Source organism: Kribbella sp. NBC_01505, from assembly GCF_045040285.1.
Taxonomy (GTDB): Bacteria; Actinomycetota; Actinomycetes; order Propionibacteriales; family Kribbellaceae; genus Kribbella.
This window is the reverse complement of record NZ_CP109425.1, coordinates 9,283,564-9,744,936: the sequence shown is the minus strand read 5'-3', so window position 1 is coordinate 9,744,936 and position 461,373 is coordinate 9,283,564. Positions and strand designations below refer to the sequence as shown.

Below are 461,373 nucleotides of genomic sequence, written 5' to 3'. Positions count from 1 at the left end.
GCAACCCACAGAAGTAGTAGGGAAAATCGGCTGGGAGCATCGCAGCAGGATGACTGAAGATGGCCTCGGCATGCGTTGGGTTATCCACAGGGGGAGTAATGCGAAGTTTGACGCAAGAAGAGGCAGCCGAGCGCTCGGCGTTGCTGGCCGTCGATCGGTACGACGTCGCTGTGGATCTGACCGAGCTTCTGACCGGGACGTCGGTGCGGACCGAGTCGACGGTGACGTTCACCTGTCGCCAGCCAGGAGCGGTGAGCTTCGTGGACTGCCTTGCGACCGTGGAGAGCGCCGTACTGAACGGAGTGCCACTGCCTGCGGCCGTTGACGGCCGGATCGAGCTAGCGGACCTGCAGACGCACAACGTGCTGACGGTGGTGGCACTTGCGAGCACGGACGCGCAGGGGATCTGTAGAGCAGTCGATGCGGCAGATGGTTCGGTCTACGCGTACACGGACTTCACACCGGACGCGGCGCGCACTGTCTGGGCCTGCTTCGACCAGCCGGATCTGAAGGCGCCCTGGGTGTTCACTGTGACAGCACCGGCCGGGTGGATGGTGCTGAGCAACAGCAAGAGCGAGTACGACGGGCAGCGCTGGACGTTCCCCGCCACGCCGCCACTGTCGACGTACAACACCGTCATCAACGCCGGGCCGTACTACGAGATCCGTCGCGAGGGTGCGGGGCATGATCTCGGTCTGTTCGCGCGGCCGTCGCTGAAGGACGTTCTGGAGCGTGATGCGGACGAGTTGTTCACGCTGACCACGCAGGGCCTCGAGTTCTTCGAGGCGAAGTTCGGGATGCCGTTCCCGCAGCACAAGTACGACCAGGTCTTCACACCGGAGTTCCCAGGTGCCATGGAGAACTACGGCTGCGTCACCTGGATGGACTGGTTCCTGCGCCGCAGTACGCCGACCCGCGCGGAATGGGACCTCTTCAGCCGCTACCTGCTCCACGAGCTCGCGCACATGTGGTTCGGCGACATCGTCACGATGCGCTGGTGGGACGATCTCTGGCTGAACGAGGCGTTCGCGGAGTTCGCCAGCAACTGGGCGGCGGTCCGGGCGACGTCGTACACGGAAGCCTGGGCGGCGCATCTGGCCGGCGAGAAGCTCAAGGCGTACTTCGTCGACCAGGGACCGACCACGCATCCGATCCGGCAGCTCGTACCGGACGTGGCCGCGGCGGAGGCGACCTTCGACGCGATCACCTACCCCAAGGGCGCGTCGGTGCTGCAGCAACTGATGACCTACGTCGGCGAGACCGCTTTCTCGGCCGGACTCACGAGCTATTTCGCCAAGCATGCCTGGGGAAACACCACCTTGCAGGACCTGATCGACGCCGTGGCCGAGGCGAGTGGCCGTGACCTCGACCGGTGGCGCGACGGCTGGCTGGAGACCGCGGGGACCGATCGGATCACGCTGGACGACGGCGAGCTGCTCGCGCACGGACCCAACGGCCCGGCGCGGCCGCACGTCCTCGGCGTCGGCGCGTACCGCAGGCAGGGCGAGACCCTCGAACGGATCCAGCTGCTCGAGGTCGAGATCGACGGCGAGCGGACCAAGCTCGACCTGCCGGCCGCCGACTTCTACCTGGTGAACGACGAGGACCTGACCTTCGCCTCGACCCGTCCGGAACGCACCGCGCGGACTGCCTTGTTCGAGGACGCGGCCCGGCTGCCCACGACGATCGCCCGCGGGGTCGCGGTCACCACCGCCTGGGACATGCTGATCAACGGTGAGGCGTCGGCCACCGAGGCCGTCAACTGCCTGACCGGCGTGCTCGCCGTCGAGACGTCCGCATCCGTCGTCGAGCCGTACATCAACCTGGCGGTCGAAGCCGCCAGTCTCTGGAGTGCACCAGCAGAGCAGACCGCCCTGCTGCGGCAGGTCGCAGCGACCTGCCGCGACCTGGGACCGGAGTACCGCAAACCGGCCCTCCGCGGCTTCGCCCGGACTGCACTCGACCTCGACCAGGTCGAGTGGCTTCAGACCGAGGCGGGCGACGACACCGACCTCCAGTGGCGGGCGCTCGTCCGCAAGGCCCAGCTGGGCGCTCCGACCAGGGCAGAGGCCGACGCCCTGCTGGCCAAGGACCCGGATCCCGAGGCGTGGGTCAGCAGACTCCAGGTGCGGGCAGCGACTCCCGATGCCGCGGAGAAGGCCGCAGCGTGGCAGAAGCTCGTGACGGAACGCGCGGTGGCGCTCAGCACGGTCCACCAGGTCGCGGTTCCGTTCTGGAGCCCCGGTCAGGAGGAGCTGCTGGCGCCGTACGCCGAGGTCTACCTCGAACTCGTCCCGAGCTTCTACGACGGCGGCAGCATGCCGGCCACGGTCTACACCAGGTGGCTGTTTCCCCTGTACGGCGTCGATCGGGCCTATGCCGACCGGGCGGACGCGCTGGCGGCGCGATCCGTCCCGGTCATCCGCACGAACCTGCTGGACCGCAGCGACCGGTTGCGCCGGATGCTGCGGTCGCGCGGGGTCAGCTGAACTCGGTCAGGGCGTTCTGGGCCTGGGTCAGCCATTCGCGGCGGGCTTCGATGGCTTCGCGGGCCTCGTTGGCCTTGCGGGTGTTGCCCTGGGCCTCGTGCTTGGCGGCCTGCTTCTCGAGGTCGGTGATCAGGGACTGGAGCTGCTTGACGGTGGCTTCGGCGCGGGCGCGGGCCTCCGGGTTGCTCTTGTTCCAGACCTCGTCCTCGGCGGACTTGACGGCCTGCTCGACGGCGCGCAGGCGGCCGTCGATGGCGCGCATCGAGTCGCGCGGGATCTTGCCGATCGCGTCCCAGCGGTCGAGCAGGTCGCGGAGCTGGTCACGGGCGGTCTTGGCGTCCTTGACCGGCAGGATGGCCTCGATCTCGACCAGCAGCGTCTCCTTGGCCTGCTGGTTCTGGATCTGCTCGGCGTTCTCCTCGGCCTGGATGGCGTCGCGGGCCCCGAAGAAGGTGTCCTGGGCGGCGCGGAAGCGGGCCCAGAGCTTGTCGTCGACCTCGCGCGGCGCGGGGCCGGCGGCCTTCCACTGCCGCATCAGCTCGCGGAAGCGGCCGGAGGTCGGACCCCAGTCGGTGTTCGAGGAGAGCGTCTCGGCCTCGGCGGCCAGCCGCTCCTTGACGGTCGCGGCCTCCTCACGCTTGGAGGAGAGCTCGGCGAAGTGCTGCTTGCGATGCCGCGTGTACGTCGTTCGCGCGGACGAGAACCGGTGCCACAGCTCGTCGTCGCTGGCCTTGTCGAGGCGCGGCAGCGCCTTCCACTCGTCCAGCAGCTCGCGCAGGCGGGTGACGCCGTGCCGCCAGTCGGTACCGGCCGCGATGGTCTCGGCCTCGGTCGCGATCTTGGTCTTGGCGGAGCGGGCCTCCTCGACCTTCGCGGCGCGCTCGGCCTTGCGCTTCTCCCGCTGTACGGCGAGGAGCGGGCTCAGCGCCTCGAGCCGGGCCTTGAGTCCGTCCAGGTCACCGACGGCCTGGGCGTCCTCGAGCGAGCCGTTGACCTTCTTCACCGCCGCCCGGGCGTCGTCCGGGGACACCGTGCCCGCCTGGACCCGCTGCTCCAGCAGCTCCACCTCGAACGCCAGCGCGTCGTACCGGCGGGTGTAGAAGGCAAGCGCCTCCTCCGGCTTCGCGTCCGGCCACTGGCCGACCGCCCGTTCCCCGTCCTTGGTCCGTACGAAGACCGTTCCGTCCTCGGCTACCCGGCCCCAGCTCTCTCCGGCCACAACTCGCCCCTTCCGGCGGTATGTACTGCGCTCGTGCCCATTCTGGTCGGCCCCTGGTTCAAGCACGTGTTCAGGGCCTGCCCGGGCGCGTCGGGCCTGGATCCCGACGCTTGTCCCTGAACAATCACAAACTCCTCGCTCGGGCGCAACGGTGTTGCCTAACAATCCGGGTCGAACACAGCCAATCCGGGTCGAAGTCGGCATCCAAGCACTAGTAACCTTGGGTGGTCCAGCAGTAATTCCAGGAAGGTCTGTCGTGCTCATCGCCGGGTTCCCCGCAGGATCGTGGGGTACGAACTGCTACGTCGTCGCCACCGGCCAGGGCGCGGAGTGCATCGTCATCGACCCGGGGCAGGACGCCACCGCCGGGGTCGAGCAGGTGGTCCGGGAGAACAAGCTGAAGCCGGTCGCCGTGCTGCTCACCCACGGTCACATCGACCACATGTTCTCGGTGCTCCCGGTCTGCGGCACGTACGACGCGACCGCCTGGATCCACCCCGACGACCGGCACCTGCTGGCCGACCCGATGGCCGGCGTCAGCCCGGAGACGGCGGCGATGCTGCTCGGCGGGAAGCACGAGTTCGCCGAGCCGGACGACGTCGCCGAGCTCAAGGACGGGCTCTCGCTGGAGCTGGCCGGGCTCAACCTCACCGTCGACCACACTCCGGGGCACACGCGCGGGTCGGTCACCTTCACGACGCCGTACCTGGGCCCGGAGGATGTGCCCGCGGTGCTCTTCTCCGGTGACGTGTTGTTCGCCGGGTCGATCGGCCGGACGGATCTGCCTGGCGGCGACCATCCGGCGATGCTGCATACGTTGGCCACCAAGATCCTGCCGATGAGCGACGAGATCGTCGTCCTGCCGGGTCATGGTGGCCAGACCACGATCGGCCGGGAAAAGGCGACCAACCCCTACTTGCAGGACCTGGAGATACCGAAACTATGAGTGGCAAGGCGACCCCTCTCAGCGGGTTCCCCGAATTCCTTCCGTCCGACCGGATCGTCGAGCTGGAGTTCCTCGACACCATCCGGGAGACATTCGAGCTGCACGGCTTCGCGTCGATCGAGACCCGCGCGGTCGAGCCGGTCGAGCGGTTGTCCAACCAGGGCGAGGACGCCGACAAGGAGATCTACGGGGTACGACGCCTCGCGGCCGGCGACGGTGAAGACGCCTCGCTCGGACTGCACTTCGACCTGACGGTGCCGTTCGCCCGCTACGTGCTGGAGCACGGCGGCAAGCTGGCCTTCCCGTTCCGCCGCTACCAGATCCAGAAGGTCTGGCGGGGCGAGCGTCCGCAGGAAGGCCGCTACCGCGAGTTCACCCAGGCCGACATCGACATCGTGAACGCCGGTGAGCTGCCGAACCACTACGAGGTCGAGCTGCCGCTGGTGATGGCGGACGCGCTGCGCAAGCTGCCGGTGCCCGAGTTCGTGATCAAGGTCAACAACCGCAAGATCCCTGAAGGCTTCTACCGCGGGCTCGGTCTGGACGACGTCGCGACGGTGCTCCGGATCGTCGACAAGCTCGACAAGATCGGTCCGGAGAAGGTGATCGAGCGCCTGGTCGAGTCCGGTGCGACCGACAAGCAGGCACAGCTAGCGGTTCAGCTAGCCGACATCTCCAGCTCGGATGCGTCGTTCGTCGAGCAGGTCCGGGCGCTCGGGGTCGAGCACCCGACGCTGGACGAGGGGCTCGAGCAGCTCAGCCAGGTGATGGCAGCTGCCGCCGAGCACGCGCCCGGTCTGCTGGAGGCCGATCTGCGGATCGCCCGCGGCCTCGACTACTACACCGGCGCGGTTTACGAGATCTACCTGGTCGGCCAGGAGTCGTTCGGCGCGATCGGTGGCGGAGGCCGGTACGACGCACTCGCGTCGGACGGCAAGACGACGTACCCGGGTGTGGGGATCTCGATCGGTGTCTCGCGGCTGGTGCACCGGCTGGTGTCGCAGGGGCTGCTCAAGGGCAGCCGCAGTACGCCGACCGCGGTGCTGGTCGCGTTGAACGCGGAGGAGGACCGGGCCGAGGCGATGCGGACGGCGGCGCTGTTGCGGGGCCGGGGGATTCCGGTCGAGGTGGCGCCGGCGGCGGCGAAGTTCGGCAAGCAGATCAAGTTCGCCGACCGGCGCGGGATCCCGTTCGTGCTGTTCAGTACCGAGAACGGTCCCGAGATCAAGGACATTCGCAGTGGCGAGCAGACGCCCGCCGACCCGGCCACCTGGACACCTCCGGCGGCCGACGTACGACCAAGCATCGACACTGTACAAATCAAAAACCCCACTCAGGAGAACTCGTGATCCGTACCCATTCCGCAGGCTCGTTGCGTGCTGAGCACGCCGGCCAGACCGTCACGCTGGCCGGCTGGGTCGCGCGGCGGCGTGATCACGGCGGCGTGGCGTTCATCGACCTGCGCGACTCGAGTGGCACCGTCCAGGTCGTCATCCGCGACGAGGAGGTCGCGGGGCCGCTGCGGTCCGAGTTCTGCCTGAAGATCGTCGGCGAGGTGAACGCGCGGCCCGAGGGCAACGCGAACCCGAACCTGCCGACCGGCGCGATCGAGGTCATCGCGACCGACGTCGAGGTGCTGAACTCGGCCGACCCGCTGCCGTTCCCGGTCGAGGAGCACCACGCGACGCCGGTGAACGAAGAGGTCCGGCTCAAGTACCGCTACCTCGACCTGCGCCGGCAGGGTCCGGGTGCGGCCTTGCGGCTGCGCAGCCAGGTGAACAAGGCGGCCCGCGACGTACTGGCGAACCACGACTTCGTCGAGATCGAGACGCCGACGCTGACCAAGTCGACGCCGGAAGGCGCGCGTGACTTCCTCGTCCCGGCTCGCCTGCAGCCGGGTTCGTGGTACGCGTTGCCGCAGTCGCCGCAGCTGTTCAAGCAGCTGCTGATGGTGGCCGGCATGGAGCGGTACTACCAGATCGCGCGCTGCTACCGCGACGAGGACTTCCGCGCCGACCGGCAGCCGGAGTTCACCCAGCTCGACATCGAGATGAGCTTCGTCGACCAGGACGACATCATCGCGCTGGCCGAAGAGGTCCTGGCCGCGCTGTGGAGGCTGGTCGGGTACGACGTCCAGACCCCGATCCCGCGGATGACGTATGCCGAGGCGATGGCGCGGTTCGGCTCCGACAAGCCCGACCTGCGGATGGGCCTCGAGCTGGTCGAGTGCACCGACTACTTCAAGGACACCCCGTTCCGGGTCTTCCAGGCCCAGTACGTCGGTGCGGTCGTGATGCCGGGCGGTGCGGACCAGCCGCGTAAGCAGCTGGACGCCTGGCAGGAGTGGGCGAAGCAGCGTGGCGCCAAGGGTCTCGCCTATGTGCTCGTCGGTCAGGACGGCGAGCTGGGCGGACCGGTCGCCAAGAACCTGTCCGAGGAAGAGCGCGCGGGGCTGGCCGACCACGTCGGCGCGAAGCCGGGCGACTGCATCTTCTTCGCCGCGGGCCCGGTCAAGTCGTCGCGGGCGCTGCTGGGCGCGGCCCGGCTGGAGATCGGCCGCCGCGGTGGCCTGATCGACGAGTCGGCCTGGTCGTTCCTGTGGGTCGTCGACGCGCCGCTGTTCGAGCCGGCCGACGAGGCGACCGCCGCCGGTGACGTCGCGGTGGGTTCGGGTGCCTGGACGGCCGTCCACCACGCCTTCACCTCCCCGAAGCCGGACTCGATGGACAGCTTCGACACCGACCCGGGCTCGGCGCTGGCCTACGCGTACGACATCGTCTGCAACGGCAACGAGATCGGTGGTGGGTCGATCCGTATCCACCGCGAAGACGTGCAGAAGCGGGTCTTCAAGGTGATGGGCCTGACCGACGAGGAGGCGACCGAGAAGTTCGGCTTCCTGCTCGACGCGTTCAAGTTCGGCGCGCCGCCGCACGGCGGGATCGCGTTCGGCTGGGACCGGATCACCGCGCTGCTGGCCGGCACCGAGTCGATCCGCGACGTGATCGCGTTCCCGAAGTCCGGCGGTGGGTTCGACCCGCTGACCGCGGCCCCGGCGCCGATCACGCCCGCGCAGCGCAAGGAAGCCGGCGTGGACGCCAAGCCGGAAGAGAAGAAGAGCTGACGTTGCGTACTTGAGCAACGCCCTGGCGGCGGTGGGACGGTGAAGCCATTCATCTCCTTCCGCCCCAGGAGTGCTCATGCTCAAACGTGTCCTCGCGTCCGCCGTCGCTGTCGCCGCCGCGAGTTTCGCGGTCACGGTCCCGGCGTACGCCGTGGCCTTCCAGACCACCGCGACCAATCTGAACATCCGGTCCGACGCTTTTCTGTCGGCCGGCGTCGTGAAGGTGCTGGCCGGACCGACCTCGGTCGAGGTGGACTGCCAGAAGGCCGGTGACTCGGTCACCGTTGCCTCCCGTACGACGACCTGGTGGGCGCATCTGCCCGCACATGGCGGCTATGCCACAGTCGCGTACATCGACACCCCGGGCGCGAAGCTTCCCGGCGTACCGGACTGTCCGCAGGATCCGCCGCAGACCGGTGACGTGACGCTGGCCGACGTACAGGCGATGTTCGGCACCCGGATCGCCAACCCGTCGCTCGTCCAGACCGGCCTGCCGTCGCTCAACCAGGCGATGCGGGACGCGCAGATCAACACCCCGCGGCGCAAGGCCGCGTTCCTCGCGACGCTGGTGCACGAGTCGCGGCTCGAGTACAACATCCGCGAGATCGGCGACACGCGCCTGTACGGCGGTCGCGGGTACATCCAGCTGACCGGTGACTTCAACTACGGACCGGCCGGTCAGTGGCTCGGTGTCGACCTGCTCGGCAACCCGGAGCTGGCTCGGGACCTCCGGTACAGCGCCAAGATCGCCCGCTGGTACTGGACGGTCGCGCGCAACATCAACCCGTACGCCGACAACCTGGACATGGGCCGCGTCAACGCGGCGATCGGCTACCCGGCCGGTGCCGAGGACACTCGCCGGTGCGACTCGTTCAAGAACGCGCTGCGCTACCTCACCGGCTCGGTGCCGGCCGGCGTGAAGTGCACCCGCCCGGCGAAGACGGCCGGTGACACCAGCGAGCTCAACCGGACCGAGTTCGACGCTTTGGCCAAGGCACCTGGGGCTCCCGGCACCGTCGGCTGATCGCAAACAATTCGGCCTCGCCCGAAGGGGTTGTGGGCAGGCGGGATCTGGTGGAAAGTAACCGGCAAGTGTGGCTTGCAGGAAATATCTCACCAGATCCCGCCCTCCGCCCCAGGAGCCCCTCATGCTTCTTCGCAGACTCACTACTCTCTTCGCCGGACTCGGCATCGTCGCCGCCGGCCTGGTCGCCGCGACGCCGGCCCAGGCCACCGGCTTCCGGACCTTCGGCAGCGGCGTCAACGTCCGCGCCGACGCCTACCTCTCGTCGGCCGTCGTCACGACGCTGCCCGGCCCGACCAACATCGAGGTCGACTGCCAGAAACACGGCGACCGCGTCACCATCGACGAAGGCACCAGCGAGTGGTGGGCGCATGTGCCCGCGCTCGGCGGGTACGTGACAGTCGTGTACGTCGCGATCCCCGAGGACAAGCTGCCGGGTGTTCCCGAGTGCGGTGGCAATCCGAACCCGCCGGCGGGTGACATCACCCTGGCCGACGTCCAGGCCATGTTCGGCAGCCGGATCGCGAACCCGAGCATCGTGCAGCAGGGCCTCCCGTCGCTGAACCAGGCCATGCGCGACGCCCAGATCAACACGCCGTACCGCAAGGCCGCCTTCCTGGCCACGCTGGTGCACGAGTCCCGGCTCGAGTACAACATCCGCGAGATCGGCGACACCCGCCCGTACGGCGGCCGCGGCTACATCCAGTTGACCGGCGACTTCAACTACCGGCCTGCTGGTCAGTGGCTCGGTGTCGACCTGATCGCCAACCCTGAGCTGGCTCGCGACATCCGGTACAGCGCGCAGATCGCCCGCTGGTACTGGACCGTGGCCCGCAACATCAACCCGTACGCCGACCAGCTGAAGATGGGCCGCGTCAACGCAGCCATCGGCTACCCGGCCGGCGCCGAAGACCAGCGCCGCTGCGACACCTTCCGCACCGCCATCGCCTACCTCACCGGCCAGCCGGCCCCCGCCGTCAACTGCAGCCGCACCGCCAAGACGATGGGCGACACCTCCAAGCTCACCCGCGCCCAGTTCGAAGCAGCAGTCAACGAAGGCACCCCCGGCCTCGGCTGACCCCCCGAACCACCCCGCGACCCGGCCGGACCCCCCGAGGGCCCGGCCGGTTCGTGTCATCGGTCGTAGGTCTTGGACCAGATCTGCTTCCCGGACTTGTCGAACGCCCGTACGTCGAGCACCGCCCGCGGGCGCTCTTTCGGGGACCCGGGCAGGGTGCCGGCGAGGTAGCCCACATGGTCGACCACCTTGACCGAGTACCACGACGAGACAGCGTCGACCCCGCGAATCCTGAACTGCACGCTCGCGACGCCGGCCGTGGCACGGAAGTCGTAGCTGGCGTATACGGCGATCCCAGGGGTGGTGCTCTCCCCCCAGCCCCAGCTGCTCCCCGAGACGACCGTCTCCCCTTCGTACATCTTGTCGAGGTCGCCGGCGCGTCCCCACCACGTGACGTTCGTGTCCGAGCAGACGAACACGACGGCCTGGGGAGTCTCGAACGACTGCAACAGCACTCTGCCGCCGGGCACTCTCGGGTCTTTGATCCACCGGGCGGAGCGGACCGTCGAAGTGTTCGCGAACTCCGGCTTCTGCCAGTCCGAGAGCCCGTCGTGCGGGCCGTTGTGGGTCAGGCATTCGCGAGCCGCTGCCTGCCGATCCGCCTCGCTGGCCGGGCCGAGGTCGACGTACTCGACCTTTGAGGCCTTCGCCGGTGTCTGGATGACGGTCGTCGGCCGGGCGGCGGGTTGCAGCGGCTCGCTGCGGTTCTGGTCGCCGAGGCCGCTGAGGCCGATCGCGATCGCGCAGATCGCCGCGGCGACCGGTACACCGGCGAGAAACGGGAGCCAGCGGCGGTTCGGGCGGGGGCGGAAGGCTTTGTAGGCGCCGCGGACTGCGTTGCGGCGCAGGGTTTCGGCGTACTCGGGGTCCAGCTCTTCGACTGGTGGGGGAGTGGTGAGGTTCATCGGGGGTCCTCCAGCAGGGCGGGCAGGCGGCGGCGGGCCCGGGAGAGGCGGGCCTTGACGGTGCCTTCGGCGACCCCGAGGACCGCTGCGGCGTCGGCGAGCGTCAGCTCTGCCCAATAGACCAGCTCGACGGTCTCGCGCTCGTGGGCCGGAAGGGCAGACAGAGCTGCCCTAACGGCCTGGATGTGTTTCTCGGAGTCGACTCGGGCGGCGACCGCCTCGGAGTGGTCCGGGTGGTGCAGCGGCGCGGGCTGGCGCAGCAGGAACTGCGCCAACCGGCGCCTGGACCGGACGCTGTTGCGTAGCTCGTTCCGAGCGATCGCCAGCAGCCATGGCTTCGCGCTGCTGTGCTGCAGCGGTCCCAGGTCCGAGGCGCTGAACTGCTTCCATGCGGTCATGAACGTCGCCTGGACCGCGTCATCGGCGTACGCGTAAGAGCCGGTGTGGCGCACCGCGTAGGCATGGACGGCAGCGGCGTACCGGCTGAACAGCTCCCCGAGCGCCTCTGGTTCCTGGCGGCGCAGGGCTTCCCAGAGGTAGTCGTCGCGGGCCTCAGGCGGAGGGTGGTCCACCCGCGGCGAAGTCATCGTCATACCCCCTAGGGTCCGCAGCCGCGGGGCAGGTTGCCACCGGTTAGATCGGGCGGGCGCGCACCCAGCTGGTGTCCGGTGTGAGGTACTCCGCCAGGCGCAGCCCCGCTTGGTTGAGCTGACCGGCCAGCTGCTCCTCGGTGAGGTTCTGAGTGAGGACGCGCTGCGACCACGTCCGACCGCCGCGGGTGTGCGTCAGCGTAGCGGCGACCCGGTTGCCGGGCAGGTGCTCCACGTCGGAGATCTCCATCCGGCTGCGTTCAGTCTCCAGTACGACGGGTTTGGCCAGCTGGGAAGGCAGCTGCTGCTGGAGCAGCACCGAGCCGCCCGGGCGGACGTGGTGCGCGCAGGTCTGGAGCAGGCGCAGCCGCTCCGCGTCGTCGGCGACGTTGATCAGGTACGACATCATCAGTACGACGTCGAACCGCCGACCGAGCCGCAGTTCGCCGATGGTCGCCTGGATCGTCTCGGTCTCCGGGATGTGCGCGAGCATGCCGGCGGACTCGTCCACCGCGACCACCTGGTGTCCCAGAGCCAGCAAGGGCCGGGTGATCCGGCCGGTGCCGCTGCCCAGCTCGAGAATGCTGCTCTTCGGATCGATCGCCGCGTCGATCAACTCGTCCTCGCCATGCGCCCCCGCCTGCTCGTACATCTCGATCGCGCTGCCGTCCGGGGTCTGCGCGCCCGGCCCGCTCCCACCTTGTCCGACTCTCATGCTCCCAGTCTTTCAGCCACCAGAAGTGTTTCGGGCAGCACCGAAAGTTCCCTCCGGGTACTAGGCTCGGTGGATGGCGAACGGCGTACCGGTGGAGTTGCTGGCGCACCTGCGCCGTGCCCGAGACGTTGCCGACCGCAACTATGCCGAGCCGCTCGACCTGGCCGGGCTGGTCGGCTTCAGCAGCCTGGGCACGTTCTCCCGGCGCTTCCGTGAACTCGTCGGGGTGACACCAACGGCGTACCAGCGCACGCAGGCCGGTGCTCGCGTTCCGGGATGTTTCGTGTTCATGCTGGGCTTGAACTCCGCAATTCCGGAGAAGCAGCCAGGCTGGTCCGGGCCCTACGGTCTTCGTGACGACACTCATCACAAGGAGACACCGTGATCACCAACGTGCACCTGGTCACCATCTATGTCCACGACATCGACGAGGCCAAGGCGTTCTACACCGACAAACTGGGCTTCACCCTGAAGAACGACGTCACCCTCAGCGAAGACTTCCGCTGGGTCACCGTCCACCAGCCCGACCACCCCGAACTCGAACTCGCCCTCATGCTCCCCGGCCCACCCATGGACCCCGAGTCCGCCGAAGCCATCCGCCGCATCGTCGCCAAAGGCATGATGCACGGCATCGGCATCGCCACCGACGACTGCCACAAGACCTTCGCCGACCTGAAAGCCAAAGGCGTCGACCACATCCAGGAACCCTCCGACCGCCCGTACGGCGTAGAAGCCGTCCTCCGCGACTGCTCCGGCAACTGGCTGGTCCTGGTAGAACAAAAGCCCTACACCCCAGCCGACTTCGCCTAACGTCCGAAGAACCCGCAGGCGTGGTCTCCGTTTCTTCGGACGTTAGCCACGGCTGTTCCTAACGTCCGAAGGACCTGCGGGCGTGGTCTCCGTTTCTTCGGACGTTAGCCACGGCTGTTCCTAACGTCCGAAGGACCTGCGGGCGTGGTCTCCGTTTCTTCGGACGTTACGTGCGGTTGCTCGGGTTGTGGCCGGTTCACGGATGATCGCTGCCGCTCGGTGGCAGTAGATCTCCGTGGATCTCGGTGCCTAGCCAGGGAAATCGGGGCGGGGCGAGCGGTCAACCGTCGCGGCGGGTCAGGTGGTAGGCCTCGGGACTGGCGGCCGCAACCGTAGCCCGTCGGCCGTAGGCGACGGGGAACCTTGGTCGCCGAGCTCGCCATCCGGGCCAGCCATAGGCGACCTCAGCCACCCGCTTCAGGAACCGGCCGCAGCGGCGACCAGCCACCGCCTACCGGACCGGCCGGATACAAACCGACCGGGACCGCGCGTACCTACTGGGGATCGGGAACACACCTGGCAAGGTGTCCCAGGTTCCCACGTCGCCTAGGAGGTCTGCCGGCGGGGATGAGACCGCGTGCTTGACTTCGATTGTTTGTATCAATACATTTGGTACAAACGACGGAGGGAGTGGGCGATGTACGTGATCTTGGGGGTCATGGTCGTCACGATGGTGGTGTTGTGGTCACAGCGGGGGAAGGTTGCGGAGTCTGAGGTACGGCGGTTGGTGGGGCGGGGTGGGTTGCCGGCCGAGGTGGAGTTGGTGGCGTCGGCGACCGAGTGGTTCCGGCAGCGGCAGACGATTCTGGTGCTGGGGATTCTGGCGGGGACCGTGGCGGCCGGGGTGGCGTTGTTCGTGGCTGATGCGGTGTCCGGTGGGGAGCTGCAGCTCGGGCCGGCGTTCGGGGAGGAGTCGTTCGAGTTCACGGTGGATCTGCGCTTGCTGGCGTGGTTCCTGGCGATCACGGCTGCTTGTGGTGGGGTTGCGACCTTGCTGCACGGGTATCGGGCGGTGCGGCTCGCGCGGGTCGAGGGGCCGCGGTCGGCGGCGTTGCGGCCGCGCAAGCTGGGCGACTACCTGAACCCGATCGAGATCGCGATCTATTACGTGATTGTCGCGGTGCCGTTGATCTGCATCGGTCTTGGCGTGGTGGTGCTCGGCAGTGCCGATCATCCGCAGCGCGGTTGGGTGCTGGTCGCCAGCGGTGGGATCGCGGTGCTGATGTGGGGCGGTGGGTTGCTGCTCCAGCGGCTCGCGTTGGGCGTCAGCCAGGCGTCGGGGCGTCCGGAGCAGCTGTTGTGGCAGGAGGCGTTGCGGGCGGCGACTCTGCGAGACATCGGTACGGCGATGATCACGACGAGCTGGTTGCTCGGGGCAGCGGTGCCCGCGTCGTTCACCTGGCCGTCGGATGTGCCGGGTTCGTTCACCTGGATGGGGCTCGGGCTGTTTATGGCGGCGTTGGCGCTGAGCATGCTGGCCAGTGCGGTCGCCTACAGCCCATGGGGGCTACAGCGGGTACGGCGGGTTGTCGGGTGATCATCTCGGTGGACCCGGCGGGTGCCAAGCCGCCGTACGAGCAGGTGAAGGAACAGATCGACGGGCTGATCCGGCGGGGGGAGCTGGCGCAGGGGACGCGGTTGCCGACCGTGCGGCAATTGGCGGGAGATCTGGGGCTGGCGGTCAACACCGTGGCGCGGGCCTACAAGGAGCTGGAAGCAGATCGGATGATCGAGACGCGGGGGCGGAACGGGACCTTCGTGCTCGCGTCCCGCAGTCACGTCGACGACGAGGAGACGCGGGCGGCGGCGACGATGCTCGCGCGGGCGGCCCGCCGGGCCGGGATCAGCCTGCCGGAAGCGACCGAGATCCTTCGCCAGGCCTGGTAGAGATCCGATCATTCGGAAACGATTCCAACCACTTCCGGTCAACGATGTAACGAGGCCTGTACACGCTCTCACGGGGTTGCTACTGTCCGGCCAGATTTGACATCGATGTCAGCGACAGGGGAGTGGTCACGATGGTCTCGAGACGAACGTTCCTGGCGGGCAGCGGTGCGGTGACGGCAGGCGGGATCGGACTGGTCCCGGCGCTGACAACCACTGCAAACGCTGCACCATCGACGTCCGGCAGCCCCGCCCGGCTGCTGCCGGCCTTCAACCGCCCGAAGCACCTGCACTACGGCGATGCGAGCAAACTCAGCGGCCAGGACCAGACCCTGCTGACAACGTTGCAAGGCATCGTCAACCGCGCCCGGCCCGAGCTGTACTTCCTCTACGACACAGGCACCCAGAGCACGCCGGACACCAAGTGGCTGACCGACATGCACCTGCCGACGACGCTCTACAAGAACCCGCTCGACCTGGTCGCGAAGTACCGGCACCGGGTCCGCGGTGCGATCGTCTACGACCCCGCCGTACCGGACTCGCTCAACGTGGCCACCACGCTGGCCGGTCTGGAGGACTGCGTCGTCGCGGATGCCGCGCAGGCGAAGGCGTACGGCCTGAAGATCGTGAAGGACCTGCGGGGGAAGTTCGACGACGACCGGGTGAAGACCTACCGGTGGCAGCTCGACAACCTGTTCCCGCGCGTGACCCACAAGCTGCTCGCCGGGCTGCCGCCGACCCGGGTGGTCGCGGTGGAAAACGTGCAGTGGAAGGAGATCGCCCGCGAGACCCGCCAGATCCGGGACTCGTCCAACCGCGGCAACTACGACCTCGACGTCTCCGCCAAGCTCGGTGCGGGCAAGGTCTACGTCCGCTGGCAGGACTCGTTCGGTGACGACGGCTGGGGACCGTCGGTCTCCGAGGTGTGGGTGAAGGCGAACGGCGTCGAGATCGCGCACTTCAAGCCGGGCACTCCGGAGGAGGCGCAGTACCTCTTCGACGGCGCCAACTCGAGCATCGGCGGCGAGGCCAACCGCTTCAGCGACGGCGGCGGCTACTACATCTACGCCTTCGACCCACCCGCCGGTACGACGTCCCTCGTGGTGACCGTGACCATGTGGAACCAGTACCTGGTGTCGATCACCGACACCGCCCCGACGCGGATCGAACCGTTCGCGTACTTCCGGGACTACGTGGTGGCCACGAAGGCCCTGGTGAGCTGGCTGCCACCTGGTGGAGCTACCGGCGCACTGCTGTCCGAACACTTCGCCAAGTGGCCGACGCCGGCGCCGTACATGGGCTGGTTCGCGAACGACGTCTCTGGTGAGTGGGACGGCGTGGACCTCGCCTCCAAGGGCGGATCGCCCGTCATAGCGGCCGACTTCTACATGAACGGCACTGTGCACGCCGGCTTCACCGCACCGATCTCGGAGAAGGTCCGTCCGGTCCGGCGGATCAACAAGCCGAAGAACAAGGTCTATCTGACGCTGACCTTCGGTGAGGGCGACAACATCCAGTACTGCCAGCGCCACATGCGCGATCTGTGGGACGACCCGAAGCGCGGCGACGCACCGGCGAACTGGACGATCAGTCCGATGTTGCTGGAGACCGGTCCGGGTTTGTTCAGCCACTTCCAGCGGACTGCCACGGCCAACGACCTCCTGGTCTGCGGACCGTCCGGAGCGGGCTACACCTACCCCGGCTCGTGGGTGCCGAGCGACTTCACCCAGTTCCTCAAGCTGACCGGCTCACAACTGCGCCGTACCGGCATGGATCAGGTGTACTCGTACAGCCACCGTGAGAACGACAAGTGGGTGGTGCTGTCGGAGGAGATCGCCAGAGGCTTCGCCAAGTACACGCCACTGAAAGGCATCATGCAGACCTGGGACGGCGACCTGCTCGCGGTCCGCCAGGGCGGTCTGCCGATTGCCGGTCAGTGGGGCGCTCCGGGCAAGGCGGGCGAGTACAAGACCGCACTGGACGCCCAGGTCGCCAAGTGGGACGGCACCAAGCCGCTGTTCATTTCCGGCGGCATCAACGCCTGGAACTGGACGCCGTCCGACATCTCCGAGCTGGCGGCTCTGCTGGACGACCGGTACGAGCTGGTGCTGGCCAATGCGTTCTTCGACCTGATGGGGCGCGTACTGCCGTAAATCCGTTGCGGTGGTGGGACACGATGGGCAGATGACGCCTGACGAGCTGCTCGACGTGTTCCACCGCCGCATCCGCCTGCCGGACGCGGACACCATCCCCGGCTGGAAGGTCGAGCACGACGGCCTCGTGCATCGCTCGTACGTCGAAGGTGCCGAAGGCGCGGGTTTCGTCGAGACACCGCGTGGGCTGGGCGACGACCCGGACGCCGTGATCGCTGCCGAGCTGGCGTTCTTCCGCGAGCGCGGGCTCTCGTTCGAGTGGAAGACCTACGCGTACGACGAGCCGGCCGACCTCGGTGAGCGGCTCCTCCGGGCCGGGTTCAGCCAGGAGGATCCGGAGACGCTGATCCTCGGCGAGGTGGACCGGATTCTCGAGCGGCCGTCCGCGCTGCCCTCGAAGGCAGTCCTGCGCGAGGCGGAGGGGCCGGATGACTTTCACCGGATCGCCGTACTGATGGACAGCCTGTGGCACAGCGGCCTGACCGGGGTCGAGGAGCGGCTGGCGGCCGAGGCACGGATGTTCCCCGAGCGGCTGTCGGTCTTCCTGATCGAGGACGCCCTGCGCGGTCCGGACGGACCGGTCGCGTCGGCGGCCTGGATCCGGTTCCACCCGGGCACGGGCTTCGCCAGCCTCTGGGGTGGCGGCACGCTGCCGGAGTGGCGGCGGCAGGGTCTCTACAGCTCGCTGCTGGTGCACCGGGCCCGCCTGGCCAAGGAGCGTGGCTACGAATTCCTCCGCGTCGACGCCTCCGAGGACTCCCGCCCGATCCTGCAGAAACTGGGCCTCCACGGCGTCACCACCACCACGCCGTACGAGTGGAGCCCTGAGACACGCTGACCTGGTCAGCGGAACGACACGGCGAACCTGTACGTTGCCGTCATTATGGCTCTGAAAATCACCTCGCGCTTTCGCCGGCTGCTGCAGCGCCCCGGATCGATCAATCTCGGCCCTTACGAGCGGCTCTCGCAGCTGGTTCTCGAAGCGGAAGAGACCGTTGAGCCGCTGACCGACGAGGAGCTCACCGAGTCCGTCAGCGAGCTCCGGACCACCGGTGGGTTGCACGAGGACGAGCAGATCGAGTTCCTGGCGCTGGCCCGGGACGCGGCCCGGCGCACGCTGGGTGAGTCGGCGTTCGACGGTCAGATCGTGGGCGCGCTGGCGATGCTGCAGGGTCGCGTGGTCGAGATGGCGACCGGTGAGGGCAAGACGCTCGCCGGTGCGTTCGCCGCGGCCGGATATGCCGTGGGTGGCCGCCGGGTGCACGTGCTAGCGGTCAACGACTACCTGGCCCGCCGTGACGCGGAGTGGATGGCGCCGATCTACGAGCTGCTCGGGGTGACCGTGTCGCACGTCGGCCAGGCCTCCACGCCGGAGGAGCGGCGGACGGCGTACGAGGCCGAGGTTTGCTACGTGCCGGTCAGTGAGGTGGGCTTCGACGTCCTGCGCGACCGGCTCGTCACCGACGTGGCCGAGCGGGTCACCCAGACGCCGGACGTGGCGCTGGTCGACGAGGCCGACTCGGTGCTGATCGACGAGGCCCGGGTGCCGCTGGTGCTGGCCGGTGCGACCCGGACCGAGGAGCTGGACGACGACGTCGTACAGATCGTCCGCACGCTGCGCGCCGGGGTCGACTACGAGATCGACGGCGACGGCCGCACGGTCGCGCTGACCGACACGGGCACGGACAAGGTCGAGCAGCTGCTCGGGGAGATCGCCGCCGAGGCCAAGGCAGCCGAGGTCGAGGCAGCCGAGGTCGAGGCAGCCGCGATTGAGGTCCAGGACGAGGTCGAGGTCCAGGACGAGATTGAGGTCCAGGACGAGGTCAAGGCCGACACCGGCACCGACGCCGAGGACACCGAAGAAGGCGACAAGGCAGAGGCCGAGGAGGTCGAGGCCGAGCCGGAGATCCCCAGCTACAACCTGTACGACGACGAGAACCTCGACCGGCTGACCCAGATCAACGTCGCGCTGCACGCTGAGGTGCTGCTGCGCAAGGACGTCGACTACCTGGTCCGCGACGGCAAGGTCAGCCTGATCAACAACAACCGCGGCCGGATCGCCAAGCTGCAGCGCTGGCCCGACGGTCTGCAGGCCGCCGTGGAGGCGAAGGAGGCCGTCCCGGTCAGCGACTCCGGTGAGGTGCTGGACAGCATCACCGTGCAGGCGCTGATCAAGGGCTACAAGTCGCTCTGCGGCATGACCGGTACGGCGGTCGTGGTCGGCGAGTCGCTCCAGGAGTTCTACGAGGTCGAGGTGGCCGTCGTGCCGCCGAACAAGCCGAACGTCCGCAAGGACGCCGAGGACCGGCTGTACCTGACCGTCGAGCAGAAGAACGTCGCCCTGGTCGAGCACATCGCCGAGGTGCACGAGACCGGCCGCCCGATCCTGATCGGCACCCACAGTGTCGAGGAGTCGGAGCAGCTGAGCGACCGGCTCGAGGCCGCCGAGATCCCGCACGTCGTGCTGAACGCGAAGAACGACGCCGAGGAGGCGGGCATCATCGCCGAGGCCGGCGTCCCCGGCACGGTGACGGTCTCCACCCAGATGGCCGGTCGCGGTACCGACATCCGCCTCGGTGGCAAGGACGAGTCGCACGACAAGGACAAGGCCATCGAGCTCGGCGGCCTGTACGTGATCGGCACCGGCCTGCACGCGTCCCGCCGGCTCGACGACCAGCTGCGCGGCCGCGCCGGCCGGCAGGGCGACCCGGGCGGTTCGCTGTTCTTCGCGAGCCTCGGCGACGAGCTCGTCGTCCGGTACTCCGTCTCGTCCGGCCTCCGCCCGCACCCCGACGGCAGCGGCCGGCTCAACGACCGCAAGTCGGTCGGCATGCTCGACCACGCCCAGCGGGTCGCGGACGGCGCCAACGCCGAGCTGCACCGTACGACGTGGCAGTACCACCGGCTGACCGGTCAGCAGCGCTCGATCCTGCTCGCCACCCGCGAGGACGTGCTCACCGAGGACCTGGCGGCGACCGAGCTGTCCGAGCGGGTCAAGGAGAAGTACGACGAGCTGGTCGAGGAGCACGGCGAGGAGAAGGTGAAGGACGCCGCCCGGCGGATCGCCCTGCACCACCTCGACCGGAAGTGGACCGACCACCTGGCGTACCTGGCCGACCTGCGCGAGGGCATCCACCTGCGCTCGCTGGCCGGCGGCATCGTGCACATGAAGCCGATCGACGAGTTCAACAAGTCCGCGATCGCGTCGTTCGACACCCTGATCGCCGACGCCTGGAAGGACGCCGCCGAGACCTTCACCGAGGCCTCGATCACCGACGCCGGTCTGGACGAGGCGGCCTCCGGCGTACCGCGTCCGACCGCGACCTGGACCTACCTGGTCAACGACAACCCGTTCGGCACCGAGGCGGACCGGATCCTCGGCCGCCTCCGCAACGCCATCCGCCCGCAGTCCGGCGCGGAGGCCGAGGAGATCCTGCCCGAGGAGTTCGACGAGGACGAGCTGCCCGAGGAGCTGCGCGACGCCGACCTCCCCGAGGAGCTGCGCGAAGCGGACGACCCTGACGCTGACGACGAGAAGGACAGCAAGAAGTAGACCCTTCGACTTTGGTCTAGGGGCGACAGCCGTCGGGTCGATGCGGGCTCGACGGCCGGAAGTGGATCGTCAGGGGCATGTCCTCCAGACGCCACGGCCCACTGCTCCTCGTCGTCGACCTCGCGGCGCCGGCAGCGCTGTTCTACGGCCTTCGCGCGGCCGGCACGAGCGACGTGGTCGCTCTGCTGGCCGGGGCTGTGCCAGCACTGATCAACGCCGGGGTCTCGATCGCACGTGACCGCCGCGCCGACCTCCTCGGTACGGCGGTTGTGCTCGGCCTGCTCGGGAGCGCGGCCGTGGCGCTGCTCGGTGGTGACGCACGGGTGCTGCTGGTGCGGGGTGCCTGGGTGAGCCTGCCGTTCGCCGGAGTGGTGCTGTGGTCACTCCGGCATCCGCAACCGCTCTGCTACGTCGTCACGCGTGCGGCGCTGCCGAGGCGTGCTGCTGCGATGGACCGGCTGTGGGAGATCAGTCCGGCCTGCCGACTCGCCTGGCGCCGGATCACCGTGCTGTGGGGGATCGTCTCGATCATCGACGCGGTGATTCGGATCGTCACCGCCTACACGCTGCCGCTGGACGTCGTACCGGCTGTCGATCCGGTGATCACCGTGGCCACAGTGATCGTTCTGCAGGTGCCGACCCACCTCCTGCTGCTGCGAAGCGGCACCTGGCGCCAGGTCTTTGCTCCCAGGGGGCCGGATCCGGTGCTGTCCCGGCCGCTGAACGGGGATGTCGGTGCCAGTGGATAGTCTCTTGGGGTGAGTGAGGGTTTGTTTGATCTGCCGGGAGCTCCTGCGCCTGCTAGAGGCGGCGGGAGCCTGGCTGACGCGGACCATACGGCGGCGCCGCTGGCCGTCCGGATGCGTCCGCGCAGTCTCGACGAGCTGGTGGGGCAGCAGCATCTGCTGGCTCCGGGGTCGCCGTTGCGGCGGCTGGTGGAGGGTGACCAGCCGATGTCCCTGCTGCTGTGGGGGCCGCCCGGGACCGGGAAGACCACGATTGCGGCCGTCGTGTCGCACCAGACGAACCGGAAGTTCGTGGAGCTGTCCGCGGTGACGGCCGGCGTCAAGGACGTGCGCCAGGTGATCGATGGCGCCCGGCGCGACCTGGCCCGGCCAGGCGGAGCCGTCGAGACGGTGCTGTTCATCGACGAGGTGCACCGCTTCACGAAGGCCCAGCAGGACGCGCTGCTGCCGGGCGTGGAGAACCGCTGGGTCACCCTGGTCGCCGCCACCACGGAGAACCCGTTCTTCTCGGTCATCTCACCGCTGCTGTCCCGCTCCTTGCTGCTGACCCTGGAGTCCCTCACCGACGACGACATCTCGGTGCTGCTCGACCGCGCGCTGGTGGACGAGCGCGGGCTGAAGAGCGAGTTCACCCTCGCCGACGACGCTCGCGACCACCTGCTCCGGATGGCTGGGGGAGACGCGCGCCGCGCGCTCACCTACCTGGAGGCCGCGGCCGGCGGAGCCCGCGCCAAGAACACCGAAGTGGACGAGGCCGAGCCGGCGCTCATCGACCTGGAGACGCTCGAGACGGCGGTCGACCAGGCCGCGGTCCGGTACGACCGGGCGGGGGACCAGCACTACGACGTGGCCTCGGCGCTGATCAAGTCGATCCGCGGCTCCGACGTCGACGCCGCGATGCACTACCTGGCCCGGATGATCGTGGCCGGTGAGGACCCACGGTTCATCGCCCGCCGCCTGGTGATCTCGGCCAGCGAAGACATCGGCATGGGCGACCCGACCGCTCTCGGCGTCGCAGTCGCTGCCGCTGACGCCGTACAGCTGATCGGTATGCCGGAGGCGCGGATCAACCTCGCCCAAGCCGTCGTCGCCCTCGCGCTGGCCCCGAAGTCGAACGCGGTCATCACCGCCGTCGACGCCGCGATCGCCGACGTGAAGGCCGGCAAGATCGGCCCGGTCCCGTCCCATCTGCGCGACGCCCACTACGCCGGTGCCAAGAAGATCGGCCACGGAGCGTCGTACCAGTACTCCCACAACGACCCCCGCGGCGTCTCCGCCCAGCAGTACGCCCCCGACGTCATCGACGGCACCGACTACTACACCCCCACCCGCCGCGGCGGCGAAGCGGCGTACGCAGACCGAGTAGACGCCATCCGCAAAATCCTCCGGAACCGCTAGTCCTCCGGGTAGGGCATTCCTGCCCGGCGTTCGAAGGGCCAGGGCAAAAGCTCGGGCGCCCAGAAGCCGTCGCTGACCACCAGGTCGGTGCCTCGGCGGAGCAGCAGGATGCGTTCGTAGTCCTGCTGCAGTACGGCGTCGCCCGGATCCGCAGCCAGTACGGCGATCACGTGGCGCGCGATCTCCAGGTTCTGGGCCTGGAAGTCGGCGAACTTGTCGAGCCGGAAGCCGACGTTGATCCCGGGCTCGGTCAGCACGAAGTCGGCACGCCCGTCGGTCCGCACGGTGACGAGCAGACCGGTCGGGCTCTTGAACGCGAGCACCGGCGGATGCCACTCGACCTCGGGCAACCCCAGCAGCCGCCCGATCGCCTCCGGTGCCGCCGCCGTACAGAGCTGAAACGTGTACTCGATCGCCATCGGGACAGCGTAGGGGCCCGGTTTGGTGGGGGACTGTTATGTGGGGGATGGTGTCCTGAAGAGTTGTGCGGTATGGGCGCGCGATAGGGTCGTGCGGTCCACGAGGTCGCAACGGAAGGTGGATCGTTTTCCATGAGCGTCGGTGAAGTCGCAGGGCTGATAGCAGCCTGCGCACTGCTCATCCTGGTGGGCCTGCTGGCCTATCCGATCCTGAAGCTGGGCAAGGTGCTGGATGAGACCCGGATCATGGTGAAGGGAGTCTCCGACTCCAGTGTGCCGTTGCTGGGCGAGGTCACCACGACCGTCGCGACCACCAACGCGCAGCTGGCGAAGGTGGACACGATCACCGACAACGCGACCACGGTGACCACCAACGCGGCCGCGTTGATGTCGCTGTTCTCGGCGACCGCGGGCGGGCCGCTGGTGAAGGCGGCCGCGTTCACGTACGGCGTGCGCAAGGCGCTCGGTGAGAGCCAGCGCCGCGACGTCGGCCGCCGGGTGAAGGACGAGATGAAGGCCGAGCGGAAGGCGCGGAAACGGTGAAGCGGATCTTGTGGCTGATCATCGGGATCGCCGTGGGGGTTTACGCGGTGACCCGGCTGAAGAAGCGGGCCCAGGTGCTCGCTCCGGAGGCTGTGCAGGAGTCGGCGGCCAAGCTTGCCGCGGCGGTGCGGCACTTCGGTGACCAGGTCCGTGAAGGCATGGCCGAGCGGGAAGCAGAACTCAAAGACGCGCTAGGCATCGACGCCGCCGCGAACGAACGTGAGGACTACCGGTAACACCATGGAAACCAGTGAGATCCGGCGGCGGTTCCTGAGCTACTTCGAGGACCGCGGCCACACCGTGGTGCCGAGTGCGCCGTTGCCGTCGCCCGACCCGAACCTGCTGTTCAACGTGGCCGGCATGGCCCAGTTCGTGCCCTACTTCGTCGGTCAGCAGACCCCGCCGTACGCGCGCGCGACCAGTGTCCAGAAGTGCGTCCGGACGCTCGACATCGAAGAGGTCGGGAAGACCACCCGGCACGGCACGTTCTTCCAGATGAACGGCAACTTCTCCTTCGGCGACTACTTCAAGGAGCAAGCGGTCCAGTACGCCTGGGAGCTGGTCACGAAGTCGCAGGCCGACGGCGGCTACGGCTTCGACGAGTCCAAGCTCTACGCCTCGGTGTACTACGAGGACGACGAGGCGATCGACATCTGGAAGCGGGTCGCCGGGCTGCCCGACGACCGGATCGTCCGGCTCGGCATGAAGGACAACTTCTGGTCGATGGGCATCCCCGGCCCGTGCGGCCCGTGCTCGGAGATCCTGATCGACCGCGGCCCGGAGTTCGGCGCCGACCGGGACTGGGAGGCGGGCGACCGCTACCTGGAGTTCTGGAACCTGGTCTTCATGCAGAACATCCGCGGCGAGGGCGGCGGCAAGGACGGCTACCCGATCCTCGGCGAGCTGCCGAAGAAGAACATCGACACCGGTCTCGGCCTCGAGCGCGTCGCGTACCTGCTGCAGGGCGTCGACAACATGTACGAGATCGACGAGATCTTCCCGGTGATCGAGCAGGCCTCGGAGCTGACCGGCCGCAAGTACGGCGTGGACCAGGTCGACGACGTCCGCTTCCGGGTCATCGCCGACCACGTCCGCAGCGCGCTGATGCTGATCGGCGACGGCGTCACGCCGGGCAACGAGCAGGGCGGCTACGTCCTGCGCCGGCTGCTGCGCCGTGCGATCCGCTCGGTCCGCCTGCTGGGCTACGAGGACCCGAGCCTGGTCGAGCTGCTGCCGGTCAGCCTGCAGCAGATGAAGAAGTCGTACCCGGAGCTGGAGGCCGACTTCGGCCGGATCAGCCAGGTCGCCTACGCCGAGGAGGAGGCGTTCCGCCGCACTCTGACGGCCGGTACGACGATCTTCGACCTGGCCGTCAAGGAGACCAAGGCCGGTGGCGCGCACCAGCTCGAGGGCGCGAAGGCGTTCCAGCTGCACGACACCTACGGGTTCCCGATCGACCTGACCGTCGAGATGGCCTCCGAGCAGGGCCTGAACGTCGACACCGAGGGCTTCCGGTCGCTGATGAAGGAACAGCGCGACCGGGCCAAGGCGGACGCGCGGGCCAAGAAGGCCGGCCACGCCGACACCTCGGGCTACCGCGAGCTGAGGGAGTCCGGTGTCACCGAGTTCACCGGCTACCAGGAGCTGAGCACCGACTCGCGGGTTCGCGGTCTGCTCCGTGAAGGTGTCGTCGCGAACGCGGCCGAGCAGGGCGAGACCGTCGAGGTCGTGCTCGAGAAGACGCCGTTCTACGCCGAGTCCGGCGGCCAGATCGCTGACGAGGGCCTGATCGTGGCCGACGGCGTGAAGCTGAAGGTGCTCGACGTCCAGCGTCCGGTCAAGGGTCTGATCGTGCACAAGGTCGAGGTCGTCGAGGGCGTGCTGCGTCCGGGTCTCGACGTCCACGCGCAGGTCGACCACGAGTGGCGGGTGTCGGCCTGCCAGGCCCACTCCGGCACGCACGTCGTGCACGCGGCCCTGCGCCAGGTGCTCGGCCCGAACGCGCTGCAGAGCGGTTCGTACAACAAGCCCGGCTACCTGCGGCTCGACTTCGCCTGGGGCTCGGCGCTGGACCAGGCCACTCGCTCCGAGATCGAAGAGGTCGCGAACCTCGCCGTACGGCAGGACCTGCCGGTCGCGGCGCAGTACATGACACTGCCGGAGGCTCGGGAGTGGGGCGCGCTGGCGCTGTTCGGCGAGACGTACGACGAGCAGGTCCGCGTCGTCGAGATCGGCGGCCCCTGGTCGCGTGAGCTCTGCGGTGGCACGCACGTGAAGCACTCCTCGCAGGTCGGTGCGCTGACCATCACCAGCGAGTCCTCGGTCGGCGCCGGTGTGCGCCGCGTCGAGGCCTTCGTCGGCATGGACGCGCTGCGCTACCTGGGCAAGGAGCGCTCACTGGTCCGGCTGCTCAGCGAGAACCTGAAGGCCCGTCCGGAGGAGCTGGTGGCCAAGGTCGCCGACCTGTCCGAGCGGCTGCGGGCGGCGGAGAAGGAGCTCCAGCAGATCCGCGCCGCCCAGGTGCTCGAGGCTGCGGCTGAGCTGGCGAGCGCGCCGAAGGACGTCTTCGGCGTCCAGTACGTCGGCCACCGCGCACCCGACGGCGTGAACGGCGGGGACCTCCGCAAGCTGGCTCTCGACATCCGCGGCCGGATGGGCGAGGACAAGCCGGCGGTCGTGGCAGTCCTGAGCGTGAACGACGGCAAGCCCGGCATCGTGATCGCGCTGAACGACACCGCCCGCGAGTGGCGGCTGTCGGCCGGTGACCTGGTCCGCGTCGCGGCCGAGAAGCTCGGCGGCAAGGGTGGCGGCAAGGCCGATGTCGCGCAGGGTGGCGGCACGGACGCGGCCGGTGCCGAGGCGGCGCTGGACGCCGTCGAGTTCACCGTCGGTCAGCTCGTCACGGGCTGACGCGTGCGACTAGGCGTGCGGATCGCACTGGATATCGGCGACGCCCGGATCGGCGTCGCCAGCAGCGATCCGCACGGAATCCTGGCCACCCCGGTGGAGACGGTCCGCCGGGGGCCTGGTGATCTGGGTAGGATCGCGGCACTCGCCGCCGAACTGGAGGCGTTCGAGATCGTGATCGGGCTTCCACGCTCCCTGTCCGGGGGCGAGGGACCGGCCGCGGTGAAGATCCGGGAGACGGCGAAGCAGGTGCAGGACTTGGTGCAGGTGGGGAACGCAGCGCTCGCGGTGCGCCTGGTGGACGAACGGTTCACCACGGTCACGGCCGAGCGGATGCTGCGCGAACGCGGGAAAAAAGGTGCCAAGCGACGGGCCGTGGTCGACCAGGCCGCGGCGGTCGTGATTCTGCAGCACGCGCTCGATCTCGAGCGGGAGACCGGAAATCCGCCGGGGAGGCCCTTGTGACGAGACCGACGCCTGCCGACGACGACCTGGATCTGGGCCTGCGCCCGGAGAGCCGGGTGGAGCGGCGCGCGAACCGGCGCAAGCAGCGCGCCCGGCGCGGTTTCGGCTGTTTCGCGGTGATCATCTCGCTGCTGGTGGTGGGCTCGCTGGTGGGCGGCGCCGTGGTCGGCTTCGGCAAGGGCAAGGACGCGCTGGAGAAGATCTTCGCCGCCCCGGACTACGAGGGTGACGGCACCGGCGTGGTGACGGTCGAGATCACCAAGGGCCAGGGCGCGGCCTCGATCGCGGACACCCTGGAGAAGAAGGAAGTCGTCAAGAGCGCGAAGGCCTTCGAGCGGATCGCCCGCAACGACAACCGCTCCCTGCAGATCCAGGCCGCGACGTACACGCTGAAGAAGCACATGTCGGCCAAGGCGGCGTTCGAGCTGATGCTGAACACGGCCGAGTCGATCAAGGTGCTGCGCTTCAGCGTCGCGGCCGGTAAGACCAAGGCCGAGGTGATCAAGATCCTCGAGGCCGAGAAGCTGAAGCTGCCGGCCGGTTCGGCCGCCGCGGCGATGGGCAAACCGGCCACGCTCGGACTGCCGGCGTACGCGCACGGCAACCCGGAGGGCTTCCTGTTCCCCGGCACGTACGACGTGCCGAAGGGTGCGGACGCGACGACCATGATCAAGCTGATGACCGCGGAGTACGCGAAGAACGCGGCCGCGCTGAACTTCGTGAAGGTCGCCCAGGCGAAGGACCTCGATCCGTACCGCGCGCTGATCGTCGCGAGCATCATCCAGGGCGAGACGAACCGCAAGCAGGACTACGCCAAGGTCGCCCGGGTCATCTACAATCGGCTGCAGGCCGACCGGAAGCTGCAGATGGACTCGACCGTGCACTACGCGGTCGGCCGCGACGGCGGGGTCTTCACGACCAGCAAGCAGCGCGACTTCGACTCGCCGTACAACACCTACAAGTACAAGGGTCTGCCGCCGACGCCGATCACCTCGCCGATCAAGGACACCATGCGGGCGGCGATCAACCCGGCCAAGGGCCCGTGGATGTACTTCACGCTGATCAACCTGGACACCGGCGAGACCGCCTTCGCGACGACGGCGGCCGAGCACCAGGCCAACGTGGCGAAGCTGCAAGCGTGGTGTGCCGCCAACAAGGGCCGGTGCTGATCTCGTGACCCGTTGTGCCGTGCTCGGGTCACCGATCGCGCACTCGTTGTCGCCGGCGATGCACCGGGCCGCGTACGCCGAGCTCGGGCTCGACTGGCGGTACGACGCGTTCGAGGTGGGCGAGGACGAGTTGCGCGGGTTCGTCGCGTCGCTGGGTGACGACGTCCGCGGGTTGTCGCTGACGATGCCGTTGAAGCGGGTCGCGCTCGACCTGGTGGACACGGTCGACCCGATCGCCGAGCTGATCGGTGCCGCGAACACGATGCTGTTCGAGGCCGACGGGTCCCGGTCCGCGCACAACACCGACGTACCGGGGCTGGTGAACGCGTTCGCCGAGCGCGGCATCACGGTCGCGGATTCCGCCATCGTGGTGGGCGGGGGAGCGACCGCGGCGTCGACGCTCGCCGCTCTGCGGAGCATGAAGGTCAGCGAGGTGACGGTCGTGGTCCGCGACCGCTCGCGCGCCGACCGGCTGCTCGATCTCGCCGCCGAACTGGGACTCCGGACTTCGGTTGCGGATTTTTCCCAGATCGAGCGAACCGGAGGGTTCGATCTGTGCGTCTCAACAGTGCCTGGTGGAGCAATCGATCCCTGGGTGGAGCACTTCGCGAACGTCGCCCCGGTGGTGTTCGACGTGGCGTACCACCCATGGCCGACCCAGCTCGCCATCGCGGCGCACCGGATCGGTACAGAGCTGTTGAACGGGCTTGATCTCCTTGTGCACCAGGCGACTCTGCAAGTGGAGATGATGACTGGTAGGTCGCCGGCACCTCTGGCGGCCATGAGGGCCGCTGCCCGTGAGGAGCTCAACGATCGTGAGCCAGCTTGACCGCCGTACCGTTCTGAAGGCAGGCGGCGCCGTCGCCGCCATCGCCCTGACCGCTGCTCCCGAGGCGCTCGCGCAGACAGCCGCCGCGCCGAACTGGAACCGGTTGGCCAGATCGCTCAAGGGCGGCAAGCTCTTCATGCCCTCGACCCCTGGGTACGCCGCTGCTCATCAGCTCTTCAACCCGCGCTGGGATTCGGTGCAGCCGGCCGCGGTCGTCCGCGCCGCGAAGACCGCCGACGTGATCGCCACGATCAACTTCGCGCGTGACAACAAGCTGGTGCTGGTGCCGAAGGGCGGCGGCCACTCGTACGTCGGTGCGTCCGTGATCAGCAAGGGGATCCAGCTCGACGTCGGTGCGCTGCGCAGCATGACGTATGCCAAGAACGGCGTGCTGAATGTCGGCGCCGGCGCGAAGCTGTACGACGTCCACGCGTTCCTCGACAAGTACGGGCGTTCGCTGCCGACCGGGACCTGCCCGACCGTCGGTGTCGCCGGGCTCACGCTGGGCGGCGGGATGGGGATCCACACCCGCGCCTGGGGCCTGACCTGCGACCGCCTGATCGGGATGAACGTGGTCACCGCCGATGGCAAGGAGCGCGTGGTCAACGCGAAGTCCGAGCCGGATCTGTTCTGGGCGCTGCGGGGTGGCGGTGGCGGCAATCTCGCGGTCGTCACGGCGTTCCAGTTCGCGACCGTCCCGGGCCCGAAGCTCGGGTTGTTCCGGCTGACCTGGCCGGAGGCGAAGGCCGCAGCCGTCGTGGCCGGCTGGCAGAAGTTCATCCAGAAGGCGCCGAACACGGCGTGGGGCAACCTGCATCTCGATGCCAAGAGCAACGGAACCGTCTCGGTCCACGTGCTCGGCATCTCCACCACCGGGAACGCCACCGCCGCGGCCGCGCAGCTCGAGTCGTTCGTCGGCTCGAAGGCGGCCACGCGGTCGATCACGGTGAAGACGCACCTGGAGGCGGTGAAGTACCTCGGCGGCGGCACGACCAGCCCGCGCACCGGTTTCCTGGCGGGCTCCGACGTACTGCGGGCTCCGATGAACTCCACCTCGATCACCGCGCTGATCGGCGCGGTCAAGTCCGCGGCGCGCGCCAAGACTCCGGCCGCCGCGATCATCGACCCGCTCGGTGGCCAGGCTGCCAAGGAGCCTGCCGGCGGTACGGCGTGGCCGTGGCGCTCGGCGCTCGGCGTCATCCAGTGGTACGTCGGGACCGCCGCGCATCCGACGTCTGCCCAGCTCAAGGCCGCGCAGACCTTCATCGACCAAGGGCACGCGGCGGTCCGCTCGTTCTCCGCCGGTGGCTACGCGAACTACGCCGAGGCTCGTCGCGGCGTCGCGACGTACTACGGCAGCAGCCTGCCGCGATTGCGCTCGGTGAAAAAGAAGTACGACCCGAACGGCTTTTTCCACACTCCGTACACCTTCGTGTAGCTAGTCTCCCGCCATGAAGTCGTGGCGGGGGATTGCAGGAGTGCTGGCGCTGGGATTCGTGGCGGCCGGGGTGACCCCGGCCTGGGCGTGCGCCTGCGGCGGCTACCTGGCCAGTGTGGAGTCCCGGGCGCGGGCCACCGGCGAGAAGGCCCTGGTCCGGTACGACGAGCGTGGCAGCGAGGAGATCACGCTCTCGATGGCGATCAGCGGGTCGTCGAAGAAGGCCGCCTGGATCATGCCGGTGCCGAGCCCGGCCAAGCTCGAGCTCGGGGACGCGAAGCTGTTCTCGCGGCTGGCGGAGCTGACCGAGCCGAAGGTCATCGAGCATACGACGTACTGGCCGTTCCGTGGCCTCGGCCTGTTCGAGGGGGACCAGGCCCCGGGTGGGTCCGCGCCCGGCGGCGGCGTGAGCGTACGCGAGCAGATGACGCTCGGCCCGTTCGAGATCGCCCGCCTCGGTGGCAACAACGGGACCGCGGTGACCGACTGGCTGAAGACGAACGGGTACGTCGTACCGGCCAGTCTGGGCGCCAACCTGACGCCGTACGTGACGGAGGGCTGGGAGATCGTCGCGGTGAAGCTGGCCCCGAAGTCGGCCGACGAGAGCCTGACCGGGTCGACACCGCCGCTGCGGCTGACCTTCGCCTCCGACAAGATCGTCTACCCGATGCGGCTGAGCAAAGGCGCGACCACCCCGCAGGCGGTCACCGTGTATGTCGCGGCCCCGCATCGCGTCGACACCACCGTGCTGCCGGTCGCAGGCCTCCAGCCGGAGCTCCTGTACGCCGGTCGCGCGCAGGACCCCGCGATGGCGGCACCGGCCGACTTCCTGACCGCGTTCGAGGTCATCTATCACGAGCCGCAGCAGATCACCTCCGACTTCACCTTCGCCAAGGCCACGACCGACGAGCCGTACCAACGGGTCGAATACATCACCCGGAACGAGGCCGGCTGGAGCACGGCCGGCGTACTGGTCGTGCTGGTGCTGCTGATCGTCGGTGGTTTTGTGCTGTTCCGCAGGCGGTCCAGGCCTCAGGACCCGGCCGCCTGACAAGGCTGCCGCTGGCAGGTTCCGGCCACGAGCGTGGACGGAGAGTGAGCGCGTCGACACTTGTCGCGATAGCCGCCCACTCGAAAGGAACTTTCTGATGCGCAAGAAGCTGGTGTTGATCGGTGCGATGGCACTGACGCTCGTACTGAGCGTCGTCGTACCGAGCGGAACGGCGTTCGCCGCTTCCGGCAAGGTTCAGAGCGCGGCGACCGGGAGGTGCCTCGCCGCGGACTACGCGAATGTGTACACCTACGCGGGCTGCAACGTCGCCAACCAGATCTGGGCGTTCGACCTGGTGGGCTCCCCGCCGCCGTTGAAGGTGCGGATCCGGAACCTCGCTACCGGCCAGTGCCTGGCCAACCTCGACTACTTCCGGGTCTACATGGTCGCCTGCAACAGCGGCCAGGCCGGACTCACCTGGCTCCAGCTGGCGGACCCCGACCACTCCGCGTCGTACTACAAGAACATCAACACCAACAAGTACCTCTCGACGGACTACAGCAACAAGGTCTACCTGGCCGACGCGGTCTCCAACCAGAGTTGGCGGATCTTCTGACGCCAGTTGTCCACAGGCTCCCTGCGGACCGCCAGCGGATCGTCTAGGCTGCTGGATCGTGCCGGCTGACAACGCGTTGCTCGCCGCAGGGGTCGGGGTAGTCCTCTGCGGGCCGGCGGCGTTCTTCCTCGGCCCGTGGCTGATGCGAACGATTCCCGAGCCTGAGCTCGAAGAGGGCGACAGCAAGGTCTTGTACGCCGACCTGGCCGGACCGCGAGCGGCGTACTGGTGCGGTGGCCTGGCCGGCGTCTCGGGCGGACTGCTCGGCTGGGCGCTCGGCACGAATGCCGGGCTGGCCGCCTGGCTGCTGCTCGCGGTGGCCGGTGCGGTGCTCGGTTACATCGACGCCCGGACGCGATTCCTGCCGTCGGTGATCATCTGGCCGACGTACGGCGTGGTCGCGCTGGCGTTGGTGATCGCTGCGCTCGCGTCGGGGGAGTGGGGTTCGCTGCGCCGGGCCGCGATCGCGGGGGTGATCGGCTTCGGCGTGTTCTGGGTGCTGTGGTACGTGTTTCCGGTCGGGGTCGGCTTCGGCGATGTGCGGTTGTCCGGGCTGCTGGGGATCGCGCTCGGCTGGCTCGGGTGGGGCGAGTTCGCGAGCGGCCTGTACGGCGGGTTCCTGTTCGGTGCCGTGGTCGGGATCGTGCTGATCGTGGCGCGGGTGAAGACGCGCAAGGACATGGTCCCGTTCGGCCCGTACATGCTGCTCGGCGCACTCGCCGGGGTGTTCGTCGGCGATTCGCTGGCACGGCTGTACACCGGATAGTGCTGTAAACCATTCAGGGGAGGCTTGAGCTCCACCGGATGGGCGATGTGACGGGACCCTGAGTCTTCGTAGGTTCGAACCAGTCGAAACGAGTGGGGAGAACGTCATGCCAATCAGCCGCCGTGGCCTGCTGGCCGGAACGGCCGCTACCGGGGCCGGGCTCGCGGTGCCGATCGCCGGCACCACCACCACCGCCTCTGCCTCTGCATCTGCCGTCGCTTCGGGAGCCCCGGGTGCGAAGATCCGGCCGGGCGATGTGCGCTTCGCCGATCTGGCGCAGCGCGGTCAGAACAAGCGCTTCACCGTCAAACCCGAGTACGCCCGGGTGATCCGGTCGACCGAGGACGCCGTACAGGGGGTTCAGGAGGCCGTCCGGTCCGGCAAGCGGATCGCGATCCGCAGCGGCGGGCACTGCTTCGAGGACTTCGTCGACTCCAGCGACGTCCAGGTGCTGCTCGACATGTCGACGTACGACGACGTCACCTTCGACGAGCGCTACCGGGCCTTCTCGATCGGAGTCGGTGCGACGCTGGAGAAGATCTACAAGGATCTGTTCTACGGCTGGGGTGTGACGCTGCCGGCCGGCGGTTGCCTCGGTGTAGGCGCCGGTGGGCACTTCGCTGGCGGTGGGTACGGGCCGCTGTCGCGCAAGTACGGCTCGGTGGTGGATCACCTGTACGGGCTCGAGGTGGTCGTCGTCGACAAGCAGGGCCGGGCGCGGTCGGTGGTCGCCACCCGCGACAACCAATACCAGGATCTGTGGTGGGCGCACACCGGCGGCGGTGGCGGGAACTTCGGCCTGGTCACCCGCTACCTGATGCGTTCGGCCGGTGCGACCGGCCGGGTCCCGTCCGAGTCGTTGCCCAAGGCACCTTCCGAGCTGCTGTCCAGCGTCATCATCTACGACTGGAAGACGATGACCAAGGCCGGCTTCGTCCGGACGCTGCGGAACTGGCTCGACTTCTTCGAGTCGAACAACGCCCCGGACTCGCCGTACGCGACGCTCTATGCGCCGCTGATCGTGACGCACTCCTCGGCCGGGAACTTCCTGCTGTCCACCCAGCTCGACGCCGGGGTACCGAACGCGGCCGAGCTGATGGAGACGTTCAACGCGGCGATGGTCGAGGGCGTCGACCCGAAGCCGCAGGTCTATTCGCAGGGCGTGGGACCGTTCCTGCGGACGACCGTCTTCCGGTCGATCTCGGCATCGCAAGGGACGCAGCGGATGAAGTACAAGGCCGGTTACCTGCGGAAGGCCTACAGCCCCGCACAGCTGGACGCGATCTACGACGGGATGACGGACTCGTCGTACAACGGGCCGGATTCGTCGTTGCTGTTCGTCCCGTACGGCGGCAAGGTGAACTCGGTCGCGCCGGATGCGACCGCGTCGGCGCAGCGCGACGTGATGGCGAAGATGGTGCTCGCGGCCGCCTGGGACGCCGAGACCGACGACGCGAAGCACCTCGCCTGGGCCCGCAAGGTGTACGCCGGGATCTACCGCGAGACCGGTGGCGTGCCGGTGCCGAACGCGATCAACGCCGGCTCGTACATCAACTATGCCGATGTCGATCTGGCCGATCCGGCGTACAACAAGTCGGGGGTGCCGTGGCACGACCTGTACTACCTGGGCAACTACCCGCGGCTGCGGCAGATCAAGACCCAGTGGGACCCGCGGAACGTCTTCCGGCACAAGCTCTCGATCGAGCCTCTGTAGCTGTCTCCGGCCGTGAAATGACGGTGAGAGACCGGTGAGATGTCTCCCCCGGAGAGTGGTCGTACGCGAACACCACTTCGGGGGAGAACACTCTCATGACTTTTCGACGTATCCACCTGGCCGGCGGCGTGCTGCTGGCCGGTCTGGCGCTGACACTGAGCGGCTGCTCGGACTCCGGCTCGACCGACGCCGCCAAGCAGCCCACCCAGCGGACCACCACCCAGCAGACCACCACCCAGCAGCCCACCACTCAGCAGACCACCTCGAAGCCGCCGGCCGACGAGGCGGGGGACGACAGCAAGGGTGGGGACAGCAAGGACTTCTGCGGCGTGATCGAGAACGGTGGCGGCGCCGACCTGCGCGACTGGAACAACTGGGGGGCCGACCCGGCGGCCCGGACCGCGCTGTACAAGCGGTTCGTGGCCATGGCCGACTCTGCTCCGAGCGAGCTGAAGCAGCCCCTGCAGGTCATCGCCGAGGCCTACAACAAGATCCAGTCCGGCGAGGTGACCGAGGACGACAAGGAACTCCTCACCAAGTACGCCACCGCCATCACAACGCTGGGCGACTGGCTGAAGACCAACTGTCCCAACCTGAAGATCCCGACGGCGGGCTGACCGATGCGGATCAAAGCACTGCTCCTGGCAGGGTTCGAGCTCGGCCTGCTGATCGCGGTCGTGACCGCCTGCTCGGAGACCCCGAAGGCGGCGCCGACTCCGATTCCTCCGCCGATCACGCCGTCATCCGGTACGGCGCCCGCTTCCACCGCCGGTACGCCGACGCCTGGGACCACCGGCGTACCGGACTCCAGCGGCCCTTCACAGGGGAACGGGCCGCTGCCGACGGTGTGCGCGGCGCAGTCGGTCCCGGCGCTGTGCGTGACCTTCAACCTGACAGGGGCGACCACGGTGACAGGGTCGAACTGGGTGTACGCCGAGATACCGGATCCGAAGCTGCCCGATTCGACCTGCCCGGAGTACGGCGCGAGCACGCTGGAGTCGGAAGAGCCGGGGCCGCCGAAGGTCATCAAGGTGATCGGCAGCCAGGCCGTCCAGGCGTCGTTCAAGGCCGACAAGCCGGGTGACGGCGCCGGTGTGACCGGTGCCGCGGCCAGCGGTTCGATCGAGGTCGACGACGTGACCTACAAGGCGGAAGACGGCGCGGCCAAGCTCGACCTCAACCGCGACGGCTCCGGCAAGCTGGAGCTACCCCGCCTGGTCGGCGGCTCCGGCAGCCTCTCCGGCAGCATCAGCTGGCGCTGCATCGACCCGAAGTAGTTACGAACTCGGGTAACGCTTCGCGAACCCCGGGTGCGGCTCCGTACGACTGAATTCTTCGACGAAGTCGTCGGCCAGCTGGAGAATCACCGCACGGCCCTCGACGGTGGAGGCGAGCTCTGCAGGCAGCGCCGCCTCACCGTGGAGGGCACCCAGGATGTTCCCGCAGATGGCTCCGGTCGAGTCACTGTCCCCGCTGTGCGTCACCGACAGCGCCAGTGCATCCAGGACCTGCTCCGGCGCCGGATAGGCGAGTGACACGTAGACGGCGATCGCCAGTGCCTCCTCAGCCACCCACCCCCCGCCGAGCTGCTCGACGGAGGCCGGTCGCTGTGCAGGGGGCAGGGCCGCCAACTCCCTCGCACCAGCGAGCGCCGCACTGGTCTCCTCATGACCTTCGTGGCGGCTCAGCAGCTCCGCGGCTGTGTCGAGCGCCGCATCCAGCGTCTCGCCGCCGCAGATCCGGTGGATGATCGCCGCCAACGCACCGGAGGCGAGCTTTCCGCTCGGATGACCATGCGTGAAACCGGCAGCGGTCGTGGCGGAGTCGAAGACCCAGTCCGTACCGAACGAATCCGGCATCAGCCCGAATGGCGCCACCCGCATCACTCCGCCGCAGCCCTTGGAGCTGTTCACCGCCTGGACGCCGTACTGCGTGATGCGCGGCCCGCCATGCCGCGCTCCGCGCAATGCGCCGAGGCAGGTGTTGCCCGGGGCACGGCGGGCGTACAGCCACTGCTCACCCTGTAGCCAGCCGTCGCGCTCACCACTCGGCGCGGATCGCTGCTGCGTGTCCAGCCAGCGGTCGTAGGCGTGGTGGACGGGGGACAAGGTCAGCCCAAGGCCGCGATGGTTCCGGACGCTGGCCCGGATCAGTCCCTCGATCGTGAACAGCGTCATCTGGGTGTCGTCGGTCACGGTCCCGGGCGGCCAACCGGAGCCTCCGCTCACGAACGTCCGCAACAGCTGCGGATGCTTCTTGAGGATCTTCCGGCCGCTCTCGAACTCCACCGGAGCTCCCAGTGCGTCCCCGATTGCACCGCCCAGTAGGGACCCTCTGACCCGGCTCCGCCATACTTCGTCAGCCTCACGACTCATGCCAGGACCCTATCGATGGTGGTGCCAGCGCTACCCCCAAGACGGGTTCTTGCGCCAGTTCGCAACCATTCGGGGAGTTTTACGGTCGTAGTACCAAGAAGACGATCGCAAGGAGCGCACGATGACCACCAGATTCCGCCGGAACGCCGTCCGGGTGGCCGCCGCGGTACTGGCGTCCACCGCGTTGACCGGTGCTGCCCTGGCCGGCGCGTCCGCCGCCACGGCGACCACCAGCTGTGAGAAGTCCCCGATCGTCAAGACTTTCGACACGGTCGTCAAGTTCCGCAACGGGTTCAAGTCCGGCGCGACCTCCACCTGCCGCTGAACCGTCGGCGGCAGGTGAGACCGGCGTCGGGGAGGCCGGGCAGGCGTGGGAGGATGGCGGCATGCTGCGCTGGCTCACCGCCGGCGAGTCGCACGGACAAGCGCTCGTCGCCGTACTCGAAGGTCTTCCCGCTGGGGTTCAGGTCACCACGGATGATGTGGCCGATGCACTGGCCCGTCGTCGGCTCGGCTACGGCCGGGGCGCCCGGATGAAGTTCGAGCGGGACGAGGTGACGTTCCTCGGCGGTTTCCGGCACGGGCTCACCATCGGCAGCCCGTGCGCGATCCAGGTCGGGAACACCGAGTGGCCGAAGTGGCAGCAGGTGATGAGCGCGGATCCGGTGGATCCCGCGACGCTCGCCGAGCTCGCCCGGAACGCACCGCTGACGCGGCCGCGGCCCGGTCACGCAGACCTGGCGGGGATGCAGAAGTACGGGTTCGACGAGGCCCGGCCGGTGCTCGAGCGGGCCAGCGCGCGGGAGACCGCGGCGCGGGTCGCCCTCGGTGAGGTCGCGGCGCGGTTCCTGCGCCAGGCCTACGGCATCACGATCGTCAGCCACGTGGTCGAGCTCGGCACGGTCAAGGCGCCCTACGGCGTGATCCCGTCGTACGCCGATGTCGCGAAGCTGGACGAGGATCCGGTCCGCTGCCTCGACGCCGACGCGAGCAAGCAGATGGTGGCCGAGATCGACGCCGCCCAGAAGGCCGGCGACACGCTCGGCGGCGTGGTCGAGGTCGTGGTCGACGGGCTTCCGCCGGGTCTCGGCAGCTACGTGCACTGGGACCGGCGGCTGGATTCGAAGCTGGCCGGTGCGCTGATGGGCATCCAGGCGATCAAGGGTGTCGAGCTCGGCGACGGGTTCGAGCTGGCCCGGACGCCGGGGTCGAAGGCGCACGACGAGATCGTCGCCGAGGACGGGTCGATCCGCCGGACCAGCGGCCGCTCCGGCGGGACCGAGGGCGGCATGAGTACCGGCGAGACGCTCCGCGTCCGGGCCGCGATGAAGCCGATCGCCACCGTGCCGCGGGCACTCCGCACGATCGACACCAGCACGGGCGAGGCCGCATCCGCGCATCACCAGCGCTCCGACGTCTGCGCCGTACCGGCTGCCGGGATCGTCGCCGAGGCGATGGTGGCGCTGGTGCTGGCCGAGGTGTCGCTGGAGAAGTTCGGCGGTGACTCGGTGACCGAGACCGCGCGCAACCATCAGTCGTATCTGGCGGCGCTGCCGACCACGATCACGCCGCGGGAGTGGACCGAGCAGTGAGCCCAGTAGTCGTTCTCGTCGGCCCGCCCGGTTCGGGCAAGTCGACCATCGCCGCCCTGCTCGCCGAGCGGTTGCAGGTCCCGCACCGCGACACCGACACCGATGTCGAGGCCAATGTCGGTAAGCCGATCTCGGACATCTTCGTCGACTCCGGCGAGGAGCAGTTCCGTGCGTTGGAGCGCGCTGCGATCGTCGCGGCGCTGTCCGGCGACGGCGTCGTACTGTCGCTGGGCGGCGGAGCGATCCTCGATCCCGCGACCCGCGCCGACCTGGCCGGGCACAACGTGGTCTACCTGGACGTGTCTCTCACTGAGGCCGCCAAGCGCGTCGGCATGAGCGTCGCCCGGCCGCTGCTGCTCGGGAACGTCCGAACCCAGCTGCGCACGCTGATGGAGGCACGCCGCCCCCTGTACGCCGAGGTGGCGAAGCTGACCGTGGTGACCGACGGCAGGACGCCGGAGGCGATCGCCACCGAGATCCAGGAGCACCTCGCGTGAGCACCGAAGCGACCCGGATCCGCGTCGCGGCCGCCGCGCCGTACGACGTTGTCATCGGCAACAATCTGCTCGGCGAACTGCCCGGCCTGCTGGGCGAGGGCGTGCAGCGGGTCGCGATCATCCACCCGCGCGCGCTGCGCACCAGCGGGGACGCGATCCGCGACGACCTGACCGGCTCCGGTTTTACCGCACACGCGATCGAGATCCCGGACGCCGAAGAGGCGAAGTCCGCCGAGGTGCTGGCCTACTGCTGGACGGTCCTCGGGCAGGCCGGGTTCACCCGGTCGGACGCGATCGTGTCGATCGGCGGCGGGACCACCACCGACCTGGCCGGCTTCGTCGCGGCGACCTGGTTGCGCGGGGTCAAGGTTGTGCACATCCCGACCACGCTGCTCGGCATGGTCGACGCCGCGGTCGGCGGCAAGACCGGCATCAACACCGCCGAGGGCAAGAACCTGGTCGGCGCCTTCTGGGAGCCGGCCGGCGTACTCTGCGACCTCGCCGCCCTCGAAACCCTCCCGCGCAACGACTACGTGAGCGGTCTCGCCGAGGTCGTGAAATGCGGCTTCATCGCGGACCCCGTCATCCTCGACCTGATCGAGAAGGACCCGGCCGGCGCCTCCACCCCCGCGTACGACGCCACCGCCGAACTGATCGCCCGCTCCATCCAGGTCAAGGCCGACTCCGTCGGCGCCGACCTCCGCGAGCGCACCACCACAGCCGGCGGCACGATCGGCCGCGAGGCCCTCAACTACGGCCACACCCTCGGCCACGCCATCGAACGCACCGAACGCTACAAATGGCGCCACGGCGCCGCCATCAGCATCGGCATGGTCTTCGTCGCCGAACTGGCCCGCGCCGCCGGCCGCCTGGACGACCCCACCGCCGACCGCCACCGCGCCGTACTCGAGTCCCTGGGCCTCCCAACCTCCTACCGAGCCGACGCCTGGCCGCACCTCCAGGACGCCATGAAGCTCGACAAGAAAACCCGAGCCGACCGCCTCCGCTTCGTCATCCTCGACGCCCTGGCCAAGCCCACCATCCTCGAAGCCCCCGACCCCAGCCTCCTGGTCGCGGCCTACAGCGAAATCAGCTGACCGGCCCCCTCCGCGGCATGGTCCTCACCAGTTAGCGGGGACCCACTGCCCCTGAGCGGCAGCAACTCCCCGCAAACCTCGCACCCAAGCCCTCAGCCCCAGGCACCCCGCCCGACCGCCAACAGCGGCCGACTGAACGCACAGCGAGCAGAGCGGATGGCTGAGCCCGATGGCGAGGTAGGCGACCGCGATCCCGTTGCCTGGGGCTGACGGGCTGTGGCTGAAGTGCCGGACCTCGGACCGCCCGCACTGATCAACCCGTTCCGGCGAAGGTTTCGGGCAGCGGCTGAGCGTGCAGAGGTGGGCACCGCGGAAGTTGGTCAGTGGGGGCGGTCCGCGAAACGCGCCGACCCGTCCTCAGTGTTGGGCTGGGGCGAGTTCTTTCGGGAGGGGGCGGGTGTGGAGGACGTCTAGGCGGGAGACGGCTCGGGTGAGGGTTACGTAGAGGCGGTTGAGGCCTTGGGGTTCGGCTTCGACGATCTCGGCGGGCTCGACGGCGATCACGTGGTCGTACTCGAGGCCCTTGGCGAGGCCGGCCGGTACGACGGCTACGCGGCCGTCGCCGTCCGGGGTGACGGTTTCGATGCCGGCTGCTTTCAGGGCGTCGGTCAGGTCGGGGATGCGGTGGTCGGCGGCGATGACGCCGATCGAACCCTCGTGGGGGAGCGCTCTCCGGACCGCGGCCTCGATGTCCGAGGAGAGGGTGATGGTGAGCTGGCCGTCGGTGCGGAAGGACCTGGTCTGCGGGACCTCGACCGGCAGCGCCGTCAGCAGGCGGTTGGCTAGTTCGACGACGGACGCCGGGACGCGGTAGCCCGTGGTCAGTGCGACCAGTTCGGCGTCGGGTTTGCCGAGGTGGGTGAGTTGTTCGGTCCACGTGTGCGCGGCCCAGGGCGTCGTACCTTGGGCCAGATCTCCGAGCACCGTGATCGAGCCGTGCTCGCTGCGCCGGGCAATCGCTCGGCACTGCATCGGCGAAAGATCCTGCGCTTCATCCACGATCACGTGCCCGTACGTCTCGCCGCGCTCCAAGAGAGCGCTCACTTCATCCAGCAGTACGGCGTCGGCCACGGTCCAGCGCGCGGTCTTCGCCTTCGCGGGACGGGGCCACGCGATCGCGTCCTGCTCCTCCGAACTCAGCAGCCCGTCGGCCGCCCGAGAGAGCAGATCGCGCTCTCCGAGGATCTCCGCCAGGATCTCCTCGGCCTTCACCGCCGGCCAGACCGCGTCGACCGCGGGCGTCGCGGCGCGCGCCATCTTCCGCAGCCAGACCCCGTTGCAGTTCTGCCCCCGCGCCTCGGCCTGCCGTTGCAGCGACGCCACCACGCGCGCGATCACCCGCTCCCGTCCGATCAGGTACGCCGTCGCCTCCGCCCGCGCGTCCGCCACCATCTCCGCGAACTCGTGCTCGGTCACCCGCCACTTGTACGAGCTGTCCGGAACCACGATCGCCTGCTCCGGCCGCGAGATCCGCTCGTAGAGCGCTCTCCGGATGATCTCGGCCATCCGCACGTCGTGCTTGACCACCGCCGCCGCATCCGAGTCCGTCGCCCGCACCACGAACCGCCCAGAACCAGGCGCTGTCAGCATTTCCTCGACCGTGGTCTGGTTGACGTCGACCTCGCCCAGCGTCGGCAGCACCGCCGAGATGTAGTGCAGGAACGCCCGGTTCGGCCCCAGCACCAGTACGCCGTTCCGCTGCAGCCGGCCGCGATGCGCATACAGCAGGTACGCCGCCCGATGCAGCCCGACCGCGGTCTTCCCTGTCCCCGGTGCGCCTTGCACGCACACCGACACCTCCAGTTCGGTCCGGACCACCTCGTCCTGCTCCGGCTGGATCGTCGCCACGATGTCGCGCATCGGCCCGACCCGCGCCCGCTCGATCTCCCGCCGTACCAGCTCGCTCCCGAACTCCGAAAGCTCAGGCCGTGCCGATCCCAGCTGCTCGTCCTCGAAGCTGGTGAGCGTGTTCCCCGACCAGCCGAACCGGCGCCGGGTGGCGAGGCCGCGGGGACCGGTGGGGGAGGCGCGGTAGAAGGTCGCCGAGACCGGCGCCCGCCAGTCGATCACCATCGGCGGCCGGCCGATCGCGTCCGAGATGTGCCGCCGCCCGAGGTAGTAGGTCTGACCACCGTGCTCCCCGGCCTCCCCGCCGTACCGGATCAGGCCGAAGTACGGCGGGCTGTCGCCCTCCTCGGCCAGATCCCGGGCCAGCGTCTTGAGGTAGAACCCCAGCCGCTCGGCCGTGTACCGGTCGCCCCAGGTGTCCTCACCGACGACCACGTTCTCCCGGGCCCCGCTCACCATCCGCCGCAGCGCTTCCCGGCACTCCTCGGCGTACTGCTGCTCCTCCGTCAGACCCCGCATCGCCCACTCCACATCACACTCGGTCAAAAGATTAACTCGGTCAATCTTTTGCCTAGGTTAACATAGCTCCGTGACCGGCCTTCGAGAGCGCAAGAAGCAGCAGACGTACGACGCCCTGTCCGAGGCGGCGATCGGGCTCTTCCTCGCGCGCGGTTTCGACGAGGTCTCGGTCGCCGACATCGCCGCGGCCGTCGACGTCTCCAAACCGACCCTCTTCAAGTACTTCGCCACCAAGCAGGACCTCGTCATGCACCGCATCGCCGACCACCGCCACGAAGCGGCCCGGCTGGTCGAGGCCTCCACGGAGAGCGCGATCGACACGCTCGCCGAGCATTTCCGCACCGGCCTGAAGGACCGTCAGCCGACCACCGGCCTGAACGACCACCCCCAGGTCCTCGCCTACTACAACCTCGTCTTCACCACGGCCGCCCTCGCCACCCGCCTGCGCGAGTTCATGGATGACGACGAGCACGCCCTGGCCGCCGTACTGGGTGGTGACCTGAGCGCCGAGCTCCTCGCGGCGCAGGTTCTCTCGACCCAGCGCATCCTCAGCTACCGCAACTGGCGGGCGATCTCCGGCGGCCAGTCCGCCACGGACAGGTACGAGACCGCGCTGGGTGAGGCAGCGAGCGCTTTCTCGCGGCTAGGGTGAATCCTGTGAGCGAGACGGTGCTGGTGCTGAATGGGCCGAACCTTGGGCGGCTGGGGTCGCGGGAGCCGGAGAAGTACGGGTCGGCGACGTTCGCCGACGTGAGGGCCGAGTGCGAGAAGGTCGGGGCCGAGCTCGGCTTCCGGGTCGAGGTCCGGCAGACCGATGACGAGGCCGAGCTGGTCGGCTGGCTGCACGAGGCCGCTGACGGTCGGATCCCCGTCGTACTGAACCCGGCCGCGTTCACCCACTACTCGTATTCGCTGCGCGACGCGATCGCCCAGCGCACCGCCCCGCTGATCGAGATCCACCTGACCAACCCCGCGACCCGCGAGGAATTCCGGCACACCAGTGTGGTCGCCGGTGTTGCGACCGGGACGATCGCCGGCTTCGGTCTGGACTCCTACCGGCTGGCGCTGCGGGCGCTCACGAGCCTCGGCAGCTGACCGCTGCCCGTTCGTGCCGGACTCCGATCGGAATCCGGCACAACCATTCTGCCCTTTCGTGCATCGGGAGAGATGTAGGGCAGTTTCACGCGTCCTGATGGGGATGTTTCAGCGCGTACGGGGCCAGGAGATCGGGGTGAGACGCCGGTGAAACGCCGGTGCCTCACGCTAGGCGTTGGGTCGTGATACCGGCCGTCACCGGCTCTTAAGGCTGGCTGAAGGTGCAAGGGCACGATCGGAATCGACGATTTTGGGGGTTCGTGTGACTACGGATTCGATCCGTTCCGTTCAACAACGCTCTGGGGGAGTGACAAGCATGACGACGCAGCAACGTATTCCGGTTTGGGTGAAGGCGCTGGACCCGCTGTCGCAGTTCGGGTTGGTGCACGCGCTCAGGCAGCGGCCGGAGATCGCGCTGATCAGTGACGCCGAACTGGCGGCACTGCACGCGCAGCAGGACCAGCGCACCGCCCCGCCAGTGGTCGCGTTGGTCGCAGTCGACGCTCTGGACGCCAACGCGGTCCAGGTGCTCCGCGCCGCAACACAACGAGGATGTCGCCGGACCGTGCTGATCGGTAGCACGATCGACGACGACGCACTGATGACCGCGGTCGAGCTGGGGGTGTCCGGGGTCCTGAGGCGGACCGAGGCGACGGCCGACCGCATCGTTCACCTGCTGCAGACCGCCGCCGTGGGCGACGGCAGTCTGCCGGCGGATCTGCTGGGCCGGTTGCTCGGTCAGGTGTCGCGCATGCAGCGGCACGTGCTGGCACCGCGCGGGTTGTCCCACACCGGGCTGTCCGACCGCGAGACGCAGGTACTGCGTCTGGTGGCCGACGGGAAGGACACCCAGGAGATTGCCCGGGAGCTGTCGTACTCCGAGCGGACGGTGAAGAACGTGCTCCACGACGTGACCAGCCGTCTGCAGCTGAAGAACCGCTCGCACGCTGTCGCTTACGCGCTGCGTGAGGGTCTCATCTGATCCATCCACTTCTACCCGCCGGCCCCCGCACTCGCGGGGGCCGGCTTCTTTCGTCACCAGCGGAGGACGAAGTTCGGCGGCTGGTAGCTGAGGGGCATGACCAGAATCGGCTGGCTGTTCACCGGTAGCGGGATGCCCGGCACGGTCGCCGTCATCACGCGCTGCCCGAGTACGTCGCGTCGGTAGACCAGCACCGGTGCGATGAACTTGCCGGTCTTGTCAGCCACCGCGGGCTGTCCACCGAGACCGACGTCCCAACCCAGTACGGCGGTCCGCCCCGGCGGGAAGTTCGTCCCGGTCGCGATCACGATCTGCCCCGGCCGCGCAACCGGCGGTTCGACCAGCAGAGTCGGAGTCAACGTCGTACCCGACACTGTGACCGGCACCGGGAACGGCGCCACCGCACCGGTCGCCGTCGCGGAGACAGTGACCACCCCGGCCCGAGCGCCCAGCAACTGCGGCACGAACTGGACGGCGATCGCACACGTCTTCCCCGGCTGCAGCGGAGCGCACCCCACCACCGGCCGGAAGTCGGGCAGCGACGACAGACCGCTCAGCGTCAGCGGAACCGTGCCGGTATTCGTGACCACGATCGACTTCGGCGCACTCGGCACACTCAAGATCTGCGGCCCGAACACCAGCACCTGCGGCGCCACCGTCATCGAAGCCACCGCCGTACCCGGCGTCCCCGACCCGCTCAACCCGACCGCGACCGCCGCCGGACTCTTCACCGCCGGATCCGCAGACGTCGGCGTGAAGATCACGCTGCCGGTCCGGCTCCCGGTCGCCCGCGGCGCGAACGTGGCCGGTACGTCGCACGTCGTCCCCGGCATCACCGTCGTACAAGGGCCGAGCTTGATGCCGAAGTCCCCGGTCCCGTTCACCTTGGCCGCCACGTTCAGCGGCACATCACCCGTGTTCTGCAGCTTCAGCGGCTTCGGCGACGAGGCCTTGCCAACCTCCACCGCCGGGAACGCCACCGACGCCGGCGTCACACTGAACCGCGCCCCCGGAGGCGCCGCCGTACCGGTTCCGGCCAGTCCAACCGCGACCGACGGTCCAGCCAGGTACCCCTGCTTGCTAGGCAGCGTCAGCGTCCCAGTGACCGGCCCCGCAGCCGTCGGCGCAAACCGCGCGTCGACCGTGCAGCTCTGCCCCCGGTACAACGTCTGCGCACACACGTTGCTCCCAGCCCCGAACGGAGCCGCGACGGCGGTCGGCCCAGCAGCCGCCGGCCCGTACCCGATGTTCTTCACCACCATCTCGCGCGCACTCGACGACTTCCCCACCTGTACGGCGCCGAAGTCCGCACTCGCCGGAGTAGCCACGAGCTGGGCGAGCCGCCGCCGTACGAAGATGTCGGACCGTTCCTCGTCTTCCGCTCCGGCCACCAAGTCGGAGCGCGACTCGAAGGCCGTGAACGCGCCATCCGCGCTCAGGGCCGGGGTGTGGCTGCTGCCGTCCTCGGGTACCAAGCCCTCCTCGTTCAACGACACCCGCTCGGTGAACCGCTCACTCGCGGCCGCTCCGGCGAAGTCCGGGTCGACGTAGCGAACGTAGACACCGTCGTTCTCGTTGGTGGGCTGCTCGACCAGGTCACTCGCATTCGAGGAGAACCCGACCGTCGTCCCGTCGTCCGAGATCGCCGGTTCGTGGCTCCAACCGTCGCCGTCCTCGCCGGGCTTGCCGGCCGCGGACGAGACCAGGACCGACTTCTGGGCGGACAGATCGCGGACCCAGATCCGGCTGGGGTGTGGCGCGGGCTCGTCGGCGGCCCTTGCCTTCGGCTTCGCCTTCGCGGCCCGCAGTTCCGGGGGACTGACCCCTTCGGTCTCGAAGGCGACCCGGTCCCCGGAGGCCGACAGCGACGGGTACTGCGCGAAATCGCTCCCGGCGTTGCCGTCGGCAAGCTGCGAGGCCAGGATCGTCGCGCCCGCGGTACGGTCCCGGCGGAACACCTGCAGCGTGGCGCCGTACACCCCGACGAAGGCGACGTACCGGCCGTTGGCCGAGATCGAGGGCTGGTAACCCGGGACCACCGCACCGCCGGCATCCTTGCTCACGATCTCCGGTGCTCCGGCGAACGTGCCGTCCCCGGCGGTATCGGTCCTGGTCAGGACGACGTCGCGGGTCCCGGTGCCCACGAAGCGGAAGGGCTTGGGGTCCGCCGGGCCCCTGGTGGTCAGGAACGCCGATGCCGGGTCGACGTCGCTCGGGCGGTACCCGACGATCGCCGTACAACCGATGCCGGCCGGAAGCTGCTCGCCGTGCACACACGGCCTCGGCCGGTCGGGATCGATCGTGGTCGGCGTGACCAGCGCGAGGTCGCAGGTGGGCACGGAGAAGGCGAGGTTCTGGGCGCTGTCCCGGGCCGGCACGTCGACCGCCACGTAAGCGATGCCGCCGACCGGGACGCGGTTGGCGTCGCCCACGATGTTGCCTGCCGACGTGGTCCCGGTCGAGGCGGACGGCGTGTAGCCCGGCGGCGTGATCGGCGTACAGTCCGCAGCGGCTGCGCTCGGCGCCTGCTCGTTCCTCAGCTTGATGCAACTGTTGTTCGCGGTCAGCGCGATCGCGGCCTGGCCGTCCGGCGTCGCGCCGTTCAGCCGGAGCACGCCGTTGTGCGAGCCTCCACACGAACCGAACTTGATCCCGACCGTGCAGGTCGCTCCGGCGGCCAGGTCGCCTTCACAGGTGGTGGTGGTGACCGTGAACGCGGAGCCGACGTCGATCGTCGCCTTGCCGGTGAAGTGGATCGGCCGGTCGGCTGTGACCCGCAGCGTCTTGGTATCGCCGGTGCCGAGGTCGATCAGGGACTGGATGTTGTGCAGCGAACCGTCGGTCTCCTGCAGCTCCAGTTGGAGGTTCTCGCCGGCCCGCGCATCGAGCGTGGCCCCGAACGCCACCGTCTTGCCGTCACCGGAGATGACGGGCTTGCAGGAGCTGTCGAGGTTCCCGAAGCCGCAGGGCCGCTGATAGCGCAGATCGGTGGTGGTGCCGGTGATCTGCCGGTCAGCGGTGCCGTCAGCGACCATCACGTGCTGGCCACGGGCGTTCTGGACGTTGTCCCGGGCGTCGTACGCGACCCGGGTGCCGTCGGCCGAGATGGAGGGCGGACCGACCTGGGTGTGTTCCCCGGCCTTGCGAATGTCGGCGTTGGCCTGGTTCCGCACGTTGATCTGGGTGTACGACGAGTCGCCGGTGCTCGTCCGGGTGCGATAGGCGACGAACTGCCCGGAGTCACTGATCGCCGGGTCGAGGTGTTCGGCGCTGTTGGTCGACACATGCTTGGTCTCGCCAGGCATCCGCGCGTCACTGCTGCCCCGGCCGCTCAGGTCGGTGTTGAGCGAGACACCGACGGCACCGCCGGTGTCGTACAGGTCGATGGTGCCCTTCCGGGGACCGATGGCGTTCGGGGTGAACTTCAACAGGTAGGAGCAGTTCTGACCCGGCCGGATCGTGGTGCCGACGCACTGGTCGGACGCCAGACCGAATTCGGCGTTGTAGAACCGGGGCTCCCGGAACTTGATCGGCACGGTCCCCGTGTTCGTGACCGTGTACGGCACCGGCCCGGCCGACGTACCGACCTTGGCCGTCCCGAGGTCGACCGGGTCCGGAGCCGCTGACGCGTAGCTGCGCCGCATCGACCAGAAGACGTCCGACTCCTCGTCGGCATCGCTGAACTCGTCAACCCGGTCGCGGCTCTCGAAGGTTGCCAGGGTTCCGTTCTGGCTGAGGGCGATGAACCGGTCGCCGTAGCCGCTGCCGGTCCCGGACGAGCGCGGCGACAGGAGTTCGTTCACGCCCGCGCTGCCCGCGAAGTCCTTGGTCAGGTCGCGCCCGATGATGCGCGGGCCGGCGAGCGTTCCGGGCCCGAGGTCGGGCGCGTCGGAGATGTAGGCGACCGTGTAGCCGTCGCCGGACAGGACCGAGTCATAGGCCGCGCGGCCGGCTTGGGATCCGTCGGGGCTTGCCGAGGCGAGGACGGTCTTCTTCGCGGCGACGTCGCGGACGTAGACCTGGTCCGCTCCGTCGCGGTCATCGGTGAAGGAGACGCGGGTGCCGTCGTCGGAGATCGAGGGTTCCCTCGTACTCCGCGGGAGCGAGCCGTCGTTCTCGACAGAGGCGATGCTGGTCTCGCCGGGCCGGTACGTCCGGTCCCCGGCCGAATCGGTGTCGTGCAGATAGACCTGGGAGTACCACGGCACGGTGGGGGCGGGCCGGCCGTACGGGGTGGTCGAGTTGTAGGCGACCCAGCGGCCGTCGGCGGACACGGTCGGGCCGTTGCCCTCCATCGGTACGTCGTTGGCGCCCGTCACGCTGACCACTCGCCCGGGTCCGAAGTTTCCCGAGGCGCTGGCATCACGCCAGGCCGCGACGACTGTGCGGGACGCCTGGCCGCCGATCCGGTAGACGCTGTCACCGAGGTTGATGGTGCCGGAGTACGCCGCGACGTCGGAGAACTTGTACTCGACGTACGCCGTACAACCCGCGTCCGTACCCACCGGCGCACCCGGCTTGCAGGCCTCGGGCGGCGCGTTCGCGGGCAGCACGAGCTTGAGCTGACATCCAGCTGACCTGAGATTCGGGATCTGAGCTGAGTTCGTGAGGTTCTCGATCGGCAGCGCCACGATGCCGAGCTCGCCCGCGGTCGCCTCGGGCAACGCGAACCACGGATGCGGGTGGTCGGCGTCCGCGTCCATAGGCTGGTCTGCCCTCGGCAAGCTGCGCGTGTACTGGCTCGGACCGGCGCAATTGGGCGTCGCCGCGGCGGCCCGCGGCGGGAAGGCTGCCGGCCCGGAGCACCGACCGCCGGCGGTCAGTGCGACAGCGGTCTGTCCGGGCGCCGCGGTGGCCGGGAAACGCAGTACGCCGGTCGACTCGACTGTGCAGTCCGTGCCGGTGTACTTCACCGTCACCGAGCACGAGGCACCGGGCTGCAGCGCCGCCGCACAGGTGTTGGAGGTCAAGGTGAACTGGGTGTCGCCGTCGAGCACCGGACCGGTATCCGGGTAGATGATCGCCTGCTGGGTGTTGTTCTTCACGGTCACTGTCTTCTGACCGGAGGTGGCGAACGCCGAGAAGTCCGCCACCGGGTACGCCGCGCCCTCGCTGCTGACGCTGGCACCGTCGATCGTCACCGGGAGAGTGCCCGAGATGACCGACTGCAGGATCGGTGCGACCAGGGTCGTGCCGTCGCGGGACAACTTCGGTGCGCAGTCGTAGTCGTCGCCCTCGCCGTTGATGAGGCAGTCCGTGAACCGCTGGTAGGGCAGGTCGTTCCCGTTCCCGGTGACCTGCTTCAGGACGGTGTGCTCCGGATCCCGCCGGTTCAGCACGTAGTACTGTCCGTCGTGCAACGTGCTCGACTGAGTGCCACCGAAGAGGCCGCCGGCGAAGGCGATCAGACCGGCGTCTCCCGACATCGTCGGCATCACCGCGGTCAGGTTGTCCAGCCCGGGTAGCCGTACGGTCTGCTCGGGCTCGCGCAGGTCGCGCAGCCAGATGCCCGCGGTCTCCTGCGCTTCCGACTCGAACGCGACCCATCGCCCGTCGCTGCTCACGGTCGACCGGTACGACGGGCCCTGGCCCGCCGGGTACGACACCGGGTGGATGATCGGCGGGTCTCCCTCGGCGGCGGAGGCTCCACGATCGATAGTCAGCACGGCGAGGCCCGCCGCTAGGAGGGCGGCGGTGGTGATGATGGCGGTCGGGACACGCGGGATACGGCTCACGCTGTCCAGCAAACTCGGTGTGGCGGGGGAGCGGCAGAGCGGCGCGTGCGTCTTGGGGGGCAGTGGGTCCTGCCCTACCGCGCAACCTGCCTGAAGGGGCAGCCCCAAGGGACCTCGGTACGGCGCGGGCGCACCTGCCGCAGGCGGTGTCGGCGACTTTACCGTGGCACGGTGATCTCCGAAGCCGATGCCGCCCTCGCCGCGTTACTGCGCCGCGAGCTGCTCGACGCCTCCCGGGTGCAGGTCGTGTTCGATCCGCCGACCAAGGAGTGGGCGGCCAAACGCAACGGGCCGGCGGTGAACCTGTTCCTGTACGACATCCGTGAGGACACCCGGCGCCGGTCGAGCGGCCTGGTGCCGCGGTTCGGGGACGACGGCCGAGTGGTCGCGCGGCAGACGCCGCCGCGGATCTTCCGGCTGTTCTACCTGCTCAGTGTGTGGGGGCAGCGGGCCGAGGACGAGCACCGGCTGCTCGGGCAGTTGCTGGACACGCTGCTGGTCCACGACCTGGTTCCGCCCGATTTGTTGCCGATGGCACCTTCTCCGGTCGGGCTGGCGGTCGGGCTGCCGCCTGAGGACGACCGGTCGTTCGCCGATGTCTGGTCCGCGCTCGGTGGTGAGTTGCGGCCGTCGATCGATGTCGTGCTGTCGCTGCCGATCGAGGCCGGTCGCTCGAAGGACGCCGGGCCCGCGATCGTCGCGCCGCTGCAGGTCGACCTGTCGGACCGCGACGCCGCCCAACCCGAGATCAAGCCGTCCGAGGTCAAGCCGCCGGTGGACGAGCGGAAACGTGTGGGCCGCAAGCGGGCTGCGCGCGGATGAGCTCCCACCTTCGGCACCTGCTCGGTCGGCTGAGCCTCGTCGAGGATCGGGTCCGCGTTCTGGTGGAGCTGCGCCGTCGTACCGACCCGGCGCCGGACGACGGCTTCCGCGGTCTCTACCTCAGCCCGGCCGTGATCGACGGGATCCTGGCCGGGCGCCCGACCGAACCGCCGGACCTGACCGAACGGCTGGCCGCGGTCGAGGCGGCGGCCGACGCTGCCGAAGTCGACGGGTCGACACCGCGGCTGCGGCGGCTCGTGCACGCGTTCGAGCTGAGCGAGCTCGATACCGAGATCCTGCTGACTGTCATCGCTCCTGATCTCGATGCGCGGTTCGAGCAGCTGTACGGGTACCTGAACGACGACGTCTCCCAGCGCCGCGCGACTGCCCGCCTGGTGTTCGACCTGCTCGGTGTGCCGGCGGTAGATCCGTTGGCACGTGGACGATTCGACGTGTCCGCGCCCCTGCTGGCGGGCGGGTTGATCGAGATCGAGTCGCCGACCCGGCCGTTCCTCGGTCGGCCCTTGCGCGTGCCGGATGCGGTGACGGCGTACCTGGTCGGCGGTTATGCGACCGAGCCGGCGCTGCTCGACGTCACCGTGCCGCCGCCACTGGTCGTGTACGGCGAACTCGAGGAGCGGATCGTTCGCGGCCTGCAGCCGGGCCGGCCGGTCTACCTGCGCGACCGACCCGGCAGCGCGGGGCCCGGCCTGGCCGCGGCGGCGTTCGCGAAACTCGATCTCGGCGTGCTCGCTCTCGACCTGACCAAGCTCTCCAAGGGCATCGACCCGATCGTCTTCGCCCGTACGGCGGCCCGCCAGGCGCGACTGCGGTCGTCCGGGATCCTGGCCGGGCCGGTCGAATCCGTACCGGCCGACGTACTGCGGGCCCTCGCGGCGGCACCCGTCCACACCGTTCTGACCGGTATTGCGACCTGGGATCCGAACTGGGCTCAGGTTGTTCCGGCGACCCTCGATCCGCCGGTGCTGACGGAGTCGCAGCGGAGCACGCTTTGGCACGCGTTGTTGCCCACGGCAGCGCCCGACCTGGACGCAGCCGCCGAGACCACGACCTTCCGGCTCGGCGTCGACCAGATCGTCCGCACCGCCGAGGCCGCGACCACGCGTGCCGAGGTCGACGGCGTACTCGTGACAGGCGCCGTACTGCGAGCAGGTGCGCGTGCCCAGAACAGCGCCGGCCTCGAGCGACTGTCCCGCCGCATCCAGCCGGCCGTCTCCTGGGACGACCTCGTCCTCCCCGACGAACAGCTGACCCGCCTGCGTGAACTGGCGATCCGCGCCCGCCATCGCGAGCAGGTCATCCGCGGCTGGGGCATGCGCCCCGGCGGCGGTCGCGGCGCCGGCGTCTCCGCCTTGTTCACCGGCGAATCCGGAACGGGCAAAACCCTCTCGGCCGAAGTCATCGCCGCCGAACTGGGCGTCGACCTGTACGTCGTCGACCTGGCCACCGTCATCGACAAATACATCGGCGAGACCGAGAAGAACCTCGAACGCATCTTCACCGAAGCCACCGGCGTCAACGGCATCCTGCTCTTCGACGAGGCCGACGCCATCTTCGGGAAACGCTCCGAGGTGTCGGACGCCAAGGACCGCTACGCCAACGTAGAGGTCGCCTACCTCCTGCAGCGCATGGAGTCCTTCGACGGCCTCGCCATCCTCACCACCAACCTCCGCGCCAACCTCGACGAAGCCTTCAGCCGCCGCCTCGACCTCATCATCCACTTCCCCCAACCGGAAGAACCCGAACGCCTCGTCCTCTGGGACCGCTGCCTCGGCCGCAACGTCCCCCGAGACCCAGCCCTCGACCTCACCATCCCCGCCCGCTTCGAACTGGCCGGCGGCGACATCCGCTCCGCAGCAGTAACAGCCGCCTACTACGCAGCCGCCGAAGCCCGCGCGGTCACCACCGACGACCTGCTCATCGCGATCGAGCACGAATTCACCAAGCTGGGCCGCCTACCACCCGGCCTCCGCTAGCGCTGGTTAAGGAACTGCAGTGGTTGTCTGTGCGTGTCATGAACAGTGAGGGCAGGCTGTACGAGTACTCGGCGCTTCACCTCGTGAGTGACCCAGACGTGCTTGACCCTGATCAGACTGTGTATGCGGCAGGCGGCCGCGTGATCGTGAAACCGGTCATCTCACCACGCTTGGCCGCTCGGCATCGTGTGTTCCGGCTACCCAAGGATGTCACCCGCCTCATCGTCGCTGATGATGTCCGCCAGGCGGTCCTCGCGGCGAACTGCGCTGGCGTCAACTTCGAGACCGTGCCGTAGAAGTCCGAATGGCGGAGCTGGCGGACTACTACTATCTCTTCATTCTGGATACCCGTTAACTTCCGCTGGCGGTCGGTGAGCACGCGGCCTAAGGAGAATTTGTGCAGGTGGATATGGCGGAGCAGGAGGCTCATCGGAACGGGCGGCGGGCCCAGCGGGCGGTGGAGCGTGGGGAGGCGCCTGAGGAGATCGGGCTGATCGTGCCGCCGCTTCAGTCGGTGCCGAGTGATCAATGGCGTGCTGTAGCGATGCCGGAGCGGTTGCTGGACGTGGATCTGGAGCGGTTTGCCGACGTCGCCGTGTATGAGAACGATCCGCTGTTCACCCGCCACACCCAACTCGACTTCGCGGCGGATTTGCCTGTGGCCGAGGTCAACCGGGAGCTGATCAGCTCCGCGCTCGGTCTGCTGGACCGCATCGACCGACAGTCGCCGGCCCCGAATCACCTGGTCCGGATGGTGTCCGTCACGTCCTGGTGGACGGACGACGATCAGTGGGGTGCTTGCAGCGACGGGACGACCGAGATCGTCCGGCCAGGCATCTTCGTCGCCAACCTGGACCACGAGCTGATGCGCGGCTTCAAACTCCACCGCCCGCACTCTGCTGCTGCGTCATTCGTCGCGCAGGTGGCCGGTCTGGCGTATGAAGTCCTCGAGGAGCGACTGACGGAGGCTAACGCCTGGTGCCCGAACTGGGTCTACGTCGCGCGGCTAGGTCGGCTGCCCGCAGCCGCAGTCGAGGATTGACCAAGATGGGCCGGCCGCGGCGGCGGGGACATGTGCGGGTTGACGTCGATGGGTGGTTGGCGCGGGCGAAGTGGGGGCCGGCGTTGTCGGAAGCCGAGGTGGATGCGGTCGCCGGTGCATTGCGCGACGACGCGATGCCTGGCAGCGCCTATTCCCTTATCCACATTCTGGGGCGGGCCCAAGCGGTTCGGCACCGTGAACTGGTCGCTGGGTTTCTGCAGTCGCCAGGAGATCCGGACCTGGCTCGGATCGCTTTGAAAAGCCTCTGCTCCTACTGGGGTCTGACGGCTGAGTACCTGCCGCAGGTGATCGAATTCGTGCGGGGAGTTGAATGGGACGAGGAGCCGTGCTCGGTTCGGCCGATTGCGATGTCCGTGCTCGGCGCTCACCTGACTGACCACCCCGACCCGGCGCTGACTCGCCTCTTGCTGGACGTCGCCGCCGAATCGGGCTCGGCCGGATCTGAAGGAGATAGGAGATGAACGAGAAGGTGGCATTGGAGTTCTACGACGTCGTCCGGATCGGGCGGTCGGCTGCGACGGTGGGTGCGGGGATCGCCGGTCGTACTGGTGTGGTGCGGGGCGTCTCTACGCCAGAGTTGTTTGCGGTTCTGGTCGGGGAGGAGGTCTACATGGTTGACCTCGCCGACCTGACGCGCACGGGTGAGCGGGCACGTCCGGAAGAGCACACCGAGAGCATCAACGTCCGGCCCCAGCGGTACGGCGAACCTGGGTGAGCTGCCCTTAGGTGCAGGGGGTGGTTCCCTTGGTTGCGGCCGGACGGGCGTTCCGGTGGGGAGGGGGGACGGCGATGCTCCGGGAGTGGAGAACGACTACGCGGACGCGAACGTCGGGCCGGTGGCGCGGCCGGCGGGGCCGGAGGGAGCGGCGCCGGATGTGGGGGCCGGGAACCTGGCGGTGGCTGACAGCCGGCAGCAGGTTGAGGTGTTGCGGCCCAAGCTGCTGGATGGCGCCAAGGTGCTGCAGGTGACGTACGACGCGCACAACGAGGCGTTGCTGAAGCTGGATGAGCTCGATGCCGCCGGCGATCTCACCGAGAAGGGCATCAACGACCGGGCCGCGCTGACCGCGACGCGGGATCAGCTGTTCAAGGACCTGGTGCAGGCGAATCAGGATCTGTTGATGCTCGACGACGTCGCCGTCAGTCCGCAGCAACTCAACAACCTGCTGGTACGGCGAGGCGCGACCGCCGGGGTGGCATCGCAGACCGAGGCGACTCCGGGCAGCACGCAGCTCGGACCGGATGGCATTGTCACGACGAAGCCTGGGTCGGTCACGACGAGTGTGGCGGACGGCGTCTCGAGCACGCGGACTGTTTCTTCGACGAGCACGATCGACTCGTCCGGATGGTCGAGCAAGAACTCCGACACGACGGCGACGACGAGCAAGACCGCGGAGGGCACGCTCGACACCAGCAGCAAGTCGAAGACGAGCGGGACGTCGATCGGTCCCGGCGGGATCACCAAGAGCTGGGGTGAGCAGTCGTCCAGTTCGTCGACGACCGAGGCCGGGGTGACAACCTCGAGCAGTTCCTCGACGTCGCAGACGCTCGGGACCGGCGGCTACACCAAGAGCACCGAGGTCAAGGACGACAAGACGGCGAGCAAGAACACCTTCGGTGTCACCCGTGGTGGCGGTCAGGTCGGCGTGAACTCGAGCAGCTCGACGACCGTGGACGGTCTGGAGAACAAGACCAGCAAGGGCGGCGGTCTGATCGCGGGGCCGGACGGTGTCGGCGCGACCGGGAACTACGGCACGTCGTCGACCAAGGAGAAGGACGGGGTCAAGTCCACCAGGACGGCCGGCCTGGACGGGAAGTTCCTGCTCGACGTCGCCAAGGTGGAGGGCGAGCCGCCGCGCTACCAGCTCACGATGACGATCAACCTCGGCGGCAAGCTGGGCGGCGCCGAGAGTGAGGAGAAGGAGTCGGCCAAGACCGGCATCAAGACCTCCTTCGGTGCGACCGCCGGCGCCAGCCTCTCCGGTACGGCGACCTTCGTCCACATCTACACCGAGGACCAGACGAAGCGCTACCTCGGCGCGGTCGACGCCAAGACCGCGGGCTCCGAGAAGGAACTGCAGATCATCAAGCTGGTCTCGGAGAACAAGCTGGACGCCGCGAAGGCGCTGATGACCGGCCTGAGCTCGGCGCTGTCACCCTCGGCCGCGTCGCAGCTGGACGACGGGGGCAGCGCGTCGTTCGAGTTGTCGGCCGGCGTCGAGGGTGGTGCCGACGCCGGCGCGAGTGGCGGCGGGTTCGGCGGCAAGCTCAGCGTGTCCGGCAAGAAGGGCACGAGCCTCAAGCGCAGCGTGTCCCGCAAGGGCGACAAGATCAGCATCACGACCGCGGAGACGGAAACCGACAGCGAGACGGGTGCCGGCTCAGTGTCCGCCGGAGCAGCCTCGATGGGCGTCAGCGGGACGAGGTCCGGCAAGCAGGCCGACTCCGTGACGTTCGAGCTGGACCAGAAGGATCCGGCATACGCGCAGCACTTCTCGGAGATCTCCGGCCGGCTGACGATCGAGAGCCTGCGCGCCTACGCCACCGCGCACCCGGGTCTGACCGCCAGCGACACCGCGACCACCAGCACCGACAACAGTGTGACGACGACCGCGGGCGTCGCCGGGGTCAGCCTCGGCATCTCCAACCTCAGCGGCTTCGAGACAACGACCACCAAGGATGCGAAGGGCACGACCGAGACCAACACCGGTAAGGCCGGCGGCGGTGCCGAGCTCGACGTCGCGGGCCTGGTCAAGATCGGGCACTCCGAGAAGACAGCGGTCAGTACGACGATCGACCCGGGCGGATCGGCCACCGGCGATCTGAGCCGGACCACCTCGGACACCGATCTCGGTGCGACCGCGAAGAAGTTCGCCGAAGGCTTCAGCAAGAGCCCGATCGCCTCGACCGCGGCCCTGGTGACCGGTGCCTCGAAACCGGCCGAGGAGAAGACCGAGGTGGTCGGCATGAAGCTGGCCGACTCCGACTTCGACCGGATCTACGGCGCGGCCCAGGACCCGACCGGCTGGGGCCGTCCGGTGTCCCGGCCGCGGGACCGGTCCGGCTGGATGTCGTTGCGGTCGCAGATCGTGGCCGCCGGCAACGACCACAAACAGATCGCCCGCTTGATCGCGCACTACGGCGACGGCGTCGACGACGCACCGACGTACCTGGCTTCGATCGTGCGCGGTGTCGGGCGGACCGACGGCGGCGCGATCTACGAATGGCCGGGGGAGCTCAGCGCGGAGAAGGCCGGCTTCGGGAAGCTGGTCGAGGACGACGCGGTGGCGCCGGTGATGGCGCTGGAGGGCACCGGGAAGAACAAGGAAGCGCTCGAACTCGTCACCACGACCACGACGAAACTCGACAAGCTGGCGACCGACATGCTCGCGAAGCGCAACGAGTTCAGCGAAGGCGCGTTCGGCGAGATGATGGTCCGGCTGTCGGACCGGCGCCGGGAGCTGGCCGGGCGGGCGTACCTGATCAACCAGCGGGTCGCGGTCGGCGGGCCGGACGCGCTGGCGGCCAGCGGCCCGCCCACCAAGGAGCAGTCCGAGCAGGAGACGGCCGAGGTGGCGAAGGCGACCGCGAAGGTCGCGATCGACGGGCACAAGCAGGCGCTGACCGGGTTCGAGGCGGCGCAGGGGGCGCAGTTCTGGATCATCCAGAAGGAGCTGGCCCGGCGCGACGACTGGTTCGGCAAGCCGAGTGTGATCGAGATGGAGGGCGCGTTCAGCAACCTCCGGGACAAGGTCTACCCGCCGTGGCGGGACACGCTGGCGAAGATCCGCGAGGCCGCGAAGCAGGCCGGCCTCGACGAGAACGCCGCGGCCACGCCGGAGCCGAACAAGCTCTACTGCAACCACCTCCACCACGAGGCCTTCGGCAACGACATGTTCACGCTCTGACTGCCCGATTGTGCACGGCGGACTGCCCCCGGCCTCGTCCGCGCGGACGTACCGCGCAGAGCCCCGGACGGGAACCCTTAGGGGCGAGACCAGACCAGCTCGAAGGAGTGAAAATGCCGACCTACCTGTCGCCCGGTGTCTACGTCGAGGAGGTGGAGGCCGGGCAGCGGCCGATCGAAGGCGTCGGTACCGCGGTCGCCGCGTTCGTCGGCTTCGCCGAGAAGGGTCCGCTGAACACCCCGACGCTCATCACCAACTGGACGCAGTTCACCCAGACCTTCGGTGATTTCGTCGAGGGGTCGTACCTGGCCCACGCCGTCTTCGGCTACATCCAGAACGGCGGCTCGGCGGCGTACATCATCCGGATCGGTGGCGAGTCGGCCGGCAACGGCCAGGCGCCCAAGGAGCTGCCGGCCGGTGCGCCGCAGACCACCCTCGGCCACTACAAGGTGACCGCGATCGAGAGCGCGAACGGCAAGAACCCCGATGTCACCGTCGAGGTCGCCGACAGCGGGACCGAGAACGCGCCCGAGGGTTCGATCAAGCTGACCGTGCGCGCCAACGGCCGTCCGACCGAGGAGTACGACCCGGTCGTCCCGGACCGGCGTGCCGACAAGGCGAACAACGTCGCCACTGTCGTGAACGCCAAGTCCAAGCTGGTCAAGGTCGAGGAGCTCGCCCAGTCGGCCGCCCTCGAGCCCGTTGCCAAGGGCAAGAAGTCGCTGGTGGCCCCGCCGTCGGCGGACGCGACCGGTGAGGGCGTCGGTGCCGCCGACTACGTCGGTGACGTGGCCGACCGGACCGGATTCTCCAGCCTGGAAGCGATCGACGACGTCACGATCGTCGCCGTACCGGATCTGATGAGCGCCTACCAGCGCGGCGCGATCGACCTGGAGACCGTGCACTCGGTCCAGCAGGCCGTCATCACGCACTGCGAGCTGATGGGCAACCGGATGGCGATCATCGACACGCCGCCCGGGCTGAACGCCCAGCAGGTCAAGGACTGGCGGATGAACCAGGCCGGCTACGACTCCCGGTACGCCGCTCTGTACTGGCCCTGGGCGAAGACCTTCGACCCGGCGTCGGGCCGCAACATCCTCGTCCCGCCGTCCGGTCACGCGGCCGGTATCTGGGCCCGCACCGACGAGTCCCGCGGTGTCCACAAGGCCCCGGCGAACGAGGTCGTCCGCGGCGCGATCGCGCTCGAGACCACGATCACCAAGGCCGAGCACGACCTGCTGAACCCGGTCGGGGTGAACGCGCTGCGGTCGTTCCCGGGCCGCGGCATCCGGATCTGGGGCGCGCGCACGCTCTCCTCGGACCCGGCCTGGCGCTACATCAACGTCCGCCGGCTCTTCAACTACATGGAGGAGTCGATCCTCAACGGCACCCAGTGGGTGGTGTTCGAGCCGAACGACGACGCGCTGTGGGCGCGCGTCCGCCGTACCATCAGCGCCTTCCTGGTCAACGAGTGGCGCAAGGGCGCGTTGTTCGGGCTCACCCCGGACGAGGCGTTCTACGTGAAGTGCGACCGGGAGACCAACCCGGCCGAGGCGATCGACGCCGGTCAGGTGACCTGCCAGATCGGCATCGCGCCGGTGAAGCCGGCCGAGTTCGTCGTGTTCCAGCTGTCCCAGTTCTCCGGCGGCACCAGCCTGGTGAACGAGTAACCACCTAACCAGACAGGGAGATTCTCATGCCGCTCGCAGACGCCATGGACATGGCGACCGCATATTCCTTCAGTGTCTCGATCGACGGGGTCGAGGTGCCCTACGTCATGGAGGTCTCGGGCCTGAAGGCCGAGGTCGACATGATCACGTACTCCGAACAGGCCAAGGACGGCAAGTTCGTCGCCCGTCAGGTGATGGGCCGCAGCAAGGTCGGGCAGTTCAGCGTCACCCGTGGCCTGACCGACTCCAAGACCGTCACCGACTGGCTGAAGTCCGTCATGCAGGGCGACATCAAGGGCGCCCGGAAGACCGCCGAGGTCTGCATCTACACCTCGGACGGCTCGCCGCTGAAGCGCCTGAACTTCCGCAACTGCTGGATCAAGGACGTCGAGCTCGGCGGCACGTTGAAGGCCGGCTCGACCGAAGCGCTGACCGAGAAGTTCACCGTGTGCTGGGACGAGATGGAGTACGCGTGATGCGTCGCGCCCACAACACGACGCTGGTGGCGGACGCGGCTCCCTCGGAGTCCGCGCCCGCCCCGGCGGCGGTCAGCCCCGCGCCGACGCTGCGCACCGAGTTCGACTTCGAGCTCCCGCGCGGTTACGTCGACGCGGACGGCGTCGTCCACAAGTCCGGAACGATGCGCCTGGCAACGGCTCGCGACGAGCTGCTGCCCTTGTACGACGCACGCGTCCAGGAGAACCCGGCCTTCACCACGGTCGTCCTGCTGGCCCGCGTGATCACCCGCCTCGGCGACGTCTCGCGGATCGACGCCCAGCTGGTGGAGAACATGTTCGCCTCCGACGTCGCGTTCCTCCAGGACCTCTACCGCCGGATCAACTCCGAAGGCCACACCCGGGCCGCCGTCACCTGCCCGTCGTGCGAGCAGCAGTTCGCCGTCGACATCGCCGGTGGCCGCCTGGGGGAATCCTGACGTACGCGACCGGCCGCCTGCAGGAGGAGATCGCGTACGTCGCCTATCACTTCCACTGGCGCCTGGACGACATCCTCGATCTCGAACACCCGCAACGCCAGGCGTTCGTCACTGAGATCTCCAAGATCAACCGCCGCATCACCGAGGGGGACTGATGATCGGCCAGCTAGCCGAGGGCACCCCGTCGACCTTGCGCCCGCCGAGTGGTGACTGGATCTCGTCCTGGCGCTCGCCTGCGTTCACGGGCGACATGGCGCACCAGCTGGACCCCGCTGGTCCTAGCGGTTTGTTGTCCGACCTGGTTAGCACTGGAGCGCCCCGCATGTACGGCGGGGACTCGGCTCTGGACGTCCGCTCGCACAGCTCGCTCCCTGGTGCGCTGACTGGTGAGGATGGGGGAACCGGCGAGGCTCCGGCGGCTGTCGGTCCCATTGGTCGCGTCATCCAAGCAGTCCGCAAGGCGTTTGGTGGGAACCGTTCTGCCGGTGGGTCTGGGGGTGCAGCACCGGGCTCAGGCAGTGGGGGCGGCAGCGGCTCTGGCTCCGCCCTCGGTTCCGGCGCTGGGCCCCTCCTCGGTTCAGGCCCAGGCATCGGGTCAGCCGCTGCAGCGCTCCTCGGCTCTGCCTCCGGCTCGGGTTCCGGCTCGGGCTCGGGCTCGGGTTCCGGTGATGGGGCCGGCTCTGGCGCAGCCCTCGGCTCAGGGGTTGGCGCACTCGCGGGCTCAGGCTCAGGCTCTGGCGCCGGTGTCGGGGCGGTGGTCGGTTCGGGTTCTGGCGTAGGGCCCCTTCTCGGTTCAGGTCCGGGCCTCGGTGCCGGAGCCGAGGCGGCCATCGGCTCTGGTTCCGGACCAGGTTCTGGGGGAGCGCCCCTTCTCGGCTCAGGTCCAGGCCTCGGTTCTGGCGTTGGTTCAGTTGTCGGCTCCAGCTCCAGCTCCGGTTCCAGCTCGAGCTCCGGTTCCGGCTCGAGCTCGAGCTCGGGCTCGGGATCGGGTTCGGGCCTCGGGTTCGGGCCGAATATTGGCGCGGTCGTCACGGCTGCCTCCGGGCTTGCGTCTGGCTCCACGCCCGGCACTGGCGGCGGGCCCAGCCTCGGTGGCGGACCCAGCCTCGGTGGTGGGCCGAGTCTCGGCGGCGGGTCCGGCCTCGGCGGGGCGGCATCCGCGGCGGGCGCACTGCTTGGCAGCGTGGGATCGGCCGGCTCCGCCGTGTCCGACGGACAGCTACCTCTAGCACGCCCAGCCCTTGCAGCACTCATGAATGAGCCAACGTTCGCCGAGGTCCTCGCCGGCGGCCGAGCCGCAACGGCCAGTTCTGCACCGTCCCTCGGTGCAGCTCCCGCCCTCGCCTCCGCACTTCAAGGCAGCTCAAACCCGGCCGCAAACGCCAGCTCCGGTACGGCGGCCGCCGCCTCAGCGCTCCTCGGCACACCTGGTGCGGCAGCCTCGATGCCGTTGGCACGCCTCGCCGCTCCGGGATCGAGCCAGGTCACCGCAGCCCTCCCCGCCGACGCCCGGCGCGCCCTCACCGTCCCAACCCTCCAGAACCTGCTCCCCACCCTCGCGCCGATGACCAGCCCGGGCTCTGGTTCCGCCGAGGTGGCCCAGGCTCTCGAGGCGATTGCTCCCGGCACCACCGCTGCCGGTCTGCCGGTGGCCTCTCAATCGGCCGGCCCGGCGGCTCCGGCAGGGGCGCCTGCCGGTCTCTCCCGCCGCCGGGCCGGCCTCGGGGCCCCGCTCGCCGGACCGCTCCCGTCCCAAGCACTACCGGTCGCCTCCCCATCCGGCCCGTCCGCCACGGCCTCGGCCGCGGACCTAGCCGCCGCCGGTTCCACCGAGGTGGCCATCCCCGGTTCCAGCGCAGCAGCCGCCGCATCCGCCGTACCGGCCGCTGCACCGTCCATGGCACTCGCCAGATCGCTTGCCGGAAGCAACCAAATGCTTCCGGTACCGCCGGTCGTCACCGGCGCCTTCCAAGACATCGCCGGCCGTTCCGGAGCCACCGTGCCCCTGCTCGGAGAGCGCGCTCTCAGCTCCGACGTCAGCGAGATGCTGTCACCCCCGGCCGGCGGCGACGGCGCAACTCCCGCCCAGCCGATCACCTACCTCCCGCCCCACTCGGTCGACAGCGCAGGCCCCTCCGGCACCAGCTACAGCGGCCCCTCTGCTTCGGCCCCCAGCCCTCGCGGGAACGCCTCCACAGCGGGCCTGTCCAGCCTGCCAACCCTCTCCGTCGCACCGCAGGAAAACATGACCACCGTCGGCAGCCCGGCCGGTGACGCCGGGCGCTCACCGGCGGTGGCCAGGCCGCCCGCTGCGGGGTCTGCCGCGGCGGGCGGTCTGGTCGAAGGCAACGTGGTCCAAAGCGTCAGCGCCAACGACGGCGCCGCCTCGGCCCCGTCCACGCCCCCACCAGCCTCGGCCGCAGCACCCAGTACGGCGCCCGCCGCGGGAACGCCCGCAGCAACCGGGGGAGCGCTCTCCGCCGCCGACGTCGACGGCCTGGCCACACGACTGTACGAACCGATCGCCCGCCGCCTCCGCGCCGAACTGGTCGTCGACCGGGACCGAACAGGCACCCTGATGGATCGGATGTGGTGACCCAATGAGTGGAACCGACCTGACGCCGGCCGTCGGCGTCCGCTTCATGGTGCAGGTCGACGAACTGGACCTCGGGCTGTTCACCAGCTGCGAAGGACTCGGCGTCGAGGTCGTGATCGAGCAACGCAACGAAGGCGGCAACAACGCCTACATGATGCAGATCCCGTCCCGCCTGAAGTTCCCGAACATCAAACTGACCCGCCCCCTGACCAAGGAAACCGAACGCGTAGCCAAATGGATCTCCGGCCTGGCCGCCGGCGTCCAGCGCCGTACCGGCCAGATCACCGCCATGACCACCGACGGCACCGTAGTAGCCCGCTGGGGCCTCATCGACGTCATCCCCGTCCGCTGGACCGGCCCCACCTTCACCAAAGGCCCCGCCGACGTCCTCACCGAAACCATCGAAATAGCCCACCACGGCTTCATAGACACCGGCGCCTAACCCCACCACCGCCGTAGCTGACCGGATGGCGAGCCCGGCGGCCACACATCCGCTGCTCCCAGTTGCCGAACTGTAGTTGCCGCTAGCAACAAGGACACCTGTCAGCTACTCCAGCCCGGTGACCGCCGCCCGCCGGCGACGAGCCGTGATCACTCATCCGGTCCTCTGTAGGCAGCCAATCGCGAGGACGCCTGCCGGCGAACCCATCACAGTCGCCTGCCGCTTCCCAGAGCCTCCCTGCCACAGCTGCAGCAACATCCGTGCTTCCCGCAACCGACACCACCCAGACCACCGCCCTCGCCAACCGCAACCGCAGCTTCGACCGGGGCCTAGGCACCGCTCACGCGATCACCGACCTCGCCGACCGCAACCGCAACCGCAACCGCAACCGCGACCGAAGCCCAGAAGCTGGGGCAACGCGATCACCGCCTCGCCATCCACCCCGGCCACCGCATGCGCCAGCCACCTGTCGCTCCAACGGCCGCGGCGGCGAACAACGACCGCACACCCCGCCCGGCCGCAACCAACCAGCCCGAACCGGACATCCACGGAACCGCACTGCCACAGAGCGGCAGTAAACGTCCGTGGACCTCGCATCCGGCACCTACCGGACGACTGGGAAAGCACCGGCATCTCATCTCACAGCCAGACTTCAACCCGGCCAGCCACGCAGGACGTAGCGGGTCACCGCGCTGCCCGACCAAGACGCGTCGCCAAGCGATCCGGCAGCTGAGGTGACTAGTTGCCGCGCGCAACCAGCTCCCTCGCGACCAACTCCACCGTCGTATGAGTAAGCGGGCTCCTGTTGCGACCCAGGGCCATCAGGCGCGCGGTCGAGCAATCCGGTGTATGGCGCTCGTATGCTGCGCCACCAGACTCCCAGTCACCATGCTCGGTAGGCTGCGAGTGCCGACCTCGATTCTCCGGTGCGTCCGAGACGGTGCCGTGCCTGCCAGCCCGTCACCTGAGCCGACCGGCTGTCGGTTGCCAGCCTTAGTCGTGCGGTGCGGTTGACACAGTGCGTGGCCGCCAATCCGTCACCCCAGCCGACCGGTTGGCGGTTGCCAACCTTCATCGTGCGCTGCGGTTCATTCAGCGCCGTGGTGCCAGTCCGGGATCGTAGGACGCACGCCGACCCGGCACCCGGATCGCGTGGCATCCGGCAAACCGACGCCGCGTGTGGCGCCCGGCAAACCGACGCTGTGTGTGGCACCCGGCAAACCGACGCTGTGTGTGGCGCCCGGCAAACCGACGCTGTGTGTGGCACCCGGCAAACCGGCGCCGGGTTCGGAGGCCCCCGGTCATGCGGTGCGCGGCTCACTAGGGTGCTGCGATTGCCAGCCGGGGATCCTGCGGCGCGCGGCCATTGCCAGCAGTAGCTGGCATCCAGGGATCCTGCGGTGCACGGCCGTCGCCGGCAGCAGCTGGGATCCGGAGATCCTGAGGTGCACGGCCGTCGCGAGCAGCGGCTGCTGGCCGGGGATCATGCGGCGGACGGACATCCCCGGGCGGTGGTCGCGGGCCTGGGATCGTGTGGGCGCACAGCTGATCCGGCGCTGTGGTTGGTGATCCACGAGCGCCGGCTGCCGTTTCGAGTCGGGGCGTGCGCGCGGTCGTGGCCGCGAGCCACCAGCAGTGGGTCGGCCTACGGTCCGGCTGCTGGGTTGTCGTCGGTTGCCCAGGGGTCTGTGTAGCCGGGTGTGAGTGAGAGGAGCCGTTCGCGGAAGGCTTCGCGGCGGGCGATGAGTGCGGCGTTGGGCTGGGTGCTGGCGGCGGGGAGCCGGGTCGGCCGTTCGTATGTCGGATTGCTGCCGCCATCGCCCCAGCTGAAACAGGTCCCGCCGTCCTCGCCCGCGTCGACACGAGCCCTGCTGGCACTAGGCGTGCTGGACTCGCCGGCACGGCTGGCATCGCCCGTACCGGCACTCGCCCCGTCGGCATCAACCCCGCTGTCACCGCCGATGCCCGGACCTGCCCTGCCGCTACTGGACCCACCGTCGCTGTCCCCACCGGCGTTGGCGCTGTTCGCGGTGCTGTGGGCGTCGGCGTCGGTGTCGCGGGCAGGGGTGATCCACGCAGCCATGGCAGCAAGCGCGACAGGATCTGGCGGTGGCGGATCCGCCCAGCTCGGCCTGGTGACGTGGACGACACCGCCGGTGATGGTGATGGTCCATTGGTTCTTGTGAACCGCCCGGTGGTGCGCAGAACACACCAGGGCAAGATTCTGCAGGCTGGTCGGTCCTCCGTCGACCCAATGGATGACGTGGTGGGCATGGCACATCCACGGTGGTGCCTTACACACCACGCAGCCCTTGTCGCGCTTGTTCAATGCCCGCCGGATGTAGCGGTTGACGAAGCGTTGTTCGGTGCCGACATCCAGCGGCTGCGAATCGCCACCGAGCACGATCGGCAAAATCGCGGCGTCACAGGCCAGCAGCCGGACGGCGCCGGCGGACAGGTTCCCGCCGAACACCAACTCACCCACCCCACCCGATGATGCACCCGATCCACCCGTGGCGCCGGTCCCGCCCGATCCATCGTTCGCACTGGCCGCGCTGTTGAAGGCGTCTGGGATGTTGGAGAGGGCGTTTTTGAGGTCGTTGAAGTCGATGGTGACGGTGAGGTGTGGTACGCCGGGGTGGTCGGGGTTGCCTGCTGCAGCATCCGAGATCCCGATCAGCGCGTCGGCTTGGCGTTGTTCCAGGGTGCGGGGGTCGCGTTCGCCGTCGATGGTTTTGTGGGGTTTGGCGAGGGTGTGGATCTGGGTCTTGACTTGTTCCCCGGCGGCGCCGGGCAGGAACCCGGTGATCTTCACCCCGCCCTCAACATCCCGCAGCCGCAGTGACCGTTGCTTGTGGGCTTCGTCTTCGGCGGGTTCGGGGCCGTCGGTGTCGAGGCGGGCGAGGACGTCGCGGCCGAACTTGATGAGTTCGCGGGTGTTGGTGTGCTCGGCAGCCCGGATCATCTCGCGTTCGGCGACGTCCAGGACCTCGACCGGCACCGTCGCCGGCGCCTTCTCCAACGTGGACACGATGACCTTGGCCGAGTCCGGCGCCAGGACCGCCGACTCCGCCGACCCCGACGACTCCGACAGGTCCGACTTCGATGGGTCGGCGGGGTCTGGCAGTGCGTCGGCGACGGCGGAGTATTTGGGGAGGTTCTTGGCGAAGGTGAGGTCTTTGCGGACGTCGGCGGGGACGAGCCGGTAGCGCTGGGCGAGGAGTTCGGTGGTGTCGCGGGCGCCGAGTTCTTGGGCGGTGCCGATTTCGTCGAGGCGGCCCATGGTTTGCAGTTTCAGGGTTTCGACCAGGGCGGCGGTGGCCATCAGGGTGTCGAGAGTCGACAGCAGTTCGCTGCCGCTCTGCGTGTACACCGGTGGCATCGCCAAGATCTCCATACCCATAAGCATAGACATGGCCACCGACAGTTTTCGAGCTCAGAACCCCTTATATACAAAGGAAGTGTGGGCTGTTGGTGTGGGCTGGTTGCCCGTTCAACTTGCCCACACCCAACCGCAGCTAAGTCAGGTGTCGGTGGTCGTGTTGATCGGGGCTTTTCGTCAGATGGCGCCGAAGAGCTTCCGGCTAGCGCCCACTTCACGTACCCAAGCCACAGCCCGTCAGCCCGTCAGCTCCAGGCGACGGGATCGCGGTCGCGGGGCTGGCCATCTGGCTCAGCCATGCGCTCTGCTCGCTGTGCGTTTCAGTTGGCTGGCGTTGGTGGTTGGGCGGGGTGCAGACCGACAGGACTCGGCCGGTGTCGTGGGTTTGTGGTTGCTCGCCGCGTCCGGCCGATCTGAAAGACAGCATGGCTGGCCGCCGCGGTGGCTGAGCCGGATGGCGAGGCCGCGACCGAGGTTCCGGTCGCTGACGGCTGACGGGCTTTGGTCGCGGTCCGGCAAGGCAGGCCGGTGACCAACTTCGCGTCGCCTGGGCTTCGCGCTTCCGGGCCTGGGTTGCGGTCCGGCAAGGCAGGGCCGGTGACCAACTTCGCGTCGCCTGGGCTTCCGGGCTTTGGTTGCGGTCCGGTAGGGAGGAGCGGTGACCACGTTCTCCGTTGCCTGGGGTTGACGGGCTCTGGGTGCTGTTCGGGAAGAGGCGATCGGCAGCTGGACTCGCGTTCATCCGCGAGGCATGGGCCGGCGTGGTGCGTTGGTCGGTGATTTCTTCTTATATAGCGACCAAAAGTTACCGACTCCCGCACATCAAGCTCCTCAGCCGTAGCCCGTCAGCCCCAGGCAACGGACGCGCGCGGTCGCCGTGCTCGCCATCCCCCTTAGCCATCTGCTCTGCGCGCCGTGCGTTTCAGTCGGCTGGCCTTGGCTGTCGGGCGGGGCGCAGACCGAAAGGACTCGGCCGGGGGCGTGGGTTGGTGGTGGCTCGCCGCGTCCGGCCGATCTGAAAGACAGCACGGCGGGCCGCCGCGGCGGCTGAGGCGGATGGCGAGGCCGCGACCGAGGCTCCGTTGCCTGGGGATTCCGGGCTTTGGTTGCGGTTCAAGAGCGCAGGCCACCAGCAGCTGCCCCGATCTCCCTGCGCGCTTTCGCTTGCCCGCGTTCGTTAGCCGGTGGACTTTCGTCGCTGGTGCCCCAAAATCCACCGGATAGCGCGGCACCCTGCGCCTGCGCAGCCGCCTGAACGACGCCTCGCTGCCGTGGTCCAGCCGTCTCGCGGACCGCCACCACTGACCAACCTCCGCTGGGTCCACCTCGCCACGCTCAACCGCCGCCCGGAAACCCTCGCCGGAGTGAGTTGGTCAGTGGCACAGGTCCGCCCGCGTGTTCCAGCTCAGCCGGAGACCTGGCTCGCCGCTTCTTTGGTGGCTGTCTTTGGTGGTTGAGACGGGGTGCAGGCCGAAAGGACTCGGCCGGGGACGGGCGTTGTGGTTGCTCGCCGCGTCCGGCCGATCTGAAAGACAGCATGGCCGGCCGCCGCGGTGGCTGAGGTGGGTGGCGGGGCCGCGACCGGGTTTCCGTTGCCTGGGGCTTCCGGGCTTTGGTTGCGGGCCGAGAAGAGGACCGCGATCGGCTCTCCGTTGCTTGGGGTTGGCGGGTTTTGGTTTCGGTTGCTGTTCGGGAAGGGGCGCCGGTTAGTAGGTGAGCCGTCCCACCGGGCGGTGCCGCCCGCGACGTTCGGATTTCGTCACCGGGTCCCAGAATCCACCGGTTGGCGCGTCACCCCTCGGTCTGAATCGGCGCGATTAGCCGAGGCGACGCGTCGTGGGCCTGGTCTACCTCTCTTGCGGACCGCCACCACTGATCAACCTCCGCGGCATCCAGCTCGCCACGCTCAACCGCCGCCCGAAAGCCTTTGCTGGAGTGAGTTGGTCAGTGGCACAGGTCCGCGCTCGCTATCCGGTTCAGCCACCGGACTGGCTAGCCGCGGCTGTCTTTGTCGGCTGCTCTTGGCGGTTCGACTGGGTGCAGGCCGAAAGGACTCGGCCGGGGACGCGGGTTTGTGGTTGCTCGCCGCGTCCGGCCGATCTGAAGACAGCATGGCTGGTCGCCGCGGTGGCTGGGGAGGCCGCGACCGAGGTTCCGGTTGCTGACGGGCTTGGGTTGTGGTCGGCAAGGCATGGCCGGCGACCAACTTCGCGTCGCCTGGGCTTTGGTTGCGGTTCGGGAGGGAGGGCCGGTGACCGCGTTTCCGTTGCCTGGGGTCGACGGACTTTGGTTGGGGGCCGAGAAGGGGCCGGTGATCGGGTGTCCGTTGTTTGGGTTGACGGGCTTTGGTTGCTGGGTGGGGAAGGCGTGCCTCGCGACTGCTCCACCCTTGGTGCATGTCCGTGCGGTGCCAAGGCGTACCGAAGAACAGGTAGTACTAGGGGTGCTGTGAAGTCGGGCAGCGTGGTGGCGGGCGCGGGCCGCCCTTCAGGCGGACGACTATCAGTTCGGCGGTACACCTGGGGAATGGTGGTCGGCCGGGTGCTGAGCTTGGGGGCTACTACGTTGTGGGGATGGATGAGCGTGTGGGGCGGGCGTGTGACCAGTACGAGCGGGCGATCTTTCAGGGGGACCTGACGGGGCTGGCCGGTGCGGAGCGGGAGCTGGATGCGGTTGAGGCCGAGTTGGTGTTGGCCAGGGGGAAGCTTCTGCATGCGCGGTTCCTGGACGGGCGTGAGCAGGAGGATCCGCATGAGTTGGAGCTGTTTCGGCGCTCGCTCGAGTTGTACGAGGGGCTCGAGGATGATCGGGGCCGCGCGGAGGCTTGGTTCTGGATCGGTTGTTTCCATCAGGTCGTCCGCGATGAGACTGAGCTGGCGCTGGCCGCGCTGGAGTTGTCGGCCGAGCTTGCCCGGCAGACCGGGGACGGGCTGATCTTGTCGTACGCGCTCAGGCACCTCGGCATCGCTGCTCACCGGGCCGGTCTCGCGGAGGAGGCGGGTCAGCTGCTGGGAGAGTCCACCGAGCTTCGCCGCGCGCTCGGCTTCACCGACGGCGTGGCCGCGAACCTCGTCGGCCTGATCCATCTCGCCATCGACCAGGGCCGGCGGGACGACGCCGAGGCCCTCCTCATCGAGGCCACGGAGCTTGCCCAAGACGCCCCGGCGATCCTGAACCAAGTGACCGCGGCGCGCGAACGGCTGTAACCGACCGGTTCATGCAATCAACCTTGCACAAGGATTCTTGTCTAATCGCCAGGCCGTGCCGAGGCTGAGGATCAAAGGGCGAGAAGCTCAGCCGCCAGGGTCTCGGGCGCCTGGCGGCGGACGAGGGCCGCGATCCGGTCGGTCTCGGGGCCCAGAGCGGCGCGGCACTGGGCCCACGCGGTGGCTTCGGCTTGCAGGCGGTCGACGATGAAGACCGGAGCGCCGATCTCCTCGCGCTGACGATCGCAGACCGCGAGCAACCTGACGGCGAACGAGAACGAGCCCTCAGCCGCAGCAAGAATCGCGAGCAGCCCGAAACAGTCCAGTACGCCGGTCGAGTACCCGATCCCGCGCGCGATCCGCAACGCCTCCAGCGCCCGTGCACGAGCTTGGTCGAGGTCACCGGCCTGGAAGTCCAGGATGCCGAGGCTGCCCATCGCCAGCACCTTGCCCTGCTCATCGTTCAGCTCGGCCCAGACGTCGTACGCCTCGACGAGGTAGGCCCGAGCTTCGACCGGGTAGCCGAGTTGCCGCAATGCCATCCCGTTGCAGTTCAGGGCAGCGCCCAGTACGACGCCCATCCGCAGCTCGCGAGTGAGCACTTCCGCCTCGCGCCCGAACTGCAAGGCCGCGTACACGTCATCAAGCGCCAGACTCGTCAACGTCAACCCCTGGGAAGCGATCGCCAGCCCGCGCCGGTCGCCCAGAGAGCGGTAGATGGTCGCGCTCTCCAGCCCGGTCTCGAGCGCCTCGGCGTACCCACCGGCGAAGCGGGTCTGCGCGGCCAACCCGGCCAATGCGGCGGCTCGTTCGACGGTCGGTTCGGTGAGTCCGGCCAGTGAGGCGCGCAGCCATGCACGCGCCTGGCCCATCAAGCCGCGGAACAGCCAATGCCACGAAAGTGGCGCGACGATCTCGCCGACCCGGGCCGGGTCGTTGCCCTCGGCAAGGCACCAGTCGATCGCGGCGATCAGGTTCGGCTCTTCCAGCCGCAGCACCCGCCCGGTCACCTGCTGGCGCAAGGCAAAGCGTTGATGCAACGCCGCGGCATGCCGGCTGAAGCGCGCCAGCTCCACACACCACCGAACATGCCGATTCCGTACGGCGGCCTCTTCGTCGGCTGCCCGGAGTTGTTCGAGACCGTACTCGCGGACCGTCTCCAGCAGACTGAACCGTTCGTCGGTATCCATCGTGACGAGACTGCGGTCGACCAGGACCGCGAGCAGTTCGGCGACCTCGTCGATCTCGATGCCGTCGCCGGCCAGAACCTGCTCGGCCGCGTCCAGCGCGCATCCACCAGCGAAGACGGCCATCCGCCGCAGGACCGTGCGTACCGGAGGTTCGAGCAGTTCGTGGCTCCAGTCGAGAGCCGCCCGCAGACTCGAGTGACGTGGGCCGGCGTCGCGGAAGCCGCGGATCAGCAGCCGGAGGCGGTCGTCGATGCGGGCCGCGAGTTGCTCCACCGACAACGTCCGGGTCAGGCCCGCGGCCAGCTCGATACTGAGCGGAAGCCGGTCGACCGCTGCGCAGATCTTCTCCACCGCCGGGCCGGGCTCAGTGCCACTGCGGTCACAGAACAACTGCGCGGCGTCCGCCGCCGGAAGCGGACCGATCCGGCGAATCTTCTCGTCGGACATGCCGAGGGCGCGCTGCGAGGTGACGAGGATCGACAGCTCGACCGCCTTGAGCTGCAGCGCGTCGATCACCGGTACGACGGCGTCCACGAGGTGCTCGGCGTTGTCGACGACGAGCAGCGCGCCGGTCAGCAGTTCGGCTGAATGACCCAGCGATTCGCCGCCACCGTCCGCGCCGACCGCACCGGCCAGGGCAGCGACCACGTTGTCGCCCTGATGCAGAGGACCGAGGTCGAGCCACGCGACCGAACGACCCTGCTCAGCCGCGTGCGCCGCGACCTCGCGCGCCAGCCTGGTCTTACCCGCACCGGGCCCGCCGAGCAACGTGATCAGCGACGGCTGCCGGAGGTCGCGCAGCAGGGCCGCTTGTTCCCGATCGCGCCCGACGAAGGTTTTCGCTGCCGTAGGCAACGGAATCCGTGGGGCCGGCGGACGATGCCCGCGAAGATCGTCCTCGAGGGCAACCGTCTCCGGGGTGGGGTCGATGCCGAGCTCGTCGGCCAGGCGGGATCGCAAGGTCCGAAGCCGATCGAGAGCATCGGCCTGCTGGCCGGCGCGGGCCAGGGCGAGTGCGGACAGCCCGACCAGTCGCTCGTGCAGCGGATGAACCGCGATCATCCGCTCGAGCTCCGGACCGACAGCGCGGCCGAGCGCCAGGCCGGCCTCGGCCCAGGCCAGTTGGAGATCGACCTGCAGCGTTTGCAGCCGTCGCCGTTCCGCCTCGACGAACGGGATGCCGTGGAGGTCGGCGAGCGGCTCGCCGCGCCACAGTCCGATCGCCGCGGCCGACGTACTGAAGACTCGGGCTTGATCGCCGGAACGTCGTACGGCGTCGACCGTGGTGAGCGCTCTCTCGGCGGCGCTCAGGTCTGCGGGGTCGGCCAGGAGACTGAATCCGGCCGGGGTACGGCGAAGTGCTGCGGAGTGCTCGCCGAGTGCGTTCCGCAAGCGCGAAGCCAGCACCCGCAGCCGGGCAGCCGGGCGAGCCGTGTCCTCATCGGCCCACAGGTCGCGGATCAAGATGTCATCGGCAACGGCTTCGCCTCGTGCGAGGGCGAGCCGGACCGCCAAGGCCTGCGCGAGCGGTTGCCGGACCGGCAAGGTTTCTCGGGCAGCCGACACGATCTCGGCCGGGCCGAGAACGAGCACCTCGAGCTGCCTCATCAGCCGGCCAGGATCTCGGCGGAGAGCGTTTCCGGTGACTGGCGATGCGCGAGGTCGGCCAGCCGGTCGGCCTCGGGGCCCAATGCGTCCCGGCATGCTGACCAAGCGGCGGAGAGAGCGCTTACTTCGTCCGCGACCTGGATCGGACTGCTCAGCTCCTCGCGTTGATGCCGGACCACCGCGATCAGCCGGACAGCGGCCTCATAGTTGCCCTCAGCAACCTCGACCGTGGCGAGCAGCGCGAGGCCGTCCAGGATGCCGAGCAGTCCACCGATGCCGCGCGCCATCCGCAGGCAGAACAGGGCGCGGCGCCGACCCTCGGCGGTGTCTCCGGACTGCACGGCCAGTACGCCGAGATGGTTGGAGGCGAGGACGAGTCCCTCGTCGTCGCGGACCGAGGCCCAGATCTCGTAGGCCTCTTCCAACATGCGCTGGGCCTCGGAGGGGTAGCCGAGCATGCGGAGCCCCACGCCACCGCAGTTGAGGGAGGCGCCGAGGACGATCGGCAAGTCGAGCGCACGGGCCATCGTCCCGGCCTGGTGGGCGTAGTCGAGAGCGCCGTACACGTCGTCGAGCCCGAGGCTGGTCAGCGTCAGCACGTGATAGGTCCGGGCGAGACCGCGATCGTCGCCGAGCGCACGCTGGATCTCCACGCACTCCAGCCCGGCCTGGAGCGCCTCGGCGTACCGGCCAACGCTGCGGGCCTGGAAGGCGAAGCCCCTGAGTGCGTGACCGCGTTCGACCGTGCCGGCGGGCAGAGCGGGGAGCGACGCCCACAGCCACTCACTCGCCTGAACCATCATCCCGCGCGACATCCAATGCCAGCCCAGCGGCGCGACGAACTCGCTGACCCGGCCGGGATCGTTGCCCTCACCCATGCACCAGTCGATGGCGGCGAGCATGTTGGGCTCTTCCAGCCGGACGAGGCGGGCAAGCTCCGGTTCGCCGAGCAGCAGCCGCTGGTCCTGCGGCCCGTAAGCGCCGCCGAACCTGGCCAGCTCCACACACCAGGCCGCGTGCCGATCTCGGAGAGCGCTCTCTTCGCCAGAAACGCGCAGCTGGTCGAGCGCATACTCACGAACCGTCTCGAGCAACCCGATCCGCTCGTCGTTGCTGGTGATCAGACTCCGGTCGGCCAGTTCGCCGAGCAGCAGGTCGACTTCGCCAGGATCGATTCCGTCACCGGCGAGGACGAAGGCGGCGGCCTGTGGCGTGCAGCCGGCGGCGAAGACGGCCAGGCGACGGAGGGCGACTCGCTCCTGGGGGCCGAGCAGTTCGTGGCTCCAGTCGAGTGCGGAGCGGAGGCTGACGTGGCGGGGACCGGCGTCGCGCGGACCCCGGACGAGCAGCCGGAGCCGGTGGTCGATCCGCTGAGCGATCTGCTCGACGGACAACGTGCGGGTCAGGCCAGCGGCCAGCTCGATGCCGAGCGGGAGGCGATCGACCGCCGTACAGATCTGCTCGACTGCCGAGCTTGGCTCAGCGCCGCTGCGGTCGCAGAACAGCTGGCTCGCCTCTGTCGCGGTTAGAGCCGCGACCCGGTGCACCTGCTCGTCGGTCAGTCGCAGTGGGCGCTGTGAGGTGACCAGGATCGAGAGCCCGGACGCTTTGAACCGCAGTACGTCGATCACCGGGGCGAGCTGCTCGACGAGGTGCTCGGCGTTGTCGACGATCAGCAAGGCATCGGTCAGCAGCTCGGCGGAGTGGCCGATCGAGTAGTCGCCGCTGGTGGCTCCGGCAGCGCCGGCGAGAGCGCTCTCCAGGTCGTCTCCCGGCTGGGCCGGTGCCAGATCCAGCCAGGCGACGGGCCGATCGTTCTCGCTCGTCCGGGCAGCGATCTCCCGAGCGAGTCGGGTCTTCCCGGCGCCAGGTCCGCCGAGCAGCGTGATCAATCCAGGTTGCTGGATGCGCGACAGCAGGTCGGCCTGCTCCTGCAGACGGCCGACGAAGGTCCTCGCTGCCGTGGGCAACGAAGACCGCACCTTCGGGGCCGCGGCCAACTGGGTACGCAGACCGTCCTCGAGCGCGACCGTCTCCGGGGCCGGGTCGATGCCCAGCTCATCGGCCAGCCGCACCCGCAGCGCGTGCAACCGATCCAGCGCGTCGGCCTGCCGACCGGCCCGGAACAAGGCCTGCGCGGACAGCCCGACCAGGCGTTCGTGCAACGGATGGAGATAGACCAGCCGCTCCAACTCAGGCTCAACCAGCTTCCCGAGCGCGAGACCGGACTCGGCCCAGGCCAGTTGGAGCTCGAGCCGGAGAGACTCCAGGTGCTGGCGCTCGGCAATGACGAAGGGAATGCCGTCGAGATCGGAGAGCGGTTCCCCGCGCCAGCGGCTGATCGCGGCCGCGGTGGTGGCGAAGACCCGGGCCTGGTCGCCGCTCCGGCGGATCGCGTCGAGAGTAGCGAGCGCCGTGTCCAGATCGGCCGGTACTGCCTGCAGGCTGAAGCCGGCCGAGGTCCGCTGCAGCGCACCGGAGTGCTCGCCGAGCGCGCTGCGCAGACGGGAGGCCAGCACCCGCAACCGGGCCAGCGGCCGGGCCGCGTCGTCGTCACCCCAGAGATCCCGGACCAAGATGTCGTCGGCAACGGGTTTGCCCCGCGCCAGACTCAGCCGAACGGCGAGGGCCCGGCTGAGCGGCTGCCTGATCGGCACCGGTTCGCGGGCAGGCGTCGACACCTCGGCGGGGCCGAGCACGTCGATCTGCAGGAGCGGTTGCCCCGTCGCCCTCACCCCCAGAGGAGAACGTCGTACCGAGGATCCTAATTCGCTCTGCCCTTTCGGGAAGAGGGGAGGTCCCTCGGCGTGGCGCTGGTGCACCTGCCCGGGCGGCGGCCGCGTCCCTAGCCTCGACAGCAAGGTCCGGTTGGAGAGCCGGCCGGTGACGAGGGGTGGTGCGGGCGGTGGCGCGCGGAAATCTGGCGAAGGCCTACCTGGAGATCCACGAGGCGAAACCGGTCAAGGGCGCCGGCGCGGCCCTGGGCGCGTCCCAGGGCACGATCGCGTTCCAGTTCAACCCCAACGAGCTCACCGTCAAGAAGAGCGCCCAGTGGAAGAGCGAGCCGGCCCGTGGTGCGAAGAAGGCCGCGCCGCCGCAGTTCCAGGGTCCGGATCCCGGCAAACTGACCGTGGAGATGTTCTTCGACGCCACCGACACGATGAACGACTCGGTGGTGAAGGCGGTGAAATCGCTCTTCGAGTGTTGCACCCCGACCGACAAGAGTCTGGGCAAGAACGTGCCGGTGCCGCCGCTGGTGGTCTTCCACTGGGGTGCGCTCGACTTCTTCCCCAGCTTCATCACCTCGGTCACCGCGAAGTACACGCTCTTCACGCCCGAGGGAACGCCGGTCCGCGCGACCTGCACGGTCGATCTGCAGGAGATGCCGACGACCACGCCCAAGCAGAACCCGACGTCGGGCAGCCTGACCGCGCGCCGTACCCATGTGTTGCTGGAGGGCGAGACCCTCGCAGCGGTCGCGTACGCCGAGTACGGCGACCCGGCGATGTGGCGGCCGCTGGCCGTGGCGAACGACATCGACGATCCGCAGCGGCTCGCCCCCGGCAGCACGCTGCTGCTGCCGTCTCCGGACGAACTGCTGGCGGGCTGAGATGGCCAACGCCAACATCGCCAGCACCCTCGGGATCAGCGTCAACGGGGGAGCGCTCCCCGATGATCTGATGGCGCTCCTCGCCGGAGCCTGGGTGGACGACAACCTGCACCTGCCGGACATGTTCACGCTGCGCTTCCGCGACCCGGACCGCCTGGTGCTGGCCAAGTCGCACATCGCGATGGGGGTCGAGGTCAAGCTGTCCGTGCACGCGATGCAGGAGAGCGCTCCCCAGGATCTCCTGACCGCCGAGGTGACCGCGCTCGAGATCGAGGTCGACAGCACCGGCACCTTTACCGTTGTTCGCGGGTACGACGCGGCGCACCGGATGTTGCGCGGGACCCGGAGCATGACGTACCAGCAGTCGACGATCAGCGACATCGTCAAGAAGATTGCTCAGCGCAACAACATCCGGACCGCGAAGGTCGACGAGACCAGCACCGTGCACGACCTGGTCAGCCAGGCGAACCAGACCGACTGGGACTTCCTGCGAGTGCTCGCCGACAGCGTCGGATACCACCTGGCGATCGAGAACAAGACGCTGACCTTCTCCAAGCCGGTTGACGCCGCGACCGCACCGAGCGGCTCGGACGGTACGCAAGCGCAGGCCCTGGAGCTCGGCGCGGACCTACTGCGGCTGCGGACGGCGGTGACTGCCGCCGGCCAGGTGCCGTCAGTCGAGGTGCGTGGCTGGGACGACGAAAGCCAGAGAGCGGTCTCCGCGACCGCGGCGGTGCAGACGAAGACCGCCGAGATCGGTGCGAAGCCGGCCGACCTGGCCAAGTCGTTCGGTGCGCAGCCGTGGGTGGTCACCCATGTCCCGCACCGCACCCAGGCGACCGCCGAGGCCGCCGCCAAGGCGCTGGCCGAGCGGGTCGCCGGGACCTTCGCCGAGCTGGAGGGGGTCTGCCGCGGCAACCCCAACCTGCACGCCGGATCTGCTGTTGCCCTGAGCAACCTCGGTGCGCCGTTCGACGGCAAGTACACGCTCTCCCGGGTGCGGCACGTGTTCGACAACGACAGCGGCTACACCACCCAGATCTCGGTCACCGGCCAGCAGGACCGGTCGATGCTCGGTCTGAGCGGCGGATCCGCGGCCGAGCGGCACGGCATCGTCACCGGGGTCGTCACCGACATCAAGGACCCGAAGAAGCTCGGCCGGGTGAAGGTCCGGCTGCCGTGGATGCACGACGACTTCGCCACCACCTGGTCGCGCGTTCTCCAGGCCGGGGCCGGCAGCAACCGCGGTTCGATGATCATCCCCGAGGTCGGCGACGAGGTGCTGGTCGGCTTCGACCATGGCGCGATCGAGGCGCCGTACGTGCTCGGTGGTCTCTACAGCGCCAAGAACCTCCCGTACGCCGCTCAGTCGGAGAGCGTGGACGCGGGCGCGGGGCAGGTGAGCCGGCGGGCGATGGTCAGCCGTACCGGGCACTCGCTCGAACTGCTCGAGGCGGCGGCCCAGAACGGCATCTGGCTGCAGACCGGCGACGGCAAGCTGAAGGTCTCGATGGATGCCGGGAACGGGCCGGTGATCACCGTGCACAGCGACGGCAAGGTCGTCGTGGAGGCCAAGGACAGCGTCGACATCACCGCGCAGAACGGCAGCGTCAAGATCACCGGCGGCGACAAGATCGCGCTCTCCGCGCGTTCCGGGATCACGCTCGACGGCGGGGCCGGCGACGTGAACGTCAAGGGCGTCAAGGTCGCGCTGCAGGGGACCGCGGAGGCGACGCTCTCGGCCGCGAAGGTCGGCGTCAAGGGCCAGGCCGCGACCGAGATCACCGGCGGCGCGGCGCTCACGTTGCAGGCCGCACTCGTGAAGATCAACTAAGGGGCCTCCGATGCCAGGACCAGCTGCCCGAGTAGGCGACCCGACCGGACACGGCGGCGCACTCGGACCACCGGGAGTGCCGACGGTGCTGATCGGCGGTATGCCGGCCGCGACGGTCGGTACGCCGCACATCTGCGCGATCCCGTTGCATCCGCCGTCGGCGGTGATCCCGCCGGGATCGATGACCGTGCTGATCGGTGGCCTGCCGGCCGCCCGGCTCGGGGACATGACCGCCTGCGGCGCGCCCGTCGCGATGGGCGCGCCCACTGTGCTGATCGGAGGCTGAGGTGAGTTCGGAGTTCGTCGGTGCCGGCTGGGCGTTCCCGTTGCGGACGGACGCGACCGGCCGGGTCGCGCTGGTCCGGGCCGACCGGGAGATCGAGGAGAGCATCCGGCTCATCCTCGGTACGTCGCCCGGTGAGCGCCCGATGCGGCCGGAGTTCGGCTGCGGGATCCAGGACCACATCTTCGCGCCCGCGAACGCGACCACGGCGGGCAAGATCGTCGCCGACGTCCGGATCGCGCTGGACCGCTGGGAGCCGCGGATCGACCTGCTCGACGTCCGGGTGCATTTCGACCAGGTCGACGAGGGAGCGCTCTACATCGATCTGCACTACACGATCCGCGGCAGCAACAGCCCGCGGAACCTGGTCTTCCCGTTCTACCTGATCCCCGAACACATCGAGCTCGACGCCGGAGCGACCCCATGAGCTCCGTTGGATGCCACGCTCCGCGCGGCTGGTCATGGGGCTCAACCTCCAGTCCTTCCCTCGTCACTCCAGTCGCTGCGCTCCCTGCGCTCCTCAGTCCAGGCCAGGAGGCCCCATGACCCTGACCGCCCCGAACCTCGACGACCGCCGGTTCCAGCAGCTGGTGGACGACGCCAAGCGGATGATCCAGCAGCGCTGCCCGGAGTGGACCGACCACAACGTGTCCGACCCCGGCGTCACCCTGGTGGAGGCGTTCGCCACCATGGTCGACCAGCTGATGTACCGGCTGAACCGGGTGCCTGAGCGCAACTACCTGCGTTTCCTCGACCTGATCGGCGTCAAGCTGTTCGCGCCGGCCGCGGCCCGCGCGGACGTCACCTTCTGGCTGTCCGCGGCCCAGCCCGAGACGGTCACCGTCCGCTCCGGTACCGAGGTCGCGACCCTGCGCACCGAGCACGACGAGGCGACCGGATTCAGCACCGTCGACGACCTGCCGATTGTTGCCACCGCACTGCAGACCGTTGCCACTGGCAACGTTGGGGGCGGTGCGATCGACCGCACGGTCGAGTTGCAGGACAAGATCGGCTTCGAGTGCTTCCCCGAGCCGCCGTCGCCAGGGAGCGCTCTCTACGTGGGTCTCACCGAGGCCGCGCCGTCGTGTGCGGTCCTGCTCCGGATCGACTGTGAGGTCGAGGGCATCGGTGTCGATCCGCTGGATCCGCCGCTGCGCTGGGAGGCCTGGAACGGCGAGGACTGGGTACCCTGCGAGGTCGACCGCGACGGGACAGGCGGTCTCAACCGGGCCGGTGACATCGTGCTGCACCTCCCGCGCGAACACGTCCCGTCGGTGCTCGCGCAGCAGCGGGCCGGCTGGCTGCGTTGCGTCCTGACCGAGCCGGACGCCGACCAGCCCTTCTACAGCGAGTCCCCGAAGATCCGCGCGATCGAAGCGTCGACGATCGGCGGTACGGCGACCGCCGAACACGCCGAGGCCGTGCTGTTCGAGGAGATCGGCCGTAGCGATGGCAGCGCTGGTCAGCGGTTCCTCCTCGAGCGTCGCCCGGTAGCGCTCTCCGCGGATCCCGAGGTGCTGCGCGTCGGCACCGACAACGGCTGGCAGGACTGGACGCTGGTCGACAGCTTCGCCGCCTCCACGGCCGACGATCGCCACTTCGCGCTGGACCGCCAGACCGGCCAGCTGTTGTTCGGCCCGGCGGTCCGCCAGCCCGACGGCGCGTTGACGTCGTACGGCGCGGTGCCGCCGAAGGGCGCCGTACTGCGGCTCGACCGGTACCGGATCGGTGGCGGCAGCGCGGGAAACGTGGCAGCACACGCTCTCCGGGTTCTCAAGAGTTCGCTCCCGTTCGTGTCCGAGGTCGACAACCGCCGGCCCGCGATCGGTGGGGTCGACGGCGAGCAGGTGTCGGACGCGATGCAGCGTGGACCGCTCTCTCTGCGTACGTCGTCGCGCGCGGTCACCGCTGAGGACTACGAACTGCTCGCCCGGGAAGCGACACCCGAGCTGGGCCGCGTGCACTGCGTTCCGGGTGACGAGAGCGAGCCGAATGTCGTTCGCCTGCTGGTGGTTCCGCGGCTCTCCGGAGACCCGCAGGCGCAGACCGACTTCGGTGCACTGCGGCCGACAGACGAGGTGCTGCAGCGGTTGGCCGATCACCTGGAGCCGCGCCGGATGCTCGGTGCGCGCCTGCTGATCGAGCCGCCGTACTACCGAGCAGTGACGGTGGTCGCTCGGCTCACCGCGGCAGCGGATGCGTCGTCGGAGCGAGTACGCCCGGAAGCGCTCGCTGCGATCTACCGCCTGCTGCACCCGCAGGTCGGCGGTCCGCGCGAGGACGGCTGGCCGCTGGGCCGTGCCGTACAGACCGGTGACATTCACGCCGCTCTGCAGCGCGTGCGCGGTGTCGAGTCGGTCGAGGACGTGCGGCTGTACCTGGCGGACCCGGTCCTCGGGACGCGCAGTGAGACGCCGGTCGAGCGGATCGATCTGGCCCGGACGGAGCTGGTGTTCTCGTTCGAGCACCAGATCCAGGTCCGGAGGTAGCACCGATGCGCGGCCTGGTCGACGGTCTGCACAATCCCCATCCACTGCTCGCGATCCTGCCCGGTATCTACGGTGAGGACGATCTCGCCGCGCGCCTGACGACTGTCTTCGACGACGCGCTCGCGCCGATCGTGTCCACGCTGGACAACTTCCCGGCGTACCTGGATCCGGCGTTGGCTCCCGAGGACTTCGTCGAGGTGCTCGGGTCCTGGGTCGCGGCGTTCACGGACCCACGCATCCCGGCCGACCGGCAGCGGTTGCTGGTCGCCGCCGCGGTCGAGCTGCACGGCTCCCGCGGCGCGGCCGCCGCCCTGCGCGAGACGCTGCGGCTGGCCTGCGGCGTTGACGCCGAAGTGACGGAGTCCGGCGGTACGACGTGGTCCGCGCAAGCGCAGTCCGCGCCGCCAGGCTCGGATGTGCCGCGACTCGTCGTACGGGTTCCAGCAGAAGCAGATGAGGCGGTTGTACGCCGCATTGTCGAAGCGCTACGGCCGGCCAATCTGCCGGCCCGGATAGAGGTCGTGGAGGTCGGCGATGATCCTGTGCAATGACTGCGGTGAGCAGAACGAGGACGGCACTGTCTTCTGTGCACGCTGTGGTGTCTTCCTGGAGTGGGAGGGCGAACGCGTTCCGACCCCGGCAGCCGCCGGACGGACCGCGGTCGTGCAGGCTCCGCCCGAGGAGAGCCCGGCGCCGGTCGCTACGGCAGTGGAAGCCCCCACTGTCGTCAGAGCTCCGGTCGAGGCACTGACACCGCCGGCCGCACCACCTGCGGCGCCCGAGACGACGCAGCGCCCGGCGCCACTACCGGCGCCGGAGCCGCGGCAGCCGGATGCGCAGCCACCCGCGCGCAAGCCGGGTTCGCGGCAGCCGCAGACGGTCAAGCGGAAGATGCCGCGCCGGTCCAAGTCGCCGGTGATCATTCCGACCGGCTCGCGGATCTGCGGCGGCTGCGGAATGCCCAACGAGGGCAGTCGGCGGTTCTGCGCGAAGTGCGGGTTCAGCCTGATCGACGCGAAGGTGATCCGGAAGACCGCCTGGTGGCGGCGCTTCCTGGGCCGCGAACGCGTCTATGCCGCCGGCACGCGGTTCCGGCCGAGCAACGCGCGCCGCCGCTTCCGCGGTGCGACCCGGATGGGCGTCGTACTGGCTCTGCTGGCCGGCGGCGGCATCCTCGCGTTTCCCCAGCGCCCGCTGGTGATGAAGGGCGTCCATGCGGTGCAGGACGCGATGAGCAAGCCGCAGCCGGTGCATGTGAAGGACGTCAAAGGCAGTGGAGCGGCGGGCAAACAAGTGCCCGCGCTCGCCTTCGACGGCGCGAAGAACACCTACTGGGGTGCACCGCGCGTCGGCAAGGGCGCGGTGAACGGGCCCTACGTGAGCGGAACCTTCCAGCAGCCGGTCCGGCTGACCAACATCGGCATCTACGCGGGTGTCTCGGAACAGACGCCGAAGTTCGTCGCGGGTCCGCGGCCGGCCGAGATCGAGGTCACCGTGTTCACCGCCGACAAGCCCGTCCTCAAGCGCTTCCGGCTCGCCGACAGCTCGAAGTACCAGAAGTTCACCCTCAAGGTCGACGGCGCCCGCGGCGTCCAGATCGCCGTCGTCCGCAGCATCAACCCGAGCCGCTCCACCCTCACCGCCATCACCGAAATAGAACTCTTCGGCAAGCCCTGAAAGCCCTGCGCTGCCACCCGATTCGGTGGGGTAGTGCTCCCCAACGCCGCCACGGCACCACCCCTTTGGCGCCATTCCGAACCGCCGAATGCTCGCAGCACGCGGCCTGCGTGTTTTCGGACATTAGCCGTCGTGGTGGCTGCGGGTGCGGGTGTGGCTGGGTTGTGTGCCTGGCCTGCGGAAAATTTCGGTGGATATCCGTTCAGGTTGACCCTTCTCTGTTCGAATTTTGAGGGGAGAACCAGCAACTTGCGGGGAGATCCCCTCGACCGGCGTACGGGTCGAGGGGGTCTACGCGTCACCAGGGGAGGGACGGCAAGAAGCCCGGGACCTTGTGGGGGAGGTCCCGGGCTTCTCTTGGTGGGGAGGAAAGGTTTAGGTGGCAGGCTTGGCGGGGGGCGGTACGTCGACCAGGTTGCCGCCGACCATGATCGCGTTCTCGCAGGCGGTTGCTCCCGGTGCGGGAGTGGTGCAGTCGAGGTGGACGACGACCTTTTGGCCGGGCTGGAGGACCGCGAGCGGTGCGATGTAGCGGTAGTCCTGGATGTTGCGGAAGTACTGCGGGGCGACGCCGCCCAGGGAGTCCTTGTCCTTGCGCAGGTCGAGCCAGCCGGTGCTGCCCTGGGACTCGAAGTTCACGTCGGTGATCCGTAGCATCTTGCCCGCTGGGACCGTATACGTTGCCTGATCGGACCCGCCTGGCTTCGCCTTCAGCGGCCAGCGCTGGGCGAACGGCGTACCGACGGCGGCCGCGGCCTGGGCGGCGATCTGCTTGTCGCGCTCGGTCTGGGCCTGGTTCTGGTTGTTCTGGCCCTTCTGAGTGTTGTTCGACTGCTGCTGCGCGACCTGGGCCTTCTCTTCGGCCTTGGCAGCGGTGTCCTTCGCGACCGCGGTGTCCTTCTTGATGGCCGCGAGCGGCTTCTCGACCGCGTCCTGCGCGGCGGACTCCACGGTCGGTCGCAGGACGCCGAACCACAGACCGGTCAGCAGTGCGGCTGCGGCGAGTGCGCCGACGATCGCCTTGCCCGTCCAGGACGGCAGGATCGGGTCCTGGACCATCATGCCGTCGACCTTGGTGATGGTGGCGCCGGGCTGACCGCCCCGCGCGACCTGGGTGACGACGATGCTGAACTGCCGGGTCTTCGACGTACCGCGCCAGATGCGGTCCAGCGGGCGGGCCTTCACCTTGGCGAAGGCGGCTGCGCCCGGCTGCACCTCCAGCGTGCTGGGGGAGAAGCGGAACTCGACCACTGCGTCCGGGTCCTTGCCGGACAGCTCGACCGTCACCGGCTGGTTGCCGCGGTTGTCGATGGACACGGTGTGCCGCCCGACCCGCGAGCCGTGCGACGTACGCGGTGTCAGCTCCGCAGTCAGGTCGCTGAACGGCTGTACGTGGACCATGGCCTCTGGCACCGCCGTGTCGGCCGGGTGCTCCCGTGGCTCGACCAGTACGCCGAACGGCACGTCACCAGCCTGTACGACGGCCTCCTGGGGGACCGTGATCGTCACCGTGGCGGTGCCCTCGGCATCCGGGTACAGCGACAGCACGGCCGGCTCAATCACCGCATACGCGGCCAGATCCCCGACCGGCGACAGCGTGTAGGCCTCGACCACCGAGCCCCGGTTCGCCACCGTGACCTGGCACGTGGCCGGGGCACCTGGCACCACGACGAGTTCCGCAACATCCAACCGCGCTGAAGTAGACACGCATCAAGGATCGAGTCAGACGCCGCCCAGCACAGCGAGCCGCCGTACAGCCGATCGGGCAACCCGCATAGCCCTAGTAGTCCGCGGCCCACGCAGCTGAGCGGTGAGCAGGGCGGCGAGGACGATCAGGCCGCCGACCATTTGGGCAGTGGTGAGGCGCTGGTCGAGTACGAGCCAGCCGAGCAGGGTGGCGACTACTGGGCTGAGGAGTCCGAGGAAGGTGACGTCGGTGGGGCCCAGTGCGCGTAGTCCGCGGAACCAGAGGGCGTAGGCGAGGGCGGAGCCGATGATGGTCAGGTAGGCGTAGCCGCCGACGTTCGCCAGGGTCAGGTTGGCCGGGGGTGCGCCTTCGACCAGGTAGGCGACCGGCAGCAGGACCAGGCCGCCGGCTACTAGCTGCCAGCCGGTTGTGGCGAGTAGTGGAGCGGGCGAAGTCCAGCGCTTGCTCAGTACGACGCCGACTGCCATCACGACCGCACCGCCGAGTGCAGCGAGCACACCCCAGAGGTCGAGCCGGGCATCTGCCCGCAGCACCAGCAGGCTGACTCCGAACACACCGGCAATCGCAGCCAGCACCTTGCGGGTCGACAGCCGCTCCTTGAGCAGGCCGGTCGACAGCATCATCACCACGAGCGGCTGGATCGCACCGACGGTCGCTGCAACGCCACCAGGCAGGCGGTAGGCGCCAACGAACAGCAGGGCGAAGAACGCGCCGATGTTCAGCGTGCCGAGCACGAGCGAGCGCCACCACCAGTTGCCCCGCGGCAGCGTCCGGGTGATCGCGATCAGCAGCAGACCGGCGGGTAGCGCACGGATCACCGCTGCCAACAGCGGACGGTGCGGCGGGAGCAGCTCGGTCGTGACCAGGTACGTCGTACCCCAGAGCATCGGCGTGATCGCGGTAGTGAGGAGCAGAGCCAGGCGATTGTTTAGCACTAAGATAAAGTATCTCAGCGCTAAGGTACTTTCAATAGCTCAGCGCTAAGCAATCTGGACTACCCTGGAGCCATGCCCGATCACGTCGACCAGATCCTCGAGCAGTGGGCTGAGCAGCGTCCGGATGTGGATGCCTCGCCGATGGCTGTCGTGGGCCGGCTCAAGCGGCTGGCCCAGCTCACCGAGAACGAGCTCCGCCGGAACTTCGCCCGCCACGATCTGGACTCGGCGTCGTTCGACGTGCTGGCCACGCTGCGCCGGAGCAACTCCGAGCACCGCCTCACTCCGGCCGGTCTGATGCGGTCGTCGATGGTGACCTCGGGAGCGATCACTCAGCGGCTGGACCGGCTGGAGGCTCGTGGTCTGGTCAGCCGCAAGCCCAGTGAGACAGACGGGCGCGGTGTGCAGGTGACACTGACCGCGGAGGGACTCCGGCTCATCGACGCGGTGCTGCCAACGCATCTGGAGACGGAAGAGCGTTTGCTCGCCGGACTGTCCAAGACAGAGCGCACGCAACTGGCAGACACCCTACGCACACTGCTCGAGTCCCTCGGCGACAGAACGGACTGACCATGGCCGCGCGCAGAGACGACCCAGCTCGGGCCGTCGCTGCGCGTGCGAAGCTCACTCGGCATCTGATCGCTGAAGGCGCCATCCGGGACGAGCGGGTGGCAGCTGCGTTCCAACGGGTCCCGCGACACCTGTTCGTACCGCGGGTACCACTCCGGGTCGCGTACGCCGATGACGTAGTGCTGATGAAACGCGATGCGGAAGGCATGGTGATCAGCTCGGTGTCCCAGCCGAGCATCATCGCCGTCATGCTCGAGCAGGCGGCGATCCGCCCGGGTGACCACGTGCTGGAGATCGGATCCGGCGGCTACAACGCCGCACTGCTCCGTGAGCTGACCGGACCGGCAGGCCGAGTCACCACAGCCGACATCGACCCGGACGTGGTCGGACGTGCCCGAGAAGGACTCACCTGCGCCGGGTACGACGATGTGCGCGTCCTGCAGGCCGATGGCGAGTTCGGTGTGCCCGGCGACGCGCCGTACGACCGGATTGTCGTGACGGTGACCGCATGGGACATTCCGCCGGCCTGGGTCGACCAACTGCGGCCAGGCGGGCGCATCGTCGTACCGCTGCGGCTAGGTGGTCAGACGCGGTCGATCGCCTTCGAAGAGGTCGAAGGGCACCTGGAGAGCTCGTCGGCTGTCATGTGCGGCTTCGTCAACATGCAGGGAGCCGGGGCGCACCCGGACGACGACGTGCCGGAGCTGGCCGTGTGGGAGGGCGCTGAGCTGTCAGTGCAGGCACATCGGGTCGGTGCCGAGCTGCCGCCGGGCTTTCATCTGGTCCGGCGGCATCACACGTTTACTGTCCGCCGGTTGGCCGGGGCGGGTTCCTGACCGTCTGCCAGAGCTCGTCGATGTCGGAGCGGTCGTCCGGCTCCGGAGTGTCGACCCAGCCGCTGGCCCAGGTGTCCTCGTCCCGGTCCACCGCGAACATCGAATCCGCGATCGCGGCCGAGCCGACGTACCGGGTCTCTTCCTCGACGACCTTGGCGGGAGCGGCGGCCTGCGCAGTCTTGGCCGGTGTGACCAGGTTGCGGGCGTACTGCTGGGCTTCCAGGAGGCCCATGTCCAGCTCGTCCGACAGCACCCGCACTGCGGTCACCTCGTTGCCGGCCTTCATCAGGTCACGCACCCGGGCGTCGAGGTTCGGCTTCGGCTGCGGCCCGCGCTGCTGGTAGTTGGGCTGCTGGTACGTCGGCTGCCAGGTGGCCGGTGGCTGATAGGTCGGCTGGTACGGCGCCGGCTGGTACTGCTGCGGAGACGCGGCCTGACCCGGTGTCGACCGCTCGCCGGGGTGCGCGTGCTGACGGCCGGCCTGCATCAGCGCCTGCAACGCGGCGCCGGCCTGCTGGCTACCGGCGAGCTGTCCCTGCGGCGGACCAGTGGGTTGAGTGAACTGGCCCTGGAACTGCAGTGGCGGCCCGCCGTTCTGCTGGGCTTGGGCCTGGATACGCTCGATCAGCTTCTGCACCCGCGGGCTGGGCTGCTTGTTCGCGCCGCTCTGTTTCTTGACGGCGCTCACGATCGCGACGACGACCATGATCACGACAAAGATCGCGAATTCCACGTCCGGCCTCCCAGCGGTCAACGTCCTGAACCCCAGCGTAGGGGCTCCGAGTGGCGGGAGTCGGAGGAACAGCCTTCCGACCGCTACAATCCGGTGTTACCGCTGATCGATTTCGAAGGGTATACCCGCGTGGCTTCGACGAACGACCTCAAGAACGGCATGGTGCTCAACCTGGATGGGCAGCTGTGGTCTGTCGTCTGGTTCCAGCACCACAAGCCCGGTAAGGGCGGTGCGGTCATGCGCACCAAGCTCAAGAACGTGCTGAGCGGCAAGGTCGTCGACAAGACCTTCAACGCCGACGTCAAGGTCGAGGTGGCCAACGTCGACAAGCGCGACATGACGTACCTGTACAACGACGGCGGCTCCTACGTCTTCATGGACAGCTCCACCTACGAGCAGGTGAGCATCACCCCGGAGACCGTCGGGGACGCCTCGCACTTCCTGCTGGAGAACCAGGAAGCCATCGTGGCCGTTCACGAGGACCTCCCGCTGTACGTCGAGCTCCCGGCCTCGGTCGAGCTGCTCGTCGAGTACACCGAGCCCGGCCTGCAGGGCGACCGCTCGACCGGTGGCACCAAGCCGGCCAAGCTCGAGACCGGGTACACGATCCAGGTCCCGCTGTTCCTGACCACCGGCGAGAAGGTCAAGGTGGACACCCGGACCGGGGACTACCTCGGCCGTATCACGTCCTGATCGGCGATGTCTGCCCGGAGCAAGGCCCGTAAACGGGCACTGGACGTCCTGTTCGAGTCCGAGGTCAGGGGGCTGCCGGTCGGCGGCACCCTGCCCGACCGGATCGAGGACAACGACCCGCCGGTGAACGAGTTCACCGTCGCACTGGTCGAGGGCGTCGCCAGGAACATCCACGCGATCGACGACCTGCTGTCGGCCCACTCGGTGGGCTGGACGCTGGACCGGATGCCGGCCGTGGACCGCAACATCCTGCGGATCGGCGCCTACGAGCTCCTGTACGACGACCAGGTGCCGGACGTGGTCGCGGTGAGCGAGGCGGTGGCGATGGCACGGGACCTGTCGACCGACGAGTCCCCGGCGTTCGTGAACGGGCTGCTGGCCCGGCTGCTGCAGCTCAAGCCGACACTCGGCATCTGACTGCAAGGTTCGAGGGGGGCGAGCCCTCTGGCACATCTCCTTCGGTGGCCCGGTGACCGTCTCGGTACGGTCCCGGGCCGGCGCTTGCATCCCGTTGTACTTGTCTTTCAAGTACGTGTACTTGTCTTTCAAGTACGTGTGATGGCTCGGGGGGAACGGCCCCGGCCTCGGTCGGCAGATGAGGTGATGTCCTGCCGATTAGGTACTGCGGTTGTTGCCTACTGCTTGAGATTTGAGCGAGGGGGCGGCCGCGGGCAAGCTGCTACGAGCCCCGACCGTCACACGCCGCTCAGGCGCCGGCAGCCTCGGTGGTCTCCTCGACGTCACCCTTCGCCTCGGGGTTCAGAACTCCCCAGGAGATGAAGCGCTCGGTCAGAGTCGTCGGCGACTCGTCGTAGATGACCGCCAGGGTGCGCATGTCGTCCTGACGGATCGACAGCACCTTGCCGTTGTAGTCGCCCCGCTGGGCCTGGATGGTGGCTGCGTACCGGGTCAGGGGCCCAGCCTCGCCGGCGTCCAGGTGGTGCAGGGCTTCCAGGTCGAGGATCAACCGGGGCGGAGCCGCCGCGGCAGCTGCCGCCTTGGCCGAACCCGGGAGCAGTTCGCCGACCGGGACGCCGTAGAAATCGGCGAGCTCGGCAAGCTTCTGGACGGTGACAGCACGGTCGCCACGCTCGTACGAGCCGACCACTACCGCCTTCCAGCGACCCTTGGACTTCTCTTCCACGCCATGCAGCGACAAACCCTGCTGCTGGCGGATGGCGCGTAGCTTGCCACCCAGTGTCTTCGCGTATTCGCTCGGCACTTGGTTCTTCCCTCCGAACTTTTCGTGTGGTCCGGACCGCTGGAAACGGGCCGGTCGGTGAAACCCCCCTCGGTTACACAGAGTAACAATATTCCGGGCCAGAGGCCAGAGTCAAGACGGCGTGTCACATCCGATACCATGTCAAGCGGTCCGAACGTCCTTTAAAGACCTGTCCCGAGAGGCAGGAAAGGAGGAACGGTAGCGATGAGCCCTGCCCCGGTACCCGTACCGCGCACAGTGCTGGATGCTTCCGACATTTCCCGGGCACTGACCCGGATCGCGCACGAGATTCTCGAGCGCAACAGGGGGGCCGACCCCGTGGTACTGCTCGGCATCCCCACCCGCGGGGTGGGACTGGCCGCCCGCATCTCCGAGCGGATCGCGGCCGTCGAAGGGCAGAGTGTGCCCACAGGGTCACTCGATGTGACGATGTATCGCGACGACATCGGCCTCAAGCCGGCACGTGCTCTAGAACACACCGACATTCCGCCAGGTGGAATCGATGGCAAGGTCGTGGTGCTGGTGGACGACGTGCTGTTCTCCGGCCGCACCATCCGCGCCGCGCTGGACGCGATCGGCGACATCGGCCGCCCGAAGGCGGTCCAGCTGGCCGTCCTGGTCGACCGCGGCCACCGCGAGCTGCCGATCCGCGCCGACTACGTGGGCAAGAACCTGCCCACCTCCCTGGTCGAGCGCGTCACCGTCCACCTCACCGAGTACGACGGCACCGACGCCGTACTGATCGCCGACAAGACGGTCCCTGAAAAATCTGGCGCCGACAAGACGGGAGCGGCGGTCTGATGCGCCACCTACTGAGTGCGGGCGACCTGAGCCGCGACGAGGCCAACCTGATCCTGGACACGGCCGAGGAGATGCGGTCGCTGGCGGACCGGCCGATCAAGAAGCTGCCGGCCCTGCGTGGGCGGACGGTGGTGAACCTCTTCTTCGAGGACTCCACCCGGACGCGGATCTCGTTCGAGGCGGCGGCCAAGCGGCTGTCGGCCGACGTGATCAACTTCTCCGCCAAGGGCTCCAGCGTGAGCAAGGGCGAGAGCCTGAAGGACACCGCGCTGACGCTGCAGGCGATGGGCGCCGACGGTGTCGTCTGCCGGCACGGAGCCTCCGGTGCGCCGCACCTGCTGGCCACCTCCGGCTGGATGACCGGCTCGGTCGTGAACGCCGGTGACGGCACCCACGAGCACCCGACGCAGGCCCTGCTGGACGCCTTCACCATGCGCCGCCACCTCGGCTCGCTGGACGGCCGCCGGATCACGATCGTCGGCGACGTCCTGCACTCCCGGGTCGCGCGCTCCAACGTGCTGCTGCTCTCCACGCTCGGCGCCGAGGTCACCGTGGTGTCCCCGCCGACCCTGCTGCCGGTCGACATGTCGCGCTGGCCCTGTACGACGTCGTACGACTTCGACTCGGTCCTGGCCAAGAGCGACGCGGTGATGATGCTGCGGGTCCAGCGGGAGCGGATGGGGGACGCGTTCTTCCCGAGCGCTCGCGAGTACACCCGCCGCTACGGCCTGGACGTGCACCGGATGGCGCAGCTGTCCGACGAGGCGATCGTGCTGCACCCCGGCCCGATGAACCGCGGCATGGAGATCAGCGCCGAGGTCGCCGACTCGGCCCGCTCGGTGATCGTCGAACAGGTCACCAACGGCGTGGCCATCCGGATGGCCGTCCTTTATCTGCTGTTGTCAGGTAGCAACGAAATCTCAGAGGAGCAGACCGCATGACCGCGTACTTGATCACCGGGGCCAAGATCGTCGGCGGTGAGGTGGCGGATCTGCTGATCGACAACGGGGAGATCGTTGCTGTCGGCACCGGCCTCGATGCGCCGGAGGGTGCGGAGACGATCGACGCCACCGGGCTGATCGCACTGCCCGGGCTGGTCGATCTGCACACGCACCTGCGGGAGCCGGGCCGTGAGGACGCCGAGACCGTGCTCACCGGCACGCGCGCCGCGGCGCTCGGCGGCTTCACCGCGGTCTTCGCGATGGCCAACACCGACCCGGTCGCCGACACCGCCGGTGTCGTCGAGCAGGTCTGGCGGCTCGGGCGCGAAGCCGGGTACTCCGACGTCTTCCCGATCGGCGCGGTCACGGTCGGCCGCCAGGGCACGCAGCTCGCCGAGCTCGGCGCGATGGCGGACTCGGCAGCCCGGGTCCGGGTCTTCTCCGACGACGGCGACTGTGTGTGGGACGCCGCGCTGATGCGCCGCGCCCTCGAGTACGTGAAGGCCTTCGGTGGCACGATCGCCCAGCACGCGCAGGAGCCGCGGCTGACCAAGGGCGCGCAGATGAACGAGGGAGCGCTCTCCGGCGTTCTCGGACTGACCGGCTGGCCGAGCGTCGCCGAAGAGGCGATCATCGCCCGCGACATCCTGCTCAACCACCACGTCGGCTCCAAGCTGCACATCTGCCACCTGTCCACCAAGGGCTCGGTCGACATCGTCCGGGCCGCCAAGAAGCGCGGGCTCGAGGTGACCGCCGAGGTCACCCCGCACCACCTGCTGCTGACCGAGGAGCTGGCCAGCTCCTACAACCCGGTCTTCAAGGTGAACCCGCCGCTGCGCACCAAGGAGGACGTCGAGGCCGTCCGCGAGGGCCTGGCCGACGGGACGATCGACATCGTCGCCACCGACCACGCGCCGCACCCGGTCGAGGACAAGGACTGCGAGTGGAGCGCGGCCGCGTTCGGCATGCTCGGCCTGGAGACCGCTCTCTCGGTGGTCCAGCACGCGATGGTCGACACCAAGCTGCTGACCTGGGCCGACGTCGCCGACCGGATGAGCTACCGCCCGGCCGCGATCGGCCAGATCAGCGACCACGGCCGGCCGCTGGAGGCCGGTGCCCCGGCGAACGTCGTACTGGTCGATCCGGCCGCGCAGCGCGAGATCAAGTCGGCCGAGTCGGCGTCGCTGTCGCGGAACACGCCGTTCCACGGGATGACGCTGCCGGGCAAGGTGGTCGCGACGTTCCTGCGCGGCACCCCGACCGTGCTGAACGGGCAAGCCAAGTGAAGGCGTTCTTCGGGATCCTCGGCACCGTCGTGGTGCTCGCTCTCGCGTACTACGGCATGTTCCGGGGCTGGCGGAACCGCCAGGCCCGGCAGTCCGCGCTGGCACCGCTGCCCGAGGTGCCGGCCGACAAGACCCGCGGGGTGGAAGGCGTGTACGTCGCCACCACCTCGGCCGGCGACTGGATGGACCGGATCGCCGTGCACGAACTGGGCGTCCGCAGTACCGCGGACCTGGCCGTCAGTGAGGCCGGCCTGATCTTCCACCGGCAGGGGGCGGCGGATGTCTTCATCCCCGCGGATCACCTGACCGCCGTCCGGACCGACCGTGGCATCGCCGGCAAGGTGACCGCGGAGAAGTCCGGCCTGGTGGTCGTGACCTGGAGCCACGACGGGCGGGAGCTGGACACCGGCTTCCGGCCCCGCCGCAAGGCCGACACCGAAACCCTGACCGCATCCATCGCGACTCTGATCGGAGCCGAGCAATCATGAGCCAGCCCGCACTCCTGGTCCTCGAGGACGGCCGGTCGTTCGCCGGTACGTCGTACGGGGCCACCGGCGAGACCTTCGGCGAGGCGGTGTTCACCACCGGGATGACCGGCTACCAGGAGACGCTGACCGACCCGTCCTACCACCGTCAGATCGTCACCCAGACGGCGCCGCACATCGGCAACACCGGGGTGAACGACGAGGACGACGAGTCGAACAAGATCTGGGTCGCCGGGTACGTCGTGCGCGACCCCGCCCGCGTCCCGTCGAACTGGCGCGCCACCCGCTCGCTCGACGACCAGCTGAAGTCGCAGGGCATCGTCGGCATCTCCGGGATCGACACCCGCGCGCTGACCCGGCACCTGCGCGAACGCGGCGCGATGCGGGCCGGGATCTCCACCTCGGTCCTCGACCCCGCCGAGCTGCTGGCCAAGGTGCTCGAGCAGCCCGCGATGGCCGGCGCCGACCTGGCCTCGGAGGTCACCACCTTCGAGCCGTACGTCGTTGCGGCGGAGGGGGAGAAGCGGTTCACCGTGGTCGCTCTCGACCTGGGCATCAAGGCGATGACGCCGAAGCGGATGGCCGAGCGTGGCATCGAGGTGCACGTGCTGCCGGCCACGGCGACGCTCGAACAGGTGCTGGCCGTGAACCCGGACGGCATCTTCATGAGCAACGGCCCGGGCGACCCGGAGACCACCGAGCACCCGACCACGCTGCTGAAGGAACTGCTGCAGCGCGGCAAGCCGTACTTCGGGATCTGCTTCGGTAACCAGGTGTTCGGGCGCGCGCTCGGGCTCGGGACCTTCAAGCTCAAGTACGGGCACCGCGGGATCAACCAGCCGGTGCTCGACCGTGCGACCGGCAAGGTCGAGATCACGGCGCAGAACCACGGCTTCGCGGTCGATGCGCCGCTCGAGGGGACGATCGAGACGCCGTACGGGCTGGCTGAGGTCAGTCACGTCTCGCTCAACGACAACGTCGTCGAAGGACTCAAGCTCACCGGTCACGACGGCCGGGTGCTCGCGTTCTCTGTGCAGTACCACCCCGAAGCCGCAGCAGGGCCGCACGATTCGGCGTACCTGTTCGACCGGTTCGTAGAATTGATGGAGGGGCGGGCCTGATGCCACGTCGTACAGATATCGAGTCGGTGCTGGTCATCGGCTCCGGCCCGATCGTGATCGGTCAGGCCTGCGAGTTCGACTACTCCGGCACCCAGGCCTGCCGGGTACTGCGGGAAGAGGGTTTCCGGGTCGTCCTGGTGAACTCCAACCCGGCCACGATCATGACGGACCCGGAGTTCGCCGACGCCACGTACGTCGAGCCGATCACCCCGGAGTACGTCGAGAAGGTGATCGAGAAGGAGCGCCCGAACGCGCTGCTCGCCACCCTCGGCGGCCAGACCGCGCTGAACGCGGCGATCGCCCTGCACGAGAACGGCGTCCTGGAGAAGTACGGCGTGGAGCTGATCGGCGCCTCGGTCGACGCGATCCAGCGCGGTGAGAACCGCGAGTCGTTCAAGCAGATCGTCGAGAAGCTCGGCGCCGAGACCGCGCGCTCGGTCGTCTGCCACACGCTCGACGACGTGATGGGCGCGGCCGACGAGCTCGGCTACCCGCTGGTGGTGCGGCCGTCGTTCACGATGGGCGGCGTCGGCTCCGGGATGGCATACGACGAGAACGACCTGCGGCAGATCGCCGGCGCCGGACTGCACGCGTCGCCGACGACGGAGGTGCTGATCGAGGAGTCGATCCTCGGGTGGAAGGAGTACGAGCTGGAGGTGATGCGCGACAAGGCCGACAACGTCGTGATCATCTGCTCGATCGAGAACGTCGACCCGATGGGCGTGCACACCGGCGACTCGGTCACGGTCGCCCCGGCGATGACGCTGACCGACCGCGAGTACCAGGTGATGCGGGACCTGTCGATCGGCATCATCCGCGAGGTCGGCGTCGACACCGGCGGCTGCAACATCCAGTTCGCGGTGAACCCGGCCGACGGCCGGCTGATCGTGATCGAGATGAACCCGCGGGTGTCGCGCTCGTCCGCGCTGGCGTCGAAGGCGACCGGCTTCCCGATCGCGAAGATCGCCGCGAAGGTCGCCATCGGCTACACGCTCGACGAGATCCCGAACGACATCACCCAGCAGACCCCGGCCAGCTTCGAGCCGGTGCTGGACTACGTGGTCGTCAAGGTGCCGCGGTTCGCGTTCGAGAAGTTCCCGGCCGCGGACGCCACGCTGACCACGCACATGAAGAGCGTCGGCGAGGCGATGGCGATCGGCCGCAACTACACCGAGGCGCTGCAGAAGGCGCTGCGCTCGCTGGAGAAGCCGGAGGCCCGGTTCTCCTGGGCCGGTGAACCCGCCAGCGACCTTCAACCGCTCCTCGAAGCGATCAAGACGCCGCAGGACGGCCGGCTGAAGATCATCATGGACGCGATCCGGGCCGGTGCGACGCCGGAGCAGATCTTCGACGCGACCAAGATCGACCCGTGGTTCGTGGACCAGATGTACCTGATCCACGAGACCGCTCTCCAGGTCGCCGCCGCGCCGCGGCTGACGCCCGAGGTGATCAAGCTCGCCAAGCGGCACGGGTTCTCCGACCTGCAGCTGGCCGAGATCCGCGATCTGACCGAGGACGTCGTCCGGGGTGTCCGGCAGGCGCTCGGGATCCGGCCGGTCTACAAGACGGTCGACACGTGTGCGGCCGAGTTCGCCGCCACGACGCCGTACCACTACTCGTCCTACGACGAGGAGAGCGAGGTCGCACCGCGGACCGAGCCGGCCGTTCTGATCCTCGGCTCCGGGCCGAACCGGATCGGCCAGGGCATCGAGTTCGACTACTCGTGTGTGCACGCGTCGATGGCGCTGCGCGAGGCCGGCTACTGCACGATCATGGTCAACTGCAACCCGGAGACGGTCTCGACCGACTACGACACCTCGGATCGGCTCTACTTCGAGCCGCTCACCTGCGAGGACGTGCTCGAGATCGTGTACGCCGAGATGCAGGCCGGGCCGGTCGCCGGAGTGATCGTGCAGCTCGGCGGTCAGACCCCGCTGGGTCTGGCGCAGCGGCTCGCGGACGCCGGCGTACCGATTGTCGGTACGTCGCCTGCTGCGATCCACCTGGCCGAGGAGCGGGGTGCGTTCGGCAAGGTGCTCGCGGACGCCGGCCTGCCTGCTCCGAAACACGGGACAGCGCTCTCTCCGGCCGAGGCTCACGGGGTCGCGGAGGAGATCGGGTTCCCGGTGCTCGTGCGGCCGTCGTACGTGCTCGGCGGGCGCGGGATGGAGATCGTCTACAGCGCCGACGAGCTGAGCGCGGCGCTGGAGCGGCTCGGTGGCGGTGACGCCTTCGAGCACCCGGTGCTGGTCGACCGGTTCCTCGACGACGCGGTCGAGATCGACGTCGACGGGCTCTTCGACGGGAACGAGCTGTTCCTGGGCGGCGTGATGGAGCACATCGAGGAGGCCGGGGTGCACTCGGGCGACTCGTCCTGCGCGCTGCCGCCGATCACGCTCGGGAACGCGGACATCGAGAAGATCCGGCAGTCGACCGAGGCGATCGCGCGCGGCGTCGGCGTACAGGGTCTGCTGAACGTGCAGTACGCGCTCGCCGGGGACGTGCTCTACGTCCTCGAGGCGAACCCGCGAGCGTCCCGGACGGTGCCGTTCGTGTCCAAGGCGACCGCGACGCCGCTGGCCAAGGCCGCAGCCCGGGTGATGCTCGGGGCAACGATCGCCGAGCTGCGGGCCGAGGGCATGCTGCCGGCGGTCGGCGACGGCGGGACGTTGCCGCCGACCGCGCCGATCGCGGTGAAGGAGGCCGTGATGCCGTTCAACCGGTTCCGCACGGTCGACGGCCGCTCGGTGGACACGGTGCTCGGGCCGGAGATGCGCTCGACCGGTGAGGTGATGGGCTTCGACGACACCTTCGGGATCGCGTTCGCGAAGTCGCAGGCGGGGGCGTCGCAGCCGCTGCCGGGCTCGGGCAAGGTGTTCGTCTCGGTCGCGAACCGGGACAAGCGGCACATGATCTTCCCGGTCAAGCGGCTCGCCGATCTGGGCTTCCAGATCTACGCGACCGAAGGTACGGCGGATGTCCTGCGCCGCAACGGGGTCGAGGCGGTGACCGTGCGCAAGAGCAGCCAGGGCCCGGGCCCGAACGGTGAGCCGACGATCGTCCAGATGGTCCAGGACGGTGAGCTGAACCTGATCGTCAACACGCCGATCGGGATCACCCAGGGCGGCTCGCCGCGACTCGACGGGTACGAGATCCGCTCGGCGGCGGTGGCGCGGAACATCCCGTGCATCACCACGGTGCAGGGGCTGGCGGCCGCGGTGCAGGGGATCGAGGCGCAGCGGACCGGGAACATCGGTGTGCGCTCGCTGCAGGACTGGGTGCCGCGGATCCGTGGTCTCGAGGCCGCGCCGACCCCGGGCAAAGATGCCTAGGGCAACGGCGTACGAACGCCTGCTCCGGCCGGTGCTGTACCGGCTGGGCAAGGGTGATGCGGAGATCGCGCACGAGCAGACGCTGCACGGCCTGCGTCGGCTCGGGCGCGTGCCTGGCGCGGTGAGCGCTCTCTCGCGATCTTTCGGGGCGATCCCGGCGGGCGCGGCGCGGACGGTCTTCGGGATCCGCTTCCCGGGGCCGGTCGGGCTCGCGGCCGGCATGGACAAGAACGGGATCGCACTGCCGGCCTGGCGGGCGCTCGGGTTCGGGTTCGTCGAGGTCGGCACGGTGACCGCGCAGCCGCAGCCGGGGAACGAGAAACCGCGGTTGTTCCGGCTCGTCGAGGACGAGGCCGTGATCAACCGGATGGGGTTCAACAACCTCGGCTCCGCGGCGCTGGCCGAGCGACTGTCGGCGTACGGACCGCTCGGGTACCCGCTGGGTGTCTCGATCGGGAAGTCGAAGATCACGCCGCTGGACAAGGCCGTCGACGACTACGTGATGTCGCTGCGCCGGCTCTACCAGTACGGCGACTACTTCGCCGTGAACGTGTCGTCGCCGAACACGCCGGGATTGCGCTCTCTCCAGGACTCCGGGCAGTTGCGTGAACTGCTCACCGCGCTTCATGCCGAGGCGGTTGACCTGGGCAAGGGAACTGCCAAGCCGGTGCTGGTGAAGATCGCACCGGACCTGACCCCCTCGGCGATCGACGAGCTGCTCGGCGTCTGCACGGACGTCGGTATCGCCGGGATCATCGCTACGAACACGACGATCGGCCGGCCGGGGGTCGAGTCGCATCCGCTCGCTGCGGAGGCCGGCGGGTTGTCCGGTCGGCCGCTGACCGAGATCGCGGCCAAGACGGTCGCACACATCCACGCGGAGACCGGGGGAGCGCTCCCCGTGATCGGGGTAGGCGGGATCCTCGACCCTTCCGACGCCCAGCGCTTGCTGGACGCCGGAGCGAGCCTGGTGCAGGTCTACTCGGGCCTGATCTACCGGGGCCCCGGCCTGATCCGACGTATCAACAGGAGACTTTCATGAGCTTGGAGACGGACATGAGGAACGAACCCTTCGGCACCCGGCTCCGGGCTGCCATGGACGCACGCGGGCCGCTCTGCCTCGGTATCGACCCGCACCAGCACCTGCTCGACCAGTGGGGCCTGCCCGACACCGCCGAGGGGCTGGCGTCCTTCACCTACGGCATCGTCGACGCCCTGGGGGACCGGGTCTCGGTGTTCAAGCCGCAGTCCGCGTTCTTCGAGCGGTTCGGCTCGGCCGGGATCGCCGTTCTCGAGCAGGCCACGATCCGGCTGCGTGAGGCCGGTGCGCTGGTGATCATCGACGCGAAGCGCGGTGACATCGGGACCACGATGGCCGGCTACGCGGCCGCGTACCTGGCCGAGAAGGGACCGCTGGCGTGTGACGCGCTGACGGTCAGCCCGTATCTCGGCTTCGGCTCGCTGCAGCCGGCGATCGACGAGGCGCGGGCCGCGGGCGCCGGGCTGTTCGTGCTGGCGCTCACCTCGAACCCGGAGGGCCCGCAGTTCCAGACCGCGCGGACCGCCGACGGTCCGACGGTGGCGGGTGCGGTGCTGGACGGGCTGCGTGGGCTGAACGACGCCGACGGATCCGCCTTCGGATCGTTCGGTGCGGTCGTCGGCGCCACGATCGGGCAGACCGACGAGGACCTCGACATCCGCGGTCCGCTGCTCGCCCCTGGCCTCGGTGCGCAGGGTGGCACAGTCGAAGGGCTGGCCGCGATCTTCGGTGCGGCCGCGCGCAACGTCGTACCGTCGAGCACCCGGGAGATCCTGTCGGCCGGACCGGCCGCGGCCGGTCTGCAGGCGGCGGCCGATCGGGCAAACGATGCGTACCGAACCGGCCTGGGCTACTGACAAACGGCCGTAATTCACGGTAGAATTTCCTTTGTGGAAAGGGTGTGATGAATTTCGCGCCCTTTCTGTATTTCTCTTGAATTCCGCTGCCCCGGCATGCGATCTTCGTCCGCATGGGGATTTCTGGAGTGGAATTGTGCCGGCGGTTCTACGCCGAGGTCGTGCACCCGCTGATCGACGTACCGCACAGTGCGGCGTTGATCGGGCGCGGGTCGGAGGTGCTCGGGTACGACGACGCGATGTCGGCGGACCACAACTGCGAGGCGCGCGTCGTGCTGTTCGTCGAGGACGCCGCCTGGACACCGCCCGAGGTGCCGGGGGAGTTCCTCGGCCGGACGACGCTGCTCGAGGTACACACACTGGAAGGGTTCTTCCGCCAGCAGCTCGGATTCGACCCGTCGGCCGGGCTGCGGGTCGAGGACTGGTTCACCGTGCCGGAGCATTCCCTGCTGATGCTGACCGCCGGCGAGGTCTTTCACGACGACCTCGGTCTGCAGGCGGTCCGGGACCGGTTGGCGTACTACCCCGACGACGTCTGGCGTTATCTGATGATCGCGGCCTGGTGGCGCGTGCATCCGGAGACGAATCTGGCCGGCCGCGCGGGTTATGTCGGTGACGAACTCGGATCGGCACTGATCGGCGCCGAACTCGTCGAGAACCTGATGCGGCTGTGTTTCCTGATGGAGCGCCGCTACCCGCCGTACGCGAAATGGTTCGGTACGGCGTTCGCCCGGCTCGACTGTGGCCCCGCCCTCGAACCGGTCCTGCGGTCGGTCCTTCGCGCGGACAACTGGCACGACCGCGAGAAGGCCTTGATGGCCGGCTACGAAGCGGTCGCCGGGGTGCACAACCGCCTTGGCATCACACCGCCGGTCGAGCTCGGCCTCGAGCAGATGTGGGGGAGGCCGTTCAAGACCGTCTGGGGAGATTTCCCGAAAGCGCTCTCCGCCCAGATCACCGACCCCGCCGTCCGTGCGATCGCGGACCGCTGGCCGGTCGGCGGCATCCAGCGCGTGCGCGACGTGCTGTGGAAGCCCGCCGACCGCCAGAAGATCGCCACCTTCTTCGCCTAACCGCCGCCGCCCCCACCCCCACCCAAAGAGCAGCCGCCCCACCCTTGTGCGCTCGCCGCATCTTTGTGCACGCGCCGCATCTTTGTGCACCCACCAACCACGGAGGGCCTCTCGAAGTGGTTGGTGGCTTCCCAAAGTTCGCCCGCGCGCCCAAAGAGCAGCCGCCCCACCTTTGTGCACGCGCGGCATCTTTGTGCGCTCGCCGCATCTTTGTGCGCGCGCCGCATCTTTGTGTACCCACCAACCGCGGAGGGCCTCTCGAAGTGGTTGGTGGCTTCCCAAAGTTCGCCCGCGCGCCCAAAGAGCAGCCGCCGCATCTTTGTGCGCGCGCCGCATCTTTGTGCGCGCGCCGCATCTTTGTGTACCCACCAACCGCGGAGGGCCTCTCGAAGTGGTTGGTGGCTTCCCAAAGTTCGCCCGCGCGCCCAAAGAGCAGCCGCCCCACCTTTGTGCACGCGCCCCACCTTTGTGCACGCGCCGCACCCTTGTGCACGCGCCGCATCTTTGTGCACCCACCAACCGCGGAGAGCGCGTCGGAATGGTTGGTGGGTACACAAAGATGCGACGCGTGCACAAAGAGCCGCGGGGCCAATCGGCTAGCCGGCGTACAGGGCGGTGAGGAGGTTGACGGCTGACTGGGTGGCGGGGTGGGGGTCTTCGCGGTGCCAGATGAGGTGGACGTCGACCGGGGGCGCGTCGCGGAGGCGGCGGTAGACGATGCCGTCGCGCCGGTACTGCGTGGTGGTGGCCTGGGCGGTGACGCCGATGCAGCGGCCGGAGGCGATGGCGGTGAGCCAGTCGTCCACATCCTGGTTGTACTCGATCCGCGGGCGGGCGTCCGGCGGCCAGAGGTCGATCGTCGTGCTCCCGGTACGGCGGTCGATGCTCAGCACGCGGTCGCGCAGCTGCTCGAGGGTGACCGTCCGTTTGCGGACCAGCGGGTCGTCGGCGGGCAGGGCGGCGTACCGGTCTTCCTGCGCGATGGTGATGTGCGCGAACCGGCTGAGATCGAGGTGCGCCCGGACGACGGCGAGGTCGCACAGGCCCTCGGCCAGGCCGCCGGTGGCGGTGTTCGTGCGGACGAGTTGCAGCTCGATGCCCGGGTGTTCGGCGGCCCACCGCCGCTGGAACTCGGCCGTGTGCCGACCGAGCGCCGACCAGGCGTGGCCGACCCGCAGCCGGGTGTGACCACTTGTTGCCTCGCGCACCAATTCGTCGACGTCACCCAGCACCTGCCGGGCGCGAGCCAGCACCCGGACGCCGGCACTGGTTGGGGTCACCGACCGGCTCGTTCGGTGCAGGAGCCGCACCCCGAGCCGTCCTTCCAGTGCCAGCACGTTCCGCGATACCGCTGCCTGGCTGATGCCCAGCTCGATCCCGGCATCGGTGAAGGTCCCGGCGTCGACCACGGCGACCAGGCACCGCAACTGCCGCAGCTCGAGATCCATAACCCCAGCGTATAGATCCGTCCGCTCCCGCATTTTGCCTGACCAAACAATGAGCGCACGCTGGGCCCATGAGCACCCCGCCCGCTCCCGTCATCACGGTCGCCCCGATCCCTGCGGCCGCTGCCGAGTTGCCTGCGGACCACCCCGGCGGCCGGTTGGGTGGGGTGTTGCTGATGCTGACCAGTGGCCTCTCGAGCCAGGTGGGTGCGTCGGTGGCCGCCCAGGCGTTCCCGGTGATCGGACCGGTCGGTGTGGTCGCGGTCCGGCAGTGGATGGCGGCTGTGGTGCTGTTCGCGATCGGGCGGCCGCGGCTGCATCGGCTGACGGCTCGGCAATGGCGACTGGTGCTCGGACTGGCCGCCGTCTTCGCGGTCATGAACGTCTCGCTCTACACCGCGATCGACCGCGTCGGTCTCGGGCTGGCCGTGACCCTGGAGTTCCTCGGTCCGCTGGCGGTAGCGCTGCTGGGTTCACGGCGGGTGATCGATCTGGTCTGCGCGCTGACGGCGGCGCCCGCCGTACTGGTGCTGACTCGTCCGCAGGCGACCACTGACTACTTCGGCGTCGCGGCCGGACTGCTCGCTGCGGTCTGCTGGGCCTGCTACATCCTGCTCAACCGCTCGGTCGGCCGTGAACTGCCGGGAGTGACCGGCGCAGCGGCCGCCGCGACCGTGTCCGGACTCGCCTATGTGCCGGTCGGAATCGTCGTACTGCATCACCACCCGCCGACCGCGGCGGCCATCGGCTACGCGTTGACCGCCGGCGTACTGTCCTCGGCCGTGCCGTTCCTGGTCGACCTGCTGGCGCTGCGCCGGGTCCCAGCGCAGTTCTTCGGAGTCTTCATGAGCATCAGCCCCGTGCTCGCGGCCCTGGTCGGGTACGTCGTCCTGCGGCAGCAGCTCGCCGTACCGGACTGGATCGCGATCGCGGTCATCGTCGCGGCGAACACGGTTGCCCTCAGCGTCGGCCGACGTCGGTCGCGATCGGGCAGTCGACGATGATGATGTGATGCGACGACGGTTGGCGGCCCTGGTGGCTGCGGTGACGGTGAGCCTCGGTTCGGTGACGGCGTGTTCGGGTGACGACTACTGCGCACGGTTGAAGGATTATGCGGCCGAGTTCGAGGGCAAGGATTTCACCAGCTCCGCGGTCAAGGCGGACTTGCGTCAGGCCGCGGAGAAGGTGGCGAAGTCGGCGCCGGCGGAGCTCCAGGACGACTGGAAGGCAGTCTTCGCGTACGACGACGCGCTCCGCGGCGCCGGCGGGGATTCGGCCAAGCTTCGCGACGTGCTCAAGCAGGACGGGGGAAAGGCCTCGGCGGCTTCCCGAACGATCGAGGAGCAGGCCGAGGGAACCTGTCACGTCAAGCTGCCCAACACCTGACCGGTCGGCAGACGGTGTCGGAACGTATTCGTTTCGGATCGTTTGATGACGGCCGGTAGCGTTCTGGCATGCGAACCATCGCCACAGTCGTGACCCTGCTCGCAACGACCGCCCTGCTGACCTCGTGCACCGAGGAGCAGGCCTACTGCGTGGACCTGGCCGGGTATGCCGCCAGTGCCACCGGGGTCGACCCGACGAAGCCCGCCGACTACGTGAAGATCCTGGACGACGCGAAGAAGCTCCAGGAGTCCGCGCCGGCCGAGGTGAAGGACGACTGGGCGGCCGTCGTGACGTTCGCCGAGAAGGCCCAGAAGGCGGGTTCGGATCGCGTCGAGCTGGCCCGGCTGAGCAAGGAGACCGGCGCCGTGATGACGGCGTACAAGGCGATCACCACGCACGCGAAGGACGCCTGCAAGGTCGACGTCCCGGCCCTGAACTAGAGGCTTGCCGCGATCGAATCCTGTGGGTGGCCGGAGCCGTGTTAGGTTCCCTTGCGAAGCCATACAACGGGACAGGTGAAACGGTGCCACTTCCTTCTTTGACCCCGGAGCAGCGAGCGGCGGCTCTGGACAAGGCCGCGGCGGCGCGGCGCGAGCGAGCCGAGATCAAGAACCGGATCCGGCACTCGGGAGCGTCTCCGACGGAGGTGCTCCACGAGGGGCAGACCAACGACGTGATCGGCAAGATGCGGGTCAGCGCTCTGCTGCAGTGCATCCCCGGCGTGGGCAAGGTGCGGGCCCAGCAGATCATGGAGCGGGCCGGAATCTCCGAGACGCGGCGGGTCCGCGGCCTCGGGTCCAACCAGATCGCCGCGCTGATGCGCGAATTCGCCGAGTGAGCCGCACCGAAACCCTGGCCGGCTCGTTGGACACTGGTGTGACGATGACCATGGATTCCGAGAACCTGCGCCAGGACCCAGTGACTCCTGTGACCTCGACGACCGACGACGGCGGGCCGGGCCCGGCCCGGCTGACCGTGCTGGCCGGACCGACCGCGGTCGGCAAGGGCACGGTCGCGGCCGATATCCGTGAGCGGTTCCCCGACATCTGGATCTCGGTCTCGGCGACCACCCGCAAGGCCCGTCCGGCCGAGGTGCACGGCGTGCACTACCTGTTCGTCTCCGACGAGGAGTTCGACCGGATGGTCGCGGCCGGTGAGCTGCTGGAGTGGGCGGTCGTGCACAAGGCGGCCCGCTACGGGACGCCGAAGCAGCCGGTGCTGGACAAACTGGCCGAGGGCCGCCCGGCGCTGCTGGAGATCGATCTGCAGGGTGCGCGGCAGGTCCGCGAGACGATGCCGGAGGCGCATTTCGTCTTCCTGGCCCCGCCGAGCTGGGACGAGCTGGTACGCCGTCTCGTCGGCCGCGGGACCGAAACGGCCGAGGAGCGCGAGCGCCGGCTGGAGACCGCGACGCTCGAACTGGCCGCCGAGAAGGAGTTCGACGTGACCATCGTGAACGCCTCGGTTCGGGAAGCGGCCGATCAATTGGTAAAGTTGATTCGATCACCCCAAATCTCTGGAAAGAGCTGAACTTGTCTGGCAACCAGCCTGTCGCCATCGGTATCACCTCTCCGCCGATCGACGACCTGCTCACCCACACTGATTCCAAGTACAAGCTCGTCCTGTACTCGGCCAAGCGTGCGCGGCAGATCAACGCCTACTACTCCCAGCTCGGCGAGGGCCTGCTGGAGTATGTCGGTCCGCTGGTCGAGACCCACGTCCAGGAGAAGCCGCTCTCGATCGCCATGCGCGAGATCAACGAGGGCGTCCTGACCTGCACGGACATCGACCCCGAGGCCGAGGCGGAAGCCGCGGCCGCGGAGAAGACCGCCTAACTACACGCGATGACACCGGTGATCGGAGCTTTCCTTGTCCGTGTCCGGTGAGACACCGCACCCCACCCCCGGCGAGGCAACCGCCCCGGGGGCTTCGGGCGTTCCCAGAGTGAAGCCGAATGTGGTCCTGGGCGTCGGCGGCGGCATCGCGGCGTACAAGGTCTGCGATCTGCTGCGGCGGCTGACCGAGTCCGGGCACAGCGTGCGGGTGGTGCCGACCGCGGCCGCGCTGGAGTTCGTCGGCGCCGCGACCTGGGCCGCGCTGTCCGGGCAGCCGGTGACCGCGGATCCGTTCGACAACGTGCAGGAAGTGCCGCATGTGCGGATCGGCAAGGCGGCCGAGCTGGTCGTCGTCGCCCCCGCGACGGCGAATCTGATCGCCAAGGCTGCGCACGGTCTGGCCGACGATCTGCTCACCAACACCCTGCTGACCGCGCGCTGCCCGATCCTGTTCGCGGCCGCGATGCACACCGAGATGTGGGAGCACCCGGCCACCCAGGCCAATGTGGCCACGCTGCGTTCACGCGGGATCACTGTGCTCGAGCCGGCGGTCGGCCGGCTCACCGGCGCGGACACCGGCCGTGGCCGGCTCCCTGAGCCCTCGGAGATCTTCGCGATCAGCCAGCTGATGCTCGCCGACGAGGCAGCTCGCGCGGCAGGCCAGTCCGTCGCCGACCTGACCGGCAAGCACGTGCTGATCAGCGCGGGCGGGACGCGTGAGCACCTCGACCCGGTCCGCTACCTCGGCAACTCGTCCTCCGGCAAGCAGGGCTACGCGCTCGCCCGGATCGCGGCCGCCCGCGGCGCCAAGGTGACCCTGGTCGCGGCCAACTCCGAGCTTGCCGACCCGGCCGGCGTCCAGGTCGTCCCGGTCACCAGCACCCGCGATCTGTACGACGAGATCACCGGCCGCGCGGGTGATGCGGACGCGATCGTGATGGCGGCGGCCCCGGCCGACTTCCGCCCGGCCGACGTCGCCGAGCACAAGATCAAGAAGACCGCCGACGGCTCGGTGCCCGCGGTCACCCTGGTGCAGAATCCGGACATCCTGGCGACCGTCGCGCACGACCGCCGCCGGACCGGGCAGATCATCGTCGGGTTCGCCGCCGAGACCGGCGACGCGGAGCACTCGGTCCTCGAGCTCGGCCGCGCCAAGCTCGAGCGCAAGGGCTGCGACCTGCTGGTCGTGAACGACGTCTCCGGCGGCAAGGTCTTCGGCAGCGACAACAACGAGGCCGTCATCCTGGACCGCTCCGGGAGCGCTCTCCCGGTCCCGTCCGGCAGCAAGGACGCGCTGGCCGGAGTGATCTGGAATCTGGTCGCCGCCCACTGGGAATAGACCGCCGGTTATAGTCGGCGGTACCGGCAGGAAGACCTTGCTAGCCCCTCAGCAACGCCGTGAGGGGCTTCCGCATGTCTGTGCTGGCGCGATCCATGGGGTCGCCAACCGTCGAACCCAGCCGTTCCGCACCGGTTCGATCCCGGACCGAGGCGCGTTCCCGCGCCCGGCGACGTCGTACCGCAGAGCAACCGTCGGGCCATCGCGGTAGTCCGGCCGGCGGCCGGCTCGCTGTCCTCGACCTGCTGCGGCTGTGCGGCGCGGGCGCGGTCCTGGCGCACGCGTACCTGTTCTCCGGGTACGCCGAAGTGAAGTCGACGCTCGGGTTTGCGCTGCCCGGAGCGATCGCCCGGTACGGGTATCTCGGTGCCGACCTGTTCTTCCTGATCAGCGGCTTCGTCGTCCTGCGGAGTGCCTGGAACCGTACCCCCGGCAGCTTCCTGCTCTCCCGGGTCACGCGGATCGTTCCGGCGTACTGGGTAGCGCTCTCTCTGACCGCCGTCGTCTCGGTCCTGTTCGGGGCCGGCCGCTACCCGGTCAGCGGTCTCCAGTACGTCGCCAACCTGACCCTGCTGAACCCGCTGGCGGGTCAGGCGAACGTCGACCCCGGCCACTGGACGCTCTTTGCCGAGGTCCGCTTCTACCTGATTGTGGCGATCCTGCTCTTCTTCGTCGCGACCCCGCGGCGGGTGAGCATCCTGGCCTGGTCGTGGCTGGGGCTCACTGGGCTGGTCGAAATCGGCCTGCTGCCGGTGCAGGCCGACCTGGTGCTCAACACCCGCTACTCGCACTACTTCATCGCAGGGATGGCGCTGGCCATGGTGTACCGGTTCGGACCGAGCCGTTCGTGGCTGGCACTGATCGCGCTCTGCCAGCTCAACGCGCTCTATCGCGGAGTCCAGTACGCCGAGATCCTCGGAGAGCGCTATCGCGCCGAGATCCATGGGGGAGTCGTAGCCGGGCTGATCGCGCTGATGTTCTGGCTGCTCCTCGCGGTCGCTCTCAACCTGACGCCCAGCACGGCCGGCCGACGGCTCAGCGGGCTGGCCGCCACGACCTACCCGCTGTCGTTGATTCACGCGCAGCTCGGCTTCATCGTGTTCCAGCGCTTCGGCGACCGGCTGAACAAGTACCTCCTGCTGGTCGGTACGACGCTGGCGATGCTCTTGACCGCCTACCTGATCCACCGGATCTTCGAGAGACCGCTCTCCCGCCAAGGAAAGCACCGCTGATGCGGGCCTGGATCGGCATGCTGTGTGTGCTGGTCGCGGCCGGGTGCACGGCGGGCGGGCTTCAGCCCGATCCGCCGGTCGAGGCCGAGGGACCGGAGTTCACGGTGGCGTTCGGTGGGGACGTGAACTTCCACAACCAGACCCAGCAGCTGCTCGACGCCGATCCGCAGACCGCTTTCGGGGACGCCGGGGGAGCGCTCTCCGACGCGGATCTCGCGATCGTGAATTTGGAGACGGCGATCACCGGGCGCGGGACGGCAGCGACCAAGCGGTTCCTGTTCCGGACCGATGCGCGGGCGGTGACGGCGGTCAAGGCGGCCGGGGTCGATGCGGTCAGCCTGGCGAACAACCACACGCTGGACTACGGCCGCGCCGGGCTGGCCGACACCTTGAGCGTCGCCCGCCGCGGCAAGCTGCCGACGTTCGGTGCGGGGCTGAACGCGTCGCAGGCCTATGCACCTTGGCGTACGACGGTTCGTGGGGTGAAGGTCTCCGTGCTCGGCATCAGCGAGGTCTCGGAGCTGGCGAACGAGTGGGCGGCCGGGGTCAGTCGGCCGGGACTGGCGATGGCGATCGACCACCGGCTGGCGGTCGAGGCGGTTCGCCGCGCGCGCCGTACCAGCGATGTGGTGATCGTGGTCCCGCACTGGGGTTCCGAGTTCGACCACTGCCCGACGCCCGAGCAGAGAGCGCTCGCTGCTGATCTCTCGGCGGCCGGGGCCGACGTGATCCTCGGGGCGCACGCGCACGTGTTGCAGGGACAGGGTTATCTCGGTCGGACGTTCGTCGCGTACGGATTGGGCAACCTGCTGTTCGGCGGCGACCTCCCGATCCCCGAGACCTGGCGCGGCGGCGTCCTGCAACTGACCCTGCGCGGCCGCACCGTCGTGTCCCGAACCTTCGACCCCACCGAGATGTCGGCCGACACTCGGCGCCCGGTCGCCACCACCGGTGCCGAACGCGACGAGGAGCGCGCCCGGGTGAACAACCTGCGCGACTGCGCGGGTCTCACCCAGAGCCCCACGGACTGATTACGCTGGACCAATGGTCGCTGCGCCGCCTCCGTCCGAACCACCCGCTCAATCACCAGCCGTCCCGGCTCGCTCCGAGTTGTTGGCCTCCGATGCCGACCGTGAGCGGATCGCGGATGTCTTACGGGACGCGCTGGTCGAGGGCCGGCTGAAGCTGGTCGAGTTCGAGTCGCGGCTCGAGGACGCGCACCACGCCCGGACGTACGGCGAGCTGGAGCATCTCGTCCGCGATCTCCCGCTCCCGGTCACGGAGACCGCCCTGGCCCCGACGAACGACCGGGTCGGCGGGCGGCCGACCTCGCGGCTCGGGATCGCGATTCTCGGTGGCTTCAACCGCCGGGGCGTCTGGACGATCGCCCGCCGGTTCACGGCCGTCGCGGTGATGGGCGGCGGTCAGGTCGATCTCCGGGAAGCGAAGTTCGAGGAGCCGGTGACGATCATCCGGTGCTTCGCCGTGATGGGTGGCATCAGCGTCCTCATGCCGCCGGAGGTCGATCTGGAGGTCCGCGGGATGGGCATCCTCGGCGGCTTCGACCAGCGTGCTTCAGGTGTCGGAGAACCGGGCGCGCCGCGGGTCGTGGTGACCGGTTTCTCGTTCTGGGGCGGCGTCGACGTGGAACGCAAGGTAACCAAGGCCGAGCGCCGCCGTCTGAAGGCCGAGCGCAAAGCACGCCGTCAGCTGGAGCGGCAGCGCGACGACGATTCCTGACTCCCGCCGAAGCCTCGGCGACAGGTCGCGCCGACCCCCGCGGGACCGCCGTACAGGGTGGTAAGGGTAACCTAACAGTGGTCGAGATCACGGTGGCTCCGCACGCCTGAGGATCGGGGAACTGTCTAACATATGGACATCATTCCCGGGATTCGGACAGAATCGGTGCGTCCCCGGGACTCTGCCCGGAAACGCTGGCATACTGCCGAAGATGCATCGCCAACCGCCGGTGCATGGGGGGATCGCGGGACCGCGGGAGCGGTCGCGTGGCACACAGAGGAACCGAGGGAGAACTGTGGCGAGGCGCCTTTTCACGTCCGAGTCGGTGACCGAGGGTCATCCGGACAAGATCGCTGACCAGATCAGCGACTCCATTCTCGACGCGCTGCTGACGGCGGACCCGAAGAGCCGCGTCGCGGTCGAGACGCTGGTCACGACCGGGCTGGTCGTGGTGGCCGGCGAGGTCACCACGTCGGCGTACGTCGACATTCCCGGGATCGTGCGCAAGCGCATCCTGGAGATCGGCTACGACTCGTCGCTGAAGGGGTTCGACGGCGCGTCCTGTGGGGTGTCGGTCGCGATCGGCAGCCAGTCGCCGGACATCGCGCAGGGGGTCGACACGGCGTACGAGACGCGGTCGGACGCGTCGAAGGACGAGCTGGACCTGCAGGGGGCAGGCGACCAGGGACTGATGTTCGGCTACGCGTCCAACGAGACGCCGGAGCTGATGCCGCTGCCGATCACCATCGCGCACCGGCTGTCCGCGCGGCTGACCGAGGTCCGCAAGGACGGCACGCTGGCCTACCTGCGCCCGGACGGCAAGACCCAGGTCACGGTCGAGTACGACGGTGACAAGGCGGTCCGGATCGACACCGTGGTGGTGTCCAGCCAGCACGCGGCCGACATCAACCTCGAGTCGATGCTGGCGCCGGACGTCAAGAAGCACGTCGTCGACCCGGTGCTCGAGCAGTTCGACATCGACGCGACCAACTACAAGCTGCTGGTGAACCCGACCGGCCGCTTCGAGGTCGGCGGCCCGATGGGCGACGCCGGCCTGACCGGCCGCAAGATCATCATCGACACGTACGGCGGCATGGCGCGCCACGGTGGCGGCGCGTTCTCCGGCAAGGACCCGTCCAAGGTCGACCGGTCCGCGGCGTACGCGATGCGCTGGGTGGCGAAGAACATCGTCGCCGCCGGCCTGGCCGACCGCGTCGAGTGCCAGGTCGCGTACGCGATCGGCAAGGCCGCGCCGGTCGGTTTCTACGTCGACACGTTCGGGACCGAGAAGATCCCGGTCGCCCAGATCGCCGACGCCGTCGCCGAGGTCTTCGACCTGCGCCCGGCCGCGATCATCCGCGACCTGGACCTGCTCCGCCCGATCTACACCCAGACCGCCGCGAACGGCCACTTCGGCCGCACCGGTGAGGACTTCACCTGGGAGCGCACCGACCGGGTCGAGGCCCTCAAGGCCGCGGTCAGCAAGTAAGGAACACTCTCGGCCCGGCTGCCTTCTGGTAGCCGGGCTGTTTGTTTGTCCACAGGCTGCGGGCGGCCTGCGACGGACTGTCGGTCCGGCCGACTAGCATTTGCCGGTGACATCGGAGCCGCCGGAGCAACTGAGCCTGCTGCGGGACACCGTGCGCAAGTCCCGGACGAAGGTGCCGGCCGGGATCACGTCGTCGTTGCCGGTGGCGCGGGTCGCGGTGGACATCCCGCTGCCGCACCTGGACCGGCCGTTCGACTACCTCGTCCCGGACGACCTGGCCGAGGCCGCTCAGCCCGGGGTCCGGGTGAAGGTGCGGTTCGCCGGCAAGGACCTGGACGGGTTCGTGCTGGAGCGGCTGGCCGAGTCCGATCACACCGGCAAGCTCTCCCGAATCAAGAAGGTGGTCTCGCCCGAGCGGGTGCTGACCCCGGAGATCGTCGACCTCTGTCGCGCGGTCGCCGACCGGTATGCCGGTGTCTTCCCCGATGTCACCCGCCTGGCCGTCCCGCCGCGGCATGCGAAGGTCGAGGGCGAGCCGTTGCGCTGCGACCAGCCCCCGCGGCCCCCCGAGTCCACCTCGCGATCGGCCTGGTCGCCGTACCCGCCGGGGTTTCTGGATGCGGTCGAGCGGGCGGAGTCGCCGCGCGCGGTCTGGACCGCCGTACCGGGGGCCGACTGGGCGCTCGCTTTCGCTCAAGCCGCCGCGGCGGCCGCGGGAGCAGGCCGTGGTGCGTTGCTGCTGGCTCCTGATGCTCGCGACCTCGAGCGGCTTGCCGACGCCTGTACGGCGGTGCTCGGGGAAAGCGGCTTCGTCACGTTGTCGGCCGACCTCGGGCCGACCGCGCGGTACCGGGCCTTCCTGGCGGCACTGCGTGGGAACGCGCGGGTGGTGATCGGGACCCGGGCGGCCGCGTTCGCTCCGGTCGCGAACCTTGGGCTCGTGGCGATGTGGGACGACGGTGATGACTCGTATGCCGAGCAGCGTTCGCCGTACCCGCATGCTCGCGAAGTCCTGCTGCTCCGCGCGTTCAAGCAGAACTGTGCCGCGCTGTTCGGCGGGTTCGCGCGGTCTGCCGAGGCTGCGGCGGTCATCGAGTCCGGGTTCGCGGCCGAGCTGATCGCGGACCGGACAGTCATCCGGGCGGCGGCGCCGGAGGTGCACATCACGGGGGAGTCGGACCGTGAGCTGGCTCGCGACCCTGCGGCCCGGGCAGCGCGAATCCCGCACCGCGCCTTCGAGATCGCACGCGAAGGACTGCTGTCTGGGCCTGTGCTGATCCAGGTGCCCCGAGCTGGATATCTGCCGAGCCTGGTCTGCCAGACGTGTCGCGAGCCGTCGCGCTGCTCGACCTGCGCCGGGACATTGCGTCGTACGGACGGTTTCGGCCCGCCGAGCTGCAGCATCTGCGGCCGCCCCGCCGCGGACCACCGCTGCCCGGAGTGCGGTGACACCCGCATGCGCGCCGCCGTCGTCGGCGCACTCCGTACGGCGGAGGAGCTCGGGCGCGCGTTCCCCGGCATCGTCGTCCGGACCTCGGGCAGCGAGCACATGCTCAACCACATCTCGGGCAAGCCGGCCCTGATCGTCACCACGCCCGGCTCGGAACCGGTCGCCGAGGGCGGCTACACCGCCGCCCTGCTGATGGACACCTGGCTGATGCTGTCCCGCCCCGACCTGCGCGCCCCCGAGGAAGCCGTCCGCCGCTGGCTCAACGCGGCCGCCCTCGTCCGCCCGGCCCGCGCCGGCGGTCAGGTCATCCTGGTCGGCGATCCCTCCGACATCCCGCTGCAGGCGATCGTCCGCTGGAGCCCGGAAGGATTCGCCACCCGCGAGATCGAGGAACGCCGTACGGCGCGCCTCGCGCCCGCCGCGAAACTCGCCGAACTCACCGGCCCCTCCGAAGCGGTCAACGACCTCGTCGCCCGCCTCCGCCCGCTCCTACCCGCGACCGTCGGCCTCGAAGTCCTAGGCCCGGTAGACGTCGACGACGAATCCGTCCGAGCCATCGTCCGCACCCCCCGAGCCGCTGGCACCCAACTAGTCCGAGCCCTCAAAGACGCCCAAGCCGCCCGCGCCACCAAAAAAGCCCCCGGCTCAGTCCGAGTCCAGGTAGACCCCCCCAGCTTCGGCTAGCCCCCTCCGCTCGCCCCTCTTTGTGCACACCCCCCATCTTTGGGACTCCACCAACCACTTTCGGGGTCCGAAAACGGTTGGTGGCTACCCAAAGACGCGCCTCGTGCACAAAGAGCAGACTGAGCTCAGGCGGTATCGGCCAGCGGGTTGGCGGCGGCCAGGAGCTGGGTGCCTAGCGTGGTGCGGTGGTACAGGACTGCTCGGCCGTCGCGGCGGGAGTCGACCAGGCCGGCGTTGCGGAGAATGCCCAGGTGAACGCTGAGGGTGGGGGCGGAGACGCCTAGCTGATGGGCCAGGTGGGTGGTGGACATCGGCAGGTCCAGGTGGCTGACGATTGCCGCTCGGGTGCGGCCGACCAGGTCGGCCAGTGGGGAGTCGGTCGTGTCCTGGCGGTCCTCCCAGAGCCGGCCGAGGCCGCGCGGTGGGTAGGTGATGGTCGGCACGTGCGGCGCACCGGTCACGGGTAGCGCGGCCGGCCAGGTGAAGACGCACGGGACCAGCAGGACGCCTTGCCCAGCAAGCGGTTCGCCGTCGCAGCAGTACGGCCGGTCGATCTCGATCGTGTCCCCGTGGAAGCGGACCGCCGGATGAAGATTGCGGAACAGCCGGTCGATCCCACCGCTGGCCAGCTCGTCCAGCCGGAACGCGAGGTCCTCCTGCAGCAGCGCCCGCATCCGTCGCCAGTCCGGCTCGATCGCGCGCCGGAAGTACGACGCGAGTGCGGTCGTGATCTCGGAGACCGCTCTCTCCGGATCTTTGATCAGCGGCGGCACCAGCGGATGCGGGTTGTCGACGTACAAGGTGTTGAGCTCGCGCGCGACCAGGTCGAGTGGCGTGGCGGCGATCGCGGCCAGCCCGGACTCGAGGCTGGTGGAGCGGCGCGGCGGAGCGGGTGTCATGAAGTCCGGGATGTAGCCGACCGGCGGAATGAGTGCCCTGAGCAACGTTAGGTCCGGACCGTCGATGATCGGCCGGACCTTCTGCAGCCAGGGTCCGTGCACGCTGCGTGCCGTGTTGTTGCTCAGCGCCCGGACGCTTGTGACCGCTTCCCAGATCGGAGAGAGCGCGAACCGGATCCGGCCCACGTCGCCCGCGTTCAGCCTCAGCGTGATCACGAGATCATCGTAGAGCGCTCTCCGGCCGGCGGACAGGATTAGTCCACAGGCTAATCATCGACAGTGGCCCTCGGTGGTCCCGACAGTAGATCCATGAGTACAGTCACGGCCCCACCGCGAACCCTGCCCCGCGCGTTCTGGGCCTTGTGGGTGTGCCAGCTCGTCAACCGGCTCGGCAGCTTCGTGCAACCGTTCCTCGTCCTCTACCTCACCCAGGACCGGCACCTCTCCGCCAGTACGGCGGGCGCCGTGGCCGCCGCGGTCGGCGCGGGGAGCGTGGTCTCGCAGCTCGTCGGCGGCTGGCTGTCCGACCGCGTCGGCCGCCGGGCCACGATGCTGGCCTGCTTCTTCGGTACGGCGGCCGCGCTCGTCCTGCTCGGCGAGGCCCGGTCGATGCCGATGATCTGGGCGACGGCGTTCGCGGTCGGTCTGCTCGGCGATCTGTTCCGGCCCGCGGTCTCCGCCACCGTGGCCGACATGCTGCAACCGGGAGAGCGCGTTCGCGCGTACGGGCTGCTGTTCTGGGCGATCAACCTCGGCTTCTCGGTGTCGACCGTGAGCGCGGGCGTTCTCGCCTCGCTCGGCTACGGCCTGCTGTTCTGGCTGAACGCCGGTACGTCGGTCATCGCGGGGATCGTGATCTGGACGATGGTCCCGGAGAGCCGGCCGAATCTCGAGGAAGGCACGACCCGTCGACCGCTGCTGCCGGTCGTTCTGCGCGACCGGATCTTCCTGGCGGTGGTTCTGGTGCAGGTCGGGTACGCGACCATCTACTTCCAGGGCTACTCGACGCTACCGCTCGCGATGGCCCACGACGGTCTCCCGATCTCGCTGTACGGCACGGTGATGGCGCTGAACGGGATCGTGATCGTCGTACTGCAGCCCCTGGTGGTGAAGCGCCTGGCCATCTTCGACCGGTCGAAACTGGTGGCAGTGTCGATGCTGATCGTCGGACTTGGGTTCGGCCTCGGCGCGGTCGTCCACGAATGGTGGGGCTACGCGCTGTCCGTCGTGGTGTGGACGATCGGAGAGATCGGTTTCGCCGCCGTGATCGGTGCGGTCTTCGCGGACATCGCCCCGGGCGATCTCCGCGGCGGCTACATGGGGATCACCGGCATGGCGTTCGGCCTCGGTACCGTCATCGGCCCGCTGGCCGGCACCAACGCGCTCCAACACCTCGGTGCCACGGCAACCTGGATCGGCGTCGCCCTCCTCGGCGTCATCATCTTCATCGCCCAGTACGCGCTCTCTCCCGCGATCCACCGACGTACCGCCGAGAACGCGGCGACCGCATGAGGTGAGCGGTTACCACGGTCACGGCGATGACCCCGGTCGCGACCAGGAAAGCGGGCTGCGGGGTTGCTGGATGGTGCAGGAAGATCGTGCCCAGCGCGGCGACCCCGAGCGTGCCGCCGAACTGCTGGACCGCGTTCAGCAACCCTGCTGCGGACCCGGTCTCCTGCGGCTGCACTCGCTGCAACGCCTCGGTGAAGAACGCGGTGGTGAACAGCCCGACCCCAGCGCCGCAGACGCCCAACGCCGGCACCAGCCACAGCCGCGTCCCGACCAATCCGACCAGCAGGATGCCAAGGCCGACGTACATGAGGCGGGAGCCGAAACGCTGGATCAGCCACTGCCCTGCACACCAGGATGCGATTCCGGAGACCGCGGACCACGGGAGCAGGACCAGGCTCGCCCGCATCACGCCGTGGTGCAGCGTTAGTTGCTGGTGCAGGACGACGACCAGCGTCAGGCCGCTCATCACCGCGAAGAACAGTGCCGACGTCACCAGCGCCGCTCCGAACCCGCTCCGGCTGAACAGGCTCAGCTCGATCAACCCGCCGCGACTCGTCCGCTGCCGCAGAGCACAAGCGCCCAGTACGGCGAGCCCGATCGGGAGCAGGATCCAGTCCCGCGATTGCAGGATCGGGAACACCAGGAGAGCGCTCCCTGCAGTCAGCAACACCGTTCCGGGCAGGTCCAGCGCCGGTCGCTGCGGTGCACGCGACTCCGGCAACAGCTGAGCAAGCTCCAGTACGGCGAGCCCGAGCGGCACGTTGACCAGGAACACCACGCGCCATGACGTGACCTCGGTGATCACCCCGCCGAGCAGCGGCCCCGAGATCCCGGCCAAGCCCATCACCGGGCCGATGAACCCGAGGGCCTTCGGCAGTTCCGGACCGCTGAACGACGACCGGATCAGCCCGATCGTCTGCGGGATGATCGCGGCCGCGGTCATGCCCTGCACAACGCGTGCCCCGATCAGTACGCCGGACTGGGTCGCCACGGCACACGCGGCCGACGCCAGCACGAAGCCGACGACTCCGAGCCGGAACAGCCGGCGCCGGCCGTAGATGTCGCCGAGCCGGCCGCCGGTGATCAGCAGCGCGGCGAACGGCAACGTGTAAGCCGCGCTGAACCACTGGAGGTGGGACGTCGGTCCACCGAAATCGGCGTGGATCACCGGCGCCGCGACCTGGACGATCGTGGCGTCGAGCAGGTTCATCGCCTCGGCCACCAGGAGGGCGACCAGCCCTACCCATTTCCGCATCAACTGCCTCCCAAGGTGTCGGTGGCAGTACCGTCGCCGGTCGGCGGTGGATGTTCCAGTCAGCTGACATCAGCTGCAGAGATCTTCCCTCGGAGAGCGCTCTGCGTGATGATCTTTCCATGCTGGACGAGATCGATCGGGCTCTGATTCACGCGCTGCAGATCGCGGGACGCGCGCCGTACAGCCGGATCGGTGCGGTGCTCGGGGTGTCGACGCAGACTGTCGCGCGGCGCTACCAGCGGCTGCGGGCCGAGGCCGGGCTGCGAGTGATCGGACTGCCCGATCCGCACCGGGCGGGGCGATCCCAGTGGCTGGTGCGGCTGACCGCGACACCGCGGGCCGCACAAGATCTCGCGAACGCGCTCTCTCGCCGTTCCGACACGAGCTGGATCAAGCTCGCCTCGGGCGGCACCGAGATCGTGGCGATCGTCAACACCACCCCGGCCGACGGCAACACCCTGCTCCTGCACGACATCCCGCGCACGGCAGGCATCACCTCGGTCTCCGCCCACTACCTTCTGCACCTATATGTCGGCGGACCGACCGCCTGGGGTGCACGCGCGACAACCCTCACCCCAGATCAGGAGAAAGCGCTCTCTGGACCGCCGCTCGCCCCCGCCACTGCAGACATCCTGCCGACCGATCAGAAGCTGCTGACAGCCCTCGGTGCGGACGGCCGCGCCACGATCGCCGACCTCGCCGTACAGACCGGCTGGGCGCCGGCCACGGTCGCGCGCCGCCTGGCCGACCTAGAAGGCAGCGGAGCGCTCTTCTTCGACGTCGACGTCGACCCAACAGCCCTCGGCGCAACCACCGCCGCGATGCTCTGGCTGTCCGTCCCGCCTGCCCACGCGGACGCGGTAGCACGCGCTCTCGCCAAGCACGACGAGCTGGCCTTCGTCGCCGCAACCACCGGCCGAACCAACCTCGTCGCCCACGCCCTCTGCCCGAGCCCCGACGCCCTCCACACCTACCTGACCGAACGCATCAGCGCGATCGACCCCATCACCACCCTCGAGACAGTCCCAATCCTCCGCACCCTCAAATCCGCAGGGCCGTAGGGTTGCGGGTATGACTGAGCGGACGATCGACGCGGTGGTGTTCGACATCGGTGGGGTGTTGCTGGACTGGAGTCCGGACTATCTGTACGCCGATCTGATTCCGGATGCGGAGCAGCGGAGCCGGTTCCTGAGTGAGGTGGCGACGCCGGCCTGGAATGCGGAGCAGGATGCGGGGCGGACGTGGTCCGAGGCGGTGGGGGAGCTGGTCGGCCGGCACCCGGAGCATGCCGAGTGGATCGAGGCTTACGACACCGGCTGGCTGAAGATGGTGAAGGGTGTTTTCGAGGACACCGCCGAGCTGCTGAACGACATCCGCGCGCTCGGGCTGCCGACGTACGCGCTGACGAACTTCTCGCAGGAGAAGTGGGAGGTGGCGCAGGAGGCGTTCCCGATTCTGACCGTGTTCGACGGTGAGGTCGTGTCGGGGGCGGAGCAGACCGTGAAGCCTGGCGAGAAGATCTACCGGATCCTGCTCGAGCGCTACGACCTCGACCCGGCACGCACGTTCTACACCGACGACATGCAGTACAACGTCGACGGCGCCCGCGCGGTCGGGATCGAGGCCGAGCTCTTCACCGGCGCGGCCGATCTGCGCGCGCACCTCCGCAGCCGCGGGCTCGCGGTCTGATCAGGTGCCGTAGCGGGCGACCATCGTCCGGACGGCCTCGTCGACGACGGCCGTCGTACGGCTGCGGCTCACTTCCCAGCTGGGCAGGACTAGCTGCGGCCAGAACAGGTAGTTGGAGATCATTCCGAGGAACTGCGTCGTGGCCAGGTCGGGGTCGGTGACCTCCGCCGTCCCGGCCCGGTGTTCCGCGACGAGATAGTCCCGCACGGAGTCGAAGTACGGCAGCTTGCCCTGCGAGAAATGCGCCTTCGCCAGCTCGGGGAACCGTGGCAGTTCGGCGATGACGATGCGGAAGAGATCGGCCATCTGGGGACGCCCCAGCAGTACGGCGTAGCGCCGGCCGAGCGTGGTCAGGCCGGCGGCCAGGTCACCTGCGGCCGGTGCGGTGGCGCGCTCGTCCGCGTCGGCCCAGGACTCGACGACGATGGCGTCGAACAACGCGGCCTTGGTCGGGAACTGTTTGAACAGCGTGGCCTTGGACACGCCCGCGCTCTCGGCGATCCGGGCCAGCGACGTCCGGTCGTAGCCGAGCTCGAGGAACAGCCGGGTCGCGGCCCGCACGATCAGCGTGCGCTTCTCCTCGGCCACGCGCTGGTGGTACGTCGGTTCGGCAGTCGTCACCGTCCCATCATAGCGAGGTGGGTGGCTTGACTCACCACTCGGCACCTGCCTACTCTAGGCGAGGTGAGTCACTCGACTCACCATTGCGCAGCTTCGGAGGATTCCTGATGTCCCGCTTCGATCACCAGACCGTGCTCGTCACCGGCGGAACCGGCGGCCAGGGCGCCAGCCACGTCCGCGCCTACCACGCGGCTGGAGCCAACGTCGTGATCGGCGCCCTCAACGGGGGCCGGGGTGAAGCGCTCGCCGCCGAACTCGGCGACCGGGCGCGGTTCGTGCACCTCGACGTCACCGAGGAGGACTCCTGGACCGCGGCGGTCGCCGCGACCGAGGAAGCTTTCGGTGCGCTGACGATCCTGATCAACAACGCCGGGGTGCAGAACCCGCCGGCCCTGATCGAGTCCACCGCCCTGCCGACCTGGAGCCGCATCCTGGCCGTCAACCTGACCGGCACCTTTCTGGGGATCAAGGCGGCCGCGCCCGCGCTCCGCCGGGCCGGCGGTGGATCGATCGTCAACATCGCCTCGATCTTGGGCGCCGGTGGCACCGCCTTCTACGCGCCGTACGTCGCGAGCAAATGGGCATTGCGCGGGCTGACCCGGACCGCGGCTCTCGAGCTGGGTCGCGACCAGATCCGCGTGAACGCCATCCATCCCGGTGTCATCGAGACCCCGTTCATCACCGAGCCCGCGGCCGGAAGCACCGCCCCGATCTCGGACTTCTACTCGCCGGAGCCGTTCGCCATCCCGCGCCTCGGTGCGCCGGCCGACGTCACGGAGCTGTTGCTGTTCCTCACGTCACCCGAGGCCTCGTTCATCACCGGCTCGGAGTACGTCGTCGACGGCGGCCTGCTGCTCGGACCAGCGTTGAAGGCCGCCTAGGGCGTGTCTCTTAACTCCCCGCCTACTGCGCTGCACTCGGCACGGCACCTCGCCGCACTGGAGGCAAGGCCACGATGGAAAAGCATCGAGGCCTCCCCTCCAGCACGCCGAGCTACCGCACCGAGCACATGCTCGCTACGGCGCGGACTCAAGAGACACGCCCTAGCTCGCAGTAGAAGAAATGGCCTCGGTGTACGTCGGACTCGCGGACAGGTCGGCGGCTTCGACGTACACCGTGTTGTCCTGGCAGGTCATCGGCGTGAGCGCGACCCCGGGCTTCCCGCTGTAGATCCGCTGCGGCTTGGCCAGCCCGGCCGTCCACCGGTTGATCTGGAACGACTCCTCGCCGCTGCTGCCGACCGCCCGCGTCTCCCAGAGAATCCAGTTGCCGCAGGCAAGGATCGTGTCGGTCGCGACCATGCCGAGCGGCTTGGCCGGTCCACTCGCGGACTCCCGCAGATAGGCCTTGCTCTGGTACTGATCGGGATCCGAACCGGCCACCTCGGACCAGATCGTTGCCCCACGCACCGAGGCGCCGCTCCACTGGATGCACTTGGTTGCCGCCGGCACTGGCACGGCCGCGCCGCCGGACAATGGTGCGGTCAGCACCTGCTTGCACCGCTTGGCCGTCTCCGGAGCGGCGATCTCGCTGAAGGTCACCGTGTCCGCGGACACCACGGGGTCGGCGATGTAGCCCGGCGCCGCCACGCATCCAACCGTCCGTGAAGTCAACGCGGCCAGTGACGCGACGATCAGGCACGACCGGTTCTTCGCGTCGGTCGAGCTGTAGGCGAACGTCCCGTCGTACGCGCCGATCTCCGGCTCCGAGACGGCCGGCAGCTTGCCGATCCCGGCGCTGCGGCCGGTGCTCAAGTCATAACGGACGACTCTGATCTCCGGATCGGAACCCTCCGACCGGATGTCCTCGACCAACGCCCAGTGGTCGTCGATCACGACCGGCGACTGCGCCACGAATCCCTTCGCGGGGACGTGCCGCACGATCACCTTCTTGCTGGCCTTGTCGGCGATCGTGGTAGTGCCGGCCTCGTCGCTTCCCCGCGTCACGACGTACTTGCGCTGCTGTGTGACGAGATGTTGTCCGTCCACCGGTTGCCGCAGCACCTTCGCCCAGACCGGTACGGCGGTGTTGGTCTGCGCCGTCGGAGTGCTCGAGGGCGAAGGCGATGTCGGGGGAGTGCTGACCGAAGGAGTGGACGGCTGTGGCTTCGACGTGTTGTCGGAGGACGAGCAGCCGGCCACTCCCAGGACGAGAACGATGCCTACAGCAACGGTGGTACGACGCATTCGGTCACAGTCCGATGTTCTGGAAGGAGTTGGCCAGCGTCGCGTTGAACAGCGCCGAGGCCGGGATGTTCTTCGGGCCGTCGGTGACGTTACCCCGGCTGTTGAACCGGCGCTCGTTGAACACCTCGAAGATCGCGATGGTGCCCTTGGTGCGGTCGTAGCCGCGGCCGACCTGGTAGTGCCCGCTGTGGTTGAAGGCCAGGTACGGGAAGTACCGCTTCAGCAGCTGCACGTGCTCGATGATCGGAGCCGGCTTGCCGTCGCCCAGGTGGTTCTGGTGTGCGGTGAAGAACTTCTGCGTGTTCCAGTGCTTGACGTTCTGCACGACGTAGGTGCCGGCCGCGACATCCCAGTCGGTCTTCAGATTGGTCTGCTTCACCATCGCGGAGATCCCGGTCCCGGAGCTGGTCGCGCCGAGGTCCTTGGCCCAGGACAGTTGGGTGTCCTTCTGCTTGTCGTCGGCCCAGTCGATCGACTGAAACGTCGCCGGGCCGCACCAGTACCCCTTCTCCTGTGAGGTCTGGAAGCCCTTCATGATGTACGCCGAGTTGGGCGGCTTCACGACCTGCACCGGCGGCTGTGGCGGCGTACTCGGAGCCCCGGTCGTCGGCGTCGTCCGCGTCGGAGTGGCCGTCGGAGTCGGGGTCGGGGTCGGCGCTGCATCGGCAGCGGTGCGCTCGTCGGAGTCGCCGAGCAGCCGGAGCGCCCGGGCCTTCTCCCGGCCGTCCCACGCGGCCTGCATCTCGCCGAGCTCGACGGTCACACGCTCACTCTTCGGCAGCGCCGCCCGCTCTGCCACGAAGGACTGCGGGGTCTGGTCGCCGGTGTCGATGTCCTGCGCGACGCCGTCGGTCTCGTCCGCCGCGACATCCGGCGCGGTGACCGTCTCCTGGACCTGCGCGCCGGTCGGCAGCTCGTCGACGAACCCGAGCCCGAGGCAGTAGTTCACTTCCTGGAGCTTGAAGCACCGCAGCATCGAAGCGGCCTGGGTCGACTCGTCCGCGGCCTGGAGGTCGTCGGGCGAGGTGTCGACCACCTGCTGGCTCAGCTCGCTCCACGACTCCGCCGCCGGCGGGGTGCCAACCGCCGTACTGGCTGCGGTCGGTGCGGAAGTAGTAGGCGCCGAAGTGGGTACGGCGGTCGGCAAGCTCGTCGGTGAGGACGTCGGCGAGGTCGTGGGGGCCGGCACCGGAGTGGCCGACCGGATCAGCTCCGGATCGCGGGGCTGGTACGCGAAAGCGGTCAGGGGCGCCTGGGCCAGAAGTGCGCCCAGGACGATCAGAGTGGCCCCCCGTGCTGCTGTGGGCATTGTGTCTCCCGATAGGCGTGGGACGACAGTGACTGTAGGTACGCCTGGGAACACAGTACGTGTCTGAGGCAACAAATGGCAGCCCCCACCTGGCCCGGACCCCGGCCGCGGGCGCACTAGACTTGCTCAGTCCTGGTCAGTGAACGTTGTGGAGAGTCTGTGTCGGTCCAACCCATCCGCCTGTTCGGCGACCCCGTCCTGACCACGAAGGCAGTGCCGGTCGTCGACTTCGACGCCGAGCTGCGCCGTCTGGTCGCGGACCTCGCGGACACCATGCAGGCAGCGCCCGGCTCCGGCCTGGCCGCGCCGCAGATCGGCGTCGGGCTGCGCGTCTTCACCTACCACGTGGACGGCGAGCTCGGGCACCTGGTGAACCCGGAGCTGACGCTGTCGGAGGACGAGCAGTTCGGCGCCGAGGGCTGCCTGTCCATCCCCGGCCTGTACTTCGACTGCCGCCGCGCGCAGTCCGTGATCGCCCGCGGCTTCAACATGTACGGCGATCCCGTCGTCATCGAAGGCTCGGAGTATCTGGCCCGCGCGATCCAGCACGAGACCGACCACCTGGACGGCATCCTGTTCGTCGACCGCCTCGACACCGCGACCCGCAAACAGGCCATGAAGGCGATCCGCGAAGCCGAGTGGTCGGGCCTGTCCGGCCCGCCGCAGATCAAGGTTTCGCCCCACCCCACGAACGGTTTCGGCCTTTGAGAAACGGATTTGCCCTGTGAGAGTCGTTTTTGCCGGTACGCCGGAGCCCGCGGTCACCGCGTTGCGCGCAATCATTGCCAGCCGCCACGAAGTTGTCGCCGTGGTCACCCGGCCGGATGCCCCGGCCGGTCGCGGCCGCAATCTGGTCGCGTCGGCGGTCGCCCAGTACGCCGAGGAGCTCGGCGGCATCGAGATCCTGAAGCCGGTGAAGCCCAGCGACCCGGACTTCCTGGCCAGGCTGACCGAGATCGCGCCGGATTGTTGCCCGGTCGTCGCGTACGGCGGTTTGTTGCCGCAGGCAGCGTTGGACATCCCGGTGCACGGTTGGGTCAACCTGCACTTCTCGGTGCTGCCGGCCTGGCGGGGTGCCGCGCCCGTGCAGCACTCGATCATCGCCGGGGACGACGTGACCGGGGCCAGCACGTTCCGGATCGTGAAGGCGCTCGACGCCGGCCCGGTGTTCGGCGTACTGACTGAGCCGATCGGCCCGAGCGACACCTCAGGCGACCTGCTGGGCCGGTTGGCCGAGTCGGGGTCGAAGCTGCTGGTCGACACTCTGGACGGCATCGAGGACGGGATCCTGCAAGCGCAGGAGCAGCCGGCCGACGGCGTCTCGCTGGCGCCGAAGATCAACGTGGAGGACGCCGAGCTGGACCTCACGGCGCCCGCGCTGCGTGTGGATCGGCTGGTTCGCGGCTGCAACCCGGCACCGGGTGCCTGGACGACGTTCCGTGGTGAGCGGCTGAAGGTGCTCGCGGTCCGGCTGACCGATGAGGAGCTGAAGCCCGGTGAGCTGCGTGCGACCAAGTCCAGTGTCGTGATCGGTACCGGCAGCAAGGCGGTCGAGCTGCTGACCGTCCAGCCGCAAGGCAAGAAGCCGATGGCCGCCGCCGACTGGGCTCGCGGAATTCGTCTGACTGATGAGGACCGCCTCGGTGAGTGACCGTACGCCTAGAAATCGTGAGCCGCAGAAGCGGCCGGACAAGGTGCGGCAGGTTGCCTTCCGGGTAATCCGTCAGGTCACGTCGCAGTCCGGCTACGCGAACCTCGTGCTGAACAAGGCGTTGCGCGATGCCCGCCTGGCCGGTCGGGACGCCGCGTTCTGCACCGAGCTCGTGCACGGCACGCTGCGCTGGCAGGGCACGTACGACGCCTTCCTCGCCCGCTGCGTGGATCGTCCGCTGAACGAGCTCGACCCGGAGCTGCTCGACATCCTCACTCTCGGCACCCACCAGTTGCTGCGGATGCGCGTCGACTCGTATGCCGCGGTCAACGAGATGGTCACGCTGACCCGGGCCGAGATCGGCCACAAGCGCAGCGGACTGGTGAACGCCGTACTGCGAAAGATCAGCCAGCGCACGTTCGACCAGTGGATCGAGACGGTCGCGCCGTCGGTCGAGGAGAACCGGCTGCTGCACCTCGCGGTCGCGAAGGCGCATCCGACCTGGGAGGTCGAGGCGTTCGCGCAGTTGCTGGGCGACGGCGAAGAGCTGGAGGACCTGCTCGACGCCGACAACGAGCCGGCCCGCGTCACCCTGGTCGCCCGCCCAGGGCTGGCCACGGTCGACGAGCTGATCGAGGTCGGAGCCAGTCGCGCCAAGTTTTCGCCGTACGCCGCCATCCTGCAGAGCGGCGGTGATCCCGGCCGGATCGCGGCCGTCGCGACCGGTCGGGCCGGTGTGCAGGACGAGGGTTCGCAGCTCGTCGCGCTCGCGCTCGCGAACGCGCCGATCGAGGGTTCGGACACCGAGTGGCTCGACCTGTGCGCGGGCCCCGGCGGGAAGTCGGCGCTGCTCGCGGCGCTCGTGGAGAAGCGTGACGGTGCGCTGACTGCGGTCGAGCCGCTCGAGCATCGCGCTGAGCTGGTCCGGGCGAACCTGCGGGCGATCCCGGGCGACCACAAGGTCGTCGTTGGTGACGGAACCAAGCCGACCTGGCCCGAGGGTTCGTTCGACCGGGTGCTCGCCGATGTCCCGTGCAGTGGGCTCGGTGCGCTTCGGCGTCGCCCGGAGGCGCGCTGGCGCCGTACGCCGGAAGACATCGAGGAGCTGCGGCCGCTGCAGGAGGACCTGCTCGACTCGGCGATCAACTCGGTTCGGCCGGGTGGTGTCGTCGCCTACGTCACCTGTTCACCGCACCCCGACGAGACTCGTTCCGTCGTCGACGCTGTCCTGGCCAGGCGGGACGACGCGACGCTGGAGGATGCTCGGGAGCTGTTCCCGGACGTGCCCGAGCTCGGCGCCGGTCCGGACGTCCAGCTGTGGCCGCACAGGCAGGGCACCGACGCGATGTACCTGGCGCTGATCCGGCGGAGCTGAGGGTTCACCAGCTGGACCTGGTGTCAGGTGCATCAGGTGGAACGGTCATGATGGTCGGGTGACTGTTATCGCCAACCGCCCCGAGGTCTCGGCCCGCCGGCAGCAGGCCGCCGGGCTGGCCGCCGCCTTCGGCATCGGGGCGTTGTTCGCGATCCAGTCCCGCCTGAACGGCGGACTGGGCGAGCTGCTCGGCGACGGGATCCTGGCCGCGCTGATCTCGTTCGGCACCGGCTCGGTGATCCTGGCGATCACGGCAGCACTCGTTCCGGGAATCCGCCGTTCGCTCGGCAATGTCTGGCGTGCTATCCGCGACCCGCTGAACGCCGGCGGCCTGCGCTGGTGGCAGTGCATCGGTGGCCTCTGCGGGGCCTGGATGGTCACGGTTCAATCGATCACCGTGCACGTGCTCGGTGTCGCTGTCTTCATCGTCGCGGCGGTCGCGGGGCAGGCAGGCAGCAGCCTGATCGTCGACCGGCTCGGTTTCGGTCCGGCCGGTCGACAAGAGTTCAGCGCCCTGCGGATCGTCGGCGCCGGTGTCGCGCTGGTGGCCGTCGTCCTCGCGGTCTCCGACCAGCTCGGGCATTCGACCGGGCTGCTGCTCGCGCTCCTGCCGGCCCTCGGTGGTGTCGCGACCGCGGTCCAGCAGGCGATCAACGGCCGGGTCGCCCAGACCGCGGCCGGCGGCCGGTACGGCGCGGTCGCGGCCGGTGCGATCAACTTCGGCGTCGGCTTCGCCGCGCTGCTGGTGGTGTTCGGCATCGATCTCGTCCTGCGGGGCGCGCCGAACGCCCTGCCGGGCAACCCCTGGCTGTACCTCGGCGGTGCCTGCGGCGTGATCTTCATGAGCGTGGCCGCGGCCGTGGTCCGGGTGGTCGGCGTCTTCGTCCTCGGCCTCGGCACGATCGCCGGCCAACTGATCGGCAGCCTGCTCATCGACGTCTTCGCCCCTGCCGCCGACAAGCCGGTCACGGTCCCGGTCGTCGCCGGCACCGCCCTCGCCCTAGCCGCCGTCGTGGTGGCCGCCGTGCCGAACCTGCGTAGGAAGTAGTGGGGCCCGGACCGCCCCCACTCACCAACCTCCCTGGCTCGGGTACCCGCACGCTCAGCCGAGGGCTCTTGGTGGCCCATTTCGGGAGTTGGTGAGTGTTGGCGGTCCGCCTGTGGATAACTTCCGCGGTGGAACGGCGCGAACGTTCACCATGAAGTCATGAGTGAAGTCGCCGAAATGCTGAACAGACGGGGCGGTGTCGCGACCTTCGGCGACCTGCGCGCGGTGATGTCCGGACGGGCTGTCCGCCGCGCGCTGGCCGGTGGTGACATCCGCCGGGTCGCAAAGGGCGTCTACGCCTTGCCGACGTCTCCCGCGGCCCTGACCGCGGCCAGGAGCCACGGCGGCGTGGTTTCTCATCTGAGTGCCGCGCAGCACTGGGGTTTCGGCGTGATCAATCGCCCCGTACTGCCTCACGTCACTCTCCGGCCAGGCCGGGTCCGGCGGCAGACCGGGCTTGCGTGCACCTTGCACTGGGCAGAGGTGCCGACGATTGACGATGTCACTACTCCGCTCCGGACCGTGCTCGACTGCATTCGCACGCTGCCCCTCGCGGAGGCACTGGCGGTTGCGGATTCGGCCCTGCGTTCCAGGGCCTTCGATCACGACGAACTGCTGCAGGCCGCGGCGGCCATCCGTGGTCCCCACCGACACCGAATCTTTGCTGTGGCGGGTTTCGCCGATCTGCGTGCCGATTCAGTGCTCGAATCGGCGCTGCGTGCCCTTCTGATCGAGGCAGGTCTAGAAGGTTTCGTTCCCCAGGTACGGGTTCACGACGCGGAGTTCTCGGCCCGGATCGACCTCGCTCATCCCGGCCTTCGGCTCGGTCTCGAGGCTGACGGATTCGAGTACCACGGCTTCCGTCAGGCGCTCGTTCGAGACTGCCGACGACAGGTCGGGCTGACGGTGCGGGGCTGGCGGATCCTCCGTTTCAGCTGGGAGGACATCCGGTACGACGGCCAGTGGGTGGTGTCGTCGGTGCGGAGGGCGAGCGGACTTGCCCCACTCACCAATTCGATTCTGCGTGCTGCCTGACGGCCGGGCTGAGCGTGTAACACCTGCAGGATTCGAGGTTGATGAGTGGGGGGCGGTCCGCTAAGCCGGCTTCGGAGCTGAAACCACCGGTCGTGCGCGGACCCTGAACACTCCCTGGGAGATGGCGACGCCGAGGAGGACGACGAGGCCGCCGACGGGCTGGTACCAGGTGATGTGTTCGCGGAGGACGAGTACGCCGACCAGGATCGAGAAGACGGGCATCAGGTAGGTGACCATCGAGGAGCGGCTGGCGCCGATCAGGCGGATGTTGCGCATGTTGAGCACGAAGGCGAATCCGCTCCCGAGCGCGCCCAGGGCGAGCACGCTGCCGAGCACCTCGATCGAGAGTGACCACGGCGCCGGAGGCAGTTGCCGGGTGACGAGCGGGGCCACGATCGCGAGCTGAACCATTGCGCACAGCAACAAGGTTGCCGACAGTGCCGTCCCGGACACCTTGCTCCCGGCCAGGAAGCGCTTCTGGTAAGGAACCGCGATCCCGTAGCTGATCGCGGCGAGCATGCAGAACAGCTGACCGGTCAGATCGGCGCCACCGCTCACGTTCCACGCACCCAGTACGACGAGCATGCCGGCGAACCCGATCACCAGGCCGAGTCCGCGTTGCAGCGAGAAGAGCTCGGTCCGGAAGATCAGCACGGCGATCGGCAGCACGACGAGCGGGGTGATGCCGTTCCAGATGCCGGCGAGCAGCGACGGGATCCGCTCCTCGCCGTACCCGAACAGGGTCCACGGGAGCGCCGAGCCGACCGCGCCGACCACGAAGGAATGCATCCACAGCCGGCGATCGCGGGGGAGTGCTTCGCGCTTGATCGCGAGGAAGATCAGCAGCACGATCGCGCCCGCGGCGACCCGGCCGAGGGCGAGGTAGAGCGGCGGCAGCTCCCGGACTCCGACCGAGATGAACAGGAAGCTGCAACCCCAGATGGCGGCCAGGGCCAGCATGGTCGGAAGCCAGGCCCGGACGGGGATCTGGGCGGGCGATGTGTCAGTAGTCCTAGTGGCGCTCACTCCTGACATCCTGCACCACCCCACCGACATTTCGTAGCGCGATATCTGGATCCGGGCAGGCCTTTATCCGCGTTCGGGCAGACCCTGGCTCAGAACCGGTTCGGCGCGAGAGGATGACCGGTATGAGTGCCTTCGATGTCATTGCCGTCCGCAAGCAGTTCCCTGCGCTCGGTGAAGGCGCGGCGCACTTCGACGGCCCCGGCGGTTCACAGACTCCGCAGGCGGTCGCCGACGTGGTCGCGAAGACCCTCACCTCGGCCCTGGCGAACCGTGGCCGGCTGACTCCGGCCGAGCGCCGGGCCGACGGCATCGTCCGGGATGCCCGTACGGCGATGGCCGACCTGCTCGGGTCCACCGCGGAAGGCATCGTGTTCGGGCGCAGCATGACCCAGCTGACCTACGACTTCTCCCGCACGCTCGCGAAGGGCTGGGGGCCTGGCGATGAGATCGTTGTCACCCGCCTCGACCACGACGCGAACGTGCGTCCCTGGGTCCAGGCCGCCGAGGCCGTCGGTGCGACCGTGCGCTGGCTCGGGTTCGACCGCGAGACCTCGGAGCTCGACGACCTCGAGCCACTGCTCTCCGACCGCACAAAGCTGGTCGCGGTCACGGGTGCGTCCAACCTGCTCGGCACTCGCCCTGACACAGTCCAGATCGCCGAGCAGGTCCACGCCGCGGGAGCGCTCCTGTACGTCGACGGCGTGCACCTGACCGCCCACGCTCCCGCGGCCACGAACCACGCCGACTTCTACGTCTGCTCGCCGTACAAGTTCTTCGGGCCCCATCTCGGCGTGCTGACCGCGCGACCGGAGCTGCTCGAGACGCTCCGGCCGGACAAGCTCCTGCCCGCGACCGACGTCGTACCGGAGCGCTTCGAGCTGGGCACGCTCCCGTATGAACTGCTGGCCGGTACGACGGCAGCGGTCGCCTTCATAGCGGGATTGGGTGGCGAAGGCGCGACCCGGCGCGAGCGGTTGAACGACTCACTCCGATTGGTCGAGGCGCATGAAGACGCGCTGCGAGACGACCTCGAAGCGCGCCTCCAGGCCATCCCGGGCCTGAAGCTCTACGGCCACGCGGCCCACCGCACACCGACGCTGCTGTTCACCATCGACGGTCACGCCCCGACCGCGGTCGCCGAGCACCTCGCGAAGGCCGGCGTGAACGCCCCCGCGGGCACCTTCTACGCCTACGAACCCGCCCGCCACCTCGGTCTCACCGAAGGCGCGGTCCGCGCCGGGCTCGCGCCGTACACGGACCAATCCGACGTCGACCGCCTGGTGGAGGGTCTCTTGACGCTCGTCGAAGGCACTAACTAAAGTCAATGGGGAAAGTCGAGGGGGTCAGGTGAGGGAACCCAGCGCGGTCTTCGTCCAGGTCGGCGACGACCTGATCGCCGCCGCACAGCGAGGCGCCGCCTGGTCGGCGGCCGGCGTCGAGGTGGGCTGGAACGACGGGACCGTCGAGGTCACCGCCGGCACCATCACCCGCGTCGCGCTCCGCTGGTCCGAACCGCTTCCGGCCGGAGCCCTGATCCTCGGCGACGCCTGGGAACGCTCGTACGGCGACCTGCAGTGGCGGCATCAGCAGCCCGAACGCCTGCTCCCGTGGTACTTCCTGAGCCACGACCCGGCCACCGGCCGGACAACCGGCGCCGGGGTCGAGGTCCAGCCGAGCGCTTTCGCGGCCTGGACGGTCGACGCGGACGGCTACACGCTCTGGCTCGACCTCCGTAACGGAGGCGGTCCGACCAAGCTCGGCGGCCGGACCCTGACAGCGGCTACCGTCAAGGCATTCGACGACGCAGGATCACCCTGGCAGACCCTGAACGCAGCGGTCGCCACCATGAGCTCCCGACTGCCGGCGCGACCTGAGCCCGCGCCGGTGGTCGGGGCCAACAACTGGTACTACGCGTACGGCGAGAACTTCGACGAGAAGGCCGTCCTCACCGACGCCGCCACGATCGTCGAGCTCGCCGACGGCCGCCCGGTCAAACCGTTCAGCGTCGTCGACGACGGCTGGTACCCGGGCGGCATCGCCTCCGGCGGACCGTGGGACCAAGGCATCCCCGGAGTCTTCGACGACCTCGCCGGTACGGCGGCCGCGATCCGGGCGATCGGGGCCCGGCCCGGACTGTGGTTCCGCCCGCTCCTGGTCCGCGAGCCCACGCGCCATGCCAGGCCGGGTCCGCACGACAAGCCCGGGCGCGCGCTCGATCCGTCGTACCCGGAGGTCCTCGACCTCGTCCGCGCCGACCTGACCCGGTTCAAGGACTGGGGATTCGAGCTCGTCAAACACGACTTCAGCACGTACGACGTCTTCGGCGCGTTCGGACCGGCGATGGGCTCGCGGCTGACCGAGAGCGGTTGGCAGCTGCACGATCCGAGCCGGACGACGGCCGAGATCGTGCTCGCGTTCTACCGCGCGATCCGGGACGCCGCGCAGGACGTCGTACTGATCGGCTGCAACACCGTCGGGCATCTCGCGGCCGGGCTGGTCGACGTCCAGCGGACCGGTGACGACACCTCCGGCCGGGACTGGGAGCGGACCCGCAAGATGGGCGTGAACACGCTCGCCTTCCGGCTGCCGCAGCACGGCCGGTTCTTCACCGTCGACGCAGACTGCGTGCCGTGTACGCCGCAGACACCCTGGGAGCTGAACGAGCGCTTCCTCGAGCTGGTCGCCCGGTCCGGTACGGCGCTCTTCTTGTCTATCGATCCATCAGCCCGGACCGAGCGCACGGACCGCGCGCTGCGGGCCGGGATCCGGCTGGCGCTCGACGGCGGCGACGCGGGCGGGATCGAACCAACCGACTGGTTGGTTAACACGACCCCGACGGAGTGGCGCAGCGGGGGAGGCACGATCCGCTACGACTGGTCCCGACCCTGGGGAGCGGATCCGGTCTCGTGATGAGCACGCGCCGGGGCACGAATCTCGATCGCGTCGGTGGGTACAACGATGCCGTGGTCCTGGATGCGATTCGCCGCAGTGCCCAGCTCAGTCGGGTCGAGCTGGCTACGGCGACCGGGCTGTCCGGGCAGGCCATCTCGAACATCACCCGCCGCCTCCTCGACGCCGGGCTGGTCCGTGAGGCCGGTCGGCAGAAGACCACCGGCCTCGGCAAACCCCGCACGCTGCTGGAGCTCGAGCCCGGCGGCCAGTACGCCGTCGGTGTCCACCTCGACCCGGCGGTCGTCACCGTCATACTGCTCGATCTCACCGGCAACGTGGTCGCCAGACGGCAGCTTGCGCCGCCGGAGAATGATGATCCGGACCTCATTATCGACGCGATCGCGGAGACCGTCGAAGCCGTCATCGCCGAATCCGGTGCGGTGCGGGACCGCGTGATCGGTGTCGGGATCGCGGCGCCCGGCCCGATCGACGTCGAACGCGGCGTGGTCGTCGACCCGCCGAACCTGTCCGCCTGGCATCTGGTTCCGCTACGCGACGAGCTGCGCGAGCGGACCGGGATGCCGGTGCTGCTCGACAAGGACGTCACTGCCGCGGCCGCCGCCGAGAAGTGGGTCAGCGGGCCCGGCAACTTCGTCTTCTTCTACCTCGGTACCGGGGTCGGCGCCGGCCTGGTGCTGGGCGACGAGGTCGTCCGCGGCTCGTCGAGCAACGCCGGCGAGATCGGCCACGTGATCGTCGACCCCGACGGCCCGGTCTGCTTCTGCGGCCGCCGGGGCTGCGTCGGCGAGACCAGCCGGCCGCGGTACCTGGTCCACCAGGCCGTCCACGCCGGAGTGCTTGCCCAAAGCATCGACCTGGACGATCGGCAGGCGGTGGACGCCGCCTTCACCCAGCTGTGTACGCTGGCCGCCGCCGGGCCCGGGGCCGCGGCGGAGATCATCACGGCGCTGGCCGAACGGATCGCGCGCGTGGTCGAGGACGTGGCGAACCTGCTCGACCTGGACCGCGTGGTCTTCGGCGGCCCGTACTACGAGCAGCTCGCCCCGCTGCTGACCGACCGGGTCCGGACCGCGCTGCGGAGCCGCTTCACGGTCCGCACGATCCACGGCGTCGAAGTCACCGGTACGGCGCTCGGCGCGGATGCCGGGGCGATCGGAGCCGGCAGCCTGGTGCTGGACCACACGTTCTCGCCGGAACGCGAACTCGTTGCTGAAGGACATCCCCGTTGTTGAAAGATCGGCTGTTGGTGAAAGGTAGAGGGACAAGATGATCGATCCCGACGTGCTGGCCCGCGCCACCGAGAAGGTCCGCGCGGCCAGTGGGGACGACGTGATCGCGGAGATGTTCCGGCGGTCGATGGCCGAGAACCTCCCGGCCGTGGCCGAGCGGCTGCCGGACGGTACGACGTTCGTGCTGACCGGTGACATCCCGGCGATGTGGCTGCGCGACTCCGCCGCTCAGCTGCGTCCGTACCTGCTGCTGTGCCAGGACGATCCGGGCCTGCAGGACGTGCTGATCGGCGTACTGCACCGGCAGCTGGAGTACGTCGTACTGGATCCGTATGCGAACGCCTTCAACCAGGAGGCCAACGGGGCCGGGCACACGACCGACGAGACCGAGATGTCGCCGTGGGTGTGGGAACGCAAGTACGAGATCGACTCGCTGTGCTTCCCGCTCGACCTCGCCTACAAGCTGTGGAAGGCGACCGGTCGTGCCGACGTGATCGACGCCCGGTTCCGGCCGGCGGCCGAGGCGATCCTCGAGCTGTGGACTGTCGAGCAGGATCACGAGGCACGCTCGCCGTACCGGTTCCAGCGGCACGACGACCGGCCCTCGGACAGCCTGGTGCGCGGCGGGCTCGGCCGGTTGACGCAGCCGACCGGGATGTCGTGGAGCGCGTTCCGGCCGAGTGACGACGCGACCGATCTCGGGTTCAACGTGCCCGGCAACATGTTCGCGTCCGTGGTGCTCGGGTATCTGCAGGAGATCGCGGTCGAGGTCTTCGGCGACGAGTCGCTGGCGGCTCGGGCCAAGGAGCTGAAGGCCGGGATCGACGAGGGCATCGCCACCCACGGCACGGTCGACCATCCGGTGCACGGTCGGGTCTACGCCTACGAGGTGGACGGGATGGGGGAGGTGTTGCTGATGGACGACGCCAACATGCCTTCGTTGCTCAGCGCCCCTTTGTCCGGGTTCGCCGCGCCCGACGACCCGACGTACCTGGCGACCCGGAAGCTACTGCTGAGCCCGGAGAACCCGTACTACTACAGCGGTACGGCGGCCTCCGGCATCGGCAGCCCGCACACCCCGCCCCGCTACATCTGGCACATCGCCCTTGCTGTGCAGGGGATTTCGAGCACCTCCGCCGAGGAACGCCAGCAGTTGCTGGAGCTCCTCCGCGACACCACCGGCGGCACCGGACTCATGCACGAGGGGTTCGACGTCGACGACCCGACCCAGTTCACCCGCGAGTGGTTCTCCTGGGCGAATGCGATGTTCTGCGAGCTCGCCCTCGTCCACGCCGGCGTCAGGTGACGTCGCGCCGTCTGGTCGTCCAGGCGGCTACTCCGGCGAAGACCAGGCAGTAGGCCAGCAAGGTAGCGAGGGCCCGGCCACCGCTGACCGCATCCCGTACGCCGGGAGGCGCGTCGCCGGTGGCCATGCCGGTCACCGCGAACACCAGCGAACCGGCGTTGGCCCCCGGCAAGGCGTTCGACAGGAACTTGAGATCGGGCAGCAGGCTGTTGACGACCCCGGCCAGCAAGGTCTCGATACCGAGGATCCACACGACGCCCAGCCCGATCGGCAGCGCAACGTTGCGGAAGGCAACAGCCAGGACCGCACCGGCCAGGCACCAGGTCAGCAGGATCAACCAGCCACCGGCGAGACCCCGCAGGATGTCGACCAGGCTGGGCCAGCTCATCGAACCGTCTTCAGCTGCCGCGATCCCGATACTGCACAGGGAACAGGCGACGAAGATCCCGAGCACCCAGAGCGCGATCATCGTGGCGAGCCCGAGGAACTGGGCGCCGAGGATCGAAGCCCGGCCGGGTCGCTGGGTGAAGATCGTCTTCAGCGTGCCCCAGGTGTACTCGCCGCCGATCACGATCGCGCCGAGCACCAGCGCGAGCGCCCCGGCGAAGATCGGGTAGCCGCCGATCGTGTTGTCGATGACTCGGGCCGGAAGCATGCCGGCCAGGACCGCGTCCCGGGGGATACCGGTGGTCTGCGGGTTGTCGTCGCCGGTGAGGTAGCCCAGGTAGGGGAGCAGATAGCCGAAGATCAGGCTCAGGACCAGACCGGCGCCGAACAGGACCCAGACCGCGGAACGCTTGCGGAGCTTCAGGATCTCCGCGCGATAACTACCCATGGTCCGCACCCGTCGTGAGCTCGAAGAACAGATCCTCGAGTGCGCGTTCGGTGCTGTGCAGTTCGGACACGGCGACCCCGGCCTCGACGAGGACCCGGTTCACCTCCGCCGCCCGCCCCGGATCCACCTGCACGCGGAGCGTTTCGTCGTACAGGTGAACGGCGCCGCTGCCGAGCAGGCTGGTCAGTACGGCGTGGGCGGTCTGCTGTGGTTCGGCCCGGACGACGAGTTCCTGCTCGCCGCGCAGCTCCTCGACGTTGTGCTCGGCAACCATCCGCCCGGAGTCGATGATGCCGACCCGGTCGCAGATCTGCTGCACCTCACCGAGCAGATGGCTGGACAGCACCACCGTCCGCCCGTCGGATCCGAGCTCGCGGATCAGCCGCCGCATGTCACGCATGCCGGCCGGGTCGAGACCGTTCGTCGGCTCGTCCAGGATCACCAGCTCCGGATCCTTGAGCAGCGCCGCCGCGACCCCGAGCCGCTGCTTCATCCCCAGGGAGTACGTCGAGAAGCGGTCGCGGGCGCGATCCTTCAGATCCACGAGCTCCAGCACCTCGTCCACCCGCTGCCGCGCGACTTCGGCGTACTCGGCCAGCAACCGCAGGTTGTCCAGCCCCGACAGGTACGGGTAGAACGCGGGCGACTCGATCATCGACCCCGTCTTGCCCAGTACGTCGGGACTCCCCGGCCGCCCGCCCAGCACCTTGATCGTGCCGGTGGTCGGCGCGATCAGCCCGGTCAGGATCCGCAGCGTCGTCGTCTTCCCAGCCCCGTTGGGCCCGAGGAACCCGTAGACCTCACCCGGCAGAACCGTCAGGTCGACCCCGTCGACCGCGAGCGTGTCGCCGTACCTCTTCGTCAGGCCGATCACCTCGACCAGTGGAACCCCTGTCTCGTTCATAACCCCGAGACTGCCGGTCGGAGCACCCCTCCCGCGTCGCCCACCGGGAGCAACCCCACCTACCTCCCCCGGAGTACCTCCGCCCGCCGACCTCGGCGCATCTCATGGGTTCCCCCATCAGATTGTGGGGTCTGGACTCTCATGGGGGTGCAGAAGCCACAAGCGGATGGGTTAACCCAGCAGATTGTGAAGGGGCGGGGCGGGAGCGGGTCAGCCGAGCCAGCCGGGGCGGACGAGGCCGGTCTGGTAGGCGACGACGACCAGCTGGGCGCGGTCGCGGGCGCCGAGTTTGATCATCGCGCGGCTGACGTGCGTCTTGGCGGTGGCCGGGCTGAGCACCAGGCGTTCGGCGATCTCGTCGTTCGAGAGACCCTCGCCGACCAGTGCGACGATCTCCCGCTCGCGCTCCGTCAGTACGTCGAGCTCCTTGCTCGCGTGCGGTTGCCGGCTCCGCGACGCGAACTCGGACACCAACCGCCGCGTGACCCCGGGGGAGAGCAGCGCATCGCCGCGCGCCACCACCCGGACCGCCTGCAACAGCTCGACCGGCTCGGTGTCCTTCACCAGGAACCCGCTCGCCCCGACCCGCAACGCCTCGAACACGTACTCGTCCAGGTCGAACGTCGTCAGGATCACCACATGGACGTCGGCCAGCGTCTCGTCCGCACCGATCATCCGCGTCGCCGCGAGCCCGTCGGTCCCCGGCATCCGGATGTCCATCAGCACCACATCGGGCTTCTCCGCCCGCGCCACCGCGACCGCCTCGGCGCCGTCGGCCACCTCACCGATCACGGTGATGTCGTCCTCGGCGTTCAGCAACGCCCGGAATCCGGCCCGCACCAACGCCTGGTCATCCGCCAGCAACACCCTGATCATGCCGACACCCTAGGCGAGCCCAGCGTCATGGGCGAGCAATGCGATCTGGGTGCGATTCCCCAGCTCCAGCTTGGTCAGGATGTGCGAGATGTGCGCCTTGACCGTCGCCAGGCTCATGTACAGCTCGGTCGCGATCTGTGCGTTCGCCTTGCCCTGCGCGACCGCCAGCATCACGTCGTACTCGCGCGGTGACAACCGTTTCAGTGACGCCTGCGCGATCGTGTGCGCGTCGGCCTGGGTGGCGGCGCGGTCCATCAGTCGCCGGGTGATCGCGGGGGAGAGGATCGGGTCACCGGCTGCAACCCGCCGTACGGCGTCGACGATCTGGGCCGGCGGTGTGTCCTTCAGCAGGAACCCACTCGCCCCGGCGCGCAGCGCGTGCAGGACGTTCTCGTCGGTGTCGAACGTCGTCAGCACCACAACCTCCGGCGGATTCGGCCGCGCCCGCACCCGCCGGGTCGCGACGATCCCGTCCACCCGCGGCATCCGCAGATCCATCAGCACCAGATCCGGGAAGTGCGCGTCGACCGCCGCCTGCACCTCGTCCCCGTCGGCCGCCTGCCCGACGACCGCGATCCCGTGCGCCCCGTCCAGCATCATCTCCAGACTCGCCCGCACCAACGCGTCGTCGTCAACAATCAGTACGCGGATTGTCGGCTCACTCATGTCGGCCACGGTAGCGAGGCTTCGAGCCGGAACCCGCCACCGGGCTCGCGTTGGTGGTCGAGTGTGCCGCCGACCAGTTGCACCCGCTCGGTCAGCCCGACCAGGCCGGTCCCGCTCCCCGGTGCCATCGGTACGCCGTTCGACCCCGGATTGCTCAGCGCGATCCGCAACCCGTCGCCCGGCCGCCCGCTCACGGTCAGCGTGACCGGATGCCCGGCCGCGTGCTTGCGGGCGTTCGTCAGCCCTTCCTGCACAATCCGGTACGCCGTCCGTCCGGTTGCCGGCGGCAATGACATCGCCTCGTCGACCCGTTCGTCGTATGCGATCGTGGTCCCGGCCGCCCGCGACTCCGCCACCAGCCCTTCGACATCCCCGTACGTCGGCTGTGGCCGCCCGCCCGGACCCTCCTCGATCTCGGTGTCGCGCAGCACGCTGATCACCTCACGCAGCTCGTCCAGCGCCTGGTGCACGCCGGTGCGGATCACCCCCGCGGCCTGCGCGAGCTTCTCCGGCGACGAGTCCGGCCGGTACTCCAGTGCGCCCGCATACGTTGCCAGCAAGGACAACCGATGCGCCAGTACGTCGTGCATCTCCCGCGCCATCTTGGTCCGCTCCAGCGTCCGGGCCTCCGCAACCCGCCGACCCTGCTCGGCCTCCGCCCGCCGGGCCCGATCCAGCAACGAGTCCAGGAGCTGCTGCCGGGTCTGCGTCCGCAAACCCCAGCCCAGCAAGGCCGCATGCACCGCCACATCCAGCACCGCGAACCACAAGAACGGCAAGCCCGCGATCGGCCGCCAAGCTCCCTGCGCCAAATGCGCCACGACCTGAACGATGGTCACGGCGATCGCCGTCCGCTGCGGCATGCGCAGCGAGATCCCGATCGTGGCCGCCGTACTGGCCGGTGTCGCAGCCGGGGACAAGACCACCAAAACCGCCATCCCCAACGCGGTCGGTACCGGCCGCCGCGGCAGCAGCACCATCAACCCCGTACTGACAACGCCCACCGCAACGTCCAGAAACATCCGCCGCGGATGACTCGTATCCGCCATCCGCCCCACCACGGTCGTGGCGGTCAAAGCGCCGATCGCGACCACGACCCAGACATCCCAGACCCACCGCCGCCCGGCCGTCGGCGAACAGTCCTCTTGCTCCATGCCCCGACCCTAAGCCGCTGGTCGCCCGCCCACCACCAACCAAAGTAGAAGCCGTACAGTCCTCCGGCCGATGCCCACGAAGCGCTCAGCCGGCGACGGTATCCCCACCAACCAAGCGCGGAGGCAGTCATGCACACGATTGACCAGATTCCCACCGTCCAGCCGGCCAAGCGGCGTACCGATCGGAGCAGGTTGCTGGTGGTCGGTGCGACCACGATCGCCGCCGCGTCGTGGTGGGCGATCCTCGTCCCGGTTGCCGGGCTCACCTTGGATGCGCGGCAGGGCGGCGTACTGCAGCATGTTGGTGCACCCGCGATCGTGATCTCGACGGCACTGCTCGCCTTCGCCGGCTGGGCGCTCCTGGCCATCCTGGAACGCAACACCCGCGGCGCCCGCAAGGCCTGGACGATCGTCGCGGTCGTCGCCTGCCTGATGTCCCTCGGCAGCCCGCTCACCGGCGGCATCGGTATCGGCGCCAAGCTCGGCCTGGCGTCCTTCCACCTACTCGTCGGCGCGATCGTGCTCCTCGGCCTGCGCCGTACGGCTCTCTCGGCGAAAGACCGTTGCTACGAAGACAACTGAGCGGCCTGGTAGAACCCCTGGATGTGCGCGGCCACCAACCCGGCCGCGCCGTCCGCATCAGCGGCCGCAAGCGCCGACACGATCGCCCGGTGCTCACCCCGCAACCCGACGGCCGTCGCCTCCCAGTCCACGAGATTCGGTACGGCGGCCAGCACGTACCCGTGGATTGCCGACCGCAACGATTCCATCACCGCGGCGATCAGCACGTTCCCGGCCAACCCCGCCAGCGCCACGTGGAACTCGGCATCGAGCAGATGGAACGCCTCTGGCGACAATCCCGGCGCATCCATCCGATCCAGCAACTCGGTCACCGGGCCCAACTCCGGAGACCGCCCGGCCGCCTCCCGCGCGGCCCACGACTCCAGCAGGATCCGAGTCTGTACGACGTCCTCCATCGGCAGATGATTGGTTGCCAGATGCAACCGCAGTACGGCGGTCAGCGGTGACACCGGCTCGGCCACGATCACCGCTCCCGAGTCGGGCCCGGATCCGGTCGCGGTCCGGACGACCCCCATCGCCTCCAGCACCCGAACCGCCTCCCGTACCGACGGCCGGCTGATCGCGAGCTGCTCGGCGAGAACGCGCTCTCCGGGCAGTCGCCCGCCGATCCGCAGCCGCCCGGCGGCCAGATCCGCTTCGACCCGATGCAGGACCAGCTCGTAGTTCTTCACCCCGCGACTCTACCCCTGTGGTCGGACCACAGGGTAAGGTGTGGTCCGACCACAGATGGACCGCCTGCTCCCGGAGTGCCGATGACCGATCGACAGCTACCCAAATGGTCCGAGCTGAAGCCGCTGCTGCGGGTCAAGCCGATCACCGCGAACCCGACCGAGCGCCGCCTCGAGAAAGCGCTCACCGTCGCGGATCTGCGCGCGCTCGCGAAGCGCCGTACGCCGCGCTCGGTCTTCGACTACACCGACGGCGCCGCCGAGGCCGAGATCAGCCTCAGCCGGGCCCGCCGGTTGTTCGCCGAGATGGAGCTGCAGCCGTCGATCCTGCACGACGTCTCCGAGATCGACCTCGGTACGTCGATCCTCGGCACCCGCTCGGAGCTGCCGTTCGCGTTCGCGCCGACCGGCTTCACCCGGATGATGAACCACGAGGGCGAGCGCGCGGTGGTCAAGGTCGCACAGGAGTTCGGCATCCCGTACGCGCTCTCCACCATGGGCACGACCTCGATCGAGGACGTCGCCGCGGCCGGCCCGGACGCGCGCAAGTGGTTCCAGCTGTACGTGTGGAACGATCGCGACTTCGGTGAGGACCTGGTCAAGCGGTCCGCTGCCGCGGGCTACGAGGCGCTGATGCTGACCGTCGACGTACCGGTCGCGGGTGCCCGGCTGCGCGACGTACGCAACGGCTTCACCATCCCGCCGACGCTGACCGCCAAGACCGTCGTGGACGCGGCGATGCACCCGGCCTGGTGGGCCAATCTGCTCACCACCAGCCCGCTGACCTTCGCCTCCCTGTCCAGTTGGGACGGCACGGTGGCGGAGTTGCTGGACAAGCTCTTCGACCCGACCATGACGATCGACGACCTGACCTGGCTGCGCTCGATCTGGCACGGCCCGCTGATCGTCAAGGGCATCCAGACCGTCGAGGACGCCCGCCGCGTGGTCGACGCGGGCGCGGACGCGATCGTGCTCTCCAACCACGGCGGTCGTCAGCTGGACCGGGCGCCGACGCCGCTGCGCATCCTGCCCGAGGTTCGCAAGGCGATCGGTAGCGACGCCGAGATCTACCTCGACACCGGCATCATGTCCGGCGCCGACATCGTCGCCTCGATCGCGCTCGGCGCGGACGCCTGCCTGGTCGGCCGCGCGTACCTCTACGGCCTGATGGCCGGCGGCGAACGCGGTGTCGCCCGCGCCGCCGAGATCCTCACCAAGGAGGTCCGTCGCACGATGGCCCTCCTCGGCGTCTCCAGCGTTGCCGAGCTCAACCCGTCACACGTACGGCTACCCTCCTAGGGGCAGCGTCGCGACGACCCGCAGACCACCAACGGGGGTGCGGGTCGTCGCCAGGGTCCCACCGAGCGCGGTAGCGCGCTCACGCATGCCGACGATGCCGTTGCCGTCGGTCGGGGTACCTGCCAGCGACTGACCGTTGTCGTCGACCTGGATCACGATCGACTCCTCGCCGTACTGGATCCGCACGGTCGCAGTGGTCGCCTTCGCATGCCGTACGACGTTTGTCAGCGACTCCTGGATGATGCGGAACGCGGCGCGGTCCAGGCCGGTCGGCAACGGAGGCTTCTCGCCGTGAATCACCGTGTGCACCTCTAGACCGGCCATCGACGTGCGGCTGATCAGATGCTCGAGCCGATCCAGGCCGGCGACCGGTTGCCGCGGCGCTGACTCGTCGTTCTGGCGCAGGATGCCGACGATCGAGCGCAGCTCCACCAGGGCTTCCTTGCTGGCGTCCTTGATTGCAGAGAGCGCCGGTGCGGCCTGCTCAGGCTGACGATCCGACAGGTGCAGCGCGGTCGACGCCTGCACGTTGATCAGGGAGATGTGGTGCGCGACCACGTCATGCAGCTCCTGAGCGATCCGGAGCCGCTCTTCGCTCGACTGCCGTAGCTCAGCCTCGCGCCGGGTGCGCTCAGCCGCGGTCACGCGGTCCCGGTGTGCTCGGAACAGCTCCGAGATGCAGCCCAGCAGGACGAAGAAGAACCCGACCAGCATGATCTGGTACACGCCCTGCTCGTTGATCCCGAGCAGCAGTCGCCCACCGACATGCCCGATGTAGAGCGCGGCCAGGGCCGACCACCCGACCAGGCGGTTCCCGCGCCGGATGTTCGAGAACACCGCGATGATGAACGGGATGATCACCGGGCCGTACGGGTACTGCATCAGCATGTAGATCAGCGTCGAGGCGACGGTTGCCCACAGCACCGGGATCGGGTGGGTCCGCAGCCAGTACAGCGCCAGCGTCCCCTTCAGGATCAGCAGGATCATGAACCAGTCGGCGGCCCGGTGCTCGAAATGGACGTTGCGCGAGGCCCCGATCGACCCGACCACACCGATCACGGACAGCACCAGCGGCAGGGCGATCCGCCGTACCTGGGCCCAGTGGTCAGTGCTCACAGTACGGAACCGTACGGCGCGCCGCCCCCCGATGTCATCGTCGCCACGGAGTAGATGCTTCTACGTCAGCGGACGTAGTCAGTACTTGACGTCGTAGATCTTCGCCTCGTACTCCTGGCCGTAGTACTTCTCGAGCTCCGCGATACTCGCGTCCTTGCGCTCCAGCGCCTGCGAGATCTCCGCCCGGCTCGGCGCCGCGTCGACGTCCCAGGTCTCCGGCTTCCACAGCTTCGAGCGCAGGAACGCCTTCGAGCAGTGGTGGTAGACCTCCTCGATCTCGACCAGCAGCGCGAGCTGCGGCCGGTTCCCCTTCACGACCATCTCGTCGAAGAACGGGGCCTCCTGGACGATCCGGGCCCGCCCGTTGATCCGCAGTGTGTCCGTGCGGCCCGGCAGGAAGTAGATCAGCCCGACATGCGGGTTGCTGATGATGTTCTCGAATCCGTCCACCCGGCGGTTGCCGGCCCGGTCCGGGATCGCGATCGTCCGGTCGTCCAGCACCAGCGTGAACCCGGCCGGATCGCCCTTCGGCGACACGTCACATGTCCCATCGGCCGCCGATGTCGCCATCAGCACGAACGGTGACGCCGCCAACCACTCCCGGTCGAGTGGGTGCAACTCCTTGCGCTCCTTGTCCACCGCCGCACCCAAAGGCGGCGGCACAATCGCGCGCAGTTCCTCGTACGTCGTGACCTCGACCAGACCGGGGATCTCCATCAGGCTCCTCAGGCGACCGCGGCCGAACCGTCCACACTGACGACCCGCATCCGCACCCTCATTTTACGGCGGGACCAGTCCGCCCACTGGTCCTGCTCAGACCACGGGAGCCGGAGCGTCCACGCTGACGGATCGGGTTCGGGCGGCCCACTTCACAGCGGGGCCGGTGGCGATGCTGGTGCCGAGGAACAGTGCACCGACGATGATCCAGCCGATCGGCCCCCAGCCCAGGACGACTGTGGTCAGCAGCGCCGGGCCCAGCATCCTGGCGATCGCGGGGCCGGTGCCGAAGAAGCCCTGGTACTGGCCCTGCTTGTCGGCGGGTGCGAGTCCGAAGCTGATCTCCCAGGCGCCGGAGGCCAGCTTCATCTCGCCCAGTGTCAGCAGCGCCGCGGCGAGGACGAGTACTCCGGCGGCGGCTGCCGGGGACAGCTTCAGTGCGGTGATGGCGAAGACGCCGCAAGCGGCCAGCATCGCGATTCCGGCGTACCGGATCGAGCGTGTGGCGGTGCGCAGATCGCGGACCTTGCGGGCGACGCGCACCTGGAAGACCATGACGCCGATGGTGTTCACGATCATCAGCGAGGCGACCGCCCAGCTCGGGGCGTCGGTGCGGGTGACGATCCACAGCGGCCCGATCAGGCTGATCAGCGGCATGAACAGCAGCATGATCGAGTTCAGCAGCGCGAGGACGGCGTACGGGCGATCCCGCAGTACGGCGAGCCGCGGCTCACCGTGGACGCGGACGGTCACCGCGACCGACGGGACCCGGCGGATCAGCGCGGCCGCGATCAGGAAGCTCACCGCGTCCACAGCGAAGACCGTCAGGTACGCCGCCTCGGTGTCGAAGCGGAGCGCGATTCCGCCGAGCAGCGCGCCGACCGCCAGCCCGCCGTTCACCGTCGCCTGCAGGAAGGCCCGGATGCGGGTGCGCTCGGCCGGCGCGATCAGCCCCGCGAGCAGTGCCTGCCGGGCTGCCGTGAGGCCGGTCTGGCTGCACGCGTAGGCGATCGCGGCCACCAGGAAGAGCGGGAAGCTCCGGACGAACAAGAACGCCGACACCGAGGCCGCCGTACTGAGCGCCAGCAGAATGGCGACCATCCGAGGCCCCTTGCGGTCGGCCAGGTTGCCCAGCGGCACACCGGTCACGAACCCGATCAGCCACGCGATCGTCAGCCCCAGACCGACCTGCGCCTCCGAAAGCCCGACCACCCGGGTGAAGAACAGGGCCGACGTCACCACGAAGGCGCCGTCGCCGACCGCGTTCGCCAACTGTGCCATCGCCAGGTCGCGCGGCGCTCCCGCGGGCGGCAAGAACTTGTTCGTCGTCATGTGCTGAGCCTATGATCCCAGCGGCCCACGCCACAGATCCACTTTCACCACGACCTGCTGGGCCAATTCGTCCGCCGGAAAACTTCCCTGTGGACAACCCGGATCGGGCGCCGAACCCACTGCACCTTCTTGGTATGAGCTTCCTCGACCTAGCCCCCTCCTGGACCGATCACCCCCTCACCGACCCGACCCTGGCCGCCGACGTCGTCGACCTCGTGGTCAGCCAAGCCGACCGCGAGTGCGGCGTCTTCGCCGCCATCCTCTGCGGCCCCGACGCCCGCTTCCGCGCCGTCGTACTCATCGAGCTCTCCCCGGACCAGGCCCCACCCCTGGACACCCCCAACCTCTGCGCCACAGCCCTGCACCCCATCATCCCCGCGATGCGAGAGGAGCCCGGCTCCCCACTACTCCTGGCCCTGGGCCGCCCCGGCCCACCCACCTGGCCCGACATAGACAACGAATGGTCCACCGCCGCCACCCACCTCTGCCAAGCCGCCCAAGTCCCCCTACTCGGCTTCTACATAGCCACCCCCACCCACCTCTACCAACCGCAACAAACCACCGCCCAAGCCGCATAGCCCATGGAAGACTGAACCGAGCACCAGCAGTTGGAGGATCGATCGATGAGCATTGCATTCGTGGATCACGTCGGGCCCTGGACGATCGAAGACGTCGAAGCGCTCCCTGACGACGGCAACCACACCCGCTACGAACTACTCACCCCTGGCGTCCTGACCGTGACCCCAGCAATGCTGGGAACCACTCATCAGCGTGCGTCGCGCCGGCTCGCCAATCTGCTGGAAGCAGCGGTCGTTGCAGCGCGCGCCCCCTACGAGGTGCTCCCAGTGATCAGCGTCGAGATCCCCGGTGGCCTGCTAGGAGTCCCAGACCTTCTGCTGATCAACCGTGCAGCCACAGCGACCGACGGCTCGCGCTGCCCGAGTGACTCTGTGCTTCTTGCGGTGGAGATCGTTTCACCCCACACGCAGCCACAGGACCGGATCATCAAACCCCAGCTGTACGCCCGAGCTGGTATCGACCACTACTGGCGTCTGGAGCTCGGGCCGCGTCCGCACCTGATCGCGTCCACGCTCGGCAACGGTAAGTACCGCCGGACGCTCACAGCACTCGGGGGAGTGGTCTCGACAATCGACGAGCCGTACCCGATTCAGCTGGACCCGGCGGCTCTCGCCCGTCAGTAGCCGGCTCGGGGTCAGCGGACTCCGCGGGGGCGGAACTGGATGCTGATCCGTGGGCCGATGCGTCCGCTGGCCTTGGGGATGGCGTGCTCCCAGGTGCGTTGGCAGGAGCCGCCCATGACGATCAGGTCGCCGTGCCCGAGCGGGTAGCGGATTGTTGACGCCACCGGACCGCTAGACCCACCAGGCCGGGGCCGTAGCGCGAGCACGCGTGGCTCACCCACAGAAAGGATCGCCACCATCGTGTCCTCGTGATCTCCGCGCCCGATGCGGTCGCCGTGCCAGGCGACGCTGTCCCGGCCGTCGCGGTAGTAGCACAAGCCCGCGGTCCGGAACGGCTCGCCGAGCTCCTCGCGGTAGTGCTCGCTCAAGGCGTCACGCGCCTCGTCGAGGATCGGCACCGGAAGGTCCTGGCTCTCCTCGTAGAAGCACAGCAACCGCGGCACATCGACCACCCGGTCGTACATCTGCCGCTTCTCGGCGTACCAAGGCACGCCCCGCACCAGCCGCTCGAACACCTGGTCCGCCCCGGTCAACCACCCCGGCAACACATCGACCCAAGCATCCTGCCCAAGCTCCGCCCGCGTGATCCCGTCGAGCGATCCCAACCCCGGATCCTCGAACGCATCCAGCAACGAGCCCTGAAGATCAGCACCCATATCCAGCACCCTACCTCAGATTCGAACATATGTTCCCTTAAGCTCTCGTAACGATGTCTTTCATGTAGTTCACGAGAGATCAACTGCGTGTAGCCGCGGTGACTGAGTGTCGTTATCTGGAGTGTTGTCGACGCTCTGGAGGCGGTTGTGGGTTTGACGGTCCAGCGGGTGGTTCTACCTGCTGGTGAGGTCTCGTGGACGGTCCTGGACGCGGAGTACGCGGTGGTGCGGCCGGTTGATCGGTACTTGGCCCACCTGAGCTCGGTCGAGCGGTCTCCGCAGACGGTGCGTTCGTACGCGTTCGATCTGCGGGACCTGTTCACGTTCTTGCTGCAAGCCGACGTGGCCTGGGACGCGGTGCGGCTGGAGGATCTGGGGCAGTTCGTGGCGTGGCTGAGCCGGTCGCCGGCGGAGCGCGCTGGGAACGTGAGCCGGCTGCCGCAGGTTCGGGGCCATTGCTCGCCGTCGACGATCAATCGCAAGCTGGCTGCGGTTGGGTCGTTCTACGAGTTCCATCAGCGGCACGGGGTGGAGTGCGAGTTCTTGTGGTCGCTGCGCCCGGGCGGAGCCCGGGGAGGTTCGTGGCGGCCGCTCCTGGCGCACCTGGGCGAAGGCCCGCGGCGTCGCCCGGAGATCAAGCTGAAAGCGCCGAAGAAGACGCCTCGGACGCTCACTGCGGAGCAGCTCCGCATGGTGCTTGAGTCGTGTGAGCATCTGCGCGACCGGTTTCTGTTCGGGTTGCTGGCCGGCGCGGGGCTGCGGATCGGCGAGGCGCTTGGGCTGCGGCACGAGGACATCGACACCGCGGGATGCCTGATCCGGGTCCAGCCGCGCGGCAACGTGAACGGCGCCCGAGCCAAGACCGGGCCACGCGAGATCCCGGTCACTGCCGGGCTGCTGCGGTTGTATGCCGACTATCTGTTCGACGAGTACGGCGCTTTGGACAGCGACTACGTGTTCGTGAACTTGTGGGCTGCTCCGGTCGGAGCGCCGCTGGGCTACTGGGCGGTTATGGACCTGGTCGCGCGGATCCGCACCCGGACCGGCGTTGCGTTCACGCCGCACTGGTTCCGCCACACCTACGCCACCGAACTGCTGCGCCGAGGAGTCCCTGCTGAAGTCGTGCAGAAGCTTCTCGGTCACGCCTCCGTGGCCACCACGATCGACACCTACGAGCACCTGGAGATCGAGCATCTGCGCGGCGTGCTGCGCGACGTCGGCTGGCTGCCCGACCCGAGTCAGGTCACTGTCGCGGGCGGGATCGGCTGATGGCCCGCCCGGCAGGCGGAACCCTGGTTCGATCACTCGATACCGGTGACGAGACGCTGCGACGGATGCAGCTCAGGCTGGATCCACGGTTCGACGAGTCAGTGATCACGTTTTCGACCGAGCAGGACGCGGCAGCGTTCGCCGGCTGTCACGTGGATGGCTGTCTGCGGGAGCGCCGATCGAACGGGTTGTGCTGGACACATGTGGGCCGCTGGGATCGAGCCAAACGCCCGCCGCTGGCCGAGTTCATGGCCTCGCCAGGCGACCCGACGAAGCCGGAATCGGTCGGGCTGGACGGCTTGCCAGACCGGGTGCGGCTCGAAATCGCGCTGGCGCTGCAACTGGCACCGGCCAGAGGCCGCCAGTTCTACCTGGGCGGGTTACGCAAGTTCGTGTCCATCCTGCGCGAGCTTCAGCCGCCAAGCCTGCTCGGTGAAGTGCCGCCCGAACTGCGCACGACGCTGGAAGTTCGCAGCCCCATGAACAAGCACGTGCGCCTCGCACGCCACACGATCCTGGCCGTGCTGGAGGAGTTCTGCCACGCAGGCAATCCGCTCGCCGAGTTCGAGCGCGACACCTGGCGCGCACCGGTGATGGGGCTGGCCGGAGCCCCAGGCTGCGTGATCCGGTTCGACGCGATCCCGCAGCCCTGGCTGCGGCACCAGGCAAAACGGTTCCTGCGCTGGCGGATCTCGACCGGCAAGGGCTACGCCCAGATCAACCGCGACAACTCAGCCCTCGAGAGGCTGGCTGCTGCCCTCACTGCCCAGGCCGGCCCGGACGCCCTGCCGAGCGACTTCAACCGGGCCACCATCGAGACCTACCTCAACCTGCTGGTCGAGCGAGGCCTCGCCCCGGCCAGCCGCGGCTACGACCTCAGCTCGATCAGGTCCTTCCTGCGCGCCGTCCGGCAGCAAGAGTGGCAGCCACTTCTGCCCACGTCGGCCGACGTCTTCCCCGGCGACCGGCCACGCCTGCCGAAGGCCGCGCCGCGCTGGCTGCCCGAGTTCGTCATGGCCCAGATCGAAGACCCCACCGCCCAAGACCAGCTCGAACCCAAGAACCGGCTGCTGCTGCGGATCCTCATCCGCACCGGGCTACGGATCAACGACGCCGGCCGCCTCGAACTCGACTGCATCGTCCGCGACAACCAGAACGCGCCCTACCTGCGCTACTACAACCACAAAATGCGCCGCGAAGCCTTCGTCCCCGTCGACGACGAACTCGCCGACGAGATCCGGCACCAGCAACAACACATCCTGGCCGACCGCCCCGCAGCGACCTGCCTGTTTCCACAGACCTCGTCTCTCGATGGCACCAAACCTCGATGCCAGCCGTTCACGCCCATCGCAGCCTGGCAAGGCAGGATCGGGCTGCGCGACGAGCTCGGCCGGCCGTTCCGGTTCACCGCCCACCAACTGCGCCACACCTACGGCACCCGCCTGATCAACGCCGACGTCCCGCAAGAAGTCGTCCGGCGCCTCCTCGACCACGAGTCCCCAGAAATGACGGCCCGCTACGCGCGCCTCAAGGACGACACCATCCGCAGGCACTGGGAACGCGCCCGCAAGGTCAACATCGCTGGCGAAACGCTCATCCTCGAGGCCGGGACCCCGCTCAGTGACGCCGTCTGGATGAAGGAGAACCTCGGCCGCGCCACCATGGCGCTGCCCAACGGCTACTGCGGCCTGCCGCTGCAGCAGACCTGCCCTCACGCCAACGCCTGTCTGACCTGCCCGGTGTTCATTACCACTCCCGACTTCCTCAGCGAACACCTCGAGCAGCTGCGCGCCACGAACCGGCTCATCGCGACCGCCGAAGCCCGCGGCAACACCAGGATCGTGGAAATGAATCAACGCGTCGCCACCAACCTCAAGACCATCATTGACGCCATCCAGACACCCGACCCCGCGGAGACCGGCGATGCGAGCTGACAACACCAAGCACCTGCTCGTTGCCGCTCAGCAGCGCAGTGACGACGCCAGGCACCGCGCCGAACGAGCACTCGAACAGCTCATCGCTGATCAGCGGCCTCTCACCGTCTCCGGCCTTGCCCGCGCGGCCGGCGTCGCCCGTTCATGGCTCTACACCCAGCCTGACCTGCTCGACCAGCTCCAGCGCCGCGCCAGCAACAAGACCACCCTCAGCACCTCCACTACCCGAGCCTCCGACTCGTCGCTCCAACGACGCCTCGAACTCGCCCACCAACGCATCAGCCAGCAGGCCGAACAGATCACCCAGCTCCGCGCCGCGCTGGCCCGCGCCCACGGCGATCTGCGCGCCGCAACCATCACGCCCAGAAAGCTGGACCGATCCCCGTCGGAGAGCCCAGGTCACGACCTCGCCTCCACAACCTGAGCTCAAGGAACAAAGTGCTCTGGACCTCGACGTCTAGGTCATGCGACGGTCCGGAATGTCCGATCCCGGCCGAGGAGGCAACAAAGCGATGTCTGCTGAACAAGAAGCTTCGGACCTCACCCAAATCCTGGACATCAGCTACGCCAGTCCTGACGGCGTTGACCTATGCCTCGACGTGCTCGGCCCAGCATCACTGCCCACCGCACCGCTTCCGACCGTCATGCGGATCGACGGCTGCCCAGGCTGGGGCCCCGGCGATCGCCAATCCGCTCAACTGCCGTTCGCCAACCGCGCGCTCGCCCAAGCAGGCTTCTTGACCATTGCCATCTCCGTCCGGCACAGCGGGCAGGCACACTTTCCCGCCCAACTGCATGACATCCAAGCCGCCCTGAGCTGGCTACGGCTCAACCCGCTCAGCCTTCCCATCGATCCTGACCGAATCGGGGCCTGGGGCCACTCAGCCGGCGGGCACCTGGCTGCCATGGCCGGCCTCAGCACCCACGGCGCAGGTCACACTCACCGACACGGTGCGCCGCGAGATCACGTCCAGGCGGTCGTCACCATCAGCGGCCCAAGCGACCTCGCTCGACCGGGCGGAGCCATGCAAATCGATCGGCCCTCGCCGGTCACCGCTCTAGTCGGCGGTCAGGCGAGCACTCACCTCGAACAACTGCGCGCTGCAAGCCCCATCACACACGTCACCGCCGCAGCCCCACCGTTCTTGATCATCCACGGCACCTCCGACGAAACCGTTCCCTACGAGCAAGCCGAACGACTCCACCACGAGCTCCTGTCAGCGGGAGCCGACACTCAGCTCATCCCCATCAGCGGCGGGCATCACAACCTCCGCCACGATCCCCACGCCCCCTACGAAGGCCAGATCTGGCACGACGTCGCGAGCCATGCAACACGCTTCTTCCAACGCCACCTGCTACAGCCCCAGCCCCACTGACCACGTCGAGGACAGCGTCCACGACGCAAACTCCAAGCTCACGCCACCAGAAAGACTCGCTGAGCTTAAGGGAACAGATGTTCCCCTCCTTGGGATAGTAAACCCGTCGCTCGGCTCTGCTCGTCAGGGGTAGCGTCCTGGCTCTATGTGGAGCAAAGTGCGACCGCCGACGACGGCTCAGGTCCGTGACGCCTTCGGTCTCGAGGTGGGCGAGCTCCGGTCGCATCAGGGCGGGTTCGAAGCGGACGCGTTCACCGACGGGCGCTGGTTCGTGAAGCTGTGGCGTCAGCGGCCCGACGACGATGCCGCACTGGCGCTCACGGCTGACCTGCAGGCGCGGGGCATCCCAGTCCCCGCAGCGCAGCGAGCGCTCGACGGTTCGTACACCGCTGAGCACCTTGACCGGCGCTACGCCGTGTTCCCGTACGTCGAGGGTCGTCAGGCAACGGGGAACGACACCGAGGCGATCGCGCGGGCGATGCGCGCCGTCCACGACATCACGGACCTCGTCCTGCCTCGGGCCGAGATCCACGAGTGGTGCATCGAGGCGCTACGCGACCGGCGCGACCACCCGTGGCTCGCCGATCACCGCGACGAGATCCTGGCCGACGTCGACCGCCTGGAGGCGGTGATCGAGCGGGCGCGCGCGATCGACGTACCCCACGTCGTGTGCCATCGCGACCTGTTCCCGCACAACGTCCTCATCGACCGCGACGGTCGCGTCGCGGCACTTCTCGACTGGGGGCAGACCCGGCTGGCGCCGCGCGAGCACGACCTGTTCGCCGCTTTGTGCGAGCCCGACACCGTCCGCTTCCTGCAGGCTTACGGCGCCGAGCGACTCGACCGCACCCACCTCGAGTACGCCCGCCTGGCCCGCTCGCTGCGCGATCTCGCAGCTCGCATCTGCGAGGAGGTCGACCGGGAGGGCATCAACACGTGGGGCTTCGCCGGTCTACGCCGAGTCGACGCAGACCTCCTGCTCGCCGGACCGTTCTGCGACGTCTGAGCGTGTCAACAAGGTGCCAAGCCCGCGATTGACGGGCCGATCGTCCGTACCTTCGGTCGCGGAAGGGAGTACGGATGACGCGGCGGGTCGTGTGGGTTCTGGTGCTGGTTGTCGTGGTGCCGGTAGTGGTGTTCGGGGCCGCGGTTGCCTATGCACGGAACGAGAACCGGCAGTTCGCCGATTACTGCATCAGCAAGCCGGACCGCTCCGTGCTTCCGTTCGACGGTGCGGGCAGGATCATTCCGTTGAACAAGAAGGCTCCCAAGTACACCGGGGCCGGACCGCATCCGGTGACCTTCAGGAAGGGCCACGGGTGGACGGTCGACTACACGTCGTACACGACGCTGGACCGGTACGCCCTACCCGCAGGCTGGGAGTCGGAGACTCAGCCTCAGCTCCTCGTCTGCGAGTTCCTGCTGACGATCGGCGAAGCCAACCTGGATTGCGGACCTTACGGCAGGACCGCGGTGGCACTTGTCCTTCGGACCGGCCGGATCAGGTACGAGATCCGCGAGGCCAGGACCGCGAAGGTCGTCGGCTCGTTCGAATTGGACAGTGCGCCCTTCAACGAGAAGATGTGTCCGGGCGCGATCTTCTACACGTCCTCGTCATCGCCGCAGGGAGAAGTGATTCCGCCGGCACAGAAACAGTTCGACGCGGCGCTCAAACCGTATGTTGCAGGCGAGGTCCAGGGCCGATAGCGGCAGAACCTCGTGCCGAGCTCACCGGGAGGTTCCGACATGGCCAGCAAGTTCACCGAGTTGGCGGTCGACTGTGCCGATCCTGACCTTCTGTCCAGGTTCTGGTGTGCGGTGCTCGACTACGAGGTGCAGCTCGTCGAGGAAGACCTGATCACGATCGGTTCACCGGCGGTTCCCGAGGGCCGGAAGCGGCCTGGGCCGGTGCCGCCGACGCTGACGTTCGTCCAGGTGCCCGAAGGCAAGACCGTCAAGAACCGGCTCCATCTCGACGTCAACCCGACCGACCGCGACCAGGCTGCAGAGGTGGACCGCCTGCTCGCTCTCGGCGCCCGGCCCGCCGACGTGGGCCAAGGCGACGACGCCACCTGGATCGTGCTCGCCGACCCGGAAGGCAACGAGTTCTGCGTCCTCGCCGGCCGGCACCCGTGATCCGCCGGGCGTGAGAAGCTCCGGTATGGCGCAGTCGCTGATCCGCAACGTCGACGTCCTGATCGTCCCCGAGGTGGGAGAGTGCCGGGTGGACGCAGCCCAGGACATCCACCTCGCCGACGCCGTCATCACCGCGATAGTCCCCACCGGTACGCCGCCACCCGCGCCGACTGCCGAGAGCAAAGCAACCGAGCCGGTCGAGCTGGTCGATGGCACCGGCCTGCTGGCAGTCCCCGGCCTGATCAACGCGCACACGCACAGCCCGATGGTGATGATGCGCGGCGCGGCCGAGGACCTCTCCATCGACGACTGGTTCAACCAGCGCATCTGGCCGATGGAGGTGAACCTGACCCCCGAACGCGTCCGCGTCGGCGCCCGCCTGGCCTGCGCGGAGATGCTCCTCGCCGGCGTGACCACCTTCGTCGACCACTACTTCCACGCCGACCAGATCGCGCAGGCCGCCATCGAGTCCGGTATCCGCGCCGACCTCGCGCCCACCTACTTCTCCTCAGCCGGCCCCGAAGCCATCGACGCGGCCATCGCCACCGCCCGCGACCTAGCCACTCTCCACCCGCGCATCTCGGCGAGCCTCGGCCCGCACGCGACGTACACGGTCTCGGACGACGATCTGCGCCGTACGGCGGATATCGCGCGCGCCGAGGGATTCCGCATCCACCTGCACGCCGCCGAAACCGAAGCGCAAACCCAAGCCTCGGTGGACAAACACGGCGCGACGCCGATCGAGATCCTCGACCGTACCGGCGTCCTCGACGCAGGCGCCCTGATCGCCCACGGCTGCGGGATCCGCGACGCGGACCTCCCGATCCTCGCGCGCCACGCCGCCCGCACCACCGTCGCCACCTGCCCCAAGGTCTACCTGAAACTTGCTATGGGCAACGGAACTCCGATCAAGCAGCTGCAGTCCGTCGGCGTCCCGATCGGCATCGGCACCGACGGCGCCGCCGTCCACAACACTCTCGACGTCTGGGAATCCCTCCGCCTGGTCGCCCTCACCCAGAAACACCAACAAAACAACGCCGAGTGGCTGCCGCTCTCCGACGCCCTCCGCCTGGCCACCCGCCACAGCGCCGCCGCCGCGAACCACCCCACCACCCTCGGCGCCCTGGAGCCAGGCCGCCAGGCCGACATCACCCTCCTCGACCTCTCGGCCCCGCACAACCAACCGCTCCACGACCCCCGAGCCGCCCTGGTCTACTCGGTCCGAGCCTCCGACGTACACACCGTCCTCGTCGCCGGCGAGGTCGTAGTCCGCAACCGCCAGCTAACAAAACTAGACCTCGCCGAGGTCTTAGCCGAGGCCCGCTCCCTGGCCCACACCCTCGTCGACCTCACCCAAGGCGGCGCAGTCCAGCACTACGCCCCCTGACCCGCCTGCCGTGCCGGCGGTCGCGCCCGATTCACGGATGGTTACTGCCGCTCCATGACAGCACGACTCCGTGACCTCCGACTGGGCGCGGCCGCAGATCTAGGGAGTCTTGCTGTCACGGGGTGCCTGGTGCGATTTGGCGGCTGCTCTTTGCCGAGCCGGTTTCGATTTCGAGGGGCGAGGTCGCGGCTGGTGTTCGGTCGCGGTGGCTGAGGGCTTTGTCTGGGCAGGAACCCCGCCTTCCCGGATGTGCTCGTCCCGTCCGGCCGCTCGGATTCGGCCGGTGGCGTGGTCGGTGGCTGGTCGCCGCTGCGGCCGGTTTGACGGAGACGGGTGGCTGGGGTGGTTTTCGGTTGAGGGGGATGGTGCGGTCGGTGACCGCGGTTGCGGTTGCTTGAGCTTCCGGGCGGTGGTTGCTCCCGACGATGAGGAGGCCTGTCAGCTGACTCGCCGCCGCGGTTGGCCACTGCGGTTCAGGTCGCCTGCCTCGCCTGCCTGGCCTGCCTGGCCTGCGGAAATTTGGCTGGATATCCGTTCAGGTTGACCCTTCTCTGCTCAAAATTTGAGGGGAGAACCAGCAACTTGCGGGGAGATCCCCTCGTTTTCCGGGACCGCAACCGAAGCCCGGAAGCTCAAGCGGCGGGTACGCGGTCACCGGGCTCGCCATCGTCCTCAGCCACAGGCAACGCCCGCCTAGCGCTTCAGTAAATCGGCCGCCGCGGCGGCCAGCCACCGCGTGCGTGTCCGGCCTGTCCGGTGCGGCGCGAATCGGGGCACACCAACACCCCCGCGAACACGCACTAACCGCGACCAGCCGCCTCGTTGCATCTTTGTGGAGTGCTACTGCCGCTGGGTGGCAGTAGGACTCCACAAAGGCGAGCTTCGGCCCGGTTCGGATGCGGTCAGTGAGTTGAGGTCGTCTGGAAGGTGCCGGTTGCGAGATTCACGGATGCCTACTGCCGCTCAGTGCCTGGTGCGATATGGCGGCTGCTCTTTCCCGAACCGGTATCGGGGAGCGAGGTCGCGACGGGTGTTCGGTCGCGGTGGCTGAGGGCTTGGCTGGCCAGGAACCCCGCCGTCCCGAATGTGCTCGTCCCGTCCGTCCGCTCGGATTCGGCCGGCGACGTACGCGGTGGCTGGTCGCCGCTGCGGCCGGTATTACCTGAAGCGGTGTGGCTGGGGTGGTCTGTGGCTGAGGGGGATGGTGCGGTCGGCGATCGCGTGTCCGTTGCCTGAGCTTCCGGGCTTCGGTTGCCGCCGCCGATCAGGAGGCCTGTCGAGTGGCCCGTCCGCGGTGGTTTCTCACGGTTTGCGGGGATCTGCTGCCTCTGAGCGGCAGTAGATCCCCGCAAAAGCGCGATGAACAGCCGCGCCGAGTTCACGGAGTGCTCCTGCTGCAACTGATGGCGTGGGCTGCGGCGCCGGAGACGGCAGCACGCCCCGGCCGGGATGGCCGGGGCGTGCTGAACTACTGCTGGAGCCTGGTGATCAGGTGACCGTCAGGGTCCGGACGGCGCTGTAGGCGAGGGTGTGGTCGCCGTCGCTCGGGAAGTAGACGCGGTAGGCGATCTTCCCCTTGGCCGGCGCCTTGATCCCGAAGGCGTAAGAGCCCCCGGCACCCAGCTTCGCTGCACCGGCCACGGTCCACGTCTTCCCGACGAGCCGCTGCAGCTGCACCGTCTTGCCGACGTGCGCCGGGTTGACTGCACCGCTGAGCTTCGTGGTCGCACCGAGCTTGACCGTCGTCGGCGCCAGCGTCGACGAGATGGTCGGCGTGACCGTGACAGTGATGTCGTTGGTCCGCGTCCCGAACTGATCGGCGTTGCCGGCGAAGGTCAGCATGTACACCGCCGAGTAGCCCGGCTTGAAGGTGTAGCTGACCCGCCCCTTCGACGACGCGGGCAGCGTCGCCAGCAACTTGAAGGTCGTCCCGTTCGCCGGCCGCGAGTAGAAGCTCATCGGCAGGCCCTGGTACACCTTGTTGTCGGCACCGAGCGTGTTGCCGGTCAGCGTGAGCGACCCACCGATGGTCACCTGCTTGGCCGTCATCGAGATCGCCGACTTCATGCCCGCCAGCGTCGTGCCCTTCCCGGCGCTCAACTTGCCGCTGCGGTCCCGCACGAACGCGCTGTACGTGTACGCCGTGCCCTGCGCCAGCCCCGTGTTCGAGAAGCCCGACGCCGTGCCCGTGTACACCACAGTCCCGGTGGTGGACGTCGGGTACTTACCCCCGACGTTCCGCCGCACGATGATCTGGTCCAGATCCCCGAGCGCCGGAATCTTCCACGAAACGGTCGCCTTCTGCACCCCACCGCTCGCGTCGAAGACCTCCAACGCCGGCGGAGCCAGATCAACCGTCGAGAACACACTGCTGAACGGCGCCAGCGCCGTACCGCCGGTCTCCTGCACACCGTCGACAACGACCCGGTACGGCGTGTTGTCGAGCAGCGCAGCCGCCGGAGCCAGCTCGACCGTCCGAGTGTCCTCAGCGTAGGTCGGCGTGGTCGCGACAACCGCACCGGTCTTTCCGTTCACGAGCCGAACCGTGGCCGCGGTCACCGTGGCCGGATCAACCGGCCGAGCGAACGTCAGCGATGGCTTGGTCCCGACCGGCTGCCCGAGCGACAGGTTGTTCGGCACCGCGTTCGCCACCGGGTAGTCCACGCCCTTGCTGGTGCTCGGCTCGCCGGGCCCGATCTTCAAGGTGTAGGCCCGAGCGTCCCGAGAACCGTTGGAGTTGCGCACCGCGATGTAGGCGTCGCCCTCCGGCACGCTGATGTTCATGGCCGCGAGGACAGGCGCCCAGACCGGGTTTCCGTTGCTGTCGAGGTCCGGGAACGGGTTCTCCACGGCGCCGATCGACTGCAGTTGGCTGTTGTACACGTCGACCCGCGGTGCGAAGTTCGTCCACTGCGCGGTCTCGTCGAACTTCGGTCCGGTGACGCTGAGCCACAGGTCGCGTGCCGTGGCCGAGGTCACCTTGTACCAGTCGACGTCACCCTCGGTCGGCGTCGAGCCGGTGGCCGTCGTGGCGAGCGTGGTCGCTCGGGCCGGCTGATCGTTGTTGTCCGCGGCGGCGACGGGGAAGTCCGTCGTCCAGCGGCCACCGAGGGCGGCGTACGCGTCGAGGATGCCGGCACCGTAGAACTTGTCGTCACCGCGCGGACCTGCGTCCCGGGCAGTCGACTTGATCCGGGCCTTGATCTGGTCGGGTGTGTAGGTCGGCCACTTGTTCTTGATCAGCGCCGCGAGACCCGACACGATCGGTGCCGAGCACGAGGTCCCGGTGCAGTACCAGTAGGGCTCGTAGTTGGGCGGGGTCAGCGTCCGCGGCCCGGTGCTGAGGATGTCGGTCCCGGGAGCCGCGACGTCGACGGCGTCGGCGTACGAGCTGAAGTCGGTGAGCGCGCCGACGTGGTCCGTCGCGCCGACCGTGATCACCTCGGGGTAGGCCGCGGGGTAACGCGGCGCCTCGGTCCCATAGTTGCCAGCAGCAACTACGATGGTGACGCCCTTGGCCACCGCGCGCTTGACGGCGTCGTGCATGATCGTGCTGTCCGCTCCGCTGCTCAGCGACATGTTGATGACCTTGGCACCGTGCGCGACGGCCCAGTCGATACCTTCGACGACGTCGAGGTCGTCGCCGCTACCGTCGGCCCGCAGCACCTTGACCGGCATGGCCTTGACGTTCCAGCCGATTCCGGCGACGCCCGCCTTGTTGTTCGCCGCGGCAGCGATGATGCCCAGCGTCATAGTGCCGTGGCCGTTGTCGTCGATGGGGCCGCGGCGAGGCGAGGTGGTATTAGCACCGGCGACCAGGTGGCCGACCAGGTCTGGGTGACCGGCGTCGACACCGGTGTCCAGTACTGCGACGACCTGGCTGCCCGTCGTCTTCGACACGTCCCAGGCCTGCGGCATCCGGATCGTGTTCAGGTAGGTCTTCTGGTCCTCGTTGTAGTACAGGTCGTTCGGGACGGCATCGATGTGCCGGATGTAGTTCAGGGAGGCCAGCTCGACGGTCGGGTCCGCCTTCGCCTTCTTGAGTAACTCGGTTGCCGAGTCGGTGCCGGTCACCTTCACGATGTTCGGTGTCAGGGACGCCTCACCGCTCGCGCGGAACCGCGACAGCGCGGCTGTCCGGGCCTTGCTCGTCGAACTTGACTTGAACTTGACGATGACCTGGTTCGGCTGGAACTCGGTCTTGACGGTCTGCGGACGGGACGTGAACGGCGGCCGGTACGGACCGGGCTCGGCGGCCTGACCGGACGAGCTCGTCAGCACGATCAGCGAACCGGCAACGAGAGTCGCAGGGACAGCAACGCGCAGTAAGTGGGCAGGGCGGAACTTCAAGGGGACCCCCCCAAGGGTCTCAGAGTGTCAGTGAACCGGAGTATCGCAGCATTTCGGTCCACTCCGCTTTGTGAGCTCGATGACAGAACGTGCAATTTCACCCTTGGGGAGGTGTAAGGCCCACCGAACCGGGGAAAGAATGTTTCTCGCTTTCCCCGGCCGGGGTCAGACCGCGGTGAAGTACCAGCGCTGGCAGGAGCCGCCGTGGAAGGGCCAGATGATGACATCGGCGCCGCGGGCGGCGGAGCAGCCGGCGACGTCGAGGGACTTGCCGGAGCCGGTGCCGAGGATCTGGTAGGCGCCGCCGATGATCGGGGTGATGGACCAGGTCTGGCAGTCGGCGCCCTGGTCGTCGGAGAGGTCGACGGGCGTGGCGTCGGCGGTGGAGCAGCCGCCGACCTGGAGGGGCTTGCCGGTGTTGCCGTCGACGATCTTGAAGGTGTTGCCGGTGGTGCGGACGATGTGCCACTGCTGGCAGGGGCTGGTCAGGATGCGGTCCCACATCCGGACGTTGGCGCCGTTCTGGGCCTGGCAGTCCTGGACGTCGAGGTCGAAGCCGCCGACCTCGGCCTTGATCCGGTAGACGCCGTCCTCCATCGGCGGCGGGGGATTGCCGGCGACATCGAGGAAGTTGCTGTCGATGTTGATCGTGACGCCGCCCCAGGTCTCGTTGTGGTCGCCCTTGTACTGGTGCAGCCGCTGGTGGTTGGCCCAGAGGCCGGCCGGGATGTACTGACCGCCGTTGGTGTCGGCGGCGTTGTTCCACCAGGCGAACCAGAGGTGGTCGGGCATCAGCCAGCGGCTGTCACCGGCGGAGTTGGCCAGGTCGCGGCCGCCGGAGCCGGCGCTGCTGTAGACGCCGCTGAGGTAGCCGCGCGAGTGCAGGGTCTCGGTCCAGCCGGAGATGTACGACATGATCGCGTCGCGGCAGGCGACGGTGCTCGTGTACGCCTCGATGTCGGAGTAGAGAGCGCTCCCCGGGCCGATTCCCAGCGCGTTGGCAGCGTTCGCCGAGGCGGTTGCCGAGCTTGAACCCTGGCTGCGGGCGGTGCCGAGGTCGAAGGACATCTTCGGGTTCCGGCTGCCGCACGGTGCCTGGTAGCCGACGTCGATCGGGATGAACGACCAGCCGTTGGCGGCGTTCGAGGAGACCCAGGAGGCGGTCAGATTGGCCTGCGTGCAGGAGCGCGAGGCGCCACTGATGTAGATGCCGACGGCCTTGAAAGGCGAGGACTTCCAGGCGTTCATGGCACCCAGCGACGGTGCCGTGCACTGGTCGAACGCCTGCTGGTTGATCATGGTGCCGGGGGCAACAATCGAGGCGGCGGGCGCCATCGCGGCCGCCTTCGGCCGGACCAGCTTTCCTGCCGCGGCCTTGGACGTGACCACGCCACGACCGAGGATCTGCCGGACGGACGACTCCTCCGAGGCGCCATGGACAGCAGTGACCAGTACGCCGGCATCCTCGACCCCGACCTGGATCTGCTGGTCGGACGACGGCGCCGCGGCGGCCGCCGTACCGGCTGAGGCTGCGACCGCGGCGGCGCGGGGAGCGGCGCCGGAGAGCGGTTCCAGGATCAGGCCCGCGGTGCGTCCGGCCAGGTGCGCCGGGCAGTTCTGCTGCTCGGCGGGCCGGCCGAGGTAGACCGCAGGGCGGTCGAAGCGCACACAGGCCGACGGGTCCTTGGACAGGTCGACGACCTGCCACGACTTCGGTACGGCGACCTGGTACCCGTGGTAGCTGATGGTCCGTTCATCCGGCGCGGCCTGCGCCGGTCCGACCGCGGTGGCTGCGGTGAGTACCAGCGCGACGCCGGTGAGTAGGGTAAGAGGACGGTACATGTGCACTTCCTCGGGGCGGTGAGCAGTAAATGGTTGACCTAAGTGGACTGCCCCGGCTGCGCATACCTCAAGCCTTTCGATCCAGGTGACAGCAAGGAGGAGACATGGCGGGTGCGGCAGTGAGTCCCGAGGCGGCCGGTTGGCGGCGGGCACCGTTCACCGGAGCCGGGCTGACCTACGACTGCTTCGAGAAGGGCGAGGGCCCGGGAATCGTGATGATCCCGGAGGTCCCCGGCCTCACCCCGGACGTCCTCGGGTACGCCGAACATCTGGTCGGCGAGGGTTTCACCGTCGTCATCGCCTCACCCTTCGGTACGCCGGGAAGACCGGAGAGCGTTCTCTACGCGCTCGGTGTGATCTCCCGGCTGTGTGTCTCGAAGGAGTTCCGGGCGTTCGCCGCGAACGCGGAACGACCGATCACCCAGTACCTGAGAGCGGTCGCCGTGGATCTCGCCGCGCGCACGCCGGGCAGGGGAGTGGGCGTGATCGGAATGTGCTTCACCGGCGGGTTCGGGCTGGCGACCGCGGTCGATGACGTGGTCAAAGCACCGGTGCTGAGCCAGCCGTCGGTGCCGCTGCCGTTGACGGCCAAGCTGCGTCGCGATCCCGGTCTGTCCCGGCGCGAGCTCGACGTGGTCAAGGAGCGCACCCGGACGGACGGTCTGTGCGTCCTCGGACTGCGCTTCAGCAAGGACGCCATGTCACCGGCCGATCGCTTCTCCACCCTGCGGGCAGAGCTCGGTGATGCCTTCGAGGTCATCGAGCTCGATTCGGAGCCCGGTAACGCCGAGGGCTACGGCAGGTCCGCGCACTCGGTGCTGACCCGCGAGATCCAGGAGAACCCACCCAACTCGGCCTTCCGCGCCCGCGCCCGCACCGTCGAGTTCTTCCGCGAGCGGCTGAGCCCGACAACCTGAGCTTGACCGCGTCACCGGACTGTCGGTTCTCCATTACCGTGCGTACGGAAATGTTAAAGCGGCGTTGAGGAATTCCCGCCGGTGATTACGCACGCCGCAACCAGGGGACCAGACCGGGGTCTGAGGCGCCGAATCGTTGCGGTGTGCAAAGGAAGCTGAGCAGCGGGTGACGCTCGGTGATTTCCTCTGGTTGAAGCGGCGATGACGTGGGACGATCAGCCCCGGTGCACGTCACAAGGGGCACTTTCAGGGGGCGGGGATGGCGCGAGCCAGGCAACAGGACAGCAGACCTCCGGTCGAGGCGCAGCTCACCGAGGCAGCGGTCAACGGCAAGGGGAGCAGCGCACCCGAAGCCAGCGCACCCGAAGTCAGGGCACCCGAGGTGCCGGTGACCGAGGAGCACTGGTCGGAGCGGCCGATCGGCCGGGTGGAGGTTCCACCGCTGGGGGAGTTCAGTACGCCGGTCCGCGTCGACCAGATCGCGGTCGCGGCGATGGCGCTGTCCGAGAACCTCGATGCCGCCACCCGTGGAATGCCGGAATCCGTTGCCCTGCGGGAGTTTCGCCGCGAGCTCGACCAAGCCGCGAGCACCTTCCGCACCTTGGCCGGCCGGCTCGAAGCAACCGCGGGAAGCCTGATCAGACTCGCCGCGAACGACGGCGAGACGTGTGGTGTCGGTTGGGGTGTGTGCCCTGAGCACGGCCTCACCCTGATGAACGTCGGTGAGACCGTCAGCTGCCACATCCTCGGCTGTCACCGCGAGAACGAGGGCGCGGTCGAGCGCTGTGAGCATCCGGTCGCCTACCGCGTCGTCGACGCCGCGGGCCCGGCGCTGCTTACTTGCGCCGGGCACGCGATCGCCTGTCGCCTCTACCTGGAGAACCCTGTCATCACCGCGGCCGGCGACAGCATGGAGCTCTTCTAAGTACGGAACTGTTCTAAGTGATGCGGACCGACGTCAACTGATCGTTGGCGTTCGGGGACAACGTCACGAAGTTCGGTGTGTCCGCGGTCCGGACCCACGTCTGTCCGGTGAAGTTGTCCTCGGCATAGATCGTGACCGTCCAGCCGGCCGGCACCCGGACCGACGACGCCCAGTTGTCCTGCACCCCGGCGGCCACCAGTTGCGCCCGGGTGTAGTTGCCCTTAGCAAGCAGAGCGCCCGCCGTACCGCCGTAATCGATGTGCTGGTAGAAGATCACGCCACTTCCGCCCTGCGCCGGCCACGGCACGGTCGGCCGCGTCGCGGTCACCGGTGCCTGGCCTTTGAGCATCCGCCCGCCGTCGTTGGTCAACCGCAGGTAGTAGTCCGAGGTGCACGCTGTACCGTCCTCGTCGAGTGCGCGGATGCCGGACCCGGAAGGAACCCAGGCAGCGCTCTCCGCGGTCTTCGCGATCTGGTTGCCCTCGTTGTACTCGTCGAACATCGAGATGTAGAAACCCTGTACGCCGACGCGCGTGAGGTTGTAGAACTGCCGCCACATCAGGTCGCCGTGCCGCCGGTGCCCGGACGACAGATCACCCGGGATCACACACGGCTGATAGTCGATCCCGTGTGCGTTGCAGTCGGCCTGATCCTGCTGATTCACGTTGTTGTAGTAGTGATCCGCGCCGGCGATGTCGCTGATCCGGCCGACCATCCAGGGCGAGATCATGTTGAAGGCGTGGTAGACGTCGAGGTAGCCGGGACGCGAATCCTCGTTGCCTGGCAGCCAATGCGTCGGTACGCCGCCGATCACGTAGCAGCCCTGCGACTTGAACCAGTTCACGACATCCAGGCACACCGAAGCAGGCCAGGCCTTGTTGGCCTCGTTGAATCCGAAGCCCCAGATGCAGACGACGGGCTTGCCGTTCTGGAACGCGTACGCCGAGGACGACGTGTACGCGCGCATCTTGTTGATCCAGTCGGTCTTCATCTCCGACTGCATGTTCGTCCAGTCGGTGGCGTCGTACATGATGTAGAACTTCCGCCCGTACTGCTCCGCGGCCTGGCGCACCTTCGCCGCCATCGCGTCCCGGGTCGGACCTTCGCCGCCGGTCGGGTTGAAGCGCTGCAGCGCCGCCGTGTCGCAGCCGTTCTGCTGCATCCACTGGAAATGCGTGTTCACGGTCTGCTGGTCGTACGACGAGAACAGCTTCGCGGGCTGTCCGTTACCGAGGTTCGAGTACGCCGTCTGGTACGTCGCGCCGTACTCGCGCACGTCCGGCCAACTCACGATCGCTGTGTTACCGGGGGAGGGCGGCTGTCCCCAATTGTTACTCCAGTGCCACCAGCCGTTGATCGGCGCACCGTCGCCGGCGCAAGCGAACCAACCCTGGTAGCCGACCGTCACCTTGCCGACGACGTCACCGGGTGGACTGGCCGCATAACTGAACTGTGGAAGGGATCCTGCTGCTGCGGTCGCGGCCGCGGTCGCCAGCAGAGTACGACGGGAAAACTTCATGGGCGGTCTCCTGGGGGCGGGAGGGGTGGGGGGAAATGTCACCGCGCAAATTGTGAACAGAGTGTTGCAAGAAATCGATCGTGACAACCCCTTGACGCGAAACTGATCGAAACTTAGTTTGTTGGCTCAACAGACAAAGTCTGTGAGGGGGCTCACAGCGCAGAGGGGGTGGGGAGCCGTGACACTAACCGACGGACGCCGTCCCGGAGATCGCGCGGTCGCCGCCGATCACGTCTCGCTGCGCCGCAACAACCTCTCCGTCGTCCTCCGCCACGTCCGCGACTCCGGCCCGAAATCGCGGGCCCGGATCGCCGCCGACACCGGCCTGAACAAGGCGACTGTCAGCAGCCTGGTCGCCGAGCTCGTCGAGCGCGGCCTGCTCCGCGAAGGCTCCGCCGACTCCACTCGCGCCCTCGGCCGCCCCGGCCAGCTGGTCGAGCTCGACGGCAGCGGTGTCTGCGGCGTCGGCGCCGAGATCAACGTCGACTACCTCGCCGTGACCGCGCTCGACCTGGCCGGCGACACCGTGCTGGAACGCCGCGTCCCGGTCGACGCCGCACACCTCGACCCCGGTACGACGCTCGACCGGCTGGCCGTCCTGATCCGCGACGCACTGGTGGCCGTGGCGCTGCGTTCCGGCCAGCTCGCCGGCGTCACCCTGGCCGTGCCCGGTCTGGTGCGCGGCGACACGGGCGGACTGAGCCTGGCCCCGAACCTGGGCTGGGGCGAGCTCGAGGTGGCCGCCGAGATGCGGTCCCGGCTTGGCGACCCGTCGTACCCACTCCTGATCGACAACGAGGCGAACCTCGCGGCCCTCGCGGCGTTCTCAGTGCTCCGCAAGGACACACCGTTGCAGGATCTGGTGCTGCTGACGGGTGCGGTCGGTGTCGGTGGTGGAGTCGTGTCGAACGGGCAGCTCGTGCGCGGCGGCCGCGGTTACAGCGGCGAGGTCGGGCACATGCCGGTCGCGCCTCCGGGCCGGATCTGCGGCTGCGGCCGGACGGGCTGCTGGGAGACCGTGGTCGGCCTGAGCGCCTTGTTGCACAAGGCAACCGACAAGGACGACCCGGTCCGGGACCCGTCGCTGGACGTCGAGCAGCGGCTGGCCGGGATCACCGAGCGCGCCGAGAACGGGGACGCGCGAACGCTCTCCGCGCTCAAGGACGTCGGCGCCTGGCTGGGCATCGGCGGCGCCATCCTGGTGAACATCCTGAACCCGGACGTGCTCGTGCTCGGCGGGTACTTCGCGGCGCTCGGCCCCTGGCTGAAGGAGCCGCTCGAACAAGCCATCCGCGATCGCGTGATCGCGCCGGACGGCGGCGGTTGCCGCGTCGTCCGCTCCGAGCTCGGGTTCGCCGCCGCCGTCCGTGGCGGCGCGCAGATCGCGCTCGACCAGGTCTTCGTCGACCCGACCATGATCGGCCGCACGGAATCAGGAGTCGCGCAATGAGTGAGACCGTCCTTCTCACCATGACCGGCATCGTCAAGGAGTTCCCCGGTGTCCGGGCCCTCGACGGTGTCGATCTCGATGTCCGCGCGGGGGAGGTGCACTGCCTGCTCGGTCAGAACGGCGCCGGCAAGTCGACGCTGATCCGCGTTCTGACCGGAGCTCACCAGCCCGATGCCGGACAGATCCGGATCAACGGTGAGCAGGTCCAGCTGAACAGCCCGACCGCCGCGATCGACCGCGGGATCGCCGCGATCTATCAGGAGCTCGACCTCGTTCCCGGTCTGTCCGTGGCCGAGAACATCTTCCTCGGTCACGAGCCGTCCAACTTCGGGTTCAGCCGCCGCCACGAAGCGGCGGCGAGGGCCCGCGAGATCCTCCAGGGTCTTGGCCACGCCGAGATCCCGGTACGCCGGGAGGTCGGCTCGCTGCCGGCTGCTGGGCAGCAGGTCGTGAGCATGGCGAGGGCGCTCTCCAGAGATGCTCACCTGATCGTGATGGACGAGCCGTCCGCCGTACTCGATCCCGAGGAGGTCGCGAACCTCTTCCGCGTGATCAAGGGCCTGACCGAGCGCGGGGTGGCGGTCGTCTACATCAGCCACCGTCTTGAAGAGATCCGCGAGATCGGCGATCGTGTCACCGTGCTCAAGGACGGCGCCACGGTCGCGACCGGCCTGGACGCCCGTGAGACGCCGACCCAGGAGCTCATCCGGCTGATGACCGGCCGCTCGATCGAGTACGTCTTCCCGCCCCGCGCGGAGATCCTGAGCAGCTCCCCGGTCGTCCTCGACGTCACCGATCTGTCCCGCCCAGGAGAGTTCGCCGACATCACCTTCAGCGTCCGCGCCGGCGAGATCCTCGGCTTCGCGGGCCTGGTCGGATCCGGACGTTCCGAAGTGCTCGAGACCGTGTACGGCGCACGCCGGCCCGCGACCGGAACAGTCCGCGTCGACGGCACCCAACTGCGTCCCGGGCGGGTGCAGTCCGCAGTGAAGGCGGGCGTCGGCCTGGCGCCGGAAGAGCGCAAGAGCCAGGCGCTGCTGCTGGACGAGGCGGTCTACAAGAACATCACGGTGTCGACCATGCAGCGTTTCGCCAGCGGCGGATTCCTGAACAACCAGGCCGAGCGACAGGCCGCCACCGAGCTCGCCGAGTCGCTCGACGTCCGCCCGGCCGGCGTCGACCAGCCGGTCCGCAACCTGTCCGGCGGCAACCAGCAGAAGGTCGTCCTGGCCCGCTGGCTGCTGCGTGACTGCCGGGTGCTGCTGCTCGACGAGCCCACCCGCGGCGTCGATGTCGGCGCCCGTTCCGAGATCTACGCGCTGGTCCGCAAGCTGGCCGCCAGTGGCGTCGCGATCGTGCTGGTCTCCAGCGAGGTCGAGGAAGTGCTCGGTCTGGCCGACCGGGTCGTCGTACTGCGGGAGGGGCGAGCCGTCCACACGGGACCCGCGCAAGACATTGACGAACACCAGGTCCTCGACCTCGTAATGGAGGGAAGTTCAGTGTGAGTGAGGCACCTTCGGAGACAACAGCTTCGACGCAGGCGACGGTCGCCCCGCCGACGGCGAAGAGATCCAGCAGCCTGCTGAGCACGGGAGTCGGCCGCAACCTCGGCCTCGTGGTGGCGCTGGTCGTGCTCTGCATCGTCGGGGCGGTGACCGCGGGCGACACCTTCGCGACGGGTCCCAACGTGTTGACGATCCTGCGGCTGGCCGCGGTGATCGGTGTGGTCAGTGTCGGGGCGACGTTCGTCGTCACCGGTGGCGGTATCGACTTGTCGGTCGGTGCGCTCGTCGCGCTGTCGTCGGTGTGGGCGACCACGCTGGCGACGCAGCAGCTGGCGACGGACATCCACTGGATCTTCATGGTCTCGACGGCGCTCCTGGTGGGCGCCGCCTGCGGACTCGTGAACGGTCTGCTGATCGCCTACGGCAAGATCGTGCCGTTCATCGCGACGCTGGCGATGCTGGCGGCCGCACGCGGTCTGGCCGAGATCATCTCGGACCGGCGGACCCAGATCATCACCGACAAGTCGTTCCTGGACTTCTTCGGTGGTTCGGTGATCGGCGTCCCGGTGCTGGTCTGGATGTTCGTGCTGGTCGCCGCGGCCGGATGGGTGGTGCTCAACCGCACCACCTTCGGCCGGCGGACCTTCGCCGTCGGCGGGAACGCCGAGGCGGCCCGGCTGGCGGGGATCAAGGTGCAGCGGCACACGGTGGCGCTCTACGTCGTGGCCGGCCTGTGCTGCGGGATCGCCGCGGTGATGCTGATGGCCCGCACGAACACAGGCAGCGCGACCCACGGCCAGCTGTACGAACTCGACTCGATCGCGGCGGTGGTGATCGGCGGCACGCTGCTGTCCGGTGGCCGCGGCACGATCGTCGGCACCGTGTTCGGCGTACTGATCTTCACCACTCTCAACAATGTGTTCACCCTGAACAACCTGAGCATCTCCGCCCAGTCCGTCGCGAAGGGCGCGATCATCGTGATCGCGGTTCTTCTCCAGCAGCGACTCGCCCGACGTACCACCAGTTCATAGCCAAGGAGACAAAGATGTCCCGTTCCGCCCGAACGATCGCCATTGCCGGACTCGGCGTCCTCGCCTTGGCGGCGTGTACCAGCAACACCCCGAAGGCCGAGACGAACGACAACGCCCCGGCCGCGCAGTCCGCCGGGAAGAACGACGAGCCCGGCAAGAAGGTCAAGATCGGTTTCTCCGCCCCCGCGTCCGACCACGGCTGGATGGGTGCGATCACCAAGGCCACCCAGGCCGAGGCCAAGAAGTACTCCGACGTCGAGCTGCTCGTCGCCGAGGGCACCAACGACCCGAACCAGCAGATCAGCCAGGTCGAGACCTTCATCAACCAGAAGGTCGACGCGATCGTGCTGCTGCCGTTCGACGGCCCGGCGCTGACCGCGGTCGCGACCAAGGCGATGGAGGCCGGGATCACGGTCGTCAACGTCGACCGCGAGTTCGACAACCCGGCCGCCGCCCGGACCACGGTGCTCGGCGACAACTACGGCATGGGGGTGTCGGCCGGCACCTACGTCTGCTCCCAGCTGAAGGACAAGAAGGACGCGATCGTCGCCGAGATCGCCGGCATCGACTCACTGGGCCTGACCCAGGACCGCAGCAAGGGCTTCAAGGACTCGCTCTCCGACTGTGGCCTGAAGGTGAGCAACCGCGTCGCGGCCGAGTTCACCGTCGAGTCCGGTGAGAAGGCGGCCGCCAACCTGTTGCAGGCGGCCCCGAAGATCGACGCGATCTGGAACCACGACGACGACCAGGGCGTCGGCGTGATGGCCGCGATCAAGAACTCCAACCGCAAGGACTTCTTCCTGGTCGGCGGTGCCGGTTCGGCGAACGTGATGCGCGACATCAAGTCCGGTACGTCGCTCGTCCGCGCGACCGTCATCTACCCGTCCACGCAGGGCGCCGACGGGGTCCGGCTGGCCCGGCTGCTGGTGCAGAAGAAGGCCCTCGGCGACCTGGTGGAGGTCGAGGTTCCGCGCAAGGTCCAGCTGTTCGCGCCGGTCGTCACCAAGGACAACGTCGACCAGTACCTGCCGACCGCCTTCGAAAGCTGATCAACGCAGCGAAAGCTGATCGATACAGCGAGAGCTGACAGAGGAGTTCTGAATGACCGACCTCGGCATCGGCCTGATCGGCTATGCGTTCATGGGCGCGGCCCACTCGCAGGCCTGGCGGAGCGCTCCGCGGTTCTTCGACCTGCCGGTCAACCCGGCGATGAACGTCCTGTGCGGCCGCAACGCGGACGCCGTACAGGCGGCGGCGGGCAAGCTCGGCTGGCGGGAGACCGAGACCGACTGGCGCAAGCTGCTCACCCGCGACGACGTACAGGTCATTGATGTCTGTACGCCGGGGGACAGCCACGCCGAGATCGCGATCGCGGCCCTGCAAGCGGGCAAGCATGTGCTGTGCGAGAAGCCGCTGGCGAACACGGTGGCCGAGGCTGAGGCGATGGCTGCCGCGGCTGCGGAAGCCGCTGCGCAGGGCGTCCGCTCGATGGTCGGGTTCACCTATCGCCGGGTCCCCGCGATCGGGCTGGCCCGGCAGCTGGTTGCCGAGGGCAAGCTCGGCACCATCCGGCACGTGCGGGCGCAGTACCTGCAGGACTGGATCGCCGACCCCGAGGCGCCGCTGTCGTGGCGCCTCGACAAGGAGAAGGCCGGCTCGGGTGCGCTCGGCGACATCGGCGCGCACATCATCGACCTGACGCAGTACATTACCGGCGACACCATCGCCGAGGTGAGCGGTCAGCTCGAGACCTTCGTCAAGGAACGCCCGATCGCCTCCTCGGAACACACCGGCCTGTCCGGTACGGCGGGGTCGGAGCGCGGGCCGGTCACGGTCGACGACGCGGCCGTGTTCCTGGCCAAGTTCGCGTCCGGCGCCCTCGGCGTCTTCGAGGCGACCAGGTTCGCGACCGGCCGCAAGAACGCGATCCGGATCGAGATCAACGGCAGCGCGGGCAGTCTGGCGTTCGACTTCGAGGACATGAACGTCCTGCACTACTACGACGCAACCGAAGACTCCCGGACGGCCGGCTTCCGTCGCATCCTCGCAACCGAGGCCGTCCACCCGTACGTCGAGGCGTGGTGGCCGCCCGGTCACCTGCTCGGCTACGAACACGGATTCACTCACCAAGTCGTCGACCTGGTCACCGCGATTGCCGAAGGCACCGACCCGGCGCCGTCGTTCGCGGACGGGCTGCGGGTCCAGCGGGTGCTGGCCGCGATCGAGACCAGCTCGACGTCTCGACAATGGCAGGAGATCCCCTCATGAACGCATATACACCCAGCAGGGACGACAAGTTCTCGTTCGGGCTGTGGACCGTCGGCTGGGAAGGCGTCGACGTCTTCGGTACGGCGGTCCGCCCCGCGATGGACCCGGTCCACGCGGTGGAGAAGCTCGCCGAGCTCGGCGCCGCCGCCATCTCGTTCCACGACGACGACCTGGTGCCGGACAACAGCACCCGGACCCAGACGCTGGAGCGTTTCACCAAGGCGCTGGCCGACACCGGCATCGTGGTCGAGATGGCGACCACGAACCTGTTCAGTCACCCGGTCTTCAAGGACGGCGGCCTGACCGCCAACGACCGTCAGGTACGGCGGTACGCGCTCGCGAAGGTGCTGCGCAACCTCGACCTGGCCGCCGAGCTCGGCGCGTCGACGTACGTGCTGTGGGGCGGTCGCGAAGGCGCGGAGTCCGGCGGTTCGAAGGATGTCCGGGCGGCGCTGGACCGCTACAAGGAGTCGATGGACATCCTGTGCGCGTACGTGCGCGAGCAGGGCTACAACATCAGGTTCGCGATCGAGCCGAAGCCGAACGAGCCGCGCGGTGACATCCTGCTGCCGTCGATCGGCCATGCCATTGCCTTCATCAACGATCTCGCGGACCCGGAGCTGGTCGGGATCAACCCCGAGGTCGGGCACGAGCAGATGGCCGGCCTGAACTACGCGCACGGGATCGCCCAGGCGTTGTGGCACGGGAAGCTGTACCACATCGACCTCAACGGGCAGCACGGTCCGCGGTTCGACCAGGACCTGCGGTTCGGGGCCGGGAATCTGCGCGAGGCGTTCTGGACCGTCGACGTACTGAACGGTTCCGAAGGGCGGCCCGGCTACGACGGGTACGTGCACTTCGACTACAAGCCGCCGCGCACCGAGGACGAGGACGGTGTCTGGGAGACCGCCCGCGGCTGCATGCGGAACTACCTGATCCTGCGGGACAAGGTGGCCGCCTTCCGGGCCGACCCGGAGGTGGCCGAGGCACTGGCAGCAGCCCGTGTCGCGGAGTTGTCCGAACCCACCCTGGCCGAGGGTGAGTCACTGGCCGATCTCCGTGCTCAGACGTACGACCGGGACGCGTTGGCAGAACGCGGTCTCGGGTTCGAAAGGCTGGACCAGCTGGCGATGGAGCATCTGCTCGGCGTTCGCTGATCCCCTTGCAGTAAAGGCACTACCACGTCCCGCGCCGGGCAGAGCACGGGAAGTCAGCAGGAGCGCGCACCTTATCCGACCCATGAGGAGCTCCGCCATGATCCAGCTACGCAGGCACGGCACGTATGTGTGTGCCCTCGTGCTCGCCCTGGTCGCGGCGTTGCTGGCCCCGTTACCTGCCCGGGCACATCCCGGGCACGGCGACGAGACCTTCAACGCCCTGATCTTCAGCAAGACCGCCGGCTTCCGGCACGACTCGATCCCGGCCGGTATCCAGGCCGTCAAGGACCTGGCCGCCGGCAACAACTTCACGGTCACCGCGACCGAGGACGCCTCGATGTTCAACGACACCGAGCTGGCCAAGTACGAGGTCGTGATCTGGATGTCGACGACCGGCGACGTCCTGAACGCGGACCAGCAGGCCTCCTTCGAGCGCTACATCAAGGGCGGCGGCGGGTACGCCGGTGTCCACGCGGCCTCGGACACCGAGTACGACTGGCCCTGGTACGGCAAGCTCGTCGGCAGCTACTTCGACAGCCACCCGGCCGGTACGCCGACCGCGACCGTGAAGACCGAGGACCACGCGCACCCGTCCACCGCCGAGGCGCCGACCACCTGGCAGCGCACGGACGAGTGGTACAACTACAAGACCAACCCGCGCGGGACAGTGCACGTCCTGGAGTCGCTGGACGAATCGACGTACACCGGCGGCAACATGGGCGTCGAGCACCCGATCACGTGGTGCCAGGACTACGACGGCGGTCGCGCTTGGTACACGGGGATGGGACACACGATCGAGTCGTACGCCGACCCGACGTTCCAGAAGGTGCTGCTCGGTGGCATCAAGACCGCCGCCGGCGTGCAGCCCGCGGACTGCGGCGCGTCGCTGAGCGGCAGCTACGAGAAGGTCACCCTCGACGACAACACGTCGAACCCGATGGAACTGACCATCGCGAAGGACGGCCGGGTCTTCTACATCGACCGCAACGGCGCCGTGAAGATCGTCAAGACCGACGGCACTGTGGTGACCGCCGGGACGCTGGACGTCTACACCGGCCAGGAGTTCGGACTGCTCGGGATCGCACTCGACCCGGCCTTCGACACCAACGGCTACGTATATCTGTACTACTCGCCGGCCGCGGCCGATCCACACGACCAGGTGTCGCGGTTCAAGGTGACTGGTGACACTCTTGACCTGGCCAGCGAGAAGAAGGTTCTGCAGATCGACACCCAGCGCGATCAGTGTTGTCACGCTGGTGGTGCGCTGGAGTTCGATGGCAACGGCAACCTCTTCGTTGCCACCGGCGACAACCGGAACCCGTTCGACTCCGATGGCTACTCGCCGATCGACGAGCGGGCCGGCCGCGGGGCCTGGGACTCCCAGGGCAGCGCCGCGAACAGCAACGCGCTGAACGGCAAGATCCTGCGGGTCCACCCCGAGGCGGACGGCACGTACACGATCCCGGCCGGCAACATGTTCGCTCCCGGTACTGCGAAGACGCGTCCGGAGATCTACGCGATGGGCTTCCGGAACCCCTTCCGGATCGGCATCGACCCGACCACCAATCACCTCTTCGTCGCCGACTACGGCCCCGACGCCGGCCAGGTCTCGCCGACGCGCGGTCCGGACGGCCGGGTCGAGTGGGACATCATCGACAAGCCGGGCTTCTACGGCTGGCCCTACTGCGTCGGCGCGAACACGCCGTACAACGACTTCGACTTCGCGACCGGTACGGCGGGCGCGACCTTCAACTGCAACGCCCCGGTGAACGACTCGCCCAACAACACCGGCATCAACCAGTTGCCGGCGGCAACCCCGGCCTCGCTGTGGATGGGCAAGACGACCACCGGCGTACCGGAGATCGGTGGCAGTGGCGCGCCGATGACGAGCGGCGCCTACCAGTTCGACGCCGCCAGTACGTCGGATCGCAAGTGGCCGGCGTACTTCGACGGCAAGGCCGTGTTCGCCGACTGGAACGACAGCCGGCTGTTCTCGGTCCAGCTGAAGGACGACCGCAGCGGCGTCTCCGACGTCTCGCGAATGCTGGACAAGCTGAACTTCATCCGGCCGCACGCGCTCCAGTTCGGGCCGGACGGCGCTCTCTACGTGATCGAGTGGGGGAGTGGGTTCGGCGGGAACAACGCCGACTCCGGCATCTACCGGATCGACTATGTGCAAGGGAACCGGGCTCCGATCGCCCAGTTCGCGACGGACAAGACGTCCGGGCCGACGCCGCTGGCGGTCGCCTTCGACTCGACCGGATCACGAGATCCGGACGGGCAGCCGATCACACTGGCCTGGGACTTCAACGGCGATGGGACGACCGACAGCACCGAGACCAAGCCGTCGTACACCTACACCACCCCAGGTGTGTTCACCGCGCGCTTGACGGTGACCGACACGGACGGCCGGACGGCGGTCTCGAACAAGACGATCACGGCCGGCAACACCGCACCGACGATCGCGATCGAGGCGCCGGTCGACGGCGGGTTCTTCGAGTTCGGTGACACGATCCGCTACAAGGTGACGGTCACCGATCCCGAGGACGGGACGATCGACTGCAACGACGTCATCACGCAGCCTGCTCTCGGTCATGACGAGCACGCGCACGACTACGAGCAGTACCACGGCTGTGAGGGCACGTTCCCGTTGCCTGGTGACCAGGGCCATGTCGGGGCGAACATCTTCGGCATCGTCAAGGTGACCTACACCGACAAGGGCGCGCCGGGATCCGGCCGGATCACCACGCAGAAGATCGTCCAGTTGCAGCCGAAGACCCGGGAGGCCGAGTTCTTCAACGAGACCGGCGGCCCGGGCACGACTCCCGGCGTACAGGTCGAGGACACCGGTGACACTGCCGGTGGCGGGAAGAACATCGGCTTCATCGAGGACGGCGACTGGTGGGGCTGGAAGCCCACCAACCTGACCAACATCGGTCAGCTCCAGTTGCGAGCGGCCTCTCCTGATCTGGGTGCGACTGTTCAGGTCCGGCAGGGTTCTCCGACCGATGGTCCGGTGATCGCCACCATTCAGGTGACGCCGACCGGTGGCTGGCAGACGTACGGCAACTTCACCGCGCCGGTCAGTGGTGCGTCGCTGGCGAGTGGCCCGTTGTACTTCGTGAAGACGACTGGGCAGCTCAACGTCAACTGGGTGAAGTTCATCGGCAAGGGCGTCACGGAGAACGAGCGTCCGTCCGTCACGGCCGAGGCTTCGGCCACGCAGGGCAAGGCTCCGCTGAAGGTCGACTTCACCGCGGCCGCGACCGATCCTGAAGGGGATCTGCCGCTGTCGTACACGTGGAGCTTCGGCGACGGTGGGACCGCGACCGGAGCGTCGGTCAGTCACACCTACACCACTGCTGGGACCCACACCGCGGTCGCGACGGTGACGGACTCGCGCGGTGCAGCCGGTACGGCGAAGATCGTGGTGACGGTGGATACGCCGTCGCTGCCGACCTGCCTGACCGGACGGTCCGACGGGTTCGACGGGACTGCTCTGAGCACCAGCCGGTGGTCGGCTGTTGTCCGGGGCAACCAGGAGCTGTCGGTTGCTGACGGCAACCTCAAGCTGCCACTGACCGCGACCGACATCTACGGCACCGGCAACACGGGGACTCCGAACCTCGTGCTGCAGCCGCTGCCGGCCGGTGGTTGGCAGGCGACCACGAAGCTGACGATGCCGGCCCGGCTGGCCTATCAGCAGGCAGGGTTGCTGCTGTACGGCGACGACGACAACTACGCCAAGATGGTGATCCAGGGCCGATCCACCGGCGACCCGTCGGCGGCCGACCGGATCTTCCAGTTCATCCGCGAGGAGAACGGCGTACCGAACGAGGTCTCCGGATCGAACACGGCCAACCTGGGTGCGACGTACCCGGACACCGTCTGGGTGCGGTTCACCTCCGACGGGTCGAACCTGAAGGCGGCGTACTCCGCTGATGGCGCGACGTTCACCGAGATGTCCGAGACCAAGGCTCTGGCCGGGATCTCGAATCCGCGGATCGGTGTCTTCGGGCTGGCCAACCGGCCGGAGGCCCTGCCGATCACCGCGTCGTTCGACTACTTCCAGTTGACGCCGGACGACACCGCCGAGCAGCCGGCACCGGACGACGAGTTCGCCGGTACGACGCTCGACGCGTGCCGCTGGTCTTCGATCGTGCGGCCGGATCCCGCGGCGTACCGGGTGACCGGTGGCGGGCTCGAGATCGACACGAGCAAGGGCGACATCTACCAAGGTACGGCGACGAACCCGCGGAACCTGATGTTGCAGGCGGCGCCGGACGGCGACTGGACGGTCGAGACGAAGGTCGATGCGTCGTCCTTCAACGAGGCGTTCCAGCAGGCCGGGCTGATGGTTTACAAGGACGATGCCAACTACGTGAAGCTGGACTACCTGACCACGAACCCACCTGGTTCGACGGTCGCGCGGGGTCTGGAATTGCGGAGCGAGGTGGGCGACGTACTGCAGGAACCGCAGCCGGGCGCCGGAGCCGCGCAAGGCGTTTGGTGGTTCCGGTTGGCCAAGAAGGGTTCCAGCTTCACTGGGTCCTACAGCTCGGACGGGCTGACCTGGACGGCGTTGACCTCGGTTTCGAACTCGGCTCTGTCGGCTGGGGCGAAGTTCGGCGTCTACGCGTTCGGGGTGGACCAGGCGGCTTCGAAGACGGCCAAGTTCGAGTACTTCAAGCTCGTGCGGGACACGACGGCGCCGACGGTGGCGCTCTCGCTGAACCCGTCGACGCCTTCAGGACAAGCCGGTTGGTGGACCGACGAGGTCACGGCAACCGCTCTCGGGACGGACGACCAAGGTGGTCAGACGTACCTGGAGCAGAAGATCGGTGACGGCAACTGGTCCGAGTACACGGTACCGGTGAAGTTCACCGCCGACGGCACCCACACCTTGCAGGTGCGGGCGTCCGATACCGCCGGCAATGTGTCCGAGCCTCAATCGGTGACGGTGAAGATCGACCGGACGGCGCCGACCGCGACTGTTAGCGGTATCGCATCCGGTGGGTCACTGGGGGTCGCCTCGACGGCGACGGTCAGTGCCAAGGCTGCGGATGCGGGTTCCGGTCCGGCCGGAGTGACGTTGGCGATCGACGGGAAGCCAGCGCCGGCAGGCGGGAAGCTCGACGGCGCCGTACTCGGGCTTGGTGCGCATAAGCTCACCGCCACGGCACTTGATGCTGCAGGCAACAAGTCGGTGACGGCAGTGCCGTTCACCGTCACCGCGTCGTACCCGGAAGCGGTCAAGCTCGTAGAGCGCTTCCGCGTCGCTGGAAAGATCCCACTGGCGTCGTCCACGGTGATGAAGGTGCAGCTCGGGCTGGCGGAACGTGCCGTCGCCCGGAAGCAGCCGCTGGTCGCCCGGATCGCCATGGATCTGTTCCTCAACCAGGCCAAGACGGTGAAGGACGTGCCGGCCCGCACGCTCCTGACCGCCGTCGGTCAGGACCTGAGGAGCAAGATCCGCTAACTGTCCCTGCCCAGCTGTTCCGAGTTGGGCGGGACCTCATGAACGTCGCCGTCGGAGAGCGCTCCGAGCCCGGGTGGTTCGGCCCCACCCGGGAACGGGTAGAGCGCTCTCCGGCGGACGGCGGGGGACCCTGCCGGTCCCCGTCCCCGGCGGTACCCTGCGCTCCGGTGCCGCCGGGGACACCACCCCTGTTCTTCTTGTGAGTTGAGGAGTTTGTGATGGCACGACCGATCACCCTGTTCACCGGCCAGTGGGCCGACCTGCCGTTCGAAGAAGTCGCCAGGCTGGCATCGTCGTGGGGGTACGACGGCCTCGAGATCGCGTGCTGGGGCGACCACCTCGACGTACGGCGTGCTGCCGAGGATCCGGCGTACGTGCGCGGCCGCCTGGACATCCTGGAGAAGTACAACCTCAAGGTCTGGACGATCTCCAACCACCTGCTCGGCCAGGCGATCTGCGACGACCCGATCGACGAACGGCACCAGGCGATCCTGCCGGCGCACATCTGGGGAGACGGTTCTCCCGAGGGGGTTCGGCAGCGCGCCGCAACGGAGATGGAGACCACTGCCCGCGCCGCTCGCGCGCTCGGGGTCGACGTCGTGGTCGGCTTCACCGGGTCCTCGATCTGGAAGACCGTCGCGATGTTCCCGCCCGTTCCGGCGTCGATGATCGAGGCCGGCTACCGCGACTTCGCCGATCGCTGGAACCCGATCCTGGACGTCTTCGACGCCGAAGGTGTCCGCTTCGCGCACGAGGTGCACCCGTCGGAGATTGCCTACGACTACTGGTCGACCACCGCGACGCTGGAAGCCATCGGTCACCGCGAGGCCTTCGGCCTGAACTGGGACCCGTCCCACTTCGTCTGGCAGGACCTCGACCCGGCCGGCTTCCTCTGGGACTTCAAGGACCGCATCTACCACGTCGACTGCAAGGACGCGAAGCGCCAGGTAGGCAACGGCCGCAACGGCCGAATGGGTTCCCACCTGGCCTGGGGCGACCCCCGCCGAGGTTGGGACTTCGTGTCCACCGGCCACGGCGACGTCCCCTGGGAAGCCTGCTTCCGAATGCTCAACACGATCGGCTACACCGGCCCGATCTCCGTCGAATGGGAAGACGCCGGCATGGACCGCCTGGTAGGCGCCCCCGAGGCCCTCCACTTCGTCAAGTCCCTGGCCTTCGACCCACCCACCGCCTCCTTCGACGCCGCCTTCTCCTCCTGACCTCCCCAGCCACCGCCCTAACGTCCGAAGCCCCGCAGTACGTGGTCGGCGTGTCTTCGGACGTTGTACTGCGGGGTGGCTGGGGTGCGCTGGGATGCGGCCGGTGAGGTGCGGTCGTGGTTGTTCGCCGCTGCGGCCGGCTGACGGAGGAGGGGTGGTGGGGTGGTCTTTGGTTGAGGTGGATGCTGCCGTCGGCGATCGCGTTCACCTTGTCTGGGGCTGACGGGTTGTGGTTGCGGCCGGTGGTGAGGGCGCCTGTTAGGTGACCCGTCGCGGTGGCTAACTACTCGCCTGCAACGCCCACCCACCACGACGGTCCCTGTCAGCGCGGCCCCTCAGGCAGCTCAGCCACGGCCCGTCAGCCGTAGCCAACGAAGAGCCCCGGCAACCGGCCTCGCCATCCCCCTCAGCCACAGACTCGCCGTACTGGCCGCTTCAGTGGCCGCCGAAGGCGGGCGAATCGCGCCTTTGTGGAACCGAATGGGCGCCCAGCGACCGCCACATTCCACAAAGGCGGCGAGCACCTCCGCAGATGCAGGTTTGCGGGGATCTACTGTCGCCCAGCGGCAGCAGATCCCCACAAAGGTGCGTTCGGAGGACCGGGCGGGAGATCTACGGAGTCCTGGTGTCACGGAGTGCCTGTTGCGATTTGGCGGCTGCTTCTTCCCGAACCGGCTTCGGGAGCGAGGTCGCAACAGGTGCTCGGTCGCGGTGGCTGAGGGCTTTGCCTGGGCAGGAACCCCTCCTCCCCGAAGGCGCTCGTCCCGTCCGGCCGCTCGGATCCGGCCGACGGCGTACGCGGTGGCTGGTCGTCGCTGCGGCCGGCTTTACAGAAGCGGTGTGGCGGGGGTGGTCTGTGGCTGAGGGGGATGGCGAGGCCGGTGACCGCGTCCCCGCCGCCTGAGCTTCCGGGCTTCGGTTACGGTGCAAAACGAGGGGATCTCCCCGCAAGTTGCTGGTTCTCCCCTCAATATTTGAGCAGAGAACGGTCAATCTGAACGGATATCCAGCGAAATTCCGCACGCCAAGCGGCCGACCCGAACCCCAGTGGTCAACCACGGCGGCGAGTCACCTGACAGACCTCCTGATCATCGGGAGCAACCACAGCCCAGAACCTCAAGCAACCGCAACCGTGGTCACCGACCGCACCATCTCCCTCAGCCGAAGACCACCCCAGCCACCCGTCTCCGTAAAACCGGCCGCAGCGACCACCAGCCCCCGCGGACGCCACCGGCCGAATCCGAGCGGCCGGACGGGACGAGCACCTTCGCGGAGGAGGGGTTCCTGCCCAGGCAAAGCCCTCAGCCACCGCGACCGAGCACCCGTTGCGGTATCGCTCCCCGAACCGGTTTGGGGAGCGATACCGCCGGCTAGTGGCTAGTGTTTGAAGAAGGTTTTTAGGTCTTGGGCGACCAGGTGGGGGACTTCTAGGGCGGTGAAGTGGCCGCCTTGGTCGAACTCGGTGCAGTGGACGACGTTGAACTCGCGTTCGGCGAGGCGGCGGACGGTGCTGTCGCCGGGGAAGATCGCCAGGCCGGTCGGCACCGGGCAGTACGCGACCTCGGCGCCCCAGGTGTCGCGGGCCTCGCGGTAGATCCGGCCGGCCGATCCCGCCGTACCGGTGAACCAGCTCAGGCTGACCGCGTCCAGGATCAGGTCGTTGCTAATGGCACCTACCCGGTGACCGTAGTCGTCGTACCACTCGAGGAACCAGGCGAGCTGCCCGACGGGGGAGTCGTCGAGGGCATACGCCAGGGTCTGTGGCCGGCTGCCCTGGATCGCGGCGTACCCGGATCGCTCCTCCTGCCAGCGCTCGAGTCCACTCAACCGTTCCTGCTCGGCCTCGGTCAGCTCTTCGTCCTGCGGGAACGCGAGGTAGCCGTCGAGGTGCAGTCCGAGCACCCGCTCCGGCACCGCGCGTGCGATGACCGGGGCGATCCGCGCACCCCAGTCGTAGCCGTGTACGCCGTACCGGTCGTAGCCGAGCCTCTCCATCAAGGTGATCCAAGCCTGCGCGATCCGTTCGGCGCCCCAGCCGGCGGCCGTCGTCGGACCGGAGAGCCCGAAGCCGGGCATGGTCGGCGCCACGATGGCGAAGTCGGCGGCGAGCAGGTCGATCACGCTCAGGTAGTCGGCGCCGGAGCCCGGCCAACCGTGCAGCAGAAGCAGCACTGGCTTCCCAGGGTTGGGGAGGTGCAGGAAGTGCACGCGCTGTCCGTCGATCTCGGTCAGGTGCTGCGGTACGGCGTTGAGCCGGTCCTCGAACCCTCGCCAGTCGTACGACGTCCGCCAGTACTCAGCCAGCTCGCGCAACCGGCCAAGCTCGACGCCGTACGACCACTCGACGCCGCGCAGCTGGTTCGGCCAGCGGGTTGTCTCCAGCCTGCGCTGCAATTCGTCCAGTTCGGCCTGCGGGATCTCGACCCGGAACGCGCTCTCTGTCATGTTCTCGACCCTAGGTGCGGTAGCGGCCAGCTGTTGTCCGCTACCGGCTACGCTCAGCGCCATGAGTTCAGCGTCATGAGTGATGGTGTCGGCTGGCCGGTTGCGCCGGAGCTGCGGCGACCGCGGATCTTGCGGCAGCGGTGGCTCGATCTGGCCTTCCTGCACTGGGCGGTCGATCCCGCCGACGTCGCGCGCTTCTTCCCGCCCGGCACTCGCCCGGATGTGTTCGAAGGACGCACGTACGTCGGTCTGGTGCCGTTCCGCATGGTCGACACCGGGCTCCCGCACGGTCCATCGGTGCCGTACCTCGGCACCTTCCTCGAAACCAACATCAGGCTCTACTCGATCGACGACGCCGGCCGCCGCGGCGTCATCTTCCTCAGCCTCGACGCGAACCGGCTCGCCGTGGTGTCGATCGCCCGAGCCGTCTTCGCGCTCCCGTACCGCTGGGCCCGGATGAGCCACACCGCCATCGGCAGCACCCACACCTACAACTCGACCCTGCGCTGGTACGGCGTGGGCGCGACCAGCACGATCGTCGTCGAAACGGGTCCGCGCGTCCCCGCCGATCCGCTGACCGACTTCCTGACGGCTCGGTGGGGTCTGCACGCTCATCGGGCCGGCCGGACCTGGTACCTGCCGAACTTCCATCCGGCGTGGGAGCTGCACTCGGCCACGATTACCAAGCTGCACATACCGGGCTTGTTCCCATCAGTCGGCCTGCCTGAACCAGCGGGTCCGCCCGACCACGTTCTGCACAGCCCCGGCGTACCGGCCGAGTTCGGTCTGCCAGTCAAGCCAACATTTCGGCGGTCTGCTGCTCGATGAACGGGATCCCGGCCTGGCCGGCCCACCGATGCACCTCCGTTGCCAGCACTCGCGATCCGGCCTCGTCTCCCTCGCTCTTGAGCAGCACAGCGAGCAGAGCCTGCTGAGCGAGCGCTCCCAGGAGGTGCCCGATCTTCTGGCGCAACTCCGTCGACCGCTCCCACTGTGCCCGCGCGAGCTCGAGGTCGCCGGCCGTATGCGCGTGATCCCCGAGGTGCCGCAGCGCGAGAGAAACGACGAGATCATCGAGAGCGCTCTCTCCCCGTTTCAGCGCCTCCGTGTAGTGCCGGAACGCCGACTCCGGATCGCCCAACAGGTTGTCGGCGATCACCCCGGCGTAGAACGCCGCCATCCCGGCGCGCCCGTCGTCGGGAGCCGTATCCCGCAGTACCGTCGCCTGCGCCACCAGCGAATCTCCACGCTCCGCCATCCCGCCGAACAGGGCGGGCGCGTAGTCCGACCGCAACTGCAGCAGCGCGGCATCCCAGCGAGTCGTTGCATCAGGCAACGCTTCGAGGGCGCGCCCGAGCGCCGTGAGAGAGCGCTCCCCGTGCTGCGTCCGCCGGGCAAAGTCCTCGTCCACCGCGACCTCGGCCAGCGCCAGCGCCATCTCCCGAACCTCGGCCGGATCCACTGCGTTCACCGCCTCCAGCAATGCCCGGGCAGTACCCCATTGCCCGGCCAGCATCAGCTGTCGCGTCGCACCCACCACCGCGGCTACCTCGATCTGCACCATCTGACGTCTCCTCACCCATCCGGAACCGATGCCTGAAGGTACTTCGACGTCGAAATATTTGACAACTAAGCTTCAGTCGGTGAAAAGTTCGACGGGTGAAAGAAGACTCCGTGGACTGGCACGTGGACCAGTGGGAAGGCGAGATCCCCGGCTTCGACCGCCGTGTCGAGGGCATCGCGGTGCGGTTGCAGTCGCTCGGTCGGTACCTCGACCGCAGTCGCGACGCCGTGCTGGCGAAGTACGAGATGCAGTGGTGGGAGTTCAAGACGCTGCACCTGCTGAGGCGCAACGGTCCGCCGTACCAGGCAACTCCCGGTGAGCTCGCCAAACACCTCGCCATGTCACCCGCCGCCCTCACCAACCGCGTCGACGCACTCGAACGCCGCGGCTACGTCGAGCGCCACCACGACCGCGACGACCGCCGCAAGATCCTCGCCCGCCTCACCCCAGCCGGCCTGGACATCTGGCAACGCGGCATCGGTGACATCCAAGCCGTCGAGCAATCTCTGGTACGCGCTCTCCCCGCCCCCGACCAGGATCAACTGGAAGCCCTCCTCCGAACCCTCCTCCAATCCACCGACCCCGAAACAGCCTGACTTCGGTTGTCGGCGAAAAGGGGCGGGACGGGTGCCCGCAAATCATGAAAGAGTTGTTCTGTGACTGATGATCTGAGGGCCGGCCAGGTTGCGCGACTACTGTCGGCGTACGACGAGCAACTGCGTGGGACGAGCGAGAGTGCCGACGTGCCGACGAGTACGGACGGGCCGGTGATCCGGGTCGAGTATCCGCAGCGGGGGTTCGTGAGTTACCGCTCTCTCGAGGGGCTCGATGGTGCTGAGGTCGACGCGTTGATCGGTCGGCAGCGGGACTTCTTCGCGGCCAAGGGGCAGCCGGTCGAGTGGAAGTTGCGGGGGCACGATCTGCCGGTGGATCTGCCGGATCGGCTGCGGGCGGCTGGGTTCGAGCCGGAGGATCAGGAGACCGTGCTGATCGCCGAGAGCGCGGACATCGTGGAGCGCCTTCAGGGACGGGAGAGCGTGGAGGGTGTCTCGATCCACCTGGTCGGCGACCGGGCCGAGTTCGAGCGGATCGCGGCGATGGAGTCGACGGTGTGGAACGACGACTGGTCCTGGCTGACCGACGACCTGGTACGGCGGCACGCGACCGGGCTGACCGACATCTACGTGGCCGAGGCCGACGGGGAGGTCGTGTCGGCCGCGTGGGCGGTGTACAAGAAGGACACCGAGTTCACCGGTCTGTGGGGTGGCTCGACGCTGGCCGAGTGGCGTGGCAAGGGAATTTACAAGGCGCTCGTCGCCGTCCGGGCCGCGCGAGCCGTTGCCCAGGGCTACAAATATCTCCACGTCGACGCGTCGGACGACAGCTCGCCGATCCTGCAGCGGCTGGGCTTCCTGGCCGTGACGACCACGACTCCCTATGTCCACACGCCTCGGTGATTGAAGACCTGCCCCGGCAGTACGCGCGGACCCGGCGTTTCAGCGCCGGGGCCGTCACCGGGCTCACGATCGACAGCACCGGCCGCTACGCCCTGTTCAACCGCCAAGATTCGCTCTGGGCGATGGATGCCGACCGCGGTCGCGAACAGCGCATCGGCTCGTCCGCCGCCTACAACACGGCTCGTGCACACCTCTGTCTGCAGACCGCCGAAGGCGTCGCCGTCACCAACCTGGAGACCGGTCAGCGGATCGACCTCCCGATCGGTGCCGTCGATGCGGCCCGGCTCGATCCGACCGCAACCGTGGTCGCCTTCGCGCAGGCCGGGGCACTCGAAGTGGTCGGGATCGACGGCAGCAATCGCCGTACGCTCGTGACGCCCGACGGAGACGCCGTCACCTGGGGCGTTCCCGAGTTCGCCGCGTCGCTGTCGATGGAACGAGAGAGCGCTTTCTGGTGGTCTCCGGGCGGCGACCGGCTGCTGGTGGCCCGTGTCGACGAGAGTCGCGTCGAGCTCCGCCACCTCGCCGATCCAACTCGTCCGGATGCGCCGCCGCGAATGATCCGCTATCCCCGGGCCGGTACGCACAACGCCGAGGTGACGCTCAGCCTGATCGCGCTGGACGGCAGCCGAGTTGAGGTCGCGTGGGACAACGCGGAGTTCGAGTACCTGGTTCAGGTCAACTGGACGACCGACAAACCGCTGTTCGCGGTGCAGAGTCGCGACCAACGCCGCGTCCACCTTCTCGAGGCGGACCCGGCGACGGGGGAGACCGCACTCGTCCGCGAAGTCACCGACGAGCACTGGGTCGACGTCAGGCCCGGTACGCCGGCGCGCGCCTCCGACGGTCGACTCGTCTGGATCGAGCGCGACGTGGACACCGACACCAACCGGCTCCTCGTCGGCACGGAGTTCGTGACGCCGCCAGGTCTTCAGGTGGCCGAGATCCGGTCCAACACCGCGGCCGGGATCGCCTTCCTGGCCCAGACCGAGCCGACCGAGACGCAGCTGTACCTCTACGACGGTGAGCTCCGCCAGCTCATCGAGGAGGCCGGAGTCAACGACGGATTCGTTGCCGATGGCACCGTGGCACTGGATCGCCGCACCATGACCGGGCGCCGGATCACGTTCAACGGGCGTTCGATCGAGTCCCGCCCGGAACGACCGCACCTCGACCTCGACGTGGAGCTGATCAGCGCCGGCCCCGACGAGCTGCGCACCGCCGTCTTCCGCCCCTCCTGGCACCGGCCCGGAATGCCGAACCTGCCCGTCCTGCTCAGCCCGTACGCCGGCCCCGGCTTCCAGCTCGTGATGGCGTATCCGGCGCCGTACTATGCCGTCTCCCGCTGGTTCGCCGAGCAGGGCTTCGTCGTGATCAGCACCGACGGCCGCGGTACGCCGGGCCGCGGACCGGCGTACGAGCGCGCGACCCATGGCGATTCGGTGAACCCGGCCGTCGAGGACCAGGTCGCGGCCTTGAAGTACGTCGCGGAGCGCTACGGCGACCTCGATCTCGACCGGGTCGCGATGCGTGGATGGAGCTACAGCGGCTTCCTCGCGGCCGCCGCCGTGATCCATCGCCCCGAGGTCTTCCACGCCGGGATCGCGGGCGCGGCGGTCTCGGACCAGCGCCAGTACGACAGCTACTGGAAAGAGCGCTTTCTCGGTCATCCCGACGAGCAGCCGGAAGCGTACCGCCGATCATCACTGTTGCCCTACGCAACCGAATTGGCGCGGCCGTTGCTGATCGTCCAAGGCCTCGCGGACACGAACGTCTGGAGCTCGCACGCCCTGCGGCTGAGTGGTGCGTTGTCCGCGGCAGGCAAGCAGCATGAGCTGATCGTGTTCCCCGGCGAAGGCCACCGGATCTCCGACGAGGACACCATCGCCAACCTGCTGCACCTCGAACTCGACTTCCTCCGCCGATCCCTGGGAGTCAGTCGCGGCGAAGAATAGTCTCCTCGATCTCGGCACCGCGGGCGTTCGCGAAGCCGGCGTCGGATCCGATGACCACGAACCCGGCCTTCTCCAGCACTCGCCGCGAGCCGGCGTTGTCACTGGCCACGCGCGCGTGCACCGGACCGGCCGGCAACCTGTCGATGAGCAACATGAGCGCCTGGCTGGCGATGCCCTGACCCCAGAACGCACGATCGATCCAGTAGGTCACCTCGCGCTCGCCGTCCATCTCCCAGCTGCCGACGGTCCCGGCCAGCTCGCCGTCGCGGGTGACGGCGAGAAAGACGAGCTCAGGAGACGATCTCAGCTTGGCCGTATGCGCGTCGAAGTCCTCGCGGTCGTTGGGATCCTTGCGGGTGAAGGCCGCCATCCGGACCGACTCCGGGTCACGCATCTGCTCGAACAGTGCGTCCAGGTCGCTGTCCTCGACGTCGCGTAGTGCTACCTCAGCCATGATTTGTCCTCTCGCCGATGCTGCCTGGGCAACGTATCAACGGCTTCCGACAGTTTTCAGCACAGACTTCAGGCGCGGAGCCGATCGACGACGAGGTCCGCGACGGCGCGCATACCGGCCGCGTTCGGGTGATAGGGAACGAAGCCGCGCAGCAGGCGGTCCGGACGCATGCTGAAGCCGGTCGTCCAAGGCTCGGCCGAACCGATGGCATGATCGCGACTCGCTGCGGACGCGGCGATCAGGTCCGCGCCGCTCGCCTCGGCCGCCTTGGCGAACGCGGCAGCCAGGCCGTCGGCCATCATCGCGACGCTCGGCAACTGCTCCTCGTTCAGCGGTACGTCGAGTCGCGGGCGGGTGCTCGGGCCGACCAGGGTGAGGTAGTCGACGAGCAGGATGCGCGCGTTCGGAGAGCGCTCTCGGACGTTCTCGACGACCTTGATCAGCGAGTCCGCGGCCATCTGGTAGGCAGCGTCGTCCTTGAGGTAACTGACGCGGGCCCGGATCCGGTTGGCGACCCGGCGGCCGAGGACGGTGGCCGGCTTGGCGAGGGTGTTCAGCGCGCTCCCGCGCATGAACGTGCCGACGTACTCGATGTCGTTGCCGCCCGCCGTGATCGTGACGAGCGCGGTATCGGGGCCGACGGCATCGAGCTGGGGCGGCGCGTCGTCCTGGCGGGTGTCGAGCAGATGCGCGGTGGTCGCGCCGGAGTACGTGACGTCGGTGAGCTCGAGACCGAGCTCCGTGGCAACCAGGTGCGCGTAGTTGTTGCCCGATCGCCCCGCTTTCTTGTGAACGATCGGGCGGATTCCGGGACCCGCTGCGAACGAACTGCCGAGCGCGACGTACTGGCTGCCGGGTGGGATCACCGCCCAACCATAGCCTCGACCTGTCACCATGGTTCTCGCAGTGTGGACGGCGATGTCACAACGCAGACGCCTGACCGGTCTCCAGCTGCGAAACCACCACCTCTTTCGGAAGGGAACCGCTCATGCGCGGAGTCACCCGGGGAGCGCTCACCGCGTTCTCGATCACAGGTCTGGCGGCGGCGACGCTCGTCGGCGTACCGGCCACCGCGACCGCGACGCCGCCGTCCGGTGTCACCGGCGAGATCCTGTGGCAGCAGACGGTGGGCGACACCGACATCGTCTACCGCAAGATCACCATTCAGCCGGGCGGGTCGACCGGCTGGCACTTCCACGACGGCAACCTGCTCGCCCGGGTGGCCGAAGGTACCCTCGACCACTTCGGCAGCGACTGCAAGTCCGACGGTCACTACAAGAAGGGCTCTGTCTTCCGCGAGCCCGACCACCAGGTCCACATCGGTCGCAACCTGACCGGCAAGCCGATCGTTCTCCTGGTCTACTACTTCAACCCGAAGGGCGCCCCGCTGTCCGAGGACGCGGCGAATCCGGGCTGTTCGTTCCAGTGAGAGAGCGCTCGCCGGGGCAGATCACCACGTCCCGGCGGGCACCCTCGCCGTACCGGTCGTTCCACGCCCCGGCATACTGCACCGCGTGAGCGACGATGTGTTCGGAACGGCCGGGATCCGCGAACGCGTCCTGGCAGGCTGGTCCGCCGCACCGGTGCGGTTCCGGGAGGATGCGAACGCCGAGGAAGACCTCGCCCTCGGCGGGTACGTCGACCGCCTGGTCATCGAGCTCGCCCAGAACGCCGCCGACGCCGCTCTCCGGGCGGGCGTCCCTGGCCGGGTGCTGTTCGAGTTCCGCGGCAACACTCTCGTCGTCGCCAACACCGGTACGCCGTTGTCCGCGGAAGGCGTCGAGTCCCTGGCAACGTTGCGCGCGTCCGCCAAGCGCGACGAGGTCGATGCGGCGACGGGTTCGGTCGGGCGGTTCGGCGTTGGCTTTGCTGCTGTCCTCGCGGTGAGCGATGAGCCCGCGGTGTTGTCGCGCACCGGCGGTGTGCGGTTCTCCAAGGCCGACACGGCGGCAGCGATCGCGGCCCTCGGCTCCGGCGGACTCGACACTGAGGTACGGCGCCGCGACGGCAAGGTGCCCGTGCTTCGACTGCCCTTCGACGCCGAAGGTGAGCCACCGACCGGCTACGACACCGCGGTAATCCTCCCGTTGCGCGACGACGCGGCAGCCTCCCTCGTCAGCCGTCTACTGGCGGACGCCGGTGACCCGCTGCTGCTCGCGTTGCCCGGACTCTCGCGGATCGAGATCGAGACCGAGGAAGGCCGCCGGGTTCTCGAGGATGCCGAGTCCCGCTGGTGGATCTACCGAACCGCCGGCACGTTCGACCACCACGAGCGCGAGACGCTCCTCGCCGACCGGCCGGTGGAAGAGCGCTCTCGTCCGTACTACTCCGTTCTCTGGGCACTCCCGCGCGACCCGAGCATCGACCTTCCCGGCGTGGTCCAGGCGCCGACGCCCACCGAGGAAGCGCTCTCCCTCCCGACGTTGCTGCTGGCAACGTTCCCCCTCGACCCAACCCGCCGCCACGTAGCCAAAGGGCCGCTAACCGATCGCTTGGTCCGCGAAGCCGCGACCGCCTACGCCGAACTCCTCCGCCAACGCGCCGACGCCACTGTCGGCGAGGCTCTCCAGCTAGTACCTACTGGGCTTGCGGCGGGGGTGCTTGATCAGGCGTTGCGGGAGGCGATCCTTGCGGTTCTGCCCGGGACGCCGATCGTGCGGGCGGTCGAGGACGGCGCGCTGCTGCGGCCTCTGGATGCGGTGGTTGTCGAGGGATCCGATGACGCGTTCAACCGGGTGCTGGCTCCGATCGTCGCCGGGCTGATCGGTTCGGCTCGCCAGGATCGGCTGGCGCTGGATGCACTCGGGGTACGGCGGTTGGAGCTGGCCGAGGTCGTGGACCAGCTCGGGACCGTCGCGGCGGACGAGTCGCCGGAGTGGTGGAGCGCTCTCTATGCGTCTCTCGCGGCGATGGTGACGGATGCCAATCTCCGCGAATCCCTTGGTACGTTGCCGGTTCCGCTCGCCGACGGCCGCCTCGTCCGCGGTGCCCGCGGGCTGCTGCTCCCCGGACCGGAGCTCCCCATCGATGTCCTCGCAGAGTTCAGCGAGTACGGCGTGCGCGTTGTCCACCCGACCGCGGTTGACCCGGCGCTCGAACGACTCGGCGCGATCCCGGCCTCACCCCGTTCCTTGCTGGAGGACAGCGCCGTACGGGCTGCTGTTGAGCACTCTGCCGAGGCGGACGACCCGGAGGCGGTCTCGCACGCCGTACTCAGCCTGGTCGCGACGGATCCGGCGCAGGCCGAGGGCTTGTGGTGGCTGTCTGATCTTCTTCTCCGTGATGCCGATGGTGAGCTGGTCCCGGCAAACGCTCTCGTGATTCCCGGATCCGACGCTGAGGCGGTGCTGGACGACGAAGAGGTCGCACCGGTCGATCCCGCCGTCCTCGAACGCTACGGCCTGCCCGCGCTGGCAGCCGTCGGTGTACTGGCGACTCTCGGCACCATCACCTCCGCCGACGTCGCGTTAGATCGGTTGCCAGAGGCCCTCAAGGATCTGGATGCGATCGAGGACTGGGCGTACGACGTGGCGCCGGACGGTTCCAGGTACGGCGCGACTGTCGGCGAACTGACCGCGATCCGCGATCTCGACTGGATCAAGGACGACGCGTGGCCGCGCGTTCTCGGCATCCTCGGAACCGAACCCGACCTCCGCCGCGCGCTGGTTACCCAGGTGCGCGTGGTCGGCCCGGACGACCGGCCGCTCGGCGTACCGTCGTACTCCGCGTGGTGGATCAGAGAGCGCGTTCTCCTCGAGGACGGCGAACCGCTCGCCGGCCGCGCCGATCCCGAAGCCGACGTGGTGCTCGCCGCGTTCCTGGACGAGGCGCCGGAGTGGACTCGTGAGCTCGATCCCGAGGTGCGGGCGGCGGTGGGTCTGGTGCGCGAGGTCGGCGATCTCGACGCGGACGGGATCAGCCTGGTGCTTGAGCGGCTGGCTGATCCGGAGCAGGAGATCGCGGAGAGCGATCTCTTGCGTTTCTGGCGTCAGCTCGGGACGCTGCCGCTGTTCCCCGGAGATGCACCTGAGCACGTTCGGGTGCTGGGGGAGGACGGCTGGACCGAGGTGGTCGAGGCCGACGCAGCAGTCGTCGCCGACAGCCCGATGTGGTTGCAGCGTGCTGATCTCGGCGGCTTCGTTGTCGCCTCAGGTGCCGCGGCGGACGGGCTGAGCGACCTGCTCGACGTACCGCTGGCTCATGAAGTTGCCGAAGGCAAGATCGACGGCGAGGGTACGGCGGCCGAGGTGCCCGAGCTCGTTCGGGAACTCGTCCCCGAGGTTCCGTCCCTCTGGTGGGAGCACGAAGAGCTGACCGTCGACGGCGTCGAGGTCTCGTGGTGGGTCGACGCCGACGGCGCCCCGCACGCCGCCACTTTCGACGGCCTCGCCAAAGCCCTCGCCTGGGCCGGCACCCGCTGGGACCGCCGCCACATCATCCGTGCCGTCCTCAACGAGCCCGACCGAACCTCCGAACTCCTCACCGACGCCACCTACGACTAAGCGCATCCCCAAACTCAACGAGTCATCATCACCCCCAGTCATGCCCGGAGACACCCAGACAGCATCGGAGTCGACAGCGGGGGGTTTGAACAGGAACTGGTGGGGGTGGACAGGTCATAACTTGTTCAAGGCCACGCTGCGGTGTCGGCGCCCCCGACGGCTGGCGGCGGGGACAGGTTCTCGGGGCCGGAGACCTGTGGTGCGGGATCCCTGGCAACCGTTACTTGTCTCCGGCCGCTACTCCAGCCGCCGGGCCGGCCGGGGTGGCTAGTCGGCGGTGGAGGTGAGGGTTTCTGTGAACGGGATGACGAAGGTCCAGCCCTCGACCAGGGTGTCGCCGATCTCGCCGAACCGTTGCACAGCTGGGTTCTTGATGTGGAGCTCGAAGGCCTCGCGGCTCGTGTAGGCCTCGTACCCGTAGATCACGCCGGGCTCGTCCTCGACCTCCCACACGTCGAGCCGCAGCGTGCCCGGCTCGTCGTCCCGCGCGACCCGGGCACTCCACCGCAGCACCTCCAGAAACTCCTCCCGCTTCCCCGGCTTCACCACGAACCGCGCCAATCCGCCGTACATCAGACTCCTCCAACCGCCGCCGAACCCCGTCGCCCGAGCCTACGACGACCTGGGTCGGCAGCAGCAAGGACAGATCGTGGCGTTCAGGTGTTGCTGGTGAGGATGCCGGACCACTCGTCCTGCGGTGGGTAGATGCGCTCGGGCTCGTTGCGGCTGCTGAACATTTCCCAGTACAGCTCGGCGAGGTCGGCGGCCGCGACGGTCTGGATGCCGGCGAAGCCGGGATTCGCCGCGACCGCGTTCGCGTAGGCGCGGGTGTCGCGGATACCGGCGGCCACGGTCAGCGTTCCGGCGTAGACACCGGTTCCGGTGAGTTCGGCGTGCAAGGTGTGGATCCAGTGCCGAGCGGCGGCCATCACCGGGCCGACGCCGCTCATCCCCGGCGGACTGTGGACGGCGGAGGCGCCCTGGCCGAGGAGGATTCCGCCGGAGCCGGCCGCCCGCATTCCCGGGAGGACGGCGCGGACGATCTCGATCGGGGTGTACAGGTAGAGCTCGGTGAACGCGCGCAGCCGGTCGGCCGCGAGGTCGGCGGCCGGGACGAACAGCACGGTTGCGCCGACCGGGCCGTACTCGATCACGTCGATCTGACCGAAGCGGGCGGTGATCGCGGCGATCAGGTCCGGTACCTGAGCCGAGTCGGACAGGTCGGCGCTGAAGGCCGCGGCCTCGATACCCTCCCGGGCCAGTTCGCCGGCGAGGGCCTCGATCGGTTCCTTGCGCCGGGCAACGAGTGCGACGGCGTACCCCTCCTTCCCGAAGCGACGGGCGACAGCGGCGCCCAGGCCGGAGCCGGCGCCGAAGACTGCGATGGTCGGTGACATGAGTACTCCTTGCAGAGGTCGATTCTTACTTTCTGTTCGTAACGCCATGATTGGTTAGAATCGGAGGGCTTACAAAAGGCACATCGATGTGCGTGGGTTACCCAGGAGGACCGAATGAGACGGACGAAGCAGGTGCCGGCCCGGCCGGCCGTAGGTCCGTGCGCGCGCTGGGCGGGCGATCCGGAGATCATCCGCGAGATCATGGATCGGATCGGCGACAAGTGGACGATGCTGACCGTCTCGACGCTGTCGGACGGGCCGCTGCGCTACACGGATCTGCACCGCGCGATTCCCGGGATCTCGCAGCGCATGCTCACGCTGACGCTGCGCCAGCTGACGAGGGACGGCCTGATCGGGCGGACGTCGTACCCGGAGGTGCCGCCCCGCGTCGAGTACACGCTCACTCCGCTGGGCGACAGCCTTGTCGGCGCAGTGCAGGTCATGGCCAACTGGTCCGTTGACAACCACGAGACCATCCGGGCGAACCGGGAGGACTACGACCTCGCCGAGTCCGGCTGAAGCAGGGCGTGCAGACGTGGGTTGTCGATGCTGAGCGTGAGAGCGCGCGCTCTGGTTCCGGCCTGCGGATCTCCGAGGTCGGAGAGATGCAGATGGGCGCGGACCAGCAGCTCCCGGAGGTCGCAATGCGCAGCGAGATTCGCGAGCGCGGTAGCGAGCGGACGTGCCCGGTCAGCTTCGCCACCGGCGAGTGCTCCCGTGACGGCGGCGTCCAGGACGTGGGCGTGCACCCACTGGTACCGGTCGGGTTCGCGACCGGCACAGGAGAGAGCGCGATCCAGCCACCCCGCCGCGGCTGAGTGCTCGCCGCGGGCGCTGTGCAGTAAGGCGAGTCCGCGCCCGGCCATCCCTTCCCAGCAAGGATCGTTGAGCTGGCACGCGAGCGCCCAGGATTCCTCGAGGCCGCTGGCGGAGTCGACGAGATTTCCGGCGTACAGGTCGAGCTCGGCCGCAAGCGCCTGCGGCCAAGGCAGGAAGGCGATCCAGCGCTCGCGCCGTACCAGCTCGAGCGATCCCCGTACGGCGACCGCCGCGGCGACGTACTCGCCGCGGAGCAGGTGAGCCCGGCCGACCAGTGACAGCGACCACGCCTGTTGCCGCGGATCACCACAGCCGGCGGCGAGCTCGACGGATTCGCCCAGCTGCTCGAAGGCTGCCGGGTAATTGCCGCGGTCCGACGAGTTCATCCCGCGAACGCCCAGAATCGCAGCCCGTTCGTCGGCGGATTCGGCGGCTTCCTGGGCGCGAGTCAGCCAGACATCGGCGGTACGGCGGCGGCCGGCCTGGACCTCGATGAAGCCGAGTTCGCGAAGGGCGAGAACGGCCGTAGAGCGCTCTCCGGCCTGCTCTGCCACGAGAAGCGCCTCGTGCAGGACGATCGCGCCTTCCTCGTCATGGCCGCGGATCGCGTGCACAAGCGCACCGCCGAGCGCCGCGAGCGCACGGGCCTCGAGGGTCTGGTCCCGGCACTGCACCGCGAGCGCAGCGGCCTGACGCAGACACTGGAGACCGGCATCGACCGCGCCCGCGACGATCGCGGCCCGGCCTGCCTGGAGTTGGCTCACCGCAGCGGCTCGTCCGCTGAGCTGCGGCCGAGGATCCGGGCTGAGCGTCGCGGCTTCGTGCAGCGATGAGGTGACCTCGACGCCCAGTTCGCGCCGGAACAGGTCCACACAGTGCGCGATCTGCCGAAGCGCCGCAGCCCGGTCGCCGGACGCGGCGAGACTGCGGATCAGAAGCTCGTGGTTGCCCTGCTCATGCGGATTGACGGCGACCGCCTTGGCCGCGAACGGAACCGCCTCCTTGGCCCGGCCGGACGCGAGCCGAGAGATCGCTCTCTGGCGTACCTGCGCCTCGATCTCACTCGCCACCCGATGCCGTTCGAGCAGCAACCACGACTCGAACTCCGCACACGACTCAAGCTCGATCCCCTCAAGTAGCTCACCAGCCGCCAGCAACTCGTCGTCGTCCGCGGCAGCCAACCGCAGCACGTCGACGTTCACCGCAGCAGCGACGGCTGCGAGCACTGGGTCGCCGGTGAGCAGACCCGGTACGCCGATCGCCCGCCGAAGCTCGGCCAGCGACCAGCGCAGGGCGCCGAGCGGATCATCGGCGTCCGCGAAGAACAGCTCGGACAACCGCCGTCGGCTCGGCGGCCGCTCGGCCAGCAACAGATAGCCAAGCAGCCCCCACGCCTTCCGCCCCCTCGGCTGGCGCAGTGCGACACCGTCCCGCTCCACCATCGGTGGACCGAGCAATCGGATCCCCACCACAGATCTCGCCCCCTCGCTGAGATCTACAGTCTGGCCCTCAGCGGCGGGTCGCGACTACCTCGAGGTACTCGCCACGTGCGGCGACGGTGCCGTCGGTCGCGTAGTCGAAGGCGCGCGGTACGTCGGCCAGCTCGGCCGCGAACCGAGCACGGTCCACACCGCCAAGCGTGCCGGCCAGTCGCGTGATCGGCCCGTAGTTGTCGATGAACCACTGCGCGAAGTGCTCCGGTGAGTGGTACCGGAACACGTGATCCCGCTTGGTGATCGCGGTGAACTCGACGCGGTCGCCGAACAGCTCGTACAGGTGCTGCTCGGTGCCCCACAGCGTGGGGGACTGGACACCGGCCGGCGGCGGCGCCCACTTCGACACGGTCTTGAAGAGCTGGCCGACCATCCCGCTCGGAGTCCAGCTGGAGAGCGCGATCCGGCCGCCGGGCTTGGTGACCCGGACGAGTTCGTCCGCTGCGCGCCGATGATTCGGCGCGAACATCACGCCGACCGTGCTGAGCACCACCTCGTACGACGCGTCCGGCAGCGGAAGGTCCTCTGCGTCGCCCTCGACGAAGGTCACCGCTAGGTGCTCGGCAGCGGCCCGGTCGCGCCCTTGCTCCAGCAGGTTCACTGCGTAGTCGACACCGGTTGCCTCGGCGAAACGCCGCGCTGCCGCCAGTGCCGCGTTGCCCTGACCGCAAGCAACGTCGAGAACGCGCTCTCCCGCACGCACATCGGCGGCCTCGGCCAGCAGTTCCGCGATCAGCTGCAACGTGTTCCCCACTCGCGGATAGTCGCCGGTCTCCCATCCGGCCCGCTGATTCGCCTTGATCGCCTCGTAGTCGATCGCCGTACTGGTCACTCGAATTCCCCCAAGTTGCCGATTCCGGCCACGCCGTGCGGCGGCCGTCGTACCGATGGAAGCCGGTCGCCGTGTGACGCGGCGTGTGACGGTCGCGGCGTGACCAGTCGTTCACGTGGTCACGCACAGCGAAACATCGTTGTCAGAGGTTGGTATATCGACTGATCAGGGGGTTTGGCCTCGGTTTTGCAACGTGGCAACGAACTCTTGCCAACGTTGTCAACGCTACTTATAGTCCGTGGCACCTCTCGGTCGGTTATGCCGTGGTCAACGCAACGGAAACGGAGGTGACTTTCGTCATGGACGTAGAGCCCACTGGAAACGAAGGACGCCCGCAGTTCGAAGACGTCGCCGAGGTAGTCCGCTACCAACTCAGCCGCCGCAGCCTGGTCGGGGGAGGTGCCGCGGCCGCGCTGACCGGCCTGCTGGCCGCCTGTTCCGGCGGTGGCTCGTACTCCGACAAGCCGGCCAACGACAAGCCTGTCGCGACCAAGTCGATCCAGATCGGCAAGGCCAACATCCCGGTCTCGCGGGATCAGTCCGTCATCATCGGCCAGGTCGAGTTCACGGTCTTCGACAGCTTCAACACGATGATCCCGAACGGGGCACCGTCCGGCGCCGGGTTCGAGATCTGCCGCGAAGCCATGTTCTACCTGAGCTTCGCCACCGGTGAGCTGAAGCCGTGGCTGGCCACGGCCTACAAGTACAACGACAACCACACCGAGCTGACGATCAACTTCGATCCGAAGGCCAAGTGGAGCGACGGCAAGCCGCTCACGGCGAACGACTTCAAGTTCACCGTGATGCTGCTGCGCGACCGCCCGGAGCTGTTCGGTGGCGGCGGTGAGCTGAAGGAGTTCGTCAAGGAGATCGTTCTCCCCGACGACCACACCGCCGTGATCAAGCTGACCAAGGCGACGCCGCGGTTCCACTACAACTTCATCGCGGCGATCGCCGGTGGCTTCGACGTCCTGCCCGAGCATGTCTGGAAGGGCCAGGACCCGACGAAGTTCAAGAGCAATCCGCCGGTCCGCAGCGGCCCGTACAAGCTCAAGACCGCGATCCGGAACCAGAAGATGTTCGTCTGGGAGAAGGACCCGAACTACTGGAACAAGGACAAGCTCGACGTCGCCGCCCAGTACGTCGTCTTCCAGAGCACGTCGAAGCAGGCCGACCAGGCCGCGCTCGCCTTCGAGCGCGCCGAGTTCGACGTCGGCTCGATCGACGAGCAGCACGCCAAGCAGCTGCGCAACACCGGCTATCCGAACCTGCAGACGACGCAGTTCCACGACCCGAACCCGCGGGTGATGTGGCTGAACTGCGACCCGTCCCGCGGCGTGATCTCCGAGCCGAAGATGCGCTGGGCGATCAACTACTGCCTGGACCGGGAGAAGATCGGCAAGTCGATCTGGCCGGTCGAGGTGCCGCCCGCGATCTACCCGTGGGCCGACTACCCGACCAACGAGAAGTGGAAGAACGACGAGCTCGCGAACAAGTACAAGTTCGAGTTCAACCTGGCCAAGGCGACCGAGATCCTGGACGAGATCTGCCCGAAGAACGCCGCCGGGAAGCGGGCCTACAAGGGCAAGGAGGTCAACCTCGAGATCATCACGGTGTCGCCGGTCGACGGTGGTGAGTACGCGATCGCGAACGTGCTGAAGACCGATCTCGCGAAGGTCGGCGTCTCGGCGACGCTGCGCAGCCTGTCGGGCAGTGTGCACGGTGAGAAGTTCGAGCGCGGCGAGTACGACATCGACTCCAACTGGGCCGGTTTCGCCAACGATCCCGAGCAGATGTACTCCGACTGGGAGAGTGCGAAGGCGCAGCCGATCGGCAAGAACGCGGCCGGCAAGAACAAGATGCGCTTCCGGAACACGAAGTTCGACGAACTGTCGCACAAGCTCGCCGCGATGGACCCCGCCGCCCCGGAGGCCAAGCCGCTGATGGACGAGGCGCTGGAGATCTACTTCCAGAACCTGCCGCTGCTGCCGGTGATCCAGACCGGCTACCCGTCGTACTTCAACACCGCCTTCTGGACCGGCTGGCCGACCGACCAGGACCTGTACGAGGTGCCGCTGAACTGGTGGCAGCACTTCATCTTCATCCTCGGCAAGATCAAGCCCACCGGTACGAAGGGCCCGGCGTGACGGCTGAGGCGCCGCCGGCCGACGTCGTCGACAAGCCCAAGGACTCCGCACCCTCGTCGGGGGTGCGGGCCTGGATGTCGCGGCATCCGCTCGCGGCGTACGCCGTGCGCCGGTTCGGGCTGTACCTGGTGGAGCTGTGGGGAGCGCTCACCATCGCGTTCTTCTTCTTCCGGCTGATGCCCGGTGACCCGATCCAGACCCTGATCCAGAGCCTGCAGCAGAACTACATCTACAACGCACAGGCCTCGACCGAGATCATCGCCCGGTACCGCGCCGAGTTCGGGCTCGACGGGAACCTGCTCTCGCAGTACCTGGTCTACATGAAGAAACTGATCCTGCACGGCGATCTCGGGCCGTCGCTGATCAGCTACCCGACGCCGGCCCAGGACGTGATCCTGCGATCGTTGCCCTGGACAATCGGTCTGCTCGGCATCTCCGCCGTACTGTCCTGGATCTTCGGCCTCGCGCTGGGGGCGATCGCGGGCTGGCGGCGCGGCAAGCTCGGCTCCCGGATCATGACGAACCTGTCGATCGCGCTCTCCCACGTGCCCTTCTTCTTCGTCGCGCTGATCCTGGTCTACGTCTTCGCGTACACACTGGGCTGGCTACCGGCCCGATCGGCGTACGACTCCAACATCAATCCGGGGTTCAGTCCGGCCTTCTTCGGCAGTCTGCTCAAGTACGGGTTGCTGCCCGGGTTGTCGATCGTGCTGATCGGGACGTTCAGCTGGATCCTGTCGACGCGGATGCTGATGGTGCCCGTACTCGGCGAGGACTACCTGGTGTACGCCGAGGCCAAGGGCCTGAAGCCGTGGCGGATCCTGACCCGGTACGCGCTGCGCAACTGCTACCTGCCGCAGGTCACCGCGTTCGGCATCTCGCTCGGCTTCATCTTCAACGGCAACGTCCTGGTCGAGCAACTGTTCAACTACCCAGGTCTCGGTACGACGCTGGTCACCGCGATCCAGCAACTCGACTTCAACACCATCCTCGGCGTCACGGACATCGCGATCTTCTCCGTCCTGACCGCCGTCCTCCTGCTCGACCTCCTCCTCCCGTTGCTTGACCCACGCGTCAAGTACTGGAAGTGATGCCGATGAGAATCCTGACAGCTGTACTACGAACGATCCGGAACAGCCGGCGGTTGGCGCTCGGACTGGCAGTCCTGCTGGTGATGGTGCTGATCGCGGTGTTCAGTCCGCTGATCGTGAAGGGGATCGGCGGATCGACCGATCCGCTGGAGCTGGCGGCGTACGAGCGCTGGCTGGTGCCGGGGCCAGGGCATCTGCTCGGCACGGATCAGTTCGGGCGGGACGTGCTGGCGATGGTGGTGAGCGCGCTCTCGGTCTCGCTGCAGATCGGGGCGATCGCCGGACTCATCTCGACGGTGGTCGGCGTGATCGTGGCGTTCGTGGCCGGGTACAAGGGCGGCTGGATCGACGGGATCCTGTCGACGTTCACCGGGATCCTGCTGGTGATCCCGACGTTCCCGCTGCTGATCGCGCTCTCGGCGTACGCGAAGAACGTGAGTCTTTTCCAGGTCGGCGTGATGATCTCGATCTTCTCCTGGCCGTTCGCGGCCAAGACGATCCGCTCGCAGGTGCTGAGCCTGCGGTCCCGCCCGTACGTCGATCTGGCGCGGGTCACCAAGGCCCGCGACCTGGAGATCATCACGACCGAACTGCTCCCGAACCTGCTCCCGTTCATCGGGGTCGGTTTCGCGTCGTCGGCGCTGGGTGCGATCTTCGGCCTGGTCGGGCTCGAGGTGATCGGGCTCGGGCCGGGTGGCGTGATCGACCTCGGCCAGATCATCTTCAACGCGATCAACACCGGCGCGCTGACGCTGGGCGCGTGGCCGATGTTCGTGGTGCCGATCGTGTTGCTGACGTTGCTGTTCGCCGCGCTGAACATGGTGAACATCGGGCTCGAAGAGGTCTACAACCCACGGCTGAGGGGAGTGGCCGGTGAGTGAATCGGTGAAGGAATCCGCCAAACACAAAGGCACTTCGGCCGACTCCGATTCGGTGCTGGAGATCAAGGGGCTCGACGTCACTTACTCGACCAACCGTGGCGATGTACAGGCTGTACGGGGGCTGGATCTCGCCGTCCGCCGGGGCGAGATCCTGGGCATCGCGGGGGAGTCGGGCAGCGGCAAGAGCACGCTCGCCGTGGCGCTGCTGCGGTTGCTCAAACCACCGGGCAAGGTGACGGCCGGGTCGGTGATGTTCCACCCGGCCGGCCGCTCTCCGGTCGACCTGCTGAAGGTCGACGGCGAGGAGTTGCGCGTCCTGCGATGGAGCGCTCTCTCGTATCTCCCACAGGGATCCATGAGCTCGCTGAACCCGGTGATGCGGGTGCAGGACCAGTTCAAGGACGTGATCCTGGAGCACGCGCCAACGCGCAAGGATTCACTCGGTGAGCTGATCCCGCGGCTGCTGAGTCAGGTGGGCCTGGAGCCACGGGTCGCCCGGATGTATCCGCACGAGCTGTCCGGCGGGATGAAGCAACGTGTGCTGATGGCGATCGCGGTCGCCCTCGAACCCGACCTGGTGATCGCGGACGAGCCGACCACCGCGCTCGACGTGACGATCCAGCGGGTGATCCTGCAGTCGCTGGCCGATCTCCGGACCGACTTCGGCGTCACGCTGATGGTGATCTCGCACGACATGGGCGTGCACGCGCAACTGGTCGATCGGGTCGCCGTGATGTACGAAGGCCGGCTCGTGGAGGTCGGCGACGTACGGCAGGTGTTCAAGGATCCCCAGGATCCCTACACCCAGCAGCTGATCGAGTCGATTCCCCGCGTCGGAAGGAGGCCGTCATGAAGTCGGAGCTCGAACTCAGGGGCGTGCAGCAACGATTCCACGCCCGTGGGGTCGCGGCCGGCTACATCACCGCTGTCGACGACGTGAGTTTCACGCTCGCGGCCGAGCCGCCGCAGGTCGTCAGCCTGGTGGGGCAGAGCGGAAGCGGGAAGAGCACGATCGCCCGCAACGTCCTCGGGCTGCAGAAGCCGACCGCGGGGAGCGTTCTCTACGGTGGCAAAGACATCTTCAAACTGAGCCGCGCCGAGTACGACCAGTACCGGCGTGATGTGCAGCCCGTGTTCCAGGATCCGTACGCGATCTTCAACCCGTTCTACCGGGTCGATCGTGTGCTCTGGAAAGCGGTGAAGAAGTTCGGCCTGACCAAGAGCCGGTCCAAGGGCCTGCAGCTGATCGAGGAGTCGCTGAGAGCGGTGCGTCTCGAGCCGGAGAACGTTCTCGGGCGTTACCCGCATCAGCTCTCCGGTGGTCAGCGGCAGCGGATCATGCTCGCCCGCGTGCACATGCTGCGGCCGTCGTTCATCATCGCCGACGAACCGGTCTCGATGCTGGATGCCCAGGTGCGCAAGCACTTCCTGGACATCCTGCTCGACTTCCAGCGTGACCACGGGATGACCACGCTCTTCATCACCCACGACCTCTCCACCGTCTACTACCTGGGCGGCGAGGTCATGGTGATCACCAAGGGCGAGATCGTCGAACGCGGACCCGTCTCCACCGTGATGCACGAGCCCGCCCACCCCTACACGAAACTCCTGCTCGACTCCATCCCGCAACCCGACCCCGACGCCCGCTGGACCAACCGCATCACCGTCGACGAACTCGAGGAGCAGGAGCGCGCCGACGCCCAGGCAGGCCCGGCGCCGGAGGCCCCCATCCTCTAAACCGCTTTGGGGCGCGCAACCCACCCCAAAACCGCCGGCACGACTCCCCAAACCGCTTCAGCCAAACCCGAACCCGCGCCTCCCCAAACCGATTTGGGGAAGCGCGCCTGCTCGAATTGGTGGGCAGGGTTCCCCCGCTCTGCGCCGACAGTGGAGATCAGCGGGGCGGGGGTCAGACGGTGCGGATGGCTGGGTCGCTGATGCCGGGCTGGCCGGTTTCTACGTGGCCGGCGAAGCGGCGGAGGTACGACTTGTCGGTCGGGGTGGTGACAGAGACGTCGTACCAGCGGCGGGTGGTGGTGACGAGGTGAGTCGTCTTGCCTGGTTTGAGGTTGAGGGTTTTGGGACGACCGCCGTAGGTGCTGGTGATCGTCACGGTGCGGGCGATGTCGGTGGTGAGGGTGAGCTTGACGTCGCCGGAGCTGGTGTCGCGCGCGGTGACCTCGAGGCCGGTGGCCGGCTTGCCGTTGAAGGTGCGGAGGTAGCCGTTCGCGCTGTGCACGGTTAGGTTGTAGCCGTTGAAGGCGGTGGCGTTCCAGCTGTCGGCGATCGTCTTGCCGGCCTCGGCTGTGTAGGTCCACGGGCCGTCGGTGCGGTTGTAGGCGTTGACGAGGAACTGTGCTCCGGCCTTGGCTCCGGGGGAGAAGGTCACCGTGTAGCGGCCTGCTGCCGAGGCGCCGTCGACGGTCGATGCATAAGGCAACGGCCTGGTACGGCGTGAGCCCCGTTCCTGGGCGGGGAGTTCGCCGAGCGGGGGTGCCGCGGGCACGTAGGTCGGGTGCCGCTCGTTGTCCGGCGGCTCGTAGTCCGACGTGTCGGGGAGCGGAACCTTCTGGCTGTGCGCGGTGTCGAAGTCGAACGCCGACGTCAGGTCACCGCAGATCGCGCGCCGCCACGGCGAGATGTTCGGTTCCTCGACCCCGAACCGCTTCTCCATGAACCGGATGACCGAGGTGTGGTCGAAGACCTCGGAACACGTGTACCCGCCGGTGCTCCACGGCGAGACCACGAACATCGGGACCCGGGGGCCCAGTCCGTACGAGCCCGCGCCGTACCGGCTGTCGCCGGGGAAGTTGTCGGGGGCAACGTTCACGGTGGACAGGCCCTGGTTCGCGTCCTTCGGCGGGAACGGCGGCACGATGTGGTCGAAGAAGCCGTCGTTCTCGTCGTAGGTGATGAAGAGCGCGGTCTTGCTCCACACCTTCGGGTTCGAGGTGAGGGCGTCGAGGACGCGCGAAATGTACCAGGCGCCGTAGTTGGTCGGCCAGTTGGAGTGCTCGCTGAACGCCTCGGGCGCCGCGATCCAGGAGATCTTCGGGAGCTTGTCGGCCTTCACATCCGCGCGCAGCCGGCCGAAGTAGTCCTCGCCGGCCTTGGCGTTCGTACCCGTCCGGGCCTTCTCGTAGAGCGCGTCCCCGGGCTTCGCGTTGCGGTAGTTGTTGAAGTACAGCAACGAGTTGTCGCCGTAGTTGCCGCGGTACGCGTCGTCGATCCAGCCCCAGCCACCCGGCCCGTCCAGGCCGTCGCCGATGTCCTGGTAGACCTTCCACGAAACGCCGGCCTTCTCCAGCCGCTCCGGGTACGTCGTCCAGCCGTAGCCGGCCTCGTCATTGCCGAGCACCGGACCGCCGCCGACCCCGTCGTTACCCGTGTAACCGCTCCACAGGTAGTACCGGTTCGGGTCGGTCGCGCCGATGAACGAGCAGTGGTAGGAGTCGCACAGCGTGAACTTGTCCGCGAGCGCGTAGTGGAACGGCATGTCCTCACGGGTCAGGTACGCCATCGTGGCGACGTGTCCCTTGCCCGGGATCCAGTTGTCGTAGTTGCCGTTGTTGATCGCCGCATGCCCGTCCGGCCAGCTGTGCGGCAGACCGGTCAGGAACTGCAGCCCGAGATCATCCGCATCCGGATGGAACGGCGGCACCTCCTTGCCGGTCTTGTCCCGCTGGTAGAACACGGGCCGCCCGTTCTCCTGGACCACCGGCCGCGGATCCCCGAACCCCCGCACCCCCTTCAGCGTCCCGAAGTAGTGGTCGAACGACCGGTTCTCCTGCATCAGTACGACGATGTGCTCGACGTCGTTGATGTCGCCGTACCGGTGCTGCGCGGGGATCGCGGCGGCCTGCTCGATACTGTTCGCCATCGCGGCGAAACCGGCCGAGGCGCCGGCCAGTTGCAGGAACCTGCGGCGATTGATGTCGGGCATGTGCATCTCCTGTCGGACGGGTGGGGCGGATGGAGTGTCAACCACCAGCACTGCATCGCAGGCACCCTAACCTGAACGATTAACCGACGGAAGATGAACTTTCCTGTTCTTAGGTGAGCAGTTTCAAGCTCTTTTGATCACCACATTGCGAAAGGAAGCTCTCGATGCAGCGTGTTTGGTACGTCGCCTACGGCTCGAACCTCGCCCTCGATCGCTTCCACTGCTACCTGTCCGGCGGTCGCCCGGCCGGCGGAGCCCGCACCTACCCGGGCTGCCGATGTACACCGTCACGCACGGGACGGTCGCCGAGCTTGAACCGGTTGCCCCGGCGGCGTCGTACTTGCGGTGGATCGTTACTGGGCTGCGCGAGGCGCACGGGTGGGACGACGAGCGCGTAGCACGCTACGTCTTGAGCGCCCCGGACGTGCGGGGTGCTTGGAGCTATGAGGCGATGATGGAGTTGCTGGCCGGCTGACGAGAGGTGGAGCGCATGGTGGTCGATGCGTGGATGCAGCATCCGACGAAGCGGATGTTGGAGCAGGACTGGTTGGAGTCGCTGCGGCGGTGGACCGGCGAGGAGCTGTCGGCCGAGGTCCCGTTGGAGCGGACGATCGCGGCGATGGATGCCGGGGGAGTCGATGTCGGACTGATCAGTGCCTGGTATGCGCCGGAGGGCGTGCTGGTCAGCAATGACGAGGTGGCCGGCTTCGTGGCGCAGTACCCGGAGCGGTTGGTGGGCGTGGCCTCGGTCGACCTGCGGCGGCCGATGGACGCCGTACGGGAGTTGCGGCGGGCCGTTCGAGAGCTCGGGTTGCGCGCTCTCCGGGTGGTTCCGTGGTTGTGGGGCCTGCCGCCCAACGACCGGCACTACTACCCCTTGTACGCCGAGTGCGTGGAGCTCGGGATCCCGTTCTGCACGCAGGTCGGGCACACCGGTCCGCTGCGCTCGTCCGAGCCCGGACGGCCGGTCCCGTACCTCGACGAGGTCGCGCTCGACTTCCCGGAGCTGACGATCGTGGGCGGTCACATCGGCTACCCGTGGACGACCGAGATGATCGCGCTCGCCACGAAGTATCCGAACGTCTACATCGACACGTCGGCCTACACCGTCCGCCGCTACCCACCCGAGCTGGTCGCCTACCTACGGACCCACGGCCGCACCAAGGTCCTCTTCGGCACGAACCACCCGATGATCAGCGCCGAGAAAGCGCTCTCTGGACTGGAAACGCTGGACCTCGACGACGAGGCGCGCGAGCTGTTCCTGAACAGCAACGCGCGCCGCGCCTTCGGGTTATGAGCAGCAAGCTGTGACTAGCGCTTGATCGCCACGCAGGTGGCGGTGGCGGTCTTCGAGGGATCGCTCTCCGACTTCGCGGTCAGGGTCACCGTGGCGACCGGGGCGCGGCCGGCCTTGGTGTAGACGGGGACGCTGACTTGCTGGCCGGCGTTCGCGGTGGTGAGGGCGTTGGGGAGGGAGACCTCCCAGTCCTTGCCGTTCACCTTGGCGGACAGGCGGTAGACGTCACCCTTCAGGTACGTCGAGACGTCCTCGGGGTGCGTTGACGCCGAACCGGCCCTGCCGGTGTTGGTGAGCTTGAAGTTGCAGGTCTGCAGACCCGCACGACCCGGTACGGCGACGGTCGGCAGCACGCGGACGCCGCGCTTCTGCGTTCCGGAGCCGTCCAGTGAGCGGATCGCGACCGTGTACGACAGCACGCCGGCCCGGTCCCGCCGGACGTTGGTGATGTAGAAGTGCAGGCGGTTGGCGGTGTCGGTGTACTCGTACTCGCTGCCCGAGTTCGTGCCCGCGTGGAAGAGGGCGTCGGACAGCTGCCGGTAGTCGCCGATCGTGATCGGGACCTTGGTGCCGTCCGGCAGGACGTAGTCGGTCATGTTGATGTCCTGCGGGTTGGCGTCGACCACCCACTCGAACGGCGCCGCGTCCTGGTTCTTGGTCTTGGCCAGCAGAACGCCGGAGTCCGGCGTGAACGAGTCGGTGCCCTGCCGGTCGACGACCTCGACCGTGTAGTTGTTGTACCCGCGGCCGTCGCAGAACGGATCCTTCGACGTGTCACAGGCCGGCGCAAGGTCGCCCGCGCCACCGAGCTGGATATTCACGCCGGACAGTCCATGAGGACCCGGGGCGTTGGTCCGCGCGGTGACGTCCGCGATCACGACTCCGGACGTCGAGAGCGCTTCCCGGGACAGCCGGAGCACGTTCTTCTCGTCGACCATGTTGAGCTTGATCTTGTTGCGCAGCATGTGTTGCGCACCCATCGAGGCCCCACCGGTCGCCGGGATCATCCACCGGCTGTGCGGACCACCGGGCCCGTTGAACGTACCCCGGCTGAGCATCTCCCACGGTCCGCTGTAGTCGCGTCGCGCCGGAATGCCGAACGGGTTGTTGTAGTTGTCGCCGATCCCGAGGATGTGGCTGAACTCGTGCGCGTACACGCTCATCCCGGAGCTCTCGGCCTGGGTCGACGACCCGCCACCGGCGTTCGGCCAGATCGTCGAACCGGACGCCCAGGACGTCCACTCGACGTACCGGGTGTCGGACCAGTTCGGGAGCGCGGGGTCCGGCGGGCCGAACTCGTCGCTGACGTCCTCCTTGGTCGGGAACTTCATCGGCCCGAACTCCTGCCAGGTCGACGACTCGTCCTGACCGGCGCTGAGGAAGAACACGAAGTCGTACCCGGCCGGCACCTGCGTGCCCACGTCGGCGACCCAGGCCGCGCGGCCGTCGGTGCGGATGTTCTTGGTGCAGTCGTCACCGGCCGGGCAGTCCTCCGGCTTCTGCATCTCCATCGCGTACTCGTGCGACTTCCCCGGCATCCGGTACGGCCCGAACGCGGTCAGGTCGACGCCGTACCGGCCGCCGGAGTCTTCCATCCAGTACTCGTGCAGCGTGTGCCCGCGGTTGAGCTCACCGGGTGTGTTCAGCAGGTTCTGGTAGAACTTCCCGACCTGATCACGCGGTACGCCGCTCGCCTCGGCACTCGGGTTGGCGAACACAGTCGAGCCCTTGGGCTTCGTGACGACGAAGTCCGCGTTCGGGTAGTCCAGCAGCACCAGCGCGCCCTTGAAGGTGCGCTGCGACCCTTTGACGTTCGGGTCGGCCCAGTTCGTCCCGGGTGGCTTCTTGTAGTCCGACCACGTCATGTGGTCCGGGTTCTCCCAGTTCTGCGGATCGATGGGTCCCGGCAACCCGTTGGCCGCGGCGGTCGCGATCCGCTTGTCCGTACCGGACTCCTGCCAAGGCTGCTTCTGCGGCCAATGCGGGTACTGCCAGGCATTGGCGGGGTCCGGGGGAGGAGTGGCGCTGGGTGCTGCGAGAGCCAGGCTCGGCACCGAGATGGCAGCCAGTACGGCGACCACCCGGAGGGCGGCTCGATACTTCCGTTGCTCAGACACGGGCGGGCATCCGATCGACGATTTTGGGCGTTCTAACGGGCAGCCATGAGCATGCCTCGTCAACACCCCTGACCACAACAAATGAGATGACTGTATACAGTATGTCGTCGAGTGGTTAGTCTGGCCGGGCATTGGCGGCGTGGGATGGAGGAGCTATGTACACGGTCACCGACCCGGCGACGGGCGTGCTGGTTGCGGAAGTGGCGAACTCGACCGAGGAGGAGGTTCGGACCGCGATCGGGCGGGTGCATGCGGCGTACCCGGACTGGCGGGATCGGCCGGTGGCGGAGCGGGCGGCGATCGTCGACCGGGCCGCGGACCTCTTCGAGGAGCGGGCCGGTGAGCTGGCCGCGATCATGACCCAGGAAATGGGCAAGCGGGTCAACGAGGGGCTCGGCGAGATCGGCATCGTCGTCGACATCTTCCGGTACTACGCGGAGCAGGGGCCGGCGTTGCTCGCGGACGAGCCGCTGGACGTGAAGGGCGGCCGGGCCGTCATCACCAAGGGGCCGATCGGCGCGCTGCTCGGGATCATGCCGTGGAACTTCCCGTGCTACCAGGTGGCGCGGTTCGTGGCGCCGAACCTCGTGCTGGGCAACACGATCCTGCTCAAGCACGCCTCGATCTGCCCGCGGTCGGCGCAGGCGATCGAGGACATCCTGCACGCGGCCGGCGTACCGGCGGATGTGTATGTGAACACGTTCGCGGCGAGCCGGCAGATCCCGGGGATCCTGGCCGACGACCGCATCGTGGGTGTCTCGCTGACCGGCAGTGAGCAGGCCGGGATCTCGGTCGCGGCCGAGGCGGGCAAGAACCTGAAGAAGACCGTGCTCGAGCTCGGTGGATCCGATCCGCTGGTCATCCTCGACACCGTCGACATGGACGAGACGGTCAACGCTACCGCGACCGCGCGGATGCGGAACTGCGGCCAGTCCTGCAACGCGCCGAAGCGGATCATCGTGCTCGCCGACCTGTACGACGAGTACGTCGACCGGCTGAGCAAGCGGGTCGCCGAGTATTACGTGCCCGGCGATCCGTCCGATTCCGAGACCAAGCTGCCACCACTGGCGTCGGTCGCCGCCGCGGACGAGGTCGCCGGCCAGATCGCGCGAGCGGTCGAGCAAGGCGCGACCCTGCGCGCCGGCGGTCGCCGAATCGGACCCGGCGCCTACCTCGAAGCGACCGTGCTGACCGACGTCGAACCCGGCACGGACGCTTACTACGAAGAGATCTTCGGCCCGGTCGCGATCGTCTTCAAGGCAATCGACGACGAGGATGCGATCCGGATCGCCAACGACACCCCCTTCGGTCTCGGCGCCAGCGTCTGGGGCACCGACCCCGACCGCCTGCGTCGCGTCGCGAACCGCATCGACGCCGGAATGGTCTACTTCAACCGCGCCGGCGGTTCCCAGGCCGACCTCCCGTTCGGCGGCATCAAACGCTCCGGCATCGGCCGCGAACTCGGCCCCGCCGGCATCGAGGAGTTCATGAACCACAAGTCGATCAGGCTCTGATGGCAGCTTGGCGCCATTGACGGTCACAGCACGTCACGGTGGGTCAGGCTTTCGGTATGAAGGATGATCGGCTGGCTGTTGCCATCGGGAACGCGTCGCTACTGGGCATCGGCTACCTGCTGTTGCGCCGGTGGCGGCTGGCGATCGCGTCGATGATGATGACGGCTGCGTTGGTGGCGCTGCTGCTGGTGGAGAAGGCTCTGTGGCCCCAGATAGTCATGGCGGTGTGGTGGGTCGCAGTCGTCGTGCACGGCTGGATGTTGGCCGGGAAGCCGGGCCCGAGGCCGGTGGCCGAGCAGCGCGTGATCGCCTTGTGTGTAACGGTTCCGGTCCTGCTGGCCGGGGTGTTCTTCCGGGTCGAAGCGGCCGGCATCCAGAGCGACGTCGCCGAGGCGCGCGAGGCCGGCGACTGCGCGGGCGTCACCGCCGCACAGCAGAAGGCCCGGTACGGCGACCGCGTCGCGGACGGCCCGGGAATCGAGCGGCTCGGGGTCGATGTCGAGGCTTGTGCCGAGCTGCGGCAGATCGCGTCCCGGCTGCAAACCACCTGGAGTGGTGACACCGACACCCTTGCCAAGGAGTTCGAGAAACTCCGCCTGGTGCTCGCGAAGCCTGGGCAGGAGAAGACGGTGGAGAAGGTCCTCGACGAGTACCTCGGCACTGTGACGAAGGGTGGCCCCTGCCCGACCGCGAAGCTCGCCACCTGGTTGCGGAATCGTCCTGAAGGCCACAACGTGCTGGACAAGTCGCGCTCGGTCGGCGACGGTCTCGTGCCCGATGCGCAGTTTGCCTGCGCGCAAACCGAGATCAAAGCGGCCCAGTGGCGCCCGGCGTCGAACCGGCTTCAGGAGTTGATCGGGCAGTACCCCAAGGCCGCGATCAGTCCCAAGGCACGGGTCGCGCTGGCCGCGGTCACGCTGAAGGTGCAGCTGCTCGACCTCCGGGCTCTGATCGAGAACGGCGAGTACTGCACCAATCCGGCCGGGTACAGCGGTGCGCCGCGCTACGGCCCTGGGGTGAACCGTGCGCTGTTCCTCGGCGAGCCGGAGGGTTTCACCAGCCAGCTGCCGACCAAGTGGAAGACCGCCTCGCCGATCGACGCCTCGGTGGTGATCTGCACCGAAGCGCTGGAAGACGGCCCGGCGATCAGGACCTGCCCGTACGTGCGTGAGGGTTACGACTTCAACTTCTACCGCACGTTCCGCAAGGTCGTGGTGCCGGTGAAGATCTACTCGATGCGGTCCGGTCAGCTGGTGAAGTCCGCCAAGGTGGTGATCGACGGTCCGGCCTGCCCTGAGGTCTACACCGACGACTCCGCCCTGCTGCCGATCGCCGGGTCGACGATTTCGACTCCTGTGGAGCCGACCGCGGCGAACATCCGGGTCGCGTTCCAGCCATTGCTGGTCCGGCGCTGAAGGCTTATCGTTTCGCGCACCTAATGTGACCGCCCAATCACTGTGAGGTGCAAAATGCGAGTCCGCCCGCTTTTTCCCGCCCTGCTGGCAATAACCTGCGCGATGGCCGGTGCAACCACGGCCACCGCTGCCTCGCCCTCGACGACCCACCAGGCCGCGATCACCAAGTCCCAGCAGGCCCAGGTGGCCGGCTTCTGGACGCCGGAGCGGATGCGATCCGCCGTACCGATCGACCAGCTACTGACACCGAAGCAGCGGCTCAGCGGCGGCACGGTGGCCGCCGGTCAGCCGACCACAGTCGCGCCGAGCGCCTTCCCGAGTGGCGGCGGCGCGTGGACCAGCGGCGGCAAGATCGTCTCCACCGAAGGTCGCGTGTTCTTCACTTACACCGGCCGTACGGCGTCCTGCAGCGGGACCGCGGTGACGAGCGGCAACAAGAGCACGGTCGTCACGGCCGGGCACTGCGTGAAGCTCGACGGCGCGTTCCACACCAACTGGGTCTTCGTACCCGCCTACAACAACGGCGCGACGCCGTACGGGACGTGGACCGCGAAGAAGACCTACGCGACGCCGCAGTGGGTGGCCAGTGAGGACATCAACTACGACGTCGGTGCCGCGGTTGTGAACCCGCTGAGCGGCGCGAGCCTGACCGATGTGGTCGGCGGCCAGGGCATCGCGTTCAACCAGGCGCGCGGCCAGAACATGTACGCCTTCGGCTACCCGGCAGCGGCGCCGTACGACGGCACCAAGCTCGTGTACTGCAGCGGCAAGGTCTTCAACGCGTTCATCTCCGACGGCATCGGCATGACGTGCGACATGACCGGCGGCGCGAGTGGTGGCGGCTGGTTCCTGCAGTTCAGCGAGTCGACCGGCGTCGGCATCGTCAACTCGGTGAACAGCTACAAGATCAACCTCATCCCGACCTGGATGTTCGGCCCGTACTTCGGCGCCGACGCCCAGAACCTCTACAACACAGCTCAAGCCGGCTGATCCCGGCCCAGATTTCGACGCTGCGCACCAGGTCCGGGACGCGGTACGGCGTCGCGCGGGGTGACCGCGTGACCGGCCGCGCACCGGACCTCGGTGTGCACCAAGGCGCCGCACTCGCGGTGCGTGACCTCGACCGGTGAGCCCTCGGCACCGGTCAGGTGCTTGTCGCCCCAGTCCCGGATCGCGATCAGGACCGGGTAAAGGTCGAGCCCCTTCTCTGTCAGCCGATACTCGAACCGCTGCCGCGCACCCGGCTCCTGGTACGGCGTTCGCCGCAGGATCCCGTGGTCGACCAGCGTGGCGAGCCGGTTCGACAGCACCTGCCGCGGCACGTGCGTACGGGTCCGCATGTCGTCGAACCGCCGGATGCCGTTGAACACCTCGCGCAGTACGACGACCGTCCAGCGCTCGCCGATGATCTCCATCGTGAGCCCGACGGGACAGTTGTCCGTCGACCAGTCCAGCGCGTTGTACATGCCTCCACCCTACTGAGTTCTAGGTCTCGTTGACAGACCCAGGCCCGGCCTGTGAGGCTCAGCGCTATGACCGAGACCCAGGACGGCCCTCGCACGCGCACCTTCAGCTGGCCGGATCCGGCCGAGATCGCCGCCCGGGTCGGGACGACGTCCGGCCTCGAGATGCTGCAGGCGCTGCGCGACGGAGAGATTCCGCCGCCGCCGATCCTGCAGCTGGTCGGTGCGACCGGGATCGAGGTCGAGGAGGGCCAGGTGACGGTGATCATGCCGGTCCAGGAGTACCACTACAACCCGCTCGGCACGGTGCACGGTGGCGTGATCGCGACCCTGCTCGACACCGCCGCGGGCTGCACGGTGCACTCGACGCTGCCGGCCGGCGTCGGCTACACCTCACTCGATCTGAACACGCGCTTCATCAAGCCGGTCACGGTGAAGTCCGGCGAGCTGCGCTGCACCGGTCAGATCATCAGCCGCGGCCGTCGCACCGCCGTCGCTGAGGCCAGGCTGGTGGACGAGCGCGGCACGCTGCTCGCGCACGCCACGTCCACCTGTCTGATCTTCGACCTGCAGACCCTAGGCCAGTAGCTTCTCGACCGCGGCCAGCCGGACGCAGACCGTCAGGCCGGCGACCGCGGTCTCCAGCTCGTCGAGCTCCGGGTACGTCGGTGCGATCCGGATGATGCTGTCCGACGGGTCGTCGCCGTACGGGTGGGTGGCACCGGCCGGGGTGAGCGCGATCCCGGCCGCCTTCGCCTTGGCGACGACGTCCGCGGCGCAACCGTCCGGCACCTGCAGCGTGATGAAGTAGCCGCCGGTCGGTGCGTTCCAGGACGCGAACCCGCTGTCGCCGAGCTCGGCGGTGAGGATCTTGTCGACCGCCTCGAACTTCGGCCGGATCAGCTCGGCCAGCTTGCGCATGTGGTCGGCCAGGCCGGCCTCGTTGCGCAGGAACTCCACGTGCCGAAGCTGGTTGACCTTGTCCGGCCCGATGCTCCGCTTGACCGTGTGGCTCGCCCACCACTTCAGGTTCGCCGGGGAGGCGCCGAAGAACGCGACGCCCGCGCCCGCCAGGGTGATCTTCGAGCTCGACCCGAACACGAAGACGCGATCCGCGTTCCCCGCCTCGGCAGCCAGCGCCAGCACGTCGGCCAGCTCGGCGTGGTCGTCGGTCAGGTGGTGCACGGAGTACGCGTTGTCCCAGAAGATCCGGAAGTCCGGCGCGGCCGTCGTCATCGTGGCGAGCCGGCGAACCGTCTCGTCCGAGTACGTCGTACCGGTCGGGTTGCTGTACTTCGGGACGCACCAGATGCCCTTGATCGAGGCGTCGGCGGCGACCAGCCGCTCGACCTCGTCCATGTCCGGGCCGTCCGGGGTCAGCGCGACCGGGACCATCTTGATCCCGTAGCGCTCGCAGATCCCGAAGTGCCGGTCGTAGCCGGGAACCGGGCAGAGGAAGGTGATCTCGTCCTCGTCGGCCCAGCGGCGCTCGGCGCCCGGCACCTGGCCGAGCAGCGCGAACACGATCGCGTCGTGCATCAGCTCGAGGCTCGAGTTGCCGGCGGCCAGCAGCTGGTCGGCCGGAACCTGCAGGCCGGCGGCGAAGATCGCGCGCAGCTCGGGCAGCCCGTTCAGACCGCCGTAGTTGCGCAGGTCGGTCCCGTCCGCGGCGACCGGTCGCTCGATCGCCCCGAGAATCCCGTCGGCCAGATCGAGCTGCCGCGGCGACGGTTTACCGCGGGTCAGGTCGAGCTTCAGCCCCTTCTCGGCGAGCGCGTCGTACTCCGCCTGGGCGCTGTCCCGCTGCGCCGTCAACTCTTCCACCGTCAAGGCCGAACCACCCACGACATTTCCCTTCGCTGCAATCGTTACGCACAGCTTAGTGCCTGGCGGACGCTCCCCCGCCTACTGCGCGGCACTCGGCACGGCACCTCGCCGCACGTGGGCAAAGCGCACGATGCTCCGCATCGCACACTTCGCCCCCGCACGCCGATGCACCGCACCGAGCACCTGCTCGCTACGGCGCGGGAGCGCCCGCCAGGCACATAGGATCTGAAGCGGAGCTATACCACGGGTCAGCGCCGCCCGCAGTTCGGGAACTTCGGATCCCACGGCGGGCAGGGGATGTGACCGCCGGTCGGCTTCGTGGGCGGTGGGATCACCGGCGGAATGCCTGGGGTGACCGGTGTCGACGGGGGAGTGGTCGGCGGCGGCACCTTGCTGCCGTTCGACAGCCAGAGCGTGACGGTGGCACCGGCCAGCGCGCCGTCCGCGGCCCGCGGGCTGGTGTAGGCCACCGTGCCGGAGACCGCGTCGGAGTCGACCAGGTCGTCGGAGGCGGCCACCTTGAAGCCGAGCGCCAAGAGCTTGGCGGTCGCCTCCTCCGGCGTCATCCCCTTCACCTCCGGCAGGTCCTTCACGTTGCCGCGGATGGTCTTCTCGTCCGGCTGGACGAAATGCGTCGTCGGTACGCCGGCCAGTACCCCGCGCATCGCGGCTTCCCAGATCGGACCCGCCGTACCGGAACCCGAGGCGTCGCTCAGCTTCTTGCCGTTGAAGATCTGACCGATCAGGTTCTTCTGCGGCGGGCTCGCGTCGGCCACCACCGAGGCGGCGGCGTACTTCGACGAGTAGCCGGCGAACCAGACGGCCCGGTTCTCGTCGATCGTTCCGGTCTTGCCGGCCAGGTCGCTCCGGCCGAACTTCAGCTTGCCACCGGTACCGCCCGGCTCCATGACCTGGTGCAGCACGTAGTTGACGCCGTCCGCGACCTGCTGAGCCATCACCGGCTTGCAGCTGCGGCCGGGTGTCGTGATCGTCTTGCCGCGGACGCTGTCGACCGACGTGATCACCAGCGGGTTGCAGAAGGTGCCGCGGGCGGCGAACGTCGCGTACGCGCTGGACAGCATCATCGGCGTGATCAGACCGGCCGAGCCCAGCGTCATCGACGGGACCTGCAGGAGCGGCTCCTCGGTCTGCGCATCGCGCATCCCCATCCTCGAGGAGAGGGTGGCGATCGGGCACAGACCGACCTGCTGGGACAGCTGCAGGAAGTAGGTGTTGGTCGAGGCACGCGCCGCCTCGATCATCGACGGGTCGGGCACGGTCTTGGTCGAGTTCTTCGGCACGTAGTGCGGATCGGACGTGACGCCCGTGCAGGTCTTGAAGTCCTGCCCGCTGAGGTCGAGGATCTGCGGCGAGTTGATCCGGTAGTTGAGCGGGACGCCCTTCTGGATCGCGGCGGCGATGGTGAACGCCTTCATCGTCGACCCGTTCTGGAACCCGCCGAACCCACCGGGGTAGGACTTCTCGACGTTGTAGTTGTACGACGTCTGGTTCTTCTTGAACCCGTACGGCTTGCTCTGCGCCATCGCCTTCACCAGGCCGGTGCCCGGCTCGACGACGGTGATCGCCGCGACCGCGGCGTCGGTCGGCTTCGAGTGCTCGTCGATCGACTTCTGCGCCGCCGCCTGCATCTTCGGGTCGAGCGACGTCCGGATCGTCAGCCCCGCGGTCTGGATGTAGTTCTCCCGGTCCTCCTTGGACTTGCCGAAGACCGTGTTGTCCTTCAGCTTCGCCACGACGTAGTCGCAGAAGAACGGATACTTCGAGTTCGCGCAGCCGTTCGGCACGACCTGGACCTTGCGGGGGTCGATGACCGCCGTCCGCATCGCGGCCCGGGCATCCTTCTCGGCGATGATGCCGAGGTCGCGCATCCGGGCCAGTACGGTGTCGCGCCGGTCCTTGGCCTTCTTCGGGTTGTCGGTCGGGTCGTAGCCGACCGGGTTCTTCACCAGGCCGGCCAGGAGCGCGGCTTGCGGCAGGGTCAGCTTGGACGCCGGTACCCCGAAGTAATGCTTGGCCGCGGCCTCGACGCCGTACGAGCGGCCGCCGAAGAAGGCGAGGTTCAGGTAGCGGTGCAGGATCTCTTCCTTGGCCACCTTCTGCTCGACCGCGATCGCGTAGCGCAGTTCGGCGATCTTGCGCTCGTAGGAGTCGGCGGTGGCCGCCGCGCGCTCCTCGGGCGTCTTCGCCTTCGCGACCAGGCTGAGCTTGACGTACTGCTGGGTGATGCTGGAGCCGCCCTGCGAGACCCCGCCGCCCGACTGGTTGCGCAGCAGCGCGCGCAGCGTGCCCTTGGCGTCCAGCGCGCCGTGCTCGTAGAACCGGTCGTCCTCGATCGCCACGATCGCCTTCAGCATGATCGGGTTGATCGCCTTCAACGGGACCTCGGTCCGGTTCTCCTTGTAGAGAGTCGCGATCAGCGAGCCGTCCGTCGCCTGGATGACCGTCTTCTGCTGCGACGGCGGGATCTCCAGGTCCTGCGGGAGGAACTGGACGGTGTTGTACGCCGCCTCCGTGGTCACGCCGGCCAGACCGGCCAGCGGGAGCGCCAGACCGGCCAGGAGAGCGCCGGACAGCGTGCTCACCAAGAGGAAGAGGAGCACCGACCGGAAAGCGTTCGGGCGGGCCGGCTCACTTCTGTGCATGGTCCGGCACAGTACGGCAGCAGCAGGGCCTTCGGGAGGCTTGGGATCACAGAATTAACACATTCGACCCACGATTTCACCCTCCGTGGTCGCGCTCTCACTCCGCGCTCGGTGCCGTACCTGGCCAAGGACCGGCTGTCCTTGGCCAGGTACGGCCGACCGGATTCAGTGCCGCAGTACGGCGGGGAGGTCGCCGTCGGCCAGTACGCCGAGGCGCTTGGTGGCGCGGGTGATGGCGACGTACAGGTCGGAGAGGCCGCGGGGGGACTCGGCGATGATGCCGGCCGGATCGGCGATCAGGACCGCGTCGAACTCGAGGCCTTTCGACTGGGTGACGTCAAGCAGGGCTACCGGTGCGTCGAGGACCGCCGGGTCATTGCTATAGGCAACATCTTCCAGTACGGCGGCCAGTTCGGCGTACCGGGGTGACGGCACGAGCACGACGAGCCGACCGTCGCCGACCGCCTCCCGCTCGGTCTTGATCGCGGATGCGAGGGCGTCGGCGAACTCATCCGACGGTACGGCGCGGATCCACGGCTCGTCGTCACCTTCGCGGACCGAGACCGGTGGTTGCAGGCTGGGGTCGATGGCCTTCAGCACGTCGGCCGCGACCGTCATGATCTCGGTCGGCGTGCGGTAGTTGACGGTCAGCTCGGCGCTGCGCCAGCGGCGTGGTGCGTACCGCTCGAGCAGATCGGACCACGACTTCACGCCGGCGTCCGTCCCGGTCTGGGCGATGTCGCCGACCAGCGTCATCGACCGTCGTGGGCAACGACGCATCAGCAGTCGCCAGTCCATCGCCGACAACTCCTGCGCCTCGTCGACGATCAGGTGGCCGAAGACCCAGCTGCGATCGGCCGACGCGCGCTCGGACACCGTGCCCGGGTTCCTGATCAGCTCGTTCCGATGGTGCGCGAGGTCAGCGAACTGCTCGATCTCCCATGGCATGACGACGATGTTGGTCGCCTCCAGCTGGACCTGGACGACCTCTCGCATGTACTTCCAGCTGTCCTCGGCCTCCGCTGCCGCTGCCGCCGCCTGTTGTCTCCTGGCAGCGACGGCCGAGTCGAGTTCCCCGATCAGCTCGGCCGCCTCATCGAGCAGCGGTACGTCGGACGCTGTCCAGGGCGCGTCGATCGGCCGGATGAGCGCGGCCCGGTCGTCCTCGCTCAGCTGCGGCGCCGCGGCGGCCAGACGCTCGGCCGACGAGAACAGCACGCTGATCAGCAGTTGCGGGGTGAGCTCCGGCCAGAGGTGGTCGAGTACCCCTTGCACACGGTCGTCCTCGGCCAGTTCCTTGCGGATGTCCTCGATATCCTCCTCACCGACGTACTGCCTGCCGATCTTGTCCACGACCTGATCGGTGAGCACCTTCAGGATCCGGCGGACGAAGATCTTGCGGGCCGGGTTGTGCGGCTCGTCGGCCTCGAGCGCCTTCTCCTTCGCCTTCCGTACCGCACCTGGCCGCAGTACAAGCTCGTGCTGATCGACCTTGAATTCAAGGGCCGCGTCTGGCACCCGCTGGAAGTTCGCCACCGCTTTTGCGAGGACGTCGACCATTGCGAGGTCGCCCTTCACCCGCGCCGCGGCTGCTTGTTCGGTCGCGGTCGCCTCCACTCCGGGGTAGAGCTCGCCGACCGTCGCAAGCACGACATCGGTCTCACCCAACGACGGCAGCACCTGGTCGATGTAGCGCAGGAACGTGGTGTTGGGCCCGACCACCAGTACGCCGGTCCGCGACAGCTGCTCGCGGTGCGTGTAGAGCAGGTACGCCGCGCGGTGCAACGCGACGACTGTCTTGCCGGTACCGGGGCCGCCCTGAACGACCAGGACACCCGGCAGCTCAGAGCGGATGATCTCGTCCTGCTCGGTCTGGATGGTCGCGACGATCTCGTTCATCCGGCCGGTCCGGCTCGCGCCGAGCGACGACATCAACGCGGCCTCGCCGATCAGCGTGCTGCGATCGCTGTCCTGCAAGGCGTCGAGATCGAGTACGTCGTCGTCCACGCCCACCACGGTCCGCCCGCTCAACCGGATGTGCCGGCGCCGCGTGACGCCGAGCGGCGCGGCCGGCGTGGCGCGGTAGAACGACTGCGCGAGCGGCGTCCGCCAGTCGATCAGCAGCGGATCGTACTCCTCGTCGAACAGCCCGATCCGGCCGATGTGGAACCGCTCGCCGCCGGTCTCGTCGATCCGCCCGAAACACAATCCACGCTCCACCGACGACAGTTGCGCGAATCGGCCGGAGAACAGATTGGTGAAGGATTCGCGTTCACTGAATCCCTGCAGATTGTCGACGGTGTTCTCACCCTGAACCCGCTGCAGCTCACCCTGTGCCCTTTCGCGCAACACGTCGAGCCGTTCGTACATGATCGCCACATGCCCTTGTTCTTCAGCCACCTGCTGTGCCAGCAACTCGTCGGTCACCGTGCCCCCCGATCGTTCTTCCTGAGATTTGACTTGATGGGTGCCGAATTGTCTGATAATCTGGTCTTAGTTGCCCCACCAGGGCAACTTTTTTCGTTTCAGACAGAAACACCCAACGGTATCTATTCCCGGGGTCTTTCGCAAGCAATTCACGCGCCATCCGCCAGCGCCGCTCGTCTGCGGTGGGTGATCCACTGTTCGAGCCAGGAACCCCGCCTTCCTGAATGTGCTCGTCCCGTCCGTCCGCTCGGATTCGGCCGATCTTGTACACGGTGGCTGGTCGCCGCTGCGGCCGGTTTTACTGAAGCGGTGTGGCTGGGGTGGTCTGTGGCTGGGCGGGATGGTGCGGCCGGTGGCCGCGTGCCGGTTGCTTGAGCTTCTGGGCTTTGGTTGCGGCCGGCGGTGAGGAGGCCTGTTGGGTGGCCCGTTTGCGGTGGTTTTTGGCGGTTTGCGGGGATCTACTGTCTCTGAGCGGCAGTAGGTCCCCGCAGAGGCGCGATGTGCGGGCGTGTCTGTCGGTTCACGGAGTTCTACTGTCAGGGAGCGGCAGTAGGCATCCGTGAATCGCGCAACCGGCACCTTCCAGACGACCTCAACTCGCTGGCCGCATCCGAACCGGGCCGAAGCTCGCCTTTGTGGCGTGCTGCTGCCACTCAGTGGCAGTAGGACTCCACAAAGATGTAACGAGGCGGCTGGTCGCGGTTTGTGCGTGTTCGCGGGGTGTTGGTGTGCCCCGATTCGCGCCGTACCGGACAGGCCGGATACGTAGCCGGTGGCTGGTCGTGGCGGCGGCCGATTTGCTGAAGTGCTAGGTGGGCGTGGTCTGTGGTTGAGGGGGATGGCGAGGCCGGTGACCACAGTTCGGTTGCTTGAGCTTCCGGGCTTGGGTTGTGGTCCCGGAAAACGAGGGGATCTCCCCGCAAGTTGCTGGTTCTCCCCTCAATATTTGAGCAGAGAAGGGCCCATTTGAACGGATATCCAGCGAAATTCCGCAGGCGAGGCAGGCGACCCGAACCCCAGTGGTCAACCACGGCGGCGAGTCAGCTGACAGGCCTCCTGATCGTCGGGAGCAACCACCGCGACGGGCCAGCTGCCAAGCCTCCTGATCGTTGGGAGCAACCACAGCCCGGAAGCTCAAGCAACCGCAACCGTGGTCACCGACCGCTCCATCCCCCTCAGCCGAAGACCACCCCAGCCACCCGTCTCAGTCAAACCGGCCGCAGCGGCGACCAGCCACCGACCACCCCACCGGCCGAATCCGAGCGGCGGGATCGGACGAGCACATCCGGGAAGGCGGGGTTCCTGTCCAGGCAAAGTGCTCAGCCACCGCGGCCGATCACCTGCCGCGATCTCGCTCCCCCAAACCGGCTTGGCGAAGAGCAGCCGCCAAATCGCAACAGCCTCTGAGCGGCAGTAGATCCCCGCAGAGGTGCGATTCGCGGGCCTATCAGCAGGTTCACGGAGGCCTGCTGCCACGGAGCGGCAGTAGATCCCCGCAGAGGCGCGATGAACGGGCCTATCGGCAGGTTCACGGAGGCCTGCTGCCACGGAGCGGCAGTAGATCCCCGCAGAGGCGCGATGAACGGGCCTATCGGCAGGTTCACGGAGGCCTACTGCCACGGAGCGGCAGTAGGCATCCGTGGATCTCGCATCGGGCACCTTTCAGGCAAGGCAACTCACTGGCGGCAACCGAAGCCCAGGCGACGGGCACGCGATTGCCGACCTCGTCACCCACCTCAGCCGAAGGCCGGAAGCCCAGGCGGAGGGGAGGCGATCGCCGGCCTCGCCATCCACCTCAGCCACAGGATCGGCCAGCCGTCCGTGTCGTTAGCGTCGGCCGCGGCGGCGAGCAACCACCGGGTACTGGTCCGGCCGCAGGCAACTGAGCGGGAGCTCGTCTTTGTGGAGTCCTGCTGCCACCCAGCGGCAGTAGGACTCCACAAAGACGGGGGTTAGGCGGGGTGGGTGGCTGAGTTTCGGGTGATGAGGGTGGTGGCTAGTTCTACGTGGTGGGAGTCGATGGTCTCGCCGGCGGCCAGGCGCAGGGCGGTGCGGAGGGCTACGGCGCCCATTTCGCGGAGGGGTTGTTTGACGGTGGTGAGTGGGGGCGAGGCGAGGCGGGCGACCTGGGTGTCGTCGAAGCCGACGACGCTGAGGTCTTCGGGGATGCGGAGGCCGCGGGATCGGGCTGCCTCCATCACGCCGAGGGCTGATTCGTCGCTGCCGGCGAAGATCGCGGTGGGGCGGTCGGGCAGGTCGAGCAGGACGGATCCGCCGGCCACGCCGTCGTCGTACAGGAAGTCGCGTTGCCAGACGTAGTGCTTCGGGACGGTGGCGCCGGCGGCTTCCATCGCGTTGCGGAAGCCGCTCATCCTTGCCTGGTTGCAGCCTGAGGTGGGCGGGCCGCCGAGGTAGGCGATCCGCCGGTGACCGAGGCCGAGCAGGTACTGCGTCGCGGCCATTCCGCCGGCGAAGTTCGTCGAGCCGACGCTCGTCACGTCCGGCTCGGGGATGTTCGCCGGATCGATGACCACCAACGGCAATCGGGCTCGCGAGAGTGCGGCGAGGTCGGCGTCGGTGAGCTCGCTGGTGATGCCGATCGCGGCCCGGCGTCCGCCTGCGATCAGCTCTCGGATCCAGCGGCTCGCGCGGTCCGTGACGCTGGACTCGTGCCGCGGGTGTGCGTTCAGTACGACGTCGACGCCGCCCGCCTGACCGGCCTCGACGACACCCTGGATGATCTCGACCGAGTAGTTGTTCAAGGCCCCTTGGTAGAAGAGCTCGACCGAGTCACGGACGACGGTCTCCGGGCGGCGGCCGACGTACCCGTGCTGGTTGAGGAGGTCCTGCACCCGCGCGCGGGTCGCCGACGAGACGTCGCTGCGGCCGTTGAGGACCTTGGAGACGGTCGCGATCGAGACCCCGGCGGTCTTGGCGACGGTGGACAGCGTCACCGCGGTCTTCGGACGTGGCATCTCGTTCCTCCTCGTGAACCAGCGGCGTAATTATCGAAAAATTTCGAAGGCTCTGACAAGCCTTGACAGGTGTTTCTTCGAAATCTACGTTACGAAACACCTTCAGGGAGACGGAGATCACAGTGGACCCGATCAGACCCACCTCGAATGTGCTGGCGCGACGAACATTTCTGAGTTTGGCCGCGGTCAGCGCGCTCGCGGCCTGCGGTACCTCCGGCCCGAAGACGACACCCGGCTCGACCGGTGGCGCGGGCGGCGGATCGACGTACTGGTTCCTCACCGGGCAGCCGCAGCAGGGCATCCGGGAGGCGCAGGTCAAGCGGTTCAACGACGCGAACTCGGGCACGCAGCTGAAGACGACCGAGTTCCAGAACGACGCGTTCAAGCAGAAGATCAAGACCGCCATCGGGGCCGGCCAGGGGCCGACGCTGATCTGGGGCTGGGGTGGCGGCGGGCTGAAGAGCTACGTGGACGCGGATCAGGTCGAGGACCTGACCGGCTTCTTCGGGCAGAACGCGGCGCTGAAGGATTCGATCTTCCCGTCCGCGTTCGGCGCGGCCACGGTCGGCGGGAAGATCTACGCGATGCCGGTCGAGACGACCACGCCGATCGTGCTGTTCTACGACAAGCGCGCGTTCGAGAAGATCGGCGCGCAGCCGCCGCAGTCGTGGGGCGACATCATGGATCTGGTGCCGAAGTTCAACGGCGCCGGGATCGCGCCGTTCTCGCTCGGCGGGCAGTCCCGCTGGACGAACATGATGTGGCTGGAGTTCCTGTTCGACCGGATCGGCGGCAGTGCGGTCTTCCAGAGCATCTTCGAGGGTACGGCGGGCTCGTGGTCGGACCCGTCGTCGCTGAAGGCGCTCGACGAGATGCAGAAGCTGATCAAGGCGGGCGGTTTCATCAAGGGCTTCTCCTCGATCACAGCCGACTCGAACGCCGACCAGGCGCTGCTCTTCACGGGTAAGGCCGCGATGATGCTGCACGGCGCCTGGACCTACGGCAACATGAAGTCCTCTGGTGGGGACTTCGTGACCGGCGATCACCTGGGCTACCTGAACTTCCCCGCGGTCGACGGCGGCAAGGGCGATCCGACCGACACGGTCGGCAACCCGGGGCAGTACCTGTCGATCTCCTCGAAGGCGAGCGCGGCCGACAAGGAGACGGCGAAGAAGTTCCTGGCGAACAACACGCTCGACGACGCGTCGGTGGAGGCGTGGGTGAAGTCGGGCAACATCGCGGTCGCGAAGAGCTCCAAGGACAAGCTCGCCGGGATCACCGACAAGAACGACGCCGCCTGGCTGAAGTTCGTCTACGACACCTCGGCGAACGCGAAGAACTTCGCGCAGTCCTGGGACCAGGCGCTCAGCCCGACCCAGGCCGAGACGCTGCTCGACAACATCGCGAAGCTCTTCCAGCTGTCGATCTCGCCGCAGCAGTTCGCCGACAGCATGAACGCGGTGATCGGCAAGTGAGCTCCGGTACGGCGGGTGGCCCGGGCCGAGCGGTTACCCGCCGTACCGGTTCTTCTCACGGAACCGGTGCGGTGTCGTGGATGGTGTTTCCGGCCTTGATCATGTTCGTGGTCTTCGGCGTGATCCCGCTGATCGGCGTACTGGTGCTGAGCTTCGCGCAGTGGGACGGGCTGGGTGCGATTCGCCCTGCTGGGCTGGCGAACTGGGGATCGGTGCTGTCCGATCCCGGGTTACCGCATGCGATCTGGGTGACGTTCGAGATCATGATCTTGTCCTGGGCGGTGCAGACACCGCTCTCTCTGCTCATCGGAACGTTTCTTGCCGGCCGGCAGCGGTACCGCGGTTTGCTCGCGGTGCTGTACTTCGTTCCGCTGCTGCTCAGCTCGGCGGCGATCGCGATCACGTACAAGGCCTTGCTGGACCCGAACTTCGGGCTCGGCGCCGGTCTGAAGATCGGTTTCCTGACGCAGGACTGGCTGGGGCGCAGCGGGCTCGCGGTCGGCGTGGTGATCTTCGTGGTCTCGTGGCAGTTCATCCCGTTCCACTCGCTGATCTATCAAGGTGGCGTTCGGCAGATCCCGACCACGATGTACGAGGCCGCCTCGATCGACGGCGCGGGGCGGGTGCGGCAGTTCTTCAGCATCACGGTGCCGCAGCTGAAGTACACGATCATCACCTCGTCGACGTTGATGGTGGTCGGGTCGCTGACGTTCTTCGACCTGATCTTCGTGCTCACCGCGGGTGGGCCTGGTGATGCGACGCGGGTGCTCGCGCTCGACATGTACAAGCGCGGGTTCCAGGCGAACCTGATGGGCCCGGCGAGCGTCATCGCCGTACTGCTGGTGCTGCTCGGTCTCGCGCTGGCGTTGCTGTTGCGGCGGCTCGGCGGCAGTACGACGGCCAGTCAGCAGGAAGGGGCCTGAGATGCGCAAGCTTGTGCGGCTGAACTGGCTGGGCGGCTCGGCCGGCTGGTTGTGGCTGGTGATCGTGATGATCCCGCTCTACTGGATCGTGGTGACGAGCTTCAAGGACCAGTCGGCGTACTTCAGTCAGAACCCGTTCGCGTTGCCGAGCGCACCGACGGTTTCGAACTATCAGCTGGTGATCCAGTCCGACTTCCCGCGGTACTTCGTGAACAGCGTCATCGTCACCGCGGGCACGATCATCCCGGCGGTGACGATCGCGTTCCTGGCGGCGTACGCGATCGTGCGCGGGGCCGGCAACCGGTTCCTGGCCGGGGTGAACGGGTTGTTCCTGATGGGGCTGGCTATTCCGTTGCAGGCAACGATCATCCCGGTCTACCTGCTGATCATCCGGATGCACCTGTACGACAGTCTGCTCGCGATCGTGCTGCCGTCGATCGCGTTCGCGATACCGCTCTCCGTGCTCGTGCTGACGAACTTCATCCGCGACGTCCCGAAGGAGCTCTTCGAGTCGATGCGCGTCGACGGCGCGACCGAGTGGGGGATGCTGCGGAAGCTCGCGCTCCCGCTGACCCGGCCGGCGCTGGTGACGGTCGCGATCTACAACGGGCTCGGGGTGTGGAACGGGTTCCTGCTGCCGCTGATCCTGACCCAGAGCCCCGAGCAACGCACGCTCCCGCTTGCGCTGTGGACGTTCCAGGGGCAGTACAGCGTGAATGTCCCTGCAGTGCTGGCCTCCGTCGTACTGACCACCCTCCCCATCGTCATCCTGTACGCCGTCGGCCGCCGCCAGCTGTTGAGCGGTCTCACGGCCGGGTTCAGCCGCTGAACGCGGGGAGCGCTCTCCGGCCTGCTATTCCTTGCGGTCGGCGACGGCTCGGGTGGCGAACAGCGCGGCGGTGAGGATCGCCGCGCCGAGGACAGCCAGCAGGATCAGCGGTACGGCGCTCTCGGCGGGGGAGCGCTCTCTGTCGGAGAGCAGGCTCATCAGGGCGCGGATCGGCGAGATCCAGCGGAGCAGGAGGACCGCGAGGATCGCGGCGGCCGCGGTGAGCATGGCGATGCCGATCCGCGGGATGACGAGGCGGGAACAGAGCAGCCCGATCGCGATCCCGACCAGAGCGGCGGTGAGGTGCGCGACGACGCCGATCGTGAGGATGCCCGCGGTCACGACGTGCTTGCCGGTGACGAGCGGGTAGCAGATACCGATCACAATCAGCGGGAGACACCAGGTCACGATCACGGCGACGGTGATCGCGAGGACCTTGGCCGAGCTGCCGATCATGACGAGCGTGATGCGGCGTTGGGTCGGATCCTCGTGGTTGACGATCGAGACGGTGAGCCACGTCGTACACACGAGCATCGCGAGCACGCAGAACGCGTAGGACGATTGCAGCGGGCCGTCGTCGGCCGTCGTACCGACGGCCAGCGCGGCGAGGAAGATCAGGGTCGGCGGTAGGTAGCGCTGCGACAGCAGCACGCTGGTCATCAGAAACCGGTAGAGAGCGCTCACCGGGCGTTCACCTGCCGCACCGAGCAGCCCTGCGAGAGCGCGGACAGCAACACCGCGTCGTGCTGCCCGGTCACCACGACGAGCGTCGTACCGTCGGCGCCGCGATGAACCTCGACCACCTCGGGCCGTCCCGACCAGTCGAGCTCGGGCCCCGGCGCCAGCACGATCTCGGTCAACGCGGCCGGCCGGGAAACGTCGTGGAGCGCTCTCTCGTGAAGCTCGTACGTTCTCGTGGCGGTGGAGCGAACAGTCTCCGTGGAGTGTTCGGTGAACGCCACGGCCGCACCCGCCGCCGCGGTCTCGCTGAGCAGCTCACGCAATGTCGCGTGCGCGGTCGCATCAAGCCCGGCCCAGGGTTCGTCCAGCACGAGCAACTCCGGCGGAGCAAGCAACGCCTGGGCAAGCGCGACCTTCTGCGCGTTGCCCTTCGACAACTTCCGCATCGGCGTATCCGCGCCACCGCTGAGCGCGAGCCGCTCGAGCAACACCGAAGAGCGCTCTCTCGCCGCCTCCGAACTCAGCCCGCGGATCCGCCCCAGATGCCGGAGATACGCCGACGCCGACAACCGATCATGCGACGTGAACACATCCGGCACGTAACTGACGATCCGCGCGGTACGCCGTACAGACCCTGAAGTAGGTCGCGACAATCCCACCATCAGCTTCAGCACCGTCGACTTACCGGACCCGTTGGCACCAACCAGTGCCACCAACTCGCCCGCGCCAACCCGTAGATCAACCTCGCTGAGGATCTCCCGCCGCCCGAACCGCTTGGAGACCTTCGCCAGCCGCACAACCTCCATCCCCCGACCCTATCCGCGGCGGGTTCACCTCCGAGCCAACGAGCCCCAGCCATGACGGCCCCGCTGCGTGTCAGGCTGGGGTGAGACACGAGCTGAGGAGTAGCTAATGGCGGGCAACGCTGTCGTCAGGTGCCGATGCGGTCACTTGTGGACGGTTCACCTGGAGGGGGTGTGCAGTGCGGAGGAGGGCCCCTGCGACTGCCAGGGTTTCTACCCTTCGGACTGGCGGCGCAACACCACCAAAACCTGCCGTGGCTGCGGTCACGGCAAATCACAGCATTCGGGCGTGAGCTGCCAGGCGAGGGTCGGCGAGGAGACCTTGACCGAAACCCGCACCGGTTTCGAAGGCGAGGTGTGGACCACCAAGCGCACCATAGGCGTCCTCTGCTCATGCGAGAGCTTCTGGTGAGCATTGTGGCTAGCTGATCGCTGCCGTCCGACTTCTTAGACCGGTCACAATCTGGGCCGGAATCGTAGCGGGCATGACGGAAATGATGGTTGGGCTGCGATCTCGGACCCGGCGGTGGGCGCCGCAGTTGGTTGCCGATCTGATGGGGTTGCTGGCGATCGGCGCCGTGGTGGTGACGACGTGGATCTGGGCGCGCAACGGCGGTCTGCTGCAGACGTTCGTGTATCCGCAGTACTTGCTGGAGTCTCAGGCGCTCTACACCGGCCTGCTGTCGCAGGTGCTGATGGTGTTGATGGTTCTGTTCATGGCGCGGATCCCGTGGGTGGAGCAGTCTTGGGGACACGATGTGCTCGCACGGCGACACAAGTGGCTCGGGTACGTCTCCTTCTGGCTGGCGCTTGTGCACACCGCGTTGTTCGCCCTCGATCGGGTTCGGCGTCGGCCGTCGGAGTGGGCGGGTGCGTTGTGGCAGCTGTTCGTCACCGACTCATGGATGCTGTGGGCAACGATCGGCACGCTGCTGATCATCGGGGTGGTGATCACCTCGATCCAGATCGCCCGGCGGCGGCTGCGGTACGAGTCCTGGCATCTGCTCCACCTGTACGCGTACCTCGGGATGGCGTTCGTCCTCCCGCACGAACTCGCCGACGGTACCCACTTCCACGCGGCCTGGACCCGTACGTTCTGGTGGATCCTGTACGGCGGATCGCTGGCCGCCGTACTGATCTGGCGGGTGCTGTGGCCGCTGTGGATCTCGTGGCGGCACCGGCTGGTCGTCGAGGCGGTCGTCCCCGAGACAGAGAGCGCTTTCTCGGTTGTTCTCCGCGGGCGGCGGTTGGATCGGCTCCGGACCGAGTCGGGGCAGTTCTTCATCTTCCGATTCCTTGGTGGGCAGGGGTGGACGCGGGGTAATCCGTACTCGATCTCCGCGGCCCCGACCGGCGACGGTCTGCGCATCACCCTCGAGGCCGGCGGCGACGGAGCCGAGCGAGCCCGGACGTTGACCGCCGGGACCCGGGTGCTGATCGAAGGCCCGTACGGAACGATGACCGCGGCCCGGCGTCGCCATCCGCGCATGGTGATGCTGGCGGCCGGTGTCGGGATCACGCCGTTCCGGGCGATGCTCGCGGACACCGGCTACGGGCCTGGTGACGCGACGCTGATCTACCGGTACACCGATGCCGAGCATGCGATCTTCCGGACCGAGCTCACCGAGCTGGCCGAGCAGCGTGGCTTCGAACTGATCCTGCTGCCGGGGCGCCGCCGCGACGACGGTTCGTGGCTGCCGATGGACGCCGACGGCACCGATACCGACGTACTGCTGCGATGTGTGCCGGACATTGCCGACCGCGACGTCTTCGCCTGCGGTCCGGTGCCGTGGCTGAGATCCGTTCGCCGGTCCGCCCGTCGGGCCGGCGTCAAGACCTGCGACTTCCATCACGAGGACTACGCCTGGTGATGGCTGCCCAAGGAGGAACCATGCGCCGCAGCACCTTCGTCGCCGCACTGATCGTCGCCGCCCTAGTCATCGGGTACGGCGGCCTGCTCAGCGCCGCGCCGTCCACCAGCTCCACGCAGACCGGTAAGCCGGGCGAAGCGCCCAAGCCGTAGCTCGTTCACAACTCAGGAGAATCCATGAAGAAGATCATCGCGTTCGCCCTCGGTACGGCGGCCCTCGTCGCCGGCGCCATCGGCGTCCAGTCCTTCGCAGCCACCCCCTCGGAGGAAGACAAGCGCCCACCCGCCACCACCTCGACCCCAGCTCCCAAACCCGGCGACACCGACCGCCCCGGCTACACCGAGGACCACACCGGCAAACCCGGCGAAACCAAATAACCCCGCCCCCGGGCGCCCCTCAACGACTTCCTCGCACCGAATCCGCGGTCGCCAGACCCCCAAAGGTGGGCCGGCTGCTCTTTGGGCGCGGGGCGCATCTTTGTGCACGCTGGCCGTCCTTGTGCACGCACCGATCATTTCTGGGGGCTCGGAGTGGTTGGTGGGTTCCCAAAGTCGCGGCCGGTGCACAAAGACACGGCGACCCACCTTTGGGGGAGCGGGAGCGAGGGGGCCGAAGACCACACCGGCAAACCCGGCGAAACCAAATAACCCCGGCCCGCACCTCCGCGCCCCCAACCACCTCCACCAAGAATCCGCGGGGCGGTCGCTAGACGCCCAAAGGTGGGCCGGTTGCTCTTTGTGCACGCCGGCCATCTTTGTGCACGCACCAACCATTTCGGCGGGCTCGGAGTGGTTGGTGGGTTCCCAAAGTCGCGGTGGGTGCACAAAGACACGGCGACCCACCTTTGGCGGCGAGGGGGCGAGGCGGCGAGGCGGCGAGGGGGCGAGGGGGCGAGGGGGCGAGGGGCGAGCGGGCGAGGTGGCCGAGGGGCCGAGGGGGTGAGGGCGAAGGGAATGGGGTCAGGGGGTCAGGGGGAGGGTGAGGATGGCTCGGAGGCCGGTGGTGGGGGAGGTGGTGAGGGTGAGGGTGCCTCGGTGGAGGTCGGCTTGTTGCTGGGTGAGGGCGAGGCCCAGGCCGGAGCCGGGGGTGCGGGGGGAGGGGCCGCGGGCGAAGCGTTCTTTGAGGCGGTCGCGGAGTTCGGTCGGGATGCCGGGGCCGTCGTCGTCGATGGTGACGAAGGCCTGGTGGTCGTCGCGGTGCAGCATGACGTCGACGCGGCCTTCGGGGCGGCCGTGCAGGGCGGCGTTGTCGAGCAGGTTGTCGACGGCCGTGCGGAGGCCGGCTTGCCAGCCGTCCACAGTGGGTGGGCGCATGGTGTCGACGGTGAGCCGGAAGGTGACGGCCGGGTGGCGGTGGCGGGCGCGGCGTACGGACTCTTCGAGGAGGTCGGCGAGGTCGACATCGGCGCGGGCCGGGAGCGCTCCGGCGTCGCCGCGGGCCAGGGTCTGCAGGCCTTCGAGGAGTGCGGTGATGCGGGCGTGTTCGCCGAGGGTGGCGGCCAGAATCTGTTGCCGCTGGTATGTCGCGAGGTCCGGATTGCGATGCAAGGTCTCGAGGTTGATGCCGAGGGTAGTGAGCGGCGTCCGGAGTTCGTGACCGGCGTCGGCGGTGAAGCGACGGGTGGATCGGGTGCTGGTCCGGAGCTTCGCGAGCATGTCGTTGAGGGCTGCGGACAGCTCGGCGACCTCGCGAGAGCCGGTCTCTGACGGGAGCCGCCGGCCCTCGTCCATCGTGCGGATCGCAGCAGCTCCGGCGCGCAGTCGCTGCAGCGGACGGAGCAGGACGGTGATGACCAGCCAGACCCCGGTGCCGGCCACCAGGGTCGCGGCGATCGCGATCACGGTGACCAACTGTGCGTTGGCGGTCAGCCGCTGCTCGACCGGACCGAGGTCCTGGAGCACCTGCAGGCGGTTGCCGTCGGCAAGGGTCTGGGTGAGCGAACGCCAGGTCTGGTCACCGGCGTGCAGGGTGAGATAGCCGTCCGTCGCGGGGACGGGAAGGTCGACCGTGGGCTGGTCACCACGGGCGAACACCTCGCCGCCATGGATCAGCCGGACGAGCGACTGACTGCCGACGAGCAGACCGCCGTAGTCGTCGGCCGGGTGACCGTCGCCCCGGGTGAGCAGCTTGTCGACGTCCTCGCGGACCTTCAGCGCGCGTGAACTCAGCTGGTTGTCGAGGTCGACACGGTCACGATGATCGATGCGTACGGCGATGATCAGGCCGGTCAGGGCGACCACGACCATCACGAGCAGCGCCACGCTGGCGGTGATCCGGGCCCGCAAGCTCCGCGGAACCCTGCTCATGGGCGCAGGACGAATCCGACACCGCGGACGGTGTGCAGCAGCCGGTCCTCACCGGTGAGCTCCAGCTTGCGGCGCAGGTACCCGATGAACACGTCGACGACGTTCGTGTCCACATCCCAGGTGTAGCCCCAGACCTGCTCGAGGAGCTGGTTGCGGCTGAGCACCTGCCCGGGGTGTTGCCCGAAGACGAGCAGGAGGTCGAACTCGCGGGTGGTCAGCCCGAGATCGCGGCCGGCCCTGGTCGCGGTACGGCGTACTGGCTCGATCGCGAGGTCGCCGATGACGACCGGGCGCTGGTTGCTGCTCTCGTGCAGGCGGACCAGGGCGTGCAGGCGGGCGGCGAGTTCGCCGAGCGAGAACGGTTTGACCACGTAGTCGTCGGCGCCGGCGGCCAGACCGGCGACCCGGTCGTCGATCTCGTCGCGGGCCGACAGCATGCAGATCGGGAGGGTGCGGCCGGCCGCGCGCAGGCGGCGAACCACCTCGACGCCGTTCAGGCCGGGCATCACCACGTCGAGCAGCACGACCGCGGGCAGTCGGGTCTCGATCTGGGCCAGCGCGGACTCGCCGGTCGGCGCGGCGCGGACGGTGAAGCCCTCGGCGCCCAGGCCGAACTCCAGTGATTGCCGGAGGCTCGCATCGTCGTCCACGACCAGGACCTCGGGGATGCGGGTAGCGATAAGACGACCTCCTCGCGGATTCGGCAACCCTGTGGTCTCAGTGTGCCGACCGATCCACAAAACAGCTTAAGAATCCGCCCGGTGTGGCGAGGTGCTGTGGAGCGGGCGGGGATAGTTGGGGGTATGACGAGTTCGGTGGACGAGCCGGGGGCCGGTACGGCGGGGGTGGCTTCTCGGAGGGTGTTGTCGCGGGAGGTCTGGTTGGTGCTCGCGTTGTCGCTGGGGGCCTCTGGAGTGGCGGCGATCATCTCGTTCACGGGGATCTTGACGTCGTCGAAGCCGATCAGTGGGCAGACGGCGGTGATTGTGGGGTCCCGGGCGCCGGGGCGGCCGTGGCTGGATCTGGCGTGGCAGGTGTTCGCGGTGGTGACTGCGCTGGTGCCGGTGGCGTTGGTGGGGCATCTGATGGCGCGGGGTGGGGAGTCGCTGCGGACGATCGGGTTCGATCTGCGGGAGCGGGTGCGGGACCTCGGGCGGGGGACTGCGGTCGCGGCGGTGATCGGTGGGGCCGGGCTGGGGTTCTATCTGCTGGCTTATGCGTCGGGGGCCAATTTGAGCGTGGATCCGGCTCAGCTGCCGGATCACTGGTGGCGGATCCCGATTCTGATCGCGGTGGCCGCGCAGAACGCCGTACTCGAGGAAGTCATCGTGCTCGGGTACCTGAATCGGCGGCTGGATCAGCTCGGGTGGTCGGTCGGGCGCAGTACGGCGGCCAGCGCGCTGCTGCGCGGGTCGTACCACCTGTATCAGGGGGTCGGCGGGTTCGCGGGGAACGTGATCATGGGCGTGATCTTCTGCTACCTGTACCGGCGCTGGGGCCGGGTGATGCCGCTCGTGGTGGCGCACACCGTGATCGACATCGTGGCGCTGGTCGGGGCGACGTACCTGATCGGGAAGGTCGGCTGGCTACCCGGTTCGTAACCGATCAATGCTTCGTCAGGTTGTGAAGAGCGTGACAGTCAACGGGGAAATCGAAATTGTTCACGAAACCGAGGCCGGTCCGCCGCCCGAGGTGCAGCCGCCCACCGTCGACGCCGGTCTGGCGGCTGCGGCCCTGGCCGTATTCGCCCATCGGCACGAGGTCGTCCACCTGCTCTACGCCGCGAGCGACGAACCGGACGCGCTGGCGCGGATCGCGAACCTGCTGAAGGTGGACGAGTCAACCATCGGGCGGGTCCTGGACCAGCCGCTGCGCTGGATGCTGCCACAGTTCCGGGCCGAGCTGGAGACAATCTCCGCGGCACCGGGCTGAGGCCGGGCTACCGTGTCCCGGTGCAGAGCTACCAGGCGGACCTTATCGAGATCGCGGACGAGCTGACCGAGGCGTATGTCGAGGTGTTCACGGCACCGCCGTTCGAGCACCGGGACCCGGCGGAGACCCGCGCCGCGTTCCGGCAGCGGCTGGAGGGCGACGTACGGCGCGAGGGCTTCCAGGCGTGGATCGAGCGGTCGGCCGACGGGCGGATCGCCGGATTCGTCACGGGCTGGACGACGCCTGCGCCGTTCCGGACGGATCGCTCGTACGGCGCGGTGCTGGAGCGGCTCGGGGCCGAGCAGGTGGACGAGTTGCTGATCGATGCGTTCGAGGTCGACGAGCTCGGAGTGCTGGCTGCGGCCCGCGGTACCGGTCTCGGCCGCCGCCTGCTCGCGACGGCCACGGCGGAGCGTTCCCGCGCCTGGCTGCTCGCCTGGAACCAGAACTTCGACACCCTGGCCTTCTACCGGCGCATCGGCTGGCTCGAGCCGGAGGTCCGCGGCGACGAGACCGACATCATCGTCTTCGTCGCCCCCACTCACCCCCGGACGCCGTAACGTCCGAACGATCGGAGGGCCCCGTCTCCGGCTTTTCGGACGTTACGAGATGTGCTGCCGTAACGTCCGAAGGATCGGAGGGGCCCGTCTCCGGTTTTTCGGACGTTGGGCTAGAGGGCGAAGAGGGTCTTGGCGTTGTGCCAGTGGATGGCTTCGGCCTCGGCGGGCGTGAGGGCGGCGGCGGTGAGGGCGCCCAGGGCCACTGAGGGGTCGATGAGGGTCGCGTCGGTGCCGAACATCAGGCGGCTCGGGCCGATCCGGTCGAGGATCCAGCGGATGCGGTCGGCGTCGGGCGCGGACCAGCAAGGTTCGAACCAGATGTTGTCGGCGCGACGTGCGGCCTCGGGGACCTGAAGCCAGGAGCCGGCGCCCATGTGACCGGCGATGAGGCGGGCGTCGGGGACCCGAGCGGCCAGGTCGGCGAGGTCGAGGACGGTGTCGCCCCAGGTGTGGACCAGGGTCGGCAGACCGAACTCGGTGGTGAGCTCGACCGCAGCCTGCATGGCCGGGGCGGTGATCGGAGTCCGGCTGTACTCGGTGTGGATCTTGGCGCCGACCCACCGATCGTTCCCGGTCACCAGATCCCGGAGGTCGGCACGGGCCTCGTCGAGGCGGCGCGGGTCGACGACGAGCATGCCGCGGAGGCGGTCGTCGGCGGGGAGCTGCTCGGCCAACGCGCGGTTTCCGGCCGGGGCGTCGTACACGATGCTCTCGATCGAGGAGACCAGCTGCAGGTCGATGCCGAAGCGGTCCATCAGCTCGAGGTTGACCTCGATCGGGCCGACCTCCATCGAGAAGAACCACGGACCCCAGTGAGCGTGGACGTCGATCAGCATCACGGCTCCAGCAGCTTGGTCAGGGACTGACTGCCCGCCTGGGCGATCTCGGCCGCGGTCAGCTTCGAACTGAGCAGGCGGCCGAGTACGGAGTAGGTCTCGTGGAACGGCGTCCGCGTGCCGAAGACGAGGCGCTCGGCACCGACCTCCGCGGCGATGATCTCCAGCGAGTCGGGCCCGGTCAGCATCCGGGTCGAGGTGTGGAAACCGGGCTCCGCGCGGGCCAGCAGCACGAAGTCGCCGAGGTAGTAGAAGTGCGTGTCCAGGAACACGACCCGCGCCCCGAGCCCGCGCAGCGCCGGTCCGACCACGCGCACATCGCCTTCGACGAACAGCGGCAGCCCGGCCTCGACGACGAGCCTCGCCACATGACCGAAGGACGGGTACGACGGTTCGACCGCCTGCGCGGCCGGCGCCAACCGGATCCCGGCCGGCCGCTGCGAAGAGCCCAGCAACCGGTCCAGCTCGCGCTCGGCACCCAGTGGATCCCGCAGATCGAGCACCGGGCAGCTCGTCCAGCCGTTGCCCTCGGCCACTTCCCGCGCCTCGTCGTTCCCGGACGGTACGTCGAAGTGGACCGCCCGCAACGAGGCCACCACCCCACCGGAGATCCCGGTCCCGGCGAACACCTCCCGCACCCGTTCGGGCCGGCTCCAGCGCCCGGTGGTCACGTCGTGCCCGACCAGGATGTCGCAGTCGAGCAGTAAGGGCGGTTGGGTCATCACTTCTCCAGGGCGAGGGCGGAATGCACCTTGCGGACCGCCGTGACGATATCGTCCACGTCGGCCCCGGTGTAGTTCTCACACCACGGCAGCACGAGCAGCCGCCGTTCGATCAGCTCCTCGGCGTTCGGGCACAGTCCCGGCGGATACTCGGCGTCCTGCAACGGGAACCCGGACGCGCCGTACGTGACCTTCGAGCGGATCGCCGGCGCGGCGTACAACGGCTCGGTGAGGTAGCCCGGCGTACAGGGCACTCCCTCGGCCGCCATCGCCGCGGCCCACGCGTGGATGTCACCGTCGAGAATCATCAGCGGGTACTGCCAGTACACGTGGTCGTCGTCATCGCGCGGCGGGAGCAGGCCGACGAGGTCGCCGATCCCTGCGGTCAGCTTCGCCGCGCCGGTACGACGGTCCTCCACCACTGCGGGCAAGCGGGTCAACTGGACCCGGGTGACCGCGGCGGCCAGCTCGGTCATCCGGTAGTTCAGAGCCAGGAAGAGGTACGTGCGTTCGTCGGTGTCACGCGGCCAGCCCTTGTCGGTGAACAGCCGCATCCGCCGCGCCAGCGCCGCGTCGTCGGTCACGACGAGCCCGCCGTCACCCGCGCTGATGTGCTTGCTCTGCTGGAGGCTGAAGCAGCCGATGTCACCGATCCGCCCGGCATACACGTCCCCGACCGGGGCCAGATACGCCTGCGCACAGTCCTCGATCAGCAGCAGCCCGTGCTTGTCGCAGAGCGCGCGCAACTCGCGGATCGGCGCCGGTTTGCCGAACAGGTGCACGGCCAGCACGGCCTTCGTGCGCGGTGTGATCGCAGCCTCGACGGCGGCCGGATCGAGGTTGCCTGTCGTCAGGTCGACATCGGCGAACACCGGTACGGCGTTCTGCATCAGGATGGGGAAGACCGTGCCCATGTCGCTGATCGGCGTGGTGATGATCTCGTCGCCCGGCTCCGGGTTCACCGCGGCCACGGCCAGATGGAGCGCCGCCGTACCGGAGCTGCAGGCAACGGAATGAGCCGAGCCCATCAGCGCGGCGAATTCGCGTTCCAGCGCGGGCACTTCGGAACCCCAGGTCGCGGACAGGATTCCGCTGCGGATCACCCGCTCAGCGGCCGCGACCTCCTCGTCGCCGAAGCGGCGGCCGGAGGCCTTGAAGACCGACGGCAGGGGAGTGGAGCGGACCGGGGTCCCGCCGTTCACGGCCAGCTCGGACACAGTGCCCCCTGGTGGTAATTACGGTCATGGCTGTAATTGCCACCGACAGTACTAGATCAGAGGTGGACGCGGTAGACGACCAGCGGACGGCCGCTGCCGGTGCCGATCTGGGTGCCGGTCGCATCCGCGAGACCGGCCCGCTCCAGCCGGTTGAGCACGCGGCGTGCCGTCCGCGGCTGGATCCCGAGGTGATCGGCGACCGTGCGCGTGGTCAACCCGTCCTCGGGCTCCGAGTGCACTAGCTCCTGGAGCCGCTCAAGCGTTGCCTTCGACAACCCTGCGCGCTGTGCGAGCAGCTGCAGCTTCGACCGCTGCTGCGCCCGCGGTGTCGCGCCACCGACCAGGATCAGGTCGATGTCGTTGCGCAGTGAGACGACCGCCGCCGTCCGCCCGGCCGTTTTGGCGCGGCCGAGTGCTCGCCGGGCCAGCGCCTCGGTCTCGATGCCGGAGCCGCCGATCCCGAACCCGATCCGCACCGGTCCGAATTGTTCCTTCAACCGGGTCAGCATGCCGAGCTCGGTGAACGCTGCCGTCGCCTGCTCGAGCGGTCCGCGGGTGGCAATCACCAGGAACCGCTTGTCGTCGTACGGGATCACGCTGCCGCCGAGAGAGCCGGCCTCGCGCCGGAGAGCGCTCTCGCCGGCCGCCGCGATCTCTACCAGGCCGAGCGCGATCTGGGCGTCGTCGCTGCGTAGCGCGTCATGGACCAGGAGTAGACCATTGAGCGAGCTGCGGACCGAGTGGATCGACGGCGCGAGCCGGATCGTCGGTCGCTCGGACTTGAGCTTGTCGTACGCCGACCGCAGGCACGTGATCGCCACCGTCGCCTTGGCCGCTCGGTGGAACTCCAGTACGTCGTCCGAGCTCAGGCCCGGGCGGTACGGCAGCACCTTGACGCCGCGGGTCGGCAAGCCGGCCTCGGCCAGCGTCTCGTGCACCTGAGCCTCGTCCAGTACGTCGATGCTCATCGACTTGATGTCCTGGCCGTCGCCGAGCAGCTCGACCAGGGCCCGCAGCAGCGTGGCGCCGGTGTACTCGACGTGGGACGCCGGGCGGTCGAGCAGGTCGTGGGCCGCGGCGATCTGGTACGGCACGACGCCGGTGAACAGCCAGGCATCGACGCTGGGCGGCGCCTCGGCCATGATCTTCGGGGTATCGGTCTCCCGGCGGTACTTCAGAGGCAGAACCTCGATACCGCGCTGGGATCCGATGATCTTGCAGGTGGAGGTGACCAGGTCCGACGGCCCGACCACCCCGATCGTCGTCACCATCGCCGAGCTGCCTGTCTCACTGGCACAGTCTCGTCAGATCGCCGCGCCCTCGCAACAACCCGCGCCGTACGGCGGCTGCCCCGGTTCTGGACCAGTGAGTACAGTCGAGGTCGTGCTGACTGCCAAAGGAAGGGCGACCCGGGACCGAATCGTGGCCGCGGCCGCCCGGGAGATCCGCGAGCGGGGGATCGCCGCGGTGACGCTCGACGACGTCGGGCAGCGCAGCCGGACCGGGAAGAGCCAGCTGTTCCACTATTTCCCGGACGGCAAGGAGCAGTTGCTGCTGGCCGTCGCCGAGCGTGAGGCCGAGCGGGTGATCGAGGACCAGGAGCCGCAGCTCGGCCGGTTGACCAGTTGGGACGCCTGGCAGGAGTGGCGCGATGTGGTCGTCGAGAAGTACCGGCGGCAGGGCGTGCACTGCCCGCTCGGCGTACTGATCACCGAGATCGGACGGCACACCCCCGCCGCGCAGGCGGTGACCGGCAAGCTGCTGACGCAATGGCAGCAGGCGTTGCAGGCGGGGATCCATCAGATGCAGGCTGCCGGCGAGATTCGCGCCGACGTCGACGCGAACCGGGCAGCCGGCGCGTTGATGGCAGCGATCCAGGGCGGCGTCGCGATCCTGATGGCATCCGGATCGGCTCAGCATCTCGAGTACGCGCTGGATCTCTGCCTGGACTATCTCAAGAATTAGCTGAGTCTGCGGGTCAAGACCAGTTGACGACCGGCGGCTGGTAACCGGCCGGCTTGTCGCCGACCTTCGCGCCTGCACTGACCAGCCAGCCTTGGTACTCCGGCGTGAACATCCGATACACCGATTCAGCCGGTACGGCGCTCGCCGCGTCGAGGTCGGCTCGCAACGCGGCCGGCAGTTCGAAGTCGAGCGAACCCATGGTCGCGGTGAGCTGCTCCGGAGAGCTCGCTCCAACGATCGCGGACGCGACGCCTGGTTGGGTCGCGACCCAGTTCACCGCGACCTGAGCCATCGACACATCGAGCTCGTCGGCCACCGTCCGCAGGGTCTTCAGCAGCTCCCATTGCTGGTCGGTCCGAGAACGCGGGGGAGCGCTCTCTCCGGTCAGGCGGCCTTCTCCGGCGATGCCGTCGACCTGGTCCCGGCTGTACTTCCCGGTCAGGAAACCGCCGGCGAGCGGACTCCACGCGGTGATACCGAGCCCGAGGTTCTGCGCCATTGGGACGTGCTCGGTCTCGATCGTGCGCTCGGCCAGCGAGTACGGCAGTTGCAGGCTGACCATCGGTACGGCGTCGTTCTGCGCGCGAGCGGCGTACCAGGCCGGTACGTCGGACAACCCGGCGTACCGGATCTTTCCGGCGCGGGTGAGGTCGTCGAACGTGCGCAGAACCTCGTCGACCGGGGTGATCCGGTCCCAGGTGTGCAGGAGGAACAGGTCGAGGTAATCGGTCCCCAGCCGGCGCAGTGAATCCTCGACCGCGCGGATCATGTGCTTGCGGCCGTTGCCGCCGGCGTTCGGGTTGCCGGGGTCGACGCTGTTGGTGAACTTGCTGGTGAGCACCATGCGATCACGGAGAGCGCTCTCTGCGATCAGCTTGCCGAGGATCTCCTCGCTCTCGCCCGCGGTGTAGAAGTCGGCGGTGTCGATAAAGTTGCCGCCGGCATCGACATAGCTGTGGAAGATCGCGGCGGCCTGGTCGGGGGTGCGGCCGTAAGGTGCATGGAATCCGCCGGTGCCGAAGTTCATCGTGCCGAGCGCGAGCCGGCTGACGCGGAGACCTGAGCGGCCGAGGAGGTAATAGTTGTCAAGTGCCATGACTTCAGCGTTCCTCGGGAAAAATGGACCGGCAAGTACAAAGTTTGAGAGGGGACGGACGTGCTGACCGAAGCGCAGCAGCGCGGGCTCGAGCGGCTGGCGGAGCTCGCCGTACCGGCTGACGACTACCCGTCCGCGGCGGAGGCCGGGGCCGTCGAGTTCATCGAACGAGTGCTGACGATGGACCGGCCCGACTGGGGTCCTCGAGTGGACCGCGCGCTCTCGGTCGCGGGGGAGGCTGATCTCGCGGGGGTGCTGGCGGATGCGGATGGGGCGTGGCTGGTCCACCTGATCGCGCAGGGGTACTACGCGGGCGGGCCCGGGCGTTCGGCCGCGGCTTGGAGCATGGTGGGCTGGCGGCCGGATGCGGCGGGGGCTTGGGATCCGGTCTCTACCGAGCTGACGATCACGCCGCGCAGCGCGTTGGCGGATCGGTACGACGTGGTGGTGATCGGGTCTGGGGCTGGCGGCGGTACGGCGGCGCAGGTGCTGGCCGAGTCTGGGCGGACGGTTCTCGTGGTTGAGGCCGGCCGCTATCCGACGACCGAGTCGCTGGCGCGGGATCACCTGCGGAACCCACGGTCGGTGGCAGGCCTCCCCGCGGTGACCGATCCGGATCCGCAGGGCCGGCCTCGAGTAGCGGTCGTGGACGGCGTGACGTCGTACCCGCTGCCGCCGGATGGGGAGTGGGGCAACAACGCGTTCACGGTTGGCGGTGGGACGCGCGTGTACGGCGCGCAGGCGTGGCGGTTCGTGCCGCGCGACTTCCGGATGGCGAGCACCTACGGCGTACCGGAGGCAAGCGGTCTGGCGGACTGGCCCATCTCGTACGACGACCTGGCGCCGTACTACAGCCTGGCGGAGCAGCGGTTCGGCGTCAGCGGTGGCGGAATCGACCCCTGGCACGAACCACGGCAGCTCCCAATGCCGCCGTTGCCGAGGACCGGCCCGGCGCACCGGCTGGCAGCTGCTGCGGAGACACTCGGCTGGGGCACGCTCGACGTACCGCTGCTGATCAACTCGGTCGACTACCAGGGCCGCGCCGCCTGCGTTCGCTGCGGCCAGTGCGTCGGCTTCGCCTGCCCAGTCGAGGCAAAGGCCGGCACACACAACACCGCACTGCCCGCAGCTCTGGCGACCGGCAACTGCACACTGCTCACCGAGACCACCGCAGAGCGACTGGTCGTCAGGAACGGCCGAGTCGTCGGTGTCGCACTGGTCGACGGACTGCTCTGGCGGCGCACGATCGAGTGCGCGGAGGTTGTCATCGCAGCCGGCGCCTCCGAAACCCCGCGGCTCCTGCTCAACAGCGCCCACGACGCCGAACCGAACGGCCTTGGCAACAACCACGACCAGGTAGGTCGCTACCTCCAGGCGCACGTGTACGCCGGTGCCGTCGGACTGTTCGACGACGAACTGGCCGACCTCATCGGCCCCGGCGTCTCGATCGCCACCTGCGACTTCCGCCACGGCAACGACGGCATCATCGGCGGCGGCATGCTCGCCAACGAGTTCGTGCCGACCCCGGCCGCGACCTACGACTACCTCACCAACGCCGGCCTCATCCCGCGCGCAGGCCTAGCCAGCAAACAAGCGATGCGCCGCGAGGCCCGCCGCATGCTCCGAGTCGTCGGCCCCATCCAAGAGGTCACCTCGAGCGACTCCCGAATCCAGATAGACCCGCGGACCCGCGACCGCTTCGGCAACCCCGTCGCCAAGATCAGCGGCTCCATCCACCCCGAAGACGTCCGAGCCCAAGCCTTCATGAGCGCCAAAGCCCAACAATGGCTCCAAGCCGCAGGCGCCAGCCGAACCGCCACCTCCTCGCTAGGTACGACGTCCCGCGCCAGCACCGGCCAACACCAAGCCGGCACCTGCCGAATGGGCACCACCCCCACCCACTCCGTCACCGACCCCCACGGCCGCCTCTGGAATCACCCCAACGTCCGCATCACCGACGCCTCCACCCACGTGACCAACGGCGGCGTAAACCCAGTCCTAACCGTCCTGGCCAACGCCCTAAGAATCACCACCCACCTGGTCAGCGACTCGCCCTAACCCGCACACCAGGTCAGTCTTCTTCAACGTATGACTCTCATTCGCCTTCCACCGTCCGTCCACCAGGGTGAGCAAGTCATGCGTCGACACCTCACCCCCCGCCGGCGTGACCTTCCCCTTTGGAGTGTTCCCGATTTTTTGGACGCCGATTTAGGCTGCCAGTTGAGTGATTTCCCTGAACCCTAGCTCGTATTCTCGGGGTGTCAAATATCCGAGCGTGGAGTGACGGCGAATGGTGTTGAAGTAGTTGTCTATCCAGTCGATCGTTGCGGCCGTGAGAGTTTTGAGGTCGGGCCACGGGCGGATATGGATGAGTTCTTTCTTGTAAGTTGCGAACGTTGATTCGGATACCGCGTTGTCGTAGCAGATCCCAGTCCGGCCGAGCGATCTGCGAATACCGGCCTGCGCGCAGTACCGGTCGAATTCGCTGGATGTGTATTGCGTGCCGCGGTCGGAGTGGAATATGACGCCGTCATTCGGTGCCCGGTTCGCGATGGCCATGTCGAGTGCATCGGTGACCAAGCTGGTGCGCATGTGGTCAGCGATCGCGTAGCCGATGATCGCGCGCGAATGCAGGTCGATCACGGTCGCCACGTAGGCCCAGCCGGTCCAGGTCTTGACGTAGGTGATGTCTCCGCACCACTTCTGGTTCAGTTCGTCGGCAGTGAACGAGCGCCCGATCAGGTCCGGTGCACCGATCGGCTGGTCGCCGTGGATTGTGGTGCGCTTCCACGCCTTCGGGTGCCGGCCACGCAGTCCGGCCAGCCGCATCAAGCGCCAGAGTCGCTTGTGCCCAACCCGGTGCCCAGCCGCAGCCAGCCCCGCGCGCAACCGGCGCACGCCAGGATTACCCCGCGCTTCATGGTGCAGATTCCGCAAGACCACGATCAGCATCTCGTCGCAGGTCTGATGCTGCGACGGGACGGCCTTGCGCCAGGCGTAGTAGCCCGACGTCGAGACACCCAGTTCGGCGCACATGAACCGCACCGGATACTCGCCGGAATCAGCCCAGTCCGCGATAGCAGCGAAAATCACTGCTTTCCTTTCGCGAACCAGGTCGCAACTTTTTTCGCGAACTCGACCTGCATCTGCAACTCGGCGATCGCGGCCTTGTCATTCTTGGCCTGTTCACGCAGCCGGATCAGTTCCAGCCGCTCGGACTCACCCAACGGGCCATCACCTGGCGCCGCCGGTTCCTCGGAGTCTTTAGCCTTCTTCACCCATCTACCCAACGTCATCTCGTGAACGCCGATATTACGGGCGACCTCGGCAACCGACCGGCCACCCGCAAGCACGAAACCTACCGCCTCGCGCTTGTACTCCTCACTGAAACTACGACGAGTCGAACCCATCTACAAACTCCCGACGAATCGGGCAGCTACTCACGGTGGTCCACCGAAGCGGGAACGGTCCACTTCTTACTGGTCGCAGTCAGCCCATCAACAATGCACCCAACCACAGTCGCCGTCGCAGGCTTGGCCTCAAGGTTCACCTCAGAAACCTCGCCCGTAAGAAAACGGAGCGACCCGCCATACTTCGTCCCCGCCAACTGAGATCCACCCATCAACAACCTGGCCGACGCCAACGCTTCCCCCGTCATCACCCGCTCAAACGGAAACGACGGACTGTTGCTGACAAACCCCTCCGACTGCGTGTCAATGAAAACCTTGTAGTCAGCCATAATTTTCGCCTTAGCCGCGACAGTCGGGTCAACCGGCGTAGGCGACGGCTTCGGAGTACTGGGAGTTGGTGTTGCCTGTTCGGCCGGTGCCAACGCCTTGTCATCGCCACCGCAGGCGCTACCTCCAACCAACAGATCGAACGCCATCGTCGCGCTGCAGACGGTCCGAAGCGATCTCCTGGTCATGCGCACCCCGGCTCGGTCTTCTTCAATGTGTCGGTATCACTCGCCTTCCAACGACCATCGACCATCGTGACCTGGTCGTGGGTGGATACCTCACCTGCTGCGGGTGTGACCTTGCCCTTCTTGCTGGTCGCCGTCAGCCCATCAAAGATGCACCCGTAAACCATGGCAGTCGAAGGCGTGGCCTTCAGGTTCAAAGAAAAGACCTCGCCCCTGAGGAACCGCAGCGACGCGGCGTACTTCGTCCCGGCCAACTCAGAAGCGGCCATCACCGACTTGGTCGACGCGAGCGCCTTCCCCGTCATGACCTCTTCGTACGGGAACGTCGGGTGGTTGCTGACGAAGCCCTTCGACTGCGTGTCGATGAAGACCTTGTAGTCGGCCATGATCTGCGCCTTGGCTACCTCAGTCGGGTCAACCGGCGTCGGCGTCGGACTCGGAGTTGTGGGAGCTCCTGAAGGAGTCCCGGCCGTCTGCGGAGTATCGCTGCCGCGGCTGGAACAGCCGATGACCAGACCAGCAACTACTACGACGCCGGCTACGGCCCGACGGATGCGCATGCCGACCTTTCTCGTTCGATGCATTGAGCTACGCATGCGGCGGATGCGTAGCTCACCCTGCGGTGTGGTGCTTTGTCAGCGGACTACGGCGTGGATCTCGTCTACCGTGAGAGCCTGGGTAGCGGTGTTGGTGGGGCCGGGGATGTCTTCTTGGGTGTCGCCTTCGAGCCACCACTCGATGGTCCAGGCGACCTCGGCGGTGAGGGTGTACTTGCCTGACTTGCCGTAGGTGACTGTGCAGGCAGCGGGATCACCTTCAGCGCTTTCGGACCAGGGGACGCCGGCGTTGTCGCAAGTCTGAGACTCTCCCCAGCCGGGGGACAGCCCGATGTGCGGGACGACCTGCCACTTCAGGTTGTAGCCCTCGAGTGTGAGTTCTTTGGACTGTGTTGCGTAGCGCTTCGGGTCGAACTTGCCGTTCTCGTCGGTCAGCCAGACCCAGGTCGGGAAACCCACAACCTGTGCGGTTGGGACCGGATTCACGGCGATGAACGTTTTCGGGATGATCAGTTTGGCAACGACCTCTTGGTCCATCACCTCCTTCGGCGTACGGCGGGGGGCGTCGGGCGGGGTAAGGAAGAACTGGACCTCTAGCCCGGCGCGTTCGATCATGCCCGCTTGCTGCATGTTCATGACCTCGAATCGTTCGAGCGCCTGCTGGAATTCGGCCAGTGTCTTGTAGTCGCCGAAGGCGCAGAACTTCTGGTACCAGTGACCGCCGTTGGTGCCCTCGACCGGCTCTCCGACTCCGCTGATGTAGTCAGGCTTCGGCACCCAGACACAGGCCGGTTTCGTACCTGTCTGTGAGGTCTTGCTCTTTCGCGGGTCCTTGGGATCGGTCACAGGTGTCTTAGGACACTTGATCTTGCCCTCAGCGGAATCGAGCACGGATCCTACTGATGCGCTCGGAGAACCGCATGTCGCGGTCGCCGATGCCGGTGCCGCTGTGAAGAATGTGCTGATAAGGCCGAGGGAGACCGCGGCGACGGCGAGCCTCGTCATGCGCAGCCCGGCTGGGTCTTGTTGAGGCCCGTGGTCTCGGTTGCTTTCCAGTGGCCGTCGATGAGCATCATCTGGTCGTGTCGGGAGAGCTCATCCTGAAGGCTGGTCACTTTGCCCTTCTTGCTAGTCGCTTTGAGGCCGTCGAAGACGCAGGCCTGCACAGTTGCCGTGGCGGGCTTGGCCTTGAGATTCAGTTGCGAGACTTCGGCCCTGAGGAACCTGGCCGACCCGCTGTACCTCGTACCGGCCAGTAGGGAGGCGCCCATCACGGACTTGGCGGACGCCAAGGCATTCCCCGTCATGACCTGCTCGAACGGGAACGTCGGACTGTTGCTCACCAAGCCGCGTGTTTGGATGTCGATGAAGACCTTGTAGTCCGCGATGATCTTCGCCTTGGCTGCGACGGTGGGGTCGACCGGGGTGGGGGTTGGCTTGGGGGTGGTGGTTGTTGGTTGGTCGGTTGGGGGGAGGGACTTTTTGTCGCTGCCGCCGCAGGCGGTGGCTCCTAGGAGGAGGCCGACGGCCAGGGTTGTGGTGCACGCGATGTGGCGGATCTTCATACTGCCTTCCCCGTTGAGGTACCGATCAGTTCGGTCACCCTATGCTGCCGTACGGTCACGGGGGTGGGCAACGCACGGTACGCCGATTGCAGGAAGTGGCAATCGGTGTGTTGTGTGGGATCAGCGGGAGATGCCGACTTCGCTGCTCGCTCGATTGCATCCAGGGAACCGTCAGCTCGGTGAGCTCTCGCTCAGGTTGTCGTCGAGCTGGACGATGGCGGCCGGGCCATGCGGTCCGACCGCCATAGTGTCAGCCCACGCGCATGGCTTGTACTCCGTTGCAACCGAATCCGCAGCGCTGTTTCTCGTCGTTGAACCGCCCCCAGGTAACAAGGCTGCCGTCGTCGGACATATCGATCGCAAGATCTCGATACGCCGTGCCGGTCGTCGGTCCCGGAACCTCGATCGTCCGGCGACTGGCGACGTCATAGACGTAGAGACGGTCTGGACCGTTGGTGAGGTGCCTGAGAAAAGCGATCCGTTTTCCGCCGCTGCTGACCTCTGCGCCATCATAGTAGACGTGCAGCGGATTCTCCGTCGCTATTGCATCGGCGATGCTGAACGGCTGCCCGACAGGTTTTACGACCTCGTAGAAGCCCTCATTCCAGTCACTTCCGACGGCGTACACGGCGGTCCCATCGTCGCTGAAGGACATGAAGAGGATTCCGTTCTCCATAGCGGCGTAGGGCAGGGTGTAAGACCCGGTGGCAGTGTTGTAGAACACCCAGACCGCCTCGGTGTTGTTCGGTTTCGCTGGATCGATTGGAGCTGTTTCGTACATGATCGTGTTGCCGTCTGCCGACATCCCGAGGTTGCCCCAGAGATCCCATCGGCAAGTTTGTCTGCCCGGGCAAACATCTACCCGTACCCGGCCGCTAGGCGATGCTCGATAAATTTCGTTGATCACCTCCCCATTGGGACCCCTCTTTGCGACGAGGAAGGCGAGGTAAGATCCCGACGGAGTCAGACGCATCGTCGAGATGTTGTTGACCGGGTCTCCGGATGTCCAGGTCTTGCCGGTCGTCAGATCATGTACGAAGACCCGCACCTGTGCGGTTCCGGCCGCCACCTGGTAGGCGACAGTCTGGCCGTCACCGGCGTTTGGGAAGGTCTTGTTGAAAAGTTCAGGCATCGCCAGAACAGGTTGCGGGGTGACGCCGTCTTCGGCTCTCGATGCGAGCTCGAACTCACCTGTGTAGAGGTCCCGGCGGATGGTGTACTGCTGGCCGTCGTACGGCAGCCCTGGAACTGCGGTGATCCAGTTCATTCCGGGGACGTTGAAGAACGCGTAGCGACCGCTCGCGGAGACGGATGCGCCAGACAGGCCGACGTCGGCTCGTCCTGGCTGTAGGTCGCCGCCCAGTGGCGACTCGCCGAGACCGCGGCTGATGTCTGTGGCCGTGACGTCGCTGACGATCGCACGTCGGACCACGAAGCTTTCGCTCATGACTGGATCCGAATCGCCCAAGGCGTTGAGCGCCCGCACGGAAGCCGTGTAGGTCTTGTCGCTCGACAGCCCAGCGAGCGTGACGCTGGTTTTCCCGGCCGGCACGTAACGGACTCCGCTGTCAGGCTCTGTTGTAACGACGTACTGCGTCAGCGGTAAGCCGCCAGTGTTGCCTGGGGCCTTCCAACCGATGGTGGCGGTGAGGTCCCCCGGAGCGACGCGTACGTCGGTGACCGCGTCGGGCCGGCGTGACCCCACCCGCACGGTCATGTCGGCGATCAGTTTCGGGTGGTCCAAGTTGGCCTCAACCTCTGCGATGATTTTGGCCTCACCGTTGGTTCCTGGTGGTGCGGAGAACAACCCGTTCGGTGTCAAGGATCCGACGCTGAAGTCGCCGAGCCGCCAAGTGATCGGCTCATCGGGGTGCCCTGGGATCGAGCCGCGGACCTGTACCGATTCGCCGCCGAGGATCTGCGCCGTGGGTGGATCGAGAACGATGCCGAGGAAGGGGCCAGAGGCTTCCCGGTGTAGGACCTCGAGTTCGAGGATCTTCTTTTTTGACCACTCTTGTTTAATGCCGAACGCGTCGATGAAGAGGCCTGCGTCCAGGGTGAGCCCGATGGTGGCCTCCCACCAGGGACTGGCGCCGATGTTCACCTCGGCCTCTATGTAGGGGCTCAGCACGATGTTTGGTCCACCGATACCGTTGAAGACGAGCCCCAGCGCGTTTTCGAGCGTGACCCGTCCCTCGGTCTGCAGGGACGGGGTCACTCGAAGGAACCCGTACTTCAGCGGCTCCTCGAACGACTGACCCTGGACGTTCCCAGGGGTGCTGATGATGTTGACGCCTACCCGCTGACTGAACTCACCGTCCACCAGGATGCTGGCCTTGCCGCTTACCTCCAGTCTCAGAATCAACTGCAGTTCGGGACAGACCTGGACGGGCACTACGCCGACCATGAACCGGAGACAGATTCCTCTTAGCTTGCCCAGTTTGAACGGTTTATCGAAGTTCAAGCCTCTGGCTTTGAGGAACGCCTTGAACTGCAGCGTCGTTTCGACGCCGAGCTGCAGCTGAGCCTTGCGCGATCCGACCTGGATGTTCTGCTCCCAGAACGGTTTGAGCAGGGCGGTGAGCCGCAGATCGACACCTTCGGAGCTGCGTCCCTCGGTGCCTCCGAAGGAGTGCTCCATCTCGACCATGAAGGCACCCTCGCGAAGTCCGACAGTCCAGTCACCGGCTGGTGCCATCCGTGTTTCCGCGCCCCCTTGGCGCAGTGTCTTGCCACGGACTGTGGACTCGCGCAGCCGCACGCCCGGCATCGCGGGTTCGAAGGATGCAACGTCGCCGTCGACCATCTCCCCGCGACCGGACAGTTCACCCTCCGACAGCACGTCAGTGAGTGGCGCGTCCGCCGTCAAGAGGACACGCATTCCTGCGTAGTTGTCGATGCGCAATACCTTCTTCAAGAATCCCAGAGGTGCCACCGTCGACGATTCGCCGACGACGATGTCGCCGGCGACGATCGCCGCCAACTGTGGCGTCGGGCGTTCGATCGCGATCGCGCCGTCGGAAGACATTTCGCTGATGGCAGCCATAGATGCCGCGCTGAGGACGATCGGCATCTTCTTGACCGTGACACGGGGCCGGATCGGCAGCGTGGGTGTAGTTGCTGAGCCGGTCCCGCTGGCGTTCTTCGCCGCGACAGTCAGGGTGTATTGGGTCTCCGGATCGAGGCCAGGAATGGTGGCAGTCGTGGTCGGCACGTCAACGGTGCGGTCGCCAGGCGACACCTTGACCGTGTAGCCGGTGATCGCGGATGTTCCAGTGTCCGTCGGCGCCCGCCAATTGATGACGAGTATCCCGGGAGCGCTGGGGGCTATGTCGACGTTGGATGGTGCGTCGGGCGCACGTTCGGCGGTCGGGGTCGCGTTGGAGGTTGCCTGCGGGCCTGCGCCCGCGTTGTTCTTCGCCCGGACCTTGAAGGTGTAGGCAGTACCGTTCGTGAGACCCCGCACTGCCGCCACAGTCGTATCTGCCGCGATGTTCTGGACGATGTTGCCAGGCGATGCCTCGACTTCGTAGCCCGTGATATCGGCGCCGCCATCGGGCGGATGCACCCATTGCAAGTCGACGCGACCATCCAGAGCGGTGACCGCGTTGACGATCGGCGCCATGGGAACCTCGGCAGGCCGGGGCCGAACCAGCACTGGCGCGGACTCTGCGGATCCGTTGCCGTTGACCGCTGTCACGACGACGCTGTACTCCGTGCCGTTGATGAGCCCGGTCAGGACCGCCGACCGTGCCGTCGCACCGAGTATGACGGAGGCCCCGCCGGGCGTGGCAGTGACCTTGTAGCTCGCCACGCTGTCGGCGCCCGTTGGGGGGGACCAATAGACCGAAGCCGCCGCATCACGCGGTGTGGATTCTGTGATGAACGGCTTGTCGGGAGGTGCCGGCAGCCGCGGGGTGACCGCCGACGACGAGGCTGAAGCGGCGGACGATCCGGCCGCGTTCATCGCCGTGACCCGAAAGGTGTATTGCCGGCCGTTGGTCAGGCCGTCGATGCTTGCTGTTGTGGAGGTTGTCGTGACTGTTCGGCCACCGGGGCTGACAGTCACGCGGTAACTCGAGATGGGCAGGTCGCCCTCGTCGTCGGGCGCTGTCCAGGTAACCGAGGCTGCCGCATCGGACGGAGTCGCCTTGACGCTGACCGGGGTACCAGGTGCTTGCGGGGAAACTGCGTAGCCTTGAAGTTCGCCATAGATCCGCGCGGGCGCGCTGGTGCCGTTGGTGATGGTCACGTCGCCGGTAGCGCTGACTCTGGCCCACACGAGATTGTACGAATAGGCGTCGGGAGCGTATACGACATCGGTGGCCGGCGTCGGCTTGGCCTGGCCTGTCGGGTAGGTGACGAGCTCGCCGGATGTCGCGTTTCCGGATGCCATCACGTGCAGTGCTACGGCGCCGACACCTTGTGGGACCTCAGCGACCCCCGCTACGTGAAGCGTCTTCGATCCGCCCGCCGCGATCAACGTGGTGCCGGTGTCGAGCACTCGGACGGGTTTGGCTGCGGTGACTCTCATCGACGGGGCACCGGTGTTAGCCGACGGGGTGTAGTAGCCCACTAAGTCCACTGTGAAGTGCGATGCGCCCTTGCCGCCGTACAGGCCGAGCTGACCGTTGGCAGCCAGTGCGGCGATCGCCGAACTGGTCAGTGGGCGCTTCAGGTTGTAACTGCCGTTCGACACAGCCGGTGGTGCGGCACCGGCCGGATGCACTACCCATGTTCCTGCAGCGGCGGGCATCCAGGCTGTGACGTTGACGGCCACCGCCGTGATGGCGCTGACAGCGGGCAGCCCGGCCTTACCTGCGACCGCGAACGTGAGGCTCTTGTCCGTGGGCGCGGTGCCTACCGGAACGCCGCCAAGACCAGTTCGGGTGTCCACGATGCGGGTCTGCTTGAGCGGAACGAATCGACTGGCCGCGACCGGCACACTGTCGTCGGTGTAGTAGCCGAATACATCGAGGAGGACTCGGATGGTGCCCGTGCTGTTGTTCTTGAAGTTGAACTGCCCGGTGCCGTTGGTCCGGATAAGGCTCGATGTGGAGCCGTAGGCCTGGTTCGACTTGAACTGCATCGTCCACACCGATGGTTCTGGTTCGCCCGCCGCCCAGGTCGGCAGTGAACCGTTCGCAGTCGCTGTCATGACGATGATGTTGGCCATGACTCCCGATATACCGCTGGCGGGAAGGCCGTTTCGTCCCCCGAGCGTCGTAGTCACGGTTTTCCCCGCGGTCACGAGTGTTGCCGCACCGGTGTCCAGCACACGTTTTGGCGCCGCCAGTTGTACGTACTGACCACGGCCGCTCGTAGAGGAGCTACCACTCATGGTGGGAGTGGGTGGACTCTCGCTACCACTGGAGACGGCTTGGACCTCACTGGTGATGAGTCCAGACATGATGAGTGATAGCAGAACTAGCAGACCGCAGAACTTACGCACGAAAGCCCCCAGTGATATCTGCGGCGCCTCATCGCCGCAGAGAACCGATCGTAGTCACCGAGTGGCTGTCCGTGGCCTGGTTTTCGTTGCAACAAAGTGCAACTGTCACCCCCGTGCTTTGCGCGGACAACCTGGCGATTACGCGACGTTGTCTGCGGCTTCACCACGGCCGCTGGGGTGGATCGCTGCTGGTAGGGGGAACTGGCAGACTTGGTGGCTGAGGTCGGCGGCCTCTGCGATCCGGCTGGTGTGGCAGGTGTGAGCGTGCCTCGGAACTTATCCGGACAGCTCGCAGCATCGGACGTTCGGACTGGTTGTACGAATGCGTCTGGCGGCTACCAGTTGGGCCGATGTGCTGTGGTTGGCCTGACATCGCGCGGCCGACGCACGGTATGCCGATTGCAGGAAGTGGCAATTAGCGGGAGATGCCGACTCCGCTGCGGGCGTCGCGGCCGTATTTGGCGAGTTCGGCGTCGAGGTCGAGGCGGGTGACGCCGGCGTGTTCGCGGTCGGCGGGGGTGAGTTGGTCGGCGGGGATGATCCAGACGATCTCGAACTCGAGACCGTCGGGGTCCTTGCCGTACAGGGATTTCGTGGTGCCGTGGTTGGAGGAGCCGACCAGGGCGCCGGCTTCCTGGAGGGCGGTGGCGAGGTCGGACAGGTCGCCGAGGGTGTCGACTTCCCAGGCCAGGTGGTAGAGGCCGACCGTGGTCTTGCCCGCGCCGGAGGCGGCGGCCTCGGGGCCGAGCTGGAAGAGGCCGAGGTCGTGGTCGTTGGTGGAGCCTGGTGCCTGCAGGAAGGCCGCGCCGGAGAACGAGTCGCCGCCGTCGGTGTAGCCGAAGCCGAGGACGTCGCGGTAGAACGCGACGCTCGTGGCCACGTCGCGCACGTACAGCACCGCGTGGTTGAGCCGGAAGATCGCCATCGCATACCCCCATCTAGTGACTGACGAAAGCCACTATAGTTGAAGGCTCAACTGAAATCTAGCGGCGGCGGTACTTACGCTTGGGGGTCGGACCCTTCGGTGCCGTGCCCTTCTTCTTCTGCGGCCGGTTCTGCTGCTGCTTCGACGGTTCGGCCTTCTTCGGCTCAGGCTCCGGGCGGGTGCCGCGGGTGCTGTTCGCGGTGCGGCCGCGGACGATGCCGACGAATTCCTCGACGAGGCTGGAGTCCACGTCGACCGGCCAGGTCAGCGCGACCTGGGAGGAGGGCGCGTCGGTGACCGGCCGGAACGTCAGGTCCTTGCGGTGGTGCAGCCGTGCCAGCGACATCGGTACGACGAGCAACCCGGTGCCCATGGCAACCAAGGCCACCGCGTCCGCGGTCGAAGCGGGCCGCTCGTCGATCACCCGGCCGGGTAGTGGCTGCTCCCACTCCAGTACGTCGTCCTGCGGGTGCAGGATCAGTTCGTCGGAAAGGTCATCGAGGGTGACCTCCTCGACGGCCGTGACCACGTGATCCTTCGGAACCACCACGACCGTCTGTTCGACGTACAGGGGGATCGCGTGCAGGCCGGTCCGGTCGAATGGGAGCCGGACGAGCGCCGCGTCGGCGTCGTCGGCGTGGATCAGCCCGACCGCGTCGGCGGCGGTGACCTGGATCAGCCGGATCGGTGTCCTGGGCAACCTCTCGGCCCAGATCCGGGCCCACTTGGCCGGTGTCACGCCCGGGACGTACCCGAGGCGGAAGGAGGTGTCGGTCACGCGGTCAGGCTACCGGTCGAGCCGGGATACCCTGATCCAATGACCGCACGTAAGACCTCTCAGGACATGAAGCCCGCGACAGCGGCGAAGAAGCTGGACATCTACCTTCCGGCGACTCCGGCCGAGTTCCAGGACGGGTTCATCTCCCGCGAGGAGCTGACGGTGCTGCAGAACGACCCGCCCGAGTGGCTGCAGGAGCTCCGCAAGGCCGGCCCGCACCCGCGCTCGGTGGTCGCGGCCCGCCTCGGCGTGTCGATCAGCGGCCTGGCGCGCGCCGGTGTCACCGACGCGCTGACCACGGACGACATCGACGCGATCCGTGCCGACAACCCCGACTGGCTCGAGCACGAGCGCGGCATTCAGGCGGACGTCCTCGCCGAGGCCGCCCGCCTGAAGGAAGAGAAGAAGCTCCGCCGTTAGTTTGGCGCGCGCCTAAGAAACAGGCCTAGCGCACAGGCTTAACGAACAGGCCCGTACGGGAAACGCCGATCCGGGTCGTACGTCGAGCGGACCGCGTCCAGCCGCGCCAGCGTCTCGGGTGACCAGCACGCCTCGTACGAGCCGGGGATCACGAAGCCGTCGGCGAGATTGACGGTGTTCTCGGCCGAGATCCACTTCTGCAGAGCGCCCAGGAGCTGGTCGGCCACAGCCGGCAGCACGGTCTCGAACAGGCTCGGGTCGGGCGCGCCGATGAAGAACAGTGAGTGGGCGCCGCCGCGGCCACCGACCGCACTACCCTCCGGTACGTCGCGCGCCGTGGCACCGCCCAGTTGCCGGATCTCGACCCCGATCAGCGGCAGCTGCTGCTCCGGACCGACGGCCGCGAGGAAGGCACCCGCGAAGTCGCCGTCCAGCTCGTCGAGCAGGACTCCGCGGTCGAACGACGGGGTCGGGTCGGTCGGGTCGTTGTGGATCGACGCGATCGCCGACGCCGGCATCTCGGCCACGGCGTCGATCAGGAGTGCACCGGCCGCCCGGATCGGGGCGAACAGCTCCTCGCCCGCCACCGAGTCGCCGACGTACGCGAACCGGATGCTGAGCACGGTCTTGCCGCGCAGCGGTTCGGGGATGAACGGCAGCGGCGGGAGGCGCAGGATCATCGCCGACGTGGTCGCGGCCTCCGGCAGACCCGGGATCCACTCCAGCCAGGTGCGGAACGCGGTGTCGATGTCCGGAGCGTCGAAGAAGACGGAACCGCCGTACAGGGTGGTCAGCTCGACCAGCTCGATGTCAACCGAGGTGACGACGCCGAAGCCGCCCTTGCCGCCGCGCATCGCCCAGAACAGCTCCGGGTGCGAAGTCGCGTTCGCGGTCACCACGTCACCGGCGCCGGTGACGAGCTCGAAGCCGCGGACCCAGTCGGAGGCGACGCCGAACGTGCGCGCCATCGGGCCGAACCCGCCACCGAGCACCAGCCCGATGCAGCCGACCGAACCGGAGGCGCCGGCGATCGGGGCGAGCCCGTGCTCGGCCGCGGCCGCGACGACCTCGCCCCAGCGGCAGCCGGCCTCGATGTGCGCGGTCTTCGTGGCCGGGTCGATGGTGATGCCCTTGAGGCGCGACGTAGTGATGACGATGCCCTCGGTGACCGGTGTGCCCAGGCCGTGGCCGGTCGCCAGCACGCGGATCGGCGTACCGGTCTCTACTGCCACGGCGACCGCGGCGGCGGCGTCGGCGGCCGAACTGATCCCGACCACGACCTCCGGCCGGTGCACGACATTGGTCTTGAATCCGGCCACTTCGGCGGCGAATCCTTCATCGCTCGCGGTCAGCACCGGCCCGGTGACGGTACGTCGTAGTTGATCGGCCAGTGTGGTGTCGTTCGTCATGCTGTTCCCCTCTGATTCGAGCTCCCTCGAGTCCGACTCTTCCGCACGCCGAGGTCACTCCGCCACACCGAAGAGGCACCCCGACTCGACGGTAATAGCGTTGTCCTGAAAGTCTGTGCGAGCGGCCCGGCCAAATCTTGTGTCTCACAAGGGCCGGGCCGTTACACGCATGGTGCGACAGGGAGGCGGTCGATGTTCAAGCGTATCGCAGTTGTGAACCGAGGCGAGGCCGCGATGCGGCTCATCAACGCGGTCCGGGAGGTCAACGCCGAGGGTGGCGAGCCGATCGAGACGGTGGCCTTGTTCACGGACGGCGAGCGTACGGCGACCTTCGTGCGCGAGGCGGATCTGACGTACCCGTTGGGCCCGGCGTCGGCACGGCCGTACCTGGACCTCGCCGTACTGGAACGGGCACTGCGCGAGAGCGGCGCGGACGCGGCCTGGGTCGGCTGGGGATTCGTCGCCGAGGACCCGGCCTTCGCCGAGCTGTGCGAGCGGATCGGGGTCACCTTCATCGGCCCGTCGCCCGAGGCGATGCGCAAACTCGGCGACAAGATCGGCTCCAAGCTGATCGCCGAGGAGGTCGGCGTACCGGTCGCTCCGTGGAGCCGGGGTCCGGTCGAGTCGCTCGAGGCGGCGCTGGCCGCGGCCGAGACGATCGGCTACCCGTTGATGCTCAAGGCAACGGCCGGTGGTGGTGGCCGCGGGATCCGCATGGTCGGATCCGTCGATGAGCTGACGGACGCCTATGCCCGGACCAGTGAGGAGGCGGCCCGCGCCTTCGGCAGCGGCATCGTCTTCCTGGAGCGCCTCGTCACCGGCGCCCGGCACGTCGAGGTGCAGGTCATCGCCGACGGTCAGGGCACCGCGTGGGCGCTCGGCGTCCGTGACTGCTCGGTCCAGCGCCGCAACCAGAAGGTGATCGAAGAGTCCGCCTCACCGCTGCTGTCGGCCGGTCAGGTCGAGGACCTGAAGGCGTCCGCCGAGCGGCTGGCCCTCGCGGTCGGTTACCGCGGCGCGGCCACGGTCGAGTTCCTGTACCACCCGGGGGAGAAGACCTTCGCGTTCCTCGAGGTGAACACCCGCCTCCAGGTCGAGCACCCGATCACCGAGCTGACCACCGGGTTCGACCTGGTCAAGGCCCAGTTGCACGTCGCGAACGGCGGCCGTCTGACTGCGTCGGTTGGAGGGGGCATCAAGCCGGTCGAGCTCGGGCACGCCGTCGAGGCTCGCCTGAACGCCGAGGACCCGGACCGCGACTTCGCTCCGTCACCCGGCCGGATCGCCGTACTGGATCTGCCGTTCGGTCCGGGCGTCCGGGTCGACACCGGGGTGAGCGCCGGCGACAGCATCCCGGCCGACTTCGACTCGATGATCGCCAAGATCATCGGCTACGGCCGGACCCGCGAGGAGGCGCTGGCACGCCTGCGCCGCGCGGTGACCGCGACCACCGTGCTGATCGAGGGCGGCGCGACCAACAAGAGCTTCATTCTTGAACTGCTGGACCAGCCCGAGGTGATCGACGGCAGCGCCGACACCGGCTGGATCGACCGCGTCCGCGGCGAGGGTCGCCTGGTCTCGCACAAGCACTCCGGGATCGCGCTGGTCGCCGCGGCGATCGAGGGCTACCAGGACGCCGAGAAGGTCGAGCGGAGCCGGTTGCTGGAGACCGCTCACGGCGGGCGTCCGCAGGTGCAGCACGAGGTCGGTCGCGCGATCGACCTGAAGCTGCGCGGGGCGACGTACCGGGTGACGGTCGCGCGGATCGGCCGGACCCGGTTCCGGGTCGGCGTCGGCTCCGGCAACGATCCCTTCCAGGTGGTGGATGCCGACCTCGAGCGTCTCGACGGGCACAGCGGCCGGCTGACGGTCGGCGGGCAGCGGTTCCGGCTCGTCACCGCGACGCACGGTCCGGTGCACCTGATCGAGGTCGACGGGGTCACCCACCGCGTCAGCCGGGACGAAGGCGGCGTACTGCGTTCGCCCGCGCCCGCGCTCGTGGTTGCGACGCCGGTGCAGACCGGTGCCGTCGTCGAGGCTGGTGCACCGGTGCTTGTGCTGGAGAGCATGAAGATGGAGACGGTGCTCTACGCGCCGTTCAAGGCCACGGTGAAGGAGCTGCAGGTCTCGACCGGCAGCCAGGTGGAGACCGGCGCTCCGATGCTCCGGCTGGAGCCGATCGCCGACGAGTCCGACGGTGAAGCAGCCGCTCCGGTGCAGAACGGTGTCCGGCTCGAGCTGCCGCGCCGTACCGGGGAGATCTCGCCGGAGGAGCGCGTCGAGCGCGGGCTGGACGACCTGCGCAGCATGCTGCTCGGGTTCGACATCGACCCGCGCGACGAAGGCGGCATGCTGGCCGGCTACCTGCTGGCGCGGACGCAGTTGCCGCAGCCGCCCGTGGTGGCCGAGATCAACCTGATGTCGGTGTTCGCCGACTTCGCCGAGCTGAGCCGCAACCGGCCGGCCGGTGAGGAGATCAACACCGAGAACCGGGTGCACAGCCCGCGGGAGCACTTCCACACCTACTTGCAGAGCTTGGACCCCGAGCGCGGTGGGCTGTCGGCCGAGTTCCAGGCTCGGCTCGCCCGGGTGTTCGCGCACTACGGCGTGACGGATCTGGAGCGCAGCACCCAGCTCGAAGAGGCCGTGTTCCGGATCTTCCTCGCCCAGCAGCGGACCACGCCGGACATCCTGCTGGTCACGTCGGTGCTGGAGCGCTGGATCGACGAGTCACGGCCGGAGGCCCCGCTCGACGAGGCCGTGCACGAGCTGCTGGACCGGCTGGTGCTGGCCACGCAGCTGCGCTTCCCGATCATCGGCGACCTGGCCCGCAGCGTCCGCTTCCGCTGGTTCGACCAGCCGCTGGTCGACGCGGCGCGCGCCTCGGTGATCGACGGCGTCAGCGACGAGGTCGCCGACCTGGCCGCGAACCCGGCGGCGGCGGACGGCAAGGAGCGGATCGACGCGCTGGCCGCGATCCCGGAGCCGATCGTCCGGTTCCTGGCGCAGCGGCTGAAGGGCGGCTGGGGTGAGCGCGAGCCGATGCTCGAGGTGCTCATCCGCCGCCACTACCGCGAGTACGAGCTGCACGACGTCCGCGAGGTCGCGGTCGACGGACGGCCGTTCGCGACCGCCGACTACACGATCGACGACCGGCCCACGCACCTCGTGACCACGGTCGGGACGACGGCCGAGCTGGCCGACCCGAAGAGTGGCCTGTCCGAGGCGCTGACCGCGCAGCTGGACGCGCGTCCGGCCGGCCACGAGGCCGTGGTCGAGCTCTACCTGCACGGTTCCGACCTCCCCGCCGTACAGCAGGAGGCTTCTGATCTGTATCGGCGGATGGTGTCCGAGCTGCCGATCGCTCAGCGCGCTCGGCGGATCTCGGTCGCCGTCGCGACCGATGGCGACCACCCGGTCTCGTACTTCACCTACCGCCCGGCCGGTGGGTCGATGGTCGAGGACGACAACGTCCGCGGCGTGCACCCGATGGTCGGCCGCCGACTGAACCTGTGGCGCCTCCGCGACTTCCGGATCACCCGTCTGGAGAGCCCGGACGACGTACTGCTCTACTACTGCGTCGCCCGCGACAACGCGGCCGACCAGCGGCTCGTCGCGCTGGCTCAGGTCCGTCAGTTCGCGGTCGTCCGGGACGAGGACGGCAAGGTCACCTCGCTGCCGCACGCCGAGCGCGCGATCGCGAACTGCCTCGAGGCGATCCGCCGAGCCCGTACGGCGCGCGGCGCGGCCGGGGCCAAGCTGGACATGAACCACGTCTGGATCCACATCTGGCCGGTGGTCGACGCACAGGTCAACGAGGTCACCACGCTGAAGAGCAAGATCGCCCCGATGACGGCCGGCGCCGGCATCGAGGAGGTCCTGATCCAGGGCCAGGTCGAGGCACCGGACGGGATTGCCTACCCGGTCGCGGCGCGGTTCTACTACCAGCCGGGCGCCGGTGTCGTGACCTCGATCGAGGAGCCGCCGACCACCCGGTTGGCGCCGCTCGACGACTACGCGCAGAAGGTCCAGCGCTCACGTCGCCGCAACACCATCTACCCGTACGAGGTCAGCGGGATCGTCACCGGTCCGGGCGGCTCGTTCGTCGAGCACGACCTGGACGACAGCGGTGCGCTGGTCCCGGTCGAGCGGCCACGCGGCCTCAACAAGGCCGGCGTCATCCTCGGCGTCGTCAGTACGCCGACCACCCGCTACCCCGAAGGTGTCACCCGGGTCGCGCTCAGCGGCGACCCGACCAAGGCGCTCGGAGCTGTGGCCGAGCCGGAGTGTGCGCGGATCATCGCGGCGATCGACCTGGCCGAGCGGCTGCAGATCCCGATCGAGTGGTACTCGCTGTCCGCCGGTGCGCGGATCTCGATGGACTCCGGGACCGAGAACATGGACTGGGTCGCGAAGGCGCTGAAGCGGATCGTCGAGTTCACCCAGGCCGGCGGCGAGATCAACATCGTCGTGGCCGGGATCAACGTCGGCGCCCAGCCGTACTGGAACGCCGAGGCGACCATGCTGATGCACACCAAGGGCATCCTGGTGATGACGCCGGACAGCGCGATGGTGCTGACCGGTAAGCAGACCCTGGACTTCTCCGGCAGCGTCTCGGCCGAGGACAACTTCGGCATCGGCGGTTACGACCGGGTGATGGGCCCGAACGGTCAGGCGCAGTACTGGGCGCCGGACCTGAAGGCCGCCCGCGACGTACTGATGTCGCACTACGACCACACGTACATCCTTCCCGGCGAGACCGGCCCGCGGCGGGCCGAGACGACGGACCCGATCGATCGCGACGTCACGCCGTACCCGCACATCGTCGAGGGCAGCGACTTCAAGACGGTCGGCGAGATCTTCTCCGCCGAGACCAACCCGGACCGCAAGAAGGCGTTCGACATCCGCACGCTGATGCGGGCGGTCAGCGACCAGGATCACCCGGTGCTGGAGCGCTGGGCCGGGATGGCCGACGCGGACACCTCGGTGGTCCAGGACGCGCGGCTGGGCGGTTACCCGGTCTGCCTGGTCGGGATCGAGTCGAAGTCGGTGCCGCGCCGCGGGTTCCCGCCGGCTGACGGGCCGGACACCTACACCGCCGGCACGCTGTTCCCGAAGTCGTCGAAGAAGACGGCTCGGGCGATCAACACGGCCAGCGGCAACCGGCCCCTCGTCGTACTGGCGAACCTGTCCGGGTTCGACGGCTCGCCGGATTCGATGCGCAACCTGCAACTCGAGTACGGCGCCGAGATCGGCCGCGCGATCGTGAACTTCCAGGGACCGATCGTGTTCTGCGTGGTCTCGCGGTATCACGGCGGCGCGTTCGTGGTCTTCTCCAAGCAGCTCAACCCGTCGATGACCGTGCTCGCGGTCGAGGGCTCGTTCGCCTCGGTGCTCGGTGGGGCACCGGCCGCGGCCGTGGTGTTCTCGGCCGAGGTCGACGCCCGGACGGCGGCCGACCCGCGGGTCGCGGCGCTGGCCGAGCAGGTGTCCGCCGCGAGTGCCGCGGAGCGCGCCGAGATCGCGACCGAGCTGGCCGAGGTGCGCACCGCCGTACGGGCCGAGAAGCTGACCGAGGTGGCCACCGGATTCGACAAGATCCACAGCATCCAGCGGGCCCGTGACGTCGGTTCGGTGGACGCGGTGATCAGTGCGGCCGAGCTGCGGCCGAGGTTGATCGAGGCGATCAGTAACGGCCTGTCGTCGGGTGGTACCAACCAGGTCTAAGCTGTGCGCCATGCGCAGCGGGGAAAGCGCTCCAAACAAGGCACGTGCGTTGATCACGTTCGTCGGCGTCAGCGTGCTGTCGGGTGCGCTCGCGGCGGGGCTGGCGATTCCGTTGGCCGGCTTCGCCGGGGTCAGTAGCGAGCAGGTCGTGAAGACGGTGCAGAACCTGCCCCGCGAGCTCGAGGTCGAGCCGGTCGCCGTCCGCAGCCGGATGCTGGCCGCGGACGGTTCGGTGATCGCGACCCTGTTCGAGCAGAACCGGGTCCCGGTCCGGCTGGACCAGGTCGCCCCGATCATGAAGACCGCGATCATCGCGATCGAGGACTCGCGGTTCTACGAGCACGGCGCGCTGGACCCGAAGGGGACCGTGCGGGCGATGATCCGCAACCACGGCAGTGGCGAGGTCCAGCAGGGCGGTTCGAGCATCACCCAGCAGTACGTGAAGCTCAGCCTGATCGAGAAGGCGCGGACCGCGGCCGAGCGGGCCAAGGCCACCGAGGTCTCGTACGAGCGCAAGCTGACCGAGCTGCGCTACGCGATCTCGCTCGAGAGCACGCTGACCAAGAACGAGATCCTCGAGCGGTACCTGAACCTGGTCAACTTCGGTGACGGGACGTACGGCGTACAGGTCGCGGCGCAGCACTATTTCCGGACCACCGCCGACAAGCTGACGTTGCCGCAGGCGGCGCTGCTGGCCGGCCTGGTGAAGAACCCGACCGGCTACGACCCGACCAACAACCTCAAGCGCGCCAAGAACCGCCGCGACGTGGTGATCCGGCGGATGCTCGAGCTCCAGGTGATCTCGATGCACCAGGCGAATCTGGCGCTGAAGGCCCCGGTGATCGACCGGGCCAAGGTCAGGCCGGTGCCGAACGGGTGCGCCAGCTCGCGGTATCCGTTCTACTGCGACTACGCCGTCGCGAAGCTGCTCACGAACACGTCGCTCGGCAAGACCGTCAAGGACCGCGAGCACTACCTGAAGACCGGCGGCCTGACGATCCGGACGTCGCTGGACCCGCGCACCCAGGCCGCCGCGCAGGCCTCGATCAACGCGCACACCAAGCCCACCGACACCGCGGTCGCGGCGATCACGATCGTCGAGCCGGGCAGTGGGCTGGTGAAGGCGATGGTGCAGAGCAAGCCGTACGGGAACGGCCGCAACCACACGAACTACAACTACAACGTCGAGAAGTCCTACGCCGGTGGGTACGGCGGGTTCCAGAACGGCTCGACGATGAAGGCGTTCACGATCGCGGCGGCGATCCAGGCCGGGGTGCCGCTGGACTACCGGATCAACTCGCCCCAGCAGATCGACCTGGGCGACAAGAAGTTCCGGACCTGTACCGGCTTCACCCGCGACCCCAACTACCACCCGCAGAACTCGACCAAGAGCGGCAACCTCACCATGGTCGAAGCCGCGCGGTACTCGACCAACACCTACTTCCTGCAGCTCTCGCAGCGGGTCGGTCTGTGCCCGATCGCCAAGGTCGCGTCGCGGCTCGGCATGTACAACGCGCAGACGCTGCAGCCGCTCGACCAGGTCATCTCGATGACGCTGGGCGTCGGCTACGTGACCCCGCTGCAGATGTCGAACGCGTACGCGACCTTCGCGGCCCGCGGCAAGTACTGCCGCCCGCTGGTCGTCACCTCGGTCCGGGACAAGGCCAACCGGCCGATCCGCAGCCCGAAGATCGAGTGCAACCAGGCGCTCGACGCCGGCGTGGCCGACGGCGTGAACAAGGTGCTCGGTGCGGTGATGGAGCCGGGCGGCACCGGTGGCAAGCTGAAGTTCGGCAACTGGGACCTGGCCGGCAAGACCGGAACCATCCAGGAGAACAAGGCGGTCTGGTTCGCCGGCTACGCCCCGAATCTCGCGGCCGCGGCGGTCGTCGCCGACGCCAACCTGCCCTACACGAACCTGATGTACGGCCACACGCTCGACGGTCGCGACATCCGTGACCCAACCGGCTCCGGAACCGCCGGCCCGCTCTGGCAGACCGCGATGAGCGGCGCCATGAAGGGCCTTCCGCTCCGGCATTTCGTCGAGCCGTCCAAGAAGATCATCAACGGCGACCGCACGGGCCTCCCCGATGTCGCCGGCCTGGACCGCACGGAAGCCACCAAGCTGCTCCGCAAGGCCGGCTTCGAGGTCACCATCGCCAACAAGCTGGTCAGCTCACCGGTCGCCACCGGCAAGGTCGCCTACACCGACCCGCGCACCGACGCTGGCGCCACCAAGGGCTCCCTGGTCACCATCTACCTGTCCAAAGGCCCCTCCAGCCCCTAAGTCACAGGGGCCGAAGATCTGAGCCGGGGATCCAGGTGATCCGGCCGTCGGGGTCGCAGAAGCGGCCGAGCCACTCGCCGTTGTGCCGGATCCAGACATCCAGCTCACCGGAAGCCCACTCCGCCCGCTGAACGGCCTGCGCCGGATCAACCCGCCGTACGGCGTCGGCGGGGCGCGGGCCGTGCGTGTCGTACTGCACCTCGAGGTCGGAGGCCATCCGCACGGCCTCCACCTCCGTGCCGAGACCACTCGCACGCCAACCATTGACCGCGCCGTCCCAGACCCCGAACCCATCGGATCCGTCATCTGCGGGGCGCACCGTGAACCGACCAAGCATATTTTCAGATTAGCCGATCATCGAACATATGTTCTAGTCTTGATCCGGTGAGGGGGTGTGTGCATTGAGTGTCGGCTCAGATGTCACTGTGCTTTCAGATGTCACTGTGCTTTCAGATATCAAAGCCTCCGGAGATCTCGAGGGACTGGGCGTTGATCCAGCGGGTGTCGTCGGAGAGCAGGGTGGCGATGACGTGGCCGACCTCTTCGGGTTCGCCGACGCGGCCGAGGGCGGTGCGGGCGGCGAGGTGGGCCTCGAAGTCGGGGGTCAGGCCGCCGCCGAGTTCGGTGCGGATCGGGCCGGGGGAGACCGAGTTCGCGCGGATCCGGCGGTCGCCGAGCTCCTTGGCGAGGTAGCGGGTCAGGACTTCGACGCCGCCCTTGAAGATGGCGTAGGGGGCGACGCCCGCGGTGGCGACCCGGGTGGTGGCGCTGCTCAGGTTGACGATGTGGCCGCCGTCGGCGATCAGCGGCAGCAGGGTCTGGGTGAGGAAGAACGGGCCCTTGAGGTGCACCTGGAAGAGCCCGTCGAACTCGTCCTCGGTGACGGTGACGATCGGGTTGTAGAGGCCGTAGCCGGCGTTGTTGACCAGGTAGTCGAAGTCGGTCCGGCCCCAGGTCTCCTGCAAGGTGTCGCGGACCGTCGCCGCGAAGGCCGGGAACGACGCGGTGTCCGTGACGTCGAGCCGCAGCGCCACGGCCGTGCCGCCGTCCGCCGTGATCTTGCCGACCACGTCAGCCGCTGCCTGCGGGTTGTTCTTGTAGGTGACGATGACGCCCAGGCCGCGCTGCGCGCAGGCGAGTGCGGTGGCGGCGCCGATGCCACGGCTGCCGCCGGTGATGATGACGAGGTTCATGAGCCTCAGTCAACGGCCGCGGCGACGACCGCAGAAGGTCGAGTCTTCCTAGGAGCACTACACCCAGGATGCGAGTACGGCGGCGCTCGGCGAACCGCACGCGGCGGTCGCCACAGTCAGCTGCTGGCCCGGTGTGCTCCGGACGTCGAACGTCTGGAAGCTCAACTCCAGCAGCCCGGCCTCGGGATGCCGAATCGTCTTCCGGGTCACCGTCAGCCCGGCAACACTCTGGTCGTCCCACAAACTCCGGAACAACGGACTGTCGCCGTACAGGCGTGTCACCAGACTCGTTACCTCAGGATGCGGCGGGGTGAAGCCGGCCGACAACCGCAGCGCGCTCACCGAAGCGCGGACGACCTCGTCCCAATTGCCGTAGAACTCCGCCGCGAACGGATCCAGGAACAACGCGGCCAGCACGTTCTCCTCCACACCCTGCAATGGCGTGATGAGCTGCGCGGCAGCCGGGTTGGCAACAAGCACCCGGAACGCCGGATTCGTCACGTACGCCGCTGCGTCCGCGAAGGCCGCCATCGTCTGCAGCAACTCCGGCGCAATGGACTCGCCCGTGTGATCGACGCCCGGCGCCAACCGCGCCAGCCGAAACAAGTGCTCCCGCGCATCCGCCTCAAGCCGCAACGCCCGGCAGATCGCCTCCACCACCTGAGCAGACGGCGTCCGCTCCCGCCCCTGCTCCAGCCGCGCGTAGTAGTCGGCGCTGACCCCGGCCAGCACCGCAACCTCTTCCCGCCGCAACCCAGCCACCCGCCGCGCGCCAACACCCGCGAAGCCGGCCTCCTGCGGCGTCAAGCGCGCACGGTGAGCCCGCAGAAACTCACCCAGCTGGTTAGTCATCCCTCCGGATCCTACGCGCCGGCTGTGCTGTCCATCCGCGTTGCAGGTGACCGGGTCGGCTGGCATGCTGGGGCGGTTTCCGGGGAGGTCTGGTTGAACCGAGTGACCGATGCGTCGTCCCGCTATCTGCTCCACGCGCGCGTTCTGTGGCGCGCGGCGCCGCTGTGGTCGACGCTTTCGCTACTGCTGACCCTGCTCGAAGCGGCGATCCGGACCCTGCTGATGGTCGCCATCGGCCAGTTCGTCGGATCGCTCGCGAGCTCTGCCGACCGCGCAGCCTGGCGCTGGCTCGTGGTGCTCGCGATCCTGCTGGTGACCGGCCCGGTGGTGCAGTCGTTGCTGTCGATGGTGATCGCCAGGGGATCGGCGGCCTACCTGGCCTACGTGCTCGACCTGGTCGCCGAGGTCGGCGTGTATCCGCGCGGAATAGCTCACCTGGACACGGCCGACTACTCGGGACGCCTGCGCGCGGTCGTGGACGCGACGCGGGACTGGTCGTTCGTGACGAGCGTCGGCTCGACCTGGTCGATCATCGGCCCCCGGCTGGCCGGTGTCGGCGCGATCATCGTCCTGCTGCCGTGGCGGTGGTGGGTTCCGTTCGTGGTCGCGGGCTCGTTCCTGCTGGTCTCGCACGTGTTCATGAGCTGGATCAGCCTCGCCTTCGACAAGTTGCTGGAGGCAACAGGCGACGGCCGCCGCCGGGCCGGCTATCTGCGCGGCCTCCTGACCCGGACCGAGTCTGCGAAGGAGGTTCGGCTGTTCGGCCTCACCGACTGGCTGGCCGACAGCTACCGATCCACCTGGTCCGAAGCTATGACGCGGTTGTGGCGAGAGCGGCGGAGCGGGCTCGGCCCGGTTCTGCTTGCTTGCCTGGTGATGGCGCTGGTGGTCGGTGGCGCCTTTGCGTTGATCGGTGTCGATGTCGTGGCCGGATCGGTCTCATTGGCCGCCGCGGTCACGATGATCCAAGCAATCCTCCGGCTGCAGAACTTCGGCGTACTAGGTGACGCCGGTACGGCGCTCGCCCGCAACACCTCGACTCTCCAGGCACTCGCGGGTCTTCGCCGCGAACTGGGATTGCCCGCAGCCGAGCCCGGCGCGGAGCCAGCGTCGGTACGAGCGTCCGGCGAATCAGCGGCCGAGGTACAGCTCGATCACGTGAGCTTCGGATATCCGAGCCGGACGACCCGCGCGGTGAACGACATCAGCTTGCGGATCGAGGCCGGTCAATCGGTCGCGATTGTCGGGGTCAACGGCGCCGGGAAGTCGACCCTGATCAAGCTGCTGTGCGGGCTGTACGAACCCGACGAAGGCTCCGTCCGGGTGGCCGGTGCGGATCCGGCCGTCGATGAGACAGCCCGTCGACGGGTGGCGGTGATCCTGCAGGACTTCGTCCGCTATCACCTGCCGCTGCGCGACAACGTCGTACTCGGTGGGGAGGCCAGCCAGGACACGCTTGACCGTGCGCTGGCCGATGCCGGTGGGTCAGCGCTGCTCGATCGGCTCGAGCACGGTTGGGACACCGTGCTGTCCGCGGAGTACGACGGTGGCACCGATCTGTCCGGTGGTCAGTGGCAGCGAGTCGCGCTGGCGCGTGCTTTGGCCGCAGTGGCCGGTGGCGCCGGGGTGCTGGTCCTGGACGAGCCCACTGCTGCGTTGGACGTACGCGCCGAGGCCGCGCTGTTCGACCGGTTCCTCGAGGTGACCCGCGGCGTGACCACCATCCTGGTCAGCCACCGGCTGTCCAGCGTCCGGCATGCCGACCGCATCGTCGTACTGGCTGATCCGGCTGAGGGTGGCGGCGGCATCGTCGAGGACGGCAGCCATGACGATCTGATGCGTCGCGGCGGGCAGTACGCCGAGATGTTCACCCTGCAGGCCCGCCGGTTCGGCCAGACCGGATCGGAGTCGCGATGAGGCAGGCATGGCGGGGGATGTGCTTGGTGATCGTCACGGCGATCCGGGTCGGTCCGTGGCAGTCGGTGCTGTGTCTGTTCGAGACCCTCGGCAAGGTGCTGGCGGCCTTGTCGCCGTTGTTCGTCGGGATCTTCGCGAGCGGCGCGCTCGAACAGGACCTTGGCCGGATGCTGTTCGCAGCCGCCGCGCTGGTCGGCGCCACCGCGGCGAACACGGCCCTCCAAGCCGTCGGCGTCAATGCGCGTGTTCAGCAGATGGAGCTGGTCGGCCACACCTTCGATGCGCAGATCGCCGAGATCACCGCTCGGATCCCGACCCTCGACCACCTGGAGACGGCCCGCTACCTCGACGAGCTGCAGATCCTGCGGGAGAACGAGAACGCGCTCGGCGGTGCGCTCAACACCGTGATCAATACCTTCAATACCTTGGCGTTCGCGATCAGCATCCTGCTTGTCGCGGTCAGCGCCGACTGGCGGCTGCTGATCCTGATTGCCGTCGGGGCCGCGCGGCTGCTCACCGCGAAGTGGTCGCTGCGCTGGGAGAAGACGGCCGAGGAGGACAGTGCCGCGGACGGTCGGCTGAGCCGGCATCTGATCGACCTCACCAGCTCGCCGGTCGCGGGTGCGGAGACTCGCATCTTCGGCCACCAACGCCAGTTGCGTCAGCGGATCATGACGTCCGTGACCAACTGGCGGCGGCCGGTGGTCCGCTCCGCCGATCGCAATGCCGCGCTGTCGGCCGCGCATACGGTTCTGTTCTTCGCCACCGCCGTCGTGCTCCTGATCTGGATGACCCGCGACCTACTCGCAGGGACTGTCTCGATCCAGTCCCTGGTGATCGCGGTCGGCGTACTCCAATCGCTCCAGACCGTCAGCTCGTCCTTCGTCGGCGCGATCGGCGACCTCGCCAAGGTGGGTCGCAACTGCGCCCGGTTCCTGTGGCTCCGGGACTACGAGGCTGAGGTGTCCGCGGTCCACACCGGTCGTCAGATGCCGCCGGACCGGCTCCAGGACGGGATCCGGATCGAAGGCCTCAGCTATTCGTACGGCGACTCCGGCCGCGACTCGTTGACCGACATCAGCCTGCACCTGCCGGCCGGTGCTGTCGTGGCGCTCGTCGGTGAGAACGGAGCCGGTAAGTCCACGCTGGTGAAGCTGCTCGCTGGTCTCTATCGGCCGGTTCAGGGCCGGATCCTCGTCGACAACCAGGACCTGGCCGAGGTCGACCTGACGGCCTGGCGCGCTCGGATGTCCAGTGCCTTCCAGGATTACGCCAAGCTCGAGCTCACGGCACAACGCAGCGTCGGTGCCGGCGAGATCGCCGTACTGGACAACCAGGAACGCGTGCACCAAGCACTACATGCGGCCGCTGCCGAGGACGTTGTGATCGCTCTTCCAAATGGCCTGGGCACTCAGCTCGGCACCACCTGGCCGGGCGGGGTCGACCTCTCCGGTGGTCAGTGGCAGCGGATCGCGATCGCTCGCGGCATGATGCGCCAAGCACCACTCCTGCTGCTCCTCGACGAGCCGACCTCCGCCCTGGACGCCGCCACCGAACACGAGTTGTTCGAGCGCTATGCGACCGCCGCCCGGCAGGCGAGCCGCGGCGGGGGAGTGACGCTGCTGGTGACACACAGGTTCTCCACCGTCGCGGCCGCTGACCTCGTCGTCGTACTCGACCAAGGCCGAGTGAGCGAGGTCGGCACCCATGCGGAGCTGATCGCGAACCGCGGGCACTACGCCGAGCTGTACGAACTCCAAGCCCGCGGCTACCGCTGAAGCGTCAGTTGCGGTAGCGGAAGATGATCCGGCCGCGGGTGAGGTCGTAGGGGCTGAGCTCTACCAGGACGCGGTCGTCGGGGATGATCTTGATGTAGTTCTTCCGGATCTTGCCGCTGATGTGGGCGAGGACCTGGTGGCCGTTGGTGAGTTCGACGCGGAAGGTCGCGCCGCGGAGCGACTCGACGACGATGCCGTCGAGTTCGAGGGCGCCTGCTTTTCTGGGCATGGTCAGGCCTTTCCGTGCACTAGTTCGAGGTTGCCGCCGGTGCGATGAGCGCCGAAGCTCTCGAACAGGGCCAGCGCGGCCGCGTTGGTGTCGTTGACCTCGGCGGCGACCGTCTCGATCCCGGCGAGGTGCAGGCGGGTCAGCATGTTGCTCAGCAACGCGCGGGCGATTCCGGTACGGCGCTCGTCGGCCCGGACCGCGATCAGCCCGATCCGGGGTTGCCGGGTATACGTCGCCAGCCGGAGCAGGCCGACGTACTGGTTGTTGCGGTGGGCAACCGTGTACTTCGACGGGTCGGTCGGTGTGGTTCCGCCTTGCCAGGGCAGGACTTCGGCGGGCATCGTCTGCCAGTCCAGCTCGCGGCGAAGCGCCTGGTCCAGCTCGCGAAGTGGCTCTTCCTCCGGGGTCGTGATGACGACGCCAGGTGCGGTGTCGAACTGGCCGGTCGGTACGACGAATTCGCGTTCGCGGCGCCAGATCGTGAAACCGGCGCGTTGCCAGCTCGCGGCCAGGTCATGGTCGGTCTCGTCGACCACGGTGTACAGCGGTGCTGCCTGATCGGCCAGCATCGCGTCGGCGAGCCGGTCGAAGACGGTCTCGCGCCAGGTGTCGATGCTGAGGAAGGTCCGGCCGTCGAGCCGGCGCGAGGCGTGACCGCGGCCGACGACGAGGTCGTTCTCCACGGCGTGCCACTGGTTCTCCGCGACCCGGGAGATCGTGCAGAGCAAAGAGTTCACAGGTGTGTCCTTTCGGGAGTGCCGAATTTCTCGGGGCGCTCCCGGCGACACCTATGTCAATCGCCCGCCCGTGACCACGAGAAGGAGAGCACCCACTGCGCTACTGCGTTCATGGGTTCCCACCTCCAAGCGTGCTGTCACGGACCAGGGAACGGTACCAACGCACTCGCCGTACCCGCCAATGGTTTTTCCGCGGCATAGGATTCTCGGATGACCGACGCGGAGACGACCAGGATCGTTGCCTGGAGCGCTGAACTCCGCCTGGTCCACACCCGCATCCGGGCAGCTCTGGAGGTCACTCGGCAGGCTGTCCGGGACGGGATCTCCAGCGCGCAGGTGAGCCGCGACCTGCTGCTCTACTGTCATGGGTTCTGCGCGGCGCTCGACGGTCATCACCAGGGCGAGGACCGGGCTCTGTTCCCGGCGATCGAGGCCGCGCATCCGGAGCTCGCTCCAGTACTGCGCTCACTCACGCAGGACCACTCGATGATCTCGCACCTGCTGCAAGGACTGCGCGAGGCGGTCGATCGATCGGCGCCTCCTGTCGAGCTGGATCAACACCTCGAAGGCGTGGCCGCGATCATGGAGAACCACTTCCGGTACGAGGAGAAGCAGTTGCTCACCGTCCTGGCGGACCTGGAGCTGCACGCCGCCGTACCGGATGTGCTGGGACCGCTTTAGCCGACCAGGAGCGGCAGGGTGGAGTAGCCGCGGATCACCCGGGACTTCCGCCAGGTCGGGGCGTCCTCCGATCGCTGGAGCTTCGGAAGTCTGGTGGCGAGCTCGGTGAAGGCGATCTGGGCCTCGAGTCTGGCGAGCGGGGCGCCCAGGCAGTAGTGGATGCCGCTCGCGAAGGACAGGTGCTCGGCTTGGCGGGGACGGGTGATGTCGAAGACGGCGGGGTCGCTGAAGACCCCGGGATCCCGGTTGGCGGCGGCCAGGATCAGCATGATCCAGCTACCCGCGGGCACCTCGGCACCGCCGATCGACACCGCCTCGTGCACGAATCGGCTCGTGTTCTGCACCGGCGGGGCGAAGCGCAGGACCTCTTCGACGACGGCGGGCGCGCGCTCCGGCTCGGTGCGGAGCAGCTCCCACTGGTCCGGATGGTCGAGCAGGGTGGCGATGCCGTTGCCGATCAGGTTGACGGTCGTCTCGAACCCGGCGATCAGCAGCAGTCGCGCGGTTGTCTGCAGCTCGTACGGCGTGATGCCGTCGGGGGTCGCGGCGACGAGGTAGCTGATCACGTCGTCGGCCGGGTGGGCCCTCTTCAGCGCGATGAGTTCGCTGAACAGCTCGTGGAGTTCGGCGTTGGCGGTGGCCAGTGCGGCGGCTTCTTCCGGAGAATCGATGCCCGACAACGCCGAACCGACCACGGTGCCGTGCTCGGACAGCCGGTGCACGTCCGCGTCCGGGATGCCCATCAGTGTGGTGATGACACCGATCGGGAGCGGCGCGGCGAAGTCGGCGATCAGGTCGAACGGGCGGCCGTCCGCGGCCTTGCGCTCGATACCGGTGATCAGGTCGCGGGTGAACTCGGCGATCCGCTCGGCGTAGCCGGCCATCATCTTCGGCCGGAACGCCGGCGCCGCGAGCTGCCGCAGCCGGGTGTGATCCGGTGGTTCGCGCTCGAGGAAACCGAGGTCGAAGGTGTTGCCCGAGGTGTCCGGCGACGTCGGTCCCGGGTCGCCCGCCGGACGGACGCCGAAGCGCCGATGATCGCGCAGAATCGCGTTGCAGACGGCGTAATCGGTGCTCAGCCACACGTCGTCGGACCCGACGACCGGTCCGCCGGCGCGCAGCTGCTCGTAGAGTTCGTACGGTTCGTCCGGGCCCAGAACGCATCGAACACAGTGGGATCGCTCATGGTGTCAGCACTCCTTGCGTGAACGTCGACAGGACCAGTTCGGGTGCGTCGCGAGGCGCGAGCCAGCCGCCTTGGACCAGCTCCCAAGCGGTGAACAACAGTGCGTGCAGAGACCGGACGAGCCACCAATCAGGCACACCCGGGCGAACGCCCCCGGCACCGGCGACGATCGCCGCGATCGGTGCGGTCAGCGCATCGGTCCGGGACGTGATGGCGTCGTCGGCGAAGACCTCCGGTTGCGCCATCAGCAAGGTCAGATACGCGCCGTACGGCAGGAGATCGACCACCGCCCGGCGGAGCGGATCCGGATCGGCCGGCGCGGCGGCGACCACCGCTTCGCTGATGTCGAGCGCCCGCGACGCGACGCCCACCAGGAGGTCGTGCCGGGTCGGGAACTGCTTGTGCAGCGTCGTCCGACCGATCCCCGCGGCCCTGGCGATCTCACCCAGGGAAGCAGCCGGATCCTTGGCGAGAACAGCCGCCGCCACGTCGAGAACAGCCGTCGCCGTCGTACCGCTCGCCGCCACGAGGTGAACACTCATGTTCACGACGGTACAGTGCTGTTCAGTGCTGTGGAAGGCTCAGTTTTCGAGGAAGTCGCGGATGGCGGCCGCGACGAGGTCCGGCCGGCCGCCGCCCTTCCGATTGGCGGCGCCCGCGTGGCTGAGCCCGCGGAAGGCCACCTGCTTCGCCTCGGTGACCTGCGTCAGGTGTTCCAGGGCGGCGGTCAGATATTTGGGCCCGACGGTTCCACCCAGCAACAGGAGCGGGCGATCGAGGGCAGCGAACTCGTCGAGGTGGCTGCTGGCTTCCTTCTCGAGGAGGAAGTCGTAGTGCTGGGTCGGGATGAGCTCGGCGAACGGAACCTCGTCGGCGTCGTCCGACGCGGATTCGTCGAGCAGCAGCTTCTTGACCAAGGTCTCCGCGACCTTCCGCGGGAGGAGTCGCAGGAAGCGCGGGCCAAGTCTGGCGCCTTTCAGGATGGTCACCATGGCCGCGGCCAGGTCACCGCGAGCGATGTCGCGCTCGTAGCGGGCGATGAAGGCGTCCGAGCCGTGGCCGGGAATCGTGAGCGCGGGCTCGTAGGCGATCACGGCCTCGACGCTGTCGAGCTTCAGCGCACACCACAGGGCGAGCGTCGCACCGGAGCTGACGCCGAACAGGTACTTGGCGCCGGTCGCCGCCAGCACCGCCGCGACATCTTCGACCTCCACAGCCAGGGCGTAGTGGTCACCGTGCGGCCCGCTCAGCCCGCGTCCCCGACGATCGACGGCATAGACGCTGAAGTGCTCCGCGAGCTGCTCCGCCAGTTCGGCGTAGTCACCGGAGTGCTCCATGCCGCCGTGCAGAAGAATGATCCCGGGGCCGCCCCCGGTCTGTCGGAACCCGATCGTGGTCCCGTCGCTCGATCGGACCTGCATCTTCTCCATGAGGTTGATGGTGCCAGACGATCAGGGGCTGGTCAGTGCGGTCCAGCCGTGCTCGAGGAGGTCGAAGGCGCGGTCGACGGACTCCTCGGGGGCGGCCCTCCGCTGCTGGAGGAATCTGGCCGCGAGGGCGAAGTGGGCCAGTGCCGCGCAGGCTGGGTCGTCTTCGGGGAGGCCTTGTGCTTCGGCGATCGCGTGGGCCAATGACGTCTCGTGGCGCATCCAGAGCCGCTGGCCGTACTCGATCAACGCGGGCGTGGAGTGGATGAGTTCCCGCATCTGCCCGATGGCCGGGTCCTGGCTGCGATCGTCCATCCCGCGGGCGATGTATTCGCGCAGCGCGGTCACCACCGACCGGCCCTCCGGACGGTCGCGAACCGAACTCACCAAGGCGGCTTCCCGGGCCTCGTCCTCGTCGAAGACCAGCGCCTCCTTGCCGGGGAAGTGCTTGAACAGGGTCGCGGTCGAGACGTCGGCGGCCTCGGCGATCTCCCGGACGCCGACCTGGTCGAAGCCGCGGGCGACGAACAGCTTCAGCGCGGCATCGGCCAGCGCCTTGCGGGTCGCGGCCTTCTTCCGTTCCCGCCGTCCGATCGTCGTCTCGGTCACGAGGCGAACTTTACCGCAACGGATTGAAAAGTAGAACGGTTGTACTTTCAGAACCGCTCTGTTTGACTGAAACGGCCCTCCAACCCTTCAGGAGATCCCATGCGCAAGCATCTGCTGTTCGTCGCCACCGCGGCGTCCGGCCATATCAATCCGACCCTGCCGCTCGTCGAGGCGTTGATCAGGCGCGGCCATCGCGTCACCTATCCCGTGCCGGACGCATTCACCGACCAGGTACGGCGGACCGGGGCCGACGTCGTGCCGGCCCCACCGCTCGTCTTCGGCTCAGGTGGTCCGCGGGGTGGGAAGTTCGAGTTCACGGCCGAGGTGGTGGAGCGCATGGCGGGCGGTTTCGCTGACGGCCTGGGGGCGAAGGTCGAGCCGCTGGTCGAGCGGTTCGCCGACGCGCCGCCGGACGCTGTCTGCTACACCTCGATGGCGATCGAGGGAGCCGCGGTCGCCGGCATCCTCGGCGTACCGGGTATTCAGCTGTATCCGAGCTACGCGTCCAACGAGCACTACGCCGTCCGCGACGAGTTCCTGCCGACCGACGCCGAGCCGCGCGCCGCCGTACTGGAGGCGATGGAGCGGGTCGCGGCACGCCTGCGCAGCCGGGCTGAGGAGTTGGGTGTCCGGCGTGACATCGGGGGGTTCTTCGCACCGCCGCCCGAGGACCTCAATCTCGTCTTCATCCCGCGCGAGTTCCAGTACGCCGGTGACACCTTCGACGGCCGGTATCACTTCATCGGCCCGTCCCGGCGCACTGACAGCGCAGCGGGGTGGGAGCCGCCGACCGGCGATCGCCGGCTGCTCTTCATCTCACTGGGGACGGCCTTCAACACCGATGCCGACTTCTTCCGGCGTTGTCTCGAAGCCTTCGGTGACACGGACTGGGACGTTGCGATGGCCATCGGCACCAAGGTCACGGCGGCTGACCTCGGGACTGTCCCTGACAACTTCGACGTCCGGCCCTTCTTCCCGCAGCAGGCTGTCCTGGAGCATGCCGCGGCGTTCATCACCCATGCGGGAATGAACTCGGTGATGGAAGGAGGCTGGCACCAGGTCCCGATGGCGGCTGTGCCGCAGATGCCCGAGCAGGCTGCCAATGCGCGCCGGATTTCCGAGCTCGACCTCGGCACGGTCGTCGGCGACGGGGGGCTGCGGGAGGCCGTGGACGCCGTCGTCGGCGATCCGAAGATCAAGGTCGGACTGGCCGCCGTACGGCGAGCTGTCGACGACGCAGGTGGTGCCGACGCAGGTGTCGACGCCATCGAGAAATACCTACTGAGGTAGAGCCTGCTCTACCGCGCCCCCGGGCGTCAGCGGCAGTGCGGTCGTCGTTCTCCTTGCCTAGCTTGAAGACATGATGCAGATCCTCTTGTCAGTGGCGCTGGCGACGACCGCGCTGATCACCCCCGCGAACACCCTGCAGCGCGACACCGACGCGATCCGCGCGACGGGAGCGACCGGCGTACAGGCTCGGGTGTCTTCCGGGTCCGGTACGGCGACCGCCGTGAGCGGGGTCGCCGATGTGGCGACTGGGCGACCGGTGTCGGCGGATGGCTTCTTCCGGACCGGGAGCAGTACGAAGACCTTCACGGCGACGGTGATTCTCCAGCTGGTGAACGAGAAACGGCTCTCGCTGGACGACTCCGTCGAGCGCTGGCTACCGAAGGTTGTCCAGGGCAACGGAAATGACGGCCGCCGGATCACGGTGCGGAACCTGCTGCAGCACACGAGCGGGATCCACGACGACGTCCCCAGTCCCTCGACGCCGGCGGAGTACCGGGCGCATCGGTACGACGTCGTCAGCGGACGCTCGCTGGTCAAGCGAGCGATGACCCATCAGCCGGACTTCCAGCCCGGAACGGATTGGGCGTACTCGAACACCGGCTACCTCCTGCTCGGCATGATTGCCGAGCGCGTCACCGGCCACAGCTGGTACGACGAGGTCCAGGCGCGCGTGATCCGGCCGCTCGGCCTGCGGCACACCTACTGGCCCGGCCTCCGGGCGGGAATCGCGGCGCCGCACTCCAAGGGCTACCAGATGTGGGCGGGAGGGCAGCCGACCGATGTCACCGTCAGCCGGAGGGCGTACATGGCGGGCCCAGCAGGTGGTCTCGTCACCACGACCGCGGACCTCACCAAGTTCTTCCAGGCACTGATTGGCGGCCGGCTGCTGCGCCCAGCCCAGCTCGCCGAGATGCAGCAGACGATCCCGGTCAAGGGGCAGCTCGCCGAGGTCTGGCCCGGCGCTCGGGACGGCCTCGGCCTGTTCTCGCGGCCGCTGAGCTGTGGCGGCGTCTACTGGGCCCACAACGGCGACATCCTCGGCTACATGACCCGCAACGGCTTCACCGCCGACGGCAGGTCGGTCGTCGTCTCCGTCTCGACCGAACGCGATGACACCTTCGAGCACGCCCTGGCCCAGGACAAGGCCGCCGGCGACCTCATCGATCACGCCCTCTGCGCGACCCACTGACCACGAGTCAGCTCGTACTGCCCTGCCGCATGTTCAGCCCCCGAGTTTCGCGTCGGGAGTGCTGGGCGTGCACCCCCTGCGGTGGGTGTGAACAAGTTATGACTTGTTCACACCCACGAGTTCCTGTTCAAACCCCCAACTGGTACGCCATCGGGTCATCCCTAGCGTTCGATTCTGTCGAAAGGATGTTCTATTCTTGGTCGGGACGGGAGGTGGTCGCGGTGGGGTACAACAATCCGCCGATCAAGTGGTCGGAGTTGGAGCGTCGGTTGTCGGATCGGTCGCGGCCGGGGAGTCATGGCGGGCGGCCGGTGACGGCGGATGGTGGGGACAGTCCGGCGTGGTCGCAGCATCGGGGGCCTTATGTGCCGTCGAAGGTCGAGTGGGGCAAGTCTTCGGTGGCATATGCGGAGCTGCATGTGCACTCGAACTACTCCTTCCTGGATGGGGCGTCGCAGCCGGAGGAGTTGGTCGAGACTGCGGTGAAGCAGGGGCTGCATGCGTTGGCGTTGACGGATCACGACGGGTTCTACGGGGCGGCCCGGTTCGCCGAGGCCGCAGCGGCGTACAAGTTGTCGACGGTGTTCGGGGCGGAGCTGTCGCTCGGGCTCACCGGCCCGCAGAACGGGGTGGCGGATCCGGAGGGGAGCCATCTGCTGGTGCTTGCCGAGGGGCAGGAGGGGTATCACCGGCTGGCCGGCGAGATCACCTACGGGCAGCTGGAGGGTGGCGAGAAGGGGAAGCCGATCTACGACCTGGAGCGGCTGGCCGCGAAGGGCAAGGACAGCTGGGTGATCCTGACCGGGTGCCGCAAGGGCCTGGTGCGGCAGGGGCTGGAGCAGGGCGGGCCGGCATCGGCGGGCGCGGAGCTGGATCGGCTGACGCGTCTGTTCGGCAAGGAGCGGGTGGTGGTGGAGCTGACCGATCACCATCTGCCGGAAGACACCACGCGGAATCGGATCCTGGCCGGGCTGGCCGCCGATCGCGGCCTGCCGGTCGTTGCCACCAACAACGTTCACTACGCGATCCCGGCCCAGCACAAGCTGGCTGCCACGCTGGCCGCGGTCCGGGCCCGCCGCGACCTGGACGCGATGGACGGCTGGCTACCGCCCAGCGGGATGGCGTTCCTGCGCACCGGCGAGGAGATGGCCTACCGCTTCCGCCGGTACGACGGCGCTGTCGCGCGATCGGTCACGCTTGCCGACCAGCTCGGGTTCGACCTGGGCCGGGCCAAACCGAAGCTGCCGTTGCGTGACGTCCCGGCCGGCCACGACCCGAACAGCTGGCTGGAGTACGTCACCCTCAAAGGCGCCGCCCGGCGGTACGGGACCCGCAAACAGCGCCCGGATGCGTACGAGCGGCTGGAGCGGGAGCTGGCCGTGATCAAGGCGAAGGGCTTCCCCGGGTACTTCCTGATCGTCCACGACATCGTCAGCTTCGCCCACGACAACGGGATCCTCTGCCAGGGCCGCGGCTCGGCGGCGAACTCGGCCGTCTGTTACGCGCTCGGGATCACCGCGGTGGACAGCATCCTCTACAACCTGCCGTTCGAGCGCTTCCTCGCCTCGACCCGCGCCGAGGAGCCGGATATCGACGTCGACTTCGATTCCGACCGGCGGGAGGAGGTGATCCAGTATGTCTACGGCAAGTACGGTCGCCAGAACGCCGCCCAGGTGGCGAATGTGATCTCCTACCGCCCGAAGTCCGCCGTGCGGGATGTCGCCAAGGCGCTGGGGTATTCGGTCGGTCAGCAGGACGCGTGGTCGAAGCAGGTGGATGGGTGGAGCCCTGAGATCACCTCGACCGAGCACGACATCCCACCGCGGGTGGTGACGATGGCGACCGCGCTGCTGAAGTTCCCGCGGCACTTAGGCATCCACTCCGGCGGCATGGTGCTGACCGAGCGGCCGGTCGGGGAGGTGGTGCCGATCGAGCATGCCCGTAAGGAGAAACGCACGGTCCTGCAGTGGGACAAGGACGACTGCGCGTGGATGGGCCTGGTGAAGTTCGACCTGCTCGGCCTCGGCATGCTGGCCGCGTTGCAATACTGCCTGGACATGGTGCGCGAGCAGCTGGGCGAGTCCTGGCTGCTGCACACGATCCCGAAGGAGGAGGCGGGGGTCTACGACCAGTTGTGCCGGGCCGACTCGGTGGGGGTGTTCCAGGTCGAGTCGCGGGCCCAGATGGCGACGCTGCCGCGGCTGAAACCGCGCAAGTTCTACGACCTGGTCACCGAGATCGCGCTGATCCGGCCCGGCCCGATCCAGGGCGGTGCGGTGCATCCGTATATCCGCCGCCGAACCGGCGAGGAGCCGATCACCTACCTGCACCCGAAGCTGCAGCCGGTGCTGGAGCGCACTCTGGGAGTGCCGCTGTTCCAGGAGCAGCTGATGCAGATGGCGATGGCGGTCGGCGAGATCGACGGTGACGAGGCCGACCTGTTGCGCCGGGCGATGGGCTCCAAACGCGGGGTCGAGAAGATCTCGTCGCTGAAGGCCAAGCTGTATGCCGGCATGGAGCGGAACAAGATCAGCGGTGACCTGGCCGACGAGATCTACGCCAAGATCGAGGCCTTCGCGAACTTCGGGTTCGCCGAGTCGCACTCGATCAGCTTCGCCCTGCTGGTGTATTCGAGCACCTGGCTGCGGTTGCACTACCCGGCCGCGTTCCTGGCCGCGCTGCTGCGCGCGCAGCCGATGGGGTTCTACTCACCGCAGTCCCTGGTCGCAGATGCCCGCCGGCACGGCGTCGAGGTACGGCGTCCTGACCTGCTCCGCTCGGAGATCGAGGCCGGGCTGGAGGTGCTGGTCGACGGCCAGGAGCTGACCGGCCCGACCGGTTCGCCGGACTGCCTGAAGGATCCTCAACCATCGGTCGGGCCGTTCGACGGATCGAAGCCGTTCGACTCCACCAGGCACCGGCGCGACGGCGCCTTCGCCGTTCGGCTCGGATTGGCGGAGGTCCGGACGGTGGGGGAGAAGGGGGCCACGCTGATCGTCGAGGAGCGGGAGCGCGGCGGCGACTACCGCGATATGGCCGACCTGGTCCGGCGGACCGGGATCACCGCCGCGCAGGTCGAGGCGCTCGCCACCGCCGGGGTGTTCGACTGCTTCGGGCTCGATCGGCGGCAGGCGCTGTGGGAGGCCGGGCGAGCCGCCGAGGAGCGCCCGGATCGGCTGGCCGGTGTCTCCACGGCCGGTCCACCACCGACCCTGCCGGGGATGAGCGACATCGAGACCGACATGGCCGACCTGTGGTCCACCTCGATCACCGCCACCAGTCATCCGATGCAGCGCGTCCGCGACCAGCTCCGCGCCGACGGCATCCTCTCGGCCGCCCAGCTCCGCGAGGTCCCGGACGGTACTCGGGTCCGGGTCGCCGGCGTGGTCACCCATCGCCAGCGCCCCGCCACCGCCTCCGGGGTCACCTTCATGAATCTGGAGGACGAGACCGGCATGGCCAACATCATCATCACCAAAGGCTGCTGGCACCGGCACGCCGCCGTTGCCCGCAACGCCACCGCCCTGATCATCCGCGGTCGCGTCGAACGTGCCGGCGAAGTCACCAACCTCTCCGCCGACCACCTCGAACGCCTGCCCCTCGCCACCCGGACGCCGTCCCGAGACTTCCGCTGATCAAAAGGAGTGGACCGCGACAGCCAGACTTGTAGCTATGCATTCTTCCCAGTTCGACGTGATCGTTGCCGGATGCGGACCGACCGGCGCGATGCTGGCTGCCGAGCTCCGGCTGCACGACGTACGGGTCCTGGTTCTGGAGCGGGAGACCGTGCCGGTGTCGTATGCCCGCCTGGTCGGTCTGCACATCCGCAGCATCGAGCTGATGGCGATGCGCGGCCTGCTGGATCGCCTGCTCGCGCACGGCCGGCAGCGTCCCGCCGGCGGATTCTTCGCCGCCATCCCCAAACCCGCGCCCGAGGGCCTGGACTCCGCCCACGCTTACCTGCTCGGCATCCCGCAGCCAGTCGTCGTCCGGCTGCTCGAAGAGCACGCGATCGCCGCGGGAGCGCAGGTGCGGCGTGGTGTCGCGGTGACCGGGTTCGAGCAGGACGACGACGGGGTGACCGTCGAGCTGACTGACGGCGAACGGGTGCAGTCGCGCTATCTCGTCGGCTGCGACGGAGGCCGCAGTACGGTCCGCAAGCTGCTCGGCGTCGGCTTCCCCGGCGAGCCCGCGCGGAACGAGACGCTGATGGGTGAGCTCGAGGTCGCTGCATCGCCAGAGGAGATTGCCGCCAAGGTCGCCGAGGTTCAGGAGACCAACAAGACCTTCAGCATCCGGTCCTTCGGTGAAGAGGTCTATCGCGTCGTCGTTCCGCTCCGAGGCATCAGCGAGGACCGCGCGGAGCCGACCCTCGAGGAGTTCAAGCAACAGCTACGCACGATCGCCGGGACCGATTTCGGCGTGCACGCGCCACGCTGGCTGTCCCGGTTCGGAGATGCGACCCGGTTGGCCGAGCATTATCGGGTCGGGCGGGTGCTGCTTGCCGGCGATGCGGCTCACATCCACCCGCCCACCGGCGGGCAGGGGCTCAACCTCGGCGTACAGGACGCTTTCAATCTCGGCTGGAAGCTGGCTGCGCAGGTCCGCGGCTGGGCACCGGAAACCCTGCTGGACAGCTACCAGACCGAGCGACGTCCGGTCGCTGCGGACGTGCTGGACAACACCCGCGCTCAGATGGAGCTGCTGTCCACCGAGCCAGGTCCGCAGGCGGTACGCCGATTGCTCACCGAGCTGATGGACATCGACGAGGTGAACCGCTACCTGATCGAGAAGATCACCGCGATCGCCATCCGCTACGACTTCGGCGCGGGCCCCGACCTGGTTGGCCGTCGGTTGCCCGACCTCGCCGTACAGGCTGGTCGTCTGTATGACCAGCTCCATCAGGGTCGCGGCCTGCTCCTCGACCTCACCGAACGGCTGACCGTCGGCGGCTGGTCGGACCGGGTCGACCACCTCGCTGACCCCACCGCGGCGCTGGATGTTCCGGGCGTCCTGGTCCGCCCCGACGGTCACGTCGCCTGGGTCGGCGACGACCAGCAGGAGCTGAACACCCAGCTCACGCGCTGGTTCGGGAAGTAGCGATCACATGGCTCCGGATCCGTCGCCGGCGATGTCCCGGCAACTGCAACGAACGGGCTTCGGGGTGCGTCTAGGGTGGGAGGTGATGATCATGATTCGACGATCCGGTACGGCGCTGGTGGCGGCCGCCGCCGCGGTGCTGGTTTTGGTTGCTTGTGGCAATGAATCTGGAGTGGGAGGAACCCCGACAGTGAATCCGTCCGACAGTGGTTCGAGTGAGCCGACCCCAACCCCGGGTGGCGCGGCGCCGACGGGGACACCGGGCGGTACGGCGGTGGAGCAGGCGAAGGCCGACCTGGTGAAGAAGCTCGGCGGTCAGGTGACCGTCGTCTCCGCCGAGGAGATCACCTGGTCCGACGGCAGCCTGGGTTGCCCGGAGTCGGGCATGCACTACACGCAGGCGCTGGTGAACGGGATGCGGATCGTCCTCGAGGCGAATGGCAAGCGCTACGAGTACCACTCGGGTGGCACACGACCGCCGTTCCTCTGTGAGAACCCGCAGCCCCGCTGACACACCCGAGCCCCGCGCCGATGGCCCTGCCAGTCGGTTAGGTTGAACCCAGGGGATCGCCGGGGGCGGCGTTGGGGCTGGGGAGGACTATGCGATGGCGATGTTTCTGTTGCTGGTGGCGGCCGGGCTGTCGGTCGTCGGACTGATCACCGACAACGACACGATGCTGCGCGTGAGTTGGGTGCTCTGGGGGCTCGGCCTGCTGGGTCTCCTGGTACGCCGACTACGCGGCCGGCGGAAGTTCCGCACCGTCGAGGAAGCGCAGGCGGCCGCCGACGAGGGCAATCCGCATGCGTATCGGACGCTGGCCGCGGTCGCGAAGCTCAACGGCGATCTGGTGGAGGCCGAACGTCTGCTGTTGCTGGCGGTCGACAAGGGCGATGTCGAAGCGATGTGGGACATGGGCCGGCTCTACGACCTCCGCGACGGTGACCTCGTCGCCGCCGAGCCCTGGTTCCGGATGGCGGCCGAGCACGGCCACTTCTTCGCGAAGCGCCTCTTCCGGCCCGGCAAGGCCCTCAACATGGACGGGACCACCCCGCTCTGAGCGGCGGGAGAGACATGCGGGCGGGAATCTTCGCGTTCATCACCCTCACGCTGGCCGTTGTGGCCAACGTCGTCCTTGCGGTCACCGGCAGCGGCACCTTCCTGTGGATCTGCGCCGTGCTCTATCCGGTCGGCCTGATCTTCGGTGCACTCGAGTGGGCCGAGCGCCGGAGAGCATTCCGTACGCCGGTCGACGCGGAGGCTGCCGACGTCCGGCAGCTCGGTCTCCGCGCGCAGGGCATCGGCGACCGGAAGGCGGCCGAGCGGCTGCTGCGGGTGGCCGCGGAGCAGGGCGATGTGGAGTCGATGTGGGAGCTGGCAACCCTGCTCATGCAGCGTGACGGCCTCGCTGCCGGTGAGCCTTGGGTCCAGCTGGCGGCCGAGAACGGTCACTCCCTCGCCCAGGCGTTCCTGAGGGCCCAGAAAAACTTTTGAAAGTCGGTGTATCACCGGGAGGACGCCCGGACTCCGCACTATGGAACGCCGTTGAACTGCTTCCGGGGGAAGGCAGTACGAGGGCCTCCGTGGGGGGAGGGGCTGACGCGGTGCGTGAGGAGTTTCGGTGGTCAGGCCGAAGCTTCTCCGCACCGCGTCAGTGCGTTGGCACCGGTCGCCGCCCCCTGCCAACTCACCTGACTGAGCTGGCAGGGGCCGGCTTGCCTGACCTCTCAGGTGGTGCTGTTGTGCGCGTCGCCGGGCTTGAGGATCGGGCCGACGCCCGGGATCGCCTGGCCGAGGGCGAACGCGAGCAGGCCGTCGGCGGCCTGCAGGGCGTTCTCGCCGGTTCGCGACATCCGCCCGGCGATCAGCCCGGCCACGAGCGGGGTGGAGAACGACGTACCGCTCCAGCGCGCCATGCCCTGGAACTTGCGGACCTCGCCGATGTGCGGCGGCTCGGTGCAGTGGTACTCGCCGGTGAGGAACGCGTTGATCAGGTGCTCGCCGGGGGAGTAGACGTCGACCCAGCCGCCGAAGTTGCTGAACGACGCCCGCTCGCTCTCGTTCTCCGCGAGTGCGCCGACGCCGACGGTCTCCGGGAACGCGGCCGGCCAGAAGTAGTCGCGGGTCGACTCGTTCCCGGCCGCGGCGACCAGGACCAGGCCGTTCACCCGGTTCAGCCGGGTCTCGATGAAGACGTCGAGCCCGAGCGGCGGCAGGTCGAATCTCGTCCGGGTCCCGGCCGACAGGCTGATGATGTCCGGCGCCAGGTCGAGCACCTCGTCGAGGGCCGCGGCCAGGTCGAACTCCCAGATCGCGCCGGCGGTGGTGAAGTAGCTCTGCACCACGACCTCGGTCTCCTTCGCCATCGAGCGAACGACACCGGCGATGAACGTGCCATGGCCGGCGTACGGCTTGATCAGCCCGGCCGAGTCGAACGCGTCCTCCGCCTCACCGGTGACGCCGTCCAGCCAGCCGGCCGCGGGCGCCGGGGACCAGCCGACGTCCAGTACGACGACCTTGACGCCCTGCCCGTTGGTCGACTTGTCCTCGATGTACGGCGATGGCGCGGCTCCGGGCTTGACCTGCTCGGGCTCGGTCGCCGGGCACGGGCTGACGCTCGGCGTCACGTAGAACAGGTGCTCCGGAGTCACGACTCCGCGGCCGAGCCGCAGGTCGGCGTACTTGAGGAACCGCTGCGTGGTCGAGCGGTCCTTCGGTGCGTCCGGCGGCACGTCAGAAGGCAGCAGCAGCCTGCTGGCGCCGTTGATCCCGCCGTCATCGGCCTTGCCGCCACCGAACAGCTCGATCACCCGCGGCAGGTCCTCGTCGCGCACCAGGACCACCCCGGTGCGGTAGATGTACTCCGCGCCGGACTCCTCCCACCTCTCCGGGAAGACCTCGACGCTCTTCGAGAGCTCCTTCAGGATCAGGTTGATCTGCGCGATGTACTTGCGATCCTCACCCTTGATCGGTCGTTTGTCCTGCTCTTCTGCGGCCATGGAATGGCGCCCCCCTCGAATCACTGAAATGGTCGAGTCCGAATCGATATCATTCCACCCTGCCGGCGTACTGGGGGAGACTCGCATGACGGTTGCACCGGAAGATCTGCTGCCGCTGGCGTTGTCGCGTCCCCATGACGCGATCGTGGCGGCGCGGACGCTGCTGGCCGAAGCGCCGGACGCGGGTACGGCGTCGATCGCCCATCAGGCCAGCGGGATCGCGTCCCGGCAGCTCGGTGAGGTCGACACCGCGATCCGGGAGCTGCGGATCGCGCTGCGACTCGCCGAGGAATCGGGTCTGCCCGATCGGGAAGCCGACGTCCTGGCCACGCTCGGGGCGACGCTCGGTCGCGCCGGCCGGAGCAAGGAGGGGCTGGCCCGGCTGGATCGGGCCGTCGAATTGAGTCGGGGTGCATTGGCAGGACGGGTGCTGCTGCGGCGCGCCGACGTGCTGATCGTGCTCGGGCGGCATCGGGAGGCGCTCGACGATCTGCGCCTGGCGATCAGCAAGCTGCGGCGCTCCGGCGACCAGGCGTGGGAGGCGCGGACGCTGAACTATCGCGGCTTCATCCAGTTGAAGCTCGGGGGGACGCGGCAGGCCGATGCGGATTTCGATCAGGCCGGCCGGTTGTATGCGGCGGCCGGGCAGGACCTCGAGTACGTCGAGACGCGGCTGAACCGTGGCTGGGCCGCGTTCCTGCGCGGCGACCTGCCGGCCGCATTGCAGTTTCTGGCGGAGGCTGAGCAGGGGTACGCAGAGGTCGACGTGGTGTCGCCGGACCTGGCGATCGACCGGTGTGCGGTGCTGATGGCTGCCGGGTTGACCGCCGAGGCGCTGACCCAGGCGGATGAAGGTCTCGTCCGGATGGAGACCGGCGGGGTGCCGGCGACCAAGCAAGCCGAGGTGCTGTTCACCGCCGCGACGGCCGCGCTGGCCGTGGGCGATCCGGTGACGGCACAGGCGCGGGCCGAGCGCGCTCGCCGGTTGTTCTCCGCGCAACGGCGTACCTGGTGGTCAGTTCGGGCCTCGATGCTGCAGCTGGAGGCCCGCTACCGCTCGGGCGAACGTGGACCGGGTCTGCTGCGGCAGGTGGTCCGGACAGCCGGCCGGCTCGACGAGCTCAGTACGGCGGAGGCGTCCGCGGCGCATCTGCTGGCCGGCCGGTTGGCGTTGTCCGAGGGACGCCGGCAGACGGCGGATCGCCAGCTCGAGCTGGCCGGGCGGTTGTCGAAGAACGTCCCGCCGACTGTTTGGAGCGCTGCCTGGCTCGGTCGCGCGCTGCGGGCCGAGGCGCGAGGTGAGGTGCGGCGGATGCTCACGGCCTGCGGGCGTGGTCTCGACGCACTGGACGAGTACCGGCTGACGATGGGCGCGACCGAACTGCGCGCCCGCACCACCGGCCACGGCGCCGAGCTCGCCGAGCTGGCGCTCCGCGACGCCCTCCGCCGCAACGACCCCCAAGCTCTCCTCGCCTGGGCCGAACGCTGGCGCGCCACCGCACTCGCCGTCCCGCCCGTCCGCCCACCCGACGACGAGCAGCTGGTCAGCGACCTGGCTCAGCTCCGCGACGTGGTCACGCAGCTCGAGTCCACCCCGGAGGCCATCCGGCCGCCATCCCTCGAACGCGACCGCCGTCGGCTGGAGACAGCAGTCCGGGACCGGGCGTTAAGGGCCCAAGGCAACGAATCGCGGGGGGTGGATGCCGCGCGGTCGTTCGACGTGGACGAGCTTCACCAGGCGCTCGGTGGTACGGCGCTGGTCGAGTTGATCGATGTTGGTGGAGTGCTGCACGCGGTGGTTGCCGCTGATGGGCAGCTGACCCAGCACGAGGTGGGGCCGTTGGGGGCTGCCGCGGTGGAGGTCGAGCGGTCTCGGTTCCGGTTGCGGTGGCTCGCGCATGGGCGGTCGCGGACCGGGCCTTCGCTGGAGCTCCTGGGCGGCCGGTTGGGGGACGCGATTCTGGGACCGGTGCAACACGTGCTGGGGGAGCGGCCCGTGGTGATGGTGCCGCCGGCGAGCCTGCAGGCGGTTCCCTGGGCGCTCATTCCGGCGCTGGCCGACCGGCCGGTGAACGTCGTCCCGTCCGCGGCGATGTGGTTGCGGGCTCGGCGACTACGGCCGCCTGGTGAACGGCGAGTGGTGCTCGTGCTCGGGCCGGGGCTGACAGCCGGGCGGGCGGAGATCGATCGGCTGACCGAGCAGTACCCGGACGCCGTCGTACTGCGGGATGGCACGGCCACCGCGGAGCGGGTGCTGAAGGAGCTGGACGGTGCCTGGATCGCGCATATCGCGGCGCACGGTACGTTCCGGGCGGACAGTCCGCTGTTCTCGTCGTTGCGGCTCGACGACGGGCCGCTCACCGTGTACGACTTCGAGCGGCTGCGGCGCGCGCCGTACCGGCTGGTGCTGTCGAGTTGCGACTCCGGGCTGGCCACGCCGGTGGGTGCCGACGAGCTGCTCGGGCTGACCAGTAGCCTCGTCCCGCTCGGTGCGGCGGGGATCCTCGCGAGCGTCGTACCGGTGAATGATCCCGCGACGGTTCCCTTGATGACCGCTTTGCACGATCATCTGCAGGCAGGTCATTCACTGGCCGAGGCGTTCGCGCTCGCCCGGAGCGCGGCGGGGACGGATCCGGTGGCCGATGCGGCCGGTCGGTCGTTCGTGGCGCTCGGAGCGTGAGCGAGTTGTATCAATCGGCGACCCAGGTCGCTCCGTAGCTGTATCGGGGGGAAGGAGAAAGGGCATGCGGGACGATCCGATCGTCGTCGCTCTGGTGACCAGGGCGGTCGACGGCGACAAAGGCGCGTGGGACGAACTGGTCGAGAGGTATGCACCGTTGATCTGGGGAATCGGACGCCGGTACCGGCTGACGCCCGCGGATATCGACGATGTCGGCCAGGGCGTCTGGTTGCGCCTGATCGAGCACCTGCCGACCCTCCGGGAGCCGGCCGCGTTGCCGGGCTGGATCGCGACCACCGCACAGCGGGAGTGTTTCCGGCTGCTGCGGGCTGCCAGCAGGGTCGACCCGGTCGACCCCGCCGAGCAGCGTGACGCGGTGGAGCCGGCGATCGCCGAGGAGGAGGTGCTCCGGCACGAGCGGCGCACGATCGTCCGGAGCGCGTTCGGTCAGCTGTCCCAGCGCTGTCAGTTGCTCTTGGCAATGATCACGAAGGACCCGCCGACGCCGTACGACGAGATCAGTCGGCAGCTGGCGATGCCGGTCGGCAGTATCGGGCCGAACCGGGCCCGGTGCCTGGAGCGGCTCCGCCGGACACCGGCACTGGCCGGCTTGGCCGAGGACCGCGGAACGAGGAGGTGAGTGGGATGACGGAGACCGACTGGAACGACGACGGCCAGCTGCTCGAGGCATTGCGCGACGCGCTGACCGAGGAGGCCGTGCCGAGATCGTTCGTCGAGGCCGGCAAGGCGGCGTTCGCCTGGCGAACCATCGACGCCGAGCTGGCCGCGCTCACCTACGACTCGGCCTGGGACGTGCTGGACGCGGCGCCGGTCCGCTCGGCGGAGAGTGCGACACTGCGGGCGCTGACCTTCGCCTCGGACGGCTGGACGATCGAGATCGAGCTCACGCCCGACGGGTTGCTCGGTCAGCTCGATCCACCGGCTGCTGGTGAGATCACCGCCCGGACCGACTCCGGCGTACTGGCCACCGCACGCATCGACGAGCTCGGCTTCTTCGTGCTCAAGCCGCTGCCGAAGGTGCCGTACCGGCTGGTCTGCGTCCAGGACGAGGGTCCGACGATCCTGACCGGCTGGGTCACGCCCTAGGGCGCGACCCAGCTCTGAGGCCTGGGCTCAGCCCAGGTACTCGTGCCACGGGCCGGTGATGGCCAGTGTGATGCCCGGGGTCTGGATGTTCACGAAGAGCACCTTGCCGTCGGCCGAGAAGGTCGGGCCGGTGAACTCCGAGTCGTTCAGCATGTTCCGGGCGATCGCGTAGGCCGGGCCGCCGGGGGTGGCGCTGAGGACGTGGCTGCTCGCGATCCCGTCCTCGGCGAGCACGAGCGATCCCCACGGGGTGACGGTGACGTTGTCCGGGGCGTCGAAGTTGAAGTCGTCGTACTTCGCGGTGGCACCCTTCTCGGCGGCGGGGTTGGCCGGGAAGTAGGTGACCAGCTGGATGGTCTGGGACCGGTAGTTGTAGAACCAGATCATGCCCTCGTGCGGGACGCCGTCGGCGGGGATGTCCGTCGTACCGATCTTGGCGAACGAGTTGACGACGTACACGCCGTCCCGGGTGCCGTAGACGCCCTCGAACTTCTTGCCGCGGGTGACCTGGCCGTCGGTGAACTGCTTGCGCACCGAGGTCGTGGTGGCGTCGCGGTCGGGGACCTTGACCCACGCGACCCGGAACGGACGCAGCAGCTGGGCCGACGTCAGGTAGGCGACATCCGGGATCGGCTTGCCGTCGTCACCGAGGATGGCCAGCGCCTCGAGGGTGCCGAAGTCCTTGTCCTGCAGGTCCCGCCAGCTGCGCGAGCTCAGCTTGTAGCCGCGCGGGGCGGTCCAGCGGTAGAACGACCCGTTCGGGCCGGAGGCGTCCTCGGACAGGTAGATGTGCTCGCGGTCCTCGTCGATCGCCAGCGCCTCGTGGGCGTAGCGGCCGAGGGCCTTCAGCGGCACCGGGTGCGCGGTCTCGCCGTCGCCCCAGACCTCGAACACGTACCCGTGGTCCTTCAGCCGGGTGGTGCCGTTGGCCTTGTTCTCGGTCTCCTCGCACGTCATCCAGGTGCCCCACGGCGTCGGGCCGCCGGCGCAGTTCGTGAGGGTGCCGGAGATGCCGACCCACTCGCCGAGGTTCTTGCCGTTGCGGTCGACCGAGATGACCGTGCAGCCACCGGCCGCACCGACACCGGCGTCGTAGACCGTACCCGGGATCGGCGGTACGCCGAGCGGGTCGGCCGCACCGATCTCGTGGTTCTGGATCAGCCGGTACGCGTCGTGCCGGCCGCCGGCGAAGACCGCCGTACCGTCGTGCAGGGTGGGCGTCGGCTGACCCGACTTGAGCTTGGTCTCACCGGCCTTGGTGACGATCTTGTACCGGAAGCCGGCCGGCAGGGCGAGCACGCGAGCCGGGTCGTCCAGCAGCGGCGGGAACGGCTTGTGCTGCGGGAACGGCGTGTGATGGCCGTGTGAGCCCGGGGTGGCCTCGGCCAGGGTGGGCAGGGAGCCAACGGTGGCGAACCCGACACCGGCGGCGCCGACAGCGGCACCACGCAGGACAGAACGACGATCGACGGACATGAAGCTCCTTGGACGCTGTAGCTGAACGCCCTGATCCTCTCCTGCGCACGGCAGCCGTTCGGCAAACTCAAGCTGAACAACGGGCAACCTGGCGGCAGGTCAAGTGGTTGTTCGCCGTGGGTGTCGGCAGCCTGTGGTCGGCTCGTCGCGGGCAGCGAGAAAGTTAGGGGAGCCTATACTCGCGAGCGTGCGCGGTGAACGGATCGAATCCTGGGCGCGGGCGCACGAGCCGGTGGTCGACGCTGTCCTCGCCGCCGCCCTGCTGATCGCGGCGGTCGTCTTCGGCCGCGTGGTCCATGCCGAAGGCCCCTACTTCCTCTTCTCGGTCCTGCTGCTGCTTCCATTGACCGTACGACGACGCTGGCCGGAGTGGTGCTTGCTCGTGGTCGCCGTCGTGGGGCTGGCCCAGTGGGTAACCGTCCGGGGGAGCGTTGGTGCCGTCCCGGCCGACATTGCCGTGCCGCTGGCTGTGCACGCAGCAGCCGCCTACGGGCCACGCTGGGCAAGCCGCTGCGGGCTGGTCGCCGGGCTGGTGGGTGCGGTGCTCGGCGGTCTGGAGTGGCCGCGGTTGCGGGACTCGCTGGTGGCGCACCTGGTGATCGGCGCCTTCTTCGGCAGCACAGTGATCGCAGCCTGGGCAGTCGGTACCGTGCAGCGCCTACGTCGCTCCCAGACAGAAGCCCAACAAGAGCTGGCCGTCCTCGCCGAGCGAGCCCGCATCGCCCGCGAGATGCACGACGTAGTAGCCCACTCCCTAGCTGTAGTAATAGCCCAAGCCGACGGCGGCCGCTACGCCGCCCGCACAGGGGCTGCGGCTGCGGTGGCGGCGTTGGAGACGATTGGGGAGTTCGCTCGGCAGGCGCTGGGGGACACCCGGCGGATTCTGGGGGTGCTGCGTGCTGGGCCGGAGCAGGTGGTGGGGCCGGCGGTGGGGGTGGGGGATGTGGGTGGGCTGGTTGAGCGGGTGCGGGGGAGTGGGTGGGACGTGAGCTTGGTGATGGAGGTTGGGGCGGTGGAGCCGGGGGTGGGGTTGGTGGTTTATCGGGTGGTGCAGGAGGGGCTGACGAACGTGATGAAGCATGCCGGGGCGGGAGCGCGTACTGAGGTGATCGTCCGGGCTGATGGGGGAGAGCTGGAGATCCTGGTTGCTGACGACGGCACAGGTCCGGGTGACGGCAGCGGCTTCGGGCTGATGGGCATGCGGGAGCGGGTGGCGGCGTACGGTGGGGTGGTGCAGCTGACGGAACGGCCCGGTGGCGGGTCGTTGCTGAGGGCAACGGTGCGGCTGTGATCCGGGTGGTACTGGTCGAGGACCAGCTGATGGTGCGCGCCGGGTTCCGGATGGTGATCGACTCGCAGGACGATCTGACGGTTGTCGGCGAGGCGGGCGACGGAGCCGCCGGGATCGCGGAAGTACGGCGTACCGGGCCTGATGTGGTCGTCATGGACATCCGGATGCCAGGCCTGGATGGGATCGAGGCGTGCCGACAGGTGTGCGCGCTCCGGGACCCACCTCGGATCCTGATGCTGACGACCTACGATCTCGACGAGTACGCGCTCTCTGCCGTGCGCGCAGGCGCGAGCGGCTTCCTCTTGAAGGATGCACCGCCGGAAGACATGCTCGCTGCGATCCGCACCCTGCATGCCGGTGATGCGGTCCTCGCGGCCTCCACCACCCGACGCCTGCTGGAGCACCTCGCACCCGCGCTGGATCCGGCCGCCGCCAAGGTGGTCAACACACTGACCGACCGCGAACGTGAGGTACTGATCGCCCTCGCCCGCGGCCTGTCCAACGCCGAGATTGCCGCCCAACTGACCGTCACCGCAGGGACAGTGAAGACGCACGTGAGCAGTGTGCTGGCCAAGCTCGGCGTCCGCGACCGCGTGCAGGCCGTGGTCATCGCCTACGAAGCAGGCCTCGTCCGCCCCGGCCGGCATTGACTGCTCCTTGGTGTTGTCGTTGCTGCAGGCAAATAATCGCCGGACAGTCACTTCCTGGCCGATGGTCTGTGGATGAACAGGCAATGGTCTGTGGGTAACATATCCCTTGAAAATAAGGGGTTCTGGCTTTGAAAACTGTCGGTGGACCTGTCTAGAGTTGTCTGTATGGAACTTCTGGGAGAGCGGTCGGCGGCGTTGATGGACGGCAGTGAAGCACTGTCGTCCATCGATGCGATCTACGCTGAGATCGCTCGCCTGGGGACCGCTCTGCTGCCGTATGTCGCGCGGGTCGACGAGATCGGGTACGCCGAAGAGCTCGGTGCCCGCAATACCGCCGAGCTGCTGACCTTCCGGCACCGGTTGGACTCCTATCAGGCTCACGGCCTCGTCCGGTTCGTTCGGGCACTGCCGAAGTATGCGGCGGTCCTCGATGCACTGCCGGATACCGGTGCGGCCGTGCCGATTCCGGACGGTACCGATGACACCCTCCCACCCGAAGTCCTGCTGACGCCGGAGCGGGCCGGAGTCATCGTCTCCATGCTGGAGAAGGTTCCCGCGACGGTCCCGGTCGAGACCCTGCACATCGCCGAAGAACAGTTGGTCGGCCTCGCCCGGGACAGGTCTCCGGCCGAGCTGCGCAAGGTCGCCCGGCAGGTTCGTGACCGCCTGGACGAGGACGGTCCGGAGCCTGCCGAGCAGAAGGCCGCCGCCCGGGAACGCCTCACCTTGATCCCCGATGAGTACGGCGTCCGCATCTCCGGCTATCTCGCCAACGAGAACGCCGAGCTCGTGTGCTCCACCATCCACACCGGTGCCCGCCCCCACCGCACCATCGACGGCGAGCGCGACCCCCGTTCAGCCGAGAAGCGCCGAGCCGACGCGATGTCCGGCACCTTCCGCATCGCAGCCGCCGTCACCGACGCCGGCGCCGCCGACGCGAGAAACGCGCACCCAGACGCAGAAGCCGTGGCAGGCTCGAGCGCGGCCGCAGGAGCACTCCCCGACATCGAGGCCGAGCTCGTCGACCTAGAAGCCGACCTGACAGGCGGTCCGGCAGATGACCTGGAAGACGACCCGGCAACCGACCGGGAAGCGGACCTGGAGACCGATGGGGAAGCCGACCTGGAGGCTGGCTGGGAATCCGACAGGGAATCCGGCGGCAGCGCTGCCGCGCGGGCGGAGCGTTGCGCGACCGACGCCGCCACCGCGACCCTCGGACCAGTCGTCGCCAAGAACTGGGTCCCCGGCTTCGGCGCCAAAGCCACCCTCGTCGTGACCATCGATTGGCATGACCTCAAAGAAGCCACGGCCGGCTGCATCGCGGACACGGTCTTCGGTGCCGGGCTGTCGGCCGCCACCGCGCGGATGCTGGCGTGTGATGCCAAAATCATCCCCGTAGTCCTCGGCTCGAAGTCCGAACCCTTGGACGTCGGCCGTGCCGAACGCCTTGTCACCAAGGGAATGCGGTACGCGCTCAACAATCGTGACCGAGGCTGCGTCGTGTGCAATGCCCCGCCAGTTCAATGCGACGCCCACCACCTGATCAGCTGGATCGACGGCGGCATCACTGCCGTCAGCAACCTCGTGCTGCTGTGCCGTATCCATCACGTCGACCTCCACCACGGCAAATGGGTCGTCACCCTCGTCGACGGCAAGGTCGACGTCGCCCTGCCATCCTGGGCCGACCCACCCTCACGGCGCCACCAACCACCGCCAAGACCCTCTATCGACCGGTCACTCGCTGCTGCGCGTACCGCCGCTGCCGCCTGCTCCTCCGCCACGAAGGATCCCGCCCTAAACGGGCTACCTGGAGGCGACCTCGGTCAAGACGGCGGCGGTTGGCACCGTGAGCGATCAGTGCTGACGGCAACGGATGCTCGCGAGGCAACCATGCGCGCGATCTGGGGCGAGGACCCACGACCTGAACCACCAAGACACCTCGCACGGCCCGGCCACAGCCCAGACTTCGATCCATGGGGCGAGGCCCAGAGCGAAGCCCGCCCCACCATGCGCCAACCCGTGGCTGCCCGCGACAGCCACCACTGAAGCGAGCAGTCCCTACCAGCTGCCCGCCGCCGCGATGTCGCCGCCAGCGAAGATCGGGTAGGCCAGCGCAGCGGTGGCTGACCCGGGTACGGCGGTCATCAGGCGGAGACTCGTTCCTGGCGGCGAGGGTTGCTGGGTCACCCGGCGCGGTTGGTTTGCCGCTTTGCGTGGAGTTACTGCCGCCGGGTGCTTGTTGCGGTATCGCGGCAGGTGATCGGTCGCGGTGGCTGAGGACTTCGGCCGGCCAGGAACCCCTCCTCCCCGAAGGTGCTCGTCCCATCCGGCCGCTCGCATTCGGCCGGCGGCGTACGCGGTGGCTGGTCGCCGCTGCGGCCGGTTTACTGAGGCGGGTGGCTGGGGTGGCTGGGGTGGTCGGTGGCTGGGCCGGATGGTGCGGTTGGTGACTGGGGGTCCCGTTGCCTGTGGCTGACGGGCTCTGGCTGAGCGGGCTGCTGGGGAGGCCTGTTCGCTGACCCGCCGCCGCGGTTGACCACTACGGTTCGGGTCGGCTGCCAGCGTGCGGAATTTCACTGGATATCCGTTCAAATGGGCCCTTCTCTGCTCAAATATTGAGGGGAGAACCAGCAACTTGCGGGGAGATCCCCTCGTCTTCCGGGACCGCAACCGGAGCCCGGAAGCTCAGGCGGCGGGTGTGCGGGCGCCGGCCTCGCCATCTCCCTCAGCCGTAGACGCGGCCGGCCACCCTGTAGGTAAAGGCGGGCCGCAGCGGCGGGGAGCCGGCACCGTCGGTTCCGGCCCGAATGCAGTGCTCGGAGCTTTGTGGAGCACTGGTGCCACTGGGAGGCCCTGGGACTCCACAAAGCGGGCGTGTGGCGCTAGCAGATCGGATTGCGGTCGCTGCACCGGTCGCGATGCTCACCCGGAGCTCGGTATTGCGTACTGCTGGGATGTGGCCGGGGAGGTGTGTGGTGGTTGCTCGGTGCTGCGGCGGTTCGAAGGCGGGGTGGCTGGCCGATCCGGTGGCTGGGGTGGTTGGCGAGGTAGGCGGCCAGTGGTGCATGCCGTCTGAGCTTCCGGACTCTGGTTGCCGCCCCCAAGCAGGAGGCCGGCCTGCGGAATGCGGGTGGTCGAGCTTCTTTGGGCGTCGGAGCGGGTGGGCACACCGGCGGTCCGTTGCGCGTGCTCGACGCGGCGATGCCTCGTGGGTCGGGCGAGGGGCTAGGTGCAGGTGATGTCGGTTGCGGGCAGCGTGTTCTGGCTGAGGTAGCGCTCTACTGTTGCGTCGACGCAGGGGGAGACGCCGTAGACGCCGTGTCGGAAGGCGCCGGAGAGCGTGATTAGTCGTGAGCCTCGTAGGGCCCGATGCATGGCTAGCTGTCCTGCGTAGGGGACGGACGGGTCGCCGGAGGCGCCCAGCATCAGGACTGGGTGGTCGTTCGCGATCTTGGTGGGTGCTTCGATCGGCTGGGTTGGCCAGAAGGCGCAGGGGCTGACGTCGCGAGCGAGGGGTCCGTAGAGGGGTTCCTCGGATCGGTGCGCTTGGATGTCGCGGTAGTAGACCTCGGGATCCCGAGGTGCGGCCCGGTCGGCGCATTGATTGGCGACCGTTGCGCTGAAGCCGAACTCCGGCACGACCTCGGCCAGGTTATAGAGGCCGAAGCGCTCTTCCTGTAGCGGCGTCGGCGTCACCGGCAAACCGGCGGCGGCATCGCGGTAGACCCGCACGGCAGCGGACATCTCGGCGTACGACGCATCGGTGTCGTCGACGGTCAGTAGTAGACCGGGCAGCATCGCTTCGGTGACCTGGTGCGTACCGACCTGCAAGGGTCGCTGCTTGGTGGCCGCGGCGATCCGGTCGACGGTGGCCAGGACGGCCTTGGTCGTGGTGCCGAGTCCGGTGTTGTGTCGCGCGGCCCATTCCGCCCAGTCGGCCAGCGCGGCTGCGTCCGGGAGAGCGGTCTCTCGCGTCCAGCGCGGTCCGTAGGTGTCCGGCGCATGCGAACTGTCCAGCACGAACCGATCGGCGTGCCCCGGGAACAGTTGCAGATACACAGCTCCGAGATACGTCCCGTACGACGTCCCGAAGTACGAGAGCCGCGGTACGCCGAGGGCCGCGCGAACGCGGTCCATGTCCCGCGCGCTGTTCCGGGTCGATGCATAGGGCAGCACGTCTGTGTGCGGATCACACTGGGCGGCGAGTTCACGAGCGATTGCGACGCTGTCGGCGAAGGCGGCGCGGTTCGGGCTCGCGTACTGCGCGCTGAGGAGGTAGCGGTCGACCCGCCAGCCACACTCCAAGGGAGCGCTCTCTCCAAAGAATCGCGGATCGATCCCGACCAGGTCGTACTGTGCGGCCAGCGCCGGACTCCGGTCCAGGAACTCGTTCACACCGCGCCGCGACGCCTCGGGCCCACCGACGTTGACGACCAGCGTGCCCTTGCTGGGGCCGGCGGCCGCGCGACGAGCGATCGCGATCGAGATCTTCGGGCCGTCGGGACGGCGGTAGTCGAGCGGTACGGCGACCTCGGCGCACCGCGCGCCGACCGCGTCGAGAGCGCTTCCCGTCTCGTCGCCCGCGCCTTTGCTGCACCCGTGCCAAGTCAATTTGTTGCTAACAGCAACTGCTGGGGAAACGCCAAGGAGACAAAGCGCCAAGGCCATCCCGATGATTGTTTTTCGCCTCATGCCGAGCAGCCTAGGAACTGAGGCCCGATCGGGTCATCGGCGCCGAGGACGAACTTCCGGCGGGTTCTCTCTGCCGTGCGACAGACCCGGATGTCCGTCGCACGGCAGAGTCGCACGGCAGGGCCGCACGGCAGGGAAGCCTCACCTCGAGACGGTCACGACCTGGCCGAGGTCGTTGTAGCCGGTCGCTGCCTGCCAGGTCCCGGTGTTGGCCAGCTGGACGGCATAGATCGGGTTGTAGCTCGCCGTCTGCAGCCGGGGCGAAGGATCGGCGAGGTTGAGCAGCAGGCGGTACCGGCCCGGCGCCATCGGGGCCCGAACAGTCGCCTTCAGCGTGGTCGTCGTACCGGCGGCCCACTGCCGCGGATCGGCCGGCAGGTTCACCCGGTAGGTGTGCTTGGCGCTCTGGAAGATCAGCTGGACCTGACGCTGATGGTACGGCGCCGCCCAGCCGTCGTTACGGATGTCCAGCGCGACCTTGACCGCTCCGCCCGGCCGCGTCGTAGACGTCGGCGAGGTGAAGGTGCCCCGAACCAGCGACAAACGGTAGCCGAGCTTCTGCTTGGCCACGGTGATGTTGTCGCCCCAGCTCCCGAGTACATCCGGGTGGTAGTCGGTGTTCAGGAACGAGAAGTGCAACCGCGCCATCTCTGCCGCGGCCGAATCCCAGTCGGAGCGCGGAGAATTGAGTGCACAGGTCTCGCCACCCGCAGGAACGTACTTGGTGTCCTGGGCAACGAAATCCTTGTCGAGCTCGATCGGATCACTGAGATAGGTGCCGAAGTCGTCCGGACTGGCCAGGAAGCAGTCGTTGTGGTGACCGATCCGCGCGGCCGGCGAACCGTCGTACGCCTGATCGGCAGAGAGCGCTCCCTCCGTTCCTGTGGGCAGTCCGAGCATGCGCTGCTTCATGTACGGCGTGCGCACCTGCACCATGAGATCGCGGGGGAGCGCTCTCAGCAGGGCCATGACTACCGTGCGGCGGTCGGCCCAGTTCTGCTCGGAGACCTGGCTGGGGTCGGCCGGGTCGGCGAAGTGGTCGGTGTAGTAGCCCTCACCCCACAGCCCGACGAACCCGGACTGCACCAACGCGATCACGTCCGCGTTCTCGCGCAGGATCGGCGTGAGCTGCGCGATGTGCTTGAGCACTCGGGCCACCGGCGCATCGCCGTACGGGATGGTGGGCGGCCAGCCGGCGGGCTGGGCGTAGGCGAACCGGACGAGCACCTTGACCCCGGCCGCGCGGGCGGTCCGGAAGTCCGCGCGGACGAGAGCGAGGTAGGCAGGGTCGAGCTTGTCGGTGCTCGCGAACTTCTCCAGGTAGAAGACCCGGAGAATCTGGGTAACGCTCTCTTGCGTTCTGAAACCGCGCAGCGTCGCCAGATCGAGCGGGACGTAGCCGGTGCCGTCGGCCCGGTAGTGGGTCTCGGTGTGGTGGTAGAAGCCGCGCTCCTGGTTGGCGATCACCGCGTCGGTCGCCTGGTAGTTGCGCGTGACCGTCGGCGCGTCGGAGCGGTGAGCGTCGGCGAGTTGAGCCGGCCCGAGCAGACCGAGTGCCAGCGTGGCGCCGACCAGGCGCAGGAACCCCGCGCGAAGCGCGAAAAATGACAACTGCATGAAGGGGATCTCCTAGCTGACGGTGATGGTGTGCAGGAGTGAGCTCATTCCGGTCGACGGCTCCCAGGTGTTCTGGTTCGCGAGCCGGATCGAGTACTCCGGCCGCGTGGAGAGCAGCGGATCGGGCAGGTTCAGCAGCAGCTGGTACGAGCCGGTCGGCAGACCCGACGGCACGGTGAGCGTCTGCGAGACGGTGGTCGACGTACCGGCCGTCCAGCGCCTCGGGTCCGACGACATCGCCAGCTTGTAGTTGGTGCCGGTCGACGTGTTCCGCAGCACCAGTTCGAGACCACGCGAGTTGTACGGCGTCGCGTAGCCGTCGTTGCGGACCGACAGCGACACCGGCAGACTTCCGCCACGCACAGCCGAGGTCGGGAACGTCCCGGTCTCCAAGCGGAAGCGGTATCCGAGTTTCTTCGTCACGTCCGCCATGCATCCGCCGGATTCCCACGAGCTCAGGACATTCGGCTCGTAGCTCCGGTTCAGGTACGACCAGTGGAACTGCGCAAGCTCGGCCGTCGCCGTCGGGCAGGTCGAACGGGGGTGCGTTCACGCCACACGTCTCGCCGCCCATCGCGACGTACTTCGTCTCGTCCTGCAGGTACGGGTACTCGACCGCGGGGTTCTCGTAGGTGCCGAAGTCGTCCGGGCTGGCCAGGAAGCAGTCGTTGTGGTGACCGAGCCGCGACGTCGCCGAACCGTTGTAGGCATTGGCGGAAGACACCGGCGTCGTCGTGTACATGGTTCGCTTGAACTTCGGCGTCCGCAGCTGCACCATCCGGCTCGAGGGTACGACGCTCAGCAGCTTGTCGGTGACCTCCTTCCGGTTCGCCCAGTCCGTCGTACTGACGCTGCCGGCGTTCCCGAAGTTCTGCGTGTAGTACCACTCACCCCAGGCTCCGATGAGCCCGGCCTGTACGACGGCGATGACGTCCTTGCCGGAATTGAGGTACGGCGCCAGCTGGTCGAGGTGAGCGAGCATGCGAGCCTTGGTGGTGTCGTCACCAGCTGTCGAGGTGGTGTAGGCGAATCGCAGCACCATCTTCATCCCAGCGGCGCGAACGGTGTCGAGTTGTTGCTGGAGCTGGTCGAGGGCGGCCTGCGCGATCGGACCGTTCTTGTACTCGGCCAGATAGAAGACGCACATCACCAGCGAGATGCCCTCGCTGGTTCGGTAGCTCTGCAAGGTGCTCACCGAGAAGTCGGACTTGTCGCAGTCGCCGGTGTGGCGGTAGAAACCGCGCTCCGGGTTCGCGAAGTTGTCCGTGCTCGCCGTGTAGGTGACCGTCCCGCCGGAGCCGCCGCCGCTGTAGACGTGGGTGTACTTGCTCGACGTCTCGAGCGGCGACTCGACCTGGAAGACCAAATCAGCGTCATTGGGGGAGGCGCTCTCTCCGAGATCTGCGCGATTGACGGTCCAGCGCGCGACGCCCCCGGTGGCGGAGAAGGTGACGGCCCCGACCGGCGTCCAGCTCCACCCGGTGCCGGTGCTCCGGTAGAGGGTGCCGTTCTCCAGCAGGTAGTCGGCACCCACAGTGCCTTGGGCGTAGCCGGTCCCGGTGTTGCGGTCGGTGTCGACGTGGACCCGCTGGAACGCCGGGGATCCGGTGAACGAGTACTGGTAGGTGACGGTGGTCGCGTCGTTGCTCGCGGACCCGCCGCTGATCGTGGCGCCGGCGGGGGAGACGACTGCGAAGGCAGCCAGCAGTCCGCCGATGGTGATCCCGGTCAACAGCCGGAGTGCCATGCCTCGTCGTTTCATGGGCCAGATTCCTCTCGCTGGGCGGGGCGATGGAATAATCATGGACTCCACGGAAACTGTGTCAAGAGTTCACAACGAGGTAGTTTCGAGCACTTCTGCTCAAAACATGAGCAGAGCTGCGGTCGCCGGAGCGTCGCCGTACAGGGTTGACTCCACCTGCTCGACGGCCAGCCGGACCGCGCCGAGCGCGACCCCTTCGTCCCCGAACGCGGAGACACGGATCTCGGGGGTGCGCAGACACCAGCGGTCGAGTTCGCGCCGCAGCGGTTCGACCAGTACGTCGGCCGAGCGGGAGAAGCCGCCGCCGATCACGACCAGTTCCGGGTCGAGGGTCAGCACCAGGGCCGACGTACCGATGGCGATGTCGCGCACGTAGCCGCGGACTGCTCGGAGTGCGGCGCGATCGCCGTCGCGGGCGGCGAGGAAGACGCGCTCGACTGGTTCGCCTGGGCTGAGCCAGCCGTGCAGATGCTCCGGAGCGCGCTCCCAACCGACCGCGGGGAGCGCTCCGATCTCGCCGGAGGAGTTGGCGAATCCGCGGTGCAGCTTGCCGTCGATGATGAGCCCGGCGCCGGTGCGGAGGCCGGCCAGCAGGAACACCACGTCCTTGGCGTAGCGGGCGACACCGCGCCAATTCTCCGCCAGGGCAGCGAGTTTGCAGTCGTTCTCGACGCGGATCGGCCCTGGGACGATCCGGCGCAGTTGGGCGGTCAGGTCAACCCCTGTCCACTCGGGAAGCGAGTCCGAGAACATGACTTTCCCGGTCCCGTCGACCAGCCCGGTCGTCGCGACACCGGTCGCCCAGATCTGCGCGGCAGTGACGTTCGCGCCGGCCAGCGCCGAGGCGATGCAGTCGTCGACGGCCGCCAGCCGCTCACGACGCCCGGCGTCCGGCGCGATCGGGACGCGGGTCTGATTCAGGACGTCGCCCTCGAGATCGGTGACCACGGCAAGCACTTTGTGGCCGCCGATGTCGACACCGAGCAGCCGCCCCGCGTCGGCGCGGAATCGGTAGCGCCGGGCCGGCCGCCCGACGGTGCCGGGTGTCGGCTCGACCTCGCTGATCCAGCCGCGGTTGAGCAGATCCCGTACGACGTCCTCGGTCGAGGCGCGGGACAATCCGGTCCGCTTGGCGAGCTCGGTGACTGTCAGCGGCGGCTCGGCCCGCAGCACCCGCAGGGCCGCGACCACGTTCAGTTGCCGCAACCTTTGCAGGTCTCCGCCGGACGGTGCGTCGCTCACTGGGCCTCGCTCATTAGACCTGACAGATTACCTTGGGCTCCTGGCTAACTATTGGTACGCCATTCCTCGGTCCGGTGTGTGAAACGGCGCGCCCCAGCCCTTCCCAAGACCCCATGACAACGTTGTACGTTGGTGCGCGGCCGGTGCTGGTGAGCCGGGACGACCTCGGGCAGGAGGAAGCAGATGCCGAACCCCCTCAAGATCGCGACCCTGGGCTTCTGGCACGTCCATGCGGGCGATTATTCACGGCAGGCGCAGGAGCATCCAGGCACCGAACTGGTGGCGGTCTGGGATCCGGACGAGGAGCGCGGCAAGGCCGGCGCCGAGGCGTTCGGAGTCTCCTGCACAAGCGATCTGGACGCCTTGCTGGCGAGCGACATCGACGGTGTCGTGATCACCACGGCGACCGACGAGCACCGTGACCTGATGGTCAAGGCTGCCCAGGCCGGTAAGCACATCTTCACCGAGAAGGTGCTCGCGCCGACCGTCGCGGAGGCCGAGGAGATCATCGCCGCGACGGACGACAACGGTGTCAAGCTCACGGTCTCGCTGCCGCGACTGGCGCACGGCTACACCAACGCGGTTCGCGAGGTCCTCGACAGCGGACGGCTGGGCCAGGTGACCTACGCCCGGGTCCGGCTCTCGCACGACGGCGCGATTCCGCGCGACGGCAAGGAAGGCTGGCTGCCGCAGCGGTTCTTCGAGCCGAAGGCCGCGATCGGGGGAGCGCTCACCGACCTCGGCTGCCACCCCGTGTACCTGACGCAGCTCTTCCTCGGCTCCGACGCCGAGACCGTGAGCGCGACGTACCGGTCGATCGCGGGCCGCGGCCTGGAGGACAACGCGGTCGTCGTGGTCGGATACCCGAACCAGACGATCGGCGTCATCGAGGCCGGCTTCGCCAGCGGGAACCCGTTCACGATCGACATCTTCGGTACCGAGAACACGCTGACCTACACCGAGGCGGGCAACGTGCTCAAGGTCGGCGACGAACAGCTTCCGGTGCCCGCGGACAGCCTGGACCCGTTCGGCCAGTGGGTCGAGCACATCACCAACGGCACCCGTGCGGACGACAACATCAGTCGTGCCCTGGAGCTCACCCGGCTGGTCGTCGCGGCGAACGAGGCCGCCGCCACCAATACGGTCGTTGCCTACACAACCCATTGACGGGTCCCAACAGCTGAGGAGACCAACCATGCCCCAGATCAAGGTCGGCCTGATCGGCGCCGGCGGCATCGCGTCCGCGCACATCAAGGGCTACCAGGTGCACGCGGACAAGATCGGCATCACGGCGGTCGCCGACGCGGTCGAGGAGACCGCCAAGGCGCGGGAGACCGAGCTCGGCGCGACGGCGTACACGGACTATCGCGACATGCTCGCGAACGAAGAGCTGGACGCCGTCGACATCTGCCTGCCGCACCACCTGCATCGGGACGCGATCGTCGCGGCCGCCGAAGCGGGCAAGCACATTCTCTGTGAGAAGCCGCTGTGCCTGAGTGCCGAGGAGGCCGCCGACGTACGGCGTGCTGTCGAGGCCAGCGGGGTGACGCTGATGTCGGCGCACAACCAGCTCTTCATGCCGGCGGTCGCCAAGGCGAAGGAACTGCTCGAGGCCGGCACCATCGGCACGGTCTACGAGGTGCGGACCACCGACAGCTTCTACAACGACTTCGACCCGAGCTCGATGGGCTGGCGCGCCAGCAGCAAGACCAGCGGTGGTGGCGAGCTCATCGACACTGGCTACCATCCGACGTACCTGATGCTGCACCTCGCCGGCGGCATGCCGGTCGAGGCGACGGCGATGCTCTCGACCCATCGCCTGAAGTTCATGGAGGGCGAGGACTCCGCTCAGGTGCTGATCCGCTTCGACAACGGCGTCGTCGGTCAGCTCGTGACGAGCTGGGCCTACCAGCCCGCCGGTTCGACCGAGCGCTTCTCGGCGGTCGGCGAGCTGGGTTCGTTGCACAGCGACGGTACGTCGCTCACCTACAACCTCCGCTCTGGTGAATCGGAGACGTTCGAGCTGGAGCCGGTCGACACCTTCGCCGCCGAGATCGGTCATTTCGCCGACTCCCTGATCGGCAAGACCCGCCCGATCCACACCGAGGTGGAAGGCATCGCCGTACTGGGCATCCTGCTCGCCGCGTACGAAGGCGCCCGCACCAGCACCATCGCGCAGGTCATCCGGCCCTGACCCTCTCGGCCGCCGGGGGCCTCGCTTCCGGCGGTCAGAGTTTGCGTTGCCATTCCTCGGTCAGCTCGACCGGACGGTAGCCGAGCCGTTCGTTGACCGCGTTCATGGCGGTGTTCTGTTCGGCGTTCCAGGTGTGCAGCACGCGCGGCTCGCTGTGGGCGCGCTGCACGACAAGATGGTTGGCCACCTTCAAGGCCAGGCCGAGCCGGTGGCCACGATGGGCCGGCGCCACCAGGGTGCCGGACTGGAAGACATTGATCGGGTCATGCGTGGGGTAGAAGATCTCGGTGTGTCCGGCGAACGCGCCGTCCGGAGCGATCGCGGCAGTAACCCAGCTCTGTCTGCCTTGCGCGACAGCCTGCTGTTCCCGGGAGCGGACCCGGGCCGCGTCGTAGACCTCCGCCTCCGTCGCCAGGTCGCCCAGCGGAATCTCGTCGTTGAACGTGCTCTCGAGCGCGGCGTACCCGTCCACCAGATCGTCCGGGCAACGGCCCTGCCAGCTGACGAGGCGGTAGTCACGGTGATGGTCGGCGACCTCGGCGGCCAGCTCCGTCAGAAAGGCTTCGTCGAGCGGCAGCCGGAGAATCCGGTGCCTGTCGACAATGCCGACCGTCATCCCCTGAGCCCGTGCGAAGCTCTGCCCGGGGGCCGAGCCGTCGATCGGGCTGTGCACCATGGCCTGCACGATCGAGCGGCCGTGCTCGGCCGCCCGCTCCTGTCCTAGCGCGGCCAGCGCGGTTCCGTAGCCTTGCCGACGGAACTCCGGCAGGACGGCGATGTCCATCGACACCAGATTGAGGTTGTCCTGCAAAGGCAGATCGACGAACAGTACGCCGACCATTCGCCCGCTCTCGTCGCGAGCCGCCCAGATCTCCTTGGCGAAGTACGGCGTGGACCGGATCATCACGGCCCGCATCTCCTCCCGCGGCCAGTGCACAGCGAACTCACGCCCAGCCGTCACCCCCGCCTCCAGCACCCCATGCCACTCGTCGAACGCCACCGGATCGTGCGGGTCGATTCGTTCTGTGATCACCCTCCCGACTGTAGAGGGCGGCGGTCACCAGCCGAACTGGTTTTAGCTGCATCACTCTCAGGAGTGATGCTCGGTCGGGGTGGGTCATTCGTTGCGGTGACCATGGTCGGCACTTGACGGCGATGTGGTGGCAGGGGTCCGGCAGCGATCGTCGAAAGCATGACGATCAGTCCATCGAGCGAGCTCGCGACCGGGCATCGCACCGGCGCCTCGCTGAGCCACTCCGACTACCTGGCGCTGAAGCGCTTCCCCGCCCTCGACGGACTGCGCGCGATCGCCGCGCTGATGGTCGTCGTCTACCACAATCATGGGGCGGACTGGCTGCAGGGCTGGATCGGCGTCCAGATCTTCTTCGTGATCTCCGGCTTCCTGATCACCACGCTGATGCTGCGCGAGGAGGACCGCTCCGGGCGGATCTCGTTCAAGAAGTTCTACGCCCGGCGGATCTTCCGGATCCTGCCGGTCTACTTCGTCGTGCTCGGCGTGACCCTGGCCGCGCAGCTGTTCCAAGGCACGCTGACGTCGGCCGGACCTGGCTCCGAGTTGCCGCTCTACCTGTTCTTCTTCAACGAATTCGGCCACGGCGGGTCGTACGGACAGTCCTGGACACTGGGAATCGAGCAGAAGTTCTACCTGTTCTGGCCGCTGCTCGCGTTCTCCGCCATCATCGTGCAGCGCAAGGCGAAGTTCGGCAGCCGGATCGGCCTGAGCCTGGCGCTGATGGCCGTCGCGCTCGTCATGGTGCCACTGTCGATGGGCGGCGACCCGCGCGGCTGGACCGCGCACTACTTCTCGATCCTCGTCGGCTGCCTGGTCGCGATCCTGATGCACAACCCCAAGACCTACAAACTGTTCCAGCCGCTGACCCGACCCTGGGTCGCCTGTACGGCGGCCGCCGCCTTCCTGGCGATCCACGGGACGGTGCAGTTCTGGGCCGCGTTCATCGACGAGCACCACCTGGCCGGAGACGTTTCCGGCGTCACCGCGGTCCCCCCGCCGTACGTCGTACTGGTCGGCTTCCTGCTACTGCCCGCGCTGCTGGCCAACGCGTTCCCGCAGCGACTGCTCTCCACCCGGCCGTTCGTCTTCCTGGGCGAACGCTCGTACTCGATCTACCTCGTGCAACTGATCGCCCACGCAGCCGTGGCAGGGATCTATCTGCTCTTCGGCGCCAGTCTGAACAAGACCCCAGTGCCATGGGTTCCCGTGGCGCTGATGTCCATCCTGATGGCGCACTTCTGCTACCGCTGGGTGGAGAAGCCGATGATCAACGTCGGCAAAGGCCTCATCGGCCGCCGAACCTTATAGAGTTGGCGTCTGCCCAACAAAACAAGGTGGGTCTTCGAGGGTGGCCAGCCATTGACCGTCGGGATCAACCGGCCTAGGACGAGTCCCAATGAGCTGGACGGCCTTGCAGGACGGGCGATTCGTGGCCACCTGAGAACGTCATCAGAGCAGCCCCGGCCCTGGCTCAGGCTCGTCGTACCCAGGCCCGTTTGCGGCCCTGCTCCGTCGCTGCTCCGTCAGCCGCAAACCAAGCCGCTCGAGCCGACGGTCCACGGCCAGCCGGGCTCTGTCGTGGGACGAGGGCAGCATATGCGTGTACATCCGCAGAGTGAAGCCCGGATCGGAGTGACCCAGGTACTCGGACAGCTCTTTGATGTTGACTCCATCCGCGAGAGTAATGCTGGCGAAGTAGTGGCGTAGGGCGTGGATGCCGGCCGTGGTGTCGGACGGGTAGCGAGTGCGGCCTCGCTCGTCCTTCGTCGGCGGTGGAATGACGCCCGCGGCGACGATGGCTGGCTTCCACACGATGAAGTTGTACAGATCGGCCCGCAGTGCCTTGCCATCGCGCCACCTGCAGAGAAGTCCATGCGTCCGCGGTTCGCCGTCGACTCGCTCCCCCGGCATCGTGATGTTCGTCGTACCAAAGGTTTTGATGTGCTCCTTGGCCAATTCGGCCAGCCGCGGTGACATCGGCACGGAACAGCTCACCCTGGCGTAGTCCTGTGGCCGACCCGATAGTCGGGATGATCCTGTACTTCTCCGGGTGTGCCTCGATGATCTGCTCGACCGTCTCGTCCGCCCAGCCAACAATCTGCGTGACCGGTGCAGCCGGCTTCTTGACGACCTTCGACTGCCCCGGATTCCGCTTGATGAGCTCATCGGCCACAGCAAGTTCAAGACACCCGTTCAGTACCAGGAAAGCGCCCCGGGCCGTCCACGCTCCATGGGTCTCCGCCAGGCCGGTCAGCCACACGGCAACCTCGGACGGCAGGATGTTCTTGACCATCCGCTTCCCAAAGCTTGGTGCGACATACAGCCATCGATAGACCGGTTTCCAGGTCTTCATGCTGCCGACCATCTCCTCACGAGGAGTCTCACCCTGAGTTGGTCGGGGTCGGCCGCATTCCGGATAGGTGACGAGGCAGGTTGTTGCCGGCGTCAGACGATGTCGAGCGGAAGCAAGCAGTCGTGGAGGCGGCGAAGGCCGCCGCGGATCCCGGCCTTGACGGCCGGGAGCTGAACGTCGAGTACTTCTGCGATCTCCGGATAGGCGTAGCCCTCGTAGAAGTCCAGTACGACGGCCTCGCGCTGAAGGCGGTACTGACGCCATCAAATACTGAGAGGCGGAGGTCGCAAACGTCCGGGCGATTTCGCTCCACCCCCGCGTATACACCTGCGACCGGTCCTGGACCGCTACATTCCGCACTCGACAGCCGCCGGCGCGGTGCGATGGCAGGGGCGGCCGTGTTCGCCGTCGTCTTCGTCGCAACCGCCCTCGCCGCGGCGGCCTCCTGTTCTTCCCGATCTGAACCGCTCCCTGGCCGCCCACGTGTACGCCGTCCTCGTCCACGCCCCCCAGCCAGTCGGTGCCTGAGCTACTGCCAGCTCTTGTTGTACGGCGGCTGGCCGCGGAAGTCCGGTATGCCGTCGATGTGCCGGCAGTACTCGGCGAACTTCGCCGGCCGCCCGTCGCCGGGCGCGTTCTCGGCCTCGTCCCGCGCCTGAACAATGCCGGTCAGCCGTCTGTGGGCTCTGATCACCTCGACCAGCCCGGTACCGGCCATCTCGCAGATCCGGCCCTTTAGTTCCTCGCGATGGCTTGGAGTCTGCCGGTCGTACTGCCTCCAGAGACTCTCGATCTCCCGGTGGTATCGCCTGGCGACGCTCGCTGCATCATCGGCCGCAGCGGCTCCGGTACGGCGGGGAATGGGGGTCTCGAACGCCGTATCGAGCAGCTTCTTCAGGGTCGTGGCCAGTGCCGCAGCCTGCTCATCGCTTCGGTAGACCTTGGTTTCCTTGAGCTGATGACGCAGGGTCTTCGACATGTAGAGCTGGCCCGATTGGTGGCTCAGGAACAGCAGCCACCTGGACGGGTTCTGCGCGGCGAAGACCTCCTCTACCCGGTTCTGTGCCTCCCCATCGGCGAGAGACACCGCGTACTGGTCGGCTGCATACTTCCGGAAGGACTCGAGGACCCTGTCCCGGTCCGGCTTCCAGGTGCCGGTTCCAGGGTCCACCGCCCCGTTGAATTGAGCTCGGCGGATCGCATCCGTGGCATTCGGTCCGACGAGGTCGGCATCGGGTGCGACGCCGACCGGCAGCTCTTCGACCCCGTCCGCGACGGGGATCTCCTCGATGATTCCGCCGGTCCCTGAGACGACCGGCGCGGCCTGCCCGTTCGCCTTCAGCGTGATGATTCCCTGATGCTCGGTGGCCATCGCGTGCAGGCGCTTGCCGTTGGCGTAGAAGCTCCACTCGAATTCGCAGGACGGCGCCGCGCCGCCGTATGCGTTTCCCTTGAGGCCGAGCACCGCCGGCTCGCAGAAGAAGTTGCGGAACTTCGTCCCCTCTCCGTGGTATGGCACGACCCGGGCCCGCAGATCCCATTCGGTCTTGGCCGCCCGGCCCCGCACGTACTTGACGCCAATGACCTCGCACTCGATCAGGAACGGAATCGAGAACCGGTCGAACGACTGCTCCCAAGCCTTCTCGACCCGCTCCTTCTCGCTGCCGACCACCTCGCCGACCTCGGCGCTGCCGCCGAGCAGGGCGTGGATCACTCTGAACGCCGTTTTCGGACCGCGACCCACCGCGCGGCCGGTGGCACCGACCGCTGCCGCTGTTCCGGCCGCGAGCGTGAGGGTGGATTTCACACTGATCATGAACGCCAACCGGTGCCGCTGATGGCTGATGACGCGCGGCTCGCCGCCGGAGTACTGCTTCAACGTCGCCACCCGCTCGTCGGTCAGCGTGGTCACCTCCGGTCCGAAGGTCGGCGCCAACTGGCCACTCCCTTCCATCCCGAGGCTGAACGAGACGACGCTCGTCGCGGCCGGCGCACGGACCCCGAACGTCGTCATCGCATTCTGGGCGTGGGCGAACGGATCCGGTTGGCTCATGAGTTGTCCCCTTCACCCTGCTCGACGCCGTTGTTCTTCTCCTTGCCCTTGCCCTTGTCCCGGCTCGCGGCCGCGGCCAGTTCCGGTTCGAAGGCCTCCCGAATCCGGCGACCGACTCGTGCTTCGGTCGGTGCCAGTCCTTGTCGTCCGGCCCACGAGAGGAGAGCTCGCACGGCATCCGCCGCGTCAACGACTCCGGCGAATTCGACCGGCACCCGGGCGTTCGCAGCCTCCGGCGAGGTGCCCAGCGCCCGGTCGATCTCGACGAGCCCGGACTTGGCGGTGTGCAGGATCTTGCCCGGCTCCGGCACGCGCTGACCTAGCAGGCCGCCCAGACGCTCGAGGTAGTCCTCGAGAATCTCGCGGGCCCGCACCGGGTTCGGTTCAACTCGCTGGATGCGATCGGTCAGGAACGTGCCGAATTCACGGTCGAGCTCGGCGTCCATCCGGCGGACCAAGTCAGCCGCCTGGCTGTCACCACGATAATGCGGGTTCGCCCGCAGCTTCCGGCCCATCGCGGAAGCCTCCTCCGCGTACAAGTCGCCGCTGTGGTGTGACAGATGGAGAATCCACTGGCCGACCTCGTAGCGCTCGAACACGATGTCCAGCCGAAGCTGCGACGGCGCGTGCGAAGCCGGCACTCCGTACCGGTCCTTCAGAAACTGCCGCAGTGCCACCAGCGTCCGGTCCCGGTCCGGTTGCCAGTCCCCCGCGCCGGCGGCCTGGCTGATCGACGCACTGAGTTTCTCGGGCACCGCACCGCTGTTCCGGTCCCGCACAGCTACCCCGACCGGCGCGTCCTTGCCGTCCTTACCGTCCTTCGTCTCTTTTGCATCCTTCTTGTCCTTCGCGTCCTTGCCGTCTTTCGCGTCCTTCGCAGGCTTGCTGTCGACCGCTGTGAGCACCGCGCCGACGCTCAGCTTCTCACCCTCCTGTATGGCGTACTTCTCAATGTTCTTCCCCTCCGGGACGACGGTGAGTTCGGGTACCCCGTGGGCTGTGAGACCCAGCCGCAGGTCGCCTTGTTTCTCGCCGCCGCTGGCCCGGAAGCGGCGTCCATCACTGCGGAAGTGCCAGGAGAAGACGACGTACGATGCCGTCAGCCCCTCAACGGGGTGGCTGTGGCCCATGAACTGTAGTGATGCCTTCTCTTGGAAGAAGTTCAGGTACGGGACATCGGCGTGCCAGGGCCGGACCGTCGCCGTCCTGATCTGGTACTCGGTCTTCGTCTGACCGCTGAAGCGGTAGCGGAAGCCGACGATCTCGCAGTCGATCTGCAGAGGGATCTGGACCCTGGTTTTCGAGTGGTGGAGCCCGTCAATCAGGTTGTAGAGCTCCGCCTTCGCGGCGGGCTCGTCGTCGACGTGCTTGACGAGGTTCGCGGCCTTGGGACCGATGGCCGCCCAGTCGACCTGCGTCTTGATTGCCGAGTGGCGATAGAACCTGAAGGGGATTCGGTAGCGCGTTCGGCTGATGACGTCGAGTTGGCCGCCGGACAGGGCTTGAATTCGCTTCAGGCGGGCGTCGTCGAGGGTCGAGGCGGCGGCGCCGTACGTCGGCTCTACAGCGCCGCTGACGCCGACGGCGAAGTTGACCACCTGCACGATGGCGCCGGCGGCGGCGACGATCGCGCTCGCGCCACCCACGCCTACGGTGAACGGGTCCACGGTTCCGCCTCTCAGGCCGAGATGTCTTCGACGGTGATCGTGATGCCGGGCATCCGGCCGAGCGCCTCGAAGGCGTCAGCCTCCTCCGGCGTGAGGTCGAGGTCGCCGCTGTCGAACTTGCCCACGATCGCCTGCAGCACAGCCAGGTCGATCTCGGCCGGTTCGGCCGCATCGTCGTCGTCCAGCTCAGGCACCGCGGCCGTACCGCCGGACTTCGCCGTACTGCCCGGCGCACCCTCGGACTTCGCGGCGACGGCACCAGAGGGCGCATCCGCCACCGGCACCTCGACGGGCGGTGGCGGCGGTGCGGGCGGTACGTGTGTGGCGATGATGTGATCGGACCAGCCGGTCAGGAAAGTCACCAGATCGCCCGTTGGCGCGGCCTGCCACTGCGGGTACTCGCGGTCCAGTGTCGTCCGCACGAACTCCGGCCAGATCCCGCCGAGCCCGCGCTGCAACTTCTCCTGTTGTGCTGCCGTGATCCAGCTCAGCGTCGCAGCGTCCTCAACCGGTGGCGGCGGTGGTGCCGCCGGCACATGCTCCGCAATGATGTGATCGGACCAACTGGTCAGGAACTGCACCAGATCCTCGACCCGCGCGGACCGCCAGACCGGGTACTCGCGGTCCAGTGTCGTCCGCACGAACTCAGGCCAGATCTCACCTAGCCCATGCTGCAACTTGTCCCGCTGTGCGTCCGTCACCCATTCCAGCGCGCCCGCGTTCGGCGGCGGGCCGGGAGTCCGGCGGGCGCCGGCGATGATGACGTCGGACCAGTCGTCGACGAACCCCTGTAGACCGTCGGTAGTGGCGCCGCGCCACGGCGGGTACTTGTCCTCCAGCGCGGTGGTGAGCGCGGCTGCCCAGGTACTCCCGAGGCCGGCCTCCAACTTCCCCCGCTGCGCGTCCGTCAGCCAGTCCAAGGTCGTCCGGTCCGCACCGGGCGCGGCACCAACCGCAGCCTGCGCCGCGAGCAGCGTCGGATACGCGCGGGCCAGGTCGCTGATCCCGATCCGGTCCAGCTCCGCCATCGTCCGCGTCGGATCGCCCAACCGGTCGACAGTGAGCGCGAACCGCTCGATGAACGTGCCGTCGAACGCGGAGTCGAAGTCGGCCGCGGTGGCATACAACTGATTCCGTACAGCGTTCCAGCTGCCGTCGGTGTTCGCGACGGCGGCGCAGATCGCGTTGAACCACTGCTCGATGCGTGTGTCACCTTCGAGCTCGACCGCCGTGATCGCACGTCGCGTGTCGTCGTCGTACATCGGACCACCTCTGCTCGTCGCCGGGGAACGTCTGCCCACCAGCATCCGGGCGACGGTGGTGGCGCCGGTCGTACTCGGGCCAAACCTTGGGGTAGGCCCGGATGCCTGTTCGAGCAAGCCGCGGGGCCCCAAAGCCATCACGTAGGGGTCAGGGATGTGAGTACAGCAACGGTGATCGGTGGAGCGGGACAGGTCCTCACACTGGGATTGACCCGTTTTGACGGACATCCGAGATCGGGAGCTTGTGCTCCGGACGGATATTCATCATGGAGTCCATGGGAAAGAAGAAACCAAGGCCTCGTCGTTCGTTCACTGCTGAGTTCAAGGCCGAGATCGTCGAGCTGTGCCACCGCGGCGACCGGTCGATCGGGCGGATCGCGAAGGACTTCGATCTGACCGAGACCGCGGTGCGTGAGTGGCTGAAGCAGGCCGAACGCGACGCAGGCACCGGCGGCGGGCTGACCACGAGCGAGAAAGACGAGCCGTGGGCTGGGCGACCGCCGACCATCTGCGCACCGACCTGATCGCCGGATCGCGGCGAGTTTGTCGTGTACGAAAGCGCTGACTCATTGACGAAGTTTGTTGAGGTTCGATTAGGAGCTCAGAGGTTGCTACCCCTGCAGACGTCCTTGGAACTGATCAGCAGGTCAGACGATTTGATGGAGTTGACGGCGGGAGGTTATGCCCAATTTGGTGAAGATGTTACTCAGGTGGTATTCGATCGTTTTGGGAGTTACATAGAGACGGGCGGCTATTTCGCGGTTGGTGAGGTTCTGGCGAACCAGTTCTATGACTTCGCGTTCTTTGGTGGTGAGGTTGTGATAGTGGCGGGTGGTGAGTTTGGAGAGGTCGGCGTTCAAGCGGCGGCGGTAGGGGGTGGCGGACAGGGCCGTGAAGCATTGATCGGCGGTGGTCAGCCAGTGGGTTGCGCCGGGGGTGTCGCCGGCGAGTTGGAGGCGGCGGCCGTGGGCTTGGAAGAGTTGGCCGTCTGCCAGGCGGGGGCGTGGCTCGATGAGGGTGTTGAGACATTCTTCGGTGAGGTCCAGGGCCGTCTGGAGGTCACCTTCGGCCTCGGCTTGTTGGGCCGCAAGGCGTGTGACGGTGCTCCTCATGACGATGATTTCCGCTGTTCGTTCGTGCAGTGCCGCTAGTTCGTCGGCTGCTTCGTCGAGTTCGCCGGCGTGCTGGAGCGCATCGATCAGCAGGGGACCCCACCAGGTGCTCCACCATTCGTGAGGTCCGCCAGGAGTCTTTCGTCCCGAGCGGAGGCCGGGCACTGCGCTGAAGGCGGCGAGGATGCCCCGGTAGTCGTTGCGCGCCTGATAGAGCAGTGACGCTGCGATGGCGGCGTACCTGAGGTCTTGAGGGCCGCCGACTCGGCGGGCGATGGCGTCAGCGGAGCGAACATGGTGCTCGGCGATCTTCCAGTCGCCTCGGGCCGCAGGGACCGTGACGGCAGCCAGGTGGCGGATGACTTCGTTCATGGCCGGCTGATCGTCGTCCGCGAGCATCGCGGCTCTTCGCATTGTCAGGACGCTCGCGTCCCATTCACCGAGTTGGTACTGAACTGCAGCCAGGTATGAGTACGGTTGGACACCGGACAGCATCTGCGCACCGGCCTCCTGACGTCTGACGACCTCGGAGAGATCGCCTCGTGCCTCCTCGGCGTGCCCGATCAGGGCCCGGATCGCCCCGCGGCAGGCCAGCGATTCGAGGTCTTGATTGGAGATGTCCGACGGATGGACCGACAGGTATCGGAGCTTCTCAAGGCCCGCTGCGAGACCGTCCCGCCGGCTTTGCGCGACAGCCTGCAGGCAGACGACGTAGTCGCGCAGCGTCGTGGGTAGACCTGTCGCCGCCAGCGCGACCTCGGCCAGTTCGAGCGCATCGTCGACGTCGCCGCGCCAGACCCTGATACCGGTCAGCCCCCCGGCGGCAGTGCCGCGAACCCAGGAGCGTGAGTTGTCCGCCGAACCGTACGAGAAGGCGTGTGTGAGGTGATGTTCAGCTTCTTTGCGCTGACCTCTGACATAGAGCTCGCACAGCCCCAGCGCGAGTGAGCGTAATGCGGTTGGCGCGCAGTGCACCGCGCGCTCGTACAGAGGCCGACTTCGGCCACGGTCAGAGCTGAACATGAGGTGGACCATTGACGTCAGCAGAAGCTTCTCGCTGTGTGGCCCCCAGGGGCTCAGGTCTGCGGCCCAGCTCAGGAAGGTTGCGGCCGTACCGTGGTTGCCTTGCTCGGCTTCCTTCGCTGCGGCGCTCTCGAGCTGAGCAGCAAGTACTGCGTCCTTCGAACTTACCGCCGCGACACGATGCTGCCAGGCCAGGAAGGGCTCGACGGTCGTCGCTGCCCGCCTGTGCAACTGTCCGCGGCGAGCTGGGGAAAGCGCGGAATAGATCGCCTCGCGCTGTAGATCGTGCGTGATGGCGACGGAGCTGATCGGATCGGTGCGGAACCAGGTCGCCAGCCCGACATCGATTGCCGGCCGCAATGCGTGATGCGGGTCATCGACCCCGGCGACCTCGGCGGCCTGGGCAAGGGAGGGCCGGCCGCTGATGACAGACAGCGCCTCTAACAAGGATCGTGACTGCTCGGGAAGGCCTCGAAATGTACGCCGGGTCGCGGTAGCGATCGAGGGTGGCACAGCCAGCCGCCAGTCCATGTTGCTGAGACGCTGCGACGAGACCTCGTTGAGTACGGTTCGTAGGAGTAGCGGATGACCTTCGGTGTAGGCGTGGAAGCGTCGCGCGGCGTCGATCGGTAGGCGCCTTCCGACCAGCGCCTGGGCCAGTTCGCTGACGTCCAGGAGATCCAGGCCCGTCAACCGGAGATGAAGGTCGGCCGGGATCCCATGGATCAGGCGTTCCAGTGCGTTGTCGGAGGATCCCACCGCGTCGGTGGTTTCGGATCTGGTGACCAGAACCATCAGGAGCTGCTCGGACCATGCTCTGCGGAGCAGGAATCGCAGGGCCTGAAGGGAACTGCGATCCGCCCATTGGATGTCGTCGATCATTAGCGCTACGGGTGCGCGGCGCTGGAGCGCTCCGAACAGCTCGAGCAGCTGACTCCCGACTGCGGCGGGGTTCGCCTCCGCGGGTGTTGCCGAGCCGAGTGACAGGGTTCTGGCCCGGAGCTCCGGCGGCACTTGGGTCAGCAGCTGATCGATGACACCCATCTCGAGCAGGGACTCGGCCGGGTCGCCGGTTGCCGACAGCACCGTGAAATCTGTGAGGCGGCCGAGGAAACAGCGGATCAGCCATGACTTACCAATCCCGGGCGGCCCTTGGGCGACCGCCGTCTGGTGCTCACCCGCGCGGACCTTGTCGGCCAATTCGGCCAGGCGCACCAACTCGACACTGCGTCCGACAAAATCGCTGTCTGCGGGCCGATGCGCGGGGCCAGGGGTCATGGCGCCTCAATTCCGGAACGTCGCGATGGGAAGGCATCGCCGACACCGGACCATGATAGGTCAATCGCTCAACCGGCCAAGAGGTCGAAGCCGCTGTCAACCACGTGCAGGCGGCAACAGTTTCCGATCGTTATCAGGATGGTTGCCCTGAGCGTCAGGAGCAGTCAGCCGACGAGTACCTGCCCTGTTGCGATGACAGTGCAAGTAGGCGCGGGCGCCGGATCGTTGCAGGACAGCACTTTGTCGCCGGCCTTGGCCAGTGGCTTGCCGTTGACCAGGACGAGCGGGCCGATCGCGATCACGGACCCGCGGTTGTCGGGCGGATTCTGGAAAGTCCCTCCGGAAGGGACGTGCGGCGGCAGGTTGAGTGCAACACTGCCGTGGATGGCGGCCGGCTTCCCCTCGATGAGTACGTCGGTACTGCAGCCGGTCATGATGCGGCCGGAGAAGGGACAACTCCGAGGGGTCGGCACCGGCCCGCCGGCGCTGGGCACCATGACGATGTGAATGTCGATGCCGACGACCTGATCACCTAGCTTCGCTGCGGGCTTGCCCATCGACCGCTCCTTCCGTGATTCGCGCCGTGGGCCGCCGCCGGCCGGCAACTGTCCCCGAGTTCGAGCCGGCCGGTTTCGCCGCGGTGGGTTTCATCGGGGTCGAGACGCCTAGTTCGATTGTTTCCGGGGGACGCGCGAGGTCGGCCGGGGTCTCCGACGGCACCGAGGCGTTGCCACGAGGCCGAGACAGGCCCTAGGAGACAGGCCCAAGGCTGACCAGAGGTCCGATTGAACCGGTTGGAAGCCGCGACGCCCGATCGACAAGGTTACGGTCCCACGCGCCTGACTCATTGATCCTGTCAGGCGGTCCGCCGGCACGGTGGGCGCATGGGCGACAGAACGCAAGACCTTGCCCAGCAGCCCGAGTTCAAGTTCGAGGGTTGCCGACCAGGCGGTGAGCAGGTAGTAGAAGTCGTAGCGTTTCTCGGGCGATACGCGGCTGGCCACCCGTCCGTCCGCATCGCGTTCCTCGGTCCAGAGACCAGCCGATCCACCGTCCGGATTCTCCAGTATTTGGTACAGGAACAGATCGACAGTGCTCCGGCCCGCCAGGGTCTGGCTCGGCGGCTCCAGCGAGATCGCCGTGCCTGGTGGGAGCACGTCACCGAGGCGCGAGCAGATGGCGGCGCCCAGTTCATCGAGCATGACCACCACTGTCCTGGAGCCCAGGGCAACCAAGCAGGAACCCCTGGACAGCTGTCCGGGCGCTCCGGATGGCCCGATGAGGCAACCGTTCGTGCACCGTCTCTTATGGCGCGACGGTGCCGCCCAGCCGGACAGTTACGACAGGCCGATTCGTCGGAACAGTTGCTCAGCCAGGAGGCCGCGATGCCGTCGTACCTGTCCCCAGGTGTCTATGTGGAGGAAGTCTCCTCCGGCTCGAAACCGATCGAGGGAGTCGGTACGGCGGTCGCCGCATTCGTGGGGTTCGCCGGGAAAGGGCCGTTGAACGAAGCCGTCCTGGTCACCAACTGGACTCAGTTCGTGGAGACTTTTGGCCAGTTCGTTGAGGGCGCGCTGCTCGCGCACTCCGTGTACGGCTACTTCCTCAACGGCGGCGGCACGGCGTACGTCGTACGGGTTGGCGGTGGGTCGGGTCGGCCGACCGGCCAACTCGAAGGCCCGGCCAACAGCCGGGCGGAACTGCCGAGCCGTGGCGACGGCCGGCCGCTGGTCGTTCGTGCTCTGGACGGTGCACCAGCCGGACAGCCGCTGACGGTCGAGGTACACGAGCCGTCCGAGCCGGGCGAGGACGTCTTCAAACTCGTCGTCAAGGCCGGGGCGGAGGAAGAGGTCTTCGACAATGTCAGCACGCGGCGTGGGGCGACGAATGTGGTGAACGCGCTGCGAAAGTCCAAGTGGGTGGTAGCCGAAGAAGTCAAGGGCGCGACTCTCGCGGTGCCACAGCCGGGTACCTCGGCAACGCTGGCGCAGGCCGAACCGGAGCAGCGGCCGGCGACCGTCGAGGATTACGTCGGAGATGCCGACGAGCGCAGCGGGTTCTCGGGTTTCGAGGCGGTCGACGACATCACCATGTTGTGTGTCCCCGACCTGATGACCGCCTACGAAGCCGGGACGATCGATCTCGACGGCGTCAAGGCTGTCCAGCTGGCGATGATCGCGCACTGCGAACTGATGTCCGACCGGGTGGCGATCCTCGACGCGCCGCCGGGACTGCGGCCGCAGCAGATCAAGGACTGGCGGCAGAACGTCGCCGGCTACGACTCGAAGTACGCCGCGCTCTACTGGCCGTGGATCAAGGTCGCCGATCCGTCCACCGGCAAGCCGATCGTGATCCCGCCGAGCGGCCATGTCGCCGGAGTCTGGGCACGCAACGACGAGACCCGGGGTGTGCACAAGGCCCCGGCCAACGAAGTCATTCGCGGAGTTCTCGACCTGCAGTCGTCGCTGACCCGGGGCGAGCACGACCAGCTCAATCCGATCGGGGTGAACTGCTTGCGGTTCTTCCCGGGACAAGGCATTCGGATCTGGGGTGCGCGGACGCTGTCCAGCGACGCCGAGTGGCGATACCTCAACGTGCGCAGGCTTTTCAATTACCTGGAGAAGTCGATCATCGGCGGCACTCAATGGGTGGTCTTCGAGCCGAACGATCCCTTCTTGTGGTCATCGGTCGAGCGCACCATCGGCATGTTCCTGCGCCGCGTTTGGCGAACCGGGGCGTTGTTCGGGCGGACGCCGGAAGAGGCGTTCTACGTCAAATGCGACGCCGAGAACAACCCGCCGGAGAATCGCGATGCTGGAATTCTCACGGTCGACATCGGGGTGGCACCGGTCAAGCCGGCCGAATTCATCGTCTTCCGGCTGGCGCAGTTCGGTGAGGGGACGGAGCTGCAGGAATGATCGGCTCGATCGTCCCGGCCTCCGGTACGGTGGCGCGGCTCCTGGACCCGCCGCCCGTCACGGCACCGCGGTTCTTCGTGATGTGCGAGGGCTGGACCGCGGGGATCGGTTTCTCCAAACTCGCCGGCTTCACCTCCGAGGTGGAGTTCCAGGAGTACTCGTACAACGCCCGCCTCGGCAATGTGCACACCAAGCAGTTCGGTCGGACGAAAGCGCCGTCGATCGTGCTGGAGCGCGCGCTGGACCGGAACGGATTCGCCCAGATCTACGGCTGGCACGTGCTGGCCAGGATGAACAACCCACTGGCGAAACTGCCGGCGATGTTCGACATCTGCAACAAGGCGGGAGACCCGGTGGTCGCCTGTCTGCTGGAGAACGCCTGGTGCGCGAAGCTCGAACTCGATGCCGCCCAGGCCGGCGCCGGGTCGGTTTTGATGATGCGCGCCACGATCATCTGCGACGGAATCATTCAGCTGTGACAACGCTGCGACGAAAGGATCGATGAGATGGTCGCCAATCCCGCGAAACTCGAGGGGATCGTCAGCGCGGCGCGCTTCGTGATCGACCTCCCCGGCACGATCGTCGGCCGGATGGACTTCTCCGAGCTGAGCGGTATCAACTCCAAGGTCGGCTCGTCGGAGTACCTCTACAGCAACTCCGACGGAACCCTGGTCCACACGAAACAGTTCGGCAAGACCGAGCCGCCGACCATCACCTTGAAACGTGCTGTCGACAGAACCGGAACGAACCGGCTCCTGATCTGGCACAACCTCGCACGCGAAGGGAAGACCGATGCTCGGTGCGACGGCTCGCTCAGCGTCTTCGGAGCCGGCGACGGTGACGCAACGGCGATCTACTTCATCTTCAACGCCTGGTGTTCGGATTTGACCATCAGCTCGCTGAAGGCCGGGTCCTCGGACGTGGCGTCGGTCGAGTGCAAGATCACCTGCGAACGCATCGAGGGCAAGCAATGACGCTTCTGTCGGCCGAGGTCGGGATGCGGACGGAGTACCCGTTCGTACTGCCGCGGGGATTCGTCGACGAGCAGGGGAACCTGCATCGCGAAGGAGTGATGCGGCTGGCCACGGCCCGCGACGAGATCACCACGCAGTCCGATGCCCGGGTCCGACAGAACCCGGCGTACCTGACCGTGCTGCTGCTCGACCGGACCCTCGTCCGGCTGGGCACGTTGCCGACTGTGGACACCCTTGTTGTCGAGTGCCTGTTCGCCTCTGATCTCGCCTTCCTGCAGGACCTGTACCGGCGGATCAACCAGAGCGGGCACACCGAGGTCGAGGTGACGTGCCCTTCCTGCGGGCACGACTACGCGGTCGATATCGCCGGTGATCTGCCGGGGGAAGCCTGACGACGTACCCGGCCGAACGGCTCTGGGAAGAGGTTGTGTACGTCGCCTACTACCTGCACTGGTCCCACGCCGAAATCCTCGATCTCGAGCACAGCACCCGGGCGCGCGTGATCGAGGGCATCGGCAGGATCCATACCAAGCTCGACGAGAGCGACCCGGCGCTGGCGCCGGCCCAGATCTGGAGGTAGTCGATGCGCTGGCCGTTCAGCCGCAGGTCCTCCCGCACGATCGCCGACGGGCCTATAGCAGTCGACGTACCGGACGCTGCCGGCCCTGAGTTGGCACCGCTGCGCCGGCCGCGGGCCTGGGCCCGGGGCTCTGTGCTGGTCCCGGTGACGTGGCTGCGGCCTCCGATCCTCAGCCCGTTCCTGATGACGCCGGACGTGGCCGGGGCGAGACAGCTGCTGGCCCCTCCGGACCGGCAGACCAGCCCGTTGGGAATGGAACTGCTGCGCGGCACCGTCGCTCGGCACCGCGAGACCAACAGGCAGTCCTGGCCTCACCTACGGCTGAAGCCGCCAGCCGCTGAGTTGTTCGAGACCGACGATGAGTTGCACGGCGAGGCACTCACGGCCACGCGCCGACGACCGCCGGCGGTCGGACCATGGCGTGCGGCGCGGGCCACGCTCACCGTCGTGACGGAGGAGTCGGTCGGGAGCCCGCAAGAGCCCAATCAGCCGTTTCGGAGCATCGGTCCGTTCGAGCGGATGCTTGCCGAGTTCGAGACGGACGACGCGCTTGGTCTCGCCATGTTCACAGGCTTCTCCTCCTCGGCATCACCCCCGCCGGAACAGTCCGCTCGCCCAAGTCCGCCGGCGAGACCGGTCCATCGTCCTAGCCTTGCGCAGACCCGGAAACGCGGTTTGAGGGCATCGATTCCGGCAGGAGAAGAAGGCGATCCGGCCGGACGGCAATCGCTTGCCGTGCCTGAGGCCGCGGACCACGAGGACGAGCGCCGGCCGGCGGATCGCGACGACCAGGTTGCGCCGACTCTCGAACCACTCGTCGCGGTTTCCCCGGTCGAGCAGTCCCGAGCGATCCGTCCGTGGGTGTCGTCGACCGAACCGGAGTCGGGCACCATCGGAGAAACTCTGCCCGCACCAGGTCCACCGAACTTCATCCATCTCGCTCAAGAAGCACTGCCCGCATCGCCGCCGCCGAAGCAGATCCGCCCCGCCGGAAGAACTTGGCCCAGGCCCGAGCCGCCGAAGCAGGTCCACCCCGGCGAAGAAACTCCCGCACCAGAGCCGCCGCCGCTGATCCACTACACCGGAGAAACTCTGCCCGCGACAGAGCCACCGGACCTGATCCACGTCGCCGGTGAGTCTGCGCCCGTACCGGAGCCGCCGAATCTGATCCACCCCGAGAGCGTGCGCGGGACAGTCGTCGCCGGCTCCAACAGGATCGTTGCGACCGGCTCCGAGCCGTTGGTGCCCTCGCCTCAACTACTCGTGCCTCAGCGTCAGCTGTCGGTGCCGCCTCAACCGCCGGAGGCCCCGCTACCTGCTGAGCTCCTGCTTCTCGCTGACCCGTTGCCTCCCGACGGGTCCCATATCGTTCCTCACCTGCCGACCGAGCCGCAGCTGGAAACGCCGCGCCCCGCAGAGCCCACCCGCCCGTGGTCGATCCCGGCTGTGCAGCTTCGGTACCACAGCCAGCCACCGTTGCCTGCAGCAACTATCACGCAACAGCTGGTGCCGCGCCAGGTGGCTACTTCGGTGGGAACGCGGTGGGGTGTCGAGCTGGGTGACGTACCGGTCGTCCGTGGGCGGGTGGCCGGTGCGCGGGCGAAGGAGCTCTCGGTCCGCGCGTTCACCACGCGCGGTGTCGTCCACCTTCCGGACGAGGCTGGCGAGCTCACCGACCCCGGCGTACAGGCGCTACTCGCGCACGAACTGACCCACGTCGCCCAGCAGCAGCTGCTCGGCGCAGACCTACCCGCAGCTGCCTCCGCGGAAGGGCAACGGCTGGAAGAGCAGGCAATCGCGACCGAGCAGTGGTTCCACGCCGGCACCCCCTTGGTCCACAGGCCGATCGAACACCGGTGCGCCGAGGCAGCAGGCGACCGCACCGAGCAAGTACAGGCAGCTCCCGTCGGCAGCGAGCTCACCTGGACGATGCCCGGTGTCATCTCCGATCAAGGCAGCGCTCCACCCGCGCCGGACGCATCGACTCTCGATCACTCGCAGCCTGCCCACCGCGAGCCGGTCAGCCACCAGCGCCCGGAGTCGTCATGGCCCACAGTGGCCCAGCAGGCGCGGGCAGTGCCGCCGATTCGCGCAGACCCGCAGCTGATCGAGCGCCTGGATCGCTTGCAGGAGGAGGTGGACGAGCTGCACGAGCGGCACGATCGCGTCGCCGAGGACCTGGTGGTCCGGCTGGACGATCCCTGGGTGCTCGGTCGGCTGGCCGAGCGTCTCTACACCAATTTTCGCCACCGGCTACGTGCCGAGCTGCTCATCGACCGCGAGCGCCATGGTGCTCTCGCCGACCTACGTTAGGAGACGAGTGCCTTGATATCGGCAGCCAAGTCCGTCGGCAAGCGCCTGGAGATGCTCACCGGCCAGGTCGGAATGTCGCATCGGTACGTCATCGACATCGACAAGTCCACGTACGACCTCGGTTCGTGGAGCAAGGCCGCGGGCCTCGGGGTCAAATGGTCGAAGGAGAGTCACCGGCCTGGCCGGACGACTCACGAAACCATTGTCCCCGGCAACGTCAGCTACTCCGACATCGCGTTGTCCCGTGCGGCTGGTGCCGAGTCCGGCCGAGTGCAGGGATGGCTGGTGAGTGTCACCCGCGACCGCCGGCCGCTGACCGGCGCGATCTACATGGTGGACTTCCTGGGGATGCCCATCATCAAGTGGCAGCTGAAGGAGTTCTTCCCGATCGGCTGGCGGTTGTCGGAGTTCGATTCGAGTGGTTCGCGCCCGGCGATCGAGACGCTGGAGCTCGCGCACGCGGGCTTCCTTGAAGCCGAAGCGCGGTTGCTGCCATGAGCATCCCCGGCCTGCCGACCGCGGGACCTGCAGTGGTCGGGGCCGCCGGACGGCTGTTCCTTTCGCCGCGAAGCGTGCTCGTTCCGTCGGCATCGCCGTACGGCATGACGATGTGGTTCGACGTCTCGGTAGCGAGGCTGGACGGCTTGGTGCGGCCACTCGGCCTGTGGTCGGGGTGCTCGGGGCTGGAGGTCCAGCTGGTGCCGGAAGGGCCGCTCGACGAAGGCGGCAACTACACCGTCCCGCGCTACCTGCCCGGCAAGCTCACCTACGGCAAGGTGACGCTGGAGCGGGCGATGACCCAGGAAGGAGCCGGAGCCGTCCAGAGCTGGCTCGAGGAGCAGAGTGCTCAGTGGGTGGAGGGACAGGACGACCGTCAACCCTGGTCGACCACGGTCTCGATCCGGCTGCATCGGAGCGTGAGTGGAGAGGACTCCATGATTCATGAATGGGTGCTCGAGAACGCGATGGCGGCGTCGTGGACGGTGCCGGCCTTCAACACCAAGGGCGGCGGAATCGCACTGGAGAAACTCACGCTCGTCCACGGCGGCTTCCTGAAGACCGGCGCGCTGGTCAGCAAGCTGGAGCTGGTCGAGGACGGCCACGGCGCACTGACCTTCCTGTGCAACCCGTCGAAGATCTCGTTGAAGAAGCAGCGCCGGGTCGAGGCCAAGAACGCGACCGTCGACACCGGGGTCGAGGTAGTCGATCCGAATGCCATGGGGATCACCCTGAGCGACCTGAGGATCGAGGGCGCTAAAGAGGTCGGGATGGCCCTGCCCCGGTTGGAGAGGTGGCTACAGCTCGAACCACCTGCTGCTGCGAAGCCGAAGGTCGCTCCGCCGCCGGCCGAAGGTACGAATCCCAAGACCTGTTCGCTGTGCCAGCAGGTCCAACCGGTGCCGGCCGCCGCTGCCAGCGAGGGGGAGCCGCATGTCCTGCGACCGTCCTGGGGCCTCCGGCGCGGCGGACTACCTCCGCAGGTGATCCTGAAGAGCTTCGACCTTGTGTACACGAGGTTCACCCCGGGCGGTGAGCCGAGCCGGGCCACCGTCTCGCTGACGCTGCAGGAGTACACGCGGTGGAAGGTCGGCAAGGTCAAGGATCCGGCCCGGCCACCATCGTCCGCGGTCCGGATCGGCGCTTCGCGGCCACTGGGACGGCGACCGTGACGATCGTGGCGGACTGGCGGTCCGACGGACGAGCCGCGGTCCTGGCCGAGGTGTACACCGGGCCGGCCAAACAGCCGTTGCCGGAGGTCCTGGCCGACTCGATCCTCGCGGTGGTTGTGGACCAGAGCCATCGGCTGCCTGACATGTTCGAGCTTGTTTTCGACGACCGCGGTCTGGCTGACCAACTGCTGACCGCACTCGCGATCGGCACCGAGGTCGGGATCGCGGCATCCTCACCGCTGCGCCCCGGAGATCCGCAGATGCTGATGGCGGGTGAGGTGACCGCGATCGAGGCCGAGTACGGGGAAACTGGCCTGCTCACCGTCCGTGGCTACACCCAGGACCACCGCCTGCAACGGATCCGCCGCAGCCGAACCTTCGTCAACATGTCCGACGCGGACATCGCCGGCAAGGTCGCCCGCGAGGCTGGGCTGACGATCGGTCAGGTGCCGCCCACGCGCGTCGTATACGAACACGTCGGCCAGGTGAACCAGACGGACTGGGACTTCCTGTTGGAGCGAGCGGCCGCGATCGGCGTCGACTTCGGGGTCTCGCACGGCAAGTTCTTCTTCGGTGACCGCGCGGTCGGCGGTCCCGTCCCGCTACGGCTACTGTCCAATCTCGTGAGCTTTGCGCCGCGGGTGACAGTGGGAAACTTGGCCGGTGAGGCCGAGGTCCGGGTCTGGGATCCGCTGGCAGCCAAGGTCGTCAGCGGCCGCGCGCCGGTCTCGACCGCTGGAGGCGGGTACGGCGCTGACATCGCGCAAACGGTTGCTAAAGGCAATGGTAAGGCGACCGGACCGGCAGCGAAGCCGGGGCAGCACGGCCCACCGCCCTCGGAGAACGCCATGGTGGTCAGCGATGATCCAGGTGCTGTCTCAGCCACGATCGGGCCTGCCGTCGAAGCCCGTGCCGAGGGCCTGGCCGGACTCATGGCGGATACGTTCGCCGAGGCGGTTGGCGAGAGTATCGGTGATCCGTGGCTGTCAACGGGCCGGGAGATCGAGGTCTCCGGTGTCGCCGCGCCGTTCGCCGGCCTCTGGACGGTCACCCGAGCTCGCCATGAACTGCAGAACGGCCGGTACCGGACCAGGTTCGAGGTGAGTGGTGCGCAGGACCGCAGCCTGCTCGGCCTGACGAAGGGTGCCGGCGCCGCCCGAAAGCAGATCCCTGGTGTCGTGTGCGGCATCGTGACCAACAATTTCGATCCGTTGGCCAAGGGACGAGTCAAGGTGAGCCTGCCCTGGTTGTCACCCGACTACGAGACCGGCTGGGCCAGCGTCGTACAGGCCGGTGCAGGAGAGCGCAGCGGCGCGATTTTCCTGCCGGAGACCGGCGACGAAGTGATGGTGGGCTTCGAGTTCGGCGACTTCCAACGGCCGTACGTCCTCGGCGGGATCGTGAACAATCGCAGTGCCTACGAACTCGGATCACCACCTGTGCGAGCCCAGGGCAACAGCGCGGCGGTGCAGTGGCGTGGGTTGGTTGCTCCGTCCGGATCCCGATTGGCGTTCCACGACGAACTCGCGGGCCAGAACCGTGTTGACCAGGCGGAAATTCTGCTCGGCAGTGGTGATGGAAACCTCACGCTCCGAATCGATCAAGTGGCCGGGGTCGTCGCGCTGAAGTGTGTGCCGGCCCGAGTGACCAAGCCCGGCGAGAAGGGTCGGCTCGTCATCGAGTGCGGCCCGGGTGGTGCGATCGACATCGTGGCCGGAGCCGGCGGCGCGGTCACCATCGACGGTGGCGCCGCGCTGAACCTCAAGGCCCAGCGGGTGAATCTCGAAGGTGCTCAGATCACCGTCAACGGCACCGGACCGGTAGAGGTCAAGGGCAAGCCGATCAAGCTGAACTGATCCGGAGGAGACTTCATGACGACACAGGCTGTGGCCGGACTCCGGTTTCCGCTCGACTGCTCGACGACGGGGAGCTTCGGCCTCACGCGCGGGATCGACAAGCTCGAGCAGTGCATCAGACTGGTGCTGCTCACCTATCCGGGCGAGCGGGTGATGCGCCCGGAGTTCGGGAGCCGGTTGCGTGACTTCGTCTTCGAAGCGGCAACCCCGGTGGTCAGAGCCCGGATCGCCGACGAGGTGGAGCAAGCGATCAATTCTTGCGAAGTCCGCGTTCAGGTCCATCGGGTCGACGTGGTCCCGGACGGGTCGACCGATGGTCTGCTGCACATCACGATCCACTACCAACCGCGAGAATCCGAGGAACTGCTGTCAGCCGTGGTCGACTTCGCCACCGATGCGGCGGTGAACTGATGGTGCTGCCGGCCCCCAACCTGGACGATCGGCGCTACGACGACCTCGTCGCCGACTCGCTCGATGTCGTCCGCCGGTCCTGCCCGGAATGGACCGACCAGAGCCCGGCCGATGCTGGGGTGACACTGATCGAGGCCTCGGCGTATCTGATCGACGGGCTCTTCCAGCGACTCAACCAAGTGCCGGACCGGCTGCATCTGAAGTTCCTCGACCTGATCGGACTGCGGCTTGTTCCACCGACTCCCGCAACGGTGCCGGTGACGTTCTGGCTGTCGGCCCCGGCTACATCGGCACTTGTCGTTGCCCGTGGCACCGAAACCGGCACCGTCCGAACCGAGACCGAGCCGTCGATCGTGTTCTCTTCGAGCGCAGAGCTGACCATCGTGCCGTGCTCGGTGATCGCCGTAATGACCAGGACGGAGGAGTCACCCGATCCGGTTGAGCATGACCTCGGATCGGCGCCTGCAGCGGCATTCGCCACGTCACCGCAATCGGGTGACGAACTTCTGATCGGCCTGGACGTTGCGGTACCGGCAACCGCCGTACGGCTCGAGTACGACGGCCAAACCGAAGGGCTCGGTATCGATCCGGACCATCCGCCGTTGGCCTGGGAAGCATGGACTGGCTCGTTCTGGAGCCAGTGCGAGGTCGACCACGACGAGACCGGTGGTCTCAACCGGTCGGGCTCACTGGTCCTCCACCTCCCGGCCGGCCATCAGAAGAGCGTCGTCGGTGGTCGCCCCGCAGGCTGGGTGCGTGCCCGAGTGCTGGCCCCTGAAGACGAGCAAGCTGCCTATACGGCCTCCCCGCTGGTACGTCGGCTGGAGGCGGTCAGTGTCGGCGGAACGGTGGAGTCCGTACACGCGGAGCTGGTCTTCGACGAGGGACTCGGCGAGGCCGCAGGCGTGCCGGGGCAAGTGCTCGTCGTGAGCTCGGCGCCGGTGCTGGCCGGACTTGGCAGCCCGGTTGTCGAGGTCAGCTCGGACGATGGATGGGTCGAGTGGACTGAAGTCGACGACTTCGCCGCGAGTGGTCCGGACGACCGGCACTTTCGGCTGGACGCAGTACCGGGTGAGGTCTCCTTCGGACCTGCGATCCGTCTTGCCGACGGGAGCTTGCGGCAGCACGGCGCCGTACCGGACAAAGGTGAGGCCGTGCGGATCCGCGGGTATGCCACCGGTGGCGGCCTCCGCGGCAATGTGCCGCGGGCAGCGATCGCCACCCTCAAGTCTTCGATCCCCTTCGTTTCGGCGGTCGAGAACCGCGTTGCTGCGCAGGGCGGTACAGACGGGGAGAGCCTGGCCGAAGCACGTGACCGGGCACCGATCCTCCTTCGCACTCGTGGCCGAGCGGTCACTGCCGAGGACTACGAGGCGCTGGCCCGCGAAGCGGTTCCGGAAGCCGCGCGAGTCCGCTGTATCACCGCGGGTGGGGATGCGGGTGGAACAGTGAAAGTCCTGGTGGTGCCGGCAGTGGCGCAGCAAGGTGGCGCGATCAGCTTTGCGGACCTGGTGCCGCCGGTTCCGTTGCTCGAGAAGCTGGCCGAGCGGTTGGAGCAGGTGCGGTTGATCGGCACGAGGGTTTCCGTCGAGCCGCCGCGGTATCGGGGCGTCACCGTCGTCGCGCGGCTCGTCGCCAGACCGCGCGTCGACCGCGACCGGGTGCGGACCGACGCGGTGGAGGTGCTTTACCGCTTCCTCAGTCCCTTGCCTGGCGGAGGATCTGACGGTTCGGGCTGGGAGTTCGGGCGGTCGGTGCGGTCGGGCGACGTCTACACCGTCCTGCAGGCGGTTCGGGGAGTCGAGGCCGTCGAGGACATTAGGCTGTTCAGCGCGAATCCGGTCACTGGTGAGCGCGGCACTGAGCAAGGGCGAATCGATCTCGAACGCAACAGTTTGGTCTACTCGTTCGAGCATCTGGTCAAGGTGGAGGACCACTGATGCTGATCTGTGGTGAATGCGGTCATCGCAACGGTGAGCGCGACACGTTCTGTGGGTCGTGCGGTCAGTTCCTGGAATGGAACGCCCAGCGCGTCGTACCGGCAACGCCGGTCGCTCCGGTGGAGGACCCAGAGCCGCTACCGCCGAAACCAGGCATCATCGCCCGGATCTCTCGAGCTGCGTCCGAACTCGTCGCCGGGACGCCGATGCTGGAGACGACCGCAGCGCCGACAGCCGGCAGCGGCGGACCGCCCGTACCGGGACCGCCCGTAGCTGGCGCCGCGGCACCTCCACCGCCACCGCCACCGCCACCGCCACCTCCTCCACCACCTCCTCCACCACCTCCGGGTCCGCCGCCACCTCCGGGTCCACCACCTTCACCTCCCGGTGGCCCTCCGCCGCCTCCCCCGCCCTCGCCGTCTGCCTCACCGGCGAGCCCGGCTGCGGACTCGGTGATGGCCAAGCTGGTCGCACCGATCGTCGAGGACGACGCGAAGAGTCAGCCTGCGGAGGTCGTTCCGCAGGCTGTGAAGACGCGCCCGGCCCCGGTACGGCGGGCTGCGCCGACCAGTCGTCCTCGTCCCGGCGAACTGATCTGCGGCGACTGTGGTGAGGGCAACGCCCCGACGCGCAAGTTCTGCCGTCGTTGCGGGAACTCGCTGGCCGAGGCCGAGGTCGTCAAGATTCGCTGGTGGCGCCGAATCCGGTTTCGGCGCAAGCCGCGCGTGCTCGCCGCCGGAACCCGCCCGGCCCGGCCGGGCGACAGCAAGAAGCGGCGCGCTTTTCAGTCGACACTGCAACGGGCTCGTGCTCTCGTCGGCGCAATGCTTTTGGTGTTCGGTCTGCTGGCCGGCTTCTATCCGCCGCTTCGCACGTTGGTCACCCAGCAGGTCGGCAACGTCAAGCAGAAGGTTCGCGGGGCTGCTGACACGGCCTTGACGGCGATCCGGCCGGTCTCGGTGCAGGGCACCAAAGGACCGGCGAACAACCCACCCAAGGCAGCCTTCGACACGTTCAAGAACACATCCTGGATCACTGCTTGGAACGAGAAGAAGCCTCCGAATCTGGTTGTTCAGCTGGATCATCCAGTGGCTCTGCGCAAGGCCGTGATCTTGACCGGCGACGCCAAGAACTTCGCCGGACACAGCCGGCCGTCAGTGGTCGAGTTCACCTATTCCAATGAGAAGTCCGATCTGATCCAGCTGAAAGACATCCCAGGCCCGCAGGAGATCGCGCTGCGTAACGCGGTCGGCGTCAGCAAGATCACGGTGAAGGTTCTCAGCGTCTATCCCGCACCGGATGCCAAGACGATCGCGTTGACGGAGATCGAACTGTTCGGTATCGGCTGAGCGGGCAGGAGAAACTACTGTGCGAGGAACCACCGGAGATTTCGGTACGGCGTACCCGCTGGGCTCGTTGCTGCCCGCGGTCCTCCAGGAGGACCCGCTGTTGATGCGGTTCACCGCTGCAATTGACGAAGTGCTTGCGCCGGCTATCTGCGCGTTGGACTGCCTGGCGGCGTATGTCGATCCAGCTCTGACCCCGCCGGACTACCTCGGTTGGCTGGCCGGCTGGGTCGGCACCGACCTGGACGAGACTTGGCCGGTCGAGCAGCAGCGAGCGCAGATCTCTCGGGCGATGTCACTGCATCACGGCCGTGGCACGGTGGACGGCCTCCGCCGCCAGCTTCACATCGTGACTGGGGGATCGGTCGAAGTCACCGACACAGGAGGTACGTCGTGGTCGGTCGAGCCGATCGACGAAGCCGACGGACAACCCGCTCCGAAGGTGACAGTCGTGGTCAACGGCAGCCGAGTGAGTTTGGCTGCCGTTGACGCCGTAGTCGACGCTGCCAAACCGGCTCACGTCGTCCACGAAGTCCGGATCGAGTAGGCGGGTCAACGGCGCGACGTGAACCCAGGTGGCTGGTAGCTCCCGGGCACGAGCAGAATCGGAGCCTGTGCTCTGACGGGCGTACCGTCAACGGATGCGACGACTGGCCAGGTGCCTGCGCTGGTCTGTGGAAAGACCAACAGCGCTGCGGAAACCGTACCGTCCAGCTTGGTGACGGCGCCTAGCTGCAACTTGTTTCCCGGCGTTCTCAGAGTGAGTGTGACGGGCCGCGACGGCGGGAACCCCTGGCCGGTCACCGCGGCCACGCGATTCATACGCACGACGCCTGGGTTGACCTGAAGGACTGGCTGAACAGCTTGGCTTCGCAACGCGATCAGCCGGCTGTATGCCGGATCGGCCGTGGTGACGGCCAGTACGCCGTTGCGCGGCCCGCTGTTCTGCGGTGTCGAGACCAGGTCGATCGAACACGACGAGCCCGCCGCGAGGGTGATACCGGCACAGCTGGACTTCGCGACGGCGAAGTCGCCAACGGTGAACCGAGGCCCGATGAGTACGCCGACTTTGATGATCCGGATCGGTACCGCAGTCGTGTTGCGCACCTGCACGATTCGCGGGCCGAGCATGACCAGCGCCGGCAGCGAACCGCCGAAGTCCAACGGATCGGGCGTGATTTCCAGCTGCCCGGTCGGAGCCGGACCTGGCGATTCCTCACCGGGACTTTTGGTGCCTTGAGCAATCAGGACGATCTCGTCGGTCGTGGAGTCAGGCTGACTGACGCGCAGAGCTACCTGATGCTGGCCAACAGCGGTCGGCGCGAACACGATGCCGACGCTGCAGGTTTCGGTCGGGTTGAGCGTCGCCCCGGTACAGTTCTCCGCACCGGTCAAGGTGAACCCCGACGTACCTGGCCCGGACAGAACGAGACCACTGACAGTCAGCGGACCGAAGCCGGTATGGCGAACCACGACGGTGCGCGACAATACCTTGCCAAGCTCGACCGGCCCGAGGTCAGTGGCAACGGTGGAGATCCGGGGCTTGAGGACACGAGCGAAGACGGCGCCTTCGCAGCAGGGCTCCGGCAGCAGATCGTCACCTACGGAGGCAAAGACGACAACGGATCCGTTGGCCGCCAAGCGCGGCGAACCACTCGGACCCGACGCCGGACAGACGGCTCCAGGCTCGCCATCGCAGTTCGCCGCGGCGGCCGGTGAAGCGAGTTCTCCCGGTAGGCGTGGCAGCCCGGAGCGTTCCCGGGTGGCATCGAGCGTAAGGTCGCGCAAGACAATCGCCTGTCGGCCGGTGCCCTGCACATCGCCGTGGAGTTTGTCAGCAACACTCTGGAACGCCAGATAGCGGCCGTCGGCCGATAGTGCTGGGCTGCGACCCTCGCGCGCCTGCCCGTCGACATCACGTGAGGCGATCGATGCAGTGACCAGTACGCCGTCCGCCGGGCCGAGGCGACCGGTGCCGGCCGGATCGCGGTTGACCACGACCGTCAGAACTGGTCCTGCCGGGCCGGGCCGATGTTCGTAGGCGATGAGCTTGCCCGAACCTGAGATCGAGGGCTGTGCGGCTGCGCCTGAGTATCCACCGCCAGGGATGACGTCGATGCGGTAGGTCCGCCGCGAACTCAGCTCGAACACCTCGACGGTCGCGGTGCCCGGCAGACAGCTCACCGAACAGTCTCCGGTGGCGAAGACCACCTGTTGTCCGTTCGCCGAAACCTGTGGTGAAGCGTGCGCGACGCCTGTGCGTGCGGGCCGCAGGAAGGAGGCTGCCGGTGGTGTCGACAGCCGTCCTGCTGCGTCTCTGATCAGCTGGGCAACGACCGTCCGTGGTTGGGACGTTCCTGGCGGCTGTTCCAGCCAGGCGATCACGCCGGCGTTCTCGGACAAGCTGGGTGCGGTCCCGATCGTCGCGCCCACCGGGTTGCGAGATGGGCCGACGTACAAGTAGAGGTAGTCCATCGTGCCGTTCGATCGCTGCTCGTCGAAGATCGCGTCGCCGTCCGGGTCGCGATCGCACAGGACTATGCGGTGCCCGAAGTCGAAGTAGCCGTCCTGCAGATTGGTCGCTTGGCTCTGGAAGGCGACGTACCGACCGTCTGCCGAGATGGTCGGCCGTAGGCTGTCGCCGTTGCCGCCTTCTTCCAACGGCGCGGCCGCCCGTTGTGGCGCCGAGTACCCGCGTGACGCGCTCAGGGAGCTCTGTGGAAGACCGCGGCTGATCAGCACGGTCCGGCCCGGGGCCCGCCGGTCCCGGACATAGATGTCGGACCGCGGGTTCTCGCTCGGCCGGACCACCGGGTCCAGCGCGACCCGCGACTCGAAGGCGACCTGCAATCCGTTGGCCGAGATCGTCGGTGAACTCGCGGCGCCGACCGTATCGTTGCCTTCAGCACCGACCGAGATCACCTCGGTGCTGCCCGGCGAGACAGCTCCGGCGTGCGGCGCGACCGTCCCGCTGACTCCGGCCAGCAACGCTCCGGCCAGGATCAGACCGTGCAGGCGACGTTTCTCTCGGCTCACGACGTCCTCCTCCGGCTGATCATCGAGCCTAGGAGGTGGAAGCTCCTGTGAGCTGCCCGATCGAGGTAGCCAACGGGCCGTCCGAACTGCCCGATCAGGCAAAAGCGGTGTCGCTTCGGGTTAACCTCTTGACGCTGCCCGGGAGCCATCGGGTGGGCCAACCTGATGGACATGGCAGCCACGATGACCTTGTCGACGGATTCGGTCGCACTCGAACCGGGGGAGACCGGCGGGTGCGAGGTCACCGTGACCAATACCGGGAGCCTGGTCGATCAGTTCTCGATCAGCTTGGTGGGCGAACTGGACGCGTGGGTGACCGTCGAGCCTCCCACGCTCAATCTGATGCCGGCCACCAGCGGCACCGTCGCGGTGACCTTCGCGCCTCCTCGCTCGCCGGAACTCCTTGCCGGTCGGCGACCGTTCGGCGTCCGGGCCAGCTCGCGGGAAGATCCCGGTACGTCGGTCGTCGAGGAAGGTGTCGTCGAGGTCGCGCCGTTCCAGGAGATCGTCGCCGAGTTGGTGCCGGCGAAGCGACGAGTTCGGCGACGGGCGAAGTTCAAGCTGGCCGTGGATAACCTCGGCAACAGTGAGGTCGAGGTCGGGATCAGCCTGCGCGACCCCGATGACGGGCTTCGGCTGCTAGCCGTCCAGTCTTCGATCATCACGGCACCGGGTACGGCGACGATCGTGAAGCTTCAGGCGGCTCCGCATCGCCGCTTCTGGCGTGGCGAGCCGAAGTTGCTCCCGTTCGAGGTCCTCACCAGCCCAGCCGGTGAGGAGCCGATCCAGACCGGTGGTCTCGTCCAGCAGGAGCAGTTGCTGCCGAAGTGGCTGCTGCCCGCGCTGGCCGCTGCCGTCGTACTGGTGGTTGCGCTGGTCGCGTCCTGGTTCGCGCTGTTGAAGCCCGCGGTCGAGTCGGTCGCGACCGAGCAGGCACAACAGCAGGTTGCGAGGGCCGAGAGCGCGGCTGTCAAGGCCAGCGGTGCCGCTGACAAGGCGAGCGTGGCGGCGACCGTGGCAGAGCAGGCGGCGGGCGTCAGCTCCGCACCGACCCCAGGTGGAGTGAACCTGACGGTAGCCCCGTCAGGTACTCCTTCAGCTGCCAAGCCGGGGGCCGCCACGCCGACGGGACCGACCCCGCTGAGTTTCCGGGTGGCCTCTCAGTCCAAGAAGGTGACGGACGGCTCATTCGCGGACTTCACATACAAGGCTCCGCCGAAGAAGAAGATCCAGATCGCCGACCTGGTGCTGCAGAATCCACGCGGGGACAGCGGCATCTTGCGGATCTCGATCGGCAAGGACATCAAGCTGGAGATCGGGTTGGCCAACTTCCGTGATCTCGACTACCACTACCTCGAGCCCCTCTTCGCGGCCGAAGGCCAGCCGGTCGTCGTGTCCGTGAATTGCACGGCGCCGGGTGCTGGCTCGGACCAGTGCACGCCGTCGGTCTCCTTCTCTGGACAGCTGTCCTGACCGCGCGGGTTTAGATCAGACCTTCCTTGAGCGCATACGCGACCGCGTGTGAGCGGTTGCGCAACTGGAACCGCGTGGTTATGCCGTGCAGAACGTTCTTCACGGTTCGTGGCGAGTAGCTGAGCCGGATGGCGATCTCGTCCGTGTCGTAGCCCTCGGCGACCAGCTTCAAGATCGCGCTCTCCCGAGGTGACAGTCCGGCCAGTCGCAGCCCGCGCGGGGTCAGGACGTCGTTCTGCATGTGAGAGACCTGCCGGAACAGGCGAGTCAACAGGTCGGAAGGAAGCTCGGCCTCACCTGCCGCTGCCCGCTGGACCAGCTCGGTGAGTCTGACCGGCGTCACCTCCGACCGACGGATCAGCGCGCAGATCCCGGCTTCGATCACTGAGATCAGGTCGGCGTCGTTGAGCGTCGCGACGACAAGGATGAGCTTGTCCACCCCGCGACGGCGCAACTCGGTGATCGAACCGAGTGTCGCGGGGTCAGGGGACTCAGCCGCGACGACGGCGACGACGTCCTCGTCCAGCTGATCGTTCTCGACGATCCGGACCTGCGGCTGAAATCGGAGCTGGCTCTCCACCCCCGACCGTGAGATCGAATCAGCAGAGAAAACATAGACCGGAATTCGTTGCCCCATCGTTCCTCCCCAGCAGCTGATGTGGGTACTCGAACCACCATGTGTGATCGATTCGTCACGCACCCCAGGGATAGTCCCTAGGGCATGCCCCAGCGCCCGATGGACAGCCCGGAAGGGCATCGATCGACGCGCTCGTGCAGACCTGCTTCGCCGGGTTGAGGAGGAGGTTCTTCCAGACTTGGAACGCCGGATCGATGAGTATGCATACTCGATCGTCGGCCCCGCGACGCTGGCTTTCTATCTCAGTGGCCGGCAGGCATCTGTCCTCGGTAAAGCGGGTCGGCTACGACATCCTGAAGCGGAGCCGTAGGTCGAGGTGGTGGTGGAGACCGGGGATTTGGAACTGGGGGCGCGGAGGCGAGTACGGGGCGTCGTCGCCCAGGGCGACGAGTTCCCAGGTTGGGCTCAGCATGGGGGAGAGCAAGTCGGCGATCAGCGCGAAGTAGGCCTCATTGTCCAAGGGGTTGATGAAGGCTTCGACGCAGATGTGGTCCGGGTTGCCGATCCATGTGTCGATGCTGCGCGATCCCAGGCGCGCCAGGAGCCCCAGACGTCGTACGACTGAACTGATGACCTTCAGTCCGTCGCCGGCGCCGCGGTAGTCGTCTTCGCGGAGTTCAGTCGATGTCATGGCGCCTGGGGACTCGAGGACCGTGCAGCGATGGTCTCCGTCCATGCAGTCGTTGTGTGCGTCCATGACCTGCTCGGAGCTGATGCCATTGAAGACAACGGATCCGGGCTTGCCGAGGCGATAGAACTCGACGCCTTGGTCCAAGGCACGCATGCGCAGCCCTGGTACGCCGTCGTTCGTCGGGGCGGAAATGACAGGGTGACCTGGGGACGCGCGGCGCAGTTGGATTGTTGCGTCTCTGAAGGACTCGAGCGTGGCCTGCGAGCGGAAGCGCGCGCGCCGGGACAAGGCAGATGTCGTCATGGGTTCTCCAGCGGCCGCTGACCCGGTCCGCGAGATCGACGGACAAGCACGAGAGATCGAATGCTGGTGGCGCAATGGGGGAGCCGAGCTCCTTGGTCTGCGCGGCTGGGTCAGCCACCGAGCGGACTGGGGCACCACAATGCCCGCGACGACAGTAGCAGGTCGCGGGCGCCGCAGGTCAACGGTCGAGCCAGGGCAGCACGCTCTTGATCGCGGCGGCCAGGGCGGCGAGCGTCGTTGCCGCGGTGAGGTGAGTGCGATGATCCGCCGAAGGTTCCACGGGTTCCAGGCACGGTGGTCGTCGAGTGGCGGGAAGCGTAAGCGGCTCGCTCCCAGGACGCGCAGGTCACCGAGTATTGCCAGGTCGACGACGCGGGTGATGGCGATGTCGGAGTTGAGACGACTTTGCGCGCCGCTGAACTCACCATGGGCCGGACCTTCGCCGTCCACTTCGACCACGGCGACGACTTCTACACCGCTCTGGCCGAGTTCTGCGCCGAGCACGACGTCCGCCAAGGCTTCATCCCGATGTTCATCGCCGGCATGCGGGAGGTCGAGCTCGTCGGCACCTGCGAGAAGCTCGAGAATCCAGATGCTCCGGTCTGGAGCGCCGTACATCTGGAGAACGTCGAGGCGATCGGCGCCGGCACGCTTGCGTGGGACGATGAGACGGGCGGAGTGCTGCCGCACATCCACGCCTCCGTCGGTCTGAATGGGCACTCGGCGATGGCGCATACGAGTCATCTCCTGGGCGCGAAGATCCAGTTCCTCACCGAGATGTTCGTCGTGGAGGTGGCATCGCAGACCTTGTCCCGCGTTCGTCGGCCGGACCTCCACAACGTTCCGCTGCTCTCGTTCTGACGGGTCAACTGTCGGGGTCTTGTCGGCGGGCTGCCTTCAGGGCTCGCTCGATCTTGGTGTCGAGCTCACTGATCTTGCGGCGCATCTGGTCTTCGCGGAGCCATTCCTCCCGACTGACCTGAGCTGCCCAGACTTGGGCGATGAAGGCACCGAGGCCGAACAGGGCACCAACAATCAAGGCCATGCCGAGATCTCGTGGCGCATCCTCGGTGAGGAAGATCAATAGTGCGCCGATGATCGCGACGACGAGGTGGAATCCCACGAAGTACTTTGCTAGTCGCAACGATCCGAATCGTGCGTTGATGCCGACCGGCCCGAGGCGGAAGTTCCAAGTGCTCAGCTCATCTCGAAGATCTTCCCATTGCACCCAGAGGGCATCCAGATCCTCTGAAGACTGTGGCTTCTTGCCCATGCTCTGAGTGTGCCAGGGAACGGTTGATGGCGCGGGCGGGTGCCGGTGTGGCGGCACTCCTGGAACGGCTGATCCGGGTTCTGAGTTGGTGTTCTTCCGACGACCGTCGGAGGCATGGATCACTTGTCTGCCTGGAGAAACGGCATCGGATCGCGGATACCGGATCCGCGGGCGGTTCCGACCGAGGCGGCGCGACGGCGGCTGATCGACGTCACGCAGGCAGCGACCCGGTTCTACCGGCGAGAACTATTCAGGGAGAAGAAGGGATGGGCGCGTGACTATCTCAAGCAGGGAGGGTCGCTTGCTCAGCTCGACGAGGGTTCGAGGTGGATGTTCGGGTATGCGCCAGCTTCTCGATCACGGTTGGTGGATCACCTGCGAGCGCTGGGATTCGACCTAACGTCAATGCGGAACGTCGGTCTCGGAGCCGTCGGTGCGGACGGCCGGTTGGTCGACCGGTTCCGCGATCAATTGATGCTTCCGGCGAGGGACGACCGCCTGCAGATCGTTGGCTTCACCGGCGGACGGCGGAGCGGTGGCTCGGCCTACTACACCGCTTCGCCGAACACCCAGATCCACCGCCGATCGGGCAGCATCATCGGGATCGCCGAGCAACTCGATCTTCTGTCTGAAGAAGCGTCACCGGTCCTGGTCGATGACCCGTTGGATGCATTCGCGATCGAGAACGTCAGCCGACTGAGTGGCGGTCGATGGGCTGGAATCCCGTTGTGCGGCGCGCTCCTGTCGGCTGGACAGTCGCGAATCCCAGGTGCTGGGGTTCATGCGGTGACCGATACTGTGGTCGTCCTGGTCTCGGACAATGAGGCTGCGCGGCGGAGGGCCGTTGAAAGCCTGCCCGATCTAGCCAGGTCCTTTCGCCGCGTCCAGGCCGTCGACCTATCGCGCGGCCTGTCACCAGCCATGTTGAGGACGACACGTAGCGGCTTCAACGCCTCCATGAAGAACTGGGATAGCGCCTGTTCGTGCCCACAGCATCAGGATAGAACAGATGATCGAGTATTATGAAGTCTGCCTGTGAGTCTCATGGTCTGGCGCACCGCGGATCCGCGGTTCTGTGAGAATGCGTAGATGGTGTCACGAAGCTGGAGTGATGATCCGATCGAGAGTCGTGCTGACGATGCCTTCGATCGGGCCGGCTATGCAGATCGAGCCGCCGATCTCATCGCCACAAGTCACTCGTCGGCCTCCAGCACGGTGTTCGGCCTGAGTGGTCCGTGGGGTAGCGGAAAGAGTTCGATGGTCGCGATGATCACCGAGAGCCTCGAGCAGCGGTATGCCGGATGGAAGGTTGTCCGGTTCACCCCGTGGGCAACCAGCGATGTTGCCGGGTTGTTGAGCGAGTTTTATTCGACGTTGATTCAGCCGCTGCCCCGCCGTCGCAAGGTCGGCAGGAAATCACGCAGTGCGTTGGCCAGACTTGCACAGATCTCGGCTCCCGCCGCCTCGGCGATCCCGGGCGCAGGTAAACCGATCGGGGAGACACTCAAGACAACGGGGCAATGGCTGGCGGAGCCGACGCCGTGGGACAAGGCCTTCGCCAAAGCCACGAAGGGTCTGCGGAAGCTCGGCATACCGGTCCTGGTGGTAGCCGACGACATCGATCGGTTGGACCCGACCGAGCTGTCCGCGCTCTTCAGGGTCGTCCGGTTGCTGGGGCGGTTCCCAGGCGTGAACTACTTGCTCGCGTACGACGAACGAACCCTCGCCCGGTCGTTCTCATCCGGCAACCAGACGGACTCGAGAGCGACCTTCGAACGATTCATCGAGAAGATCGTGCAGTATCCGTTGGTGGTCCCACCGCTGATGCAGACCCAGATACTGCATCGGCTGGACGATGGCATCCAGGAAGTTCTGCAGGAGACCAAGCGAGATGGCATCGACTGGGATCGGCTCTCCCGGGTCGGGGACCTCTTTCCCACTCACCTGTGGACACCACGAGGCGTCGACCGCTTCGTTGCCCAGGTCCGGCATCATCTACCGATGCTCAGCACCACCGAGATCGACGACGTCGATGCCATGTTGCTGATGCTGATTCGTGTGGCCTTCCCGCCACTGTATGCCGAACTCCCGGCATGGCGTTCCCGCGTTCTCAACGGTCATGACGGCGTTGTGGACCTGTCGAGCGACGGCATCAGGTACAGGTCTCTTGATTGGCAGCCACTGGTCGATGTCGCGCCGAGCGACGCGCGGACGGAGGCGGCGGCGTTGCTCCGCGAGCTGTTTCCGAAGCTGCCGACCGGCGAGGCCCAGTCGATGCCTCCCACCATGCCGCGACGGATCGCCCACAACGACTATTTCGATCGATACTTCGCGATGGGTATCCCAAGCCACGACATCTCCGATCAGGCCGTCCAGGACGCAATGTCCGCAGCAATCGCCGGTGATGCTTCCGCTCTGCGAGATCTCTTGAGCGGCACCGATTCGGCCAAGACCTATCTCGTCCTGACGAAGGTCCGCACACAATCGAACGACCTGACCGATGTGGAGCGTCTCCGCCTGGTCCGCGTTCTGGCCGGGCACGCCGATGTCATGTCTTCGAGGTCAACAGTTGTGGTCGATCCGTACGCGACATTGACCGACTGGATGGGCACCGTGCTCGCCTCCTCGGACTCCGCGCGAGCGCCGGGGGCGGTCGCCGACGCACTAGAGCCGGCCGAACTTCGAACGAGGCTCATAGTCTGGCGCGGCGTCATAAGTCTTGTCGGAGACAGCTCGGGGAGTGACTGGGTCGGTGCTTCTACGAAGGTCCTCGCCGATCAAGCGAGGTTGGCCTTTATGGCTAGCCTGCGCGCCAAGGATGCTGCACCCGAAACAGAACCGGTGGGGTTCTACCGAAGCTTTGCCACTGTATTCGGCGATGCTGGAGAGCTGAAAGCGGAGATCGGCGTCGCTCTTCGTGCGGGCGACGCAGGTCTAGACGATCTCGCCGCCCGCATGGTCGGGCTGCGTGCTGCCGCTCCGGCCGGAGCTTCTTGGTTTCTCGCCGACTTTGATCAGAGGGCTTGGAACATGCTCGCCCCCGATTTGGATGATCCCTGGTACGACCAAGATCCGGTGCCGGATGTCGACGTCTCCGTGACGTCCTGGCCGAATCGCAAGCTTTACTGTCAAGGCCGCGTCGACCGGCCGAACTCTGCCTCCTCGACCGACTTAGACTTCGACTAGTTTGCTTGAAACCTTGGGTGCAGACCTCATCAGCACGATTCAACCCCCCCCAAAGCCGATGTCCGGAATCGTGTTCGGGAGTGGTGTGCCGTAGAGCTCGTAGGTGGAGGGCGAGGTGATCTTCGCCGATGTCCGGGATGGCGTAGGCGGATACGAAGGCGCCCACCGATTGCTAGTGCCCGACCGATCGTTCAGTGTTTCTAGGGAGTGGCCGAAGCGGCCGACGGTGAGGCCGGCGACGTCGCACCGACAGATCTGGGAAAGGCTGAACAAAGTCTTGGTCTGTAGTGGCGTCGCCGGCCTCGGGCCGTGAGGTTCGCGGGGGAGCTGGGATGGTTTCGAGGACGTCGGCGGCGAGAGGCTGGGCGGAGAGGGGGTAGTCGGCTGCGAGTGATCCGGTTCCCGAGGTCTACCTTCAAGGTGGCGCGCGTGAATCCGATCCGGGTCATCGTCTGACCGAATCAGCCGCCGCCTTAGCGGACGACGGCGTCCCTTGGTCTTGCTTCAGGGAGTCGGGACAGGTCGGTCGGGTAGCTGGGGCCGAAAGATGGCTCCGTGCGGCCGCTGAGACCGGTCACGACGATGCGAAATACAACCTAGGCGTGGTGCTGCATGAGCGCGGTGACGACGCGGAGGTCGAGCGCTGGTTCCGGTCGGCCGTCGCTGCTGGTGTTGAGGCAGCAAGGGATGATCTCCAGAGCCTGATGCGCAGGCGGCGGGACCTTCGGAACTAGCAGTGCGATCGCTCGGCTTCAGGGGCCGCCTGGTCCGTAACTGCTCCGTGGGCCGCTGACAAGTCGCGAGCGGTGTTCTGAATGCGTCGAGATGCGCCACGTGATCGGCAAGCCGGTAGTCGATGTCGGGCCGCCTACGCGCCGGTGCTGGTCAAGGTCCGAAGGCGATGCTTCGCGGCGCGCTCTACGAACAACGGAACGAAATCGCGAATCGGGTTGCCGTCGAACTCGAGTCGGCTGTCGGCGACGGCGCGTTCTATGGTGTCTGGGGAGAGGCCAGAGAACTTCTTGGTGAGTCGCTCGGCTGCTTCGGCTATCGCGCGGTCTTCATCAGAGCGGTTCATCTGTCCAGATGAACGTGGAAGGCGCCGTGACGCAAGGCTGTTCACCGACTGTTCGTTTGGCGCGCCCGACCTTCTCAACCAGCGCCTCCAGCTGGTCGCATCCGTGACCTCGACTGATGGTGGTCAAGGCGCGGAGTCTTTCGTTGCCATGGTGGAACACATCTGTGAAGTCTGGATGGGACTGCAGATAGTTCGAACTATGGGTCATGGCAGCGTACGGCGAGCCGTGGCCGGAGAGGGACCATCTCGCTCGGGGACCCCGGTCTATGATTACGCAACGCCACCGATCATGTGCTGGGGGATGGATTGATGATTGCTGGGACTCCGTGGCCTGAGCGTGTGGCTTCCTTTGTGGATCGCGTGCCTCAGCGCGCGTTGATGGGGCAGCACTTCAAGGCGAGCCTCGAGGCGGAGGCGCCCTGCCGGTTCTACATTCACGGTATCGAGCAGTCCGGGCGCTGGAGTCTGGCGTCGCAGTTCTTCCATGAGAACGTGGAAGACTTCAAACGAAACTACGTCGAGGTGCTGGCGCGCCAGGCCGATGGTCTGCCGGTTCCGGTGGGAGACATGCTGGCGCAGGCTTTGATCGGACTTGGCGCGCAGGAGCGCGAACTGCCGACTTCCGACCATGCGCGTGCTCACGAGCTCCAGCGCAGGTCGGTGGCGCAGACGTATCTGATGGTCATCCGGGATGTGGTGTCCGCGGAGCAGGTCCGGCTGCTTGTCCCGACATCTCCGGGAGTCACGGTGGTCGTGACGGCACGGGCGAACCTGTGGGACCTGCAGGCGACGTATGACTTTCGGCCTGTCCCCTTGGACGAACTTCCACCGGATGCGGCACTGCAGTTGATGGCCGAGCGCCTCGGTGAGGCCGTGACAACGGTCGAACCCGACATCCTGCAGAAGTTGGTCGCGTTGTGCGAAGGGCACCCATTGGTGATCCGGAGGCTCGCCGCGCGACTGAGTGCCCATCCCGATCTCGCACAGAGGATCGTCGGGGACGCAGAGAACTCATCTGTCGGTGTGCTCGAGTTGGACGAGTCGAAGTGGCTTGCGGACCATGTCTACGACGCATTGGATGACGAGCTGCGTCGGGCCTACCGGCTGTTGGTGCTCATTCCAGGTCCTGATTTCGGCGCCGGGGCTGCTGCGGTGGTTCTCGATGCCGACGAACGCTTGGCTGCCAAACTCATCGACAAGCTCGTGGACGGCAACATGCTGCGGACGGCAGGCTCGGGGCGATACGCGTACTTCCGGCTGCTGCGGTCCGATGCTGCGAGCCGGATCGAGGATCGAGACGACCGGGCCGCAGTGGTGACCAGGGTGACGGAGTGGTATCTGTCCGAGCTGGATCCGCGGGATGGCGCCTTGGCGAACCGTTGGAGGGTCGGAGCGACGTCCGAGTCGGTGCCTGTGTCTGTTGATCGTGGCGAGGCCCTGGCCTGGTTCAGGGCTGAGCAGGCGTCGGTGCTGGCCTGTGTGGCGAGCGCCGCAGACAACGGGCAGCATGAGGTCGCGGTGCGACTCTGCCTCGGGCTGTACAAGTACGCCCATCATCAGGGGCGTCTCGATCTCTGGCTCGACTGCCTTCAAGCAGGGCTCAGATCTGCTGAGCTGACCGGAAACACTGCTGCGATCATGCAACTCGAGTCGCATCGAGGGGCTGCTCATCTTGCGAAGGAGGAGTTCGAGGCGGCGCGGGCGAGCTTCTTGCAGTCGTTGAAGTGTGCGCGCGAGATCGGGCATGCGATGGGGGAGCAAAGCGCCCTGGAGTGGCTCGGTAAGGTCGCGACCGCCGAAGCCAAGGTCGCCATGGCGGAGGAGAACTTCGAGGTCGCAACGACCAAGATCGATGAGGCATTCCGGTACTACGACGACTCCGAGAAGGTCGTGCAGCTCGCGGGCGAGATGATGCCGGCTGATCAGCCGCCCCGAATGATCGCGTTGCTCGGTCTTCAGCGGGCCAGGACCGCGGCGATCGTGCCGGACCACGTGGCATCGGCGCGATGGGCAGGTGGAGCGCTGAGCTTCTTCGATCTGTCGACCGAAGTCGAGAACCGTGCGAAGTGTCTGATGGTCCTAGGGGCTGCGACAAGCAACCTGCCCGCTGGCGACGACCCGGTCGAGTGTTTCGAGAAGGCGGCTGGACTCTTCGCCGAGGACGGGCTACGGCGAGGAGAGGCCGAGGCACGTTTCCACCTTGGGCTTGGGCTGTCGGGCCGAGGCCAGGCCGATGACGCGCTAGTGGCTTACCAGCGTGCGCATGAGCTCTACACCGAGCTCGGCGCTGCCGAGGCAGATGAGGTGTTGCGGGCGATCGAGTCACTCGGCCTTTGAGGAGACCTGGCTGAGGGCGACGATGACTTGTGCCGAGCCGATACGGATCTCAAGGGTCTCGGGTGGAGTGTGTTGTGCCGCCAGTTGGTTATGGACGACTGACGCAGGGATTACTGGGTCGACCGGATGGTTGGTGGCAGAGCGCACGGTCAACTTGGCCGTCCAGCCGGTCCGGTGGACCAGCGAACACGAATCCGGTCCGGTGCGGATGGCAACTATTGAGCAGGCGGGACGTTCCCGGAAGATCGTGCTGGGTGCTGTTGCCGGTCCATCGACGACGCAGATCGCGGCGTTGGTGAAGAGGTCGCGGCGGGGTTCATCGGCCGAGACAACGAGGTGCCGTGCTGTGTCCTCCGGGGATTGGTCCGGGCGCCCGACAACAGACGCCGGCCAGCGCCTAACGGTGTAGATGCCTTCGGCGTCAGACGAGGCAGCGGCCCACCAAGCGGTAAGGGGCTGGCGGATCGGGCTCAGTCGGTCGGCGTCGTACTGGGGGACAATTGCAGGTGACTGAGGCTCGGGCAGCTTCATCAGACGGTAGAATTCTGCGCGATGGAGGGCGCTCGCTTCGCCGGGTACGGACGTAGTCAGGATACGGACAGGCGAGTCTGCGAGGGTGGCTCTGGCGAGCTGGGGCTGGAACGCCGCGCGGAGGTTGAACCTCGCCGACGACCGGCCAAGGGCATCGATGGCCGACTTGGGCACGACATCCTCGGCAGGAAAGGCAGCGAGGACAGTCGGGCGACCGGCGGCAGCGGCATAGCCGCTGACAGAGCCGTGGTCGCCCAAGACGACGCCGGCGGCGAGGATCGCTTGCTGCCATCCCTCGGCCGGGGGAATCAGCCTGACACCAGCGCGCAGGCAATCACCGAGCCAGAGGCGGATTTGCGCGGGGCCGTGGGCGTACCAGATGTTGGGGTGGAGGATGACAGCGACGACATACGAGTCGAGCTCAAGCTCTGCAACCAGATTGGCGATGAGATCGGGGTTCGCACCGAAGAGAGATCGGCCTCCCCATGTTGAGGTCACGGCCACAATCGTTCGGTCGTCGTGCACTCCGAGCGCACGACGATAACGCTCACGACGGTGTTCACTGACCATCAGACGGTCGAAGCAGGGGTCGCCGCCTACGAATGCCGAGGACACGGCTTCGGGCGATGCCGCGGCTAGCCGATCGATTTGCTCGTGATGCGTCAGAACGATCGAAGCCGGCGTGAGCTCTCCGTCATACAGAAGCCATCTCGGGCTGAGGCCGTAGGTGTCCCGGTGTCCCGGTGTCCCGGTGTCCCGGTGTCCCGGTGTCCCGGTGTCCCGGTGTCCCGGTGTCCCGGTGTCCCGGTGTCCCGGTGTCCCGGTGTCCCGGTGTCCCGGTGTCCCGGTGCGAGTATTTAGTATACCCCATACCATGTGACAGGACGGCTAGTGGTGCACGGATCTTGTGGAGGTCGCCGCTGTGGTGGGCGGACAGCGCAAGATCGAACTCGACCGTCAGTGCGCGTTCCCACGGAATCACTCGTGTGCCTTGGGCAACGAGGTGTTCCTCGATACCAGCAGACACCGCGGACGCGTCAGGGAACGTGAAGACGAGTTGCACACGGCGGTCGGAGTCGAAGACCGGGAGGATGTCCGCGAACCTGTTCCAGGCCGTGACTGTATGGACGATCACCAGAACGGTCCGATGCGGCGAGACTGTTCGCCACGGTGCGGAATCCGGTCCGACCGGGACGAGGAGCCGGTCTGCGGTGGGCAAGCGCCTTCTCCTGAGGTAGCGGATGTACGTCAGCATCGTAGTCACGACGTCTACCCGATGACCCGCGCCGTACCGCGTCGAACCGCGCGGGCCTGAGTACGGTGATCGCCATGAACTCGACCTGGCTCCCGTTTGCTCTGGCTTTCCTCAGCGGCTTCTTCGCCCTCGCCGGCTCATGGCTCACCGGTGCCCAAGCGCGACGGCGGGAGTCGCGGGATCGGGATGCGCGGCGGACCGAGCGCCGCTATGAGGTGCGCAATGAGGTCTACACGAATCTGGTGCTGCAGGTGGACGCGTTCGCGATCACCGTCGACCGAGCCCCAGCCCTTGATGAGCTCGCGTCCGCACTGGCCGGTCTCAACAGACTGACCGTCCCCGTGGCCTTCCAATCGCGGGAAATTGCAGCGGGGCCGCTCAAGGAGCTGGTGGTCCTCGCGGAGCGGTTAGCCGGCCCCTTGGCACGATCGGCAGCGTCGAACCCGGACCGCATCGCTACCGTTGCAGACTACGCCGCGGCTCGCGCCGTACTCCTCGATGCTCTCTCGCGAGACCTCGATCGGTACCTCTGGTGATTCTTGGCATTATGCGTGACGAGCAGGAAGAGGCCGGCGACGAAGGAGGCCGCTTGCCTCCAAGAGTGTGTGGCTATCCGGTGGCGAATTGCGGGCGGAGTGTGGGCTCGGAGGGGACGGTGGCGACGACGCCGTTGACGGTGAAGCGCAGGCCGAATCCGAGGAGTCCTGGGAGGCCGGCCAGGGTGGGTAGTCCGAGCGCGGACGTGCTGCAGGGCTTGGCGAGACGGGACGGGTCGGCGGGGCCTGGGTGCTCGAGAGCATCTCGCACGAGCTGGTTGGTCAGCGGGTCGACCAGGATCGTGAAGTGCTCGACGAGCCGCCCGGGGCATACGTCTTGCAGCACGATGTTGCGAGCGCCGAGCATGTGGCTGGCGGCCGGTTGCGGGGTGATCAACTCGTCGTACGCGGTGGAGATCGAGGTGTACGACGGCCCGCGGGGTGCGGGCTTGCGGTTGACGGCCGTCAAGAGTTTCGACCCGGTCCGGATCTGCCACTGCGATGGCGAGCAACGCAGCGTGGTGCAGACCGTGGCAGCCACCTCGGTGCCGTGGTGTGGTGCGGCCAGCGAGATGTAGTCGGACACCTTGGCGGGCACGTCCGGCCAGAACCGGAGTGCGAGCAGCCAATCGATCCCACCATGCTGGTGACCGAGCACGGAGACCTGCCGACCGCTGCGTTCGCTGACGGTGCGGATCGCGTAGACCGCAAATTCTGCAGCCCGCTGCAGATCGCCGTACCCCCTGTCGGCAAGGGTGATCGAGCAGGTTGGGAAGCCCCATTTCGGCAGGTCCTTCAGGTACGTCGCACCGTAGGACTCCTGCGCTGTGGAGAATGCCGGAAACAGCAGCACGGGATCGCGCTTGGCCCGGTCGACGTCCGCCGTACAAGTCAGAGACGCGGCAAGTTCCTTGGCCGGCACAGTCAGCGGCGGACCCTGATCAGCAGCAGCTGTGGCGGCCGGAACCAGCCCGGCGACAAGGACGAGGGCGGCGATCAGCGCGATACGGCCTGCTTTCACCTACTCAACGTAGTGCGGCGATCCCACCGAGTAAAGCGAGTCTGGCCTCTTCGGGTGGCTGGCGGCCCGTCGCCCGGGATCGGCCGGGCGACGGGCTGATCGGGGTCAGCTGCTCTTGGCGCTGGTGTTGATGGTGCCGTTCACGCCGTGGGGGAAGAAGCCGCCCTTGGTGACGGCCTTGGGGTTGAGGTAGACGACGTTCAGGACCTGGCCGGCGCTACGGCTGAAAGCGATGCCGTTGCGGTCGGTGGGCACGATGTTGGTTTTTCCTTGGTACGTCGTGCCCTGGTCGAGGTCGGACTTGCCGTCGAGGCTGTCGCGTGCGTTGGAGATCGCGACCGACGGCGCCTGGAGCCCGCGGGCGACCAGGCTGGTGCGGATATTGGCCGCATGGTAGGCCTCGACGGCCAGGATGCCGGCGGCCGCTTCGAGGTAGGTCTTGTTGCTGATCAGTGGTGCTGCGCCCTTGTACGCCGTGACGCCGACGTCCTCGAAGACGTAGGCCGCGAGCAGGAAGTTGTTCTCGTTCGCGTACGCGTCGAATCGCTGACCGGGCTTGATCAGTCCGGCCGCCGTCGCCGCTGCGGTGAAGGCAGCGTCGATGTCGATGGACGGCCTCGCGACTGCGGCGCTGCCGAGCGCGCTGCGGAGGAACCGTACGTGGGCGAGTTCGTCGGCGGCGATTTCCTCGGCGTAGGCACGGATTGACTTGGTCGGGAACTTGACCTTCCGCCCGCCCTTGACGCCGCCGGGCTTGCCTTTGCCGTAGATCTCGGCTGCGGACAGCCCGTAGCCACGCACAGCGCGGAGGTAGAACTCGGCCTCGAGATACTCGAGGTTGAGGGCGAAGTTCAGTACTGCGCCGTCGCTCGGCTTGGCGTCGGCGTGCTCCGAGCTTGCCGACGCGGGGCCTGCGCTCAGCAGCCCGGCGCCGGCCACCCCGGCGATTCCGGCGGCCCCGGCCGACCGCAGGAACCGTCGGCGGTCGACATCACTCTCAGCGCTGCGGTTGATGGCATTGCGGATGAACAGTTTGTCGAACATGCGCTTCTCTCCAAGAGGCGAGAATCGGCTCAGGTAGGCGGTAGCCCCGGGTGAGGACCTGGACCGTACGTACCGGCGAGGCGACACATACGGCTCACGGTATTCGGAGCCGAACGCCGATTGGACAGGTATCAATTCGTGGCACGCCGAATCTGAGGAAAGTTGGCGCGGCTTTGAACGCCGGGAGCGGCGAGACCGTACTCACCCGCGTCATTCACCGGATTCGAGGAGTTCGTCATGAAGAGATCGCTGGCAGTTGTAGTTGCTCTGGGCACCGTGCTCGCTGCAGGACTGACCGCAGTACCCTCGGCGTCGGCATCGAGTCGCAGCGCGGCTCCTGACCTGTACTTGCTGGAGAGCAACGGTGTGCTGAGCGTTCGGGATTCGAAGCTGCCGCTGCTGGCCGAGCACCGGGTCAAGGTTCACGGGCTCAAGGCTCAGGACCGCTTGGTAGGCATCGACGTTCGGCCTGCCACTGGCCAGCTGTACGCGATTGCCAAGTCCGGGCAGCTGTACACGGTGGACGTCCGCTCCGGAAAGGCTGCGGCGGTCGGTACGGCGGCCGCCGGGCCAGTCGGCACCGGTGTCGGCTTCGACTTCAACCCGACCGTTGACCGGATCCGGGTGGTCACGACCAATGGCCGCAATCTGCGGCTGCATCCCGACACCGGCGCGGTCGCCGCGACCGATACCCCGCTCGCCTACGCAGCCGGGGGATCGGCGCCGAAGGTTGCAGCGGCGGCGTACACGGACAGTTTTGCCGGGTCGACGACGACCGGCCTGTACGTTCTCGATGCACGCAAGGACGCGCTTGCCACCCAAGGCACCCTGCCCGGTACGACGCCGGCCGTGTCTCCGAACACCGGTCAGCTGTTCACCGTTGGCCGTCTGGGTGCGGACATCTCGGCCGTGAATGGCTTCGACATCAATGGCAAGGGGCGGGTGGCCGGTTCGTACGACGCGCGTGACTACGATGCGATTGCGGCCGTGCAGGGTAGCTACGGGCTGTTCGGTGGCTCCAAACTGGTGCGCGTCGACCTGAAGACCGGCCGGACCACTCCGTTGCTGGCGCTCGGGCTGGGCGAGGTCGTCGGCCTCTCCTACGCTGCCCGCTGAGTCCACGGGCCGCCGGGTACTACAGCTCGGCGGCCACCTTTCGCGAGAGGACTGCCCCAGTGCCATCGCCACAGCGTGGTCTGCGGAATGATCACGATCTCAGCAGGGATGACGGGATCCGCGCGGCTTATGCAGAGCATGGAGCCGAGCTCTACCGGTTCGCGTTGCGCCAGCTCAACGACGAGGGCGCGGCCAGGGACGTCGTACAGGAGACCTTCGTCCGTGCCTGGCGAGCCGCCGATCGGTTCGATCCGTCGCTGGCGAGTCTGCGCGTCTGGCTCTTCGCGATCGCTCGCAACCTCGTGATCGACGAGTCGCGCCGCAAGGCCGCACAGCCGGCGACGCCACAGTCTCCGGACCTGCTGACCGAACTCGGCCCGGTGACGGATGACGCCGACGACAGGGCAGTCCAGAGCTGGCTCGTCGAGGAAGCCTTGCGACGGATCAGGCCCGAGGCCCGGTCGGCCTTGATCGAGACATACCTTCGTGGGCGCCCGTACGACGAAGTTGCGGCGGAGCAAGGCGTGCCGGTCGGGACGCTGCGGAGCAGAGTCTTCTACGGTCTCAAAGCGCTACGACTGGCGATGGACGAGATGGGAGTGGAACTGTGAACACCGAAGAGCATCGCCGGCTGCGGGATCTGCTCGGGGCCTATTCCCTGGACCAGTTGAGTGCTGATGAGCGCACCGGGGTCCGGGCGCATCTCGACGGCTGTGCCGAATGCCGGGCCGAGCTGGCCGCGATCGCGCCACTGGCAGCACCTCTGCGGCTGATCGATCCCGATCGGCTGGAGCTGTCGCCAGAGGTTCCGCCGGTGTGGCTGGAAGATTCCATTGTCGCGGCGATCAAGTCCGAGCCGCGACGGATCCGGCCCACGAGAAGGTGGCTGGCTGCCGCCGCGGCTGTTCTGCTGGTCGGTGGGGCCGGCACGGGACTGGGCTATGCGCTGGCGCCGGACCCACCGAAGATTCCACTGGAGCCGGTACAGGTGACCGCGATTGCCGCGGGAGTCCAGTCCACTGCGGACGTGGTCCCGCACACGTGGGGCATGGAGATCAAGTTGACCGGCTCCGGATACGAGGACGGGAAGAGGTACCACGTGGTTGTGCTCGGCGCCGACGGCCGAGTAGCGCCCGCGGGCGAGTTCATCGGCACTGGGGCGAAGCGAATGCTCTGCAACCTGAACTCCTCAGTCCTTCGCCGTGACGCGAGGACCTTTGAGGTGCTCGACGAGACTGATCGGGTTGTCCTGAGAGGTCAGGTCTGACAGCGTACGATCACACTGCGAGTCGGACGTGTGCGGCGTGACCGGAACCAGCCACCGCCTACCGTCCCTGACGAGCAGGAAGGCTGCATCATGAACCAGTCCGTCGGTCTACCGTGGCCGGCGGTCGGCGACGCGCCGCCCGACCAGGCTCTGGTGGCTCGCGTCGCTCTCGGGGACACGCAGGCTTACGGTGCGCTGTTCGACCGGCTGTCGCCATTGATCTTCGGGCTCGTACGGCGAGTGCTGCGGAACCCCGCGCAGTCGGAGGAGGTGACGCAGGAGATTATGGTCGAGATCTGGCGAACCGCCTCTCGCTACGATCCGTCCAAGGGCTCGGTCAGTGCCTGGGCGCTGACGATGGCGCGTCGGCGGGCGATTGATCGGGTCCGATCGGAACAGGCCTCCGCGGATCGCGATCACCTTGTCGGGATACGCTCGGCCGAGATCGACTTCGATCAGGTGACGGACACGGTCGTGAACAATCTCGAGGCCCAGCAGGTCCGTCATTGTCTGGGCTCGCTGACCGAACTACAGCGAGAGTCGATCACTCTGGCCTACTACCAGGGCTATACCTACACCGAGGTCGCTGCGTTGCTGGAGGCAAATGTGTCGACCGTCAAGGCGAGGATGCGCGACGGCCTGATGCGGTTGCGTGACTGCCTCGGTGTCCCGGGGGAGCGATGAGCATGAACGAAGACATCCATTCGCTGGCGGCGCCGTACGTGCTGGACGCGTTGCCTGACGACGAACGGATTCTGTTCGAGCGGCACCTGCTCGAGTGTGTGGTGTGCGCCGACGAGGTCGCGGGGTTCAGTGCGGCCGCGGTCCGGCTGAACGCCGGGAACGCTGTAACACCTCCACCATCCTTGAAGGAATCGGTGATGGCCTCGATCGGGCGGGTCGAGCAACTGCCGCCGCTGCCTGAGCCCACTGTGCCCATTGAGCGCGCGACGATCCAGGTGTCGCCTGCGCCGGTGCGGCGGCAGTCCTTCGGGCGGCGCTCGTTACTTGCTCTGGCAGCTGCGCTGGTGATCGTCGCCGGTACGGGCGCGGTGGCTGTGGACCAGTACCGCAAGAACTCGGCGACTCAGCGAAACACCGACCAGATCGCCGCTGTATTGGCTCAACCGGATGCGCGGACCGTCCACGGTTCACTGAAAGGTGGCGGTCAGGCGACCATGGTCGCCTCGGATGGGCGCGATGCGGCCGTCGTCGTACTGAGTGATCTGCCGGTGCTGCCGTCGGACAAGACGTACCAGCTCTGGCTGATCGACAGTTCGAAGGCCGCCCATTCCGTCGGTCTCGCGCAAGCTGCCTTCAGCGATCAGACCAGGGTCCTCACCGGCGGAGTGGCGGGCAAGGTCGCCTTCGGTGTCACCGTCGAGCCACGAGGTGGATCGCAGGCGCCGACGATGCCGGCAGCGGTCATCATTCCGATGGCGGCTTGACCGCCGCAAGCCAACCCGCTGCTCACCACCCTCGTCGCGGCCGTCCCCGGCAAGCTCAACACCAAGGTCAACCTCGTCTCGACCCTCAACGGCGGCCAGTTCACCGTCTTCGCACCCGTCGATTGAGGGAGGCGCCATCGTTCGTTTCCGGACCAGTACGCGCCTGCGAGAAATTGGCAGCTGTCAGCACCTATCCACCCGGCGAGCAGCCCCGAATGCCTCGCGACCTCAAGTGTGATCCAGATCACACTATATGCGATCGGGTCGCATCTGGGGAGGGTCTGGTCGCCGGTGTTCGCCGGCGGCCACCGAGTACGGACAGGGAAGGAACAGACATGAGTGACGCAACACGCCGCGGTTTCCTGGTGTTCGCGGGCGCGGGGAGCGTTGCCGCTGTCGGTGCCGTCGCCGCACCGAAGATCTTCGGTGATCGGCCTGCCGATGCTGCCACCCAGCTGGAGGCAGCGGATCTGACGAACGCCGAGTCGTTCGTGGTGCACGTCAAGAACGTGCAGAAAGGCGAGCTGGCGATCATGGTCGGCGAGCGTGAGGTCCTGGTCACCGACCGCGAGCTTGCCGCGCGCCTCGCGGGTGCCACGACCATCGCCTGACGAAGGCTCCAGGGTTCGCCATGTGCGGCCCGCCGGCAATTCACCTCAGCTACAGCTGTCATTACTGGAGGAACTTTCATGTCTTCGCATCGCGAAGCACCGGAGATCTCGAAGGATCCGGTTGCAGACAACACCGACGTGTACGCGTTCGTGAGCCCGGACAAGCCGGACACGGTGACGCTGATCGCCAACTTCATCCCGTTCCAGAACCCGTACGGTGGCCCGAACTTCTACGAGTTCGGCGACGACGTGCTGTATCAGATCCACATCTCCAACGAGGGGGACGGGAAGGCGGACATCAGCTACCAGTTCCGCTTCCACGCCGAGATCCGGAACAAGAAGACCTTCCTCTACAACACCGGTCCGATCACCTCGATCAAGGACACTACCTGGAACCGGCCGCAGTACTACTCGGTGACCCGGGTCGAGAACGGCCGCTCCCGCATCCTGGCCCGCGAGCTGGCCGCGCCGCCGGTCAACGTCGGGCCGCGCAGTACGCCGAACTACGCCAAGCTGGCCGGTGAGGCGATCCACACGTTCGGCACGAACCGGAAGGTGTTCGCCGGTCAGCGTGCGGACGGGTTCTTCGCCGACCTCGGCTCGATCTTCGACCTGGGTACTCTGCGTCCGTTCCAGGCGGCGCACCTGATCCCGTCGGCCGCGGCGATGGGCGTCAACGGCCTGCAGGGCTCGAACGTGCACACGATCGCGCTGCAGGTGCCGATCAGCGACCTGACGCGTGACGGCAAGAAGCCGACCGACGTGATGGATGCCAAGTCCGCCATCGGCGTCTACGCCACCGCGAGCCGGCAGCAGTCCAAGATCTTCGACGACCTGCTCGGGATCTCGCTGTGGCACGGCCCGCACAAGCAGGTCTCCCGGCTCGGCAACCCGCTGTTCAACGAGGTTATCGTGCCGATGGCCGAGAAGGACAAGTGGAACAGCCGGCCGCCGTCGGACGACAAGAAGTATGCGCAGTACGTCACCAAGCCCGAACTTGCGGGCCTCCTCCCCGCGCTGTATCCGGGAGTGTTCCCGAACCTCGCGGCGTACAAGAAGCCGCGGGCGGACCTGGCCGCGATCCTGTTGACCGGCATCCCGAAGGGCGTCGTACCGGGCTTCCAGAACTACACCGGTCCGGTGCAGGCCGACATGCTGCGGTTGAACGTCGCCGTACCGCCGACGAAGACGCCGAATCCGCTCGGCTTGGTGGCCGGGGATGCGGCCGGTTTCCCGAACGGGCGTCGCGTCTTCGACGATGTGGTCACAGTGGAGATCCGTGCGGTCGCCGGTTTGACGATCCCGCTGGTCGACCCGACCTACACGCCGGACGGCGCTGCCTCGGCGGTGCAGGACGGTACGTCGAACACCAACTCCACCTACCTCAAGGTGTTCCCCTACCTGGGCACTCCGGCGGGTGGTTACCAGTCGAAGCCGGGCATGCCGGCGGCATCATGACCGAGCCAGCCACCAAGCCGCTGACAAATGCCGAGGAGAACCCGCACGCGGGCAAGGGCTCGTCGGTTCTGCTCGACATCGGTGACGGGGTCGGTGCGATCGTGGTCACGTTGCCGGCCGAGCTGGAGGACGTCGAGATCGAACGGCGCCCGGCCGGGTGGACGGACGAGGAACCACTCTCGGCCAACCACGGCAACGACTCCCAGGAACACGGTCACGGTCATGGGCACGGCGAGGGCGAGCACACCCACGGCGAGCACAGCCACCGATTCCCCCACGTGGCAGTCGTTCCTCGCCCGTCGCCCGAGGGTGAGATTGTCTATTCGGCGGTCTTCTCCGACGTCCCCGAGGGCAGCTACGAGCTGTACGTGATGCCCGACGGACCTGTCCAGCTGACGCTTGACGTGGTCAGTGGCACGGTCACCGAGGCCGACTGGCCGCGTTAACCACCCGATACGTCAGGTCGGCCGTCGGCAGTGCATCCAGCACTGGCGACGGCCGATTGCCGTTGCCGCGAACAACACGAGCAGCTTGAGACAGCCGCTGCGCATCAGGTCATCGCGATCATTGCGGCAGCTGGAAGGGTTGGCGTGGCTGATCCGCCGGCGGGTTCGACGGTGAGGCCGAAGGCGATCTTGTCGGTGACGCCGCCGTTGATCACCCTCGTCAGGTCATCGGCGCTACCGGAGGCGAGACCGATCGAGTGGGCGATGTTTGAATCGTCCATGAGCCACAACTGCCATGTCTTGTCCGACGGGAGTTTGCGAAGTCCGCGGAGTACGACGACGGCTCTGTCGCCGCCGTTGGAAGCGACGACGGCAGCTTGGCCGCCACCAGCGACTCTGGCCCGGACGGTGCGCGCATCGGGGTCGGCGAGGACGGTAGCGATCTGATCGTCTGCCTGCCGGGACGCGACGCTCTGCCGGTGCTGGTCGACAGCGATGCCGCCGCTCAGCGCCACTGCCAGGGCTGCTGCGGCGAGCGCAAGTATCGACCGTTTGCCGAACCCATGGCGGTGTGCGATCACAACGCCGATAGTGCGTGCTGGGACCAGCGGCGGAAGCTGACGTACGTGCTCGATGGTCGCCAAGACATGGGCTTTGAGCGCCGGTGGCGGCGGGGCGGCAACCTGGATGGCGAACTTGGTGGCGGCCTCACGCAGTTCCTCGACCTCGGTGGGGCAGGACTCGCATTGGGCGAGGTGTGCCTCGAAGCCGGCACGTTCGGCGTCCGGGAGCGCGTCGAGAACGTAGGGCCCAGTCAAGGCATGCACATCCGGATTTGTCATGGCATCACGTCCCTGCGGTTCTGAGGCCGTTGCTGGCCATGACGATCTCTCTCGATCCGTCGACGGATCCACCGACCAGGCGCGCCCGGCACCATCTATTCGCGGCCGGCCAGGGTTTGGATAGGTCGATCTGGAATGCTTCGTGTGCGACTCCGAACACCCATCCGGTGGCCCGGCTGGATCGAAGTAGGGGTGTCCTGTTCGGCTTTCCGTCCTTGGAGATTCCTGATGCTCACACTGGCCTTCATCGGATTGGTAGGCGGTCTGATTACCGGGGTCTCACCCTGTGTCCTGCCGATGCTTCCGATCATCTTCTTCGCCGGTACCGCCGGTCAGAAGGAACCTGTTGCTCGTAAGGCCTCCGAGGCCGACGGTGATGTGCTGGTCGAAGAGGTTGAGGTTGCGAAGCCTGCAAGAGATTTCCGGCCGTTGAAGATCATCGGTGGGATCGTGGTGAGCTTTAGTCTGTTCACGCTGACCGGTTCGGTGATTCTGTCGGCGCTGGGTCTGCCGGATAGCTTCTTGCGGTGGGGTGGGCTGACGATTCTGACGCTGGTCGGGCTCGGTCTGATCTTTCCGGCGCTGGGTCATTGGATCGAGAAGCCGTTCTATCGGTTGCCGAAGATCAACAAGAACAACAACGGTGCGTTCGTGCTGGGTTTGGGCTTGGGCACGCTGTATGTCCCGTGCGCGGGGCCGGTCCTGGCTGCTATCACGGTGGCTGGTGCGACGGGCAATGTTGGTTGGCGGACCGTCGTACTGACTGTGTCGTTCGCGATCGGTGCTGCGCTGCCGTTGCTGATCTTTGCTTCGGCCGGTTCGCGGATCTCGCAGCGGGTGAAGGCGTACCGCGATCATCAGAAGGGTTTCCGGATCGGTGGCGGGATCGTGATGATCCTGCTGGCGATCGCGCTGGCTTTCAATATCACTGACGTGATTCAGCGGTCGCTTCCGTCGTATACGAGTGGTCTTGAGAAGAAGGTTGCGGAGAACAAGACGGTGCAGGGTGTGCTCGCTCCGGCGTTGGGTCAGGGTGGGCAGGAGTTGGTGAAGTGCACGCCGGGTGCGGCCGAGCTGGCGATGTGTGGTGCGGCGCCGGAGTTCACGGGTACGCAGAAGTGGTTCAACACTCCGGGCGGTCAGGCGGCGTCGATCGCCGAGCTGAAGGGCAAGGTTGTCCTGGTCGATTTCTGGGCGTATTCGTGTATTAACTGCCAGCGGGCGACGCCGCATCTGCTGGCCTGGGACAAGGCGTACAAGTCGCTTGGGCTGGAGATCGTCGGGATTCACTCGCCGGAGTTCGCGTTCGAGAAGAGCGCTGGGAACGTCGAGGCGGCCATCCGTAAGGAAGGCATCAGCTACCCGGTTGGTCAGGACAACAATCTGGCTACGTGGACGGAGTACCGCAATCAGTACTGGCCGGCGAAGTACCTGGTCGATGCCGGTGGCACCGTTCGGTCGATCAAGTTCGGCGAGGGCAGTTACGACCAGACCGAGAACCAGATCCGTCAGCTTTTGAAGGCCGCGAACCCGAACGTCCAGCTCCCGGCTCCGGTCGACGGCACCGTGAAGGCCGACTCGATCGGCGCCGACGGAACCACCCCTGAGACCTACCTGGGCTACTCCCGCGCGGCCAACCTGAACGGCTCGGGCAAGCTCACCCCGAACAAGACTGTTGCCTTCGGCCTCAACCCCGAACAGCCCGCCGACACCTTCAGCCTCGGCGGCAACTGGGCTGTCGGCACCCAGAGCGTCACCGCCACCAAGGGTTCCCAGAGCCGACTCAACTTCCAGGCAGCCAAGGTCTTCCACGTCCTGTCCGGCGAAGGCACCGTCACCGTCACGGTCCCGGGCCTCCCGGACAAGACGATCAAGGTCTCGGGCACCCCGAACGCCTACCAGTTGATCGATCTGCCCAGCCAGCAACGCAAGACCATGACCCTGACCTACAGCCCCGGCGTCTCGGCCTTCACCTTCAGCTTCGGCTGAGCCGGCCTGCCCTGGCGGGCACCTCCGACTGCAGGCCGGTCCGTGACACCCCCTTCCGGGCCGGTCTGCATCCCAACCGACCGATATCAACTGTTCTGGAGAGAACGAGCATGACCGAGTCCGTGGTTCGTAACGTCATCATCGTCGGCTCCGGCCCGGCCGGTTACACGGCTGCCGTGTACGCCGCGCGTGCGCAGCTGGAGCCGCTGGTCTTCGAGGGCTCGGTGACCGCCGGCGGTGCGCTGATGAACACCACCGAGGTGGAGAACTTCCCCGGTTTCGCGCAGGGGATCATGGGCCCGGCCCTGATGGACGAGATGCGCACCCAGGCGGAGCGCTTCGGCGCGGAGCTGGTCGCCGACGACATCGTGGCGATGGACCTGACCGGTGAGATCAAGTCGGTCACCGACTCGGCCGGCACCGTGCACCAGGCGCGGTCGGTCATCCTGGCGATGGGTTCGGGCTACCGCAAGCTCGGCGTCGAGCACGAGGACCGGATGTCGGGTCATGGTGTGTCGTGGTGTGCGACCTGTGACGGGTTCTTCTTCCGTCAGCAGGAGATCGCGGTCGTCGGTGGCGGTGACTCCGCGATCGAGGAGGCGACGTTCCTGACCCGGTTCGCGTCGAAGGTGACGCTGGTGCACCGTCGTGGTGAGCTGCGGGCCTCGAAGATCATGGCCGAGCGCGCGTTCGCGAACGACAAGATCGACTTCGCGTGGAACTCCGAGGTCGCCGAGATCCAGGGCGACGAGAAGCTGAGCGGTGTCGTACTGCGTGACACCGGGACCGGTGAGACGCGGGAGCTGCCGGTCACGGGTCTGTTCATCGCGATCGGTCACGACCCGCGCTCGGAGCTGATCCACGGCCAGATTCGGCTGGACGAGGAGGGGTACGTGCTGACGCGTGAGGGCAGCACGGAGACCAACCAGCCGGGTGTGTTCGCGGCCGGTGACCTGGTCGACCACACCTACCGTCAGGCGATCACCGCGGCCGGCAGCGGCTGTGCCGCGGCCCTGGACGCGGAACGCTTCCTAGCTGCCCTCAATGACCTGGTGACCACTGGAGCGATTGCATCATGAGCAAGGTCCGTCATCCGAAGCCTGAACGGCAGAGCAGGAGAAGCAGATGAGTGACTACGTCGAGGTCGAACTGAGCGCCGATCAGGTGTCCGCGACGACCGTCGTGGAGGCTGAGCCCGCGGCGGTGTTCGATTTTCTTCGTCGGCCCGGGAATCATGCCGAGATCAGCGGGGACCACAGCGTTCGTGGATCCATGAAGGGTCCGGACCTGCTCGGTCCGGGTGACAACTTCGGGATGTCGATGCGGATCAAGTTGCCGTACCGGGTCACGTCACGGGTCGTCGAGTACGAGCAGGACCGGTTGATCGCCTGGTGCCACTTCTTCGGGCATCGGTGGCGCTGGGAGCTCGAGGAGGCCGAGCCGGGCCGGACCAGGCTTCGGGAGACGTTCGACCTCCGGACGGCGAGGATTCCCGCAGCTCTGCGGCTGATCGGGCTCCCCGCGGGCCACCGTGGCAACGTCGCGAAGTCGGTCCGGAACGTGGCGAAGCATTTCCGCTAGACCACCCCACGAGTCCGGGGTGTCGATTCTGTCGTCGCGGCGCGACATCTGCGGTTCAGCGTTGCGGCGACTCGGGCGTAGCGGGTAGCGTCTGATGTCTAGGCTGCCCCAGACCCCGGCGGCGCGGATTCGCGCGCCAAGGAGTCTGTCGGACCTATGTTCGTCATCACGCAGTCGTTGCCCGGGGCATCCATGGCCCACACGCCAGGGTGCCCGCAGGGTGCCCCGTTGATGGATGGCGTCGGCCATGGCTGACACCAAGACGATGCTGCCCTGGCCCAGCTCCGGCAGAGGCCACTACGCCGCGGACCCTCCGGCTGAGCTGATCGCCCGGATCGCGGACGGTGACCACGGGGCGTTCTCCACGTTCTACGACGCCCTTGCTCCCGCTGTGTTCGGGATGTGCCGTCGGGTTCTGAGCAATGTTGCTCAGGCCGAGGAGGTGACGCAGGACGTGATGGTCGAGCTGTGGCGCACCGCCGCCCGCTACGACGCTGCCAAGGGGTCGATCTCGAGTTGGGTGCTGACGATGGCGCACCGCCGTGCGGTCGACAGGTACCGAAGCCGGCATACAAGCCGGCAACGAGAGCACCTGTTCGCGGTCAGGGAGAGCCCCGCGCCCCACGACCCGGTCGCCGAGACGGCGATCGGCAAGCTGGACGCCGAGCAGGTCCGCGGCTGTCTGGCAACCTTGACCGACCGGCAGCGCGAAGCAATCATGATGGCCTACTACGGCGGCCAGACCTACCCTGAGGTCGCTGAGGCGCTCGACATCAAGCTGCCTACTGTGAAGGCGCGGATCCGCGATGGTCTGCGGCGGCTGCGCGACTGTCTCAGTCCGCTGGACGTTGTGTGACGCCACGGCAAGATTTCCTCGGGACAGCCGACGGCTCCCGGGACGCTTCGGACCAGTTGAGTCGTACGGCGCGCGTCACGGTGCTGGTCGGCGACGGCATGATCGTCATCGCGGCCGTCGGCCACCTCGATCGGCTGACCGCAGTCACTTTTCGGCAGGAACTGCGTGAGAGCTGGCCGGTCTGCGCCGGGATCCTGGCGGTGGACCTGTCGGCCTGCACCTACCTTGCTGTCGACGCCGTCCATGCCCTGCAGGAAGCCTGGCGCCGGCCGTCCCCCGCGCGGGGCCAACTGCGGGTGATCGCCGACCACCCGGACGTCGTCGCCGCCCTCGAGAACGCGAACATCCCTCGGATGCGCGCCGGATCGGCTGCCCACTTGTTGCGATCAGGGACGAACGGCCGAGCTGATTCTTCAGCACCAGGATCTGACTGACACGATCAGCGAGACCACCGCGGCCGCTGGGGCCCGATCTGAATTTTTCGACATTACCGGTGGATTCGACCTATCCATGTAGCCGAGAGCGACGAACTGATGCTTAGAGCAACCGCTCCGGCTACCGGGCCTGGACCGCCAGATCAGACCGGGTGGTGTTTTCGAACACCTACGAAGGAGAAACTGATGGACTATCACTCGGGTCTCAACATCGTGATCGGCCTGTACGTCGAGATCAGCTCGCGCTGCAGCGGTCATGGTCACTGGGGCCACAGCCTGCTCGGTCTGTTCAACTGATCCGCGCCTGGCCCGGCTGACTGGGTCAGCCTAGAGCGACCAGCCGGCGGTCCGATCCACCCGTGGCCTGTCGGAGGCCGGGACCGGTCTGGCTGGTCAGCCGCCACTCGTTGACGACGTTCTGAGTGCGTCCAACACGGCGTGGCGGCACCCGCATTCCCCGGGCGTCCAGCCCGGTTTCACCGATCCGGGACCTCTGTGCGGGGCCTTTGGTTCCAGATCGGTGATGCGCGACCCGGCAGTGCGCGAGGGTCGCCCGGGGAATGTCCGCCCGCGAGAGTCGTCGTTGTGGGTTTGAGCTGGTCTGTGTCCTATCTGTCCGCCGTGTGGCTCCGAAGACTGGGCAGTTGGTTCTCCAGTGAGAGGCACGCTCATGTATGCACCGGCGCCACTGAGGCGGCAGTTGAACCGGTCCGGGCTTTTGCTGCTCGGACCGGCGTTCGTCGCGGCGGTCGCCTATGTCGATCCGGGGAACTTCGCGACCAACATCGCGGCCGGTGCGACCTATGGCTATCTGCTGTGCTGGGTGGTCGTCGGGGCGAACCTGATGGCCGTTCTGGTGCAGTATCTGGCGGCAAAAGCGAGTATCGCGACCGGACGGACGCTGCCGCAGCTGTGCCGTGACCACTTCAAGCGGTCCACCTCGACCGGGCTCTGGGCCCAGGCCGAACTGGTCGCGGTCGCGACCGACCTGGCCGAGGTCGTCGGTGGTGCGATCGCGCTGAACCTGCTGTTCGGCATCCCGCTTCTGCTGGGCGGAGTGATCACTGGTGTGGTCTCCTTCGGCCTACTGATCTACCAGTCCAAGCGCGGACAGCGCCCGTTCGAGGCCGCGATCATCGGACTGCTCGCCGTCGTCCTGGTCGGTTTCGTGGTCTCCACCATCCAGTCCGAGCCGTCAGCCTCCGGAGTGCTCGGCGGCATGGTCCCGCGCCTGGATGGCGTGCAATCACTGGTACTGGCCGCCGGCATGCTCGGAGCGACAGTGATGCCACACGCGATCTGGCTGCACGGAGCCCTGATCACCGACCGGCACGGCAAGGCAATCCGCTCCGCCGCAGGCAAGCAGCGGGTCCTCAAAGCGACCCGCACCGATGTGGGCGTGGCCATGGCGCTGGCCGGCGCGGTCAACCTCGCCATGGTCGTCCTGGCCGCCGCAGCGCTCAGCGGGACCGGCGCAGACTCCCTGGATGCTGCCCACGCAGCTATCGGTGACCGGCTCGGCCACTTCTCCGCACTGCTGTTCGCACTCGCACTGCTGGCCTCCGGCTTCGCATCGTCATCGGTCGGCACCTACGCAGGCTCCGTCATCCTGGACGGGTTCTGGCACCGCAAGATCCCGCTGTGGACCAGGCGACTGGTCACTCTGGTTCCGGCTCTGGCCATCCTCGCGATCGGCATCGACCCCAGCCGGGCGCTGGTGGTCTCACAGGTAGTCCTGAGCTTCGGTATCCCGTGCGCACTGTGGCCACTGGTCCGGCTCACCGCGTCGAAGCGCGTGATGGGGGAGCTGGTCAACCGCCGGCACACCACATTCCTGGCCTGCTTGGTCGCAACCACCGTCAGCGCGCTGAACGTCGTACTGATCGTCCTGACTGTCCGGGGCTGAAAGGCTTCGCCTCGCTGTGAACACAGCGGAGCGGCCCGGTCTCCCCCAGGGAAGGCCGGGCCGCTCCCCAATGCTCTGCCGTCAGTAGGTGATGGCGGCAACTACCTTGGACGGGTCCTGCAGGAAGGGTGCGACGGCCTTCAGGACGTCGTTCTTGGCGATCCCGGTCTCGGTGGAGCCTTGGTAGACTCCGCCTTCGGCTTTCAGGCCGAGCAGGTTGCCGACTACGGCGGCGTGGCGGGCTTCGACGCCGAAGATGCCGGCTGCGGCTTGGAGGATCATCTTGTCCTTTACGAATCCGGCCGCGCCGAGGTAGGCGCCGACGCCTTTGTTCTCGAAGACATGCGCTGTGGTGAGGTAGCTCTTGCGCGAGTCGAACGCGCCGCCGAAGTCGACGGCGGGTGCGCCGACCGGTGTACCGCCGAGTTTTTGGATGGTGGCGGTGATTGTCGCGACGTGTGAGGCCTCGTCGGCGCCGATCTGCATCAGGTACTGCTTGTCTTTGCCGGTGACCAGGTTCGCTTTGTTTCCTTGGCGATAGAACTCGGCTTCGAGGTATTCCAGCGTCAGTGCGTAGTTCAGTACCTCGATGTCGCTGGTGAAGTCTTTGGCCGCGGCCAGGTGGAAGCCGTGGTTGAGGGCGCCGATGGCGGCGCCGGCTTCGACGTGTGAGGAGTTGCCGTGGATCAGGTCACGAATGGTGTCGGTCATCTCTGCTGCTCCTTACTTCGCGAGGAACGGCATCGCGGCCTTGAGCACCGGCGCCATCCCGAGGTGGGCTTCGATCGGCGCCGGGAACGGGTTCCCGCCGGTGATCTGGGCGATGATGGCGGCGTGCCGGGACTCGACGCCGGCGATCGACGCGGCCGCGGCGAGGATGGCGACGTCCTTCACCAGCGGGACCTGGCCGTGGTAGGCCTTCACGCCGAGCTCTTCGAAGACGCCTGCGGTTTTCAGGAACGAGGCCCGGCTGGCGAAGGTGCCGTCGGGGAATTTCACCTTCGGCGCGGCGACCGGCGTGCCGCCGAGGTCCTTGATCGTGGTGCGGACCGCGGTGACGTGGTTCGCTTCGTGTTGCTGGATCGGGTCGACGAGTTCGAGCTCGCGGCCCTTGAGCAGCTTGGCTTTCAGGCCTGCGGTGTAGAACGCGGACTCCAGGTATTCCAGGGTCAGCGCGTAGTTCAGGATGTCGAGGTCACTCTTGGCCGCCGAACTGGTAGCGGTGCGATCGGCGTTGCCGAAGGCGATCGGATCACCCAGGTTCGTTGCGACGTAGGTTGCTCCGACGCCGATCAGAGCGGCGTTGCGCAAGAAGTTGCGCCGGCTGTGCTCGTCGGCGAACTCGAGGACCGGACGGCCCCCGAAAATTGCCTTGATACCCATGACTCTCCTCAGTGCTCACTATCCCGCGCGCGCCTGGACGACGATGCGCTGGTAGTGGGCGGTGATGGGGTTGCAGGCGAACAGGGTGAGTACCTTGTCGCCGGTCTTGTCGGGTTGCTTCAGGACGAATTTCACGTAGTCGTCCTGCGGCACGATGGTGGTCTTGAAGACCTTGTACGTCGTGGTCTTCGACCCGACCACGACCGTGATCGGGTCACCGGGGCGAAGCCGGTCCAGGTAGAGGAACGGCTTCTCGTTGGTACTGCGATGCCCGCTGATCACGGAGTTGCCCGCGCTGCCCGGCAACGGCGTACCGGGCCAGTGACCCACACCGTGCACGAGGGCTGCTTCGTCGACGCCGTTGTTCAGCTCGTCGTCCAGCTTGAGTCGAGGGATCATCAGGCGGCCGAGCCGTAACTGCTCGCCCGGCTTGGCCTTGATCGCCTCGATCGGTACACCGGCGGCCGGATTGCCTTCGCCCGCCGCGAACTGAGGCTCCACAGCCTCGCCGTTGCGGAGCTGGTCCAGCATGCGATCCACCAACGCGTCGGGCTCCTCCACGACTGGTGCAGAACTCGCTGCCGGGCGCGGCTTCGGAGCAGCATCGGGCACGGTGTCCTTACCACCCGGGCCGAAGACGACAACGCCGACCGCGACAAGCGCCGCGAACGCGGCACTGGCCGCCAGCCACCGGTAGAACGGCTTCCAGGTCTTCATACTGCCGACCATCTCCCTGCGGTGAAGTTCACCGACAGGCATTCGGAGTCATCAACCATTCGGATAGGTGACGAAGCAGTAACTGCTGTCAGGCTGGCCCGTGGGTCCACGCCGGGGAAGGCGCTCTCTCAGGAAGTTTCGATGAGCTGGAGGCGGGCCGCTTCGTGGCGGCCGATCAGAGATGCTTCCGCTGCACCCGTGATCTTGGATGCATCTGTTGCCTCAGCGTCCGCCGGATAGGACGAACCGGCGATGTAGCGTGCCGGGAGGCCTGCAGGTGCCGGTGGGCGGCTGATCAACTCGTTCGGCTTCCCGACGCGTTCCTGGTGATTCCGATCAAGAGTGGGTACTGGCCGGTCGAGTGCGGTTGTCGACGCCGCGCCGTCACGGGAGTTGTCGCAGATGTCGCCACTGAGGGCGTTGGTCTTGAGTTGTTCGCTGAAGAAGTCGCCGGCGAAGTCGAGTTCGGAGCTGATCGGCCGGGAGTTGCTGGCGGCGCTGGCCGATCACGATGTCGACGGTGAGCTTGTGCGGGTCGTTGATCACGATGTGCGGTTCGGGGTCAGCGTCGACGAGGGGGACGGGGATGAGTGGCCGGCGTTGCGGGAGAAGGTTCTGGCTGCGGACATCTTGATCGTTGCGACGCCGATCTGGATGGGCCAGCCGGCGAGCGTGTGCAAGGTGGTGCTGGAGCGGCTGGACGCGGAACTGTCCGAGAAGGACGACCAGGGGCGCCCGCTGATCTACGGCAAGGTCGCGATCGTCGGCGTCGTCGGCAACGAGGACGGTGCGCATCACGTCACGGCCGAGGTGTTCCAGGCCTTGAACGATGTCGGATTCACGATCCCCGCGGCCGGAGCGACGTACTGGGTGGGGGAGGCGATGGGATCGGTGGACTACAACGACGCCGGCCCGAAGCCGGATACCACCGGCGCCACGACGAAGACGGCCGCCGCCAACGCGGCGCACCTCGCCCGGCTTCTGCGAGCCGAGGCCTATCCCGCAATCTGAAGCGAATCGGCAGGACCACAACTTCGTTGAGTGGAGGCGTGCGTCCCTCGGCCGGCAAGGACAGGTCGTGCCGATGTGTCGGCTGACCGATCCAAACGGCTCGGAGCACCGAAGTAGCAGCGTGAGACGAGGATGAGGTGAGGGCATGTTCGGCATCGGGCCGCTTGAGCTGGTCGTGATCGCGCTCGTCGCCGTGTTCGTCTTCGGCCCTGACCGGTTGCCGGAGTTCGCCCGGACAGCGAAGCACCTGCTGGGCCAGGTCCGGCGCATGGTCAGCACCGCGCAGAGCGATCTGCGCAAGGAGCTCGGCCCGGAGTTCGCCGACCTGGAGCTTCAGGACCTGAACCCGCGCAACTTCGTCCGGAAGCACCTTCTCGAGGGTGATGACGACGATCCCGAGGACGAGTCCGTCCCGAAGGACCCGACCTCGAAGCGCCTCGCGACCGGCCAGAAACCGCCGGTCGACCTCGAGGCCACCTGATTCTCTGCGTTTCGTTGCACTCGTCATCGATGGTTGCGCGCAGCGATCACGATCTCACCCATCCGGAACATCCCGGGTGCCGAATGAGACCGGATGGCGGGTTGCCTTCGTACAGGGTGACTCGCTGTTCCGCCCCGGCCGATCGGTCGGGCGGAACTCGAACTCGGAGATGACATGTTCGACAAAATGTTCATCCGCACTGCGATTGACCGCAGCGCTGAGAACGGCGTGGACCGCCGCAAGTTCCTGCGGGCGGCCGGCGTGGTCGGAGCCGGAGCGGGCCTGGCTGGTGGCGGTCTGCTTGCGGGTGGTGCTTTCAATGCGGCGTCGGCCGACACCACGGGGTCTGGAATCGGTGTCGATCTCGACCTGGATCTCGGCAAGGAGAAACACGGAAGCCAGCCCAGCGACGGCGCGGTGCTGAACTTCGCGCTCAACCTGGAATACCTGGAGGCAGAGTTCTACCTCCGCGCCGTGCACGGCTACGGCCTGTCCGCCACGGAGGTCTACGGCAAGGGCAAGCCGGGCGGCGTGCGAGGGGGGCGCAAGGTCAAGTTCCAGACGAAGTCCGTGAAGGCTTATGCCGAGGAGATCGCGGCCGACGAGCTGGCTCACGTCCGCTTCCTTCGGAAGGCGCTCGGAGCTGCCGCAGTGGCACGTCCGGCGATCGACATCGACGCGGCGTTCACAGCGGCAGCAACCGCGGCCGGTTTGATCAAGCCGGGCCAGAAGTTCGATGCCTATGCCAACGAGAACAACTTCCTGCTCGCGGCCTACGTCTTCGAAGACGTAGGCGTCACCGCCTACAAGGGCGCTGCTCCGTTGATCAGTAACAAGACCTATCTGGAGGCTGCCGCCGGCATCCTCGCGGTGGAGGCCTACCACGCCGCGAACATCCGTACGTCGTTGGTCGCCAAGGGTCTTGAAGCTCCCTCGGTGTCGATCTCCGACGCTCGCGACAGCCTCGACGGAAAAGCCGACCTCGACCAAGGTACGACGTACCGGGGGAGGACCAACATTGTCCCGACGGACGCGAACGGCATCGCTTTCAGCCGCGGCGCCGACCAGGTCCTCAACGTCGTCTACCTGACGCCGAAGAAGGCCACCAAGGGCGGGTTCTTCCCGGCCGGTGTGAACGGAACCATCAACACCAGCCGCGCCAACGCCTGATCCCTGATCGTGGCCGGCCGGCCTCACACGGCCGGCCACACCAGCGGCCCTCGTCAGGGCTTGACCTGTTGGTCCGGGGTGTGGGCCAGGTAGGCAGCGCTTTCGGGCAGCTCGCCCGATTTTGCGTTGGGGCCGACCTCGTCTTCCCAGATCTTCTTCGACTTGCCCAGCTGGCGGACCAGCGTCGGCAGTTTGGTCGATCCGAACAGCAGCACGACGATCCCTAGGATCACGAGCCACTCTGCGCCTTGCGGCATGCCCAGCAACGTCAGCATGCGCGGTCAGTCCAGCGTCGATTGATCATGATGAAGGTTCGAGGCCGGGGACCTGCCGGATCGGTCTCGCCTGCGCCATGTTCCCGGGGTGCACCCGGAGCGCGGGGCTTGCGGAGTAGAGAAGTCGTGTGTTGACCTGCTCGGCCTCCAGAAGCTTATCGTTGAGCCTCTTCGTATTTCGGGTGGTTGCCGTGGCCACCCGGCGCTCACCGAGATCATCAGCAATGCCCTGCACAACCTCGATCTACCGTCCAACTGAGAATCACCAGAAGGTTGTGCCAGGCGAGCCCTTGAATGGGCCGACGACGCGGGAGGTCACCCAGCCACCGTAGAAGTTGCCGGGTTGGGGCTCCACCCGCTCACCGTTGACCGTGCACAGGTCCATGGCTCCGGGGTACAGGCCGACATGGTCCCGCAGCTCGGCGTACTGGTCTGTCGGGTTCGGGTACCACCAGGCTTGGCTCGCCGCGATGCGGTCCCCACCGATGACGTCGAGATAGCTGGCGATCCCCTTCCATTCGCAGTACGACGACCCGCTCGCCGCACGCAAGCTGCCGTCCGTGAAGGCGGAACGCGGCAGGTAGTACGTCGGCGGGTGGCTTGTTTCCAGAATCCGCCACGAACGTGCGGTCTCGGCGATGACCTCACCGCCGAACGCCACGACGATGTGCTCCGATGACAGGTCGAGCAATGGTGGTCTGGGATAGTCCCAGACCGATTCCTGGCCCGGACCGGGCTGAACCTTCTCCATGACGTTCTTCCCATCGGGTTACTCGTCCAGATGCACCTGATCGCAGCCTATGCGACCGCGCCGGTGCCACTGTCGCCCGAGCATCGCGTCCGGCCAGGAGCAGGAAGGGTAGTGCGAGGAGCTGGATTGCGGCGCCGAGTAGGTATGACGGGCCGTAGCCCCAGATGTCGGCTGCCTTGCCGAGGGTGGGCTGGATGACTACGCCCCCGGTTGAGGACAGCAGGTTGTCGGAGGACAGCACAGTGGCTCGCTGTGCTGAAGGGATCAGTTCGTTGAGGTAGGCCTGTCGCACCGGTCCGGTCGTCGCGGAGATGACGGCCCAGACGGCCAGCACGACCAGGACCGTCCAGAAGGTGTGGGCGGTCCCCATCAGCACCAGGACGATCGCCATACCGATTGAGGTGGCGAGCAGCATCGAGGTGCGCCGTCCGAAGGCCCGGCCGACTGTGGTCGCGGCCACCCCACCCACGATCTGCGCGCCGGCGACCAGGGCAGCGGCCAGGCCGGAGACCACATAGGACTGGGCGTCGCCGTACAGCTGCAGCAGGTACGGCTGGGCCGCATAGAAGCCGTAGCCGGTAACACCTGCGGCGAACGGCGCGGCCAGCATGACCCAGCGCACGGCCGGTTTGCGCAGTCCGTGGTCCATCGAGGCCCGGAAGATGCCGCCCATCTCGGACATCACCGACACCCGTGCCTTGGGCGTGAAGCCGACATCACGCATCGCCCGCCACGCGACGGCGAAGGCAACCACGAGCAGTACGGCGCGAGCGACGTACGGGGCTCCGAGGTTGGTGCTCTGCGCCAGCACTCCACCGGCAATCGTTCCGGCCATCATCGCGACGCCATTGGCGATCTGCCCCTTGGCGAACGCGGACTCCAGCGATCCTGTGTAGCCGGTCGCGTTCAGCCCGTCCACCAGCCAAGCTTCGGTAGCTCCGCTGAAGAAGGTGAACCCTAGTCCGAGCAGCATCGAAACCACGGCCCACGCCGCGAACGGCGCATGATGCTCCCACAGCAGCACGTACAGCAGCGTGGACCCGAAGAGTGTGACCGTACCCAGAAGGTACGACGCGCGCCGGCCGACCGTGTCCGCGACAACACCGGTCGGCACCTCGAACAACACCATTCCCACCGTGAAGAACGCATTCGCCGCGAAGGCCTTGCCGACACTCAGACCGGCGTCGAGCAGGAAAAGCGTGTTGATCCCCCAGATCATCGACGACGCACCGGTCGACACGACCGTCAGTACGACGTACGTCCGCAACAGCTGATCAGATGTCATCTCGGGCTCCTCCGCCAACCGTGTTTGACGGTGACGTCGGAGCCCGTCCCCCTTTCTCGACCGCCGACGCGGCACAACGCAGAATCCAGTCCTCAAAAGTATTGGAGCGGGCCGTGTGTGACGCTTTGTGGGTGACCGGGGATAGACAGGTGTGGAACCGATGACCGAGCCTGATGCGCCCGATCTTGAGCAGTTGTATCGCGAGCATCATCTAGCGGTGTTGCGCTATGTCGAGCGCCGTGTCGGTGATGTCGAGGTGGCGTACGACGTGACCGCCGACGTCTTCTTGGTCGCGTGGCATCGCCGCGACGACTTGCCGGCAGGGAGGGTGCTTCCGTGGCTGTACCGGGTCGCGGCGAACGTTCTGGCGCGGCGCCGGCGCTCTGACGGGCGGGCGGCTGCTGCCTATCAGCGTGCTGGCAACGAGTTGGCTACCCGGCCTGGCCTAGCATCTCCAGCGGTCTGGCGTTCGCCGCGGACTCGACGTACACCGGACTGCCAACGCGGCGGGTCGCAATTTTCGACCCCGCGACGGGCGCACTGCTGGCGACGGAAGAGGTGCTGACCAAGGACGCCGGCAAGCTGAACGTGCAAGTCCCCAGCGTCATCGGATACACCCTCTACCTGTGACGGCGCGGCCCTCTCCGCCGATCAGTAGCTGTTCCACATCCCTTCCCTGAGGCTCCCGACCGACCAGCCCTGCTCGATCAGGTCAGCGATCGGCGGGTAGTTTGCCGGCGGCCTACGGGGACGGAGCCCGCTCTGGCAGGAACAGGTCGCGGGCATGGACGATTCAGTTTGATGTGGGGGCGAAGAGTTCGAGGGCGATGTTGTCGGGGTCGCGGAACTCGAGCAGGAAACCTTCGCCGGCAGTGGTGCATCCGTTCGTGGAACCGCCGTCGGAAGCACCAGCATGCACCGCGACCTTGTCCAAGCGATCGAGAAGCACGACATCCATCCGATCATCGACAGCCGCTTCGACTTCGTCGACGCACCGCTTGCCTTCAGCAAGCATCGCGAGGGGAACGTCTTCGGGAAGGTGGTCATCGACGTCACCTGAACCGAGGGGAGCTCAGGAGTGCGGGCGCCTTTTGGTGTGGGCCGTGCGAAACCCCGGCCGAGTGTTGTCGGCCGGGGCAGGTTCGGATGGGTGAGGCGGTGCGGTCAGGCCGTCTTGCTGCGCGAGGCCAGAGCTTCAGCGGCGCCGACGAGGATGACGGCGGCGATCACGGCGACGACGAAGCCGAGGACGTTGAGCTCGAAGATACCGCCGGTGCCGAGCAGGTTGGCGACGACACCGCCGATGACGGAGCCGGCCAGGCCGAGTAGCAGGGTGGCGATCCAGCCGAGGTTCTGCTTGCCGGGCTTGAACAGGCGGGCCAGGGCTCCGATGACGAGGCCGGCGACGATGAATCCGATCATGAGTTCGTGTTCTCCTGTATCAGGGGATGTGGGCGGTCAGGACCGGGCGCGACGCGCTTTGGCGCGATTGGCCGGACGCTTGCGTTCTGTGGAGCTCTTCACCTTGCGGCGGAGGAACTTCCAGGTGACCCGCCCGAGTGCGCTGTAGGCACGGCTGGCGATGCTGCGGTGATTGCTCACGATGCTCCTTGAGAGGGAGGTGCTGTTGTCCGGATGCTGCGAGGCGGCCGGACAACAGCACCGCCGCGAGCCCTACTTCTTGAAGGCGTCCTTGACGTTCTCGCCGGCGTTCTTCACGTCGGCCTTGGTCTGGTCGGCCTTGCCTTCGTTCTCGAGGTCCTTGTTGTCGGTCAGATCACCGATCACCTCTTTGGCCTTGCCCGCGATCTCTTCGGCGGCGTTCTTGGCCTTGTCTGCGATACCCATTGCTGTCATCTCCTGTTGATCGACCGGTCCGTGATGAATTACTGGACGCGGGTGGCGGTGGTGGTCTTGTCGGTACGGGCAACGCTCAGCTCGACGCGGTGCCGTAGGTCGTCGCGGCCGATGACGTGCTGCAGCTGCTGCATGGTGCTGGCGGCAGCGGCGGTGACCGTGCCGAGATCCGCGCCTGGCTCAAGGGTTGCGGTGAGCTCGGCGACGAGCTGGCCACGGTCCACCACGATGCGGCCGGTCCCGTTGCGGACTCCGGGAGCCTGGGCGAGGAACTGCCCGGCGGTGTCCGCGGCGGCCGTCGTGTCCGCGGTGAGCCGTCCGCTCTGGTCGCTGCCGCTCAGACCCAGTTGGCCGCTTCCGCGGCGGGGGAGGTGCCGGGCGAGCCAGACGAGACCCAGGATCGCCAGGAGCACTCCGGCGGCTCCGGTGGCCCAGGGCCACCAGGACAGGGTGGTGAGGTCGCTGAGTCCCTTGATCTCGACCCGGTCGGATGCGTCGGGGATGAGGTCGTAGCGCCAGCCCAGGGCTACTGCTCCGGCGGCGATCAGGACGAGCGCGATGACGATGGCGGCGGTTCGGTCGAAGGCGATCAGTCCGCGGCGCATGTCAGTTCTCCTCGGCAGTGACCAGGGCGCGAACCCTGGGACTCGGGCTGATGGTGTTCAGGCGCTGCGCGATGGCGTCGGCCAGCTCGTCGCGGACCCGGTCCGCGTCGCCGAACGTTGTCGCTGCGACGCGAAGCTTGCGGCGGCCGCTGGTCTTGGTGCCGGCGCTGGTGACCGAGTCGATACCGCGCGCGGTGTCGGTGGCCAGGCGAGCTGCGTCGCGGCTGCGGATCCACACACCGCTGCCGGCGTCACCGACAGCCAAGTGGGTTGCCTTGCGCGGCTTGAGTGCAGCGATCAGGACCCAGACCCCGATCAGTACGGCGGCGCCACCGGAGTACGTCATCCAATCGGCAGGCCTCAGAACCTCGGCCTTCTTGAACACCCACTCCAGCCACGACGAGCCATCGATGACGCCGGTCGTCACGAGAGTGTCGCGGATCGCGACAGCTGCGATCGCGAGGACGGCCAGGGCTCCGATCACGGCGACCTTCGCGGCGGCCGGTGCGGCGACGGGCTTCTTGGCGGCGGTGCTCATCGCAGCCTCCTCGGCGCGCTGGTGGTATTGGTGTCAGGCTTGGGGAGTTCGACCGCGGAGATGTCGACGTTCACCACGTCGACCCCGAACCCGGTCAGCTCGGCCACAGTCCGGGCGACCCGACCGCGGACCTCGGCAGCAACATCGGCCAGCGGGTGACCCCACAGGATCGCGACCTCGACATCGAGGCGGACACGTTGCCCGGCGAGCTGTGCCTTGACCTTGGGCAAGCCGCGCCCGAAGGTCGCGTCCTGGCTGATCACGGCCGGCGCCTGGAGTGCGGTCGTCGTGGCGATACGTTCGATCGCGCGCTCGCTGATCTGGAGTGTTCCTCGCTCACCTGGTTCGGTCCGTCCGGCTGACGAGCCGGAGGGTGCCGGCGTGGCCGGTGCTGACACCGGGGCGAGGGTGGCGGTCTCAGCCACGGCCGCGGCGTGAGATCAGGTCGTCCAGGCCCTTGCTGCCTTCGGACAGGTACCTGCCGACGACGAGGCCGATCACGCCCAGCACGAGGGCTAGCAGGAAGCCACCGAAACCGCCGGCTGCCGCGGCGATGGCGATCAAAAGACCGGCGAACAGGCCGATGGTCGAGGTGTTCACGAGTTCTCCTAGAGGGTGGCCCGGGCGCTCTGCCCGGTGCCGGCGTACTGGTCGGGTGAATCAGGTCGTGCTGGGTGTTGCGATGTCTTCGATCGTCACGTCGACCGGCCGATCGGTCAGGTCTTGTACGGCGAGCCGTACGGCGGCGGCGATCGGGTGGATCGGCCGGCCCGCGATGGTGACGACGTGGACCTGTATCCGGTCGTCGGTGATCCGGACTCCGGCGAGCCGGCTGCCGGGCAGGTAGGTGACGACATCTCCGAAGGTGCCGCCGTGCAGACCTGCTACGCCGGGAACCGAGCCGACTCGGGAAGCGATTCGTTCGGCCAGGGCCGGCTCACGTGCCACCGTGATGGTGGTGCCGCCCCCGGCGATGGGGGTGGTCACTGGACGCGGGGCTCGGCCGGCTCAGCGTCGGCGTCGTTGTTGTCGTCGTCGCCCTCGAGGTGGACGTCGCTCACGGCGATGTTGACCTCGGTGACCTCGAGACCGGTCATCCGCTCGATCGCCGAGATCACGTTGCTGCGGATCGCGCTCGCGAGGTCCGCGATGCTGACGCCGTACTCGGCGATGATCTGCAGGTCGATCGCGGCCTGGGTCTCGCCGACCTCGACCGACACGCCCTGGGAAAGGTTCGTCCTGGTGCCGATCCGGTCGCGGATCAGGCCGACCGTGCGAGCCGCCGTACCGCCGAGGTCGTAGACGCCGGTGATCTCGCGGGTCGCGATGCCGGCGATCTTCGAGACCACGATGTCGGCGATGACGGTCTTTCCGGTCGAGACCACAGAACCGGTGCTGTCGGCAACAATCTCGCGCTCGATCGTGGTCTTGCCGGCGACGGTGGCCGGAGTGGCGGTGGTGGTGTCAGCCATCGGATTGTCCTTTGTCTGTTCGGGGTTGGTGGGGTGTTGCTGTGTAGACAGCAGCCGGAGATGATTCGTCACGGTCGCTTCGCAGGTTGGTTCGCGTTCGTGGTGTGTTCGTGGTCACGTGCCAGCGGGCCGCGGGCCTGCCGCCCGACGAGTCCGCCGGTCTTCTTCAGGGTGTCGCTGATCCGGGTCGGGCCGCTGCGGGACTCCAGCCGGTCACCGGCCTTGCCTAGCAGCCACGACGCCGTCGGGGCGCCGACAGCCAGGACGAGCCACAACCAGAAGCGGCGGGAGAGAAAGGCCCACATGGTGATCTCCTTGAAGAGTTGGCGGATTGTGGTGTCGGTGTCAGCGGAGGTCTAGAGCCTTGCGGACCGCGTCTTTCGTGGTGGCCACGTGGTCCTTGAGGTCCTGTGCGACCTGACGCAGGCCGGCTTCGGACCGGTCCGCCTTGCCCTCCGCCTTCAGGTTGGAGTTGCCGATGACCTCGCCGACGGTCTCCTGGACCTGGTTGTTCACCTTGTCGCTCAGGCTCATCGCCGTACTCCCTCGTCGTGGTGATCGGTGGTTCGTTGCCAGGAAGACAGCGCCTCGCGAGCAAACCTCACGGTCCGAGTCGTGTGAGCACAGTCACCGGGCCGATCGCGGCGGCGATCGTGACCTCTGCGAGGTTGGCGTCGTCCCTACTTCATTGAGCCCGCAGCGGGCCTGCTGGCTGTTGCGCGAGGTTCACGGCCGCTCCTATCAAGAGATCGCCGACAGAGCACGCGCAGAGCTAGCGGAGGTGATGAAGCCATGGAAATGAACCCCACCCAAGAAACCGGTCACCTACTGCCGTGCGGTCACAGCGTCGAAGACGTCTGGGACGACATGGAAGCCGACCGGATCACAGACCACGCACTCAACTGTCCGCACTGCACGACCGCGCGGGCCAGTCTGGACGAACTCACCGAAGCCACCCGTGCGCTGATCGACGACCCGGCGACACCCCCGGCCGGGTTCCTGGACAAGATCATGACCGCCGTCCGCGCCGACCTCAGTCTCGGCCAGACCATTCGTCTGCCGAGTCCTACGGCGCGGGTCGACATCTCCACCTACGCGTTGGCCGCGATGCTGCGTTATGTCGTTGACGGTGTCGACGGCATTTGCGCTCACGAGTGTCGTGTCGAGGTCTCACCGGACAACAGCGGAGCGGTGAAGGTCTGGATCGATCAGACCGGACCGGAGGCGCCGACATGACTGCGAGCTGGTTCCCCGGGAACCTGGTCCCGACGAATCTACTAGCGTAGCAACCAGATCGGTCCCGACCTGGGACATCTGGTCAATCGTTGCCAACAGCCACGATCAGGAGCAGCACACCCATGACCACCGGCAGCCGCACCCGCCGTACCAGCACCACTACGCCTGGCGGCGAACCCGCCACGCCAGTGTCACGTGCCTATCTGGCCGAATTCCTCGGCACCGCCATTCTCGTCATCGGCGGCGTCGGGACCGCCGTCATCGCCGGCGACACCGTCGGATCAGTCGGGATCGCCCTCGCCTTCGGTCTGACTCTCGTCGCATTGATCTACGCACTAGGCCCGATCTCGGGAGCACATTTCAACCCGGCCGTCACCCTCGGCCTGCTCATCGCGCGGCGCATCACCGCCGGCAAGGCCGCTGGGTACGTCCTCGCCCAGCTCGCCGGCGGAATCGCCGGAGCCGTCGTCGTCTCGGGGATCGCCCACGGACGTCCCGGCTACACAACTGCCGACGGTATCGGTGCCAACGGCTTCGGCGCCCAGTCCAGCGGCGGCTACACCCTGGCTTCCGTCATCGGCACCGAGGTCGTCGGCACCTTCGTCCTGGTCCTCGTCATCCTGGCCAGCACGGACCGGATCGCCCACGCCGCCTTCGCCGGCCTCCCGATCGGCCTCGCCCTGACCGTCATCCACCTGCTCGCGATCCCCATCGACGGAACCTCTGTCAACCCGGCCCGCAGTTTCGGCCCAGCCCTCCTCGCGGGCAACCCTGCCCTCGGCCAGGTTTGGGTCTTCCTAGCGGCGCCTCTGATCGGCGGTCTCCTGGCCGCAGCCGCCCACAGGGCCCTGTTCGCAGCCGTACCCCAAACACACCGATAGGTCAGGCTGGCTCACTGAGGACAGCGTTCTGAGGGTGGGTGATGCTCGGCTCGCACGGTCAGTTGCTCTTAGCGTCCGGTGATGTCGTCGATCTGTTCGCGGAGGATGTCGGCGTGTCCTGCGTGCCGGCCGGTCTCCTCGATCATGTGGATCAGTAGCCAGCGCATCGAGGACTGAGACTTTCGGCGTGATAGGAGAGGGGCGGGGCGACTCAGGTCGCTGTAGGCAGCGATGACCTTGTTGGAGTTGGCTATGGCGTCGCGGTAGGTGTCGGTGAGTGATTCGATCGTGTCGGTCGGTCCGGGGCGCATCGTCGCGGCCCAGCTGCGGACGGGTTCACCTTGGAAGTAGAACCGTTCGACGTAGGCCAGGTGTTTGAGCAGTCCCAGCACGCTGGTCCCGGATGACACTCCAGCGGTCCGTACGGCGGGCTCAGGGGCTCCGGCCGTTTTGGCGATCACCGAGTTACGCAGGTAGTCAAGGAACGCGATCAGGGTGGTCTTCTCGTCGGCGTCGGTCCCGGGTGGCGGCTGGTCCATCGTCAGCTTCTCTCTGCGGTGTTGCGGCGTACGGCGAGAACATGGTCGACGACTGTTGCCGTGCTGCCGTCGGGTCCGGTGGCCTCGCGGCTGGGCTTATCGGCGCGGATGACCTGCCAGTCGCTCGGATCGAGATCGAGTTCGACTGCGATTTCATCCGGAGTGGGGAAGTGAATACCGGGGTTCTGGTCCCAGGACCAGGGAGCAATGGAGCCGTGGTCGACAATCAGCATCACGCCACCGGGGCGCACCCTGTCGGCGGCGCGCCTGAGAATCCGGCTGCGTGGCACCGTGAATCGGCCGTGGAAGTACTGGGCCGAGACGAGGTCGAATTCGCCGGGTGGGAAGGTCGCGGTGAGGTCGTGCTGTTCGACGGTGATCAGCTGGGCCAGGTTCAGTTGCCGTGTGGACTCGCGCAGGCGCTGGATGGCGGTGGCGGAGATGTCCACCGCGGTGATCTGCCAGCCGCGGTGGGCGAGCCAGCGAGTGTCGTCGCCGGGGCCGCAGCCAAGATCGAGGGCGGTACCGAGGGGCAGTGATTCGACGGTCTCGGCGAGCAATGGGTTGACCGATGTCATTGCAGGCTCCTTTCAGCGGTTGAAGAAGGACAGGAGTTGGGTGGTGACGAACGCGGGGTTCTCCTCCGGCAGCCAGTGGCCGGCGTGGGGGACCTCGGCGGTCTTGATCAGGTTCTTGACGCGGGGCTGAAGGGTTGAGCGGGTGAAGGGCAACAGTCCTTGCGCGGTGAGGAGCAGTGTGGGTGTGGTGATGGGTTTCGCGGCGCGGTTGTCGCGCTCGTCCTGGTCGAGGGTTCGGTAGAGGTTGAATCCGCCGGTGAGGACCTGTGGCCGGCTGTAGGTGCGGGCGAACTCGTCGATCTCACGGTCGGTGTACGGCGACTTGGTGTTCGTGCCACCGAAGCTCTTCCCGCCATAGGCCACGGTGGGGATGAACAGGCCCAGGTAGCGGCGGACGTCGTTGGCCACCACGGCTTCGGGGAAGTCTGCCTGGGTGTGGAAGGCCAGATGCCAGCTGAGGGTCCGGTACTGGCCCGCGGAGAGGACAGGGCCGGGGAGCGGATAGTCGAGGTGGGCGTATCTGGTGACCTCGGTCGGATACTGCGCGGCGTACTGGAAGCCGACTCCGGCACCGAGGTCATGGCCGACCAGGCCGATCGATTTCAGATCGAGCTTGTCCGAGATCAGGCCGTGGAGGTAGCGGGCCAGGGTCGCCTTCGAGTAGCTGGACGGGGTGCCTTCGCTGTCTCCGAGGCCGGGTAGGTCGATGGCGTAGACGGTGTGGTTCTTGGCGAGGGCAGGCATGATGCCGCGCCACTCGTACCAAGACTGCGGCCAGCCGTGCAGGAGGATCAGGGGGCTGCCGGTTCCACCGGTGACGTAGTGCATTCGGACACCGTCGACCTCGGCGAACTCGTGCCGGAACTGGTGGTTGAAGTCGGCGTCGTCTCGCGTGGCGGCGGTGTAGGTCGCTGCTGTCGAGGGCGTCGGGGTGGTTGTGGTCGAGGTGGCGCAGCCTGTCGACAGGGCCAGCGTGGCGATGACTGCAGCTGCGATGAACCGGATCCGGTTGGTCATGTGTTCAGCGTGCCGATACCTCGGCGAGACTTGCAAGAAAAATTGCGGATCTGCATTATGAGGTCATGGAGAAGACTGCGCGCGACGTGCTGGCCGGTGTGGGAGAACGGATGCGGGAACTTCGTCGGGGGCGGGGGGTGACGCTGGCCGACCTCGCCGAGGAGACCGGTCTGACCGCGAGCACCCTGTCACGGCTGGAGACCGGCAAGTTGCGCCCGACGCTGGAGCAGTTGTTGCCCCTGGCAAAGGCTCACGGAGTCCCGCTGGACGATCTGGTGCAGGCGCCGCCGACCGGTGATCCCCGGATTCATCTGAAGCCGGTACGACGATTCGGCCTGATCGTGGTGCCGTTGACTCGTCGGGCAGGCGGGATTCAGACGTACAAGGTGGTGTATCCGCCGGCCCGGCGATCGATCAAGCTGCAGACGCACGAAGGGTACGAGTGGTTCTACGTGCTCAACGGTCAGGTGCGGCTGATCCTCGGCGATCAGGACCTGAGGCTGGGCGCTGGTGAAGCGGCCGAGTTCGACACCCGGGTACCGCACGCGATCGGCAGCGCCACCGACCAGCCCGCGGAGGTTCTTACCCTGTTCGGGGCTCAAGGAGAACGAGCGCACCTGTCCGCGACACATCACTGATCGCCGTCGAGCTGGCGCTGGATGGGTTGGGGGCGTCGGTGACCGTTCAGGTGTTCCGGAGGTCGCGTCCGAGCTCCTCCAGCATGCGTGTTCCCTCGGCGATCGCGACACGTCCGAACTCGAAGCGCAGCACGGTGCCGTCGCGTGTCAGGACTCCGGCCCGGAGGACCTTGAGGACGCCCTCCACCAGGTCCGGCTGCTCGAGGCCGACCACGTCCGCGCGGTCGACCTCATGGACGAGCTTCTTCGCCTTCGCGATACCGGTTCCGCCCTGCGTGTAGAACAGCAGCCGGCGGTCGGTGAGTGCGACGACCATCTGGCCGGGCAACTCACGGGTCGGCGCGTCCTGGGGGACCGGATGGCCCAGCGTCAGCAGAGCGCCGATCAGTGTGGCCCCTGGCGCGAGCGAACGAAACTTGCGTAGCTCGCGACGGAGCCCGCCTTGCTGAAACGCCTGCGCCGCCGAATGAACCTGCTCTCCGGTCGTCCCCAGGAGAGCTTGCACATGGTCTGCTTGTGACTTCATGAGCCACGTCTCCTTGTCCTCGGCGCTATCGGACGAGCCCAGCTCACACTACCGTCGGAAACGCCGGCGGTGGGATGCGGCCGAGCAAGTTCGACTCCTTCGTCGAGGAGAAGGGCCGGGGCAGCGCTCGTCCGTGTTGCTTCGGCGATGTCGCGCTGGATGACCGCGCGATGGCCTGAGTTGTAACTTTTGCTCCCCCGGGCGCATCTCTACAGATGTCCTTGAAGGAGGGGTTCATGACCATCCAGTTCCGCACACTGAGCCGAACAGCTATCGCAGGACTCGCACTGGCCGCTTTACCGGTGGGTGCGATCGCCGCTCCCACCGGCCCTGGCATGATCGAACTCGTCTCGGCTGCTCCGGGCGGTGGGGGCGGAGCCGGCGACTCGACCGCTGGGACCGAGAAGGGCTTGGACGTCTCGGCCGACGGCCGGTACGTCGTCTTCTCCTCGTACGCGAGCGACCTCGTGGTCGGCGACACGAACAACCAGCGGGACGTCTTCGTCCGCGACGCCAGGACCGGCCGGACCACGCTCGCCTCCGTCGGGGTGGGTGGCGGCCAGGGCAATGGTGAGAGCCGGGAGGGGTCGATCTCGGCGGATGGACGGTTCGTCGCGTTCAACACCAATGCCACGAACCTCTTTCCCGGTGACACGAACAACAGCCCGGACGTCCTCGTCCGCGACCTTCGCACCGGCCGGACGACTCTGGCCTCGGTGGGTCCCAACGGCCTGGCCGACCACGGCGCGCATCAGCCGGAGATCTCCGGCGACGGCAAGCATGTGGTCTTCACGTCGGGATCGACGAACCTCGTCGCCGGCGACACGAACGGCACCGAGGACGTGTTCGTCCGTGACCTGGCGACCCGCCGTACCGAACGGATCTCGCTGAGCGCCTCCGGGCAGCAACTCGACCTCTACTCGCGGGAACCCACGATCTCCGGCAACGGGCGCTTCGCGGTCTTCGTGACGGCAGCGAGCAGGGTCTCGGTCCGCGACCGGCTGAAGAACACCACCCGGGTGATCTCCGACGGAGTGGTCCTCGACCCGCGGACCGTGGACACCGAGTTCGGCTACACGTCCTTCTCCGCCGACGGCCGGTACGTCGTCCTCACCGTGACGGAGTACCAGGCGGTCGGCTTCGACCCGGTCCCGAACATCTGGCTGCGGGACCTGCGCACCAACCGGCTCGAGTTGATCACCGGCGACCGTCTCGGCCGGCCGTCGACGACGATCAGTCCGGTCCGGCGCAGCGATGTGTCGGCTGACGGCAGGTATGTCACCTTCAGTACGGCGGCCCGGCTGACCCCCGCAGATTCCGATGACCTCAGCGACGTGTTCCGGCTCGACCGAAAGACCGGCGACCGCGTCTGGATCACGCGTGGCCAGCAGCCGACCACGGGCGGCGGGACAGGTAGTTTCGGCCCGGCGATCTCCGACGACGGCCGGTACGTCGCCTTCGAATCGGAGAATGATGGTCTGGTACCAGGGGTCTCTGGCAGCCAGACGTACTTGTGGAGCAAATGATCGCGGGACAAATCTCAACTGGGGAGAGAAAGGAACGAGTAGGCAGATCGGAAGACTGACTCGTACAGCAAATCGCGGGACTGGCATCGACCGCCTTGCCACTGGGGCGGTCGCTGCTCCGACGCCCCGAGCAGTACGCCCTATGGACGGTCTGAGCTCCGGCCGCAACGACCAGTTCAGGGCCGCTAGGCTTTCACTGTGGCTGACGTGGCAACTTCCTCGCCCAAGAAGGCTCTCGACCTGTTGCTGAGCGGCAACCGCCGCTTCGTCACCGGCGAGCCGGAGCACCCGAACCAGGACTCCGTACGGCGTGCTGAGATCGCACCGGGGCAACAGCCGTTCGCGGTGCTGTTCGGCTGCTCGGACTCTCGGCTCGCGGCGGAGATCATCTTCGATCGCGGGCTTGGTGATCTGTTCGTCGTACGGACTGCTGGTCATGTGATCGGCGCCGAGGTGCTGGGCAGTATCGAGTACGGCGTTGAGGTGCTCGGCTGCCCGTTGGTCGTTGTCCTGGGCCACGACTCCTGTGGGGCCGTGGGCGCAGCCTGCGATGCCTTGGACAACGGGACTGTTGCCTCAGGCTACGTGCGGGACATTGTCGAGCGCGTGACGCCGAGCATCCTGGCGGCCCGGGCCGCCGGCCGGACCGAGCCCGACGAGATCATCGCTGCGCACGTCGGCCACACGGTCGACCTGCTGCTGGAGCGCTCTCGGGCGTTGACCGAGCGCGTGGAGGCAGGTGAGGTCGCGGTCGTGGGCCTGTCTTACCGCCTGGTCGACGGTAGCGCGCGAATCGTGGCCTCCAAAGGGCTGGAGACAATCACTCGGTAATTCTCGGTCCACCGGCGCGACCGAGGCGATTGGCGATCGCCGCACCCAGACCTTCTTCCTCGGGCAGAGACGCGATGACAAGATCGCAGTGCTGCCGGTCGAACTCGCGGAGGTATCCGTAGAGCCCGTGCGCGTAGTCGGACAGTGAGACCGGCACCGCCAGTACGACGTCTGCCTGCGCTACCGTTTCGAGCCCGCCGGTGGCGGTCGCCCCTTCGCTGCATAGATCCTGCCAACAGCTTCGGGGTCCTCCGCCCTGACCAGGCACCGCCGGGATAGCGTCGCTAGTTCTTGACGACGGCGGCGGCCAGGTTGCCGAGAGAGTCCTCGAGTTGGCCCTGCTCGATCAGCGGGAACGTCACCTTCTGGAGGATGTCGCGATCGGTCACCTTCGACCAGTCGTAGGTCAAGGTGACTTCGGTGTCGGCGGCATCGAGAGCTTTGAGCTCCCAGACCCACTGCCACCCCGGCGGCTCGGTATCCGCGGGCGCCGTCTGCCACGCGACCAGGTGGTTCGGGTCGTAGCCGACAACGGTGTTGTCGGTCTGGTAGTCGCCGCCCATGTGGTCGCCGGTCATGTTCATCCGGAAAACTTGCCCGCTGGCGGTGATCCGGTTGGTCTTCTCGTCACTGACCACGAACCCGGAACCGTCCAGCTCAGCATGCCGTTCGGGGTTGGTGAGGACGTTGAACAAGTCCTTCGTCGAGGCGTTGATCGTGCGGGAGACGGTAATGGATTTTTCGTCGCTCATGACCCAACCGGTGCCCTGTCCGGCCCATTGCAACCTCAACCAGATGTGTGTAGCTATTGCCAGTAGCCGTCGTCATCGGAGGTCGGACAGGGCCCAGCTGCTGTGTCGGCGGCGTACCAGGGGTGGCCGGTCCTGGTCGGGGAGGTCGTCGGTCGGCCGCAGGTCACCGAGGCAGGAAGGCAGCAAGGCCAACACCCTTGCTGGCGGCAACCGTAGGAGGCGCGCTACGTCGACGACGGTGTGGTCGCCGAGCGTTACCAACGCGATGGCTGCGCGTTGTTGCCGCGCGAGTTCTCGCAGCATGATCATGGCCGCAAAGGCGTTGTCGTGGTGATCTTCGGCTGGGTCCCCGGGCTGGGCGGTCGTCGGTAGGCGTTGGACGCAGAGCAGGTAGGTGAGGCGGGAGAGCTGGTGACGCAGGCTTGCCTGTTCGCCAGGATCGTCGGCGCCGGTGCAGACCTGGACGATCACGTCGGCAACGACCTTCTCGGACTGATCGCTGTCGCGCAGTATCGCGCAGGCGATCTGGAGCAGCGCTGCGGCGTGCTGGTCGTAGATCTGTCCGGCGGCCGCGTTGTCACCGCGGCGTGCCGAGGCCAGCAGGGCGGCTTCCGAGCGAGGTGGGCTCGCGTGGCGGCGATGGGTGGTGGGATACATGGGCCTCGGCTCTCTGGAAACACTCCTTGGAGTGCCGCCGAGGTCCAGGGCAGCGTTGACGACGCGGATGACACGAACTTGTGCCTCCGGTGCCCAAAATTTCTACCCGCAATCCCGAGAACCTTAGCTCAAGAGGCCGGCGTCGAGGCACCGGCGGACCGGCCGACTTCGAAGCTGGGGCTAGGGTCGGCGTTATGCATATCGTGGTGATCGGAGGAACTGGTCACATCGGCACCTATCTGGTGCCGGGGCTGGTGCGCCGCGGCCATCAGGTGACTGTGCTCAGTCGGGGCGAGCGTGCGCCGTACCAGCGCGATGGGGCTTGGACGCAGGCAAAGCTGGTGCAGGTCGACCGCGCCGCGGAGGAGGCCGACGGAACCTTCGGGCGACGGGTCGCCGAGCTGGCTCCGGACGTCGTGATCGACCTGATCTGTTTCACTCCCGATAGTGCGCGACAGCTCGTCGACGCCATCAGCGGGCAGGTCGAGCACTTGTTGCACTGCGGAACGATCTGGGTGCACGGGGCAAGTGCCACCGTGCCGACGCGCGAGGACGCGCCGCGAGCGCCTTTTGGCGACTACGGAATCCAGAAGGCGGCGATCGAGAGGTATCTGCTCGGCCAATCCCGGCGCGGTGGTGTGCCGGCCACGGTCATTCACCCCGGCCACATCAGCGGGCCAGGGTGGACGCCGGTGAATCCGGCCGGCAACCTTGACGTCGGCGTTTACCGGACGCTGTCACGCGGTGACGAGCTGGTTCTGCCCAATCTGGGTCTTGAGACTGTCCAGCATGTCCATGCAGTTGACGTGGCCGGTGTCTTCCTGGCCGCGCTGGAGGGCCGCTCCGCCGCGGTCGGTGAGAGCTTTCACGCGGTGGCCGAGGGAGCGATGACGCTTCGCGGGTACGCCGAGGCCGTTGCGGCGTGGTTCGGTCAGGATGCGCGGCTGGGCTTCCTGCCTTTTGAGCAGTGGAAAGCTGGCGTCTCGGAACGGGACGCCGAGATCACCTATGACCACATCGCACACAGCCCGCACTGCTCGATGGACAAGGCGGCGCGCATGCTCGGCTTCCGGCCGCGCTACACCGCGCTCGACGCCGCGCTGGAGGGACTCAGCCGGCTGGACATCGCCGGCGTCGAGGAGACGCGCTCCGACGATGACGATCCTCGGCTTTTCCAGAGGTGACCTGTACCAGCTCCGCCCGATCGCAAACGATCCAGTGAACTCAGGTTCTACCTGAAGTATCAGCATGCTGTTAGTATGGCGATGTGAAAGTGGTTATCGCGGGTGCCGGAATCGGTGGACTTGCTCTTGCCCAGGCATTGGTTGCTGCAGGCGACGAAGTGACGATTGTCGAGCGGGATCAGGGGATCGAGGACACGGCTGGGTATCGGCTGCACCTGTCGGGGAGTGCTTGTGCGGTGCTACGTCGTCATGTCGCGCCCGAGACCTGGGAGATGCTGCTCGCCGGTTCGGCACGCGCCGCCGCCGTGTCGCGACTCGTCGTTCACGACCACCGGCTGCGTTTGTTGGGTACTCCTCGCATCGATCCGGCCGAAGAGTTGCTGTTCGTCGACCGTCGGGTGCTACGCCGGGCCCTGCTGCGCGAGGTCGCCGGCTGCGTTCTCTGGGCGCAGCCAGTGGTCGGCTTCGACCAAGGACCCGAAGATGTGCAGGTCCATACCGCCAAGGGCACGCACCACGCCGACCTGCTGGTCGGCGCGGACGGTCCCCGCTCGGTTGTGTCCACGCGGTTGGCAGGCCGTGCGCCGGCTCGTGACCTCGGGATCGCCGGGCTGGCCGGCAGAGTGCCGTTGACGGCAGCAGGAAGCCTGTCCGACCTGGTCACCGAGGCCGGCCTGCTCGCGATCGGTCCTGACGGGCTCGGCTTGTTCCTGACTTGTACGACGGTGCCGAATCGGGCAGCGGTCGATCCAGCGCACCACGCGATGCCGGTCGACCCGGAGCTCATCTGGAGCGTTATCGGCCCGGCCGGTCGGATCGGTTCCTCGATCGTGGGACTCGACGAAGTGCTGCGCGGGTGGGATTCCAGGGTCCGCAGTCTTCCGGGTCTGTCCGACAGAGCTTCGATCTCCCGGTTTCCCTTCCTGGCAGCCGATCCACGGCGAGAGCTGATGCCGTGGCCCGCGGGGCGTGTCACCGCCCTTGGGGACGCGGTTCACGCCATGCCACCGACCGGGGGACAGGGTGCGGCAACCGCGATTCGGGATGCTGGAGTGCTGGCCGAGGTGCTGCAATCGGCGCGTTCGGGGGCGTCCACGCTGCCGGTCGCCCTGGCTGACTATCAGCGGCGGATGACTGCTTATGCTCCGGCTGCGGTGGCTGAGTCGCTTGAGCCGCTGCGCTGGATGCGTCTGCTAGGCAGGCCCGGCTTGAAGCCGGCAGCGTCTGCAGTGCTTTCGGCTCTGGCGGCAGGTGCCTCGCTGAGTCGTCAGACCCGTGCTCTTTGGCGCGGAGCGGTCGCATGACGGCATCCGGGAATCTCTTGTGGGACCTTGTCCGTACGGCGCATCTGGCCGAGCGCCGGTTGACCGCCATCATGGCCGATGCGGGTCTCACTCCAGCTCAGTTCGGGGTGCTGTCGTGTATCGCCGACGGCGACGACCTCAGTCAGGCTGACCTCGCCAAGGCCATTATGGTTCGCCCGCAAAGTATGGGGCGATTGGTCACAGACATGGTGGCGGCCGGCTTGGTGGAGCGGAATGGTGCCGGTGGGCGCGGTCGACGTGCCGGCCTGCGAATGACTCCGGCGGCCGCTGCCGCGCTGGACCGCGCCCGACCGGCGGTCATGCGCACCGCGCAACCTGACCAACTGGGGCTGACCGGCGCCGACCACTCCAGTCTGACCGCGCTTCTTGACGACCTGCGGCAGCGGTTGCAGGACGACGAAGCAAGATGAGCGGGCTGTGGCGAACAGTCCTCAGCGTCATCGGGAACGTCGGTCTGCCCGTCGGCTCGTACGCCCTGCTGCGGGTACTCGGCGCGAACGACATCTGGGCGCTTACCGGCTCGGCGGCGATCGCGGCCGTCGTACTGCTCGTCCAATGGGTGCGTACTCGTCAGGTCAGCGCCTTGGGAAGCCTGGTCCTGCTTCGCTTCGTCCTCTCGTTCGTGCTGGCTTTCGTGATCGACGACGCGCGTTGGCTACTGGCCAAAGATGCCCTGATCACCGCCGGGATCGGGTTCGCGGCGATGGCCACCCTGGCTCTCCGTCGCTCCCTGATCGAACGCATCCGGCGGGACCTGTCGGGTGACCCGGAACGGTTCGAGCGCCGAATCGACGAGAGCCCCTCGTTTCGAAGGGTTCACCGCCGGCTGACCGCTGTCTGGGGTGTCTGCCTGGTAACAGAAGCAGCTTTCGAACTCGTGCTCGTGCTCACCCTGCCCGTTCCGGCCGCCTTCGCGATCACGAACGTCATTGGCCCGATCGTCATCCTGAGCCTGATCGCCATCACCGAACTCCGCACCCGGCAGACCGCACAGGGAGTGAGCTGACAGGTCGCGAGATCCAAGCGGTACGTCGGGCTACGCCGGAAGTGTTCCTCGGATGATGCTGTCGTGGGAGTGCTCGGGGTTTCCGTCATCGGGCTCGAGAGACACGTCCACGATGCGATAGCCCTGGGCTGTGATCTGGCCCGGGACCTGGAACGTGCCACCGCTGGTCGGATTGAGCACCCCGAGCGACACCATCCGCTTGCCGTCGGCCGGTCGGCCGCACAGCCAGCCCAGGTGGGCGAAGGTCGAGCGGATGAACTTGCCTCTGCCAACGAAATCGGTCACCAGATCACGCAGGACCGAGGTCTCCGGTGCGACGAAGTACTCGCTCGCCCGGTCCGCCGCAAAGCTCACGACGAGACCTCGGGTTTCGGCCACTTGCACGCGCAGCCATGTCTTCGGGTCATCGCCGGTCGGCCACTCGCCGGAGATCGCGCTGATCGGCTCCGTCAGCACGCTCCTCGACCATAACGTTGTCAACTCACCCACACTCCGCATCCTCCAGACGACTGCATCCAGGTCTTGCTCAGACTTCTCAACCTCGTCCGCTCATGGATGCAGCGCCGGGGAACTACCTTCGGTCGCAGCTGTCAGGGCCTCCTGCGACGGCGGCGCGACCGGTTCCCGCGCGCAGGTCGACGAAACGAACCGACGTACGGAGATTCGGCAGGTGCTGTTTCGGATCGGGGTACCTGAGCACACCTGAGCAGATTGAGCGGGAGGTGTGTTCATGAGTACGCTCGCAAGCCCGACCACGCGGCGAAGCGTGTCTGGGCTGCTGATGTTCGTTGCGGCCGCGGTGGCTACTGCGCTGATCGGCGTGCTGGCCGTGACTGACACGGCTGAGCAGTACAAGTCTTTGGACCAGCCGTCCTGGGCGCCGCCGAGCTGGCTGTTCGGGCCGGTCTGGACTGTTCTCTACGCCTTGATCGCCATCAGCGGGTGGCTGGTCTGGCGTCGTACGGGCTGGTCGGCCGAGCTCGTGCCATTTGCGGTCCAGTTGGTGCTCAACGCTGTCTGGACACCGCTGTTCTTCGGCTTCGGACTCCGCGGCTTGGCGTTGATCGACATCGCGCTGCTGTGGCTGGCGATCGCGTGGACAGTTGTCCGCTTCCGCGGCCGTTCTGGAGTTGCGGTCTGGCTGCTCGTTCCGTACTGGCTGTGGACCACCTTCGCGGCTGCTCTCAACGCTGCTGTCTGGTCACTCAACCGAGGCTGACAGCAGCTTGTCGGCTTCGATGTGTTCCTGCTGGCTGTGCGAGACCTCTTCCTTCTCGCCGGCCTCGGCGGCCGCGACCGGGTAGACCTCGGCTTCTTCGGCGCGGCTGTGCGCGGTCAGCAACGTGGTCAGTACGGGCAGCAGAGTTGGCCGCTTCTCCGGGTTGTCCTTGAGCTCGTCGAACAGCCGCTCGACCTCCCGGTGGTCCTGCATGATCAGATCGACAACGTCCGCGGCCATCTGGAGGTTCCTTTCACAACGGGGGACTGGACGACGCGCCGGTACCCAGCCCGAATCCGGTCCCGGGAATCAGCGCGGCAGTTTGCGGGTGTCGATCAGGTCCTGGGCGACGTCGCGCAGTTTGCGGTTGGTGTCTTGGGAGTAGCGCTTGAGGATGGCGAAGGCTTGGTCGCCGTCGACGTCGAAGCGCTCCATCAGGATGCCCATCGCCTGTCCGACCAGCTTGCGGGCGTCAACCGCGGCGGCGAGCTGCTTTTCGTGCCGGGCGGTAGCTACGGCGACTGAGGCGTGCCGGGCCAAGATGTGCGCGATCGCTTCTTCGTCGGGACCGAACGCGTACGGGTGAGTCGAGTACAGGCCGAGAACGCCGACGACGCCTGTGCCGGTGGTCAGCGGTACGTCGAGCACGCTGCGCACTCCCAGCTCCAGAACCTTGCCTGCCCATTCCGGCCAGCGGCTGTCGAGAGCGACGTCTGGAACCGTGACAACGGTGTGGTCGCGCATCGATTCCGTCAGCGGTCCCCTTCCGCCGGCGACCTGGACCCGATAGATCTCAGCGACGACAGGGTCGGTCACCGCGGGGATTTCCAGCTGCCCCCGCGCGACAACCAGCGCGACGCCGGCGTGGGAGCAGTTCAGCGCCTGCACCGCGAATTCGACGACCGCCCCGACAGTCTCGTCGATGCCGGCGGAGTCGTGCAGGTCGACGGCGAGCTGAGCGAACCGCTCCGCAGAGGTGGCTGCGCGGGCTCGGATCTCGGCCACCGTGATCGAATCGCCGCCGGATGGACAGGTTCGTTGCGCTCTGGTTGGTGCACCTCTGTCCATTCCGTCAAGGTAGCTTGACGGTCGGCAATCGTCAAGCTACCTTGACGCTCGAGAGGTGACATTTACCTGTTCGTCAAGCTATCTTGACGCTATGAGTGGTGACACGGAGCAGTCCCCGCAATCGGCAGACACCAGGGGCCTGGACGAGCTGCTCGCCCTGCTGCGGGTCAGTGACCAACGGGAGCTCTATGAACGTGAGATCGAGCAGACCCAGCAAGCAGGTCATTCTGTCGCGGTACTCGTGAAGGCCTTGAGCGATCTGCCCGGCGTCAACGGACTGGAAGCGCTGCGTGCGAGCCGGCGTGTGGTCGAGTTGCTCACTGGCGCCCGCTGGCACATGATCCGTCAGGCCCGGGAAGAGGGCTCGAGCTGGAGTCAGGTCGGCGGCGCCTTGGGCATGAGCAAGCAGGCCGCCTATGACTTCTACCAGCGCAATCTCGCCCAGCAGGACACAGTCACCACGGAAACAAAGGACGCCGCTCGCTCACAGGCGGCGCAGGGCACCGACGCCGACAACTGATATCAGCGGCGGACGCCGTGCAGAAGGCGTGTGGTGATCTGTCCGCTCTCGAGGAGTTCGCGCAGGATGCGGCTTTGGTGTTCGGCCTGTCGATACGCCGGATGGTCGCCGTGGCGGGTGCGAAGCAGATCGTCGACCTGATCGATTCGTTGCTGCCAGCTCGTCGGTGTTTCGTCTGGCGCGGCAATGGAGCCGCCGATCTCGAAGCCGGCGTTGGTGAGGCTGTCGTGGAGTTCGGTCTCGGTCGGGAAGAAGTTGCCCTCGGGCACCGGGTCCACATCGGTGCCGGCGGCAACCAGAACGAGCAGGCCGAGCGATCCGCCTGGTCGTAGCGCGCGGTGGACCTCGTTCAGGAGGGCCTTCTTGTCCTCGATGGTGCAGAGGACCCCGATGCACCAGACGGTGTCGACGCATTCGTGCCGAAGGGGAATCGCGGTCCCGTCCGCGGTCGTTGACGGGAGCCCGAACAGCCGGTACGACGCGCGCCCGGCGCCGGGCATGGGATCGAGGAGGAGCGGGCGAACGCCGTACCGGCTCGCGGCCCAGGCTGCCGGCCCGCCAACTCCCGCGCCGAGGTCCAGAAGGCGCGAACCGGGGCGGAGGTCGCAGGACTCGGCCAACCATGCCAGCGCCAGTGGACCACCGCTGCCGCGGCAACCGGCGGGGATGAAGTAGTCCTGGCCTAGTTCCTCGGCGGCCAGGCAGGTCCACCAGGCGACGTCGTCGAACTCGGCCTCCATTGCCTCTGTCATCGTGCGGCGTCGGTACCCGCTCACGGTCTTGCTAACACCTGGATCGGTGGGTACTGGGAAGGATGAGCAGCACTGGAAGCGTGATCATTACCGGGGCCGGTAGCGGCATCGACGCCACCACCGCCCTGCAGCTGGACCGCCTTGGCCGGGCCGCTGGAGACCGTCCCGATCGATGGGCTGCTGAAGCAGCTCGACGTCAACGTGGTCACCGGTGCGTCGAGTGGGATCGGACTGGCCACGGCCCGCGCGTTCGCCAGCCAGGGCGCGCGGTTGGTGCTGGCCGCGCGGTCGCAGAGTCTTGCTGTCGCCGAGGGGGCCGTCACTGGCTGCGCCCCGACGGCTAGCGGGATAAGGGACTGGGTTCTGCCGAAGCGGTTTCTGGTCGGGGTACCGGGGCGTAACAGGTCAGGAAGGGCGGGGGACTCAGCGATGAGGTTGCGGCACAGTGACCCTGACGGGCCGGGCTTCGGGCGGCGTGGGCGGGGCAAGGGCTTCAGCTATTCGGATGCCGACGGCAACGTGATCACGGATGCCGACGTACTGGACAGGATTCGGACCCTCGTCATTCCTCCGGCCTGGAAGGACGTGTGGATCAGCCCGCACGCGAATGGCCATATTCAGGCGGTCGGGACCGACGAGGCCGGTCGGCGGCAATACCTGTACCACGTGGAGTGGCGCAGTACGAAGGATGCCGACAAGCACGACCGCGTCAGGCGCCTGGCCAATCGGCTGCCGGACTTCCGTGAGGCCGTGGAGCGCGACTTGTGCGCCAGGGGTCTGACCCGCGAGCGGGTCTTGGCGACCGCATTGCGGATGCTCGATCATGGCGTCTTCCGGACCGGCAACGACCGGTACGCCGCCGAGTCCGGCAGCCGTGGAGCCGCGACGCTGCTGCGTAAGGACGTGCGCGTTCGTCAAGGCCTCCTGGTGTTCGACTACGTGGCCAAGGGCGGTATCCAGCGGACCTTCGAGCTGGACGACGACAAGCTCGTGGTGGCGGTTCGCGCACTCAAGCGCGGCGGTCACGACAACCCGCGGCTGCTGGTCTATCGCGACAGGGACGGCTGGCACGAGATCAACGCGGGGCTGATCAACGAACGCTTCCAGGAGATCGTCGGCGATCAGTACACGGTGAAGGACCTGCGCACCTGGACCGCGACGGTGCATGCCGCGGCCGACCTTGCCGAGGCCGATCCGCCGGAGACGAAGAAGGCTGCCAAGAAGGCGGTCAAGGAGATGCTGACCGAGGTCTCCGGCCACCTGGGCAACACGCCGGCGGTGGCCCGGAGTTCGTACGTCGATCCGCGGGTGATCTCGCAGTACGAGGAGGGCCGCACGATCGCCCGGGCCATCAAGCAGACCGGGTCCGACGATCTCGACAGCCAGAAGGTCCGCGAGAGGCTCGAACCGTCGGTGGCCCGTCTCCTCAAAGACGGCACTTCGTAGATGTTTGAAGAGTGGTGGCGGGGTACCGTGGACGGTGCGCTCGGATCGGTGAGTCAGGCGTTGCCGCTGTCGAGGGGTGAGCTGCTGTTTCCGGTGGGTACTCGAGGGCGCCCTCACCCACCCCTCATGACGATCCTCCCACGGTGCCCACCTGCGGCTCGTCTCTTGGCTTTAAGGAACTCTGAAGATCGTCGGCCACACTCGTCGGGAATCAGTCGACTGATAGGGGTGGCGGGATATGCGGACAAATCTGAGGAGAGTCGCCGGTGTCGGGGTGCTGGCGGTGTCGGTGGTCACCATCGGTTCGGTTGCCTCGGCGGCCGCGCCGGAACCGAGCGTCAGCGGGTGCGTCGGCAAGGTGACGGGGCTGCTGCGGGTCGTCGATCCGGGGCGAGGGCAAAGGTGCACCGGGCTCGAGACGCCGATCTCTTGGGCTCGGCGTGGAGATCCCGGTCCTGTCGGCGCCACTGGACCGACTGGACCTGCAGGACCGGCGGGACCTGCGGGGCCGTCCGGACTGGGCGATGCCTTCAGGGCGGTCGGAACGCTGGAGGATCTAGGCGAGAACGGGCGCGGAGTCGTCGTCAGCAAATCCGTCCCGGCCGGAACCTATGTCGTCATGGCAAGCATCGCGGCGTACGCAGTCGGCAGTGACGCCAACGAGGCCCCACTGATCACCTGCATCATGAGATCCGGCCAGCAGTATGTGGACACCCAGGAGGAGACACCAGGAAACATCGCACGGGGCGGATCCTTCGCCGGGGCGTCATCACTCTCATTGACCGGGACCTACAGCTCAGCTCAGCCGTCCAATGTCGAAGTTCGGTGCGAGCAAGTCCTCACCGATAGCGTGGACTTTCACGGCAACATCACCTTGATGAAGGTTGGATCGATCAGTTAGCTAGCCGGGTCTCGAGGGCCTACGACGGCGAGTGCCCCCTGATCAGCCTTGCTTCCGGTCAGTCCTCCTGCTCCGTCGCTGCCGTGGGTCGCTGACAAGTGGCGAGCGGTGTTGGCAAGTGTTGCGTGTAAAGATGCAGGTCAGGGCGTGAACCGGTACTTTGGTCGGGTTTGGTGTGCAGATGCCCAGTGAAACAAGGGGGAAGGCATGAGAAGAGCACGTCTGCTGGCTGGTGCGCTGGCGGTCTTGGCGGCTGTGGTTGTGGCGCCTGTGCAGGGTACGGCGACGGCTGCGGTGCCGCAGCGGTTGGGGACGGCGGGGTACTGTCCGGACGGCAACGGGGTGACTGTTGTTGTGGACTATCAGGGGCTGGGTCAGCCGACTGAGATTCGGTGTGCGCAGGGGGACCAGGCGACTGGATTGGCCGCGTTGGAGAACGCCGGGTTTGTGGTGACGGGGACGGACCGGTGGGGCAAGGCGTTCATCTGCCGGATCAACGGGTGGCCGACGGCCGCTACGGAGCCGTGCAAGAACACGCCGCCGGCCAATGCCTACTGGTCGTACTGGCATGCGCCGAATGGTGGCAGCTGGACCTACAGCCAGTCCGGGGCGTCCGCGCGGAAGCCACCGCTCGGTAGCTTCGAGGGTTGGTCGTTCTCGCAGAACGCTGGTCCTACGACGAATCCGCCGCCCCGGGTGGCTCCGGTGCGTCCGTAGTCTTCCGGAAGGTTCCCCTGACGCCGAACGACGCTCTGTGCGCCGTTCGGCGCAGGACCGCTAGCACGGCGGGTCCGAGCAGCAGGATCGCGACTGTGTTGGTGATGGCCCGCCCGGTGTCCCAGCCGCCGGTCGAGGTGAGCAGGGTGAAGATCGCGAACCGGTGCAGGTTGTCGAGCACCGGAGCGCCGGGCATGTAGCTGATGCTGCCGTCGTGGTACGGGACCTCGGCGTGCGTGATGAACGGCCAGAACCACAGGTTCATCAGGAAGCCGAAGGCATACGCGACGAAGATGCCGTATCCGATCAGCATCGCGATCTCGGCCTTCCCGCGGACCCGGCGCGGGAGCAGACCGGCGCCGAGGCCGATCCAGGCCGAGCAGATCATCTGGAACGGCAACCAGGGCCCGACTCCGGCGGTGAGCAGTGCGGACGCGAAGAGCGACGTACAGCCGAGCAGGAAGCCGAAGCCGGGGCCGAAGACTCGTCCGGCCAGCACCAGCAGGAAGAACACCGACTCGATGCCCGCCGTACCGGCGCCGAGGGTTGGGCGCAGGGCGGCGTTGACGGCGGACAGTACGCCGAGGATCGCCAGCGCCTTGGAGTCCATCCCGCCTTCGGACAGCTCGGAGACGACCACGGCGACGAGCACCGGCAGGATCACGATGAAGATGAACGGCGCATCGGTGCCGTGCTGCGACGGCGATGGGTCGACCTTGGTGAGCAGCGGCCAGATGAACATCATCAGCCCGGCCACAGTCGCCAGCACCAGTACGACGGCCGAGCGCGGGCCGACGCGGATCGCGCCCGGATCGACGACCACCGACCTGCTCATCGGACCAGCTCCAACGCGGACCGGACGGCGTCGACCGTCAACCAGGGCGACGGCGCGAGGATCTTCGCGACCTGGGGAGCGAAGGCGGGGGAGGCGCTGACCACCTCGGTGGTGGTGCCGTCGGCAACGATCTCGCCCTCGGCCATCACCACCACCCGGTCGGCGGTCATCGCGACGAACTCGACGTCGTGGGTGGCGACGACCACGGTCCGGCCGTCGGCGGCCAGGTCGCGGACGATGTCGCGGAGGCGCGCCTTGGCGGAGTAGTCGAGGCCGCGCGTCGGTTCATCGAGCAGTACGACGGCCGGTGCCGCGGTGAGCTGGATCGAGAGTGCGAGCGAGAGCCGCTGGCCCTCGGACAGATCGCGTGGATGCCGCTCGTCCGGGAGACCGGGGACGATCCGGTCCAGGAGCGCGCGGCAGGTTCCGGCGGCTGCTCCGGATTCGCGGTCGGCGCCGGCGCATTCGTCGGCCACCGATTCGCGGTACAGGAGGTCACTCGGGGTTTGCGGGACGAGTCCGACGAGTTTGCGGGACTCGCTGCGGGACAGCTTCTTCGGATCGTTGCCGTCGACATCGACCGTGCCGCCTTGGCGTGGACCCGCACCGTGCAGTCCCCAGAGCAACGAAGACTTCCCGGATCCGTTGCGGCCCATCAACGCAGTCACCATGCCACGATGCAGTTCCAGGTCGACGCCCCGGACGGCGACAACCTCGCCGTACCGGACGACCACCTTCCTGGCGTTGAGAAGTCGGGTGGTTGCCTGAGGCAAAGTCTCTTCGGGTGTGCGGTCGGCGAGGCGTTCGCGCAGTGGGCCCGCAACTCGGCGGGCGTCGCGGACGGACAGCGGTAGCGGACTCCAGCCGGCCAGGCGGCCGAGTTCGACGATGGGTGGGGCGATGGTGGAGGTACGGAGGATGTCTGCCGGGTCGCCGTACTGGGCGGTGCCGTCGCCGGGGAGGTGGATGAGGCGGTCGGCGTACTGAACGACGCGTTCCATCCGGTGTTCGGCCATCAGGACGGTGACGCCGAGGTCGTGGACCAGGCGGGTGATGGCGGCGAGGACGTCTTCGGCGGCGGTGGGGTCGAGCGCCGAGGTGGGTTCGTCGAGGACGAGGACGCGCGGGTGGCTGGTGAGGACCGAACCGATCGCGACCCGTTGCTGCTGCCCGCCGGACAGGGTGCGGAGTGGGCGGCGGCGGAGTTCGGCGATGCCGAGGAGGTCGAGGGTTTCTTCGACGCGCTTGCGCATCGTGGCGGGCGGTACGGCGAGCTGTTCCATGCCGTAGGCAAGCTCTTCCTCGACGGTGTCGGTGACGAACCCGGCCAGCGGATCCTGCCCGACCACGCCGACCAGATGCGCGAACTCCCGCGGCGGCCGGCTGCTCGTCGCGATCCCGTCGACCGTGACCTCGCCATCCAGATGCCCGCCGGTGAAGTGCGGGACGAGTCCGTTCACGGCCCCGAGCATGGTCGACTTCCCGGTCCCGGTGCGGCCGGTCAGCAGACACAGCTCGCCTTCGCCGATGGTCAGGTCGACCCGGTCCAGGACCGGCCGCTCCCCACCGGGGTAGGTGATGCTGACGTTGTCGAACCGGATCACCGGACACCCTCCTTAAAATCGATGGCAGCCTCGAGGTCGTTGGCGGCCGGCGGAACCAGCCAGGCCGGCAGAACAGCGATCAGTACGCCGATCGCCGGCAGCAGGTCGACCGCCGGCCAGGTCAACGGTCGCAGCGAGGGGTTGAGGTTCGCCGGATCGACCGAGCTACTGCGGAAGAGCGCGACCGCGGCCGCGATCCCGCAGGCAGCGGCGACGATCTCCGCGAGCCGCCAATGGTCGGGTCGATACATCGTCCGGTGCACGCGACGACCGGCCGAGTACATCCCAGCCGCCGCGATCGCGACCCCGAGCGCCAGCATCGGCCCGGCCAGATAGCGCGGGGTCGTTCCGTCCAGTACGCCGTACACGCCGACGCAGATGCCGATCAGTCCGGTCACGAGGAGCGCGCCGGTGACTGCCCGGGCGCCACCGGTGAGCGCACCCGAGCGGCCATAGCCACGACTGTCCATCGCGGCTGCCAAGCGGAGCGAGCGATCCAGTGCGTCTTCAAGCACGGGAATGGCGACTGCCCGGAACGCGCGAATACCGCGCTCGGTGCTGCCGCGTAGCCGGCGCGCCCGGCCGACCCGGACCACGCTCTCCGCGAGCTGCGGAAACACCGACACCGCAACGACCACCGCAGACCCGGCCTCGTACAACGCGGATGGCACCGACTTCAGCAGCCGCTTCGGATTCGCCAGCGCATTGGCCGCTCCGACGCAGATCAGCATGGTCGCGAGCCGGAGGCCGTCGTACGCGCCGCCGAGTAGTGACTCGACGGTGACCTGACCGAACAGCCGGATCCCGGCAGCCCAGGCAGGTAAGGGAATCTCGGGCAGGGTGAAGAGGATGCGATCGCCCTCGCCGCCGCCGAAGATGATCCGGTAGACGACGCGCATCACCACGATGAAGACGCCCAGCGACAGATACAGCCGGAACGCGACTGCCCACGGCGCATCCGAGCGGCGGTTCATCACCACGTAGACCACGACGGCCAGGATCAGGGCGAGCAGCATCGGGTTCGTCGTCCGGCTCGCCGCGGTCGCCAGCCCGAGCGCCCACAACCACCAGGCCGCCGGGTGCAGGTTGCGGGGCAGCCAGTAGGCGGTCACGAGCGCTTGCTGCGGCGGTACTGCGCGGTGATCACCGCGGCGCCGATCAGGATCAGTACGGCGAACCCGGTGAGCATCGTCGACACCGGTACGCCGCTTGGCGCGTTACCGCCGTTGTTGCCCGAGGCAAGTGGTTCGCCGCCGGTCCACTGCACGTCGCCCTCGTTGGTCGAGTTATTGGTCGAGGGCGCCGGCGTGGTTCCCTCCCGAGGTAGACCAGGCGGCAGGGTCGTCTGACCGGTCGGCGCGGACTGCGCGGGCTGGCTCGGGCCGGAGGACGGCTGGGTGGATTGAGTCGTTCCGCCGCTGGGCTGATTCGGGTTGGGCTGCCCGCTGACCGTGGTGATGATGTCGCTGGGCAGGCCCTCGTCGTCGGCACCCGGGTTTGCCGAGCCGCCCGGGTTCTGCTGCTCGTTCGGATTCGAGCCGGTCGGCCCCTGCGTCGGAATGTTGGTGGTCGGCTGCGGAGCGCTGCCCGGTCGGCGCGGCGTGATGCGGGGCTTCGGGTTGGTGCTGGCGGTCGCGTTCAGCGAGAACGCCCAGCCCTCGAACCCGCCGCGGATCGCGTTGCGGTTCTTCACGCCCCACTGGCTGTACTGCCACTGGCCGCCGTTGGTCGCCCACCAGTACGACCAGTAGCCGGATGCCGGGGGTGTGTTGAGGCAGGGCTCCTTGTAGTTGTCCTGCCCCTTGATCGGGATCACCTCGTTGGGCCCCGGCCGGTTCTCGATCCGGCAGATGAAGGCCTCGCCGTACCGCCGGGTGCCCTGGATCTGGATCCCGGCGTCGAGCAGCGCGGAGTGCCCGGTGAACCCCGGCACGACCGGCCCCTTGGCGCAGCGGACGATCGTCGTACCGCCGAGGGCCCGGAAGTCGATGACCACCGTCACGCCCTCCTCGGTCGGGCAGAAGCCCGGCGACCCGTGGGACGGATCGACCGCACTCGCCGACAAAGGGGCTCCAAGCAACGACAGTCCCAGCAGGACCGCCGCCGTACGGCGGATCATCGGGCCGCTCCCTGACGCCGGGTCAGGAGCCAGCCCACGATCGCGCCGAGACCGACCAGGACCAGTGCTGCGACCGCCAGCCAAGCCCAGGGAACGCTGTAGCCGGTGACGGCCGCCTGTGGCGTGATCGCGCTGTCGTCGGTGAACGGCGCTGTTGCCGCCCGGCTCAGCACGGTCGGATCCGCGGTCAGCAACGAGCCGCTGGTCATTGCTAGCAGCGCGCCGGTGCTGGCGGCGACGTCGCTGGTCGCCTGAGCGTCGGCCGGGTTCACCGGCAACCCACCGTCGGCGCCGATGGTGAGCGTCAGCCGCTCGGACGCCGCCGTCGTGTCCAGACCGGCCGACCTCAGGGCGACGACGGCCGCTGCTGTCACCGGTACGTCGGGCTGTCCGTTCTGCTGCCACCCGCCCTTCCAGTTGCCGTCGGCATCCTGCCGATCGGTCAGGGCCTTCAGAGCCGCGCGCAGGCTCCTGGTCGGAGCAAGCGCTTCGGTCGAGCCCGCCCGGACCGCGTTGAGGGCCTGCACCGCCATCGCCGTACTCGCGATGTCGCCGGTCTGGCAGCGCTGCTCTGCCGGACCGAACCGTGCTGGGAACGATCCGTCGCCGCACTGCTGCCGAAGCAGGGCGTCCATCGCCCGCTTCGCCTCGTCGTTCTTGCCCGCGGCAAGGAGTGCGAGCACGCTGTACGCCTGGCTCGTGAGGTTGGACTGATCACCCTGCGTGGACTGATCGGTGAGCCGGCCGTCCGGTTGGAGCCGGGCCGTCAGCTCGGTCGCGAGATTGCTGCCCGCCTCGTCCTTGGTGCCGAGGGCAAGCAAGAGCACCAGCTTGGCGAGCGGAGCGACGTACCGGGCGTCGGCCTGGTCGTAGGGCACCCCCTGCGTGTACGCCGCGATCGTGGCCGGCTGAACCATCAGCGACGAGATCGCGTTGATCGTGCCGGGCAGCTTGTCCGTCTGCCGCAGCGCGAGCCCGAGGTTGACGGTTCCGTCGTAATCCACGTAGGTCGTGCCGTCACGCACTACCTCCAGGTGGTTGCGGCCGACCAGCTTGCTCTCCAGGTAGGCGAGCGTGCCGTAGGCAGTGCGACCCGGTACGGCGGTCTGCGGTGGCGTGGTCGGCGAGATCGTGGTCACCGACGCCGGGCCGGGGACGCTGACGGTCACCGTCGGCCGGGGGAGCGCCGGCGCGGTCGGCACCGAGACGACGACCCGTGTCGCAGTGACGGTCTTGCGCGGCAGCGGCGGGGGATTGACGACCTTTGTGTGGGTCGCTGTCGGTCCGGGCCGGGTCGTGGTGACGGTCGGTGCCGTGGGGTGCATTGTCGTCGTCACGGTCGAGGTAGTGGTGGCGGTCGCCGTCGTGGTGATCGTCGTGGTCGGGGTCGGAGTGGGCACCGGCGGGTTCGGGTCGGTCCAGTCCAGGTCGCCGAACGCCACCGGCGCGAACGCGAAGATCGCCTGCGCGGTCGCGCGGCGCCACTGGTCCATTCCGAGGTCCATACCGTCCTTCAGGCCGTCCTTCAGCGTCGTGGGGTTGTAGGCGATCGCGCCGATGTGCGGCGCGGCCGGCGTCCCGGTGGCGTTCGCGGCCGTGAGCTGGACGGTGGTCATCCAGGCTTTGGCCTTCTCGTACGCCGCGGTCCGGCCACCGGTCGCCAGTGCCTGCGCGACCAGACCGGTGCTGTTGGAGTTCGCGTTCTCGGTGCTGACGCCGCCACCGAACGAGCCGTCGGGCTGCTGGACCGTCTGGAACCAGTCGAGGCTCTTGGCGATCTCGTCGTCGAGCCCCTCGATGCCGCTCTTCTTCGCGGCCATCAGGGCCTGCACCGCCATCGCGGTGCCGTCGCCGTCCGGCGCGGCAGCGGCCTCGTCGCAGGTCTTCCGGTCGTCGTACATCATCCGGAAGTAGCCGGCGCCGCATTGCTGGCGGAGCAGAAACCTGACCGCGCTCTCCGGGACGCCGCCGGAGCGGGCCAGACCCATCACGGCCAGCGACTGGCTGAAGACGTTGGTGGTGTCGCTGCCGGTGCCGTAGTCGCGCAGCCGGCCGTCCTCGACCCCGGCCTCGGGCCCGGCGATCAGGAACAGGGTCTCCTGGCGCACGTTGTAGCCGCCGAACGAGCGGGGATCCTGCCCAGCGGTGACCGCGGCCAGCAGGGTCTTCGCGGTGGAGCCGGCCACCCGGCCGTCGGGCGGTCCCCAGCTCGGGTTGATGAAGTCCTTGACGTGCGCGGAGATCGCGGCGACGACCTTGGCGATGACGATCGGGTCGGCCTCAGCGGCGGTCAGGGCCCACTGCGTGTCGATCGTCATGCCCCAGTCCGGGCCGAGTCCCGGCCCCGGCATCGCCCCGTCCACCAGCTGGGAGTTCAGCCAGGCCGCCGCGGCCGTCGCCGGTGGAACGGGGGCGGCGGTCGCCGGGACGGTGGGCAGGAGCACGGCCCCGGCGACAGCAACGGCCAAGGCGGACCGGAGGAGGGCGGTGATGCGCATGGGACCTGACTTCGGGCGGGCGGTCCGCGGACGGCCGGCCCAGGCAGGGTCAACCGCCGGGACTCCGCCCGTGAACCACGACGGGTGTGGAGTTCATAGGCCCGTCGGTGAGGCAATCCGGCTCACGGAGAACGTTCTCCGCCTACGGTTGCGGGTCAGCGCCGGACTTCGACCGGCTTCCCCCCACGCGTCGGGTCGTACAAGCAGAAAGAATCTTACCGAGCAAGGATCTCATGGATCGCCGTCGCGCAACCCGCCGTGACCTCGGTCACCTGGGCCGGGGTGATCACCAGCGGCGGGCCGAAGACCAGGAGATCGCCTTCCGACCCGTTCGCACAGCCGGTGGAGTGATACAGCAGCACGCCGCGCTCCTTGGCCGCCGCGACGATCCGCTCGGCGACACGCTCGCTCCGTGGGAACGGTGCCTTGGTCTCGCGATCCGCCACGAGCTCGACCGCCCACAACAGGCCGCGCCCGCGGATGTCGCCCACGTGCGGGTGCTCCGAGAGCGCTCCCCGCAATTCTTCGCCGAGCTGATCCCCACGTGCAGCGGCTGCCTCAACCAGGCCATCGCGACTGAGGACATTCAGTACGGCGAGGCCTGCCGCGGCTCCGACCGCGTGGTGCGAGTAGGTGAATCCGTGGACGAATCCGGCGCGTTGAACGGTGTCGTGCACTTCGCCACTGCACACCGTGAGTCCCAACGGCCAGTACCCGGAGGCCGCGCCCTTGGCCGCCACCAGCAGATCCGGCCGGACGCCCCAGTGATCAGAGCCGAACCAGCGGCCGGTCCGCCCGAAGCCCGTCATGACCTCGTCCGCGATCAGGAGTACGCCGTACCGTCGGCAGACCTCGCTGATGGCCGGCCAGTAGTCGTCCGGCGGTACGCAAGCGCCGAGTGCCGCGCCGGCGATCGGCTCGGCGATGAAGGCCGCGACGGTTTGCGGGCCCTGGGCAACAATCTCTTGCTCCAGCGCTTCGGCGTGCCGAGCGCCGCAGCCGTTCGGGTGACTCTCCGGGAACGGGCATCGATACTCGTACGGCGAGGTCGTGTGCGCTGCCGATCCCAGCCACGGCAGGTACGGCGCGCGCAACCCGTCCCGGCCGGAGACCGAGAGCGCTCCCCGGGTGTTCCCGTGGTACGCGCCGGTGCGGCCGATCACCACTGACCGGTCCTCACCGCGCGCGAGGTGATAGGCCCGCGCGACCTTCAACGCAGTCTCGACCGCCTCGCTGCCACCAGACACCGGGTAGATGTACGGATCGTCGACGGGCAACAGCGGTCCCAGCGTCTCGGCGTACTCCTCCAATGCCGTGGACGCGAACGCCGAGCCATGCACATAGGCGACCCGGCGTGCCTGCGCGGCGATGGCATCGGCGACCTCGGCCGAACCGTGCCCGATCCCGACCACGATCGCCCCGCCGGCCGCGTCCAGGTACCGGCGGCCGGCGGTGTCGAAGAGTTCGGTGCCGCGACCGCCGGCCACGACCGGGAGGTCGCGACCGGCGGCACGGGAGAAGACGGAGCCAGTCACCCAGCGACCGCTTCGGCGAACAGAGAGAGCGCGATCTGGGCTTCCTCGGCTGTCACGACCAGTGGGGGAGACATGCGGATAGCGCTCTCACCGCACTCGAGCACGAGCAGCCCGCGCTCGAACGCCCGCTGCTGCACCGCAGCCGCTTCGTCGGCCGTCGCGAACTCGACACCGATCATCAGCCCGACGCCGCGGACGTCGACGATCTTGTCCGGGTGCTCGGCCTGGATCTTGGTCAGCCCCTCGATGAGCAGCTGTCCGATGTTGGTCGCGTTCTCCATCAGACCCTCGGACTTGATGACCTCGAGCGTCGCCAGCCCGGCCGCGCACGCCACCGGCGAACCGCCGTACGTCGAACCGTGCGCACCGGCCGGCCAGCTCTCCATCAGCTCGGCCCGGGCCATGAACGCGCCGAGCGGGAGCCCGGATGCGAGGCCCTTCGCGCTGATCAGGATGTCCGGCTCGACCTCGGTGTGCTCGATCGCCCACATCTTGCCGGTCCGCCCGGCGCCGGACTGGACCTCGTCGGCGATCAGCAGGATGCCGTGCTTGTCGCACAGCTCGCGCAGCCGGGCCATCCAGCCCGCCGGCGGTACCAGGTAGCCGCCCTCGCCCTGGATCGGCTCGACGAAGATCGCAGCCACCTCGTCCGGCGAAACCTCGTACCGGAAGAGCGTGTTCTCGAGGTGCTCGAACGTGCTGTCGTCACCGTACGGCGCGTGCAGTACGCCGGGCAGCAGTGGCCCGAATCCCTTGTGGTACTTGGACTTTGACGCGGTCAGCGTGACCGCGCCCATCGTCCGGCCGTGGAAAGCTCCGTAGAAGCTGATCACGTACGGGCGCTTGGTCGCGTACCGGGCGAGCTTCAGTGCACCCTCGACCGCCTCGGCGCCGGAGTTCGACAGGAACACCCGCACCGGACCGCTCATCGGCGCGGTCGCGGCCAGCGCATCGCACATCTCGCTGTAGATCGGCAGGAAGAAATCGCTCGCCGAGTAGTGCAGGAGTTCACCTGCCTGCTCCTGGACGGCGGCCGTCACGCGCGGGTGACAGTGACCGGTCGAGTTGACCGCGATCCCGGCATTGAAGTCGAGGAAGAGGTTGCCGTCGACATCCTCGATGACGCTGCCGTGACCGCGCCGCGGGGCGAGCGGGTAGGCGCGGGGGAGTGAGCGGCTGGTGACCGCGAGATCACGCTCTACCACCGCGCTCGAGAGCGGGCCGGGGATCGCCGTCTTGAGGTCCGGCACCGGCCGTCCCTCGGGCAACCACTCGGGCCGGCCGGTGTTGGGCTTGGCGTGAGTCGGAGTCTGGGTCATCGGGCTACCACCGTTCGGGACTGCTCGCGAAGGAACTGCTGGACGTAGTACAGGCCGCCACCGGCCTTGCCGGAACTGCCGGATCCCTTCCAGCCGCCGAACGGCTGGACACCCGGCCACGCACCGGTGGTCGCGCCGGCGGCGCGGTTGACGTAGACGACCCCGGCCTCGATCCGGTCGAGGAACGTGTCGACCTCGGCGTCGTCGGCGGAGAAGAAGCCCGCGGTGAGACCGAGCTCGGTCGCGTTCGCGAGGGTGATCGCCTCGTCGAGGGAGTCGACCGGCTGGACGGCGACGAACGGCACGAACAGTTCGTCGGTCAGCAACCGGTCTCCGGCCGGGAGATCCGCGACCACGGTCGGCTGCACGTAGCGGCCCTCGATCACTTCACCACCCGCGACGACCCGGCCCACGCTCGCGGCGTGCGCGACGGCGTCCCGGAAGCGGGCGACCGACTCGTCGTTGACGACCGGACCGACGAACACGTCCCGCTCGGTCGCGTCACCGACCTTCAGCTCACCGGCCCGGACGGCCAGTCCGGCGACGAACTCGTCGTACACGGAACGCTCGACGTACACGCGGGAACAGGCCGAACACTTCTGGCCCGAGAACCCGAAGGCGGAGCGTGCGATCCCGGCGATCGCGGTCGGCAGATCGGCCTTGGCGGAGACGACGGCCGGGTTCTTGCCGCCCATCTCACAGACGACCGGCTTCGGGTACGGCGTCGGGAAGCTGCGGTAGATCTCCATCCCGGCCTGGAACGAACCGGTGAAGGTCAGGCCGTTCACACCCGGGTGCGCGACCAGCAGCCGGCCGACCTCGTCGCCACCGGGGATCAGCTGCAGGACATCGCCCGGAAGGCCGGCGTCCTGGAGGCACTCGTAGAGCTTGACCGCGGTGAACGTGCCCTGCGGGCTCGGCTTCAGGACGACAGTGTTGCCCGCGACCAGTGCGCCACCAGCAGGCCCGGCGGCCAGGGCCATCGGGAAGTTGAACGGGCTGATCACGCCCCAGACGCCGTACGGGCGGAGCACGCTGGTCGTGCGCTCGGCGTCGGACAGCTGGTCCATCGGCCGGACGAAGCCGTCGTTGTCGCTGTACTGCTTGCAGTAGTAGCGAATCAGGTCGGCCGACTCCTCGACATCGCCGAGCGCCTCGAGGCGGTTCTTGCCGACCTCCATCGACATCAGCGCGGCGAGTTCGTTGGAGCGCTCACTGATCAGATCCGCGGCGCGCATCAGGATGTCGACGCGTTCCTGCCAAGGCCGGCCGGACCAGGCCTGTACGGCGTCAGCGGCGGTGCTGACCGCGGCGTCGACCTCGGCCGAGGTGGCGCTGTGCACGGTGCACAAGGTCAGCGCGGCATCGCCGGGGCTGGTGATCGTGAACGTTTCCTGCCCAGAGAGCGGTTTCCCGCCCACGAAGCCGGTCAGCTCGGCGCCGAGCCAGTCCTTCGCGGTGGCGAGGCCTTGTTCGTACGCGGTGTGCAGATCCTCGTTGTCCGCACTGAGGGTTGCGTAGGTGACGCGAAATTTCGTCATGGATGTCCTTCCGAGACACGCAGAGATAGGGCTGTGCCAGAAGAGGGGCTGCGGCAGAACGCACGCATGCCAAAGGCCACCAGGGTTGCTGGTGGCGCTGGGGTGAAGTGCTACCCGGGGGGAAGAATCGTGAGCGGCTTGAGGGAGCCCGGAGGACGCATGGGCCTCGCTCCCTTCTCCTACGACGGACTAGCGCTCACGGTGGTCCTGCTGTCCCGGCCTTTCTACCATCGAACCGGTCGCCGGGACCAGGGCGACCTTCGTCACGCAGGTACGTCGGTTCAGGTGTAGCGCGGTTCCAGGTCGAACTCGACGATGCGGATCCGCACGACCGCGGGGCGTCCGGTCGTCACCACCAGCGCCGCGGCGACCGCCTCGTGCACCTTCCGGCCGACCTCGCTCGCGAGATGGTCTACCCCGACCACGATCCGTACCTCGGCCCGCACCTCATCCGCCGCGCTGAGGTCGACCTCCACCCCGCCAACGTCCGGCAGGTCGCGCCCGGTCGCCCGCTGCCAGGCCTGCGCCCCGAACTGACGCAGCAGACCCTTGATCCCCGGCTGCAGCCGGACGACACCGCCGACCGCTCGGGCCGCCTGGGCCGCCGCGTCAGCCGCCCCGATCTGGGCGACCGCTCCGGACGGATCCGCGGTCACGACTGCGCCCCTGGGCGCGTCCAGACGTCGACGACCTCGAAGTCGAGCGACTCGAGCTCCAGCCCGATCTGACCGCGCAGCGCCAACGCGACCCGCTGTCGCGCCTCGTCGAGCGCACCGACCTGACCGGCTCCGAACTCGAGCGCGACCGACATCCACACCCGGACGGCTCCAGGCTGCGTCTCGGACTGCTCGATCCGGCACTGCCGCGCCCGTACGCCGGTGGTGCCGTCGACCGCATACCGCAGTACGGCGTTGAGAGCGTGTACCGAGACCTCGACCTCAGCAGGCTCGGTGGGGAGCGGGATCGTGCGGCCGAGGTTCAGGTCGGCACGGACCGCCGTCATGATCCGGTCGAGCAGTCCACCGGGGACCTCGACCGGGTCGTCGATCAGGAACTGGGTCGCCTCGATCAGCTGCTCCAGCCCGGCCTGCGCGGTCCGGCAGTGCGGGCAGGTGGCTCGGTGCGCGCTGAGCTCGCCGGACTCCAGCTCGTCCCAGACGTCTTCGACCGTGCGACCGCAGGGCAGTGGGTGCAGATCGGTGACCGCGTCCTCGGGGTTCATCTCCATGGCTTCATCACCTCCGCAAGTTCGGCGCGGGCACGGGCAATCCGGCCGCGGACCGCCGTCGGCGTCGTACCGACGAGATCGGCGATCTCCTGGTACGAGCGGCCGTGGACCTCGCGCAGTAGCCAGCAGGCACGTTGTGGCGGTGGGAGCCGCTTCAGTGCAGCGGCCAGTGCCTGCATCGCTTCGCTGTTCCCGGCCGCGCGGGCTGGGTCAGCGTCGTACGCGAGATCTTGGAGAGCGCTCTCTTCGTTCAGTTCAGTGGTGGGTTTGCGGCGTTGCAGGACGGTCAGGCATTTGTTGGTGGCGGTGCGATAGAGCCAGGAGCCGAAGGCCGCGTCGTGCTGGATCTCCGGCAACCGGCGCCAGGCGGTCACGAACGTCTCCTGGGCGACGTCCTCGGCGTCGCCGGTCGCGCCGTTCAGCATCCGCAGGCAGAGCGTGTAGATCCGCCGCTGATAGCGCCGTACCAGCAGCTCGAACGCTGCCGGGTCGCGATCGCGGGCCCGGGCGACCAAGGTCGCCTCGTCGAGCTCGATCAGCCCTGTGGTCACTCCACCTCCTGGTTGCGTGTGCGTTATTGAGACGACACTGCATGCCTGGATGTCACGGTAGCCTCCCCGATCCGTCGCGTGAGCCATGTCACGCTGGGTGGGATGTGGAGAGACCGTGACGATTCCGTCCGAACGGTCGTCCTTCCGGCGAACGGCTCCGAAGCTGGACCGATACCTTCCCCACCCCACCACCCCGAGCTCAGAGAGTTCGAAGCAGTCGCTGACGAGAAAGGCATCTTCCGATGACCGACAGTGCAATCCCTGCGAGGCCCACCCCCAAGCCGGCCGCCAAGCGCCCGACCGTCGCGCCGATCACCGGCACCGACACGGTCGTTGCCGAGGGCACCCTTGCCGGCGGCAAGACCTCGATCGCGGATGTCGTGGTCTCCAAGATCGCCGGGATCGCGACCCGCGAGATCCCCGGTGTGCACGCTCTCGGCGGCGGCGCCGCCCGGGCCGTCGGGATGCTGCGGGAGCGGATCCCGGGCTCGAAGACCAACCTGTCCCAGGGTGTCTCGGTCGAGGTCGGCGAGTCGCAGGCCGCGGTCGACATCGAGCTCGTCGCCGAGTACGGCGTGAGCATCGCCGGCCTGGCCGCGGAGATCCGGGAGAACGTGATCGCGGCGGTCGAGCGGATGACCGGGCTCGAGGTCACCGAGGTCAACATCTCCGTCACCGACGTGCACCTGGACGGCGACGACGATGACGACTCCGACGACGCCGCCGGTACCGCCGAACCTCGCGTCCGCTGACGCATCCACCACTTTCCTCAGAGGAGATCCGAGTGAGCACCTCGACCATCGGCCTGTTCGCCGGCCTGCTGATCGCCATCGCTGCCGCGGCCGGCGGGTTCCCCGGCTTCCTGCTCGCGCTCGTCCTGGGCGCGGCCGGTTTCGCCGTCGGGCACTTCCTGTCCGGTGGCGGTGGTTCGAAGGCCCTCGACGACCTCCTCTCCCGCCGAAACCGTGGCTGACCACAGCACCCCCGGTCCGGGTGACGTGCTGCTGGAGCACGGGGTGGGATCCGAAGTGGACTCTCCTGCGTCGGATGCACTGACGCCGGATGAACTTGCGCCGGTGGACGGATCGGCGTCAGGGGTCTCGGAGCCGTCCGCGATCGCATTCGGGGGCGATCGCGGCCGGCTCGAGATCGCCCAGCGGGCGGTCGAGCGGATCGTGGAGATCACGGCCCGCCGGCATCCCGCAGTCGCACGGCAGTCCGCCGTGCTGGGGCGTGGTCTGCCCAAGGCCCGCGTGGTCGTGGCCGGCCGGCGCGTCCGCCTGCAGCTGGAAACGGCGATCACCTGGCCGAACCCGCTGGCCGACACCGCCGCCGACCTCCGCGAAGCCATCACCACAGCCGTCGAAGAGCTGACCGGCTTGGGCGTAGACCGAGCCGACGTGATCATTGCCGCCGTCGACGCAACCCCCACCAAGGAGAGCACTGGTGACGTTGCCGCTTCTACCGCTGCGCAGGCGGCTAAGCAGCCGGTGGCGGGGGCTGCTGCGGTGTGGGTCGGGATGGTTGGGGCGATCGTCCTGATCCTGGCGGGATGCGTTGCGATCCGCGAGATGGCGGTTGCCTCCGGGCTCGTGGCCGGTACCTCGTGGCTGACCGACGGCTTCGGGCGCACGGTTGAACTGGACCCTGCCGGCTGGCTGGTGTCGGCCGGGATCGGCGCCGCCGTGGTCGGACTTCTGCTGCTCCTGCTGACGTTCAAGCGCCGTCGCCGGACTCACCACGCGGTCAACGGAGCCGACGGACTCGTCTGGGTGCGGAGCGCGGATGTCGCTCGCCTCGCCTCTGACAGCGCTCGGCAGGTGGATTCGGTGACTTCAGTCGCGGGCCGCTCGAAGCGGAAGCGGGTCAGCCTCACCGTGACGACATTCGGCGAACCCAGCCGCGTCAGCGCCGATGTGCAGGCAGTCGTCGATGAACGCCTGCAGACGATCAGCCCGGTGCCGCGCACGCGCATCGCCGTACGGGAGGAATGACATGCGTCGTGGAGTGATAGCCCTGGATCGTGTGGTGGGAACGCTGATCGCGCTCTCTCTGCTCGCGGTCGGCGGCGCGATGGTCGCCTGGCAGTACGGCGAACTCCCGTCCGCACCGGACTCGATCACCGCCGGCCCGCTGACCGACCCCACCGGCACCGAATGGTGGCCGTGGGCAACCGGTGCCGGGGGAGTGGTCGCGATCCTGTTCGGCCTCTGGTGGCTCGCGAGGCACCTGCCGCGTCGAGTTGGCGGCCGGTTCGCGCTCTCCGGCGGAGACGGTAGCGGCAAGCTCGTCGCCGATGCCCACTCAGCCGTGGACGCCGCGGCCCAAGCACTCGCCCGTACTCCGGGCATCCGGGACGGCTCCGGCCACGTAGTCGCCGACCGCGGCCAACTGGTCGCCGAACTCACCTGCACCATCGAACCCACCGCCGACCTCGATCAGGTCCACGCTGCCGCGGCCCGCACGGCCGCCGAGCTGGCTACCGTCGTGGCTCTGCCCAAGATCCGTACCCGAGTCCGCCTCCGCGTCGCTCGTACTGACAAGGCTGTGCCGGTCGCTCGCGTGATCTGATCAGGAATCGAGAAGCGGGTACGGCGTTCGCCCGCCTAGCGTCGTACCCATGAACAACACGAGCACACAAGAACGGCAGCCGGGAACTCCGGGAGCGCTCTCTCGCTGGTTTCAGCGGACGGTGAACGGGCGGACCACGCGCAAGATTCGCCGCGGTCGCGCCACGATGATGGGCATGGATCTGCTGGTCCTGACCACGGTCGGACGGCGTACTGGGCAGACCCGGGAGAATCCGCTGGCCTGGTTCGCGGATGGAGCGGATGCCTGGGTGCTGATCGCTTCCGGCGGCGGTAGCCAGAACCCCGGCTGGTACGCGAATCTGCTCGCCAACCCGGAGGCGGCAACGATCGAGCTGCCCGATCGCGGCGTCGTACCGGTGACACCGGAGCCGCTGACGGGAGCGTCGTACGAGGCGGCCTGGGCCTCGATCGTCGAGGCCCAGCCGCGCTTCGCGAAGTACCAGGAGAAGTCGGCGCGCAAGTACCCGCTCGTCCGGCTCACGCCCCGCGGTTGATCACTCGACGAGCTTGCCCTCGGTGGAGATGTCGTCGCGCATCAAGGCGCGGATCTCCGCCGGGATCGCGGGGATGCGCTCTCTCGTGATCTGGCCAGGGCCCGACCAGACCAGGTTCACCTGGAGCGACTCGTCCAGGTCGGGGTAGTCCGAACGGTTGTGGCAGCCGCGGGACTCGCGGCGTTCGAGAGCAGCATCCAATGTGGCCCGGGCGGCGAGTGCGGAAGACTTGAGGTCGAACGCGTGCGCCAGATCCTGGAATCCCGCGATGTCGGGGTGGACGCCGATCTGGCCGGTGCGCTCCTCGATCGCTTCGAGCTCCTCGATCCCGGCGAGCAGACCGGCCTCGTCCCGTACGACGCCGGCCCGCGCGGTCAGCGTGTCGCGGAGCGCTCTCTGCAAGGCCCGAACGTTCTCCGGCCCGTCAGCCGCGAGCAGCCCGTCGACCTCAGCGCGCGCTTCCCCGACGACCTCCGCGGATCGCTGCTGGGACTCGCGATTCACCGAGTACTTCGCTGCCTCCTCGCCGACGATCCGACCGAATACCAGGAGCTCGATCAGCGAGTTGCCGCCCAACCGGTTCGCTCCGTGCAGACCACTGGCCGCTTCACCGAGTGCGTACAGACCGTCGACGCCGGTCGAGTGGTCCTCGGCCCGCACCCACACGCCGCCCATCGAGTAGTGCGCGGTCGGCGCGATCTCGATCGGTTGCTGGGTGATGTCGAGCATCTGCAGCTCGAGCAGTGTCTGGTAGACCCGCGGCAGCCGCTGCATGATCGTCTCGCGGGGCAGGTGCGACACATCCAGCCAGATGCCACCCTTCGGTGTACCGCGCCCTTCCTTGATCTCCGTGTACGCCGCCAGCGCCACGCGATCCCGGGTAGACAGCTCCATCCGCTCGGCGTCGTACCGGGCCATGAAGCGCTCTCCGAGCGCGTTCCGGAGCTGACCGCCCTCGCCGCGAGCGGCCTCGGACACCAGCGTGCCAGCCGCGTTCTCGGGCTCCAGCAAACCGGAAGGGTGGAACTGGACGAGCTCAGGATCCCGGATCCGCCCACCGGCTGTAACCGCGAGACGGAATGAGTCTCCGGTGTTCTCATCACGCCGCGACGACGTACGCCGCCAGATCCGGGTATGACCGCCGGCCGCCAGAATCACGGCATCAGCGTGAATCACATAACGCTTTCCCGTATCGAGATCGAACCCATAGGCCCCGAAGACCGTGTTGTCGCGGACCAGAATCCTGGTCACATAGACGTTGTCGAGGATCGGTACGCCGAGCTGGACCGCGCGATTCACGAGTGTGCGCTGGATCTCCAGACCGGTGTAGTCACCGGCGAACGCCGTCCGCCGCCAGGTGTGCGCACCGAAGAATCGTTGCGAGATGCGGCCATCGGCCTCCCGGGCGAACGGCATTCCGTACCGTTCGAGATCGGCGATGCCCTGCGCGGCGCCCTCGGTGACGATGCGCACCGTGTCCGGGTTCGCGAGCAGGTAGCTCTCCTGCAGAGTGTCGGCGGCATGCTGCTGCCAGGTGTCCTCGGGATCCATCGTGGCCAGCGCGGCGTTGATCCCGCCGGCGGCCAGCGAGGTGTGCGCGTCATTGCGCGGACGTTTGCCCAGGGCAAGAACTTCGACACCGCGTTCGGCCAGCTCGATCGCGGCCCGCAGGCCGCCACCGCCGGTTCCGATCACCAGGACGGAGGTTGCGATCTGCTGCTCGGCCATCGTCATTGATGGTTCTCTCCTTAGGCTTTAGCGGCTCTACTCCCAGAAGACCACGCGGATTCGGGATCTGTGACTCGCCGGTGGGTAACCGCTGTCACACCGGGGGTGGGGGTTGTCACAATGAGGGCCTCTACGCTGTCCTACCTTGTGAGAGAACGGAGAACTGCGGTGCGCAGAATCGTGGTCGTCGGAGGTGGGTACGCCGGCTTCTACACGGCGTGGAAGCTCGAGAAGAAGCTGCGGCGCGGCGAGGCCGAGGTGGTGCTGATCGATCCGCGGCCCTACATGACCTATCAGCCGTTCCTGCCCGAGGTCCTGTCCGGTTCGGTCGAGGCCCGGCACGCGGCGATCTCCCTGCGCCGGAACCTTCGGCGTACCAGGATCATCGCCGGATCGGTGACGACGGTCGAGCACGCCCGCCGTACCGTCACCATCCACCCCGTCAGCGGCGAGGACTTCGAGCTCCGGTACGACGTGATCGTGGTCACCGCCGGCGCGGTGACCCGCACCTTCGACCTGCCCGGCGTCGCGGATCACGCGATCGGGATGAAGCATGTCGAAGAGGCCGTGGCCGTCCGCGACCGGTTGCTCACTGCCTTCGACGAGGCGTCCGTCCTACCCCCGGGTCCGGTACGGCGCCGCCTGCTGACGGTGGTTGTCGTCGGCGCGGGTTTCAACGGGGTGGAGAGTTTCGGCGAGATGCTCTCGCTGGCCAACAGCCTGCTCAAGTCGTACCCCGGATTGAGCCGCGACGACCTGTCCTTCCACCTGGTCGAGGCGACCGCACGGATCCTGCCCGAGGTGACCGACGGTCCGCGCGCGTGGGTCCGCCGCCTGCTCGAAGGCAGAGGCGGGCACCTGCACTTGGAGACCACTGTGGTCTCGGCTGCGGGCGGTCACATGGTGCTGTCCGACGGATCGGAGTTCGACGCGGAGCTGATCGTCTGGACGGCCGGCAACGCGGCGACCCGGCTGGTGCGCGGTCACACCGATCTTCCGGTGACCGCGCGCGGCCTCCAGACCCGCGCCGATCTGCGAGTCGGGACCGAGGACGAGATCGTTCCGGACGCATGGGCCGCTGGTGACGACGCCGCGATCCCGGACCTTGCGTCGCCAGTGCCCGGCGCATTGACGGTGCCGAACGCGCAGAACGCCGTACGGCAGGGGAAGCTGCTCGCCAAGAACCTGCTCGCGAGTCTGCGCGGCCGGGAGCCGAAGCAGTACCTGCACCACACGCTGGGCTCGGTCGCCACGCTCGGGCTGGGGACTGGCGTCTTCCAGTTCCGTCGCCTGGTGGTGAAGGGATTGCTCGCTTGGCTGATGCACCGCGGCTACCACGTGCTCGCCGTACCGACCTGGGATCGAAAGGTCCGCGTGCTGGCGGTGTGGTTGGCGTCCGCTTTCTACGGGCGCGACATCGTGTCACTCGCCTCGATACAGCACCCACGAGCCGCCTTCACAACCGATGCGCCACAGGCAGCTCCGGTGAAGAGCGAGCCTGCCGTCAAGCCCGAGCCGGTCACCCAGCCCGAAGGGCGTTGACAGTCGGGCTCGAGGCTGAGATAGCTCGCCGGGCCGGCGCGGAGCAGTCCGGCTTCGAAGTGTTCGGTCTCCGCGAGGATGCAGAACCATCGGCGCACCGTCCGTCCTGGCGGGCCCAAGCACATCCGCAGAGAGCGCTTTCGCACCCAGCAAACTCGGCCACCACCTCCCCGCTGAACAGACCCGCGGTGATGTCACCGCCACTCTGCGCCCTTCCCGAACAGCAACCAACTCGTCAGCCCCAGACAACGGAAACGCGGCCACCGGCCGGATCGTAAGGCCCGTCCAGCCTAGGAACGTAAACGCGGTCACCGGCCCTCCCCGCCGGACCGTCACCACAGCGCGTCAGCCCCAGGCAACGCTCACCTCTGGCCACCGACCTCGCCGCCCACCTCAGCCACCGCGGCGACCAGCGATGCTGTCTTTCGGATCGGCCGGTCGCGGCGAGCGCCACAGTGCACGTCCCTGGTCGAGTTCTTTCGGTCTGCACCCCGCCCGACTACCAAGGGCGGCCGGTTGAAGCGCACGGCGAGCAGGGCGGATGGTTGAGGGGATGGCGAGGCCGGTGACCGTCCACCGTCGGGTGGGGTTACCGGGCTGGGGCTGGGGTTCGTGAGGCCGCGCTATCCGGTGGATTTTGGGTGCCCGGTGCCCGGTGCCCGGTGCCCGGTGCCTGTTGCGTTTTGACGGCTGTTGTTCCCCAGACCGGTTCGGGGAGCGAGATCGCGACAGGTGGTCGGTCGCGGCGGGCTGAGGGCTTCGCCTGGCCAGGAACCCCGCCTCCCCGGATGTGCTCGTCCTGTCCGTCCGCTCGGATTCGGCCGGTGGCGTACGCGGTGGCTGGTCGCCGCTGCGGCCGGTTTTACTGAAGCGGTGTGGCTGGGGTGGTCTTCGGCTGAGGGGGGTGGTGCGGTCGGTGACCGCGGTTTCGGTTGCTTGTGGTTGGCGGGCTGTGGCTGGGCTGGTGGTGAGGAGGCCTGGTAGGTGATCCGCCGCGGGGGTTGCTGGTGGGCGGATCGGGTAGCCGGGTTCTTTAGCCGGTACTTTTTCTTATATAGCGACCGAAACTTACCGACTACCGTCACCTCACCTACCTCAGCCATAGCCCGGAAGCTCAAGCGACGGGAACCGTGGTCACGGGCCTCGCCATCCCCCTCAGCCCCAGGCGACGCCCGCCTAGCGCTTCAGTAAATCGGCCGCCGCGGCGACCAGCCACCGGCTACGTGTCCGGCCTGTCCGGTGCGGCGCGAATCGGGGCCACAGCTCTCTTTGCGGGGATCTACCGCCTCTCAGCGGCAGCAGCTCCCCGCAAACACGCACCAACCCCGACCAGCCACAGATCCACGGAGTCCTACTGCCAAATACCGGCAGCAATCATCCGTGAACCCGCACCAACCCCGCCCAGCCACCGGATTCCAGTCACCAACGCCCATGCCGATTCTGCAAGCCCAGGCGACGGGAAGATGGTCACCGGCCTGCCTTGCCGGACCGCAACCAAACCCGTCAGCCGAAAGCGACCGGAACCTCCTTCGCGGCCTCGCCATCCGGCTCAGCCACCGCAGAGCCGATGGCTGAGGCCGGACGGCGAGCCCGGCGACCGCGAGCCCGTCGCCTGGAGCTGGAGGCTGACGGGCGGTGGCTTGGGCGCGTGATGTGACGGCTGGTCGGAAACTCCTCGGCGCCATGTGACGAAGAATTTCCGATCAACACAACTACTGGTACCTGATTGGGCTGCGGCCAGGTGTGGGCAAGTTGAGCAGGCAACCAGCCCACACCAACAGCCCACACTTTCTTTGTATATAAGGGTTTCTGGGCTCGAAAACTGTCGGTGGCCATGTCTATGCTTATGGGTATGGAGATCTTGGCGATGCCACCGGTGTACACGCAGAGCGGCAGCGAACTGCTGTCGACTCTCGACACCCTGATGGCCACCGCCGCCCTGGTCGAAACCCTGAAGCTGCAAATCATGGGCCGCCTCGACGAAATCGGCACCGCCCAAGAACTCGGCGCCCGCGACACCACCGAACTCCTCGCCCAGCGCTACCGGCTCGTCCCCGCCGACGTCCGCAAAGACCTCGCCTTCGCCAAGGCCCTACCCAAGTACGCTGCCGTCGCCGACGCACTGCCAGACCCCGCCGACCCGTCGAAGTCGGCGGCCTCTGAGTCGTCGGGGTCGGCGGTCCTGGCGCCGGACTCGGCCAAGGTCATCGTGTCGACCTTGGAGAAGGCGCCGGCGACGGTGCCGGTCGAGGTTCTGGACGTCGCCGAACGCGAGATGATCCGGGCTGCCGAGCACACCAACACCCGCGAGCTCACCAAGTTCGGCCGCGACGTCCTCGCCCGCCTCGACACCGACGGCCCCGAACCCGCCGAAGACGAAGCCCACAAGGAACGGTCACTGCGGCTGCGGGATGTTGAGGGCGGGGTGAAGATCACCGGTTTCCTGCCCGGCGCCGCCGGGGAACAAGTCAAGACCCAGATCCACACCCTCGCCAAGCCCCACAAAACCATCGACGGTGAACGTGACCCACGCACCCTGGAACAGCGCCAAGCTGATGCGTTGATCGGGATCTCGGATGCTGCTGCAGGCAACCCCGACTGCCCCGGCGTTCCGCATCTGACCGTCACCATCGACTTCGACGACCTCAAGAACGCTCTCGCCAACATCCCAGACGCCTTCAACAGCGCGGCCGGTGGATCGGGGGCCACGGACGGGATGGGTGGATCGGGTGCGGTGGGTGGATCGGGTGGGATGGGTGGATCAGGTGGGGCGGGTGAGTTGGTGTTCGGTGGCAACCTGTCCGCCGGCGCCGTCCGTTTGCTGGCCTGTGATGCGGCGATTTTGCCGATCGTGCTGGGCGGGGATTCGCAGCCGCTGGATGTCGGCACCGAACAACGGTTCGTGAACCGGTACATCCGGCGGGCATTGAACAAACGCGATAAGGGCTGTGTGGTGTGTAAGGCGCCACCGTGGATGTGCCATGCCCACCACGTGATCCACTGGGTCGACGGCGGACCGACCAGCCTGCACAACCTTGCCCTGGTGTGTTCTGCCCACCACCACGCGGTTCATAAGAACCAATGGACCATCACCATCACTGGCGGTGTCGTCCACGTCGGTCGCCCGTCCTGGGCCGACCCACCACCACCCACCCCTGCGGACCTTGCTGCCATGGCCGCGTGGGTCACCCCTGCCCACAACACCGAGGCCGACAGCGCCGCGAGCGGCGCCAACGCCGGTGGGGACAGCGACGGTGGGTCCGGTAGCGGCGGGACAGGTCCGGGCACGGGCGGTGGCAGCGGGGTTAATGCCGGCGGGGTGAGTGCCAGCGCGGGCGATGCCAGTGGTTCCGGCGAGTTCAGCACGCCTAGTGCCGGCGCGACCAGGACCGACGGAGCCAGCACGGGCAGCGCCAGCGCGGCTCATACCGAGGAGGTCAGTGCCAGCACGGCTAGTGCTAGCAGGGCTCGTGTTGATGCGGGCGAGGTCAGCGGGGCCTGTTTCAGCTGGGGCGATGCTGGGACTGGCCCGACATACGTACAGCCAACCCGGCTTCCCGCAGCCAGCAACCAGCCCAACCCGGCACTCATCGCCCGCCGCGAAGCCTTCCGCGAACGGCTCCTCTCGCAAGGCTCCGGCTACACAGACCCCTGGGCAACCGACGACAACCCAGCAGCCGGACCGTAAACCCCCCGGGTCCTGGTGGCTCGCGGTCCCGACCGCTACCACCCGGGTCGAAACGGCAGCCGGCGCTCGTGGATCACCAACCACAGCGCCGGATCAGCCATGCGCCCACGCCGGAAACAGGTGCACTTCGTCGCATGGGGCGCCAGCAATCACGACCTCCGAGGTAGCCGCGCGCTGCATGGTGCCGGGTAGGCGACCGTGGCGTGGGGTTAGCGGAGCACCGCCTGCTCGCGGAGGCCGCAACCACAGCGTCGGATTGGCGTGCGCCACACGATCCCGGCCGGGTGCCACTGCATCGGGATGGCCGTGCGCCGGATGATGCTCGGCTGGGCAACCGCAACGGCCGATCAACCGGGCATCGCGTGGCCTACGCGCGCGATCGCGGTGTCGGTTGGCCGTGCACTGGTTGAAGCGTCGGGTTGGTGTGCGTCACACCATCCGGCCGGGCGTCACTGATCCGGGATGGCTGTGCGCCGGATGATGCTCGGTTGGGCGACTGCAACGGCCGATGAACCGGGCACCGCATGGCCTGGGCTCGTGATCACGGCGTCTTGGCCGCGGACTGTTTGAAGCGTCGGGCCGGCGTGCGTCACACGATCCCGGCCGGGTGTCACTGATCCGGGATGGCCGTGTGCCGGATGATGCTCGGTTGGGCGACTGCAACCGCAACCGCGACGCGACCGCGACCGCAACCGAGGAGCAGCCGGGCACCAGATAGCCTGCGGCTACGGGGTCGGTTGGCCGCGCACGGTTCGGTCGGGAGCCTGCGGCTTCGGCGTCGTTTGGCCGCGCACCAGGATGACCATGGGGGTCGCAGCAGTAGCCCGTTACGCGGGCGACGGTGGAGTTGGTCGTGTGGGAGCTGGTTGCGCGCAGCAACTAGCTGCCTCGGCTGCGGGCGTTGGCAACATGCTTTGGGTGGCTGGCGACTAGCCGTCTGGTGCTTGGCTGACCGAGTTCATGACTGGCTGTGAAGTCAGGCGGTGGCGAGCTTCTGGTGAGTTCGGGTCGTCTGGCCGGTGTTGGGCTGGGGATACACGAATGTTTGTTGCCGCTCTGTGGCAGGCAGAACTTCCGGGGTGTCCGGTTCGCGGCCGGGGTACGGGTGCGGTGGTTGTTCGGCGCTGTGGCCGTTGGGATGACAGGGGGTTGGCGACGTCGGTGATCGGGTGAGCGTGGCTGAGCTTCTGGGAGCTGGCGGGTGCTGATCGCTAGGTCTGCGGATGGTTGCTGCTGCGACCACGGGCCGGCGGTTGCGGGTGACGGAGATGTGGTTGCTATTCGCCTTCGCTATTGGATCGGCTGGTGAAGTTGGGGCGTGTTTTGATGCGGGGATGATGACGGTGTTGGAGGTTGGGCAGTGGCAGGGGTCTAGCTCGCCGGTGGCTGGGGGGCGGGGGCTCGGTGGGCGGCTGGGGTGGTGCCGGGAGAGCGAGTGGTGGTGGGGATACGGGGGGTTTGGGGAGGGGCGAAGGCGCTTGATGTGGTGGTTGAGAATGCTGGGTTGGTGCGGGAGGTGCTGGCTGCGAGTGGGGGGGCCGGCGGTGACGGTTGGAGGGGACTGTGGGGTGGATCTGGCGCCGATCGCGGCGGCGCGGGAGCGGTATGGCGATGAGCTCACGGTGTTGTGGCTGGATGCGCATCCGGATGTGAATCGGCCCGAGACGCTGCCGTCGGGGTCTTTCCATGGGATGGTGCTGGCGACGTTGCTCGGTGATGGTGCGTCGGCGTTGGTTCCGGAGGATCGGTTGGTGCCGGGGCAGGTGGTCTTGGCTGGGGTGCGTGCTTACGCGGGCGTGGAGACGGGAGAGCGCGATCCCGGCGAGGATCGCGCAGATGCTGAGGTCGTAGCGGCCGCCTAGGCCGATGACTACGTCGAGGGCTAGGAAGGCGGCGGCGATCAGGGCTAGGCAGAGGGCGCTGGCGGCGATGAGGACCGGGATCGGCGGGACGTGGAACTCGGCTGAGCCGAGTGGGACGAGAATCGCGAAGACTGCACCGGCGATGGCCAGGCCGAGCCGGCCGGTCCAAGGGGTGTCGCGGTGGGACGGGTAGAGGCGTTCGACGATGACGATCGAGGTGCCGATGCTGACGGCGATGTGGTAAGTCGTCAGATGCGAGGCCAGTAAGAGGTTCGTGTGCCAGACGACGCTAGTTGTCGACACCGGACTCGCTCCAGAACTTCGGGTCGAAGAAGAAGCGGCCGATCATCAGGGCCAGGTTCCACGGCAGCAGCAGATCGAGCGGAGCCGTTGCCGTCGCAAGTCAATCACCGGCCGGCGCCGGCGTCGTACAACTGAAGGCTTGGTGGGTGTGACCGAAGTTGGCGTAGAGTGGGTTGATGTGTCAACTCAAGTCGGGGAGGTCGATGGTGCGGGCGAGTTCGGACATGGTGGCGAAGCGGGCCAGTTGCTCGTCGGTGATGGTGGCGGGCGGGAGTTCGCCGGGGACGGCGGGTTGAGCGTGGTCGGCGATGACGGATTCGACGCCGCCGGGGGTGAAGAAGAACAGCATCTTGGCGGCGTGGTTGCCGATGTTGTGGAAGCGGTGCCGGACGCCGCGGGGGATGTGCACGAAGTCGCCGGCCTTGGCGAGGAAGGTTTCCTCGCCGTCGAGGAACTCGAGTTCGCCGGACAGCAGGTAGAAGGTCTCTTCCTCGTCGGGGTGGGCGTGCGGCGGCGGGCCGCCGCCGGCGGGGACGGTCGCTTCGATCAGGCCGAAGCCGCCGTGCGTCTGGTCCGCACGGGCTTTGATCGTGTAGATGTCCCCGGCCGCCCAGACCGTCGGGCCGGTTCCGGAGGGCACATAGAGCGCTCCCCGGCGGAACCAGGCGGGGTCGTCGTGCGGGAGATCGGACCAGGGAAAGCTCATGTCAGTCAGCGTGCGCGCGACGGAAGCACGCCACAAGAAGGCAGTTTCGCGGCACCAGGTATCAGAAAGGGAACCCATGGAGCAGAAGTCGTGTGACGAGGTGCGGGAGGTTCTCGCCCTGATCGGCGAGAAGTGGTCGCTGCTGACCCTCTTCGAGCTGCGCGACGGATCGGTGCGCTTCAACGAGCTCCGGAGAATGCTCTCTCCGATCACCCAGCGGATGCTGAGCGCGAGCCTGCGCAACCTCGAGTCGGGCGGCCTGGTGACGAGGACCGTCTACCCGACCGTGCCGCCCCAGGTCGAGTACGCCGCCACAACAGCGGGGAAGGACCTCCTCGCGATCGTCGGCCAGGTCGAGGGCTGGGTAGCGACGTACCGCACCTAAGACCCCGGTACGGCGAGCAAATCGGCGAGCACCGTATCGAGCGCCATCCGGGCCGCGCCAAGGGCGACCGAGTCGGCCCCCATCGTGGAGGTCAGGACCTCGATCGGGAACAGCGCCAGCCGGGCCAGCTCGCGCCGGAACGGTTCGGCGATGATCGCGCCACCGCGGGACATGCCGCCGCCGAGCACGATGACCTCCGGGTCGACAGCCAGCGCCAGTACGGCGGCGCCGCGGGCCAGCACCTCGGCGAACTCGATCAGCACGCGCGAGCTCTCGGGATCCTGCAGCGCCGCCGAGGCGATCACCAGCTCACCCTCACGCCCCGACGGAAGGCCGGCCGCATCCGCCAACGCGGCGCCCCGAGCATGCAGTTGGTCGACCGCAGCCTCCCAGCCGAGCAACGGCCAGGTACCGATCTCGCCGGCCGCGCCGTGGTGACCCTGGTGGACGTGTCCGTTGATCAGTACGCCGGCGCCCGCCCGATGCCCGGCGAACATGTACACGATGTCGCGGTGTCCCTGCGCCGCGCCCTTCCAGTGCTCGGCCAGCGCCGCGAGCTTGACGTCGTTCGCCACCGCGACCGGTACGCCGAGCCCCGCCGACAGCTCGGCGGCCACATCGACGTCGGTGAATCCCGGCAGCGAGTAGACCGCCAGCCCGGAACCGATCGGCCCATCGCGAACGTCACGCGCAGCCTCGCCGGCCCGGAGTGCGCCAGTGACGCCGCAAGCGGCGTTCGTGATCTCAGACGCTCCGAGACCGGCTTCATGCCAGGCGGCGCGGGTGACCTCGACCGCGGCACGCAGCCTGGCCGGTGCGTCCAGCGACGGGTCCAGCTCGACCCGCTGGGTCGCGAGCGCGGTGCCGCGAAGGTCGGTGACGACAGCCATCGCCTTGTGCGCGCCGATGTCGATCCCGCTGACGTAGCCGGACTCGGCCCGGAAGCGGAAGTGCCGAGCCGGGCGTCCGGCGCCGCGGTTCACTGCCGCCAGCTGTCGCGGGGGAGCGGTCTCTTCGACCCGCCCCTCCGCGATCAGACCTGCGAGCAGCTCCTCGGCAGTCGGCCGGGACACCCCGACGACATCGCGCAGCTCGCGCGGTGTCAGCGACTCCGCCTGCAGGAAGGCATCCAGAGCTGCTGCGGCATTGAGCTTTCGCAGCAGCGAGGAATCACCCGATCGTCCGTCCTGTGGCACCCACTGAGCCTACTATCCGACCGACCTAGCCGACCGACGGCCCGAGCCCAAGGGACTGCGGTGTGCTCGAGTCGGGCGACGGCTGGTGCAGGCCTTCGTCCAACGCGCCGTACTCGGTCATCAGGGCCGCGCTCCCGCCCCACGGTGTCTGCTCCTCGGCGATCAGCGTGTTGGTGGTCAGCAGCAGCCCGGCCACCGAGGCGCCGTTCTGCAATGCGGAGCGAGCGACGCGGAGCGGGTCCACGATGCCCATCTGGAGCATGTTCCCGTAGACGCCGTCCAGCGCATCGAAACCGTCGTCCACCCCCATGGCCGACGTACGCTCCAGGACTTCGCCGCCGTTGTAGCCGGCGTTGGTGGCGATCAGGTACGCCGGTTCCCGCAACGCCCGGCGGACTATCGCGACTCCGGTCGCGTAGTCGTCCTTGACGTCGAGATCGTCGAGGGCCGAGGCGGCATGCAGGAGGGCCATGCCGCCACCGGCCACGATGCCCTCGGCCATGGCGGCCCGGGTCGCGGAGAGCGCGTCCTCGACGCGGTGCTGCAGTTCCTTGAGCTCGGCCGGTGTCGGCGCCCCGACCCGGATCACCGCGACCTTTCCGGAGAGCGCACCGATCCGCTCGGTCAGCACGTCTTCGTCGACCCCGAACGACGCACGCTCGAGCTCGGCCCGCAGCTGGGTCAGCCGGAACTCGACCTCCTTCTCGTGCCCGGCCTGAGCCACGACCGCTGTCCGGTCGGCGTTGACGCGGATCTGGTCCGCGCGGCCGAGCTGATCCAGCGTCATCGTCTCCAGGCTGAACCCCGAGTGCCGGCTGTAGACCGCGCCACCCGTGATCGCGGCGATGTCCTCCAGCTTGTGCAGCCGCCGGTCTCCGAAGCCAGGTGCTCGAACAGCCACACACTGGAAGAGCCCGTTCACGTGGTTGTGCACGAGCATGCTGAGAGCGGTTCCCTCGAGGTTCTCCGCGATGATCACCAGTGGCCGCGGAGCGCGCATGATCTTGTCCAGCAGCGGCATGATCTCCTGGATCTTGGTGATCTTCTCGCTGCACAACAGGATGTACGGATCGTCCAGCACTGCCTGCATGCTGCCCGGATCTGTCACCATGTACGGCGACAGATACCCGTTGTCGAACTCGAATCCCTCGACGAAGTCCACCCGCATCCCGTACGTCGCGGACTCCTCGACCGTGACGATGCCGCCGTCGCCGATCGTGTGCAGCGCCTTCGCGATCACCGCGCCGACCAGGTCGTCGTCATTGGCCGAGATCGCGGCCACCCGCGCCAGATCGTGCTCGCTCTGCACCGGATGCGCCACCTCGCGCAACCGCTCGACAAGCTTGCCCACGGCAAGGTCGATACCCCGTTTCACCAGAACGGGGTTGCCTCCTGCCGAGATCGCCGTCATCCCCTCGTGCACGATCGCCTGCGCGATCACGGTCGCCGTCGTCGTCCCGTCACCGACGATGTCGTTGGTCTTGATCGCGGCTTCCTTGACCAGTTGCGCACCCATGTTCTCGAACTGGTCCTTGAGGAAGATCTCCCGCGCGATCGTCACCCCGTCGTTCGTGATGACGGGCGACCCGGTGATCTTCTCCAGGATGACGTTGCGCCCTTTCGGGCCGAGCGTCGTCTTCACCGCATCCGCCAGCTGATCCACTCCCGCCAGCAGCAGATCGCGAGCCTGAGTGCCGAACCGCAGTTCCTTGGCCATGAAAAACCCTCCAGAAAATCAGTCAGGCAGCGCCGGATTCAAGGAATGAGAATTGCGCGGCCACGCACGCGGCCGGCGTCGAGATCGGCGATCGCCTCAGCGGCCGCGTCGAGGGGATAGGCCCGGGTGTGCAGGGTGACCTTGCCGGCCTGGGCGAGCGCCATCAGCTCGGCCAGTTCGTTGTAGGTGCCGACGATGTTCCCGATGATGTTGCGTTCGGTGGAGATGATGTCCAGGGTCGGGATCTGCACCTGGCCGCCGTACCCGATCACGAAGTACGAACCGCCCGGTGCCGTCATCGCGAAGCCGTCCTGCTCCGCACCCTGCTCAGCCACAAAGTCCAGTACGACGTGCGCGCCCGCTCCGTCCGTCAACGACTGCACGGTCGCCACCTGGTTGCCGTCCGCAACAACCGTCTGATCGGCCCCGAGCTGCTCGGCCAGTTTCAGCGCCTCGGGATTGCGGTCCACCACGATGATCCGCGTCGCGGTCAGCGCGGACAGGCACTGGATGCCGATGTGCCCGAGACCACCCGCGCCGATCACGACAGCCGTCGTACCGGGCCAGAGCAGCGGAATCGCTTTGCGTACAGCGTGGTACGCCGTGATGCCGGCATCGGCCAGCGCAGCCACGTCCTGTGGGCGGGTGCTCGGATCGAGTTTGACGCAGGCGCGTGCGGAGGTGAGGAGGTACTCCGCCATCCCGCCGTCGCTGTCGAGTCCCGGGAACGTGCTGGCCACGCAATGCATGTCGTCGCCGGCCCGGCAGGCCCGGCACAACCCGCAGGTCGGAGTCGGGTGCAGGATGACGGTGTCGCCGACCGCGACGTTGGTCACGGCGGAACCGATCTCCGAGACCCAGCCCGCGTTCTCGTGGCCGATCGTGTAGGGCAGCGGCGGGTGCATCGCCGCGTCCCACTGACCTTCGATGATGTGCAGATCGGTCCGGCACACGCCCGCGCCACCGATCTTGACGACCACGTCCAGCGGGCCCTTGACGGACGGTTCCGGTACGTCCTCGACGACCGGCTGCTGGTGGTATCCGTGCAGTCGAACGGCTTTCATCCCTGCTCCTCCTCCGGGTACCGGTGTGCGAGCATTCCCCTGCAGATCCCGGTGTTGGCCTCGATCCCGGTCCGGGTGAGCCGGGCCAGGCCCAGGTACTTCGGCGCTCCGGCCGCGGCGATCGCCGTACCGGTGGCGGGGTCCATCAGCAACGGTGCGTCTTCGCCGGCCGGCAACCCGAGCTCGGACCGCCGCCGTCGCAGGCGATCGAGCTCCGGAGACTCCGGTACGTCGGCCAGCGTCAGCCGACTGAGCTCCGCCGGATCGGTGCCAGCGGCAAGCAACGGCCGGACCACCTGGTCGGTACCGGCCAGCATCGCCTTGGTCACGAACGTCCGCCGCAGCTCGTCCAGTTCGGCGGCCGCCTCGCCGTCGAAGCTCGCGACGAAACCGGCCCGCGCCGCGACCCCGGCATTGATCTGTGCGCCGGCGAAGTGATCCTCCAGGACCACGTCGACGCTGCGGATCTCGGGCAGCGCGGCCAGGACGTCGTACGCGTCGGCGACCATCAGGAAGGCGAAGTTGGCCGCGCAGAAGTACGTCGGGAGCCGGAGCCGGACGGCGACGTCGCCGGCTGCCGACACGTGGCAGGACGCAACGAACCCGAGCGTGGTGATCGGCTCGTCCAGCTCGGGATCCCGGACGCGGTCCAGGGCGCTCAGCACCCTGGACCGCTCGATCGTCGCCGTCATTACCGGGTGACCAGCTTCGCGTCGTCCGGTGCCGCCGGGGTGGCAGCGGGAAGCTGCAGCTCGTCGGGCACCTTGATGTCGTACAGCTTCGCGGCGTTCAGCCCGAGGATCTTCTTCTTGCCCTCGACGCCCAGCCGCGGGTAGTCGGCGAACTCGGGAGCGTCCGGGAACTCCCAGTCGACGAAGCCCTCGATCTGCCACTTCGGTTCCCAGATGCCGTAGTCGCTGCCGAAGGTCATCTTGTCCTCGCCGACCCAGAACAGCAGCTCGCCCATCACCTTGGCGAAGAAGTGCGGCCGGGCGGCCATCAGACCGCCGATCACCACCGACAGACCGGCGTACACGTTGGGCTCCTGCGTCGCCATGAAGCAGAAGTCCTCGATTCGCGGCAGCCCGACGTGCTCGACGATGAAGTTGAGCTCGGGGAAGTCGGTCGCGGCGTGATCCACATCGGCGACATCGAACGCGTCCTTGTCCAGCGGCCAGATCGTGGGGCCCTTGTGCACATGGACGTTCTTGATGCCCCACTCCTGGGCCTTCTCCAGATACCGGTACGCCGAGGGGTCGGTCAGCTTGTAGCCGCGCGAACCGTTGTTCCACTCGGCGGTGTACAGCTTGACGCCGATCGAGCCGTACCGGTCGATGTTCGCCTTCAGCTCGACCAGGCCGACGTCGCCGTCGCGGGGATCGAACCGGGTGTTGTGGACGAACTTGCCCGGGTGCTTCTCACCGAGCCCCGCGTTCTTCTCGGTCGTGTTGAAGCCGTCGGCGTACCACTCCTTCAGATAGGTCGGCTGGAAGACCGCGACGTCCACGTAGCCGTCCTCGAAGACGTCCTTCATCAGGTCGTCCTCGGTGTAGCTCATGAACTTCTCGATCGACCAGTGCGTCTCCTTCGGGCCCAGGCTCTGGTAGGCGTGGAAGCACTCGATCCAGCCCTTGGCGTACTGTTCGGCGCCCGGCACCCAGTTGTCCGGTCCGGCGTCCCAGAAGTGCATGTGGCTGTCGACCACGAAGTACTTCTCACCGTTCTTCTCGTACACGGGCGATGTCCTCTCTCTATTCAGTTGCCGACAGGTCGAAGCCGATGTACTCGGCCGCGTCCTCGGGATTGGCGAACATGATCGTGCGGTCGTCGAGGTGCACCATCCGCCCGTAGTGGGTGGACATGTTCTCCTCGAACTCGGCCGCGTCGTAGTAGCCCGGCTCCTGGCCGAGCGCCTCGGAGATGTCGTCGTAGACGAAGTCCATCCGGCCGATCGCGTCGACCCGGATCATCGACGGCAGGGGCGTCACGGTGACGTTGTCCAGACCGCTCATCACCTCGGCCACGACGGCGCCGACCTGGTTGTTCATCAGCGTGACGCCGCACTTGTTCGACGCGGTGTTGTCGGACTTGAACGGGCTCTCGCTCGTCGTCTTGAGCGTGGTCACTGTGCCAACTCCTTCGGTTCCTGGAGGCCGAGCGAGGTGACGATCCCGCTGAACCTGCTCTTGACCCGGTCGAGGCCGTCCTCGAACCGCGGCGGTTTCGCGTCCGGCTGCGACCACAGCGGCTGCAGTGTGCGGGCCGCGGTCAGGGCGTGCCCGGTCCAGGTGGCAAGCCACTCCTGCAACAGGGCCTTGTTGTGGTCGGCGAACTCGCGGTCGTTGCTGAGCAGCTCGAACATCGCCGTGGTGTAGCGCAGGTCGCGCTCGGCGAAGTCGTGCTCGCCCGCGCCGATCACCGTCGGGGTGACGAAGTCACCGTTGCGCGGCGCAGCCTGCTGGACCAGCTGGCTGCGGAACAGCTCACCGACCAGCGGCTCGAAGACGACGTTCGCGGCGAAGATCGCCTCACACCAGTCGTCGATCCCGGTCAGTCGCTCGGCAAGATCACGCACGCCCTGCCAAGCCGGATCCGAGTTCCACGTCTCCAGGTGCGCCGTACCGTCGAAGCCTTCGATCTCCTCCGACAGCGTGAGGTTGTAGAGCGCGAGGTCCTGCGCGGCACGGATCCGGTGCATGCTGTTCACCGAGATCGCGTTGTTGTGCATGTTGGTGGGCGCGCGCCGGTTGGCGTTCGCGTACAGGTACAGGCCGAGACCGTGGTCGACGTGCATCCAGGCGCCGACGTGCTGCTCGACGAAGCGGACCCAGTTCGGGTTCCACTGCTCGAACGCCTTCGACAGCTTGGCGGACTCGATGTTCTGGTTGACCTGGCGGACCACGTTCGAGTTGTTGCGGTAGAAGGTGAGTTCCCACTCCTCGTTCGGGTCGCGGAACTCGTGCCAGCCGGTCGCCGGCCATTCCTTCACGAACATCCCGCCGCTGCCCGGTCCGCGCTGCGGGGACTCCTTGTCCTGGCCCCACGCCTTCAGCGCGGTCCAGTCCAGCGGATAGCCGCCGCGGCCGTCGGAGAAGCCGTACAGCCAGCCCTGGCTGAGGTAGTGCCGCGGGTCCGGCTGGACATCGACGGTCACGTCCTCGTACAGGCTCTGCTTGCGCTTCTGCGGCTTGTAGTAGTTGTACTGCCGCGACGACGAGTCCGGGAAGACCCGTGCGCCCGCCTCAGCATCGGTGAAGACCGGCTTCGGCACGCTCCGTTCGGGAGCGGGATTGTGTGTGGTGGTCATCGGCTCTCTGCCTCCAGCACCTTCGGGTCACCGGCATCGCCGGTCGTGGTGAACTTGTCGTAGTAGATGTGCTTCGGTACGACGCCCAGTCCCTCGAGCAGGGGGATCGCGGCCTCGACCATCGGGGGCGGGCCGCAGACGTACGCGTCGGCGCCCTTCAGGTTCGGTTCGTGCTTGCGGACCACATCCGTGATCAGCCCGCTCTCGCCGTCCCACTCCTCCTCGGACAGGGCCGGCACGTACCGGAAACCGGGCAGCGTCGCTTCCAGTGCTCGCAGTTCGTCGTGGAAGCACAGGTCCTGCTGCTTGCGCGCGCCGTAGTAGTAGGTCGCCTGGCGTTCGATCCCGCGCTCCGACATCGTCCGCAGCAGCGACAGGATCGGCGCCATCCCCGCACCACCGCCGACGAACACGATCCGCGAGCCTGGGTTGTCCCGCAGGGTGAAGACCCCGAAGGGTCCGGTCAGTTCCAGTTGGTCCCCGACCTTCAGTTGCTGGTCGAGGAATTCGGAGAACACGCCACCCGGATAGATCCGGATCACGAACTCGAGCTGGCCCCCCTCACCATTGACACCGCCGCGGCTGGATGTGTTCGCCATCGAGAACGACCGGCTGGCTTCCGTCCCCGGCACCGTGATGTCGACGTACTGGCCGGGGAAGAACTTCAGCTCACCTTCGTCCCCGGTCAGTCGCAGCACCAGGTGCCGCAGGTCGTGGGTGACCGGGGTGATCGCGACCACCTCGGCGACCCGCTCCTGGATCGGCAGCCCGGAGCGGATCATCTCCTCGTCGTAGTTGAGCAGCTCGATCGTGAGGTCCTCGTAGGCGTGGGCGCGGCACAGCAGCGTGTAGCCCTCGTCCAGCTCGTAGTCCGGCAGCGCGAACGTCGAGTACCGATCGTGCTCGATGTCGTCACCGTCGAGAACGAACGACTTGCAGGAGGCGCACTGCCCCTCCTTGCAGCCGTGCATGAGCATCACGCCCTGCTCGGCCGCGGCGCGGAGGATCGTCTGATCCTCCGCCACCTCGATCTCGATGCCGACGGGTTCGAACCGTACGACGTGTTTGCCGGTCATCCGTCAGTCTTTGCCGGGACGTCCGCCGGGACCACCCTTGACGTAGCGGGCGGCGAAAGCAGTGCGCTCGGCGTCGCTCATCTCGTTCAGCAGCACGTTCGGGCTCGCCAGCGGCGGGCACTTGCGCAGGTCGTCGAGGGTCCACATCTCCTTCGGGTTCAGGTCCAGGTGCGGCTGCGCGACCATCGTCTTGCCGTCGTCGCGGACGAAGCCCATGTCGGAGACGACGTCGGCCCAGTTCCAGCCGTGGTAGAGCGTCTCCCATTCGCGGTGCCCGATCAGCTTGCCCATGTTCGGCGTCTGCCGGCCCTGGTACGTCGGCCGGAACGCGGTCGCGTCGGTCCACTTGCACATCTCGTGGCAGTACGTGCGCCACTGGCCGTCGACCTTCTCCATCACCATGTCCTCACGGACCAGGCACGGCACCATGCAGGTCCAGCAGCGGTGCGGGTACTCGTAGTCGACCTCCTCGAAGACGATCGGCTTGTTGCCGTGCGGCTTCGAGAGCCGGTTGTAGTTCTCCCACCAGGCGCCGTACTTGTCGTACCAGCCCGGGTACTTGTACTCGAACCACTCGAAGTCCTTGTCGTCCATCGGGTCGATCCGCCAGTAGTTGGCGAGCCAGCCGGTGGCGAAGAACTGGGCGACCTCGTGTACGTAGCCCTTGTTCCAGATCTGGTTCCAGGACTCCTCGATCAGGTCGTGCGGGATCTCCAGGCCGTACTTCTCCAGCGGCACCAGGTAGCTGCGGTAGTAGTCGTCGTAGATCCAGCGCCGCCACATCTCGGCGTACGATTCACGGTCCTTGCGGCGGTCCTTGGTGCCGTACTCGATGAACGTGCCGATCGCGGCGTCCACGACGCGGTGGTTGTTCCACCAGGCGTAGCGCAGGTCGCGGGCCAGCAGCTGGTGGTTGCCCTCGTCGGCGAGCGCCATCAGCAGCGTCGCGTAGCCGTTGCTGATGTGCCGGGACTCGTCGGACTGGACCGAGTGGAACACCGTCGGCAGCAGGTAGTCGCCGTTCGCGGCGGCCTCGGCCGGCATCGCGACGAACAGCGTGTTGGTGAACGCGGTCTCGGCCACGATCGTGAGGTAGATACTGGCCGCGGTGATCGCGTCCCCGGTGATGAACCCTTCGGCGAACTGCCGGCCGATGGTGCCGCAGTAGTCGCTCTGGAAGTTGCGCAGGCTGGAGTTGAAGCCCGCCGGGTCGATGTAGTTGTTCATGTACAGGCGTTTGAGGTTCTGCTGGATCGTCGAGTGCCTGACCTCGTCGATCATCTGGATGGCCTGCCCGTTGTGCAGCTCCGGGTTCGGAACGGTCCGGAACAGCAGCGGCATCGCCCGCGCGGCGGAGATCTCCGGCAGCGGGATGATGCTCAGGAACAGCTTCTGCCATTCCAGCCAGCGCTCCTGCACCTGCCGGAACATGTTGCCGCGGATCGCTCCGTCGGAGGCGCCGTAGACGCGGTGGTCCTTCTCCTCCTGCATCGGGAAGTACGACCGCAGGACCTGCTTGAGCGGGTCCTTCTTCTGCGCCTTGCGGAACGTGTAGTCGGTCCCGTACTGGGAGACCGGCTCGTGGTAGGCAGGCTCCCAGGACAGCTCCTGGATCTTCTGGTGGGCCTTGGCCACACTCTGGCGACTCATGGCACTCCTTACGTCGCTGGGGTTGCTTTGAAGTAGATCGCCGGGCCGGCCGCGACGAGGTCTCAAATTGAGATGGCGGTCAGGCCTCGCCGAACATGGCCTGCCGAGTTCGGACGGCCGCCGGTACGCAACGGATGTCTCAATCTGAGACCCCCGATGTGGCGAACTGCACTAGTCTCAGGAGGGTGCAGTGGGGAGGCCCTGTGGATGAACTCGCACTGACCACGAAGACCAGCGGGCGGGTCGCGAAGGCCCGGCTGAACTTCCTGACGCTCGAACCCGTCGGCAGCCATGACGTGCGGCCGACGATCCTCGCGTCCTGGGTGCGCTCCCAGAGCTGGAAGCTGCCCGCCGACCGGATCGCCCTGCCGTACGTCGCCGATCGGGATCTCGAGCTGCCGTTGGCCCGCAGCGCCCGACCGGTCCTGCAGCAGCTGCACGAGAACCTGGACGGCCAGGCGATCAGCATCATCCTGACCGACCGCACCGGCCTGGTTCTGGAGCGGCTGACCGCCGACGCCGGTCTCGGCCGGCACCTGGACAAGGTCCATCTCGCGCCGGGTTTCAGCTACGCCGAGGAGTTCGCCGGGACCAACGGCATCGGTACGGCGCTCGAGGGTGGCGGTCCGATGCACGTGTTCGGGCACGAGCACTACGCGGAGGACCTGGAGGATCTGGCCTGCGCCGGCGTACCGATCAAGCATCCCGTCACCGGGAAGACGGTCGGTGCCATCGACCTGACCTGCTGGCGGAAGGACGCCGGGTCGCTGCTGATCGCGCTGGCGAAGACGACCGCCGACAACATCCGCGCGGCGATCCTGGCGGACAGCTCCACCCGCGAGCTCGCGCTGCTGCAGGCCTACCGGCACAGCAGCCGGCGGCTCGGTGACATGGTGCTGGTGGTCGACGACGACCTGCTGATGATGAACGCCCAGGCGCGCCAGTTCTTGGACGCTGCCGACCAGCGGGCCGTGCTCGGGTACGCAGGGGAGAGCCTTGCTCGCACTGCGTCGTCTGGGGGTGGGGCGGACTCCGTCGCGGCTGAATTGCCGTCCGGGACGTGGGTCCGGATCAACTGCCGTCCCGTCGACGGTGGTGCGCACGGCTCGGCGGGGCTGGTCCAGGTGAGCGTGCTGGGGCAGGTGCCTTCCATCGAGAGCCACCGACCGCCGTCGCGACCGCTGCTGCCTGGCCTGGTCGGCCGGAGCGCAGCGTGGCTCGGCAGCAGTCGTGAGGCCGACAACGCCTGCCAGGCGCGGCAATGGGTTGTGCTGACCGGCGAGCGTGGTGTCGGCAAGGTCGCATTGGCCCGAGCGGCTCATCAGCAGAACGATCCCGGCGGTCCGTTGCGCGTGGTCGACGCTGCGACGCCCGGCTTCGCCCTTGAGCTCGAGGCCGAGCTGGCCGACGACACCCTGCACACGCTGGTGATCCGGCACGCCGAGCGGCTTGACGCCCGGATGGTCGACTTCACGGTCGACACGCTGTACGGCGTACTGGAGCGGCGTCCGTCGAGTCTGCCGTGGGTCGTGCTCACGCTGACACCAGATGAGGTTGAGCCACCAGATCTGGGTGATCTGCTCACGTTGTTCCCGTTGACGGTGGACGTGCCGCCGCTGCGGCATCACATCGAGGACGTGCGCGAGCTGGTGCCGTACTTCCTCGATCGGCTGAGCCATGGCGAGCTGAGCTGCGGTCCGGACACCATGCGGCAGCTGATGCGCTCACCGTGGCCTGGTAACACGGCAGAGCTGTGTCACGTGCTGCAGCAGGTCGTCGCCAGGCGTCGGCGCGCCGGAGTGATCACGCCCGGCGACCTGCCGGCCCGGGTGCAGGCGATCAGCCGACGCAGTCTCAGTCAGCTGGAGGCGCTGGAGCGGGACGCGATCGTCCGGAGCCTGCTGGCCAACGACGGGCACAAGGGCCGCGCGGCCAAGTCGCTCGGGATGTCCCGCGCGACCATCTACCGGAAGATCCACGACTACGGCATCCAGTAGCTTGGGGCCTGTGGAAGACCAAGCAAGCTGGCGGGAACGGCGTCGCGAGGCGTCTGTCGAGCAGGCAGCGGCGCTGGAGCGGCGGAAGGCCGCAGAGTCGGCGCAGGCGCGGGAGCTGCTGACCGACTTCGTGCGTGAGCTGCAGGACCGTGGTGTGGCGCCGGAGGCGTTGCGGGCGCAGGTGATCGGATCCGGCACGAGCTATCGCACCGGCATCAGCGGCTGGTACCTGCGCAAGAACCGCTCGGTCGGAGTCGATACCGACGCGAACTTCTACATCCTCGGTACGACGGCCAGCCTGGCCGCGCGGGTGACCGGAGTGAAGGTGCTGGCGTCGGATCCGCCCCTCGTGGTCGGCCAAGGTGGACGCGACGGCGAGTCGATCAAGCTGACGGATCTGCTGGATATGCGTCGGGCCGAGTTATTCGAATGATTTCTGTCGGATAGACCGGTTACGGTCTGTCTGGTGTTGACTCTGCTGAGATACGGGATGCGCGTCGCGCCGGGAAGTACGGCGCTGACGGTCGGTTTGACCGTGCTCGGATCGGTGCTCGGGATCGCCGTCACCGTGCTCACCGGACAGGTGGTCGGAGCCGTTCCCGGCGTGGTCGAGGGGTCGGCCGGGGCGATGTCGTTGTGGGCGTTCGGGTGGTTGCTCGCCGCGCTGCTGATCGTGTTCCTGATCGAGAGCCTGGCGCCGGCGGTGCGTAGGGTCACGGCGACGATCCTCGAGGCTGTGGTCGTGCGGGAGATCGGCATCGGAATCACCGAGCCGATGCTGCGGCCGCACCGGATCGAGCATCTCGAGGACGGCGAGGTGCTCGACGTTCAGGAGCGCGCGAAGGGCAAGGGTGGATTCCATCTGGCCCAGGGAATGCAGCAGGTGCCGTGGGTGCTCGCCGCGCGGGTCACGATGATCGGCTCGGCGGTGATCGTCGGGGTGATGTTCTCCTGGCTGGTCGCCGCGCTGCTGGTCGGCGTGACCATGCTGCTGGAGTGGCACCAGGGCCGGATGATCGAGCGCGAGATCGACACCTGGTGGGGCAACACCGAGGAGCAACGCCGTGCCGCCTACGTGTTCGAGCTCGGGATGCGGGATGCGCCGAAGGAGCTGCGCGTCTTCGGGCTGCATGAGTGGGTGGTGCAGCGCTATGCCCAGGAGTGGCTGGCCGGGTTCCGGGCGGTGTGGGCCAAGCGCGGCCGGAACGTCGTCTGGTCGATCGCGATGGGTCTGGTCCGGCTGGCCGCGGACGGATTCGCGATCCTGCTCGTCGGCCGCGCCGCGCTGGCCGGCGACCTACCGCTGACCCAGGTTGCGACCGCCGTACCGGCGATCCTCGCGATCGGCGTCTCCGGCTCCGGGTACGGCGTTGTCCAGCTGCGACGCGGACTATCGGCGTACCGGGCGATGGTTGCGCTGCCCGACACGATCGCGACCCGGCATCCGGAGCCGGTCGTCGAGGGACGGCGCCGGGTCGAGGCCATGCCGGTGCGGGAGATCCGGTTCGAGAAGGTGAGTTTTCACTATCCAGGGTCGGACAACTTCGTCCTGCGGGATCTCGATCTGACGATTCACGCGCGGGAGGCGCTCGCGTTGGTCGGCGTCAATGGCGCGGGCAAGTCGACGCTGGTGAAGTTGCTGGGTGGCGCGTACCGGCCGACGAGCGGGCGGATCCTGGTCGACGGAGTCGATCTCGCGGAGCTCGAGCTGGGTGCGTGGCAGCGGCGGATCGCGGCGATCGTGCAGGACTTCCTGCGGTTTCCGTTGCCGGTGACCGACAACGTGGAGTTCGGTGCGGTCGAGCGGGCAGGTGACGAGGCAGCGCTCGCCCAAGCGGCCCGGGAGTCCGGCATCGTGGATCTGGTCCACGGGCTGCCGAAGGGCTGGGAAACCGTGCTGGACAAGGCTTTTGAGGGCGGCGTGGATCTGTCCGGGGGAGAGTGGCAGCGAGTTGCACTGGCGCGGGCGCTGTTCGCCGTCCATGCGGGTGGCGGTGTGCTGGTGCTGGACGAACCGGCTGCCGCTCTGGATGTGCGAGCTGAGATCGAGCTGGTGGAGCGGTATCTCGAGCTGACGGCCGGGGTGGCGTCGCTGATCATCTCGCACCGCTTCTCGGTGGTGCGGAACGCGGACCGGATCTGTGTGCTGGACGACGGGCACATCATCGAAGACGGGACGCACGAGCAGTTGCTGGCGGCGGACGGGGCCTACGCGAACATGTTCCGCCTGCAGGCCGAGAGGTACGTGACCGATGCGTAGTCTGCGGATCGGTCGCCTGTGGGTGGCCACGTCGTTCCGGGCAGCGCCCTGGCTGATGACGATCTCGACCGTGCTGGTCGCGGCGCGGGCCGTGACGGCTCCGGCGCAGACCTACGGCATCAGCCTGCTGGTCGAGGGCTTGAGCACGAACCGGTCGAACACGATCGGCGTCGGTATCGCGATCATCATCGGTGGGCTGGCGGTGTCGTTCCTCGCCGATGTCGTGGGCTGGCCGATCCAGCAGACCGCCGAAGAGCGGATGGCCGGCAAGGTGCACTCCGACCTGCTCGACGTGACGACCGGCATCCCCGGCCTGACGCACCATGAGCGGCCTGACGTGGCTGATCGGCTGGAGCTGGTCCGGGAGCGGGCCTGGCGGATGAGCGTCGGCTCCGAGGTGCTGATGTGGGTCTTCGGCACGCTCACCAACACCATCACGGTGCTGACGCTGCTGGGGTCGGTGCACCCGGTGCTCCTGCTGCTGCCGCTGCTCGGTACGGCGCGGATCTGGTCGGCGTACAAGGGGAGCATGCGCGAGGAGAAGGCCTACGAGGATTCGCTGCCGCACGAGCGGCTGGCGGATCGGCTGATCGAGGTCGCGAAGGATCCGCGGACGGCACTCGAGCTGCGCGTGTTCGGGCTGGGCCGGGTGCTGATCGAGCGGATCACGAGGTTGCAGGCCGAGCGGTTCAAGTTCCGGGTCGACGCGGCGAAGTGGAGTGGCAAGGTCGACGGAGTGGTGCGCTTGCTGTTCGCGGTGGCCTATGCGGTGGCGATCGTTTGGGTGATCGGGCGTGCGCGCAACGGCCAGGCTTCGGCCGGTGATGTCGTGCTCGTGCTGCTGCTGGCGCCGCAGATCGACCAGATGACCGGCGGCATCGCGCAGAACATCTACTGGGTCGGCGAGGTGGCTCGGAGCTTCGTCCGGTACGACTGGCTGCGGGAGTACGCGAAGGACAATTCCTGGCGGGAGAGTACGACGCCGGCGCCGGCGAAGCTGACGTCCGGGATCGAGCTGCGGGACGTCGGGTTCGCGTATCCCGGTAGCCAGTCGCCGGTGCTGAGCGGGGTGACGCTGAAGATCCCCGCGGGGTCCGCGGTCGCGCTCGTGGGGGAGAACGGCGCCGGGAAGACCACGCTGGTGAAGCTGCTGGCCCGGATGTACGACCCGACGACCGGAGAGATCCTGGCCGACGGTACGGCGCTGTCCGCGATCGATCCGGAGTCCTGGCGGGCGCGGATGTCGGCGGGGTTCCAGGACTTCGTGAAGTTCGAGTTCCGCGCCCGCGAGGTGGTCGGGATCGGCGACATCGCGCGGCTGGACGACGAGGACGCGATCCGGGCGGCCGTCGTACGGGGGAATGCCGAGTCGGTGATCGCCGGGCTGCCGAACGGGCTGGACAATCAGCTGGGGAAGAAGTTCGAGGGCGGCGCCGAGCTGTCCGGTGGGCAGTGGCAACGGCTCGCGCTGGCGCGGGCGTTCATGCGCGAGAGACCGCTGTTGCTGCTGCTCGACGAGCCGACGGCGGCGCTCGATCCGGAGGCCGAGCATCGCCTGTTCGAGCAGTACGCCGCCGCGGCCCGGATCGCGGGCAGCGAGACCGGCGGTATCACCGTGCTGGTGTCGCACCGGTTCTCGACCGTGCGGATGGCCGACCTGATCGTGGTCCTGCACGAGGGCCGGATCGAGGAGGTCGGCAGCCACGAGGAGCTGCTCGCCGCCGGCCGCCGCTACGCGGAGCTGTTCGAGCTGCAGGCCCGCGCCTACCGCTGAGCCTGGTGTCCACGGTATGGGACGGCGTCACGGAACGACGCGGAAAAGCTACTGTCTGAGTCAACTTACTCGAGTTATCTGGAGGGTTCCGATGAGTGTGACCGACGAGCTGCTGGCCAATGCCGAGCGCTACGCCGAAAGCTTCGACAAGGGCGACCTGCCGCTGCCGCCGGCCAAGCGGGTAGCGGTCGTCGCCTGCATGGACGCGCGCCTGAACCCGTACGGTGTCCTCGGGCTGTCCGAGGGCGACGCGCACGTGATCCGCAACGCCGGCGGGGTGATCACCGCCGACGAACGCCGCAGCCTGGCGATCAGCCAGCGGCTGCTCGGCACGCAGGAGATCATCCTGATCCACCACACCGACTGCGGCATGCTGACCTTCACCGACGACGAGTTCAAGGCGAGCATCCAGGCCGAGACCGGCCAGAAGCCGGACTGGTCCGCCGAGGCCTTCCCCGACCTGGATGCCGACGTGCGTCAGTCGATCGCCCGGATCCAGGCCGACCCGTTCATCCCCAACAAGACCTCCGTGCGCGGTTTCGTCTACGACGTCACCAAGGGCTCCCTGCGCGAGGTCACCGACGCGTGACCGCACTGCCCGGCGAGGGCCAGGCGCGGCTGCGGTCATAGAGCAGGGTCGTCACCAGGTCTGGTGACGACGTTGCCTCGCTCCCTACTGATGCGAATATGAGCGCATGCCGTCGCCTGTCATCAGTCCTGTTCTCGTCGGCCGGACGGCCGAGCTGGCTGCGATCGAGGCGGCGTACGACCAGGTCCGGGCCGGTGAGGCGACCACGGTGCTGGTCACCGGTGAGGCCGGGATCGGCAAGTCGCGGCTGGTGCGGACGGCGATCGACCGGCTGACCGGGGAGCCGCTGGTGCTGCGCGGCGGTTGCCTCGAGCTGGGGTCCGGCGGGACGCCGTGGTTGCCGTTCGTCGCCGTCATGCGGGACTTCCTGCGCGCCTGGGGCGCGGATCGGCTGCGTGTGGAGCTGCCGACGGACGGTACGGCGCTTGCCGACTGGTGGCCGGAGCTCGGGCTGACCCGGGTCGATGGTGGGCAGGTGCGGCTGTTCGAGGAGCTGCTGACGCTGCTGGGTCGGGCAGCGGCCGAGCGGCCGGTGGTGCTGGTGATCGAGGACTTGCAATGGGCCGACGTGTCGAGCCGCGAACTGTTCGCTTACTTGGCTCGGAATCTGGTCGATCGTCCGGTCCTGCTGGTCGGCACGATCCGCTCCGGCGAGCTCACGCCCGGTCACCCCACTCGGCAGTTGCTGGGCGAGCTGGGTCGGCGCGCGGACGTCGTACGGGTGGAACTGACGGCGCTCGGGCGCCGCGAGGTGGCCGCGTTGCTGGCGGCCGTCGACGGGCGGCCGGCTGATCCGGTCCTGGTGAGTGAGATCCATCGGCGCAGCGATGGCAATCCGCTGTTCGTCGAGGCGCTGAAGTCGAGTGGGTCCGCGACTGGTGGCGGGCTGAGCGATCTGTTGCTCGATCGTGTGGCGGATCTGTCCCCGGACGCTAGGCACCTGCTGGCGGCGATCGCGGTGGCCGGTGCCGAGGTGCCGGACGCGATCCTGGCCGACGTTCTGGAGCGGCCGAGTGACGAGGCGTTGCACGAGCTGGTCGAGCGGCATCAGGTCGTCGTGCGCGACACCGTGTACGCCGTACGGCATGACTTGATTCGTGAGGCGGTGTACGGCGCACTGCTGCCGGGTGAGCGTCGTCGGTTGCACCGCCGGTACGCGACCGCGATCGACACCAGGGACACCGAGGGCGATTACCAGGCGGCCGCGCTGGCTGAGCACTGGGAGGCCGCGGGGGAGTACGGGCGCGCCTTGACCGCCGCTTGGCGGGCGGCCGCGGTGGCCGGTCGGCAGTTCGCGTACGACGATCAGCTGATGCTGCTCGACAAGGTGCTGACGCTCTGGCCGCAGGTCGACGGCCCGGAGACGTTGACGGGCGCGAGCCACGTGGACGTACTGGCGGCTGGTGTCGAGGCGGCCTATGTGGCGGGAAGGGCCGAGTGGGGTGTTCGGCGCTCGATCGAGGCGCTGGCGGAGATGACCATTACCGACGAGCCGACGCGGGCGGCGCGATTCCTCGGGCTGCGGGGGCTGTTGCAGAACCGCCTCGGCGACTCGGGGTCCGCCAGTCTGGAACGCGCGGTCGAGCTGGTGCCGCCCGGTGTCGACGACCCGTTGCGGAGTCGGCTGCTGGCGTGGCACGCGTTCGTGCTGTGCGTCGATGACGTCCCCGATACCGCTGACCCGATCGCTCACGAGGCTTACGAGCTGGCCGAACGTCTCGATGACGACGGGCTCCGGGCCGCCGCGCTGCTTCCGATCGCGTACGCACATGACGTCGCGGGCGAGACCGAAGCGTCGAACGCTGCCTATGCCCGGTGCGAAGAGCTCGCGCTGCGCGTGGGAGATCACTCGCTCTGCCTGACGGCTATCCAGTGGGGCACGATCTCACTCACGCTGGACGCACGGATGGAGGAGTCGATCCTGCGAAACGCGCAGGGGCAGCAGTTGGCTGCGCGCTGGGGCCTCGAGCGGTCGCGCGGCAGCATGCTGGCGCAGAACCGCGCCTACGGGCTGTTCCGCCTCGGTCGCTGGGACGAAACGCTCGATGTCCTCGACGATGCGCTGGCCGATGCGCCGCCGCCGCGGTACGTCGCGGCGATGCACTACGTTTCCGCGCAGATCGCCGTACGGCGGGGTGATTTCGACCATGCGCGTCGACTGCTCGACGAGGCAACGGAGCTGTGTGGTGACGGGCGCCCGTTCGGGACGATGGTCCAGACCGTTCGGCTCCGGATGGCGACCCTGGAAGGCGATGACGCGGCGACGCGGCCGCTGATCGAGGAGACCCTGGCGCACCCGGCCTGGAACGAGTACGACGCCGCGTGGTTCGTGCTCGCGGTCGCGCAGTCCGGGAACCTGTGGGCGTTGCCGGCGGCACGGAAGCTGGTGGGGGCGGGCATGGCGAGGCGCCCCACCGCGGCGGCGGCGCTGGCGGCGGCCGATGCGTTCGAGCAGGGGTCGGTGGCTGCTTGGCAGGGTGCAGTGGATGGCTGGCGGGAGATCAGTCAGCTGTACGAACTCGCCGACGCGTTGACCAGCCTGGCGGCGGCAGAGCTTGCCGAACGCAACGAACGCGCTGCCCGGGCTGCGCTTGAGGAGGCTCGGACGATGGCCGACGAGCTGCGGGCCGAGCCGTTGCTGGCGCGGATCGCCGTACTGGCGAACCGGGTCGGGCTCGGCGCGGAGCGGCAGCCGGGCCGGGCGTTCGGGCTGACGGCTCGGGAGCTCGAGGTGCTGCAGGTGATGGCACAGGGGCATTCCAACGCCGAGATCGCGCGGAAGCTCTTCGTCTCCGGCAACACCGTGGCGACCCACGTGGCCCGGGTCCTGCGCAAGCTGGGCGCCGCTTCGCGGACCGAGGCGTCGGCGATCGGGCACCGCGAAGGACTGCTGAGTTAATTCGGTGGTGGCCGGTCGCCGGAGCTGCTAGCGTCGCCCGTCTTGTTTCGGGTGACTTGCAACCCTGTGTGAAGGATCGAATCGAACCGGACTCGGCTCCGGGGCGGGACCCTTGGTGGTCGCCCGTCGATGTCCGTTCTCCTTCACGCTGTACTCCTTCAGATCAGGGAGGCACTCCTAGATGCTTGAGCTCGATTCTGAGCGTTCGATTCTCTCCGAGGCCAAGTCGGCGCTGGCCCGGATGCACTCCGAGGTTCTGGTCCGCGACGTCCCCGTGATCGGGGGTGAGGACAACGACGAGCGGTTCACCAACGAGGCCAACCAGCGCGCCCACGAGCAGCGGACCCTGGCGCTGGTCGACCTGCCGGACGTGCCGCTGTTCTTCGGCCGGCTCGACTACGAACACGGGACGATCGACGGGATCGACCGGATCTACATCGGCCGCCGGCACGTCCACGACGGCAGCGGCGAGCCGATGGTCATCGACTGGAGGGCGCCGGTCTCGGTCCCGTTCTACCGCGCGACCCACTCCGACCGGCAGGCGGTGCTGCTGCGCCGGCGCTACGGGTTCTCCGACAGTGCGGAGCTGACCGGCTTCGAGGACGAGGTGATGACTGCCGAGGCCGTCATCGATCAGGGCGACGCGTTCCTGCGGGCCGAGATCGAGCGGCCGCGTACCGGGCCGATGCGCGACATCGTCGCCACCATCCAGCCGGAGCAGGACGATCTGGTCCGAGCGCCGTTGAACCCGTCGATCTGCGTCCAGGGTGCGCCCGGGACCGGGAAGACCGCGGTCGGGCTGCACCGCGTCGCCTACCTGCTCTACACCGAGCGCGAACGGCTGCGCCGCGGTGGTGTCGTGATCGTCGGCCCGAACCGCTCGTTCCTGTCCTACATCCGCAAGGTGCTCCCCGCGCTGGGTGAGGTCGACGTTCGGCAGATCACCATCGAAGAGCTGATCACGCATCCGACCGAGGCAGTGGACAGTCCGGAGACCGCGCGGGTCAAGGGCGATGGCCGGATGTCCGCCGTACTGGTCCGCGCGTTGTGGTCCTTCATCGGTACGCCGACCGAGGGCGTGCTGTACAGCAAGGGCGCACAGCGGTTCCGGGTGCACGAAGAGCAGGCGCAGGAGATCGTCGCCGCGCTGCGGGGATCAACCGGGTACGCCGCTGGTCGGAACGCGCTCGCACAGCGGCTGGCGCACGCCGTACTGGTGTTGATGGAACAGCGCGGGGACTCGCCGGACGACCGGGTACAGAACGCGGTCGCGCGCTCGAAGCCGGTGCAGTCGCTGGTGAATTCGGTCTGGCCCAAGCTCGTGCCTGAGCAGGTGCTGCACCGGATGCTGTCCGACGCGGAGTTCCTGGCAGAGATGGCCGGGGACGATCTGACAGCGGACGAGCAGACCGCCTTGCTGTGGGCGAAGCCCGCGCGTGGCTGGAAGGGGGCGAAATGGTCGCAGGCCGATGCGGTGTTGCTGGACGAGCTTGACGACTTGGTCGAGCGGAAGGCCGGCTCGCTCGGACACCTGGTGCTGGACGAGGCGCAGGACCTGTCGGCGATGCAGCTGCGAGCGTTGGGTCGACGCTGCCGGACCGGGTCGGCGACCGTGCTCGGTGATGTCGCGCAAGCGACCACGCCGTGGGCCGCTGGTTCGTGGGACCTGGTGCTCGGCCACCTGGACAAGGCCGACGGTCTGGTGGTTGAGCTGGACCGCGGGTTCCGGGTGCCGGAGCAGATCATCAAGTTCGCGGCGCGGTTGCTGCCGGAGATCGCCCCGACCCTCGGGGTGCCGACGGGAGTGCGGACGGTCGCGGACGCGCTGGACGTCGTACGGACTGCGGAGGATGAGTTGGCGGCCGCGGTCGTGGAGTCGTGCCGGATCGCGCTGACCGGTGAGGGCTCGGTGGCATTGATTGCCGCTGACGACCAGATCGGCGCGCTGCAGGCCGAGCTGGTGGGCGCGGGGCTGGAGGCCGGTCTGCTGGGGGACTCCGAGGATTCGATGGAGGCCACGCGGCTGGTCTGCGTACCGGCGACGCTGGCGAAGGGTCTGGAATTCGACACCGTGGTGGTGGCCGAGCCGGCGCGGATCGTGGCCGCGGAACAGCGTGGGCTTCAGCGGCTGTACGTCGTACTGACTCGGGCCGTGAGTCGGCTGCACCTCGTCCACTCCGCGCCGCTCCCGGAGGCGCTAGAACAAGGCGTCCTGCGGTAGCACCGGCGCCGCGATCGGCTCGGTGCCGGCGGTGAACGCCGTACCAGGCTCGAGCGTGGTGAGCGGCCAGCCGGACAGGAGCTGAGTGTCGGCGATGACCAGACCCTGTGGCGTCTCGAGGTAGAGGTCGCGAGCGATCTGACACGTGATGCGGCCGGAGATCACGGCGTCCGGGGTGAGCGCTCTGAGCGTGTGAGCGGGCCGGATGCCGTCGGCGGGGAGCCCGTACGTCGGGGTGTGGTCGACGACGTCGAGCGTGCGGAGCGTCTGACCGTCGGGCCAGTCGAGGGTGTTGACGTTCTCAGCCAGCGCGTGGAGGTCGGCAGCTCGCTGTTCCGCGGTCGGTGGGTCGAGGCGGGCAGTGCGTTTCGTCGGCGAGGTCACGCGGTCGGTGACGCCGAAGGCGGAGGTGAAGAGCCGCTCGACACGGCGTGCCGCGGCCAGGGTGCCGCTGGACAGGAAAGCGGAACTCAGAGCGCCCTGCTCGAGCAGACGAGCGGAGCCGCGGTCGGCGGCGGTGATGCCGATCTTGACGCGGCTGCCGTGGTGAGCGAGGTAGACGGCGAACTCGCGCGGATCGTCGAGACGGGTGTCGGCGGCGATCGAGTACGACCGGTCCATGGTTTGGCACTCGGGGCAGAGCGGACCATGCGCGGTGGCGGCGAGCGGGGTCCTGGTCGGGCAGCCGAGGCGCTTGCCGTTGCGCCAGATGCCGAGGCATTGGCGATCAGGCCCGGTGCTGAACGCGATCTCAGCGCCGAGAGGCAGCGGCGTTCGTGGTGTGGTGGCGGACCACTCCAGCTGGGCCTGTGTTTGATTTTTCAGGCCGGCGTTCCAGACCAGTCCGGCCACGCGGGGAGGTTCGCTCATGGGCGCTGACTCTAGACGGCGCCCCCGACAGTTAGTGCGCGTCGTCCGATCCGGGGTGCTGTTCGAGGCCGCAGTACCCGCATTTGTGCGGCAACGTGTGACCGTTGCCTTGGCGGCAGACATGCGACTTTCCGCCGATGGCCCAGGCGTACCGGCAGATGTCACCTGCCTGTTCCACCGATCCACCACCGTCGTGGCTCATCTGTAACACCCCATCCGCTCGCTCGGCCGCCTTCCGTGCTGGTGAGACGTACCCCGCGCCCATTCATGACGCGATGGGAAGCAAAGAAGTTGTCCCGACTCCGGAAGTCGCCGACGAGATGGATGGTGATGGGCGGTGATGGGCGGACCGCCAGGCCACCACCTGCTCCCGGCGAGGGGAGCACCGCGCCATACGGTGGTGATGCTCTGGCGGTCCACGCTTCTAACTACTGGTCCTTACCCATGTGGACTCCTTCGGGGTTGTAGTGAACGGGGGATCATGCGTCGCGGTTGCTCATGGAGACAGTCGACCCGGCGGCGGTGCGGTACTCAAAGCATTCGATGGTGGGCGTAAGTAGGCTTCGGCGGAGGCCGAATCGGCGGTCGTAGACTCGGCTGCCTATGGGCGGCCGGCGGGTGGTTGACGGGGTGCTGGCGGGGGTCGTCGCGCTGGCCGGCGTCGCGACGTTGGCCGGACATCCCGCGTCGGGCGGGGAACGGGTCGCCGCGGTCGCGTACGCCGTACTGGTGAGCTTGCCGTTGTGGTGGCGCCGGCGGGTGCCGTTGGTGGTCGCCGGGGTGGTGGGGCTGCTCGGGATGGTCGGGCAGTTGCTGCCGATCACGTCGTTGCTGGACGGGCCGTTCCTGCTGGCGTTCGCCGTGGCGGTGGGGACGGTTGGGTTGGTGGATCTGCGGTGGCGCGCGGTCGGTTGGACTGCTCTGGCCGCGCTGCCGCCGTTCGTGGTTGCTGCTGTACGGGGTGAGGGTTCGCGCGAGCTGGTGGCGACGCTCGGGTGGCTTGGGTTGTGCTTTGCGATCGGTCGCGCGGTTGGGTACCGGCGGTCGTATGCGGCCGCGCTGCGTGAGCAGGCGATCGAACGGCGGGTGACGGCGGAGCGGCTCGCGATTGCGCGGGATCTGCATGACGTGGTCGCGCAGTCGGTGAGCGCGGTCGCGATGCAGGCGACTGTCGGGCTGCATCTGTTCGACTCGAAGCCGGCCGAGGCCCGGGCGGCGCTGGAACGGATCCGCGCTGTAGGGCTGGGGGCGTCGCGGGAGATCCGCGAGCTGCTGGGCCTGCTCCGTGGGCCTGATTCGGGCGGGCCGCTGCCCGGGCTCGCCGAGCTGCCGGAGTTGGTGGCGTCGAGTCGGGTCGATGGGCCGGCGGCGTCGTACCGGGTGGTGGGTGAGCCGCGGCCGTGCGATCCGCTGGTGGGGTTGACGCTGTATCGGGTGGCTCAAGAAGCGCTCACCAATGTACGGCGGCACGCGCGCGCCGGGGCGGTGTCGGTCGAACTGTCGTGGCGGCCGGGCGTGGTTGGGTTGACCGTGGTCGATGATGGGGCGGGGTCGGCTGAGGTGGTGGCCGGGCATGGGATTCGGGGGATGCGGGAGCGGTTGGCGCTGGTGAACGGGGTGCTGGAGATCGAACGTGCCGCCGGGGTTCGCGTGACGGCGACGGTATCGAGTGAGGAGCAGACGTGATCGGGGTGCTGGTCGTCGACGATCAGGAGCTGGTGCGGGCAGGGCTGCGGGCGTTGATCGACGCCGAGGCGGATCTGCGGGTTGTTGGCGAGGCGGGGGACGGGGTGAACGCCGTACAGGTGGCTCGCGAGGTGCGGCCGGACGTCGTACTGATGGACGTGAAGATGCCGGCGGGGGATGGGCTGAGCGCTACCAAGGCGATCACCGGTGATCCGGAGCTGGCTGCCACGAAGGTGGTTGTGCTGACCGGGTACGACGCCGATGACTCGGTGCTGACCGCGCTGCGGTTCGGGGCCAGCGGCTACCTGCTGAAGGACTTCGAGGCGCCCGCGTTACTGCAGGCGATCCGGACTGTGGTCGCCGGGGAGGCGCTACTCGCTCCCGAGGTCGCTCGCCGGATCGCCGAGACGTGGTTGCCGCCAGCAACTACTGGTCGACCCGATCCGGCGACGGCTCCCGAGCTCGTGGGACTGACCGACCGCGAACTGCAGATCCTGACCCTCGTCGCCCGCGGCCGCAGCAACGCCGAGCTCGCCGTCGACCTGCACATCACCCACGCCACCGCCAAAACCCACGTCAGCCGAATCCTCACGAAGCTCGCCGCCCGAGACCGAGTCCAACTGGTAATCCTCGCCTACCGCACCGGCCTGGTAACCATCGACTAGTGGCCCGGGTCTCCGGTGCTTGGCCGCCGCACCGGATGCGGCCGGCTGGGTAGTCGGTGGCTGCTATTCCCCAAGCTGGTTCGGGGAGGGTCGCGGTGGCTGGGCGCTTTGGCTGGCCAGTTACCCCGCCTTCCCGGATGTGCTCGTCCCGTCCGGCCGCTCGGATTCGGCCGGTGGGGCAGGCGGTGGCTGGTCGTCGCTGCGGCCGGTATTGCTGAGGCGGGTGGCTGAGCAGGTCTATGGCTGAGGGGGGATGGTTCGGTCGGCGACCGCGGTTCCCGTTGCTTTGGGCTGGCGGGTTGTGGTTTCCGCCGACGATCAGGAGCTTTGGTAGCTGACCCGCCGCGGTGGTTGCTGCCGCCAAAAACAGTCGGCCGGGGGATGCCGTCGGCGAGTGAAGCCTCCGTGCTGCCCGCGAGCGAAGCCACCGTGCGAGTGTGAGGAGTGGGGCGTCGAGTGTGAGGAGTAGGTCGCCGGAAATCGATATCCGGCGGCACGGTCCCCACATTCGGGTGCTGATTGCACGGTGGCGCCACTCGCGGGGGCGGTGATTGTCGGGCTGGGGAACCTTACCTCCCGAAAACGACAGGTAAGGTTCCCCAGCCCCGATGCCCCGCGCCTCCAGTGGTGGCCGGAGACAAGAAGTCGGGGCTGGAGACCTATGGCAACAGGTCTCCAGCCGTCACAAGGTGTCTCACGCCACCACTGCTGGCGCGAGACCAGACCGGCTGCCCGCTTCGCTGGCCGGTACTTTTTCTGGGGATGGCGACCGGAACTTACCGACTACCGTCACCCGCCGACCTCAGCCGTAGCCCGGAAGCTCAGGCAACGGGAACCTTGGTCACCGGCCTTGCCATCCCCCTCAGCCAGGCACCTGCTCAGTCACCCGCCTCAGTCATACCGGCCGCAGCGGCGACCAGCCACCGACTACCCCACCGGCCGAATCCGAGCGGCGGGATGGGACGAGCACATTCGGGAAGGCGGGGTCCTTGACCGGCCCCAGCGGAGATCCACGGAGACCTACTGTCACCGAAGCGGCAGTACGCCTCCGTGCATCTCGCAAACCCACACCTGTCAGACGTAGGGGGCGCGGGCGGAGTCGAAGGGCGGGTGGTGGGGGTGGTGCGTGGCGGGCGGGTGGTGGGAGCTCGGGCCGCGGTCGGAACCCCAGGTTTGTGGACTCCTGTTGCCACGGGGAGGCAGTGGGACTCCACAAAGGTGTCGGCTAGTGGGCTGGGTCTGTGGTGCCGGTGTAGGCGTTCAGGGGGCGGTTGGCTAGGAAGGCTAGGAGGGTTTGGAGGTAGAGGGGACCGGCTTGGTTGGTTAGGGCGTGGCCGGCGTGGGGGATGTAGACGAGGGTGGAGTGGGGGAGGGTGTCGCGGTAGTCGCGGGTGTCGGGCCAGGGGACGTAGTCGCATTGGGCTCGGAGGATGAGGGCCGGGGTGGTGAGGGTTCTGAGGGTGGGGCGGGGGTCGGGGACGGTTTCGAAGTCGGCGCTGGTTTGCTGGTTGGTGTAGAAGCCTTGGGGGTTGTTGTGGACGGAGCCGCGCGGGGCGCCGGGGCAGCTGGTGAGGTCGCGGCCGGTGAGGGCCAGTTCGTGGAAGCGGGAGTCGGCTTCGGGGTCGTCGACGAGGGCGTGGGCCGCGTTGGGGTTGAGGCCGAGGAGGACGGCTTGGAACAGGAAGCGCGGGGCTGAGAGCAGTTGGTCGTAGCGGTCGCGGTCGGGGCCGGTCAGGGCTCCCCAGGGTGAGGCCTCGGTGTCTGGGTGGGCCTTGGGCCACAGCTCGCCGGGTGAGGTGAAGGCGACCTTGGCGACGCGGTCGGGATGGGCAGCGAGGTACTGCGCGGCGAGTGAGCCGCCCCACGACTGGCCGATCAGGATCACCTGGTCGGCGCCGATGGTCGTGCGAACCGTCTCGAGGTCGGCGACGTTGCGCGCAACCGTGTAACCGGTGATGTCGTGCAGGCGAGTGGAGCGGCCGGCGCCGAGCTGGTCGTAGCTGTAGACGTCGTACCCGGCAGCGTTGAGCTCGGCGGTCCCGAAGGGCAACCCCTCGCTCGGCGTGCCAGGACCACCGTGCAAGAAGATCACCGGCGTCCTCTTCGGTACGCCGCGCGCCGGGCTGGCGACATACGCGAGTCGACTCCCATCCGGCAACCCCCAGTAGCGCACGGCCGTCGGCGCCGGTTCAGCAGGCTGGAGCGGAAAGGGCCGCAGGAAGACGACCCCGAAGGCCGCAGCGACCACCACCGACCACACGCCGGCCGCGATGAGCCCGGACCGCCACCGATGGGTCGCCAGCCGACCGGCGAGCAGCATCAACCCGAAGAGCACGATCAGCCCGACCCCGAGGAACACCAGCGGGACGGGTACGACGGCTGCCGCCAACAGCAGCAGCACCAGGCCGACGACCAGACTGACGACAGGTCCGGCGCTGAGCACGAGGATCCGTTTCATGCTCCCGACGCTAGGCCCGGCGGCCGCGCGCGGCATCCAGCGCGCGGCCGAACCGCCGTACAGCTAGAGATGTAGGTCAGCTGGAGATGTAGGTCAGTTCATCCTGGTGAGGCGGCCGTCCGGGGTGACCTTGACGGTGACCTTCTTGGCGCCGACGGTGAGGTCGACGAAGAAGCTGGTGCCGGCCGATCGGGTGCTGTAGGCAACCTTCTCGCCAGCGGCGGACGGAGCGATGACGGACAGGATGCGGGCGTTCCGACCGGTCTGGGTGAACTTGACGACCGGCGCCGGCGTGGTGTGGAAGATGTCCGGCAGGTACCAGCCCTGGGCCGGGTTCGTCTTGCCCTGCTCGACAGTCGTGGTGCCGTTCACAGCGCCGAACGGGATCTGGAACAGGTGCGTCTGCACCTTGCCGCCGGTCGCCACCGCGGTCGTCGGCGACTGCACGGTCACGTTCTGACCGGGCGCCAGGTGCCACAGCGTCTCGTACCGCTGGTTGCTCGGCGACTCACCGCGATCGAGCGCGATGACCAGGTCCGGGTCCTTCAGCACCAGCGCGTCCCGGGTGCGGGTGATCCCGCGGGCCGGTTCGTCGGTCAGCTCGTAGTAGTCCGAGTTCGACGTGCTGACCGAGCCCACCAGGCGCGTCGCCACCGGCTTGCCCTTGGCGGTCGGGACCGTCATCACGTTGTGCGCGGCCTGGCTGGGCGCCCAGTCCTGCATGTCGCCCTTTTTGTAGCCGTAGTAGCCCGGGTCGATCAGCACGTCCTGGCCGTGCCAGTTGTAATTGATCGACATGTGGTCGTCGTGGCCGTGGTACTTCGCCGGCGCCCCGAACCTGATGCTGTACGCCGACTCCTGGGTGAACGGCCGCGTCTCACCCCAGCCGGTATGCCCGAAGATGTAGCCACCCTTGAAGACGGCGGTACGGCGATCCGGCCGCGGGCCCGTCTTACCCAGCGAGGACACGAACTCCCACGGCGTACCGGGAACGTTGTGCGCCTTCTCCTGCGTGGTGTTGCCGATCTGGAACAGCTCGCCGTTCGGCTTGGTGGCGAGCGCCATCCAGTCCGCCAGCAGCTTCCGCCGCGCGTCGATCGCCGGGCCCGGCTCGACTCCGCAGCGACGGACCACTTCGGCCGCCCGGCCCCACAGTCCGTAGTTGAAGCCGGCATACCCGACGGACTGCTCGTTCGTCGTGCCTTCGGGGTCGATGGACTGGACGACGGCGGTGTTCATCCGGCCGACGGCCGTCTTCATCAGGTCCTCGCGGCCGAACGTGCAGCCGACGCCGAAGAGCGCGATGCTCTCGTCGGTACCGTGGTTCCGGTTTCCGCTCCAGTGGGCGATCATGTACCGCGCGTGCGTGAGCAGGGCGTCGTCGAGCCACTTGTACTGCGCGGGCAGCGTCTTGGCGTGCAGCGCGGTCAGCACTGCCTGCCGGACGCAGATGAGCACGTTGGTCCGGTGCATCGTCGACTCGGCCGCACTGGGGTCGCTCTTCCAGGGGAACGGGTTGTCCTTGGTCCAGTCCTGGACGATCGTCAGCGTGTGCTTCATCGCCTCCTTGTTACCGGCCCGGGTGGCGTCGATCCCGTTGCCCAGCCAGCGCAGCGAATGCAGCCAGAGGTGCCAGCTGGGGTCCTTGTACGGATCGGAGTCCCAGTTGATGTCGCCCGCGCCGTTCCCCACCTTGTACGGCGGGTTGTTGCCCCAGGCGAAGGTGTCGTTGAGCATCGCCGGCAGCGGGATCTTGACCTGCAGACCGCTGTAGCCGGTGCACCGGTAGCCGGTGTCCGCCGGTTTCGCGCCCGGAGCCGCAGGCGGGAGCTTCGACAGCCGTTCGGTCGGTGGCGCGGTCCCCACTGGTGCGAGCTGCGGCTGCTCCCCAGGCATCAGGAAGACGATCGCCCCGGTGAACGCGATACCGCAGATCAGTACACAGGCCGAGACCAACGCGACCGTGCCACTGACTCTGCGGCGTCCTTCACCCTTGTGTGCCGCCACCCCAGCCTCCTCCGAACCCCGCCCATGCCACTAGGGGCCCCGCCCGATGTTTCCGGTCTGGACCCTATAGGGCAATTAACGCTACGTAGGGTCCAAACGGTTGCGTGCAGCACCGAAGCGGAGTGAAAACTTCGCTAAGGGGCAATAAAGCGAGGGCGTCAGAGCTCCGGATAGAGCGGGAACTTCGCCGTGAGCAGCCCGACCCGCTCCCGCAGACCGGCGAGCACCGCCTCGTCGGCAGGTCGGACGAGCACGGTCGCGATGATGTCCGCCACCTCCGCGAACTCGGCCGGGCCGAAGCCACGGGCCGCCAGCGCCGGCGTACCGATCCGGAGTCCGGACGAGACCATCGGCGGCCGCGGGTCAAACGGGACTGCGTTCCGGTTCACCGTGAGTCCGACCGAGTGGAGTCGGTCTTCGGCCTGCTGCCCGTCGAGCTCCGAGTTCCGCAGGTCGACCAGCACGAGGTGCACCTGTGTCCTGCCGGTCAGCACCGAGATCCCCGCCGCGCGGACGTCGTCGGCCAGCAGCCGGGAGGCGATCGCCTGCGCGCCGTCGAGGGTACGGCGCTGCCGGTCGCGGAACTCGTCCGAGGCCGCGAGCTTGAACCCGACCGCCTTCGCCGCGATCACGTGCTCCAGCGGACCACCCTGCTGCCCGGGAAAGACGGCCGAATTGAACTTCTTGGCCAGATCGGCGCGGTTCGTCAGGATGACGCCACCGCGCGGACCGCCGAGGGTCTTGTGGGTCGTCGTGGTGACCACATCGGCGTGCGGGACCGGGTTCGGGTGCAGCCCGGCCGCGACCAGCCCGGCGAAGTGCGCCATGTCGACCGTCAGATAGGCGCCGACCAGATCGGCGATCCGCCGGAACTCCGCGAAGTCGAGGTGCAGCGGGTACGCCGACCAGCCCGCGACGATGAGCTTCGGGCGGTGCTCGAGCGCCAGCCGCTCGACCTCGGCCATGTCGACCCGGAAGTCGGTGTCGCGGACGTGGTACGCGACGACGTCGTACAGCTTGCCGCTGTAGTTGAGCCGCATCCCGTGTGTGAGGTGCCCGCCGTGCGCGAGGTCGAGGCCGAGGATCGTGTCACCGGGGTTGAGCAGCGCGAACATGGTGGCCGCGTTCGCCTGCGCGCCGGAGTGCGGCTGGACGTTCGCGAAGTCGGCGCCGAACAGCGCCTTGACCCGGTCGATCGCCAGCTGCTCGATCACGTCGACGTGTTCGCAGCCGCCGTAGTACCGGCGGCCGGGGTAGCCCTCGGCGTACTTGTTGGTGAGGACCGAGCCCTGCGCCTCCATCACGGCGATCGGCGCGAAGTTCTCGCTCGCGATCAGCTCCAGGGTGTCGCGCTGACGTCCGAGCTCGGCCGTCACGGCCGCGTGGATCTCCGGGTCGAACTCGGCCAGGGACTGGTTGAGGGTGCTCATCTCACTCGCCTCCGATCAATACGGCGTACGCGCCGGCGTCCAGCAGGTTGGGCGGGCCGGTGACCTTGATCCGCAGCAGCCAGCCGGCCTGGTACGGATCGGTGTTCAGCAGACCGGGGTCGGCCACGACGGCCTCGTTGAGCTCGATGACCTCACCGTCGACCGGCGCGAACAGGTCGCTGACCGATTTCGTGGACTCGATCTCGCCACAGGCGTCGCCGGTGGTGATCGCGGTGCCGACAGCCGGCAGGTCGACGTACACGACGTCGCCGAGGGCCTCGCCCGCGAAGGCGGTGATGCCGACGGTCGCGATGTCGCCGTCGAGGGCGATCCACTCGTGGTCGGCGGTGTAGTGCAGTTCAGTAGGGACAGACATCAGGACTCCTGGCGGCGGTAGAAGGGGAGCGGTACGACGACCACGTCGTCCTGGGTGCCGCGGATGTCGACCTGCAGCCGAGTTCCCGCCTCTTCGTAGATCCCGTCGACGTACGCCATCGCGATGGGGTGGCCGAGGGTGGGGGACGGCGCGCCGCTGGTGATCGTGCCGACGGTGCGACCGGTCGCCGGATCCAGAACGGCGTACCCGCTGCGTGGTGAACGCCGGCCCGTCGAGGTCAGTCCGACCAGCACCCGCTGCGCGCCCTCGTCACGGCGACGGGCGAGCGCCTCGCGGCCGACGAAGTCCGCTTCCTTGCCGAACGCAACGACCCGGCCGAGCCCGGCCTCGAACGGTGTCAGCTCGCGGCTGAGTTCGTTGCCGTAGAGCGGCATCCCGGCTTCGAGCCGCAGCGTGTCCCGGCAGGCCAGCCCGGCCGGCTTAAGCCCGTACGGCGTACCGGTCCGGAGCAGCTCGGCCCAGATCCGCGAGGCCTCCTCCGGACGGCAGTAGATCTCGAAGCCGTCCTCACCGGTGTAGCCGGTGCGCGCGAGCAGGATGTTGCTCCCGGCAAGCTTCGCCTCGGTGATCGCGTAGTACTTCAGGCCGTCGAGATCGGCCTCGGTCAGCTCGGCCAGGATCTGCTTGGAGACCGGACCCTGGACCGCGATCAGCGCCCAGCAGTCGGTCGCGTCGCGCAGCTCGACCGCGAAGCCTGCAACTCGCTGTTCCAGCTCAGCCAGTACGACGGCTGTGTTGCTGGCGTTCGCGACGATCAGGAAGTGGTCGTCGGCGAGCCGGTAGACGACCAGGTCGTCGATGATGCCGCCGTCCTCGGCGCACAGCATCGAGTACCGGGCGCGGCCGGGCGCGATCTTCGACGGCTGCCCGACCAGGCTGTGGTCGAGGGCCGCGGCCGCGGTGGCGCCGATCACCTCGAGCTCGCCCATGTGGGACAGGTCGAACAGACCTGCGGTAGTCCGGACAGCCGTGTGCTCGGCGATGTCGGAGGTGTACCGAACCGGCATCGTCCAGCCCGCGAAATCGGTGAACGAAGCGCCGAGCTGCTGATGCTCTGCCTGCAATGGAGTCGCGCGTGACTCTGTCATAGATCGGGAGGCTCCCTCGGTCAGGCACCGCACGTGCGGTGCCACTGCTGGGTGACCTCCCCGCTCTGTCATCTGTACCTGAGAGCTTCGCCGCCAGGTGAGGCGGTTTGCACCGTGGGTGCGGATCCCGAGGGACCCGTCTTTCCAGAGTTCGCCTCATCGGAACGGTCAGTGGGCCTGAGAGATTCTGGGGAGATTTGCTCCTTCGGCGCCGGGCTACCTTGAGCCCGGACTCTCCCGCCCCGATTCGAACGGCGCGATATGCAGTTAGGCCGCCGACTCTAGCAGCCGTCCCGGACCCGCGGATGTGGTTGGCTCCTCTCTGTGATTGCACCCGAGGTCTCGCGTCGTCACCTGCACGCCCAGCTCGTCGTCTGGATCGTGTACGTCGGCATTCCGGTCATCTTCCTGACCTCGCTGACGGTGATCGGGGTCCGGAGCAACCCGGTCCGCTGGATGCCGGTGCTGATCCCGCTCGGAGCGTTCGCCGCCGGTTGGTACCTCCGCGGCCAGTGGCGGTACCGGGTGCAGACCTGGTCGCCGATCGGCGCGGTGATGGGCGGTCTGACCGGCTTCTTCACGGCGCTCTACACCGCCAACGACCCGCTGTACTTCCTCCTGGGAGGTGCAGTCGGCGCGTTCGCCGGGTATCTCGTCGGCCGGCACGGCGAGCGGCTCCTGCTGCACCCGCTGGACGTGGGCCTGGCCGAGACGCCGTACCAGGTGATCCTCCGGTTGCGTGGCATTCCGCGGGTCCGGGTCGCGATCGACGACACGGCTATCCAGCTGATGATCAGGGTCCGGACCACGAACGGCCGGAAGACCAGCTACACCGAGGAGTCCGTCGATGTTCCGCTGGAGGAGCTGGCTGGGGCATCGGTGCGGTATCTGTCGGGGAGCGAGGACCTCGTGTACCCGATCTGGAGCGATCAACCACCGGTGGCCAGCCCGGGTCCGGCGCTCGTCGTACAAACTTCTGCCGATGAATGGATCCTGCCGCACGACGACGCCGTCGTACTGGGGCAGATCATCGACCGTCGGATCGCACGACTGAGGAGTACCCAGTGAGCGGAATTTCGACCTTGAGCCTGGTGCTGATCATCCTCGCGGTGGTCGGCGTCGCGGTGGCCGTCGCGCTGATCGTTCGGCGGCAGCGATACATCAAGTCGTTGCGGGACCGCGGCTGGGTGTTCAACGGCAGCCCGGGGTTCGACACGGTGGCGCCGCTGTCCAATCCGCCGTTCGGGATGGGGTTCAAGCGCTCGCCGGACGATCAGATCACCGGCCTCGCCACGAGCTCCCGGCCGTTCCAGGTCATCGAGTACAGCAGTGAGTACTGGAGTGGTTGTGTCGGCATGGTCAAGCTGTCGCGGCGGCTGCCCGAGCTGTGGATCACCGGTGGCCGGACCCGGTCGCGTGCCGGGGTGTCCGCGACCATGGTGCCGGTCCCGCCTCAGCTGGCGGAGTGGGGCTGGGCGGTCGGAGTCCAGGACCCGGCGTTCGCGAACGACGTGCTCAACGGCCAGTTCTGCACCACTCTCATCGCGATGGCCAGTAGTCAGCCGGGCGTGAACCTGAGTATCGACGGTGATCAGTTGGTCGCCGAGAGCCCGCCGTACAAGGATCCCGAGCTTCTGGCGCCGTGGATCGAGCAGCTGGACGCCATAGCTGCGGCGATTGACGCCTCGCCGCTCGACCGCTGGATTCAGCCCGAGCGCGAGCCGCGGCTGAGCTTTTACCAGCACCCGGAGTGGTACTGGATCGGCCAGGACGACAGCCTGCTGCAGAGCACGCCGACCACCCGCAGTGGCCACGATCACAGCACCAGCGACGTGATTCGCGGCCGGGACGGCGACGGTCCGCCGTTCGTCGCGTTCACCCACCACTGGAAGACCACCCGGACCGAGAGCTCCACCGACTCCGAGGGCCGCACGACCACGCGCACGGTCACCGAGAACCACAGCGAACCGATCCTCGGCTTCGAGCTCCCGGTGCAGATGCCCTGGATCCAGGTCAGCCGGCGCGGTTTCGGCCGCGGCATCAGCTTCGAGAGCGAAGCCTTCAACGAGCAGTTCGCGATCCACGCCCACGACCAGAAGTTCGCGTACGACGTCATCCACCCGCGCCAGATGGAGTTCCTGATGGCCGCAGGGCCGGCGTCGTTCCAGGTGGTCGGCAACTGGGTCTGGTTCGAGGCCGGCCGCCACGACCACCAGACGATCGCGCGGAACTCCGCCATCCTCCGCGACTTCCTGGCCTGGATCCCCCGCTTCGTCTGGAAGAACCTCGGCCTCCAGGACTCGCCGTACCCGCAGCGCTGAGCGACCGAAACCGGACGCGCTCTTGACCCTGTAACGACGGACACCTAGCGTGCGGGATGCTGAACTCTGTGTGATTCTGTTCGATCCTGGGGAGTGCGCTTGTCTTTCGGAGATTCGGCCGCCCGTCGCCGTAGCTGGTTCACTGCTGTCGCCGTAGTCGCAGGTCTGCTCGTGGGGTTGCCCGCGGCGGAGGCTGCGCCTATTGATGCCTATCGGTATCTCGAGGATCCGGGGATGGTCGCTGAGGGGCAGGTCGCTCCGCATACCCGGTTGTGGCCGTACGCCGATGACTCGGCGGCGGTTCGGGGCGGCGCGGGATCGCCGTACGTGCGACTACTGAACGGGCCGTGGAAGTTCCGGCTCGGGAAGACGCCGGACGATGTTTCCGGGGCCTGGCAGACGGTGCAGGTGCCGCATACGTGGCAGAGCGACTTCCTCGATCATCCGATGTTCCGGAACATTCCGGAGGAGGTCTGGCCGGATGCGCCGCCGAAGGTGCCGCGGGATGTGAACCCGACCGGCACTTACGAGAAGACGCTCGAGCTGCCGGCCGGTGAGTCCGGGCGGCGGCAGTTGCTGCGGTTCGAGGGCGTGACGAGCGGCTACTTCGTGTGGGTCAACGGCACCTACGTCGGCTACGACCAAGGCGGATACAGCCCGGCCGAGTTCGACATCACCGACCAGGCGCACGCAGGTCGGAACACGGTCAAGGTCCAGGTGCACCGGTGGGGATCGGGTTCCTATCTCGAGGACTACGACCAGTGGCGGTACGCCGGGATCTTCCGCGACGTCTACTCGTATTCGGTGCCGCAGGCAAGGATCCAGGACGCCTACATCACGACCACCCTGGACGCCGCCTACCGCGACGCGACGCTGACGGTCGACACCGAGCTGGCCGGGGCCGCCCCGGGTTCGGTGCTGACCGCGACCCTGCGCGATCCGCGCGGGCGCGTCGCCAAGACGTTGACGGGTGGACCGAAGCTGACTGGCGTCGTACCGAATCCGGCGAAGTGGTCGGACGAGACGCCGACGCTCTACAGCCTGGTACTGACGTTGACCGACCCCGCCGGCAAGGTGGTGCACCGGACCAGCCAGAAGGTCGGGTTCCGGTCGATCGAGGTGAAGGACAAGCAGATCCTGCTGAACGGGAAGCGCATCCTGTTCCGTGGCGTGAACCGGTCCGAGACGGATCCGAAGACCGGTCGGCACATCACCCATGAGGCGATGGAGAAGGACGTGCGGCTGATGAAGCAGCTGCACATCAACGCCGTCCGGACCTCGCACTACGAGAGCGACCCCTACTGGTACGAGCTCGCCGACAAGTACGGTCTGCTGATCGACGACGAGGTCGACATCGAGACGCATGCGCACGAGTCGTGCCCGTCGGTGTGCCTGGCCAGCAAGCCCGAGTGGCAGGCGGCGTACCACGATCGGTTCGTGGCGATGGTGGAGCGCGACAAGAACCATCCGAGCGTCGTGTTCTGGGACACCGGCAACGAGGCAGGCCTCGGTACGGCGCACTTCGCGATGGCCGAGTGGGCCGACGCGAACGAGTCGACCCGGTTGCTCTATCACCAGTCGAACTCACCGGACGGCGATGCGCCGTTCGCCGATGTCGCGGGACCGCGGTACCCGACGCCGGCCTCGTTGGAGAGCAAGGCGAAGTCGTTCACCAAGCCGATCGTGATGGGCGAGTATGCGCATGCCATGGGCAACGGTCTGGGGAACTTCGACCAGTTCTGGGCGCTGGCCCGCAAGTACCCGTCGATGCAGGGCGGGTTCATCTGGGACTGGGCCGAACAGAACCTGGAACAGCCGCTGATCCTCACCCCGGACTCGTCGCCGAAACGGCTGCAGACGTTCTTCGTCGGCAAGCCTTCGATCGGGGCAGGCCATCAGGGCAAGGGTGTCGTGCTGTCCAGTTTGGACGATTTCGTCAACGTGTTCCGCGACCCGGCGCTCGACGTACCGGGGCCGTTGACGCTCGACACCTGGGTGAAGCCGGACGCGTGGACGGGGTCGATGCCGATCCTGACCAAGGGCCAGCAGTACGCGTTGCAACAGCCGAACGCGACCACACTCGAGTTCCGGGTCAAGCTCAACGGCGTCGCGAAGACGGTCACGGCGCCAACACCTGCCGGCTGGGTCGGCAACTGGCATCGGGTGACCGGGACCTACGACGGAACCGCGCTCACCCTGTACGTCGATGGTCAGCCGGCTGCGTCGATTCCGGCGACCGGTTCGATCGAGCCGGGGGTGTGGGAGGTGAACCTCGGCCGGAACGCGGAGACGCAACAGGATCAGACCGGGAGCCGGCTCGCGCACGGCACGCTCGACCAGGTCCGGATCCTCAAGCGCGCGTTGACCGCGGCCGAGGTGGCGGCCGGGGCCGATGCGACCCAGGACGCCGTACTGGCACTGGACTTCGAGAGCACGAGTGATGCCGGGCGCTTCCAGAGTCTCGGGATCAGTCTGTCCGGGACCGATGGGCTGGTCGGAACCGATCGCTACCTGCAGCCCGAGACGGCCGAGATGGCGTGGGCGCAGTCGCCGTTGCGGTTCTCGTCCACCGAGCCGGGCGTGGTGACGATCCGGAACGAGCAGCAGTTCGCGCCGCTGGACTTCACCTTGCGCTGGGCGGTGCGGCAGGCGGACCAGGTGGTCAAGAAGGGTGCGCTGCCGCTGACCTTGGCCCCGAACACCGAGCGAGTCGTGCGGCTGCCGGTGGTCGCGGACAATCCACGGTCGCTGGAGCGCTTCCTCGATCTGGATGCCGTCAGCAAGGGTTCGCTGATCCAGCGGGACCAGTTCCGGATCGGCGGCACGGTCGTTGCCGGGACCAAGGACCGGCCAGCTGCTGGAAAGCCTGTTGTGCAGTCGATAGGAGACAAGCTCATTGTCTCCGGCAAGGAGTTCCGCTACACGTTTGCCGAGGGCAAGCTCACCTCGATGATTGCGCGCGGCAAAGAACTCGTGAAGCGCGGTCCGGAGCTGGACGTCTGGCGACCACCGACGTCGAACGAGACCTACGACTGGGGTACGGCGGATCGCCAGGTCTGGAACGCGATCGGCCTGGACCGGCTGCAGCTGAAGCCCGGTGCGAGCACAGTGGCGACACTCGCGGACGGCCGGATCCAGGTGACCGCTCCCAGCGTCGCCGCGGCCCCTGGCCACGAAGGCGAGCTGTCGTTCGACCAGACGATGACCTACACGATCGATGCGGGAGGAGCGATCACCCTCGGGCACGCGGTGACGCCGCGCGGCAGCAAGCTCGGCGATCTGCCGTATCTCCCGCGGGTCGGGTTCTCGCTGCAGGTCCCGGAATCGCTGAGTCGGTTCGCGTACTACGGTCGCGGCCCGGAGGAGAGCTACAACGACCGCGCCTCGGGGACCCGGATCGGCGTGTTCCGGAGCACGGTCGACGAGCAGTACGTGCGGTATTCGCGTCCGCAGGCCTACGGCAACCACACCGACACCCGCTGGACGAGCCTGTCGGATCGGCGCAACGGCGTACTGGTGGCAGCGGCCAAGGGTGATTTGGTGGACGTGAGTGTGACGCCGTACGACCGGCTCGATCTGGCCGAGTACGACTTCCAGCGGCCGCTCGTGCGCAACCGCGGTTGGGTGACGTTGCACGTCGAGGACGCCGAGACTGGGATGGGCGAGACCCCGAACAGCGTGCTCGCGCCGTACCGGATCGACCCGACCAAGCCCCGCTCGTACGCCGTCACGCTGCGACCGCTGGCCGCGGATGAGGCGGTCACAGGTGCGCCCGCCATCAAGGGGCCGCCCGCGTGCGACCCGACCACGGCCGTGAAGCCGCAGGGTGCCGCGAAACAAGGCGTGCCGCAGACCGTGCAGGTCACAGTGACGGGGGAGTGCGCCGAGCCGGTGCGTGGTCTCGTGGTGAAGCTGCAAGGGCACGCGGACTGGAAGGTCGAGCCGGCCGAGGTTCGACTGGACGAGGTGGGAGCGGGACAGACCCGGATCGCCACGTTCACGGTGACGCCACCGGCGACCGCGGACTTCGGCCCCTACACGTTGCTCGCGACAACCAGTTTCACCGGCGCCGAGCCGATCACCGCCACAGCTCAGGTCACCCTGCCGCTACGACCTGGGCAGCGTTGGGCGAGTGAGCTCCCGTACGTCGGTACGCCGTCGAACGGCTGGGGGCCGGTCGAACGCGACACCAGCAACGGTGAGGATCAGGCGGGCGACGGAGTGCCGCTACAGGTCGGGCAAACCAGCTACGAGAAGGGCTTCGGCGCGCACGCGAACTCGACCATCACCCTGGACGTGCCTACCGGCTGCACCCGCTTCGACGCCACCGTTGGAGTGGATGCAGAGGTGGGTGGCGCGGGCAGCGTGAAGTTCGAGGTCCGCGCCGACGACGTCCTGCTCGCATCCACCGGACAGGTCAACGGAGGCTCAGCAGGTACGCCGGTCTCTGCCGACCTGACTGGACGCTCGCGGATCCAACTGGTGGTGACCGACGCCGGTGACGGGAACGGGAACGATCATGCCGACTGGGCAGCCGCACGCTTCAGTTGCTGAGGCGCGCGGTTCCCCTGGATCGACTCGAGAATCTCGCCGGCCCGCACGGAGATGTTCGACAGCAGCGACGACGCGAGACCGTGGCTGTGCTCGGTGCCACCACCCTGCAGGTAGATGCCCGCTCGGACGGCCGGGGTGGTCACGACGCGGTAGTCGCGGCCGATCCGGACCCGTCCGGCCTGGTCCCGGCGGCACTCACTGCCGAGGTCACCGAGGAACTCGGTCGGGTCCCCGGGGGTGTACCCGGTGCAGAACACGATCAGGTCGGCGTCGATCGGCGTCTTCTGGCCGGTGCTCAGCGACTCGATCGTCAGCGAGACGCCGGTGCTGTTCTCGGCGAGGTCGATCACCCGGGAGACGTTGAAGAACCGCAGACGTTCCTTGCCCACGATGCGCTCGCGGTAGCTGCGGCGGTACAGGTCGTGGATGACGTCGGTGTCGACGACCGAGTAGTTCGTGTTGGCGTGGTACCCGAGGAGTTGCTGCTTGACGTCCTCCGGGGCCGAGTAGAACTCGTCGACCGCGTCCGGGTCGAAAACGCGGTTCGCGAACGGGCTGTCGTCGGCCGGGCTGTAGCCGAACCGCGAGAAGACTGAGCAGACCTCGGCCGCCGGGAACCGGTCGTGCAGGAAGCCGGTGACCTCGGCGGCGCTCTGGCCGGCGCCAACGACGACCACACGGCGCGGGGACGCATCGCCCATCTCCTGGACGCGGTACAGCAGGTCGCGGTTGTGCCAGATCCGCTCCGACGCGGTGACGCCGTCGGGCAGCCGCGGCGACAGGCCGGTCCCCAGGATCAGGTTGCGGGTGCGGTGCGCCTCGCGGGTGCTGCCGTCGGCCGAGGTCGAGGTGACCTCGAACTCGTCGACGAAACCGTCGTTCGTGATCGGCCGGACGGCCACCACGGTCCGGTCGTAACGGACCACGTCCGCGACCTGGGCCGCCGCCCACTCGAGGTAGCTGTGGAACTCGACGCGCAGCGGGAAGAACGTCTTGTTGTTGACGAAGTCGATCAGCAGGCCGCTCTGGTGCAGGAAGCTCAGGAAGCTGAACTGGCTGGCCGGATTGCGCAGAGTGACCAGGTCCTTGAGGAACGAGACCTGCATGGTCGCGTCCTCGATCAGCATCCCGCGGTGCCAGCCGAACCGCGGCTGCCGCTCCAGGAAGAGCTGCCGCGGGGCCGCCGCGCCGAGCTCTCCGGCGGCGATCGCCACGGCGAGATTGGAGGGGCCGAACCCGACCCCGATCAGTTCGAAGCCTTCCACAGGGCGGATCCTCCTCATTGGCGGTAAGGCGAGGCTAACCTAATAGGCGAACCCAAAGCCAGCGGGGGTCCAGGGCACGCGGCCGAGCTGCGAACCCGCGAAATCGGTGCTAAGCCCCGATTCGCTCACCCCTTGGTGAGATACACCTTGGGGGGTGGTGGACAGGTTGGGGCATGAGCAAGCAACCGGATGAGCGCGAAGAGCGGTTCGTGGCCTTGTACGAGGCGACGTACGCGGATCTCGTGCGATTCGCACAGCGGCGGGTGCCGGAGTTGCAGGCCGAGGACACCGTGGCGGAGGCGTTCCTGGCTGCCTGGCGGCGGCTCGACGATGCGCCCGCGCAGCTGTCGGACGCGCGGGCCTGGTTGTTCGGGATCGTCCGGAACACGATCCTGAACAGCCACCGCGGTGCGCGTCGGCAGCGGGCGGTGGCGGTCCGGCTGGCTGAGGTGGCGAGCACCTGGCGCCCGGACGACAGCGAACTCGTCGCTCGCCAGGTCGATCTGGCCCGCGCGTGGGAACGGCTGTCCGCGGTGCATCAGGAGGCGCTTGCTCTGGCGGTGATCGACGACCTCCCGGGCCGGGAGGCGGCCGCGGTGCTCGGCATCACGAGCGTCGCGTACCGGCTCCGGCTGTCCCGGGCGCGCAATGCCCTGCGCGGTCAGCTCGATCACCGCCCCATCCCCACACGTTTCACCGAGAGGCAACCCTCATGAAAGACCTCGCCGAGTTCGCCGCGCTCAAGACTTTGGACCCTGCAACCGCCGACGTCGATCCGCACAGCCCGCGCGCCCAGGCGTCCCTGGAGCGCATCCTCGCCACCGACCCGTCGCACGGCGTGCGTCGGCCGCGGCTGCGGCGCCCGCTTGTGCGCGCAGCAGTCGCCGTCGCGGCCGTGACGGTCGCGGCCCTGGTCGTCTTCGTCCCGCGCCAGGGCGGACCACTGCCGAACAGCGACGCGTACGCCGGCTGGACCGCGGCACCCTCGGGGCTGTCGCCCCAGGAATACGCCGCATCTGTCGCAGCGTGCCGCAGTTCGCTGCAGAGCCTGGAGCCCACCGACGGCGCCGAGGCTGCCATGGTCGAACGGCGAGGCAAGTGGGCGATCGTCATCCTCAAGGGCCCGAACAAGTTCCAGGGCTACTGCATGACGAACCTCGTCGACTACGACAAACAGAGCGGCTACGGCGGCACTGCCGGACCCAACCCGCCCACGGTGGGTCCGCGCGAGCTCGCGGTCCTGGATCTGGGCGCGGTCGGCGGCAAGCAGGTCGGTTGGGTGACGTCAGCGATTGGCTGGGCCGGCTCCGACATCGTCGGAATGACTTACACCAGCCCGACCCGTGGCCTCGTGAAGGCCACGGTCAAGAACGGCTACTTCGCGTTCTGGGTGCCAGGCTGGGAGTTCGAGGGCCCGGCCCCGGTGCCGGTGCGGGTCCGGTACCGCGACGGTACGACCGCCGCGACCACGATCCAGCTCAAGTAACAGGCTCCAGGCGGAAGACGCGGATCTCACGGTTCGGGGCACGGGTGGCGTAGGTGTTGTAGGCCGGCCAGTACGCCGCGACCGCGTCCCAGGTGGACTGGCGTTCGTCGCCAGTCAGCAGGCGGGCGTGGACCGGGACGATCCGACCCCGCACAGTGGCGGTCGCCTCGGGCTGGTCGATCAGGTTGGCCGACCAGGCCGGGTGGTTCTCGCCGCCCCAGTTGGAGCCGATGACGACGAACGCTCCATCGCGCTCGACGTACAGGAGCGGGACCTGCCGGGGCTGACCGCTGCGGCGACCGATCGACGTGAGCAACAGGGTCCGCAGCCCGATCGACGAACCGACCCCGAACCGCCCGTTCGTACTGCGAAGCAGCCGCTCGTCGACACGCGTCAACGCCTGCCCCACGCCCGCGAACGCCCTGGTGGTGCCGAGCTTGCCGATCAGCCGCTGCAATCCGTTCATTGGCCGGAGTCTAGGGGTCGCCGTCCGCGAGCAGGCCTCGGGTGTGGGCGATCGCGGTGGCCTCGGTGCGGGTGGTGGCGTTCAGTTTGGTCAGGATCCGGCCGACGTGGACGCCGACGGTCGCCGGTGAGATGTAGAGCTCGGCGGCGATCTGCCGGTTCGGCAGGCCGCGTGCGAGCAGCCGCAGTACGTCGTACTCGCGCGCGGTGAGCCCGCTGTCGTCGACCGTCAGGGTTGGGGGTTCGAGGCGGGCGCGTTGACCGAGGGTGGCGATCCGCTCCAGGTAGACGCTGCTGCCGAACTGGGTGGCGAGGTCGCGGGCTTCTTCGAGGCGACGGCGGGCGCCTGCCCGATTGCTGGCGGCCAGGGCAGCCTCGGCGGCAGGGATGAGGCACTCGATCAGGCCGAACAGATGTCCGAGCCGGCGCCAGTTGTCGGCGGCCTGATCCCAGTCGGTCATCCGGCCGGGGCCAAGAGCAGTGTGGATCGTGCACCGGTAGGCCTCCAGCAACGCCGTACCAGGCGGTATCAGGTCGACCAGCTCACCGACCTGCGTGCGTACGGCGGCGGCGTTGGCGGCGATCTCGCGGTTGCGGGGTGCTGCGGCCAGCCGGGCTCGCTGCAGCAGCGCGATGCTGAGCAGACCGTCCTCATCCGGGACGCCACCATGGGTGGCGCAGTGCTGCAGATAGATCTCGACTGTCCGGCCGGCCGACTCGGGATCCTGCCGGGCTGCGGCCAGCTCGCACCAGCCCATGGTGACGTAGCCGAGGATGTAGTCGCGCAGCACCGGCGATCCGGCGGCAATCTCCTCCGGAGATGGCAGTACGTCGGCCGCCCGATCGAACTCGCCGCGGTAGGTGTGGACGGTGGCGAGCATGCCGCACGTTCCGATCCGGTACAGCGGCTCAGGTTCCGCGGCCAGCACCTGCTCGATCACGACCAGCGCCTCGTCCCAGCGCCCCAGGATCAGGTACGTGGAGGCGAGGTTCACCCGCAGCAAAGGTCCACGCCAGTTGAGCATTCCGACCAGCTCGACCTCGCGCAGGGCAATCGGCACCGCCTCGACGAGTTCGTCGTACCGGCCGGCCCAGGCCAGCGTCGAGATCTCCCAGAGAGCGTTGGCCACCAGGGTGTAGTCGTCACCGATCCGGCGGGCCGTCTCGCGGGCCCGGCCGGAGGCGGCCTGTGCCGCGGCGGTGTTGCCGGCGATGAGTTCGGCGAATCCGAGCGCGGCGAAGCCACGGCCACGCAGCCGCTCGTCGCCCAGCACCTCGGCGATCTCGAGCAGGGTCGCCGCGTGTTGCCGGGCCGGCGCGGGCTTCCGAGCCGTCGCCGCGTCGACCGACAGGCCGTAGTGCAACAGACCGAGCGCGTACGACGGCCGGTCCGGCAGCAGGAGCTGAGCCCGGTCGAGGTCCTCGCGGGCGCCGAGGTCCATCCGGCTGCGGAACATTGCTCGGTCGAGGAGCACTTGTGCAGCCTGCTCCGGCTCGGCATCCGGGTCGATCAGCTCCAGCGCCTCCGTGCAGTGCGCCGCGCCCTGCTCGGCCCGCCCGGCCGGAACAGCAGCTGCGATTGCTCGCCGAAGCAGCGTCAGGCGGACCTCTGCACCGGACTCGGTCTGCGGAAGCAACGTGAGCGCGCGGAGCAGGTGGTTGTGTTCCTCGGCGAACGCGAAGCTCGCCTTGGCTTCGTCGGCAGCGACCAGCGCGGCCTCGAAGGCTTCGGTCGGCCGACCGGCCAGATACCAGTGCTCGGCCAGCTCGGCAGCGGCCAGCCCCTGTACGGCGAGGTCCGGCCGCTCGGCCAAAGCGGTCGCTGCCCGGGCGTGCAGCCGTCGCCGTTCGCCCGGGAGCAGCCCGGTGTAGACGGCCTCGCGGATCAACGCATGCCGGAACTGATAGCCGTGCGGGGTCTGCAAGAGTTGGTCGTGTTCGACCAGTTCGCGCAGGGCAGTGTCGAGCTCGTCGTCGGAGCGATTCGCCAGCAGGGTCAGGAGATCGTGGCCCACGGCCGCACCGGCGATCGACGCGACCGCCAGCACCGGACGCGCCGTGTCGGACAGCCGGGCGACCCGCTCCTGAAGCAACGCTCGCAACGGGCTCGCGGCGTTGCTGTTCGCGTCGACCGCGAGGGCTTCGACGAACAACGGGTTGCCACCGGACCGACGGTGGATCGCGGCGGCCCGCGCCGGGTCGTAGCGACCATCGAGGGTGGTCAGGAGCTCACCGACGTGCCGTTGCTCGAGCGGCCCGAGTTGGAGCGTGGTGATGTCGGAGCGGCGACCGAGCTCGGCGACGAGCTGCCGGACCGGATGACCCGCGGGGAGTTCGCCGGTGCGGACGGTGCCGACGAGCAGGACCGGGAGATGGCCGAGGTTGCGGGCGAGATAGCCGAAGAGTTCACGGCTCGCACCGTCGGCCCAGTGCAGGTCTTCGAGGACGAGCAGCAGTGGACGCTGGGCAGCAGCACGTTCGACCAGGGCGAGCAGCTCCTGCAGGAGCGTCAGCCGGCTGCCCGGTGCGGCTTGGTCGGACTGACGGGGCAGGAGGCCGGCGAGCGCCGTACCGGATGAAGTGCCGCCTTCGGCCGTGACTAATTGCCGGACGATGGGCAGGAAG

The 461,373-nt window shown here is 67.8% G+C and carries 404 protein-coding genes, 3 pseudogenes and 2 riboswitches (1 of these 409 only partly in view); of the genes and pseudogenes, 243 read left to right on the top strand and 164 right to left on the bottom strand.

The features are described from left to right. Nucleotides 1–98: 98 nt before the first annotated feature. Nucleotides 99–2,489 carry an aminopeptidase N gene (gene pepN / locus OG474_RS45265; RefSeq protein WP_405059893.1) on the top strand — a complete coding sequence of 797 codons (2,391 nt, stop codon included), beginning with the start codon at nucleotides 99–101 and terminating at the stop codon, nucleotides 2,487–2,489. On the opposite strand, the gene OG474_RS45260 is transcribed toward pepN, so the two are convergent. Beyond that, nucleotides 2,482–3,708 carry a DUF349 domain-containing protein gene (locus tag OG474_RS45260; protein WP_405059892.1) on the bottom strand — a complete coding sequence of 409 codons (1,227 nt, stop codon included), beginning with the start codon at nucleotides 3,706–3,708 and terminating at the stop codon, nucleotides 2,482–2,484. The two genes, pepN and OG474_RS45260, sit on opposite strands and share 8 nt — an antisense overlap. A 256-nt stretch (nucleotides 3,709–3,964) precedes the next feature. Between OG474_RS45260 and OG474_RS45255 the strand changes: the two genes are divergently transcribed. From OG474_RS45255 to OG474_RS45235, 5 genes are all read left to right on the top strand, one after another. Next, nucleotides 3,965–4,654 carry an MBL fold metallo-hydrolase gene (locus OG474_RS45255; protein WP_405059891.1) on the top strand — a complete coding sequence of 230 codons (690 nt, stop codon included), beginning with the start codon at nucleotides 3,965–3,967 and terminating at the stop codon, nucleotides 4,652–4,654. After that, nucleotides 4,651–6,003: a histidine--tRNA ligase gene (gene hisS / locus OG474_RS45250; protein ID WP_405059890.1), complete on the top strand. Its 1,353-nt coding sequence runs from the start codon at nucleotides 4,651–4,653 to the stop codon at nucleotides 6,001–6,003. The genes OG474_RS45255 and hisS overlap by 4 nt, the downstream gene beginning before the upstream one ends. Next, complete coding sequence (aspS, locus tag OG474_RS45245) at nucleotides 6,000–7,775, top strand: aspartate--tRNA ligase (protein WP_405059889.1); 1,776 nt, start codon at nucleotides 6,000–6,002, stop codon at nucleotides 7,773–7,775. The genes hisS and aspS overlap by 4 nt, the downstream gene beginning before the upstream one ends. 76 nt (nucleotides 7,776–7,851) lie before the next feature. After that, a complete protein-coding gene (locus OG474_RS45240; RefSeq protein WP_405059888.1) occupies nucleotides 7,852–8,799 on the top strand; it encodes a glycoside hydrolase family 19 protein in 948 nt (315 codons plus the stop codon). A gap of 124 nt (nucleotides 8,800–8,923) precedes the next feature. Beyond that, the gene (locus tag OG474_RS45235) at nucleotides 8,924–9,877 is read left to right on the top strand and encodes a glycoside hydrolase family 19 protein (RefSeq protein WP_405059887.1); all 954 of its coding nucleotides are present in this window, start codon (nucleotides 8,924–8,926) and stop codon (nucleotides 9,875–9,877) included. A gap of 56 nt (nucleotides 9,878–9,933) precedes the next feature. Here OG474_RS45235 and OG474_RS45230 read toward each other — a convergent pair whose 3' ends face one another. From OG474_RS45230 to OG474_RS45220, 3 genes are read right to left on the bottom strand one after another with little or no spacing between them, the layout of a single operon-like run. Then, a complete protein-coding gene (locus tag OG474_RS45230; RefSeq protein WP_405059886.1) occupies nucleotides 9,934–10,782 on the bottom strand; it encodes a hypothetical protein in 849 nt (282 codons plus the stop codon). Beyond that, the gene (locus tag OG474_RS45225; RefSeq protein WP_405059885.1) at nucleotides 10,779–11,375 is read right to left on the bottom strand and encodes an RNA polymerase sigma factor; all 597 of its coding nucleotides are present in this window, start codon (nucleotides 11,373–11,375) and stop codon (nucleotides 10,779–10,781) included. Before OG474_RS45225 ends, OG474_RS45230 begins: the two co-directional genes overlap by 4 nt. Before the next feature lie 40 nt (nucleotides 11,376–11,415). Further along, nucleotides 11,416–12,087 carry a class I SAM-dependent methyltransferase gene (locus tag OG474_RS45220; protein ID WP_405059884.1) on the bottom strand — a complete coding sequence of 224 codons (672 nt, stop codon included), beginning with the start codon at nucleotides 12,085–12,087 and terminating at the stop codon, nucleotides 11,416–11,418. A 73-nt stretch (nucleotides 12,088–12,160) separates the two neighbouring features. Here OG474_RS45220 and OG474_RS45215 point away from each other — a divergent pair, with 73 nt between their 5' ends. The 9 genes from OG474_RS45215 to OG474_RS45175 all read left to right on the top strand — a co-directional run bounded on the left by OG474_RS45215 (nucleotide 12,161) and on the right by OG474_RS45175 (nucleotide 22,631). Beyond that, on the top strand, nucleotides 12,161–12,472 hold the full coding sequence (locus OG474_RS45215; RefSeq protein ID WP_405059883.1) for a helix-turn-helix domain-containing protein: 312 nt from the start codon (nucleotides 12,161–12,163) through the stop codon (nucleotides 12,470–12,472). Continuing rightward, on the top strand, nucleotides 12,469–12,897 hold the full coding sequence (locus OG474_RS45210) for a VOC family protein (protein WP_405059882.1): 429 nt from the start codon (nucleotides 12,469–12,471) through the stop codon (nucleotides 12,895–12,897). Before OG474_RS45215 ends, OG474_RS45210 begins: the two co-directional genes overlap by 4 nt. 637 nt (nucleotides 12,898–13,534) lie before the next feature. After that, on the top strand, nucleotides 13,535–14,434 hold the full coding sequence (locus OG474_RS45205; RefSeq protein WP_405059881.1) for a hypothetical protein: 900 nt from the start codon (nucleotides 13,535–13,537) through the stop codon (nucleotides 14,432–14,434). Continuing rightward, nucleotides 14,431–14,784, top strand: coding sequence for a GntR family transcriptional regulator (locus OG474_RS45200; RefSeq protein ID WP_405059880.1), 354 nt, complete (start codon nucleotides 14,431–14,433; stop codon nucleotides 14,782–14,784). The genes OG474_RS45205 and OG474_RS45200 overlap by 4 nt, the downstream gene beginning before the upstream one ends. 131 nt (nucleotides 14,785–14,915) lie before the next feature. After that, on the top strand, nucleotides 14,916–16,934 hold the full coding sequence (locus tag OG474_RS45195) for a GxGYxYP domain-containing protein (protein ID WP_405059879.1): 2,019 nt from the start codon (nucleotides 14,916–14,918) through the stop codon (nucleotides 16,932–16,934). Between the two features lie 31 nt (nucleotides 16,935–16,965). Continuing rightward, nucleotides 16,966–17,772 carry a GNAT family N-acetyltransferase gene (locus OG474_RS45190; RefSeq protein WP_405059878.1) on the top strand — a complete coding sequence of 269 codons (807 nt, stop codon included), beginning with the start codon at nucleotides 16,966–16,968 and terminating at the stop codon, nucleotides 17,770–17,772. Between the two features lie 45 nt (nucleotides 17,773–17,817). Then, nucleotides 17,818–20,487: an accessory Sec system translocase SecA2 gene (locus OG474_RS45185; protein ID WP_405059877.1), complete on the top strand. Its 2,670-nt coding sequence runs from the start codon at nucleotides 17,818–17,820 to the stop codon at nucleotides 20,485–20,487. A 77-nt stretch (nucleotides 20,488–20,564) separates the two neighbouring features. Continuing rightward, on the top strand, nucleotides 20,565–21,236 hold the full coding sequence (locus OG474_RS45180) for a VC0807 family protein (RefSeq protein WP_405059876.1): 672 nt from the start codon (nucleotides 20,565–20,567) through the stop codon (nucleotides 21,234–21,236). 9 nt (nucleotides 21,237–21,245) lie between these two features. Next, a complete protein-coding gene (locus OG474_RS45175) occupies nucleotides 21,246–22,631 on the top strand; it encodes a replication-associated recombination protein A (protein ID WP_405059875.1) in 1,386 nt (461 codons plus the stop codon). Here OG474_RS45175 and OG474_RS45170 read toward each other — a convergent pair. Further along, nucleotides 22,628–23,050 carry a SitI3 family protein gene (locus OG474_RS45170; RefSeq protein ID WP_405059874.1) on the bottom strand — a complete coding sequence of 141 codons (423 nt, stop codon included), beginning with the start codon at nucleotides 23,048–23,050 and terminating at the stop codon, nucleotides 22,628–22,630. The genes OG474_RS45175 and OG474_RS45170 overlap by 4 nt on opposite strands. A 132-nt stretch (nucleotides 23,051–23,182) precedes the next feature. Between OG474_RS45170 and OG474_RS45165 the strand changes: the two genes are divergently transcribed. The 13 genes from OG474_RS45165 (at nucleotide 23,183) to OG474_RS45105 (ending at nucleotide 35,765) form a co-directional block, all read left to right on the top strand. Further along, nucleotides 23,183–23,593, top strand: coding sequence for a DUF948 domain-containing protein (locus OG474_RS45165; protein ID WP_405059873.1), 411 nt, complete (start codon nucleotides 23,183–23,185; stop codon nucleotides 23,591–23,593). Beyond that, entirely contained in the window at nucleotides 23,590–23,829 is a 240-nt protein-coding gene (locus OG474_RS45160) for a DUF6167 family protein (protein ID WP_405059872.1), read from the top strand. The genes OG474_RS45165 and OG474_RS45160 overlap by 4 nt, the downstream gene beginning before the upstream one ends. Nucleotides 23,830–23,833: 4 nt before the next feature. After that, the gene (alaS, locus tag OG474_RS45155; protein ID WP_405059871.1) at nucleotides 23,834–26,503 is read left to right on the top strand and encodes an alanine--tRNA ligase; all 2,670 of its coding nucleotides are present in this window, start codon (nucleotides 23,834–23,836) and stop codon (nucleotides 26,501–26,503) included. A gap of 3 nt (nucleotides 26,504–26,506) precedes the next feature. Further along, a complete protein-coding gene (gene ruvX, locus OG474_RS45150) occupies nucleotides 26,507–26,965 on the top strand; it encodes a Holliday junction resolvase RuvX (RefSeq protein WP_405059870.1) in 459 nt (152 codons plus the stop codon). Beyond that, on the top strand, nucleotides 26,962–28,134 hold the full coding sequence (mltG, locus tag OG474_RS45145) for an endolytic transglycosylase MltG (protein ID WP_405059869.1): 1,173 nt from the start codon (nucleotides 26,962–26,964) through the stop codon (nucleotides 28,132–28,134). The genes ruvX and mltG overlap by 4 nt, the downstream gene beginning before the upstream one ends. Before the next feature lie 4 nt (nucleotides 28,135–28,138). Next, entirely contained in the window at nucleotides 28,139–28,963 is an 825-nt protein-coding gene (locus OG474_RS45140; RefSeq protein WP_405059868.1) for a shikimate dehydrogenase, read from the top strand. Further along, a complete protein-coding gene (locus OG474_RS45135) occupies nucleotides 28,950–30,401 on the top strand; it encodes an FAD-binding oxidoreductase (RefSeq protein WP_405059867.1) in 1,452 nt (483 codons plus the stop codon). Before OG474_RS45140 ends, OG474_RS45135 begins: the two co-directional genes overlap by 14 nt. Before the next feature lie 13 nt (nucleotides 30,402–30,414). Next, nucleotides 30,415–31,452, top strand: coding sequence for a DUF2330 domain-containing protein (locus tag OG474_RS45130; protein WP_405059866.1), 1,038 nt, complete (start codon nucleotides 30,415–30,417; stop codon nucleotides 31,450–31,452). A gap of 97 nt (nucleotides 31,453–31,549) precedes the next feature. Beyond that, nucleotides 31,550–32,008: an RICIN domain-containing protein gene (locus OG474_RS45125; protein WP_405059865.1), complete on the top strand. Its 459-nt coding sequence runs from the start codon at nucleotides 31,550–31,552 to the stop codon at nucleotides 32,006–32,008. 58 nt (nucleotides 32,009–32,066) lie between these two features. Then, a complete protein-coding gene (locus tag OG474_RS45120) occupies nucleotides 32,067–32,774 on the top strand; it encodes a prepilin peptidase (protein WP_405059864.1) in 708 nt (235 codons plus the stop codon). A 106-nt stretch (nucleotides 32,775–32,880) separates the two neighbouring features. Next, nucleotides 32,881–34,488, top strand: a complete 1,608-nt coding sequence (locus tag OG474_RS45115) for a BBE domain-containing protein (RefSeq protein WP_405059863.1) — start codon at nucleotides 32,881–32,883, stop codon at nucleotides 34,486–34,488. A gap of 95 nt (nucleotides 34,489–34,583) precedes the next feature. Continuing rightward, complete coding sequence (locus tag OG474_RS45110) at nucleotides 34,584–35,105, top strand: hypothetical protein (RefSeq protein WP_405059862.1); 522 nt, start codon at nucleotides 34,584–34,586, stop codon at nucleotides 35,103–35,105. Between the two features lie 3 nt (nucleotides 35,106–35,108). Continuing rightward, nucleotides 35,109–35,765, top strand: a complete 657-nt coding sequence (locus tag OG474_RS45105) for a hypothetical protein (protein ID WP_405059861.1) — start codon at nucleotides 35,109–35,111, stop codon at nucleotides 35,763–35,765. On the opposite strand, the gene OG474_RS45100 is transcribed toward OG474_RS45105, so the two are convergent. Beyond that, on the bottom strand, nucleotides 35,766–36,863 hold the full coding sequence (locus tag OG474_RS45100; protein WP_405059860.1) for an ADP-ribosylglycohydrolase family protein: 1,098 nt from the start codon (nucleotides 36,861–36,863) through the stop codon (nucleotides 35,766–35,768). It lies immediately after the preceding gene. A gap of 121 nt (nucleotides 36,864–36,984) precedes the next feature. Between OG474_RS45100 and OG474_RS45095 the strand changes: the two genes are divergently transcribed. The 4 genes from OG474_RS45095 to aroB all read left to right on the top strand — a co-directional run bounded on the left by OG474_RS45095 (nucleotide 36,985) and on the right by aroB (nucleotide 40,049). Continuing rightward, nucleotides 36,985–37,188 (top strand): hypothetical protein, encoded by a 204-nt coding sequence (locus OG474_RS45095; protein WP_405059859.1) that lies wholly within the window; start codon nucleotides 36,985–36,987, stop codon nucleotides 37,186–37,188. A 61-nt stretch (nucleotides 37,189–37,249) separates the two neighbouring features. Next, complete coding sequence (gene aroC, locus OG474_RS45090) at nucleotides 37,250–38,455, top strand: chorismate synthase (protein ID WP_405059858.1); 1,206 nt, start codon at nucleotides 37,250–37,252, stop codon at nucleotides 38,453–38,455. Further along, nucleotides 38,452–38,952 carry a shikimate kinase gene (locus OG474_RS45085; RefSeq protein WP_405059857.1) on the top strand — a complete coding sequence of 167 codons (501 nt, stop codon included), beginning with the start codon at nucleotides 38,452–38,454 and terminating at the stop codon, nucleotides 38,950–38,952. The genes aroC and OG474_RS45085 overlap by 4 nt, the downstream gene beginning before the upstream one ends. Beyond that, nucleotides 38,949–40,049 (top strand): 3-dehydroquinate synthase, encoded by a 1,101-nt coding sequence (gene aroB / locus OG474_RS45080; RefSeq protein WP_405059856.1) that lies wholly within the window; start codon nucleotides 38,949–38,951, stop codon nucleotides 40,047–40,049. Before OG474_RS45085 ends, aroB begins: the two co-directional genes overlap by 4 nt. 357 nt (nucleotides 40,050–40,406) lie before the next feature. Here the strand turns inward: aroB and OG474_RS45075 are convergent, their stop codons facing one another. Next, a complete protein-coding gene (locus tag OG474_RS45075) occupies nucleotides 40,407–42,416 on the bottom strand; it encodes a HelD family protein (protein WP_405059855.1) in 2,010 nt (669 codons plus the stop codon). A 70-nt stretch (nucleotides 42,417–42,486) separates the two neighbouring features. Here OG474_RS45075 and OG474_RS45070 point away from each other — a divergent pair, with 70 nt between their 5' ends. The 3 genes from OG474_RS45070 to OG474_RS45060 all read left to right on the top strand — a co-directional run bounded on the left by OG474_RS45070 (nucleotide 42,487) and on the right by OG474_RS45060 (nucleotide 44,493). Further along, nucleotides 42,487–43,068 (top strand): TetR/AcrR family transcriptional regulator, encoded by a 582-nt coding sequence (locus tag OG474_RS45070; protein ID WP_405059854.1) that lies wholly within the window; start codon nucleotides 42,487–42,489, stop codon nucleotides 43,066–43,068. A gap of 5 nt (nucleotides 43,069–43,073) precedes the next feature. After that, the gene (gene aroQ, locus OG474_RS45065; RefSeq protein ID WP_405059853.1) at nucleotides 43,074–43,511 is read left to right on the top strand and encodes a type II 3-dehydroquinate dehydratase; all 438 of its coding nucleotides are present in this window, start codon (nucleotides 43,074–43,076) and stop codon (nucleotides 43,509–43,511) included. 316 nt (nucleotides 43,512–43,827) lie between these two features. After that, nucleotides 43,828–44,493, top strand: coding sequence for a LuxR C-terminal-related transcriptional regulator (locus tag OG474_RS45060; RefSeq protein ID WP_405059852.1), 666 nt, complete (start codon nucleotides 43,828–43,830; stop codon nucleotides 44,491–44,493). A gap of 53 nt (nucleotides 44,494–44,546) precedes the next feature. Here OG474_RS45060 and OG474_RS45055 read toward each other — a convergent pair whose 3' ends face one another. Further along, complete coding sequence (locus OG474_RS45055) at nucleotides 44,547–50,228, bottom strand: choice-of-anchor D domain-containing protein (RefSeq protein ID WP_405059851.1); 5,682 nt, start codon at nucleotides 50,226–50,228, stop codon at nucleotides 44,547–44,549. A 171-nt stretch (nucleotides 50,229–50,399) separates the two neighbouring features. Here OG474_RS45055 and OG474_RS45050 point away from each other — a divergent pair, with 171 nt between their 5' ends. The 13 genes from OG474_RS45050 (at nucleotide 50,400) to OG474_RS44990 (ending at nucleotide 63,660) form a co-directional block, all read left to right on the top strand. Continuing rightward, a complete protein-coding gene (locus tag OG474_RS45050; RefSeq protein WP_405059850.1) occupies nucleotides 50,400–51,050 on the top strand; it encodes a DUF4255 domain-containing protein in 651 nt (216 codons plus the stop codon). Then, complete coding sequence (locus tag OG474_RS45045) at nucleotides 51,047–53,047, top strand: ATP-binding protein (protein ID WP_405059849.1); 2,001 nt, start codon at nucleotides 51,047–51,049, stop codon at nucleotides 53,045–53,047. The genes OG474_RS45050 and OG474_RS45045 overlap by 4 nt, the downstream gene beginning before the upstream one ends. Nucleotides 53,048–53,145: 98 nt before the next feature. Then, on the top strand, nucleotides 53,146–53,343 hold the full coding sequence (locus tag OG474_RS45040) for a hypothetical protein (RefSeq protein ID WP_405059848.1): 198 nt from the start codon (nucleotides 53,146–53,148) through the stop codon (nucleotides 53,341–53,343). 101 nt (nucleotides 53,344–53,444) lie between these two features. Further along, on the top strand, nucleotides 53,445–54,089 hold the full coding sequence (locus tag OG474_RS45035; protein WP_405059847.1) for a hypothetical protein: 645 nt from the start codon (nucleotides 53,445–53,447) through the stop codon (nucleotides 54,087–54,089). An 83-nt stretch (nucleotides 54,090–54,172) separates the two neighbouring features. Next, complete coding sequence (locus OG474_RS45030; protein WP_405059846.1) at nucleotides 54,173–54,571, top strand: hypothetical protein; 399 nt, start codon at nucleotides 54,173–54,175, stop codon at nucleotides 54,569–54,571. Next, the gene (locus OG474_RS45025; protein ID WP_405059845.1) at nucleotides 54,568–54,825 is read left to right on the top strand and encodes a hypothetical protein; all 258 of its coding nucleotides are present in this window, start codon (nucleotides 54,568–54,570) and stop codon (nucleotides 54,823–54,825) included. The genes OG474_RS45030 and OG474_RS45025 overlap by 4 nt, the downstream gene beginning before the upstream one ends. Nucleotides 54,826–54,910: 85 nt before the next feature. Beyond that, a complete protein-coding gene (locus OG474_RS45020) occupies nucleotides 54,911–58,018 on the top strand; it encodes a hypothetical protein (RefSeq protein WP_405059844.1) in 3,108 nt (1,035 codons plus the stop codon). A 113-nt stretch (nucleotides 58,019–58,131) separates the two neighbouring features. Then, complete coding sequence (locus tag OG474_RS45015; RefSeq protein WP_405059843.1) at nucleotides 58,132–59,688, top strand: phage tail sheath family protein; 1,557 nt, start codon at nucleotides 58,132–58,134, stop codon at nucleotides 59,686–59,688. A 26-nt stretch (nucleotides 59,689–59,714) separates the two neighbouring features. Next, the gene (locus OG474_RS45010; protein WP_405059842.1) at nucleotides 59,715–60,164 is read left to right on the top strand and encodes a phage tail protein; all 450 of its coding nucleotides are present in this window, start codon (nucleotides 59,715–59,717) and stop codon (nucleotides 60,162–60,164) included. After that, the gene (locus OG474_RS45005; protein ID WP_405064681.1) at nucleotides 60,164–60,622 is read left to right on the top strand and encodes a hypothetical protein; all 459 of its coding nucleotides are present in this window, start codon (nucleotides 60,164–60,166) and stop codon (nucleotides 60,620–60,622) included. The genes OG474_RS45010 and OG474_RS45005 overlap by 1 nt, the downstream gene beginning before the upstream one ends. Next, the gene (locus tag OG474_RS45000; protein ID WP_405059841.1) at nucleotides 60,568–60,777 is read left to right on the top strand and encodes a DUF6760 family protein; all 210 of its coding nucleotides are present in this window, start codon (nucleotides 60,568–60,570) and stop codon (nucleotides 60,775–60,777) included. The genes OG474_RS45005 and OG474_RS45000 overlap by 55 nt, the downstream gene beginning before the upstream one ends. A 1,097-nt stretch (nucleotides 60,778–61,874) precedes the next feature. Then, nucleotides 61,875–63,218 carry a hypothetical protein gene (locus tag OG474_RS44995; protein WP_405059840.1) on the top strand — a complete coding sequence of 448 codons (1,344 nt, stop codon included), beginning with the start codon at nucleotides 61,875–61,877 and terminating at the stop codon, nucleotides 63,216–63,218. A 4-nt stretch (nucleotides 63,219–63,222) separates the two neighbouring features. Continuing rightward, the gene (locus tag OG474_RS44990) at nucleotides 63,223–63,660 is read left to right on the top strand and encodes a phage tail protein (protein ID WP_405059839.1); all 438 of its coding nucleotides are present in this window, start codon (nucleotides 63,223–63,225) and stop codon (nucleotides 63,658–63,660) included. A 1,645-nt stretch (nucleotides 63,661–65,305) separates the two neighbouring features. Here OG474_RS44990 and OG474_RS44985 read toward each other — a convergent pair. Beyond that, nucleotides 65,306–67,057, bottom strand: coding sequence for a DUF222 domain-containing protein (locus tag OG474_RS44985; RefSeq protein ID WP_405059838.1), 1,752 nt, complete (start codon nucleotides 67,055–67,057; stop codon nucleotides 65,306–65,308). Between the two features lie 2,558 nt (nucleotides 67,058–69,615). On the opposite strand from OG474_RS44985, the gene OG474_RS44980 reads away from it, so the two are divergent. Next, the gene (locus tag OG474_RS44980; protein WP_405059837.1) at nucleotides 69,616–70,248 is read left to right on the top strand and encodes a tetratricopeptide repeat protein; all 633 of its coding nucleotides are present in this window, start codon (nucleotides 69,616–69,618) and stop codon (nucleotides 70,246–70,248) included. A gap of 71 nt (nucleotides 70,249–70,319) precedes the next feature. On the opposite strand, the gene OG474_RS44975 is transcribed toward OG474_RS44980, so the two are convergent. Beyond that, nucleotides 70,320–73,046, bottom strand: a complete 2,727-nt coding sequence (locus tag OG474_RS44975) for an ATP-binding protein (RefSeq protein ID WP_405059836.1) — start codon at nucleotides 73,044–73,046, stop codon at nucleotides 70,320–70,322. Continuing rightward, the gene (locus OG474_RS44970) at nucleotides 73,046–75,781 is read right to left on the bottom strand and encodes an ATP-binding protein (RefSeq protein ID WP_405059835.1); all 2,736 of its coding nucleotides are present in this window, start codon (nucleotides 75,779–75,781) and stop codon (nucleotides 73,046–73,048) included. The genes OG474_RS44975 and OG474_RS44970 overlap by 1 nt, the downstream gene beginning before the upstream one ends. Before the next feature lie 170 nt (nucleotides 75,782–75,951). On the opposite strand from OG474_RS44970, the gene OG474_RS44965 reads away from it, so the two are divergent. The 7 genes from OG474_RS44965 to OG474_RS44935 all read left to right on the top strand — a co-directional run bounded on the left by OG474_RS44965 (nucleotide 75,952) and on the right by OG474_RS44935 (nucleotide 82,939). Further along, nucleotides 75,952–76,656, top strand: a complete 705-nt coding sequence (locus OG474_RS44965) for a peptidase M23 (protein WP_405059834.1) — start codon at nucleotides 75,952–75,954, stop codon at nucleotides 76,654–76,656. 1 nt (nucleotide 76,657) lies between these two features. Then, on the top strand, nucleotides 76,658–78,490 hold the full coding sequence (locus tag OG474_RS44960) for a VgrG-related protein (RefSeq protein WP_405059833.1): 1,833 nt from the start codon (nucleotides 76,658–76,660) through the stop codon (nucleotides 78,488–78,490). A gap of 10 nt (nucleotides 78,491–78,500) precedes the next feature. Further along, nucleotides 78,501–78,776, top strand: coding sequence for a PAAR domain-containing protein (locus OG474_RS44955; RefSeq protein ID WP_405059832.1), 276 nt, complete (start codon nucleotides 78,501–78,503; stop codon nucleotides 78,774–78,776). Nucleotide 78,777: 1 nt separating this feature from the next. Continuing rightward, complete coding sequence (locus OG474_RS44950; RefSeq protein WP_405059831.1) at nucleotides 78,778–79,200, top strand: GPW/gp25 family protein; 423 nt, start codon at nucleotides 78,778–78,780, stop codon at nucleotides 79,198–79,200. 115 nt (nucleotides 79,201–79,315) lie between these two features. Beyond that, nucleotides 79,316–81,262: a putative baseplate assembly protein gene (locus OG474_RS44945; RefSeq protein ID WP_405059830.1), complete on the top strand. Its 1,947-nt coding sequence runs from the start codon at nucleotides 79,316–79,318 to the stop codon at nucleotides 81,260–81,262. A gap of 5 nt (nucleotides 81,263–81,267) precedes the next feature. Beyond that, nucleotides 81,268–81,813: a phage tail protein gene (locus tag OG474_RS44940; protein WP_405059829.1), complete on the top strand. Its 546-nt coding sequence runs from the start codon at nucleotides 81,268–81,270 to the stop codon at nucleotides 81,811–81,813. Continuing rightward, nucleotides 81,797–82,939, top strand: coding sequence for an NADase-type glycan-binding domain-containing protein (locus OG474_RS44935; RefSeq protein WP_405059828.1), 1,143 nt, complete (start codon nucleotides 81,797–81,799; stop codon nucleotides 82,937–82,939). Before OG474_RS44940 ends, OG474_RS44935 begins: the two co-directional genes overlap by 17 nt. 375 nt (nucleotides 82,940–83,314) lie before the next feature. Here the strand turns inward: OG474_RS44935 and OG474_RS44930 are convergent, their stop codons facing one another. Beyond that, complete coding sequence (locus OG474_RS44930; protein ID WP_405059827.1) at nucleotides 83,315–84,646, bottom strand: hypothetical protein; 1,332 nt, start codon at nucleotides 84,644–84,646, stop codon at nucleotides 83,315–83,317. A 15-nt stretch (nucleotides 84,647–84,661) separates the two neighbouring features. Next, complete coding sequence (locus OG474_RS44925) at nucleotides 84,662–85,582, bottom strand: EamA family transporter (protein ID WP_405059826.1); 921 nt, start codon at nucleotides 85,580–85,582, stop codon at nucleotides 84,662–84,664. Nucleotides 85,583–85,654: 72 nt separating this feature from the next. On the opposite strand from OG474_RS44925, the gene OG474_RS44920 reads away from it, so the two are divergent. Both OG474_RS44920 and fxlM read left to right on the top strand, forming a co-directional pair. Beyond that, nucleotides 85,655–86,152, top strand: coding sequence for a MarR family winged helix-turn-helix transcriptional regulator (locus OG474_RS44920; protein WP_405059825.1), 498 nt, complete (start codon nucleotides 85,655–85,657; stop codon nucleotides 86,150–86,152). A gap of 2 nt (nucleotides 86,153–86,154) precedes the next feature. Beyond that, the gene (fxlM, locus tag OG474_RS44915; RefSeq protein WP_405059824.1) at nucleotides 86,155–86,988 is read left to right on the top strand and encodes a methyltransferase, FxLD system; all 834 of its coding nucleotides are present in this window, start codon (nucleotides 86,155–86,157) and stop codon (nucleotides 86,986–86,988) included. Here the strand turns inward: fxlM and OG474_RS44910 are convergent. Further along, nucleotides 86,954–87,721, bottom strand: a complete 768-nt coding sequence (locus OG474_RS44910; RefSeq protein ID WP_405059823.1) for a hypothetical protein — start codon at nucleotides 87,719–87,721, stop codon at nucleotides 86,954–86,956. The two genes, fxlM and OG474_RS44910, sit on opposite strands and share 35 nt — an antisense overlap. Before the next feature lie 129 nt (nucleotides 87,722–87,850). Here OG474_RS44910 and efp point away from each other — a divergent pair, with 129 nt between their 5' ends. Both efp and nusB read left to right on the top strand, forming a co-directional pair. Beyond that, nucleotides 87,851–88,414 carry an elongation factor P gene (efp, locus tag OG474_RS44905; protein ID WP_405059822.1) on the top strand — a complete coding sequence of 188 codons (564 nt, stop codon included), beginning with the start codon at nucleotides 87,851–87,853 and terminating at the stop codon, nucleotides 88,412–88,414. Nucleotides 88,415–88,420: 6 nt separating this feature from the next. After that, nucleotides 88,421–88,831, top strand: coding sequence for a transcription antitermination factor NusB (gene nusB / locus OG474_RS44900; protein WP_405059821.1), 411 nt, complete (start codon nucleotides 88,421–88,423; stop codon nucleotides 88,829–88,831). 289 nt (nucleotides 88,832–89,120) lie between these two features. On the opposite strand, the gene OG474_RS44895 is transcribed toward nusB, so the two are convergent. Then, entirely contained in the window at nucleotides 89,121–89,636 is a 516-nt protein-coding gene (locus OG474_RS44895; RefSeq protein WP_132166624.1) for a transcriptional regulator, read from the bottom strand. A gap of 204 nt (nucleotides 89,637–89,840) precedes the next feature. Here OG474_RS44895 and pyrR point away from each other — a divergent pair, with 204 nt between their 5' ends. From pyrR to OG474_RS44850, 9 genes are all read left to right on the top strand, one after another. Further along, complete coding sequence (gene pyrR, locus OG474_RS44890; RefSeq protein WP_405059820.1) at nucleotides 89,841–90,437, top strand: bifunctional pyr operon transcriptional regulator/uracil phosphoribosyltransferase PyrR; 597 nt, start codon at nucleotides 89,841–89,843, stop codon at nucleotides 90,435–90,437. Then, a complete protein-coding gene (locus OG474_RS44885; RefSeq protein WP_405059819.1) occupies nucleotides 90,437–91,378 on the top strand; it encodes an aspartate carbamoyltransferase catalytic subunit in 942 nt (313 codons plus the stop codon). The genes pyrR and OG474_RS44885 overlap by 1 nt, the downstream gene beginning before the upstream one ends. Then, a complete protein-coding gene (locus tag OG474_RS44880) occupies nucleotides 91,375–92,664 on the top strand; it encodes a dihydroorotase (RefSeq protein ID WP_405059818.1) in 1,290 nt (429 codons plus the stop codon). Before OG474_RS44885 ends, OG474_RS44880 begins: the two co-directional genes overlap by 4 nt. Beyond that, entirely contained in the window at nucleotides 92,661–93,152 is a 492-nt protein-coding gene (locus OG474_RS44875) for a hypothetical protein (protein ID WP_405059817.1), read from the top strand. Before OG474_RS44880 ends, OG474_RS44875 begins: the two co-directional genes overlap by 4 nt. Then, nucleotides 93,149–94,270 carry a glutamine-hydrolyzing carbamoyl-phosphate synthase small subunit gene (gene carA / locus OG474_RS44870; protein ID WP_405059816.1) on the top strand — a complete coding sequence of 374 codons (1,122 nt, stop codon included), beginning with the start codon at nucleotides 93,149–93,151 and terminating at the stop codon, nucleotides 94,268–94,270. The genes OG474_RS44875 and carA overlap by 4 nt, the downstream gene beginning before the upstream one ends. After that, the gene (gene carB, locus OG474_RS44865; protein ID WP_405059815.1) at nucleotides 94,270–97,602 is read left to right on the top strand and encodes a carbamoyl-phosphate synthase large subunit; all 3,333 of its coding nucleotides are present in this window, start codon (nucleotides 94,270–94,272) and stop codon (nucleotides 97,600–97,602) included. The genes carA and carB overlap by 1 nt, the downstream gene beginning before the upstream one ends. Beyond that, complete coding sequence (locus OG474_RS44860) at nucleotides 97,595–98,644, top strand: quinone-dependent dihydroorotate dehydrogenase (protein ID WP_405059814.1); 1,050 nt, start codon at nucleotides 97,595–97,597, stop codon at nucleotides 98,642–98,644. Before carB ends, OG474_RS44860 begins: the two co-directional genes overlap by 8 nt. A 14-nt stretch (nucleotides 98,645–98,658) precedes the next feature. After that, entirely contained in the window at nucleotides 98,659–99,498 is an 840-nt protein-coding gene (gene pyrF, locus OG474_RS44855; RefSeq protein WP_405059813.1) for an orotidine-5'-phosphate decarboxylase, read from the top strand. A gap of 113 nt (nucleotides 99,499–99,611) precedes the next feature. Then, nucleotides 99,612–100,571, top strand: a complete 960-nt coding sequence (locus OG474_RS44850) for a DUF4037 domain-containing protein (protein ID WP_405059812.1) — start codon at nucleotides 99,612–99,614, stop codon at nucleotides 100,569–100,571. 596 nt (nucleotides 100,572–101,167) lie between these two features. On the opposite strand, the gene OG474_RS44845 is transcribed toward OG474_RS44850, so the two are convergent. Further along, a complete protein-coding gene (locus OG474_RS44845) occupies nucleotides 101,168–102,019 on the bottom strand; it encodes a LysR family transcriptional regulator (protein WP_405059811.1) in 852 nt (283 codons plus the stop codon). Nucleotides 102,020–102,087: 68 nt separating this feature from the next. Between OG474_RS44845 and OG474_RS44840 the strand changes: the two genes are divergently transcribed. From OG474_RS44840 to OG474_RS44785, 12 genes are all read left to right on the top strand, one after another. Further along, nucleotides 102,088–103,020: an EamA family transporter gene (locus OG474_RS44840; protein WP_405059810.1), complete on the top strand. Its 933-nt coding sequence runs from the start codon at nucleotides 102,088–102,090 to the stop codon at nucleotides 103,018–103,020. A 7-nt stretch (nucleotides 103,021–103,027) separates the two neighbouring features. After that, nucleotides 103,028–103,402: a hypothetical protein gene (locus OG474_RS44835; protein WP_405059809.1), complete on the top strand. Its 375-nt coding sequence runs from the start codon at nucleotides 103,028–103,030 to the stop codon at nucleotides 103,400–103,402. 68 nt (nucleotides 103,403–103,470) lie between these two features. After that, on the top strand, nucleotides 103,471–103,842 hold the full coding sequence (locus OG474_RS44830) for a hypothetical protein (RefSeq protein WP_405059808.1): 372 nt from the start codon (nucleotides 103,471–103,473) through the stop codon (nucleotides 103,840–103,842). Between the two features lie 83 nt (nucleotides 103,843–103,925). After that, the gene (mihF, locus tag OG474_RS44825; protein WP_171678710.1) at nucleotides 103,926–104,240 is read left to right on the top strand and encodes an integration host factor, actinobacterial type; all 315 of its coding nucleotides are present in this window, start codon (nucleotides 103,926–103,928) and stop codon (nucleotides 104,238–104,240) included. Nucleotides 104,241–104,284: 44 nt separating this feature from the next. After that, nucleotides 104,285–104,932, top strand: a complete 648-nt coding sequence (gene gmk, locus OG474_RS44820; RefSeq protein WP_405059807.1) for a guanylate kinase — start codon at nucleotides 104,285–104,287, stop codon at nucleotides 104,930–104,932. 2 nt (nucleotides 104,933–104,934) lie between these two features. Continuing rightward, nucleotides 104,935–105,237, top strand: a complete 303-nt coding sequence (gene rpoZ, locus OG474_RS44815) for a DNA-directed RNA polymerase subunit omega (RefSeq protein ID WP_132166639.1) — start codon at nucleotides 104,935–104,937, stop codon at nucleotides 105,235–105,237. Between the two features lie 109 nt (nucleotides 105,238–105,346). Further along, nucleotides 105,347–106,576 (top strand): bifunctional phosphopantothenoylcysteine decarboxylase/phosphopantothenate--cysteine ligase CoaBC, encoded by a 1,230-nt coding sequence (gene coaBC, locus OG474_RS44810; protein WP_405059806.1) that lies wholly within the window; start codon nucleotides 105,347–105,349, stop codon nucleotides 106,574–106,576. Nucleotides 106,577–106,650: 74 nt separating this feature from the next. Next, complete coding sequence (locus tag OG474_RS44805) at nucleotides 106,651–107,808, top strand: acyltransferase family protein (protein ID WP_405059805.1); 1,158 nt, start codon at nucleotides 106,651–106,653, stop codon at nucleotides 107,806–107,808. Then, entirely contained in the window at nucleotides 107,808–108,839 is a 1,032-nt protein-coding gene (locus OG474_RS44800; RefSeq protein WP_405059804.1) for a CapA family protein, read from the top strand. The genes OG474_RS44805 and OG474_RS44800 overlap by 1 nt, the downstream gene beginning before the upstream one ends. 13 nt (nucleotides 108,840–108,852) lie before the next feature. Then, nucleotides 108,853–109,548: a DUF1707 domain-containing protein gene (locus OG474_RS44795; protein ID WP_405059803.1), complete on the top strand. Its 696-nt coding sequence runs from the start codon at nucleotides 108,853–108,855 to the stop codon at nucleotides 109,546–109,548. A 295-nt stretch (nucleotides 109,549–109,843) separates the two neighbouring features. Further along, a complete protein-coding gene (metK, locus tag OG474_RS44790; protein ID WP_405059802.1) occupies nucleotides 109,844–111,037 on the top strand; it encodes a methionine adenosyltransferase in 1,194 nt (397 codons plus the stop codon). A gap of 106 nt (nucleotides 111,038–111,143) precedes the next feature. Continuing rightward, the gene (locus tag OG474_RS44785; protein WP_405059801.1) at nucleotides 111,144–113,171 is read left to right on the top strand and encodes a primosomal protein N'; all 2,028 of its coding nucleotides are present in this window, start codon (nucleotides 111,144–111,146) and stop codon (nucleotides 113,169–113,171) included. A gap of 125 nt (nucleotides 113,172–113,296) precedes the next feature. Here the strand turns inward: OG474_RS44785 and OG474_RS44780 are convergent, their stop codons facing one another. Next, the gene (locus OG474_RS44780) at nucleotides 113,297–114,286 is read right to left on the bottom strand and encodes an ArsR/SmtB family transcription factor (protein ID WP_405059800.1); all 990 of its coding nucleotides are present in this window, start codon (nucleotides 114,284–114,286) and stop codon (nucleotides 113,297–113,299) included. Between the two features lie 93 nt (nucleotides 114,287–114,379). On the opposite strand from OG474_RS44780, the gene OG474_RS44775 reads away from it, so the two are divergent. Continuing rightward, nucleotides 114,380–115,582 (top strand): MDR family MFS transporter, encoded by a 1,203-nt coding sequence (locus tag OG474_RS44775; RefSeq protein WP_405059799.1) that lies wholly within the window; start codon nucleotides 114,380–114,382, stop codon nucleotides 115,580–115,582. On the opposite strand, the gene OG474_RS44770 is transcribed toward OG474_RS44775, so the two are convergent. Then, on the bottom strand, nucleotides 115,515–116,837 hold the full coding sequence (locus OG474_RS44770) for an MFS transporter (RefSeq protein ID WP_405059798.1): 1,323 nt from the start codon (nucleotides 116,835–116,837) through the stop codon (nucleotides 115,515–115,517). The two genes, OG474_RS44775 and OG474_RS44770, sit on opposite strands and share 68 nt — an antisense overlap. Before the next feature lie 119 nt (nucleotides 116,838–116,956). Here OG474_RS44770 and OG474_RS44765 point away from each other — a divergent pair, with 119 nt between their 5' ends. Both OG474_RS44765 and OG474_RS44760 read left to right on the top strand, forming a co-directional pair. Beyond that, a complete protein-coding gene (locus OG474_RS44765; protein ID WP_405059797.1) occupies nucleotides 116,957–117,898 on the top strand; it encodes an Lrp/AsnC family transcriptional regulator in 942 nt (313 codons plus the stop codon). 10 nt (nucleotides 117,899–117,908) lie between these two features. Continuing rightward, nucleotides 117,909–118,526: an HAD family hydrolase gene (locus OG474_RS44760; RefSeq protein ID WP_405059796.1), complete on the top strand. Its 618-nt coding sequence runs from the start codon at nucleotides 117,909–117,911 to the stop codon at nucleotides 118,524–118,526. On the opposite strand, the gene OG474_RS44755 is transcribed toward OG474_RS44760, so the two are convergent. Continuing rightward, nucleotides 118,527–119,147 (bottom strand): TetR/AcrR family transcriptional regulator, encoded by a 621-nt coding sequence (locus OG474_RS44755; protein ID WP_405059795.1) that lies wholly within the window; start codon nucleotides 119,145–119,147, stop codon nucleotides 118,527–118,529. It abuts the gene before it with no gap. Between the two features lie 107 nt (nucleotides 119,148–119,254). Between OG474_RS44755 and OG474_RS44750 the strand changes: the two genes are divergently transcribed. After that, nucleotides 119,255–120,028 (top strand): SDR family NAD(P)-dependent oxidoreductase, encoded by a 774-nt coding sequence (locus OG474_RS44750; RefSeq protein ID WP_405059794.1) that lies wholly within the window; start codon nucleotides 119,255–119,257, stop codon nucleotides 120,026–120,028. Between the two features lie 162 nt (nucleotides 120,029–120,190). Here OG474_RS44750 and OG474_RS44745 read toward each other — a convergent pair whose 3' ends face one another. After that, nucleotides 120,191–121,333: a hypothetical protein gene (locus OG474_RS44745; protein ID WP_405059793.1), complete on the bottom strand. Its 1,143-nt coding sequence runs from the start codon at nucleotides 121,331–121,333 to the stop codon at nucleotides 120,191–120,193. A gap of 4 nt (nucleotides 121,334–121,337) precedes the next feature. After that, nucleotides 121,338–122,642 carry a C39 family peptidase gene (locus tag OG474_RS44740; RefSeq protein WP_405059792.1) on the bottom strand — a complete coding sequence of 435 codons (1,305 nt, stop codon included), beginning with the start codon at nucleotides 122,640–122,642 and terminating at the stop codon, nucleotides 121,338–121,340. 159 nt (nucleotides 122,643–122,801) lie between these two features. Between OG474_RS44740 and def the strand changes: the two genes are divergently transcribed. From def to OG474_RS44715, 5 genes are all read left to right on the top strand, one after another. Then, entirely contained in the window at nucleotides 122,802–123,350 is a 549-nt protein-coding gene (def, locus tag OG474_RS44735) for a peptide deformylase (RefSeq protein WP_405059791.1), read from the top strand. A gap of 16 nt (nucleotides 123,351–123,366) precedes the next feature. Beyond that, nucleotides 123,367–124,293: a methionyl-tRNA formyltransferase gene (gene fmt / locus OG474_RS44730; protein WP_405059790.1), complete on the top strand. Its 927-nt coding sequence runs from the start codon at nucleotides 123,367–123,369 to the stop codon at nucleotides 124,291–124,293. Then, the gene (locus OG474_RS44725) at nucleotides 124,286–125,668 is read left to right on the top strand and encodes an RsmB/NOP family class I SAM-dependent RNA methyltransferase (RefSeq protein WP_405059789.1); all 1,383 of its coding nucleotides are present in this window, start codon (nucleotides 124,286–124,288) and stop codon (nucleotides 125,666–125,668) included. The genes fmt and OG474_RS44725 overlap by 8 nt, the downstream gene beginning before the upstream one ends. A 58-nt stretch (nucleotides 125,669–125,726) precedes the next feature. Further along, nucleotides 125,727–126,716: a DMT family transporter gene (locus OG474_RS44720; RefSeq protein ID WP_405059788.1), complete on the top strand. Its 990-nt coding sequence runs from the start codon at nucleotides 125,727–125,729 to the stop codon at nucleotides 126,714–126,716. 159 nt (nucleotides 126,717–126,875) lie between these two features. Next, nucleotides 126,876–127,751, top strand: a complete 876-nt coding sequence (locus OG474_RS44715; RefSeq protein ID WP_405059787.1) for a hypothetical protein — start codon at nucleotides 126,876–126,878, stop codon at nucleotides 127,749–127,751. Nucleotides 127,752–127,811: 60 nt separating this feature from the next. On the opposite strand, the gene OG474_RS44710 is transcribed toward OG474_RS44715, so the two are convergent. Then, nucleotides 127,812–128,777, bottom strand: a complete 966-nt coding sequence (locus tag OG474_RS44710; protein ID WP_405059786.1) for a DMT family transporter — start codon at nucleotides 128,775–128,777, stop codon at nucleotides 127,812–127,814. 122 nt (nucleotides 128,778–128,899) lie between these two features. Between OG474_RS44710 and OG474_RS44705 the strand changes: the two genes are divergently transcribed. From OG474_RS44705 to OG474_RS44690, 4 genes are read left to right on the top strand one after another with little or no spacing between them, the layout of a single operon-like run. Beyond that, nucleotides 128,900–130,096 carry a cysteine desulfurase-like protein gene (locus OG474_RS44705; protein WP_405059785.1) on the top strand — a complete coding sequence of 399 codons (1,197 nt, stop codon included), beginning with the start codon at nucleotides 128,900–128,902 and terminating at the stop codon, nucleotides 130,094–130,096. 28 nt (nucleotides 130,097–130,124) lie between these two features. Continuing rightward, nucleotides 130,125–131,687, top strand: coding sequence for a hypothetical protein (locus OG474_RS44700; protein WP_405059784.1), 1,563 nt, complete (start codon nucleotides 130,125–130,127; stop codon nucleotides 131,685–131,687). After that, on the top strand, nucleotides 131,687–132,922 hold the full coding sequence (locus OG474_RS44695; protein WP_405059783.1) for an ROK family transcriptional regulator: 1,236 nt from the start codon (nucleotides 131,687–131,689) through the stop codon (nucleotides 132,920–132,922). The genes OG474_RS44700 and OG474_RS44695 overlap by 1 nt, the downstream gene beginning before the upstream one ends. Before the next feature lie 34 nt (nucleotides 132,923–132,956). Continuing rightward, on the top strand, nucleotides 132,957–134,225 hold the full coding sequence (locus OG474_RS44690; protein WP_405059782.1) for a glycoside hydrolase family 125 protein: 1,269 nt from the start codon (nucleotides 132,957–132,959) through the stop codon (nucleotides 134,223–134,225). On the opposite strand, the gene OG474_RS44685 is transcribed toward OG474_RS44690, so the two are convergent. From OG474_RS44685 to OG474_RS44665, 5 genes are all read right to left on the bottom strand, one after another. Continuing rightward, nucleotides 134,218–135,060, bottom strand: coding sequence for an ABC transporter permease subunit (locus OG474_RS44685; protein WP_405059781.1), 843 nt, complete (start codon nucleotides 135,058–135,060; stop codon nucleotides 134,218–134,220). The two genes, OG474_RS44690 and OG474_RS44685, sit on opposite strands and share 8 nt — an antisense overlap. Beyond that, complete coding sequence (locus OG474_RS44680; protein ID WP_405059780.1) at nucleotides 135,053–135,964, bottom strand: ABC transporter ATP-binding protein; 912 nt, start codon at nucleotides 135,962–135,964, stop codon at nucleotides 135,053–135,055. Before OG474_RS44680 ends, OG474_RS44685 begins: the two co-directional genes overlap by 8 nt. A 210-nt stretch (nucleotides 135,965–136,174) precedes the next feature. After that, a complete protein-coding gene (locus OG474_RS44675) occupies nucleotides 136,175–136,840 on the bottom strand; it encodes a response regulator (RefSeq protein WP_405059779.1) in 666 nt (221 codons plus the stop codon). Nucleotides 136,841–136,849: 9 nt separating this feature from the next. After that, the gene (locus tag OG474_RS44670; RefSeq protein ID WP_405059778.1) at nucleotides 136,850–137,506 is read right to left on the bottom strand and encodes a response regulator; all 657 of its coding nucleotides are present in this window, start codon (nucleotides 137,504–137,506) and stop codon (nucleotides 136,850–136,852) included. After that, nucleotides 137,503–138,660: a sensor histidine kinase gene (locus OG474_RS44665; RefSeq protein WP_405059777.1), complete on the bottom strand. Its 1,158-nt coding sequence runs from the start codon at nucleotides 138,658–138,660 to the stop codon at nucleotides 137,503–137,505. The genes OG474_RS44670 and OG474_RS44665 overlap by 4 nt, the downstream gene beginning before the upstream one ends. 129 nt (nucleotides 138,661–138,789) lie before the next feature. On the opposite strand from OG474_RS44665, the gene OG474_RS44660 reads away from it, so the two are divergent. Further along, nucleotides 138,790–139,242: a DUF6069 family protein gene (locus tag OG474_RS44660; RefSeq protein WP_405059776.1), complete on the top strand. Its 453-nt coding sequence runs from the start codon at nucleotides 138,790–138,792 to the stop codon at nucleotides 139,240–139,242. Here OG474_RS44660 and OG474_RS44655 read toward each other — a convergent pair. Then, nucleotides 139,227–139,913, bottom strand: coding sequence for a FadR/GntR family transcriptional regulator (locus tag OG474_RS44655; RefSeq protein WP_405059775.1), 687 nt, complete (start codon nucleotides 139,911–139,913; stop codon nucleotides 139,227–139,229). The genes OG474_RS44660 and OG474_RS44655 overlap by 16 nt on opposite strands. An 81-nt stretch (nucleotides 139,914–139,994) precedes the next feature. On the opposite strand from OG474_RS44655, the gene OG474_RS44650 reads away from it, so the two are divergent. Further along, entirely contained in the window at nucleotides 139,995–141,209 is a 1,215-nt protein-coding gene (locus OG474_RS44650; RefSeq protein ID WP_405059774.1) for an alpha-hydroxy-acid oxidizing protein, read from the top strand. Here OG474_RS44650 and OG474_RS44645 read toward each other — a convergent pair. From OG474_RS44645 to OG474_RS44635, 3 genes are all read right to left on the bottom strand, one after another. Further along, the gene (locus tag OG474_RS44645; RefSeq protein ID WP_405059773.1) at nucleotides 141,198–142,325 is read right to left on the bottom strand and encodes a sensor histidine kinase; all 1,128 of its coding nucleotides are present in this window, start codon (nucleotides 142,323–142,325) and stop codon (nucleotides 141,198–141,200) included. The genes OG474_RS44650 and OG474_RS44645 overlap by 12 nt on opposite strands. Before the next feature lie 78 nt (nucleotides 142,326–142,403). Further along, nucleotides 142,404–143,042: a pyridoxamine 5'-phosphate oxidase family protein gene (locus tag OG474_RS44640; RefSeq protein ID WP_405059772.1), complete on the bottom strand. Its 639-nt coding sequence runs from the start codon at nucleotides 143,040–143,042 to the stop codon at nucleotides 142,404–142,406. Nucleotides 143,043–143,138: 96 nt separating this feature from the next. Next, a complete protein-coding gene (locus tag OG474_RS44635; protein ID WP_405059771.1) occupies nucleotides 143,139–144,374 on the bottom strand; it encodes an MFS transporter in 1,236 nt (411 codons plus the stop codon). A gap of 134 nt (nucleotides 144,375–144,508) precedes the next feature. Between OG474_RS44635 and OG474_RS44630 the strand changes: the two genes are divergently transcribed. Continuing rightward, nucleotides 144,509–144,952 carry a hypothetical protein gene (locus OG474_RS44630; protein WP_405059770.1) on the top strand — a complete coding sequence of 148 codons (444 nt, stop codon included), beginning with the start codon at nucleotides 144,509–144,511 and terminating at the stop codon, nucleotides 144,950–144,952. Nucleotides 144,953–144,997: 45 nt separating this feature from the next. Then, complete coding sequence (locus OG474_RS44625) at nucleotides 144,998–145,576, top strand: Uma2 family endonuclease (RefSeq protein WP_405059769.1); 579 nt, start codon at nucleotides 144,998–145,000, stop codon at nucleotides 145,574–145,576. 11 nt (nucleotides 145,577–145,587) lie between these two features. Here OG474_RS44625 and OG474_RS44620 read toward each other — a convergent pair whose 3' ends face one another. After that, nucleotides 145,588–146,232, bottom strand: coding sequence for an alpha-ketoglutarate-dependent dioxygenase AlkB (locus OG474_RS44620; protein WP_405059768.1), 645 nt, complete (start codon nucleotides 146,230–146,232; stop codon nucleotides 145,588–145,590). 168 nt (nucleotides 146,233–146,400) lie between these two features. Between OG474_RS44620 and OG474_RS44615 the strand changes: the two genes are divergently transcribed. The 8 genes from OG474_RS44615 to OG474_RS44580 all read left to right on the top strand — a co-directional run bounded on the left by OG474_RS44615 (nucleotide 146,401) and on the right by OG474_RS44580 (nucleotide 154,334). Further along, nucleotides 146,401–147,501, top strand: coding sequence for a tyrosine-type recombinase/integrase (locus OG474_RS44615; protein ID WP_405059767.1), 1,101 nt, complete (start codon nucleotides 146,401–146,403; stop codon nucleotides 147,499–147,501). Then, a complete protein-coding gene (locus OG474_RS44610) occupies nucleotides 147,501–149,435 on the top strand; it encodes a tyrosine-type recombinase/integrase (RefSeq protein WP_405059766.1) in 1,935 nt (644 codons plus the stop codon). Before OG474_RS44615 ends, OG474_RS44610 begins: the two co-directional genes overlap by 1 nt. Then, the gene (locus OG474_RS44605) at nucleotides 149,425–149,859 is read left to right on the top strand and encodes a DUF6262 family protein (protein WP_405059765.1); all 435 of its coding nucleotides are present in this window, start codon (nucleotides 149,425–149,427) and stop codon (nucleotides 149,857–149,859) included. The genes OG474_RS44610 and OG474_RS44605 overlap by 11 nt, the downstream gene beginning before the upstream one ends. Before the next feature lie 88 nt (nucleotides 149,860–149,947). Then, nucleotides 149,948–150,811 (top strand): prolyl oligopeptidase family serine peptidase, encoded by an 864-nt coding sequence (locus OG474_RS44600; protein ID WP_405059764.1) that lies wholly within the window; start codon nucleotides 149,948–149,950, stop codon nucleotides 150,809–150,811. Between the two features lie 145 nt (nucleotides 150,812–150,956). Then, a complete protein-coding gene (locus OG474_RS44595) occupies nucleotides 150,957–151,817 on the top strand; it encodes a phosphotransferase (RefSeq protein WP_405059763.1) in 861 nt (286 codons plus the stop codon). A gap of 74 nt (nucleotides 151,818–151,891) precedes the next feature. After that, the gene (locus OG474_RS44590) at nucleotides 151,892–152,518 is read left to right on the top strand and encodes a hypothetical protein (protein ID WP_405059762.1); all 627 of its coding nucleotides are present in this window, start codon (nucleotides 151,892–151,894) and stop codon (nucleotides 152,516–152,518) included. Between the two features lie 39 nt (nucleotides 152,519–152,557). Further along, entirely contained in the window at nucleotides 152,558–152,947 is a 390-nt protein-coding gene (locus tag OG474_RS44585) for a VOC family protein (protein WP_405059761.1), read from the top strand. Nucleotides 152,948–152,972: 25 nt separating this feature from the next. Further along, the gene (locus OG474_RS44580) at nucleotides 152,973–154,334 is read left to right on the top strand and encodes an amidohydrolase (RefSeq protein ID WP_405059760.1); all 1,362 of its coding nucleotides are present in this window, start codon (nucleotides 152,973–152,975) and stop codon (nucleotides 154,332–154,334) included. A 1,488-nt stretch (nucleotides 154,335–155,822) separates the two neighbouring features. Here OG474_RS44580 and OG474_RS44575 read toward each other — a convergent pair. Both OG474_RS44575 and OG474_RS44570 read right to left on the bottom strand, forming a co-directional pair. Further along, nucleotides 155,823–158,684, bottom strand: a complete 2,862-nt coding sequence (locus OG474_RS44575; RefSeq protein ID WP_405059759.1) for a S8 family serine peptidase — start codon at nucleotides 158,682–158,684, stop codon at nucleotides 155,823–155,825. 165 nt (nucleotides 158,685–158,849) lie between these two features. After that, complete coding sequence (locus tag OG474_RS44570) at nucleotides 158,850–160,526, bottom strand: glycoside hydrolase domain-containing protein (RefSeq protein ID WP_405059758.1); 1,677 nt, start codon at nucleotides 160,524–160,526, stop codon at nucleotides 158,850–158,852. Nucleotides 160,527–160,630: 104 nt separating this feature from the next. Between OG474_RS44570 and OG474_RS44565 the strand changes: the two genes are divergently transcribed. Both OG474_RS44565 and OG474_RS44560 read left to right on the top strand, forming a co-directional pair. Then, nucleotides 160,631–161,443, top strand: a complete 813-nt coding sequence (locus OG474_RS44565) for a dienelactone hydrolase family protein (protein ID WP_405059757.1) — start codon at nucleotides 160,631–160,633, stop codon at nucleotides 161,441–161,443. Between the two features lie 259 nt (nucleotides 161,444–161,702). Beyond that, nucleotides 161,703–162,368 (top strand): hypothetical protein, encoded by a 666-nt coding sequence (locus tag OG474_RS44560; RefSeq protein ID WP_405059756.1) that lies wholly within the window; start codon nucleotides 161,703–161,705, stop codon nucleotides 162,366–162,368. A gap of 13 nt (nucleotides 162,369–162,381) precedes the next feature. Here the strand turns inward: OG474_RS44560 and OG474_RS44555 are convergent, their stop codons facing one another. Continuing rightward, nucleotides 162,382–163,887: a glycoside hydrolase family 71/99-like protein gene (locus OG474_RS44555; protein ID WP_405059755.1), complete on the bottom strand. Its 1,506-nt coding sequence runs from the start codon at nucleotides 163,885–163,887 to the stop codon at nucleotides 162,382–162,384. A 178-nt stretch (nucleotides 163,888–164,065) separates the two neighbouring features. Here OG474_RS44555 and OG474_RS44550 point away from each other — a divergent pair, with 178 nt between their 5' ends. From OG474_RS44550 to OG474_RS44515, 8 genes are all read left to right on the top strand, one after another. Beyond that, nucleotides 164,066–165,337, top strand: a complete 1,272-nt coding sequence (locus OG474_RS44550; protein WP_405059754.1) for an ROK family protein — start codon at nucleotides 164,066–164,068, stop codon at nucleotides 165,335–165,337. Next, complete coding sequence (locus tag OG474_RS44545; protein WP_405059753.1) at nucleotides 165,334–166,842, top strand: sugar ABC transporter ATP-binding protein; 1,509 nt, start codon at nucleotides 165,334–165,336, stop codon at nucleotides 166,840–166,842. Before OG474_RS44550 ends, OG474_RS44545 begins: the two co-directional genes overlap by 4 nt. Beyond that, nucleotides 166,839–167,873, top strand: a complete 1,035-nt coding sequence (locus OG474_RS44540; RefSeq protein WP_405059752.1) for an ABC transporter permease — start codon at nucleotides 166,839–166,841, stop codon at nucleotides 167,871–167,873. The genes OG474_RS44545 and OG474_RS44540 overlap by 4 nt, the downstream gene beginning before the upstream one ends. A gap of 14 nt (nucleotides 167,874–167,887) precedes the next feature. Continuing rightward, the gene (locus OG474_RS44535; RefSeq protein WP_405059751.1) at nucleotides 167,888–168,922 is read left to right on the top strand and encodes a substrate-binding domain-containing protein; all 1,035 of its coding nucleotides are present in this window, start codon (nucleotides 167,888–167,890) and stop codon (nucleotides 168,920–168,922) included. A 52-nt stretch (nucleotides 168,923–168,974) separates the two neighbouring features. Next, a complete protein-coding gene (locus tag OG474_RS44530; protein ID WP_405059750.1) occupies nucleotides 168,975–170,141 on the top strand; it encodes a Gfo/Idh/MocA family protein in 1,167 nt (388 codons plus the stop codon). Beyond that, complete coding sequence (xylA, locus tag OG474_RS44525) at nucleotides 170,138–171,298, top strand: xylose isomerase (protein WP_405059749.1); 1,161 nt, start codon at nucleotides 170,138–170,140, stop codon at nucleotides 171,296–171,298. Before OG474_RS44530 ends, xylA begins: the two co-directional genes overlap by 4 nt. Before the next feature lie 97 nt (nucleotides 171,299–171,395). After that, nucleotides 171,396–176,777: a ThuA domain-containing protein gene (locus tag OG474_RS44520; RefSeq protein ID WP_405059748.1), complete on the top strand. Its 5,382-nt coding sequence runs from the start codon at nucleotides 171,396–171,398 to the stop codon at nucleotides 176,775–176,777. Nucleotides 176,778–176,995: 218 nt separating this feature from the next. Beyond that, nucleotides 176,996–177,997: a sugar phosphate isomerase/epimerase family protein gene (locus OG474_RS44515; RefSeq protein ID WP_405059747.1), complete on the top strand. Its 1,002-nt coding sequence runs from the start codon at nucleotides 176,996–176,998 to the stop codon at nucleotides 177,995–177,997. Between the two features lie 1,377 nt (nucleotides 177,998–179,374). Here the strand turns inward: OG474_RS44515 and OG474_RS44510 are convergent. After that, nucleotides 179,375–180,442, bottom strand: coding sequence for an epoxide hydrolase family protein (locus tag OG474_RS44510; protein ID WP_405059746.1), 1,068 nt, complete (start codon nucleotides 180,440–180,442; stop codon nucleotides 179,375–179,377). 75 nt (nucleotides 180,443–180,517) lie between these two features. Here OG474_RS44510 and OG474_RS44505 point away from each other — a divergent pair, with 75 nt between their 5' ends. Further along, a complete protein-coding gene (locus OG474_RS44505) occupies nucleotides 180,518–181,270 on the top strand; it encodes a YqjF family protein (protein WP_405059745.1) in 753 nt (250 codons plus the stop codon). Here the strand turns inward: OG474_RS44505 and OG474_RS44500 are convergent. Beyond that, a complete protein-coding gene (locus tag OG474_RS44500) occupies nucleotides 181,236–182,006 on the bottom strand; it encodes a hypothetical protein (protein ID WP_405059744.1) in 771 nt (256 codons plus the stop codon). The two genes, OG474_RS44505 and OG474_RS44500, sit on opposite strands and share 35 nt — an antisense overlap. A 110-nt stretch (nucleotides 182,007–182,116) precedes the next feature. On the opposite strand from OG474_RS44500, the gene OG474_RS44495 reads away from it, so the two are divergent. The 3 genes from OG474_RS44495 to OG474_RS44485 are packed head-to-tail and all read left to right on the top strand — an operon-like array spanning nucleotide 182,117 to nucleotide 185,418. Beyond that, a complete protein-coding gene (locus tag OG474_RS44495; RefSeq protein WP_405059743.1) occupies nucleotides 182,117–182,602 on the top strand; it encodes a MarR family winged helix-turn-helix transcriptional regulator in 486 nt (161 codons plus the stop codon). Between the two features lie 60 nt (nucleotides 182,603–182,662). Next, entirely contained in the window at nucleotides 182,663–183,463 is an 801-nt protein-coding gene (locus tag OG474_RS44490; RefSeq protein WP_405059742.1) for a GNAT family N-acetyltransferase, read from the top strand. Then, complete coding sequence (locus OG474_RS44485) at nucleotides 183,460–185,418, top strand: prolyl oligopeptidase family serine peptidase (RefSeq protein WP_405059741.1); 1,959 nt, start codon at nucleotides 183,460–183,462, stop codon at nucleotides 185,416–185,418. Before OG474_RS44490 ends, OG474_RS44485 begins: the two co-directional genes overlap by 4 nt. On the opposite strand, the gene OG474_RS44480 is transcribed toward OG474_RS44485, so the two are convergent. Both OG474_RS44480 and OG474_RS44475 read right to left on the bottom strand, forming a co-directional pair. Beyond that, a complete protein-coding gene (locus OG474_RS44480) occupies nucleotides 185,399–185,872 on the bottom strand; it encodes a GNAT family N-acetyltransferase (protein WP_405059740.1) in 474 nt (157 codons plus the stop codon). The genes OG474_RS44485 and OG474_RS44480 overlap by 20 nt on opposite strands. A 68-nt stretch (nucleotides 185,873–185,940) precedes the next feature. Then, a complete protein-coding gene (locus tag OG474_RS44475) occupies nucleotides 185,941–186,738 on the bottom strand; it encodes an SGNH/GDSL hydrolase family protein (RefSeq protein ID WP_405059739.1) in 798 nt (265 codons plus the stop codon). 122 nt (nucleotides 186,739–186,860) lie between these two features. On the opposite strand from OG474_RS44475, the gene OG474_RS44470 reads away from it, so the two are divergent. Further along, complete coding sequence (locus OG474_RS44470; protein ID WP_405059738.1) at nucleotides 186,861–187,301, top strand: cupin domain-containing protein; 441 nt, start codon at nucleotides 186,861–186,863, stop codon at nucleotides 187,299–187,301. An 85-nt stretch (nucleotides 187,302–187,386) separates the two neighbouring features. Then, entirely contained in the window at nucleotides 187,387–190,374 is a 2,988-nt protein-coding gene (locus OG474_RS44465) for a sacsin N-terminal ATP-binding-like domain-containing protein (RefSeq protein WP_405059737.1), read from the top strand. Between the two features lie 267 nt (nucleotides 190,375–190,641). On the opposite strand, the gene OG474_RS44460 is transcribed toward OG474_RS44465, so the two are convergent. Both OG474_RS44460 and OG474_RS44455 read right to left on the bottom strand, forming a co-directional pair. Beyond that, nucleotides 190,642–190,947, bottom strand: a complete 306-nt coding sequence (locus OG474_RS44460; RefSeq protein WP_405059736.1) for a putative quinol monooxygenase — start codon at nucleotides 190,945–190,947, stop codon at nucleotides 190,642–190,644. 83 nt (nucleotides 190,948–191,030) lie between these two features. Further along, nucleotides 191,031–191,771: an SDR family NAD(P)-dependent oxidoreductase gene (locus OG474_RS44455; protein WP_405059735.1), complete on the bottom strand. Its 741-nt coding sequence runs from the start codon at nucleotides 191,769–191,771 to the stop codon at nucleotides 191,031–191,033. Nucleotides 191,772–191,885: 114 nt separating this feature from the next. Here OG474_RS44455 and OG474_RS44450 point away from each other — a divergent pair, with 114 nt between their 5' ends. Beyond that, on the top strand, nucleotides 191,886–192,290 hold the full coding sequence (locus tag OG474_RS44450) for a winged helix-turn-helix transcriptional regulator (RefSeq protein ID WP_405059734.1): 405 nt from the start codon (nucleotides 191,886–191,888) through the stop codon (nucleotides 192,288–192,290). Here OG474_RS44450 and OG474_RS44445 read toward each other — a convergent pair. Together OG474_RS44445 and OG474_RS44440 are read right to left on the bottom strand one after the other, a co-directional pair. Beyond that, complete coding sequence (locus OG474_RS44445) at nucleotides 192,266–194,032, bottom strand: BTAD domain-containing putative transcriptional regulator (RefSeq protein ID WP_405059733.1); 1,767 nt, start codon at nucleotides 194,030–194,032, stop codon at nucleotides 192,266–192,268. The genes OG474_RS44450 and OG474_RS44445 overlap by 25 nt on opposite strands. Nucleotides 194,033–194,099: 67 nt before the next feature. Next, nucleotides 194,100–194,915 (bottom strand): class I SAM-dependent methyltransferase, encoded by an 816-nt coding sequence (locus OG474_RS44440; protein ID WP_405059732.1) that lies wholly within the window; start codon nucleotides 194,913–194,915, stop codon nucleotides 194,100–194,102. A gap of 299 nt (nucleotides 194,916–195,214) precedes the next feature. Here OG474_RS44440 and OG474_RS44435 point away from each other — a divergent pair, with 299 nt between their 5' ends. Genes OG474_RS44435 through OG474_RS44415 form a run of 5 tightly spaced genes read left to right on the top strand, consistent with a single transcriptional unit; the run spans nucleotide 195,215 to nucleotide 200,771 of the window. Further along, nucleotides 195,215–197,062, top strand: coding sequence for an ABC transporter substrate-binding protein (locus OG474_RS44435; RefSeq protein ID WP_405059731.1), 1,848 nt, complete (start codon nucleotides 195,215–195,217; stop codon nucleotides 197,060–197,062). Next, nucleotides 197,059–198,153 carry an ABC transporter permease gene (locus tag OG474_RS44430; RefSeq protein WP_405059730.1) on the top strand — a complete coding sequence of 365 codons (1,095 nt, stop codon included), beginning with the start codon at nucleotides 197,059–197,061 and terminating at the stop codon, nucleotides 198,151–198,153. Before OG474_RS44435 ends, OG474_RS44430 begins: the two co-directional genes overlap by 4 nt. 5 nt (nucleotides 198,154–198,158) lie before the next feature. Next, nucleotides 198,159–199,034: an ABC transporter permease gene (locus OG474_RS44425; protein ID WP_405059729.1), complete on the top strand. Its 876-nt coding sequence runs from the start codon at nucleotides 198,159–198,161 to the stop codon at nucleotides 199,032–199,034. Beyond that, nucleotides 199,027–199,887, top strand: coding sequence for an ABC transporter ATP-binding protein (locus OG474_RS44420; RefSeq protein ID WP_405059728.1), 861 nt, complete (start codon nucleotides 199,027–199,029; stop codon nucleotides 199,885–199,887). Before OG474_RS44425 ends, OG474_RS44420 begins: the two co-directional genes overlap by 8 nt. Further along, nucleotides 199,884–200,771 (top strand): ABC transporter ATP-binding protein, encoded by an 888-nt coding sequence (locus OG474_RS44415; protein WP_405059727.1) that lies wholly within the window; start codon nucleotides 199,884–199,886, stop codon nucleotides 200,769–200,771. Before OG474_RS44420 ends, OG474_RS44415 begins: the two co-directional genes overlap by 4 nt. A gap of 172 nt (nucleotides 200,772–200,943) precedes the next feature. Here the strand turns inward: OG474_RS44415 and OG474_RS44410 are convergent, their stop codons facing one another. Beyond that, nucleotides 200,944–202,977, bottom strand: a complete 2,034-nt coding sequence (locus tag OG474_RS44410) for a phosphocholine-specific phospholipase C (RefSeq protein ID WP_405059726.1) — start codon at nucleotides 202,975–202,977, stop codon at nucleotides 200,944–200,946. Nucleotides 202,978–203,254: 277 nt separating this feature from the next. On the opposite strand from OG474_RS44410, the gene OG474_RS44405 reads away from it, so the two are divergent. Both OG474_RS44405 and OG474_RS44400 read left to right on the top strand, forming a co-directional pair. Continuing rightward, a complete protein-coding gene (locus OG474_RS44405) occupies nucleotides 203,255–203,452 on the top strand; it encodes a hypothetical protein (RefSeq protein ID WP_405059725.1) in 198 nt (65 codons plus the stop codon). Between the two features lie 15 nt (nucleotides 203,453–203,467). Next, complete coding sequence (locus OG474_RS44400; RefSeq protein WP_405059724.1) at nucleotides 203,468–204,274, top strand: amidohydrolase family protein; 807 nt, start codon at nucleotides 203,468–203,470, stop codon at nucleotides 204,272–204,274. Nucleotides 204,275–204,288: 14 nt separating this feature from the next. Here the strand turns inward: OG474_RS44400 and OG474_RS44395 are convergent, their stop codons facing one another. Continuing rightward, on the bottom strand, nucleotides 204,289–206,391 hold the full coding sequence (locus tag OG474_RS44395) for a M6 family metalloprotease domain-containing protein (protein WP_405059723.1): 2,103 nt from the start codon (nucleotides 206,389–206,391) through the stop codon (nucleotides 204,289–204,291). 155 nt (nucleotides 206,392–206,546) lie between these two features. On the opposite strand from OG474_RS44395, the gene OG474_RS44390 reads away from it, so the two are divergent. The 3 genes from OG474_RS44390 (at nucleotide 206,547) to OG474_RS44380 (ending at nucleotide 210,310) form a co-directional block, all read left to right on the top strand. After that, nucleotides 206,547–207,905 carry an NAD-dependent succinate-semialdehyde dehydrogenase gene (locus OG474_RS44390; RefSeq protein WP_405059722.1) on the top strand — a complete coding sequence of 453 codons (1,359 nt, stop codon included), beginning with the start codon at nucleotides 206,547–206,549 and terminating at the stop codon, nucleotides 207,903–207,905. A gap of 56 nt (nucleotides 207,906–207,961) precedes the next feature. Beyond that, nucleotides 207,962–209,320: a hypothetical protein gene (locus OG474_RS44385; RefSeq protein WP_405059721.1), complete on the top strand. Its 1,359-nt coding sequence runs from the start codon at nucleotides 207,962–207,964 to the stop codon at nucleotides 209,318–209,320. A gap of 102 nt (nucleotides 209,321–209,422) precedes the next feature. Further along, nucleotides 209,423–210,310, top strand: coding sequence for a trypsin-like serine peptidase (locus OG474_RS44380; protein ID WP_405059720.1), 888 nt, complete (start codon nucleotides 209,423–209,425; stop codon nucleotides 210,308–210,310). Here OG474_RS44380 and OG474_RS44375 read toward each other — a convergent pair. Further along, the gene (locus OG474_RS44375) at nucleotides 210,298–210,786 is read right to left on the bottom strand and encodes a winged helix-turn-helix transcriptional regulator (RefSeq protein WP_405059719.1); all 489 of its coding nucleotides are present in this window, start codon (nucleotides 210,784–210,786) and stop codon (nucleotides 210,298–210,300) included. The genes OG474_RS44380 and OG474_RS44375 overlap by 13 nt on opposite strands. Before the next feature lie 66 nt (nucleotides 210,787–210,852). Here OG474_RS44375 and OG474_RS44370 point away from each other — a divergent pair, with 66 nt between their 5' ends. Then, entirely contained in the window at nucleotides 210,853–211,371 is a 519-nt protein-coding gene (locus OG474_RS44370; protein WP_405059718.1) for a PaaI family thioesterase, read from the top strand. Here OG474_RS44370 and OG474_RS44365 read toward each other — a convergent pair. The 4 genes from OG474_RS44365 to OG474_RS44350 form a co-directional block, all read right to left on the bottom strand. Beyond that, on the bottom strand, nucleotides 211,360–212,613 hold the full coding sequence (locus OG474_RS44365) for an aminotransferase class I/II-fold pyridoxal phosphate-dependent enzyme (RefSeq protein WP_405059717.1): 1,254 nt from the start codon (nucleotides 212,611–212,613) through the stop codon (nucleotides 211,360–211,362). The two genes, OG474_RS44370 and OG474_RS44365, sit on opposite strands and share 12 nt — an antisense overlap. 245 nt (nucleotides 212,614–212,858) lie before the next feature. Beyond that, a complete protein-coding gene (locus OG474_RS44360; protein ID WP_405059716.1) occupies nucleotides 212,859–215,273 on the bottom strand; it encodes a penicillin-binding protein in 2,415 nt (804 codons plus the stop codon). A gap of 165 nt (nucleotides 215,274–215,438) precedes the next feature. Beyond that, nucleotides 215,439–217,700, bottom strand: a complete 2,262-nt coding sequence (locus OG474_RS44355; RefSeq protein ID WP_405059715.1) for a HelD family protein — start codon at nucleotides 217,698–217,700, stop codon at nucleotides 215,439–215,441. A 1,952-nt stretch (nucleotides 217,701–219,652) separates the two neighbouring features. Further along, nucleotides 219,653–220,675 (bottom strand): LacI family DNA-binding transcriptional regulator, encoded by a 1,023-nt coding sequence (locus tag OG474_RS44350; RefSeq protein ID WP_405059714.1) that lies wholly within the window; start codon nucleotides 220,673–220,675, stop codon nucleotides 219,653–219,655. A gap of 122 nt (nucleotides 220,676–220,797) precedes the next feature. On the opposite strand from OG474_RS44350, the gene OG474_RS44345 reads away from it, so the two are divergent. The 3 genes from OG474_RS44345 to OG474_RS44335 all read left to right on the top strand — a co-directional run bounded on the left by OG474_RS44345 (nucleotide 220,798) and on the right by OG474_RS44335 (nucleotide 223,902). Continuing rightward, the gene (locus tag OG474_RS44345) at nucleotides 220,798–222,150 is read left to right on the top strand and encodes an extracellular solute-binding protein (RefSeq protein WP_405059713.1); all 1,353 of its coding nucleotides are present in this window, start codon (nucleotides 220,798–220,800) and stop codon (nucleotides 222,148–222,150) included. An 80-nt stretch (nucleotides 222,151–222,230) separates the two neighbouring features. Next, nucleotides 222,231–223,073 (top strand): carbohydrate ABC transporter permease, encoded by an 843-nt coding sequence (locus OG474_RS44340; RefSeq protein ID WP_405059712.1) that lies wholly within the window; start codon nucleotides 222,231–222,233, stop codon nucleotides 223,071–223,073. Between the two features lies 1 nt (nucleotide 223,074). Then, on the top strand, nucleotides 223,075–223,902 hold the full coding sequence (locus tag OG474_RS44335; protein WP_405059711.1) for a carbohydrate ABC transporter permease: 828 nt from the start codon (nucleotides 223,075–223,077) through the stop codon (nucleotides 223,900–223,902). 24 nt (nucleotides 223,903–223,926) lie between these two features. Here the strand turns inward: OG474_RS44335 and OG474_RS44330 are convergent, their stop codons facing one another. Both OG474_RS44330 and OG474_RS44325 read right to left on the bottom strand, forming a co-directional pair. Further along, complete coding sequence (locus OG474_RS44330) at nucleotides 223,927–224,586, bottom strand: hypothetical protein (protein WP_405059710.1); 660 nt, start codon at nucleotides 224,584–224,586, stop codon at nucleotides 223,927–223,929. Further along, on the bottom strand, nucleotides 224,583–225,389 hold the full coding sequence (locus OG474_RS44325) for an ATP-binding cassette domain-containing protein (RefSeq protein WP_405059709.1): 807 nt from the start codon (nucleotides 225,387–225,389) through the stop codon (nucleotides 224,583–224,585). Before OG474_RS44325 ends, OG474_RS44330 begins: the two co-directional genes overlap by 4 nt. A gap of 482 nt (nucleotides 225,390–225,871) precedes the next feature. Between OG474_RS44325 and OG474_RS44320 the strand changes: the two genes are divergently transcribed. Genes OG474_RS44320 through OG474_RS44310 form a run of 3 tightly spaced genes read left to right on the top strand, consistent with a single transcriptional unit; the run spans nucleotide 225,872 to nucleotide 227,634 of the window. Continuing rightward, entirely contained in the window at nucleotides 225,872–227,257 is a 1,386-nt protein-coding gene (locus OG474_RS44320) for a ferric reductase-like transmembrane domain-containing protein (RefSeq protein ID WP_405059708.1), read from the top strand. Nucleotides 227,258–227,277: 20 nt separating this feature from the next. Then, nucleotides 227,278–227,409: a hypothetical protein gene (locus tag OG474_RS44315; protein ID WP_405059707.1), complete on the top strand. Its 132-nt coding sequence runs from the start codon at nucleotides 227,278–227,280 to the stop codon at nucleotides 227,407–227,409. A 24-nt stretch (nucleotides 227,410–227,433) separates the two neighbouring features. Then, on the top strand, nucleotides 227,434–227,634 hold the full coding sequence (locus OG474_RS44310) for a hypothetical protein (RefSeq protein ID WP_405059706.1): 201 nt from the start codon (nucleotides 227,434–227,436) through the stop codon (nucleotides 227,632–227,634). A gap of 582 nt (nucleotides 227,635–228,216) precedes the next feature. On the opposite strand, the gene OG474_RS44305 is transcribed toward OG474_RS44310, so the two are convergent. Both OG474_RS44305 and OG474_RS44300 read right to left on the bottom strand, forming a co-directional pair. Then, nucleotides 228,217–229,563, bottom strand: coding sequence for an ATP-binding protein (locus OG474_RS44305; protein ID WP_405059705.1), 1,347 nt, complete (start codon nucleotides 229,561–229,563; stop codon nucleotides 228,217–228,219). Next, nucleotides 229,560–230,213 carry a response regulator transcription factor gene (locus OG474_RS44300; protein WP_405059704.1) on the bottom strand — a complete coding sequence of 218 codons (654 nt, stop codon included), beginning with the start codon at nucleotides 230,211–230,213 and terminating at the stop codon, nucleotides 229,560–229,562. Before OG474_RS44300 ends, OG474_RS44305 begins: the two co-directional genes overlap by 4 nt. A 153-nt stretch (nucleotides 230,214–230,366) precedes the next feature. Between OG474_RS44300 and OG474_RS44295 the strand changes: the two genes are divergently transcribed. The 3 genes from OG474_RS44295 to OG474_RS44285 are packed head-to-tail and all read left to right on the top strand — an operon-like array spanning nucleotide 230,367 to nucleotide 232,055. Next, nucleotides 230,367–231,164, top strand: a complete 798-nt coding sequence (locus OG474_RS44295) for a CPBP family intramembrane glutamic endopeptidase (RefSeq protein ID WP_405059703.1) — start codon at nucleotides 230,367–230,369, stop codon at nucleotides 231,162–231,164. Between the two features lie 22 nt (nucleotides 231,165–231,186). Further along, nucleotides 231,187–231,495 carry a hypothetical protein gene (locus OG474_RS44290; RefSeq protein ID WP_405059702.1) on the top strand — a complete coding sequence of 103 codons (309 nt, stop codon included), beginning with the start codon at nucleotides 231,187–231,189 and terminating at the stop codon, nucleotides 231,493–231,495. 20 nt (nucleotides 231,496–231,515) lie between these two features. After that, entirely contained in the window at nucleotides 231,516–232,055 is a 540-nt protein-coding gene (locus OG474_RS44285; protein WP_405059701.1) for a GNAT family N-acetyltransferase, read from the top strand. A 110-nt stretch (nucleotides 232,056–232,165) separates the two neighbouring features. Here the strand turns inward: OG474_RS44285 and OG474_RS44280 are convergent, their stop codons facing one another. From OG474_RS44280 to OG474_RS44265, 4 genes are read right to left on the bottom strand one after another with little or no spacing between them, the layout of a single operon-like run. Next, nucleotides 232,166–232,891 carry an amidohydrolase family protein gene (locus OG474_RS44280; protein WP_405059700.1) on the bottom strand — a complete coding sequence of 242 codons (726 nt, stop codon included), beginning with the start codon at nucleotides 232,889–232,891 and terminating at the stop codon, nucleotides 232,166–232,168. Next, complete coding sequence (locus tag OG474_RS44275) at nucleotides 232,891–233,613, bottom strand: hypothetical protein (RefSeq protein WP_405059699.1); 723 nt, start codon at nucleotides 233,611–233,613, stop codon at nucleotides 232,891–232,893. Before OG474_RS44275 ends, OG474_RS44280 begins: the two co-directional genes overlap by 1 nt. Beyond that, a complete protein-coding gene (locus OG474_RS44270) occupies nucleotides 233,613–234,830 on the bottom strand; it encodes a DegT/DnrJ/EryC1/StrS family aminotransferase (protein ID WP_405059698.1) in 1,218 nt (405 codons plus the stop codon). Before OG474_RS44270 ends, OG474_RS44275 begins: the two co-directional genes overlap by 1 nt. Before the next feature lie 56 nt (nucleotides 234,831–234,886). Then, nucleotides 234,887–236,101, bottom strand: a complete 1,215-nt coding sequence (locus OG474_RS44265) for a helix-turn-helix domain-containing protein (protein WP_405059697.1) — start codon at nucleotides 236,099–236,101, stop codon at nucleotides 234,887–234,889. A 112-nt stretch (nucleotides 236,102–236,213) separates the two neighbouring features. On the opposite strand from OG474_RS44265, the gene OG474_RS44260 reads away from it, so the two are divergent. Beyond that, nucleotides 236,214–236,795, top strand: coding sequence for a TetR/AcrR family transcriptional regulator (locus OG474_RS44260; RefSeq protein ID WP_405059696.1), 582 nt, complete (start codon nucleotides 236,214–236,216; stop codon nucleotides 236,793–236,795). Between the two features lie 13 nt (nucleotides 236,796–236,808). Here the strand turns inward: OG474_RS44260 and OG474_RS44255 are convergent, their stop codons facing one another. Further along, nucleotides 236,809–237,891: an aldo/keto reductase gene (locus tag OG474_RS44255; protein WP_405059695.1), complete on the bottom strand. Its 1,083-nt coding sequence runs from the start codon at nucleotides 237,889–237,891 to the stop codon at nucleotides 236,809–236,811. Between the two features lie 60 nt (nucleotides 237,892–237,951). On the opposite strand from OG474_RS44255, the gene OG474_RS44250 reads away from it, so the two are divergent. Continuing rightward, nucleotides 237,952–239,949 (top strand): GMC oxidoreductase, encoded by a 1,998-nt coding sequence (locus tag OG474_RS44250; protein WP_405059694.1) that lies wholly within the window; start codon nucleotides 237,952–237,954, stop codon nucleotides 239,947–239,949. Between the two features lie 150 nt (nucleotides 239,950–240,099). On the opposite strand, the gene OG474_RS44245 is transcribed toward OG474_RS44250, so the two are convergent. The 9 genes from OG474_RS44245 to OG474_RS44205 form a co-directional block, all read right to left on the bottom strand. Further along, a complete protein-coding gene (locus tag OG474_RS44245) occupies nucleotides 240,100–240,984 on the bottom strand; it encodes an IS3 family transposase (RefSeq protein WP_405059693.1) in 885 nt (294 codons plus the stop codon). Beyond that, the gene (locus OG474_RS44240; RefSeq protein WP_405059692.1) at nucleotides 240,981–241,301 is read right to left on the bottom strand and encodes a transposase; all 321 of its coding nucleotides are present in this window, start codon (nucleotides 241,299–241,301) and stop codon (nucleotides 240,981–240,983) included. Before OG474_RS44240 ends, OG474_RS44245 begins: the two co-directional genes overlap by 4 nt. 26 nt (nucleotides 241,302–241,327) lie before the next feature. Then, nucleotides 241,328–241,777: a hypothetical protein gene (locus tag OG474_RS44235; protein WP_405059691.1), complete on the bottom strand. Its 450-nt coding sequence runs from the start codon at nucleotides 241,775–241,777 to the stop codon at nucleotides 241,328–241,330. Nucleotides 241,778–241,812: 35 nt separating this feature from the next. After that, on the bottom strand, nucleotides 241,813–242,373 hold the full coding sequence (locus OG474_RS44230; protein ID WP_405059690.1) for a hypothetical protein: 561 nt from the start codon (nucleotides 242,371–242,373) through the stop codon (nucleotides 241,813–241,815). A 75-nt stretch (nucleotides 242,374–242,448) separates the two neighbouring features. Further along, nucleotides 242,449–243,147, bottom strand: a complete 699-nt coding sequence (locus OG474_RS44225) for a hypothetical protein (RefSeq protein WP_405059689.1) — start codon at nucleotides 243,145–243,147, stop codon at nucleotides 242,449–242,451. 224 nt (nucleotides 243,148–243,371) lie between these two features. After that, nucleotides 243,372–243,935: a hypothetical protein gene (locus tag OG474_RS44220; protein ID WP_405059688.1), complete on the bottom strand. Its 564-nt coding sequence runs from the start codon at nucleotides 243,933–243,935 to the stop codon at nucleotides 243,372–243,374. 250 nt (nucleotides 243,936–244,185) lie between these two features. After that, nucleotides 244,186–249,111: a fibronectin type III domain-containing protein gene (locus OG474_RS44215; RefSeq protein WP_405059687.1), complete on the bottom strand. Its 4,926-nt coding sequence runs from the start codon at nucleotides 249,109–249,111 to the stop codon at nucleotides 244,186–244,188. A gap of 691 nt (nucleotides 249,112–249,802) precedes the next feature. After that, the gene (locus OG474_RS44210; RefSeq protein WP_405059686.1) at nucleotides 249,803–250,312 is read right to left on the bottom strand and encodes a VOC family protein; all 510 of its coding nucleotides are present in this window, start codon (nucleotides 250,310–250,312) and stop codon (nucleotides 249,803–249,805) included. Between the two features lie 58 nt (nucleotides 250,313–250,370). Beyond that, nucleotides 250,371–251,090 carry a LysR substrate-binding domain-containing protein gene (locus tag OG474_RS44205; RefSeq protein ID WP_405059685.1) on the bottom strand — a complete coding sequence of 240 codons (720 nt, stop codon included), beginning with the start codon at nucleotides 251,088–251,090 and terminating at the stop codon, nucleotides 250,371–250,373. 39 nt (nucleotides 251,091–251,129) lie between these two features. On the opposite strand from OG474_RS44205, the gene OG474_RS44200 reads away from it, so the two are divergent. Beyond that, nucleotides 251,130–251,510 carry a DUF5997 family protein gene (locus OG474_RS44200; RefSeq protein WP_405059684.1) on the top strand — a complete coding sequence of 127 codons (381 nt, stop codon included), beginning with the start codon at nucleotides 251,130–251,132 and terminating at the stop codon, nucleotides 251,508–251,510. Nucleotides 251,511–251,548: 38 nt separating this feature from the next. On the opposite strand, the gene OG474_RS44195 is transcribed toward OG474_RS44200, so the two are convergent. Continuing rightward, the gene (locus OG474_RS44195; RefSeq protein ID WP_405059683.1) at nucleotides 251,549–252,919 is read right to left on the bottom strand and encodes an FAD-binding oxidoreductase; all 1,371 of its coding nucleotides are present in this window, start codon (nucleotides 252,917–252,919) and stop codon (nucleotides 251,549–251,551) included. A 192-nt stretch (nucleotides 252,920–253,111) separates the two neighbouring features. Here OG474_RS44195 and OG474_RS44190 point away from each other — a divergent pair, with 192 nt between their 5' ends. Then, a complete protein-coding gene (locus tag OG474_RS44190; protein ID WP_405059682.1) occupies nucleotides 253,112–258,646 on the top strand; it encodes a carboxyl transferase domain-containing protein in 5,535 nt (1,844 codons plus the stop codon). 10 nt (nucleotides 258,647–258,656) lie between these two features. Then, nucleotides 258,657–260,933 carry a transglycosylase domain-containing protein gene (locus OG474_RS44185; RefSeq protein WP_405059681.1) on the top strand — a complete coding sequence of 759 codons (2,277 nt, stop codon included), beginning with the start codon at nucleotides 258,657–258,659 and terminating at the stop codon, nucleotides 260,931–260,933. A 1-nt stretch (nucleotide 260,934) separates the two neighbouring features. Here OG474_RS44185 and OG474_RS44180 read toward each other — a convergent pair whose 3' ends face one another. The 3 genes from OG474_RS44180 to OG474_RS44170 all read right to left on the bottom strand — a co-directional run bounded on the left by OG474_RS44180 (nucleotide 260,935) and on the right by OG474_RS44170 (nucleotide 262,978). Further along, on the bottom strand, nucleotides 260,935–261,270 hold the full coding sequence (locus OG474_RS44180; RefSeq protein WP_405059680.1) for a hypothetical protein: 336 nt from the start codon (nucleotides 261,268–261,270) through the stop codon (nucleotides 260,935–260,937). A 112-nt stretch (nucleotides 261,271–261,382) separates the two neighbouring features. Beyond that, the gene (locus OG474_RS44175) at nucleotides 261,383–262,126 is read right to left on the bottom strand and encodes an SDR family NAD(P)-dependent oxidoreductase (RefSeq protein WP_405059679.1); all 744 of its coding nucleotides are present in this window, start codon (nucleotides 262,124–262,126) and stop codon (nucleotides 261,383–261,385) included. A 57-nt stretch (nucleotides 262,127–262,183) separates the two neighbouring features. Next, a complete protein-coding gene (locus OG474_RS44170; protein ID WP_405059678.1) occupies nucleotides 262,184–262,978 on the bottom strand; it encodes a helix-turn-helix transcriptional regulator in 795 nt (264 codons plus the stop codon). Between the two features lie 102 nt (nucleotides 262,979–263,080). On the opposite strand from OG474_RS44170, the gene OG474_RS44165 reads away from it, so the two are divergent. Both OG474_RS44165 and OG474_RS44160 read left to right on the top strand, forming a co-directional pair. Then, on the top strand, nucleotides 263,081–264,895 hold the full coding sequence (locus tag OG474_RS44165; RefSeq protein ID WP_405064680.1) for an ABC transporter ATP-binding protein: 1,815 nt from the start codon (nucleotides 263,081–263,083) through the stop codon (nucleotides 264,893–264,895). Further along, on the top strand, nucleotides 264,892–266,673 hold the full coding sequence (locus OG474_RS44160; RefSeq protein WP_405059677.1) for an ABC transporter ATP-binding protein: 1,782 nt from the start codon (nucleotides 264,892–264,894) through the stop codon (nucleotides 266,671–266,673). The genes OG474_RS44165 and OG474_RS44160 overlap by 4 nt, the downstream gene beginning before the upstream one ends. A gap of 4 nt (nucleotides 266,674–266,677) precedes the next feature. On the opposite strand, the gene infA is transcribed toward OG474_RS44160, so the two are convergent. Then, nucleotides 266,678–266,902, bottom strand: a complete 225-nt coding sequence (gene infA, locus OG474_RS44155; RefSeq protein ID WP_405059676.1) for a translation initiation factor IF-1 — start codon at nucleotides 266,900–266,902, stop codon at nucleotides 266,678–266,680. 2 nt (nucleotides 266,903–266,904) lie between these two features. Further along, nucleotides 266,905–267,639, bottom strand: a complete 735-nt coding sequence (locus OG474_RS44150) for a GNAT family N-acetyltransferase (protein WP_405059675.1) — start codon at nucleotides 267,637–267,639, stop codon at nucleotides 266,905–266,907. A 210-nt stretch (nucleotides 267,640–267,849) separates the two neighbouring features. Between OG474_RS44150 and OG474_RS44145 the strand changes: the two genes are divergently transcribed. Then, complete coding sequence (locus OG474_RS44145; RefSeq protein ID WP_405059674.1) at nucleotides 267,850–268,320, top strand: hemerythrin domain-containing protein; 471 nt, start codon at nucleotides 267,850–267,852, stop codon at nucleotides 268,318–268,320. Here OG474_RS44145 and OG474_RS44140 read toward each other — a convergent pair. The 4 genes from OG474_RS44140 to OG474_RS44125 all read right to left on the bottom strand — a co-directional run bounded on the left by OG474_RS44140 (nucleotide 268,317) and on the right by OG474_RS44125 (nucleotide 271,542). Continuing rightward, on the bottom strand, nucleotides 268,317–269,405 hold the full coding sequence (locus OG474_RS44140) for a cytochrome P450 (RefSeq protein WP_405059673.1): 1,089 nt from the start codon (nucleotides 269,403–269,405) through the stop codon (nucleotides 268,317–268,319). The two genes, OG474_RS44145 and OG474_RS44140, sit on opposite strands and share 4 nt — an antisense overlap. A 97-nt stretch (nucleotides 269,406–269,502) precedes the next feature. Next, nucleotides 269,503–270,048 (bottom strand): TetR/AcrR family transcriptional regulator, encoded by a 546-nt coding sequence (locus tag OG474_RS44135; protein WP_405059672.1) that lies wholly within the window; start codon nucleotides 270,046–270,048, stop codon nucleotides 269,503–269,505. Between the two features lie 39 nt (nucleotides 270,049–270,087). Further along, nucleotides 270,088–270,936, bottom strand: coding sequence for an alpha/beta fold hydrolase (locus tag OG474_RS44130; protein WP_405059671.1), 849 nt, complete (start codon nucleotides 270,934–270,936; stop codon nucleotides 270,088–270,090). A gap of 21 nt (nucleotides 270,937–270,957) precedes the next feature. After that, nucleotides 270,958–271,542: a TetR/AcrR family transcriptional regulator gene (locus OG474_RS44125; RefSeq protein ID WP_405059670.1), complete on the bottom strand. Its 585-nt coding sequence runs from the start codon at nucleotides 271,540–271,542 to the stop codon at nucleotides 270,958–270,960. A gap of 99 nt (nucleotides 271,543–271,641) precedes the next feature. On the opposite strand from OG474_RS44125, the gene OG474_RS44120 reads away from it, so the two are divergent. From OG474_RS44120 to OG474_RS44090, 7 genes are all read left to right on the top strand, one after another. Continuing rightward, complete coding sequence (locus OG474_RS44120) at nucleotides 271,642–272,832, top strand: macrolide family glycosyltransferase (RefSeq protein ID WP_405059669.1); 1,191 nt, start codon at nucleotides 271,642–271,644, stop codon at nucleotides 272,830–272,832. 70 nt (nucleotides 272,833–272,902) lie between these two features. Further along, nucleotides 272,903–274,021, top strand: a complete 1,119-nt coding sequence (locus OG474_RS44115) for a serine hydrolase domain-containing protein (RefSeq protein WP_405059668.1) — start codon at nucleotides 272,903–272,905, stop codon at nucleotides 274,019–274,021. A 221-nt stretch (nucleotides 274,022–274,242) separates the two neighbouring features. Continuing rightward, nucleotides 274,243–277,656: an error-prone DNA polymerase gene (locus OG474_RS44110; RefSeq protein ID WP_405059667.1), complete on the top strand. Its 3,414-nt coding sequence runs from the start codon at nucleotides 274,243–274,245 to the stop codon at nucleotides 277,654–277,656. 37 nt (nucleotides 277,657–277,693) lie between these two features. Further along, the gene (gene rox / locus OG474_RS44105) at nucleotides 277,694–279,121 is read left to right on the top strand and encodes a rifampin monooxygenase (protein WP_405059666.1); all 1,428 of its coding nucleotides are present in this window, start codon (nucleotides 277,694–277,696) and stop codon (nucleotides 279,119–279,121) included. 91 nt (nucleotides 279,122–279,212) lie between these two features. Then, entirely contained in the window at nucleotides 279,213–279,632 is a 420-nt protein-coding gene (locus OG474_RS44100; protein WP_405059665.1) for a hypothetical protein, read from the top strand. Between the two features lie 94 nt (nucleotides 279,633–279,726). Beyond that, nucleotides 279,727–280,179: a hypothetical protein gene (locus tag OG474_RS44095; protein ID WP_405059664.1), complete on the top strand. Its 453-nt coding sequence runs from the start codon at nucleotides 279,727–279,729 to the stop codon at nucleotides 280,177–280,179. A 14-nt stretch (nucleotides 280,180–280,193) separates the two neighbouring features. After that, the gene (locus OG474_RS44090) at nucleotides 280,194–280,613 is read left to right on the top strand and encodes a hypothetical protein (protein WP_405059663.1); all 420 of its coding nucleotides are present in this window, start codon (nucleotides 280,194–280,196) and stop codon (nucleotides 280,611–280,613) included. A gap of 233 nt (nucleotides 280,614–280,846) precedes the next feature. Here the strand turns inward: OG474_RS44090 and OG474_RS44085 are convergent, their stop codons facing one another. Beyond that, a complete protein-coding gene (locus OG474_RS44085; RefSeq protein WP_405059662.1) occupies nucleotides 280,847–282,118 on the bottom strand; it encodes a S8 family peptidase in 1,272 nt (423 codons plus the stop codon). Between the two features lie 85 nt (nucleotides 282,119–282,203). On the opposite strand from OG474_RS44085, the gene OG474_RS44080 reads away from it, so the two are divergent. The 3 genes from OG474_RS44080 (at nucleotide 282,204) to OG474_RS44070 (ending at nucleotide 285,905) form a co-directional block, all read left to right on the top strand. Further along, complete coding sequence (locus OG474_RS44080; RefSeq protein ID WP_405059661.1) at nucleotides 282,204–284,798, top strand: CHAT domain-containing protein; 2,595 nt, start codon at nucleotides 282,204–282,206, stop codon at nucleotides 284,796–284,798. 64 nt (nucleotides 284,799–284,862) lie between these two features. Next, nucleotides 284,863–285,438 carry an RNA polymerase sigma factor gene (locus OG474_RS44075; RefSeq protein WP_405059660.1) on the top strand — a complete coding sequence of 192 codons (576 nt, stop codon included), beginning with the start codon at nucleotides 284,863–284,865 and terminating at the stop codon, nucleotides 285,436–285,438. Between the two features lie 5 nt (nucleotides 285,439–285,443). Then, nucleotides 285,444–285,905 carry a hypothetical protein gene (locus OG474_RS44070; RefSeq protein WP_405059659.1) on the top strand — a complete coding sequence of 154 codons (462 nt, stop codon included), beginning with the start codon at nucleotides 285,444–285,446 and terminating at the stop codon, nucleotides 285,903–285,905. Nucleotides 285,906–285,932: 27 nt separating this feature from the next. Here OG474_RS44070 and OG474_RS44065 read toward each other — a convergent pair whose 3' ends face one another. Next, on the bottom strand, nucleotides 285,933–287,381 hold the full coding sequence (locus OG474_RS44065) for an alkaline phosphatase PhoX (protein WP_405059658.1): 1,449 nt from the start codon (nucleotides 287,379–287,381) through the stop codon (nucleotides 285,933–285,935). Between the two features lie 187 nt (nucleotides 287,382–287,568). Between OG474_RS44065 and OG474_RS44060 the strand changes: the two genes are divergently transcribed. From OG474_RS44060 to OG474_RS44050, 3 genes are all read left to right on the top strand, one after another. Further along, nucleotides 287,569–288,672 (top strand): sensor histidine kinase, encoded by a 1,104-nt coding sequence (locus tag OG474_RS44060; RefSeq protein WP_405059657.1) that lies wholly within the window; start codon nucleotides 287,569–287,571, stop codon nucleotides 288,670–288,672. Then, on the top strand, nucleotides 288,669–289,322 hold the full coding sequence (locus OG474_RS44055) for a response regulator (protein ID WP_405059656.1): 654 nt from the start codon (nucleotides 288,669–288,671) through the stop codon (nucleotides 289,320–289,322). The genes OG474_RS44060 and OG474_RS44055 overlap by 4 nt, the downstream gene beginning before the upstream one ends. A 165-nt stretch (nucleotides 289,323–289,487) precedes the next feature. Next, complete coding sequence (locus OG474_RS44050) at nucleotides 289,488–291,368, top strand: DUF222 domain-containing protein (RefSeq protein WP_405059655.1); 1,881 nt, start codon at nucleotides 289,488–289,490, stop codon at nucleotides 291,366–291,368. 1,179 nt (nucleotides 291,369–292,547) lie between these two features. Here the strand turns inward: OG474_RS44050 and OG474_RS44045 are convergent. The 5 genes and pseudogenes from OG474_RS44045 to OG474_RS44025 all read right to left on the bottom strand — a co-directional run bounded on the left by OG474_RS44045 (nucleotide 292,548) and on the right by OG474_RS44025 (nucleotide 298,635). Continuing rightward, nucleotides 292,548–294,014 (bottom strand): alpha/beta hydrolase, encoded by a 1,467-nt coding sequence (locus OG474_RS44045; RefSeq protein ID WP_405059654.1) that lies wholly within the window; start codon nucleotides 294,012–294,014, stop codon nucleotides 292,548–292,550. Between the two features lie 141 nt (nucleotides 294,015–294,155). Then, nucleotides 294,156–295,631, bottom strand: a complete 1,476-nt coding sequence (locus OG474_RS44040) for a DUF4832 domain-containing protein (protein ID WP_405059653.1) — start codon at nucleotides 295,629–295,631, stop codon at nucleotides 294,156–294,158. Nucleotides 295,632–295,643: 12 nt separating this feature from the next. Then, the gene (locus tag OG474_RS44035) at nucleotides 295,644–296,117 is read right to left on the bottom strand and encodes a DUF4832 domain-containing protein (protein WP_405064679.1); all 474 of its coding nucleotides are present in this window, start codon (nucleotides 296,115–296,117) and stop codon (nucleotides 295,644–295,646) included. Between the two features lie 115 nt (nucleotides 296,118–296,232). Continuing rightward, a pseudogene (locus tag OG474_RS44030) lies at nucleotides 296,233–297,378 on the bottom strand (DUF4874 domain-containing protein); the annotation flags it as partial. A 114-nt stretch (nucleotides 297,379–297,492) separates the two neighbouring features. Next, nucleotides 297,493–298,635 (bottom strand): ROK family protein, encoded by a 1,143-nt coding sequence (locus OG474_RS44025; protein WP_405059652.1) that lies wholly within the window; start codon nucleotides 298,633–298,635, stop codon nucleotides 297,493–297,495. A 183-nt stretch (nucleotides 298,636–298,818) separates the two neighbouring features. Between OG474_RS44025 and OG474_RS44020 the strand changes: the two genes are divergently transcribed. Both OG474_RS44020 and OG474_RS44015 read left to right on the top strand, forming a co-directional pair. Then, nucleotides 298,819–299,802 carry a Gfo/Idh/MocA family protein gene (locus tag OG474_RS44020; RefSeq protein ID WP_405059651.1) on the top strand — a complete coding sequence of 328 codons (984 nt, stop codon included), beginning with the start codon at nucleotides 298,819–298,821 and terminating at the stop codon, nucleotides 299,800–299,802. A gap of 28 nt (nucleotides 299,803–299,830) precedes the next feature. After that, a complete protein-coding gene (locus OG474_RS44015; protein WP_405059650.1) occupies nucleotides 299,831–300,829 on the top strand; it encodes a Gfo/Idh/MocA family protein in 999 nt (332 codons plus the stop codon). Nucleotides 300,830–300,863: 34 nt separating this feature from the next. Here OG474_RS44015 and OG474_RS44010 read toward each other — a convergent pair whose 3' ends face one another. Next, entirely contained in the window at nucleotides 300,864–301,862 is a 999-nt protein-coding gene (locus OG474_RS44010) for a GNAT family N-acetyltransferase (protein WP_405059649.1), read from the bottom strand. Between the two features lie 159 nt (nucleotides 301,863–302,021). Between OG474_RS44010 and OG474_RS44005 the strand changes: the two genes are divergently transcribed. Continuing rightward, nucleotides 302,022–303,170 carry an acyltransferase family protein gene (locus OG474_RS44005; protein ID WP_405059648.1) on the top strand — a complete coding sequence of 383 codons (1,149 nt, stop codon included), beginning with the start codon at nucleotides 302,022–302,024 and terminating at the stop codon, nucleotides 303,168–303,170. 141 nt (nucleotides 303,171–303,311) lie between these two features. Here the strand turns inward: OG474_RS44005 and OG474_RS44000 are convergent, their stop codons facing one another. The 5 genes and pseudogenes from OG474_RS44000 to OG474_RS43980 all read right to left on the bottom strand — a co-directional run bounded on the left by OG474_RS44000 (nucleotide 303,312) and on the right by OG474_RS43980 (nucleotide 309,197). After that, on the bottom strand, nucleotides 303,312–303,839 hold the full coding sequence (locus OG474_RS44000) for a tyrosine-type recombinase/integrase (protein ID WP_405064678.1): 528 nt from the start codon (nucleotides 303,837–303,839) through the stop codon (nucleotides 303,312–303,314). A 468-nt stretch (nucleotides 303,840–304,307) separates the two neighbouring features. Next, nucleotides 304,308–304,451 (bottom strand): annotated as a pseudogene (locus OG474_RS43995) (hypothetical protein); the annotation flags it as partial. 293 nt (nucleotides 304,452–304,744) lie between these two features. After that, entirely contained in the window at nucleotides 304,745–306,268 is a 1,524-nt protein-coding gene (locus tag OG474_RS43990) for a hypothetical protein (RefSeq protein ID WP_405059647.1), read from the bottom strand. After that, a complete protein-coding gene (locus OG474_RS43985) occupies nucleotides 306,265–307,935 on the bottom strand; it encodes a hypothetical protein (RefSeq protein WP_405059646.1) in 1,671 nt (556 codons plus the stop codon). The genes OG474_RS43990 and OG474_RS43985 overlap by 4 nt, the downstream gene beginning before the upstream one ends. A gap of 11 nt (nucleotides 307,936–307,946) precedes the next feature. After that, nucleotides 307,947–309,197, bottom strand: coding sequence for a hypothetical protein (locus OG474_RS43980; protein ID WP_405059645.1), 1,251 nt, complete (start codon nucleotides 309,195–309,197; stop codon nucleotides 307,947–307,949). 275 nt (nucleotides 309,198–309,472) lie between these two features. Between OG474_RS43980 and OG474_RS43975 the strand changes: the two genes are divergently transcribed. After that, nucleotides 309,473–309,721 carry a transposase gene (locus OG474_RS43975; protein ID WP_405059644.1) on the top strand — a complete coding sequence of 83 codons (249 nt, stop codon included), beginning with the start codon at nucleotides 309,473–309,475 and terminating at the stop codon, nucleotides 309,719–309,721. A 123-nt stretch (nucleotides 309,722–309,844) separates the two neighbouring features. Here the strand turns inward: OG474_RS43975 and OG474_RS43970 are convergent, their stop codons facing one another. From OG474_RS43970 to OG474_RS43960, 3 genes are all read right to left on the bottom strand, one after another. Beyond that, entirely contained in the window at nucleotides 309,845–312,610 is a 2,766-nt protein-coding gene (locus OG474_RS43970; RefSeq protein WP_405059643.1) for an AAA family ATPase, read from the bottom strand. A gap of 164 nt (nucleotides 312,611–312,774) precedes the next feature. Next, a complete protein-coding gene (locus tag OG474_RS43965) occupies nucleotides 312,775–313,167 on the bottom strand; it encodes a PAAR domain-containing protein (protein WP_405059642.1) in 393 nt (130 codons plus the stop codon). Between the two features lie 108 nt (nucleotides 313,168–313,275). Beyond that, nucleotides 313,276–313,812 carry a Pvc16 family protein gene (locus OG474_RS43960; protein WP_405059641.1) on the bottom strand — a complete coding sequence of 179 codons (537 nt, stop codon included), beginning with the start codon at nucleotides 313,810–313,812 and terminating at the stop codon, nucleotides 313,276–313,278. 183 nt (nucleotides 313,813–313,995) lie between these two features. On the opposite strand from OG474_RS43960, the gene OG474_RS43955 reads away from it, so the two are divergent. The 13 genes from OG474_RS43955 (at nucleotide 313,996) to OG474_RS43895 (ending at nucleotide 327,165) form a co-directional block, all read left to right on the top strand. Beyond that, on the top strand, nucleotides 313,996–315,528 hold the full coding sequence (locus OG474_RS43955; protein WP_405059640.1) for a phage tail sheath subtilisin-like domain-containing protein: 1,533 nt from the start codon (nucleotides 313,996–313,998) through the stop codon (nucleotides 315,526–315,528). After that, nucleotides 315,525–316,007, top strand: a complete 483-nt coding sequence (locus OG474_RS43950; RefSeq protein ID WP_405059639.1) for a phage tail protein — start codon at nucleotides 315,525–315,527, stop codon at nucleotides 316,005–316,007. Before OG474_RS43955 ends, OG474_RS43950 begins: the two co-directional genes overlap by 4 nt. A gap of 27 nt (nucleotides 316,008–316,034) precedes the next feature. Continuing rightward, nucleotides 316,035–316,502, top strand: coding sequence for a phage tail protein (locus OG474_RS43945; RefSeq protein WP_405059638.1), 468 nt, complete (start codon nucleotides 316,035–316,037; stop codon nucleotides 316,500–316,502). Then, nucleotides 316,499–316,894, top strand: coding sequence for a hypothetical protein (locus OG474_RS43940; RefSeq protein WP_405059637.1), 396 nt, complete (start codon nucleotides 316,499–316,501; stop codon nucleotides 316,892–316,894). Before OG474_RS43945 ends, OG474_RS43940 begins: the two co-directional genes overlap by 4 nt. Beyond that, nucleotides 316,891–317,082 (top strand): DUF6760 family protein, encoded by a 192-nt coding sequence (locus OG474_RS43935; RefSeq protein ID WP_405064677.1) that lies wholly within the window; start codon nucleotides 316,891–316,893, stop codon nucleotides 317,080–317,082. Before OG474_RS43940 ends, OG474_RS43935 begins: the two co-directional genes overlap by 4 nt. Before the next feature lie 735 nt (nucleotides 317,083–317,817). Beyond that, entirely contained in the window at nucleotides 317,818–319,395 is a 1,578-nt protein-coding gene (locus OG474_RS43930) for a DUF4157 domain-containing protein (protein WP_405059636.1), read from the top strand. A 12-nt stretch (nucleotides 319,396–319,407) separates the two neighbouring features. Further along, nucleotides 319,408–319,893 (top strand): phage tail protein, encoded by a 486-nt coding sequence (locus tag OG474_RS43925; protein ID WP_405059635.1) that lies wholly within the window; start codon nucleotides 319,408–319,410, stop codon nucleotides 319,891–319,893. After that, entirely contained in the window at nucleotides 319,890–321,065 is a 1,176-nt protein-coding gene (locus tag OG474_RS43920; RefSeq protein WP_405059634.1) for a phage tail protein, read from the top strand. The genes OG474_RS43925 and OG474_RS43920 overlap by 4 nt, the downstream gene beginning before the upstream one ends. After that, nucleotides 321,062–322,921, top strand: coding sequence for a VgrG-related protein (locus OG474_RS43915; RefSeq protein WP_405059633.1), 1,860 nt, complete (start codon nucleotides 321,062–321,064; stop codon nucleotides 322,919–322,921). Before OG474_RS43920 ends, OG474_RS43915 begins: the two co-directional genes overlap by 4 nt. 15 nt (nucleotides 322,922–322,936) lie before the next feature. Then, nucleotides 322,937–323,332 (top strand): GPW/gp25 family protein, encoded by a 396-nt coding sequence (locus OG474_RS43910; protein WP_405059631.1) that lies wholly within the window; start codon nucleotides 322,937–322,939, stop codon nucleotides 323,330–323,332. After that, nucleotides 323,332–325,272, top strand: coding sequence for a putative baseplate assembly protein (locus tag OG474_RS43905; RefSeq protein WP_405059630.1), 1,941 nt, complete (start codon nucleotides 323,332–323,334; stop codon nucleotides 325,270–325,272). Before OG474_RS43910 ends, OG474_RS43905 begins: the two co-directional genes overlap by 1 nt. Nucleotides 325,273–325,727: 455 nt before the next feature. Then, on the top strand, nucleotides 325,728–326,621 hold the full coding sequence (locus OG474_RS43900) for an NADase-type glycan-binding domain-containing protein (RefSeq protein WP_405059629.1): 894 nt from the start codon (nucleotides 325,728–325,730) through the stop codon (nucleotides 326,619–326,621). 19 nt (nucleotides 326,622–326,640) lie between these two features. Next, complete coding sequence (locus tag OG474_RS43895) at nucleotides 326,641–327,165, top strand: phage tail protein I (protein ID WP_405059628.1); 525 nt, start codon at nucleotides 326,641–326,643, stop codon at nucleotides 327,163–327,165. 5 nt (nucleotides 327,166–327,170) lie between these two features. On the opposite strand, the gene OG474_RS43890 is transcribed toward OG474_RS43895, so the two are convergent. Continuing rightward, the gene (locus OG474_RS43890; protein WP_405059627.1) at nucleotides 327,171–329,654 is read right to left on the bottom strand and encodes a choice-of-anchor D domain-containing protein; all 2,484 of its coding nucleotides are present in this window, start codon (nucleotides 329,652–329,654) and stop codon (nucleotides 327,171–327,173) included. A gap of 171 nt (nucleotides 329,655–329,825) precedes the next feature. Here OG474_RS43890 and OG474_RS43885 point away from each other — a divergent pair, with 171 nt between their 5' ends. Further along, nucleotides 329,826–331,127 (top strand): hypothetical protein, encoded by a 1,302-nt coding sequence (locus tag OG474_RS43885; protein WP_405059626.1) that lies wholly within the window; start codon nucleotides 329,826–329,828, stop codon nucleotides 331,125–331,127. Nucleotides 331,128–331,137: 10 nt separating this feature from the next. Here the strand turns inward: OG474_RS43885 and OG474_RS43880 are convergent, their stop codons facing one another. Together OG474_RS43880 and OG474_RS43875 are read right to left on the bottom strand one after the other, a co-directional pair. Continuing rightward, nucleotides 331,138–331,707 carry a LuxR C-terminal-related transcriptional regulator gene (locus OG474_RS43880; protein ID WP_405059625.1) on the bottom strand — a complete coding sequence of 190 codons (570 nt, stop codon included), beginning with the start codon at nucleotides 331,705–331,707 and terminating at the stop codon, nucleotides 331,138–331,140. Between the two features lie 340 nt (nucleotides 331,708–332,047). Beyond that, nucleotides 332,048–332,548, bottom strand: coding sequence for a hypothetical protein (locus tag OG474_RS43875; protein WP_405059624.1), 501 nt, complete (start codon nucleotides 332,546–332,548; stop codon nucleotides 332,048–332,050). Nucleotides 332,549–333,103: 555 nt separating this feature from the next. On the opposite strand from OG474_RS43875, the gene OG474_RS43870 reads away from it, so the two are divergent. Continuing rightward, nucleotides 333,104–333,559: a PPC domain-containing DNA-binding protein gene (locus OG474_RS43870; protein ID WP_405059623.1), complete on the top strand. Its 456-nt coding sequence runs from the start codon at nucleotides 333,104–333,106 to the stop codon at nucleotides 333,557–333,559. Between the two features lie 4 nt (nucleotides 333,560–333,563). On the opposite strand, the gene OG474_RS43865 is transcribed toward OG474_RS43870, so the two are convergent. Then, nucleotides 333,564–333,971 carry a hypothetical protein gene (locus tag OG474_RS43865; RefSeq protein ID WP_405059622.1) on the bottom strand — a complete coding sequence of 136 codons (408 nt, stop codon included), beginning with the start codon at nucleotides 333,969–333,971 and terminating at the stop codon, nucleotides 333,564–333,566. 114 nt (nucleotides 333,972–334,085) lie between these two features. Between OG474_RS43865 and OG474_RS43860 the strand changes: the two genes are divergently transcribed. Further along, nucleotides 334,086–334,997: a hypothetical protein gene (locus tag OG474_RS43860; protein WP_405059621.1), complete on the top strand. Its 912-nt coding sequence runs from the start codon at nucleotides 334,086–334,088 to the stop codon at nucleotides 334,995–334,997. 63 nt (nucleotides 334,998–335,060) lie between these two features. After that, entirely contained in the window at nucleotides 335,061–337,157 is a 2,097-nt protein-coding gene (locus tag OG474_RS43855; protein ID WP_405059620.1) for a KAP family NTPase, read from the top strand. 868 nt (nucleotides 337,158–338,025) lie between these two features. On the opposite strand, the gene OG474_RS43850 is transcribed toward OG474_RS43855, so the two are convergent. Next, nucleotides 338,026–338,235, bottom strand: a complete 210-nt coding sequence (locus OG474_RS43850) for a three-helix bundle dimerization domain-containing protein (RefSeq protein WP_405059619.1) — start codon at nucleotides 338,233–338,235, stop codon at nucleotides 338,026–338,028. Between the two features lie 339 nt (nucleotides 338,236–338,574). On the opposite strand from OG474_RS43850, the gene OG474_RS43845 reads away from it, so the two are divergent. Beyond that, the gene (locus OG474_RS43845; protein ID WP_405059618.1) at nucleotides 338,575–340,572 is read left to right on the top strand and encodes an NB-ARC domain-containing protein; all 1,998 of its coding nucleotides are present in this window, start codon (nucleotides 338,575–338,577) and stop codon (nucleotides 340,570–340,572) included. Here OG474_RS43845 and OG474_RS43840 read toward each other — a convergent pair. Next, nucleotides 340,558–341,718, bottom strand: a complete 1,161-nt coding sequence (locus OG474_RS43840) for a hypothetical protein (protein WP_405059617.1) — start codon at nucleotides 341,716–341,718, stop codon at nucleotides 340,558–340,560. The genes OG474_RS43845 and OG474_RS43840 overlap by 15 nt on opposite strands. Before the next feature lie 79 nt (nucleotides 341,719–341,797). Then, a complete protein-coding gene (locus tag OG474_RS43835; protein WP_405059616.1) occupies nucleotides 341,798–342,367 on the bottom strand; it encodes a hypothetical protein in 570 nt (189 codons plus the stop codon). A gap of 65 nt (nucleotides 342,368–342,432) precedes the next feature. On the opposite strand from OG474_RS43835, the gene OG474_RS43830 reads away from it, so the two are divergent. Further along, complete coding sequence (locus OG474_RS43830) at nucleotides 342,433–342,894, top strand: hypothetical protein (protein ID WP_405059615.1); 462 nt, start codon at nucleotides 342,433–342,435, stop codon at nucleotides 342,892–342,894. A 73-nt stretch (nucleotides 342,895–342,967) separates the two neighbouring features. On the opposite strand, the gene OG474_RS43825 is transcribed toward OG474_RS43830, so the two are convergent. Both OG474_RS43825 and OG474_RS43820 read right to left on the bottom strand, forming a co-directional pair. After that, nucleotides 342,968–343,915: an esterase/lipase family protein gene (locus tag OG474_RS43825; RefSeq protein ID WP_405059614.1), complete on the bottom strand. Its 948-nt coding sequence runs from the start codon at nucleotides 343,913–343,915 to the stop codon at nucleotides 342,968–342,970. Nucleotides 343,916–344,020: 105 nt separating this feature from the next. Continuing rightward, entirely contained in the window at nucleotides 344,021–344,959 is a 939-nt protein-coding gene (locus OG474_RS43820; protein ID WP_405059613.1) for a ferritin-like domain-containing protein, read from the bottom strand. Between the two features lie 237 nt (nucleotides 344,960–345,196). Here OG474_RS43820 and OG474_RS43815 point away from each other — a divergent pair, with 237 nt between their 5' ends. The 8 genes from OG474_RS43815 (at nucleotide 345,197) to OG474_RS43780 (ending at nucleotide 351,305) form a co-directional block, all read left to right on the top strand. Continuing rightward, nucleotides 345,197–346,075 carry a DUF4394 domain-containing protein gene (locus OG474_RS43815; RefSeq protein WP_405059612.1) on the top strand — a complete coding sequence of 293 codons (879 nt, stop codon included), beginning with the start codon at nucleotides 345,197–345,199 and terminating at the stop codon, nucleotides 346,073–346,075. Between the two features lie 59 nt (nucleotides 346,076–346,134). Continuing rightward, entirely contained in the window at nucleotides 346,135–346,686 is a 552-nt protein-coding gene (locus OG474_RS43810; protein WP_405059611.1) for a sigma-70 family RNA polymerase sigma factor, read from the top strand. Continuing rightward, on the top strand, nucleotides 346,683–347,342 hold the full coding sequence (locus OG474_RS43805) for a zf-HC2 domain-containing protein (RefSeq protein ID WP_405059610.1): 660 nt from the start codon (nucleotides 346,683–346,685) through the stop codon (nucleotides 347,340–347,342). Before OG474_RS43810 ends, OG474_RS43805 begins: the two co-directional genes overlap by 4 nt. 90 nt (nucleotides 347,343–347,432) lie before the next feature. Further along, nucleotides 347,433–348,026: an ECF RNA polymerase sigma factor SigK gene (gene sigK, locus OG474_RS43800; protein ID WP_405059609.1), complete on the top strand. Its 594-nt coding sequence runs from the start codon at nucleotides 347,433–347,435 to the stop codon at nucleotides 348,024–348,026. A 2-nt stretch (nucleotides 348,027–348,028) separates the two neighbouring features. After that, on the top strand, nucleotides 348,029–348,790 hold the full coding sequence (locus OG474_RS43795) for an anti-sigma factor domain-containing protein (RefSeq protein ID WP_405059608.1): 762 nt from the start codon (nucleotides 348,029–348,031) through the stop codon (nucleotides 348,788–348,790). A 335-nt stretch (nucleotides 348,791–349,125) separates the two neighbouring features. Then, the gene (locus OG474_RS43790; protein ID WP_405059607.1) at nucleotides 349,126–349,401 is read left to right on the top strand and encodes a twin-arginine translocation signal domain-containing protein; all 276 of its coding nucleotides are present in this window, start codon (nucleotides 349,126–349,128) and stop codon (nucleotides 349,399–349,401) included. A 78-nt stretch (nucleotides 349,402–349,479) separates the two neighbouring features. Beyond that, nucleotides 349,480–350,859 (top strand): DUF4331 domain-containing protein, encoded by a 1,380-nt coding sequence (locus tag OG474_RS43785; RefSeq protein WP_405059606.1) that lies wholly within the window; start codon nucleotides 349,480–349,482, stop codon nucleotides 350,857–350,859. Continuing rightward, nucleotides 350,856–351,305, top strand: coding sequence for a hypothetical protein (locus OG474_RS43780; protein WP_405059605.1), 450 nt, complete (start codon nucleotides 350,856–350,858; stop codon nucleotides 351,303–351,305). The genes OG474_RS43785 and OG474_RS43780 overlap by 4 nt, the downstream gene beginning before the upstream one ends. Before the next feature lie 104 nt (nucleotides 351,306–351,409). Here OG474_RS43780 and OG474_RS43775 read toward each other — a convergent pair whose 3' ends face one another. After that, nucleotides 351,410–352,147, bottom strand: a complete 738-nt coding sequence (locus OG474_RS43775) for an anti-sigma factor domain-containing protein (protein ID WP_405059604.1) — start codon at nucleotides 352,145–352,147, stop codon at nucleotides 351,410–351,412. A 228-nt stretch (nucleotides 352,148–352,375) separates the two neighbouring features. On the opposite strand from OG474_RS43775, the gene OG474_RS43770 reads away from it, so the two are divergent. The 6 genes from OG474_RS43770 (at nucleotide 352,376) to OG474_RS43745 (ending at nucleotide 358,913) form a co-directional block, all read left to right on the top strand. Beyond that, nucleotides 352,376–354,136 (top strand): cytochrome c biogenesis protein CcdA, encoded by a 1,761-nt coding sequence (locus OG474_RS43770; RefSeq protein ID WP_405059603.1) that lies wholly within the window; start codon nucleotides 352,376–352,378, stop codon nucleotides 354,134–354,136. A gap of 110 nt (nucleotides 354,137–354,246) precedes the next feature. Beyond that, the gene (trxB, locus tag OG474_RS43765; protein ID WP_405059602.1) at nucleotides 354,247–355,215 is read left to right on the top strand and encodes a thioredoxin-disulfide reductase; all 969 of its coding nucleotides are present in this window, start codon (nucleotides 354,247–354,249) and stop codon (nucleotides 355,213–355,215) included. Between the two features lie 46 nt (nucleotides 355,216–355,261). Then, nucleotides 355,262–355,717 carry an SRPBCC family protein gene (locus OG474_RS43760; protein ID WP_405059601.1) on the top strand — a complete coding sequence of 152 codons (456 nt, stop codon included), beginning with the start codon at nucleotides 355,262–355,264 and terminating at the stop codon, nucleotides 355,715–355,717. Between the two features lie 247 nt (nucleotides 355,718–355,964). Beyond that, entirely contained in the window at nucleotides 355,965–356,573 is a 609-nt protein-coding gene (gene sigK / locus OG474_RS43755; RefSeq protein ID WP_405059600.1) for an ECF RNA polymerase sigma factor SigK, read from the top strand. Beyond that, the gene (locus tag OG474_RS43750) at nucleotides 356,570–357,007 is read left to right on the top strand and encodes an STAS domain-containing protein (protein WP_405059599.1); all 438 of its coding nucleotides are present in this window, start codon (nucleotides 356,570–356,572) and stop codon (nucleotides 357,005–357,007) included. Before sigK (OG474_RS43755) ends, OG474_RS43750 begins: the two co-directional genes overlap by 4 nt. A 670-nt stretch (nucleotides 357,008–357,677) precedes the next feature. Further along, nucleotides 357,678–358,913 carry an Nramp family divalent metal transporter gene (locus tag OG474_RS43745; RefSeq protein WP_405064676.1) on the top strand — a complete coding sequence of 412 codons (1,236 nt, stop codon included), beginning with the start codon at nucleotides 357,678–357,680 and terminating at the stop codon, nucleotides 358,911–358,913. A gap of 81 nt (nucleotides 358,914–358,994) precedes the next feature. On the opposite strand, the gene OG474_RS43740 is transcribed toward OG474_RS43745, so the two are convergent. The 3 genes from OG474_RS43740 to OG474_RS43730 are packed head-to-tail and all read right to left on the bottom strand — an operon-like array spanning nucleotide 358,995 to nucleotide 361,013. After that, nucleotides 358,995–359,624, bottom strand: a complete 630-nt coding sequence (locus OG474_RS43740; RefSeq protein ID WP_405059598.1) for a ferritin-like domain-containing protein — start codon at nucleotides 359,622–359,624, stop codon at nucleotides 358,995–358,997. 12 nt (nucleotides 359,625–359,636) lie between these two features. Then, nucleotides 359,637–360,296: a ferritin-like domain-containing protein gene (locus OG474_RS43735; protein WP_405059597.1), complete on the bottom strand. Its 660-nt coding sequence runs from the start codon at nucleotides 360,294–360,296 to the stop codon at nucleotides 359,637–359,639. A gap of 18 nt (nucleotides 360,297–360,314) precedes the next feature. Next, entirely contained in the window at nucleotides 360,315–361,013 is a 699-nt protein-coding gene (locus OG474_RS43730; RefSeq protein ID WP_405059596.1) for a class E sortase, read from the bottom strand. 402 nt (nucleotides 361,014–361,415) lie between these two features. On the opposite strand from OG474_RS43730, the gene OG474_RS43725 reads away from it, so the two are divergent. The 3 genes from OG474_RS43725 (at nucleotide 361,416) to OG474_RS43715 (ending at nucleotide 363,675) form a co-directional block, all read left to right on the top strand. Then, nucleotides 361,416–362,024, top strand: coding sequence for a flavodoxin family protein (locus OG474_RS43725; RefSeq protein WP_405059595.1), 609 nt, complete (start codon nucleotides 361,416–361,418; stop codon nucleotides 362,022–362,024). A 145-nt stretch (nucleotides 362,025–362,169) separates the two neighbouring features. Then, on the top strand, nucleotides 362,170–362,505 hold the full coding sequence (locus OG474_RS43720) for a sec-independent translocase (protein WP_405059594.1): 336 nt from the start codon (nucleotides 362,170–362,172) through the stop codon (nucleotides 362,503–362,505). 174 nt (nucleotides 362,506–362,679) lie between these two features. After that, on the top strand, nucleotides 362,680–363,675 hold the full coding sequence (locus OG474_RS43715; protein WP_405059593.1) for a ferritin-like domain-containing protein: 996 nt from the start codon (nucleotides 362,680–362,682) through the stop codon (nucleotides 363,673–363,675). Nucleotides 363,676–363,728: 53 nt separating this feature from the next. On the opposite strand, the gene OG474_RS43710 is transcribed toward OG474_RS43715, so the two are convergent. From OG474_RS43710 to OG474_RS43700, 3 genes are all read right to left on the bottom strand, one after another. Then, nucleotides 363,729–363,950, bottom strand: a complete 222-nt coding sequence (locus OG474_RS43710; RefSeq protein WP_405059592.1) for a twin-arginine translocase TatA/TatE family subunit — start codon at nucleotides 363,948–363,950, stop codon at nucleotides 363,729–363,731. A gap of 262 nt (nucleotides 363,951–364,212) precedes the next feature. Then, complete coding sequence (locus OG474_RS43705) at nucleotides 364,213–364,611, bottom strand: DUF427 domain-containing protein (protein WP_405059591.1); 399 nt, start codon at nucleotides 364,609–364,611, stop codon at nucleotides 364,213–364,215. Then, nucleotides 364,595–365,986: an MFS transporter gene (locus OG474_RS43700; RefSeq protein ID WP_405059590.1), complete on the bottom strand. Its 1,392-nt coding sequence runs from the start codon at nucleotides 365,984–365,986 to the stop codon at nucleotides 364,595–364,597. Before OG474_RS43700 ends, OG474_RS43705 begins: the two co-directional genes overlap by 17 nt. Before the next feature lie 160 nt (nucleotides 365,987–366,146). Between OG474_RS43700 and OG474_RS43695 the strand changes: the two genes are divergently transcribed. Continuing rightward, the gene (locus OG474_RS43695; RefSeq protein WP_405059589.1) at nucleotides 366,147–366,551 is read left to right on the top strand and encodes an RNA polymerase sigma factor; all 405 of its coding nucleotides are present in this window, start codon (nucleotides 366,147–366,149) and stop codon (nucleotides 366,549–366,551) included. Between the two features lie 297 nt (nucleotides 366,552–366,848). Then, nucleotides 366,849–367,046, top strand: a pseudogene (locus OG474_RS43690) (zinc-binding dehydrogenase); the annotation flags it as partial. A gap of 104 nt (nucleotides 367,047–367,150) precedes the next feature. Here the strand turns inward: OG474_RS43690 and OG474_RS43685 are convergent. The 11 genes from OG474_RS43685 to OG474_RS43635 form a co-directional block, all read right to left on the bottom strand. Further along, nucleotides 367,151–367,408, bottom strand: a complete 258-nt coding sequence (locus OG474_RS43685; RefSeq protein WP_405059588.1) for a GlsB/YeaQ/YmgE family stress response membrane protein — start codon at nucleotides 367,406–367,408, stop codon at nucleotides 367,151–367,153. A 36-nt stretch (nucleotides 367,409–367,444) separates the two neighbouring features. Then, on the bottom strand, nucleotides 367,445–367,588 hold the full coding sequence (locus OG474_RS43680; RefSeq protein WP_405059587.1) for a hypothetical protein: 144 nt from the start codon (nucleotides 367,586–367,588) through the stop codon (nucleotides 367,445–367,447). 72 nt (nucleotides 367,589–367,660) lie between these two features. After that, complete coding sequence (locus tag OG474_RS43675) at nucleotides 367,661–367,834, bottom strand: CsbD family protein (RefSeq protein ID WP_405059586.1); 174 nt, start codon at nucleotides 367,832–367,834, stop codon at nucleotides 367,661–367,663. 38 nt (nucleotides 367,835–367,872) lie between these two features. After that, nucleotides 367,873–368,448, bottom strand: coding sequence for a hypothetical protein (locus OG474_RS43670; protein ID WP_405059585.1), 576 nt, complete (start codon nucleotides 368,446–368,448; stop codon nucleotides 367,873–367,875). Between the two features lies 1 nt (nucleotide 368,449). After that, nucleotides 368,450–368,986 carry a DUF6286 domain-containing protein gene (locus OG474_RS43665; protein WP_405059583.1) on the bottom strand — a complete coding sequence of 179 codons (537 nt, stop codon included), beginning with the start codon at nucleotides 368,984–368,986 and terminating at the stop codon, nucleotides 368,450–368,452. Then, entirely contained in the window at nucleotides 368,983–369,384 is a 402-nt protein-coding gene (locus tag OG474_RS43660; protein WP_405059582.1) for an Asp23/Gls24 family envelope stress response protein, read from the bottom strand. The genes OG474_RS43665 and OG474_RS43660 overlap by 4 nt, the downstream gene beginning before the upstream one ends. A gap of 19 nt (nucleotides 369,385–369,403) precedes the next feature. Beyond that, nucleotides 369,404–369,586 (bottom strand): hypothetical protein, encoded by a 183-nt coding sequence (locus tag OG474_RS43655; protein WP_405059581.1) that lies wholly within the window; start codon nucleotides 369,584–369,586, stop codon nucleotides 369,404–369,406. A gap of 60 nt (nucleotides 369,587–369,646) precedes the next feature. Continuing rightward, on the bottom strand, nucleotides 369,647–369,973 hold the full coding sequence (locus tag OG474_RS43650; protein ID WP_405059580.1) for a hypothetical protein: 327 nt from the start codon (nucleotides 369,971–369,973) through the stop codon (nucleotides 369,647–369,649). Next, nucleotides 369,970–370,458 carry an Asp23/Gls24 family envelope stress response protein gene (locus tag OG474_RS43645; RefSeq protein WP_405059579.1) on the bottom strand — a complete coding sequence of 163 codons (489 nt, stop codon included), beginning with the start codon at nucleotides 370,456–370,458 and terminating at the stop codon, nucleotides 369,970–369,972. Before OG474_RS43645 ends, OG474_RS43650 begins: the two co-directional genes overlap by 4 nt. Nucleotides 370,459–370,526: 68 nt before the next feature. After that, nucleotides 370,527–370,763 (bottom strand): hypothetical protein, encoded by a 237-nt coding sequence (locus OG474_RS43640; RefSeq protein ID WP_405059578.1) that lies wholly within the window; start codon nucleotides 370,761–370,763, stop codon nucleotides 370,527–370,529. A gap of 40 nt (nucleotides 370,764–370,803) precedes the next feature. After that, nucleotides 370,804–370,992, bottom strand: coding sequence for a CsbD family protein (locus OG474_RS43635; RefSeq protein WP_405059577.1), 189 nt, complete (start codon nucleotides 370,990–370,992; stop codon nucleotides 370,804–370,806). Between the two features lie 258 nt (nucleotides 370,993–371,250). Here OG474_RS43635 and OG474_RS43630 point away from each other — a divergent pair, with 258 nt between their 5' ends. Next, nucleotides 371,251–371,694 carry a hypothetical protein gene (locus OG474_RS43630; protein WP_405059576.1) on the top strand — a complete coding sequence of 148 codons (444 nt, stop codon included), beginning with the start codon at nucleotides 371,251–371,253 and terminating at the stop codon, nucleotides 371,692–371,694. A 122-nt stretch (nucleotides 371,695–371,816) separates the two neighbouring features. Then, on the top strand, nucleotides 371,817–372,575 hold the full coding sequence (locus OG474_RS43625) for an MIP family channel protein (protein WP_405059575.1): 759 nt from the start codon (nucleotides 371,817–371,819) through the stop codon (nucleotides 372,573–372,575). 68 nt (nucleotides 372,576–372,643) lie between these two features. Here the strand turns inward: OG474_RS43625 and OG474_RS43620 are convergent, their stop codons facing one another. From OG474_RS43620 to OG474_RS43610, 3 genes are read right to left on the bottom strand one after another with little or no spacing between them, the layout of a single operon-like run. Beyond that, a complete protein-coding gene (locus OG474_RS43620) occupies nucleotides 372,644–373,114 on the bottom strand; it encodes a DinB family protein (RefSeq protein WP_405059574.1) in 471 nt (156 codons plus the stop codon). 2 nt (nucleotides 373,115–373,116) lie between these two features. After that, entirely contained in the window at nucleotides 373,117–373,692 is a 576-nt protein-coding gene (locus OG474_RS43615) for a class I SAM-dependent methyltransferase (protein ID WP_405059573.1), read from the bottom strand. Nucleotides 373,693–373,704: 12 nt separating this feature from the next. After that, on the bottom strand, nucleotides 373,705–374,709 hold the full coding sequence (locus OG474_RS43610) for an alpha/beta fold hydrolase (protein ID WP_405059572.1): 1,005 nt from the start codon (nucleotides 374,707–374,709) through the stop codon (nucleotides 373,705–373,707). Between the two features lie 65 nt (nucleotides 374,710–374,774). On the opposite strand from OG474_RS43610, the gene OG474_RS43605 reads away from it, so the two are divergent. Next, complete coding sequence (locus OG474_RS43605; protein WP_405059571.1) at nucleotides 374,775–375,347, top strand: helix-turn-helix domain-containing protein; 573 nt, start codon at nucleotides 374,775–374,777, stop codon at nucleotides 375,345–375,347. 46 nt (nucleotides 375,348–375,393) lie between these two features. Here the strand turns inward: OG474_RS43605 and OG474_RS43600 are convergent, their stop codons facing one another. Beyond that, nucleotides 375,394–375,873 carry a hypothetical protein gene (locus OG474_RS43600; protein WP_405059570.1) on the bottom strand — a complete coding sequence of 160 codons (480 nt, stop codon included), beginning with the start codon at nucleotides 375,871–375,873 and terminating at the stop codon, nucleotides 375,394–375,396. A 236-nt stretch (nucleotides 375,874–376,109) separates the two neighbouring features. Between OG474_RS43600 and OG474_RS43595 the strand changes: the two genes are divergently transcribed. Further along, nucleotides 376,110–377,399, top strand: a complete 1,290-nt coding sequence (locus tag OG474_RS43595) for a TolB family protein (RefSeq protein ID WP_405059569.1) — start codon at nucleotides 376,110–376,112, stop codon at nucleotides 377,397–377,399. A gap of 198 nt (nucleotides 377,400–377,597) precedes the next feature. Further along, a complete protein-coding gene (locus OG474_RS43590; RefSeq protein ID WP_405059568.1) occupies nucleotides 377,598–378,230 on the top strand; it encodes a carbonic anhydrase in 633 nt (210 codons plus the stop codon). On the opposite strand, the gene OG474_RS43585 is transcribed toward OG474_RS43590, so the two are convergent. From OG474_RS43585 to OG474_RS43575, 3 genes are all read right to left on the bottom strand, one after another. Further along, entirely contained in the window at nucleotides 378,220–378,498 is a 279-nt protein-coding gene (locus OG474_RS43585) for a Sua5 family C-terminal domain-containing protein (protein WP_405059567.1), read from the bottom strand. The two genes, OG474_RS43590 and OG474_RS43585, sit on opposite strands and share 11 nt — an antisense overlap. 16 nt (nucleotides 378,499–378,514) lie before the next feature. Further along, nucleotides 378,515–378,982: an SRPBCC family protein gene (locus OG474_RS43580; RefSeq protein WP_405059566.1), complete on the bottom strand. Its 468-nt coding sequence runs from the start codon at nucleotides 378,980–378,982 to the stop codon at nucleotides 378,515–378,517. Between the two features lie 72 nt (nucleotides 378,983–379,054). After that, nucleotides 379,055–379,639 carry an RNA polymerase sigma factor gene (locus tag OG474_RS43575; protein ID WP_405059565.1) on the bottom strand — a complete coding sequence of 195 codons (585 nt, stop codon included), beginning with the start codon at nucleotides 379,637–379,639 and terminating at the stop codon, nucleotides 379,055–379,057. Between the two features lie 194 nt (nucleotides 379,640–379,833). Here OG474_RS43575 and OG474_RS43570 point away from each other — a divergent pair, with 194 nt between their 5' ends. From OG474_RS43570 to OG474_RS43555, 4 genes are all read left to right on the top strand, one after another. Beyond that, nucleotides 379,834–380,823: an NAD-dependent epimerase/dehydratase family protein gene (locus tag OG474_RS43570; RefSeq protein WP_405059564.1), complete on the top strand. Its 990-nt coding sequence runs from the start codon at nucleotides 379,834–379,836 to the stop codon at nucleotides 380,821–380,823. Between the two features lie 83 nt (nucleotides 380,824–380,906). Then, the gene (locus OG474_RS43565) at nucleotides 380,907–382,127 is read left to right on the top strand and encodes an FAD-dependent oxidoreductase (RefSeq protein WP_405059563.1); all 1,221 of its coding nucleotides are present in this window, start codon (nucleotides 380,907–380,909) and stop codon (nucleotides 382,125–382,127) included. Next, entirely contained in the window at nucleotides 382,124–382,558 is a 435-nt protein-coding gene (locus tag OG474_RS43560) for a MarR family winged helix-turn-helix transcriptional regulator (protein WP_405059562.1), read from the top strand. Before OG474_RS43565 ends, OG474_RS43560 begins: the two co-directional genes overlap by 4 nt. Further along, the gene (locus OG474_RS43555) at nucleotides 382,555–383,154 is read left to right on the top strand and encodes a VC0807 family protein (RefSeq protein ID WP_405059561.1); all 600 of its coding nucleotides are present in this window, start codon (nucleotides 382,555–382,557) and stop codon (nucleotides 383,152–383,154) included. Before OG474_RS43560 ends, OG474_RS43555 begins: the two co-directional genes overlap by 4 nt. Before the next feature lie 30 nt (nucleotides 383,155–383,184). On the opposite strand, the gene OG474_RS43550 is transcribed toward OG474_RS43555, so the two are convergent. After that, nucleotides 383,185–383,610, bottom strand: coding sequence for an anti-sigma factor (locus OG474_RS43550; RefSeq protein WP_405059560.1), 426 nt, complete (start codon nucleotides 383,608–383,610; stop codon nucleotides 383,185–383,187). 274 nt (nucleotides 383,611–383,884) lie between these two features. On the opposite strand from OG474_RS43550, the gene OG474_RS43545 reads away from it, so the two are divergent. After that, on the top strand, nucleotides 383,885–384,373 hold the full coding sequence (locus tag OG474_RS43545) for a TspO/MBR family protein (protein WP_405059559.1): 489 nt from the start codon (nucleotides 383,885–383,887) through the stop codon (nucleotides 384,371–384,373). Here OG474_RS43545 and OG474_RS43540 read toward each other — a convergent pair. Together OG474_RS43540 and OG474_RS43535 are read right to left on the bottom strand one after the other, a co-directional pair. Beyond that, nucleotides 384,356–384,613 (bottom strand): hemerythrin domain-containing protein, encoded by a 258-nt coding sequence (locus OG474_RS43540; protein WP_405059558.1) that lies wholly within the window; start codon nucleotides 384,611–384,613, stop codon nucleotides 384,356–384,358. The two genes, OG474_RS43545 and OG474_RS43540, sit on opposite strands and share 18 nt — an antisense overlap. Before the next feature lie 69 nt (nucleotides 384,614–384,682). Next, the gene (locus OG474_RS43535; protein WP_405059557.1) at nucleotides 384,683–385,378 is read right to left on the bottom strand and encodes a GAF and ANTAR domain-containing protein; all 696 of its coding nucleotides are present in this window, start codon (nucleotides 385,376–385,378) and stop codon (nucleotides 384,683–384,685) included. 154 nt (nucleotides 385,379–385,532) lie between these two features. Here OG474_RS43535 and OG474_RS43530 point away from each other — a divergent pair, with 154 nt between their 5' ends. After that, on the top strand, nucleotides 385,533–385,961 hold the full coding sequence (locus tag OG474_RS43530) for a hypothetical protein (RefSeq protein WP_405059556.1): 429 nt from the start codon (nucleotides 385,533–385,535) through the stop codon (nucleotides 385,959–385,961). Nucleotides 385,962–385,963: 2 nt separating this feature from the next. Here the strand turns inward: OG474_RS43530 and OG474_RS43525 are convergent, their stop codons facing one another. After that, nucleotides 385,964–386,713 (bottom strand): class I SAM-dependent methyltransferase, encoded by a 750-nt coding sequence (locus OG474_RS43525; protein ID WP_405059555.1) that lies wholly within the window; start codon nucleotides 386,711–386,713, stop codon nucleotides 385,964–385,966. Nucleotides 386,714–386,854: 141 nt separating this feature from the next. Here OG474_RS43525 and OG474_RS43520 point away from each other — a divergent pair, with 141 nt between their 5' ends. The 3 genes from OG474_RS43520 to OG474_RS43510 all read left to right on the top strand — a co-directional run bounded on the left by OG474_RS43520 (nucleotide 386,855) and on the right by OG474_RS43510 (nucleotide 389,777). Continuing rightward, entirely contained in the window at nucleotides 386,855–388,159 is a 1,305-nt protein-coding gene (locus tag OG474_RS43520; RefSeq protein ID WP_405059554.1) for an SDR family NAD(P)-dependent oxidoreductase, read from the top strand. Between the two features lie 238 nt (nucleotides 388,160–388,397). Then, complete coding sequence (locus tag OG474_RS43515; RefSeq protein WP_405059553.1) at nucleotides 388,398–389,060, top strand: hypothetical protein; 663 nt, start codon at nucleotides 388,398–388,400, stop codon at nucleotides 389,058–389,060. A gap of 207 nt (nucleotides 389,061–389,267) precedes the next feature. Continuing rightward, a complete protein-coding gene (locus OG474_RS43510) occupies nucleotides 389,268–389,777 on the top strand; it encodes a hypothetical protein (RefSeq protein ID WP_405059552.1) in 510 nt (169 codons plus the stop codon). Here the strand turns inward: OG474_RS43510 and OG474_RS43505 are convergent. The 11 genes from OG474_RS43505 to OG474_RS43455 form a co-directional block, all read right to left on the bottom strand. Then, nucleotides 389,734–390,612: an ECF transporter S component gene (locus OG474_RS43505; RefSeq protein WP_405059551.1), complete on the bottom strand. Its 879-nt coding sequence runs from the start codon at nucleotides 390,610–390,612 to the stop codon at nucleotides 389,734–389,736. The two genes, OG474_RS43510 and OG474_RS43505, sit on opposite strands and share 44 nt — an antisense overlap. Beyond that, entirely contained in the window at nucleotides 390,609–392,216 is a 1,608-nt protein-coding gene (locus OG474_RS43500; RefSeq protein ID WP_405059550.1) for an ABC transporter ATP-binding protein, read from the bottom strand. Before OG474_RS43500 ends, OG474_RS43505 begins: the two co-directional genes overlap by 4 nt. Then, the gene (locus tag OG474_RS43495; protein WP_405059549.1) at nucleotides 392,213–393,328 is read right to left on the bottom strand and encodes a CbiQ family ECF transporter T component; all 1,116 of its coding nucleotides are present in this window, start codon (nucleotides 393,326–393,328) and stop codon (nucleotides 392,213–392,215) included. Before OG474_RS43495 ends, OG474_RS43500 begins: the two co-directional genes overlap by 4 nt. Next, a complete protein-coding gene (locus OG474_RS43490) occupies nucleotides 393,325–394,335 on the bottom strand; it encodes a hypothetical protein (RefSeq protein WP_405059548.1) in 1,011 nt (336 codons plus the stop codon). Before OG474_RS43490 ends, OG474_RS43495 begins: the two co-directional genes overlap by 4 nt. Beyond that, the gene (locus OG474_RS43485; protein WP_405059547.1) at nucleotides 394,332–396,833 is read right to left on the bottom strand and encodes a hypothetical protein; all 2,502 of its coding nucleotides are present in this window, start codon (nucleotides 396,831–396,833) and stop codon (nucleotides 394,332–394,334) included. The genes OG474_RS43490 and OG474_RS43485 overlap by 4 nt, the downstream gene beginning before the upstream one ends. Before the next feature lie 111 nt (nucleotides 396,834–396,944). Further along, nucleotides 396,945–397,015, bottom strand: a riboswitch (cobalamin riboswitch). Between the two features lie 33 nt (nucleotides 397,016–397,048). Then, entirely contained in the window at nucleotides 397,049–398,368 is a 1,320-nt protein-coding gene (locus OG474_RS43480) for an aspartate aminotransferase family protein (protein ID WP_405059546.1), read from the bottom strand. Continuing rightward, nucleotides 398,365–399,687 (bottom strand): aminotransferase class III-fold pyridoxal phosphate-dependent enzyme, encoded by a 1,323-nt coding sequence (locus tag OG474_RS43475; protein WP_405059545.1) that lies wholly within the window; start codon nucleotides 399,685–399,687, stop codon nucleotides 398,365–398,367. The genes OG474_RS43480 and OG474_RS43475 overlap by 4 nt, the downstream gene beginning before the upstream one ends. Beyond that, on the bottom strand, nucleotides 399,684–401,228 hold the full coding sequence (locus OG474_RS43470) for an aldehyde dehydrogenase family protein (RefSeq protein ID WP_405059544.1): 1,545 nt from the start codon (nucleotides 401,226–401,228) through the stop codon (nucleotides 399,684–399,686). The genes OG474_RS43475 and OG474_RS43470 overlap by 4 nt, the downstream gene beginning before the upstream one ends. A 281-nt stretch (nucleotides 401,229–401,509) precedes the next feature. Next, nucleotides 401,510–401,884 carry a hypothetical protein gene (locus OG474_RS43465; protein WP_405059543.1) on the bottom strand — a complete coding sequence of 125 codons (375 nt, stop codon included), beginning with the start codon at nucleotides 401,882–401,884 and terminating at the stop codon, nucleotides 401,510–401,512. Continuing rightward, on the bottom strand, nucleotides 401,881–402,456 hold the full coding sequence (locus OG474_RS43460; protein ID WP_405059542.1) for an Asp23/Gls24 family envelope stress response protein: 576 nt from the start codon (nucleotides 402,454–402,456) through the stop codon (nucleotides 401,881–401,883). The genes OG474_RS43465 and OG474_RS43460 overlap by 4 nt, the downstream gene beginning before the upstream one ends. Next, a complete protein-coding gene (locus OG474_RS43455; RefSeq protein ID WP_405059541.1) occupies nucleotides 402,447–403,007 on the bottom strand; it encodes an RNA polymerase sigma factor in 561 nt (186 codons plus the stop codon). Before OG474_RS43455 ends, OG474_RS43460 begins: the two co-directional genes overlap by 10 nt. A 242-nt stretch (nucleotides 403,008–403,249) precedes the next feature. Between OG474_RS43455 and OG474_RS43450 the strand changes: the two genes are divergently transcribed. From OG474_RS43450 to OG474_RS43430, 5 genes are read left to right on the top strand one after another with little or no spacing between them, the layout of a single operon-like run. Then, nucleotides 403,250–403,759, top strand: coding sequence for an Asp23/Gls24 family envelope stress response protein (locus OG474_RS43450; RefSeq protein WP_405059540.1), 510 nt, complete (start codon nucleotides 403,250–403,252; stop codon nucleotides 403,757–403,759). 32 nt (nucleotides 403,760–403,791) lie between these two features. After that, nucleotides 403,792–403,980 carry a hypothetical protein gene (locus OG474_RS43445; protein WP_405059539.1) on the top strand — a complete coding sequence of 63 codons (189 nt, stop codon included), beginning with the start codon at nucleotides 403,792–403,794 and terminating at the stop codon, nucleotides 403,978–403,980. Nucleotides 403,981–404,035: 55 nt separating this feature from the next. Beyond that, nucleotides 404,036–405,001 (top strand): DUF6286 domain-containing Asp23/Gls24 family envelope stress response protein, encoded by a 966-nt coding sequence (locus OG474_RS43440; protein ID WP_405059538.1) that lies wholly within the window; start codon nucleotides 404,036–404,038, stop codon nucleotides 404,999–405,001. 1 nt (nucleotide 405,002) lies between these two features. Beyond that, nucleotides 405,003–405,578 (top strand): hypothetical protein, encoded by a 576-nt coding sequence (locus OG474_RS43435; protein WP_405059537.1) that lies wholly within the window; start codon nucleotides 405,003–405,005, stop codon nucleotides 405,576–405,578. 49 nt (nucleotides 405,579–405,627) lie between these two features. Continuing rightward, nucleotides 405,628–406,092: a nitroreductase family deazaflavin-dependent oxidoreductase gene (locus OG474_RS43430; protein WP_405059536.1), complete on the top strand. Its 465-nt coding sequence runs from the start codon at nucleotides 405,628–405,630 to the stop codon at nucleotides 406,090–406,092. Here OG474_RS43430 and OG474_RS43425 read toward each other — a convergent pair whose 3' ends face one another. Continuing rightward, complete coding sequence (locus OG474_RS43425) at nucleotides 406,093–407,826, bottom strand: L-aspartate oxidase (protein ID WP_405059535.1); 1,734 nt, start codon at nucleotides 407,824–407,826, stop codon at nucleotides 406,093–406,095. It lies immediately after the preceding gene. A 162-nt stretch (nucleotides 407,827–407,988) separates the two neighbouring features. Between OG474_RS43425 and OG474_RS43420 the strand changes: the two genes are divergently transcribed. From OG474_RS43420 to OG474_RS43410, 3 genes are all read left to right on the top strand, one after another. Further along, entirely contained in the window at nucleotides 407,989–409,362 is a 1,374-nt protein-coding gene (locus OG474_RS43420) for an NAD(P)/FAD-dependent oxidoreductase (RefSeq protein WP_405059534.1), read from the top strand. 1,852 nt (nucleotides 409,363–411,214) lie between these two features. After that, a complete protein-coding gene (locus tag OG474_RS43415) occupies nucleotides 411,215–413,050 on the top strand; it encodes a DUF222 domain-containing protein (RefSeq protein WP_405059533.1) in 1,836 nt (611 codons plus the stop codon). Between the two features lie 1,223 nt (nucleotides 413,051–414,273). Next, on the top strand, nucleotides 414,274–414,912 hold the full coding sequence (locus OG474_RS43410) for an arginase family protein (protein ID WP_405059532.1): 639 nt from the start codon (nucleotides 414,274–414,276) through the stop codon (nucleotides 414,910–414,912). 484 nt (nucleotides 414,913–415,396) lie between these two features. On the opposite strand, the gene OG474_RS43405 is transcribed toward OG474_RS43410, so the two are convergent. Beyond that, nucleotides 415,397–415,921, bottom strand: a complete 525-nt coding sequence (locus OG474_RS43405) for a cupin domain-containing protein (protein ID WP_405059531.1) — start codon at nucleotides 415,919–415,921, stop codon at nucleotides 415,397–415,399. 76 nt (nucleotides 415,922–415,997) lie between these two features. Here OG474_RS43405 and OG474_RS43400 point away from each other — a divergent pair, with 76 nt between their 5' ends. Continuing rightward, complete coding sequence (locus OG474_RS43400) at nucleotides 415,998–416,306, top strand: winged helix-turn-helix transcriptional regulator (protein WP_405059530.1); 309 nt, start codon at nucleotides 415,998–416,000, stop codon at nucleotides 416,304–416,306. Here OG474_RS43400 and OG474_RS43395 read toward each other — a convergent pair. Genes OG474_RS43395 through OG474_RS43355 form a run of 9 tightly spaced genes read right to left on the bottom strand, consistent with a single transcriptional unit; the run spans nucleotide 416,303 to nucleotide 426,316 of the window. Next, nucleotides 416,303–417,502: an ROK family protein gene (locus OG474_RS43395; protein WP_405059529.1), complete on the bottom strand. Its 1,200-nt coding sequence runs from the start codon at nucleotides 417,500–417,502 to the stop codon at nucleotides 416,303–416,305. The two genes, OG474_RS43400 and OG474_RS43395, sit on opposite strands and share 4 nt — an antisense overlap. Before the next feature lie 25 nt (nucleotides 417,503–417,527). Next, the gene (groL, locus tag OG474_RS43390; RefSeq protein ID WP_405059528.1) at nucleotides 417,528–419,219 is read right to left on the bottom strand and encodes a chaperonin GroEL; all 1,692 of its coding nucleotides are present in this window, start codon (nucleotides 419,217–419,219) and stop codon (nucleotides 417,528–417,530) included. Between the two features lie 38 nt (nucleotides 419,220–419,257). Then, nucleotides 419,258–420,283: an NAD(P)-dependent alcohol dehydrogenase gene (locus OG474_RS43385; RefSeq protein WP_405059527.1), complete on the bottom strand. Its 1,026-nt coding sequence runs from the start codon at nucleotides 420,281–420,283 to the stop codon at nucleotides 419,258–419,260. Continuing rightward, complete coding sequence (locus tag OG474_RS43380) at nucleotides 420,280–420,975, bottom strand: iron-sulfur cluster assembly protein (RefSeq protein ID WP_405059526.1); 696 nt, start codon at nucleotides 420,973–420,975, stop codon at nucleotides 420,280–420,282. Before OG474_RS43380 ends, OG474_RS43385 begins: the two co-directional genes overlap by 4 nt. Then, complete coding sequence (locus OG474_RS43375; protein ID WP_405059525.1) at nucleotides 420,975–422,018, bottom strand: amidohydrolase family protein; 1,044 nt, start codon at nucleotides 422,016–422,018, stop codon at nucleotides 420,975–420,977. Before OG474_RS43375 ends, OG474_RS43380 begins: the two co-directional genes overlap by 1 nt. A 16-nt stretch (nucleotides 422,019–422,034) precedes the next feature. After that, nucleotides 422,035–422,409: a propane 2-monooxygenase effector subunit MimD gene (gene mimD / locus OG474_RS43370; RefSeq protein WP_405059524.1), complete on the bottom strand. Its 375-nt coding sequence runs from the start codon at nucleotides 422,407–422,409 to the stop codon at nucleotides 422,035–422,037. Next, nucleotides 422,406–423,590, bottom strand: coding sequence for a hypothetical protein (locus OG474_RS43365; RefSeq protein ID WP_405059523.1), 1,185 nt, complete (start codon nucleotides 423,588–423,590; stop codon nucleotides 422,406–422,408). Before OG474_RS43365 ends, mimD begins: the two co-directional genes overlap by 4 nt. Continuing rightward, nucleotides 423,587–424,666, bottom strand: coding sequence for an NADH:ubiquinone reductase (Na(+)-transporting) subunit F (locus OG474_RS43360; RefSeq protein WP_405059522.1), 1,080 nt, complete (start codon nucleotides 424,664–424,666; stop codon nucleotides 423,587–423,589). The genes OG474_RS43365 and OG474_RS43360 overlap by 4 nt, the downstream gene beginning before the upstream one ends. Before the next feature lie 3 nt (nucleotides 424,667–424,669). Then, a complete protein-coding gene (locus tag OG474_RS43355) occupies nucleotides 424,670–426,316 on the bottom strand; it encodes a hypothetical protein (protein WP_405059521.1) in 1,647 nt (548 codons plus the stop codon). A 203-nt stretch (nucleotides 426,317–426,519) separates the two neighbouring features. Here OG474_RS43355 and OG474_RS43350 point away from each other — a divergent pair, with 203 nt between their 5' ends. The 7 genes from OG474_RS43350 to OG474_RS43320 all read left to right on the top strand — a co-directional run bounded on the left by OG474_RS43350 (nucleotide 426,520) and on the right by OG474_RS43320 (nucleotide 438,056). Further along, nucleotides 426,520–428,313, top strand: coding sequence for a sigma-54-dependent Fis family transcriptional regulator (locus OG474_RS43350; protein WP_405059520.1), 1,794 nt, complete (start codon nucleotides 426,520–426,522; stop codon nucleotides 428,311–428,313). Between the two features lie 10 nt (nucleotides 428,314–428,323). Next, nucleotides 428,324–428,746, top strand: a complete 423-nt coding sequence (locus tag OG474_RS43345; protein WP_405059519.1) for a hypothetical protein — start codon at nucleotides 428,324–428,326, stop codon at nucleotides 428,744–428,746. A gap of 33 nt (nucleotides 428,747–428,779) precedes the next feature. Next, the gene (locus OG474_RS43340; RefSeq protein ID WP_405059518.1) at nucleotides 428,780–430,573 is read left to right on the top strand and encodes an ABC transporter ATP-binding protein; all 1,794 of its coding nucleotides are present in this window, start codon (nucleotides 428,780–428,782) and stop codon (nucleotides 430,571–430,573) included. After that, nucleotides 430,566–432,347 (top strand): ABC transporter ATP-binding protein, encoded by a 1,782-nt coding sequence (locus OG474_RS43335; protein ID WP_405059517.1) that lies wholly within the window; start codon nucleotides 430,566–430,568, stop codon nucleotides 432,345–432,347. Before OG474_RS43340 ends, OG474_RS43335 begins: the two co-directional genes overlap by 8 nt. A 91-nt stretch (nucleotides 432,348–432,438) precedes the next feature. Further along, nucleotides 432,439–432,936, top strand: coding sequence for a beta-class carbonic anhydrase (locus OG474_RS43330; RefSeq protein ID WP_405059516.1), 498 nt, complete (start codon nucleotides 432,439–432,441; stop codon nucleotides 432,934–432,936). Between the two features lie 106 nt (nucleotides 432,937–433,042). Then, on the top strand, nucleotides 433,043–435,835 hold the full coding sequence (locus OG474_RS43325) for an ATP-binding protein (protein ID WP_405059515.1): 2,793 nt from the start codon (nucleotides 433,043–433,045) through the stop codon (nucleotides 435,833–435,835). Between the two features lie 181 nt (nucleotides 435,836–436,016). Beyond that, the gene (locus tag OG474_RS43320; RefSeq protein WP_405059514.1) at nucleotides 436,017–438,056 is read left to right on the top strand and encodes a HelD family protein; all 2,040 of its coding nucleotides are present in this window, start codon (nucleotides 436,017–436,019) and stop codon (nucleotides 438,054–438,056) included. Here the strand turns inward: OG474_RS43320 and OG474_RS43315 are convergent. Then, on the bottom strand, nucleotides 438,033–438,926 hold the full coding sequence (locus OG474_RS43315) for a DUF2797 domain-containing protein (RefSeq protein WP_405059513.1): 894 nt from the start codon (nucleotides 438,924–438,926) through the stop codon (nucleotides 438,033–438,035). The genes OG474_RS43320 and OG474_RS43315 overlap by 24 nt on opposite strands. Nucleotides 438,927–438,957: 31 nt before the next feature. Next, a complete protein-coding gene (locus tag OG474_RS43310; RefSeq protein WP_405059512.1) occupies nucleotides 438,958–439,128 on the bottom strand; it encodes a hypothetical protein in 171 nt (56 codons plus the stop codon). 401 nt (nucleotides 439,129–439,529) lie between these two features. Between OG474_RS43310 and OG474_RS43305 the strand changes: the two genes are divergently transcribed. Further along, on the top strand, nucleotides 439,530–440,612 hold the full coding sequence (locus OG474_RS43305) for a sensor histidine kinase (protein ID WP_405059511.1): 1,083 nt from the start codon (nucleotides 439,530–439,532) through the stop codon (nucleotides 440,610–440,612). Continuing rightward, nucleotides 440,609–441,277, top strand: a complete 669-nt coding sequence (locus OG474_RS43300; protein ID WP_405059510.1) for a response regulator — start codon at nucleotides 440,609–440,611, stop codon at nucleotides 441,275–441,277. Before OG474_RS43305 ends, OG474_RS43300 begins: the two co-directional genes overlap by 4 nt. A gap of 1,225 nt (nucleotides 441,278–442,502) precedes the next feature. Here the strand turns inward: OG474_RS43300 and OG474_RS43295 are convergent. The 5 genes from OG474_RS43295 to gcvT form a co-directional block, all read right to left on the bottom strand. Next, nucleotides 442,503–443,735 (bottom strand): alpha/beta fold hydrolase, encoded by a 1,233-nt coding sequence (locus OG474_RS43295; RefSeq protein WP_405059509.1) that lies wholly within the window; start codon nucleotides 443,733–443,735, stop codon nucleotides 442,503–442,505. Between the two features lie 93 nt (nucleotides 443,736–443,828). Beyond that, the gene (locus OG474_RS43290; protein ID WP_405059508.1) at nucleotides 443,829–445,742 is read right to left on the bottom strand and encodes a heparinase II/III family protein; all 1,914 of its coding nucleotides are present in this window, start codon (nucleotides 445,740–445,742) and stop codon (nucleotides 443,829–443,831) included. A gap of 158 nt (nucleotides 445,743–445,900) precedes the next feature. Next, nucleotides 445,901–447,172: a serine hydroxymethyltransferase gene (gene glyA / locus OG474_RS43285; RefSeq protein ID WP_405059507.1), complete on the bottom strand. Its 1,272-nt coding sequence runs from the start codon at nucleotides 447,170–447,172 to the stop codon at nucleotides 445,901–445,903. Nucleotide 447,173: 1 nt separating this feature from the next. Continuing rightward, complete coding sequence (gene gcvH, locus OG474_RS43280; protein ID WP_405059506.1) at nucleotides 447,174–447,548, bottom strand: glycine cleavage system protein GcvH; 375 nt, start codon at nucleotides 447,546–447,548, stop codon at nucleotides 447,174–447,176. Beyond that, the gene (gene gcvT / locus OG474_RS43275; protein ID WP_405059505.1) at nucleotides 447,548–448,657 is read right to left on the bottom strand and encodes a glycine cleavage system aminomethyltransferase GcvT; all 1,110 of its coding nucleotides are present in this window, start codon (nucleotides 448,655–448,657) and stop codon (nucleotides 447,548–447,550) included. Before gcvT ends, gcvH begins: the two co-directional genes overlap by 1 nt. A 155-nt stretch (nucleotides 448,658–448,812) precedes the next feature. After that, a riboswitch (glycine riboswitch) is annotated at nucleotides 448,813–448,907 on the bottom strand. A gap of 74 nt (nucleotides 448,908–448,981) precedes the next feature. On the opposite strand from gcvT, the gene OG474_RS43270 reads away from it, so the two are divergent. From OG474_RS43270 to OG474_RS43260, 3 genes are all read left to right on the top strand, one after another. Then, nucleotides 448,982–449,725 (top strand): hypothetical protein, encoded by a 744-nt coding sequence (locus OG474_RS43270; RefSeq protein ID WP_405059504.1) that lies wholly within the window; start codon nucleotides 448,982–448,984, stop codon nucleotides 449,723–449,725. Then, nucleotides 449,722–450,978: a hypothetical protein gene (locus OG474_RS43265; RefSeq protein WP_405059503.1), complete on the top strand. Its 1,257-nt coding sequence runs from the start codon at nucleotides 449,722–449,724 to the stop codon at nucleotides 450,976–450,978. The genes OG474_RS43270 and OG474_RS43265 overlap by 4 nt, the downstream gene beginning before the upstream one ends. Before the next feature lie 99 nt (nucleotides 450,979–451,077). After that, the gene (locus OG474_RS43260; protein ID WP_405059502.1) at nucleotides 451,078–455,532 is read left to right on the top strand and encodes a glycoside hydrolase family 2 TIM barrel-domain containing protein; all 4,455 of its coding nucleotides are present in this window, start codon (nucleotides 451,078–451,080) and stop codon (nucleotides 455,530–455,532) included. Here the strand turns inward: OG474_RS43260 and OG474_RS43255 are convergent. Beyond that, nucleotides 455,496–456,797: a lysine N(6)-hydroxylase/L-ornithine N(5)-oxygenase family protein gene (locus OG474_RS43255; protein WP_405059501.1), complete on the bottom strand. Its 1,302-nt coding sequence runs from the start codon at nucleotides 456,795–456,797 to the stop codon at nucleotides 455,496–455,498. The genes OG474_RS43260 and OG474_RS43255 overlap by 37 nt on opposite strands. A gap of 173 nt (nucleotides 456,798–456,970) precedes the next feature. Here OG474_RS43255 and OG474_RS43250 point away from each other — a divergent pair, with 173 nt between their 5' ends. Together OG474_RS43250 and OG474_RS43245 are read left to right on the top strand one after the other, a co-directional pair. Continuing rightward, nucleotides 456,971–457,513 carry an RNA polymerase sigma factor gene (locus OG474_RS43250; RefSeq protein WP_405059500.1) on the top strand — a complete coding sequence of 181 codons (543 nt, stop codon included), beginning with the start codon at nucleotides 456,971–456,973 and terminating at the stop codon, nucleotides 457,511–457,513. Continuing rightward, nucleotides 457,510–458,283 (top strand): hypothetical protein, encoded by a 774-nt coding sequence (locus tag OG474_RS43245; RefSeq protein WP_405059499.1) that lies wholly within the window; start codon nucleotides 457,510–457,512, stop codon nucleotides 458,281–458,283. Before OG474_RS43250 ends, OG474_RS43245 begins: the two co-directional genes overlap by 4 nt. Here OG474_RS43245 and OG474_RS43240 read toward each other — a convergent pair. After that, nucleotides 458,276–458,749: a nitroreductase family deazaflavin-dependent oxidoreductase gene (locus OG474_RS43240; protein ID WP_405059497.1), complete on the bottom strand. Its 474-nt coding sequence runs from the start codon at nucleotides 458,747–458,749 to the stop codon at nucleotides 458,276–458,278. The two genes, OG474_RS43245 and OG474_RS43240, sit on opposite strands and share 8 nt — an antisense overlap. 10 nt (nucleotides 458,750–458,759) lie before the next feature. Beyond that, nucleotides 458,760–461,373, bottom strand: partial view of a helix-turn-helix transcriptional regulator gene (locus OG474_RS43235; RefSeq protein WP_405059496.1) — the 3' portion only. Its footprint extends 230 nt past the window's final position; 2,614 of the gene's 2,844 nt are visible here — the last part of the coding sequence; the start codon falls outside the window, past its right edge; it ends in the stop codon at nucleotides 458,760–458,762.

Bases quoted from the DNA above. Each gene is read 5' to 3' on its own strand.
- pepN (WP_405059893.1), top strand. From the start codon at position 99: ATGCGAAGTTTGACGCAAGAAGAGGCAGCCGAGCGCTCGGCGTTGCTG.
- hisS (WP_405059890.1), top strand. From the start codon at position 4,651: ATGAGTGGCAAGGCGACCCCTCTCAGCGGGTTCCCCGAATTCCTTCCG.
- OG474_RS45240 (WP_405059888.1), top strand. From the start codon at position 7,852: ATGCTCAAACGTGTCCTCGCGTCCGCCGTCGCTGTCGCCGCCGCGAGT.
- OG474_RS45235 (WP_405059887.1), top strand. From the start codon at position 8,924: ATGCTTCTTCGCAGACTCACTACTCTCTTCGCCGGACTCGGCATCGTC.
- OG474_RS45230 (WP_405059886.1), bottom strand. From the start codon at position 10,782: ATGAACCTCACCACTCCCCCACCAGTCGAAGAGCTGGACCCCGAGTAC.
- OG474_RS45225 (WP_405059885.1), bottom strand. From the start codon at position 11,375: ATGACGATGACTTCGCCGCGGGTGGACCACCCTCCGCCTGAGGCCCGC.
- OG474_RS45220 (WP_405059884.1), bottom strand. From the start codon at position 12,087: ATGAGAGTCGGACAAGGTGGGAGCGGGCCGGGCGCGCAGACCCCGGAC.
- OG474_RS45215 (WP_405059883.1), top strand. From the start codon at position 12,161: ATGGCGAACGGCGTACCGGTGGAGTTGCTGGCGCACCTGCGCCGTGCC.
- OG474_RS45205 (WP_405059881.1), top strand. From the start codon at position 13,535: ATGTACGTGATCTTGGGGGTCATGGTCGTCACGATGGTGGTGTTGTGG.
- OG474_RS45195 (WP_405059879.1), top strand. From the start codon at position 14,916: ATGGTCTCGAGACGAACGTTCCTGGCGGGCAGCGGTGCGGTGACGGCA.
- OG474_RS45190 (WP_405059878.1), top strand. From the start codon at position 16,966: ATGACGCCTGACGAGCTGCTCGACGTGTTCCACCGCCGCATCCGCCTG.
- OG474_RS45185 (WP_405059877.1), top strand. From the start codon at position 17,818: ATGGCTCTGAAAATCACCTCGCGCTTTCGCCGGCTGCTGCAGCGCCCC.
- OG474_RS45180 (WP_405059876.1), top strand. From the start codon at position 20,565: ATGTCCTCCAGACGCCACGGCCCACTGCTCCTCGTCGTCGACCTCGCG.
- OG474_RS45170 (WP_405059874.1), bottom strand. From the start codon at position 23,050: ATGGCGATCGAGTACACGTTTCAGCTCTGTACGGCGGCGGCACCGGAG.
- OG474_RS45165 (WP_405059873.1), top strand. From the start codon at position 23,183: ATGAGCGTCGGTGAAGTCGCAGGGCTGATAGCAGCCTGCGCACTGCTC.
- alaS (WP_405059871.1), top strand. From the start codon at position 23,834: ATGGAAACCAGTGAGATCCGGCGGCGGTTCCTGAGCTACTTCGAGGAC.
- OG474_RS45130 (WP_405059866.1), top strand. From the start codon at position 30,415: ATGAAGTCGTGGCGGGGGATTGCAGGAGTGCTGGCGCTGGGATTCGTG.
- OG474_RS45125 (WP_405059865.1), top strand. From the start codon at position 31,550: ATGCGCAAGAAGCTGGTGTTGATCGGTGCGATGGCACTGACGCTCGTA.
- OG474_RS45115 (WP_405059863.1), top strand. From the start codon at position 32,881: ATGCCAATCAGCCGCCGTGGCCTGCTGGCCGGAACGGCCGCTACCGGG.
- OG474_RS45110 (WP_405059862.1), top strand. From the start codon at position 34,584: ATGACTTTTCGACGTATCCACCTGGCCGGCGGCGTGCTGCTGGCCGGT.
- OG474_RS45105 (WP_405059861.1), top strand. From the start codon at position 35,109: ATGCGGATCAAAGCACTGCTCCTGGCAGGGTTCGAGCTCGGCCTGCTG.
- OG474_RS45100 (WP_405059860.1), bottom strand. From the start codon at position 36,863: ATGAGTCGTGAGGCTGACGAAGTATGGCGGAGCCGGGTCAGAGGGTCC.
- OG474_RS45095 (WP_405059859.1), top strand. From the start codon at position 36,985: ATGACCACCAGATTCCGCCGGAACGCCGTCCGGGTGGCCGCCGCGGTA.
- aroC (WP_405059858.1), top strand. From the start codon at position 37,250: ATGCTGCGCTGGCTCACCGCCGGCGAGTCGCACGGACAAGCGCTCGTC.
- OG474_RS45075 (WP_405059855.1), bottom strand. From the start codon at position 42,416: ATGCGGGGTCTGACGGAGGAGCAGCAGTACGCCGAGGAGTGCCGGGAA.
- OG474_RS45060 (WP_405059852.1), top strand. From the start codon at position 43,828: ATGACGACGCAGCAACGTATTCCGGTTTGGGTGAAGGCGCTGGACCCG.
- OG474_RS45045 (WP_405059849.1), top strand. From the start codon at position 51,047: ATGAGCTCCCACCTTCGGCACCTGCTCGGTCGGCTGAGCCTCGTCGAG.
- OG474_RS45025 (WP_405059845.1), top strand. From the start codon at position 54,568: ATGAACGAGAAGGTGGCATTGGAGTTCTACGACGTCGTCCGGATCGGG.
- OG474_RS45015 (WP_405059843.1), top strand. From the start codon at position 58,132: ATGCCGACCTACCTGTCGCCCGGTGTCTACGTCGAGGAGGTGGAGGCC.
- OG474_RS45010 (WP_405059842.1), top strand. From the start codon at position 59,715: ATGCCGCTCGCAGACGCCATGGACATGGCGACCGCATATTCCTTCAGT.
- OG474_RS45005 (WP_405064681.1), top strand. From the start codon at position 60,164: ATGCGTCGCGCCCACAACACGACGCTGGTGGCGGACGCGGCTCCCTCG.
- OG474_RS44995 (WP_405059840.1), top strand. From the start codon at position 61,875: ATGAATGAGCCAACGTTCGCCGAGGTCCTCGCCGGCGGCCGAGCCGCA.
- OG474_RS44990 (WP_405059839.1), top strand. From the start codon at position 63,223: ATGAGTGGAACCGACCTGACGCCGGCCGTCGGCGTCCGCTTCATGGTG.
- OG474_RS44985 (WP_405059838.1), bottom strand. From the start codon at position 67,057: ATGGAGATCTTGGCGATGCCACCGGTGTACACGCAGAGCGGCAGCGAA.
- OG474_RS44980 (WP_405059837.1), top strand. From the start codon at position 69,616: ATGGATGAGCGTGTGGGGCGGGCGTGTGACCAGTACGAGCGGGCGATC.
- OG474_RS44975 (WP_405059836.1), bottom strand. From the start codon at position 73,046: ATGAGGCAGCTCGAGGTGCTCGTTCTCGGCCCGGCCGAGATCGTGTCG.
- OG474_RS44960 (WP_405059833.1), top strand. From the start codon at position 76,658: ATGGCCAACGCCAACATCGCCAGCACCCTCGGGATCAGCGTCAACGGG.
- OG474_RS44955 (WP_405059832.1), top strand. From the start codon at position 78,501: ATGCCAGGACCAGCTGCCCGAGTAGGCGACCCGACCGGACACGGCGGC.
- OG474_RS44945 (WP_405059830.1), top strand. From the start codon at position 79,316: ATGACCCTGACCGCCCCGAACCTCGACGACCGCCGGTTCCAGCAGCTG.
- OG474_RS44940 (WP_405059829.1), top strand. From the start codon at position 81,268: ATGCGCGGCCTGGTCGACGGTCTGCACAATCCCCATCCACTGCTCGCG.
- OG474_RS44935 (WP_405059828.1), top strand. From the start codon at position 81,797: ATGATCCTGTGCAATGACTGCGGTGAGCAGAACGAGGACGGCACTGTC.
- OG474_RS44920 (WP_405059825.1), top strand. From the start codon at position 85,655: ATGCCCGATCACGTCGACCAGATCCTCGAGCAGTGGGCTGAGCAGCGT.
- fxlM (WP_405059824.1), top strand. From the start codon at position 86,155: ATGGCCGCGCGCAGAGACGACCCAGCTCGGGCCGTCGCTGCGCGTGCG.
- nusB (WP_405059821.1), top strand. From the start codon at position 88,421: ATGTCTGCCCGGAGCAAGGCCCGTAAACGGGCACTGGACGTCCTGTTC.
- pyrR (WP_405059820.1), top strand. From the start codon at position 89,841: ATGAGCCCTGCCCCGGTACCCGTACCGCGCACAGTGCTGGATGCTTCC.
- OG474_RS44885 (WP_405059819.1), top strand. From the start codon at position 90,437: ATGCGCCACCTACTGAGTGCGGGCGACCTGAGCCGCGACGAGGCCAAC.
- OG474_RS44880 (WP_405059818.1), top strand. From the start codon at position 91,375: ATGACCGCGTACTTGATCACCGGGGCCAAGATCGTCGGCGGTGAGGTG.
- carA (WP_405059816.1), top strand. From the start codon at position 93,149: ATGAGCCAGCCCGCACTCCTGGTCCTCGAGGACGGCCGGTCGTTCGCC.
- carB (WP_405059815.1), top strand. From the start codon at position 94,270: ATGCCACGTCGTACAGATATCGAGTCGGTGCTGGTCATCGGCTCCGGC.
- OG474_RS44860 (WP_405059814.1), top strand. From the start codon at position 97,595: ATGCCTAGGGCAACGGCGTACGAACGCCTGCTCCGGCCGGTGCTGTAC.
- pyrF (WP_405059813.1), top strand. From the start codon at position 98,659: ATGAGGAACGAACCCTTCGGCACCCGGCTCCGGGCTGCCATGGACGCA.
- OG474_RS44850 (WP_405059812.1), top strand. From the start codon at position 99,612: ATGGGGATTTCTGGAGTGGAATTGTGCCGGCGGTTCTACGCCGAGGTC.
- OG474_RS44845 (WP_405059811.1), bottom strand. From the start codon at position 102,019: ATGGATCTCGAGCTGCGGCAGTTGCGGTGCCTGGTCGCCGTGGTCGAC.
- OG474_RS44840 (WP_405059810.1), top strand. From the start codon at position 102,088: ATGAGCACCCCGCCCGCTCCCGTCATCACGGTCGCCCCGATCCCTGCG.
- OG474_RS44835 (WP_405059809.1), top strand. From the start codon at position 103,028: ATGCGACGACGGTTGGCGGCCCTGGTGGCTGCGGTGACGGTGAGCCTC.
- OG474_RS44830 (WP_405059808.1), top strand. From the start codon at position 103,471: ATGCGAACCATCGCCACAGTCGTGACCCTGCTCGCAACGACCGCCCTG.
- gmk (WP_405059807.1), top strand. From the start codon at position 104,285: ATGACCATGGATTCCGAGAACCTGCGCCAGGACCCAGTGACTCCTGTG.
- OG474_RS44805 (WP_405059805.1), top strand. From the start codon at position 106,651: ATGTCTGTGCTGGCGCGATCCATGGGGTCGCCAACCGTCGAACCCAGC.
- OG474_RS44800 (WP_405059804.1), top strand. From the start codon at position 107,808: ATGCGGGCCTGGATCGGCATGCTGTGTGTGCTGGTCGCGGCCGGGTGC.
- OG474_RS44795 (WP_405059803.1), top strand. From the start codon at position 108,853: ATGGTCGCTGCGCCGCCTCCGTCCGAACCACCCGCTCAATCACCAGCC.
- OG474_RS44775 (WP_405059799.1), top strand. From the start codon at position 114,380: ATGAGTACAGTCACGGCCCCACCGCGAACCCTGCCCCGCGCGTTCTGG.
- OG474_RS44770 (WP_405059798.1), bottom strand. From the start codon at position 116,837: ATGCGGAAATGGGTAGGGCTGGTCGCCCTCCTGGTGGCCGAGGCGATG.
- OG474_RS44765 (WP_405059797.1), top strand. From the start codon at position 116,957: ATGCTGGACGAGATCGATCGGGCTCTGATTCACGCGCTGCAGATCGCG.
- OG474_RS44760 (WP_405059796.1), top strand. From the start codon at position 117,909: ATGACTGAGCGGACGATCGACGCGGTGGTGTTCGACATCGGTGGGGTG.
- OG474_RS44750 (WP_405059794.1), top strand. From the start codon at position 119,255: ATGTCCCGCTTCGATCACCAGACCGTGCTCGTCACCGGCGGAACCGGC.
- OG474_RS44745 (WP_405059793.1), bottom strand. From the start codon at position 121,333: ATGCGTCGTACCACCGTTGCTGTAGGCATCGTTCTCGTCCTGGGAGTG.
- OG474_RS44740 (WP_405059792.1), bottom strand. From the start codon at position 122,642: ATGCCCACAGCAGCACGGGGGGCCACTCTGATCGTCCTGGGCGCACTT.
- OG474_RS44715 (WP_405059787.1), top strand. From the start codon at position 126,876: ATGAGTGAAGTCGCCGAAATGCTGAACAGACGGGGCGGTGTCGCGACC.
- OG474_RS44705 (WP_405059785.1), top strand. From the start codon at position 128,900: ATGAGTGCCTTCGATGTCATTGCCGTCCGCAAGCAGTTCCCTGCGCTC.
- OG474_RS44695 (WP_405059783.1), top strand. From the start codon at position 131,687: ATGAGCACGCGCCGGGGCACGAATCTCGATCGCGTCGGTGGGTACAAC.
- OG474_RS44690 (WP_405059782.1), top strand. From the start codon at position 132,957: ATGATCGATCCCGACGTGCTGGCCCGCGCCACCGAGAAGGTCCGCGCG.
- OG474_RS44685 (WP_405059781.1), bottom strand. From the start codon at position 135,060: ATGGGTAGTTATCGCGCGGAGATCCTGAAGCTCCGCAAGCGTTCCGCG.
- OG474_RS44680 (WP_405059780.1), bottom strand. From the start codon at position 135,964: ATGAACGAGACAGGGGTTCCACTGGTCGAGGTGATCGGCCTGACGAAG.
- OG474_RS44675 (WP_405059779.1), bottom strand. From the start codon at position 136,840: ATGATCAGGGTGTTGCTGGCGGATGACCAGGCGTTGGTGCGGGCCGGA.
- OG474_RS44670 (WP_405059778.1), bottom strand. From the start codon at position 137,506: ATGAGTGAGCCGACAATCCGCGTACTGATTGTTGACGACGACGCGTTG.
- OG474_RS44665 (WP_405059777.1), bottom strand. From the start codon at position 138,660: ATGGAGCAAGAGGACTGTTCGCCGACGGCCGGGCGGCGGTGGGTCTGG.
- OG474_RS44660 (WP_405059776.1), top strand. From the start codon at position 138,790: ATGCACACGATTGACCAGATTCCCACCGTCCAGCCGGCCAAGCGGCGT.
- OG474_RS44650 (WP_405059774.1), top strand. From the start codon at position 139,995: ATGACCGATCGACAGCTACCCAAATGGTCCGAGCTGAAGCCGCTGCTG.
- OG474_RS44640 (WP_405059772.1), bottom strand. From the start codon at position 143,042: ATGGAGATCCCCGGTCTGGTCGAGGTCACGACGTACGAGGAACTGCGC.
- OG474_RS44635 (WP_405059771.1), bottom strand. From the start codon at position 144,374: ATGACGACGAACAAGTTCTTGCCGCCCGCGGGAGCGCCGCGCGACCTG.
- OG474_RS44630 (WP_405059770.1), top strand. From the start codon at position 144,509: ATGAGCTTCCTCGACCTAGCCCCCTCCTGGACCGATCACCCCCTCACC.
- OG474_RS44625 (WP_405059769.1), top strand. From the start codon at position 144,998: ATGAGCATTGCATTCGTGGATCACGTCGGGCCCTGGACGATCGAAGAC.
- OG474_RS44620 (WP_405059768.1), bottom strand. From the start codon at position 146,232: ATGGGTGCTGATCTTCAGGGCTCGTTGCTGGATGCGTTCGAGGATCCG.
- OG474_RS44610 (WP_405059766.1), top strand. From the start codon at position 147,501: ATGGCCCGCCCGGCAGGCGGAACCCTGGTTCGATCACTCGATACCGGT.
- OG474_RS44605 (WP_405059765.1), top strand. From the start codon at position 149,425: ATGCGAGCTGACAACACCAAGCACCTGCTCGTTGCCGCTCAGCAGCGC.
- OG474_RS44600 (WP_405059764.1), top strand. From the start codon at position 149,948: ATGTCTGCTGAACAAGAAGCTTCGGACCTCACCCAAATCCTGGACATC.
- OG474_RS44595 (WP_405059763.1), top strand. From the start codon at position 150,957: ATGTGGAGCAAAGTGCGACCGCCGACGACGGCTCAGGTCCGTGACGCC.
- OG474_RS44590 (WP_405059762.1), top strand. From the start codon at position 151,892: ATGACGCGGCGGGTCGTGTGGGTTCTGGTGCTGGTTGTCGTGGTGCCG.
- OG474_RS44585 (WP_405059761.1), top strand. From the start codon at position 152,558: ATGGCCAGCAAGTTCACCGAGTTGGCGGTCGACTGTGCCGATCCTGAC.
- OG474_RS44580 (WP_405059760.1), top strand. From the start codon at position 152,973: ATGGCGCAGTCGCTGATCCGCAACGTCGACGTCCTGATCGTCCCCGAG.
- OG474_RS44570 (WP_405059758.1), bottom strand. From the start codon at position 160,526: ATGTACCGTCCTCTTACCCTACTCACCGGCGTCGCGCTGGTACTCACC.
- OG474_RS44565 (WP_405059757.1), top strand. From the start codon at position 160,631: ATGGCGGGTGCGGCAGTGAGTCCCGAGGCGGCCGGTTGGCGGCGGGCA.
- OG474_RS44560 (WP_405059756.1), top strand. From the start codon at position 161,703: ATGGCGCGAGCCAGGCAACAGGACAGCAGACCTCCGGTCGAGGCGCAG.
- OG474_RS44555 (WP_405059755.1), bottom strand. From the start codon at position 163,887: ATGAAGTTTTCCCGTCGTACTCTGCTGGCGACCGCGGCCGCGACCGCA.
- OG474_RS44545 (WP_405059753.1), top strand. From the start codon at position 165,334: ATGAGTGAGACCGTCCTTCTCACCATGACCGGCATCGTCAAGGAGTTC.
- OG474_RS44535 (WP_405059751.1), top strand. From the start codon at position 167,888: ATGTCCCGTTCCGCCCGAACGATCGCCATTGCCGGACTCGGCGTCCTC.
- OG474_RS44530 (WP_405059750.1), top strand. From the start codon at position 168,975: ATGACCGACCTCGGCATCGGCCTGATCGGCTATGCGTTCATGGGCGCG.
- xylA (WP_405059749.1), top strand. From the start codon at position 170,138: ATGAACGCATATACACCCAGCAGGGACGACAAGTTCTCGTTCGGGCTG.
- OG474_RS44520 (WP_405059748.1), top strand. From the start codon at position 171,396: ATGATCCAGCTACGCAGGCACGGCACGTATGTGTGTGCCCTCGTGCTC.
- OG474_RS44515 (WP_405059747.1), top strand. From the start codon at position 176,996: ATGGCACGACCGATCACCCTGTTCACCGGCCAGTGGGCCGACCTGCCG.
- OG474_RS44510 (WP_405059746.1), bottom strand. From the start codon at position 180,442: ATGACAGAGAGCGCGTTCCGGGTCGAGATCCCGCAGGCCGAACTGGAC.
- OG474_RS44505 (WP_405059745.1), top strand. From the start codon at position 180,518: ATGAGTGATGGTGTCGGCTGGCCGGTTGCGCCGGAGCTGCGGCGACCG.
- OG474_RS44500 (WP_405059744.1), bottom strand. From the start codon at position 182,006: ATGGTGCAGATCGAGGTAGCCGCGGTGGTGGGTGCGACGCGACAGCTG.
- OG474_RS44480 (WP_405059740.1), bottom strand. From the start codon at position 185,872: ATGGCTGAGGTAGCACTACGCGACGTCGAGGACAGCGACCTGGACGCA.
- OG474_RS44470 (WP_405059738.1), top strand. From the start codon at position 186,861: ATGCGCGGAGTCACCCGGGGAGCGCTCACCGCGTTCTCGATCACAGGT.
- OG474_RS44460 (WP_405059736.1), bottom strand. From the start codon at position 190,947: ATGTACGGCGGATTGGCGCGGTTCGTGGTGAAGCCGGGGAAGCGGGAG.
- OG474_RS44455 (WP_405059735.1), bottom strand. From the start codon at position 191,771: ATGTCACCGACCATCGCAGTCTTCGGCGCCGGCTCCGGCCTGGGCGCC.
- OG474_RS44450 (WP_405059734.1), top strand. From the start codon at position 191,886: ATGAGACGGACGAAGCAGGTGCCGGCCCGGCCGGCCGTAGGTCCGTGC.
- OG474_RS44445 (WP_405059733.1), bottom strand. From the start codon at position 194,032: ATGGTGGAGCGGGACGGTGTCGCACTGCGCCAGCCGAGGGGGCGGAAG.
- OG474_RS44435 (WP_405059731.1), top strand. From the start codon at position 195,215: ATGGACGTAGAGCCCACTGGAAACGAAGGACGCCCGCAGTTCGAAGAC.
- OG474_RS44425 (WP_405059729.1), top strand. From the start codon at position 198,159: ATGAGAATCCTGACAGCTGTACTACGAACGATCCGGAACAGCCGGCGG.
- OG474_RS44415 (WP_405059727.1), top strand. From the start codon at position 199,884: ATGAAGTCGGAGCTCGAACTCAGGGGCGTGCAGCAACGATTCCACGCC.
- OG474_RS44410 (WP_405059726.1), bottom strand. From the start codon at position 202,977: ATGCCCGACATCAATCGCCGCAGGTTCCTGCAACTGGCCGGCGCCTCG.
- OG474_RS44405 (WP_405059725.1), top strand. From the start codon at position 203,255: ATGTACACCGTCACGCACGGGACGGTCGCCGAGCTTGAACCGGTTGCC.
- OG474_RS44400 (WP_405059724.1), top strand. From the start codon at position 203,468: ATGGTGGTCGATGCGTGGATGCAGCATCCGACGAAGCGGATGTTGGAG.
- OG474_RS44390 (WP_405059722.1), top strand. From the start codon at position 206,547: ATGTACACGGTCACCGACCCGGCGACGGGCGTGCTGGTTGCGGAAGTG.
- OG474_RS44385 (WP_405059721.1), top strand. From the start codon at position 207,962: ATGAAGGATGATCGGCTGGCTGTTGCCATCGGGAACGCGTCGCTACTG.
- OG474_RS44380 (WP_405059720.1), top strand. From the start codon at position 209,423: ATGGCCGGTGCAACCACGGCCACCGCTGCCTCGCCCTCGACGACCCAC.
- OG474_RS44375 (WP_405059719.1), bottom strand. From the start codon at position 210,786: ATGTACAACGCGCTGGACTGGTCGACGGACAACTGTCCCGTCGGGCTC.
- OG474_RS44370 (WP_405059718.1), top strand. From the start codon at position 210,853: ATGACCGAGACCCAGGACGGCCCTCGCACGCGCACCTTCAGCTGGCCG.
- OG474_RS44360 (WP_405059716.1), bottom strand. From the start codon at position 215,273: ATGCACAGAAGTGAGCCGGCCCGCCCGAACGCTTTCCGGTCGGTGCTC.
- OG474_RS44350 (WP_405059714.1), bottom strand. From the start codon at position 220,675: ATGCCACGTCCGAAGACCGCGGTGACGCTGTCCACCGTCGCCAAGACC.
- OG474_RS44340 (WP_405059712.1), top strand. From the start codon at position 222,231: ATGGTGTTTCCGGCCTTGATCATGTTCGTGGTCTTCGGCGTGATCCCG.
- OG474_RS44335 (WP_405059711.1), top strand. From the start codon at position 223,075: ATGCGCAAGCTTGTGCGGCTGAACTGGCTGGGCGGCTCGGCCGGCTGG.
- OG474_RS44325 (WP_405059709.1), bottom strand. From the start codon at position 225,389: ATGGAGGTTGTGCGGCTGGCGAAGGTCTCCAAGCGGTTCGGGCGGCGG.
- OG474_RS44320 (WP_405059708.1), top strand. From the start codon at position 225,872: ATGACGGAAATGATGGTTGGGCTGCGATCTCGGACCCGGCGGTGGGCG.
- OG474_RS44315 (WP_405059707.1), top strand. From the start codon at position 227,278: ATGCGCCGCAGCACCTTCGTCGCCGCACTGATCGTCGCCGCCCTAGTC.
- OG474_RS44310 (WP_405059706.1), top strand. From the start codon at position 227,434: ATGAAGAAGATCATCGCGTTCGCCCTCGGTACGGCGGCCCTCGTCGCC.
- OG474_RS44305 (WP_405059705.1), bottom strand. From the start codon at position 229,563: ATGAGCAGGGTTCCGCGGAGCTTGCGGGCCCGGATCACCGCCAGCGTG.
- OG474_RS44295 (WP_405059703.1), top strand. From the start codon at position 230,367: ATGACGAGTTCGGTGGACGAGCCGGGGGCCGGTACGGCGGGGGTGGCT.
- OG474_RS44280 (WP_405059700.1), bottom strand. From the start codon at position 232,891: ATGCTGATCGACGTCCACGCTCACTGGGGTCCGTGGTTCTTCTCGATG.
- OG474_RS44275 (WP_405059699.1), bottom strand. From the start codon at position 233,613: ATGACCCAACCGCCCTTACTGCTCGACTGCGACATCCTGGTCGGGCAC.
- OG474_RS44265 (WP_405059697.1), bottom strand. From the start codon at position 236,101: ATGGTGACGACGATCGGGGTGGTCGGGCCGTCGGACCTGGTCACCTCC.
- OG474_RS44255 (WP_405059695.1), bottom strand. From the start codon at position 237,891: ATGGCACTTGACAACTATTACCTCCTCGGCCGCTCAGGTCTCCGCGTC.
- OG474_RS44240 (WP_405059692.1), bottom strand. From the start codon at position 241,301: ATGGGTTCGACTCGTCGTAGTTTCAGTGAGGAGTACAAGCGCGAGGCG.
- OG474_RS44235 (WP_405059691.1), bottom strand. From the start codon at position 241,777: ATGGCGTTCGATCTGTTGGTTGGAGGTAGCGCCTGCGGTGGCGATGAC.
- OG474_RS44230 (WP_405059690.1), bottom strand. From the start codon at position 242,373: ATGCGCATCCGTCGGGCCGTAGCCGGCGTCGTAGTAGTTGCTGGTCTG.
- OG474_RS44220 (WP_405059688.1), bottom strand. From the start codon at position 243,935: ATGAAGATCCGCCACATCGCGTGCACCACAACCCTGGCCGTCGGCCTC.
- OG474_RS44215 (WP_405059687.1), bottom strand. From the start codon at position 249,111: ATGGCCAACATCATCGTCATGACAGCGACTGCGAACGGTTCACTGCCG.
- OG474_RS44210 (WP_405059686.1), bottom strand. From the start codon at position 250,312: ATGGCGATCTTCCGGCTCAACCACGCGGTGCTGTACGTGCGCGACGTG.
- OG474_RS44200 (WP_405059684.1), top strand. From the start codon at position 251,130: ATGACCGCACGTAAGACCTCTCAGGACATGAAGCCCGCGACAGCGGCG.
- OG474_RS44195 (WP_405059683.1), bottom strand. From the start codon at position 252,919: ATGACGAACGACACCACACTGGCCGATCAACTACGACGTACCGTCACC.
- OG474_RS44190 (WP_405059682.1), top strand. From the start codon at position 253,112: ATGTTCAAGCGTATCGCAGTTGTGAACCGAGGCGAGGCCGCGATGCGG.
- OG474_RS44185 (WP_405059681.1), top strand. From the start codon at position 258,657: ATGCGCAGCGGGGAAAGCGCTCCAAACAAGGCACGTGCGTTGATCACG.
- OG474_RS44180 (WP_405059680.1), bottom strand. From the start codon at position 261,270: ATGCTTGGTCGGTTCACGGTGCGCCCCGCAGATGACGGATCCGATGGG.
- OG474_RS44175 (WP_405059679.1), bottom strand. From the start codon at position 262,126: ATGAACCTCGTCATCATCACCGGCGGCAGCCGTGGCATCGGCGCCGCC.
- OG474_RS44170 (WP_405059678.1), bottom strand. From the start codon at position 262,978: ATGACTAACCAGCTGGGTGAGTTTCTGCGGGCTCACCGTGCGCGCTTG.
- OG474_RS44160 (WP_405059677.1), top strand. From the start codon at position 264,892: ATGAGGCAGGCATGGCGGGGGATGTGCTTGGTGATCGTCACGGCGATC.
- infA (WP_405059676.1), bottom strand. From the start codon at position 266,902: ATGCCCAGAAAAGCAGGCGCCCTCGAACTCGACGGCATCGTCGTCGAG.
- OG474_RS44145 (WP_405059674.1), top strand. From the start codon at position 267,850: ATGACCGACGCGGAGACGACCAGGATCGTTGCCTGGAGCGCTGAACTC.
- OG474_RS44135 (WP_405059672.1), bottom strand. From the start codon at position 270,048: ATGAGTGTTCACCTCGTGGCGGCGAGCGGTACGACGGCGACGGCTGTT.
- OG474_RS44130 (WP_405059671.1), bottom strand. From the start codon at position 270,936: ATGGAGAAGATGCAGGTCCGATCGAGCGACGGGACCACGATCGGGTTC.
- OG474_RS44120 (WP_405059669.1), top strand. From the start codon at position 271,642: ATGCGCAAGCATCTGCTGTTCGTCGCCACCGCGGCGTCCGGCCATATC.
- OG474_RS44115 (WP_405059668.1), top strand. From the start codon at position 272,903: ATGATGCAGATCCTCTTGTCAGTGGCGCTGGCGACGACCGCGCTGATC.
- rox (WP_405059666.1), top strand. From the start codon at position 277,694: ATGCATTCTTCCCAGTTCGACGTGATCGTTGCCGGATGCGGACCGACC.
- OG474_RS44100 (WP_405059665.1), top strand. From the start codon at position 279,213: ATGATTCGACGATCCGGTACGGCGCTGGTGGCGGCCGCCGCCGCGGTG.
- OG474_RS44095 (WP_405059664.1), top strand. From the start codon at position 279,727: ATGGCGATGTTTCTGTTGCTGGTGGCGGCCGGGCTGTCGGTCGTCGGA.
- OG474_RS44090 (WP_405059663.1), top strand. From the start codon at position 280,194: ATGCGGGCGGGAATCTTCGCGTTCATCACCCTCACGCTGGCCGTTGTG.
- OG474_RS44085 (WP_405059662.1), bottom strand. From the start codon at position 282,118: ATGGCCGCAGAAGAGCAGGACAAACGACCGATCAAGGGTGAGGATCGC.
- OG474_RS44080 (WP_405059661.1), top strand. From the start codon at position 282,204: ATGACGGTTGCACCGGAAGATCTGCTGCCGCTGGCGTTGTCGCGTCCC.
- OG474_RS44075 (WP_405059660.1), top strand. From the start codon at position 284,863: ATGCGGGACGATCCGATCGTCGTCGCTCTGGTGACCAGGGCGGTCGAC.
- OG474_RS44070 (WP_405059659.1), top strand. From the start codon at position 285,444: ATGACGGAGACCGACTGGAACGACGACGGCCAGCTGCTCGAGGCATTG.
- OG474_RS44065 (WP_405059658.1), bottom strand. From the start codon at position 287,381: ATGTCCGTCGATCGTCGTTCTGTCCTGCGTGGTGCCGCTGTCGGCGCC.
- OG474_RS44050 (WP_405059655.1), top strand. From the start codon at position 289,488: ATGGAACTTCTGGGAGAGCGGTCGGCGGCGTTGATGGACGGCAGTGAA.
- OG474_RS44045 (WP_405059654.1), bottom strand. From the start codon at position 294,014: ATGAGGCGAAAAACAATCATCGGGATGGCCTTGGCGCTTTGTCTCCTT.
- OG474_RS44040 (WP_405059653.1), bottom strand. From the start codon at position 295,631: ATGCAGTTGTCATTTTTCGCGCTTCGCGCGGGGTTCCTGCGCCTGGTC.
- OG474_RS44020 (WP_405059651.1), top strand. From the start codon at position 298,819: ATGCCGAACCCCCTCAAGATCGCGACCCTGGGCTTCTGGCACGTCCAT.
- OG474_RS44015 (WP_405059650.1), top strand. From the start codon at position 299,831: ATGCCCCAGATCAAGGTCGGCCTGATCGGCGCCGGCGGCATCGCGTCC.
- OG474_RS44005 (WP_405059648.1), top strand. From the start codon at position 302,022: ATGACGATCAGTCCATCGAGCGAGCTCGCGACCGGGCATCGCACCGGC.
- OG474_RS44000 (WP_405064678.1), bottom strand. From the start codon at position 303,839: ATGTCACCGCGGCTGGCCGAATTGGCCAAGGAGCACATCAAAACCTTT.
- OG474_RS43990 (WP_405059647.1), bottom strand. From the start codon at position 306,268: ATGAGCCAACCGGATCCGTTCGCCCACGCCCAGAATGCGATGACGACG.
- OG474_RS43980 (WP_405059645.1), bottom strand. From the start codon at position 309,197: ATGTACGACGACGACACGCGACGTGCGATCACGGCGGTCGAGCTCGAA.
- OG474_RS43975 (WP_405059644.1), top strand. From the start codon at position 309,473: ATGGGAAAGAAGAAACCAAGGCCTCGTCGTTCGTTCACTGCTGAGTTC.
- OG474_RS43970 (WP_405059643.1), bottom strand. From the start codon at position 312,610: ATGACCCCTGGCCCCGCGCATCGGCCCGCAGACAGCGATTTTGTCGGA.
- OG474_RS43965 (WP_405059642.1), bottom strand. From the start codon at position 313,167: ATGGGCAAGCCCGCAGCGAAGCTAGGTGATCAGGTCGTCGGCATCGAC.
- OG474_RS43960 (WP_405059641.1), bottom strand. From the start codon at position 313,812: ATGCTCGATGAACTGGGCGCCGCCATCTGCTCGCGCCTCGGTGACGTG.
- OG474_RS43955 (WP_405059640.1), top strand. From the start codon at position 313,996: ATGCCGTCGTACCTGTCCCCAGGTGTCTATGTGGAGGAAGTCTCCTCC.
- OG474_RS43950 (WP_405059639.1), top strand. From the start codon at position 315,525: ATGATCGGCTCGATCGTCCCGGCCTCCGGTACGGTGGCGCGGCTCCTG.
- OG474_RS43945 (WP_405059638.1), top strand. From the start codon at position 316,035: ATGGTCGCCAATCCCGCGAAACTCGAGGGGATCGTCAGCGCGGCGCGC.
- OG474_RS43940 (WP_405059637.1), top strand. From the start codon at position 316,499: ATGACGCTTCTGTCGGCCGAGGTCGGGATGCGGACGGAGTACCCGTTC.
- OG474_RS43920 (WP_405059634.1), top strand. From the start codon at position 319,890: ATGAGCATCCCCGGCCTGCCGACCGCGGGACCTGCAGTGGTCGGGGCC.
- OG474_RS43910 (WP_405059631.1), top strand. From the start codon at position 322,937: ATGACGACACAGGCTGTGGCCGGACTCCGGTTTCCGCTCGACTGCTCG.
- OG474_RS43905 (WP_405059630.1), top strand. From the start codon at position 323,332: ATGGTGCTGCCGGCCCCCAACCTGGACGATCGGCGCTACGACGACCTC.
- OG474_RS43900 (WP_405059629.1), top strand. From the start codon at position 325,728: ATGGCCAAGCTGGTCGCACCGATCGTCGAGGACGACGCGAAGAGTCAG.
- OG474_RS43885 (WP_405059626.1), top strand. From the start codon at position 329,826: ATGGCAGCCACGATGACCTTGTCGACGGATTCGGTCGCACTCGAACCG.
- OG474_RS43875 (WP_405059624.1), bottom strand. From the start codon at position 332,548: ATGCGTGCCTTGGACCAAGGCGTCGAGTTCTATCGCCTCGGCAAGCCC.
- OG474_RS43865 (WP_405059622.1), bottom strand. From the start codon at position 333,971: ATGGGCAAGAAGCCACAGTCTTCAGAGGATCTGGATGCCCTCTGGGTG.
- OG474_RS43860 (WP_405059621.1), top strand. From the start codon at position 334,086: ATGGATCACTTGTCTGCCTGGAGAAACGGCATCGGATCGCGGATACCG.
- OG474_RS43855 (WP_405059620.1), top strand. From the start codon at position 335,061: ATGGTGTCACGAAGCTGGAGTGATGATCCGATCGAGAGTCGTGCTGAC.
- OG474_RS43850 (WP_405059619.1), bottom strand. From the start codon at position 338,235: ATGAACCGCTCTGATGAAGACCGCGCGATAGCCGAAGCAGCCGAGCGA.
- OG474_RS43830 (WP_405059615.1), top strand. From the start codon at position 342,433: ATGAACTCGACCTGGCTCCCGTTTGCTCTGGCTTTCCTCAGCGGCTTC.
- OG474_RS43820 (WP_405059613.1), bottom strand. From the start codon at position 344,959: ATGTTCGACAAACTGTTCATCCGCAATGCCATCAACCGCAGCGCTGAG.
- OG474_RS43815 (WP_405059612.1), top strand. From the start codon at position 345,197: ATGAAGAGATCGCTGGCAGTTGTAGTTGCTCTGGGCACCGTGCTCGCT.
- sigK (WP_405059609.1), top strand. From the start codon at position 347,433: ATGAACCAGTCCGTCGGTCTACCGTGGCCGGCGGTCGGCGACGCGCCG.
- OG474_RS43795 (WP_405059608.1), top strand. From the start codon at position 348,029: ATGAACGAAGACATCCATTCGCTGGCGGCGCCGTACGTGCTGGACGCG.
- OG474_RS43790 (WP_405059607.1), top strand. From the start codon at position 349,126: ATGAGTGACGCAACACGCCGCGGTTTCCTGGTGTTCGCGGGCGCGGGG.
- OG474_RS43785 (WP_405059606.1), top strand. From the start codon at position 349,480: ATGTCTTCGCATCGCGAAGCACCGGAGATCTCGAAGGATCCGGTTGCA.
- OG474_RS43780 (WP_405059605.1), top strand. From the start codon at position 350,856: ATGACCGAGCCAGCCACCAAGCCGCTGACAAATGCCGAGGAGAACCCG.
- OG474_RS43775 (WP_405059604.1), bottom strand. From the start codon at position 352,147: ATGACAAATCCGGATGTGCATGCCTTGACTGGGCCCTACGTTCTCGAC.
- OG474_RS43770 (WP_405059603.1), top strand. From the start codon at position 352,376: ATGCTCACACTGGCCTTCATCGGATTGGTAGGCGGTCTGATTACCGGG.
- trxB (WP_405059602.1), top strand. From the start codon at position 354,247: ATGACCGAGTCCGTGGTTCGTAACGTCATCATCGTCGGCTCCGGCCCG.
- OG474_RS43760 (WP_405059601.1), top strand. From the start codon at position 355,262: ATGAGTGACTACGTCGAGGTCGAACTGAGCGCCGATCAGGTGTCCGCG.
- sigK (WP_405059600.1), top strand. From the start codon at position 355,965: ATGGCTGACACCAAGACGATGCTGCCCTGGCCCAGCTCCGGCAGAGGC.
- OG474_RS43745 (WP_405064676.1), top strand. From the start codon at position 357,678: ATGTATGCACCGGCGCCACTGAGGCGGCAGTTGAACCGGTCCGGGCTT.
- OG474_RS43740 (WP_405059598.1), bottom strand. From the start codon at position 359,624: ATGACCGACACCATTCGTGACCTGATCCACGGCAACTCCTCACACGTC.
- OG474_RS43735 (WP_405059597.1), bottom strand. From the start codon at position 360,296: ATGGGTATCAAGGCAATTTTCGGGGGCCGTCCGGTCCTCGAGTTCGCC.
- OG474_RS43730 (WP_405059596.1), bottom strand. From the start codon at position 361,013: ATGAAGACCTGGAAGCCGTTCTACCGGTGGCTGGCGGCCAGTGCCGCG.
- OG474_RS43725 (WP_405059595.1), top strand. From the start codon at position 361,416: ATGTCGCCACTGAGGGCGTTGGTCTTGAGTTGTTCGCTGAAGAAGTCG.
- OG474_RS43720 (WP_405059594.1), top strand. From the start codon at position 362,170: ATGTTCGGCATCGGGCCGCTTGAGCTGGTCGTGATCGCGCTCGTCGCC.
- OG474_RS43715 (WP_405059593.1), top strand. From the start codon at position 362,680: ATGTTCGACAAAATGTTCATCCGCACTGCGATTGACCGCAGCGCTGAG.
- OG474_RS43710 (WP_405059592.1), bottom strand. From the start codon at position 363,950: ATGCTGACGTTGCTGGGCATGCCGCAAGGCGCAGAGTGGCTCGTGATC.
- OG474_RS43700 (WP_405059590.1), bottom strand. From the start codon at position 365,986: ATGACATCTGATCAGCTGTTGCGGACGTACGTCGTACTGACGGTCGTG.
- OG474_RS43695 (WP_405059589.1), top strand. From the start codon at position 366,147: ATGACCGAGCCTGATGCGCCCGATCTTGAGCAGTTGTATCGCGAGCAT.
- OG474_RS43685 (WP_405059588.1), bottom strand. From the start codon at position 367,408: ATGATCGGATTCATCGTCGCCGGCCTCGTCATCGGAGCCCTGGCCCGC.
- OG474_RS43675 (WP_405059586.1), bottom strand. From the start codon at position 367,834: ATGGGTATCGCAGACAAGGCCAAGAACGCCGCCGAAGAGATCGCGGGC.
- OG474_RS43670 (WP_405059585.1), bottom strand. From the start codon at position 368,448: ATGCGCCGCGGACTGATCGCCTTCGACCGAACCGCCGCCATCGTCATC.
- OG474_RS43665 (WP_405059583.1), bottom strand. From the start codon at position 368,986: ATGAGCACCGCCGCCAAGAAGCCCGTCGCCGCACCGGCCGCCGCGAAG.
- OG474_RS43645 (WP_405059579.1), bottom strand. From the start codon at position 370,458: ATGGCTGACACCACCACCGCCACTCCGGCCACCGTCGCCGGCAAGACC.
- OG474_RS43640 (WP_405059578.1), bottom strand. From the start codon at position 370,763: ATGTGGGCCTTTCTCTCCCGCCGCTTCTGGTTGTGGCTCGTCCTGGCT.
- OG474_RS43635 (WP_405059577.1), bottom strand. From the start codon at position 370,992: ATGAGCCTGAGCGACAAGGTGAACAACCAGGTCCAGGAGACCGTCGGC.
- OG474_RS43630 (WP_405059576.1), top strand. From the start codon at position 371,251: ATGGAAATGAACCCCACCCAAGAAACCGGTCACCTACTGCCGTGCGGT.
- OG474_RS43625 (WP_405059575.1), top strand. From the start codon at position 371,817: ATGACCACCGGCAGCCGCACCCGCCGTACCAGCACCACTACGCCTGGC.
- OG474_RS43620 (WP_405059574.1), bottom strand. From the start codon at position 373,114: ATGGACCAGCCGCCACCCGGGACCGACGCCGACGAGAAGACCACCCTG.
- OG474_RS43615 (WP_405059573.1), bottom strand. From the start codon at position 373,692: ATGACATCGGTCAACCCATTGCTCGCCGAGACCGTCGAATCACTGCCC.
- OG474_RS43610 (WP_405059572.1), bottom strand. From the start codon at position 374,709: ATGACCAACCGGATCCGGTTCATCGCAGCTGCAGTCATCGCCACGCTG.
- OG474_RS43605 (WP_405059571.1), top strand. From the start codon at position 374,775: ATGGAGAAGACTGCGCGCGACGTGCTGGCCGGTGTGGGAGAACGGATG.
- OG474_RS43600 (WP_405059570.1), bottom strand. From the start codon at position 375,873: ATGAAGTCACAAGCAGACCATGTGCAAGCTCTCCTGGGGACGACCGGA.
- OG474_RS43595 (WP_405059569.1), top strand. From the start codon at position 376,110: ATGACCATCCAGTTCCGCACACTGAGCCGAACAGCTATCGCAGGACTC.
- OG474_RS43580 (WP_405059566.1), bottom strand. From the start codon at position 378,982: ATGAGCGACGAAAAATCCATTACCGTCTCCCGCACGATCAACGCCTCG.
- OG474_RS43575 (WP_405059565.1), bottom strand. From the start codon at position 379,639: ATGTATCCCACCACCCATCGCCGCCACGCGAGCCCACCTCGCTCGGAA.
- OG474_RS43570 (WP_405059564.1), top strand. From the start codon at position 379,834: ATGCATATCGTGGTGATCGGAGGAACTGGTCACATCGGCACCTATCTG.
- OG474_RS43560 (WP_405059562.1), top strand. From the start codon at position 382,124: ATGACGGCATCCGGGAATCTCTTGTGGGACCTTGTCCGTACGGCGCAT.
- OG474_RS43555 (WP_405059561.1), top strand. From the start codon at position 382,555: ATGAGCGGGCTGTGGCGAACAGTCCTCAGCGTCATCGGGAACGTCGGT.
- OG474_RS43545 (WP_405059559.1), top strand. From the start codon at position 383,885: ATGAGTACGCTCGCAAGCCCGACCACGCGGCGAAGCGTGTCTGGGCTG.
- OG474_RS43540 (WP_405059558.1), bottom strand. From the start codon at position 384,613: ATGGCCGCGGACGTTGTCGATCTGATCATGCAGGACCACCGGGAGGTC.
- OG474_RS43530 (WP_405059556.1), top strand. From the start codon at position 385,533: ATGAGTGGTGACACGGAGCAGTCCCCGCAATCGGCAGACACCAGGGGC.
- OG474_RS43525 (WP_405059555.1), bottom strand. From the start codon at position 386,713: ATGACAGAGGCAATGGAGGCCGAGTTCGACGACGTCGCCTGGTGGACC.
- OG474_RS43515 (WP_405059553.1), top strand. From the start codon at position 388,398: ATGCGGACAAATCTGAGGAGAGTCGCCGGTGTCGGGGTGCTGGCGGTG.
- OG474_RS43510 (WP_405059552.1), top strand. From the start codon at position 389,268: ATGAGAAGAGCACGTCTGCTGGCTGGTGCGCTGGCGGTCTTGGCGGCT.
- OG474_RS43505 (WP_405059551.1), bottom strand. From the start codon at position 390,612: ATGAGCAGGTCGGTGGTCGTCGATCCGGGCGCGATCCGCGTCGGCCCG.
- OG474_RS43490 (WP_405059548.1), bottom strand. From the start codon at position 394,335: ATGATCCGCCGTACGGCGGCGGTCCTGCTGGGACTGTCGTTGCTTGGA.
- OG474_RS43485 (WP_405059547.1), bottom strand. From the start codon at position 396,833: ATGCGCATCACCGCCCTCCTCCGGTCCGCCTTGGCCGTTGCTGTCGCC.
- OG474_RS43475 (WP_405059545.1), bottom strand. From the start codon at position 399,687: ATGACCCAGACTCCGACTCACGCCAAGCCCAACACCGGCCGGCCCGAG.
- OG474_RS43470 (WP_405059544.1), bottom strand. From the start codon at position 401,228: ATGACGAAATTTCGCGTCACCTACGCAACCCTCAGTGCGGACAACGAG.
- OG474_RS43460 (WP_405059542.1), bottom strand. From the start codon at position 402,456: ATGGAGATGAACCCCGAGGACGCGGTCACCGATCTGCACCCACTGCCC.
- OG474_RS43450 (WP_405059540.1), top strand. From the start codon at position 403,250: ATGACCGACAGTGCAATCCCTGCGAGGCCCACCCCCAAGCCGGCCGCC.
- OG474_RS43435 (WP_405059537.1), top strand. From the start codon at position 405,003: ATGCGTCGTGGAGTGATAGCCCTGGATCGTGTGGTGGGAACGCTGATC.
- OG474_RS43430 (WP_405059536.1), top strand. From the start codon at position 405,628: ATGAACAACACGAGCACACAAGAACGGCAGCCGGGAACTCCGGGAGCG.
- OG474_RS43425 (WP_405059535.1), bottom strand. From the start codon at position 407,826: ATGACGATGGCCGAGCAGCAGATCGCAACCTCCGTCCTGGTGATCGGA.
- OG474_RS43415 (WP_405059533.1), top strand. From the start codon at position 411,215: ATGGAGATCTTGGCGATGCCACCGGTGTACACGCAGAGCGGCAGCGAA.
- OG474_RS43410 (WP_405059532.1), top strand. From the start codon at position 414,274: ATGGTTGCTGCTGCGACCACGGGCCGGCGGTTGCGGGTGACGGAGATG.
- OG474_RS43405 (WP_405059531.1), bottom strand. From the start codon at position 415,921: ATGAGCTTTCCCTGGTCCGATCTCCCGCACGACGACCCCGCCTGGTTC.
- OG474_RS43400 (WP_405059530.1), top strand. From the start codon at position 415,998: ATGGAGCAGAAGTCGTGTGACGAGGTGCGGGAGGTTCTCGCCCTGATC.
- groL (WP_405059528.1), bottom strand. From the start codon at position 419,219: ATGGCCAAGGAACTGCGGTTCGGCACTCAGGCTCGCGATCTGCTGCTG.
- OG474_RS43385 (WP_405059527.1), bottom strand. From the start codon at position 420,283: ATGAAAGCCGTTCGACTGCACGGATACCACCAGCAGCCGGTCGTCGAG.
- OG474_RS43380 (WP_405059526.1), bottom strand. From the start codon at position 420,975: ATGACGGCGACGATCGAGCGGTCCAGGGTGCTGAGCGCCCTGGACCGC.
- OG474_RS43365 (WP_405059523.1), bottom strand. From the start codon at position 423,590: ATGACCACCACACACAATCCCGCTCCCGAACGGAGCGTGCCGAAGCCG.
- OG474_RS43360 (WP_405059522.1), bottom strand. From the start codon at position 424,666: ATGACCGGCAAACACGTCGTACGGTTCGAACCCGTCGGCATCGAGATC.
- OG474_RS43355 (WP_405059521.1), bottom strand. From the start codon at position 426,316: ATGAGTCGCCAGAGTGTGGCCAAGGCCCACCAGAAGATCCAGGAGCTG.
- OG474_RS43335 (WP_405059517.1), top strand. From the start codon at position 430,566: ATGCGTAGTCTGCGGATCGGTCGCCTGTGGGTGGCCACGTCGTTCCGG.
- OG474_RS43330 (WP_405059516.1), top strand. From the start codon at position 432,439: ATGAGTGTGACCGACGAGCTGCTGGCCAATGCCGAGCGCTACGCCGAA.
- OG474_RS43325 (WP_405059515.1), top strand. From the start codon at position 433,043: ATGCCGTCGCCTGTCATCAGTCCTGTTCTCGTCGGCCGGACGGCCGAG.
- OG474_RS43320 (WP_405059514.1), top strand. From the start codon at position 436,017: ATGCTTGAGCTCGATTCTGAGCGTTCGATTCTCTCCGAGGCCAAGTCG.
- OG474_RS43315 (WP_405059513.1), bottom strand. From the start codon at position 438,926: ATGAGCGAACCTCCCCGCGTGGCCGGACTGGTCTGGAACGCCGGCCTG.
- OG474_RS43310 (WP_405059512.1), bottom strand. From the start codon at position 439,128: ATGAGCCACGACGGTGGTGGATCGGTGGAACAGGCAGGTGACATCTGC.
- OG474_RS43305 (WP_405059511.1), top strand. From the start codon at position 439,530: ATGGGCGGCCGGCGGGTGGTTGACGGGGTGCTGGCGGGGGTCGTCGCG.
- OG474_RS43295 (WP_405059509.1), bottom strand. From the start codon at position 443,735: ATGAAACGGATCCTCGTGCTCAGCGCCGGACCTGTCGTCAGTCTGGTC.
- glyA (WP_405059507.1), bottom strand. From the start codon at position 447,172: ATGAGCACCCTCAACCAGTCCCTGGCCGAGTTCGACCCGGAGATCCAC.
- gcvH (WP_405059506.1), bottom strand. From the start codon at position 447,548: ATGTCTGTCCCTACTGAACTGCACTACACCGCCGACCACGAGTGGATC.
- gcvT (WP_405059505.1), bottom strand. From the start codon at position 448,657: ATGACAGAGTCACGCGCGACTCCATTGCAGGCAGAGCATCAGCAGCTC.
- OG474_RS43250 (WP_405059500.1), top strand. From the start codon at position 456,971: ATGAGCAAGCAACCGGATGAGCGCGAAGAGCGGTTCGTGGCCTTGTAC.
- OG474_RS43245 (WP_405059499.1), top strand. From the start codon at position 457,510: ATGAAAGACCTCGCCGAGTTCGCCGCGCTCAAGACTTTGGACCCTGCA.
- OG474_RS43240 (WP_405059497.1), bottom strand. From the start codon at position 458,749: ATGAACGGATTGCAGCGGCTGATCGGCAAGCTCGGCACCACCAGGGCG.